Annotated in this window: 441 protein-coding genes, 8 tRNA genes and 1 riboswitch (1 of these 450 cut by a window edge); of the genes, 221 read left to right on the top strand and 228 right to left on the bottom strand. The window is 38.8% G+C overall.

Going from position 1 to position 461,373, the window contains the following annotated elements; genetic code table 11:
• On the top strand, positions 1-506 hold the 3' portion of the coding sequence (locus ACO05G_RS14955) for a hypothetical protein (RefSeq protein ID WP_421763475.1). It extends 799 nt beyond the left edge of the window; only the last 506 of its 1,305 coding nucleotides appear in the window; its start codon lies off the left edge, out of view; it ends in the stop codon at positions 504-506.
• A 55-nt stretch (positions 507-561) separates the two neighbouring features.
• On the opposite strand, the gene ACO05G_RS14950 is transcribed toward ACO05G_RS14955, so the two are convergent.
• The 8 genes from ACO05G_RS14950 to ACO05G_RS14915 all read right to left on the bottom strand — a co-directional run bounded on the left by ACO05G_RS14950 (position 562) and on the right by ACO05G_RS14915 (position 9,022).
• Entirely contained in the window at positions 562-1,197 is a 636-nt protein-coding gene (locus tag ACO05G_RS14950; RefSeq protein WP_421763474.1) for a hypothetical protein, read from the bottom strand.
• Between the two features lie 60 nt (positions 1,198-1,257).
• On the bottom strand, positions 1,258-2,940 hold the full coding sequence (locus tag ACO05G_RS14945; RefSeq protein WP_421763473.1) for a formate--tetrahydrofolate ligase: 1,683 nt from the start codon (positions 2,938-2,940) through the stop codon (positions 1,258-1,260).
• Positions 2,941-3,032: 92 nt separating this feature from the next.
• Positions 3,033-3,593, bottom strand: a complete 561-nt coding sequence (locus ACO05G_RS14940; RefSeq protein WP_421763472.1) for a DinB family protein — start codon at positions 3,591-3,593, stop codon at positions 3,033-3,035.
• A gap of 69 nt (positions 3,594-3,662) precedes the next feature.
• Positions 3,663-4,247: a Crp/Fnr family transcriptional regulator gene (locus tag ACO05G_RS14935; protein WP_421763471.1), complete on the bottom strand. Its 585-nt coding sequence runs from the start codon at positions 4,245-4,247 to the stop codon at positions 3,663-3,665.
• The gene (locus ACO05G_RS14930) at positions 4,248-5,444 is read right to left on the bottom strand and encodes a S41 family peptidase (protein WP_421763470.1); all 1,197 of its coding nucleotides are present in this window, start codon (positions 5,442-5,444) and stop codon (positions 4,248-4,250) included.
• Between the two features lie 198 nt (positions 5,445-5,642).
• Positions 5,643-7,214: a YHYH protein gene (locus ACO05G_RS14925; protein ID WP_421763469.1), complete on the bottom strand. Its 1,572-nt coding sequence runs from the start codon at positions 7,212-7,214 to the stop codon at positions 5,643-5,645.
• Between the two features lie 9 nt (positions 7,215-7,223).
• Entirely contained in the window at positions 7,224-7,694 is a 471-nt protein-coding gene (locus ACO05G_RS14920; RefSeq protein ID WP_421763468.1) for a DUF6702 family protein, read from the bottom strand.
• A 2-nt stretch (positions 7,695-7,696) separates the two neighbouring features.
• On the bottom strand, positions 7,697-9,022 hold the full coding sequence (locus tag ACO05G_RS14915) for a YHYH protein (protein WP_421763467.1): 1,326 nt from the start codon (positions 9,020-9,022) through the stop codon (positions 7,697-7,699).
• Between the two features lie 509 nt (positions 9,023-9,531).
• Here ACO05G_RS14915 and ACO05G_RS14910 point away from each other — a divergent pair.
• The 5 genes from ACO05G_RS14910 to ACO05G_RS14890 all read left to right on the top strand — a co-directional run bounded on the left by ACO05G_RS14910 (position 9,532) and on the right by ACO05G_RS14890 (position 14,096).
• A complete protein-coding gene (locus ACO05G_RS14910; RefSeq protein WP_421763466.1) occupies positions 9,532-10,056 on the top strand; it encodes an RNA polymerase sigma factor in 525 nt (174 codons plus the stop codon).
• Between the two features lie 49 nt (positions 10,057-10,105).
• Positions 10,106-11,047, top strand: a complete 942-nt coding sequence (locus tag ACO05G_RS14905; RefSeq protein WP_421763465.1) for a FecR family protein — start codon at positions 10,106-10,108, stop codon at positions 11,045-11,047.
• 9 nt (positions 11,048-11,056) lie between these two features.
• Entirely contained in the window at positions 11,057-13,603 is a 2,547-nt protein-coding gene (locus ACO05G_RS14900) for a TonB-dependent receptor plug domain-containing protein (RefSeq protein WP_421763464.1), read from the top strand.
• Between the two features lie 9 nt (positions 13,604-13,612).
• Positions 13,613-13,996 carry an acyl-CoA thioesterase gene (locus tag ACO05G_RS14895; RefSeq protein ID WP_421763463.1) on the top strand — a complete coding sequence of 128 codons (384 nt, stop codon included), beginning with the start codon at positions 13,613-13,615 and terminating at the stop codon, positions 13,994-13,996.
• A gap of 26 nt (positions 13,997-14,022) precedes the next feature.
• A tRNA-Ala gene (locus ACO05G_RS14890) sits at positions 14,023-14,096 on the top strand.
• Between the two features lie 4 nt (positions 14,097-14,100).
• On the opposite strand, the gene ACO05G_RS14885 is transcribed toward ACO05G_RS14890, so the two are convergent.
• From ACO05G_RS14885 to ACO05G_RS14875, 3 genes are read right to left on the bottom strand one after another with little or no spacing between them, the layout of a single operon-like run.
• On the bottom strand, positions 14,101-14,586 hold the full coding sequence (locus tag ACO05G_RS14885; RefSeq protein WP_421763462.1) for a C40 family peptidase: 486 nt from the start codon (positions 14,584-14,586) through the stop codon (positions 14,101-14,103).
• Positions 14,583-15,023: a DNA starvation/stationary phase protection protein gene (locus ACO05G_RS14880; RefSeq protein ID WP_348281847.1), complete on the bottom strand. Its 441-nt coding sequence runs from the start codon at positions 15,021-15,023 to the stop codon at positions 14,583-14,585. The genes ACO05G_RS14885 and ACO05G_RS14880 overlap by 4 nt, the downstream gene beginning before the upstream one ends.
• A gap of 50 nt (positions 15,024-15,073) precedes the next feature.
• A complete protein-coding gene (locus tag ACO05G_RS14875) occupies positions 15,074-15,844 on the bottom strand; it encodes a class I SAM-dependent methyltransferase (protein ID WP_421763461.1) in 771 nt (256 codons plus the stop codon).
• 73 nt (positions 15,845-15,917) lie between these two features.
• Between ACO05G_RS14875 and ACO05G_RS14870 the strand changes: the two genes are divergently transcribed.
• A complete protein-coding gene (locus ACO05G_RS14870) occupies positions 15,918-17,060 on the top strand; it encodes a GWxTD domain-containing protein (protein WP_421763460.1) in 1,143 nt (380 codons plus the stop codon).
• A complete protein-coding gene (gene rlmB / locus ACO05G_RS14865; RefSeq protein WP_421763459.1) occupies positions 17,060-17,800 on the top strand; it encodes a 23S rRNA (guanosine(2251)-2'-O)-methyltransferase RlmB in 741 nt (246 codons plus the stop codon). Before ACO05G_RS14870 ends, rlmB begins: the two co-directional genes overlap by 1 nt.
• Here the strand turns inward: rlmB and ACO05G_RS14860 are convergent.
• Positions 17,797-18,873 carry a mannose-1-phosphate guanylyltransferase gene (locus ACO05G_RS14860; protein WP_421763458.1) on the bottom strand — a complete coding sequence of 359 codons (1,077 nt, stop codon included), beginning with the start codon at positions 18,871-18,873 and terminating at the stop codon, positions 17,797-17,799. The two genes, rlmB and ACO05G_RS14860, sit on opposite strands and share 4 nt — an antisense overlap.
• Positions 18,874-19,016: 143 nt before the next feature.
• Between ACO05G_RS14860 and recQ the strand changes: the two genes are divergently transcribed.
• From recQ to ACO05G_RS14840, 4 genes are all read left to right on the top strand, one after another.
• Positions 19,017-21,206 carry a DNA helicase RecQ gene (recQ, locus tag ACO05G_RS14855; protein WP_421763457.1) on the top strand — a complete coding sequence of 730 codons (2,190 nt, stop codon included), beginning with the start codon at positions 19,017-19,019 and terminating at the stop codon, positions 21,204-21,206.
• 72 nt (positions 21,207-21,278) lie between these two features.
• A complete protein-coding gene (gene purD / locus ACO05G_RS14850; protein WP_421763456.1) occupies positions 21,279-22,562 on the top strand; it encodes a phosphoribosylamine--glycine ligase in 1,284 nt (427 codons plus the stop codon).
• A gap of 56 nt (positions 22,563-22,618) precedes the next feature.
• On the top strand, positions 22,619-23,755 hold the full coding sequence (locus ACO05G_RS14845; RefSeq protein ID WP_421763455.1) for a PSP1 domain-containing protein: 1,137 nt from the start codon (positions 22,619-22,621) through the stop codon (positions 23,753-23,755).
• 1 nt (position 23,756) lies between these two features.
• Positions 23,757-24,230 carry a gliding motility lipoprotein GldH gene (locus ACO05G_RS14840; RefSeq protein WP_421763454.1) on the top strand — a complete coding sequence of 158 codons (474 nt, stop codon included), beginning with the start codon at positions 23,757-23,759 and terminating at the stop codon, positions 24,228-24,230.
• Here ACO05G_RS14840 and ACO05G_RS14835 read toward each other — a convergent pair.
• The gene (locus ACO05G_RS14835) at positions 24,227-28,222 is read right to left on the bottom strand and encodes an AAA domain-containing protein (RefSeq protein ID WP_421763453.1); all 3,996 of its coding nucleotides are present in this window, start codon (positions 28,220-28,222) and stop codon (positions 24,227-24,229) included. The genes ACO05G_RS14840 and ACO05G_RS14835 overlap by 4 nt on opposite strands.
• Positions 28,223-28,224: 2 nt before the next feature.
• On the bottom strand, positions 28,225-28,941 hold the full coding sequence (locus tag ACO05G_RS14830) for a ComEA family DNA-binding protein (RefSeq protein WP_421763452.1): 717 nt from the start codon (positions 28,939-28,941) through the stop codon (positions 28,225-28,227).
• 91 nt (positions 28,942-29,032) lie between these two features.
• Here ACO05G_RS14830 and hemA point away from each other — a divergent pair, with 91 nt between their 5' ends.
• The 4 genes from hemA to ACO05G_RS14810 are packed head-to-tail and all read left to right on the top strand — an operon-like array spanning position 29,033 to position 34,819.
• Positions 29,033-30,283: a glutamyl-tRNA reductase gene (gene hemA / locus ACO05G_RS14825; protein WP_421763451.1), complete on the top strand. Its 1,251-nt coding sequence runs from the start codon at positions 29,033-29,035 to the stop codon at positions 30,281-30,283.
• A gap of 25 nt (positions 30,284-30,308) precedes the next feature.
• Positions 30,309-32,447, top strand: a complete 2,139-nt coding sequence (locus ACO05G_RS14820; protein ID WP_421763450.1) for a WG repeat-containing protein — start codon at positions 30,309-30,311, stop codon at positions 32,445-32,447.
• 28 nt (positions 32,448-32,475) lie between these two features.
• Positions 32,476-34,467, top strand: a complete 1,992-nt coding sequence (locus ACO05G_RS14815; protein WP_421763449.1) for a PAS domain S-box protein — start codon at positions 32,476-32,478, stop codon at positions 34,465-34,467.
• Between the two features lie 10 nt (positions 34,468-34,477).
• Positions 34,478-34,819 (top strand): response regulator, encoded by a 342-nt coding sequence (locus ACO05G_RS14810; RefSeq protein ID WP_421763448.1) that lies wholly within the window; start codon positions 34,478-34,480, stop codon positions 34,817-34,819.
• Here the strand turns inward: ACO05G_RS14810 and ACO05G_RS14805 are convergent.
• Positions 34,816-35,418 carry a ribonuclease HII gene (locus tag ACO05G_RS14805; protein ID WP_348281862.1) on the bottom strand — a complete coding sequence of 201 codons (603 nt, stop codon included), beginning with the start codon at positions 35,416-35,418 and terminating at the stop codon, positions 34,816-34,818. The genes ACO05G_RS14810 and ACO05G_RS14805 overlap by 4 nt on opposite strands.
• A gap of 174 nt (positions 35,419-35,592) precedes the next feature.
• On the opposite strand from ACO05G_RS14805, the gene msrA reads away from it, so the two are divergent.
• On the top strand, positions 35,593-36,243 hold the full coding sequence (gene msrA, locus ACO05G_RS14800; RefSeq protein ID WP_421763447.1) for a peptide-methionine (S)-S-oxide reductase MsrA: 651 nt from the start codon (positions 35,593-35,595) through the stop codon (positions 36,241-36,243).
• Positions 36,244-36,248: 5 nt separating this feature from the next.
• Here msrA and ACO05G_RS14795 read toward each other — a convergent pair whose 3' ends face one another.
• On the bottom strand, positions 36,249-36,794 hold the full coding sequence (locus tag ACO05G_RS14795) for an AAA family ATPase (protein WP_421763446.1): 546 nt from the start codon (positions 36,792-36,794) through the stop codon (positions 36,249-36,251).
• Positions 36,795-36,877: 83 nt separating this feature from the next.
• A complete protein-coding gene (pnuC, locus tag ACO05G_RS14790; protein WP_421763445.1) occupies positions 36,878-37,486 on the bottom strand; it encodes a nicotinamide riboside transporter PnuC in 609 nt (202 codons plus the stop codon).
• A gap of 192 nt (positions 37,487-37,678) precedes the next feature.
• Between pnuC and guaB the strand changes: the two genes are divergently transcribed.
• On the top strand, positions 37,679-39,148 hold the full coding sequence (gene guaB, locus ACO05G_RS14785; RefSeq protein WP_421763444.1) for an IMP dehydrogenase: 1,470 nt from the start codon (positions 37,679-37,681) through the stop codon (positions 39,146-39,148).
• Positions 39,149-39,154: 6 nt separating this feature from the next.
• Positions 39,155-39,829 carry a hypothetical protein gene (locus ACO05G_RS14780; RefSeq protein ID WP_421763443.1) on the top strand — a complete coding sequence of 225 codons (675 nt, stop codon included), beginning with the start codon at positions 39,155-39,157 and terminating at the stop codon, positions 39,827-39,829.
• Positions 39,830-40,000: 171 nt separating this feature from the next.
• Here the strand turns inward: ACO05G_RS14780 and ACO05G_RS14775 are convergent, their stop codons facing one another.
• The 6 genes from ACO05G_RS14775 to ACO05G_RS14750 all read right to left on the bottom strand — a co-directional run bounded on the left by ACO05G_RS14775 (position 40,001) and on the right by ACO05G_RS14750 (position 44,334).
• Positions 40,001-40,222: a hypothetical protein gene (locus tag ACO05G_RS14775; protein ID WP_421763442.1), complete on the bottom strand. Its 222-nt coding sequence runs from the start codon at positions 40,220-40,222 to the stop codon at positions 40,001-40,003.
• 128 nt (positions 40,223-40,350) lie between these two features.
• Positions 40,351-41,007, bottom strand: a complete 657-nt coding sequence (locus ACO05G_RS14770; RefSeq protein WP_421763441.1) for a phosphatidylserine decarboxylase family protein — start codon at positions 41,005-41,007, stop codon at positions 40,351-40,353.
• A gap of 104 nt (positions 41,008-41,111) precedes the next feature.
• Positions 41,112-42,386 (bottom strand): Glu/Leu/Phe/Val family dehydrogenase, encoded by a 1,275-nt coding sequence (locus tag ACO05G_RS14765; RefSeq protein WP_421763440.1) that lies wholly within the window; start codon positions 42,384-42,386, stop codon positions 41,112-41,114.
• 65 nt (positions 42,387-42,451) lie between these two features.
• Positions 42,452-43,270 carry a phosphatidate cytidylyltransferase gene (locus ACO05G_RS14760; protein ID WP_348281869.1) on the bottom strand — a complete coding sequence of 273 codons (819 nt, stop codon included), beginning with the start codon at positions 43,268-43,270 and terminating at the stop codon, positions 42,452-42,454.
• Complete coding sequence (locus ACO05G_RS14755) at positions 43,263-43,469, bottom strand: hypothetical protein (RefSeq protein ID WP_348281870.1); 207 nt, start codon at positions 43,467-43,469, stop codon at positions 43,263-43,265. The genes ACO05G_RS14760 and ACO05G_RS14755 overlap by 8 nt, the downstream gene beginning before the upstream one ends.
• The gene (locus tag ACO05G_RS14750) at positions 43,462-44,334 is read right to left on the bottom strand and encodes a type II CAAX endopeptidase family protein (protein WP_348281871.1); all 873 of its coding nucleotides are present in this window, start codon (positions 44,332-44,334) and stop codon (positions 43,462-43,464) included. The genes ACO05G_RS14755 and ACO05G_RS14750 overlap by 8 nt, the downstream gene beginning before the upstream one ends.
• Positions 44,335-44,369: 35 nt before the next feature.
• Between ACO05G_RS14750 and dusB the strand changes: the two genes are divergently transcribed.
• The 3 genes from dusB to ACO05G_RS14735 are packed head-to-tail and all read left to right on the top strand — an operon-like array spanning position 44,370 to position 46,753.
• Positions 44,370-45,362, top strand: coding sequence for a tRNA dihydrouridine synthase DusB (gene dusB, locus ACO05G_RS14745; protein WP_348281872.1), 993 nt, complete (start codon positions 44,370-44,372; stop codon positions 45,360-45,362).
• Positions 45,359-45,814, top strand: a complete 456-nt coding sequence (locus tag ACO05G_RS14740; RefSeq protein ID WP_421763439.1) for a PH domain-containing protein — start codon at positions 45,359-45,361, stop codon at positions 45,812-45,814. Before dusB ends, ACO05G_RS14740 begins: the two co-directional genes overlap by 4 nt.
• Before the next feature lie 33 nt (positions 45,815-45,847).
• The gene (locus ACO05G_RS14735) at positions 45,848-46,753 is read left to right on the top strand and encodes a DMT family transporter (RefSeq protein WP_421763438.1); all 906 of its coding nucleotides are present in this window, start codon (positions 45,848-45,850) and stop codon (positions 46,751-46,753) included.
• Here ACO05G_RS14735 and ACO05G_RS14730 read toward each other — a convergent pair.
• The 5 genes from ACO05G_RS14730 to ACO05G_RS14710 all read right to left on the bottom strand — a co-directional run bounded on the left by ACO05G_RS14730 (position 46,726) and on the right by ACO05G_RS14710 (position 52,409).
• A complete protein-coding gene (locus ACO05G_RS14730) occupies positions 46,726-48,144 on the bottom strand; it encodes an SLC13 family permease (RefSeq protein WP_421763437.1) in 1,419 nt (472 codons plus the stop codon). The genes ACO05G_RS14735 and ACO05G_RS14730 overlap by 28 nt on opposite strands.
• A 15-nt stretch (positions 48,145-48,159) precedes the next feature.
• Entirely contained in the window at positions 48,160-49,089 is a 930-nt protein-coding gene (locus tag ACO05G_RS14725) for a hypothetical protein (RefSeq protein ID WP_421763436.1), read from the bottom strand.
• A 60-nt stretch (positions 49,090-49,149) separates the two neighbouring features.
• Positions 49,150-49,395, bottom strand: a complete 246-nt coding sequence (locus tag ACO05G_RS14720) for a hypothetical protein (protein ID WP_421763435.1) — start codon at positions 49,393-49,395, stop codon at positions 49,150-49,152.
• A gap of 223 nt (positions 49,396-49,618) precedes the next feature.
• The gene (locus ACO05G_RS14715; protein ID WP_421763434.1) at positions 49,619-50,776 is read right to left on the bottom strand and encodes a homogentisate 1,2-dioxygenase; all 1,158 of its coding nucleotides are present in this window, start codon (positions 50,774-50,776) and stop codon (positions 49,619-49,621) included.
• 1 nt (position 50,777) lies between these two features.
• Complete coding sequence (locus ACO05G_RS14710; RefSeq protein WP_421763433.1) at positions 50,778-52,409, bottom strand: S41 family peptidase; 1,632 nt, start codon at positions 52,407-52,409, stop codon at positions 50,778-50,780.
• A gap of 76 nt (positions 52,410-52,485) precedes the next feature.
• Between ACO05G_RS14710 and ACO05G_RS14705 the strand changes: the two genes are divergently transcribed.
• From ACO05G_RS14705 to ACO05G_RS14685, 5 genes are all read left to right on the top strand, one after another.
• A complete protein-coding gene (locus ACO05G_RS14705; RefSeq protein WP_421763432.1) occupies positions 52,486-53,220 on the top strand; it encodes an iron-sulfur cluster repair di-iron protein in 735 nt (244 codons plus the stop codon).
• Positions 53,220-53,633 (top strand): Holliday junction resolvase RuvX, encoded by a 414-nt coding sequence (ruvX, locus tag ACO05G_RS14700; RefSeq protein WP_421763431.1) that lies wholly within the window; start codon positions 53,220-53,222, stop codon positions 53,631-53,633. Before ACO05G_RS14705 ends, ruvX begins: the two co-directional genes overlap by 1 nt.
• Complete coding sequence (gene def, locus ACO05G_RS14695; RefSeq protein ID WP_421763430.1) at positions 53,630-54,178, top strand: peptide deformylase; 549 nt, start codon at positions 53,630-53,632, stop codon at positions 54,176-54,178. The genes ruvX and def overlap by 4 nt, the downstream gene beginning before the upstream one ends.
• Positions 54,179-54,245: 67 nt before the next feature.
• Entirely contained in the window at positions 54,246-55,034 is a 789-nt protein-coding gene (locus ACO05G_RS14690) for an amidohydrolase (RefSeq protein ID WP_421763429.1), read from the top strand.
• Positions 55,035-55,100: 66 nt separating this feature from the next.
• Positions 55,101-55,622, top strand: coding sequence for a hypothetical protein (locus ACO05G_RS14685; protein ID WP_421763428.1), 522 nt, complete (start codon positions 55,101-55,103; stop codon positions 55,620-55,622).
• On the opposite strand, the gene ACO05G_RS14680 is transcribed toward ACO05G_RS14685, so the two are convergent.
• From ACO05G_RS14680 to ACO05G_RS14640, 9 genes are all read right to left on the bottom strand, one after another.
• Positions 55,619-58,003 carry a leucine-rich repeat domain-containing protein gene (locus tag ACO05G_RS14680; RefSeq protein ID WP_421763427.1) on the bottom strand — a complete coding sequence of 795 codons (2,385 nt, stop codon included), beginning with the start codon at positions 58,001-58,003 and terminating at the stop codon, positions 55,619-55,621. The two genes, ACO05G_RS14685 and ACO05G_RS14680, sit on opposite strands and share 4 nt — an antisense overlap.
• Before the next feature lie 4 nt (positions 58,004-58,007).
• Positions 58,008-58,844, bottom strand: a complete 837-nt coding sequence (locus tag ACO05G_RS14675; RefSeq protein ID WP_421763426.1) for a hypothetical protein — start codon at positions 58,842-58,844, stop codon at positions 58,008-58,010.
• On the bottom strand, positions 58,841-59,413 hold the full coding sequence (locus tag ACO05G_RS14670; protein WP_421763425.1) for a hypothetical protein: 573 nt from the start codon (positions 59,411-59,413) through the stop codon (positions 58,841-58,843). The genes ACO05G_RS14675 and ACO05G_RS14670 overlap by 4 nt, the downstream gene beginning before the upstream one ends.
• Before the next feature lie 8 nt (positions 59,414-59,421).
• The gene (locus ACO05G_RS14665; protein WP_421763424.1) at positions 59,422-59,907 is read right to left on the bottom strand and encodes a nucleoid-structuring protein H-NS; all 486 of its coding nucleotides are present in this window, start codon (positions 59,905-59,907) and stop codon (positions 59,422-59,424) included.
• 467 nt (positions 59,908-60,374) lie between these two features.
• Positions 60,375-60,459: transfer RNA gene (locus tag ACO05G_RS14660), tRNA-Ser, on the bottom strand.
• Positions 60,460-60,553: 94 nt separating this feature from the next.
• Positions 60,554-60,964, bottom strand: a complete 411-nt coding sequence (locus ACO05G_RS14655; protein WP_348281889.1) for a thioesterase family protein — start codon at positions 60,962-60,964, stop codon at positions 60,554-60,556.
• Positions 60,964-61,998: an endolytic transglycosylase MltG gene (gene mltG / locus ACO05G_RS14650; protein WP_421763423.1), complete on the bottom strand. Its 1,035-nt coding sequence runs from the start codon at positions 61,996-61,998 to the stop codon at positions 60,964-60,966. The genes ACO05G_RS14655 and mltG overlap by 1 nt, the downstream gene beginning before the upstream one ends.
• A 21-nt stretch (positions 61,999-62,019) precedes the next feature.
• Entirely contained in the window at positions 62,020-62,535 is a 516-nt protein-coding gene (locus ACO05G_RS14645; RefSeq protein ID WP_421763422.1) for a 4'-phosphopantetheinyl transferase family protein, read from the bottom strand.
• Between the two features lie 47 nt (positions 62,536-62,582).
• Positions 62,583-63,029, bottom strand: coding sequence for a hypothetical protein (locus ACO05G_RS14640; protein WP_421763421.1), 447 nt, complete (start codon positions 63,027-63,029; stop codon positions 62,583-62,585).
• Positions 63,030-63,177: 148 nt separating this feature from the next.
• Here ACO05G_RS14640 and ACO05G_RS14635 point away from each other — a divergent pair, with 148 nt between their 5' ends.
• Positions 63,178-63,933 (top strand): class I SAM-dependent methyltransferase, encoded by a 756-nt coding sequence (locus ACO05G_RS14635; protein ID WP_421763420.1) that lies wholly within the window; start codon positions 63,178-63,180, stop codon positions 63,931-63,933.
• Here ACO05G_RS14635 and ACO05G_RS14630 read toward each other — a convergent pair.
• Positions 63,930-65,540 carry a cyclic peptide export ABC transporter gene (locus ACO05G_RS14630; RefSeq protein WP_421763419.1) on the bottom strand — a complete coding sequence of 537 codons (1,611 nt, stop codon included), beginning with the start codon at positions 65,538-65,540 and terminating at the stop codon, positions 63,930-63,932. The two genes, ACO05G_RS14635 and ACO05G_RS14630, sit on opposite strands and share 4 nt — an antisense overlap.
• 61 nt (positions 65,541-65,601) lie before the next feature.
• Between ACO05G_RS14630 and ACO05G_RS14625 the strand changes: the two genes are divergently transcribed.
• Together ACO05G_RS14625 and ACO05G_RS14620 are read left to right on the top strand one after the other, a co-directional pair.
• Positions 65,602-66,552: a glycosyltransferase family 2 protein gene (locus ACO05G_RS14625; RefSeq protein WP_421763418.1), complete on the top strand. Its 951-nt coding sequence runs from the start codon at positions 65,602-65,604 to the stop codon at positions 66,550-66,552.
• Positions 66,553-67,344 carry a glycosyltransferase family 92 protein gene (locus ACO05G_RS14620; RefSeq protein WP_421763417.1) on the top strand — a complete coding sequence of 264 codons (792 nt, stop codon included), beginning with the start codon at positions 66,553-66,555 and terminating at the stop codon, positions 67,342-67,344. It abuts the gene before it with no gap.
• A 9-nt stretch (positions 67,345-67,353) separates the two neighbouring features.
• Here ACO05G_RS14620 and ACO05G_RS14615 read toward each other — a convergent pair whose 3' ends face one another.
• Positions 67,354-67,944, bottom strand: coding sequence for a hypothetical protein (locus tag ACO05G_RS14615; RefSeq protein WP_421763416.1), 591 nt, complete (start codon positions 67,942-67,944; stop codon positions 67,354-67,356).
• A gap of 113 nt (positions 67,945-68,057) precedes the next feature.
• Here ACO05G_RS14615 and ACO05G_RS14610 point away from each other — a divergent pair, with 113 nt between their 5' ends.
• Entirely contained in the window at positions 68,058-69,488 is a 1,431-nt protein-coding gene (locus ACO05G_RS14610; RefSeq protein ID WP_421763415.1) for an FAD-dependent oxidoreductase, read from the top strand.
• Positions 69,489-69,528: 40 nt separating this feature from the next.
• Complete coding sequence (locus ACO05G_RS14605) at positions 69,529-71,112, top strand: capsule assembly Wzi family protein (protein WP_421763414.1); 1,584 nt, start codon at positions 69,529-69,531, stop codon at positions 71,110-71,112.
• A gap of 32 nt (positions 71,113-71,144) precedes the next feature.
• Here ACO05G_RS14605 and ACO05G_RS14600 read toward each other — a convergent pair whose 3' ends face one another.
• From ACO05G_RS14600 to ACO05G_RS14575, 6 genes are all read right to left on the bottom strand, one after another.
• Complete coding sequence (locus ACO05G_RS14600; RefSeq protein WP_421763413.1) at positions 71,145-72,542, bottom strand: ArnT family glycosyltransferase; 1,398 nt, start codon at positions 72,540-72,542, stop codon at positions 71,145-71,147.
• Positions 72,524-73,492, bottom strand: a complete 969-nt coding sequence (locus ACO05G_RS14595; protein ID WP_421763412.1) for a hypothetical protein — start codon at positions 73,490-73,492, stop codon at positions 72,524-72,526. Before ACO05G_RS14595 ends, ACO05G_RS14600 begins: the two co-directional genes overlap by 19 nt.
• A 147-nt stretch (positions 73,493-73,639) precedes the next feature.
• A complete protein-coding gene (locus tag ACO05G_RS14590) occupies positions 73,640-74,479 on the bottom strand; it encodes a DUF1647 domain-containing protein (protein WP_421763411.1) in 840 nt (279 codons plus the stop codon).
• Entirely contained in the window at positions 74,476-76,095 is a 1,620-nt protein-coding gene (locus ACO05G_RS14585; RefSeq protein WP_421763410.1) for a cyclic peptide export ABC transporter, read from the bottom strand. Before ACO05G_RS14585 ends, ACO05G_RS14590 begins: the two co-directional genes overlap by 4 nt.
• A 20-nt stretch (positions 76,096-76,115) precedes the next feature.
• Positions 76,116-76,883, bottom strand: a complete 768-nt coding sequence (locus tag ACO05G_RS14580) for an aspartyl/asparaginyl beta-hydroxylase domain-containing protein (RefSeq protein WP_421763409.1) — start codon at positions 76,881-76,883, stop codon at positions 76,116-76,118.
• Between the two features lie 178 nt (positions 76,884-77,061).
• Positions 77,062-77,976 (bottom strand): Stealth CR1 domain-containing protein, encoded by a 915-nt coding sequence (locus ACO05G_RS14575; protein WP_421763408.1) that lies wholly within the window; start codon positions 77,974-77,976, stop codon positions 77,062-77,064.
• Positions 77,977-78,016: 40 nt separating this feature from the next.
• Here ACO05G_RS14575 and ACO05G_RS14570 point away from each other — a divergent pair, with 40 nt between their 5' ends.
• Together ACO05G_RS14570 and ACO05G_RS14565 are read left to right on the top strand one after the other, a co-directional pair.
• The gene (locus ACO05G_RS14570; RefSeq protein ID WP_421763407.1) at positions 78,017-78,613 is read left to right on the top strand and encodes a LicD family protein; all 597 of its coding nucleotides are present in this window, start codon (positions 78,017-78,019) and stop codon (positions 78,611-78,613) included.
• Positions 78,614-78,698: 85 nt separating this feature from the next.
• Entirely contained in the window at positions 78,699-79,496 is a 798-nt protein-coding gene (locus tag ACO05G_RS14565) for a phytanoyl-CoA dioxygenase family protein (protein ID WP_421763406.1), read from the top strand.
• Here ACO05G_RS14565 and ACO05G_RS14560 read toward each other — a convergent pair.
• Positions 79,488-80,207, bottom strand: a complete 720-nt coding sequence (locus ACO05G_RS14560; protein WP_421763405.1) for a sugar phosphate nucleotidyltransferase — start codon at positions 80,205-80,207, stop codon at positions 79,488-79,490. The genes ACO05G_RS14565 and ACO05G_RS14560 overlap by 9 nt on opposite strands.
• A gap of 73 nt (positions 80,208-80,280) precedes the next feature.
• On the opposite strand from ACO05G_RS14560, the gene aepX reads away from it, so the two are divergent.
• The 3 genes from aepX to ACO05G_RS14545 are packed head-to-tail and all read left to right on the top strand — an operon-like array spanning position 80,281 to position 83,806.
• On the top strand, positions 80,281-81,573 hold the full coding sequence (aepX, locus tag ACO05G_RS14555) for a phosphoenolpyruvate mutase (RefSeq protein ID WP_421763404.1): 1,293 nt from the start codon (positions 80,281-80,283) through the stop codon (positions 81,571-81,573).
• A gap of 1 nt (position 81,574) precedes the next feature.
• Positions 81,575-82,693: a phosphonopyruvate decarboxylase gene (gene aepY, locus ACO05G_RS14550; RefSeq protein ID WP_421763403.1), complete on the top strand. Its 1,119-nt coding sequence runs from the start codon at positions 81,575-81,577 to the stop codon at positions 82,691-82,693.
• A 21-nt stretch (positions 82,694-82,714) separates the two neighbouring features.
• On the top strand, positions 82,715-83,806 hold the full coding sequence (locus tag ACO05G_RS14545; protein WP_421763402.1) for a 2-aminoethylphosphonate aminotransferase: 1,092 nt from the start codon (positions 82,715-82,717) through the stop codon (positions 83,804-83,806).
• On the opposite strand, the gene ACO05G_RS14540 is transcribed toward ACO05G_RS14545, so the two are convergent.
• Positions 83,794-84,894, bottom strand: a complete 1,101-nt coding sequence (locus tag ACO05G_RS14540) for a glycosyltransferase family 4 protein (RefSeq protein WP_421763401.1) — start codon at positions 84,892-84,894, stop codon at positions 83,794-83,796. The genes ACO05G_RS14545 and ACO05G_RS14540 overlap by 13 nt on opposite strands.
• On the opposite strand from ACO05G_RS14540, the gene ACO05G_RS14535 reads away from it, so the two are divergent.
• Genes ACO05G_RS14535 through ACO05G_RS14520 form a run of 4 tightly spaced genes read left to right on the top strand, consistent with a single transcriptional unit; the run spans position 84,858 to position 88,681 of the window.
• Positions 84,858-85,685: a DUF3108 domain-containing protein gene (locus ACO05G_RS14535; protein WP_348281913.1), complete on the top strand. Its 828-nt coding sequence runs from the start codon at positions 84,858-84,860 to the stop codon at positions 85,683-85,685. The genes ACO05G_RS14540 and ACO05G_RS14535 overlap by 37 nt on opposite strands.
• 31 nt (positions 85,686-85,716) lie before the next feature.
• The gene (locus ACO05G_RS14530) at positions 85,717-86,808 is read left to right on the top strand and encodes a phospholipase D-like domain-containing protein (protein WP_421763400.1); all 1,092 of its coding nucleotides are present in this window, start codon (positions 85,717-85,719) and stop codon (positions 86,806-86,808) included.
• A gap of 18 nt (positions 86,809-86,826) precedes the next feature.
• Positions 86,827-87,759: a fatty acid desaturase gene (locus tag ACO05G_RS14525; protein WP_348281915.1), complete on the top strand. Its 933-nt coding sequence runs from the start codon at positions 86,827-86,829 to the stop codon at positions 87,757-87,759.
• A 4-nt stretch (positions 87,760-87,763) separates the two neighbouring features.
• Complete coding sequence (locus tag ACO05G_RS14520) at positions 87,764-88,681, top strand: CDP-alcohol phosphatidyltransferase family protein (protein WP_421763399.1); 918 nt, start codon at positions 87,764-87,766, stop codon at positions 88,679-88,681.
• A 3-nt stretch (positions 88,682-88,684) separates the two neighbouring features.
• Here the strand turns inward: ACO05G_RS14520 and ACO05G_RS14515 are convergent, their stop codons facing one another.
• The 7 genes from ACO05G_RS14515 to ACO05G_RS14485 are packed head-to-tail and all read right to left on the bottom strand — an operon-like array spanning position 88,685 to position 94,737.
• Positions 88,685-88,933 carry an acyl carrier protein gene (locus ACO05G_RS14515; protein WP_348281917.1) on the bottom strand — a complete coding sequence of 83 codons (249 nt, stop codon included), beginning with the start codon at positions 88,931-88,933 and terminating at the stop codon, positions 88,685-88,687.
• On the bottom strand, positions 88,933-90,213 hold the full coding sequence (locus tag ACO05G_RS14510) for a beta-ketoacyl-[acyl-carrier-protein] synthase family protein (protein WP_421763398.1): 1,281 nt from the start codon (positions 90,211-90,213) through the stop codon (positions 88,933-88,935). The genes ACO05G_RS14515 and ACO05G_RS14510 overlap by 1 nt, the downstream gene beginning before the upstream one ends.
• A 2-nt stretch (positions 90,214-90,215) precedes the next feature.
• A complete protein-coding gene (locus ACO05G_RS14505) occupies positions 90,216-90,659 on the bottom strand; it encodes a 3-hydroxyacyl-ACP dehydratase FabZ family protein (protein WP_421763397.1) in 444 nt (147 codons plus the stop codon).
• A complete protein-coding gene (locus ACO05G_RS14500) occupies positions 90,656-91,435 on the bottom strand; it encodes an SDR family oxidoreductase (protein ID WP_348488872.1) in 780 nt (259 codons plus the stop codon). Before ACO05G_RS14500 ends, ACO05G_RS14505 begins: the two co-directional genes overlap by 4 nt.
• 23 nt (positions 91,436-91,458) lie before the next feature.
• On the bottom strand, positions 91,459-92,577 hold the full coding sequence (locus ACO05G_RS14495; protein ID WP_421763396.1) for a hypothetical protein: 1,119 nt from the start codon (positions 92,575-92,577) through the stop codon (positions 91,459-91,461).
• On the bottom strand, positions 92,577-93,530 hold the full coding sequence (locus ACO05G_RS14490) for an NAD-dependent epimerase/dehydratase family protein (protein ID WP_421763395.1): 954 nt from the start codon (positions 93,528-93,530) through the stop codon (positions 92,577-92,579). Before ACO05G_RS14490 ends, ACO05G_RS14495 begins: the two co-directional genes overlap by 1 nt.
• Before the next feature lies 1 nt (position 93,531).
• Positions 93,532-94,737, bottom strand: coding sequence for an aminotransferase class I/II-fold pyridoxal phosphate-dependent enzyme (locus ACO05G_RS14485; protein WP_348281923.1), 1,206 nt, complete (start codon positions 94,735-94,737; stop codon positions 93,532-93,534).
• Positions 94,738-94,839: 102 nt separating this feature from the next.
• Between ACO05G_RS14485 and ACO05G_RS14480 the strand changes: the two genes are divergently transcribed.
• A complete protein-coding gene (locus ACO05G_RS14480) occupies positions 94,840-95,574 on the top strand; it encodes an NTP transferase domain-containing protein (protein ID WP_421763394.1) in 735 nt (244 codons plus the stop codon).
• Here ACO05G_RS14480 and ACO05G_RS14475 read toward each other — a convergent pair whose 3' ends face one another.
• Positions 95,575-96,888 carry an inositol-3-phosphate synthase gene (locus tag ACO05G_RS14475; protein ID WP_421763393.1) on the bottom strand — a complete coding sequence of 438 codons (1,314 nt, stop codon included), beginning with the start codon at positions 96,886-96,888 and terminating at the stop codon, positions 95,575-95,577. It abuts the gene before it with no gap.
• A gap of 201 nt (positions 96,889-97,089) precedes the next feature.
• Here ACO05G_RS14475 and ACO05G_RS14470 point away from each other — a divergent pair, with 201 nt between their 5' ends.
• From ACO05G_RS14470 to ACO05G_RS14440, 7 genes are all read left to right on the top strand, one after another.
• Entirely contained in the window at positions 97,090-97,713 is a 624-nt protein-coding gene (locus ACO05G_RS14470) for an L-threonylcarbamoyladenylate synthase (RefSeq protein WP_348281926.1), read from the top strand.
• A complete protein-coding gene (locus tag ACO05G_RS14465; protein WP_348281927.1) occupies positions 97,713-98,333 on the top strand; it encodes a WbqC family protein in 621 nt (206 codons plus the stop codon). The genes ACO05G_RS14470 and ACO05G_RS14465 overlap by 1 nt, the downstream gene beginning before the upstream one ends.
• 150 nt (positions 98,334-98,483) lie before the next feature.
• Entirely contained in the window at positions 98,484-101,045 is a 2,562-nt protein-coding gene (locus ACO05G_RS14460; RefSeq protein WP_348281928.1) for an ATP-dependent Clp protease ATP-binding subunit, read from the top strand.
• Positions 101,046-101,148: 103 nt separating this feature from the next.
• On the top strand, positions 101,149-101,721 hold the full coding sequence (locus ACO05G_RS14455) for a hypothetical protein (RefSeq protein WP_348281929.1): 573 nt from the start codon (positions 101,149-101,151) through the stop codon (positions 101,719-101,721).
• On the top strand, positions 101,718-102,002 hold the full coding sequence (locus ACO05G_RS14450; protein WP_348281930.1) for a transcriptional regulator: 285 nt from the start codon (positions 101,718-101,720) through the stop codon (positions 102,000-102,002). Before ACO05G_RS14455 ends, ACO05G_RS14450 begins: the two co-directional genes overlap by 4 nt.
• Positions 102,003-102,052: 50 nt before the next feature.
• A complete protein-coding gene (locus tag ACO05G_RS14445; protein ID WP_421763392.1) occupies positions 102,053-102,754 on the top strand; it encodes a hypothetical protein in 702 nt (233 codons plus the stop codon).
• Positions 102,751-104,841 carry a carboxypeptidase-like regulatory domain-containing protein gene (locus ACO05G_RS14440; RefSeq protein ID WP_421763391.1) on the top strand — a complete coding sequence of 697 codons (2,091 nt, stop codon included), beginning with the start codon at positions 102,751-102,753 and terminating at the stop codon, positions 104,839-104,841. The genes ACO05G_RS14445 and ACO05G_RS14440 overlap by 4 nt, the downstream gene beginning before the upstream one ends.
• Here the strand turns inward: ACO05G_RS14440 and ACO05G_RS14435 are convergent.
• The 6 genes from ACO05G_RS14435 to fabG all read right to left on the bottom strand — a co-directional run bounded on the left by ACO05G_RS14435 (position 104,838) and on the right by fabG (position 113,449).
• Complete coding sequence (locus ACO05G_RS14435; protein ID WP_421763390.1) at positions 104,838-106,868, bottom strand: hypothetical protein; 2,031 nt, start codon at positions 106,866-106,868, stop codon at positions 104,838-104,840. The two genes, ACO05G_RS14440 and ACO05G_RS14435, sit on opposite strands and share 4 nt — an antisense overlap.
• 106 nt (positions 106,869-106,974) lie before the next feature.
• Entirely contained in the window at positions 106,975-108,141 is a 1,167-nt protein-coding gene (locus ACO05G_RS14430; RefSeq protein WP_421763389.1) for a hypothetical protein, read from the bottom strand.
• Between the two features lie 86 nt (positions 108,142-108,227).
• On the bottom strand, positions 108,228-109,016 hold the full coding sequence (locus ACO05G_RS14425) for an outer membrane beta-barrel protein (RefSeq protein ID WP_421763388.1): 789 nt from the start codon (positions 109,014-109,016) through the stop codon (positions 108,228-108,230).
• A gap of 43 nt (positions 109,017-109,059) precedes the next feature.
• Positions 109,060-110,763: a DUF1501 domain-containing protein gene (locus ACO05G_RS14420; RefSeq protein ID WP_421763387.1), complete on the bottom strand. Its 1,704-nt coding sequence runs from the start codon at positions 110,761-110,763 to the stop codon at positions 109,060-109,062.
• A 9-nt stretch (positions 110,764-110,772) separates the two neighbouring features.
• Entirely contained in the window at positions 110,773-112,551 is a 1,779-nt protein-coding gene (locus ACO05G_RS14415) for a DUF1800 family protein (protein WP_421763386.1), read from the bottom strand.
• Positions 112,552-112,702: 151 nt separating this feature from the next.
• On the bottom strand, positions 112,703-113,449 hold the full coding sequence (gene fabG, locus ACO05G_RS14410; protein WP_421763385.1) for a 3-oxoacyl-[acyl-carrier-protein] reductase: 747 nt from the start codon (positions 113,447-113,449) through the stop codon (positions 112,703-112,705).
• A 95-nt stretch (positions 113,450-113,544) separates the two neighbouring features.
• On the opposite strand from fabG, the gene ACO05G_RS14405 reads away from it, so the two are divergent.
• The 6 genes from ACO05G_RS14405 to ACO05G_RS14380 all read left to right on the top strand — a co-directional run bounded on the left by ACO05G_RS14405 (position 113,545) and on the right by ACO05G_RS14380 (position 127,938).
• The gene (locus ACO05G_RS14405) at positions 113,545-114,165 is read left to right on the top strand and encodes a hypothetical protein (protein ID WP_421763384.1); all 621 of its coding nucleotides are present in this window, start codon (positions 113,545-113,547) and stop codon (positions 114,163-114,165) included.
• A gap of 66 nt (positions 114,166-114,231) precedes the next feature.
• Positions 114,232-115,626 (top strand): dihydrolipoyl dehydrogenase, encoded by a 1,395-nt coding sequence (lpdA, locus tag ACO05G_RS14400; RefSeq protein ID WP_348281940.1) that lies wholly within the window; start codon positions 114,232-114,234, stop codon positions 115,624-115,626.
• 23 nt (positions 115,627-115,649) lie between these two features.
• Positions 115,650-116,156: a hypothetical protein gene (locus ACO05G_RS14395; RefSeq protein WP_421763383.1), complete on the top strand. Its 507-nt coding sequence runs from the start codon at positions 115,650-115,652 to the stop codon at positions 116,154-116,156.
• Positions 116,157-116,741: 585 nt separating this feature from the next.
• Positions 116,742-124,871 carry an Ig-like domain-containing protein gene (locus tag ACO05G_RS14390; RefSeq protein WP_421763382.1) on the top strand — a complete coding sequence of 2,710 codons (8,130 nt, stop codon included), beginning with the start codon at positions 116,742-116,744 and terminating at the stop codon, positions 124,869-124,871.
• Between the two features lie 9 nt (positions 124,872-124,880).
• Positions 124,881-125,795: a type IX secretion system membrane protein PorP/SprF gene (locus ACO05G_RS14385; RefSeq protein WP_421763381.1), complete on the top strand. Its 915-nt coding sequence runs from the start codon at positions 124,881-124,883 to the stop codon at positions 125,793-125,795.
• 10 nt (positions 125,796-125,805) lie between these two features.
• Positions 125,806-127,938, top strand: a complete 2,133-nt coding sequence (locus ACO05G_RS14380; protein ID WP_421763380.1) for an OmpA family protein — start codon at positions 125,806-125,808, stop codon at positions 127,936-127,938.
• Positions 127,939-128,001: 63 nt separating this feature from the next.
• On the opposite strand, the gene ACO05G_RS14375 is transcribed toward ACO05G_RS14380, so the two are convergent.
• The 4 genes from ACO05G_RS14375 to ACO05G_RS14360 are packed head-to-tail and all read right to left on the bottom strand — an operon-like array spanning position 128,002 to position 131,699.
• Entirely contained in the window at positions 128,002-128,976 is a 975-nt protein-coding gene (locus ACO05G_RS14375) for a homoserine dehydrogenase (protein ID WP_421763379.1), read from the bottom strand.
• The gene (locus ACO05G_RS14370) at positions 128,973-129,947 is read right to left on the bottom strand and encodes a homoserine O-acetyltransferase family protein (protein ID WP_421763378.1); all 975 of its coding nucleotides are present in this window, start codon (positions 129,945-129,947) and stop codon (positions 128,973-128,975) included. Before ACO05G_RS14370 ends, ACO05G_RS14375 begins: the two co-directional genes overlap by 4 nt.
• A complete protein-coding gene (locus tag ACO05G_RS14365) occupies positions 129,922-131,250 on the bottom strand; it encodes an O-acetylhomoserine aminocarboxypropyltransferase/cysteine synthase family protein (RefSeq protein ID WP_421763377.1) in 1,329 nt (442 codons plus the stop codon). Before ACO05G_RS14365 ends, ACO05G_RS14370 begins: the two co-directional genes overlap by 26 nt.
• A gap of 11 nt (positions 131,251-131,261) precedes the next feature.
• Complete coding sequence (locus tag ACO05G_RS14360; RefSeq protein WP_421763376.1) at positions 131,262-131,699, bottom strand: OsmC family protein; 438 nt, start codon at positions 131,697-131,699, stop codon at positions 131,262-131,264.
• Positions 131,700-131,958: 259 nt separating this feature from the next.
• A riboswitch (SAM riboswitch) is annotated at positions 131,959-132,064 on the bottom strand.
• Between the two features lie 191 nt (positions 132,065-132,255).
• On the opposite strand from ACO05G_RS14360, the gene ACO05G_RS14355 reads away from it, so the two are divergent.
• Positions 132,256-134,442: a bifunctional alpha,alpha-trehalose-phosphate synthase (UDP-forming)/trehalose-phosphatase gene (locus ACO05G_RS14355; RefSeq protein ID WP_421763375.1), complete on the top strand. Its 2,187-nt coding sequence runs from the start codon at positions 132,256-132,258 to the stop codon at positions 134,440-134,442.
• Here ACO05G_RS14355 and ACO05G_RS14350 read toward each other — a convergent pair.
• Positions 134,426-136,213, bottom strand: a complete 1,788-nt coding sequence (locus tag ACO05G_RS14350) for a glycoside hydrolase family 15 protein (protein ID WP_421763374.1) — start codon at positions 136,211-136,213, stop codon at positions 134,426-134,428. The two genes, ACO05G_RS14355 and ACO05G_RS14350, sit on opposite strands and share 17 nt — an antisense overlap.
• Before the next feature lie 250 nt (positions 136,214-136,463).
• Here ACO05G_RS14350 and ACO05G_RS14345 point away from each other — a divergent pair, with 250 nt between their 5' ends.
• The 10 genes from ACO05G_RS14345 (at position 136,464) to ACO05G_RS14300 (ending at position 145,876) form a co-directional block, all read left to right on the top strand.
• Positions 136,464-137,096: a GNAT family N-acetyltransferase gene (locus ACO05G_RS14345; RefSeq protein ID WP_421763373.1), complete on the top strand. Its 633-nt coding sequence runs from the start codon at positions 136,464-136,466 to the stop codon at positions 137,094-137,096.
• Positions 137,093-138,274 (top strand): argininosuccinate synthase, encoded by a 1,182-nt coding sequence (gene argG / locus ACO05G_RS14340; protein ID WP_421763372.1) that lies wholly within the window; start codon positions 137,093-137,095, stop codon positions 138,272-138,274. The genes ACO05G_RS14345 and argG overlap by 4 nt, the downstream gene beginning before the upstream one ends.
• The gene (gene argC / locus ACO05G_RS14335) at positions 138,267-139,229 is read left to right on the top strand and encodes an N-acetyl-gamma-glutamyl-phosphate reductase (RefSeq protein ID WP_421763371.1); all 963 of its coding nucleotides are present in this window, start codon (positions 138,267-138,269) and stop codon (positions 139,227-139,229) included. The genes argG and argC overlap by 8 nt, the downstream gene beginning before the upstream one ends.
• Positions 139,230-139,231: 2 nt before the next feature.
• Positions 139,232-140,041 carry a pyrroline-5-carboxylate reductase gene (gene proC, locus ACO05G_RS14330; RefSeq protein WP_421763370.1) on the top strand — a complete coding sequence of 270 codons (810 nt, stop codon included), beginning with the start codon at positions 139,232-139,234 and terminating at the stop codon, positions 140,039-140,041.
• 1 nt (position 140,042) lies between these two features.
• On the top strand, positions 140,043-141,167 hold the full coding sequence (locus tag ACO05G_RS14325; protein WP_421763369.1) for an aspartate aminotransferase family protein: 1,125 nt from the start codon (positions 140,043-140,045) through the stop codon (positions 141,165-141,167).
• Positions 141,164-142,108, top strand: a complete 945-nt coding sequence (locus ACO05G_RS14320) for an acetylornithine carbamoyltransferase (RefSeq protein WP_421763368.1) — start codon at positions 141,164-141,166, stop codon at positions 142,106-142,108. Before ACO05G_RS14325 ends, ACO05G_RS14320 begins: the two co-directional genes overlap by 4 nt.
• Positions 142,108-142,896: an acetylglutamate kinase gene (argB, locus tag ACO05G_RS14315; protein WP_421763367.1), complete on the top strand. Its 789-nt coding sequence runs from the start codon at positions 142,108-142,110 to the stop codon at positions 142,894-142,896. The genes ACO05G_RS14320 and argB overlap by 1 nt, the downstream gene beginning before the upstream one ends.
• Positions 142,874-143,965 (top strand): M20 family metallo-hydrolase, encoded by a 1,092-nt coding sequence (locus tag ACO05G_RS14310; RefSeq protein ID WP_421763366.1) that lies wholly within the window; start codon positions 142,874-142,876, stop codon positions 143,963-143,965. The genes argB and ACO05G_RS14310 overlap by 23 nt, the downstream gene beginning before the upstream one ends.
• A 19-nt stretch (positions 143,966-143,984) precedes the next feature.
• On the top strand, positions 143,985-145,283 hold the full coding sequence (gene argH, locus ACO05G_RS14305; RefSeq protein WP_421763365.1) for an argininosuccinate lyase: 1,299 nt from the start codon (positions 143,985-143,987) through the stop codon (positions 145,281-145,283).
• 131 nt (positions 145,284-145,414) lie between these two features.
• Complete coding sequence (locus ACO05G_RS14300; RefSeq protein WP_421763364.1) at positions 145,415-145,876, top strand: MaoC family dehydratase; 462 nt, start codon at positions 145,415-145,417, stop codon at positions 145,874-145,876.
• A 61-nt stretch (positions 145,877-145,937) separates the two neighbouring features.
• Here the strand turns inward: ACO05G_RS14300 and sucD are convergent, their stop codons facing one another.
• Positions 145,938-146,810, bottom strand: a complete 873-nt coding sequence (gene sucD, locus ACO05G_RS14295) for a succinate--CoA ligase subunit alpha (RefSeq protein WP_421763363.1) — start codon at positions 146,808-146,810, stop codon at positions 145,938-145,940.
• Between the two features lie 357 nt (positions 146,811-147,167).
• On the opposite strand from sucD, the gene ACO05G_RS14290 reads away from it, so the two are divergent.
• The 3 genes from ACO05G_RS14290 to ACO05G_RS14280 are packed head-to-tail and all read left to right on the top strand — an operon-like array spanning position 147,168 to position 149,940.
• Complete coding sequence (locus ACO05G_RS14290) at positions 147,168-148,487, top strand: HTTM domain-containing protein (protein ID WP_421763362.1); 1,320 nt, start codon at positions 147,168-147,170, stop codon at positions 148,485-148,487.
• A complete protein-coding gene (locus tag ACO05G_RS14285; protein ID WP_421763361.1) occupies positions 148,480-149,499 on the top strand; it encodes a threonine aldolase family protein in 1,020 nt (339 codons plus the stop codon). The genes ACO05G_RS14290 and ACO05G_RS14285 overlap by 8 nt, the downstream gene beginning before the upstream one ends.
• Positions 149,500-149,526: 27 nt before the next feature.
• The gene (locus tag ACO05G_RS14280; RefSeq protein WP_421763360.1) at positions 149,527-149,940 is read left to right on the top strand and encodes a hypothetical protein; all 414 of its coding nucleotides are present in this window, start codon (positions 149,527-149,529) and stop codon (positions 149,938-149,940) included.
• Here ACO05G_RS14280 and ACO05G_RS14275 read toward each other — a convergent pair.
• A complete protein-coding gene (locus ACO05G_RS14275; RefSeq protein WP_421763359.1) occupies positions 149,928-150,821 on the bottom strand; it encodes a DMT family transporter in 894 nt (297 codons plus the stop codon). The two genes, ACO05G_RS14280 and ACO05G_RS14275, sit on opposite strands and share 13 nt — an antisense overlap.
• Positions 150,822-150,877: 56 nt before the next feature.
• Here ACO05G_RS14275 and ACO05G_RS14270 point away from each other — a divergent pair, with 56 nt between their 5' ends.
• Together ACO05G_RS14270 and ACO05G_RS14265 are read left to right on the top strand one after the other, a co-directional pair.
• Positions 150,878-151,177, top strand: coding sequence for a hypothetical protein (locus ACO05G_RS14270; RefSeq protein WP_421763358.1), 300 nt, complete (start codon positions 150,878-150,880; stop codon positions 151,175-151,177).
• Positions 151,178-152,446, top strand: a complete 1,269-nt coding sequence (locus ACO05G_RS14265; RefSeq protein WP_421763357.1) for a replication-associated recombination protein A — start codon at positions 151,178-151,180, stop codon at positions 152,444-152,446.
• Here ACO05G_RS14265 and ACO05G_RS14260 read toward each other — a convergent pair.
• The gene (locus tag ACO05G_RS14260) at positions 152,443-153,210 is read right to left on the bottom strand and encodes a hypothetical protein (RefSeq protein ID WP_348281970.1); all 768 of its coding nucleotides are present in this window, start codon (positions 153,208-153,210) and stop codon (positions 152,443-152,445) included. The genes ACO05G_RS14265 and ACO05G_RS14260 overlap by 4 nt on opposite strands.
• Before the next feature lie 66 nt (positions 153,211-153,276).
• Here ACO05G_RS14260 and hutI point away from each other — a divergent pair, with 66 nt between their 5' ends.
• Together hutI and ACO05G_RS14250 are read left to right on the top strand one after the other, a co-directional pair.
• The gene (hutI, locus tag ACO05G_RS14255; protein WP_421763356.1) at positions 153,277-154,494 is read left to right on the top strand and encodes an imidazolonepropionase; all 1,218 of its coding nucleotides are present in this window, start codon (positions 153,277-153,279) and stop codon (positions 154,492-154,494) included.
• A 1-nt stretch (position 154,495) separates the two neighbouring features.
• Positions 154,496-155,431: a formimidoylglutamase gene (locus ACO05G_RS14250; RefSeq protein ID WP_421763355.1), complete on the top strand. Its 936-nt coding sequence runs from the start codon at positions 154,496-154,498 to the stop codon at positions 155,429-155,431.
• Here the strand turns inward: ACO05G_RS14250 and ACO05G_RS14245 are convergent.
• Together ACO05G_RS14245 and ACO05G_RS14240 are read right to left on the bottom strand one after the other, a co-directional pair.
• Positions 155,421-156,011 carry a hypothetical protein gene (locus ACO05G_RS14245; protein WP_421763354.1) on the bottom strand — a complete coding sequence of 197 codons (591 nt, stop codon included), beginning with the start codon at positions 156,009-156,011 and terminating at the stop codon, positions 155,421-155,423. The genes ACO05G_RS14250 and ACO05G_RS14245 overlap by 11 nt on opposite strands.
• Before the next feature lie 69 nt (positions 156,012-156,080).
• Complete coding sequence (locus tag ACO05G_RS14240; protein WP_421763353.1) at positions 156,081-157,112, bottom strand: helix-turn-helix transcriptional regulator; 1,032 nt, start codon at positions 157,110-157,112, stop codon at positions 156,081-156,083.
• Positions 157,113-157,198: 86 nt separating this feature from the next.
• On the opposite strand from ACO05G_RS14240, the gene ACO05G_RS14235 reads away from it, so the two are divergent.
• Positions 157,199-158,500, top strand: coding sequence for an NTP/NDP exchange transporter (locus tag ACO05G_RS14235; protein WP_421763352.1), 1,302 nt, complete (start codon positions 157,199-157,201; stop codon positions 158,498-158,500).
• Positions 158,463-159,383 carry an aldo/keto reductase gene (locus tag ACO05G_RS14230; RefSeq protein ID WP_421763351.1) on the top strand — a complete coding sequence of 307 codons (921 nt, stop codon included), beginning with the start codon at positions 158,463-158,465 and terminating at the stop codon, positions 159,381-159,383. Before ACO05G_RS14235 ends, ACO05G_RS14230 begins: the two co-directional genes overlap by 38 nt.
• On the opposite strand, the gene ACO05G_RS14225 is transcribed toward ACO05G_RS14230, so the two are convergent.
• Together ACO05G_RS14225 and ACO05G_RS14220 are read right to left on the bottom strand one after the other, a co-directional pair.
• Complete coding sequence (locus ACO05G_RS14225; RefSeq protein ID WP_421763350.1) at positions 159,376-159,756, bottom strand: RidA family protein; 381 nt, start codon at positions 159,754-159,756, stop codon at positions 159,376-159,378. The genes ACO05G_RS14230 and ACO05G_RS14225 overlap by 8 nt on opposite strands.
• A gap of 66 nt (positions 159,757-159,822) precedes the next feature.
• The gene (locus ACO05G_RS14220; protein WP_421763349.1) at positions 159,823-160,650 is read right to left on the bottom strand and encodes a mechanosensitive ion channel family protein; all 828 of its coding nucleotides are present in this window, start codon (positions 160,648-160,650) and stop codon (positions 159,823-159,825) included.
• Between the two features lie 172 nt (positions 160,651-160,822).
• Here ACO05G_RS14220 and ACO05G_RS14215 point away from each other — a divergent pair, with 172 nt between their 5' ends.
• The gene (locus ACO05G_RS14215) at positions 160,823-162,496 is read left to right on the top strand and encodes an alanine/glycine:cation symporter family protein (RefSeq protein ID WP_421763348.1); all 1,674 of its coding nucleotides are present in this window, start codon (positions 160,823-160,825) and stop codon (positions 162,494-162,496) included.
• A complete protein-coding gene (locus ACO05G_RS14210; RefSeq protein WP_421763347.1) occupies positions 162,477-163,673 on the top strand; it encodes an alpha/beta hydrolase-fold protein in 1,197 nt (398 codons plus the stop codon). Before ACO05G_RS14215 ends, ACO05G_RS14210 begins: the two co-directional genes overlap by 20 nt.
• Here the strand turns inward: ACO05G_RS14210 and ACO05G_RS14205 are convergent.
• The 3 genes from ACO05G_RS14205 to ACO05G_RS14195 all read right to left on the bottom strand — a co-directional run bounded on the left by ACO05G_RS14205 (position 163,670) and on the right by ACO05G_RS14195 (position 164,881).
• Positions 163,670-164,023, bottom strand: coding sequence for an MmcQ/YjbR family DNA-binding protein (locus tag ACO05G_RS14205; RefSeq protein ID WP_421763346.1), 354 nt, complete (start codon positions 164,021-164,023; stop codon positions 163,670-163,672). The genes ACO05G_RS14210 and ACO05G_RS14205 overlap by 4 nt on opposite strands.
• Positions 164,013-164,462, bottom strand: coding sequence for an SRPBCC family protein (locus ACO05G_RS14200; protein ID WP_421763345.1), 450 nt, complete (start codon positions 164,460-164,462; stop codon positions 164,013-164,015). Before ACO05G_RS14200 ends, ACO05G_RS14205 begins: the two co-directional genes overlap by 11 nt.
• A 77-nt stretch (positions 164,463-164,539) precedes the next feature.
• Complete coding sequence (locus ACO05G_RS14195; protein ID WP_421763344.1) at positions 164,540-164,881, bottom strand: TfoX/Sxy family protein; 342 nt, start codon at positions 164,879-164,881, stop codon at positions 164,540-164,542.
• A gap of 72 nt (positions 164,882-164,953) precedes the next feature.
• Between ACO05G_RS14195 and ACO05G_RS14190 the strand changes: the two genes are divergently transcribed.
• A complete protein-coding gene (locus tag ACO05G_RS14190) occupies positions 164,954-165,997 on the top strand; it encodes a bifunctional transcriptional activator/DNA repair enzyme AdaA (RefSeq protein ID WP_421763343.1) in 1,044 nt (347 codons plus the stop codon).
• Positions 165,998-166,088: 91 nt separating this feature from the next.
• Here the strand turns inward: ACO05G_RS14190 and lysA are convergent, their stop codons facing one another.
• A complete protein-coding gene (gene lysA / locus ACO05G_RS14185; RefSeq protein WP_421763342.1) occupies positions 166,089-167,297 on the bottom strand; it encodes a diaminopimelate decarboxylase in 1,209 nt (402 codons plus the stop codon).
• 240 nt (positions 167,298-167,537) lie between these two features.
• On the opposite strand from lysA, the gene ACO05G_RS14180 reads away from it, so the two are divergent.
• The 4 genes from ACO05G_RS14180 to ACO05G_RS14165 are packed head-to-tail and all read left to right on the top strand — an operon-like array spanning position 167,538 to position 170,136.
• Positions 167,538-168,230 carry a hypothetical protein gene (locus ACO05G_RS14180; protein WP_421763341.1) on the top strand — a complete coding sequence of 231 codons (693 nt, stop codon included), beginning with the start codon at positions 167,538-167,540 and terminating at the stop codon, positions 168,228-168,230.
• Positions 168,227-168,580, top strand: a complete 354-nt coding sequence (locus ACO05G_RS14175; RefSeq protein ID WP_421763340.1) for a hypothetical protein — start codon at positions 168,227-168,229, stop codon at positions 168,578-168,580. Before ACO05G_RS14180 ends, ACO05G_RS14175 begins: the two co-directional genes overlap by 4 nt.
• On the top strand, positions 168,549-169,424 hold the full coding sequence (locus tag ACO05G_RS14170) for a hypothetical protein (protein WP_421763339.1): 876 nt from the start codon (positions 168,549-168,551) through the stop codon (positions 169,422-169,424). Before ACO05G_RS14175 ends, ACO05G_RS14170 begins: the two co-directional genes overlap by 32 nt.
• On the top strand, positions 169,396-170,136 hold the full coding sequence (locus ACO05G_RS14165) for a hypothetical protein (RefSeq protein ID WP_421763338.1): 741 nt from the start codon (positions 169,396-169,398) through the stop codon (positions 170,134-170,136). The genes ACO05G_RS14170 and ACO05G_RS14165 overlap by 29 nt, the downstream gene beginning before the upstream one ends.
• Positions 170,137-170,183: 47 nt before the next feature.
• On the opposite strand, the gene ACO05G_RS14160 is transcribed toward ACO05G_RS14165, so the two are convergent.
• The 11 genes from ACO05G_RS14160 to rpsT form a co-directional block, all read right to left on the bottom strand.
• Positions 170,184-170,579: an NINE protein gene (locus ACO05G_RS14160; protein ID WP_421763337.1), complete on the bottom strand. Its 396-nt coding sequence runs from the start codon at positions 170,577-170,579 to the stop codon at positions 170,184-170,186.
• 119 nt (positions 170,580-170,698) lie between these two features.
• Positions 170,699-171,226 (bottom strand): hypothetical protein, encoded by a 528-nt coding sequence (locus ACO05G_RS14155; protein WP_421763336.1) that lies wholly within the window; start codon positions 171,224-171,226, stop codon positions 170,699-170,701.
• A 43-nt stretch (positions 171,227-171,269) separates the two neighbouring features.
• Positions 171,270-171,773, bottom strand: coding sequence for a hypothetical protein (locus ACO05G_RS14150; RefSeq protein WP_421763335.1), 504 nt, complete (start codon positions 171,771-171,773; stop codon positions 171,270-171,272).
• A 17-nt stretch (positions 171,774-171,790) separates the two neighbouring features.
• Positions 171,791-173,356 carry a ribonuclease Y gene (gene rny / locus ACO05G_RS14145; RefSeq protein ID WP_421763334.1) on the bottom strand — a complete coding sequence of 522 codons (1,566 nt, stop codon included), beginning with the start codon at positions 173,354-173,356 and terminating at the stop codon, positions 171,791-171,793.
• A gap of 62 nt (positions 173,357-173,418) precedes the next feature.
• Positions 173,419-173,703, bottom strand: a complete 285-nt coding sequence (locus ACO05G_RS14140) for a cell division protein ZapA (protein ID WP_421763333.1) — start codon at positions 173,701-173,703, stop codon at positions 173,419-173,421.
• Between the two features lie 14 nt (positions 173,704-173,717).
• Positions 173,718-174,050 (bottom strand): hypothetical protein, encoded by a 333-nt coding sequence (locus tag ACO05G_RS14135; RefSeq protein ID WP_348281994.1) that lies wholly within the window; start codon positions 174,048-174,050, stop codon positions 173,718-173,720.
• Positions 174,016-176,427: a phenylalanine--tRNA ligase subunit beta gene (gene pheT, locus ACO05G_RS14130; protein ID WP_421763332.1), complete on the bottom strand. Its 2,412-nt coding sequence runs from the start codon at positions 176,425-176,427 to the stop codon at positions 174,016-174,018. The genes ACO05G_RS14135 and pheT overlap by 35 nt, the downstream gene beginning before the upstream one ends.
• Positions 176,428-176,541: 114 nt before the next feature.
• Entirely contained in the window at positions 176,542-177,069 is a 528-nt protein-coding gene (locus tag ACO05G_RS14125) for a hypothetical protein (RefSeq protein ID WP_421763331.1), read from the bottom strand.
• A gap of 155 nt (positions 177,070-177,224) precedes the next feature.
• Complete coding sequence (locus ACO05G_RS14120) at positions 177,225-177,821, bottom strand: DUF1684 domain-containing protein (RefSeq protein WP_421763330.1); 597 nt, start codon at positions 177,819-177,821, stop codon at positions 177,225-177,227.
• Between the two features lie 25 nt (positions 177,822-177,846).
• Positions 177,847-178,539 carry a RadC family protein gene (radC, locus tag ACO05G_RS14115; protein ID WP_421763329.1) on the bottom strand — a complete coding sequence of 231 codons (693 nt, stop codon included), beginning with the start codon at positions 178,537-178,539 and terminating at the stop codon, positions 177,847-177,849.
• Positions 178,540-178,612: 73 nt separating this feature from the next.
• Entirely contained in the window at positions 178,613-178,864 is a 252-nt protein-coding gene (gene rpsT / locus ACO05G_RS14110) for a 30S ribosomal protein S20 (protein ID WP_421763328.1), read from the bottom strand.
• 158 nt (positions 178,865-179,022) lie between these two features.
• Between rpsT and acs the strand changes: the two genes are divergently transcribed.
• Positions 179,023-180,918: an acetate--CoA ligase gene (gene acs / locus ACO05G_RS14105; protein ID WP_421763327.1), complete on the top strand. Its 1,896-nt coding sequence runs from the start codon at positions 179,023-179,025 to the stop codon at positions 180,916-180,918.
• On the opposite strand, the gene ACO05G_RS14100 is transcribed toward acs, so the two are convergent.
• From ACO05G_RS14100 to ACO05G_RS14090, 3 genes are all read right to left on the bottom strand, one after another.
• Entirely contained in the window at positions 180,915-181,610 is a 696-nt protein-coding gene (locus ACO05G_RS14100) for a hypothetical protein (protein ID WP_421763326.1), read from the bottom strand. The two genes, acs and ACO05G_RS14100, sit on opposite strands and share 4 nt — an antisense overlap.
• Before the next feature lie 133 nt (positions 181,611-181,743).
• Entirely contained in the window at positions 181,744-184,137 is a 2,394-nt protein-coding gene (locus ACO05G_RS14095; RefSeq protein WP_421763325.1) for a ribonucleoside-diphosphate reductase subunit alpha, read from the bottom strand.
• A gap of 35 nt (positions 184,138-184,172) precedes the next feature.
• Positions 184,173-185,168, bottom strand: a complete 996-nt coding sequence (locus ACO05G_RS14090; protein WP_348282003.1) for a ribonucleoside-diphosphate reductase small subunit — start codon at positions 185,166-185,168, stop codon at positions 184,173-184,175.
• A gap of 414 nt (positions 185,169-185,582) precedes the next feature.
• Here ACO05G_RS14090 and rplU point away from each other — a divergent pair, with 414 nt between their 5' ends.
• On the top strand, positions 185,583-185,894 hold the full coding sequence (gene rplU, locus ACO05G_RS14085; protein WP_348282004.1) for a 50S ribosomal protein L21: 312 nt from the start codon (positions 185,583-185,585) through the stop codon (positions 185,892-185,894).
• Between the two features lie 6 nt (positions 185,895-185,900).
• Entirely contained in the window at positions 185,901-186,158 is a 258-nt protein-coding gene (rpmA, locus tag ACO05G_RS14080) for a 50S ribosomal protein L27 (protein ID WP_348282005.1), read from the top strand.
• Between the two features lie 140 nt (positions 186,159-186,298).
• Here the strand turns inward: rpmA and ACO05G_RS14075 are convergent, their stop codons facing one another.
• The 6 genes from ACO05G_RS14075 to ACO05G_RS14050 all read right to left on the bottom strand — a co-directional run bounded on the left by ACO05G_RS14075 (position 186,299) and on the right by ACO05G_RS14050 (position 191,224).
• The gene (locus ACO05G_RS14075; protein WP_421763324.1) at positions 186,299-186,787 is read right to left on the bottom strand and encodes an NUMOD4 domain-containing protein; all 489 of its coding nucleotides are present in this window, start codon (positions 186,785-186,787) and stop codon (positions 186,299-186,301) included.
• Between the two features lie 100 nt (positions 186,788-186,887).
• Positions 186,888-187,337, bottom strand: a complete 450-nt coding sequence (locus ACO05G_RS14070; RefSeq protein ID WP_421763323.1) for a beta-carotene hydroxylase — start codon at positions 187,335-187,337, stop codon at positions 186,888-186,890.
• Positions 187,338-187,385: 48 nt separating this feature from the next.
• A complete protein-coding gene (locus tag ACO05G_RS14065; RefSeq protein WP_421763322.1) occupies positions 187,386-188,228 on the bottom strand; it encodes a phytoene/squalene synthase family protein in 843 nt (280 codons plus the stop codon).
• Entirely contained in the window at positions 188,228-189,724 is a 1,497-nt protein-coding gene (locus ACO05G_RS14060; protein ID WP_421763321.1) for a phytoene desaturase family protein, read from the bottom strand. Before ACO05G_RS14060 ends, ACO05G_RS14065 begins: the two co-directional genes overlap by 1 nt.
• Positions 189,714-190,220, bottom strand: a complete 507-nt coding sequence (locus tag ACO05G_RS14055) for an RNA polymerase sigma factor (RefSeq protein ID WP_348282010.1) — start codon at positions 190,218-190,220, stop codon at positions 189,714-189,716. The genes ACO05G_RS14060 and ACO05G_RS14055 overlap by 11 nt, the downstream gene beginning before the upstream one ends.
• Positions 190,221-190,336: 116 nt before the next feature.
• Positions 190,337-191,224, bottom strand: a complete 888-nt coding sequence (locus ACO05G_RS14050; protein ID WP_421763320.1) for a MerR family transcriptional regulator — start codon at positions 191,222-191,224, stop codon at positions 190,337-190,339.
• A gap of 96 nt (positions 191,225-191,320) precedes the next feature.
• Here ACO05G_RS14050 and ACO05G_RS14045 point away from each other — a divergent pair, with 96 nt between their 5' ends.
• On the top strand, positions 191,321-191,626 hold the full coding sequence (locus ACO05G_RS14045; protein WP_348282012.1) for a DUF4286 family protein: 306 nt from the start codon (positions 191,321-191,323) through the stop codon (positions 191,624-191,626).
• Here the strand turns inward: ACO05G_RS14045 and ACO05G_RS14040 are convergent.
• Positions 191,623-192,069: a GNAT family N-acetyltransferase gene (locus ACO05G_RS14040; RefSeq protein ID WP_421763319.1), complete on the bottom strand. Its 447-nt coding sequence runs from the start codon at positions 192,067-192,069 to the stop codon at positions 191,623-191,625. The two genes, ACO05G_RS14045 and ACO05G_RS14040, sit on opposite strands and share 4 nt — an antisense overlap.
• A gap of 129 nt (positions 192,070-192,198) precedes the next feature.
• Positions 192,199-193,482 (bottom strand): serine--tRNA ligase, encoded by a 1,284-nt coding sequence (gene serS, locus ACO05G_RS14035; RefSeq protein ID WP_421763318.1) that lies wholly within the window; start codon positions 193,480-193,482, stop codon positions 192,199-192,201.
• A gap of 242 nt (positions 193,483-193,724) precedes the next feature.
• Between serS and rho the strand changes: the two genes are divergently transcribed.
• Positions 193,725-195,332 (top strand): transcription termination factor Rho, encoded by a 1,608-nt coding sequence (rho, locus tag ACO05G_RS14030; protein ID WP_348282015.1) that lies wholly within the window; start codon positions 193,725-193,727, stop codon positions 195,330-195,332.
• A gap of 109 nt (positions 195,333-195,441) precedes the next feature.
• Positions 195,442-196,506 carry a hypothetical protein gene (locus tag ACO05G_RS14025; RefSeq protein ID WP_421763317.1) on the top strand — a complete coding sequence of 355 codons (1,065 nt, stop codon included), beginning with the start codon at positions 195,442-195,444 and terminating at the stop codon, positions 196,504-196,506.
• Positions 196,507-196,558: 52 nt separating this feature from the next.
• Here the strand turns inward: ACO05G_RS14025 and ACO05G_RS14020 are convergent, their stop codons facing one another.
• From ACO05G_RS14020 to ACO05G_RS13990, 7 genes are all read right to left on the bottom strand, one after another.
• On the bottom strand, positions 196,559-197,764 hold the full coding sequence (locus ACO05G_RS14020) for an NAD(P)-dependent oxidoreductase (RefSeq protein ID WP_421763316.1): 1,206 nt from the start codon (positions 197,762-197,764) through the stop codon (positions 196,559-196,561).
• Between the two features lie 58 nt (positions 197,765-197,822).
• Complete coding sequence (locus ACO05G_RS14015; RefSeq protein WP_348282018.1) at positions 197,823-198,008, bottom strand: hypothetical protein; 186 nt, start codon at positions 198,006-198,008, stop codon at positions 197,823-197,825.
• A gap of 3 nt (positions 198,009-198,011) precedes the next feature.
• Complete coding sequence (gene gltX / locus ACO05G_RS14010) at positions 198,012-199,550, bottom strand: glutamate--tRNA ligase (RefSeq protein ID WP_421763315.1); 1,539 nt, start codon at positions 199,548-199,550, stop codon at positions 198,012-198,014.
• 63 nt (positions 199,551-199,613) lie between these two features.
• Positions 199,614-199,994, bottom strand: coding sequence for a RidA family protein (locus ACO05G_RS14005; protein WP_421763314.1), 381 nt, complete (start codon positions 199,992-199,994; stop codon positions 199,614-199,616).
• A gap of 8 nt (positions 199,995-200,002) precedes the next feature.
• Entirely contained in the window at positions 200,003-201,841 is a 1,839-nt protein-coding gene (gene glmS / locus ACO05G_RS14000) for a glutamine--fructose-6-phosphate transaminase (isomerizing) (RefSeq protein WP_421763313.1), read from the bottom strand.
• A 12-nt stretch (positions 201,842-201,853) separates the two neighbouring features.
• A complete protein-coding gene (locus tag ACO05G_RS13995) occupies positions 201,854-203,254 on the bottom strand; it encodes a DUF4270 family protein (RefSeq protein WP_421763312.1) in 1,401 nt (466 codons plus the stop codon).
• On the bottom strand, positions 203,238-204,047 hold the full coding sequence (locus tag ACO05G_RS13990) for a glycogen/starch synthase (RefSeq protein ID WP_348282023.1): 810 nt from the start codon (positions 204,045-204,047) through the stop codon (positions 203,238-203,240). Before ACO05G_RS13990 ends, ACO05G_RS13995 begins: the two co-directional genes overlap by 17 nt.
• Before the next feature lie 113 nt (positions 204,048-204,160).
• Between ACO05G_RS13990 and panC the strand changes: the two genes are divergently transcribed.
• The 4 genes from panC to ACO05G_RS13970 all read left to right on the top strand — a co-directional run bounded on the left by panC (position 204,161) and on the right by ACO05G_RS13970 (position 207,150).
• Complete coding sequence (gene panC / locus ACO05G_RS13985) at positions 204,161-205,012, top strand: pantoate--beta-alanine ligase (protein ID WP_421763311.1); 852 nt, start codon at positions 204,161-204,163, stop codon at positions 205,010-205,012.
• A gap of 7 nt (positions 205,013-205,019) precedes the next feature.
• On the top strand, positions 205,020-205,370 hold the full coding sequence (panD, locus tag ACO05G_RS13980) for an aspartate 1-decarboxylase (protein WP_421763310.1): 351 nt from the start codon (positions 205,020-205,022) through the stop codon (positions 205,368-205,370).
• A gap of 6 nt (positions 205,371-205,376) precedes the next feature.
• On the top strand, positions 205,377-206,369 hold the full coding sequence (locus tag ACO05G_RS13975; RefSeq protein ID WP_421763309.1) for a lysylphosphatidylglycerol synthase transmembrane domain-containing protein: 993 nt from the start codon (positions 205,377-205,379) through the stop codon (positions 206,367-206,369).
• Positions 206,370-206,457: 88 nt separating this feature from the next.
• Positions 206,458-207,150, top strand: a complete 693-nt coding sequence (locus tag ACO05G_RS13970) for a zinc metallopeptidase (protein ID WP_421763308.1) — start codon at positions 206,458-206,460, stop codon at positions 207,148-207,150.
• A gap of 67 nt (positions 207,151-207,217) precedes the next feature.
• Here the strand turns inward: ACO05G_RS13970 and ACO05G_RS13965 are convergent, their stop codons facing one another.
• Positions 207,218-208,189 carry a hypothetical protein gene (locus ACO05G_RS13965; RefSeq protein ID WP_421763307.1) on the bottom strand — a complete coding sequence of 324 codons (972 nt, stop codon included), beginning with the start codon at positions 208,187-208,189 and terminating at the stop codon, positions 207,218-207,220.
• A gap of 164 nt (positions 208,190-208,353) precedes the next feature.
• Here ACO05G_RS13965 and ACO05G_RS13960 point away from each other — a divergent pair, with 164 nt between their 5' ends.
• Together ACO05G_RS13960 and ACO05G_RS13955 are read left to right on the top strand one after the other, a co-directional pair.
• Entirely contained in the window at positions 208,354-209,493 is a 1,140-nt protein-coding gene (locus ACO05G_RS13960; RefSeq protein WP_421763306.1) for an acyl-CoA dehydrogenase, read from the top strand.
• A gap of 114 nt (positions 209,494-209,607) precedes the next feature.
• Entirely contained in the window at positions 209,608-210,522 is a 915-nt protein-coding gene (locus tag ACO05G_RS13955; protein ID WP_421763305.1) for a helix-turn-helix domain-containing protein, read from the top strand.
• Here ACO05G_RS13955 and ACO05G_RS13950 read toward each other — a convergent pair.
• The 4 genes from ACO05G_RS13950 to ACO05G_RS13935 are packed head-to-tail and all read right to left on the bottom strand — an operon-like array spanning position 210,519 to position 214,120.
• Positions 210,519-210,878 carry a hypothetical protein gene (locus ACO05G_RS13950; protein WP_421763304.1) on the bottom strand — a complete coding sequence of 120 codons (360 nt, stop codon included), beginning with the start codon at positions 210,876-210,878 and terminating at the stop codon, positions 210,519-210,521. The genes ACO05G_RS13955 and ACO05G_RS13950 overlap by 4 nt on opposite strands.
• A complete protein-coding gene (locus tag ACO05G_RS13945) occupies positions 210,856-211,215 on the bottom strand; it encodes a hypothetical protein (RefSeq protein ID WP_421763303.1) in 360 nt (119 codons plus the stop codon). Before ACO05G_RS13945 ends, ACO05G_RS13950 begins: the two co-directional genes overlap by 23 nt.
• Before the next feature lie 23 nt (positions 211,216-211,238).
• The gene (locus ACO05G_RS13940) at positions 211,239-212,408 is read right to left on the bottom strand and encodes a Na/Pi symporter (protein ID WP_421763302.1); all 1,170 of its coding nucleotides are present in this window, start codon (positions 212,406-212,408) and stop codon (positions 211,239-211,241) included.
• Positions 212,405-214,120, bottom strand: coding sequence for a Na/Pi cotransporter family protein (locus ACO05G_RS13935; protein WP_421763301.1), 1,716 nt, complete (start codon positions 214,118-214,120; stop codon positions 212,405-212,407). The genes ACO05G_RS13940 and ACO05G_RS13935 overlap by 4 nt, the downstream gene beginning before the upstream one ends.
• A gap of 199 nt (positions 214,121-214,319) precedes the next feature.
• Here ACO05G_RS13935 and ACO05G_RS13930 point away from each other — a divergent pair, with 199 nt between their 5' ends.
• Positions 214,320-215,483 carry a porin gene (locus tag ACO05G_RS13930; protein WP_421763300.1) on the top strand — a complete coding sequence of 388 codons (1,164 nt, stop codon included), beginning with the start codon at positions 214,320-214,322 and terminating at the stop codon, positions 215,481-215,483.
• Here the strand turns inward: ACO05G_RS13930 and ACO05G_RS13925 are convergent, their stop codons facing one another.
• The 8 genes from ACO05G_RS13925 to ACO05G_RS13890 form a co-directional block, all read right to left on the bottom strand.
• Complete coding sequence (locus ACO05G_RS13925) at positions 215,484-216,674, bottom strand: M20 metallopeptidase family protein (protein WP_421763299.1); 1,191 nt, start codon at positions 216,672-216,674, stop codon at positions 215,484-215,486.
• Positions 216,667-217,161 carry an SPOR domain-containing protein gene (locus ACO05G_RS13920; RefSeq protein ID WP_421763298.1) on the bottom strand — a complete coding sequence of 165 codons (495 nt, stop codon included), beginning with the start codon at positions 217,159-217,161 and terminating at the stop codon, positions 216,667-216,669. The genes ACO05G_RS13925 and ACO05G_RS13920 overlap by 8 nt, the downstream gene beginning before the upstream one ends.
• Complete coding sequence (gene secA / locus ACO05G_RS13915; protein WP_421763297.1) at positions 217,143-220,496, bottom strand: preprotein translocase subunit SecA; 3,354 nt, start codon at positions 220,494-220,496, stop codon at positions 217,143-217,145. The genes ACO05G_RS13920 and secA overlap by 19 nt, the downstream gene beginning before the upstream one ends.
• Before the next feature lie 113 nt (positions 220,497-220,609).
• Positions 220,610-221,380, bottom strand: coding sequence for a diaminopimelate epimerase (gene dapF, locus ACO05G_RS13910; protein WP_421763296.1), 771 nt, complete (start codon positions 221,378-221,380; stop codon positions 220,610-220,612).
• A gap of 65 nt (positions 221,381-221,445) precedes the next feature.
• Entirely contained in the window at positions 221,446-221,811 is a 366-nt protein-coding gene (gene rplS, locus ACO05G_RS13905) for a 50S ribosomal protein L19 (RefSeq protein WP_348282040.1), read from the bottom strand.
• Between the two features lie 93 nt (positions 221,812-221,904).
• Complete coding sequence (trmD, locus tag ACO05G_RS13900; protein ID WP_421763295.1) at positions 221,905-222,579, bottom strand: tRNA (guanosine(37)-N1)-methyltransferase TrmD; 675 nt, start codon at positions 222,577-222,579, stop codon at positions 221,905-221,907.
• A gap of 9 nt (positions 222,580-222,588) precedes the next feature.
• Positions 222,589-223,110: a ribosome maturation factor RimM gene (rimM, locus tag ACO05G_RS13895; RefSeq protein ID WP_421763294.1), complete on the bottom strand. Its 522-nt coding sequence runs from the start codon at positions 223,108-223,110 to the stop codon at positions 222,589-222,591.
• 6 nt (positions 223,111-223,116) lie between these two features.
• Positions 223,117-223,863 carry a 30S ribosomal protein S16 gene (locus ACO05G_RS13890; RefSeq protein ID WP_421763293.1) on the bottom strand — a complete coding sequence of 249 codons (747 nt, stop codon included), beginning with the start codon at positions 223,861-223,863 and terminating at the stop codon, positions 223,117-223,119.
• A 295-nt stretch (positions 223,864-224,158) separates the two neighbouring features.
• Between ACO05G_RS13890 and ACO05G_RS13885 the strand changes: the two genes are divergently transcribed.
• The 3 genes from ACO05G_RS13885 to lpdA (ACO05G_RS13875) are packed head-to-tail and all read left to right on the top strand — an operon-like array spanning position 224,159 to position 229,923.
• Positions 224,159-226,879 carry a 2-oxoglutarate dehydrogenase E1 component gene (locus ACO05G_RS13885; RefSeq protein WP_421763292.1) on the top strand — a complete coding sequence of 907 codons (2,721 nt, stop codon included), beginning with the start codon at positions 224,159-224,161 and terminating at the stop codon, positions 226,877-226,879.
• A 44-nt stretch (positions 226,880-226,923) separates the two neighbouring features.
• On the top strand, positions 226,924-228,489 hold the full coding sequence (gene odhB / locus ACO05G_RS13880) for a 2-oxoglutarate dehydrogenase complex dihydrolipoyllysine-residue succinyltransferase (RefSeq protein WP_421763291.1): 1,566 nt from the start codon (positions 226,924-226,926) through the stop codon (positions 228,487-228,489).
• 39 nt (positions 228,490-228,528) lie between these two features.
• A complete protein-coding gene (gene lpdA, locus ACO05G_RS13875; RefSeq protein WP_421763290.1) occupies positions 228,529-229,923 on the top strand; it encodes a dihydrolipoyl dehydrogenase in 1,395 nt (464 codons plus the stop codon).
• A gap of 3 nt (positions 229,924-229,926) precedes the next feature.
• Here lpdA (ACO05G_RS13875) and ACO05G_RS13870 read toward each other — a convergent pair whose 3' ends face one another.
• The 9 genes from ACO05G_RS13870 to ACO05G_RS13830 all read right to left on the bottom strand — a co-directional run bounded on the left by ACO05G_RS13870 (position 229,927) and on the right by ACO05G_RS13830 (position 238,905).
• A complete protein-coding gene (locus ACO05G_RS13870) occupies positions 229,927-231,675 on the bottom strand; it encodes a tetratricopeptide repeat-containing sensor histidine kinase (RefSeq protein WP_421763289.1) in 1,749 nt (582 codons plus the stop codon).
• 123 nt (positions 231,676-231,798) lie between these two features.
• Positions 231,799-232,161: a DUF1801 domain-containing protein gene (locus ACO05G_RS13865; protein WP_421763288.1), complete on the bottom strand. Its 363-nt coding sequence runs from the start codon at positions 232,159-232,161 to the stop codon at positions 231,799-231,801.
• The gene (locus tag ACO05G_RS13860) at positions 232,148-232,789 is read right to left on the bottom strand and encodes a GyrI-like domain-containing protein (protein ID WP_421763287.1); all 642 of its coding nucleotides are present in this window, start codon (positions 232,787-232,789) and stop codon (positions 232,148-232,150) included. Before ACO05G_RS13860 ends, ACO05G_RS13865 begins: the two co-directional genes overlap by 14 nt.
• 73 nt (positions 232,790-232,862) lie before the next feature.
• On the bottom strand, positions 232,863-233,351 hold the full coding sequence (locus ACO05G_RS13855; protein WP_421763286.1) for a nuclear transport factor 2 family protein: 489 nt from the start codon (positions 233,349-233,351) through the stop codon (positions 232,863-232,865).
• Between the two features lie 4 nt (positions 233,352-233,355).
• Positions 233,356-234,324, bottom strand: coding sequence for a helix-turn-helix transcriptional regulator (locus tag ACO05G_RS13850; RefSeq protein WP_421763285.1), 969 nt, complete (start codon positions 234,322-234,324; stop codon positions 233,356-233,358).
• A 16-nt stretch (positions 234,325-234,340) separates the two neighbouring features.
• On the bottom strand, positions 234,341-236,971 hold the full coding sequence (locus tag ACO05G_RS13845; RefSeq protein ID WP_421763284.1) for an ABC transporter permease: 2,631 nt from the start codon (positions 236,969-236,971) through the stop codon (positions 234,341-234,343).
• Positions 236,968-237,306, bottom strand: coding sequence for a PadR family transcriptional regulator (locus ACO05G_RS13840; protein WP_421763283.1), 339 nt, complete (start codon positions 237,304-237,306; stop codon positions 236,968-236,970). Before ACO05G_RS13840 ends, ACO05G_RS13845 begins: the two co-directional genes overlap by 4 nt.
• A gap of 108 nt (positions 237,307-237,414) precedes the next feature.
• Positions 237,415-237,987, bottom strand: a complete 573-nt coding sequence (locus ACO05G_RS13835; protein ID WP_421763282.1) for a hypothetical protein — start codon at positions 237,985-237,987, stop codon at positions 237,415-237,417.
• Positions 237,988-238,020: 33 nt separating this feature from the next.
• A complete protein-coding gene (locus tag ACO05G_RS13830; RefSeq protein ID WP_421763281.1) occupies positions 238,021-238,905 on the bottom strand; it encodes a hypothetical protein in 885 nt (294 codons plus the stop codon).
• A gap of 224 nt (positions 238,906-239,129) precedes the next feature.
• Between ACO05G_RS13830 and ACO05G_RS13825 the strand changes: the two genes are divergently transcribed.
• Positions 239,130-240,506: an amidohydrolase family protein gene (locus ACO05G_RS13825; RefSeq protein ID WP_421763280.1), complete on the top strand. Its 1,377-nt coding sequence runs from the start codon at positions 239,130-239,132 to the stop codon at positions 240,504-240,506.
• A 15-nt stretch (positions 240,507-240,521) separates the two neighbouring features.
• Here ACO05G_RS13825 and ACO05G_RS13820 read toward each other — a convergent pair whose 3' ends face one another.
• Positions 240,522-240,875, bottom strand: coding sequence for an arsenate reductase family protein (locus ACO05G_RS13820; RefSeq protein WP_421763279.1), 354 nt, complete (start codon positions 240,873-240,875; stop codon positions 240,522-240,524).
• A gap of 75 nt (positions 240,876-240,950) precedes the next feature.
• Positions 240,951-241,772 carry a DUF3667 domain-containing protein gene (locus ACO05G_RS13815; protein WP_421763278.1) on the bottom strand — a complete coding sequence of 274 codons (822 nt, stop codon included), beginning with the start codon at positions 241,770-241,772 and terminating at the stop codon, positions 240,951-240,953.
• Positions 241,773-241,924: 152 nt separating this feature from the next.
• On the opposite strand from ACO05G_RS13815, the gene ACO05G_RS13810 reads away from it, so the two are divergent.
• Both ACO05G_RS13810 and ACO05G_RS13805 read left to right on the top strand, forming a co-directional pair.
• Positions 241,925-243,124 (top strand): hypothetical protein, encoded by a 1,200-nt coding sequence (locus tag ACO05G_RS13810; RefSeq protein ID WP_421763277.1) that lies wholly within the window; start codon positions 241,925-241,927, stop codon positions 243,122-243,124.
• A gap of 5 nt (positions 243,125-243,129) precedes the next feature.
• On the top strand, positions 243,130-244,254 hold the full coding sequence (locus ACO05G_RS13805) for a pyridoxal phosphate-dependent aminotransferase (protein ID WP_421763276.1): 1,125 nt from the start codon (positions 243,130-243,132) through the stop codon (positions 244,252-244,254).
• A gap of 4 nt (positions 244,255-244,258) precedes the next feature.
• Here ACO05G_RS13805 and ACO05G_RS13800 read toward each other — a convergent pair whose 3' ends face one another.
• Together ACO05G_RS13800 and ACO05G_RS13795 are read right to left on the bottom strand one after the other, a co-directional pair.
• Entirely contained in the window at positions 244,259-248,041 is a 3,783-nt protein-coding gene (locus ACO05G_RS13800; protein ID WP_421763275.1) for a PKD domain-containing protein, read from the bottom strand.
• A gap of 8 nt (positions 248,042-248,049) precedes the next feature.
• Positions 248,050-249,228, bottom strand: coding sequence for a hypothetical protein (locus ACO05G_RS13795; protein ID WP_421763274.1), 1,179 nt, complete (start codon positions 249,226-249,228; stop codon positions 248,050-248,052).
• Between the two features lie 130 nt (positions 249,229-249,358).
• On the opposite strand from ACO05G_RS13795, the gene ACO05G_RS13790 reads away from it, so the two are divergent.
• Positions 249,359-250,504 (top strand): glycoside hydrolase family 113, encoded by a 1,146-nt coding sequence (locus ACO05G_RS13790; protein ID WP_421763273.1) that lies wholly within the window; start codon positions 249,359-249,361, stop codon positions 250,502-250,504.
• A 441-nt stretch (positions 250,505-250,945) separates the two neighbouring features.
• On the opposite strand, the gene ACO05G_RS13785 is transcribed toward ACO05G_RS13790, so the two are convergent.
• Both ACO05G_RS13785 and ACO05G_RS13780 read right to left on the bottom strand, forming a co-directional pair.
• A complete protein-coding gene (locus ACO05G_RS13785; RefSeq protein WP_421763272.1) occupies positions 250,946-251,335 on the bottom strand; it encodes a hypothetical protein in 390 nt (129 codons plus the stop codon).
• 4 nt (positions 251,336-251,339) lie between these two features.
• Entirely contained in the window at positions 251,340-253,409 is a 2,070-nt protein-coding gene (locus ACO05G_RS13780; protein WP_421763271.1) for an alpha-ketoacid dehydrogenase subunit alpha/beta, read from the bottom strand.
• A gap of 320 nt (positions 253,410-253,729) precedes the next feature.
• On the opposite strand from ACO05G_RS13780, the gene ACO05G_RS13775 reads away from it, so the two are divergent.
• The 3 genes from ACO05G_RS13775 to ACO05G_RS13765 are packed head-to-tail and all read left to right on the top strand — an operon-like array spanning position 253,730 to position 255,337.
• Positions 253,730-254,866 (top strand): Fic family protein, encoded by a 1,137-nt coding sequence (locus ACO05G_RS13775; protein ID WP_421763270.1) that lies wholly within the window; start codon positions 253,730-253,732, stop codon positions 254,864-254,866.
• Between the two features lie 5 nt (positions 254,867-254,871).
• Positions 254,872-255,120, top strand: a complete 249-nt coding sequence (locus ACO05G_RS13770) for a hypothetical protein (RefSeq protein WP_421763269.1) — start codon at positions 254,872-254,874, stop codon at positions 255,118-255,120.
• Positions 255,095-255,337 carry a hypothetical protein gene (locus tag ACO05G_RS13765; RefSeq protein ID WP_421763268.1) on the top strand — a complete coding sequence of 81 codons (243 nt, stop codon included), beginning with the start codon at positions 255,095-255,097 and terminating at the stop codon, positions 255,335-255,337. The genes ACO05G_RS13770 and ACO05G_RS13765 overlap by 26 nt, the downstream gene beginning before the upstream one ends.
• A 22-nt stretch (positions 255,338-255,359) precedes the next feature.
• Here the strand turns inward: ACO05G_RS13765 and ACO05G_RS13760 are convergent, their stop codons facing one another.
• Entirely contained in the window at positions 255,360-256,154 is a 795-nt protein-coding gene (locus tag ACO05G_RS13760) for a hypothetical protein (protein ID WP_421763267.1), read from the bottom strand.
• 38 nt (positions 256,155-256,192) lie between these two features.
• On the opposite strand from ACO05G_RS13760, the gene ACO05G_RS13755 reads away from it, so the two are divergent.
• Complete coding sequence (locus tag ACO05G_RS13755; protein ID WP_421763266.1) at positions 256,193-256,663, top strand: hypothetical protein; 471 nt, start codon at positions 256,193-256,195, stop codon at positions 256,661-256,663.
• Positions 256,664-256,682: 19 nt separating this feature from the next.
• On the opposite strand, the gene ACO05G_RS13750 is transcribed toward ACO05G_RS13755, so the two are convergent.
• The gene (locus ACO05G_RS13750; protein ID WP_348282070.1) at positions 256,683-257,444 is read right to left on the bottom strand and encodes an enoyl-CoA hydratase/isomerase family protein; all 762 of its coding nucleotides are present in this window, start codon (positions 257,442-257,444) and stop codon (positions 256,683-256,685) included.
• A 101-nt stretch (positions 257,445-257,545) separates the two neighbouring features.
• On the opposite strand from ACO05G_RS13750, the gene ACO05G_RS13745 reads away from it, so the two are divergent.
• Positions 257,546-258,457, top strand: a complete 912-nt coding sequence (locus ACO05G_RS13745; protein ID WP_348282071.1) for a universal stress protein — start codon at positions 257,546-257,548, stop codon at positions 258,455-258,457.
• Positions 258,458-258,468: 11 nt separating this feature from the next.
• On the opposite strand, the gene paaZ is transcribed toward ACO05G_RS13745, so the two are convergent.
• Positions 258,469-260,520: a phenylacetic acid degradation bifunctional protein PaaZ gene (gene paaZ / locus ACO05G_RS13740; protein ID WP_421763265.1), complete on the bottom strand. Its 2,052-nt coding sequence runs from the start codon at positions 260,518-260,520 to the stop codon at positions 258,469-258,471.
• Between the two features lie 198 nt (positions 260,521-260,718).
• On the opposite strand from paaZ, the gene ACO05G_RS13735 reads away from it, so the two are divergent.
• Positions 260,719-262,650: a tetratricopeptide repeat protein gene (locus ACO05G_RS13735; protein WP_421763264.1), complete on the top strand. Its 1,932-nt coding sequence runs from the start codon at positions 260,719-260,721 to the stop codon at positions 262,648-262,650.
• Positions 262,651-262,659: 9 nt separating this feature from the next.
• Here ACO05G_RS13735 and ACO05G_RS13730 read toward each other — a convergent pair whose 3' ends face one another.
• The 3 genes from ACO05G_RS13730 to pcaF are packed head-to-tail and all read right to left on the bottom strand — an operon-like array spanning position 262,660 to position 265,109.
• Positions 262,660-263,277 carry a deoxynucleoside kinase gene (locus ACO05G_RS13730; protein ID WP_348282103.1) on the bottom strand — a complete coding sequence of 206 codons (618 nt, stop codon included), beginning with the start codon at positions 263,275-263,277 and terminating at the stop codon, positions 262,660-262,662.
• A 30-nt stretch (positions 263,278-263,307) separates the two neighbouring features.
• Positions 263,308-263,901, bottom strand: a complete 594-nt coding sequence (locus ACO05G_RS13725; protein ID WP_348282074.1) for a transferase hexapeptide repeat family protein — start codon at positions 263,899-263,901, stop codon at positions 263,308-263,310.
• A 2-nt stretch (positions 263,902-263,903) separates the two neighbouring features.
• The gene (gene pcaF, locus ACO05G_RS13720) at positions 263,904-265,109 is read right to left on the bottom strand and encodes a 3-oxoadipyl-CoA thiolase (protein WP_421763263.1); all 1,206 of its coding nucleotides are present in this window, start codon (positions 265,107-265,109) and stop codon (positions 263,904-263,906) included.
• A 160-nt stretch (positions 265,110-265,269) separates the two neighbouring features.
• Here pcaF and carB point away from each other — a divergent pair, with 160 nt between their 5' ends.
• The 6 genes from carB to ACO05G_RS13690 all read left to right on the top strand — a co-directional run bounded on the left by carB (position 265,270) and on the right by ACO05G_RS13690 (position 272,576).
• Positions 265,270-268,086 (top strand): carbamoyl-phosphate synthase large subunit, encoded by a 2,817-nt coding sequence (gene carB / locus ACO05G_RS13715; RefSeq protein WP_421763262.1) that lies wholly within the window; start codon positions 265,270-265,272, stop codon positions 268,084-268,086.
• A gap of 11 nt (positions 268,087-268,097) precedes the next feature.
• On the top strand, positions 268,098-268,340 hold the full coding sequence (locus tag ACO05G_RS13710; protein WP_348282077.1) for a DUF4834 domain-containing protein: 243 nt from the start codon (positions 268,098-268,100) through the stop codon (positions 268,338-268,340).
• Positions 268,341-268,436: 96 nt separating this feature from the next.
• A complete protein-coding gene (accD, locus tag ACO05G_RS13705; RefSeq protein WP_421763261.1) occupies positions 268,437-269,276 on the top strand; it encodes an acetyl-CoA carboxylase, carboxyltransferase subunit beta in 840 nt (279 codons plus the stop codon).
• 125 nt (positions 269,277-269,401) lie between these two features.
• Entirely contained in the window at positions 269,402-270,697 is a 1,296-nt protein-coding gene (gene nqrF / locus ACO05G_RS13700; RefSeq protein WP_421763260.1) for an NADH:ubiquinone reductase (Na(+)-transporting) subunit F, read from the top strand.
• A gap of 168 nt (positions 270,698-270,865) precedes the next feature.
• Entirely contained in the window at positions 270,866-271,201 is a 336-nt protein-coding gene (locus ACO05G_RS13695) for a hypothetical protein (RefSeq protein WP_348282080.1), read from the top strand.
• Between the two features lie 238 nt (positions 271,202-271,439).
• Positions 271,440-272,576 carry a formimidoylglutamase gene (locus tag ACO05G_RS13690; protein WP_348282081.1) on the top strand — a complete coding sequence of 379 codons (1,137 nt, stop codon included), beginning with the start codon at positions 271,440-271,442 and terminating at the stop codon, positions 272,574-272,576.
• Here ACO05G_RS13690 and ACO05G_RS13685 read toward each other — a convergent pair.
• The 4 genes from ACO05G_RS13685 to ACO05G_RS13670 all read right to left on the bottom strand — a co-directional run bounded on the left by ACO05G_RS13685 (position 272,573) and on the right by ACO05G_RS13670 (position 276,722).
• Positions 272,573-272,761 carry a PspC domain-containing protein gene (locus ACO05G_RS13685; protein WP_348282082.1) on the bottom strand — a complete coding sequence of 63 codons (189 nt, stop codon included), beginning with the start codon at positions 272,759-272,761 and terminating at the stop codon, positions 272,573-272,575. The genes ACO05G_RS13690 and ACO05G_RS13685 overlap by 4 nt on opposite strands.
• A 367-nt stretch (positions 272,762-273,128) precedes the next feature.
• Positions 273,129-274,142, bottom strand: coding sequence for an ABC transporter ATP-binding protein (locus tag ACO05G_RS13680; RefSeq protein WP_421763259.1), 1,014 nt, complete (start codon positions 274,140-274,142; stop codon positions 273,129-273,131).
• Entirely contained in the window at positions 274,139-275,584 is a 1,446-nt protein-coding gene (locus tag ACO05G_RS13675; RefSeq protein WP_421763258.1) for an ABC transporter permease, read from the bottom strand. The genes ACO05G_RS13680 and ACO05G_RS13675 overlap by 4 nt, the downstream gene beginning before the upstream one ends.
• Before the next feature lie 109 nt (positions 275,585-275,693).
• A complete protein-coding gene (locus ACO05G_RS13670; protein WP_421763257.1) occupies positions 275,694-276,722 on the bottom strand; it encodes an extracellular solute-binding protein in 1,029 nt (342 codons plus the stop codon).
• 264 nt (positions 276,723-276,986) lie between these two features.
• Here ACO05G_RS13670 and ACO05G_RS13665 point away from each other — a divergent pair, with 264 nt between their 5' ends.
• Positions 276,987-280,244 carry a PAS domain S-box protein gene (locus ACO05G_RS13665; RefSeq protein ID WP_421763256.1) on the top strand — a complete coding sequence of 1,086 codons (3,258 nt, stop codon included), beginning with the start codon at positions 276,987-276,989 and terminating at the stop codon, positions 280,242-280,244.
• On the opposite strand, the gene ACO05G_RS13660 is transcribed toward ACO05G_RS13665, so the two are convergent.
• A complete protein-coding gene (locus ACO05G_RS13660; protein ID WP_348488851.1) occupies positions 280,228-280,710 on the bottom strand; it encodes a helix-turn-helix transcriptional regulator in 483 nt (160 codons plus the stop codon). The two genes, ACO05G_RS13665 and ACO05G_RS13660, sit on opposite strands and share 17 nt — an antisense overlap.
• 191 nt (positions 280,711-280,901) lie before the next feature.
• Between ACO05G_RS13660 and ACO05G_RS13655 the strand changes: the two genes are divergently transcribed.
• The 3 genes from ACO05G_RS13655 (at position 280,902) to ACO05G_RS13645 (ending at position 283,398) form a co-directional block, all read left to right on the top strand.
• Positions 280,902-282,260, top strand: coding sequence for a response regulator (locus ACO05G_RS13655; RefSeq protein WP_421763255.1), 1,359 nt, complete (start codon positions 280,902-280,904; stop codon positions 282,258-282,260).
• Positions 282,247-282,900, top strand: coding sequence for a response regulator (locus ACO05G_RS13650; RefSeq protein WP_421763254.1), 654 nt, complete (start codon positions 282,247-282,249; stop codon positions 282,898-282,900). Before ACO05G_RS13655 ends, ACO05G_RS13650 begins: the two co-directional genes overlap by 14 nt.
• Before the next feature lie 135 nt (positions 282,901-283,035).
• A complete protein-coding gene (locus tag ACO05G_RS13645) occupies positions 283,036-283,398 on the top strand; it encodes a hypothetical protein (protein WP_421763253.1) in 363 nt (120 codons plus the stop codon).
• Positions 283,399-283,592: 194 nt separating this feature from the next.
• Here the strand turns inward: ACO05G_RS13645 and ACO05G_RS13640 are convergent, their stop codons facing one another.
• From ACO05G_RS13640 to ACO05G_RS13625, 4 genes are read right to left on the bottom strand one after another with little or no spacing between them, the layout of a single operon-like run.
• Positions 283,593-283,811, bottom strand: a complete 219-nt coding sequence (locus tag ACO05G_RS13640) for a hypothetical protein (RefSeq protein ID WP_421763252.1) — start codon at positions 283,809-283,811, stop codon at positions 283,593-283,595.
• Entirely contained in the window at positions 283,798-283,956 is a 159-nt protein-coding gene (locus ACO05G_RS13635; protein ID WP_421763251.1) for a hypothetical protein, read from the bottom strand. The genes ACO05G_RS13640 and ACO05G_RS13635 overlap by 14 nt, the downstream gene beginning before the upstream one ends.
• Positions 283,957-283,961: 5 nt before the next feature.
• Positions 283,962-284,570 (bottom strand): class I SAM-dependent methyltransferase, encoded by a 609-nt coding sequence (locus tag ACO05G_RS13630; protein WP_421763250.1) that lies wholly within the window; start codon positions 284,568-284,570, stop codon positions 283,962-283,964.
• 12 nt (positions 284,571-284,582) lie between these two features.
• Positions 284,583-284,897, bottom strand: a complete 315-nt coding sequence (locus ACO05G_RS13625; RefSeq protein WP_421763249.1) for a rhodanese-like domain-containing protein — start codon at positions 284,895-284,897, stop codon at positions 284,583-284,585.
• A 162-nt stretch (positions 284,898-285,059) separates the two neighbouring features.
• Here ACO05G_RS13625 and ACO05G_RS13620 point away from each other — a divergent pair, with 162 nt between their 5' ends.
• Entirely contained in the window at positions 285,060-285,746 is a 687-nt protein-coding gene (locus ACO05G_RS13620) for an aspartate/glutamate racemase family protein (RefSeq protein ID WP_421763248.1), read from the top strand.
• Positions 285,747-285,958: 212 nt separating this feature from the next.
• Here the strand turns inward: ACO05G_RS13620 and ACO05G_RS13615 are convergent, their stop codons facing one another.
• Positions 285,959-286,627: a peroxiredoxin gene (locus tag ACO05G_RS13615; protein ID WP_421763247.1), complete on the bottom strand. Its 669-nt coding sequence runs from the start codon at positions 286,625-286,627 to the stop codon at positions 285,959-285,961.
• Between the two features lie 293 nt (positions 286,628-286,920).
• On the opposite strand from ACO05G_RS13615, the gene ACO05G_RS13610 reads away from it, so the two are divergent.
• Positions 286,921-287,094 (top strand): cytochrome d ubiquinol oxidase subunit II, encoded by a 174-nt coding sequence (locus tag ACO05G_RS13610; RefSeq protein ID WP_421763246.1) that lies wholly within the window; start codon positions 286,921-286,923, stop codon positions 287,092-287,094.
• On the opposite strand, the gene ACO05G_RS13605 is transcribed toward ACO05G_RS13610, so the two are convergent.
• From ACO05G_RS13605 to ACO05G_RS13575, 7 genes are all read right to left on the bottom strand, one after another.
• Positions 287,095-287,724, bottom strand: a complete 630-nt coding sequence (locus ACO05G_RS13605) for a Crp/Fnr family transcriptional regulator (protein ID WP_420317840.1) — start codon at positions 287,722-287,724, stop codon at positions 287,095-287,097. It lies immediately after the preceding gene.
• A gap of 203 nt (positions 287,725-287,927) precedes the next feature.
• Positions 287,928-288,125 (bottom strand): YgaP family membrane protein, encoded by a 198-nt coding sequence (locus ACO05G_RS13600; protein WP_421763245.1) that lies wholly within the window; start codon positions 288,123-288,125, stop codon positions 287,928-287,930.
• A 13-nt stretch (positions 288,126-288,138) separates the two neighbouring features.
• Positions 288,139-288,444, bottom strand: coding sequence for a hypothetical protein (locus ACO05G_RS13595; RefSeq protein ID WP_421763244.1), 306 nt, complete (start codon positions 288,442-288,444; stop codon positions 288,139-288,141).
• 7 nt (positions 288,445-288,451) lie between these two features.
• Positions 288,452-291,673, bottom strand: a complete 3,222-nt coding sequence (locus tag ACO05G_RS13590) for an efflux RND transporter permease subunit (RefSeq protein WP_421763243.1) — start codon at positions 291,671-291,673, stop codon at positions 288,452-288,454.
• Positions 291,674-291,685: 12 nt separating this feature from the next.
• A complete protein-coding gene (locus ACO05G_RS13585) occupies positions 291,686-292,762 on the bottom strand; it encodes an efflux RND transporter periplasmic adaptor subunit (protein WP_421763242.1) in 1,077 nt (358 codons plus the stop codon).
• Positions 292,763-292,781: 19 nt separating this feature from the next.
• Complete coding sequence (locus ACO05G_RS13580; protein ID WP_421763241.1) at positions 292,782-294,092, bottom strand: TolC family protein; 1,311 nt, start codon at positions 294,090-294,092, stop codon at positions 292,782-292,784.
• An 806-nt stretch (positions 294,093-294,898) separates the two neighbouring features.
• A tRNA-Arg gene (locus ACO05G_RS13575) sits at positions 294,899-294,972 on the bottom strand.
• 161 nt (positions 294,973-295,133) lie between these two features.
• Here ACO05G_RS13575 and ACO05G_RS13570 point away from each other — a divergent pair.
• Positions 295,134-295,835 (top strand): outer membrane beta-barrel protein, encoded by a 702-nt coding sequence (locus ACO05G_RS13570; protein WP_421763240.1) that lies wholly within the window; start codon positions 295,134-295,136, stop codon positions 295,833-295,835.
• Here the strand turns inward: ACO05G_RS13570 and ACO05G_RS13565 are convergent.
• Entirely contained in the window at positions 295,832-296,398 is a 567-nt protein-coding gene (locus ACO05G_RS13565) for a hypothetical protein (protein ID WP_421763239.1), read from the bottom strand. The genes ACO05G_RS13570 and ACO05G_RS13565 overlap by 4 nt on opposite strands.
• A gap of 44 nt (positions 296,399-296,442) precedes the next feature.
• The gene (rpoN, locus tag ACO05G_RS13560) at positions 296,443-297,879 is read right to left on the bottom strand and encodes an RNA polymerase factor sigma-54 (RefSeq protein WP_348281611.1); all 1,437 of its coding nucleotides are present in this window, start codon (positions 297,877-297,879) and stop codon (positions 296,443-296,445) included.
• A gap of 63 nt (positions 297,880-297,942) precedes the next feature.
• Between rpoN and asnS the strand changes: the two genes are divergently transcribed.
• Complete coding sequence (gene asnS / locus ACO05G_RS13555) at positions 297,943-299,397, top strand: asparagine--tRNA ligase (RefSeq protein WP_421763238.1); 1,455 nt, start codon at positions 297,943-297,945, stop codon at positions 299,395-299,397.
• Here asnS and ACO05G_RS13550 read toward each other — a convergent pair.
• The gene (locus ACO05G_RS13550; protein ID WP_421763237.1) at positions 299,394-300,695 is read right to left on the bottom strand and encodes a TPR end-of-group domain-containing protein; all 1,302 of its coding nucleotides are present in this window, start codon (positions 300,693-300,695) and stop codon (positions 299,394-299,396) included. The genes asnS and ACO05G_RS13550 overlap by 4 nt on opposite strands.
• A 72-nt stretch (positions 300,696-300,767) precedes the next feature.
• Here ACO05G_RS13550 and ACO05G_RS13545 point away from each other — a divergent pair, with 72 nt between their 5' ends.
• A complete protein-coding gene (locus ACO05G_RS13545; protein WP_421763236.1) occupies positions 300,768-301,586 on the top strand; it encodes a sterol desaturase family protein in 819 nt (272 codons plus the stop codon).
• Here ACO05G_RS13545 and ACO05G_RS13540 read toward each other — a convergent pair whose 3' ends face one another.
• From ACO05G_RS13540 to hflX, 10 genes are all read right to left on the bottom strand, one after another.
• Entirely contained in the window at positions 301,587-304,223 is a 2,637-nt protein-coding gene (locus tag ACO05G_RS13540; protein WP_421763235.1) for an ABC transporter permease, read from the bottom strand.
• Positions 304,213-304,542 (bottom strand): PadR family transcriptional regulator, encoded by a 330-nt coding sequence (locus tag ACO05G_RS13535; RefSeq protein WP_348281615.1) that lies wholly within the window; start codon positions 304,540-304,542, stop codon positions 304,213-304,215. Before ACO05G_RS13535 ends, ACO05G_RS13540 begins: the two co-directional genes overlap by 11 nt.
• 117 nt (positions 304,543-304,659) lie before the next feature.
• Positions 304,660-305,259 carry a porin family protein gene (locus tag ACO05G_RS13530; RefSeq protein ID WP_421763234.1) on the bottom strand — a complete coding sequence of 200 codons (600 nt, stop codon included), beginning with the start codon at positions 305,257-305,259 and terminating at the stop codon, positions 304,660-304,662.
• A gap of 87 nt (positions 305,260-305,346) precedes the next feature.
• Positions 305,347-306,252 (bottom strand): hypothetical protein, encoded by a 906-nt coding sequence (locus ACO05G_RS13525; protein WP_421763233.1) that lies wholly within the window; start codon positions 306,250-306,252, stop codon positions 305,347-305,349.
• Positions 306,253-306,263: 11 nt separating this feature from the next.
• Positions 306,264-306,767 (bottom strand): hypothetical protein, encoded by a 504-nt coding sequence (locus ACO05G_RS13520; RefSeq protein WP_348281618.1) that lies wholly within the window; start codon positions 306,765-306,767, stop codon positions 306,264-306,266.
• Between the two features lie 122 nt (positions 306,768-306,889).
• A complete protein-coding gene (locus tag ACO05G_RS13515; RefSeq protein WP_421763232.1) occupies positions 306,890-308,248 on the bottom strand; it encodes a sigma-54-dependent transcriptional regulator in 1,359 nt (452 codons plus the stop codon).
• Positions 308,249-308,252: 4 nt separating this feature from the next.
• Positions 308,253-310,664 carry a hybrid sensor histidine kinase/response regulator gene (locus ACO05G_RS13510; RefSeq protein ID WP_421763231.1) on the bottom strand — a complete coding sequence of 804 codons (2,412 nt, stop codon included), beginning with the start codon at positions 310,662-310,664 and terminating at the stop codon, positions 308,253-308,255.
• A 58-nt stretch (positions 310,665-310,722) separates the two neighbouring features.
• Positions 310,723-311,634, bottom strand: a complete 912-nt coding sequence (locus ACO05G_RS13505; protein WP_421763230.1) for a DUF4382 domain-containing protein — start codon at positions 311,632-311,634, stop codon at positions 310,723-310,725.
• A 303-nt stretch (positions 311,635-311,937) separates the two neighbouring features.
• Positions 311,938-312,009 (bottom strand) — tRNA-Arg (locus ACO05G_RS13500).
• Positions 312,010-312,036: 27 nt separating this feature from the next.
• A complete protein-coding gene (gene hflX / locus ACO05G_RS13495; RefSeq protein WP_421763229.1) occupies positions 312,037-313,161 on the bottom strand; it encodes a GTPase HflX in 1,125 nt (374 codons plus the stop codon).
• 67 nt (positions 313,162-313,228) lie between these two features.
• Between hflX and ACO05G_RS13490 the strand changes: the two genes are divergently transcribed.
• The 6 genes from ACO05G_RS13490 to ACO05G_RS13465 all read left to right on the top strand — a co-directional run bounded on the left by ACO05G_RS13490 (position 313,229) and on the right by ACO05G_RS13465 (position 320,548).
• Positions 313,229-314,338: a glycosyltransferase family 4 protein gene (locus ACO05G_RS13490; protein ID WP_421763228.1), complete on the top strand. Its 1,110-nt coding sequence runs from the start codon at positions 313,229-313,231 to the stop codon at positions 314,336-314,338.
• Between the two features lie 39 nt (positions 314,339-314,377).
• Positions 314,378-315,130, top strand: coding sequence for a polysaccharide biosynthesis/export family protein (locus ACO05G_RS13485; RefSeq protein ID WP_421763227.1), 753 nt, complete (start codon positions 314,378-314,380; stop codon positions 315,128-315,130).
• Positions 315,130-317,505 carry a GumC family protein gene (locus ACO05G_RS13480; RefSeq protein ID WP_421763226.1) on the top strand — a complete coding sequence of 792 codons (2,376 nt, stop codon included), beginning with the start codon at positions 315,130-315,132 and terminating at the stop codon, positions 317,503-317,505. The genes ACO05G_RS13485 and ACO05G_RS13480 overlap by 1 nt, the downstream gene beginning before the upstream one ends.
• A 12-nt stretch (positions 317,506-317,517) precedes the next feature.
• Positions 317,518-318,225: a tyrosine-protein phosphatase gene (locus ACO05G_RS13475; RefSeq protein WP_421763225.1), complete on the top strand. Its 708-nt coding sequence runs from the start codon at positions 317,518-317,520 to the stop codon at positions 318,223-318,225.
• 96 nt (positions 318,226-318,321) lie between these two features.
• The gene (locus ACO05G_RS13470; protein ID WP_348281627.1) at positions 318,322-319,725 is read left to right on the top strand and encodes a tetratricopeptide repeat protein; all 1,404 of its coding nucleotides are present in this window, start codon (positions 318,322-318,324) and stop codon (positions 319,723-319,725) included.
• Between the two features lie 67 nt (positions 319,726-319,792).
• Positions 319,793-320,548, top strand: coding sequence for a phosphosulfolactate synthase (locus ACO05G_RS13465; protein WP_348281628.1), 756 nt, complete (start codon positions 319,793-319,795; stop codon positions 320,546-320,548).
• On the opposite strand, the gene ACO05G_RS13460 is transcribed toward ACO05G_RS13465, so the two are convergent.
• Positions 320,549-321,163, bottom strand: coding sequence for a DUF3575 domain-containing protein (locus ACO05G_RS13460; protein ID WP_421763224.1), 615 nt, complete (start codon positions 321,161-321,163; stop codon positions 320,549-320,551). It abuts the gene before it with no gap.
• Between the two features lie 119 nt (positions 321,164-321,282).
• Between ACO05G_RS13460 and ACO05G_RS13455 the strand changes: the two genes are divergently transcribed.
• From ACO05G_RS13455 to ACO05G_RS13440, 4 genes are all read left to right on the top strand, one after another.
• Entirely contained in the window at positions 321,283-322,173 is an 891-nt protein-coding gene (locus ACO05G_RS13455) for a DUF368 domain-containing protein (RefSeq protein WP_421763223.1), read from the top strand.
• Positions 322,174-322,204: 31 nt separating this feature from the next.
• The gene (locus ACO05G_RS13450) at positions 322,205-322,942 is read left to right on the top strand and encodes a shikimate dehydrogenase family protein (protein ID WP_421763222.1); all 738 of its coding nucleotides are present in this window, start codon (positions 322,205-322,207) and stop codon (positions 322,940-322,942) included.
• Between the two features lie 2 nt (positions 322,943-322,944).
• A complete protein-coding gene (gene uvrB / locus ACO05G_RS13445; RefSeq protein WP_421763221.1) occupies positions 322,945-324,966 on the top strand; it encodes an excinuclease ABC subunit UvrB in 2,022 nt (673 codons plus the stop codon).
• Between the two features lie 101 nt (positions 324,967-325,067).
• On the top strand, positions 325,068-326,033 hold the full coding sequence (locus tag ACO05G_RS13440) for a ketoacyl-ACP synthase III (RefSeq protein ID WP_421763220.1): 966 nt from the start codon (positions 325,068-325,070) through the stop codon (positions 326,031-326,033).
• An 85-nt stretch (positions 326,034-326,118) separates the two neighbouring features.
• On the opposite strand, the gene ACO05G_RS13435 is transcribed toward ACO05G_RS13440, so the two are convergent.
• From ACO05G_RS13435 to ACO05G_RS13370, 14 genes are all read right to left on the bottom strand, one after another.
• Entirely contained in the window at positions 326,119-328,281 is a 2,163-nt protein-coding gene (locus ACO05G_RS13435) for a ComEC/Rec2 family competence protein (protein WP_421763219.1), read from the bottom strand.
• A gap of 85 nt (positions 328,282-328,366) precedes the next feature.
• Entirely contained in the window at positions 328,367-329,461 is a 1,095-nt protein-coding gene (hisC, locus tag ACO05G_RS13430) for a histidinol-phosphate transaminase (RefSeq protein WP_421763218.1), read from the bottom strand.
• Positions 329,462-329,498: 37 nt separating this feature from the next.
• Positions 329,499-329,915, bottom strand: a complete 417-nt coding sequence (gene paaI / locus ACO05G_RS13425) for a hydroxyphenylacetyl-CoA thioesterase PaaI (RefSeq protein WP_421763217.1) — start codon at positions 329,913-329,915, stop codon at positions 329,499-329,501.
• Positions 329,916-330,047: 132 nt separating this feature from the next.
• Positions 330,048-331,205 carry a 3-hydroxyacyl-CoA dehydrogenase NAD-binding domain-containing protein gene (locus tag ACO05G_RS13420; RefSeq protein WP_421763216.1) on the bottom strand — a complete coding sequence of 386 codons (1,158 nt, stop codon included), beginning with the start codon at positions 331,203-331,205 and terminating at the stop codon, positions 330,048-330,050.
• On the bottom strand, positions 331,205-331,984 hold the full coding sequence (locus ACO05G_RS13415) for an enoyl-CoA hydratase-related protein (RefSeq protein WP_421763215.1): 780 nt from the start codon (positions 331,982-331,984) through the stop codon (positions 331,205-331,207). Before ACO05G_RS13415 ends, ACO05G_RS13420 begins: the two co-directional genes overlap by 1 nt.
• Positions 331,985-332,038: 54 nt before the next feature.
• Complete coding sequence (gene paaD, locus ACO05G_RS13410; RefSeq protein ID WP_421763214.1) at positions 332,039-332,500, bottom strand: 1,2-phenylacetyl-CoA epoxidase subunit PaaD; 462 nt, start codon at positions 332,498-332,500, stop codon at positions 332,039-332,041.
• A complete protein-coding gene (locus tag ACO05G_RS13405; RefSeq protein ID WP_421763213.1) occupies positions 332,500-333,282 on the bottom strand; it encodes a GNAT family N-acetyltransferase in 783 nt (260 codons plus the stop codon). The genes paaD and ACO05G_RS13405 overlap by 1 nt, the downstream gene beginning before the upstream one ends.
• Entirely contained in the window at positions 333,261-333,419 is a 159-nt protein-coding gene (locus tag ACO05G_RS13400) for a hypothetical protein (RefSeq protein WP_421763212.1), read from the bottom strand. Before ACO05G_RS13400 ends, ACO05G_RS13405 begins: the two co-directional genes overlap by 22 nt.
• A gap of 2 nt (positions 333,420-333,421) precedes the next feature.
• Positions 333,422-333,643: a VOC family protein gene (locus tag ACO05G_RS13395; protein WP_421763211.1), complete on the bottom strand. Its 222-nt coding sequence runs from the start codon at positions 333,641-333,643 to the stop codon at positions 333,422-333,424.
• A gap of 1 nt (position 333,644) precedes the next feature.
• Positions 333,645-334,400, bottom strand: coding sequence for a 1,2-phenylacetyl-CoA epoxidase subunit PaaC (gene paaC, locus ACO05G_RS13390; RefSeq protein ID WP_421763210.1), 756 nt, complete (start codon positions 334,398-334,400; stop codon positions 333,645-333,647).
• Between the two features lie 3 nt (positions 334,401-334,403).
• A complete protein-coding gene (paaB, locus tag ACO05G_RS13385; protein ID WP_421763209.1) occupies positions 334,404-334,685 on the bottom strand; it encodes a 1,2-phenylacetyl-CoA epoxidase subunit PaaB in 282 nt (93 codons plus the stop codon).
• 26 nt (positions 334,686-334,711) lie between these two features.
• On the bottom strand, positions 334,712-335,653 hold the full coding sequence (paaA, locus tag ACO05G_RS13380; protein ID WP_421763208.1) for a 1,2-phenylacetyl-CoA epoxidase subunit PaaA: 942 nt from the start codon (positions 335,651-335,653) through the stop codon (positions 334,712-334,714).
• A 58-nt stretch (positions 335,654-335,711) separates the two neighbouring features.
• Complete coding sequence (gene paaE / locus ACO05G_RS13375) at positions 335,712-336,776, bottom strand: 1,2-phenylacetyl-CoA epoxidase subunit PaaE (RefSeq protein WP_421763207.1); 1,065 nt, start codon at positions 336,774-336,776, stop codon at positions 335,712-335,714.
• A gap of 50 nt (positions 336,777-336,826) precedes the next feature.
• Complete coding sequence (locus ACO05G_RS13370; protein ID WP_421763206.1) at positions 336,827-337,297, bottom strand: hypothetical protein; 471 nt, start codon at positions 337,295-337,297, stop codon at positions 336,827-336,829.
• 50 nt (positions 337,298-337,347) lie between these two features.
• Here ACO05G_RS13370 and ACO05G_RS13365 point away from each other — a divergent pair, with 50 nt between their 5' ends.
• Genes ACO05G_RS13365 through ACO05G_RS13340 form a run of 6 tightly spaced genes read left to right on the top strand, consistent with a single transcriptional unit; the run spans position 337,348 to position 342,183 of the window.
• Positions 337,348-337,977, top strand: coding sequence for an LON peptidase substrate-binding domain-containing protein (locus ACO05G_RS13365; RefSeq protein ID WP_421763205.1), 630 nt, complete (start codon positions 337,348-337,350; stop codon positions 337,975-337,977).
• Between the two features lie 44 nt (positions 337,978-338,021).
• Positions 338,022-338,480, top strand: a complete 459-nt coding sequence (locus ACO05G_RS13360; RefSeq protein WP_421763204.1) for an NADH-quinone oxidoreductase subunit A — start codon at positions 338,022-338,024, stop codon at positions 338,478-338,480.
• The gene (locus ACO05G_RS13355) at positions 338,477-339,019 is read left to right on the top strand and encodes an NADH-quinone oxidoreductase subunit B (RefSeq protein WP_421763203.1); all 543 of its coding nucleotides are present in this window, start codon (positions 338,477-338,479) and stop codon (positions 339,017-339,019) included. The genes ACO05G_RS13360 and ACO05G_RS13355 overlap by 4 nt, the downstream gene beginning before the upstream one ends.
• The gene (locus tag ACO05G_RS13350; protein ID WP_421763202.1) at positions 339,009-339,491 is read left to right on the top strand and encodes an NADH-quinone oxidoreductase subunit C; all 483 of its coding nucleotides are present in this window, start codon (positions 339,009-339,011) and stop codon (positions 339,489-339,491) included. The genes ACO05G_RS13355 and ACO05G_RS13350 overlap by 11 nt, the downstream gene beginning before the upstream one ends.
• 2 nt (positions 339,492-339,493) lie before the next feature.
• On the top strand, positions 339,494-340,687 hold the full coding sequence (locus ACO05G_RS13345) for an NADH-quinone oxidoreductase subunit D (RefSeq protein WP_421763201.1): 1,194 nt from the start codon (positions 339,494-339,496) through the stop codon (positions 340,685-340,687).
• A gap of 5 nt (positions 340,688-340,692) precedes the next feature.
• The gene (locus ACO05G_RS13340) at positions 340,693-342,183 is read left to right on the top strand and encodes an NAD(P)H-hydrate dehydratase (protein ID WP_421763200.1); all 1,491 of its coding nucleotides are present in this window, start codon (positions 340,693-340,695) and stop codon (positions 342,181-342,183) included.
• Here the strand turns inward: ACO05G_RS13340 and ACO05G_RS13335 are convergent.
• Both ACO05G_RS13335 and ACO05G_RS13330 read right to left on the bottom strand, forming a co-directional pair.
• Complete coding sequence (locus tag ACO05G_RS13335; RefSeq protein ID WP_421763199.1) at positions 342,180-344,078, bottom strand: DUF3857 domain-containing protein; 1,899 nt, start codon at positions 344,076-344,078, stop codon at positions 342,180-342,182. The two genes, ACO05G_RS13340 and ACO05G_RS13335, sit on opposite strands and share 4 nt — an antisense overlap.
• On the bottom strand, positions 344,075-345,991 hold the full coding sequence (locus tag ACO05G_RS13330) for a DUF3857 domain-containing protein (RefSeq protein ID WP_421763198.1): 1,917 nt from the start codon (positions 345,989-345,991) through the stop codon (positions 344,075-344,077). The genes ACO05G_RS13335 and ACO05G_RS13330 overlap by 4 nt, the downstream gene beginning before the upstream one ends.
• A 257-nt stretch (positions 345,992-346,248) precedes the next feature.
• On the opposite strand from ACO05G_RS13330, the gene ACO05G_RS13325 reads away from it, so the two are divergent.
• Positions 346,249-346,581 (top strand): T9SS type A sorting domain-containing protein, encoded by a 333-nt coding sequence (locus ACO05G_RS13325; RefSeq protein ID WP_348281655.1) that lies wholly within the window; start codon positions 346,249-346,251, stop codon positions 346,579-346,581.
• 71 nt (positions 346,582-346,652) lie between these two features.
• Here ACO05G_RS13325 and ACO05G_RS13320 read toward each other — a convergent pair whose 3' ends face one another.
• Positions 346,653-349,613: a DUF2723 domain-containing protein gene (locus ACO05G_RS13320; RefSeq protein ID WP_421763197.1), complete on the bottom strand. Its 2,961-nt coding sequence runs from the start codon at positions 349,611-349,613 to the stop codon at positions 346,653-346,655.
• A gap of 168 nt (positions 349,614-349,781) precedes the next feature.
• The gene (locus ACO05G_RS13315) at positions 349,782-350,429 is read right to left on the bottom strand and encodes a hypothetical protein (RefSeq protein WP_421763196.1); all 648 of its coding nucleotides are present in this window, start codon (positions 350,427-350,429) and stop codon (positions 349,782-349,784) included.
• Between the two features lie 15 nt (positions 350,430-350,444).
• On the opposite strand from ACO05G_RS13315, the gene ACO05G_RS13310 reads away from it, so the two are divergent.
• Positions 350,445-351,632: a tetratricopeptide repeat protein gene (locus ACO05G_RS13310; RefSeq protein ID WP_421763195.1), complete on the top strand. Its 1,188-nt coding sequence runs from the start codon at positions 350,445-350,447 to the stop codon at positions 351,630-351,632.
• 141 nt (positions 351,633-351,773) lie between these two features.
• On the opposite strand, the gene ACO05G_RS13305 is transcribed toward ACO05G_RS13310, so the two are convergent.
• Both ACO05G_RS13305 and asnB read right to left on the bottom strand, forming a co-directional pair.
• Positions 351,774-352,835 carry a glycosyltransferase family 4 protein gene (locus ACO05G_RS13305; RefSeq protein ID WP_421763194.1) on the bottom strand — a complete coding sequence of 354 codons (1,062 nt, stop codon included), beginning with the start codon at positions 352,833-352,835 and terminating at the stop codon, positions 351,774-351,776.
• Positions 352,832-354,691, bottom strand: a complete 1,860-nt coding sequence (gene asnB / locus ACO05G_RS13300) for an asparagine synthase (glutamine-hydrolyzing) (RefSeq protein WP_421763193.1) — start codon at positions 354,689-354,691, stop codon at positions 352,832-352,834. Before asnB ends, ACO05G_RS13305 begins: the two co-directional genes overlap by 4 nt.
• Positions 354,692-354,885: 194 nt before the next feature.
• Here asnB and ACO05G_RS13295 point away from each other — a divergent pair, with 194 nt between their 5' ends.
• Together ACO05G_RS13295 and ACO05G_RS13290 are read left to right on the top strand one after the other, a co-directional pair.
• Positions 354,886-355,770: a class I SAM-dependent methyltransferase gene (locus ACO05G_RS13295; protein WP_421763192.1), complete on the top strand. Its 885-nt coding sequence runs from the start codon at positions 354,886-354,888 to the stop codon at positions 355,768-355,770.
• A complete protein-coding gene (locus ACO05G_RS13290) occupies positions 355,760-357,079 on the top strand; it encodes a hypothetical protein (protein WP_421763191.1) in 1,320 nt (439 codons plus the stop codon). The genes ACO05G_RS13295 and ACO05G_RS13290 overlap by 11 nt, the downstream gene beginning before the upstream one ends.
• 2 nt (positions 357,080-357,081) lie before the next feature.
• On the opposite strand, the gene ACO05G_RS13285 is transcribed toward ACO05G_RS13290, so the two are convergent.
• A complete protein-coding gene (locus ACO05G_RS13285) occupies positions 357,082-357,870 on the bottom strand; it encodes a class I SAM-dependent methyltransferase (RefSeq protein WP_421763190.1) in 789 nt (262 codons plus the stop codon).
• A gap of 1 nt (position 357,871) precedes the next feature.
• A complete protein-coding gene (locus tag ACO05G_RS13280) occupies positions 357,872-358,831 on the bottom strand; it encodes a glycosyltransferase (RefSeq protein WP_421763189.1) in 960 nt (319 codons plus the stop codon).
• 76 nt (positions 358,832-358,907) lie between these two features.
• On the opposite strand from ACO05G_RS13280, the gene ACO05G_RS13275 reads away from it, so the two are divergent.
• The 15 genes from ACO05G_RS13275 to ACO05G_RS13205 all read left to right on the top strand — a co-directional run bounded on the left by ACO05G_RS13275 (position 358,908) and on the right by ACO05G_RS13205 (position 379,320).
• On the top strand, positions 358,908-360,002 hold the full coding sequence (locus ACO05G_RS13275) for a glycosyltransferase (protein ID WP_421763188.1): 1,095 nt from the start codon (positions 358,908-358,910) through the stop codon (positions 360,000-360,002).
• The gene (locus ACO05G_RS13270) at positions 359,986-361,062 is read left to right on the top strand and encodes a hypothetical protein (protein ID WP_421763187.1); all 1,077 of its coding nucleotides are present in this window, start codon (positions 359,986-359,988) and stop codon (positions 361,060-361,062) included. The genes ACO05G_RS13275 and ACO05G_RS13270 overlap by 17 nt, the downstream gene beginning before the upstream one ends.
• Positions 361,063-361,080: 18 nt before the next feature.
• Positions 361,081-362,307 carry a hypothetical protein gene (locus ACO05G_RS13265; protein ID WP_421763186.1) on the top strand — a complete coding sequence of 409 codons (1,227 nt, stop codon included), beginning with the start codon at positions 361,081-361,083 and terminating at the stop codon, positions 362,305-362,307.
• The gene (locus tag ACO05G_RS13260; RefSeq protein ID WP_421763185.1) at positions 362,304-363,278 is read left to right on the top strand and encodes a polysaccharide biosynthesis protein; all 975 of its coding nucleotides are present in this window, start codon (positions 362,304-362,306) and stop codon (positions 363,276-363,278) included. Before ACO05G_RS13265 ends, ACO05G_RS13260 begins: the two co-directional genes overlap by 4 nt.
• 3 nt (positions 363,279-363,281) lie before the next feature.
• Positions 363,282-364,094, top strand: a complete 813-nt coding sequence (locus ACO05G_RS13255) for a glycosyltransferase family 2 protein (protein WP_421763184.1) — start codon at positions 363,282-363,284, stop codon at positions 364,092-364,094.
• A gap of 152 nt (positions 364,095-364,246) precedes the next feature.
• A complete protein-coding gene (locus tag ACO05G_RS13250) occupies positions 364,247-365,665 on the top strand; it encodes a lipopolysaccharide biosynthesis protein (protein ID WP_421763183.1) in 1,419 nt (472 codons plus the stop codon).
• Entirely contained in the window at positions 365,662-366,732 is a 1,071-nt protein-coding gene (locus tag ACO05G_RS13245; RefSeq protein ID WP_421763182.1) for a DegT/DnrJ/EryC1/StrS family aminotransferase, read from the top strand. Before ACO05G_RS13250 ends, ACO05G_RS13245 begins: the two co-directional genes overlap by 4 nt.
• Positions 366,729-367,466, top strand: coding sequence for a WbqC family protein (locus ACO05G_RS13240; RefSeq protein WP_421763181.1), 738 nt, complete (start codon positions 366,729-366,731; stop codon positions 367,464-367,466). Before ACO05G_RS13245 ends, ACO05G_RS13240 begins: the two co-directional genes overlap by 4 nt.
• 5 nt (positions 367,467-367,471) lie before the next feature.
• Positions 367,472-368,713, top strand: a complete 1,242-nt coding sequence (locus tag ACO05G_RS13235) for a polysaccharide pyruvyl transferase family protein (protein WP_421763180.1) — start codon at positions 367,472-367,474, stop codon at positions 368,711-368,713.
• Positions 368,679-369,677, top strand: a complete 999-nt coding sequence (locus ACO05G_RS13230; RefSeq protein ID WP_421765727.1) for a hypothetical protein — start codon at positions 368,679-368,681, stop codon at positions 369,675-369,677. The genes ACO05G_RS13235 and ACO05G_RS13230 overlap by 35 nt, the downstream gene beginning before the upstream one ends.
• A 49-nt stretch (positions 369,678-369,726) precedes the next feature.
• Positions 369,727-370,626 (top strand): sulfotransferase, encoded by a 900-nt coding sequence (locus ACO05G_RS13225; protein WP_421763179.1) that lies wholly within the window; start codon positions 369,727-369,729, stop codon positions 370,624-370,626.
• Positions 370,626-371,633 carry a glycosyltransferase family 2 protein gene (locus ACO05G_RS13220; protein WP_421763178.1) on the top strand — a complete coding sequence of 336 codons (1,008 nt, stop codon included), beginning with the start codon at positions 370,626-370,628 and terminating at the stop codon, positions 371,631-371,633. Before ACO05G_RS13225 ends, ACO05G_RS13220 begins: the two co-directional genes overlap by 1 nt.
• 316 nt (positions 371,634-371,949) lie before the next feature.
• The gene (locus ACO05G_RS13215; RefSeq protein WP_421763177.1) at positions 371,950-378,147 is read left to right on the top strand and encodes a PKD domain-containing protein; all 6,198 of its coding nucleotides are present in this window, start codon (positions 371,950-371,952) and stop codon (positions 378,145-378,147) included.
• 200 nt (positions 378,148-378,347) lie between these two features.
• Positions 378,348-378,839: an Lrp/AsnC family transcriptional regulator gene (locus ACO05G_RS13210; protein ID WP_348283916.1), complete on the top strand. Its 492-nt coding sequence runs from the start codon at positions 378,348-378,350 to the stop codon at positions 378,837-378,839.
• On the top strand, positions 378,832-379,320 hold the full coding sequence (locus ACO05G_RS13205; protein WP_421763176.1) for a phosphoribosyltransferase family protein: 489 nt from the start codon (positions 378,832-378,834) through the stop codon (positions 379,318-379,320). The genes ACO05G_RS13210 and ACO05G_RS13205 overlap by 8 nt, the downstream gene beginning before the upstream one ends.
• Here ACO05G_RS13205 and ACO05G_RS13200 read toward each other — a convergent pair.
• The 9 genes from ACO05G_RS13200 to ACO05G_RS13160 all read right to left on the bottom strand — a co-directional run bounded on the left by ACO05G_RS13200 (position 379,317) and on the right by ACO05G_RS13160 (position 390,972).
• Positions 379,317-380,360, bottom strand: coding sequence for a hypothetical protein (locus ACO05G_RS13200; RefSeq protein ID WP_421763175.1), 1,044 nt, complete (start codon positions 380,358-380,360; stop codon positions 379,317-379,319). The two genes, ACO05G_RS13205 and ACO05G_RS13200, sit on opposite strands and share 4 nt — an antisense overlap.
• 6 nt (positions 380,361-380,366) lie before the next feature.
• Complete coding sequence (locus ACO05G_RS13195) at positions 380,367-381,326, bottom strand: bestrophin family protein (RefSeq protein ID WP_421763174.1); 960 nt, start codon at positions 381,324-381,326, stop codon at positions 380,367-380,369.
• Positions 381,327-382,403, bottom strand: a complete 1,077-nt coding sequence (locus ACO05G_RS13190; protein ID WP_421763173.1) for a glycosyltransferase family protein — start codon at positions 382,401-382,403, stop codon at positions 381,327-381,329.
• A gap of 100 nt (positions 382,404-382,503) precedes the next feature.
• A complete protein-coding gene (locus ACO05G_RS13185) occupies positions 382,504-383,868 on the bottom strand; it encodes a sensor histidine kinase (RefSeq protein ID WP_421763172.1) in 1,365 nt (454 codons plus the stop codon).
• Positions 383,858-385,237: a sigma-54-dependent transcriptional regulator gene (locus tag ACO05G_RS13180; RefSeq protein WP_421763171.1), complete on the bottom strand. Its 1,380-nt coding sequence runs from the start codon at positions 385,235-385,237 to the stop codon at positions 383,858-383,860. The genes ACO05G_RS13185 and ACO05G_RS13180 overlap by 11 nt, the downstream gene beginning before the upstream one ends.
• 119 nt (positions 385,238-385,356) lie before the next feature.
• Positions 385,357-386,808, bottom strand: coding sequence for a TolC family protein (locus ACO05G_RS13175; protein ID WP_421763170.1), 1,452 nt, complete (start codon positions 386,806-386,808; stop codon positions 385,357-385,359).
• Complete coding sequence (locus ACO05G_RS13170) at positions 386,805-388,136, bottom strand: HlyD family secretion protein (protein ID WP_421763169.1); 1,332 nt, start codon at positions 388,134-388,136, stop codon at positions 386,805-386,807. Before ACO05G_RS13170 ends, ACO05G_RS13175 begins: the two co-directional genes overlap by 4 nt.
• A complete protein-coding gene (locus ACO05G_RS13165) occupies positions 388,136-390,298 on the bottom strand; it encodes an ABC transporter ATP-binding protein (RefSeq protein WP_348283904.1) in 2,163 nt (720 codons plus the stop codon). The genes ACO05G_RS13170 and ACO05G_RS13165 overlap by 1 nt, the downstream gene beginning before the upstream one ends.
• Positions 390,295-390,972 carry a TetR/AcrR family transcriptional regulator gene (locus ACO05G_RS13160; RefSeq protein ID WP_421763168.1) on the bottom strand — a complete coding sequence of 226 codons (678 nt, stop codon included), beginning with the start codon at positions 390,970-390,972 and terminating at the stop codon, positions 390,295-390,297. The genes ACO05G_RS13165 and ACO05G_RS13160 overlap by 4 nt, the downstream gene beginning before the upstream one ends.
• A gap of 390 nt (positions 390,973-391,362) precedes the next feature.
• Here ACO05G_RS13160 and ACO05G_RS13155 point away from each other — a divergent pair, with 390 nt between their 5' ends.
• The 3 genes from ACO05G_RS13155 to ACO05G_RS13145 all read left to right on the top strand — a co-directional run bounded on the left by ACO05G_RS13155 (position 391,363) and on the right by ACO05G_RS13145 (position 394,783).
• Positions 391,363-392,610: an efflux RND transporter periplasmic adaptor subunit gene (locus ACO05G_RS13155; protein ID WP_421763167.1), complete on the top strand. Its 1,248-nt coding sequence runs from the start codon at positions 391,363-391,365 to the stop codon at positions 392,608-392,610.
• 57 nt (positions 392,611-392,667) lie between these two features.
• Positions 392,668-393,378, top strand: a complete 711-nt coding sequence (locus ACO05G_RS13150; RefSeq protein ID WP_089356769.1) for an ABC transporter ATP-binding protein — start codon at positions 392,668-392,670, stop codon at positions 393,376-393,378.
• 97 nt (positions 393,379-393,475) lie between these two features.
• Positions 393,476-394,783, top strand: a complete 1,308-nt coding sequence (locus ACO05G_RS13145) for a TolC family protein (protein ID WP_421763166.1) — start codon at positions 393,476-393,478, stop codon at positions 394,781-394,783.
• On the opposite strand, the gene ACO05G_RS13140 is transcribed toward ACO05G_RS13145, so the two are convergent.
• The 4 genes from ACO05G_RS13140 to rsfS are packed head-to-tail and all read right to left on the bottom strand — an operon-like array spanning position 394,780 to position 398,828.
• On the bottom strand, positions 394,780-395,577 hold the full coding sequence (locus ACO05G_RS13140; protein WP_421763165.1) for a hypothetical protein: 798 nt from the start codon (positions 395,575-395,577) through the stop codon (positions 394,780-394,782). The two genes, ACO05G_RS13145 and ACO05G_RS13140, sit on opposite strands and share 4 nt — an antisense overlap.
• Complete coding sequence (locus tag ACO05G_RS13135) at positions 395,540-396,328, bottom strand: UDP-2,3-diacylglucosamine diphosphatase (RefSeq protein ID WP_421763164.1); 789 nt, start codon at positions 396,326-396,328, stop codon at positions 395,540-395,542. Before ACO05G_RS13135 ends, ACO05G_RS13140 begins: the two co-directional genes overlap by 38 nt.
• The gene (ftsH, locus tag ACO05G_RS13130; RefSeq protein ID WP_421763163.1) at positions 396,329-398,398 is read right to left on the bottom strand and encodes an ATP-dependent zinc metalloprotease FtsH; all 2,070 of its coding nucleotides are present in this window, start codon (positions 398,396-398,398) and stop codon (positions 396,329-396,331) included.
• A 52-nt stretch (positions 398,399-398,450) separates the two neighbouring features.
• Positions 398,451-398,828 (bottom strand): ribosome silencing factor, encoded by a 378-nt coding sequence (gene rsfS / locus ACO05G_RS13125; protein ID WP_421763162.1) that lies wholly within the window; start codon positions 398,826-398,828, stop codon positions 398,451-398,453.
• Between the two features lie 86 nt (positions 398,829-398,914).
• Here rsfS and ACO05G_RS13120 point away from each other — a divergent pair, with 86 nt between their 5' ends.
• The 5 genes from ACO05G_RS13120 to nadD all read left to right on the top strand — a co-directional run bounded on the left by ACO05G_RS13120 (position 398,915) and on the right by nadD (position 403,403).
• On the top strand, positions 398,915-399,631 hold the full coding sequence (locus ACO05G_RS13120) for a biotin--[acetyl-CoA-carboxylase] ligase (protein ID WP_421765719.1): 717 nt from the start codon (positions 398,915-398,917) through the stop codon (positions 399,629-399,631).
• 91 nt (positions 399,632-399,722) lie between these two features.
• Complete coding sequence (ahcY, locus tag ACO05G_RS13115) at positions 399,723-401,030, top strand: adenosylhomocysteinase (RefSeq protein WP_421763161.1); 1,308 nt, start codon at positions 399,723-399,725, stop codon at positions 401,028-401,030.
• A 275-nt stretch (positions 401,031-401,305) separates the two neighbouring features.
• A complete protein-coding gene (locus ACO05G_RS13110; protein WP_348283896.1) occupies positions 401,306-401,896 on the top strand; it encodes a sigma-70 family RNA polymerase sigma factor in 591 nt (196 codons plus the stop codon).
• 368 nt (positions 401,897-402,264) lie between these two features.
• Complete coding sequence (gene gmk, locus ACO05G_RS13105; RefSeq protein ID WP_421763160.1) at positions 402,265-402,831, top strand: guanylate kinase; 567 nt, start codon at positions 402,265-402,267, stop codon at positions 402,829-402,831.
• A complete protein-coding gene (nadD, locus tag ACO05G_RS13100; protein ID WP_348283894.1) occupies positions 402,831-403,403 on the top strand; it encodes a nicotinate (nicotinamide) nucleotide adenylyltransferase in 573 nt (190 codons plus the stop codon). Before gmk ends, nadD begins: the two co-directional genes overlap by 1 nt.
• Position 403,404: 1 nt before the next feature.
• Here the strand turns inward: nadD and frr are convergent, their stop codons facing one another.
• The 3 genes from frr to ACO05G_RS13085 are packed head-to-tail and all read right to left on the bottom strand — an operon-like array spanning position 403,405 to position 405,234.
• Positions 403,405-403,959 carry a ribosome recycling factor gene (gene frr / locus ACO05G_RS13095; protein WP_348283893.1) on the bottom strand — a complete coding sequence of 185 codons (555 nt, stop codon included), beginning with the start codon at positions 403,957-403,959 and terminating at the stop codon, positions 403,405-403,407.
• Positions 403,960-403,974: 15 nt separating this feature from the next.
• Positions 403,975-404,682 (bottom strand): UMP kinase, encoded by a 708-nt coding sequence (gene pyrH, locus ACO05G_RS13090; protein WP_421763159.1) that lies wholly within the window; start codon positions 404,680-404,682, stop codon positions 403,975-403,977.
• 57 nt (positions 404,683-404,739) lie between these two features.
• Positions 404,740-405,234 carry an acetyl-CoA carboxylase biotin carboxyl carrier protein subunit gene (locus tag ACO05G_RS13085; RefSeq protein ID WP_421763158.1) on the bottom strand — a complete coding sequence of 165 codons (495 nt, stop codon included), beginning with the start codon at positions 405,232-405,234 and terminating at the stop codon, positions 404,740-404,742.
• 254 nt (positions 405,235-405,488) lie between these two features.
• Here ACO05G_RS13085 and ACO05G_RS13080 point away from each other — a divergent pair.
• The 48 genes from ACO05G_RS13080 to eno all read left to right on the top strand — a co-directional run bounded on the left by ACO05G_RS13080 (position 405,489) and on the right by eno (position 438,474).
• A tRNA-Tyr gene (locus ACO05G_RS13080) sits at positions 405,489-405,574 on the top strand.
• Positions 405,575-405,580: 6 nt separating this feature from the next.
• Positions 405,581-405,653 (top strand) — tRNA-Gly (locus ACO05G_RS13075).
• A gap of 90 nt (positions 405,654-405,743) precedes the next feature.
• Positions 405,744-405,815, top strand: a tRNA-Thr gene (locus ACO05G_RS13070).
• 68 nt (positions 405,816-405,883) lie between these two features.
• Positions 405,884-407,071 carry an elongation factor Tu gene (gene tuf / locus ACO05G_RS13065; RefSeq protein WP_348283890.1) on the top strand — a complete coding sequence of 396 codons (1,188 nt, stop codon included), beginning with the start codon at positions 405,884-405,886 and terminating at the stop codon, positions 407,069-407,071.
• A 95-nt stretch (positions 407,072-407,166) separates the two neighbouring features.
• Positions 407,167-407,239: transfer RNA gene (locus tag ACO05G_RS13060), tRNA-Trp, on the top strand.
• A gap of 21 nt (positions 407,240-407,260) precedes the next feature.
• Positions 407,261-407,452 (top strand): preprotein translocase subunit SecE, encoded by a 192-nt coding sequence (gene secE / locus ACO05G_RS13055; RefSeq protein WP_348283889.1) that lies wholly within the window; start codon positions 407,261-407,263, stop codon positions 407,450-407,452.
• 15 nt (positions 407,453-407,467) lie between these two features.
• Complete coding sequence (gene nusG, locus ACO05G_RS13050) at positions 407,468-408,031, top strand: transcription termination/antitermination protein NusG (protein WP_348283888.1); 564 nt, start codon at positions 407,468-407,470, stop codon at positions 408,029-408,031.
• 11 nt (positions 408,032-408,042) lie between these two features.
• Positions 408,043-408,486 carry a 50S ribosomal protein L11 gene (gene rplK / locus ACO05G_RS13045; RefSeq protein ID WP_421763157.1) on the top strand — a complete coding sequence of 148 codons (444 nt, stop codon included), beginning with the start codon at positions 408,043-408,045 and terminating at the stop codon, positions 408,484-408,486.
• Between the two features lie 9 nt (positions 408,487-408,495).
• Positions 408,496-409,194, top strand: a complete 699-nt coding sequence (gene rplA / locus ACO05G_RS13040; protein ID WP_348283886.1) for a 50S ribosomal protein L1 — start codon at positions 408,496-408,498, stop codon at positions 409,192-409,194.
• A 5-nt stretch (positions 409,195-409,199) separates the two neighbouring features.
• Entirely contained in the window at positions 409,200-409,730 is a 531-nt protein-coding gene (gene rplJ, locus ACO05G_RS13035) for a 50S ribosomal protein L10 (RefSeq protein ID WP_421763156.1), read from the top strand.
• 32 nt (positions 409,731-409,762) lie between these two features.
• A complete protein-coding gene (gene rplL, locus ACO05G_RS13030) occupies positions 409,763-410,143 on the top strand; it encodes a 50S ribosomal protein L7/L12 (RefSeq protein ID WP_348283884.1) in 381 nt (126 codons plus the stop codon).
• A 125-nt stretch (positions 410,144-410,268) separates the two neighbouring features.
• Entirely contained in the window at positions 410,269-414,138 is a 3,870-nt protein-coding gene (gene rpoB / locus ACO05G_RS13025; RefSeq protein ID WP_421763155.1) for a DNA-directed RNA polymerase subunit beta, read from the top strand.
• A gap of 55 nt (positions 414,139-414,193) precedes the next feature.
• Complete coding sequence (gene rpoC / locus ACO05G_RS13020) at positions 414,194-418,504, top strand: DNA-directed RNA polymerase subunit beta' (RefSeq protein WP_421763154.1); 4,311 nt, start codon at positions 414,194-414,196, stop codon at positions 418,502-418,504.
• Between the two features lie 5 nt (positions 418,505-418,509).
• On the top strand, positions 418,510-418,842 hold the full coding sequence (locus ACO05G_RS13015) for a DUF3467 domain-containing protein (RefSeq protein WP_348283881.1): 333 nt from the start codon (positions 418,510-418,512) through the stop codon (positions 418,840-418,842).
• A gap of 118 nt (positions 418,843-418,960) precedes the next feature.
• On the top strand, positions 418,961-419,335 hold the full coding sequence (gene rpsL / locus ACO05G_RS13010) for a 30S ribosomal protein S12 (RefSeq protein ID WP_089356794.1): 375 nt from the start codon (positions 418,961-418,963) through the stop codon (positions 419,333-419,335).
• 12 nt (positions 419,336-419,347) lie between these two features.
• On the top strand, positions 419,348-419,815 hold the full coding sequence (gene rpsG / locus ACO05G_RS13005; protein WP_348283880.1) for a 30S ribosomal protein S7: 468 nt from the start codon (positions 419,348-419,350) through the stop codon (positions 419,813-419,815).
• Positions 419,816-419,823: 8 nt separating this feature from the next.
• Positions 419,824-421,932: an elongation factor G gene (gene fusA / locus ACO05G_RS13000; protein WP_421763153.1), complete on the top strand. Its 2,109-nt coding sequence runs from the start codon at positions 419,824-419,826 to the stop codon at positions 421,930-421,932.
• A gap of 19 nt (positions 421,933-421,951) precedes the next feature.
• Entirely contained in the window at positions 421,952-422,257 is a 306-nt protein-coding gene (gene rpsJ / locus ACO05G_RS12995; RefSeq protein ID WP_089356797.1) for a 30S ribosomal protein S10, read from the top strand.
• Positions 422,258-422,431: 174 nt separating this feature from the next.
• Positions 422,432-423,064 (top strand): 50S ribosomal protein L3, encoded by a 633-nt coding sequence (gene rplC / locus ACO05G_RS12990; protein ID WP_348283878.1) that lies wholly within the window; start codon positions 422,432-422,434, stop codon positions 423,062-423,064.
• A gap of 2 nt (positions 423,065-423,066) precedes the next feature.
• Complete coding sequence (gene rplD, locus ACO05G_RS12985; RefSeq protein ID WP_421763152.1) at positions 423,067-423,693, top strand: 50S ribosomal protein L4; 627 nt, start codon at positions 423,067-423,069, stop codon at positions 423,691-423,693.
• Position 423,694: 1 nt separating this feature from the next.
• Positions 423,695-423,982: a 50S ribosomal protein L23 gene (gene rplW / locus ACO05G_RS12980; RefSeq protein ID WP_348283876.1), complete on the top strand. Its 288-nt coding sequence runs from the start codon at positions 423,695-423,697 to the stop codon at positions 423,980-423,982.
• 9 nt (positions 423,983-423,991) lie between these two features.
• Positions 423,992-424,813 carry a 50S ribosomal protein L2 gene (gene rplB / locus ACO05G_RS12975; RefSeq protein WP_348283875.1) on the top strand — a complete coding sequence of 274 codons (822 nt, stop codon included), beginning with the start codon at positions 423,992-423,994 and terminating at the stop codon, positions 424,811-424,813.
• Positions 424,813-425,091, top strand: coding sequence for a 30S ribosomal protein S19 (gene rpsS / locus ACO05G_RS12970; RefSeq protein ID WP_348283874.1), 279 nt, complete (start codon positions 424,813-424,815; stop codon positions 425,089-425,091). Before rplB ends, rpsS begins: the two co-directional genes overlap by 1 nt.
• Before the next feature lie 8 nt (positions 425,092-425,099).
• Positions 425,100-425,570 (top strand): 50S ribosomal protein L22, encoded by a 471-nt coding sequence (rplV, locus tag ACO05G_RS12965; protein WP_348283873.1) that lies wholly within the window; start codon positions 425,100-425,102, stop codon positions 425,568-425,570.
• Positions 425,570-426,298 (top strand): 30S ribosomal protein S3, encoded by a 729-nt coding sequence (rpsC, locus tag ACO05G_RS12960; protein WP_348283872.1) that lies wholly within the window; start codon positions 425,570-425,572, stop codon positions 426,296-426,298. Before rplV ends, rpsC begins: the two co-directional genes overlap by 1 nt.
• 13 nt (positions 426,299-426,311) lie before the next feature.
• Complete coding sequence (gene rplP, locus ACO05G_RS12955) at positions 426,312-426,734, top strand: 50S ribosomal protein L16 (protein ID WP_348280430.1); 423 nt, start codon at positions 426,312-426,314, stop codon at positions 426,732-426,734.
• On the top strand, positions 426,734-426,946 hold the full coding sequence (gene rpmC, locus ACO05G_RS12950) for a 50S ribosomal protein L29 (RefSeq protein ID WP_348283871.1): 213 nt from the start codon (positions 426,734-426,736) through the stop codon (positions 426,944-426,946). Before rplP ends, rpmC begins: the two co-directional genes overlap by 1 nt.
• Positions 426,947-426,955: 9 nt before the next feature.
• Positions 426,956-427,210, top strand: a complete 255-nt coding sequence (gene rpsQ, locus ACO05G_RS12945) for a 30S ribosomal protein S17 (RefSeq protein WP_348280432.1) — start codon at positions 426,956-426,958, stop codon at positions 427,208-427,210.
• Positions 427,210-427,578 (top strand): 50S ribosomal protein L14, encoded by a 369-nt coding sequence (rplN, locus tag ACO05G_RS12940; protein WP_348280433.1) that lies wholly within the window; start codon positions 427,210-427,212, stop codon positions 427,576-427,578. The genes rpsQ and rplN overlap by 1 nt, the downstream gene beginning before the upstream one ends.
• Entirely contained in the window at positions 427,578-427,916 is a 339-nt protein-coding gene (gene rplX, locus ACO05G_RS12935) for a 50S ribosomal protein L24 (protein ID WP_421763151.1), read from the top strand. The genes rplN and rplX overlap by 1 nt, the downstream gene beginning before the upstream one ends.
• Positions 427,909-428,463 (top strand): 50S ribosomal protein L5, encoded by a 555-nt coding sequence (gene rplE / locus ACO05G_RS12930; protein WP_348283868.1) that lies wholly within the window; start codon positions 427,909-427,911, stop codon positions 428,461-428,463. The genes rplX and rplE overlap by 8 nt, the downstream gene beginning before the upstream one ends.
• A gap of 6 nt (positions 428,464-428,469) precedes the next feature.
• A complete protein-coding gene (rpsN, locus tag ACO05G_RS12925) occupies positions 428,470-428,739 on the top strand; it encodes a 30S ribosomal protein S14 (RefSeq protein WP_348283867.1) in 270 nt (89 codons plus the stop codon).
• An 81-nt stretch (positions 428,740-428,820) separates the two neighbouring features.
• Positions 428,821-429,219 (top strand): 30S ribosomal protein S8, encoded by a 399-nt coding sequence (gene rpsH, locus ACO05G_RS12920; protein ID WP_348283866.1) that lies wholly within the window; start codon positions 428,821-428,823, stop codon positions 429,217-429,219.
• 10 nt (positions 429,220-429,229) lie between these two features.
• Positions 429,230-429,781 carry a 50S ribosomal protein L6 gene (gene rplF, locus ACO05G_RS12915; RefSeq protein ID WP_348283865.1) on the top strand — a complete coding sequence of 184 codons (552 nt, stop codon included), beginning with the start codon at positions 429,230-429,232 and terminating at the stop codon, positions 429,779-429,781.
• Positions 429,782-429,787: 6 nt separating this feature from the next.
• Positions 429,788-430,135 (top strand): 50S ribosomal protein L18, encoded by a 348-nt coding sequence (gene rplR / locus ACO05G_RS12910; protein WP_348283864.1) that lies wholly within the window; start codon positions 429,788-429,790, stop codon positions 430,133-430,135.
• 12 nt (positions 430,136-430,147) lie between these two features.
• Entirely contained in the window at positions 430,148-430,666 is a 519-nt protein-coding gene (gene rpsE / locus ACO05G_RS12905) for a 30S ribosomal protein S5 (protein WP_348283863.1), read from the top strand.
• Between the two features lie 4 nt (positions 430,667-430,670).
• Positions 430,671-430,850 (top strand): 50S ribosomal protein L30, encoded by a 180-nt coding sequence (gene rpmD, locus ACO05G_RS12900; protein ID WP_348283921.1) that lies wholly within the window; start codon positions 430,671-430,673, stop codon positions 430,848-430,850.
• A gap of 2 nt (positions 430,851-430,852) precedes the next feature.
• Positions 430,853-431,302, top strand: a complete 450-nt coding sequence (gene rplO / locus ACO05G_RS12895) for a 50S ribosomal protein L15 (protein ID WP_421763150.1) — start codon at positions 430,853-430,855, stop codon at positions 431,300-431,302.
• Complete coding sequence (secY, locus tag ACO05G_RS12890; RefSeq protein ID WP_348283861.1) at positions 431,302-432,609, top strand: preprotein translocase subunit SecY; 1,308 nt, start codon at positions 431,302-431,304, stop codon at positions 432,607-432,609. Before rplO ends, secY begins: the two co-directional genes overlap by 1 nt.
• A complete protein-coding gene (gene infA, locus ACO05G_RS12885; protein WP_089356818.1) occupies positions 432,609-432,827 on the top strand; it encodes a translation initiation factor IF-1 in 219 nt (72 codons plus the stop codon). The genes secY and infA overlap by 1 nt, the downstream gene beginning before the upstream one ends.
• Before the next feature lie 30 nt (positions 432,828-432,857).
• The gene (gene ykgO / locus ACO05G_RS12880; RefSeq protein WP_348280443.1) at positions 432,858-432,974 is read left to right on the top strand and encodes a type B 50S ribosomal protein L36; all 117 of its coding nucleotides are present in this window, start codon (positions 432,858-432,860) and stop codon (positions 432,972-432,974) included.
• A gap of 2 nt (positions 432,975-432,976) precedes the next feature.
• On the top strand, positions 432,977-433,354 hold the full coding sequence (rpsM, locus tag ACO05G_RS12875; protein ID WP_348283860.1) for a 30S ribosomal protein S13: 378 nt from the start codon (positions 432,977-432,979) through the stop codon (positions 433,352-433,354).
• A 7-nt stretch (positions 433,355-433,361) separates the two neighbouring features.
• On the top strand, positions 433,362-433,754 hold the full coding sequence (gene rpsK, locus ACO05G_RS12870) for a 30S ribosomal protein S11 (RefSeq protein ID WP_348283859.1): 393 nt from the start codon (positions 433,362-433,364) through the stop codon (positions 433,752-433,754).
• A gap of 23 nt (positions 433,755-433,777) precedes the next feature.
• Positions 433,778-434,380 (top strand): 30S ribosomal protein S4, encoded by a 603-nt coding sequence (gene rpsD / locus ACO05G_RS12865; RefSeq protein ID WP_348283858.1) that lies wholly within the window; start codon positions 433,778-433,780, stop codon positions 434,378-434,380.
• A 20-nt stretch (positions 434,381-434,400) separates the two neighbouring features.
• A complete protein-coding gene (locus tag ACO05G_RS12860) occupies positions 434,401-435,390 on the top strand; it encodes a DNA-directed RNA polymerase subunit alpha (RefSeq protein WP_348283857.1) in 990 nt (329 codons plus the stop codon).
• On the top strand, positions 435,390-436,001 hold the full coding sequence (gene rplQ / locus ACO05G_RS12855; protein WP_421763149.1) for a 50S ribosomal protein L17: 612 nt from the start codon (positions 435,390-435,392) through the stop codon (positions 435,999-436,001). Before ACO05G_RS12860 ends, rplQ begins: the two co-directional genes overlap by 1 nt.
• Positions 436,002-436,090: 89 nt before the next feature.
• Positions 436,091-437,194 (top strand): glutamine-hydrolyzing carbamoyl-phosphate synthase small subunit, encoded by a 1,104-nt coding sequence (gene carA / locus ACO05G_RS12850; RefSeq protein WP_421763148.1) that lies wholly within the window; start codon positions 436,091-436,093, stop codon positions 437,192-437,194.
• The gene (gene eno, locus ACO05G_RS12845) at positions 437,194-438,474 is read left to right on the top strand and encodes a phosphopyruvate hydratase (protein ID WP_421763147.1); all 1,281 of its coding nucleotides are present in this window, start codon (positions 437,194-437,196) and stop codon (positions 438,472-438,474) included. Before carA ends, eno begins: the two co-directional genes overlap by 1 nt.
• A gap of 60 nt (positions 438,475-438,534) precedes the next feature.
• Here the strand turns inward: eno and ACO05G_RS12840 are convergent, their stop codons facing one another.
• The 4 genes from ACO05G_RS12840 to ACO05G_RS12825 form a co-directional block, all read right to left on the bottom strand.
• Positions 438,535-439,851, bottom strand: a complete 1,317-nt coding sequence (locus tag ACO05G_RS12840) for an NAD(P)/FAD-dependent oxidoreductase (protein ID WP_421763146.1) — start codon at positions 439,849-439,851, stop codon at positions 438,535-438,537.
• Between the two features lie 103 nt (positions 439,852-439,954).
• Positions 439,955-440,551, bottom strand: a complete 597-nt coding sequence (locus ACO05G_RS12835; protein WP_421763145.1) for a hypothetical protein — start codon at positions 440,549-440,551, stop codon at positions 439,955-439,957.
• The gene (locus tag ACO05G_RS12830; RefSeq protein ID WP_421763144.1) at positions 440,544-441,038 is read right to left on the bottom strand and encodes an RNA polymerase sigma factor; all 495 of its coding nucleotides are present in this window, start codon (positions 441,036-441,038) and stop codon (positions 440,544-440,546) included. The genes ACO05G_RS12835 and ACO05G_RS12830 overlap by 8 nt, the downstream gene beginning before the upstream one ends.
• Complete coding sequence (locus ACO05G_RS12825; RefSeq protein ID WP_421763143.1) at positions 441,035-441,868, bottom strand: alpha/beta fold hydrolase; 834 nt, start codon at positions 441,866-441,868, stop codon at positions 441,035-441,037. The genes ACO05G_RS12830 and ACO05G_RS12825 overlap by 4 nt, the downstream gene beginning before the upstream one ends.
• Before the next feature lie 118 nt (positions 441,869-441,986).
• Here ACO05G_RS12825 and ACO05G_RS12820 point away from each other — a divergent pair, with 118 nt between their 5' ends.
• Positions 441,987-442,361: a BlaI/MecI/CopY family transcriptional regulator gene (locus ACO05G_RS12820; protein WP_421763142.1), complete on the top strand. Its 375-nt coding sequence runs from the start codon at positions 441,987-441,989 to the stop codon at positions 442,359-442,361.
• Positions 442,358-444,544 carry a peptidoglycan DD-metalloendopeptidase family protein gene (locus tag ACO05G_RS12815; protein ID WP_421763141.1) on the top strand — a complete coding sequence of 729 codons (2,187 nt, stop codon included), beginning with the start codon at positions 442,358-442,360 and terminating at the stop codon, positions 444,542-444,544. The genes ACO05G_RS12820 and ACO05G_RS12815 overlap by 4 nt, the downstream gene beginning before the upstream one ends.
• Here ACO05G_RS12815 and ACO05G_RS12810 read toward each other — a convergent pair whose 3' ends face one another.
• The 5 genes from ACO05G_RS12810 to ACO05G_RS12790 all read right to left on the bottom strand — a co-directional run bounded on the left by ACO05G_RS12810 (position 444,545) and on the right by ACO05G_RS12790 (position 448,828).
• On the bottom strand, positions 444,545-445,216 hold the full coding sequence (locus tag ACO05G_RS12810) for a LytR/AlgR family response regulator transcription factor (RefSeq protein ID WP_421763140.1): 672 nt from the start codon (positions 445,214-445,216) through the stop codon (positions 444,545-444,547).
• Positions 445,213-446,241 (bottom strand): sensor histidine kinase, encoded by a 1,029-nt coding sequence (locus ACO05G_RS12805; RefSeq protein ID WP_421763139.1) that lies wholly within the window; start codon positions 446,239-446,241, stop codon positions 445,213-445,215. The genes ACO05G_RS12810 and ACO05G_RS12805 overlap by 4 nt, the downstream gene beginning before the upstream one ends.
• The gene (locus tag ACO05G_RS12800; protein WP_421763138.1) at positions 446,241-447,077 is read right to left on the bottom strand and encodes a hypothetical protein; all 837 of its coding nucleotides are present in this window, start codon (positions 447,075-447,077) and stop codon (positions 446,241-446,243) included. The genes ACO05G_RS12805 and ACO05G_RS12800 overlap by 1 nt, the downstream gene beginning before the upstream one ends.
• A gap of 147 nt (positions 447,078-447,224) precedes the next feature.
• Positions 447,225-448,325 (bottom strand): MFS transporter, encoded by a 1,101-nt coding sequence (locus tag ACO05G_RS12795; protein WP_421763137.1) that lies wholly within the window; start codon positions 448,323-448,325, stop codon positions 447,225-447,227.
• 86 nt (positions 448,326-448,411) lie between these two features.
• Positions 448,412-448,828, bottom strand: a complete 417-nt coding sequence (locus ACO05G_RS12790; RefSeq protein WP_421763136.1) for a DUF3995 domain-containing protein — start codon at positions 448,826-448,828, stop codon at positions 448,412-448,414.
• A gap of 136 nt (positions 448,829-448,964) precedes the next feature.
• Here ACO05G_RS12790 and ACO05G_RS12785 point away from each other — a divergent pair, with 136 nt between their 5' ends.
• Complete coding sequence (locus ACO05G_RS12785; RefSeq protein ID WP_421763135.1) at positions 448,965-450,242, top strand: acetyl-CoA hydrolase/transferase family protein; 1,278 nt, start codon at positions 448,965-448,967, stop codon at positions 450,240-450,242.
• A 12-nt stretch (positions 450,243-450,254) separates the two neighbouring features.
• Here ACO05G_RS12785 and ACO05G_RS12780 read toward each other — a convergent pair whose 3' ends face one another.
• Positions 450,255-451,988, bottom strand: coding sequence for an ATP-binding protein (locus tag ACO05G_RS12780; protein ID WP_421763134.1), 1,734 nt, complete (start codon positions 451,986-451,988; stop codon positions 450,255-450,257).
• 239 nt (positions 451,989-452,227) lie between these two features.
• On the opposite strand from ACO05G_RS12780, the gene ACO05G_RS12775 reads away from it, so the two are divergent.
• Positions 452,228-452,752: an outer membrane beta-barrel protein gene (locus ACO05G_RS12775; protein ID WP_421763133.1), complete on the top strand. Its 525-nt coding sequence runs from the start codon at positions 452,228-452,230 to the stop codon at positions 452,750-452,752.
• A gap of 91 nt (positions 452,753-452,843) precedes the next feature.
• Positions 452,844-453,605: a TerC family protein gene (locus ACO05G_RS12770; RefSeq protein WP_421763132.1), complete on the top strand. Its 762-nt coding sequence runs from the start codon at positions 452,844-452,846 to the stop codon at positions 453,603-453,605.
• Positions 453,606-453,607: 2 nt separating this feature from the next.
• Here ACO05G_RS12770 and ACO05G_RS12765 read toward each other — a convergent pair whose 3' ends face one another.
• Positions 453,608-454,078, bottom strand: coding sequence for a YHS domain-containing (seleno)protein (locus ACO05G_RS12765; RefSeq protein ID WP_421763131.1), 471 nt, complete (start codon positions 454,076-454,078; stop codon positions 453,608-453,610).
• A 134-nt stretch (positions 454,079-454,212) separates the two neighbouring features.
• On the opposite strand from ACO05G_RS12765, the gene ACO05G_RS12760 reads away from it, so the two are divergent.
• Positions 454,213-454,770 (top strand): BLUF domain-containing protein, encoded by a 558-nt coding sequence (locus ACO05G_RS12760; RefSeq protein WP_421763130.1) that lies wholly within the window; start codon positions 454,213-454,215, stop codon positions 454,768-454,770.
• A gap of 17 nt (positions 454,771-454,787) precedes the next feature.
• On the opposite strand, the gene ACO05G_RS12755 is transcribed toward ACO05G_RS12760, so the two are convergent.
• Together ACO05G_RS12755 and ACO05G_RS12750 are read right to left on the bottom strand one after the other, a co-directional pair.
• Positions 454,788-455,765, bottom strand: a complete 978-nt coding sequence (locus ACO05G_RS12755; RefSeq protein ID WP_421763129.1) for an acyl-ACP desaturase — start codon at positions 455,763-455,765, stop codon at positions 454,788-454,790.
• A gap of 82 nt (positions 455,766-455,847) precedes the next feature.
• Positions 455,848-456,867: a nucleoid-associated protein gene (locus ACO05G_RS12750; RefSeq protein WP_421763128.1), complete on the bottom strand. Its 1,020-nt coding sequence runs from the start codon at positions 456,865-456,867 to the stop codon at positions 455,848-455,850.
• A 181-nt stretch (positions 456,868-457,048) separates the two neighbouring features.
• Here ACO05G_RS12750 and ACO05G_RS12745 point away from each other — a divergent pair, with 181 nt between their 5' ends.
• Positions 457,049-458,122: a hypothetical protein gene (locus ACO05G_RS12745; RefSeq protein ID WP_421763127.1), complete on the top strand. Its 1,074-nt coding sequence runs from the start codon at positions 457,049-457,051 to the stop codon at positions 458,120-458,122.
• A 51-nt stretch (positions 458,123-458,173) separates the two neighbouring features.
• Here ACO05G_RS12745 and ACO05G_RS12740 read toward each other — a convergent pair whose 3' ends face one another.
• The 6 genes from ACO05G_RS12740 to ACO05G_RS12715 all read right to left on the bottom strand — a co-directional run bounded on the left by ACO05G_RS12740 (position 458,174) and on the right by ACO05G_RS12715 (position 461,332).
• Positions 458,174-458,845, bottom strand: a complete 672-nt coding sequence (locus ACO05G_RS12740) for a DUF2461 domain-containing protein (protein ID WP_421763126.1) — start codon at positions 458,843-458,845, stop codon at positions 458,174-458,176.
• Between the two features lie 50 nt (positions 458,846-458,895).
• Complete coding sequence (locus ACO05G_RS12735) at positions 458,896-459,336, bottom strand: SRPBCC family protein (protein ID WP_421763125.1); 441 nt, start codon at positions 459,334-459,336, stop codon at positions 458,896-458,898.
• A gap of 64 nt (positions 459,337-459,400) precedes the next feature.
• Complete coding sequence (locus tag ACO05G_RS12730) at positions 459,401-459,787, bottom strand: VOC family protein (RefSeq protein ID WP_421763124.1); 387 nt, start codon at positions 459,785-459,787, stop codon at positions 459,401-459,403.
• A 37-nt stretch (positions 459,788-459,824) separates the two neighbouring features.
• On the bottom strand, positions 459,825-460,337 hold the full coding sequence (locus tag ACO05G_RS12725; RefSeq protein WP_421763123.1) for a uridine kinase family protein: 513 nt from the start codon (positions 460,335-460,337) through the stop codon (positions 459,825-459,827).
• 34 nt (positions 460,338-460,371) lie between these two features.
• The gene (locus ACO05G_RS12720) at positions 460,372-460,902 is read right to left on the bottom strand and encodes a DUF5655 domain-containing protein (protein ID WP_421763122.1); all 531 of its coding nucleotides are present in this window, start codon (positions 460,900-460,902) and stop codon (positions 460,372-460,374) included.
• Between the two features lie 19 nt (positions 460,903-460,921).
• Positions 460,922-461,332: a DUF1761 domain-containing protein gene (locus ACO05G_RS12715; protein WP_421763121.1), complete on the bottom strand. Its 411-nt coding sequence runs from the start codon at positions 461,330-461,332 to the stop codon at positions 460,922-460,924.
• Positions 461,333-461,373 lie beyond the last annotated feature (41 nt).

Raw genomic sequence — 461,373 nt, 5'->3', positions numbered from 1 at the left:
GAGATTACCTATACGGTGGTGACAGAGCAGGTGCTAGATATTATAGTGTTTTACACACAATTTCTGATGGAAGTATCGGAAGAGGGCCTAGTGACTTTGAGCCAAGATGGAATCCAGGATTCTCCTCTCATACTGCAATCATGGTCAATCCTTTTGTCAAGTTTAATGGCTTGGAATTCTTTGGAGTATATGAAACAACCAGTAATGGCGGAGACACAGGCGGAGGATACGATCAGATTGCTGCTGATGTAATCTATAGATTTGGAGAAAGCGAAAGAGTATTCGTTGGAGCCAGATATAATGCCGTGAGTGGAGAAGCAGCTGATGGTGCTGCAACTCGGGAAATCGATAGAACACACCTTGGCTTTGGTTACTTCATGACAAAAAATGTAATGATGAAAACAGAGTATGTCACTAGCAAATATTCTGGTGATGGATTTACTGGAACGAAACTTCAGGGAGCTGAATTTAGTGGGGTTGTGATCGAAGCAGTGATTCAATTCTAGTTTAGCTCAGAATTAGTAGAGGAAAGCTGCTCAGCAATGAGCGGCTTTTTCATGTTCACAAAGAAGAAACCTCCATAGAAATTTCAAATTCTATTTCGATATCATCAGTAACCTTGACGACTCCAAAAAATTTAGTCGGAGGCGCAATCTCAAAGTCAGACATGAACAATTCCTTTTTACCTTTTAGGGTTAGATGGGCAGATGAATGATTATATACTTTACCTCCTGAGATTTCTATTGTTTTCTCTACACCAGCCATAAAGATTTCAACTTCAGCATCTACATTTAGCTCTTCAAATGACTGATTTCCAGCATGCAGTGTTATCGAATTTAATTGTAACAAAAGATATGGGTCAGTGTCAGCTTTGAGAAGTTCCTGAAAATCTGAGTCCATAGCTCGAATTCCACATTCGAAATCTTCAATTTTATAGACTAACCTCAGCCCTTCAAAGTCAAGTTTTTGGTTTGACCAAATATCCTTGACTACTATTGAATCATTTAGTGCAGGCTGATCAAGTCCACATTGAAATCGATTAACATTAGTTGTCCCGTTAATCAGTATAGCGCTCGAAGTAATTTTAACTTTGTGATAGGAAGCTGGCTCCTTGACATTGGTATATGAGCCATTTTGCCCAAAAGATTTTGGTGCAAAGACTAATGTCAAAAGCAGACAGAATATCCTACAGTTCATACTTTAATTTAATAGAACTAGATAAAACACTTTGTATTCTGGCCCATAGAAATTCGGCCCTCAAAATAGACCTGAAATATTTCCTTCACCATCTATGTCAATATTTTCGGCCGCAGGCACTGCCGGCAGACCAGGCATTCGAAGCATCTTGCCAGTTATTGGTATAATAAATCCTGCTCCTGCTGCAATCTCCACCTCTCTCACATTAATGGTAAAATTGGTTGGCCTCCCATAAGATGAAGCATCATCAGAGAACGAATTTTGCGTCTTAGCCATGCAAATCGGAAAGTTTTCAAATCCTAAATCTTTAGCTCTTTTCAAAATGCTGTCCGCACTTGGGCTATAAGTGATTTTATTGGCCCCATAAATCTGTTCAGAAATAGCTTCAATTTTTTCTTTAAGAGACATATTTAATTCATATGTAGGTTTGAAAGTAGAAGTACAGCTTTCTGCTGCATCAACCACCTTAGAGGCCAGGTCTTTCATTCCTTCGCCACCATTTGCCCATCCGTCTGAGTAATCTACTGGAACATTCAACTCTTCACATCTATCCAGTATGGTTTTCAGTTCATCTGATGTGTCGGAGACAAACTTGTTGATGGCGACCACCACCGGAACACCAAAGGATTGAATGTTTTCAATATGTTTTTCCAAGTTCACCAACCCATCTTTTACAGCTTTTACATTAGGTGATTTAAGCTCAGTTTTAGCTACTCCACCGTGGTATTTAAGGGCTCTTACTGTAGCCACAAGAACTACTGCGCTTGGAGAAAGTCCTCCGGCTCTACACTTGATATTGAAAAACTTTTCTGCTCCCAGGTCAGCACCAAATCCTGCCTCTGTGACAGTATATTCAGCAAGTGATAATCCTATCTTAGTTCCAATTATCGAATTAGTGCCCTGAGCAATATTGGCAAAAGGGCCACCGTGGATGATTGCCGGATTACCTTCAAGTGTTTGGACCAAATTGGGCTTTATCGCGTCTTTCAAAAGTGCTGCCATTGCACCATGCGCTTTTAAGTCTTTAGCAAATACAGCGTCTCCTGAGAATGTGTCTCCAACATAGATATTTCCCATTCGTTCTTTTAAATCAGAAAAATCTTTGGCTAAACATAGGATAGCCATAATCTCTGATGCGGCTGTTATGTTAAAACCCGACTCTTGTAGAAAGCCACCTTGCTTGCCACCAAGCCCGGTCACGATATGCCTTAGTGAACGATCATTCATATCCATGGCCCATCGCCATTTGACAGTTCGAGGATCAATACCCAGGTTTCTGGAGCGACTATAAATATTGTTATTGATCAATGCAGACAATAAATTATTGGCTTTCTCGATTGCAGCGAAATCACCATTAAAATGGAGGTTGATGTCCTCCATTGGAATTAATTGAGAATAACCACCTCCGGTTGCTCCCCCCTTAATACCAAATACCGGCCCTAAAGAAGGCTCTCTCAATACTGCTATCGCCTTTTTCCCTATTTTATTAAGGCCATCCACAAGTCCAACACTGACTGTTGTTTTCCCCTCTCCTGCGGGGGTCGGGGTAATAGCCGAAACCAAAACCATTTTATTTTTAGCTACTTTCTTTTCATCGATATATGAAAGAGGAATTTTGGCTTTATACTTCCCGTATTGCTCAATTTCGCCATTTGTGAGTCCAAGCTTTTTACCTATTTCGTTGATAGGCTGAGGGGTGATTGATTGAGCAATTTTGAGATCTGGGTTTTCGTTGCTTTTCATATCGCGGTTAAATTTGATCGGCAAAATAGTCCTATAGAGTAATAGTGAATATGATGATTGTCATTTATTCATCTGTCAATAGTTGGTTTTCTTCACTTTGCCTTGTCAATAGCCAGTTGAATTTGAACCATGTGTCTTTGTTCGTGGGCAAGGATAAATTCAAAGCATTCTGGAATATAGAATTTCACTTTTTCCCCTAATGCAGTTGGTATTTTCACGTTTTTAAGATCTTTGGTTCTTGCTCGCCTGATCAAATTGTTGAATGTCTCTTTCTTCTGGAGATACACATCAATGATCGAATGTACTTGCTCAGGCACAACAGCAGGTCTAAAAAAATCAAATGTTTTCATTTTGAATCTTCTTTTCTTGCCCTTTGGCTTATTTGCATAAATAGATAACCTCCCTAGAATGGTACGTTGCATATCAGTTGTTTCATTGTCATTGAGCTCCTCAGCCCGATCGATTGCCTGATTAAAGTTATCAAGGTATACATCATAAACTTTATTTAGATGTTCTATTACCTCTAATGCAGACCATTTTTTCTCACTTTCTTTTTTGGTTAACAGTTGATCTTCAAGGCTTGCGATTTCAGTTTTGATGTAATTTTTGATCTGGTTAGAATCTTTCAGCATTTTCTCGTAGTTGACTTCCATTGTCCTTTTGTTGTTTTTTGATATTCAAAACTCCTTCATTTCTAGATTAAAAAAATTGATCTATATCAATTAATCACGAAGGGCTCTAAGGCGACTGAAAGTCTCAGGCTTCATACTTAAGTAGCTGGCAAGGTACTTTTGAGGGATTTGAAGTAGTTCAGGTGGACACCTTTTTATGAAAGCATCAAACCGCTCCTTTGCCGAAAGCGTCATCATTTCAACCTCTCTCGATATTCTTCCAAGGAGAATTTCTTCCATGAAATGAGCTCTCCACCTATAGAATTCAGGAAACCTCTCGAATAGCTCATCAAATTTCGATTTTGTAATACCGATCATTTCCGAAGGCGTAAGTGCTTCAAGAAAAAAGTGAGAGGGCTTGCCAGAAATAAATGAATCAAACGCGCCTGAAACGGAATTTTGAAAAGAGAATCCAAGAATTACTTTCTCCCCTTTTTCATTTAATAAATAAAGCGCTTGAACGCCAGAGAGAACGAAGTAGAAATATTTGGCGCGATTGCCACTTTCTACAATCATCTCTCGAGCGAGACATTTTTTTAAGTGATAGTTATCAAAAAGATATTCATAAGCTGCCTCGGAAATGGAAGTGTATTTTCCGAAATTCAGATCGATAAGCTCTTTAATTCGTGAGTCCATTTACTTCAACAGCTTTAATGCGGTACTCAGGTGTAAATCCCTTCGAAGACGATCGCTTATATCTAATGCTACCACCTCTTTATAGTTGGCTTGAGATTGATCGACATAAAAATCAGGAAGTATCCCATTTGACTCCCATGAAACACCTTTGGGACTATACATAGCATTGGTTATAAACTTGAGCCGATAATCATTTTTTAGAGTAAATGTGGTCTCGATTACCCCTTTTCCATACGTCTTCTTTCCTATCAACACAGCTCGATCATGATCTTGAAGCGCACTACTTATAATTTCGGCTGCAGAGGCAGTATTTTCATTAATCAATACAGCTATTTTAAGGTCATAGAATTGATCCCTGTCTGCCACATAATTAGTAACACCATTGGATCGATTCTGAGTGCGAAGTACAATGTCATTCTTCCGCATAAACAACTTAGCGATGTTCACACCTTCATTCAAGACCCCTCCCGTATTGTTTCTAAGGTCCAAAATGATTTTGGTAATTCCCTCTGATCTGAAATCTTCAATTTCTTTTTGTAGCTCTTCTGCCATTCCCAATGTGATTTTCTTAAGCTCGATGAATGCAATGTCATTATTTGGGATTTTAGTGACAATCAGGTTCTCAACCCGGAGAGAGTCGCGAGAGAGGTTCACATCAAAGATTTCAATGTCTCGTACCACCTTCAGTGCGGATGTTTGATTCACTTCACCATCTAATAGCTGATTCACTTCATTTATGGACTTCCCTTTTAAGGAAACATCATCTATTCTTAATATCCGATCATTGACAGCCAACTTATTTTTTGCCTCAGACCCATCTAAAACCGAAGTAACTGTGAGGCTACCATCAGTTGCGTTGAACGTGCTATTAAAGCCCAGAGTGACTTTAATACCTTTAAGTGAGTTGAGAATTTTTTCATATTCTTCATCGGTCCAAAGAGTGGCCAATTCAGGTGATTGAGGGGGAGAAATGTGTCTTAGAATTCCTTCAATGGCTGCCCAGTCTAAATCGCTTTGAGTAACCCCATCGTAGTAATAGTTTTCAAGTATGAGCTGTTGAACTTCTTCTAAAGTAGCCTCAGATTGTGCAGATTTATTGATATTGACTTCAAACAAAGGCTTTTGCTGACCAAATACAGCAAATGAAATAAGGGTAATGAATAGTAGAAGAATCTGCAGACGAATCACATTTTTCATTTTAAAGTGCTGTAGGAAATTGACAATTTAGGAAATCGAACCAAAATAAGGTTTGGTGGTGGTTATAATATTGCTTTTAAGATCCTCGTAGATTGTGATTACCTTTAAGACTTTCTAACAGAAAAAAAGCGGCCCCACCACGAGCCGCTCCATAAGCATCCGGGAATGGATGCTCCGCCTTAGTATTTTGCTAAATATCTATTTACCAATTTTCCAGTCATCTGCAGGGGTACCAAAGAAACAATTTGGAGTGACTGGGAAGTCGGACGTGATGACATAGTAGTAAGTGCCTTCTGGAAATTCGGGTGTAACTCCGGTTCTACCATTACACTCATCCAGGTCGCCAAGCCCAGAGATATACTCAAAATCCTGAATGTAGGTGCCATCGTGGTTGCCATTGGGATAATCTGTGCCTGCTGTGCCATTGCCGATTCTAGCGCCACTTTTTAATTGATAGCTACTCTTTAGTTCAATTATCCCACTTGTTGGATCATCTGAAACAGCATATCCGTATTTGTAATAAATGGGGAATCCATCTGCTGCAAAGCCATAGATCGGTGAATGACTTGATCCGTCTTCCTCTCCGGCGAGTCCAACTATGTCTCCATGATAATGATAAAGTCCTTGTGAAGTTACGTGTGCTCCATATGCATCCAGATGTGTTTCATCCTGATCTGTGACTTTGGCTTGCCATTCCCAGTTTTCTTCACCGGTATTGGGGTTTTCCCATGGTTTAAGTCCCATCGGGTGAAATTCCACACCATTGGTAGCTATACCAAACTGCCAGAAATTATCATTAGATGGAGTAGGTGGTCCTGTTTCATCATACACATATATGGCCTGACCGGTATAAGTTGGTGACAAATCCAGCTCACGGGTAACTTCAATAGGAGTAGGGTCTGCGTTAGGAAAATTTCCCACTTCATGATTGGCTAATTGATTAGATGAAATCGTTCTCAAATCAGAAGCAATATCAAAGCAAACTTGACTTTCGGTTGTGCTGGTTGTGACGCAGTTATTTGTTGAGTTACTTGCACTACTTTGAGAATTATCATAAACAGAACCGGTCTTAGGTATGACTTTGAAATAATATTGAGTGTTTGACGACAACAGTGAAACTTCAACAGGACTGCTTGGTGGACCATTATAAATCACCTGTTCCCCATAGCCAATGTATGTGGTGCTAGCCAGCTGACTTGTCTGATCACTAAATTCGGAGAACGAATCCTCTGTATTAATAACTACCAAATAGCTATCTGCTTCAGTATTTGTCCAGCCATTAACAGCTACCGTATTACCTGTAGCCGATCCAAAGTCAATTACAATATCAGGATTGACATGAGTGTCATTATCAATTAATGTGATTGAGGCAGAAGTTTTTGATCCTTCGGTTAATACCTCGGGTAAATTTCCAAGATACACATCAAATGTCTCATCACCTTCGACTTCCGAATCGTCAGAAATATTGACATCAAGTGATACCTCTGATTCATTTGCTCCGATGATGATTAAACTTTCATTGACAGAATAATCCTCATTTATTGTTGCTGTGCCTGAAAAAGAAAGTGGTATGGGAAGGTCAAATCCAGAAGTATTGGGCTGACTGAGAGCAATAGATATCGAGATCGTTCCGGCATCTTCTCCAACAGATGAAGGAGTAGAAGCAATGCTCACAGAGGCGGAAAAACTGTCGATGATATCTTCATCCAAATCTTCACTGCACCCTAAAAGCATTAGCGAGCAAAATGCTATAATTAAATATCTGGTCATGTTTTTTTATTAATAGATAGCTTCTGTAGATGTGCGATTTCTATGCATCCTGAATGATCGGTTTCGATCATTTAGACGAAGTTTTACGATGTTGTCATGATCTTCAAAAAGATCAATCATACAGGTGTTGGAGATGGTAACTTTTTGAACATTATCAACTTCAAGATTTAAGGAGCCTTTCAAGTGGATATTTAAATCTCCAAATTCAATTTCATGAATGCTATATGAAGTACATGCTCCATTCACTTTTATCGACACCCTACTTTCCAGGTATTCAAAGGCTAAATCTTGGATTTCATGTTCTTGAATTTTAGTAGGGAACTCTTCAGACAGTGCGCTGTAAAAATCTTCTTTGTCTACAGTGACAGTCATTTCCAAACCTGATTTCCCTTCGTATATTTCGAACATGGCCATTTTGATATCATGGCCAAATCCGAAATAGAAAGAACTTAATAATAGAATACTGATTAACTTTCTCATGATTACATGCCAAGTTTAAAGGTGTTGTCAGGCGTGCCAACAAGACATCTTGGGATCACTGGAAATTCCTCTGTAATCACATAGAAGTATTCATAGGTTTCGTTTTCAATCGTAACCGACCTGTCAATCCCGTTACACTCATCCAAATCTCCGTTTGCAGCTGACCACTCATAATCATTCGTATACTTCCCATTGTACTCACCGCAAGGCTCAGTCACACCATTACCTGGGCGTTCTCCCGGTTTAAGCGCATAACCTGATGCAAGCTGTTCTATCTCATTTCCATTTGCTGTTGGCGCATACTTATAATAGACAGGGAAACCATCTGCTGCCCACCCAATTTGTATCGCTTCTGATGGAGTGGCACTACCATCTCCCAATCCAGCAAGCAATGTGTTCGCATATTCAATCATATTACCGTGGTAGTGATAAGTTCCATCTGGCTGCACATGAGCAAAAGCACAGTCAAGTCCTACCGATTCCGCATTGTTAGTTGGTTCAAAAACCCAGTCCCAGTTATACTCACCAGTGTTGGTGTTTTCAAAAATGAATGGCTCAGCGGGAGCAGGATCTAGTGGAACTCCATTTTTAGCGATTCCAAATCGATAGTTAGGTCGATTTTGATCGTTCGTAATCGAGGTTGTAGTTGCAGACTTTGCAGGGTCGCCGGCAATAAAATAGGTTTTTGTAGAAGTACTCAGTGTTACCCCTTGTCCGGAAAGCTGGTTTGCGTAATCATGATTTGGCACTCCATTGGTTACAATCTCACGCAGACCATTCTGATTAACCGTATTGTCATCGTATGTATTCTCAATATTGGGTGAAAGGTCACAAGCAACATTTTGGTTGGAGATTGAATTGTCATTGGCACATGAGCCAGATGAGTTATCATCATTGTCTGTAATTGTTATCGTCAAACTTGACGAAGAACCCAAGCTCACATTGGAAGCTAGCCCTGTAGATGAAAGTGTGATAATTATCGTTTCATCATCTTCTTTTTCACTGTCATCTATAATGATAATTGGGACACTTACTTCCGATTCTCCATCAATTAATGATGCTGTGCCGTTTAGTGCCTCATAATCCATATTTGAACTTGCTGAGCCTGATACGACATAACTAATTGTTAAATCATTACCTGAATCGTTAGCAGGGTTGAGTGTTACTTTGAAACCTGTATTATCACTTTCAGCGGCCTCAGAATTTCCATCGATACTTACGGTATAGGAGGTTTCATCAACAACAGGATCCTCATCCTCTCCACATGATGGAAGAATAAAAATTAGTACGATGAAGGAGGTGATTTTTGTAAAATGGAATTGTTTCATGTTAGTAGGTTTTGAAATATGACGGGAATGAAGTTTAATACCCTACCTTTTTTGTTGGAACTTGATTTTTTCCGGCAGGTTAGAATTCTTTTTTATGTAAATGATTAGACTCAAAAGACTCACGATCCCAAAGACTATTAACAAGATCATATCAACGGACAGCTTGCTGCTGGGGTATTTCAGCTGTAAGCGCTTGCTCGTTGTGAAAAGAGAGGGAAGAAAACAAATCTTTATTATTTGGGTGAAGCTTCGTGAAAGTCTCTCTATTTTGGATAATCTTGAATAAGCTCATGATGTTTATGCTTGTATTTCGTGTTGAATAAAAAAGGAATGTGAGAGAAAAACCCTACTTCACTTTCATTTCGTATTGCTACAATGATCGGATGCATGCACAAAAGATTTTGAATAATGAGGTTATCATTCGGTTAGCACGCACATCATTTAGTTATGGGTACTCTCATCAATGCGTTACTTTTGCTGCAGGATTAAGCAACAAAATTAAGGATTAAGTGAAGCCAAAACTTTGTGAGGAACAAGTCTTCCATCAGGAGTACACCAGCCATGAATTGAAGATCAGGAATTTCCTTTTTTATAAGCTTGGTGATTTAGAAAAAGCGAGGGACTTTACCCAAGAAGCCTTTATAAGATTATGGAACAACTGTGCCAAAGTAGCCCTTGACAAGGTGAAAGGATTTTTGTTCACCACGGCAAATCGACTATTTCTTGATCATTACGATCATCAAAAAGTAGTGCTAAAATTTGAATACCGTATGGATCGATCAGAAGGTCAAATGGAGCAAAATCCGGAGTTTCTATATGAAGAAGGCGAATTTAAAGAGCGACTAGAAACAGCAGTATCCTCCTTACCGGAGAAACAGCGAGTTGTTTTCCTGATGAGTAGAATTGATAAGTATAAAAACAGAGAAATTGCTGAGCTAATGGATATTTCCATTAAGACTGTGGAGAAGCATTTAAGCACTGCGGTTAAAGCCTTGAAGGATAATTTGGATGAGCTCTCAAATCTAAAAGTTTGATGGAGGGTTTATTGTTACTTGCTCTTTATAAGGTCAAGACATTCTAACTATGGAAGAAAACTTATCAAAATGGCTGAACGGTGAGATCACAGATGATGAGCTTATTGCGCTAATCGGACGGAAGGAGGCATTAAAATATATCCGGATCGTAAGTGAAGTGGATCAATGGGTACCGGACCAGTCTCAGCATTTATTTGATCCAAAAGGAATCACAGCCCTACCAAAGGCAAAAGTGCGATCTATGAGGCCATGGTTTAGCTATGCGGCAGCTGCTATAATTTTATTGTCCATTGTTTCTTATTTCTGGGTGATCATGGGTGACAGCACCGTAACTTTTTCCTCTCAAATTGGGGAAGTCAGATCCATTGAATTACCAGATGGATCCAATGTTACACTAGCACCTAATTCGGAAATATCCTGGGATGAAGAAGAATGGGAAAAAGTTGTTGCAATGAAAGAGAAGAGGCTTAAATCAGAAAGTGCTAGCAGAAAGCTAAAATTGAGAGGAAAAGCACTTTTTGAAGTTGAAAAGGGAATGCCATTCACTGTGGAGTCTTCTGTTGGAACGGTAGAGGTTCTGGGTACCACATTCGAGGTGGATGATTTCGAGGAGGGGCTCAATGTGGTTTGTTTTGAGGGTAGGGTGCGTGCAAAGCCTAAAAAAGCATCTAAATCAGTGATTATTTCAGGAGGTGAAGGATATCTTTTCTTTAAAGGCCGGTGGGAAAATAAAAGAACAATAACCAATACCAAACCGGGATGGCTGCAAAATCAGACAAAATTTGAAAATGCGCCACTTAGCCAGGTAATCAAAAACCTGGAAAAAATTTACGGAATTACGATAGATAAGGGGAACGTTGAAATAACAAGAAGATTCACCGGTACCATCCCAAATAACCAACTGGATGTTGCTCTGAAACTTGTTTTTAGTCCTTTTAAGATCGACTACACAGTGTATGGAAAAAAAATGACTTTATCTAAAGGGAATTAAACTATTTACATGCGCTTCTTAGTTTTTACATTGTTTATTTTGACAATCTTGTCATTATGTGCTCAGGCGGACTCAAAAACTTTTTTTGAAGTAATTGAGGCATATGAAAAAAATGATGAAATCACTTTTTCATTTGACGCTGAACTACTTGGTTTGATTGATGATAATGCTTTTTTTACGGTAAGGGACTTTACGCGCTTCAGCCGAGAAATTGAGAGTCGACTTCCCTTAAAAGTTGAAAGAATAGATGATAAGTACTATACAATAAGCGCGACGGAAACGACCTTTAAAATGGCTGTTTCCGATTCTTTGGATGGATCTATCATTGATGAATCCTTTGGTGTCCAGGTGATAGTAAATGATGCAGCCATCCCCACAAGCTATAATAATGGTTTTTGGGAGTTCGATTATAAACCGGATCACATGGATAAGATTCTAATATTTAGCCAGGGATATAAATCAACTCCAATAGGAGTCAAAGATCTTTTCAATCAAAAAACCATGACAGTCGGTCTCGGTTTGACCACTCGACGGTTAGGTACTGTCGTGGTTGAAGATTATTTAACGAAAGGCATCAACATGCTTCCCTATAAGCAACAGATACAAATAGATGTCGATGATCTTCCATTGCTTCCTGGCGAAACGGATGGGGATATTTTCGCCTCAATCACAGCGCTTCCAGGCATTACCAATCCGGATGGAAGAGCAGGAAATATTTTTATTCGTGGAAGCGAGACAGATCAGACACTGATTCTTTTTGATAACATCCCGGTCTACCATCGTGGGCACTATTATGGTACTATTTCGCCATACAATCCAAAAATTGTAGATGATGTGGAGGTATATCGGAGTGGTTTTCACCCGAGATTAGGTGACCGTGTGGGTGGCGCTATCGTAATAAATTCTGATGACGCTATAGAAAGGTCCAAATACGGGTTGGGAGCAAACACCTTGTTTGCTATGGGCTATGGAAAACTCAAACTTTCAGAAAAGCTAACAGGTTCTCTCAGTATTCGAAACTCATATCCAAGAACTTTTAAGTCGCCTAAACTGGAAGAAATATCTGAATCTGTCTTTGCGGGCACTTCCCTCGTTACCCAACAAGGTTTATTGACTAATAGGGTGGAGGTAGGCTTTAGCGATTACAATGGTAAGTTGTCATATCAGGTAGATAAACGAAACCTTCTTGGATTGTCAGTTCTTCATACTTTTTCAGACATCAATTTTTTACCAGTCACTCCTCCTAATCTAAAACCTAGATCGAATGATAACAGGTATGTAAATACCGGAGCTAACCTTTTCTGGGAGTCAAATTTGGGGCAAGGGTGGGAGTCAAATTTTAGTACTACTTATTCTAACTACGATTTTGAATTTCAGGTAAACACTTTAGCACAAGATGTGGAGCCTTTTCTTTCTAACAACAGCATTGATGATTTCAATGTAATCCACGAGTTTTCAAAAGAAAGTAGTTATTCCAGTTTTCAGTTTGGGTTGGACTATAAGTGGCAAAACGTATCCACCAATTACCAAAATCAGCTAAGAGATTCTTCGATTTATAAAATACAAAAAACAGTCATATCTAATACAATTGCGCCGTTTGCAAACTTTGAATATTATGGATGGAGCAAATGGGTTTTTCAGGTCGGTTTTAGGGGCACTTACTATAGTGCTTTGAATGATTTCAGTATTTCTCCAAGGGTTCTGTTCAACTATCATTTAACCGATCGAATCGTTTTGAAGGGTTCTCACGGATGGTACAATCAATTTTTGAGTCAAGTGAAAAACCTGGAGTACTCCAGTGGCGGATTCGATAACGAACTATGGACGCTTGCGGATGACGAATCCGGATTTATCATTCGGGGGTCACAGTCCATGTTTGGAGGAGTAATTGATGTTAACAAATGGATTGTTGATGTAGAGGCATTTTATAAGAATGCAAATGATGTCACTATTTATGAAGATAGAAGACTGAATCCGGATAAGGATTATTACACCATGGAACAGGAAACTTATGGTGTTGACTTATTGCTAAAAAAGCAAGTAACAGAAGATCTGTGCCTATGGACCGGATATTCCTACCATGATTCTAAGATCGCAATAGATACGACAGATCAGGTCAGCTATAAGTCAAAGTTTGTTCAGCCACATGTTTGGTATACAGGTGGAGCTTTTAAGAAAAATCGTTGGAAAATTTCTGCCGGATGGAGATATGCTTCAGGTCTATATGCATATTCCCTTGATATTGCATATGCAGAGTCTATATTCAAAGCAGGGCCTCCACCTGGATCCGGCCCACCCCCTTCTGGTCCTCCGCCGCGTAATCCGTTCGAAGACGTACCGGAAAGATATCCAAGTGTTCACTCATTGGATATTTCAGCTTCCTACAAAATACCTCGAACAGATCAGCGAAAATGGAGTGCATCTTTCGGCCTGTCAATTATCAATTCTTTAAACGAATCTAACCTGACAGATCGAGTGTACAGGAGCAGAGATGGATTTGTGGACAGAGAAGCCATTGGGTTTGCACCAAACCTGATGATCATCCTAGAGTGGTAGATTTGGCATATGAAGCTTTTCGAGAAAAAGATAACGGTAACCAACGATCACCTCGACTTCAATGACCATGTGAATAATCTGGTGTACATGCAGTGGGCCTTAGATATTTCACGTGAACATTGGCTTTCAGAGATTACGGCAGAGATCAATGAAAAATATTTCTGGATGGTGCGATCACACCATGTCGTGTATCACAATCAAGCTTTTTTAAACGATGAAATAAGGATAAAAACTTTTGTCGATGGTTACAGAGGCCCTTTTTCGGATCGAGTCGTAAAAATCTATAAACAGGACGTCCTATTAGTTGAAGTTAAATCCAATTGGTGCTTAATTGATCGAGCGACTCAAAAGTTGAAACGGATACCAGAAGAAATTCAAAGTCTTTTTAAATAAACAATCCGACTATATTTGCCGACTCTGGGGCTATAGCTCAGTTGGCTAGAGCGCTACACTGGCAGTGTAGAGGTCGCCGGTTCGAGACCGGCTAGCTCCACTTTTTATTTTATCACCCTCCTAAAATTCTTCACATTCTTTTTGTAATAGTCACTTAATAGATTGGATTCCACTACTCCGCTAGACGAAGAGGCATGCACAAATAGTATCTTATCATTACCCACATAGGTAATCATGCCACTATGAAACCACTTACTGCCTTTTTTCTTAAACTTGAAATAGACAAGATCTCCTTCGCGTATGCCATTCCAACCCTTTTTATTACCAGTCTTAGATTGTTCTTTGGCAGTTCGTGGGAGATTCACTCCAATTGTTTTGTAAGAATTGTAAATCAACCCTGAGCAATCAATGCCTGATCGTGACATGCCTCCCCATTTATATGGAACGCCAATATAAGATCGGCCTGTTTTTATGACAGACTCAATTTTCCGTCTTTTTTTCTTGTTTTGGGCTGGGGAGGAAATAAAAATACCTGCTACCAAAAAAAAAGCCAGCAGGTATTTTAGATATGTTGTATAATTTTTGATCACTTACCTAACCACGAATTAAACATCCACTGAGTTTTTTCTTGTGCATTAACAAGCCCAATCATCATGTCTTCCGTTTCATTGTCACCAGTTTCAACGGCCAACTCTTTCACTTTATTTTCTTGCGCTACAAGTGTGGTCAGATTACTTACTATAGTTTTCACCAATACCTCATCGTTAGACTCATCCTGTATTGATTTGATGTTTGATTTTTTCAGATAAGTTTCCAATGTATGATCTGGTCGTCCACCTATTGTTAAGATGCGTTCAGCGATATCATCAATATTTGTGAGTGCTTCAGTATACAACTCTTCAAATTTTGCATGTAATTCGAAAAACCTTGGACCTTTAATATTCCAATGTGCACCTCTTGTATTCTGATAATAGATATGAAAGTCTGAAAGAAGCTGATTAAGTTCTGATATTAATTTTTCCGACATAAAATTCTGCTTTTTTAATTTTTACTAAAAATTCAAATCGATAGTATAGATTATTTAGTAATAAAACAGAATAGATCAAGGTTTTGTTCATCCTGATCACTCAAACTAAAATCATCTACAGTGATTGATTTCACTAACTCATCATCGGTTGATTTTAGTTTATTTCGATTCATTCTGTTAAGAATATCATAAGGTATTCTTAACATGCCCGCAGGAAGCTTATGTTGAAGATCAAAGAAATCATATCGCATAATTCGCTGGACTGAAGCTCGGTTTCTCTCATGGTAGCTCAAAACTTTTTCATTTCCGGCGACACCCTTCATTTCTACTTTATTAAAGTGCTTTTTACACAATTTCGTTAGTTCATCTGCCGTGTATTCACGCTCATGCCATGGATTTCTGGAAAGGGTCATTTTTCTGTTTGGAGTGGAAATCATGGCCGTCCCTCCAGGCTTTAACACCCGATAAATCTCTCTGATAAATCCCTCATCATCCTTTACATGTTCAATAACCTGGAACGTAACAATGCAATCAAATGAGTTGTCCTCAAATGGGAAGGGTGGAAACACGCCACTCATGAATTGATAATCAGGGTATTTTTTTTCCAGATTATCAATAACCGTTTTGATTTTGTCAATGCCAATGTATGAGTCAGCGTGTGGAGCGAGTAATTCTACGCCTCGACCTTCGCCACATCCTAGCTCAAGCAAATCGCCTTTTATGAAAGGTTTAGCCTGGTAATAAGCAGCAAGTAATCGTTGATGAATTACGTTATCTGATGGAATTTTATCAGAAGCAATTTCTGTAGTGTACACACTCATATGATGGTATAACGTATGATTTTTGTTTAAAGAGCACAAAGAAAATCAATTATATAGCTAATTTGGATTCCTCATGAGAAAGCTTTCAATATTATTAGGGATATTCCTCATCATCTGTGTGATTTCAGCACAAGCAATAAACTTCAGTCGGGTTAACGTTGCTTGGCAGTATGATGTAAATTTTGATGTCAGAATGATACACAGAGTAGCAAAATCTGAGGAGGGTAATATTGTTTTTTTAAAGGTTTTGTCAGATTCACTTTCAGGTTGGGAATTTGAATTTTTAGTTCAGGATGGATATGAATCTGAGACCCATAGGATCATTCAATTATCCAATGTAGATACGTTAATCAACGTTGAAGGTCAGGTACTAATAAAAGCATCACTACCTAATATCGAAGAAAACCTTTTGGTTATCAAATTTTTCAAACCGGAAAAATTCTTGTATTACGATATCAGTTTAAAAATTGGATCATTATCTTATCCAAGTGTCTATCCTGTGAATGAAAATGGCATCCCGATCCTTGAAAACTACATCAACCGATCTGGACATACCTGGGTTGGAAACGAATCTTTTTTAGCAATGCAGTATGAGGATGCATTTCTACCAGCTGATCCCCCAATGGCTGACATGAAACCCTTAGCACCTCAGGTAAACTTAGATTCTTCTTTTGTTTTTGATAGGGAAGCGAATTTTAAGGAAAATTGCTTTTACACCGTCAGGAAAGATTCACTTGCCTCAGTTGGTGTAACTCTTTTAAATACTCCGCCATATTTTCCTGGATATCGAAAATTGGTAGAGTTAATTGAATCCATGTTCTACTTAATGAGTGAGCAAGAAAAAAAATCGATTCTGAAGTCTAAGAACCCAAAACAATCCTTCGATTCTTTTTGGATGAATACTTACGCCACAAAATCTCGTGCCAGAAATGCGATTCGGAAATACTATAATTTGGTTGAGAGATCCAATAAATTATTTACCGACTTTAAGCCGGGATGGAAGTCAGATAGAGGAATGATGTACATCGTTTTTGGAACGCCTGATGAAGTTTATCGAACAGGAAATTCTGAAGAATGGTACTATGATGAGGGATCGGCTTTTGAGTTTACAATTATCTCGACTTTTTTTGCGCCAAAAACTTATACTCTTCGCAGAAATAAGGATCTGGAGGAAAAGTGGTTTACCCAAATAGCGGCGATGCGTCGAGGAATCTAATGAATAAAAAATCCGACATTATCTACGGCATACGTACCGTTATTGAGGCCGTTAAATCAGGGCAGCATATGGAGCGAGTCTTTATACAGAAGAGCTTGAAAGGCGATTTGTACAAAGAGCTGATGATTGAGCTTCATCAAACATCGACACCAATCTCAAAAGTGCCGGTTGAGCGAATTAATAAGTTCACTAAAAAAAATCATCAGGGAGTAGTTGCACTCATTTCTCCGGTTCAATATCATACGCTGGAACATTTGGTGCCAAAGCTTTATGAAGAAGGAAAAAATCCACTTATTCTCATTTTAGATGAAATAACTGATATTCGAAATTTTGGTGCAATTGCAAGAACGGCAGAATGTCTAGGGGTTCATGGGATTGTGATCCCCTCCAGGGGTGGAGCCCAGATCAATGAGGATGCAGTAAAAACATCTGCAGGTGCTTTTAATTACTTGCCGGTATGCAGAGAGAAGAACCTACTCGATGCAGCAAGATTTCTACAGGAATCAGGAATAAACATTGTTTCCTGTTCGGAGAAAACGAAAACTACGCTGGATAAAGTAAACTTCACCGGGCCAACTGCCATTATTATGGGTTCGGAGGAAAGCGGCATTTCCGAAGAATTGATTCAGATCTCCAATGAGGTCGCTAAAGTGCCATTAACAGGAGCTATTGAGTCTCTGAATGTAGGAGTTGCAGCTGGTATGGCGCTATATGAAGTTCAGCGTCAACGAAACGATTAAACAAATTTTTCTCCTTTTTCAGTTTTTACGTCTGTTATAAAGTCCCTGAAAATCGAAGAATCTTCTTTTTTGCACACCAACAGAACGTCATCAAAATCAGCTATGAGTAGACCTTCACAACCTTGTACAACTGTAAGTTTATTTTTAGTGCCTTTGATGTAATTGTCTTTAGCATCATAGACCATCACTGACCCCTCAACAACATTTTCATTCACATCCTTATCCTTTATTTCGTGGAGGGCGTTCCAGGATCCAAGGTCTGACCATCCGAAATCTCCAGGTACTACGAATACGTTTTCGGATTTCTCCATGATCGCATAATCAATAGAAATATTTTTGCACTGACTGTATGTTTTCTTAATAAAAGATCGCTCATTGTCGGTAAAATACTCATTAAGCCCTGCGGCAAAAAGACTGGCGATTTCCTCTTCATGTTTTTCAAAAGCATTAATGATAGAATGGATTGACCAAACGAAAATTCCTGAGTTCCATAGAAAGTCTCCACTTTCTAAAAACTTAACAGCTAAATCAGCCTCGGGCTTTTCAGTGAAGGTTTTTACTTTTTTCACTTCTACACCAGGCTCGCTTATATACTGAATGTAGCCATATCCAGTTTCAGGGCGGTTAGGCCGTATTCCAATCGTGATTAATTTCTCATCATCCGAAGCACCCTTGATGGAGGTGGATATCACTTCATTAAATTCTTTTTCTTTAAAAATGACATGATCCGAAGGACTTACTACCAGAACGGCGTTTGGATCCTTTTTCATGATTTTATAAGCTGCATATGCAATGCAAGGAGCAGTATTTCTCTTTTCTGTTTCCAGTAAAATTTGATGACTTTCTATCTCAGGCAGTTGCTCTTTGATGAGCCCCTCATACTTATCATTAGACACCACCCAAATTTTATCTTCGGTCGTGATTCCTTTGAATCGATCAAAAGTCATTTGTAATAGAGATCTACCTGACCCTAATACATCTAAAAACTGTTTTGGTTTCTTATCTCGGCTGTATGGCCAAAAGCGTGTTCCACTTCCGCCTGCCATAATCACAACATAAATATTTGAACTCATAAGATTTTGTGAGAAATTCGCGTTAGAAATAACCGTTGCAAATATAGCTTATCCCTTTGCGTTAAAATAACGCACTCACCTGAAAGGTCAATTTGTTTGCAATCAAGGTTTTGATTAACTTTTTACTTTATCAATCAGGAGAAATGGAGACAACTACTGAAGTGAGTCTTAAGGAAAGCCTCAAGCGTGTATTTGGATACGACAAGTTTAGAGGTAAGCAAGAGGATATCATTCATAATATTCTTGATAGGAAAAATACGTTCGTTATAATGCCAACAGGGGCAGGTAAGTCTCTTTGTTATCAGTTACCTGCAATCGTTCAAGAAGGCACTGCCATTGTCATTTCTCCTTTGATAGCTTTGATGAAGAATCAGGTAGATCAAATGAATGCAGTTGGTATTCATGCGCGGTTCTTAAATTCTACACTGACGAAATCGGAGAGTAATAGAGTTAAAAAAGATACCATATCAGGAATTGTAAAACTCCTCTATGTAGCACCTGAATCATTGACCAAAGAGGAAAATGTCGAATTTCTCAAACAGGCAACAATTTCCTTCGTTGCGATTGATGAGGCGCATTGTATTTCGGAATGGGGGCACGACTTTAGGCCGGAATATAGAAGGATCAAGGATATCATCGCTCGGCTTGGAGATATTCCAATGATTGCTCTTACTGCTACAGCTACTCCTAAAGTTCAGCTGGATATTCAGAAAAACTTATCAATGGATGGTGCTCACCTCTTCAAATCATCATTCAATAGGACTAACCTTTATTATGAGGTAAGGCCAAAGCAAAACGCGAAAAAACAACTAATAAAATTCATCAAAGGCCATAAGGGAGAAAGTGGGATTATTTATTGTTTAAGTAGAAAGAAGGTCGAGGAAATTGCAGAATTCCTTCGAGTCAACGATATTAATGCAGCTCCCTACCATGCTGGTATGGAATCGAAAGAGCGCATGAAAAATCAAGATGGGTTCTTAAATGAAGACATTGACGTCATCGTGGCAACTATCGCTTTTGGAATGGGGATTGATAAGCCTGATGTAAGATTTGTTGTCCACTATGACGCGCCGAAATCTATCGAAGGATATTATCAGGAGACAGGTAGGGCCGGTAGAGACGGTATCAATAGTAATTGTCTCATGTTCTATTCTTACAATGACATTCTAAAACTGGAAAAATTTAATAAGGATAAGGCGGTCACAGAAAGAGAGAACGCCAGATTCCTACTTGAGGAAATGGCGTCCTATGCGGATTCTGCCATTTGTAGAAGGAAGCAATTGCTGCACTACTTTGGGGAAGAATTTGGAAAAGATAATTGTGGCCAATGTGACAACTGCGTCTACCCTAAAGAGCAATTTGAAGGGAAAGAGATAATTGAGCTGGTAATACAGGCTGTAAAGCAGACGAATGAGCGATTCGATATTAACCATCTAGCATCGCTGGTGGTGGGAAAACTAACCCAACATGTGAAAAGCTACGATCATGATAAGCTCGATGTATTTGGAAAGGGGAAAACGATTAATGATGATGAAAACTTCTGGCGGTCAGTAATTCGTCAAACATTACTTCATGAATTTCTTAAAAAGGACATAGAGAATCCAGCGGTATTCAGGGTTTCAAAAAAGGGGAAAGAGTTCTTGTCGAACCCTTATTCCCATAAGCTTTCCAAAGATCATGAGTACGAATCAGATGCGGAAAGCGAGGACGAAATGGACAAAGTTCCTGTCAACGTTAGTGCATATGATAAAACACTTTTCGGAATGCTTAAAAAGCTACGAAAAGATATCGCTCATCATGAAGATATTCCACCATATGTGATTTTCAGCGATCCATCTATGGAAGAAATGTGTACTGTCTATCCAACAACTATGGATGATCTGAAGCAGATTATAGGTGTTGGTGAGAGCAAAGCAAAAAAATTCGGTGAGCCATTTTTGCAGATGATCGAAGAATATATAGAGGAGAACGATATCGTGACGGCTTCAGATGTGTTGATCAAAACCTCAGGAACCAAATCAAAAAATAAGATTTATATCATTCAGCATATCGATCAGAAGATGGACTTTGAGGAGATAGCAGAGGCACGTGGTATGAAATATGAAGATGTAATCGCTGAAGTTGAAAATATTTGTTACTCTGGCACCAAGCTAAACATAGACTATTACATCGATCAATTGCTCGACGATGATAGGCAGGACGATATATATGATTATTTCTTGAATGCTGAAACAGATGAATTGGCGGTTGCAATGGATGAGCTAGGAGAATTCTATTCGGAAGATGAGGTAAGGTTGATGCGAGTGAAGTTTATGTCAGAGTATGCACATTAGCTAGTTTCTTTATTTTTTTGAAATAAGAAGGATTACAGTGAACTTAGCTCTCAGTTTCCAAAATCACACTCAATGAACATCCTTATTCTTGGTTCCGGCGGTCGCGAACATGCATTAGCCTGGAAGATCAAACAAAGCCCAAAATGTGGAAAAATTTTTATTGCACCAGGCAATGGTGGAACACTAAAGATGGGCACCAATCTGGATATAGATCTTAAGAATTTTGAGAAAGTTGGCGAAGCGATTAAAGAAAACAACATTGAGATGTTGATTATTGGTCCGGAAGACCCGCTAGTTAATGGCATTGTTGATCACTTGAGGGCGAATAAAGATTTCAAAAAATTGAAAATTATTGGTCCGAAAGCAAAAGGGGCAATGTTAGAAGGGAGTAAGGAGTACGCAAAAGAGTTCATGAAAAAACATGGTATTCCTACAGCTGACGCCAGAACAGTGACTAAGGAGAACCTTGAGGAAACGATTAAATACATGGAGCGACTCGATCCTCCTTATGTTTTGAAGGCAGATGGTTTGGCAGGAGGCAAAGGAGTAATTATTACCGAAGAGCTTGAAGAAGCGAGAAAATCACTTCGTGATCTGATTGAAGATAAAAAGTTTGGAGCGGCTAGTGAAAAAGTGCTTTTAGAGCAGTTTCTAAGAGGAATAGAGGTTTCTTTCTTTGTAATAACAGATGGCAAGGATTATCGAATTTTACCTGAGGCAAAAGACTATAAACGAATTGGAGAAAGAGATACTGGTTTAAATACAGGAGGAATGGGAGCGGTCTCACCGGTGGTATTTGTTGATCGTGCATTTAAAGAAAAGGTAAACAAGCAGATAATTAAGCCTACAGTAAAGGGGCTTAAGAAAGACAAAATTGATTATTGTGGTTTCATCTTTTTTGGATTAATAAATGTCGGTGGTGACCCATATGTTATTGAATACAATGTAAGGATGGGAGACCCAGAGACAGAGGTGGTTCTTCCTCGGATAAAAACAGATTTGTTAGAGCTGCTCATTGCAGCTGCGGATAAAAATTTGATAGATACTGAGATTGAATATGAACGATTTACGGCATCTACGGTAATGTACGTTAGCAGAGGGTATCCTGAATTTTATGAAAAAGGTCACGAAATATCAGTTGGAGATATCCGAACTGTATTGCCCTTCCATGCAGGCACTAAAATGGTCGATGGAAAGTTGATAACCAATGGTGGTCGTGTAATTGCCCTCACTGGTTTGGGAAAAAATTTAGGTGAAGCACTGAGTAAGTCATATGCAGGAGGGAAAGAAGTAAACTGGGAAGGGAAAAGGTTCCGTGAAGATATCGGGTTTGACCTTAAAGAGTTAGGGCAATAACATTCCTGCTTTTCAATACTTAGTTTCCTATGGATATCTATTAGATTACGAGAATTATGGGGTGTGCAAGTTGTGGTACAGGAGAATCAGCCGGTTGTCAAAACAACGGTCATTGCAGCACAGGAGGGTGCAATAAATTAAATGTGTTCGACTGGTTATCGAACATGGACGTACCGGCTATGCATCGTTTTAACATAGTAGAAGTGCGGTTTAAAAACGGCAGAAAAGAATTCTTTCGCAACCACAATAAACTAGATATCGTAACGGGGGATCCAATAGTTGTGGACGTTCCCAACGGTCATCATATTGGATATATATCAATGCAAGGTGAGTTGGTTAGACTCCAAATGTCCAAAAAAGGAGTGAAGGAAGAAGAAGTAAGAGACATCTATCGTAAAGCTACCTCCAGAGATATGGATAGGTGGCAGGAAGCCCGAAACAGGGAAGAGACAGTGATGTATCGCACAAAAGAAATCATCCAGGATACTAAACTTGAAATGAAACTAACAGATGTGGAATTTCAAGCCGATGGTACTAAAGCTACGTTTTTCTATTCAGCAGAAGGAAGAGTCGATTTCCGGGAATTAATCAAAATTCTCGCAAGCGAATTCAAAATTCGGATTGAGATGCGACAGATTAGTGTTAGGCAGGAAGCAGGGCGAATTGGAGGTTTAGGAGTATGTGGTAGAGAGCTGTGTTGCTCCACATGGTTAACCGATTTCAAAAATGTCTCTACCTCGGCAGCTCGCTATCAAAATTTATCACTTAACCCAAGTAAACTATCAGGTCAGTGTGGTAGGCTGAAGTGCTGCCTCAATTATGAGCTTGACACCTATATGGACGCTTTGCAAGATATCCCGGAAGTAGAGACACCTCTGAAAACTGAGAGAGGTAACGCTAAACTCCAAAAGACGGACATCTTCAGGAAGATCATGTGGTTTGGATACGACGATGATAATAATTGGTATTCTGTTGATGTGAATAGGGTCAAAGAAATTCAATCGCTAAATAAGAAAGGAAAAAAGCCATTTTCACTATTGGAAAATGAGACTGAAGCGGATAAAACGGAATCCTCAATCAACTCTGACTTGGAAGCGATGGATCGAAAGTTTAGTGGTCAGGTAGGAAAAAAGAAAAAGAAGCAAAAAAAGTTTAGAGGAAAAAAATCGAAGCAAAAACCTGAAAAATCCTGATATGCGATATTTGATCATCTTATGTCTGGCGGTAGCTCTAGCTGCGTGTGACTCAAACAGAGTCTATGAAGATTTCAATGACATGGAGGAGGCTTTCTGGCATCTGGACTCCATTCAGACCTTTAGTTTTGAAATTAAAGACACCACCAAGAAATACAATATAAAAGCAACTTTCAGGAACGCTTCATCTTATCCATTTTACAACCTGTATTTTCAATATACACTGACAGATTCATTGGATAATGTTTTAATGCAGCAATTAAAACAAGTGGATTTATTTGAGCCTAAAACAGGCGAACCAAAAGGAAGTGGTTTAGGTGATTTATTTGACCACTCATTCATGCTCGAAGAAGGCTACCAATTTGAAAGTCCGGGTAAATATTCACTTTCTCTTGAGCAATACATGCGTAGAGATACACTTCCCTTTATTCTTTCTGTGGGAGCGAGGGTCGAATTTTTTGAACCAACTGACTAGTTAGCATACAAAAACTTTCGCATCTTTTCTTTTGCCGAATCTACGTCTAGCCAAAACTCACGACTATGGAATCTGACGTGGGGCCAATTCTTCATCATTAGATGGAAATGCTGATAAGCATAAATCTGTTTCGTTGACAATGCCTGATGATACCGCTCGTCATCTGTGAGTATTAGGCCAGTATACGTATCGCCTTTTTTCGCTGATAAATCTGCAAATGGCAGCTCTTTAGCTAATTTGAATTCTTCAAATTCATGAAAGGAGTTTTCTTGAATTCGGTTCCTTAAAAACCAATCCACATTGTAATCTTGATAATTTGGAATATGTGGCTTCCACTTGTTGGCACTCACGTTCCATGCATATTCCAGGTATTTTTTTAGCAGTTTGGGGCCTTCATTTTTCGTATCCTCTGTCTTAAGTTGCTGATGTAAAATACTGCTGACCACTATGACCTTTTCTTTAGCTCGAGTCACGGCAACATTCAATCTATTTTCACCCCCTGAAGCATTTAGACTACCAAATTGAAGTTTAAGTTTTCCTTTTTTGTCTGGCGCATATCCAACACTAAAGATGATTATATCACGCTCATCACCCTGAACATTCTCAATGTTTTTCACAAAAAGAGATTCCGGAATATTTATTTTTCCTTTTATTGCCTCTTCTTCGAGGAGATCTAAAATGAATCCTTGCTGCTTGTAATTGAAGGTAACGATTCCAATCTCAAGCTCTGGCTTTTGCTTGATTAATTCGAGTGCTCGGTTTACTACCTCTTTCGCTTCAATTTCATTCATTCCATCATCCCATACCCCCTTAATCTCAACGAACTCAATCGCAGGCTCTTGTTTATTGACATATTGATAGTCCGGTAATAACCGAAGTTTTCCATTATAAAAGTGCTCATTAGAAAAATCAATGAGTTCGAGCGATTTACTTCTATAATGACCAGACAGGCTCACCTCAGGCAAATAGTGTTTAGTCAGATCAAGCAAGGAATCAATAGCTAATTCTGGCGTATCATCATCTTCTTCATCCCATCGTACTCGATACAAGTCACTTGGCTGAAGCTGCATGCTATCTCCGGTGACCACAATTTGCCTCCCTCGATACATTGCAGGAATTCCCCTTTCAGCAAAACACTGAGACGCTTCATCAAAAATGACCAAGTCAAAATTTTCTTGCATTGGAAAAATTGCAGAGGCACTTTCTGGAGAGCACATCCAGCAGGGCAATAGTGTGAAGAGCTCATCTGAGAATTCTGAAATAACTTTCCGAATAGGCCAGATTCTTCTTTTTTTAGTCACCTGATGTTGCAAGTCCCGATAGGTTACTCTGTTTTTAAGCCGGTTATACTCAATATCTTCGTACGTCTTTTCCCGTGCTTTCAAAAGAAGAATTTCTTTACTTGCTTCTCGTTTTGCTTCAATTTGGTCTCGAAGTTCTTCCGCCAAAGCATCAAGCTGTCCGGATGTAACAATCCGCAAATCAGGATACTTAGACTCGATATGATCTATCCATGCTAAGGCAAGGCTGTTTTTAAAAAGCTTGATACCATCTTCAATAGAAGCGCTATTAGAAGACGTAATTTCGTCCAGGACTTTAATTTCTTCCCGTGTAAGGTCTGATTTCAGTTTATGGTAGACACAGATTGCATCGAAATCTTTCTTTAATAACTTCTCCAGTTTATGTGGATCTTCTTTCTTCAGTATGATTGCTCGAATCTGATGGATATTAATATACCTGCTCCAAAGTGAAAGTTGAAGAGGTACCTTATGAATCAATGATACCAGGTGATCAAGTCGTTTATGGTAAGCCTTATGCTCTAGTTTTCCTACGGGGAGATACTCATTAAGCGATCTGACGGTCTGTGCTACTGCAAACATATTGAGCCCCATTTTCTGCCAATAGAACCAATCCTGAAGGTCGATCTTTCGGAAGCTGGAAGGAAAATTATGAAGCCAGGAATTTTTCTGAATCTCAGAAAGTGAATGCTCAAAGTTCAGCCGATTATCAATCCGTTCAACTAAAACACTAAAGCCTCTTTTGTTGCTTTTGAGGTCGTTGGCTACCATTACTCGTTTCAGAAAAGTTTTTTCTTTTGATAGAAGCTTCCATTTCAGCCAACTAAATGGATTTTTCCTGGCTCGCATGGCAGATTGAAGCACCTCCTGAAACCTACCTAAATCCGATGAAGGGAGTGTACTTTCCAGGCCTACTCCACGAAAGCAAACCATCATTGTTCGTTCCGTTTGTGAAAGCCAATTAAGATCTTCAGTAGGTTTGTCAGCATGTAGCTGCTGGTATACTTTAAATATAACAGCTTCCTTTAGTCCTTCTACCAGTTCAATTAGGGCGGGAAGTTTTTGAGAAAGGTATTCTCCGGTTTCAAAATCTATTGGTTGAGAACAAAATTCTTTTGAGGTATCAATCAACATTTCGTTGAATGCAGGCACCTCGCCGAGAACATTTTTTAATAGGATTAGATCTCCGGTTTGATAGGATGCAAACGATGGTCCTTTCGCCCAAAAATGTGTCCGCTTTTCAAATTTGTCAAAGTAACTTAAATAGGACTTAAATTTTCTCTCTACATCATCTAATACAGAAAAATGAAAAGCCCTATACTCAAGGTTCATACTAAAGCTGGATTCATCAGGACTACTAGTCAGATAAAGCTCTTTAGCTGATTTCCCACACTCTGATTCATCAAAAAGAGCGTCTCGAAATTCCTGTAACTCTTCGACAATTTGATCAATCCTTCTGCTTGCCTGTAAAAATCCTCTTTCCAACTGAATAGCGTCCAGGCTATTGTTTTTTTGCTGGTATACTTCAACTGATTCTATTTGCTGGTCTATTTGCTCATAGATTGGCTTACGGTCATTTTTAAAGTCATGAACAAGCGCAACAAAGTCATGTCCTTCTTTTTCTTTTAGACGATTATAAACCACATCAAGTGCAGCTTTTTTCTGACAGACTAGAAGTACATTCTTACCACGGGCAATAAAATCGCATATCAAATTACTTATAAGCTGTGATTTACCAGTCCCGGGCGGCCCCTGAACAACGAGCGAATTGCCTTTTTTTATTTCCTTGAGCGCATGCTCCTGATAGGCATCTAAAGGAAAAGGCGTAAACGTATTTTCCTCATTTACCCGATCAAAAAGTGCCAGTTGATTTTCGTTTTCCTTTTGAACTTTTTTCACGAAAAACTCTTCAAGATCTGTTTCCTTTTGATCTTCCAATAGCTTCACATAGTCAGGAACCAGGTAAGAACCAGACTGTGGAAATATGCCAAGAACTGCCTGAGGAAACATTTTAAGTGCTCCGGTTTTTTCACCTGACTCAAGTTGAGATTTTTTTAAGTCAGAAAAGCTTTTTAGCTCATCTGTGAAATTTTCCTGATTGAAATTGAGCTCTACCCCGCTGTTCTTTAAAAGCTCATAAAGTTGTGTTCTAAAAACAGTTGCATCTCGATCATAATCATCAATGACTGTCTCAACCAACTCTTCGTCCAATGGAACCTGATTGTAATAAGAATATGCGAGAAGAAATGTTTTGTTGAATGTGATGTTTACATCATCCCTACGGGATAAATACCATTCATTCTTTTCTCTTTCTATTGAAACTGGAAAAAAGAGGAGCGGACACCTTACCAATGTGTCGTCAGCGAATTTCCCTTTTACAAATGGCCATCCTATATATAAATCTTTAGCTCCGCGCTCATCAAATATAAATTTCTCAATTCGTTTGATTTTTCGCAGGCGGTTACTCAATTCGTTGGCTGCCTTGCCTCTACTATCAACCTCCGTACACAGCGCAATTTTTTTTTGCTGAACAATGAGCTTTCTGATTATCTCGAAGCTTGCCTCATTTTTTTCGAAATCAAAATCATGGATATCCACAAACTGGTCTTTAAGAAGACGGGAAAGGAGTAGTGAGCGATTGTTACCAGAGAGGTTACTTAATCTTCTTAAGTATGACTTGAGAATTTTTTGCATGCCTATTCCAAATATGGCTTTAATCTCATGAAAGTAGCATGGTCCATAGCCTTTATTTTAAGTAACTCATTCACATTATGGAAATCTCCATGCTCTTTTCTATAATTGATTATTACTCTGGCCAAATCATAAGAGACGTAAGGGTGTCTCGCAAGATGTTGAATTGAATCGGTATTTAGGTTAATGCTATTGACCGGCGATTGAATTTGGAAAGATTTGAGAAGATTGGATATTGTTTCCGGTTTTAATCCATAAACTTCGTTTAATTGAGTTGAGTCAGAAAATCCACCAAGTAGATCTCTGTACTTAATTATTCGGTCAGAAAAAGCAGGCCCAATTCCGTAAATCTCCTGCAATTCTTCTGCTGTTGCAGTATTGATATCACGGGGTATGATCGAGTGCTCTTTACTTTCTGTTTTTTTGGAAAAGTTCTTTGGCTTATTTCCAACAACCGAGCGAATTGGTAGGTTTTTGCTGACTTGCTCAGGCTCGTTCTTTTCCTCGGTTTTTTTTAGCTCATAAGAAGCTTTTACTTGATTTATCCATTCAATAGCAGAACTATCTGCAAGTATTTGAGGTTGACTTTTCAAATAATGGATTCTTGTTTGCGTCACAAAAATTAGAAGAGTGATGATTAAAATCAGTACAAGCGTGCCTCTGGACTCAGTTTTTGTAAAGCCCAATGCCCTTGAAATAACATTTGTTAAATATTTAATCATTATTTATAATGATTCTAAATAAGAATTGACTGATTTTTATCACCACCAATATACCAAACCCACTGTTATTTTTGCATGCCAAATGATTGAGATGGAAGGATTTAAGGCTTTAGGATTATCATATAAAAACGCACCGATTGACATCCGGGAAAAGGTGGCTTTCAATGAATCTGATTCAACGGACTTCATTTTAAAGTTACAAGAGCTTTTTGAAGTGGAAGAGGCATTGCTTGTATCGACGTGTAATAGAACTGAACTTTACTATTCTGCTCCAAATGACCTTTCGAAAGAAATCCTTGGACTCATCTCTTCCTTCAAACACATTTCGAGTCAGGAACTTAAGGGTTACTTTCAATTTTATTCCTCCAAGGAGGCGTCAAAACATTTGTTTAATGTAACGCTTGGATTAGAATCTCAAGTTTTAGGAGACATTCAAATAAGCAACCAAGTCAAAAGAGCTTATCAGCAGAGTGCAGATTTGAATATGGCTGGCCCTCATCTCCATAGGCTAATGCACACAATTTTCTATGCGAATAAAAGAGTTGTTCAGGAAACAAGTTTGCAAGACGGAACAGCCTCAGTAGCCTCAGTAGCCGTTGACCTGGTTAGAGGATTTATTGGCAATATTGAAAACCCCAGAATTGCACTTATTGGTCTAGGAGAGATCGGACAAAATGTGCTGGAAAATTTAGATAGCAAAGAAGCAACAATTACACTGGTTAACAGAACTAAATCAATTGCTGAAAAGCTTTCTGAAGGAAAAAATATTTTGGTTAAAGACCTGTCAAATCTGGAAAGCATCATTACTGAAAATGATGTTGTAATCTCAGCAGTTGCTACGAGTGCTCCGCTAATAACAGCGGACCATTTGAGTGAAGAAATACTTCATAAGCTCTTCATAGACTTGTCTGTACCAAGAAGCATCGCCCAGGAAGTAGAGAGAGTTCCCGGCGTTTCGGTTTATAATGTGGATCAGCTTGCTGAAAGAACATTAAAAGCCAGAGCCATACGTACGAAAGCTATTCCAGCCGTTGAGAATATCATTGAAGAGGAGCTTAGCAACTTTATGTCATGGAAAAATGAAATGGGAGTTTCTCCAACCATACAGAAGTTAAAAATTGCTTTAGATCAAATTCGAAAAGAGGAATTATCCCGTCATAAAAAGCTATCAGATAAGGAAATTGAGTTACTCGATGTTGTTACTAAAAGTATGATTCAGAAGGTAATCAAATTACCAGTTTTGCAATTGAAGGCAGCATGTAAGCGAGGGGAATCAGAAACATTAGTTGAGGTCTTAAATGACCTTTTTAATCTTGAATCTACTAAGATAGAAAAGAGATAACCCGCCTTATATTTGTTAGCGGGAGATGCGAATTCTTATTTCAATATTATTTTTATCTTTTTTCTACTTTTCAAAAGCAGATGATTTTACTGTTTTTGAAAAGGATGGATACTTTGGTATCAAAGACCAGACAGGTACTGTTACTGTTCCTGCAGTATATGAAAAATTAGGATGGTCAGATGGATCCGAAGAAGTTCGAAATGGTGTCATAGGATTTAAGCAAAACAATCTTTGGGGATTAATTAATGTTAGAAATAAGGAGTTAACCGGTCAGATATTCTATACAATAAAACCTTCGACTACAGGGTATTTCGAAGCTTCTATTAAAGGTAAATTCAGTAATCACCTTTTTCATGGGGTCCTGGATGAAAAAGGAAGGACGATAATCAGTTTTAACTATTTTACGATAGAGCCACTTGGAGCAAACTGGCTGGTAAGTACGTTTAATGGAAAGCGGCAAAGCTTTGGTATCGTTTCTTTTCAAAACGAAATACTTCTTCCAGCCAAGTATCAAGCGGTTGAGCAAAATTCAGATTTTATTATAGGAAAGAATCATGAATACCAACTGGATATTTACTCGCATTTAGGGGTTCCGATAGAATACGGACTTGATTCGCTAATTGAAAATCGGGGTTGGATAGCTTATAGAGGTGGATATGCTGGTTTCTTGACCCACTTTGGTCAAAAGATTTATGATTTTGAATTCAAATCTTTTTCTATTTCAGATAATGGACCAACTCCAATTGAATTTCCAGAATGGAAAATTTATAAGAAGGATTCTTTATTTCTAGAATGGAAGTGTGACTCCATCAAAATTGGCAGTGGAGGACTAATGACTGCATTTTTAAATGGAGCCCATCATCTAATTGTTAAAAATGAAATATTACTTCAGAATCATCAACAGATCTTAAGGGAAATTGGAGACAACCACATGGTGGTTCAGAGTAGCAAGACGCGAAAATGGTCTGTTTTGGACTTTGATGGGAATAAAATTACAAGTAGTTATGATTCTATTTTATCAGTAAAAAATCTCTATTTAGTGCTAAAAGAGAATCAATGGGATATACTCAATTCCCTTGGTAGAAAAATTAATCGAACTCCTTACGAAAAGCTGGGAACAGGAAAAGATGGAGAACTTATCGGTAACAAGAACGGCTACTGGGGAATTTTGAACTCAGCGGGTTGTGAAGCCACTTCTTTCAAATACGACGACATCAAACTGGGTAATGGAGTATACTATGTTTCCTATTTAAATAGATGGGGCGCTATGAACAGTTCAGGTGATTGGATTGTAAGGCCGGAGTTTGCAGAAATCTGTTCATACGGAGATCTAATTGTGGGAAGGAGAGGGAGAGGTTATTCTTATTATAATGATGGGAACCTAAGGTACAGAACAACCGATCAAGTGGTAAGTAAGCTAGGAAACTTGTTTTTAGTAAAAAATGATTCTTCAAGATATGGATTATTTCATGGCTCGGGATACCCACAGGTCCTCACCATCTACGATCAAATTGATCTTGCAGGAGAATACTTTGTGTTATATAAAAATGGAACTATTGAGATGAGAGATGAGGAGGGTAGGTTGGTTGTTGAACTAAATAAAGAATATCAGGCGATAGGTGATTTTGGGGAAGATTATTATTTAGCTAAAAAACAAAATAGGTGGGGATTTGTAGATAAAAAGGGACGTCTTAGAATTAGCAATAGATATGACAGTGCACAGATCTTTCGTGAAAATAGGGCACCTGTCATGCTCAGGTCAAAATGGGGATTTATTAATAAAAACGAAGATTTGAAAATTCAACCTTATTATGAAGAGGTTAGCTTGTTTGAGAATGGTGTAGCTATTGTCATGTTGGATGGGAAATACGGTTTGATTGATAAAGAAGGTAGAGAAGTTTTAGAACTAAAGTGGAAATCTATTCGTCGATTAGCCACAGGTAATTATATTGTGCAAAATATGAATGGTCAGGTGGGTTTAGTAAATGAAATGGGCGGTTTTATTTTACGACCAGCTTTTGATGACCTGAAAGATATTGGAAATCGTATTTTGGTTTTCAAAAATAGTGAGTGGGGAATGCTGGATTATTCTGGCAAACCAATTTTTAAGATTAACCATGAAGAAATTAAGGTGTTTGAAGATCTCACCATGATCAAAAACTAATGCTTTAATTCTTTAACAAAATTGTTAAGTGCAACCAGCATTGCAGTCAAGTATGGATTTTAACCAATTATTGGAATCCGTCAATCAGAACATCAGTGAAGCTGTATTTCGGAGTGACAAGGATGGATTGATTTATGTCAATAAAGCCTTTGTAAAAATGTTTGGCTATGCCTCTGATGAAGAGGTTAAAAAGCTATCCATTATCACCATGTATAAAGATCCTCGCGATCGAGCCAGGCTTATCAATAAATTAAATGCCGATCATGCTTATGAAAACGAAGAGATAGTTTTCCTAAGAAAGAATAATTCAGAGTTTGTTGGATTGGTCAGTACCATTATGCACCAAGATGATGATGGTAAAACTTATTGGGATGGGGCAATACGCGATGTAACCCGTGAGCGTGAATTCTTAAACCGAATACGGTCTCGTGAACAATTGCTCGAAAGCATAAACAGAAATATAAACGAAGCTATTTATCGAAGCGAGAGTAAGAAAGGCATCATCTATGTGAATGATGAATTTGTGAAAATGTTTGGATATGAATCAGCTAGGGAAATCATGGACATGGATCCCATGGATTTGTATAAAAATCCCGGTCAAAGAGCTGATATTGGGGAGGAAGTACTTAGTAAAGGCGCTATTGAAAACAAAGAAATAGAGTTCCGAAGGAAAGATGGAACAACCTTTTGGGGATACCTGAACTCAATCAAGGTTAATGGAGTGGATGGGCAGATATATTTTGATGGTGCAGTACGAAACATCACCAAAGAAAAGGAAGCTGAGCAAGCGCTGATGAAGTATGCAGAGATGCAACGAATCCTTATCAATCTCTCAACCAAATATATTGACCTCCCACTCGAAGAAGTTGAGCAGGCCATTAATGATTCTTTGAGAGAACTGGGCTCCTTTGTTGGAGCAGATAGATCATATGTTTTTGATTTTAATCGGGAGTCTGGTTTTTGCAGTAATACATACGAGTGGTGTAACAACGGAATAACTCCTGAAATCCAGAATAATCAGAATCTGCCGCTGGACATCATGCCGGAACTGGTCAATGCACACCTTATGGGAGATCCGCTCATTGTACAAGATGTTAACAGGGTCACTAAAAAAGATTTTAAGGACCTATTGTTCGCACAAGGTATCAAGAGCCTTATGACCATGCCAATGATTCATAATAAGGAATGCGTGGGTTTCGTCGGATTTGATTGGGTCAACAAATTTCACAATGCCAGTGAAAAGGAAGTGATTCTTTTAGAGTTGTTCTCTGAAATGTTGGTAAACATCAGAATTCGATCTCAAAACGAACGGGAACTACGAAAACTATTTAGTAAGACTATCGAGCAAAATCAACGTCTCAAGGATTTTTCCTACATAACTTCTCACAATTTTAGATCCTCAGTTGCCAACCTTGTGGGGTTATTGTCGATCATTGAGGATGATCCGAGCAATAAGGAATATTTCGAAATGTTAAAGGCAACAGCCCTGAAACTGAACCTTGCCATAGATGCAATAAATGATCTATTAAATTTTGAAAAGGATATTTCAATGCTTGAAAAAGAGGAGATAGATCTACACGGTGTGATAAATGATGTAATTCTTCTTAATAGAAAATCTGCAACAGAAAAAGACATTGAATTTGAAGTAGATATAGCTGAAGGACTCACACTCAGGATTTTACCGGCGTATCTTCAAAGCATTTTGCATAACCTTATTACAAATGCTATGAAGTATGGGGTCACTCAGGATCAACGAAAAATCAAAATTTCTGCAAAAAAAGAATCAAAAGGAGTACTTTTAACAGTTGCCGATCAGGGGAATGGAATTGATTTAGAACGGTTCGGTGGCAAAATGTTTCAATTGGGATCTCGGTTCCATACCGAGGAGGAGAGTGGCCATGGGATGGGACTTTACATGACAAAACAGCAAGTAGAAGCCATTGGAGGTAAAATTGAAGTAGAAAGCGAATTAAACAGGGGTACAAAGTTTAAGGTATATTTTGACAAACAGTCCAAATAAAATATTGCTTGTGGATGATGATCCTATTTTCCTTACGTTAGCTGAACTAGCAATCAAGAAGGAAATAGATAAAGTGCAAATATTTAAAGCGATGAACGGGGAAGAGGCGATAGAGTTCTTAAAAAATGATACAGTTGATATCATTTTCCTGGATCTCAATATGCCTGTAATGAATGGCTGGGAATTTTTGGATACCCTACCTCAGCTTGAAAATAAAGGGGGCAATATCTATGTGCTTACCTCTTCTATTGATCCTTCGGATCAAAGGAAAGCAGATGAAAATCCACTGGTCACATCGATGCTCGAAAAACCTTTAGATAGAGAGAAAATAGCAACCACTCTAGCCTCCTAATCAGGAAATAACTCTAGCTGACTAGGCAACAACTGAAAACTCATTCTATGGTGAGGAGTACTCCCCATTTCTCTTAAGCCTTCCCGATGGGCGTTGGTAGGATAGCCAACATTTGTGTCCCATCCATACCCTGGGAAATCCAAAGCCAACTGTCGCATCAAATCATCTCGATATGTTTTTGCAAGAATAGACGCAGCAGCAATGGAGAGAAATTTCGCATCCCCCTTTACAATACACTCAAATGGTATATCACAGGAGGTTTTGAACCGATTGCCATCTATAAGAAGCAACTCTGGAGCCACTTTCAATTTTTCGACTGCTCTATCCATCGCCAAATAGCTGGCATTGAGAATATTGATGTCATCAATCTCTCTGGGTGAAGCAACACCTACTGCCCAGGAAATTGCATCTTTTACAATATCTTTTTTGACTTCAAGCCGCTGCTTCTCTGTGAGTTGTTTTGAATCATTAAGTACTTTGTGTCGATACTTTTTGGGCAAAATAACTGCGGCCGCTACGACTGGTCCTGCTAGACAGCCGCGTCCTGCTTCGTCACATCCCGCTTCTATTTTTTCTTTTTGAAAGTATGATTTGAGCATCGTGACAAAACTATTAAAATGAGCAAAAGGAAATAATATTATTGACCTGGCTTGTGAAAATTAATTATAGTTGGAACATAGAGTTAAAACAACCTAATTGTAAGCAAGTTTACATAGTGAAGGATAAGTAAACCTTTTGTGGTGCAGTTATCGTAAATGCTTAAAAAATTGAAAATGAAAACCTTAACATTAATAGCTAGCATATTCCTTTTCAGCTGCCAAACACAAGGAAACGAGAGTAATAAAATAGATACATCTGAAAAAAGTGAAGTTTCCACAACTGTCAATTATCAAAATCTGGATACCGCAACTTTTGCCGGTGGGTGTTTTTGGTGTGTAGAAGCGTCATTTGATCAAATTAAAGGAGTTGTTGAGGCAGTTTCCGGTTATGCTGGTGGAAAAAAATCTACAGCGGACTACCGCTTGGTTAGTTCGGGAAGGACTGGACATGCAGAGGCGGTACAAGTATATTATGATCCTTCAGTAATTGATTACGAAACACTTCTTGAAATCTTTTTTACTGCTCATGATCCAACCCAGCTAGACCGTCAGGGACCAGATGTAGGTCCTCAGTATCGTTCGGAAGTCTTCTATCATAATGATTCCCAAAAGAAGCTGACGGACGCCAAAATGAAAGAATTAGCACCTCAATTTACCAATCCAATAGTTACAAAACTGAGCAAGTTGGATGCTTTTTATAAGGCAGAAGAGTACCATCAGGATTATGAAGAAAAGCATCCAAACAATGGCTACATAGTCAATGTATCCAGACCAAAAATTGAAAAAGTGGCTAAGAAGTTTAAGGATCGATTGAAGAAAAACTAAAGGTGTTATGCCTTATTCGACCCGACATCTTCCCTATTTTCAAAGTTAGATTCTATGGCGTCTACAGCACATTTTTTTCGCTCTCCTTCAATGCCTGAAATAATGGCATATGGCAACTTTTTTGCTTCGAGGTAATTTTTATAAACTTCAAAGAAATGTTTCCTAAGTTTGGGATGTTCACGCTGAGAGTCGGGCATCCAGGGGATGTCAATATTACTGAGCAGGTAGAAATCATAGGTTCTTTTATGCAACTGCTCTTCAATCCACTTATCCGTATTACCATATTTATGATCACTCCATATTTTTACGACAATTAGATTCGTATCACAAATAAGGTATTTATTAGCATATTCAGCTTTTTCATCTTCCCATGATAATTGACCTTCGGCAATCGATTTCAAATCATGTTGCTGATAACCACCATCAAGTCGGTCCAGGTAGAAACGGGCGTATTCAGGCACCCATTCGGTATTATAGTGCATTGCCAGATGCTGGCAGAGCTCACTTTTACCAGTGGATTCAGGTCCGATAATTGCTATTCTTTTGACCATTATGCTACCTTAAGTGTCATTTTGAATGAAATGAGAAATAGTTAAATATGGAAGCTCCTCCCTGGTAGAATGACACAAAATGATTAGCTCTCATTCATGATCAATTTACGCCTCCAGGACATCCACCCCATGAAAGCGAGTGCTGTGAATACTAAAAATTGCAAACTGGTGAACGGAAGACCTTTATAGATATATAAGGGAATTGAAATTAAATCACATGCAATCCAAAACAACCAATGTTCTATTTTCTTTAAAGCCATAAGGTACATGCCCGTGATTGCCAGACCGGTAGTTATGGAGTCAATTAGTGGTACCGTGCTATCAGTGAATTTGATTAGCATGATATAGATGAAAATAGTGGCAAATATGAAGGTACTTACATTTACAATGTGACCACCTTTAGAACTTCTGGTAATCGGAATCTGACTAGCAGCTATATCTTTTGTATTCTTCCAATTCCACCAACCATAGACACTCATCAGAAAATAATAGACATTAATACCTGTTTCAGCATACAACCCATATTCATAGGTTAGATAAACAAAGATTACAACACTTACGATCCCAAAAGGATAAACCAAAATACTTTCCTGCTTACTAAACCAAACGCTCAGAATACCACATATCACTGCAATAAATTCCAACCAGGTAGTTTCAAGAAGCTGTTCGTAAAATGAACTCCAGATTTCCATATTATGTAATTCAAATTAGGCTAGTTACTACATATCAACACCAAATTGATATGCCTCAATGGCCAGGTTGAGTCTCACAGCAGACAGGGGACTCGTCCATTTGGTAAAAATATGTCTTGTGATAGTACTTATTCTAAAGAACCGACATAATTTTGCACGGCAAATAATCATAACAGTTCAGTATTATTTGCCATGACGACAAACGACAAATTCCTCTTCGAAGCACTTACGTACGATGATGTGCTTTTGCTCCCAGGTTATTCTGAAGTACTTCCGCGTGACGCTGACACTTCAGCGCAAATCACTCGAAATATCCGATTAAACATTCCTCTGGTTTCTGCTGCAATGGATACGGTAACAGAGGCACAGCTCGCCATTGCCATGGCACTGGAAGGTGGAATTGGCATCATTCATAAAAACATGACGATTGATCAACAAGCCATTCAGGTAAGAAAGGTAAAGCGATCTCAAAGCGGAATGATCCTGGATCCGATCACCTTGCACATAGACTCAACGGTGGCGGATGCTGAGGCGATTATGAAAGAAAATAAAATTGGAGGAATTCCTGTTATCGATAAAGAAAATAAACTCATAGGCATTGTAACCAACCGTGACCTTCGTTTCGAGAAGAAAATGAAAAAGCCGGTGAGAGATATAATGACAAAAGAGAATCTCATTACTGCTACAGCTGAGGTAGGTTTGAACGAAGCGGAAGCCATTCTGCAGGAACACAAAATCGAAAAATTGCCTATTGTTGACAAGGATGGTAAACTCACTGGATTAATTACCTATAAGGATATTCTAAAAAACAAGGATCGACCGAATGCTTGTAAGGATGAGTATGGCAGATTGAGAGTAGGTGCGGCTGTTGGTGTTACTTCGGATATCGAGGATCGAATTGCATCTTTGGTTAAGGCCGGAGTAGATCTTGTTTCAATCGATACAGCTCATGGTCACTCCAAAGGAGTAATTGACATGGCTAAACGAATCAAAAAAGCATTCCCGGATGTTGAAACGATCGTTGGTAATGTTGCTACTGCTGAGGCTGCTAAAGCGTTGGTGGAAGCCGGAGCAGATGCTGTTAAGGTAGGGGTAGGGCCAGGAAGTATTTGCACCACGCGTGTGATTGCAGGGGTTGGAGTGCCGCAGCTCTCCGCAGTTTATGAATCATCTCAGGCCATTAAAGGTTCCGGAGTACCTGTGGTAGCGGATGGAGGCATTCGCTTCTCTGGGGACGTTGTTAAGGCGTTAGCAGGAGGTGGCAACACAGTAATGATTGGATCATTGCTGGCAGGAACTGAAGAAGCTCCTGGGGAAGTCATCTTGTACGAAGGGAGAAAGTTCAAGTCTTATCGGGGAATGGGATCGGTTGAGGCGATGGAAGAAGGTTCTAAAGATCGTTACTTCCAGGATGCAGAAGATGACATCAAAAAGCTGGTACCAGAAGGAATTGTAGGTCGAGTTCCATTTAAGGGTTCCGTTCAAGAGGTACTTTACCAAATGGTAGGTGGTCTAAAAGCTGGCATGGGGTACTGTGGAGCAGGAACCATCGAAGATTTACATAATGCAAGGTTTGTGAAAATATCTGCTGCGGGCTATGCAGAAAGTCATCCACACGATATCCATATTACCAGAGAAGCACCAAATTATAGTAGGAAGTGATTTCAAATGTCAAAGCTAATTGATGAATTCGGCAAACAACTCATTGATCCAGGTTCTACCTTGATCGAGATGGGAATCGATAGTTTTATAGATAATGAAATAATAAAGGAAATCCCGTTTGTAAACATCTTGGTTGGATTTTCTAAAGCTGGTATCTCTATAAGAGATTGGTATAATGCCAAAAAACTTCTTGTCTTTATTAAAGAGTTTAACTCTGGTGAGATTGACGATAAAAAACTCGAAAAATTTAAAGAAAAATTTGAGAGTAATACATCATTTAGGACCAAGGTTGTAGAGCAGGTCATGATTTTTAACGATCGCTTTATTACTGAAGAAAAATCAAGAATTTCTGCAAATCTCTTCAAGGCTTATATCGAGGAAAGTATAAGTTGGGAGGATTTTATAAACTTAAATGTTAGTCTGGATGCTTTACATCCAGGGTCATTCAATTATTTACATCAATGGTCAAAGATAGACTTTGAAATCCCAAAGAGCGATCTAAAGTCATCTGTTGGATTCAATGATGATCCGCAATCTGAGGCGGTATTAATATCCGCAGGATTAGCGAGTGTAGGGTCGCCTTTCGCTCAGTTCGTTAGGATTTTAGATTCAGGCAAACAGCTTTTTGAGTACGGAATAAAACCAAGTAGAGTCACTGATACCCCGGCCTCTAAATCATGAGCGTTAAAAAATTGATTTATGAAATACTGTCTGCAAAATCACTGTTTGATCCGCCGGTTGGCGGAGAGTTTGATTTTGCTTAAGTAAGCAAATCAATTTTTAGTGAAAGGATTTACAGCCTTGATTTTTTGATTCTTTTTTATCAAGAAAAAAGAAAATAAAGATAAGGTGCTAGTAGCCAAGTTTTCTTAACTCTTCATCAACTCCGTGTAAAAACAGTTTTATCTCGATAAGATATCGCCGTTGACGTGCGGCTTCTTTATTGGAAAGTGGAGAGGAAAACCTTAATCCAATAAACAGATAGATCATTTTGTCAAGTAAGTCTAGCTTATACGCTTCTGAGTCATACTCGAATATTTTTTTTGCATAGTCCGAAATGGAGGGATTTTTCATCTCAGCACCAATTTTTTTAATTTTTATTATTTGGTCAATTAGCTTAGAAAAATCCTGATTACGTGAGTGCCCAATGTTGTCACACTGGTTGATTGCATCCTGGACATACCATCGATAGTCAGTGAGAGTCATTTCAAAACCGCCACCTCAGTCTCCCCACCCTTTGTCAAATCACCAATCTTCACATTGATGTCTGCATCTAGTGGTAAGAAGAGATCAACTCGGCTTCCAAAGCGAATGAAACCAACCGACGTACCCTGTTCGACAGCATCTCCTACTTTGGGGTAGAAGGCAATTCTACGAGCTACTGCTCCGGCTATTTGCCGCATCAGGATATTTACCCCGGTTTCAGTTTTGAATCCTACAGAGGTACGCTCATTATCAGTGCTTGACTTTGGATGCCAGGCAACTAAAAATTTGCCAGGATGGTATTGAAAAAAGTCTACCTTCCCTTTAACCGGACTTCTGTTTACGTGCACATTTAGGGGAGACATGAAAATAGAAACCTGAATACGATCCTCTTTGTGATACTCACCTTCATATACACGTTCGATTACAACGACCTTTCCTTCAGCGGGAGCATATACCACACCATCTTTTGGCGGGGTGGTCACTTTAGGGTTACGAAAGAATCGAACCACCAAAATCATTAAGATGATAGCAGCAATGGCTAAAATTACCTGGATGATGAAGATAGGAATCAGCCAATAAAGCAAGGCATACAGTCCACCTGTAAGCACTGCCATTAGTGGGATCATTTTTAAGCCTTCCTTATGTAGTCTCATGTCGAATTAAATTTATAATGTCATGCTGAACAAAGTGAAGCATCTATGAGATTCTTCGCATGCGCTCAGAATGGCACTTGAATAAATGGCTGCCGTCCCACGGCCTAGAAGCCACCACGATATTTATAGGTCTTGGCCACCTTGTCTATGGCTACAATATAGGCTGCAATACGCATACTTACATTGTATTCTTGTGCAGTGGTATATACCTTGTCAAAGGCAGTCTTCATGATTCTGTCTGACCTTCTGCTTACACGTTCACGTGTCCAGCCATATCCCAGTCTGTTCTGCACCCACTCAAAATACGAAACTGTAACACCTCCGGCATTTGCCAAAATATCCGGTACAGCCAGGATTCCCTTTTCATTCAATATTGCATCAGCTCTTGCTGAGGTAGGTCCGTTAGCACCCTCTACGATCATTTTGGCTTTGATCTTATCAGCGTTTGCCTGTGTGATAACGTCTTCAATAGCTGCAGGTACAAGTACGTCAACTTCTAAAAGTAGCAGTTCCTCAGGATCTATTTTTTCAACTTCCGAAAACCCTTCAAGGCTACCATTGTTGCCATTTCTGTATTCCATGGCTTTTTTGATATTGATTCCTTCAGCATTGTAATATGCTCCTGAGAGATCACTGATGGCCACAATATTTACGCCTCTTTCCTCAAGTAATTGAGCGGCCCACGAACCGACATTGCCGAATCCCTGAATCGCACACGTGGCTTTGAAAGGGTTAATTTTTTGTTTTTCCATGGCTGCTAGTGCGGAGATCATCACTCCTCTACCAGTAGCTTCTTCTCTTCCCAGAGATCCGCCAAGCACAATGGGCTTTCCAGTCACAACGGAGTTTACGGTCATGCCCTGGTTACGAGAGTATTGGTCCATCATCCAGGCCATTTCTCTGGGTCCTGTACCCATATCCGGTGCAGGGATATCTCTATCCTTACCAAATACATCATGCATGGCTTGCGTAAAGGCACGTGTAAGCCTTTCTACCTCACCAGCAGACATCTGTCTCGGATTACATTTGATCCCGCCTTTAGCACCACCATAAGGAATATCTACTACAGCACATTTCCATGTCATCCAGGCAGCAAGGGCTTTTACCTCATCAATATTCACATCCATATCGTAGCGAACACCACCTTTAGATGGACCTAAAATGGTAGAGTGGATCACCCGATACCCTTCAAATACTTTTATGGATCCATTGTCCATTGTTACAGGTAATGAAACAATTACCTGCTTGGCAGGAGTCTTCAAAACATCATATACTTCCTGATCTAAACCGAGGTGTTCAGCAGCGATTTGAAAGCGAGACATCATGGACTCGAAGGGATTATCTCTGTCCTTTATTGGCGCAGGTTCTATATATGCCATAGAAATAAATAAAAATGGGGTTGTTGTTTATTTGAGCGCAAAACTAACGGGATTTCTGCTTCTCTTTAGAATAATTTCAAGAAAACTACAACGAAAGGAACTGCTATTAGCAGGCTGTCAAAACGATCAAGGAAACCACCATGACCTGGGATGATAGTTCCGGAATCTTTTATTTGAATAGATCGCTTAAAATGTGACTCAACCAGATCTCCATAGGTTCCTGCAATTACAACAATTAGGGACACGCTGATCCACTCAATCTGATTTAAACCTTCGAAATAGAATCCGATGACAATTGCTGTCAAAATAGAAAAAGCGGCTCCTCCAATGCTACCCTCCCATGATTTTTTTGGAGAAATTCGTTCAAACAACTTCGTGCGCCCAAAAAGAATTCCTGTGAAGTAAGCTCCAATATCATTGGCCCATGTAAGAAATAGTAGACCTAAGATTATTTCGAAAGAATACTCGCCATTGTAGAAAACTAAAATGTTGATGAGGGCAAAAGGAACTGCTACATAGAGAATACCCAAATAGAAGAGTGCGATATTGATGAATGGGTGGACATCACTTTTTTTATAAAGTTTGATTAGGAATACAAATGAAGCCAGCGGAAACAGGGCCATGTAATACCTGGATGGCAAAATATCCGTCTCGATAAGAAAAGTGAAAATGAAGAGTAAAGCGCCAATCGCTACTCCTAAGAATCGAATTGGTAGGTAACTCTGCAGCCGCATGAGTCGATAAAACTCCCACATTGTAAGGCATGAAATGGATAGGAATACGGCAAAGAATCCCCATTCGCTCCAGAGGAGTGATAGTATAATGATCATTCCACCTATTACTGCAGAAAAAAACCTTGGTGCTAAATCGGGGTACTTACTCAAACTTTATTTCCTCCTTTATAATTCTAATGGCCCTGATCACTTGATCTGCCGATACAAATATTTCGAAATTCCCGAATCCATGCTGGGAAACCTGCTTATTGATTTTGACCGGAGATATGCCTTTATCCTCTAATACGGCTTTTACAATATCAACCCGGTGTTCCTGGTCATCCGTATATACCGGTTGCCAATCACGCATTTTGAAATCTTTTATAAAAAGTTCTGATAAGGATAGCTGAAATGATGACAAAAATTAAAACAGCCTGCCAAGGGGCTGCCTGCTCCATTTCTTCAGGAGATACTTCAACAATGCCCTTTTGAGCAAAATATAGTGCGGTTAAGGCTAAACCATTATTGACCAAATGCCCAATCATGGCAACAGTCAGGTTACCACTCCAATGGTATAAATAGCCAAAAAGCACTCCGAGAAACATGCGTGGCATTACTCCGAAAAACTGCATATGAATTGCAGCGAAAATGAATCCCGTGACCCAAATTGCTACGTGATGATTGGAAAATGCTTTCACAAACATGTTTTGGATTAACCCTCTAAAAAGAAGCTCTTCCCCAATAGCAGGGATAATAGCAACCACCAACAGAGCTAAAATGAAATGAGTTGTTGTTGTGAAATTTGTGATATGCTCTGTTAGTACTTTGAGTTGCTCTTCTGATTGTTTGGCCCATTGGGCAAAGTCAGAAGTTCCAAAGTCCAGATTCATATTCCATTCTCCAATAGCACTATTGACCACCATAAAACTGATAGAGATTAAGATCGTAAGACCGGCATTGCCAAGCGAAACTTTAGGAAAAAATTCTGCAAACGGAATTTTAAGTGCGATACCAATAAATAGTGCTGAAACGCCTATAAACATGAAAGTAGCAACCACACCTTGAGCCGCTAGTAGAAATATCGGATCCATGCCTAAGATCATACTGGTATCTACATCTTCTCCTCCGCTACCCAGCATCATAACAATGGATATGTATGCAGTAAGCCCCAAACCAAAGGCCCAAGCACGCGCTTTCCGTTTATCTTCAGGGTTGTTTCTTAGAATCTCTTGCATATGGCTAACTTTGCCGACAAATATAACCGTTCAGGATGGTTAAAATCAGTGACATAGAAATAGGAGAGTTTCCATTGCTTTTAGCACCAATGGAAGATGTAAGTGATCCACCATTTCGTGCTGTATGCAAGCAGAATGGTGCAGACTTGATGTATACGGAGTTCATTTCGTCCGAAGGACTCATCAGGCATGCAGAAAAGAGTGTTCAGAAGTTGGATATCTACGATTATGAGCGCCCTATAGGCATACAAATTTTCGGAGATAAAATTGAATCTATGCGGGAGGCTGCTTCCATTGCAGAAGAGGCTAATCCCGAAATTATTGACATCAATTACGGGTGTCCGGTTAAAAAGGTAGCCTGTAAAGGAGCTGGTGCCGGTATTTTACTTGACCTGCCAAAGATGCAGGAGATGACAGCTGAGATAGTCAAACGAGTAAATAAACCTGTTACCGTTAAAACTCGACTTGGATGGGATGATTCTACGATCAAAATTAAGGAAGTTGCACATCGACTTCAGGATGTTGGGATAAAGGCATTGAGTATCCATGGGCGGACAAGAAAACAAATGTATAAAGGGGAGGCTAACTGGGAACCTATAGCAGAGGTGAAAAATGATCCTGGCATTCATATTCCGATTTTTGGAAATGGAGATATTGATTCACCAGAAAAAGCACTGGAATACAAAAACAAATACGGAGTAGACGGTATAATGATAGGCCGTGCAGCAATTGGATATCCCTGGATCTTTAATGAAATAAAGCATTTCATGAAAACGGGGGAGCACCTGGCGGCACCATCTTTGGAAGAACGTGTACGAGTGGCCATTCAGCATCTGGATTTTTCTATTGAGTGGAAAGGCGAGCGGCAAGGCCTCTTCGAGATGAGAAGGCACTACACAAATTATTTTAGAGGCATCCCAAATTTTAAGCCGGTAAGAACCACGCTGGTGGAATCTGAATCTTTCCAGGAAGTAAAAGAAACGTTATTGCAAGTGCCGGAATTATTCGAGGAAGTGGTGATGTTATGAATGTTTTTTCATCCAGAAAAAGCATTCTTCTTGGCTCTTTTCTATGGGGAGTCATTCTATTGGTGTTTATTATAACTGGTGGATTCATCAATCTGGCAATGACCTTAACTTGGATATTCACCTTTTCTTTCGTTGCTGTTATTTGGTTCGGTATAAGGTATCAGATAGGAGAGGAATTGCTAGACATTAAAGTTGGTCCAATAAGAGTAATTAGAATTAAGATAAAGGAGATTAGCTATTTGGAAAGGAGTTTCAACCCCATCAGTTCACCAGCTGCCTCTCTTAAGAGGTTAAACATTAAGTTTAAAGGTGGGGAGATACTAATCTCACCAAAGCATGAGGATCAATTTCTACAGAAATTGAAAAGTATCAACCCGGAAATTAATATTGATGTCTCATCAAAATTGGAAAATGATTCTCTGTTAACCCGATTTGTCTATTCAATCTTATAACATTTCTTTTTCAAAGAGCGTTAAATTGCGGCGATGCAAAAATCACCTCTTTTAGCTTGGGTACTCTTACTCATTTTGGCTTTTATCTGGGGCAGTTCATTTATCCTCATCAAGAAAGGATTAATAGGGTTGGCTCCCCAAGAAGTTGGTTCACTGAGGATCGTTGCAGCATCACTTTTTTTGTTGCCTTCGGCGCTAAAACGCTTTAAGACAGTAGACAAAAGTAAGCTCCATTACTATACGTCCATAGGTCTCCTTGGGAGTTTGGTGCCGGCTTTTCTGTTTGCCATCGCACAAACACAACTAGCGAGTGCAATAACAGGTGTGCTCAACGGCCTGGTCCCAATTTTCACTATTCTGATTGCGGTATTCGTTTTGAAACAGAAGCAAACAAAGGCAGTCTATGCAGGAGTTGCCATTGGGTTCGTTGGGACAGCCATTCTTATCACTGCTGGAAAAGGAAGTTCTTTTAGCGGAATTAATGCATATGCCCTCCTGGTGGTTTTAGCGACTATATGTTATGCGTCCAACTTAAACCTAATAAAGCAAAAACTAAATAAGGTCCATGCTGTGACAGTAACAAGTGTCTCATTGTTGTTGGTAGGGCCGCTGGCCGGTATTTATCTATTTGGATTCACAGATTTTTGGTCAAAACTGATGAATGTTGAGGGAACAGGGATCGCTACTTTTTATATCTCTCTGTTAGGCGTTTTAGGGACCGCCATTGCCTTGATCATTTTCAATAAAGTACTACAGATGAAGGATGCATTGTTTGCTTCATCTGTGACGTATATTATCCCTGTTTTTGCGGTAATGTGGGGGGTGATAGATGGTGAGAAATTGTATCTATGGCACTATTTAGGAATGATCGCCGTGGGGATTGGTGTATACATCGCTAACACCAACAAGAATCACAAGAATGCTGGCAAGAAGAAATAGACCAGTATACTGATCAGAATACTAGATGTTATATTCAACCACACTCCTGATTTTACCATGTCACTCATTCGAAGCTCGCCCGAACTAAATACAATGGCATTTGGCCCGGTAGCTATTGGAAGCATAAATGCACAGGATGCAGCCATAGTCGCAGGAATCATCAGTAAGAAGGGATGAACACCAATTGCCTCAGCTAAAGAAGCAAGCACGGGTAACATGATCGATGCAGTCGCTACATTGGATGTTACTTCTGTCAGGAAGTTCACAACCAGAGCAACAATTAAAATGATAGCGAAAAGGGGAAGCTCAGCAACACCAGTTAGTTGAAGGCCTAACCATTCAGCCAATCCGGAACTTTGGAAAGCAGCTGCAATGGATAATCCACCACCAAATAGAATGATAACACCCCAGGGAAGCTTTTCAGCTTCATTCCAGGTCAATAGCGGTTTTCCACTTTCTCTTGAAGGAATAATAAACATTAAAAGTGCAGCACCAATAGCGATTACCGTATCATTAATCCCAGGGATAAATTGGTTCAATATAAACGATCGTGTAATCCAGAGAACGGCTGTGGTTATGAATACAAGAGCCACCACTCTCTCTTCATAGCTCATCTTTCCCAGCGCCTTTTTTTCTTTTAAGATCATCTCTCTGCCAATAGGCATCTCCACTTTGTGAAGTGGAAAAACCAATCTTGTCAAAACCAACCAGCAAAAGGCAAGCATCACCAAAGAGAATGGTAATGCGAAAGCCATCCAGGTAGCAAAACTGAACTCTTCGTTATAAAGCTTATTTGCTATCGAGACAAAAATGGGGTTAGTGGGTGTTCCCACCAATGTAGCTACTCCACCAATTGATGCAGAGAATGCAATGCCTAGGAGCAATGCTTTGAAAAACATTTTACCTGATTCACCAGTCAATTCTCTCATTTCAGCTATCAATGCCGTTGCAATGGTAACCATCATGAGTGTGGTAGCTGTATTTGAAATCCACATAGACAGTAGTCCTGTGGCTAGCATAAAGCCTAAAACAATGAGGCGAGAGTTAGTGCCAATGGCTGAAATAATCTCAATCGCGATTCTTCGGTGTAGGTTCCACCGCTGCATAGCAATTGCAATGATGAATCCACCGACAAACAAATACAGCATTTTATCGCCATAGGCGGCTGTTGTTTGAGCGATAGGAGCACCTTCCGTGAGCGGGAGTAATACGATAGGCAGTAATGCAGTTGCGGAAATAGGGAGCGCTTCTGATAACCACCAGGTAGCAATCCATAGCGTAGAAGCTAAAACTGCATTTGCTTCGGAGGTGAGCCCCTCGAAAGGGCTACCAAAAAAAACGATGCAAAATAAAATGGGCCCGATAACGAGCCCAATTTTTTTTCTTATCATAAACGAAAGCTTAGACTAAGCCTCTAATTTCTGAAAATCAAATTCATTTAAGAAATTTTTAGCCTGATCCAGGTTTTGAAAATCAAATTCCTTCACTTCCCCATTGACACCATGAATTTCAATTTTCACAACAGAGATTCGTGAATCATGCGCAAGCGGATCATCAATTAGATGACTTCCGTCACCACCTTCTTTGATCTTATGAGCTAAAACGACATTCTTACGTTTAATTCTATTACAATAAGAACATTTAAATTCTTTAAGTAATTCTCCGTCTTCTGTATCAGTTGCTTCTTTAATTATTTCTTCTTTTTGAAGTCTTAGTGTCTGGAAACCACAACGGTCACATTCAAGAGCACTTAAATGTCCTTTATACTTTTCGATTTTGGTGTAGCCGGTAGCTTCATCTATCCAAACATCATAGTCAACAGAAAAGACGTTTTCTTCAGCCTGCATCCCTTCATCTAGGTATGCATCCTCTTCTGCTTCGCTTAGAAGTTTCATCTTGTTGCCATTCTCCGGATTGATCCTTGGAGTATATCTCAGCTTTTTTAATTTCTTTTCTAATACACCTGGGTAATAGAACTTAATAATTAGTTGAGCTATATAGCCATAGAGTACTCCAATACACATTGAAACAAATAATCTGATGAAAAACCAGAGGCCGTCCAACTTCATTGTTTCGTATTCAAGTGTATTGCAGAATAGGAAAAGAGCTATTGCTACGAAAATATGCCCACTTAAGAGCTTTTTAGATTCTTTTTCGCTTGCAAGGTCAAACTTCTCTTTAAAAGTTTTTTTGGTCGAGAAACTAATCTTATAAAAGACGTAGTTCAAAACACCAATTCCAAGCGTTAAGAAGACTAGGAGTGATACGATCTGTTGCCATTTGGCAAGAAAATCGAGGTAGAAATCATTATTCATACGGGTGACTTGTTTTGACAAAAATAAAACGATTTAAAAAACCGTCATACTTTCTTAAAAACAGTACGAAAATAACGTCCCCTAATTGTGTAGAGAATTAACTTTTTTATCAGTGCTATCAATCATGATCACGTGTAGTAAAGAAACACTATGATCGTAGGGGTTGATTGAGTCAATTTTAGACTCTGGTTTCACAGGAAGTAAAGACGCCCATCTAGAAAGCTCTTTTTGAGCCAGTGATGAAACTCTTTCCTCTGCTTCCATCAAGAAAGCAAAAGTGCCGAGTAGCAACAGCAGCGTTATGAGTTTATTGAGCTTGGGTTTCATTAGTATTAGTCCTTTTTTCTAAATGAGCGTCAGTCACTTCTTGTTTGAAAACCTAACCTTGATTAAAAGATGTGTGTATACAGCAAAAAGTTGCACATCACACCTTAAATTTTACGAACCGAGATGTTAATTGCCGTTAATTAATGTTATAAGGCGGATTTAACTACCCGATCTGTATAGGAAGTACTGTCAATTGTTAAGAAGGTTACAGCAGCTTTTCGCTTTATTTCCAGCTCATGGGATAAGTTTCATCCAGATACTGCATGCCAACTTCTGTCACATATATTGGACCGAAAGTATCCAGCATTACGGCGAGCTCTTCAGTTTCCTTAGCACCAATACTGTCCTCAACTGTGCCTGGATGTGGCCCATGAGGTAATCCTCCAGGGTGAAGCGTGAAAGATCCACGATCAATTCCTTTGCGACTCATAAAGTTTCCCTCTACATAGTAAAGCACTTCATCTGAGTCAATATTGCTGTGATTATAAGGTGCTGGAATGGCTTGTGGGTGATAATCAAACAATCGTGGCACAAAAGAACAGATTACATATCCGTGTGCCTGGAATGTTTGATGAACCGGCGGTGGTTGATGAATTCTGCCGGTAATTGGCTCAAAATCATGAATTGATAGCGCGTACGGATACAAGTATCCATCCCATCCAACAAGATCAAAAGGGGAATGCGCGTAATGATAATCGTGAAGCATGTCTTCATGCTTGATTTTCACTAAGTAATTTCCTTCCTCTTTTTCAGTAACCAGTTCAGATGGTGGACGAATATCCCGTTCGCAATAAGGAGAATGCTCCAAAAGCTGTCCTAATTCATTTCGGTACCTCTTCACAGTCTCAACCGGATTAGTAGATTCAATGATGAGAAGTTTTAATGGCCCCTCATCCCATTCAAGTCGGTAGATCGTAGTTCTGGGGATCACAACATAATCCCCTTGTTTAATTCGAAGCTTACCAAACTGAGAGTACAGGTAGCCATTTCCATCATGAATAAAAATTACTTCATCGGCTTGCCCATTCTTGTAGTAGTAATCCATTTTCCTGCTGGTTGGGTGGCAGATAGCCATTGAGACATCTTTATTTTTCAGCAAAATTTTCCGAGCTTCCAAATAGTCGTCTCCAGTTGTTTCAACTTTGGAGGTATTTAAATGTGTTTGTTTTAGTGAATACTCTTTTGCAATCTCCGTCTTCCAGGGAGTGGATTTGCCAACCTTTTCTACTCGGGTTGGAGGATTGATGTGATAAAGGTTGGAATAGATGCCGGAAAACCCTCGTGATGATACAAGCTCTTCTGCATAAAGACTGCCATCGGGTTGTCTAAACTGAATATGCCTTTTGGGTGGAAATTCACCCAGTTTGTGATAGTATGTCATGTTAACGCTTTGCTATTTTATCCGCCTCATCCATCAATTTGATTGCTTTAAGGAAAATTTCATCCTGCTGGTTAAAAATTGGATAGAATCCGTCATTATCCCAAATACCTCTGGCAATATAGGCCTTAGTTAGTTGTTTTAACAACTTCTTTGAGCGTTTGAATTCTTTCTCGTTAAATTTTAATTGGTTGCCCTCCGCAACTTCAACAAGCTCCTCAAGCATTTGATCCGTTACTTCAAATTTAGATTCATAGTTATCAAATCCCATTTCAACAAGTTCTACTCGATTCTCCTGAGCATATTTTACCGTGTATTCCTGAACGGAATTGGTACTAAACAACCTGTTCAAGTATCGGCTGCTGTATGCCGTGTCGAGTGGAACAAAGAAATCTGGGGTAATCCCACCTCCTCCGTAGACAATACGTCCCTTATCTGTTTTAAAGGCGAGTGAGTCATTAAACTTGATGCTATCTGATGAATACAGCTCACCATTTTCGTACCGTTCATACGCTTCCATGTAATACTCATCAAGGTTGCCGCCTTCATAGGTTTTCTGAATACTGCGACCACTTGGTGTATAGTATCTTGAAATGGTTAGCCTTAGCTCAGATCCATCAGTGAGATCTATTGGCATTTGAACAAGGCCTTTACCAAAAGACCTCCTTCCTACAATCAATCCTCTGTCGTGATCCTGAACCGCTCCAGCAACAATTTCGGAAGCAGAAGCTGATCCTTCGTCGACCATAATAACCAACGAACCTTCCTCGAAATCTCCTTTTTCACCTGAATAGTGCTGTTCTGAGTATCTTTTTTCTTTACCATCGGTATAAACAATCATTTGCTTGCCGGAAAGTACTTCATCTGCGATTTGAACTGCACGATTCAGGTATCCTCCAGGATTGCCCGTAAGATCAATCACGAGTTTTTTCATGCCCTGATCTTTAAGTCGCAATAAGGCATCTTTAAATTCCAAATAGGTAGAATTGGCGAATCTCGCCACTTTGATGTAGCCAATTTCGTCATTGACCATATACGAGACATCTACAGAGTATTGAGGGATGACATCTCGTTCTATTTTGAAATCGATCAATTCATTCTCACCATCTCTTTTTATGCTAACAGTAACTTCCGATCCTCCAGGCCCTCTCAAAAGTTCCACTACTTTTTGATTGGTCATTCCAATCCCGGCAACAATATCTCCATTTACTTTTACTATTTGATCCCCTGCTCGAATTCCTAACTTTTCTGAGGGTCCTCCGCTCAAAGGACTTACTACGTGAATGGTATCCTTGAAAATGTTAAACTCAATTCCAATACCTTCATAATTTCCTTGAAGCCTGGATTGGATTAACTCGAGATCTTTTGCGGGAATATAGGAAGTATGAGGATCCAAATCTTCCAACATGTTCGTGATGGCGCTTTCTACTAGTTCATCACTATCTACCTCATCTACATAATCATTTTCAATGTGGGTTAGGACCTGGCGAAATTTGGTCAGGCTCTGCATGAAATTAGAAGATGGCGAACTGGAAGCTCCTACCATATTTGCCCCAATGAAAACACCCACACAAAGTGTTATGGCAATATATAGAGGCAGGGTGATGGCTCGATTGGAATTCTTATGTGTACTCATAGTAATCTAAAAGGTCAAAAATAAAGCTTATTTCAAGGAAAGAACGCATTGTGTATCAAAGTGTTGACTTGAGTCGATGAACGGGTTATTTTTGCGTATGGTCTTCGAGAAAACCTTAAATGAAGTAGTAGATGAAAATTACGTGTACGCACGTGCACTTCATTATTTGGGTATTGACTTTTTCGAAAACCCTCACAGAAAACTAAAAGATATCTGCAGAGAAAGAAGTCTTGACCGTCAAAAGGTTATAAAAAGCTTCTATTTATTTGATTCCAATCAGCGTATAAGTTTTCCTGAACTCGAAAGCTATCCCATTGAATTGTTAATGGAGTACTTAAAACATGCTCATCATGTTTTCATCAAAGAGAAGCTTCCATTTATCGTTCATCTCGCTAGAAAATGGAACAGAGAAGAAGGTTTAAAAAATTTACTTCCGGAGTTTGTTGAGGATTTCATCAGGCATATTTACGAAGAGGAGGATTCCACTTTTAGGTATATCGATCTGCTTTGCAAGCAAAGCGATGGTTCAGCTACTGCTTGCTTCAAGCTAATGTCTGAGTTTAAAGAATACTCACTGATCTCCGAATTTGAAGAACATCAGGACGAAGATGAATTTGGAGCTATCAGAGCTTTGATGGATAATGTTCAACCAGTCACACTACACGATCGGGTACTTTTAAGCGAAATCAGAGCGTTTGATCGTGAAATGATCTATCACGCAGAGATAGAAAACAATATTTTCTTTCCAAAGGCACTAGCTCTGGAAGAACAATCTCAAAAGAGAATCAAAACCCTCTCAACCCTCAACTAATGCCGAGAACGTTGGCGATAGACTATGGAGCTAAGCGGACAGGCTTAGCGGTGACAGATCCAATGGAAATCATTGCTTCACCGCTAGATGTGATTCCAAGTCATACTCTGGAAAATTTTCTTAAAGATTATTTCAAAAATGAAGAAGTCAAGAGAGTGGTAATAGGCATGCCAATAAATACAGATGGGTCAGCAACCAATGCAACTCCATTGGTTCAGGCTTTTATTAACAGATTCAAAAAAGTATTCCCTTCAATGGAATTAATTTTGCATGATGAGCGCTATACCTCTAAAATGGCTCTGGATGCCATGATCACTGGCGGGATGAAGAAGAAGGACAGGAGGAATAAGGGCAATGTTGACAAAGTAAGTGCGACAATTATTTTACAATCATATTTAGAAAGTATTCAATGATTTTTCCGATCGTATTATATGGAGATCCGGTTTTAAAGAAAAAAGCCAAGGAAATAGAAGAAGGTGATGAATCTGTAAAGGAATTTGTGGATAGCATGTATGAAACCATGTATGCTGCTCAAGGAGTGGGGCTTGCCGCTCCCCAGGTAGGCCAGTCTTTGAGAGTTTTCGTAGTGGATACTACTCCAATGGAAGAGGAGGAGGAAGATGGTTTAAAACGTGCTTTCATCAACCCTGTGATGATCGAAGAGGAAGGAGAGGAGTGGGCTTTTGAGGAAGGTTGCTTAAGTATACCGGGTGTTCGGGCGGATGTAAATCGTAAGCCAGAGATCAAAATCGAATATTTTGATGAGAACTGGGAACTGCACGAGGAAACTTTTGATGGAATGAAAGCAAGAGTTATTCAACACGAATATGACCACATAGAAGGAAAACTGTTTACAGATTACTTGACGCCATTTAAAAAGCGACTAATCAAAGGAAAGCTTGCCAATATCAGCAAGGGGAAAACGGATGCGGAGTACCGTGTTAAGGTGCCGAGGTAAATTTGAGCACATCTCGAAAGTTCTTTTTTGATGTCATTTCGAGAAACCTAAATAGCTAATTATTAAGATGCAAGATCTAACAATATCATTGATTCAAGCGGAACTTCACTGGGAAGAGATTGATGCCAACCTGGCCATGTTTGAGGAAATGATCTGGTCAATTGATCAAACTGATCTGATTGTGCTTCCTGAAATGTTTAGTACCGGGTTCTCCATGAATGCAAAAAATCATGCAGAGCCACCGGGCGGAAAGACATTTAAGTGGATGCGACAAATGGCTAATCAGCGCGAAGTGGCAATTACCGGGAGCTACATTGTTAAGGAAAATGGTAATTTCTTTAATCGGTTGTATTTTGTTTACCCTGATGGATCGTCCAAACAATATGATAAAAAGCACCTTTTTAATCTTGCTGAGGAAGGGGAGCATTACACACCGGGTGCTGAAAGACTGATACTGGATTATAAAGGGTGGCGAATTCATCCAATGATCTGTTATGACCTTAGGTTTCCGGTTTGGACTCGGTCCAGAAAGTCCGAACAGCGGATTTATGAATATGATCTATTGCTTTTTGTTGCAAACTGGCCGGATACACGTGTTAATGCCTGGGACACCCTTCTAAAGGCAAGAGCTATTGAAAACCTTTCCTATTGTGCAGGTGTAAATAGGATAGGCACAGATGCAGCTTCAAAAAATTACAATGGACACTCAGCAGTTTATTCTCCTTTAGGTAACGAATTAGCATTCTCGGAAAATGAAGAAACTAGTTTGACTGTGACTTTGGATGCTTCGGAGTTAGAAAGCTATCGAAAGAATTTTCCTTTCCAGGAAGATGCGGATGATTTTAAGTTAATTTAAAAGTCAAATTGGCGACCTCCATATGTTTTAACAGAACACTTTGAAGACTTGACGGTTATAATAGATGTGAAAACTATAATAACCTTCTCTTTATTAATTACCGCATCTATTGTAGGTGCGCAAACATTACCTGAAGTTCGATCTGAATTTCATTCTGTAGTATTAAACCCGGATGACTCAAGGGATTTTCATGATTACTTGAGTGATGTGAAAACCCCTACTACAACCATCCGAGCGTATCAGGCTGTTTCCGAAGCGCTTTTGGCTCAGGTGGTATGGAATCCATTCAATAAACTATCTCAGGTCATTAAATACGATAAATTGATGGAAGAAATTGTAAACGAAGATCCTGATAACATTGAAATCAGATTTTTGCGATTAGCCATTGAATATAACTTACCTTCTTTCCTAGGGATGAGTACCCATGTTGAAGAGGATACCCAGATGATTATTCAAAACATGTCTAGCATAGGTGAAATGCAGATAGAGAAATCCTACAGTTCATACATTTTTCATTTCCTTTCGGAGACTAACCTGGTTTCTCAGGATGAGATAAGTATGATGCAGCAACGATTTACCGTTAATTAATAAAAATCAATCTGGCAGTTGGGGAAAACTGTTTTGAAGTCATCAACAGTATGTTGTCTAAGTCGTGTATTATAGCAAACTAATTTTTTCAGGTTTTGCATTCCATATAATCTTTCCAGTTTCCAGACACGTGTATTGCTAATATCTAAACTTTCCAGTTCGTATAGTTCGGAAATTCCCTTCAGATTCTTAACGCCGGTTCCTGCACAGTTTAAGTGTTGAATTGATTTCATACCATCAAGTTCTTTGATGTCGTCAATGGCAGTATTTCTAATATTCAAAGTTTTCAACTTCCTTAGTTGAGAGATTCCCTCCAAAGATTCGAGCGGTCCGTTGATGCAGGTAATCTCTTCTAGATTTTGATGTTGCAACAGTTCGGATAAAGAAGTAATTCTAAGATTATCCAAGTACACACGCTTTAAATTAATAAAGGCGGTTAAGGGAGTAAGGGATGTCAAAGGCTTATTCGAAATGGTCACTTCCTGTTGTTCTATTAATCGATGCAGATTTAAGCTTGAAGGATCTTTAATATCAAATATTTCTTTCCATTCGGTACTTAGATCATTCCACCAACTTAGAATCTGAGCTGATTGAAAAATAATTACGAGGTTTTCCCGTAACAGTGGGATTACATCCGATTCATCAATTTTAGTATCATCTACATCAACGATGCGAAGCTTCTTAAGCGCATGAATATGGCTGATATCTTTTAGTAAGGTCCCGGATAAATATAATTCCTCAAGGTTGAGGTTATTTTCTAATCCTTCTGTGCTTTCGACTGGTAAACCGTTCGCAACCAGAATCGATAATTCATTCATTTCTTTGGTGAAATCGAATGAGGTGAACAGGTTATTGCTCACATTCAAGTACCTGATCCGTTTAAATTTTTGCAGTGGTTCCAGCTCGTAAAAATTTTGGTCACTCAAATCCAAAGAGTCCCTATTGATGAACTTTATTAAGTCTTCTCTTTGGGGTGAACTATCTCCTATCTGCTTGGAAAAAACGTTTTTCCAGTTTGCTGACAGCCCATCCCACCATTGCCTTACTTTTTCACTATTGGTAATAACCAAAGTTGAAGGTCTATCAGTCATAAATTTGGCAACCATCTGCTCAGGGATGTTGGTATAATCTGCATAGACCTTTCTCAACTCAGGAGCATCCGCTAAAGGAGATAGGCTGCTTACCTCCGTTCTGTTCACTGAAATTGTCTTGATTGATGGGTGCATGGACAACCCTTCTAAGTCTGTAATTTTAGTTTCAGAAGCTTTGAGTTCTCTTAGTTTTTTTAAGTCACTCAAGCTTGAAAGTGAACTAACTTTGGTTTGATCAATAATTAAAACTTCGAGGTTTCTATTATTCGATAATAAAGTAAGATCAGAAAAAGCAGTATTTGAAAGGTCAATATCCTTGATGCTTGAGAGCCCATTTAAAGGTTCAAATGATGTTGTGGATGTATTTGAAAGGTTTAAACTTTCCAGCACCTTCAGCTTGCTAATTGATTGAATGTCGATGACAGCCGTTTGAGACAGGTCAAGGAACTTTAGGTTTTCGAAATAACGTAACGCATCAATATTTTTTAGAGAAGAATTCCGTGCAATTAAGGTTTGAAGATTCATGGAATATCTCAAGGGTTCAAGGTCTTGAACCTGGGTATTTGAGATATTCAAGAATTTCAATTCTTTTAGCGCAGCAAGCGGCTCAATATCTCTGATAAATGAATTGCCTTCCAGACTAAGGCTATCAATTTCGGCAAGTTGTTTTAAGACGTCTACCGTTATGCTGTCAATTTCCACATATTCATCAAATATACTTTTCCACCCATAGGAGAGATTCATCCACCAATTTTGTAATTCTTTTTCACGACTAACTTTTGTGCTATAAATGCTTGCGATTTTCAGGTCCTCAGATTGGTCGTTGTAGTTCACCTCCATGAATCGCTTATCCACTCTTTTGAAATCGTTATTCTCTAAATTCTTTCCTTCTATAGTGCTTTCAAAAGAGACCAGAAAAAACCCTGAACTATCGTCGTTGGTTACTTTTTCGATTTCAACATTGTTGAAATCAAATTGGATGTCGGTGAAGAAAAAATCCACATCACGCAAGTAGGCAGTTACATCTTTATTGGTAATTACTTCCCGATCATCAATGAGGTCATCTTCGATCTGAACCGAATTTGATTCAAATACTTTTTTGTAACTCTGTGTGATGATGACTTCTTTATCCCGTGTTGAAGTTTTTGCAGCGCCAATGGAATTAAGCATATACTCATAGAAGTTGAGTAAGCTTCTGACCTGCTCGAAGCGGGCAGAGTCCTGTTCGCTTTGTGCACTCAAACTGAATGTTGTCAGAACAAGGAGAAAAATCGAGGTATACTTCTTCAATTTTTTAGTTTCTATTATAGATGTAGTCTTTCAATTGTCTTTCCAGCGAAGCGTTTTGGATTCTTACCAAATTGGAAATCAACCAACCGGTATTGTATCCTGGACGATTATAATCATTCAATGAAAAATACCAGCCATCAATTGAGAAGAAATGAAATTTTACATTTTTCACGGTCTTGAACTGTAAGTTGCCCTGGTTAAGCTCATATAGAAAGATGGTAAGAAAATCAGGTTTATACGCTTTGGCTGTGAACTGCTCTGTATGCTTATTTCCCTGCAATGCCTTTCTAAGCGTCATAAAGTCAAGCTCGTGACTCAGAGGATGCATGAATTGTTTAGTTTCGGATGTGTCTTTATCAAAGAAATTTTGAAATTGATCAAAGGCAACATCTTCAATGATCCATTCATACCCCTGGCCTTGTTGTTGAAGACGCATATAGAGTAGGCCGGATATCTTTTTTCCTTTAAAAAGAAAATCTGCATTCACCTCAGCCAACCAATCATCTTCGTGGAAATTAAGAAATTTGGGATCCCTCTTATCCATCACATCTTTCAGAAAATCCCGTACCAAATCAGAAGATAGCTGGCTGGTTTCGGTATCAAAGAGGGCGGGCAGATAGCCTTTTCGAACGCTGATATCTCGATACTTTTTGTCTGAAGGATAGTAGCGATTTCCATCATCGTCTTCCTCTCCGTTAAACCTTCTAAAAAATTGATTTATCTGTTTATTGGATGCATAAAGCTGATTTTCTGTTTCCTTCATTTCATCTGTAAGCCCTGATTGGCCTACAGATGAATGAATGATGATGACAATGGAAACGATTCCAAATAGTATTCTCATGCAGAAGTTTCTGTTACTCTAATATCGCCTAAAAGCACATCCCAAAATTCGATAATTCTACCGGCAATTTGTGTTTCTTTTTTCTTCACATAAATCGTGATGTCCTTTTTGGTCGTGTCTTTGTAGTTCAAACCATCATCTGAAGTTCCTTCAAATCGCTGATAAATGGTAATTACCCCAACATAGGTTCCGTCTGGTTGTTGTTCCAGGTCACTTACGTAATGGATGTCATACCACTTGATGGTCACTTTGTCATAGTTTAGTGCCATCAACCTTTCGAAGTACACACGAACTTTGTAGTAATTGATCTCTTCTTGAGATAGAGATGATACACCCATTTCACTATCTGGCGCAAAAAGCTCCTCGGCTCGATCCATTACGCGTTGAGCTTCTGAAAATTGGGTGTCCTTATTCCCTATTATGCTGATGTATTTGCTAAGGTCTTTCACTTTCTCCAGTGCAAGGGAGTCAATTGCTTGCTTTCTACCAGGATCTACATTGTTTTGAGCAGAGCTGTCTAAAACAAATAGCAGCGTTAGAGATAATAAGATATATTTTATGTTCTTCATGTCTGAAATTATTTTCTTAATACTAATTCTTTGATTTTACCATTGCTATCGTAAACGACCTCCTCAACCCTGGCTTTGTTGTTTTTTGTATCCTTTAGATAGTTAAGGTATTTAGTAATCGTGGTAGGTTCATCATAACTTGGATTACCTCCCGCTTTGTAGATAACAATTAAAACAGGTGCTTCTGAATTGCTAAACATGGTTAGTGCTTCCTGAATGCTTGCGTTTGCCGATGCTATTGTTGAAGCAGTAGATATAGCTGCAAAATAATTATTAAGCTTAGCTTCCTTCGTTGGCTCTTTTACCACTACACGCTCCTCAGGTTCGTCTGTTGGAGCAGGAGTTTCTACTTCTATTTCATTTTCCATTTCAGCTTTTTCTTCCTGAGGGTCGCTCAGGTCAGCTAATTTTTTTTGATTCTTACAGGATGAAAATCCGATAACCATAGCTATCAAAATCAACATCATGTGATTTGTTGAATACGTCTTTTTCATTTTATAAATGATTTGTTAATTACCTATTTGAATAATGTTCTATTGAACTACCCCTTTAACTCAAATAGTGTTCCAATTGATATAGTACCCCTAAAAAAGAATTTTGGATAGGAATAATTTCTCATTATGAGAAAGTAGAGGTTAGATTGGGATAGGCACGGCAATATTTTGTTTGCAGAGGCGGAGGGATTATTACATGATCCCTTTTTGGGGTTTGACGCAAGCAATTACCCTAACTTCGTTCGTAGTTTTTTATTTTCTGATACTCCTTTGTGCAAGCACAGTTGTAACAAAAAACCCAGCACATTCGTGCTGGGTAATTACTTGCAGAGGCGGAGGGATTACTCGTACCCACAGCCATGCCGCACTGCCCCTCGTGAATCTTCGATTTCGAACAAGGCTCGAACCCCAATCAATCTAAATCAAAAAAGGCCAGCACTTACGTACTGACCTTTTGTTGATTTATGCAGAGGCGGAGGGATTCGAACCCCCGGTACCTCGCGGTACAATGGTTTTCAAGACCACCGCATTCGACCACTCTGCCACGCCTCTGTGTCTCGGCCTACCGTCAGGCAGGTTTAAAAATCTTTCGCTATTTGCGAAATTGGAACGCAAAAGTAGCTGTTTTCATGAAACACGCAAACTCTCAGCTATTGAAAAATGGAGAAATTGATTTCTCCATTCGTTCCGGCATTTTTACCGGTCTACCAGTCTCCATATTCATGAAAGCTAAAATGGTTTCTCCGGTGTTTATTAGCTTGTCTTCTTCGTTTCTTATTTCGTATAAAAACTTCATACGAGCTCTGGGCATGTCCGGGATGATGAGCTTCACTTTCAACAAATCATCATATTTAGCGGGTGCATGATAGTTGATGCTCATGGATAATACAGGCATCCCAACCCCTGCATCCTCCATTTCTTTGTAAGGGAATCCAAGAGCTCTAAAGCCTTCCACACGAGCGATTTCATAATACCTTGGGTAATTCCCATAGTAGGCAAAGCCCATTTTATCTGTTTCAGCATACCGTACTCTTAGTTCTACCTCGTGCGTGTACATTACCTGTATATTCTTTCTTTGTTAAGTGCCCGCTGAAATTTACGCGCGTTTACATTGTGTTCGCTGAGTGTCCGAGCGAAGACATGGTAGCCTGAAAAGTCAGCTTTGGCACAGAAATATAGGTAATTGTGGTCTTTATAATCTAAAACGGCATTCAATGCTGGGATGCCAGGCATATTAATAGGACCGGGAGGTAGTCCACGGTTCTTGTAGGTATTGTAGGGCGAGTCAAAGAGTTTGTCTTTATTCAAAATTCTACGGATTTTGAAATCCCCGATTGCAAAAACTAATGTCGGGTCTGCTTGTAGAGGGATACCTCTTTGAAGGCGGTTGATGTATACGCCGGCAATCAAAGGTGCCTCATCCATTTTGTTTGTTTCACCTTGAACAATTGATGCCAAGGTTGAGACCTCATCTTGTGTCATCCCAAGATTCTCAGCCTTTTGCTTTCTTTCCTCTGTCCAGAAGCGGTCGTATTCAGCTTTCATGCGATCCAATAAACCTTTTGGAGAGGTGGTCCAGTACACTTCATAGGTATTTGGGATAAACATGCTTATAAAGGTCTCCTTCGTAAAACCGTAGTGCCGTGCTGTAGTATCTGCAAGTAAAATTGGGGCTAAGTCAACGGAATCAATTTCAAGGCTTTGTGTTAGAATCTTTGGTAACTGCGTAAGTAATCTCGCATTGGAGAAAGTCAGCGATATTGGAGTTTGTGCACCAGATCGAAGAAGATTGATTAACTCAACGTTGGTCATGTCTCCTTTAATTAGGTACATCCCATTTTTAACGTTGGTATCCAGGTCTTTTAGTTTTGCTAAAAAACTAAAAGACACCAGGTCATTGACTATTCTTTCATCTGCAAGCTTATTCTGAAGCTGCTTGAAGGTGGTCCCTTTTGGTATTGCGAAGTATCTATCTTCCTGTTCGATTAATACGTTTGGCGTATAAAGAATCTGATAAGTATAAAAGGCAAATGAAGATAGCATCATGGTGAAAACCACGAGAAAAATAGCGAGAAAGTATCTTTTACGCATAGTTTTAGATAAACGAGTGAATTATAACAATTTTTTCGGGTAGGCCACAGCACCAAAACGACCGTGATGGGAAATAGATATTATTTCATTCAAAGGCTCTATGGTAGGAAGATTTAAATCATCAGAGCCAATGTGATAATCTTGCCCATGATCTCTAAAGAATTCAATGATCATAAAGCGAATTCCTTCGCTCCAATTGTTATTATTTTTTTCAAACGTGTGAAAATCAAATTCATCCATGTTACCACAAATCGCAATCATGTATTGATCTGTCAAGATGACCTTACCACTAAGTTCATTCGAACTAAAGGTTATGCCATTTTCATCTTCCTTAATGGCGATTGGAATTTTAGTGGGAGCAAAATTTAAAGGCTCTCGTCTGCATTTAAAGACGGCTTCTTTAGCAGACCAAAGAATCCAAAATAGGTACTTATGCTCGATTAACACATCCTCTTTACTCTTAATGAGATCCAAGCTTCTAGCATTACGTTCCTTAAACGAAGAATCTTCTAAATCAACTATGTCAATGCCTATCATTTGGTAAAGCTAAGTTTTTAACAACTCTTGTAAGTTGTGTATGGTCATTACCACTCATCTAGTTTATATACGTTTTCATATACCTTACCTATGGCACCATCTTCTCCAAACTCGTGAACAAAATCCACTATTTCTCCATCAATAATCAAGTCATAGCGAACTTCCCATTTAGGGTCGTTTTGCGGATTGTAGGGTTCCACTCCATTGTATAGTTCTACTCGAACTTTTTCATCACCTCTTTTTACGAATTCGGTAAGATCTATTTGATAATCAACTTCAGGACTGCTATGGATTGTACCGCTTGTAAATATTAAAGAGTCCTCAACAAATACACTGACACTATTATCTACCTCAGTAATAGCAATAAAATAACCTTCAGATGATATTTTCTCCTCTTTTTCTGACACAACTTCTTTAGATTCTTCTTTTTTCTCTTTGCTAGGTGTGGAACAGCCTACTCCAATCACTAAAAGAAGTATTAATATTTTCTTCATGAATTCCTGTTTTTTTAATTAAAAGGCAAAAGTAATTAAATGAGTTTCATTCTTTTCTCACCCTTATTAATTAGCTGGTTTCCATTCGGTTACTATTTTTTGGTGAATAGTAGTTTATTTTTACCGACCTAACCTAAATGACAGGATATTGAGACTACCATTTTTAAGATTTAGAGCCTTCTTGCCATCCAAAAAAACAAAGACAAGTGATGTAATTCATTTCAGAGGGAAACGAAAGACAAAGGAGGAGAGGGCTAAGTCTCCGAAACGAACGGAAGTAATTAACTACCTGATTTCGTATTTAGAACGAGATGTGACTTATCTTGAAATAGGAGTGAGAAATCCTGAGGAGAACTTTAATGATATTAAAGCTTCTACAAAATACAGTGTTGACCCGGGCTTAGAGGCAAAAGAAAATCTTGCTGATTTTAAGGTTACAAGTGATGATTTTTACGCTAAGCTAGACGGTGGAGAAGTACTTTCTAACGATGTTAAGTTTGATGTGATTTTTGTTGATGGTCTTCATTTAGCTGACCAGGTTCATAGAGACATAGAAAATTCAATGAGGTATTTGGCAGATGATGGATTTATTGTGCTGCATGATTGTAACCCTCCAACAGAATGGCATGCCAGAGAATCCTATTATTATGCAGATACACCTGCTGGCGGATTCTGGAATGGAACAACCTGGAAAGCATTTTTGAAATGGCGCTTTAACAAGTCTGTCTATTCGTGTTGTATTGATTCGGATTGGGGTGTTGGCATTCTTTCGAAAAAGCACCAAATAGGTCAGAGTATTCCTGAAACAAACATATTTTTTGAATACGATCAAATGGATAAGAATAGAAAAGAGCTTATGAATCTTGTAAGCTTTGACGAACTCAAGAAAATGTTGAACGCTTAACGCTCCTCAACTAAATTTCCATTTCTTAATTTAATTATTCGATCTGCACAGTCGAAAAATAGCTCATCATGTGTAATAGCAATTACCGTTTTTCCTCTCTTTTTTAAATCAGGGATGATCTCGTTATAGAATATCTTTTTGAAGGAAGGATCCTGATTTGCTGCCCACTCATCAAACAGATAAATATTAGCATCTTCCATGATAGCACTTATAAGCCTCAACCGGTGAGTTTGACCTTGAGATAGTCGAGTTGTCGAGAAAGCTCCATCTACCATGCTTACTTTTCGGTCTATTCGAAATGCCTTGATGAGATCATTTGCATAATCTGCAGGTAATGAATCTGACTTTGCCAAAAGTTTATCAAAGAGGTATGAGTCGTCAAAGATGGCCTTAAATTCATCACGGTATCCGTTCAAATTTTCAGTATCAATCTTTTCGGTATTATACGATATGTGTCCCTCTTGAGGAGTATACAGCCCAAGTAGCAGCTTAGAGAGCGTAGTTTTCCCACTACCGTTTCCACCAACGATGAAAATGACTTCATTTGGCTGGATTTTTAGGTTTATTGGTCCCAATAAGAATTGGTCGTCTTCGGTATCATTGTAGTAGGTATAGGTTGCGCCCTTTAACTCGATTACTCCAGGCTTGCTTGTATCGGTTTCGAGTTTATGGATGTCTCTGCTAGTTGTAACAAGCTTGAGACCCATTTGCTCAATATTATTTAGGGCAACTTCAATTGCCTTAATGTTCCCTAGGAAACCAGTCGCTGATGAAAGCGGGGAAACGGTGAAGAGCGAGATTAAAAGAAACTCACCTAAAAGGTCAAACTCAACAATTTGAGTCGTATAGATTACAAAAATCAAAATAACAATTCCGAAGAGTAGCATGACATCCGTCATTCTTGATAGCAGGGAATTGACGACACTCTCTTTTACTTTTAGGTCTTTTTCCTGTGCACTTTTCTTTGTCAGCTGTTCATCGAGAAAAGTATGCTTTAGTTTTTGATTCAGACTGAGCTCCTTGATGCCTTTCACGACAGCTTCAAGTTCTACGAATACTTCATCCCATTTCATTCGTGCCTGATGCGTGTATTTTTTTAAAAGTGGAAGGGTGAATGAAACGATTATAAATGTGAGTCCGAAAACGACGATCGTGAAACCAAAAAGTATTGGAGATAGCCATATCATGTAGATGAAAAGGCCAATGACAGTTGTAAGACCTGTGACTATGCCTGGAAATCTATTAATTGCTACAGAGATAGTCGAAATGTCATGAGTAAGCATGGGCAGAAGTCGCTCCTTATTTTTCTCTACTTCACTATACTTTGCATTTAGAATTTTGGTGGAAAGTTGTACTCTCAGGTTGTGGATGATTGTCTGCGTGAGCTTAGCAAGCATGAAAGAGCTAAGTACTGCGAAAAGTGGATAGGCGATTAAAAGAATCCCTACTTTAACACTAAAAAATAAAAGGTCCTCTATGCCAGTATTTATTGTTTCATGTATAGTCTTAATCAATAACGTGGAACAAACTCCTGTTATAACGCTCCCCAGAGATGCTATTACAAAATTCTTCTTAGAGGTTCGAAGTAAATAGTAGAGAAGTTTCAAATACTTTCCTTTTGGTTTAAATCGCAAAAAAACGACAACTTGCAGCGGCAAACAAGTAACAATGGATAATAGTGATTTAGTTGCATCAGAGAAGCAGGCAAATTGCTGTACGATAATAGTAACTTACAATGGTGGAAAGTGGATTAGCAATTGCCTTGATACCCTTTTCTTATCTTCGAGTCCTACGGATGTTATCATTATTGATAATGGGTCCACTGATCATACCGTCGAACTGATAGAAAATTATCCAAAAAAACTTCAGTTGATCAAAACAGGCAAAAATCTGGGTTTTGGTGGGGCGAATAATATTGGGATAAAACTTGCACTGAGTCAAGGCTACTCCTATTTCTTTTTGTTAAATCAAGATACCTGGGTAGAACCTGATTCAATTGAGCATTTAATCGATGGGCTTAAAGCAAATCAAGATTATGGCATTTTATCTCCAATTCATATGAACGGTAAGGGAGATGCTTTTGATAAAAATTTCAGAAAGTTTGTTCGAAGGTACAAAACAGTAAAGACCCCTTTTGATGAAGACCACATTGAACAACATTCCTCTCCAATCGAAGCAGGATTTGTCAATGCAGCCGCATGGATGCTACCACGAAAATGCATTGAGGAGGTTGGCGTTTTTCATCCGCTCTTTTACCATTATGCTGAGGACAACAATTATTGCCACCGAACACTAAGTCATGGATTTAAAATAGGCGTGATAAAGGAATCAGTAATCTATCATGACAGAGAATACAGGAATGACTCCTATTCTCCGAAGAAAGATTTTGAAAGAGAAACGGTAAAGAGTTTGGCTGATCCTACAAAGGACAGAACTCCAGTTCATGACTTTTGGATCGCCACCATGAAAATACTTGAGATATCCACTAAAATCAGATTTTACAAAATTCCTGGTTTTATGAAATGGGCATTTAATGAGTTTTTCGTACTTAAAAAGTGTGTAGAAGAGTTTGATGAGAGCGCATTATATAACTTTGAAGTTGATACCAATTATACATAGATGGCTAAGAAACACTTCCTGACCTTCGCTACAAATTTTAAAAATGAAAATGCCTACCTGGAAACCTGGCTAGACTACCATATTAAGGTTGGTGTTGATCATTTTTATCTATTCGATCAAGATGATACAGAGGAGACTAGAGCACTTCTGAAACCTTATGAAGAGAAGGGTTATGTCACCCGACATCCCTGGACTCACTTAGATGGTACTAAGTATGATGGAGCCACAAAGTGGTGGCAAAGAAATAAGAATCATATGGGCTTCTCGCACGCAGCAAAAACTTATAGAAAGGAGTTTCAGTGGCTGATGAAGATCGATGTGGATGAATTTCTTTTTCCTCTAAGTGGAGAGGATAATTTGCAGGATTGGTTGAAGACGGTTGACGCAAAAAAAATTAAAGGTATTAAGATACCAAGGATCAACTTTGGGAATAATGGATATGAGACAAAACCAGAAAAAACTGTCTTAGAAGCCTACACAAAAAGAGAAGTGAACTACTCAGACCATAAAGATCTTGGAAATGGTGATTTTCTATCAAGGAACCGATTTGCTTACAGTGCTCACTGGTGGTTGTATAAATGGTATAAAAAAGGTGAGATGCTCACTGATGTTGATCAAATAGGTTGGCGCATCAATCATTATTACACCAAATCATTAGAAGAATATCTTTCACGACAAAATGTGTCTGGTGGCAGGCCTGTAGGTAGAGAAGGTTTTGATGAGAAGAATAGCGTGTGTAACGAGGTGGAAGATACGAGTATGTTGGATCTGCTAAAGAGGATTGATTGGTAGAACAGTTTATCAGGAAGAACCACTCTCAATTTCCGTGTAAAGAAAATCAAAAAACCTTTTTGTCAAATCTTCGCTAAAAAAAGGTAAATAAGCTGTGTTATAATTTACATCTAGCTTTCTGGACTCTTGAATCATGGATTCCATAATTCCATATTTTGCAAGGAAAACAGCTTCAGAATCACCATGTAAAAATATCTTATCTATAGATCCAAAAATGCTTGATAAGCAATCTGTTTTTCTATTTACATATTGCCATACAATGAATTGTCCTATATGTTCTGCATCAAACATAGGTTCAATTAACTCTTCTTCAAGCGTTACAGTTTGATATGATTTCATCATATAATTCAAATAATCTGCCTTTATCTCTTTGCATGAATTGACTACTAGTTTAATGGATTTGGTTTGATTTATTATCTCATTGTATTCTACTTCTTCTAGGTTAACCTCCTTTTCATCATAATAGATCTTGTAATTGGGTCCGGCTTTCTCGATTAAATCTTTTGAAATAGAAGAAGGATTAGAAGTGATTTTTTTTTCTTGCTTAGTTGGTCCGCATGACAGAAAAATGAATACTAAAAAATGAATATAATATCGCATAAAAATTACCAATTGATTAAACTCTGTTTTTAAAAAGCTTAATTTCTTATTTAATACAAATACCTTGAGGTTGTTATATAGTTTCGCAAAACTAATGACAATTGAGCCTACTAATGAATAATGAGAAGACCAAAGTGTTAATAATTGGTGCAGGCCCTGCTGGTTTAAGTTGCGCTTATGAGCTTTCAAAGAAAGGTTTTGAGGTAGAGGTACTCGAAGCTAGCGAGTACGTAGGCGGAATGTCAAGAAGTTTTGAGATTTGGGGTCAAAAGGTTGACCTTGGTCCTCATCGTTTTTTTTCCAAAGACAGAGCAATCAACAAGTTCTTTGTGGAAGTTTTAGATGGTGAGTATACAAGCGTAAAAAGACTGACCAGGATTTATTATAAAAATAGGTTCTTCCAATACCCGTTAAAGTTTACCAATGTGCTTTTCAACCTCAATCCATTTACCATAATTAGGATTTTGTGGGACTATTCAATACAACGAATTAACCCAATTAAAAATCCAACGACTTTTGAGTCATGGGTTACTAATAGATTTGGAAAGAAATTGTATGAAATATTCTTTAAAAGCTATTCTGAGAAACTTTGGGGAATTCCCTGCTCTAGAATAGATGCAGACTGGGCTGCTCAAAGAATAAAGACACTTTCATTAATAGGTGCAGTGCTATCAGCTATCAAAGGAAACGCAGGGAACAAGCACAAGACTTTGGTTGACGAATTTTCCTACCCTAAGAATGGAACTGGTGAGCTTTATGAGAAGTGCGCTAGTAAAATCAGGTCTAATGGAGGAAAGATCAAACTATCCACTCCGGTTAAAAAAGTGATTCTTAACGAAGATAACGTCGCAAAGGGAGTTGAGTTGATGGATGGTAGTAGCGTGAATGCCGATCATGTTGTTTCTACAATGCCCCTGACCTCCATGATAAAAGGCCTGGATAATACTCCAGAGCAGGTTAAAGTTGCTGCAGATCAACTCTATTTCAGAAACACGATTTTAGTTTATTTAGAGATAGACGGAGTTGAACTTTTTGAGGATAATTGGATTTACGTGCATTCGCCGGATGTAAAGCATGGAAGAATCACAAATTTCAGGAATTGGTGCCCCACCCTTTATGGGAATCAAAACACCTCCATTATATGTCTTGAGTTTTGGGCATTTGATCAAGATGAAATTTGGAAAATGGAAAATGATAAGCTTTCAGAAATAGCCAAAGAAGAACTTGGGAAACTGAATCTTATACCAAAACACATGGAAATTCTTAACTCGAAAGTCATAAGAATTCCTCGGTGTTATCCCGTTTACGAAACCGGTTATCAGGAACCGTTAAAGATCCTGGAAAATTTTGTTGATGGCATTGATCGACTTGTACCAATAGGAAGGTATGGATCTTTTAAATACAATAATCAAGATCATTCTATTTTAATGGGACTTCTGGTTGCTCAAAATATAGCTGGAGAGAAAAACACCAATCTTTGGGAGGTAAATACAGATCTTGAATATCAAGAGGAAGGTGAAATTAAAGACGTATTAATTCAATGACTTTCGGATTTTGACAAAACTTTGAGGATATTTTTGCCCAATGAAGTTTATATATTTTACACTTATTCTTTTTCTAATTTCTTTAAGCTCTTCAGCCCAGGTTTTCTATCCGGGCGATTATACAGAGGACTATTACCGTGTTTTATTGATTAAGAATCCAACACTTGAGACCAGACCAATTATGATTCGTCCATCCATAATGACTTCATATGGAACGGATAGTGTGCTCCAGTGGAATATGTGGAAAGATGACTTCTCTCTTGACTTTAATGGTGATGCTAAGCGTAGCTTTTCGATTTTAGAGCCTCGCATCTCTTTTGTCTATAATCATAAATATCCCAGAGGTTATAACAATGGAGCCGTATGGAACGGTAAAGGGATGAATACCTCTATCACTGGAGGATTTACAGGGAATTTGGGAATACTTCACTTTAGTTTTTCTCCAGTACTATGGTACGCTCAAAATGGTTCTTTTCGTATTCCACCAGGACCATATAATAAAAGCGAATTTTCATATCCCGTTGAAAATAGAATTGATTGGGTAATGCGATTTGGTGACGATGCGGTTCACCAATTTGACTGGGGTCAATCTGAATTGAGATTGGTTTATAAGAATTTTACTGTCGGATTTTCTACCGCTAATTTCTCATGGGGGCCATCTAGGTATAATCCGATTATTATGAGCAAGAATGCTGCGGGATTTCCGCATATAGACCTTGGTACATCAAAGCCGATAAATACCAAAATCGGTAAGATGGAGTTCAAGTGGTACTGGGGAGCAATGTATGAATCTGATTATTTTGATGAAAATCCTGTTAATGACCGAAAGTATATTACAGGACTTTCATTTGGTTATCAGCCGAAATATCTTGAAGGGCTGACTTTTGGACTCAATAGAATCATGTATACGCGGTGGGCAGATGGAGATCTCGATACTGAAGACTTTTTCAGTGCTTTTTTAAAGAATACAGGGGATCCAACTGCTTTTACGCAAAATGATGAATATGATCAACTCTTTTCTGTCGTTCTTGAGTACTATTTGGCTCAGGTAGGTCTGAATTTCTATATTGAATATGCCAGAAATGACTTCTTTGGTAGCTTTTTAGATATGATAGAACATCCTGATCGAACAAGGGCAAGAACGATTGGGATCACGAAAACATTTGATTTAGAAAATGGTGGGTTAGTTGAGTTTAATTATGAAAATACGACGCTTAGCAATAATCAAATACAAGTTATTTTCCCTGGAATTGCAGCGACGTATTATGTACATTCTGTTGTGGAGAATGGGTATACAAATAATGGACAAATAGTTGGTGCAGGAATTGGCCCTGGTTCCAATTCAGACATTCTGTGGTTAAATATGTATCGTCCGAAAGGTAAGTATGGTTTAACTGTGCAAAGAATTCGATATAATGATGACTATGTAACAGAAACTTTTAGAGGTGTTGAAGACGAACCGACAGATTATGAGTTTCTCATTGGAGCAGACTACATCAAAATGCTTAAGGATTTCAGCTTGAATGCTCAAGTACTGGCGATATACAGAAATAATTTTCTATTTGAGGAAAATGAAAAAAACAATTTCAGGGCGAAATTGGCATTGACTTACAGGATAAAATAGCAAGTACTTATTCTTAAAATAAGAACATTGAACTAATTATTTTTCCGAATATATAAGTCCGGATAATCTTCCGATTGGAAATAGTTCTCTTTTATTTCCGGACGATTCATATCTTCAATAAAAAGCCCTGATATTATTTTGGGACTGTGTTTGTTAATTGCTTCGTAGATATTATAATCATAGTTTCGAAGCTTTTTGTAAGTAACAAGTCCGCCTTTTTGGGGATCTGTACTGTACCAAAAGAAGTCAATATCTTTTCTATACAGATTAAAGTAAATGTCCCCATCATAAACATGATCCATTGGTTCTGTTTGATCCAATACCCAATCTATTTTTTGTAATTCTGGTTTGTTGGGATAGACAATAATTGATCTTATAAAGTAGATCATTGGGACCAGAACTGTTAACGCTACAATTATTTTTGTTTGTTTTTCATTCAGGACTCTCAGCATCGCAGCAGCTGAAATTCCACACATAAACGGCACAAAGGGCATGAAATATTGTCGGTAGGGGGCTTGTACTAGAAATATAAAGGCCAATAGCAGGAGCGACAAGAGGATTAAGGTTTTTTGGTGTCGAAAAAAAACTACTAATCCGACGAAGTAGAATAACCATATGAACTGATTAATGTAGAATGAATCAATGAGTGTGTTGAAAGGAGAAAAAGAGCCTACAAAATTCATGTTTAGGGTCCAGTTCCAGAAGAGATAAGTTCCAATTTGATCCGTGAAAGAAAGGTATAGATAGTAGGGGCAAATACACAGGATAAAAACAGACCAATAGATGGTCAATTTTTTTATTGACAATTCTTTAATATACAAATGATAAATCTGGGTCAATCCCAGCCCTGCTATTATGAAAAAGGTTTTTTGTAAAAAAAGGAACGATATAGCCATAAAGAGCGCACTTAAATAAAGTGGATTTCTTGAGTCACCCTTGAAGTTTCGGAGGTAAGTAAAAATGGCAAAGAGCCCAAAGAACACTTGTGGAACATCGGGCCTTATTTCAATCGCCTTTTGACTGAACATCGATGTAGAGACTAAAAGTAGGATGGCTAGCCAAGCTATTTTATTACTATCAAAAATGTCTCTAATAAGCAGGTATGAAATTCTTAAAATCCCGAGAAAAAAGGAGAAAATAAATAATCTTAAGATTAGTAGCGTTAATGTTTTTTCGCCGATAAGTTTTATGAACGGGATGATTAGGTAATAGAAAAATGGATGATGATGCTGAAAAAAATCAATATAGATTACTTCACCGGTTAAAATTTTCCAAGCGGTATGAACAGCTTCAAATTCATCATGATCGAAATCCCTGAAAAGTGACATGGAGAAAACACTAATGATTACAAGCGCTGATGCTATTTTAATAAAAAGTAGGGTGTTAAAAGTGCCTGTTTCTCTTGGGGAGTTTACTCCATTAGGTTCCATTTGTCCTTAAAATATTTTATTGCAATTGAATTATGCCGGTCTTCATCTTTTTCCTTGCCTTTGTTATTTATTGTTGACAAACTTGACTCTTTTGATAGCTTTCGGATCCATGGAGTGCTAAAACAGAATCTTTTAAGTGGAATAATATATTTATCGACTAGTGCATGAGCACTGATCCAAACATCATCAACAAAACGTAATTGCGAAGGTGTTTCCGGAAAATTCTTCAAGGATTCCAAATCAAAAAAAGCAGGTTTGATTAAATATCCACCATACCCTTGAATAATATCAGTTTTCTTGATTTTTTTCAACCTTGTGCCTTTCTCTGGCGATGGGGGTATATTAAAAAGATTCATCTTCAGCGTGGTGTCTCTATCAACCAAATCGGCAGGAACCCTCCATCCACTTCCAGCCAAAATGTAATCGGGATATTTTTCTGACGCTTGTTCAAATTCTTCAATGTAGTTAGCCGGATAAATGTGGTCATCATCTACTACAAGTATCAGTTGATTATCTGAGCATGCTTCTAACGTTGGTATAAATTTAGTCGCTGGCCCATAATCAATTTCTACACGGTTAACTTCAACTCCTTTAAGATCAATTAGCCAATTGGGCTGTGAATATTCTTTCTTTGTTCGAAAGGATTGATGAGGGATATTTAAGATTATTTTCTTAGGTAATCTTTTTTGGTAGAGCAGACTTTTAAGAGTCAATTCCAGAAAATCTATACGTTCAGGTATAGTTGTTAAAGAAACAATGATGTCTGATTTTTCCTTGGCTTGCTCCCACTTGGTATCCAACTCCTTTAGAGATAGCCTTTTAAGCCTTTGGTGGTCTAGCAGATCCTTATAATAGCTTTTACCAGATAAATAATCATGTAAAATCACCAATAGACTCCAGTCAATAAATAGTGCTGTAAGGATAATTATCAGATAATTTCTGATGGACATATAGTCGTGCATTAGCACCCAAATACCCCAGTCTAAGAGCAACAGTATTATAAGAATTATTAAACGGACCTTCATAATGTTGCGAAGTTGCTAAGACTTGACTTAAGGATGAAATAATGGTTTGACTAATGTCTGTTCAGAGTTTATTTAATTGCCTTTTATCCTATTCACCATAACATCTAAGAACCTTAGCAAACTAAAATAGTGAAACGCTAAACCTCCGGGACTAAGCGGCATGCCTTTCGGAAACTTATTTCGTACGCTCAGAAATTTGGTTGGATGTCCAGAACTAATGTCTACTTCATCAGTAGTTAATTTGAAATGTCCTTTATTGGCATAATCTAGTAGTAGGATGGTCAGCAAGGATTGGTCATCTCTATGATTAGATCTATTAGCACCCTTTGGTCTAATACATTCCCTTATTAATGCTAAATCTTTCCATTTGGTTATTAACTCATTAACAATCTTTGATTTATTGGAAAAACCGAACGTATTGCCTGCCTTGTTCCTTTTTGAGTAAAATTCTTTAGGAACGTTCAAATAATCCAAGGTCTGTTGCACTGTCCATTCTTCAAGCGTCCCCGACCCGGAGATTGGAGCATACGTGAGTTGAGTTTCAATTTCTCTCCAGATGGGTTTTAGGTTTTTTAAAATGCAGTTAGCACTGTCCATCCAGAGAAAATTTCCTTTTGTTTCCTGACTGCATAAATGAATAATGATTGGCTTCCAGGAATACGTATTAAAAGAGGGGTTTACAAAATCCGGATAATTTTCATAATTAAAAATCCGGTAATCAACATGCTCAAAAATTTGATTGGACTTTGTTTTAATCGTTCGGGCTTGATCTTCGCTCAAGCCCAAATCATAAAATATCACTTGACTATTTTCATATTCTTTAGCTCGCCTGTAGCTATACATGAGTAAGCAAAAACTCTTATAAAATTTACTATTGGCTGCTGTAACAATATAGTTTTTAACAGCTGTCAACTTTTCATTTCGGTTACTTTTCCATCTCTAAGTTTTACTACCCGATCGGCTAGATGAAAGTACTGATCATCGTGAGAAATGACAATTTGAGTTTTGCCTAAAACTTTCAAGTAAGGAATGATCTCTTGGTAAAATATTTCTTTAAAAACAGGATCTTGATTAGCTGCCCATTCGTCAAATAAATAAATGTCCTTATTTTCAAGAATAGCGTTGATGAGTGAAAGCCTCTTTTTCTGACCTTCAGAAAGGCGTTTAGTTGAGAAGCCGTGATCAACTATTTTCACCTTTTTTTCTAGCTGAAATACTTGTAGAAGCCTGTTGCCATGTTCCTCCACATAGGCTTCTTCCACATCAAGAAACTTTTGAAACAGGTAAGAATCAGTAAAAACAGCAGCGAAATGAGATCGATAAGAAAAAATATTCTTCGCAGTAATTTTTTGTCCAAAGTATTCAACATGCCCTGCCAATGGTTTGTAGAGACCAAGGATCAATTTGGCAAGCGTTGTTTTCCCACTTCCATTGCCTCCAACTAAGAATAGTGTTTCTCCTTCTTTAACAGACAAATCGATTGGACCCATTGCGAAGTGCTGATCTTTATCACTATGATAATAGCTGTGCTCAAGGTGATTAATTTTGATAATTGATTTGTTTTCGGCTTTTGTTAAGGTGTCCAGACCATCTTCTTCTAATTTATTATTGCTTAACTCTAAACCGATCGCGTTTACCTGATCAATTGCGACTTCAATTCTCTTAAAATTCCCAAAAAAACCTGTGATGGTGGCAATGGGAGCAAGTGTGAATAGCACCAAGGTTAGGTACTCCCCAAAGACATCAAGTGAAACAAATTTGTATTTAAAAACAATGATAATGAGACATCCTATAGCTAGAAAAGTAATAAGATCTGTAGATCTACTTATGGTTGAATTGACAATGTTTTCCTTCAGATAGGCCTTATTTTGTCTATCACTGGTTGGCACAATGAATTCATTCAAGTATTTCTTTTTTGAGGATTTATTGAGTGCAAGTTCCTTTATCCCGAAAACCAAACCATGAAACTGCTCATAAAGTGAATTAAGATAATTTCTGGATTGATCAGCGTATTTTCTAACATATGGCAAAGCAAACTTTGAAAGAATCATGACAAAAACGAGAATGATGAGAGTTGCAATAGTAAGAGTAGGTGAATACCAGATCATATAAATGAGGATTCCAATTACTTTGGCTAAGCCGGTCGTTACACTCGGAAGGCGATCTATAGAATTAGCTATTGTCTTCACATCTTCAGTTAGTATAGGAAGTAATTTTTGCTGATGGTGTTCGATGGATTCGAATTTTGCTTTCAATATGCTCGTAGAAAGTTTAATCCTAAGCTCTTGGATAATTTTCTGAGTGAGGAAAGTGATGGAGTAAGATGATATTAAGGAGAATACTCCATACAAAATCAGAAATAAGAAGAAATTGGTTATAAAGTTGTTTGCATCATATCCATTATCCTGGATAGCCTCATGGATCACCTTAATGACGAATGTAGAAAAAACCCCTGTAAGGATGCTGGTAAGGGTGGCGAAGAAAAACAACCTTTTAGACGAGCTAAGCAGGAGCTTAAGGATACCCATAAATAGTTTTTAATTTAGGATTAAGTGTATTTCGGCTTAAAGTCGAAATCAACTTCAGCTCTTTTTGAAGCTTTTTTAACATCAGGAATAAAATAGGCTAATTTTAAGATCAATCTATTCAAAATTTCCAATGGCCATGGAAATTTTCTTGCAATATCTATCCATAAAATTACCCTTACTTCATCAGATCCATTCTCTGCATCATGAATATAGTTATCATTGAACATGATTCCTTCACCATTTCTCCAGTGGTATTTTTCACCTTTAATGATTGAATCATCATCATTATTTTTGTTGTCGATCGGATCATCATTTATTCGAATCCAACACTTATTGTTCTCGTTGTTATTTGGGATGATTACACCAAGGTGATACCTTAAAAACCCGTAGTAATACCCTTGATGCGGCCTAATGTATTGATTGGGATCGAGAATTGAGAAAAAAGCCTGCTTTACTCGAGGGATCTGTTTAAGTAGCGCAGCTGTCTTAGGACACATTTCGCAGTTCTTTTCAACGTATCGTCCGGACTTAAACACAAACGATTTCCATTTAATATCATGTATTCCTCCCACTGTCATCTCACCATACAGGCCTTCCATATTTGTGATTTTTTCCTTGTAGGCTAAAAGTTTTTCACATTCTTCACGAATATCACTATGGTTATCTTCTAAGATTGAAAGCTTTGGGTAAGACTTTTTGTAGTCATGGATAAATGATGGTGTTCTTTCAATCCAACCTTTACCTTCTGAGAATCGAAAAATATCGTTGATTCGCTCAAGTATGTTCATAACTGCAAAAATTGATTAAAATTTGGAATTGTTGTATTTCATTTGATTTAATTGTTTAGGAATTCCATCTGATAAGCTTCATCAATAATTATTATTTCATGGTCAATGATAAATTGACAAATAATGCAAAATGGAAATTGCTTGGATAACATATCGTTAAACCCTAGAGGTAAGTTAATTATCTCTCAAATTCGGACTTTCCAGGATAATATTCAGCTAAAAATTCTTGTACAATTTTCACCACTTTCAGATTAGGATTATCACCCTGATCATCATTTAAACAATAAAACTTTGGTTGTTTCTTTTTCAGCCATTTAAAAGCCCTTTCTTGCTTTTTCAGATTGTTAGTGATTTTGTGAAAAGAGTGAATTTTCAGTAGTTCCGGAAGTGTGATGGCTTTCACATGTCCTGCCTGATGCTTCAGTGAATACCAGCGATATAGTTTATATGCCATAACGTCTGTTCCTTCCCGAAACTTGTGTGACTTGATCTCTTCAATTAATTCCGGACGGGCTTCATGCATTTTTTGCCACCAGTTTTTCCGAATTAGCAAAGGGGAGTGTTCAATTAAACCAAGACCTACAATATCATTTTTCTTATTATAAATACGCCAGCCAAGATTTTCGCCAAAAAGTGTCCCGTGGATCAATACCTTCCCATCTTTTGTGTAGAAATCTTCAGGATATATTTCACTACCGAACAGGAAGTCATCGTTTAGGTAAATAAAATCATCCGATAGTCCTGGAATTTTGTGAATGTAGCTTTCAATGACATTATAGTTGAAAGTAGGAATATCTTCCTGGTTAAAAACTTCATCGTGATGAATGATGGATATTTTTGGATGATCTACATCAAGCCACTCAGGTTTCTGAGGTCTGATGGTGAAGATGTAAATATGATTAATCCAAGGCGCAAATCTTTCAACAGATCGTAGGCTGTATTTCATTAATTGAAATAGATCCCTGTAACGCTCAGGATTAAGGTCTATCGGCTTTTCAGAGTATTCATTTACCAATTTCTGATACTCCAGGTCATTTCCATCCACCCAAGTGTAGACCAAGTCAATTGGCTTATTTATCTTCAGTTTGTTCAATGATTCTACTTAGTTTGATTGAATTACCTTCTTTTGCATCATGAATCGCCTCATTCAATATCTCCAAAGAATTGCAAATGTAATTTTATTCGCTTTGCCTGGTCAATATCAAAAGCGAAAGCTTCAAATTTTGCAAGAAATGTATCAATTGTCTGTCCAAGCATTAAGGAAGACAAACGAACCATTCTGGTTAGACTTTGGAACATTACTTGGCCAATATCGATCCAATAGTATAATTCCTCATGATATCGACGTTGATGTGGCCATGATGGAAAAGTCCTACACAAAAGTGTGTGAGTTGAAAAAAGAGATGCCCAAAGGACTAAGATTTTATGATACTTCTCATAAACACTTTGGACCAAAAGTATTCTTTTCTTATAAAGGATTCGATTTCGATATTTTCTTTTACGAGGATGAAGGTGAAACAATCCGTTCGTTCGTAGAAGCAAAATGGCCTAACGAGAGACAGCACTTACCAAAGAACTTAGTCTTTCCTTTGGAGGAAATATTTTTTCTCAATGAAAAGGTTTATGTGCCAAAAAATTCTCAAGCCTATCTTGAACTCATGTACGGATACCTTGGCACTGGGGGTTGGAGGGATCAAGAATCAGGCCTTTGGTATCCACCAAAAAAATAAGTGAACTAATTGATCGTTGCTTAAACAATAGCTCACTGATAACTTCTACCTTTCCTGTTTGGATGAATAATGCCTAGTTGAAAAAATGAACTATACCCTCACAGATAACGACAAGAAATTATGGAAGGCAAATTCCTATCTAGTCAAAAGAGGACTTTTCAAAGATCAAATTGAAAAGGTGTCCGAATGGGTAGATGAGACCGCTAAGTGGCCACAGAATATGTCCAAATACCTTCACTTCTATGAGATGGATCATCCTTCTAATTTATCCAGAATTGAGAACTTTGTGCCTTATCATGCGAGGCTAGGACAACTCTTTTTATCTCAAGAAATAACTGATTTTATTGGTGGGCTGATGGGCGAGCTACCCGTCTTGTACAAGGATCGAATCAATTTTAAACCTCCGGGAGGTGGAGCACATTCTGCTCATCAGGATGGAGTCGCTTATGAGAGCGGCGCGATGGAAGCATTTGAGGAGGGCTCAATACCGTATATTTCGATTCTGGTAAGCGTGGATAAAGCCACAAGAGCGAATGGGTGTTTTGAAGTGGTGAACAATTGGAATATCGACAAACTTGAAATACTTCCCATGGAAACGCCTGATCCAGAGCATCCTAATTTCTCAAAGATTTCTCAGAAAGTGGAGGATTCGCTAGAGTGGATTCCAATAGAAACAGAACCAGGTGATGTAATCCTTTTTACAGAGCGATTACCTCATAGGTCTGCTAAGAATGATTCATCTTACGGAAGAAGAATACTTTATGGGGTGTACAATCCACTTTCACAAGGTGATAAAAGGGAATTATACTATTCTAATAAGCGAAAAAATTTAAATGACCCGCGCTATATGGTGGGTAATCCGCATGCGCCTAGCCTAATCTAATCTAGGAAGAATACGTTCTTTAGCTCGCTCCAGGTGGTCTTGGTTATCAATCTCGCACCACGCTAAATCGTCCAACTTCAATACACTAACCTTGTGTTCGTCAGCTAGTTGAGCAATCGCAATTTCATAATCTTTAGTTATGCCATCTTCAGCTTCCTTATGATGTTTTTTTAATTTTTCCAGCAGGTCAGTGGAAATTTTCCATATACCAATTAGCTCAGCATCTACAGAATTTAATTCTACTTTTTTCTTCGAAAGATTTTCTAATCTTCCATCTTTTAACTCAACATAAACTTCATCATTTGATTGGGTGAATCCACTGCATAGGATTACATCTTTAGCGTCCGAATGAAGCAACTCCTTAATCGCATCAGAATGATAAAGTAAATCGGACTCTAGAAGTAAAAAATCTCCTTTGATCAACTCAGAGCCATAAATCAATGTGTGGAAACTGCCAGTAGTGGCATAATCTGGACTTAAGAATGTTGTTAGCCCGTTTTCCTTGGCAAACTTTTCATAATGCTCGTGCAGATGACCAGTTCCTATAATAATATTTTTAATGCCATTCTCTTTAAGCACACGAACCGATCGCTCTATGAGTCGTTCATCACCAACAGGCATGAATCCCTTGGGGATATCAAAAGTGTAAGGTTGCAGTCGTGTGCCTCTTCCAGCAGCTAATATTACAGCAGTTTCAATCGTTTGCGTCATCTCTTGAAAATAAAGAGGAGAATCCCTCGGTTTCCAATTACTTTTGCGCGAAGATAGAATATTCTAAATCGCAATGAAGAAAGTATACGTAGGAATGGGCACAGATCTCATTCACCATGGTCATGTTAATATTATCGAAGTTGCCCGTGAATTGGGCGAAGTAACCGTTGGGTTATTGTCAGATAAGGCCGTTAGTAAATATAGCAGGACACCCTTTTTGTCTTATGACGAAAGGAAAAAAATTCTGGAGAATTTGAAAGGAGTGAATGAGGTGATTCCACAGAAAGAGTTGGATTATGAAGAGAACCTTCGTGCCCTGAAACCTGATTACGTTGTTCACGGGAGTGATTGGAAAAGTGGACCTCAAAAACATATTAGAGACAAAGTAGTAAAGTTGCTCAAAGAATGGGGTGGTGAGTTAGTGGAACCTGAATATACTTCAGGTATCTCATCTACCGGTCTTAGAGCTGCAATGAAAGAAGTTGGAACCACCCCTGATATTCGAAGAAGAATGCTCAGAAGATTATTAGAGTCCAAAGATATTGTTAGAGTAATGGAGGCCCACAATGGCATTTCAGCTCTTATCGTGGAACAAACTTCGGTCGCTTCAGAAAATGAAGTCAGAGAATTTGATGCAATGTGGGTAAGCTCACTGACGGATTCGACAGCTAAAGGAAAGCCAGACACTGAGTATGTAGATCGAACATCCAGATTTAATACTATCAATGATATACTGGACGTAACCACTAAGCCAATTATTCTTGATGGAGATACAGGTGGAGTTACCGAGCACTTTGCTATGCTTGTTAGAAACCTTGAGCGATTAGGTGTTTCTGCTGTAATTATTGAAGACAAAGTTGGCTTGAAAAGAAACTCCCTTTTTGGGACAGAAGTAAAGCAAGAGCTTGATACAATCGAAGGTTTCTGTGAGAAAATAAACACAGGTAAGAAATCTCAAGTAACTGAAGATTTCATGATCATTGCTAGACTTGAAAGCCTGATAGCTGAGCATGGCATGGAAGATGCATTAGCACGAGCTAAAGCTTATATAGAAGCTGGAGCTGATGCAATTATGATTCATAGTCGCCATAAAGATGGTTCTGAGATCATGGAATTCATGAAGCATTATCAAGAGTTTGAATACAAAGTACCTGTTGTTTCTGTTCCATCCTCTTACAATCAGTTTACAGAAGAAGAATTACATGCAGCCGGATTCAGTATTGTCATTTATGCCAATCATCTTTTAAGAGCAGCCTTTCCAGCGATGAAGAAAACGGCAGAATCAATTTTGGCAAACAAGCGGTCAAAAGAAGCTGACGAGTTCTGTATGTCTATCAAAGAAATATTGACCATTCTTCCAAACTAAAATGTTAGATCCTCAGAAGTTTTTAAAATCTATTCGAAACCAAGGCATTGATTTTTCAGCTGGAGTTCCTGATTCACTGTTAAAGGACTTTTGCTCTGTTATGACAGATGAAGGATCTGATATCATTGCTGCTAATGAAGGTGGAGCAATCGCCTTGGCTATGGGGCATCATTTAGCTACCGGAAAGATTCCATTGGTATATATGCAAAATTCTGGTTTTGGAAATTGCGTTAACCCACTCACTTCCCTTGCAGATAGTGATGTGTATTCTATTCCAATGCTTTTGATGATTGGCTGGAGAGGAGAACCAGGTGTAAAAGATGAACCACAGCATGTAAAGCAGGGTAGAATTTCCGAGGAATTACTTCAAGCAATGGAGATTCCGTATGCCATCCTTTCTGAGGATGAGGAAGAAGCTAATAAGCAACTAGAAAGTGCCGTTAATGTCATGAACGAAAAGAATGCTCCTTATGCATTTTTAGTAAGAAAAGGAACATTTGAAAAATACAAGCTTCAGACGAAGGTGGAGAACCCTTACACGATTAATCGAGAGGAGGTAATTGAATGGATGCTTACGGAGATGGAAGCGGAGGCAGTGATTGTTTCTACTACTGGTAAATCCTCTAGAGAAGTCTTTGAGATACGAGCTAGAAATGAGATGGGCCATGGAAAGGACTTCCTTACAGTTGGAGGTATGGGTCATGCTTCCCAAATCGCTTTGGGAATTGCGCTTAGCAAAAAAGATCGACCGGTTTATTGTTTGGACGGTGATGGAGCTATGATTATGCACATGGGTGCAGGGGCAATTGCGGGTAACCTGTCATCAAATAATTTCAAACATATTCTGATTAATAATGGATGCCACGAATCTGTTGGTGGGCAAGCAACTGTTGGGTTCTCAATTGATTTTCAGAAAATAGCAGATGCTTCTGGCTATAAGCAAACGTGGCTTGTAGAAAAAATGGAAGATCTAAATAAAGCCTGGAATCAGTTTTTAAAAGCTGAAGGGCCAGTTATGTTGGAAGTACGAACGACAGAGTCTTCAAGAGCTGATTTGGGCAGACCGACTACTACACCTGTCCAGAACAAAGAAGCTTTTATGAAGAATTTAGGAGTGTAATTGCCATTAATCTTTAGATATATGCTGCATAAGAAAGAATTGACCCGTAAAATATTACTAAACCCGGGTCCGGCGACAACATCGCAAAGGGTAAAAGAAGCTCAACTGGTATCGGATATCTGTCCACGTGAGGGTGAATTCGGCCAAGTGATGCATGATATCTGCGATGGAATTTTAAAGGTAGGAAACGCTCAGGATTCTCATCGTGTCGCACTTTTTGGGGCAAGTGGGACAGGTGCTATGGAAGCATGCATGGTTTCAGCCGTCGGTAAAAATGATCATGTGTTAATCATCACCAATGGGGCTTATGGAATCCGAATCAAGGCAATATGTGACGGTTATGGCTTGAAAAACACTTCCATGTTTGAATTTGGAGATTACCCCGAGCCAGCGAAGATCATGGAAGAACTCGAGTCTGGCAATTATACACACTTGGCAATGGTTCATCACGAGACATCAACTGGTATGATGGATCCATTAGAGGAGGTGGCTGAAATATGTAAAAAGACAGGTGTTAAGTACATCGTTGATGCCATGAGTTCATTTGGTGCTTATCCAATGGACTTAGCTAAACTTGAAATTGATTACTTATTCTCAAGTTCAAATAAATGTATTCATGGAATGGCCGGGTTGTCATTTGTGATTTTTCATAAAAATTGCACAGATGATTTAAAGGCTAATGGGACAGGTTTCTACTTTGATGTATACAAACAGTGGGACAATCTGCAGAAAAAAGATCAGTTAAGGTTTACACCTCCGGTTCAGACGAGCTATGCTTTCCTGGAAGCTATTAGGGAACATGCGGAAGAGGGACTGGAAAATCGTTGGAAGCGCTATCAGGCTAACTGGCAGAAATTGTATGATGGTTTTACAGCGTTAGGGTTTACACCTTTTTTACCATTAGAACAGGAATCAAAGATTTTGCTGGCCTTGAATCTTGATAAACCCGGATTAGACTTCAATCACTTCCATGATTATTTGTTTGAACAAGGTATTACCATCTATCCTGGTGTAATTCCTGAAAGCAAAACATTCCGAGTCGCTGTAATCGGTGATCTTTATGAGGAGGATATGGATTATGTGATTGAGAAGGTGAAGGCTTACTTCAAGTAAACTTCATTCACCTCTTTCGATACCTCTGCCCAATCATATTTTTTCACTTCTTCCAGGCCGTGCTTAGCTAAAGTTTCACGTTTTGAAGTAGGGATTAATTTTTCAATACACGAAACTAGTTGGTCTAATTTTCCAGGCTCTACAAACCCATCTTCCATTTCTGCTGTGATTACATTTTTATATCCTGAGTTTGCATATCCTGCAATCGGTGTTCCTACAGCCATTGATTCTAGCAACACTATTCCAAAACTTTCTCCATAAAGTGCAGGTGCCAGATAGATATCAGACTCTTTTAGTAATCTATATTTATCCGCCTCACTAACGAATCCTAATAGTTCCACGTCAACAAGAGAGTGAGCATTAATATATTGCTCTACTTCAGCCCGACCATCGCCATCTCCGGCGATGATAAGTTTCATCTGTGGGTAGCGTTCTTTCAATTGATGAAAAGCCTGAAGTGCATGCATCACCCCTTTTCTCGGTTCCAGCCTACCCATGAAAAACATCTGAAATAGGTCATCATTTCTGCTGTTTTTTGTGGGAGCGATCTGCGCTATTTCACCCAAATCGATACCATTTGGGATAATGTGAATTTTTCGTTTGGAAAAACGTGATATAAACTGCGACTGGCTTTTGGAGACACTTATAATCTGATCCAAAAACGTAAAAATACCTTTAGCAACTGCTGGCATAATCCAATCACCCACAAACTGACTTTTAGGCGTATCGTGAAATGTTGCTACTTGTTTGGCACTAGAATGCTTTAAGACTTGTAAAGGAACGAAAGGGTTCCATATGGTATGATAGTGGATAACATCGAATGCTTCTTTCTTTAAAAAATTTTTCAAAGCTTTTTTCTCTTCTCCCAGGGCAACATTCAGGTCAATCTTCGTACCACCAATATTTACGGAACGATTTCGTCCAAAAAAGTGAACGTTTTCTTCTTCCACTAAATTGGCGTTAATATTGGGCGCAATGATTTTGATTTGATGCCCTATTATTGCAAGATGTTTTGATAAACTCACTATGTGAGACTTAACACCACCAGGACGTGAAAAATCATACGGACAAACAAGAGCAATTTTCATTTAAGTCAATCTTTCAAGGTTGGATTAGGATTTGTGTACTAGTCATATTGTTTTGTGGAGTTTATCCATCTGAAGCTCAAAATAAATCATATCCATTCAAACCTGGCGAGAAACTTACTTTTAACATGAAGTTTGGGTGGTTCAATATTGGTGAGGCAGTAGTATGGCTTGATCCCGAATTCCATTATCCCAGCAGTACCAAAAAACCTCATTATAAAATTCAATTCACTGTTACAACGGCTAGTTGGTTTAAGGTATTTTCAAAACTGAGCGTTTGCATGGAATCTTTAATTGAAAGAGACAAACTTCAACCGCTCAGGTCGGATCGTGATATGGAAGGAAAAGGCTCTATAGATATACGACACGATTACTTCTCATATGCGGACTCAGTCTCCATTAAGGCCTATATTGAAGACTTGGACGAATGGAGATATCATAAATTCGATGCGGGGAATGTTCCAATTCGGGATGCACTCAGCACCTATATGTGGCTAAGAAGCAGGGATAAATCTCAATTTGCAAATACGGTAGAGGTTAGGACCTTTTTCTCAAATGATCTATATGAATTTCGAATGCTTCCGGGCAAAAGTACGATACATAAATATTCTGGGAGGAAAGTTAGGGCACTTGAGTTTGGGCTGGATTTTCCCGAGGGAGAATATTTTGAGTCAGGGAAAAGCGGCAGAGTAATCATGAGTGATGATAGCAATAGATATCCTTTAAGGCTTGAAATAGACATGACAGTGGGATCATTTATTTTCGACTTAGAGAAAGTAGAGTATATGGATTAGCATACTTTACTTTTGCATCAAAAGATTATCATTGGCCAAATCACAAATCTTACTAGGTTCTAAGACATTCATGGATCGTCTTGAAGAGGTGGCATTAGGTGCCTCAGATTCATTCTTAGCGCAAGCTATGACTTTCGAAGGAGATGATGCAGGAAAATGGTTGATCGATATCATGAAAGCTAGCCCGGCAAAGGATAAGCGTCTGCTTATTGATAGCTATTCAAAAGTGGTGATCAATGACCATTTCGTAAAATCATTCAAGTACTTCAAGGATCGAGCTTTTCGGAATGAAGTGAAAGAAACTGCAAAACTTATTGAGACAGCAAGAGCATCAGGGATCGGAGTGAAATTTACGAATCCAGTCGGATTCCTGGGTCAGAAATATCCCCTACGTAATCATAAAAAAATGGTGATTGCGGACGGTCAAACCAGCTTTCTGGGGGGCATCAATTTTAGTGATCATAATTTTGAGTGGCACGACATGATGGTTCAGGTCTCAAGCGAAAAATTAGGAGCCAGTTTGGTTGAAGACTTTGATTTAACCTGGCAAGGGATAAATCAATCCCGAATGATTGAAACTGATCAGGGGGAATTGTTTCTTTTCAATGGATCTAATAGTGAAAAGCTTTATAATGATTTTTTCAATCATCTGACTTTTGCTAAGAAAACAATCAGCGTAATTTCTCCATATATTTCTGAGCCTTTATTAGGGGTATTAAGATCTTTAGCTGACAAGGGTATACAGATAACAGTTATTTCTCCGCAGGAGAATAATAAGTCGATTTTTAAAAACATCATTTTATCAGAGCAAGAGAAAGGATACTTCCAATTGAAAGAATATCCTGGAATGTCTCACATGAAAGCCATTCTGATAGATGAGCAGAAATTGATTTTTGGAAGCAGTAACTACGATTTAGTAAGCTACTATTTCGAGCAAGAAGTTGTTTTTGTTTCCGAAAATCATGTTTTGGTGGAAGAATTTAAAGGAAAAGTCCTTTCTGATGTAAAAGAGTTTGAGATAGAATCAATATCGAATTTTGATAAAAAGAAGGCGGATTTTTTGATGCGATTATTGAATAAGGTTGGTGGGTTGATGTCGAAAACTATTTTACGCCCTCATTAGTTAAATTTGCATATAGATATGGAGCAACAAGATTTTACCTGGAGCGAAGAGAAGGAGCCTCACTTTCAAAGGCGAAAAGTGATTATGGAAGCGCACCCTGAAGTGAAAAAATTATTCGGAAATGATCCTTCCTTAATTATTAAGACACTCATCGTGGCTGCACTGCAACTCAGTATACCAATTTTTTTCTTACCAGAAAATCCATGGTTGTTTGCATTGCTAGTTATTCTAGTTGGCACCACGCTAACACATATTTTAGTGTTGGCTATTCACGAAATCACTCATGATTTAGCGTTTAAAAATAAAGTGTTAAATAATTGGTTGGCCATCATTGTAAACTTTCCTATTGTAGTCCCATTTGCAATGGCTTTTAAAGCTTATCACGCAAAGCATCATTGGCATCAAGGTAAAGAAGGAGTTGATACAGATTTGGCGGTTAAATGGGAGGCGAGAGTCTTCAGGGGACCTATTGGTAAATTTATTTGGTTAATCATTCAAATTCCGGTTTATGCTATTAGACCACTTTTTGTACATCCGTTAGTTCCCGATAAGTGGCAAATTATAAATGCACTGGTACAAACTTCTGCAATGGTTGGATTATATTTCTTAGCGGGCTGGCCAGGACTCTTGTATTTAGCCATATCAACCACTCTGGCTACCGGACTTCATCCGATATCAGGTCATTTCGTGGCTGAGCACTTTATCTATAAAGAAGGTCAAGAAACTTACTCGTATTACGGGTGGTGGAACAAACTTATTTGGAATGTAGGCTATCATAACGAGCATCATGATTTCCCAACCATTCCAGGTTCAAAGCTTCCGGAACTTAAGAAAATTGCAGGAGAATATTATGATAACCTTTACGCTCATAAAAGCTACTCAAAAGTGATTTGGCAATTCTTATTCGACAATAAAATTTCTTTGTTCTCTCGCGTTAAGCGAAATAAATAATTTAATGCTAGGCTATTTAAAAAGGAGGCACCAAAACCACCTGAACGAGGTATTATCTACCATTAAGCTGATTGATATTGAAGAGCGGTATGACATCCATTTCAGCCGCTTCTACGGTTTGTACTTTGCAAAAGCAGCCAAATGGGCTAAAATGACCCCAACACAAGTTTCGATTATAAGCCTAATTATAGGAGTAATCGGAGGGGCCTTATTTTATTATCAGGATACATTATGGATAGCAGCACTAGCTGGTTTTCTTATTACTTGGGCTGGAGTATTGGATAGTTCAGATGGTCAGTTGGCAAGAATGACTGGTCAATCTTCTGAAATTGGTAGACAAATAGATGGCTTGATAGATAACCTTGTCTTTATCTCATGCTATATCGGAGGGACTTTATTCTTGATTCCGCATTATGGGTTCGGGGTATTGCTTTTAATGATTGCTGCAGGAGTGGCTCATAGCTATAAAGCAGGATTATATGAGTTTTATAAATCGGAATACTTATACCTGGTTGGGAAATCTCCTGCTGGATATATACCGTTGACGAAGGAAGAAATTAGGCCAACAGGCGATAAACTCTTCCATAAGATCATTCATTATATCAACCTTGACTACACTGGTAAGCAAATAAAATCAACCACACGGACTCCTGAGGAAAGGAAAAAGATGCGTGAGTTATCTAGACAAAACCCTGAGGAATTTGACCCCATTTATTCAAAGTTGAATATGAGGTTATTGTTTTGGTGGGCATGGCTGGGAGGTAGTAACACTCACCGCAACGCAATGATCATTTCTGCTCTTCTCGGAAGATTTGAGGTATATCTAGTCGCAAGCTTAATATGGACCATTGGCTATATTCCTCTGAATATGATTCAGAGGAAATACGATCAAAAACTTATTAAAGAATTAACCGACAACTAACGGTTAAGCAGTCTTCTTCAAGACTACATCTATTGAATCCTGAACAGTATTCATTTCTCCGATAACATCGTCATCAATCATAATGTCGAATTTATCTTCTATATCTAACACAATATCAACAATATGTGCAGAATTGATCATCAAATCATTGATAAGGTGCTTATCTTCTGAAACTTCATTTTCCATAATGTTTTCAGGTAGATAAGGCTTTATAATATTGATCAGGTCGGTTTTTACTGTTTCTCTAGTCATTATTCTTTGTATTTCCGTAAAACGAGCGCGCAATTTAAGTCACCAAATCCAAAATTAGCTTTGATAACAGTGTTTACTTCTTTGCTTTGGCAACTCGTGGGAATACAACCCCCAAAAATTTCTGATAAAATTTCTGGATGAATATCTTCGACATTTAAGTTAGCATGTACAAAGTCGTTTTTGATCTGTAAAATACTCGCTACAAGCTCTACTGATCCTGCACCTGCAACAGCATGCCCAATCATTGATTTAGGTGTGTTAATGAGGGGGAAATCCTTTCCAGACCTTCCGAGCGCAGCAACCCAATTTTTAATCTCAATCGGATCACCCTTCGTGGATGTTAAATGTCCATTTATAAGATCAATTTCATCTGGATGAATGCCTGCATTTGATACTGCTTCTTGGATGCACTTAACAACAGCTACAGAATTTGGGGCAGTCATCGTTCCACTTCCTCGAAGGCCACCAGAGTTAACCTGACCGCCAAGTATCTCAGCGTAAATCTTGGCTCCTCGCTTTTTGGCGCTTTCCAATGTCTCTAGAATAAGAACACCTGAACCACCTGAAGGAACAAATCCGCTTGAAGTGGCACTCATAGGTCGTGAACCAGTGGAAGGACTATCATTGGAGTCAGAACACAATACACGCATTGGATCAAAGCAACCCCAAATATATTTCCCGTCTCCCTCCGTACTTCCACAAATCATCCTTTCTGCTCTTCCGGTCTGAAGATATTCATACCCCAGTAAAACGGCTTCAGATCCTGTAATGCAGGCTGCAGAATTTGATTGAACTCTGTTTCCTATTCCTAAAATATTGTTGAGATACGCTGCGGCACCACTATTCATTCCCTCAGAAACAGTACGTGATCCCAGTTTTCTATTTTCACCACGATCTATTGGGTATGCGGGAAACTCTCTGTTTTTCCAATTATCAAAACTCAAATCCCCTGCCCCTAGAATCATGCCAGTAGAGAAGTCTACGTCCTCATTGGGTTCAAAACCTGCATCCTTCCAAGCTTCAACTCCAGCTAGACAAGCATAAATAATCGCTCTGTTTGTCAGTTTTTCCGCTAAAAATCTGGGAAGAAAATCTTTCAGGTCAATACTATCTATGTCAGGAACACCCCCAATTTGACATCTGAAATTCAATCTTTCAAACTCATCCCATTTTTTGATTCCTGATTTCCCATTTTTTAGAGCCTGGTGAAAATTTTCAACACCAATTGCATTTGAAGCAACAACGCCAAGCCCTGTAATTACAACTCTTTGTTTTTTCAAAATTATCTTTCTGATTTGACCACCATCCCTGCTAACTCACCTTTCGCCACAACAGTTCCATCTTCTTTTTTGCAGGAAACAGTGCATTTTAACTTCCCAAAGCGAAAATAGACTTTTTTTGATTCAACAATAAGCTTGTCTTCGGGGAGTACTTTGGCAAGAAAGTCCACATTGGCACTTGTGAAGGCAGGAAGTACTTTGGAATCTTCGTCCAATTCCATCAAATACATCGCTAAAGTGACAAGTCCTATTTGACACATAATTTCAGTCAAAATAACACCAGGAACGACTGGATTTCCTGGAAAGTGGCCTTCCAGGAAGAATTCATCTTTGCGAATCGTGTAGCTTCCTATAGCACTTTCTTCGGTAATTGATAGAATTTCATCTACAAATAGAAATGGGCGTTCATAAGGGAGGAGGCGTAGTATGTTTTCGTAAGAACTCATATTAAATGTTCTCCACCATCAACGTGAATAGTTGCTCCATTTATCCAGCTAGCTTCCGGCTGTGATAGAAGAAAAATGGTGTTGGCCACATCTTCAGGAGTGGTTAAGCGTTTGTAAGGATTTCTTTGCTTAGATACTTCAATCAATTTATCAGAACCAGGAATCAGACGTAATGATGGCGTGTCAGTAACACCTGCTTGTATGATATTTACAGTGATCCCTCTTGGAGCCAACTCAATAGCCAAATATTTAGAAAGTGTTTCTAAGGTAGATTTAGCCAATGCAACTGCCCCATATCCTTCCCAAAACTTATCATTGCCTTCTGAGGTCAGGGTCAAAATCTTGCTTCCTTTAGTAATCAGTTTATTTGCTAATAATCCATCAATCCAAAGCTTAAGATTTGTGCCCATTGCTTCAATTGTCAAAGCTAAATCCTGAGTTGTTAGCTTAGCCCCATCTGACACAAATGGTTTTAAGTTTCCCCTTGAGACAGCATGGAGAACCATATCGAATGAAGAAATATCAGATGATTTTAAGGATTGCAGGCACTCTTCAATTTTCTCAGAGTTTGTTGCATCAATGTTGTGGTTTGAAATAGAAACATTAAAATTTTTGCTAAGATCTGCACTTATCGCGTCAAGTTCTATAACACCTTGTTTACGATCTCTATGGATGATTGTGATGCTGCAGCCATGAGAGGCTAGTTTTTTTGCAGCTGCCAAACCTATGCCGCTTGAACCCCCAATTATTAGCGCATGCCTACCTTTCATTTCCATGTTGTGAAACTACTAAACTCAGTCTAAAAATGTTTGATGAAACAGCTTCGCTTTATTTTTCCAACTTCAATATCGAATTCACTCCAGGTATTAAGGACATTTTTGTTACTCTCTAGCATTGGACCTGACGCCATGTATTTTATTCCTTTCTTCTCGTAAATTTTTTGTAGATAATCATATATAAGCGCATGTATACCAAGCTTTTGATATTCTGGTTTCACACCGATGAGGAATAAATCTGCTAAATCATTGAAATAGAATGATTTCAGGACGTGGATGAACCCAAAGGGGTAAAGAGATCCTTTTGCTTTCTGAAATGCTTTTGATAATGATGGAAGTGTCAAAGCAAATCCTACCACCTCATCAGATTCGTTTACTATAATGCAGACAAATTCTTTTCTGATAAAGCCAAAATATTGCTCTACATAGTAATCAATTTGTTTTTTGGTTAGTGGAATATAGCCATATAAGTCAGAGTATGCTTCATTTAGTACCTCGAAAACTCCAGGTGCATATGTTAAGATTTCTTTGGCGTTTTTGAATTCCTTAACTTTCACTTTGAAGCGTTCTTGGATGATTCGAACCGCTCGATTCACTTTCTCTGGATTATTGGTTGGTGCCTTCCCACGAAGTTCCACCCAGCTAGCTGCCACATCTAAACCCCAGGCTTTGAAATGATTGATATAGTAAGGGTGATTGTAGATGGTGGCCTGAGTAGCCATCTCATCAAATCCTTCAACAAGTGCGCCTTCAAAATCTAAATCGGTAAACCCCATTGGTCCATGAATTGCTTTTGCACCTTTTGATTCAGCCCATTTTTTAGCGGTCTCTAGCAGTAGGTCAGAAACTTCCAGATCATCAATGAAATCGATCCATCCAAATCGAGCAAGAGATTTCTTCTCTAATTCTGGTTCTAGAATGAGAGCTGCAATTCTTCCAACTATTTCACCTTCTTTTTCAACGATCCAATATTTTGCATCAGCATGATCGAAGGCAGGGTTCTTCTCTTTAAGAAGTGTACTCATTTCGAAATCGATGAGTGGAGTTACATAAAATGGATTGCCTTTGTAAAGACTAAAAGGAAATTTGATAAAACGCTTTAATTCCTTTTTGCCATTGACTTCCTTTAGAGTGAGTGACATTAGATGAGGTTGTTTTCTGTATAGTATCTTAAAGCATCTTCAAACCCATCTCTCAAAGAGATTTCAGCCTTAACAGAAGAATGCTTGAGGTCAGTCGTGTGTAGATCCCAATTTTGAGAAATTTCGTCAAATTTTTCGAGTGTAATTCCAGGACGCTTATTGATTAGCTTATGCCAAATATCGGATGAACCCATAGAAAATTTAGCCAGCCATTTAGGTAAAGGGAATTTCCTTACCTTATTTTTAAATAGTGCTTGAAATATCTCAATAAAATCCTGGTGAAGATACGTATGTCCATCATTATAGTGAAGTATGCCAGGAGTCCTATGCATGTCCTTGACGATCATTCTTGCCAAATCTCCAGCATGAATCATACTCATCTTTTGCTTGCTATCTGTGACAGGATAGACGCCCATTTTTGCACCCTTAAAGAGTGGGAGGAAAGCTTCATCTCCAGCACCGTAAATTGCTGTAGGTCTAACCAAAAGATAATTTGGCATTTTTTCCTGAATTACTTTTTCAGCTTGCAATTTACTTCTTCCGTAGTGAGATACAGGCTGATTGATGGTCGCCGGACCCTGTGCAGCATAGGACGATGTGTAAACGAAGCGTCCTGTCGATTTTAGCAGTTTTGAGGTTAGAACTGCTTCAGTTATAGCTGTAGTGATTCCAACATTTACCTGGTAATATTCAGCATTTTTCAGACTCACGGTCATGCCGGCATTATGAATGAAGAAATCAAGATCTCCTATTCGCTCTCTTAGCGTCGAGAATTGCTCATCAAGGTCTTGCCGATAATCAACGGTATGTGATTGAAAATTACCGTCTAAGGGAAGTAAAGAGGTATTTGCATTGGCTCTAACAAAGGCATGAACCTCCATCTCTTGACGGAGACATTCTTTCACCAAATAAGATCCTAAAAAACCATTAGCTCCGGTGATTGCTACTTTCAATTTAAGCCACTTCTGTTTGACGCTTTACATCTAATTCGTTAGCCACTTTAACTATTTTGTCGATAGCAATATCGATTTGCTCAATGGTATGAGTTGCCATTAGAGAAAAACGGATCAGTGTATCGGTAGGAGCAACCGCAGGAGCAACAACCGGATTCACAAAAACTCCTTCCTCGAATAGCCGCATAGTCATTTTATAGGCTTTTTCATTATCCCTTATATATATTGGAATAATAGGTGTCTCGGCATACCCAGTGTCGAAACCAAGCTCTTTAAGCCGTTTAAGTGAATAATTGGTGTTTTCCCACAACTTAAGTCTTCTTGAGTCGTCAGATTTCATAATATCTAAAGCGGCAATGGTAGCTGCAGTAGATGAAGGTGTCATGCTGGCGCTAAAGATTAATGAACGAGCGACATGTCTTATATATTGAATGGTCTCTCTATCTCCTGCTATAAATCCACCAAGTGAGGCAAGAGATTTGCTAAAGGTTCCACCAATTAATTCGACATCATCATTAATGCCAAAATGATCTGGTGTACCTCTGCCATGATCTCCTAGTACTCCTATCGCATGAGCACAGTCGCTCATTACGGAAGCATTGTATTTTTTTGCCAGTTCCACTATCTCCGGGAGCTTAGCAATATTGCCCTCCATGCTAAAAATACCATCAACAGCAATGATGCGATGATTAGCGTCCTGGAGTTGCGATAATTTTTTCTCTAAGGCCTGCATGTCATTGTGTCGAAAAACGACGGTGGATGCGTCACTTAGTTTTGCACCTTCATACAGAGATGCATGATTAAGTCTGTCAAGAAGAAGTGCATCCCCTTGTTTAGCAATCGTTGGGAGAACCCCAAGGTTAACCTGAAATCCTGTACTAAACACAAGAGCTTCTTCTTTATTGAGGAACAAAGCGAGATTATTCTCAAGCTCTTCGTGCATGTCTGTCGTCCCATTCAGAAATCTTGAACCGGAACAGCTAGAGCCATATTTTCTTACAGCAGCTTCAGCAGCTTCAATAACTTTTGGGTGTGTTGTTAATCCCAAATAGCTATTTGACCCAAACATCAAAACATCTTTGCCGTTCACCCTCACCTCTGTCTCCTGCTTCGATTCAAAGGTTCGAAAAAAAGCATAATATCCATTCCTTTTTGCGTCCTCCGCAATCTTGAAGCTTGAATACCTTTCTCTCAAAAAATTCCCCATTCCGCAAATTTAGTTATATCACTTGGAAACATTTTCGTAACATTGAGATTTGAATCGAATCCTATGTCATTTTTTATCATAATTATTTAAAAAGCACACAATTTGAATCTCGTAATATTAGCAGCCGGTAAAAATACCCGATTAGATACAGGCATTCCAAAAAGTCTGGTCACTTTAAATGGTGAAACTTTAATGGCACGTCATATTCGAATCTTCAAAAAATGTGGGGTAAAAAAGTTCTGTATTATTAGTGGATATGGAGCTGAAAAACTTCAGGCAGCTCTTCCCCAACTAATGGAAACCCACGATGCTGATATAACTATTCTTCACAATGAGAGGTTTGATTTGGAAAATGGATTTTCAGTTTTTAGAGCAAAAGAGTGGGTGGAAGAAAATGGGTTAGGAGACTTTTTCCTGACAATGGGTGATCATGTTTTTGATCCAAACTTTGTCAAAGAGTTTATTAAAAAGTCTTCTATTTTGGACAAAACCCTTCAATTAGCGGTGGATATGCCCGGAGAATCCAATAAGCATATTGATATTGACGATGTTACAAAAGTTCAGGTAGATGGTGATGGGTTTATTGATGCGATTGGCAAAATGATTCCAAAATTTAATAGATATGATACTGGCCTCTTTAGATTGAAATCGAAAGTTTTTGAGGTGTTTCAACAGTCTTTTGACCAGAAGGAATATACGATATCAGAATCTGTGTCTAAGCTGATGGCTGACAAAGAGGCAAAATCAGTATTAATCGAAGGGTACACCTGGAATGATGTAGACAATCCAGATGACCTTCAGAGTACTATTCAATTAATGGATAAAAAACTCCTATAATCAATCGTAGTAATCCAATCCTAAATTGGTAATTAAATCTTCTCCAGCTAGGTAACGAAGTGTGTTTTTAAGTTTCATCAACTGGACAAAAATGTCATGTTGTGGTTTCAATCCTTTTAATGCTTGAGGAGACTTAAGGTAGAATGAAAGCCATTCTTGAATGCCTTTCATTTCCGAACGTTTAGCTAAATCCAAAAATAAAGCCAAGTCAAGAACAAGTGGGGCAGCTAGAATGGAATCCTTACAAAGGAAATCTACCTTGATCTGCATTTTATAACCTAACCAACCTTTAATGTCAATATTATCCCAGCCTTCTTTATCGTCACCTCTTGGTGGGTAATAATTGATTCTTACTTTATGATAAAGGTTACCATAAAGCTTAGGGTGCAATTCCGGCTCAAGCAATTGTTCAAGTACCCCGAGCTTTGAAACTTCCTTCGTCTTGAAGTTATCCGGATCATCCAAAACCTCGCCATCCCGATTACCCAGAATGTTGGTGGAAAACCATCCATCAATACCCAGAGATCTTGCCTTCAAGCCTGGAGCAAGAATGGTTTTCATTAAGGTCTGACCCGTTTTGAAATCTTTTCCTGCAATGGGAGCACCTGTTTGTTTTGCAAGTTCAACGAGACAGTCAACATCACTAGAAAGATTAGGAGCACCATTAGCATACGGTACACCCATTTTAATTGCAGCATAAGCATAGATCATGCTCGGCGGGATATTTGGGTCATCGTTTCTGAGACCTTCTTCAAATTTCTCAATTGTAGAGTGAACATCACTTTCTTCGATGTAAATCTCAGTAGATCCACACCATACCATTACCACTCGCTCACAATCATTTTCTTTCTTGAAGTTTTCAATGTCTTCCATCAACATTTTCGCTAACTCCATTTTGTTAGCTCCTTGCTTCACATGACTCCCTTCAAGTCTCTTCACATAGTTTTTATCAAAAACTGCTTTCATAGGCTTGATTTGCTCAAGCTCATCTTTTAGATTATTAAGCAAATCCTTGTCCAAAACCTTGGCATGCATTGCAGCCTCGTAGGCATTATCTTCAAATAGGTCCCATCCACCAAGTGCAACATCTTCAAGTGCTGCTAAAGGAACGAAATCTTTAATTAACGGATTTCTCTTTTCGGTTCTTTTTCCTAATCGAATGGTTCCCATTTGGGTAAGTGATCCGATCGGCTCAGAAAGCCCTTTTCGAATACTAAGCACACCCGCCATAAAGGTAGTAGCCACAGCCCCCATTCCCGGAGTAAGAATTCCTAGTTTGCCATTAGGCTTTTGGATAGTTGTATTTTCTGACATTGCAGTTTGTTCTTATTAAATCTTTCTTTTAAAACTTAATGTCATAATATTTGAAGGTAATCCCCAAAGAAGACATAAAAATTTTCCGCAAAATAAATTAATCCACATTGGATAAGCTCAACATTTTAACAATTTGATTTTGAAATCGCTGTTTTTTCGCTCTTTTAGTATATTGTTATTTGTGAAAGAATCAAATATTCTATGGCTGCCGAGTTTATAAAGTTGTATCCTGAAAATCCTGAACGAAGGAAAATTGTCGAAATCGTAAAGATTTTGAGAGATGGGGGAGTTATCATCTATCCGACGGATACTGTTTATGGGTTAGGATGTGATATTTTCAATCAAAGGGCTATCGAAAGAATTAGATTAATAAAAGGAATAAAAGGGAAGCATCTTAACTTATCATTTATATGTCATGATCTAAGCCATATCTCAGAGTATACCAAGCATTTGGATACGCCGACCTTTAAATTGATGAAGAAGGCTTTACCAGGTCCATATACGTTTATTTTGGAATCCTCTTCAAAAGTTCCGAAGATTCTAAATGTGAAAAAAAAGACGGTCGGAATTCGAATTCCGGATAATAACATCCCTCGTGACATTGTAAATGAACTTGGAAATCCGATCATAACAACCTCTATACATGATGATGAAATTCATGATCATGCCACAGATCCTGAAATTATTTATGATGAATTTAAGAATTTGGTGGATGTGGTTATTGATGGAGGTTATGGAGAAGTTCATCCAAGTACTGTCATAGATTGCACACAAGGTGAGCCAGTTATTCTGAGGGAAGGAATTGGTGACGTGAATATTATTTAATGAGCGTGATTTTAATAGAACCTCACTATTTGGGGAGTCTCGAATATTTTTCTTTATTGGTGCAATATGAAAAAATATGTTTTGAAATTAATGACTCTTTTCCAAAACAAACGTTTAGAAACCGCGCCTACTTCTTAACATCCAATAAGGTCCAGCCATTAATAATTCCTGTTAAGTATAATAACGGAGATTTAACAAGGGAAGTGAAGGTTGATTATTCACAGCGATGGATGAAAGACCATTGGGGCGCGTTTTACTCATCATACGGCAAAGCCCCTTTTTTTGAATATTTTGGTGATGATCTAAAAAATATTTGGGATAAGGAAATTCCAGACCTTTTAGATTTGAATATTGAGTTAATGAAATTGATTTTTAAAATTTTACAGATTGATTTTAATCACTCTTTTACAACTGACTTTGTTCCAAATATCAAAAATGGAGATATGGATTTTAGAGGAATCGTAAATCCTAAAAAATCATTTTCCAATCGAAAAATATACAATCCACATCCTTACAGGCAGCTTTTTGGTGATACCTTTGTTCCAAATCTTAGTATCGTGGATTTGATCATGAATGAAGGTCCGAATGCGGCACATATTTTGAGCAAGTCCAAGTCATAAAAATGGATAAGTGACTGTAGTTCGTTCATAATGTAATTATTTCGACGAGTGAATGAACAAATCTGAAACTACTCACGTTTTTTGATCTACATTAAGGGGTATTTCTTCATATATCCTATATTTTTACTATTAAAGCGAAAGTCAAAACGCATGTCAAAAGAGGCGAAATTTTCAAATAGAGTTAAAGAAGTCATCTCACTAAGTAGAGAAGAGGCTTTACGATTGGGTCATGACTACATAGGAACTGAGCATCTGTTACTTGGAATGATTAGAGAAGGCGAAGGTGTTGCAGTTAGTGTGATGAAAAAACTTGGTCTGTCCATGAAGGAATTGCGTTCAGCGATTGAACAAGCCACCAAGGGCACGGCAACCAGTAACGTTAAAAACCTTGCGAATATTCCACTTACCAGGCAATCTGAGAAAGTGCTCAAAATCACGTATCTAGAAGCAAAAATCTTCAAAAGTGCCTTAATTGGCACGGAGCATTTGCTCTTGTCGATATTGAGAGATGAAGATAACCTGGCCACTCAAATACTAGAGAAGTTCGAGGTGAATTACGACTTGGTAAAGGAGATGTTAGAGTATCAGACTGAAAATCCAATTGCTTCGGCTGATACTGATGATCCGAATGATGAAGGTGATGATTTGTATGGAAGCAGCCCAAGAGGCTCTGGAAGAGCTTCATCGGGCAAAGAGAAAGGAGCGGAGAAATCTAGAACACCTGTCCTAGATAATTTTGGAAGAGACCTGACTAAGCTTGCAGAGGATGACAAACTTGATCCGATCATAGGAAGAGAGAAAGAAATTGAGCGAGTAGCTCAAGTGCTTAGTAGAAGAAAAAAGAATAATCCAATCCTTATTGGGGAGCCGGGAGTGGGTAAAACTGCTATCGCAGAAGGCTTGGCATTGAGAATTGTTCAAAAGAAAGTCTCACGAATACTTTTTGGAAAAAGAGTGGTAACACTTGATTTGGCATCTCTTGTAGCTGGAACAAAATACCGGGGACAGTTTGAAGAGCGAATGAAGGCAGTAATGAATGAGATTGAAAAATCTCCTGAGGTTATTCTCTTCATAGATGAACTTCATACAATTGTAGGTGCTGGAGGAGCATCAGGTTCTTTAGATGCCTCTAACATGTTCAAACCAGCTCTAGCGAGAGGTGAGATTCAATGCATCGGAGCTACTACGCTTGACGAATACAGACAGTATATTGAAAAAGATGGTGCACTAGCCAGAAGATTTCAAATGGTAATGGTAGATGCTACCTCACCGGAAGAAACCCTTCAAATATTAGATAATATAAAGGACAAGTATGAGAGCCATCATCATGTTAACTACACGCCAGAGGCGGTAAAGGCATGTGTTACACTCTCTGATAGGTACATTTCAGATCGCTTCCTTCCGGATAAGGCCATCGATGTATTAGATGAAGCGGGTGCCAGAGTTCATATCAACAATATCAACGTTCCTAAAATCATCACGGAGCTGGAAGATCAAATTGAGGATGTGAAGAAGGAAAAGAATAAAGTTGTAAAAAGCCAAAAATATGAGGAGGCGGCCCAACTTAGAGACAGAGAGAAGAAACTGATAGCTCAGCTGGAAGATGAAAAAACAAGATGGGAGGAAGAGACGAAAACTAAGAGGTATGAGGTAGGTGAAGATAATGTGGCCGATGTAATTGCTATGATGACGGGGATTCCTACTAAACGAATTGCAGAAAATGAGAGTGCCAAGCTTTTGACAATGGGTAAAGAGCTTGAAGGCGATGTGATTGGACAAAAGGAAGCCATCAAAAAATTATCGAAAGCAATTCAGCGAACCAGGGTAGGATTGAAAGATCCAAAGAAACCGATCGGTTCATTTGTTTTCTTAGGACCTACTGGAGTAGGTAAAACAGAAATGGCCAAAGTGCTTTCTACATTTCTATTTGATAAGGAAGATTCTCTTATTCGAATAGATATGAGTGAATACATGGAGAAGTTTTCTGTCTCTCGATTAGTTGGGGCGCCTCCAGGATACGTAGGTTACGAAGAAGGTGGGCAGCTTACCGAAAAAGTAAGAAGAAAGCCTTACAGTGTGGTATTGCTTGATGAAATAGAAAAAGCACACCCAGATGTATTTAACATTCTTCTTCAGGTGCTTGACGATGGAGTACTTACCGATGGGTTAGGTCGTAAAGTTGATTTTAGAAATACCTTAATTATTATGACATCCAACATTGGTGTTCGCGACCTAAAAGATTTTGGTGCTGGAATCGGCTTTGCAACCCAGAGTAGGAAGAATAGTATGGATGATATCATGAAATCCACAATTCAAAATGCACTCAAGAAAACGTTTAGCCCTGAATTTTTGAATAGACTTGATGATGTTATTATTTTCAACTCACTTGAAAAGGAAGATATTTTCAAAATCATAGATATCACTTTGGGCAAGCTATTCTCAAGAATTACAGATCTTGGTTATGCAATCGAATTGACTAAAAAGGCAAAGGAATTCCTTGCTGATAAGGGGTATGACCCACAATATGGAGCAAGACCATTAGCAAGAGCAATCCAAAAGCACCTGGAAGATCCTGTTGCAGAAGAAATCTTGAAAGGAGATATTCAAGAAGGAGATACGCTCTTAGCTGATTGGGATGGAAAGAAAGAGGATTTGACAATCAAGCTAAAGAAAAAGAAAGCTTCCAAGACTCAGGATAAAAAAGAAAAATAAAATAAAGGGATTACGATGAGTAATCCCTTTTTAAAATTTTTTTGGTTTATAATATAAACTATTTTATATTTGTATCGTATTTATAGTAAAATCTATAAAAATTATGAGTAACAAAGAATTATCAAAAGACGAGAGTTTAGCGCTAATCACCGACATGATTGGGCAGGCTAAACGTAATGTAGCCAAGGGAGGGAGTTTTTATTTTCTGCTTTGGGGGTGGGTAGTGATGATGGCTAATATCGGGCACTATCTTATTGCTAAGTACGACTGGTTAGATTACCCATACATTGTTTGGGTTCTTACTATACCAGCGGCAATTATATCTATGGTACATGGTGCCAAACGAAGTAAAGATGCTAAAGTAAAAAGCCATCTGGACCGATTGTATAGTCAAATATGGCTGGCTGTTTTCATTGGTGTATTGATCATTCTCTTTTTTATGGCGAATGTAAACTACAATGTAAACGCAATCATCTTGGTTTTTGCAGGGATAGGAACCTTCATTTCTGGTCAGGCCTTACGCTTTAGTCCATTAATAATGGGCGGATTGGCATTATGGGTAGCAAGTGTTATCGCATTTAATTTACCTGCATTGGATCAATACTTGGTTGGTGCAGTGGGTATATTAGCAGGCTATTTGATTCCAGGATATCTACTTAGAAAAGCAGAAAAATGAGTTTTGCACAATTAGATCCGTTACTACATTCTCAGTTAAGACTAGCTATTATGTCTCTTCTGATTGGAGTGGATTCAGCAGAGTTTGTTTTTATTAAAGAAAAAACTGGAGCTACTGCTGGAAACCTAAGTGTGCAGCTAGATAAACTTTCCAGCGCCGGCTACATCAGTGTTACTAAGTCATTTAAAGGAAAGAAACCTTTGACCACTTGTAGTATTACCAAGGTTGGAATTAAGGCTTTTGAGAATTATGTAAATAATTTAAAACAGTATATAGAGTAATTTTTTTTAATCATGTAGTTTGTAATATAAACTACTTTAAATAAATAAAAATGAAAAAATCAATATCAATTTTAACACTTATGATAGCTATGCTTTCATGGGGACAATCAGTAAAAGAAACTCAGTACGCTGCTTATCTAAAAGCAAGTAAAACCCTTTGGGAGAAGAGTATTGAGGAAGCAAAAAAGAAACATGGGAAAAAGAGTTTTGAAACCGCTATGGCCATGTATGGATTACTTAATAATACCATGGCTACACAGGATGAAGAAACCTTCGATGATTTTAAGGATCAGACCATTGATCTTCTGAAAGATTTGATCGAAGAAAATCCAAAATGGGGAGAACCAAGAGCCGTTCTTTCTTCAACCTACGGTCTAGTCATGGCTTACAGTCCTATGAAAGGAATGTTTCTTGGAATGAAAAGTAGTTCGCTAATGGAGGAAGCTGTTAGACTACAGCCAGAATCTGCTTTAGTACAAAAACTACACGGTGGTTCAAAACTTTACACTCCGGAAATGTTTGGTGGAGACCCTAAGATTGCATTAGAAGCTTTCTCAAGAGCGATTGAGATATATGAAAAGCAAGGGGCTAAGGAAAACTGGCTTTACCTGGATACAATGATGGGACTTTCCATGGCATACAGAAAGACGGATCAAAATGAAAAGGCAAAGCAAACGCTTGAAAAGGCGGTAACTATTGAACCTCAATACTATTGGGCAAAGTCTGTTCTTGATAAGATCAATAAATCATGAAGAGAACGGTTTGGATATATGTTTTCTTACTTGCTTCCCAGCTTCTTTTTTCACAATCAATAAGTGGAAAAATCGTAGATGCTGAGAGTAGTGAGCCCCTCATTGGTGCCCATGTTTACTTGATGAACAACTGGCGTAAAGGCGCAATTACCGATATCGAAGGAGCTTTTACAATTGAATTGACAGGTAATGATTCAAATGATTCTTTGATCGTTTCTTATGTTGGATTCCGGGAGGTAGTTGTCCCGGTTTCTGATGATTTGATAGTAGCATTGGAGGCAATCCAGGTTGAAGGTGAAACGGTTGTTGTAACAGCAAAACCGCTGATAGCTGAGGAGTTTAAATATATGGAGATCAAAAAGATTGACATTTACACGAACCCGGCAGCTAAGGCAGATCCTTTGTTGGCGGTTAATTCGCTTCCTTCTTCAACTACAACAGATGAATCTGCTAATATTAGTTTGAGAGGAAGCAGTCCAATTGAGACTGGGATATTCTTTAATAATGTTCCAATTTATGATGGAGTAAGGTATTCTCAATTAAATGGTATTGGCACGTTTAGTATTTTCAGCACAGCCATTATTAAGAGTGTTACAGTATTTCCAGGCAATCCTCCTTTGGAGTTTGGGAATGCTACCTCTGGTATTATTTCTATGCAGTCGGATGATCGTATTCTTGGAGACAATACAAATTCTCTAGTGATAAGCCTTGCCAATATTGGATTTTCAAGAGAACAGAGAATTAATGAAAACCAAAGCCTGAAAATTTTCTCGAATTGGCAGCCTAGTGGCCCAATAAAGTTAGTAAATGAGGAGGCGCTTGAAGAAATCAAATCATTTACCTCCAATGACTTTGGGGTTTACTGGTACGGATCTACAGAGAAGATCAATTGGAAGTTATTGAGTTATTCAGTAACTGAAGGATATCTATTCAACTTTAAACATCCTTCATTTGAAGGGATATTTGATCAGAGTAAGCGGAGAAGTTTTTTGATTTCATCCGTTGAAATTCCATGGGGAAAAGGAACAGTAAGTATTAATAACGGCCTTAGCTACAGCGTTGGTAATTATGCATACTCAAATGTCGCATTTAGGGTAAAAAAGAAGGATATTTTCGGTGGATTAAATTACCTAATATCAAACCAAAAATATAGCCTGAAGTCTGGCTTGAGTTATGACTATAGAAACTCTGTAGTCAACGGAAATTTTCATGAAGTTTTTTATGCGCTAGGTCCTGACCACCCTACCATTTCTTTTAAGGAGTCAGCCGATGTGAAAGTATTTGATCTTTATGGATATTTTAAATATTTCTTATCGAATAAAGTCACTCTAGGAACGGGCCTTAGAAAAAACATTCCTCTTGATGATAGTCGGAGTTGCTTGAGCAGTCAGGCGAATATGTCGTTTACAGAAAATACATGGACGATTACGGTTGGAACAGGGGTTTATCATAAGAGGGGTTTGTATGAGAATACGGGTGAACCATTCGAAGCAAAGAATGAACAAAAATCAATTGACATAAAAAGAGAAAAAGGGGGGTTGGAAATTTCACTCAGTTTGTTTGATAAAAGAGGTGAAATAAATTCAGTCAAGTACACAGCAAAGGGAGCGGAATTGTTCACTAACTATCGCTTTAATTCTAAACTCAGAGCATCTGCATCTATCACATTGCTGGATGCAGAAAATGATTCAGAGAATAATTTTGCATATGATCTTTCTTATTTTTTTAGAGGTAATCTATCGTACTCACCAGGTAGAATGTGGACGATAGAATCTACGCTGGTAGCAAGAGAGGGTACTACATATTCAGAAATTACTTCAACTCGATTTGATACGGAACTCAATGTTTATGAACCATTATATGTTTCTGAAACGAATCGTCTGTCAGCCTATTCAAACATCGGCCTTTCCATCAGTAAAATCTTTGCTGTCTCTGACGAGATGAATATTATTGCTTTTGCGAGTCTTAACAATGTGTTTGATAGTGAAAACCTTCGAGGCTATTCGTATAATTTTGATTACTCAGAGAGAGGCAATAACCTCTATTCAAGGAGGACAGGTTATATGGGAGTGCTAATAAATTTTTAATACCCTCCCCAAAATTTTCTAAGAAACCATTCGGAAGAGAAAAGTAAGAAAATGATTAGATACCACCACCACGCTTGGTAAAGTGGTATTAAGTTTTCTTCACTCTTAATTTTTGACTTTAGGTCTTTCGTTTTAAGATAATTTATTAACTCCCCCCGTTCATTCAAATGAAAATATTTACCTCCGGACTTTTTAGATATGTTTCTTAACAATTGATGATCTGCAGTAAGATCCAGGTATTCAGGATTTATATTTTGCACCGAAAACTCTCCACGATCAGTGTAGGTTTTGTCTCCAATATTTACGCTAGCAGAAAAACGATAGATACCAGGAGGTAGGGAGGGAGATCGAAAAACTGAATTGAATTCTGAGTCTGTAAAGGTGAAATTTTGGCTTTCTCCTCCTTCGGGTGTTATCGTAATGGCTATTTTGTTGTTATAAATTCGTTCATATATGTCATTGTAAACCTCAACATCAAATAAAGGGGGTTCTGTGTCGGTGATATTTCGCTTTCTAACGGAAAAGCGGAATTGCTTTTTATCATTCTTAACTGATAAAAATTGAATGGTTTTAGTGATTAGGTTATCAAATTGATTTGAATTTTTATTGATAGCCGACTCCTGTAACTTCCATTGCCAAATATTTTGTCCCAGCAAAACGGCAGTTTTTGATGCTCCATCATCATATACGGTCATTAATGGCTTCTGAGTAATTATATTTCCCAATTTTTGGTACATCAGTATTTCAGTAGGGCCGCTAATGCTATAATCTCCAAAGGGCACTTGGACTGGTGGATACTCCTCAAATGCTGAAACGTCCTCTATTTTGAACTTACTAAAATTCTGATTGAACGACCCTGCCACCTTATCAGGTTGTGAACCCCTTCTTTCTATATTTAAAAATGGAAGGTTTTTGTTTATGGAAGTTATCGAACTCTCATTAGAGATGATGTACCAGATTCCAGGATTTTCCTTTGGTATAAAATTGATCCCTGAGGTAAAAGCTCCATGAAAAATCACTACATCATATACTTCATTGGGTTTTTGATCATTGATTTCCGGAATGTAAACCTCAGTCTGATAATTACCAGTTTCTTCCAGTGTCGAACGAATGGCTTTAATATCTGGATGAGGGGCATTGGCAACAATTAGGACCTTTTTTCTGCCATCTATTACTTCCATGAAAACATTTGCCTTATTATTCTCAAAGGTGGATTCATCAGTGATTTGTGTAATTGATGCCACCAACCTTCTCAGCCCTTCGTTTTCCGATTTCACGGTAAATTCAACTTCCTGCAAGGAATTCTTCAACTGAATTTTTTGCTTGTCAAGAACTTTACCGTTTTCTCGTAGTTGCATCAGCACCTCCCTGTTATCATAACCTTTTTGCTTTACTTCAAGCCGTATAGGAGTTTCATTGCCTTTATAGGTGATTCGGTTATACAAAGTTCTTGATATACTAATATCTCTGGGAGATAGTGTATCACCAAGTCCCAGTGAAACCACTGGTTTTAGATAGTTCTTGTAAAGCGGCGAACTTCCCCTATTATAAATCCCATCTGTGGCTAAAAGAATGGTGCTAAGATGTTGGCCTTCCAGCTGATCCTCAACCTTTTTAACCAGTTTTGAAAGATTGGAAGTTGGTGAAGAAAAATTGATTGAATCGTTAAAAGTTATTATCGGAACATCGAGTTCTAATTCCTCAAGGCTTTCTTTTATTTGATTGATCGAATATTTGATTGAATCTTCGGAGGTGCCACGAGCTACAATCGATTCAGAGTTATCAAGTGCTATCGCAACAATTGGTTTTTCAACAGTATTCGTTATTTGACGAATTGCTGGACTCAGGAGTAAAATACTTACTGAAAGAATCGCAAGGAATCGAATAGTTGCCAAAATCCAATTTTGTGTTTTATTCCAAGGTGTATTCTTTTTGGAATAAAGCATGTAGGACAACAGGACCGCCGCTATAACAATGAGCAAAATCCACCATCCCGAATATTCTAGCTGAAGAAAACTTCTATTCATTAAAAACCTTGTTCAATAAGTTGTAGCAAATGAGCTGAACCTGAAATCTAATTCAAATGAACAATACGAAGCTAAATTTTATTAGATACTATTTTTTGCTAAATGGCTAATCGATGAAACCAGCAATTTCGTTTTCAGAGATTTTGTTCAATGCTATTCTCTCAAACCTACCAGCCACAAATGTTGTTCCCAGAACAAGCAATGAATTATCACTCCCAACCTTAATTGATGAGAATGTGAAGGGGTTTAGGTAGCCAATTCGGCTCATGCCGATGATCTCTCCTGCATCGCTATAAAAATTTAATAGAATTTGTCTGCCTTTCGTTTCTGATGCAAAAATTGAGTAGGTGGATGAGTTTGTGTAGCGGATAATTTCTACTGGCGTATACGGCTTGACTTCCGCCATATTTCCTGGATAAAGATCTGCACTTGAAGATATTCCAGTGGTAGATAGTGTAGTTGATGATAATTGGTAATTTTCATCAAACTGAAATCCAGAAACAGCAAATTCACTACCACTTAAGGGTAGTGCAGCTCTAATTCCAGCATTTGATGATTGCCCTTGAACTACTCCTGAAGGTGAGTCAGAGAAATCGGTAAAGACCAGTGAAAAGCTATAGTTATAAAATCCATTAAAGTAGTAAGATCCTGACGCCACCTCTCCACAGAAAAATGGTAGTGGTCGTTCACTTGCATTGAGGTAGTGATTAATGATTTCTTCCTCTACATCTCCTCCGGGACCAATGGAATAGCGGTTTCCACCAACATAGGATCCATCAAGAGCAATCTCCGAAATTTCAGTTTCCTGTGAAAGGGGATCATAGCTCTGTAGCAATAAGTTCCCATTGCTTAATCTAGCAGATGAAAGTGGGTAGTTTATTCCTCCTAACGTAGATTCAACCTCAATTTCCAATTGTGGATTCACACCAATAAGAATCGCCTCTAATGAGGTAGGATTCATAACGAAGAAATAGCTATTACTGTCGCTTTCGTTTAAGTGCACTTTTCCTATCGGGACCACATAATCATCTAAAATACTCTCATATTCATAGTTACCTTCTTCATCAATTTTTATTAAGCTGACTCCCATAAAATCTGAATTAGAAAGTTCTGTTCCCGTTAAAATGATAAACCCGTCAACAGTTTCCACAACATCAATTGGACGATAGCTAACGTCAAGATTAGAGTCATCATAGATTTTAAAAAAAGATTCACTCAGGGCCGGCTCCTCATCTGAGCACGAGATATTTGAAAAAACTAAAACTAATAGCATCAACCATTTAAATTGATGAATTAAAATAAATGTGGAAGAGTCATTTTTTGCAGACATGATTTTCAAAAATATAGAGTTAACCGTGCTTAGTAAGCCTTAAATTGTTGATCGATAAATCTAAATGGGAAAACGAAACCTAGCGAAACACTTATATCTCTCAGGAAAACCTCATCGTTAATTTCTCCAAAGGAAGCTAATTCATTTTGCTGCACATTTGGTTGTGTTGCAGAGGTAAGTGATCGCTTATAGTTGACCTCAAAAACCGTTCGTATGTTCCAATAATCCAGATTGACACCAACACCACCTGATATTCCTGAAAATGATTTGAATGCATCTTTTACTCCGAGTGTTGTAGTGCCACCTGATGATTGTAAAGGATTGCCTGATGAGTAATCTACCTGCGTGATTTTTACATCTTTTTGAGCAGACGCTATCAAAGAATGAAACCCACCGACCATAACAAATGGCCTTATTTTCCCTGATTGTATAATGTCATATTTTATCATCAGCGGTAGTTCTATCACATCTAATCGTTGCTCTACATCGTATCGTGTCTCAAACCTGTTGCCTGAAGATTCTCCCCTCCACTCAAGCAGGTTGTTGTATTTGTATCTGCTGCGCTTATACACTGGTTGAAATGATGCAGAAAATCCTCGATGATAGAAATTCATTTCAAGGCCCATCTGGGCTCCAGGTAATGCAAAGTCATCATAATTTTTTTGTAAACTATCGGCAGAGTAATTAACAGGTGAGAAACCTGTATTACGTGTATTAGGAAATGCCTGTGTATAATTAACTCCCATTTTCAGACCCAACCAAAACTGAGTATCTAAAAAAGATTCTAGGGGATTTTTAGTTGGCTTTTTTTGAGCCATTAGGAATCCTGATAGCAGCATAAGGAAAATAAATCCCCTGAGCCTACTTACGGATGATGAGCCTTTTTGTATCATCGAGCATTTCAGATTTAGCTTTTATAAAATAGAAACCAGGACTTAGTGTGTCTAAGGTAAATGAAAATGTATGTTCACCAGGAGCAACTCGTCGCTGCGTTTGTGCCACAATATTTCCACGAACATTGATCAGCTGGACACTTACATCTTGATAATTATTAACAAAGATCTTCGCCTGAGTGTAGTTGGAAGCTGGATTTGGGTAGACAGATTCCATGCGATAGTTCTTTTTCAGGTACTCATTCTCGCCTAGAATTACCTCTTTAATCAAATCCATGGGTTCATAATTGCCTCCATCGGGATTGGGTCCTTCAATAAAGTCTCTGAAGAAAATGTCATTGGCAATGACAGATCTTTCCACACCCATCCACTCGTGCAAGATATTAGCGTATATCTGACGATAGTCAAACTGCATACCAACATTACTCTGAGAAACGTCGGGAACCGTGCCATAGATTCCTGGTTTTACGCCTAGCCCAAACATCATCACTGGCCCACCCGTACCATGATCACTACCATAACTTCCATTGGAACCAACCCTTCTTCCAAACTCCGACATGGACATAGTAAGGACACGATCTTCCAATCCTCTTGATCTTAGGTCTTTCTGAAAAGCACTCATGGCAGAGGAAATGTGATAAAGCAGTGCGGAATGAACTCCCATGGTAGGGTCATAATCCTCTACCTGAGAAGCATGCGTGTCAAAACCTCCCATTTTTACTAGAAATACTTTCGTTTTCACCCCACCGGCTAATAGCCTGGCTACTAATTTTAGCTGGTTAGTTAATGGATTACTTTTGGCACCTTGTGGTGCATTAAAAGGGTATGTTTCTGGATAAGTAACAGAGGTGTCCGACGCAGATTCATATATTTCTGCCAATCGCTTGATGTATGTTTCAGATTTATCTTCCAGGCCAAGAATCCAGTTCATCTCTTGACCGTATGGAGAATTATTTAGAAATGCGGGTGGATTACCTCTAGGGTCAATTCCATCATCAGTGAATCCTTCTAACTGGTCTATTAGATTAGCAAGATTAGTTGGATTACTTCCTAAAGATATTGATGTGGGTATGTTGCCTTCCTGGTGAAAGAGTAGTGAGACATCATTACCCATCTCCAGTGCCAAGGGGTCTGGCATCTCTTCAGTTGGGAAGTCGGACGGGTAAGTGAGAGGTTCATATTCTTTGCCAAGATACCGGCCGATCCACCCCGAACTGAAATAATCATCAGCATCACCACCCATAAACCAAATATCGCGACCTCTGAAGTGTGAGCCATTATTTTTTTCATAGGATACCCCCTGAAAAACGGCAGCCTTACCACTATCATAAAGTCTTTTAAAGTCATGCATGTCGGGGTGAAGCCCGACTTGCTCCTCGCTTGCCACTGTGCTATCCAGTGGAATTAATGTCCTGTTTCCTACTTTATATGGAATAGCAATATTCGCTCTTCGGCTATAATACTCATCATAGTTAGAAATGGGGATAATCGTATTTAAACCATCATTTCCCCCATGTAACTGAAGGATTATGAGCACCCGATCATTGGTGCTTTGAGCCGCCAGGTTCTGAATTTCCTGATGAGCTCCCAATAATTTAAGTGGTACGCCCTGGAACGCAATTGGGGCACCTGCAGCAAAACCTATTTTCTTTAAAAAATTCCTTCTTTTCATAGCTGGCCGTTACATAAGTTGATATTCAGGAGATTGGAGCATTGCATTCAGAAGCTCCTTAATCTGATTGGCGCGTGTATTAGGATCCAGATTATCATCCCATCTGGTTGTCCAGGCTCCTTCAGGATCTGCATCTATTGCAAATGCAAACATGGCAGTCTTGAAGTAATTAAGCCTTTCAGTCGTCAGCTCACCACCTGTAGTATCGAAAGATAAATTATCTGAAGTAGGCAAAAAGTATTCTGCAACTGCTATGATAAAGTCATCAGCTATTCGCACGGTTGCTGCATCAAAATTTCTTTCTACAAAGTCAAATACATTGACTTGTCCCATCTCCATATTGGTTCCATCTGATAATGCAAGTCGGATGAAGTTATATCTATTGGTTAGGTAATTGGTTGTTATCCAGCTTCGGTTAAAAATTGGGAATTGATGATAAGCTGCATAGCCAGCTACTTCGAAGGGCTCGTAGTAATCCATTCCTTGTCGATTAATTTCGCCAAGCATATCACTCGCAAAATCATAATAATCCTCAAGCTCAGTTGCATAATCAGGAAGCGGTACCTCGAAGTTTCGCATATAGCCTAAGACCATATCAACAGGAGATTTAATAATGCTTCCAAAGTTGTTATCATCAGACCCTGCCTCAGCTTCATAAAAATGCTGACTTGTAAGAAGTGCTTCTAAAACCGGCTGTAGTTTGAATTCATTTGCTGTGAAGATATCAGCCATATCCTGGATAATGTCATCCTGAAGTGCCTGGTCAACTTGATGGTAAACAAAAAACCGATAAACTTCTCTACAAATACTTCTGGCCGTTTCACCCTGATCATAAATTAAGTCAACAAATTGACTAATTTCATCTAGTACGCTTTCTTCCGTAGGATTACCTGCCAGCATCAGATCTGCGTCAGGTGTAACAACTCCATTTGCTAGTCTGGTGCTGAAAGTTTTGTTACCTTCCTCATGACGAGAGGCAATATTTCCACCTCTAACTACTCCTCGAGGTAAGCCTGTTTCTTCATCAATATTTGAAAAACTGGTATCTACCGTAAATCCTGAAAGAACTTCAGCCCCAGCTTGAACATCTTCCTCAGTATAATAAAAGTAGTCTCCTTGGAATTCGGGTTCCGGAACACTCCCCTCTAAGCCTCTTCCAATAGAATAGAGTTCTAAGAGCTCTCTAGCATAGTTTTCATTCGGACTACCTTTTACATTAAAGCGGCCGTCGAGAAAAACAAGCATTGCATTATCGACACTTAATTTTTTTGTTAGCTGCTTGAAGTTTCTTGGTACAATGGTGTCTGTCGCCTCTGGGTCTTCCGGGTCTTCTGGTGGTATGATGATGTCTTCCTGATCGAAAGCAAATAGCCTAAAAAGTGCTTGTTGATAAAAAAGTGATCTCGAGTTACCAACCACCGATCTTTTGGTGGTAAAATGGGTGTGGAAGAAAAACACGAGTCTTTCTCTAAAAATATAAGATAACTTTATCGAGTCACCAATCCCATTCCCAAGCATCTGGCTTAGGTGCCAGGCGAGAAAATACCTTTCTAATTCAAAGCCTTCACTTTGAGCATTACCTGTAGTAATCCATTCGTTTCCAGTCAGTGGATCTACGGGTAAAACTGGGTCTGGTAGAGTTGTGTTGAAAAGCTGCGCCACAGCTTGAGTCGGGGTTAGCGAGGCTAAAGAATCAATTTCTGCAATTGACCCACCAAAGCAAGTCCGACGAAGTAAGTGAGCAGCTCTTTTTCTTCCTAATGTGCTGGTAAGTACAGATAAAGGCATTCGAGCTATTTTAATAATAGAACACTAAAATTATAGTAATATTATAAAATAAGTGATAAAAAATCTCAAAATAGTTTAATTGATTGTTTAAACAATAAAAAAGCCCGCTAGTAACAGCAGGCTAAATTTTCTTATGAATTTAAGGATAATGTTAAGTCAACATTCCACCGTCTACCTGGATGGTCTGCCCCGTAATGTAAGCGGACATATCCGATCCCAGAAAAATACACGCATTCGCTACATCTTCCGGAGCACCACCTCTTTTAAGTGGAATCGCATCTCTCCAGCTTTGAACCGTTTTTTCTTCAAGGGCATCCGTCATTTCAGTCTCTATAAATCCTGGAGCAATGGCATTGCTTCGTATCCCTCGAGATCCCAGTTCTAATGCTACAGATTTGGTAAATCCAATGATTCCCGCTTTTGATGCTGCATAGTTTGCCTGACCAGCGTTACCTTTCACACCTACTACCGATGACATATTAATGATAGATCCACTTCTCTGTTTCATCATGGTTCGACATGCTGCCTTGACTGTATTGAAGCACGACTTTAGGTTAATGTTTTGAATGGCATCCCAATCTTCTTCACTCATTCTCATAAGCAAATTGTCCTTAGTAATACCTGCGTTGTTAATGAGAATATCAAGAGATCCAAAATCTTCAACTACGCTCTTAATAAGTTCTTGTGCCGCTTCATAATTCGAAGCGTCCGAACGATAACCTTTCACCTTCACTCCTCTGGAAGAAAGCTCTTTTTCCAGTGCTTCCCCCTTTTCAACACTTGATAAGTAAGTGAAGGCTATATTAGCACCATGTGCCGCATATTGCTCTGCTATTGCTTTTCCTATTCCTTTTGATGCACCGGTAATAAGTGCCGTTTTTCCTTCTAGTAGTTTCATTGGTAAGAATTATATTGTAAAGCGAATTTACTGATTGAATGAATAACTGGTATGATTTTGGCTTTTTATGTAAATCGAACCAAACTAAAACCATTATGAAAAAAGTAATATTTACGCTTTTATTATCTGCTTTTACATTTATTACCAGTGCTCAAGATTTATTCACGATTAATAATTGGTCCGATTCAACTGTGTTCAGATGGGCACATCCAACTATCAGAGGCTATAGTCACCTGAGCGATTCTCTTGCTCAATCGATCCCCGGCAAAGCGGAATTTTACCATTATAATGGAACATACTATGCAATTAATTCATGGGCAGACTATTACAATTGGTTTACAAAGGCCTACTGGTTCAGATTCAAAAGGCCTGTCTTAGAATATGAAACTTTTTACTTGTTAGGTGATGATTTCATGATGGTTGATTGGTTGTACAGCCAATATGAAAGACTGAAAAGGAAGGGATTACTCCAAAAAGAGGACCCATTTAGTAATAGTTTAGAACGGTTTGCTGCTTTGGTTGATAAATCCGAATTGAAAAGCATTTCAAGAGAACGAAAAGCTAGGAAGAATCAACCAACAATGGTAAGTCAGTCGGATCAAACATTTGGATCATTCACATCTTCTGCAAGTTCAAGTGCCGCAGGAGGGGGCCCGGCTTCAAGTGGAAATTCTTCAGGAGGTACTACAAACTCAGGCAGATCAATTGGTAATTAACTAAAGTAAGCACCTGAAAAACTCAGGTGCTTATTATCTTTGCGCCTCAAATTTAAATCGAATAACATGGCGTCAAAATATGATCTAATTGTAATTGGAAGTGGACCAGGTGGATATGTAGCAGCTATACGTGCTTCTCAGCTAGGGATGAAAGTAGGAGTTGTTGAAAAAGCAGAGTTAGGTGGAGTTTGTCTAAACTGGGGTTGTATACCAACAAAGGCACTTTTAAAAAGCGCACAAGTATTTGAATACATCAATCACGCAGAAGATTACGGGATCAAGGTTAAAGATGCTAAGGCAGACTTTACCGGAATGGTGAAGAGAAGTAGGGAAGTGGCCGGCGGAATGAGCAAGGGGATTCAATTCCTATTTAAGAAAAACAAGATTGATCACATTGCCGGATATGGAACGCTCAAGAAAGGAAAAAAAGTAGAGGTAAAAGATGATGGTGGAAAAGTCACTACCTACGATGCAAATCATGTAATCTTAGCTACTGGAGGACGTGCTCGGGAACTTCCAAATCTACCGATTGATGGAAAGAAAATCATAGGATATCGTGAGGCCATGGTACTTGATAAGCAACCTAAGAAAATGGTAGTTGTGGGATCCGGCGCGATTGGTGTTGAGTTTGCCTATTTCTATAAGTCAATAGGAACAGAAGTTACCATTGTTGAATTCATGGATCGTATCGTTCCGGTGGAGGATGAAGAAGTTAGTAAACAGCTGGAGCGTACCTATAAAAAAGCTGGCATGAAAATAATGACCAGCTCAGAAGTAACAAAAGTTGATACGAAAGGATCTGGCTGTAAAGTGACAGTGAAGACGAAGAAAGGTGAGGATCAGTTGGACTGTGACGTAGTTCTTTCAGCAGTAGGCGTTGCAACGAACATTGAAAAATTAGGCCTTGAAGATGTAGGCGTAAAAACAGAGAAAGGGAAGGTTGTTGTCGACGACTATTACAAGACAAATGTGGATGGTGTGTATGCAATTGGAGATATTGTTAAAGGACAAGCTCTGGCCCATGTAGCATCAGCTGAAGGAATCATTTGCGTAGAAAAAATTAAAGGACTTCATGTAGAACCACTTGATTATAATAACATACCAGGGTGTACCTATTGCTCTCCTGAAATCGCTTCTGTTGGTTACACGGAAAAGGCAGCAAAAGAGGCTGGATATGAAGTTAAAGTAGGAAAATTTCCATTTTCTGCCTCTGGAAAAGCAAAAGCAGCTGGTGCTTCCGACGGGTTTGTTAAAGTCATATTTGACGCTAAGTATGGGGAGTGGCTAGGTGCCCACATGATTGGGGCAAATGTTACAGAGATGATTGCAGAGGCAGTAGCTGCACGAAAACTAGAGACTACTGGTCATGAAATCATCAAAACCGTACATCCTCACCCAACCATGAGTGAAGCCGTGATGGAAGCAGCGGCTGCAGCATATGACGAAGTAATTCACCTCTAATAACTAACCTGAGTATTCATTAAATGAAGAGATTACGCACATTTTTTTTCACACTAGTAGTGTGCTCATTTACATCAAACGGTCAAGATTCAAACGCTAGTTTGGGCTTGGGTTTAGGACTTGATTATGGAGGAATAGGTGCTCAGGTAGCTATTAAAGCAGATAATGATCTTGCATTATTTGGAGGGATAGGAACAGCCTTGGCAGGTCCTGGATTCAATGTTGGAGTACGATACTTTTTTGAGTCAAAAGGATCTGAGCAATTTTTTGTGCATGGCATGTATGGGTATAATGCAGTAATTGTCATCCAAGGAATGTCTTCTGCTAATAAAGTGTATTATGGTCCCTCAATTGGGGGAGGAATAAATCTTCCAAACAAGAACAATACGTTTTGGGAACTTGCAGTAAATATTCCATTTCGCTCTTCTGATTTTCGAAATGATTGGGATGATTTTAACGATGATCCAAACATTGAAATCGGCCGACTTCTACCTTTCACAATATCGATTGGATACAATTTTAGACTCTAGTTTAGACAGATGATGCGTAAAAGGACTTAAAACAGCATTTTTATGCATATTGATCATATAAAACTTAATACGTGAATCACGCACTTGGCATTACGTGAATCACGTATTTTTTTTATTACGTAAATCGCGCTTATATAAAAAGCCTTACATAGATAAGTTTGAAGTCCTTTGAGATTTATTGATTAGATGATCTATTCATTTTATCGGTAGAAACTATTGTTCATTTAAATTTTTAAAAACGTGTGATCTAAACAATTTAAAATTAAATCGTCATGAAACGTGTATCAAGAACCCTCAGTAGAGTGCTGGCTTTGAGATTTTGTTCCGTATCACTATTGATCTAAAATCAGAGCTTAACTCGCCCAAATCTATCTTTATCGATAGGCATTTTCCTCACACCAGGATGAGCTTTATTATCATCCAATTCGGGTACCCCGTTTAAAACGGGACCACAGCTTATTTACTTGATATAGTAGTAAGCACTATTTCATACGCTACTCAGGTTTAACCAGCTATTTTTTAACAAATAACTCAAGGGGTATTATGGAATTTTTAGTTATATTAAATTTAACGTAATGGAAACTTATGATAAATATATTTTTTTCTCCGCCTAAACGTGTATTTATTCTTTTCATATTAAGTCTGCTTATCACGGAACACGTGTATGCCGATAACACGCGATCAGATGTGCCAGTGATCACCTCTGAATTTTGTGGACAAAATCTGTATACCAGTATCCTTGGTACTTCTTCAGAGCCCGAAGGGTCGATAATACATGTTTATTTTCGTAACTCTCAGTCTGAACTGGCGACTAAGCTTGGTTCTACCACTGTTCAAAGTGATGGCTCCTGGAGACTTAATGGATTGAGCCTTACATCAGGTTTGGTCTCTGCAACTGCAACAGCCTCTGGAGAGGTAGAGAGTTTTCCATCTACAGAAATAGAAATTGCACTTCCTCCAACAATTTCTCAAGGTGTGTTATCACATCCGACAATTTGTGGAGCATTGGATGGATCAGTGCAGTTACTGGGGTTACTTCCCTTCACCGATTATACTATTCAATATACAGATGATACCGGATTTAAATCATTAAGCCTTACATCAGATGTAGCAGGTGCTGTTACCATTACAGGTTTAGGTGATGGTGAATTACAGGAAATTCAAGCCCTTTTCAAAGGGTGTGCTTCCAATATAATTTGTTCAGTTGAACTTAATGAACCGACCATACCAAATTTTACTTTAGGGATACCAGTTCAACCTGTTACATGCGGAGGTACAGGATCTATATTAATATCTGGGGCACCATTGTCGGCTTTAGATTATGACGTATCATATTATGACGGTACCAATACCGTTAATGCAACCATTACATCTGATGCGATAACTGGAATCATTACAATTTCCGGACTAACAGCTGGAACGTACTCCAATTTTCAGGTGAGCCGAAATGGATGCAGCTCAGAATTAATCATTGATCGAGTGACATTGTATGATGGTTTGCTTCCAAACACAGTTACCTTAGGAACAATAACAAATCCATCTTCTTGTACAGTAGCTGATGGTGCAATCCAACTTTTAGGTCTGATCCAACTTACTTCTTATAATGTTATGTATGAAGATAAAGATGGATTAACGACAACAACTTCTATTTCCACTGGTGCTGGAGAAACATCCATTACCCTAAGTGGTTTGGCTCAGGGTGTCTACAGAAACCTTAGAGTAGAAAGTCTTGGGTGTATCTCTACTCCTCTCTCAGACGTGAACCTAGTAGGATTAGCGTCAACAATCAATGTTGGAAGCGTTATCGATCCTATTAATTGTTTATCATCGAATGGTTCGATTGAAATTTCAGGACTTATTTCAGGACAATCTTATGATGTGGATTATCAGTTTAATGGGGCTGATCAATCAGCATCCTCTACAGCTAACAGCTCGGGAATAATTGAATTAACAGGGCTGGCAAGTGGATCATATACTAATTTTTTCGTGTCTCAGGGAAATTGTCAATCCAATATTTTAAATGATATCGTTTCTCTTGATAAGATTTCGGTTCCAGAGATCTCACTTGGGGCAACACAGCTGCCAACCTTATGTGGTGCATCAGATGGTGAGATAACGCTTTTAGGTTTATTACCAGGAACTTCCTATGATGTTTCTTATAGAAATCTGTCCGGAGTTCAAACAGAAACAATTGTATCAGATGCTGTTACCGGGAATCTTTTCATAGAAAACCTAAGTTCTGATGAATACAGTGACATAAACGTTACTATCAATGGGTGTACTTCCAATACCATAGTTTGTGAAATCGATCTAAATGTAATTCCCTCATTGACACTAGGAGCAGTAACTCCAACTACAAGCTGTAGTAACAATGATGGATCTATTACCCTTTTGGGATTACAAGCTTCTACTGTATATGACATTAGCTACTTGGATAGCAATGGAAACCAGCAGCTTTCTAATGTATCCAGCTCAGCTGGAGGAGTTATCACTCTGACAAATTTAGCTGCGGATACATATTCAGATTTAGGTGTCAGTCTGGGAGGTTGTGATTCTGAAAAGCTTGATGACATCAGCATTGGAAGTGTCTTAAATATTTCAGCTGATTCTTCCACACCCCCAACTGCTTGTGGTAATTCCGATGGTTCAATTGTTCTTTCGGGTCTTTCAGGTTCATCAAATTATGATGTCACTTACGCTGTTGATGGCACAAGCACTTCTGTCAATTTAAATAGTGTTAGTGGTTTTCTTACCATACCTAATTTATCAGCTGGATCATACACTAATATTTTAGTAAATAATGGTGTTTGTAATTCCAATACAATATTTGATCTAATTGAATTGTCTCCAGTCGGAGTGCCGGAAATATCTTTGGGGCTAGCGGTCAATCCAACGGCATGTGCAACTGCTGACGGGTCTATTTCAATTGCTGGGCTTACGGCAAGTACACTTTATGAAGTTAGCTATACTAACAGCCTTGGAGTTCAAACTACAAATCTTACCTCGGACGCTTTAGGAGTAATTTCCATTACGGGACTGTTAGCTGATGATTACCAAGATTTTTCGGTGACCCTTGCTGGATGTCAGTCCAACATCCTGGAAGATATTGTCAGCCTTGAAGACATTGGAGCACCATCAATTTCCTTGGGAACTATCACTTCACCGACGGTTTGCAGTGCATCTGATGGAGCCATCGAATTGGAAGGGCTTTTAATAAGTACACCTTATGATGTATCCTTTACTTTGGATGGCGTAGGTCAGACCACTTCATTGACATCCAATGTTGACGGGGAAATCACCATCCCAAATCTAACTGTTGGGGTTTATGAGGGAATTAAGGTTACCACTGGAGGGTGCTTGTCGTCATCAGTTGGACCGGTCGAATTAGCATGTTTTGAGGATGCAGTTTACACCATTTTAGATCAATCAATAGAAAATTTAAGTGACACTGATAGTCTTGCTTATCCTACGGATGCTGATGGTCCGATCGTGTGTGCACAAATCAAAAGCGGCTCACTTCCCCTAGGAGTTTCAATAGACGCAGAAACAGGTGTGATTTATGTTTCTAGTCAAGGAGATTTAATAATTGGCTCAACGACCATCAATGTCTTGACAGTAGATTCAAAAGGAGATACCACTCAGCAGGACGTGACTATAGAGATTTTAAATGACGTCCCTAATGCGCAAGATGATTTATATACCTTAGATGAGGGAGCAAATATTTCTGTCAATGATGCTGATGGATCAGGTGGAGATCCGTCTGTTTATGGAGCAATTGTAAATGACTCTGACATTGCAAACTCGGGATTGACCGTCACCAAGCTATCTGATCCATCTCATCATGATGGTGCTTTTACACTTAACCCTGATGGTACATTCGTTTACTCACACAATGGAACGGAAACATCCTCTGATTCATTTACCTACCGCCTTTCTGATGGACTGGGTGAAAGTGATGATGCAACCGTGACCATCACTATTTCTCCTGTGAATGACTTGCCTACAGTTACTGACATCAATAAGAATGCAGATGAAGATGTGGACATAATTTTTAGCAAATCTGATTTTGTAAATGCGTATTCAGATCCTGAAGATAGCCTTCTTGCTAAAGTTCAAATCCTCTCACTGCCACCAGCAACTGACGGTTTGTTAAAGCTAAACGGCTCGCTTGTTTCGGAAAATGATGAAATAGATACGGCGCAGTTAAAGAATCTAATTTTTGAACCAGTTGGTGATTTCGATTCCAACACCTCTTTTGGATGGAATGGCTCAGATGGAGAAGCATATGCTGCTACTAGTGCCAATGTTAATATCACTTTTAATCCAATAAATGATGCTCCTGAAGCGGTCGCTGATAACTATACTTTCGATGAAGGAAGTACGAATAATATTGATAATTCAATTGGCGTTTTGGCAAATGATAGTGATCCGGATGGAGATGCAATTACAGCTATACTGGTTACAAATGTTTCTAACGGATCTTTAACTCTTAACGCTGATGGTAGCTTTGATTACACCCATGATGGATCAGAGTCTTCATCCGACACTTTTACTTATAAAGTAAATGATGGCGCTGTTGATGGCGATACTGTCCAAGTGACCCTTACAATTAATGAGGTTAATGACGCACCGAATGCTGTAGCAGATAGCTATTCATTTGATAAAGGTTCTGATAATTCAATTTCAGCAATTAATGGAGTTCTCGCTAATGACAGTGACCCTGAGGACGATGTACTTACGGCAATATTAATTGAAGGAGTTTCCAATGGATCTTTAACATTAAATACTGATGGAAGCTTTAATTATACACATGATGATTCGGAAACCACAGCTGACAGCTTCAGTTATAAAGCAACAGACGGTACAGATGACAGTGATACCGTAATTGTCACTCTTACAATTGTTGAAACGAACCTTGATTTGGTTACCGTTCCTGATACCTATACATTGGACGAGGGAGGCAATATTGACATTAATGCATCGAATGGGGTACTTAACAATGATGAAGATAACATTGGGAATGGTATCTCAGCGGAGTTGGTGTCAGATGTTTCTTTTGGCAGCCTGACCCTAAATGCAGATGGAAGTTTTACCTACGTTCATGATGGTTCCGAAACAACCTCTGATAGTTTCGATTATCGAACGACGAATGGATCAGAATCAGGAAATACAGTAACTGTAACACTTAATATCAATCCTATTAATGATTCACCTGTTGCCAATCCAGATGTCTATTCTTTCGAAGAAGGTAGTAGCAATTCCGTTTCAATAGCTCTTGGCGTTCTATCCAATGATTCAGATCCTGAGGGTGACAACCTTGATGCGATATTAGTTTCAGATGTTTCGAATGGAATGCTTACGCTTCGCTTGGATGGTAGTTTTGATTATGTACATGATGGATCTGAGACTACTGAGGATACTTTTACTTATATGGTCAATGATGGGACTGTTGATGGCAATACTACAACTGTATCTATTACCATAACTGCTGGGAATGATATTCCATTGGCGGTTGCTGACAGTTACACTTTTGAAGAAGGAAGTAGTAATATGGTAGATGAGTCAGCTGGGGTGCTAGCCAATGATAGTGATCCAGATGGCGATGAGATAAATGCAATTCTTGTGTCTGGAGTAACAAATGGTACCCTTACCTTATATGCAAATGGAAGCTTTGATTACGTTCATGATGGTTCCGAAACCTCAGAAGATAGTTTTTCTTATAAAGTCAATGATGGTACGGAAGATGGAAATGAGGTCACGGTAAGCATTACAATAACCCCTGTAAATGACATCCCTGTTGCATTACCAGATAGCTACTCATTTGATAGAGGTTCGTCCAATAATGTATCAGCTTCTTCCGGGGTATTGTCCAATGATAGTGATGTGGATGAAGATAACTTATCTGCAATCCTAGTCTCTGATGTTACAAATGGATCATTGGTACTAAATTCAAATGGCAGTTTTGACTATACACACGATAATTCTGCAACCACAAGCGATAGCTTTACCTATAAGGTAAATGATGGCACAGTAGATGGTAACACTGTTACGGTCTCATTGACAATTATTGAAGTTAATTCAGACTTAATTGCTGTTTCCGACTCGTACACATTTGATGAAGGGTCATCAAATAGCATCAATGCGGTTGATGGTGTTCTTTCGAATGATATTGACAATGTTGGAAGTGGAATTACGGCCGTTTTAGTTCTGGATGTCTCTGTTGGCTCCTTGGTATTAAATGCAGATGGAAGTTTTAACTACACGCATGATGGTTCTGAGACATCAGCTGATAGCTTTCAATATCGATTAACCAATGGGGCGGATAATGGGAATACCACAACGGTTACCATAAATATTAACCCTTTAAATGACCCTCCGGTCGCTTTAGAAGATGAGTACTCATTCAATGAAGGCAGTAGTAATTCGATTGATGTTACAAATGGTGTATTAAACAATGATTCTGATCCCGAAGGAGATGCTCTTAGCGCTATTCTAGTGAGCGATGTTTCTAACGGAACTTTGGCATTAAATGCGGATGGAAGCTTCGATTATGATCACGATGGTTCAGAAACTCTCAGTGATAGCTTTACTTATAAAGTAAATGACGGTTCAGTTGACGGAAATACGGTCGAAGCGCAAATCACTATTAATCCAATCAATGATCCGCCGGTTGCTCAAGACGATTCAGCAATTGTGGATGAGGGAGGAGTCGTTCAAATTGGCGTTACTTCAAATGATAGTGACCCAGATGGAACCTTGGATCTTTTATCCATATCGATAGTTCAGCAACCAGTCAATGGTTCCATTACAAATAATAGCGATGGAACGATCAGATATATACATGACGATAGTGAAACCACCAGCGATAGTTTCATTTATACAATAGATGATAATGAAGGAGCTACTTCGAATGTAGCCACAGTGACTATTACTATTAATCCAATAAATGATTCAAACAACAATGCTCCAATTGCTATGGATGACAATATAACTCTTAATCAGGGAGCTACGATCTTGATTGATGTTGCATCCAATGATATAGATACTGACGGTGCTCCATACCCGCATACAGTGATGGTTTCTTCCAATCCTTCAAACGGCACTATTATTAATAATGGAGATGGGACCATTAGCTATACGCACAATAATAGTACGACCAATAGTGATTTTTTCACTTATACCATAGAAGACAATGAAGGTGCCACTTCTAATGTTGCTACAGTCAGTCTAACGATCAATATTGGAACAATGAACAGTGCTCCGATTGCCGTAGATGATGAAGCAACCCTTAATAAAGGAGCAACCCTTAATATAAATGTCTCAAATAATGATTCAGACTCAGATGGAAATTTGGATCTAACATCAGTGGTGATACTTTCCAATCCATCAAACGGCACTATTATTAATAATGGAGATGGGACCATTAGCTATACGCACAATAATAGTGCGACCACTAGTGATAGTTTCACTTATACCATAGAAGACAATGAAGGTGCCACTTCTAATGTAGCTACAGTCAGTCTAACGATTAAACTTGACTCATCTAATAGTGCTCCAATCGCTGTAGATGATGAAGTGATATTGAATAAAGGAGCGAGCATCATTACAAATATTGCAGAAAATGATAGTGACCCAGATGGGAATTTAAACCTGGGATCAATTGTGTTGGTGACCAATCCTAATAATGGTACATTGATTAACAATGGAGATGGTACAATTAATTATACACATAATAATAGTGAAACATCTACCGATACATTCTCTTATACGATTGAGGATAGTGAGGGAGCAACTTCCAACATAGCATCTGTCAGTTTTACAATAAATGGAGTTACTGCTAATAGTGCCCCTGTAGCAACGGATGATGCGGCAACAGTAGATGAGGGAGCAACAGTAAGTATTGATGTAGCATCCAATGATTCAGACGCAGACGGTACGTTGGATTTGAGTTCCATTGTGATTGTGAGCAATCCGTCAAACGGTAGTTTAATCGACAATGGAGACGGCACGATCACGTATGATCACGATGATAGTGATACGACGACTGATAGTTTCACTTATACTATAGATGATAACAATGGTCTTAGCTCTAATGAAGCAACGGTAACAATTACCATCAACCCTGTAGAAGACACTCCCAATGAGGCACCAGTTGCAAATAATGATACAGCCACGGTAGGTAAAGGGGCAATGGTCTCAATCGATGTGGTTACTAATGATACTGATTCAGATGGTTCTTTAGATCTCGGATCAATTTCAATTAATTCGAATCCTTCGAATGGTGCTCTATTTGATAATGGTGATGGAACAATCACGTATACACACGACGATAGCGAAACATTAAGCGATAGCTTCACCTACACGATTAATGATGATAAAGGAGCAACTTCCAACATAGCTTCAGTGATAATTGATGTTCGTCCAATGATAGACGTACCCGATGTGTTTACACCCAACGATGATGGAGTCAACGATACGTGGGTCATTCCGGATATTGAAAATTATCCGGATAATGTAGTGAAAGTATTCAATAGATGGGGGAATGAAGTCATTACCATAAAACAGTATAATAATACTTCAAATGTGTGGGATAGCAGATCAGATGGGAGGTTACAGGTAGGAAGTGGACGGGTACCTGATGGTACATACTTCTATCTGATTCAGTTGGAGCCACAACGAAGACCAATCTCGGGTTTTGTGATTGTTAACCGCTAAAGTTTAGAAATGGGAAAAACACGTATATATATTCTTTTGCTTCTGGGAGTTATTGCAAATGCAGGAATTGCTCAGCAACAGGCAATGTTCACACAGTATATGTTTAATGCTGTGGCTATAAACCCCGGGGTAGTGGGTACTCATAAAAGCATGAGTATTACTGCTTTATTGAGAGAACAGTGGGTAGGTATCGAAGGGGCCCCTAGCACACAAACCTTATCTGTTCATAGCCCACTATTAAATGATAAAATTGGACTTGGCTTATTGTTTGTGCGAGATGAAATTGGAATTACAAGACAAAACTCAATTTTTGGAGCGTATGCATACCGGGTAGATTTTGGCTTTGCCACATTATCTATGGGATTACAGGCTGGGTTTTCGGATTACAGATCCAATCAAAGTGAATTAAATCCTAACAATCCAGATATGACATTGGACGAAGATTTTAATAGCGGATTGAAGCCAAATTTTGGAACTGGAGCCTACTTGTATTCAGATCGATTTTATGTTGGTGCATCAGCTCCAATGCTGATAAATCACAATTTTTTTGATGAAAATAGTGAACAGAAAAATGATCAACGAAAGCATTACTTCCTGATGGCCGGTTATGTGTTTCCATTGAATAACTCTTTGATGCTAAAGCCCAATATTTTATTTAAAGCAGTGCAAGGTGCACCTATGGAACTGGACTTAAATGCCAATTTGCTAATTGAGCAAATTATTTGGGTAGGTGTCAGCTATCGTTCATTTGATAGTGTAGATGCATTATTGGAATTGCAGGTCAATGAACAATTGAGGGTTGGGTATGCGCATGACTTCACTACTTCAGATTTACGCAAAGTCAATCGGGGCACTCATGAGTTAATGGTCAATTATGTATTTGCTTTTAAAAACAAGAAAACCATAACGCCAAGATATTTTTAAAAGAGACGCAATGAAGACATCATTAAAACAAATAATTTTTGGAATATGGATATTGACTTCTTTCCAGGTGAATGGTCAGCTTGCCCGTTTACTAGCCAACAATACATTAAATGGAGATAAAGAATTTCAAAGCTTTGCTTTTGCCGATGCTTTAGGATATTACAAAAGAGCTTATAAAAACGATACGGCATCTCATGAGCTTGAATGGAAAATCGCTGAATGCTACAGGATGCTTAATAATTCCAGGAGAGCGGAAGAATGGTATGGCAAGATTGTACACCTGGAAGATGTGATACCCACTTCAAAGTTTTATTATGCAGAAGCATTGAAGTCAAATGGAAAGTATGAGGAGGCAAAGAAATGGTTTGAGGCTTATGAACAGGAAGTCGATGACCATCGAATACGAAAAAAGATTGATGCCATTGAGAATCAGCATGTCTTAATATCTGATGCTTCTTTTTATGACGTATCAAGCGTATCATTTAATGTGGATGAAGCAGATTTTTCACCTACATTCTATAAGGATGGGATTGTGTTTGTTTCGGCTAGGAAAAAATCACCATTTCAAAGTGAGTATGCATGGGATAATACGGCGTTTTTAGATATTTTTTACGCAGAGTCTAAATCTGAAAACGAATTTGGGGAAGTAGAAAGCTTTGATTCTCAAATCAATTCAAAATTGCACGATGGGCCTATTGCTTTCTACGCCAATGGATCAAAAGCGGTTTTCACGAGAAATAATATTATCAAAGGCAAGCAAAATAGAAGCTCAGAAGATACCAATCATTTACAATTATTCTTCGCTGAAAAAGGGGAGAACGGTTGGCAAAATATCACACCTTTTGACTTCAATGACGATGAGTTTTCTATAGGTCATGCTACGATGCGTGCTGATGGAAAGGTCATGATTTTTGCTTCAGATAAGCCTGGTGGTGCTGGTAATGCAGATTTATATATTACACGATATGTTGGTGGCGATTGGACGTTCCCAGAGAACCTGGGGGATGTGATCAATACGAAAGGAGACGAACTTTTCCCCTTTTATAAAGACAGTGTGTTGTATTTCGCTTCATCAGGACATGGTGGTCTGGGAGGGCTGGATATTTTTGGAGTAGACCTGAGGAATCCGGATGAGATATTAAACCTTGGAGCTCCTATTAATTCATCTCAAGATGATTTTGGCTTTATAATTAGAAATAGAGAAGGTTACTTTTCATCAAATCGTGAGGGTAACGATAATATTTACCATTTCGTAGATAATCGTGCAAGGGTTCAGATAATAGAAGGAATGGTTCAAAATGATTCTGATGGAGCACCAATTCCTTTCTCAAGCATCAAAATCAACGATTCGATTAAATTCTTTACCAATAAAGATGGAGAATTTTCTGTAGAGCTTCCTCTTGACGAGGACTATATCTTCAAAGCTAAAAAAGAGGATTTTGAGCTAGTTCAATCTGAATCCAGATACATAGACGCAGATTTTTCAGAAGTGATTGTTTTGAAACTCAAACCGAAGGGGCTGTTTGCAAGAATCATAGCAATCGACAAGGAGACCAGAGATGTATTACCCGAGCCTCTGATTAAGTTGAAAAACCTGACGACAGGTGAGGATATTGAGCCAATTTTAATTGAAAAAGAAGCAACTATATTTCCATTGGACGGGTCTTGCGAATATGAATTGATGGGTGCCAAGAAAGAATATTTTACTCGCCATATTAATGAGGAGACTGAACATCAAAAGGGGGAAATAGATTGGAAAATTCCGCTTGAGAAGATTGTTCTGAATAAAGAAATTGCACTGGAGAATATCTATTATGATTTAAATAAAGCTACTCTTAGACCAGACGCTTTGGTAGAGCTTGATAAGCTCGTAAAAATTTTACTTGAAAATCCTACAATTAAGATTGAGCTAAGCTCTCATACAGACTCCAGAGGGAGTGACCCCTACAATCAGGATCTTTCACAACGAAGGGCAGAATCTGCTGTCAACTACATTATTGAACAGGGAATAGATTCGGAAAGAATTATAGCCAAAGGATACGGGGAGACTAAGCTTGTAAACCGATGTGCAAATGATATCCCTTGCAGCAATGATGAACATCAATCAAATAGAAGAACTGAATTTAAAGTGACCTCATATTAAGATACTATTTTGGTGGTGATTGGGGTGATTCGGGTAACCAGTCGCCCCTTTTTTTGGTTTAAACTAAACGAGACTTGGGCGCAGAGTAGTTCTATACCGATAATTTCCTAGCACCCTCTTTAAGTCCTCGATTACAGCAGAACCGGTTGGGAGTGCTCCGGCACCCTTTCCAACGAATACATGCTTTCCACTTATTAGCGCTTCGACACTGATAGCGTTATTTTCAAAATCAACAGAGTAAAGTTCATCATCTGGGCCAACGAACTCTGGTTTAACAGAGCATTCAACCACTCTATTTCTTCTCTGAAGTGTGGCTACAAGCTTTATCTTGCGACCTTTAGATTTTGCCTTTCTAATATCCGCTTCCGATACGGTTTCAATACTTTCGATTTCAAAGCTTTTGTTTGAATGGATCTCTCCAAAAGCATGATAAGCTAGAATTGAAAGCTTATGAGATGCATCAATCCCACTTATGTCTAATTTGGGATTTCTCTCTGCAAATCCTTTATGTTGAGCATCAAGCAAGGCTTTTTCATAGGTCCACTGGTTTTGCTGCATTTGGGTGAGTATATAATTAGAAGAACCATTGAGAATTCCTCTGATTTTCACCACCTCCTGATCGTGTAAAAAACCATCCATAGAATGTACAATAGGAATCCCACCGCCAACAGCAGCCTCATAAAGAAATGAAGGTTCATATACCTGATGCCAAAGATCTACCTCTTCAAGAGACTCACCGATCATCTTTTTGTTTGCACTTATAACATGCTTACCATTTTCAAGTGCTTTTTCCACATAAACCTTAGCTGCTGCTGCATCATCTATGAGCTCGATAACTATATCAATAGCAGGGTCTTCCAGTATCTCATGAGGATTATTTGTAAAATACAATTCATGACCTATTCTGGGCAAGTCTATTCTTTTTACACATACTTTATCAATGACTACAGGTATGTGTGGATGTTTTTTTAGATTTTCATAGAACCCCTTACCGACGGTTCCAAAACCGAAAAGACCAATTTTTTTTGCTGCTTTCATGATAGTTCTTTTTTTAGAATTTGATTGATTTGATCGACTTCCAGCAAAAACCCATCATGCCCATAAAGGCTTTCGATGGCATGAAAAACACCATGCTGTGTGTATTCAGCAATCAGTTTTTGTTCCTGGACGGGAAACAGTATATCTGATGAGATCCCGATGGAAATGACTTTTGATTTAATTCTTTTGAGCGCTTTTTCAATACCACCAAAATGTCTCCCCACATCATGGCTATCCATTGCTTTACTTAGGTAATAGTAACTGTAGAATGAAAATCTATTTCTTAGTTTCTCACCTTGATGGTTTTGATAGCTTGAGGCCGAATAACTATCCACTCTATGATCCATATCCGTTTGAGTTTTTTCGTAGGTTTGATAATTGCGATATGAAAGCATTGCAATGGCCCGTGCTGCAGAAAGTCCCTTGTCTACATTTCCAATCCGGAGAGCCATCCGCTGAGCTTCATTGAAAGCAATACCCCAGGCGGAGTGTTTTGCATTTGTTGCTAGTGGTACAATGACTTCAAAAAGCTCCGGCTCCTGGACAGCCCATTCTAAAAGTTGCTGCCCACCAAGTGATCCTCCAATACCCAGTTTGATTTTTGAAATTCCAAGTTGATCACGAAGTACTTGATGTGCAGAAACCAGATCTTTTACAGAAAGTACAGGAAATTCAAACCCTTCTGGTTCAGTGCTACCATAGCATGAACCAATCACATTGGCACAAATGATGAAGTCCTTTTGCAGATCAATAGGGTTTTCAGGTGCAATGATTCCTGGCCACCATTCAGCTGGATCACTATTGGCAGTCAATGCATGAAAAATCCATACTACATTAGACTTGTTACTATTGAGTGTGCCAACTGTATGATATTGGATCCTCAGATCCTGAAGAGTGTCGCCACTCTCCAGGTCCAAGGGTTCCACAACCTTAATTTGAAAAGAATTAGACTGATACTGGATTTCCTTCATAAACTTTAGTGAATGCCTGTTCAAAATCTGATTTGATATCATCGATATGTTCGATTCCTACCGAAACACGTAATAAATTGGGCGAAACACCGGCATGAAGTTGCTCCTCTTCAGACAACTGCTGATGAGTGGTTGCAGATGGCTGAATAATCAGGGTTTTGGCATCCCCCACATTTGCCAAATGACTAACAAGGTTGAGATTATCAACAAATTGAATCGTCTGTTCTTTTTCCCCTTTCAACTCAAATGAGAGTACTCCACCAAAACCATTTTTCAGGTATTTATTTGCCAGCTCATGATAAGGGCTAGATGTCAGCCCCGGGTAGTTTACTTTTTCCACAAGTTGATGTGATTCAAGCCATTTTGCCAGGATAAGTGCATTATCAACTGTTCGTTGGACTCTAAGCGAAAGGGTTTCTAATCCTTGAAGGAGCAAGAATGAGTTGAATGGACTAAGAGCCGGACCAAAATCTCGTAAACCCTCTACCCTGGCACGAATAGCAAAGGCAATATTTGGCAAACCAAGCGGATTACCTTCACCAAAAACCTCCCAGAATTTCAACCCGTGATACCCTTCTGATGGCTCAGTGAATTGTGGGTATTTCCCATTTCCCCAATTATAGTTTCCGCTATCGATGATTACTCCACCTACTGAAGTACCATGACCACCTATCCATTTGGTTGCAGAGGCAGTAACCACCGCAGCTCCATGCTCGATCGGGCGAAAGAGGTAGCCTGCTGCGCCAAAAGTATTGTCAACTACTAGTGGAATATCATAATCCCTGGCTACTTCCGCTATTTCATCAAAATCAGGAATATTAAAGCCTGGATTGCCAATGGTCTCCAAATAGATTGCTTTGGTATTCTGATCAATAAGTTTTTCAAAGTCAGAAGCTTTGTCAGTTTTAGCAAATCGAGCTTCGATACCCAATCTCTTGAAGGCCACCTTAAATTGATTGTATGTCCCTCCATAGAGAAGCGAAGTAGAAATAAAATTGTCTCCTGCCTCCAAAATGTTGTTCAAAGCAAGAAACTGAGCCGCTTGTCCAGAGCCAACTGCAACCGCAGCAACTCCACCTTCCAGAGCAGCTATTCTCTTTTCAAAAACATCTGTAGTTGGATTCATGATTCTGGTATAGATGTTTCCAAAATCTTTCAATGCGAAGAGGTTCGCTCCGTGCGCTGAATCTTTGAAAGTGTATGAGGTAGTTTGATAGATAGGAACTGCTCTAGAGCGAGTTGTTTCGTCGACTTCCTGTCCTGCATGAAGCTGTAGTGTTTCGTATTTTAATTCTTGTGACATGATTTTAATATTTAGTTGATTGAAAATGAGATTGGCGTTTGATTGGTCAGATTATCATTGACCGGGCATCTGTGAGAGATTTCATCGATCCATCGTTTCTTTAATTCCGGATCTATCTCTGTGGTGGTCTCCAGACGTACATCAATCTGCTTATATCCGGCCCTTTCCTGAAGAGACTTTCCAAATAGTCGGTCAGGATTGAGAAATCCATCGATGTTTATTTGAAGGTTTTCCAGAAAAAAGTCCAGCTCTTCTGCAATGATGTGTGCCACGACATTGATACACCCTGCATATCCCGCTAGAATATACTCGACCGGGTTGGGCGCCTCATTGGTACCTCCAAGGGATTCTGGCTCATCAACCGTGAGGTTAAAACCTCTCGTTTGGATGTGTGTTTTAGCCGGTGATTCACTCAGGGAGCTTACCGAAAATTTTATTTCTTTTGACATGTGTGTTGTTGTTATGAATTAGAGATAATTGATAAGGCGGATTAATCGTAAATAACTGAAAGTTGTCATTGAACGAATGGATTTTTCCGGCTGAAGACGCACTTCGAACCTAAGATGATCACAAACCCAGATGGATCAAATGGATACTAGCAACAGCTGCTAGCGCAACAACAACACCTATGTGAGAAGATCGATGAGGACGCAAAGAATCCCTGTTCAGCTACCGAGCTGAAAAATTGGGAGAGCATGTTTTTTTGAATGTTCATAGCAATCAATTTATCGTTCAGGAATTAGCACCTTTTCCGGACCTTCCGGAGGTTGCTAGCGCGTCATAGAGCCTGTCTCTCGGCGCTTCTTTATAAATCGATACCTTATCGATTTGATGATGCAAACGTAGAGGAGGATTTTTATTTTTTCCAAATTTTTATCAAAATAAAATTCAAGTTATTTATTAACTTATTGAAAATGAACCTATTATTTTTCAGTTACAAATCAGATTTACATGGATGCACCCCACTTTTTCCATGTAATTTGAGCTAATCTAAATTTCAAATCAATGCCTAAAACCATAATAGTATCAAATCGATTACCGATTAAAATTAAACGTGATGACAGAGGAGATCTTACATATTTACCTAGTGAGGGAGGGCTTGCTACAGGCCTTGGTTCTATCTATAAAGAGGGAGATAATATCTGGATTGGTTGGCCCGGACTACCCATTAATAAATCCAAGGAAAAAGATGAAATCACCCAGCGTTTGAAGGATGAAAATATGAGTCCGGTGTTTCTGACTGCAGCTGAAATTCATGATTTTTATGAAGGCTTTAGCAATGAAACACTCTGGCCCAATTTCCACTATTTCAATCAATACACCGTCTATGACGAAGATATGTGGAAGGCATACAAGAAGGTAAATCGAAAATTTGCCAAAGAGATAGCATTGCATCTGGAGGAGGGAGATACATTATGGATTCATGATTATCAATTATTGCTACTTCCGGCAATGATTAGGGAGATTAAAAGAAATTTAAGCATTGGATTCTTCCTGCACATTCCATTTCCTTCTTACGAGTCCTTCAGATTATTGCCTTGGAGAAGGGAGTTACTCAACGGGATGATGGGGTCAGATTTTATAGGATTCCATACCTATGATGATATGCGTCATTTTCTTTCTAGTGTGAACAGACTAGCAGGAATTGGCAATACGAATGGACAGATCACAGTGGGTAACAGACCTGTACTTGCAGATGCCCTTCCAATGGGTATTGATTATGATAAGTATGCAGATGCTTCTGCACAACCTGATACGCTTGACAGAGAGGTAAGATACAGAACCTCATTGGGTGATGTAAAAGTCGTTTTGTCAATAGATCGCTTAGATTATTCAAAAGGAATACCGCAGAGACTAATTGCATTCGAACGGTTTCTAGAGGAGAATGAAGAATTTCATGGGTCTGTTTCTCTTCTCATGGTGGTGGTTCCTTCTCGAGATAATGTTCCAAAGTATGCTCAACTAAAAGAGGAAATTGAACTATTGGTTGGAAGAATCAATGGAAGGTTTGGCCGAATAAGCTGGGCTCCTATTCATTATTTCTACAGAAGTTTCCCTCTGAATGCCTTGAGTGCATTTTATCGAATGGCTCATGTTGCTTTAGTGACACCTATGAGAGACGGAATGAATCTGGTATGCAAAGAATACATTGCCAGTAAACTGGATAAAAAAGGAGTATTGATTTTGAGTGAAATGGCCGGCTCTTCCAAAGAACTTTCTGATGCAATTCTTATCAATCCAAACAACATTGAACAGATGGTCTATGTTCTGAAAGAAGCATTAACAATGCCTGAAGAGGAGCAGATAAGAAGAATGGATATCATGCAAAAATCTTTGAAGAGGTATAATATTCATGCTTGGGTAAATCTTTTTATGGAGCGATTGAATTTTATCAAGAATGAGCAAGCTAACCTTCAAACGAAACCACTTGATGATCAAGTAAAGACACTTATCAAGGAGAGGTATTTATCAGCGAATCAGCGGATTATTTTTCTTGATTATGATGGTACCCTTGTTGGATTTCATCCTAATCCGGAAGATTCTAAACCTGACCAGGAATTGATTTCATTACTTAAAAAATTAACTGCTAACACTAAAAATAAAGTAGTTGTAATAAGTGGTCGTGATCGTCATACTCTCGGTAAATGGTTAGATGGTTTGAGTTTGGACTTGATTAGCGAGCATGGAGTTTGGTACAAAAAGTATAAAAAGGAATGGAAGCAATTTGCTGAGCTGGATACATCCTGGCAAGATGAATTTTTAAAAGTATTGGAAATGTATGTAGATCGAACCCCAGGATCATTTGTGGAGAAGAAAGATTATTCTTTGGTTTGGCACTACAGGAAAGTGGAGACAGGATTAGGCGACTTAAGAACACGAGAACTCACTAGCCATTTGAAATACATTTCTTCTGAAAAGGATATTCAGATCATGGAGGGGCATAAAATCGTAGAAGTGAAAGATTCCCAGGTAAATAAAGGAAACGCTGCGACTAACTGGTTAAAAGGCCAGCAATATGATTTCTGCATGGCTTGTGGAGACGATAGGACCGACGAAGATACTTTCAAAGCAATGCCTGCAGAGGCCTTCACCATAAAAGTGGGAACATCATCATCTTCGGCAAATTACCGGGTGAAAGACAACCACGACATTCGTGAAATTTTGAAACTGCTGGTTAGTCTAGGAAGTTAGGTTTGTCCAGTTTTCGCGCGATGCGACTGGCAGCATTCAATAAGCCAACATGACTATATGCTTGTGGAAAATTACCCCACATACTGCCATCAGTGGCTTTTACATCCTCGCTGAGTAGTCCCAGGTGATTACTATAGCTGCAGAGATTTTCAAAATATTTGATCGCATCTTCCATTCTTCCTGTGCAAGCCAATGCTTCCACATACCAAAAAGCACATATCAGAAATGTTGTCTCTGGTTCACCGAAATCATCTGTATGTTTATACCTATAGAAAAGACCGTCATCTGCATGCAGCTCTTTCTCCAATGCCTTTAAATGATCTTTCGCTTTATCTGATTCCGGAGATAAATAATTCATCATGATTAATTGCAGTGTACTTGCATCCATGCGATCAACTCCAACCGCTTGTGAGTATCCTTTTTTGTTTCCCACGTAGCATTTTTCAATCATGGCTGCCGACTTCTTTTTCAACTTGGTTGCTAGTTCGCCTATCTTTTCATCTTTAAGTGCTCTGGCTATCTGAATAGCTGCACTACTTCCAGCCCAGTGAAATAAATAGGTGTAGCAATGATGTTGAGCAAGGTTTCTGAATTCCCAAAGACCTGCATCCTTTTCATCAAAGGTCTTTTCAATCATTTTCAAGGTTTTATAGATCAGCTCACTGGAGTTAAATCGTTCATCAAAAACGAAGCGTTTGTCGTTGTATAGAGGAAGAAGAGAAATCAAAACCTGACCATATACATCATTCTGAATGTGTGTGTAAGCATCATTTCCAACTCTGACAGGGGCATTATCTTTATATCCTTTTAAGTCTAAAGTCTTCTCTGTCAATATCTTTTCACCGGTTATACTATACAGAGGCTGGTACCTTTCTGCCTCTTCCAGAGTGGTGTTCAGGATGTAGTGAAAGTATTGTTCCAGTTCTTCAAAATGACCAATGTTATTGAAAGCATTGAGTGTATAGAAAGTGTCCCTCATCCAGCAAAAGCGGTAATCCCAGTTTCGTGTGCTTCCCGGGCTTTCTGGCAGACTAGTCGTGGTTGCTGCTACAATCGCTCCGGTATCCTCATATTGATGAATTTTAAGAGCAAGCGCGGAGCGAATCGCATGCTTCTGATGGAAATTAGAAATATTCGCCGTTTTAATCCAGTTTCGCCAGTATTGGACAGTTTTAGTTAGGAAGGTCTCACAAGTGTCCATCAATGAAGCTTCCAATGGTGGACCCCAGGTTAGAACCAGGTATTTGGTTTCGTTTAAGACAAAAGCTTCTTCATTTAGAATGTGACTCAATGAAATATTGGTTGTCAGTCTGACATGTGATTCTAAGCCTAAAAACCGGATATGATTACTTCCAATACTGGGCTCTGGAGTTGTATTTCCATAGTCTCCTTTTGGCTGACACTTCACCAAAATGTGAGGAGCACCACTAACTCGTTCAATTTTTCGAATGAGCATTAGCGGCTTAAAGTATCGATCCATTTGGTGAAACCTGGGAGTAAAATCAGTTACTCGATACGTACCGGAATCAGAGTGAATTTCCGTACAAAGAACATTGGTATTATCTATATAGTATTGATCTGTACTCCATTTAGAGCTATTGGGAAGTATAGAAAATTCTCCTCCCTTATCATTATCAAGCATTCCGCCGAATATGAAGCTACTGTCAAATCTTGGCCAGCACATCCATGAAATGTTGGTATCCAACCCCACATGTGCGGTAAAAGCACAATTTCCTATCACACCATAATCGTAAGAATGTCTTTTCTTCATGGGCTGAAATTTAAGGGGTGAATGTACAACAGGAAACAGTTTTTTTAAATTTTGTTTGTTTAATTCAAAACAATTGTCCAAACTTTGCTCATCTGAAAACAGAAATTGAAACATTTAGAAACTATAGCACCTAGATTCTTTAGGGCCAACCCGGCCAGGCTCAGGCCTACATCATAGTTTCGTGTCACCTTCGTGGTGATCTCCTTCGCATTATTTTTTTTCTTTTTTTTCAGTATTAATCACACAAACAATGTCCAAGATTATTGTTCAGGTTGCAACATCTGATGATCAATCGTATGCAGATGAAATCTGCGAGTTAATTGAGTTAAGTGCTCAACAGCGCGGAACTGGAATAGCCAGAAGATCTCCAGCATATATCCGTCAAAAAATTGTCGAGGGGAAAGCCATCATTTCTCTGTCAGGTAAAAATTTGGTTGGATTTTGCTACATCGAAGCATGGAGCGATAAACAATATGTGGCCAATTCAGGTCTCATTGTTAAGCACGAGTTCCGATCTACTGGGATGGCCAAGAAAATCAAGACGAAGGCCTTTGAGCATTCTTTGAAGCTTTTTCCGGACGCTAAACTTTTTGGTCTTACTACTTCACTTCCGGTAATGAAAATTAATTCCGAACTCGGTTATATTCCTGTAACCTACGGAGAGCTCACGAAGGATGAAAAGTTTTGGGATGGCTGTAAAAGTTGTGTGAACTATGAAATTCTAAGTAGTAAAAACAAATCTAATTGTATATGTACTGCGATGCTTCATGACCGGGAAAAAGATGAGAAAAAGCGATGGAATTTCATGAAAAAATCGAAGCTATATGAACGATTTATGAATTTGAAAAAGAAGCGTTTGGCTAAAAAACAAATTATATCATGAAGGTAGTATTAGCATTTAGTGGAGGTTTGGACACCTCATATTGCGCCATTCATTTATCCAAAGACCTGGGTTATGAGGTGCACGCAGTTACCGTGAATACTGGAGGGTTTTCCCTTGAAGAAAAGAAAGAACTCGAGACCAAGGCACTAAAATTAGGAGTTGCTTCCTATCAGTTTCTTGACGAAACGGAAGCTTTCTATCAAAAAGGAGTCAAGTATCTTTTGTTCGGCAATGTGCTTAAAAACAATACTTATCCACTTTCGGTAAGCGCGGAGCGCGTTTTCCAGGCGGTAGCCATCGCCAAATGGGCCAAAAAAATTGGTGCTGAGGCCATTGCTCACGGCAGTACCGGAGCAGGCAATGATCAAATACGTTTTGATCTGGTATTCCAGATTTTATGTCCCAAAATAAAGATTATTACCCCCATACGTGATCAACAACTTTCAAGAGAACAAGAAATCAATTTCTTGAAAGAAAATGGTGTAGAAGGGAATTGGGAGAAAGCTAAATATTCCATTAATCAAGGCTTATGGGGAACATCTGTTGGAGGGAAGGAAACACTTACATCTGATCAATATTTACCTGAAGAAGCTTTTCCTGGGCAACTGCAAAAAGAAGGGTCGGAAACAATTAGTGTGGGCTTTAAAATTGGAGAATCTGTTAGCATAAATGGTGAAAAAAATAATCCTATTGAGATTATTCAACAGCTAAATGAACTTGGATCCCAGTATGCAATCGGCCGAGATATTCACGTAGGGGATACCATTATCGGGATCAAAGGACGCGTAGGTTTTGAAGCTCCGGCAGCATTGATGCTCATCAAAGCTCATCACACATTAGAAAAGCACATTTTAACCAAAACACAACTGAAACTAAAGGATCAACTCGCCGGATGGTACGGTGACATGATGCATGAAGGACAATACTTAGACCCAGCTATGCGTGATATTGAATCCTTCTTTGAGTCTACTCAACAGCATGTCATTGGAGAAGTTAAAATTCATTTGGCTCCTTATCGATTTTATGTTGAGGGAATTTCATCTCCTTATGATCTGATGAAGTCTTCTTTTGGTCAATATGGTGAAATGAACAATGCTTGGACTGGTGATGATGCTAAAGGGTTTGTGAAAATCCTGTCGAACCAGGGCAAAATCTTTAATTCGGTCCATCATGATTAAGGCAGGAATTATAGGAGCAGCAGGATACACAGCAGGTGAATTGATCCGGATACTGATTCATCATCCTGAAGTAGAAATCACGTTGGCTCAAAGCGGAAGTCAATCAGGAAAATTGTTGAGTGAGGTGCATCAAGACCTGATTGGAGAAACAGGTTTGTCTTTTTCGGAGGAAATCAATAAAAACTTGGATGTAGTTTTCTTATGCAAAGGTCATGGAGAATCTGTCCGTATCATTAAGGAGAATCCGTTCTTGTTAAACAAAAAGGTCATTGACCTTAGTCAGGATTTTCGTCTAAAGGGGACACATGATTTTACCTATGGATTGCCAGAGCTCAATCGGGATCGTCTGAGGGTAGCTAAGCACATTGCAAACCCTGGATGCTTTGCTACCAGTATCCAATTGGGATTACTGCCAGCTATTCAGGCTGGTTTAGTCGATAGTGAAATAAGCATTTCTGGAATCACCGGATCCACGGGGGCTGGCCAATCTCTTTCATCCACATCTCATTTTAGTTGGAGAAGCAATAACGCCAGCGTTTACAAGCCACTAAGGCATCAACATTTGAATGAAATAGGAGAGACCATCGCCTCAATAGCGACCTCATTTGATCAGAAATTGCTGTTTGTTCCTTATCGGGGAGCATTTACCAGAGGGATTATAACTACTTCTCATTTTCATACTTCTTGCACTGAGCAGGAGCTAATTGAAGTATATCAGAAATCTTATGGTGATCATCCATTTACGCACGTGGTGCCGAAGAATCCGGACTTAAAACAAGTAATCGGGTCGAATAAATGTTTAGTCTACCCACAGGTAATCGATGGAAGAGTAATCATTGTCTCGGTTATTGATAACCTATTAAAAGGAGCTTCAGGCCAAGCTGTTCAAAATATGAACCTTCAGTTTGGTTTGGAAGAAACTACTGGTCTTAAACTTAAATCAATCGCCTTTTAAAAATGCAGAATAAAAATATTGCCATAATTGGAGCAGGGAACCTTGGAAGATCCATTGCGAAAGGAATCGTTCAAAAAAATGTTTCCCAAGCAAGTGACATTACTCTGACTAAAAGAGATACAGCCTCTTTGGATGATTTATTACCGCAAGGCTATAAAGTTACAAGTAGTAACACTGAAGCTACGGCTATAGCAGATGTAATAATTCTGTGTGTTCAACCCAATCAGCTTACTGAAGTTCTAGATGAATTGGATGATGTTCTCAATGAAAATCAATTATTGATTTCTGTCATCACGGGCATTTCGATTGCTCAAATAGCAGGTCAGATCAGCAAGGCGGTACCAATTGTACGAGCAATGCCAAACACAGCCATTGCAATTGGCGAATCGATGACTTGCATTTCTTCATCGAACAAAGAAGGATCAGCAGTTTGCAAGGAGATATTCGATGTATTGGGGAAAACGCTGATCATTGAAGAAGACTTGATGCAAGCGTCTACGGTTCTAGGGGCAAGTGGGATTGCATTCTTCATGCGATATATTAGAGCCGCAACTCAGGGCGGAATACAGATGGGGTTTGATACCGCTGATGCCCAGTTGATTGCGATGCAGACTGCTAAGGGAGCAGCATCATTGGTTTTAGAAAATCACTCACATCCCGAAGTTGAAATTGACAAAGTGACGACTCCTCAAGGGTGCACGATTGAAGGGTTGAATGAAATGGAACATCAAGGTTTTAGTTCTGCCCTTATTCGAGGGATCATGACCTCCTACAATAGAATTACAAAAATGAAATCTAAGAAAGACACCTAAAATGGAATTATTCGAAGTATATCCACGCCTGAAAATAGAGCCCGTCCAAGGTGATGACTGCTATGTGTTGGATGAAAATGGTAACCGCTATCTAGATCTCTATGGAGGGCATGCGGTGATTTCCATAGGTCATAATCATCCTCATTATATCAATAGCATACAGTCTCAACTGAATCAAATAGCTTTTTATTCTAATTCAGTAGAAATGTCTATTCAGGATAAGTTGGCATATAAACTAGGTAAGCTTTCCGGATATGAAGATTACGCATTTTTCCTCTGCAATTCAGGTGCTGAGGCCATTGAGAATGCGCTAAAAATTGCTGCTTTTCACACGGAGAAGAAGAAAATTATCGTATTCGAAAATGGTTTCCATGGCAGAACATCACTGGCTATTGAGGCAACTGATAATGAAAAGATCCAAGCACCGGTTAATCACACGGGCAATTTTATCCGATTGCCACTCAATGATGAGGAAATGCTGGAATCGACTATGGATGATTCTATAGCTGCGGTTCTTGTTGAAGGAATCCAGGGAATAAGTGGAGTCCATATTCCTTCAGATGCTTTCATGAAAAAAATAGAAAAGCTTTGTAGTAAGTACGGGGCTGCCTTCATTGTCGATGAAATTCAATCTGGGTATGGCCGCACTGGAAAGTTTTTTGCACACCAATATGCTGATGTAAATCCCGATATCATCACCGTAGCAAAGGGAATGGGTAATGGGTTTCCAATAGGCGGTGTTTTAGTAAATCCGAATATTTCACCCTGGATGGGGATGTTGGGCACTACTTTCGGAGGAAGCCATTTAGCGTGTGCAGCTGGATTAGCTGTACTTGATGTATTGGAACAAGAGGAATTAATAAAGAATGCTTTCGAAGCTGGAGAATATCTTATGGATCAACTTAAAGGAATTGATTCAATTCAAGAAGTAAGAGGTAGAGGTTTGATGATAGGTATAGATCTACCAGTTCCTGGGAAGGAAATTCGAGAGCAATTATTATTTGACCATCACATTTTCATTGGATCTTCCAGCAAGCCTAACACCATTCGAATCTTACCTCCATTAACGATTACTCAAGAAGATCTTGATTATTTTATTCAATCATTTAAATCCGTATTAGGATGAAGCATTTCATATCCACAAAAGATGTTGCTGATTTAACAGGTCTCATCAAAACCTCTAAAGAGATTAAGCAAAATCCTCATGCGGATTCTGAGCTGGGGAGAAATAAAACTCTTGGGTTGGTTTTCTTTAATTCCAGTTTGCGCACCAGGATGAGTACGACACGTGCAGCCTATAATCTAGGCATGAATGTAATTGCACTGAATGTAAGCTCGGATTCATGGCAGCTTGAGTTTTCAGATGGTATCCGAATGGATGGAGGTACAGCAGAACATATTAGAGAGGCTGTTCCGGTGCTTTGTTCCTATTGTGAAATCATAGGTGTTCGTAGTTTTCCAGCTCTTGTGAATCGTGAAGAAGACTACAGTGAAAAGGTCATCAATTCTTTCATTGAATTCGGGACGTGTCCTGTAGTTAATTTAGAATCGGCCACTCTTCACCCACTACAGTCATTCACAGATATGATGACCATCGAGGAATTCAAATCAGTTGATCGGCCAAAGGTGGTCATGACCTGGGCTCCTCATATTAAAGCCTTACCTCAAGCTGTTTCAAATTCATTCTTGCAGTGGGCCAAACAAATGGATTTTGAGTTGACGATCACACATCCCGAAGGGCTGGAGTTGGCTTCTGAATTTACTGAAGGAATTCAGGTAGAATACAATCAGGAAAAAGCATTTGAAAACGCTGATTTTGTATATGTCAAAAATTGGTCTTCCTATCAAGACTATGGAAAGGTGGTCGATCAACCTGATTGGGAAATAACACTAGAAAAACTTCGAAACACCAATGAAGCTAAAGTAATGCATTGCTTGCCGGTAAGAAGAAACGTGGTGATTGCTGATAATGTGTTGGATAGCGATCATTCCATCGTAATTCCACAAGCACAAAATCGATTGTATACTGCGCAGACGGTATTAAAAGAAATTTTGACAAGACTATAATGAAAGAAAAACTGACCATAATCAAAGTGGGAGGGGCTGTCTTGGATAACCCTGCTAAATGCTCAGGTTTTTTGGATGCATTTGCTCAAATCCGAGGGAAAAAATTGCTTGTACATGGTGGTGGAAAAATGGCAAGTCAGTTGGCTGATTCGTTGGGTATTGAAGTCAAGATGGTGGAAGGAAGAAGAATTACAGATGATGAAATGATTGAGGTTGTCATCATGTCTTATGCCGGAATCAATAAAAAACTGGTAGCACAACTATTGGGGAGAAATGTAGATTGTGTTGGTTTGACTGGTGCAGACGGAAACAGTATGCCTGCTAAAAAAAGGCCTGTTAAGGAAGGGGTAGATTTTGGCTGGGTTGGGGATGTTGAAAAAGTTAACAGTTCGTTTTTCAGGAATCTACTTGCTAAAAGCATCGTTCCAGTGATGGCTCCCCTTACTCATGATGGAGAAGGCCATTTATTAAACACCAATGCAGATACAATAGCCAGTGAGCTTGCTGGCGCATTGTCATCCGATTTTGAAGTGTCGCTCAATTTTATTTTTGATCACAAAGGAGTTATGGAGGATCTAAATGATGAGCACTCTTTGATCAAGTCTATTAATCAATCGGATTATTTAAGACTTAAGAAAGAAGGTGTAATTACAGATGGCATGATTCCTAAATTGGACAATGCTTTTTCAACCATCGAACAAGGAGCTAGTCTGGTTAGGCTGCTAAACGTTTCTGCGTTTTCACAATTAAATAATCCTGAATTTAATGAGTACACTACCATCCATTGAGACTTATTCTCGAGAGGCTATTGCCTTGTTGTCAAAATTGATTGAGACTCCTAGTTTGAGTACTGAAGAAGAAAAAACAGCTTCTTTGATCGGAGATTTTTTAGGAGAAAAAGAAATCCTTTTCAGTCAGAAAGGAAACAACATATGGGCATGCAATAAGTATTTTGATTCCTCAAAACCCACGATTCTACTCAATTCACATCATGATACTGTCAAGCCAAACTCAGGTTATACAAAGGATCCATTTAGTGCTATTGTTGAAGACGGAAAACTGTATGGTTTAGGGAGCAATGATGCTGGAGGGAGCTTAGTATCGCTAATAATGACATTTATTCATTTCTATGAGCATGATAAAGTGCCTTACAACTTGATTTTAGCAGCTACTGCCGAGGAAGAAAATTCAGGTATAAATGGAGTTGGATCCATTTTAGAAGATATAAAACCTATTGATTTCGGAATAGTGGGTGAACCAACAGAAATGAAAATGGGGGCAGCAGAAAAAGGACTTATGGTACTTGATTGCTATGCAAAAGGCACTTCAGGTCATGCAGCCAGAGATACAGGAGAAAATGCCATTTATAAAGCACTGGAAGATATTCAATGGATCAATGATTATTCATTTGAGAAGGAATCTGAATATCTGGGACCAATTAAAATGACCACAACCATGATCAATGCCGGATACCAGCATAATGTTATTCCAGATGTTTGTCATTTTGTTGTGGATGTTCGAACAACAGATGCCTATTCCAATCAGGAAGTACATCAGTTGTTAAGTGAAAACCTCAACAGTGAGGTGAATGCGAGATCCTTTCGGTTGAACTCTTCTCATTTGCCAGATCATATGCTTATATCGAAAGTCGCTGACGAGCTAGGTATCGAAAAATTTGGATCACCTACTTGTTCGGATCAGGCGGTTATGAATTTTCCGACTTTTAAAATGGGGCCTGGAAAATCTGAACGTTCACATACGGCAGACGAGTTTATTTGCCTCAATGAAATAAAAGGAGGTATAGAAGGGTATATATACTTGCTTAATGCACTTTTTGAAAAATCGAGTGAAGCGTAAATCATTAAAAAAAACTAACATGAAACTCTGGGATAAAAATGAACCAATTGACCAGCTCTTTGAGCGATTTACAATTGGTAAAGACAAAGAACTCGATCTTGAGTTGGCTTACTTTGACGTACTCGGTACAATTGGGCATGTAAAGATGCTTGGAAAGATTTCTCTCTTGAAAGAGGAGGAAGTTGAGATACTCTTACAAGAGCTGGAAGAAATAAAAGAATCGGCAATCAAGGGTGATTTTATGCTCGAAGAGGGGGTGGAGGATTGCCACTCTCAAATCGAATTGTTGCTCACAAATAAGCTAGGAGATGTCGGTAAAAAGGTACATGCCGGAAGGTCTAGAAATGATCAGGTGTTGACCGCACTTAAGCTTTTTACAAAGCATAACCTGGAGAAGTTGGTGAAAAAAGTAAAGACACTTTTTGAATTACTACAAGACAAAAGTGAGTCAAACAAAGATTACTTAATGCCAGGCTACACGCATATGCAAGTAGCTATGCCATCTTCATTTGGATTATGGTTTGGAGCCTATGCAGAAAGTCTGATAGATGACCTTCTACTTTTTAAAATGGCCTATCAGATTGCAGATAAAAACCCTTTGGGTTCAGGTGCTGGATATGGATCTTCATTCCCCTTAGATCGAGAATATTCAACAGATGTACTTGATTTTGCAGCACTTAATCACAATGTGGTTTATGCGCAAATGACAAGAGGAAAGAATGAAAGATCGGCTTCTTTCGCTATAAGTTCTTTGGCTTCTACACTGGCCAAATACGCGTTGGATATTTGCCTATTTGCAGGTGATGATTATGGTTTCTTAAGATTGGATACCCGATATACAACAGGTTCCAGTATCATGCCACATAAACATAATCCTGATGGGTTCGAATTGGTCCGTGCCAAGTGTAACAAACTGCAGAATTTACCTCAGGAATTGAACATGATTTTAGCTAATCTGCCTTCTGGTTATCATCGTGATTTACAGGTATTAAAAGAAAGCTTTATGCCCGCTTTTAAGCAATTGATGGATTGCTTAGATGTAACCATTGCCATGACTGGGGAGCTTGCAGTTAATAAAGAAGTGATAGATCAGAAAAAGTATGATCTTTTGTTCACTGTGGAAGAAGTCAATCGACGGGTAATCCACGGAGTGCCTTTTCGAGATGCTTACAATGAGGTAGCAAAGTTGATTACATCCGGAAAATATCAACCTGACAGAAATTTAAGGCACACACATTTAGGAAGTATAGGTAATCTGGCTAACGACCAAATTAAAGCAGCTTTTGAAATGGAATATTCATGGTTTCAGTTGGCTTGAATACGTCATGTCTATTAGGCCGTCATTCGTATAATTCTGGTAGTACCCTTTAATCTGGGTGTTGTATTTTCACAATGAATATATCCCGAATTATTCGGGTTAAGCTAAATTCACATTTTCAAAACAAGACTATGGCTAAACTAATCATCAATAATCACGAAGAATTTGAAGCACACCTGGGCAAGGTGATGGGAGAGTCCGAATGGCACCAGATCACACAGGAACAGATCAATAAATTTGCAGATGCGACGCTCGATCATCAATGGATCCATATAGATGAAGAGCGAGCAAAGAGTGGACCTTTCGGAACTACGATTGCTCATGGATATCTCACCCTTTCTTTAATGCCTTATTTGTGGGAGCAGATCGCTCAGTTCAACAATGTGAAGATGTTGGTCAATTATGGAATGGATCGGTTGAAATTTGGGCAAGCGGTAAAAGTTGATAGTGAGATTAAACTTACAGCTACCCTGAAATCCTTGGTTAATCTTAGAGGGATATCTAAAGCAGAGGTAGATGCCTTACTGGAGATAAAAGGAGAGAAGAAGCCAGCGTTTACCGCCACAATGATCTTCTTGTATCACTTTGAATGAATTGAAAATAAACGGCATAAAAAAGCCCCTTTCAAGGGCTTTTTTATTTGGTATTCTACTTTCAGCTCAGAGCTTTTTTCATAACCGCTCCGATATCAGCAGGAGAGTCTACGACATGTAGCCCGCATTCTCCCATAATTCTCATTTTTGCTTCAGCAGTATCATCTTTTCCACCAATGATAGCCCCAGCATGCCCCATTCTTCTTCCCGGAGGAGCTGTCTGGCCAGCGATGAAACCAACTACAGGTTTTTTATTCCCGTTTTCCTGAATCCACTTTGCAGCATCTGCTTCATATGATCCTCCAATCTCTCCAATCATTACAATACCATCTGTCTCCGGATCTTCCATCAACATTTGTACTGCTTCTTTAGTCGAAGTTCCAATGATTGGATCTCCACCGATACCGATGGCAGTGGATATTCCCATTCCTGCTTTTACTACCTGGTCAGCGGCTTCATAGGTAAGCGTTCCTGATTTGGATACGATTCCTACTTTTCCTTTTTTGAAAACAAAGCCAGGCATGATACCAACTTTCGCTTCTTCCGGTGTGATAACTCCAGGACAGTTTGGACCTACAAGTACCGCACCTCTTGACTTGGCATAAGGTTTTGCAGACATCATATCCTTTACAGGAATTCCTTCGGTAATTGTCACAATTACTTTGATACCGGCATCTGCAGCCTCCATAATCGCATCTGCAGCAAAAGCAGGAGGTACAAAAATGATGGTCACGTCAGCACCGGTCTGATCTACCGCTTCTTTAACCGTGTTAAATACCGGCTTATCAAGATGCGTTTGTCCACCCTTGCCTGGTGTAACCCCACCAACGACATTGGAGCCATATTCGATCATCTGACCGGCGTGAAAAGTACCTTCTGAGCCTGTGAAGCCCTGAACTATGATTTTAGAATCTTTATTTACAAGAACACTCATTTCTATTAGATTTTCCGCAAAAATATACGATTAAAACTGACTGCCAATTACTTAAGCGATATCCATTTACAAAAACATGAAATATTGGGGGTTTTACTTTCTGAAAGAAAAATTTTATTCTGATTTCAGAGTCAGATTGGCACACTTTTCGCTTTTTGAAAAATGATTTCTTTATTGAGGTTTGTAAACTTTCGATGAACTCAGTTATCGAATAGTTAAAGATCGTTAAACAGCTAAACCTCAATGAAATGGAATCGTTACAAGTAAGTAAGTAATTAATCCTCTTCATATTTACTTAGGTTTAGAATTAAGGAGCTTTCGAGCTCCTTTTTCTATTTTCACAGCATAATAGTAATTATGCTTTCCAGAATTCGAACATTTTTTGGTACTGAGATAGATAATAGCCCGCTGGTTTTGTTTCGAATGATCTTTGGTTTTCTGGCTGCTGCAGAAAGTTTTGGAGCAATTTTCACAGGCTGGGTTCACAAAGCATTTATTGTCCCCCAATTCACCTTTACAGTAATTGGTTTTGAATGGCTGCAACCACTTGAGGGAGATGGAATGATCTACTATTTCATCATCATGGGGACCTCTGCTATTTTCATCATGTTAGGCCTGTTTTATCGCGCCTCTGCTTTTACTTTTTTTAGTATGTGGACCTTGGTCTACATGATGCAAAAAACACATTATAATAATCACTATTACTTATTGGTTCTTTTGAGTGCCGCAATGTTGCTGCTCCCCGCCCATAAGAGTAAATCACTGGATGCCAAGTTAGGATTTACTGTTGGAAAGGAAACATGTGCGAGGATCTGTCATTGGTTTTTCATTATTCAGATCATAATCGTATACACTTATGCCAGTTTTCATAAAATCCATTTGGACTGGCTAGAGGCCAGACCTTTGAGTATCTGGTTTAATTACAAGTCGAGTTATTGGTTAATTGGTCCGCTGCTGCAGGAAAAGTGGTTTCAATATGCCATTGCATGGGGAGGGATTGTATACGATGGTACCATCGTTTTCCTTCTACTTCACCCAAAAACAAGAAAACTTGGTTTTGCGTTATCAATTTTCTTTAACCTCTTCAATTCATTTGTCTTTCAAATTGGTATTTTTCCTTATTTGATGATTGGACTCACCGTCTTCTTTTTCCCACCTGAAACCATACGAAAGACCTTTTTCAGAGGAAAAGCCAAAGTGTATCCGATTAGAAAAAAGCTTAGCCTGGCATGGACGTTTGTTCTAATCGGCTATTTCATTTTTCAGGTATTACTACCTGTCAGGCATCATTTAATCAAAGGAGATGTATCTTTTACCGAGGAAGGGCACAGGCTGTCGTGGCGAATGATGTTGCGCGCAAAATCAGGAACGATCAATATGTATTTAGTAGATAAACAATCCGGGGAAAGAGAGCAGGTTGTACTTCGCGATTATGTTTCACCACACCAAAGGGCTGCATTAGCCGGCCAGCCGGATATGATATGGCAACTGGCCCAGCGAATTAAAAACGAAAAAGCAAAAGAGGGCAAGGAAGTATCCGTTTATACAGATGCTAAAATTTCACTTAATGGGCATAAAAGAAAGACTTTGATTGATAAAGAAGTAGACCTTGCAAATGTTCCATGGGAGTCTTTCAGGCATTCCAATTGGATTTTAACTTACGATTCTTATGATTGATTTACGAAGCGATACGATTACCAAACCTACGCCTGAAATGCTGCAGGCTATGATGTCAGCCGAGGTGGGAGATGATGTGTTCGGGGATGATCCAACTGTAAATGCTCTTCAGGACAAAGTGGCAAGCTTGTTTGGAATGGAGGCGGCACTTTATTGCCCTTCAGGAACTATGACTAATCAGATTGCCATGCGTATTCATACCCGTCCGCAGGATGAAGTGATTTGTCATAAATACTCGCATGTTTATTTATATGAGGGTGGGGGCATGATGTACAACTCAATGCTTTCTCCTAAACTTTTGGAAGGTGACAGGGGAATGATTTCAGGCGAGCAAGTAGCGGAAAGCATTAATCCGGATGACATTCATTTTCCAAAATCAAGTTTGGTTGTCCTTGAAAATACGATGAATAAAGGTGGAGGTGCTGTATATAAACTAGAAGATATACAGGAAATACGAAAAGTCTGTGATGAGAAACACTTGAAATTGCATCTGGACGGTGCACGTTTTTTCAATGCCATTGTCAAAACCGGAGAGAATCCAGTTGATTATGGACAGTTGTTCGATACCATTTCCATTTGTTTTTCTAAAGGATTAGGCGCTCCTGTTGGATCAGTTTTGCTTGGCACTAACGATCAAATAAAGGAAGCAAAAAGAGTCAGGAAGGTGTTTGGCGGAGGAATGCGACAAACGGGATATTTAGCTGCTGCGTGTATTTATGCACTGGATAATAACGTAAAAAGATTGGCAGATGATCATAATAGAGCAATTGAAATTGGGAAATGCCTGGAAGAATTGTCTTTCATGGATGAGGTGATGCCTGTTGATACCAATATTGTAATTGGCAAATTGATAAATGGAAAATCAGAGAAATGGCTACTTGAAGAACTGGAAAAGTCCGGAATTCTTGCTGTAGGCTTTGGAAAGGGACTTGTTCGCTTTGTCACTCATCTTGATTTTAATGACAAAGATCTGGATCAATTTACCACTTCTATCCGTATGATTAAAGACTAAACTTCGTTATTAAATGAAAGTATACGAATGAAGATTGTGATAACCATATTCATGTTAGTTTTTTTGTTGGCATCCTGTAAGTCAGATGATCATAATGTTTCCTCTTATCAGGATGTTATAATAAATGAGGCGCTTTATAATGAAATTAGCACTACAAACTATTCAATTACAGAAGCTGAAATTTCTGGCGATTCACTGAAAGTAACTATTCAATCTTCGGGTTGTGATGGAAGCGAATGGGAAGTAAAACTGGTGGACTCAGGGGCTATCGCAGAATCTTATCCGGTTCAGCGATTTGCTAAAATCTCATTGAAAAATGCAGAGCTTTGTGATGCAATCGTCACAAGAAATTATTCCTTCAATCTAACTCCACTACAGGTGGAAGATCAACTGTACCTGAATTTAGAAGGATGGGAATCCCAACTCCATTACGATTTTTGATTCGCTGTTTTTTTCGTAACCAGATAAACCCCAACAAAAACAAATGTTGCGGCTAATAAGTGCTTCAGTAAGAATACCTCCCCAAAGAAAAGGATGGCGGTAACAGTGGCAAAAACAGGTTGCAGATAAATAAACGCTCCGACTACCGATGAATCAACTCTCACCAAAGTCCAGGCATTAAGGAAGTACACCACAACTGTTACAATGAGGATTGCATACCCCATGCTCCACCAAACTTTAGTAGGTAAACTAGCAAAGTCTACACTGGTGGCTTGAGATAAGCCAACTGGAATCACGAAAATGATTGCGATGGTGAAAACCCAGGTTACGACTGTCATTGGGCTGTATTTTTTCATTAGGGGTTTCACCAGCACCAAATAACAGGCATAACTCGCAGCATTTATTAAAACCAGAATATCTCCTTTCCAGTCACCGCTGGTGAATAAAGTGTCTGGTTGGTACAGAATGATCAGTGCGCCTATAAGTCCAACAACGATCCCAATAATTTTTGTTCTGGTGATTCTTTCTCCAATAAGAATGGAAGCCCAGATAAGAACTAAAACTGGCGTTAAGGTCATGATAATTGATCCATTAACAGCTGAGGTCAAGCTTATCCCTTTGTAAAAAAGGAGTTGATTGACGGCAACACCGGTCAATGCGCAGGTGGTGAGCCTCCATCCATCTTCTTTCCAGTTTATCTTCTCCCGACTGAAGAAATGAATGATCCAAAAAACTGCGGAAGCTATGATCACCCGGAAAACGATGAAGCCGTAAGGTCCGACATATTCCGGGACTACAATTTTTAGCACGCTGTAATTGATGCCATAGAAAAGACTGACGATGGTAAGCGCAAAATATGTTTTGAATCCCGACCAATTCATGCCGCAAATGTATGCTGAGAGAGAGGTGAGTTTTGGTTAATTTTAAAAATAAAATTATGAGGTATTTATTAGGTATCTGCATACTGGTAAGTCTGAGTTCATGCACAGATAAAGACCTGAAGAAAGAGAACCAGGAATTACTAACAATAACTAAGAACCTTACAGAAACAGTAGAAGAATTAAAATTGCAGGTCGAAAAGCAACAAGAATTGGCAATGAACGCGGCTGCAGAGGCGAGAATGGCTGAAGCAGAAGCCATGCTTCACATGGAAAAAGCGAGAGCAAATATAGATGAAGCACAAAAACAATATCAACTGGCAGAAGAATTACAGAAAAAATTAAAAGACTGCCAATAAATGTTTCAAGACACCTCTCCACTCGCCGAGCGAATGCGTCCTTCAAAACTCTCTGATCTCGTTGGTCAGGAGCATCTGGTTGGAGAAAATGGCGTTCTAAAAAGAGCAATTAGTTCAGGTCAGGTTCCATCAATGATCTTGTGGGGGCCACCCGGGACGGGCAAGACTACCATTGCCAATATTATCGCCAATGAGGTAAAGAGACCCTTCCATACTTTGAGCGCAATAAGTGCCGGAGTAAAAGAGGTACGAGAAGTGATTCAGATTGCCAGCAGAGGTAACAAGTCCATTCTTTTTATAGACGAGATCCACCGATTTAACAAAGCTCAACAGGATGCTTTACTTGGAGCAGTAGAGAAAGGAACCATTACATTAATTGGTGCGACAACTGAAAATCCAAGTTTTGAGGTTAATTCGGCATTGATTTCTCGGTCTCAGGTGTACACATTGAATGCGCTGACTAAGGAAAATTTGCTCGTCCTTGTTGAGAAAGCACTTCAGCAAGATGAAGAGTTAAAGAAGGATGAAGTAGTCCTGAAAGAAACGGAAGCACTTTTTAATTTATCCGGAGGTGATGGCAGAAAGCTCTTGAACCTTCTGGAGTTGGTAATCAAGAGTGATGAGGGGGAGCAAAAAATAATAACTGATGAAAAAGTGATTGCAGCGGCACAGCGTAAAACGGTGCTTTATGATAAGAAGGGTGAGATGCACTACGATGTGATATCTGCCTTTATCAAATCCATACGAGGAAGTGATCCAAATGCAGCTGTGTATTACCTGGCCAGGATGATCGAAGGTGGGGAGGATGTTAAGTTTATTGCCCGAAGATTGGTCATACTTGCCTCTGAAGATATTGGAAACGCCAATCCAACAGCTTTGGTAATGGCAACCAATGCATTCCAGGCAGTGAACCTGATAGGGTATCCTGAATCAAGAATCATTTTATCACAATGTGTGACCTACTTGGCTTCATCTCCAAAAAGTAATGCCAGCTATATGGCAATCAATCAAGCCCAATCACTCGTTCAAAAAACCGGTGATTTACCTGTGCCAATGGCCGTTCGAAATTCCCCAACGAAATTGATGAAAGACCAAGGGTATGGGAAAGGCTACAAGTATGCGCACGATCATCCACTGAATTTCGCAGAAATGGAATTCTTACCAGACGAAATCAAAGGAACAAAGCTCTATGATCCTGGAAAGAACGCCAGAGAAGAAGAGCTTAGAAAATTTCTCCGAACCCGATGGAAGGAAAAGTACGGATACTAAATTTTAAAAGCTACCCCAAACTTTAAGACAAGCAGGTCGGTCGTAGATTCTCTTGGTTGATTTTCGTAAGACAGATTATCTCCGGATACAGTATTTCTATCATAGGTACCAGGATCCCCATTGAATTCGACTGTCCATGCAGACGTATCATCTCCATCGTAATAACGAGCTCGTTGACCTTTGAAAAAATCTGCTCGTAAGTCAATAAACACACTTGGCCCGACTTTGATAAGAAAACCACCACCGTATCCATAACTAAATATCCAGTCATCTAATACGGTTTTTCTTGAGATAACATTGTCATCGTCATCATCTGACCATCTGCCGTCAACTGACCGATCAATTATTTTAGTATTAGTAGATATATATCTAAAACCAATCAAGCCCTCGACGTAGGGTTGAATTAATTCGAAAGGAGCTACTGCCCGCATAAAAAGATGAGTTCCGAAAATACTGTTTGTGTTGGTCACTCTCAGCGGAATTATTAATTGATCAATTAATTGACCATTGGCTACAATATCTGCTGTCAAATCATGGTCTTGTGAATTAAGACCATAAACCATGTAATTGATATCTGCACCCAGATAAATAGGAGTCCCTTTTTGGAAAGGGAAGGCAAAAGATAAATCACCACCAAATCCGGTAGCGTCTGTATTTTCTCTGAAGTCGTTTTGGGGTAAACCAAAAGTAAGCGATAAGCTACCCATTTGAGCAAAACATAAATTCGTGAGAAGCAAAGCTGATAATACAAGAATATTTTTCATGATGAGTGTGGTTCGTGATACTTTAGCAAAAATCGTAACTTTTGCAATTAATTCAATTATCGTACCATGTCGAAACTGATTGGTCCATTTAAAGAGATCATTACCTTAGCAAAAACACCAGATAAAGGGTCTTTAGATGATTCTAAGCTTGATATTATCAAAAATGCGGGTGTTTTAGTTGAGGAGGAAAAAATTCTAAAAGTAGGTAATTTTGAAGCCTTGAGAGGGAGTGCGGATACTGTTGAAGAAGTAATCGGTGAGCACGTTTTACTTCCTGGATTAGTTGATTGTCATACACATCTGGTGTGGGGAGGTACTCGAGCAAGAGACTACACGCTTCGCATGTCAGGTGAATCCTATGAAAAAATTTTGGAGCAGGGTGGAGGCATTTTTGATTCAGTGGAGAAAACACGAGCCGCTTCAAGTGAAGAACTAAAAGCAGGTCTTATAAAAAGAGCTAGTAGACACCTAAATGATGGAGTAACTACCATTGAGGTAAAAAGTGGGTATGGACTTGATGTTGAGAATGAATTGAAAGTACTGGAGGTAGTAAAGAATGCTAAGGCTGATATCGCTGCGGATTTGATACCTACCTGTCTGGCTGCTCACGTTTGTCCTAAAGAGTTTGCTGACAAAAAGGAATTTCTTACCTATCTGGAAAGGGAATTACTTCCACAGCTTATGGTAAAAGGCCTTACAAGTCGTATCGATATTTTTGTTGAGCCTTCTGCTTTCCCTGTTGAAATGGCAAAAGACTACCTGGCCGCTGCGAAAAAACTAGGCTTTGACCTAACCGTACATGCGGATCAATTCCATACTGGTGGAAGTCAAATTGCTGTTGAATTAGGAGCAAGAAGTGCGGATCATTTGGAAGCGAGTACGGAAAAAGAAGTAGCGCTTTTAGCCAAATCTGATACTGTTGCTGTAGCTCTGCCTGGCGCAAGTATAGGATTGGGGATGCAGTTTACCCCAGCATGGAAACTATTAGATGCAGGAGCGTCATTAGCAATATCCACAGATTGGAATCCGGGTTCCGGTCCAATGGGTGACCTGTTGGTACAGGCTTCTATTCTGGGTATATATGAAAAGTTAAGCTCGGCTGAAATTTTCTCAGGGATAACTTTCAGAGCAGCAAAGGCACTTGGGTTGAACGATCGGGGTAAAATAGCAGCAGGAATGAAAGCAGACATGATTGCATTTCCTGTGAATGATTACAGAGAAATCTTATACAATCAAGGGAAGATCAAACCAGACATGGTTTGGAAAAACGGTAAACATATTTGATATGTACAGACCAGGAAATCAATCTATTTGGAAGGGTAGGCAAGACCCGGGATCGGTCAGAGATGTTTGGCATCAGGTGGTGCAAACAGCCGATTTGAATGCACAAATTCCTGATGGTTTTTGTTTTCTGGGGTTTTGCTCTGATGTGGGAGTCAAACGAAATCTAGGCAGGGTTGGTGCTGTTGATGGTCCCGATGCGATACGTAAAGCCATGGTTAATCTAGCTGTTCACTTTGATGAGAACATAAAGTTGACAGATGTTGGAGATTTAGTGGTAAGTGGAGAACAGTTGGAGAATGCACAAAGGGAATTGGCTAGATATATTGAAGCAATACTTAAACATGGATCTTTTCCTATCCTTATGGGGGGAGGTCATGAGATCAGTTATGCTCATGGCAAAGGGGTATTAGATACATTTCCTAATGAAAAGGTTGGTATAATCAATTTTGATCCTCACTTTGACCTGAGAGCATATCCTCAAGGAGCACATTCAGGCAGCTGGGCACATCAGCTTTTTGATGAGTTTGAAAACTTCCACTACCTACCGATAGGCATCAATGAAGCAGTAAATATTTCATCAATGTTCGAACTGATGCGAAATAAAAATCAATCTTTTATTTCGATCGATGAATTACTAGGGGAATCGGAGGAGGATCTTTTAGCACGAATCAGTTATTTCATTGACCAAATGGATAAAGTTTGTATTACGCTTGATTTGGACGTATTTTCTGCTGGAGTCGCTCCTGGTGTGAGTGCAGTAAACCCATACGGTGCATTACCCCATCACATAAAGCCTCTTATGAACAAAATCTTGCAATCAGAGAAAGTTGTAAGTTTTGACGTAGCAGAGATGAGCCCTAAACACGATGATGGTCGCGCTGCTAAGCTGGCAGCCAGCTTTGTTTATGATGTGGTAAATCGAAAAACTAATCCATAACCTTCCTGCCGGTTCCTTTTACTGTTAGGTTATATTCTGTGATAGGCATATCAGAGAAGTTGGCAATATTCGTTCTTTCAAAGTAGGTATAGTCTTCATTGAACATATATGTATCCACATATCTTTCCAGCATGTTGTTTTGAACATTGAGGTTCCCGCGGATAATGAACATTCTGGATATGGAATCGTAAGTCATTGTTTCTATTCCTGTTGCAGGCCAATTACTGTATAAGCCAATCCGTTCAAATGAACTTTCAAATTTTCCATAACGAATCGACTCTTGAAATTCCCTGGTACGTCCCATCAGGTGTTTGCGTTTTTCGTCTGTTTCTACAATTTCCAGGTAGCCCCTAGAAGTCAAAAACATCGGAATACCTTTGTAGCTGAGTTCATATTCATTTTCCTGATACCCTTTTTCTACAAAAATCGGATATGCATTAGGTTTATGAGTATCGTAAATTTCAAGTGTTACTTCCCATTTTCCGATAAAAAAATCTAAATCCTGGACTGTTGGAGTTGGTTTTTGTGATACAACTAGCAACGGTGCACAAAATAATATTAAGATCAATAGCTTTTTCATGAGTGTTTTTTGATCGTAAGACTATTACCCGGAAACGGTATTTGCTTATGAATTAATTAACCGGTCAGACTATTTAACTAAAGAGTCAGTGGATGTCTTTCTAAATTCAGAAGGGGAGGTGCTGGCTAGTTTCCTGAAAGCAGCATTAAAAGATGAAAGTGAATTAAACCCGCATTCATACGCTATCACTGCAATTTTATGATTGTTGAATTTAGGATCAAGTAGGAGTTCTTTTGCCCGATCAATTCTGTACTGATTGGTAAAATCTGAGAAACTTTGATTCATGTTTTCACTAAAGAATCTTGAAAGCAAGTGCTTTGGAATAGAGGTAAGCTGTGAGAGAGTAGTTAAGCTAAAATCACTATCCAGGTATGGTTTCTGATCTATCATCACACTTTCTATTCGTTCTCTATGATGAGCAATTTGATCTGGGGTCAGGTTAATGTTTTTATACTTTTTCTTATCCCCCAGCGGGGTGAATATTTCCTGATTCGAAAAAAGGATGAAGCTTATGATGTAGATAACAATTGAATAAACAACCGGCCCTGTGATGTAGGGATTTAGTCCAAATATGTAATTGGTAAAGTATGAAATACAGAATACTGAAACGCCTAGAAACAGGTTTCGGTACCAAGGGAAATAAATTTTTCGCTCACTGTAAATAACCCAAAGAAAGTAAGCACTAAAGAGAAGAGTAACAATCGTATAATATAGTAACGCCTGATATCCACCCACGTACCAAAAGTTTGAAAGGGTCAGGAAGGGAGCGGTTATTAGTAGCAGAATTCCTGGTAACAAAACCAGCAATCGGCTGAAGGTACTTTTAAGACGAGCTGACTTGTGAGCGAAATATATCACAAGAAGCGAGCCTATGAATCCATGTGCCGCAAAACCGATATTCAGGAATACATCGTCATTTATATCGAAAAAATACCACCCAATTGACTTGACCAATCGAAGGGTAATTGCCAAAAGGAGCGAACCAAGCAGGATTCTTTCACTTTGCTGAATATTCTTTGAAGAAAAGGTGTAAATGGACAGAAACAGACTTTGAATGACTCCTGCACTGCAAAATATCAGCAATAGTGAATTGTAATCCATTTACGATAAAAGCGCTAATTAATTAATAAACCTAACAGATTAATTAATACGGAAGGCATCATAGAATGGATAACGTAACTAAGTCCATGAATCAGAAACAAATGGGCTTAGTGAAAAAAGCATTTAAGATTTCCCATGAAGAACTGAAGCCGATATTGGCCTCTTTCCTTTACTTCTTTTTTTTGATGAGTAGCTATTTCATTCTCAGACCGGTGAGGGATGAAATGGGGATACAGGCAGGAATTGAAAACTTGCAATGGCTGTTTACTGGCACATTCATTACCATGCTTTTGATAGTTCCAATTTTTGGCTATCTGATGAAACGATTCCAAAGACAAAAGCTAATTCCGGCGATTTACATTTTCTTTTGTCTCAATATTCTGATCTTTTATGGCTTCTTCTCATTTTTTACTTCGCCCTTCATCTCTGTTATCTTCTTTGTCTGGTTGAGCGTTTTCAACCTCTTTGTCATATCCATTTTCTGGAGCTTCAATGCTGACATCTTTAGTTCCGATCAGGCTAAGCGACTATATGGTCCTATTGCAGCTGGAGGTAGTTCGGGTGCTATTTTTGGTCCTGTTATCACTTCGTCTCTGGCTGGACAAATAGGGGTGATCAACTTACTTTTAATTTCAGTCCTGCTCTTAGGCTTAGCCACTTACTTCCTTAGGCGATTGATAAAGCATTCGAATGTTTGGAGAGAAAAAAAACTTGTAGCACCAATCGAAGGAAGTATTTGGGAGGGTCTCAAACTGATGATCCGGTCTTCATATCTAAAGCAAATAAGTCTGTTTGTGCTGTTGTATACTTGTATCTCTACCTTTCTTTATTTTGAGCAGGCACACATCATATCAGAAGCATTTACAGTTTCGGAGGATCGTACATCTTATTTTGGATTTCGGGATTTGCTGGTCAATACCAGCACACTCTTTCTTCAGTTTTTCATCACCGAGCGCATTTTACGAAAAGCAGGAATCATTTTCTGTCTGATTTTAGTTCCTGTGGTGGCCTCATTTGGGTTTCTCTCTTTAGGGATTAGTCAGTCGGTTGTCGTGTTATTGATTGTGCAGGTTTTATACCGTTCGCTCAACTTTTCTATACAGCGACCATCACGCGAAGTACTGTTCACCAAAGTGAGTGTACAGGAAAAATACAACGCCAAGAATTTTATAGATACTACTTTATACAGAGGTGGAGATGCACTCAGCGGCTGGCTTTTTGCCGGTCTTTCAGCACTGGCATCATTGCAGGCAATATCATTTCTGGCCATACCTCTGGCAGTAGTCTGGGCACTTTCCGGATTAAGAAGTGGCAAGCTTTTTAATTCAATGACATTTAACTTAGATAAAAATGAATTACAAGATGTTATCACGAAGAAGAGCGCTTAAGCAACTAGCTGCAGGATGTATCGCCATAGGAATGCCTAAGGTGTTGTTCTCACAAAACGATCAAATCATGAAAAGGGCGATTCCTTCAACGGGAGAAATAATTGGTGTGGTAGGTCTTGGTACCTGGCAAACATTCGATGTTGGTAATTCCTCACCAGAGCGAGAGCCGCTGAAAGCTGTACTGAAAGCTTTGGTGGACGGAGGTGGAAATGTTGTTGACTCATCTCCAATGTATGGTTCCTCTGAAAAAGTTGTTGGTGATCTGTCCACAGAACTGGGACTAAAAAAAGATCTTTTCTACGCCACAAAAGTGTGGACATCAGGAAAGCAATCCGGCATTGATCAAATGAATGCTTCGATGCTAAAAATGAAAGCTAATCCGATGGATCTTATGCAAATTCACAACCTTCAGGATTGGAAAACACATATTAAAACACTTTACGATTGGAAGGAGCGCGGACTCATTCGATATATTGGAATTACACACTATGTTAATAGCGCTCATGATGATTTAGAGCGAATCATTAAATCCGAAAACATTGATTTTGTACAAGTCAACTATTCCATTAATGATCGAAATGCAGAAAAATCACTACTGCCTACCGCAAAAGATAATGGCGTTGCGGTATTAACCAATCGTCCGTATTCCGGTGGTTCCTTGTTTAGAAAAACAAGTGGACAGCAGTTGCCTGAATGGGCCGCTGAGTTTGAATGCAAAAGCTGGGGGCAGTTTTTTCTGAAATACCTACTGGCCAATGATGCGGTTACATGTGTAATACCGGGTACATCCAAGGAAAAACATATGATTGACAATATGGGGGCAGGATATGGCAGATTACCAGATGAGAATCATAAAAAAAAGATGATTGAATTGATCAGCTAGAAATTATTGCGGTAGCCTCAATCTCAATAAGCATATCAGGCTCAATCAAAGCGCTTACTTGGACCATACTAGTTGCAGGTTTTATTTTGGTAAATACTTCACCATGCGCTTTTCCAATTGCAACCCATTGAGATATATCAGTGACAAACATCCTTGTTCTGACAACATCTTCAATTTTGCCTCCAGCTTTTTCAATAGCTTCTTTAATTATCTCGAGGCATACTTTGGTCTGCTCATAAGCATTTTCCCCTACAGTTTTACCATCGCGTACCGGAGCTGTACCTGAGACTTCTATGGTGTTGCCAACACGTACTGCTCTGCAGTAACCAATCTGATCTTCCCATGGTGCTCCGGATGATATATTTTGTCTCATTCCTATAAAAGTAAAAAAGTCCGATTCGAAAACCGGACTTTGAACTTTTTTATTTCGTGATTTTCATCACTCCTTGTGCACATGAACATCCATTTGTGGAAATGGAATATTCAGTCCAACTTCATTGAATTTATTATACACTTTCTCGTTCATATCAAATTTGACTGGCCAATAATCGGAAGCTTCGACCCATAGCCTTACCGTGAAATTCACTGAACTATCTGCTAATTCTGCTACAGCAATAAAGGGTTCCGGATCCTTTAAAATACGATCATCGGCATTAATTAATTCCATTAATGTCTCTCGAGTTTTTTCGGTACTATCACCATATCCTACACCAACTGTTAGGTCCACTCGTCTTCTTGGTTCTGCAGAGTAGTTTGTTAATGAAGAATTAGCAAGCCCTCCGTTTGGTATTATAATGGTTTTATTATCTGGTGTTTTGAGGATCGTATTAAATATATGTATCGCATTAACTGTTCCGGAATGATTTGGGGTATCTATCCAATCTCCCACTTTAAATGGCTTAATCAAGAGTATGATTACTCCTCCTGCAAAATTTTGTAATGTTCCCTGAAGTGCTAAACCTACTGCCAAACCGGCCGCTCCAAGAACCGCGACGAAACTTGTAGCCTCTATGCCTACCATTCCAATAACAGAAATGAAGAGCATAATTTTTAAAACAGCCCCTAACAAAGATTTTAAGAACGGGCTCAATGACGGATCCACGTTTCTTTTGTTCATGGTCTTTCCAAAGGTTCGAACCAGAATACCGATAATCCATAATCCGATGATCAGCGTTAGTATGGCTGTTACAATTTTTGGACCCCATGTCCATAAAAGATCAATAAGTTGTTCCGAATGTTCAGTCGCGTCAGTTACTAATTCTTCCATCGATTTGTGTTTAGGTTAAGAAAAAGATCAATTTAAAATAAAAAATAGACCTCCTACATAATTGTGATTATGTTTTTGACAACTCGTTTGTTAATCAATTGTTCAATAGCCTGATTGATTCATTAAAAATCCTATTTTTGTCCGATTGCTAAAAAGCTAACGAATAGATTCAATGCGTGAACTCAATGATTTTCTTTCCTTAATTGATAGCTTCATAGGAAGCTCGGCTTGGTTTCCCTATGCTCTTTTAGGTACGGGGTTATTCTTTACTATCTATCTAAAATTCCCTCAAATAAGATACTTCCGATTCGCTTTTAAAGTGGTTAAAGGAAAATTTGATAAAGAAGATGATGAGGGTGATACCAATCATTTTCAAGCATTGACAACAGCCCTTTCCGGGACTGTTGGGACTGGTAACATTGCCGGAGTTGCTCTTGCGGTCCATATTGGAGGACCAGCTGCCGTGTTCTGGATGCTCATGACAGCAGCGGTAGGAATGTGTACCAAATTTGTTGAGGTAACACTTTCACATAAATACAGAGAAAAAACAGCAGATGGTACAATGGCTGGAGGCCCGATGTACTACATGAAGAATAAGCTAAACATGGGATGGCTGGCAGCAATTTTTGCCGGAGCTACTGTTCTCTCCTCGTTTGGAACTGGTTCACTGCCTCAAATCAACAGTATTGCAGATTCATTAAATGCCACTTTCGGTTTTGATGAGATGCTTGTAGGTGGTATTCTGGCCGTGCTATTGGGACTTGTAATAATTGGAGGGATTAAACGAATTGCTGCGGTTACATCCAGATTGGTTCCAGCCATGGCATTGATTTATTTCGTTGGAGCTTTTGCGGTAATCTTTTATAACATCGGAAATATTGTTCCTTCATTCGTTTCCATTTTCGCAGACCTATTCACGGGATCTGCTGCTACAGGAGGTTTTCTAGGGGCTTCTATAGCCTTTGCCTTCAATAAAGGCGTAGGCCGTGGGTTATTTTCAAATGAAGCTGGTCAGGGTAGCGCACCTATTGCTCATGCTGCAGCAAAGGGTCATGAGCCAGTATCAGAAGGTTTTGTGGCAATTCTAGAGCCATTCATTGATACAATTGTAATTTGTACGGTAACGGCTCTCGTTCTTTTATCATCAGGTGTGTGGAACGAGAAATTAAATAACGAGTTTGATTACACAGACATGTCGATTGTTCAAGGGCTATACACGGACGCAACAGATGAAGGCAAACAAGAATTATACGGACACATTAGTGAAACAAATTCACTGCCGCTGTTTAATGGATCTCTCAATGTTGTAGAAGGTAAAATTCAAGATGAGGTTTCAATCATTAATGCAAGATCGTTGGCTGAAGAAGTACTGATCTCTAAAGAAGGAAATCTTATAAACGGAGCGGTAAATATCATTGATGGTAAACCGGAGGACTTGCTTTTGGTCTTTGAAGGAAAATCGCTTGTACATAGTGCGCCACTTACTGCAGAGGCATTTACACGGAGCTTTTTTGGCGAATCGGGAAAATACATTGTTTCAATTGGTCTATTGCTATTTGCCTTTAGTACGGCAATTAGCTGGTCATATTATGGAGATAGAGCCATGACGTATTTGTTCGGACCTAAATCTGTCAAGTACTATCGCCTGGTGTATGTTGTTGCGTTTTTCGTTGCATCTTTTGCAGACACCACCATAATTTGGACCTTGTCTGGCATTACCATCGCTGTGATGACCCTACCTAACCTTTTCGGTATCTTGATGCTAAGAAAAGATATGAAGCAAACAATTGCTGAATATTGGGATGGATTCAAAAAAGAATATCCGGATGAGAAAACACCTGAGTAGTTTATGTTTAGGATTGGTACTATTCTCATCCCAATCCTGCAAGCAAGACACATCTGTAGCGGATCAAGAAAAAATCGTTATTGAAAGCTTTTCTGAGCTCATTGAGGCTGTTAATCTTTCGGATTCATCGGATCAACACACCCTAGTGGAAGAGTTTCTGGATTCATTAGAAACTCCTTTTATTGAAAATGATACAGAGACCTATTTCATATACTATGGCGATGTTAATAGTGTGCAGGTGGCAGGGGATTTTACCGGTTGGAATCCCACTGGGAGAAATTTTACCCAGCTGAGGGATACAGATTTGTGGTACAGAAAAGAGACCTTTGAATCAAATGCCAGACTTGATTATAAACTTGTAATTAATGGGTCTAACTGGATTCTGGATCCTAATAATCCAAATCGTATTGGGGGAGGGTTTGGAGCTAATTCAGAACTGGCCATGCCAGAGTATGTCCAGCCCGAGGAGATTATAGTGAGAGAGGGTACACCGAAAGGCACCACAACCAAGATTAATCTTGCAAGCTCCAATACAAGCAAAACCTATGATGTCCATGTTTACCTTCCACCATCTTATGACCCTACTGTGCAGTATAATGTAGCCTATTTCCAAGATGGAAATGACTATCTAAATCTTGCGTATTCTACTGTTGTAATGGATAATCTGATTGCGGATGAAAGAATTATTCCTCTCATTGGAGTATTTGTTGTGCCAAATGACAGGAACGTTGAATATGCCTTCGATGATCGGTTTGATTATACAGCATTTTTTGTAAGAGAGTTAGTACCCTACATCGATTCCAATTACAGCACAATTACTGCTCCTGAGGGCCGGGCCGTCATTGGAGATTCTTACGGAGGAAATATCTCTGCAATCATTGCCTTCCAAAATCCGGACGTGTTTGGAAACTGTGGCATTCATTCAGGTGCTTTTCAACCAAACAACTTTCATACAAATTCCATTGTCATGGATGGGGTGAAAAAAGATATCAAAGTGGCATCTGTCTGGGGTTCTTATGAAGGTAGTTCTCTACCACCTAATATGCGAAAAGTGAAAGATTACTTAATTGACACTGGGTATGAGGTTGTGTGGAAAGAACTTCCCGAAGGCCATAGTTGGGGATTATGGAGAGCGACTACTGACGATATGTTGGAGTTTTTCTTTCCAGCCGATTAAACTGGATCGTCGATTGATTTTAAAGTCTTCTTAGGTAGTTTCATCTTGATGAGTTCGTAGGACTGATCTAATATACCGTACCATTCTTTTTCAGGAATCATGCTTATATCCTCGACTGCAATCCACTTGTATCTTGCTAAATATGGAGCGGCTTTCATACCTGGCCGGTCTTGCATTTCTTCGAAATCATCATCGCTTACTTTGAACGAGGCGTTAATTGGCGTTTGGTCAAAGCCAAAAATTGCAAACATTTTCTCGCCCACCATGAAGGTAAGGTGATCTCCCCATTTTAATCCTTCCGTCACTCCAGGTTGCTGAAGGCAGTATGTCCTTATAGTTTCAATTTCCATATTGAGGCTTACCTTCCGCAAAAGATTTAAAGTCCTCCATGAAGATCATCGTTTGTTTTTTGAACGGTCCCTTGCCAGTAAAAAAGGACATGATCTTCATGAAACCTTTAAATTTAAATTCAGCCTCCGATCTCCATTTTGTCTTGCCATGAGCTTCGGAAAAATAATTTTTCTGGATGTTGGTCACTCCTTTTACAATGTAATTAGCGTGAAATTCTTCGGGTAGATTTCGATAGGTAATGGTTTCAATCATCTCAACCTCTCTTTTTCCCATTTTATACCTAATCAAGGATTCAGCACCTGGCTTACCAGGTTCACCGGAAACATGTTCAAAGTTGATGAACCCTTTTTGCCAGAACTTCATATTATCAGGGTTGTCAAAGAGTTTAATCACCTCATCTCTAGGCTTATCAATGACAATTTCACACGTGTACTTCATAGTAGTTTCTTTAGGTCAATGAAAGATTGTCTTATAAAAGTTAAGAAGTATTTATGAAAAATCATCATAAAGAATGATCACTTCTTTTTCGAAGACCTGGCTTCTTTATTGAATTCAAGGCACTGATCTATCCAAATATTCAACTCCTCATCATCGTCCCAACCATCAGAGTTGAGGTAAACATATCCCTTCATAGGCCTTTTGGTAAAGTCCATTTCCCTTGCTGCAGGACGAGTGAGAAACTCTTCATACACATGTGGTCCTATTCGGGCCATTAAGTCCTCTTTGATGACGCCAACGCACATTTTGTCATCTACCATGATACACAGTCCACCCATCATATTCTTCTCTTCGAACGTGATTTTCCGCTCTTTTAATGCTTGGCGCAACTTGTCTGCTAGATATTCATTGAATGCCATCCCTATAAATTTAAAAAATACTTGTTCAAATTTCGGTTGTACCTTGACTTTAAGTCGTCCTACTTTTGATTCATGATAAGCTCTATTCCATCAATTGACGAAATGTACCAGGCCTTATTGGACAAAAACTCTCAGTATGAGGGGGTTTTTATTGTTGGAGTCAAAACCACTGGTATATTTTGTAGACCCACCTGTACTGCTAGAAAGCCAAAACCTGAAAATGTTGAATTCTTTCTGAATACAAAGGATGCATTGGCAAATGGCTATAGAGCGTGTCGTATATGTAGACCTATGAAGGAGTATCAATCCGCTCCAGATTGGTTGATCCCATTGTTAAAAAAAATAGAAAGTGAGCCACATAAGAAGTGGAAGGATTATGAACTTGATCAGATGGGATTTAGTCCGAGCAGGGTGAGAAGATACTTTAAGAAAACGCACGGCATTACTTTTCAGGCGTATCTACGAATGAGCAGGATTAATGGTGCATTTTCAAAAATCAAAGAAGGTCAGACAGTTACACAATCAGCTTTCGAGCAAGGCTATGATTCATTAAGTGGTTTTTCAGAAACGTTTAAAAATATGACAGGTTTTTCACCCGGTAGTCAGGGACAAATTATTACGATAAACAGAATTCCAACGCCTTTGGGACCTATGATGATTGGTGTGACGGATGAGGGATTATGTCTGCTGGAGTTTACGGATAGAAAAATGTTGGAAACACAACTTTCCACTTTGAAAAAAAGGACAAAGTCTGAAATGGTGACAGGTAAACACCCAATGATTGATAAAGTGTCAACACAGCTAAACGAATATTTTGATGGAAAAAGAAAGAAATTTGATATTCCGTTAATTGCACCAGGGACAGACTTTCAGCAAAAGGTTTGGGATGCGTTAAATCAAATTCCTTTTGGAGTTACCAGATCCTACAAGCAGCAAGCTGACGTGGTTGGGGATGTTAAAGCAGTAAGAGCGGTAGCTCGAGCAAATGGAGAGAATCGTATCTCTATCATCATTCCATGCCACCGTATTATTGGTTCAGATGGCAGTATTGTTGGATATGGAGGAGGAATCCATAGAAAACAATGGCTGTTAAAGCATGAGTTTGAGAATCAGTAAATGTCCACTGCTTAATAAAAATGTCGTGCTGACGAAGGAAGTATCTCGAATGAAATGAGATCATTCACTGCGTTCACGATGACACTCTAAATTAAAATTCAATCTCAGCCTCGACCTGTGTGCTCAACAAATCTTCTATTGTTTCTCTCCGCCTTATCAGATGAGCTTTTCCATCCAAAATCATCACCTCTGCCGGTCTGGGTCTGGAATTATAGTTGGACGCCATGGTAGAGCAGTAGGCACCTGCATTTTTAAACAAAATCAAGTCGTTTTTACGTACTTCCGGGACGATCCGATCAGAGGCAAAAGAATCCGTTTCACATACATAACCAACCACATTATATACTTTCTTTTCCCCTTTGGGATTAGTCAAATTTTCAATGTGATGATATGCATTGTAGAACATCGGGCGGATAAAATGATTAAACCCGGTATCCAACCCAATAAATGTGCATGAGGTGGTTTGCTTGATCAAATTTGCTTTGGCAATGAAATAACCAGCATTACTTACCATGTACTTTCCAGGCTCAAATTCAAGCGTATATTCTTTCCCCTGCCTCTCGCAAAATTCATTGAAAGATTTGCTAAATTTTTTACCAAAGCTTGAAATATTTGTGTGAAGATCATCTGGTTTGTAGGCTACTTTAAATCCACTTCCAAAATCTATATGAGTTACCGTATCGAATTTTTCTACTACACTGAATACCAATTCAGCGGCCTTAATGAAAATGTCTGCGTCCAAAATGTCAGAACCTGTGTGGACATGGACACCCATTACATTGATGTTTAGTTTTTTAACTATCCGTTCAATATTGGGAACCTGATGTATGGATATTCCAAACTTTGAGTCAATATGACCCACAGAAATATTTTGATTACCACCTGCCATCAGGTGAGGGTTTATTCTGATGTAAATGGGTATATCTGGATGATTTATTCCGAGATATTCAAGTGTATAGAGGTTATCAACGTTGATTTTTACTCCCAATGAAATTGCTTGTTCGTACTCTTCAGTAGATATATTATTGGGAGTGAACAAAATATCTTCAGACGTAAAGCCTGCATGAAGCCCAAGATGAACTTCTTCGATTGAGACACAATCAAGCCCAGCTCCAAGCGACTTAAAGAGTTTTAACACACTTTGATTGTTCAATGCTTTGCAAGCATAATGTACTTTTAGCTTGTTCACTTTAAATGCATTGGTAAACTGTTTATAGTTTTCCATCATTTGATTTCCATCGTAGACATAAAGGGGCGAGCCGAAATTTTCGACTGCTTTGATCAAACTCGCATTTTTCATTTTTAGAACATTAAATTGGTTAAAACAAAAAAACCGAAGCGCTAACTCCGGTTTTTGAAAATATCTTTATTAAAGTTTTTGCAATAGCCGGACCTACAGAAATCTCTTTGATTTCTTATTAGATTTTCTCTTTTTATCAGTCCTGCTCAAAAACATTTGGCTAAAATAAGCAATTTCTGGATTTGCCCGATTGACGCTAATCCAAGCTTGAATTTATTAATTACTGATTAAACTTGCTTTATGATAAAAACGACAATATCGATACTGATTTTATCTTTCACGTTTTCGTCTCAGGGACCTTTTAAACTGGCCAAGTTTGAAATGGAGAAAAGGACAAATAAGGATGGAAAAACGATAAAGATGAATGCGGATATTTACTTTTCGTCCGATGGTAGTATGGTATCACATTTTGTAAGTCCTGCGGAAGTCTATATTATCAATAATGAAGAGGGAGAGTTAAAGATCTTCAATCCATTAAATAATCAGGTTTTCGAGTCCACTAATTATCAGTCCGGATCGCAGAGCACTACTTTTTATTATTTTCTGAAAAATCAATATGCTGATATGGGTTTAAAGAGAGTGGGATTCGAATTGAGCGATATCAAAGTAGATGGTGACTTATTGATTAATTACTGGACTCCACCTGAAGAAGTGGGTGCTTTTAGTGATATAGAATTAGTCCGAAAAGCACGCAAGCCTATTTTTATGGGTTATCGGGATCGAAAAGGTAAGTACCTAAAGAAGGTATATTATTACAATTATGAAAACATTGGTTATGGTATTGAATTCCCCATGTCTATAACGGAAATAGACTACACGGAGCAGGATTCCATTGTTTCCAAGACAACTTTTCAGGGTTTTAGGTTTGATGATCAATCAGATTTCGAAATGCTGAACTTTGAGATACCTAAAGATGCCAAACTCATAAAATGAGGTATTTGCTGATAATCTTTCTGATGACTTTCTGCTATGGATTGAGTGCACAACTATTGAATGATTTAGCATTGGTAGAAAGATCTATATCCAAGAGAGATATAGTCGATTCCAGGCCATCGCATATCAAAGTCAATCAATTTTTTGATACGTGCATTTACGATGAGAAATGTGGGATTTTCATGAAAAAAGGATTTGCCCAATTTGGGTTTATAAAAGGGTTTTTTCTAAGTATTGACAGAAGGTTGAGGTGTACCTCCTTGACGCGGAGTAGAGCTTTACCAATACGTTTCAATAAAGAGGGGTTTATAAAAGATCATGCAGAAGACTATTCGGTTAAAGAAGATTAGCTTCATTTTTGTTTTTTTAACAACCTACATGGCTCCAGGCCAGGATAGTTTTCAAAAAAATTATGACTTCCTTCAGCATCTCGATAAAATTGAAGCTTATAAGGAAGGCATTTTCTTTATTGAAAAGAGTATAAACAAATACGACGGGACTAAAAGAGATACCCTTAACTATCTAAGTGGACATTTCAATTACTCTATAAAAAATATAAATGAATCAATTCAATCTTTCAAAATGGTTGAGCAGCAGTCGAACTCACTTTTTATTAGGTCACAATTTTTCATAGGCTTCCAGTATGCATATCTGAGAAAATACGATAGTGCAAAAGTGCTTAGTACTTTGAATGTAAATAACGATTCATTTTTGAATGAATTGAAATCGGTTGAATTGGCTTCAATATCCTTGCTAGAACGTGATTTTGAGTCTTTTGACACATATAGCCAAAATTTTTCCGGGAGTTATTATCAATTGACTAATACGGAAGAAAGGTTGAAATTGAATAAAGAGGGGCTATTGAAAGTTAAGAAAAAGTCCCCGGCTCTGGCTGGTGTATTGTCAGGAGTGCTGCCAGGTGCCGGAAAGTTTTATGTTGGAAAAGCTGGTGAAGGGTACCTCACACTATTGTTGTCAACAATAATGGGGTTGCAATTGAGGGAGGCTTACAAAAAAGATGGGATCAATAGTACCCGATTCAAAATTTACAGTGGACTCTTTGGAGCCATCTATGTGGCAAATATTTGGGGATCTGTGCTATCGGTGAAGATTTATAAAAAAGAAGTTAATGAGACATATGATGAAGCTATTTTGCTCAATATGCATGTTCCTCTGCGTACCATTTTTGATTGATGCTCAGGATAGATTTCCGGAGTTAATCGAGGTAGAGCAGCGCATTTTTAATGCGGAGGATATTCATTTAGTTGATAGCCTCCTTTTTGTAAAAGCAGGTATTTATAAAGGTACTGAGCAATTTGATTTAGCTCTTAAAACGCTGGATCGAATAAGTTTTGCCAATGGGTCGAGACTGGAAGTAGATATTATTAACGAGCGGATTCTAATCAACTACCTAATAGGGAATCATATTAACACTCAAAACCTTTTACTAGAAGCGGAATTCATTGAAGGGTATGAAAGGTCAAATACAGTACGCATCGTTGAGATTCTCAACTATGTATCCTTGGAGCAATTTGAAGAAGCAGAGAATAAATTTCAAATACTAATTCAGGACTCTTCCAGAGTTGAAGAAGTCTTTGATGTTAAAAACTTGAAAAATCCCAACCTTGCCTTCACACTTTCATTCATTGTGCCGGGATCCGGTCAAATGTACGCTGGCAAAGTCTTTAAGGGTCTAATTAGCTTAGGTGTCCAAACCGCTCTTTTTTACACAGGTGTAAATGGCCTTTATCGAGGATATCCTTTTACAGAGTCAATTCCCGCCATTGCGCTTTTTCAGGGTTTTTATTTTGGAGGAGCTGAATATGCTAAGAACATGGCTGTTGAAAAGAACAGGGAAATTGTTGATGAGTTGAGTCTGGATATTTTGAGAGAGATAAAAAAATAGCCCTCATTTAAAAATGAAGGCTATTTTTTAATATTATGTTTTCATGTTTACCACATGATGAAGGCATTACTTCCAACGTACTTACTAATGTCATCACTATTGATGATCATTGCGATCAAATCTCCAAGAGGAATGATTCCGAAGATTCCTCCAAAAGTGAAGAAGTAACCCAAGATGAGAACCCATGTTCCTCCAAGGTAAACTCTGTGAATCGCCAATCCTCCTAAGAAAAAGTCAATGATACAAGCAACCCAAACATTAGGATCAGCCGCTTGAACAGACATTAAATTGGCCATTTCAGATCCATTCTCAAATGGATTTATTTGCTCAGAACTTTCAAGCAAAACTTCGACTTTTGTGTCATCAACATAGTATGCTGAGTTTGCAAATGAGCTGGAAATAAAGCCTATTGTCAGGCAAAGTGTAAAAAGTAGCTTTTTCATATAATTATTTTTTATGAAAATAGTTAAAATGATTAATTCCTGAAAGGAATTATCTGTTATTGGTCAATTAATTTCAGAATAATTATAAATCTTATGAAGAACGGATTTACTAACCAAGCTTATTGGATATCTACAACTTCAAAGTTTCCGGTAGCATTTCCGGTTAGCTCGGTATCGCCCTCGAAATCTATCGCGAAGGTTAATGTGAAAACATCACCAGATTTTTGAATATTAACAGTCCCATCAACTGCCAGGACACCTCCAGAGCTAGCGTTATTTACGTCCGCTACAACTACAAAAGAACTTTTATCAGATACTTCGCCATCAAGTGTGGCCACATTATAATTACCAGACTCAAATGACTCACTCTGTGAATAAATAATGACATTGATTAGATAATCTCCCTGGAAATTGGCTTGCTCAGTTTCGGCATTAAAACTAATAGGCGCATCTGACAGGAAAAATGTTGCAGCATATTCTCCTCCTTCTGAGATTTCTCCATAAAGCCCGTCTGTGATCACTATTTCATTTCCGTCAAAAACTAAATTTCCGGATACACCTATGTCTACTTGAACTTCATCGTCCTTACCACAAGAGGTAATTAATAGGAGTGCGAAAACTGAAAGGGTAAAAAGTAACTTTTTCATGTCATTCTGATTTGAATATTATTTTGGTTCTGAGCTGGATGATTTATCGACTTTCATAAGTGCCATTCACAGTACCAGACAACTCTATTCCTTGTCCGAAAGGCACATCAAATGTAATGGAATAGGTATTTCCTGATCCGGAGATATTTACCGTACCTCCCGTAAAGGCTTGCTTACTTCCACTGGAAGTAGTTACCTGTATATCTGCGTATTGAGCTGGAACATTCGTGCTTGTCTGATAATTACCGCTTGACAAAGTTGTGGTTCCGGCAGAAGTAGCTACGATTGAGATAATGATCTCGCTATCACCTGTGGAAACTCCGGTAGCAGTAGGTTCAATTACCCCATCTGCAAGAAAGAATTCACCCTCAGCATTCCCATCCTCTATCGTAAGGGAGAAAATTCCGTTGGCTATGGAATAGGAGGTTCCATCATAAGAGACCGTTCCGATTAAGCCTACAGAGACCATATCATCATCTTCATCACCCCCACATGAGGATAGTATGAAAAGTGAAATAACTGCCAAAAATAGAAGTGTCTTTTTCATATTGTTATACGTTTTTATTACTTGGCAAAAGCAACGGCGCGAGTCTCTCTGATCACAGTTACCTTTATTTGACCTGGATATTGCATGTCTTTTTCAATTTTCTGAGAAATGTTAAACGATAAATCTCCTGCTTGCTTATCATCCACATTTTCAGCATCCACTAACACCCTAAGCTCACGACCAGCTTGTATTGCATAGCATTTGTTCACCCCGTCAAAATTAAGCGCTATCCCCTCAAGGTCTTTCAACCTTTTTAGGTACTGCTCCATAATTTCCCTTCTTGCTCCAGGCCTTGATCCGGAGATAGCATCACATGCTTGGACTATAGGGGACACCATTGAGGTCATTTCTATTTCATCATGGTGTGCGCCGATTGCGTTGCACACTTCTGCATTCTCCTTGTATTTCTGAGCTAATTCCATTCCAATGATGGCGTGCGGTTTTTCCGGTTCATCCGGCCAAACTTTACCAATATCATGAAGTAGACCGGCACGCTTAGCAAGTTTAGGATTGAGTCCAAGCTCTGAGGCTAAAGTGGCGCAGAGATTAGCAACTTCACGTGAGTGTTGCAGCAGGTTTTGCCCGTATGAGGATCTGAATCTCATGCGGCCGACCATTTTAATTAATTCAGGATGAAGGCCGTGAATTCCGAGATCTATCACCGTTCGTTCTCCTATTTCAACAATTTCATCTCCAATATTTTTTGAGGTCTTATTGACGATTTCCTCAATACGAGCAGGGTGGATTCTACCATCCTGTACCAGCCTATGAAGTGAGAGTCGGGCAATTTCTCTTCTCACGGGATCAAATCCCGAGATGATAATTGCTTCAGGAGTATCATCTACAATGATCTCAACACCTGTGGCTGCCTCAAGTGCGCGGATATTACGACCTTCTCGTCCGATGATCTTTCCTTTAATATCATCACTCTCGATGTTGAAAACGGAGACGGTATTTTCAATGGCATGCTCAGTAGCGGTACGTTGAATAGCTTCTACCACCACTTTCTTGGCCTCTTTGGTTGCTGTCATCTTAGCTTCTTCCACAATTTCCTTAATGTGGGCGGATGCGCTGGTACGAGCTTCATCTTTCAATGCCTCCATAAGCTGTACTTTGGCTTCTTCGGCAGGAAGGTTGGCAGCTTTTTCCAGGATTGCTACCTGCTGTTTTTGCATCTTCTCAAACTCATCTTTTCGTTGACGAGCAATTTCCATCTGGTTATTGAGTGTTTCCTTCAAGATGTTCAGCTCATCTTCTTTACGCTTCGATTGCTCAAATTGCTTATTTAGGTTGGCTTCTTTCTGTTTTAGCTTTTGCTCATTCGTAATGATGATGTTTTTTTTACGAGCAGCCTCTTCCTCAAATTCACTTCGCATCTTGAGCAGGTTCTCCTTTGCTTCGTGAATTTTGTCCTTTTTGATGCTTTCAGCAGTAACCTCTGCTTCCTTGAGGATTAGTTTGCTTTGCTCTTCTGCTTCTTTGACTTTTTTGCTGGCATTCTTGCCTTGCATTGACCTGCCTACTAGCAGACCAATAACTACCCCAATAACGGCAGTTATTATAATCATAATTGTGGTGTCCATCTGTATGTATTTGAATGTATCAAATAACAGGACAGTCAGTTTTGGGCTATATCAAGGTTAGATCAGATCGAGTCGGCTATCAGTTGGTTTAATTTTGAGATTTCTCCAAGCGCAAAATCATCAGATGCGTCCGATGACTCCTCTCGTTTTAGTTTCTCTACCAAACAATCAAAAGCTACCATGGCTACCAGGTCTTGTGTATCATCGATACCAAACTGGTTTTGGTAATTCTTTATTTTCTCATTTAATAATTTTCCTGCCCTTCTAATTCGTTCTTCGTCCTCTGCCTTTACTCTCATGGGATACTCTCTGTTCCCAATTCTGATTTTTATGGATAGTTCCGCCATTCGGTTTTAGTTATTTATTCTGCCAAATGGGCAATGCATTTGTCTATCTCCTTGATGTAGCCATCTATCGTCTCTTTCAGTTTTACCGAATCTCCTTCTCCGACTACCATGCTATTCGCTAATTTATTAATATCCATCCTGTTCTGAAAGGTATTCAGGTTAGCCTCATGGCTTTTCATCTTTTCTTTCAGACTGCCGTTTTCATCTTTTGCATGAGTCAATTCATCTTTGAGTCTTTTGTTCTCACTTAGGACCAGCTGAATTTTTCGCTCCAAATTCTGAAACTCACGATATAATTTCTCGCTCGGCATCTTATTTTCGTATGACTGCCCCGAGCTCTTTTTCATACAAGCTCATTAGACTATTCATACTTTTATCAATTTGTTTATCTGTTAAAGTTTTGAATTTATCTTGAAGAAAAAAACTAATTGCGTAAGCTTTTTTTCCTTTTTCTATTTTATCCCCCTCATAGACACTAAAAAGGTTCATTCGATTCAATAATTTCTTTTCCTGTTTGAATGCAAGCGCTTGGATATCAGCGTAAGATACATTCTTATCAAGAACAAGTGAGAGGTCCCTTTTTACTTCTGGGAATTTCGGGATTGGCTCGTAAGCTATGTCTGACTTATATAGTTTGATCACTGTGTTCCAATCCAATTGTGCGTGAAACACATCCTGCTTTATCCCATAAATGGAAAGTAGCTCTTTTTTTAGCTTCCCCAAAAGCCCCAACATCTTACCTTCTTTTTTGATTACCACACCATATTCATATAGTGTGCCCTTTTCAGAAGGGGTAATCTCTGTTTTACGAATCCCGGCGTACTTTAGCATTCCCATTACAGTCGTACTTAGGTCATGGAATGAATTCTTGCGGGGTTCATCCAACCAATTAGCCTCAGCAGTATTTCCTGTCAAATAGAAAGAAAGCCATTCGTTTTCCACAAATTTCTTTTCTTCTTTCTTATACGACCTTCCAAATTCAAAGAATTTCAGATTCGGATTTCTTCTGTTAATGTTATAGGCTGCAGATTCCAGAGCTGTATATACCGGTGAGGTTTTCATTATCGTTAGCTCCTCACTTGACGGATTGAGCATGGCCACTGGTTCACCCCCTAGTGGAAACTTCTCATGGTATTTAGGGCTGGTTAACGAGTTTGTCAGAATCTCAGAAAAACCTCTGCCTGCAAGGAAGCGAGATAGGTCTTCTTGAACGCGGTAAGGTTCGTGCTCATTGAACTCCGCTAAATAATCTGAGGAAAAATCTTCATCAAGTTCGATTTCATTGAATCCATAGATTCTTAAAACTTCTTCAACTAAATCGGCAGGGCGTGTTACATCACTTCTGTAAGCAGGGACGATCGCCTTGAACCCAGACTCGGTGATATTTTCTGTTTTAATATCCAGCCAGTTTAAAATTTCTAAGATTAGTTTACTATCCAGGGTTTTTCCAATGAGCCAGTGAAAATTCTGGAAGGTTATATCAATCTCTTTTTCTTTGATGGGGTCAGGGTAGACATCAATGATTTCAGATGCAGCATATCCACCAGCTAACTCGAGAATAAGTGAAGTTGCCAACTTGATAGCGGGAATGGTCATTTCCGGGTCAGCTCCACGTTCATACCTGAATGATGCGTCTGTAGAAAGAGAATGTCTTTGAGCAGTGGCCCGTACCCAGTCCGCAGAGAAGTAGGCACTTTCAAGGAAAATATTTTTAGTTGTTTCTGTAACACCAGATTTCACACCTCCAAAAACTCCAGCGATGCACATTCCCTCATTCTTAGCATTACAGATCATGAGATCACGATCGTTCAGCTCACGCTCTTTCTCATCAAGTGTAGTGAACTTGGTTTTTGATGGTAGCGTTTTTACCAAAACTTTACCTCCGGCTATTTTGTCAGCATCAAATGCATGCATAGGCTGACCAATTGCATGGCAGACATAATTGGTGATATCGACGATGTTATTGATGGGCTCCAGACCGATAGATCGAAGCTTCCATTGCAGCCAATCAGGAGAAGGTTTGACTTCTACACCACGAATGGTAATCCCTGAATACCTGGGGCATGCTTCACTATTTTCAACTGCTACTTCAATTGGACCATCTTCTTTAATAGTGAAGTCTTTTGTCTCAGGTAAGGTCAACTTTTTTCTGAAATACGCTTTCAAATCACGTGCAGTCCCCATATGCGAGGTAGCATCTCCGCGATTTGGGGTTAATCCTATTTCAAAAATGAAGTCCTCACCCGTTTCAAAAAGTTCAATGGCAGGGGTTCCGTTCGGTTTATCTGTCTCGAGAACCATGATGCCATCATGGCTGGCCCCAAGGCCTAACTCATCTTCTGCACAGATCATCCCTTCAGAAACTTCGCCTCTTATTTTTGCTTTTTTAATTTTGAAAGGCTCTCCATTGGTTGGATAGATCATGGAATTAACGGTGGCTACCAGAACCTTTTGTCCAGTGGCTACATTTGGTGCTCCACAAACAATGTCAGAGGGTTCACCGACTCCAATATCAACTTTAGTGGCCTTGAGTTTATCCGCGTTGGGATGTTGCTCGCAAGAAAGAACTTCGCCAACCACAATGCCGGAAAGGCCACCAGGAATTTTTTCCACTTTTTCCAGGCCCTCTACTTCCAGGCCTGTTTGCGTCAGGATGTCACCAAGCACCTCCGGTGTTTCCTGAAAGTCAATGAATTCCTTGAGCCAATTATACGATATCTTCATTCTTACTCGAGTCTCTGAATTAAGGGAGCAAAAATAAGAGGATTAAATTGCTTGAAATAAAAAAAGGATTCTGTTCTAACAGAATCCTTTTAAATTTTCTTCAAGTAGTTTGATTCAACTACATGCTTTCCCGTAAACAGTTGTTGAAGTCATCCCAACACTCACGCTTGTAGCTGCACAATCTTCTAAACCAGACAATGACTCACTTAAATAGGTATGAAGTATATCACCAATGCACATGGCTTTATCTCCAGAATTACTACAACTACCAATTTTAGTATATCCTGTCGGACTTTCTACTGTATTAGAATCTGATCTATTATGACTATCAATGACTTCTCCTTTATCTGAAACTATGAAGTAACCATCCAAAAGTACTTTTTCGCCTTTCTTACTAAGTAAGAATGTTGCTGTTTCGATATCTGGATTTTCTGCTCGCATAAGATCAACTTCTTTGTATAAAAGTATTAATGAGGATTTAAGCGAATTTTTGTCAGTAAGGTTTGCGAATACTAGGCCATCCTTAAATAATTCAAGGTCTAGTTGCATGTCGCTGAGATCTACTTGCTGATTGATTGGATTATGCTTTTCTTGACAGGATAGTAAAGGGAATAAAATAAGTGCCAATGCAAATTTTTTCATGTATTGAAATTAAATTATTGATGAGCTCAAGTAAATCTTAATTGGTCAGAATGAATAAAAACGTTGTAAGTATAAATTAGCGGGGGAGTATTAACAAAGCTTTTCTATAATTACTTTCTAAAAAACGTATTTACTTATCAAGTGATAATGGATAGTCAGCTATCATAATTCTTTTCGCCAGCCTTAATCTCTACTTCTAAAAGGTTCTCTCTGGGTGGAAACGGGCAGGTAAAATCATCAAAATAGGCGCAGTAAGGGTTATAGGCTTTATTAAAATCGAGTGTTACTAAATCAGATTTCCCAATAACCACATCGAGGTATCGACCACCGCCGTAGGTTTCGACACCACTGGTGGCATCACCAAAAGCGAGTAAATACTGATTTCCAAAACCCAAAGCTTTTAGGATAAGAAGCTTGCATGGCTGATCTGTAATTTTAAACTGTACGTTGGCAAACTTTAAATAGGCGGTAGTGGTACCATCACTATTGCCAAGTGTCAGTGTCTCTCTGCTTGTAAATCGTTCTAACTTACCATTAACCTTGAAGTTCGGATTTGGATCAAAGTATTCCACCTCCTGATATTCTTCTCCTTTTTGAACAAAAGGACTGGCTTTAGAGGTTTTGAAGAAATCGTGTCTGTCTTCCCAAAATTGATTGATCTCCTGAGAGTAGCTTTCATCGTCTCCTCCGGAACGCATCATGAAGAATATAACTAGTGCAATCGGAATAAGAATAAGCCAGACCTTTTTCATGTGGCAAATTTAGATTTGAATGGCATTATAACAATCCCTGATCAGCAAAACTGAAATAGTCTGCGTCTGTCAGGATAAGGTGGTCAAGTACCGAAATATCTAAAGATTTACCGGCATCTTTTAGTTTTTTGGTCAGGGTGATGTCTTCCTGGCTCGGTTTCAAGTTTCCGCTCGGATGATTGTGAGCAAGTATCAGTCCGCTTGCTGCTTCCTCCAATGCACGCTTATAGATTATTTTGGCGTCAACTACAGTTCCGGACATACCGCCTCGACTCAACATCTCTTTTTTTATAACTTCATTATTTCTCTTGAGAAAGATTATCCAAAATTCCTCATGATTCAAGTCCATCATGTTTTCATTCAGTAACTGGAATGCATCCTTTGAAGAGGTGATTTTAGTTCGTTGTTCAGGTTCTGTTTCCCTTCTCCTTCTTCCTATTTCTAGTGCAGCAGCTATAGTAATAGCCTTGGCTTCACCAATGCCTTTAAATTTTTGTAAATCCTGAATGGATAACCTCGCAAGATTAGCCAGGTTGTTTCCGCAACTTTTAAGAATATGCTGAGACAATTCAACAGCAGTTTGATCTTTATTTCCGGATCCGATGAGGATAGCAATCAACTCAGCGTCTGAGAGTGCTGCTTTGCCCTTTAAGAGGAGCTTTTCCCTTGGGCGATCTTCTTCTGCCCATCGCTTTATCGTCAAACGGTTGTCTTCCATTGATTGACGTAAAATAAAAAAACCCTGTGCAATTGCTTACACAGGGTAAAAAAAATGTCTTAAAAAATTAAACCTAAAGGCCTGCTACGTGCTTAGTCAATTGTGACTTAAGGTGGCCCGCTTTGTTTTTGTGGATGATGTTTTGCTTGGACAATTTATCCACCATGGAAACAACCTGAGTTAAAAGCTCTTCACCGGCTTTTTTGTCAGTTGTCTCTTTTAGTCTTTTAATGAACGTACGAGCTGTTTTATGCTGATATCTGTTTCTCAGTCTTTTAGCTTCGTTGCTTCTAATTCTCTTAAGTGCTGATTTATGGTTTGCCATAACGCTTATCTGTATTCCAAAATTTTAGGACGGCAAAGATAGAAGTTTTCTTTTGAAATGAAAAAGCTTTTTAGGAATAGAAAATTGACTTTTTAATTGATTCCAGAAAGGCGTGCATTCCTGTGGCACAAAGATAGGCTTTTGTTAGATTTAAAATCATGAAAGATTTTACCCGGCAGCACCGAATTTCTTCACTTAGCGAGTACACCAAAGCATATGATTCTTCCGTCAAAGATCCGGAAAGCTTTTGGTCGGATATAGCCAGCTCTTTTAAGTGGAAGAAGAAATGGAACCAAACACTGAAGTGGGATTTTGAGGCGCCAGATGTAAAGTGGTTTCTGGGAGGTAAACTGAATATAACCGAAAACCTGTTGGATCGCCACTTGGAAGAAAGGGGAGAGGAAGTAGCTATTTTATGGGAGCCCAATGATCCTGACGAAAAAGGGCTGTCCATTTCTTACAGAGAACTGCATAGAAAAGTATGTCAGTTTGCAAATGCAATGATTTCGAAGGGTGTTGCGAAGGGAGATCGTGTCATCATTTATATGCCTATGGTTCCTGAGGCTGCTGTTGCTATGCTGGCTTGTGCCAGAATTGGTGCTGTTCATTCAGTCGTGTTTGCCGGTTTCTCAGCAAGTGCGCTGGCAGATAGAATCAATGACTGTGAGGCAAAAATGGTTTTAACTTCAGATGGAAATTTCCGTGGAGCCAAAACAATTGACGTCAAAGGAGTTGTTGACGAAGCGGTTGCCAAGTGCGGATGTATAGAAAAGGTAATTGTCTATCAGCGAACGAAATCTGATGTGCATATGGAAAGCGGAAGAGACCTCTGGTGGCACGATGCAATTCAGGATGTATCAGAAGAGCATCAGGCGGAAGAAATGGACGCTGAAGACCTACTATTCATTCTCTACACATCCGGGTCCACAGGCAAGCCCAAAGGAGTTGTGCATACATGTGGCGGGTATATGGTATATACCTATTACTCATTTCTAAATGTATTTCAATATAAGCCAGGCGATATCTATTGGTGTACGGCTGATGTTGGATGGATAACCGGCCATTCGTACATAGTATATGGACCTTTATTGGCAGGAGCCACTACGGTTATGTTTGAAGGAGTGCCTACATACCCTGATGCAGGTAGATTTTGGGAAGTATGTGATAAGTATCAGGTAAACCAGTTTTATACCGCACCAACCGCAATAAGGGCTTTAGAGGCTCATGGTCTAGAACTAGTCGAAAAGCATAAACTGGATTCATTGCGCGTTATTGGTTCTGTAGGTGAACCAATCAATGAAGAAGCATGGCATTGGTATCATGAACATATTGGTAAGCGAAAGTGTCCACTGGTGGATACCTGGTGGCAAACCGAAACAGGAGGAATTATGATTTCTGCACTGGCAGGGATTACCCCTAATAAACCTGCGCATGCCTCTTTACCCTTACCAGGAATTCAGCCAGTCATCGTGGATTCTGAAGGAAATGAACTTACTGGGAATAATGTAGAAGGGAATCTTTGTGTGAAGTTTCCCTGGCCTTCTATTTTGAGAACCACCTATGGAGATCATGAGAGGTGTAAACACACCTATTTTTCAGCATATAAGAATATGTACTTCACTGGCGATGGAGCTAAGCGAGATCATGATGGATATTTAAGAATCTTGGGAAGAGTAGATGATGTTATAAATGTATCGGGTCATAGAATGGGGACTGCCGAGGTGGAAAACGCGATTGATGAACATCCCAAAGTGATTGAGTCTGCTGTTGTTGGATATCCTCATGATATAAAGGGACAAGGGATTTACGCTTTTGTTATTGCTGAAACAGATGGGATAGAGGATGAGATAAAGGAAACCGTAAACAAGATGATCGGACCAATAGCAAAGCCAGACAAGATTCAAATAGTACCTGGATTACCGAAGACTCGATCTGGAAAAATTATGCGTAGAATCCTTAGGAAAATTGCCAGTAAAGAGACCGATAATCTAGGTGACACTTCTACATTATTAAATCCAGAAGTAGTTGAGGAGATCATTAAAGGGGCTTCTTAATTCTCAGTGAAAGAAGTAAGGAGTGTGTAGCCTATAAGATTTCCTTTTTGGTTAAAACTCTCATTTTTAACCATTCCAACTCCTTTTGCAAACCAAGAGGCAGAAGAACTTTCCGTGGTTTTATTCATCCCCATCATTTTCATTGTGACTATGGACTTCTGTGTGATCTTGTAAGTCTCAAAAGAACCTGCCGAGGTAGTTAAGGTTTCAGCTTTCTCAACTTTCCGGTCTATAATTTTCATGTCCATTTTGATATTCATGGCAGCTGCTCCTCCCATATTAATCGTGATCGTACCCGACCCATCTTGCAAGTTTTGACCTGCTTCCAAATTATCCGGGATGGTGATGAAGTCGCCTTCTACTGTTACTTCTGCATCTCCATATTGGCTTAGCATGCCATCAGGAATGAAATTACTAAAGTCCATTTTAATGATGTCACCCTCACAAATGATGGTATACTCTCCGTCAGCAATTTCTTTGTCTTTTTTATCAAAAAATAAATTTTTGACTGTAGCAGTTGATTCATCTACTGTTAATATGGTGCTGATGGTCTTTCCCTGGGGTTTCCCTTTCTTATCATAAGAAGTCTGTTCAAAAGAGACGCCTTGTTTGAATGGGAAGAAGGAATCGTCACATTGACCAAAAAGTGTTAATGATGTGATAGATAGTAATAGGATAAAGAGCTTTTTCATGCGTGTGATTTTTAAGTGGAAAGCAATTTACATAATTATTTGTAGTTTAAATAGGACATTTCAATGCATGGATATTAAAAAACCCTGACGATATTTCGCCAGGGCTTCTCTATTTAGAATTACACTTTTTTCTTTAAGAGCCGCACATCTCGCATCCTTCCGGATCATCCAGCGAGCATTGCATTGCTGCTTGCTGATCAATCTGTGCCTGGGTTGCTGCTGCCGGCTGAGCGGCTGTGGCTTCCTTTGGTTGCTCTTCTTTTTCTTTTGATACCGTAAACTTGATGGCATCTGTTGCTGCTTTTGTTCTCAGGTAGTACATACCCGTCTTCAAGCCCTTCTTCCAGGCGTAGAAATGCATAGATGTCATCTTGCCGAAGTTTGCATCCTGCAAGTGGATATTTAAACTCTGGCTTTGACAGATATATGCTCCACGATCTGCAGACATATCGATAATTGCTTTCTGAGAAATCTCCCATACGGTTTTGTATCGCTCCTTGATTTCATCCGGAATCTCAGTAATATTTTGAATGGATCCATTCTCAGCTTTGATTCTATTCATCATTCGCTCATCCCAAAGACCAAGGTCGATCAGTTCTTTCATTAAATGTTTGTTAGCCACAATGAATTCACCAGAAAGCACTCTTCTCAAATATAAGTTTGAAGTATAAGGCTCAAAGCACTCGTTATTTCCAAGTATTTGCGAAGTAGAGGCAGTTGGCATTGGAGCAAGTAACAATGAGTTTCTCACCCCATTCTTTTTGACTTTTTGCTTCAAGTCTGTCCAATCCCATCTTCCTGAATCAGGTGTTACTCCCCACATATCAAATTGAAACACTCCCTTTGAAACTGGAGAACCTTTGAATGTTTCGTATGCACCCTCTTCGATTGCCATTTCCATCGATGTTTCCATCGCAGCGAAGTAGATCGTTTCAAAGATCTCTTTATTCAGCTTCTGAGCTTGCTCGGATTCAAATGCCATTTTTAGAAGCAGGAACGTGTCAGCTAGTCCCTGTACACCAATACCGATTGGTCTGTGCTTCATGTTTGAATTTCTTGCCTCAGGTACCGGGTAGTAGTTTACATCAATCACCTTGTTTAGGTTTCGTGTTACCACTTTCGTGATTTCATAAAGCTTTTGATGATCGAACTTACCATCTATGACAAATCTTGAAAGTGCAATAGATGCCAGGTTACAAACAGCTACTTCATCCTTGGAGGTAAACTCCATGATTTCAGTACATAGATTACTGGATCGGATGGTACCTAAATTCTTTTGATTAGACTTCTTATTTGCAGCATCCTTATATAACATATAAGGTGTGCCGGTCTCTATTTGAGCCTCCAGGATCTCAAACCACAGGTCTTGTGCTTTGATGGTCTTTCTACCTTTTCCTTCGCGCTCGTATTTTTCATAAAGTGCTTCAAACTCATCACCATATGCTTCGTAAAGGCCCGGGCACTCATCCGGTGACATAATTGTCCAGTCACCGTTTTCTTCCACTCGTTTCATAAACAAATCCGGAATCCAAAGGGCATAAAACAAGTCTCTGGCTCTCATCTCCTCTTTACCATGATTCTTTCTTAGATCAAGGAAATCGAAAATGTCGGCATGCCATGGCTCCAGGTAAATCGCAAAGCTTCCTTTTCTTTTACCTCCGCCTTGATCTACATATCTGGCGGTCATGTCAAAGTTTCGAAGCATGGGAACAATTCCATTGGAGGTACCATTCGTACCTTTAATATAAGCTCCTGTCGCTCTTACGTTGTGAATGCTCAGACCTATACCGCCAGCAGACTGTGAGATTTTTGCGCATTGCTTTAGAGTATCGTAAATACCATCAATACTATCATCCTGCATCGTGAGAAGGAAACAAGATGAAAGCTGAGGTTTTGGCGTGCCTGCATTGAAAAGGGTAGGAGTGGCATGGGTAAACCACTTTTCGGACATCAGGTTGTACGTCTGAATAGCAGAATCAATGTCCTCTCCATGTATGCCTACAGAAACTCTCATAAGCATGTGCTGTGGACGTTCCACAATTTTGCCATCAAGTTTCATGAGGTATGAACGCTCTAATGTTTTATAGCCAAAATAGTCGTAATTGTAATCCCTGTTGTAATCAATTGCGTCATCAAGTCGCTTGGCATTTTTTCTAATGATGCCATAGACCTCTTTGGAAAGCAGGGCGGCATTCGCTTCTGTTTTCGGATTGATGTACTCATACATTCTCTTCATGGTGTTTGAGAACGATGTTTCAGTAACCTTGTGAAGGTTGGAGATGGAAATTCTGGCAGCTAGTTTGGCAAAATCAGGGTGACGGGTAGTCATGGTTGCTGCAGTTTCTGCGGCAAGATTGTCCAACTCGATTGTAGACACACCATCATACAATCCATCAATCACCTTTTTGGCAATTTCTACAGGTTTTACATAGTCTGCATTTAAACTATAACACAACTTCTCAATCCGAGCTGTGATTTTGTCAAACTTTACGGATTCTCTTCTTCCGTCTCTTTTTACTACTAACATAGGGCTATCGTGATAAGGTGATTACAAATAATTCGTTAAAAGTCTTCATCAAGTGAGAATTTGGATTTTCCGCTATTATCTCCATCCATTACTCCTGCTTTTTGATACTCACCCACTCGCTTTTCAAAAAAGTTAGTTTTTCCTTGAAGTGAGATCATTTCCATGAAATCAAAAGGATTGGTTGAGTTGTATATTTTACCGCATCCTAGCTCATCTAGTAATCGATCGGCAACAAACTCGATGTATTGACACATTAGGTCAGAGTTCATTCCTATAAGTTTTACCGGAAGAGCGTCAGTTACAAATTCTTTCTCTATGTCTACCGCATCTTTAATAATGTTCTGTACTGTTTCTTCAGAGAGTTTATTGGTTACATGATTATTGTATAATAGACATGCAAAGTCACAGTGGAGTCCTTCATCTCTTGAGATCAACTCATTTGAAAACGAGAGTCCAGGCATCAATCCTCTTTTCTTTAACCAGAAGATGCTGCAAAAGCTACCTGAGAAGAAAATTCCTTCAACAGCAGCAAATGCCACGAGTCTTTCAGCAAAAGAACCTTCATCGATCCATCTAAGCGCCCAGTTTGCTTTTTTCTTCACACAATCCATTGTTTCGATTGCGTTAAAGAGATAGTCTTTCTCCTTCGGATCTTTTACATAGGTATCTATTAATAAGGAGTACGTTTCAGAGTGAATGTTTTCTACTGCAATTTGAAAGCCGTAGAAAAACTTTGCTTCTGTATACTGAACCTCAGCAACAAAATTTTCAGCTAAGTTTTCGTTTACTATACCATCACTTGCAGCGAAAAATGCCAATACATGTTTAATGAAGTGTTTTTCTTCATCGTTCATGGTATCGTTCCAATCTTTTAAGTCCTGGCTCAGATCAATCTCTTCAGCCGTCCAAAAGCTGGCTTCAGCTTTTTTGTAAAACTCCCATATATCATTATGCTGAATAGGAAAGAGGACAAATCGATCTTTGTTCTCTTTTAAGATAGTTTCTTCTGCATGTGCTGTTGTGTCGCTCATAATCTCTGTCTCAAATAGGTTTAGTCTATTAGTAAACAATAAAACACCCCTAAGCTCACGAATTGAGTGCGCTTATTTTAAAACTTTTTCTAGTCTTGGGATACAGCCCTAAGAGTGGTTTATTTTTCTCGTGGCGTGTCTACAAATTTGTTTAAAATGCGGCGAAATTCCAAGCAGTTATTACGGGTGCGGAAGGTGTGATTTGGATATTATCAAAAGATGATAACGAGTTGTTTTTTAGTCAATTAACATCCAATTTTGTAACTGTAACTTTGAGGAAAACACGCTATAATGGGGGTGAAAAAAAGTGAAAAAAAAATAAAAAATATTTTATCCCTTTTTTATCCATACATTGTATTTGGATATTGATATCGAAATGGTATCTTTGCAATCCTTTTTTCAAAAGAAGATAAAATGTACGCGATAGTAGACATAGCTGGGAAGCAGTATAAAGCAGAGAAAGACAAATTCCTTTACGCTCCATTGATGGAGGGTAAAGAGGGTGCAAAAGTAGACTTTGATAAAGTATTACTTGTAGATAACGATGGCAAAGTGAAAGTAGGGGCACCTACCGTCAAAGGAGCCAAAGTATCTGCCAAGATTCTTGAGCATGTGAAAGACGACAAAGTGATCGTGTTCAAAAAGAAAAGAAGAAAAGGCTATAAAGTGAAGAACGGTCACCGTCAGCAATTTTCTAAAATTTTGATCGAAGACATTAAAGGATAAAATCTCATGGCACACAAGAAAGGTGTAGGTAGTTCGAAAAACGGAAGAGAGTCGGAAAGTAAACGACTTGGAGTAAAAATCTTCGGTGGACAGAAAGCGATTGCTGGAAATATCATAGTTCGTCAGAGAGGTACAAAGCATCACCCAGGTGATAATGTTGGACTTGGTAAAGACCACACATTATTTGCTCTTACTGATGGAGTCGTGAAATTCCACAAAGGAAGAAAAGACAGATCCTACGTTAGTGTAGATCCATCTGCATAAGAATTTTTTAAATCTTACTTAAGAAATTTAACACCACTTGATTGGTGGCAAGATAATTGCGTTTAAATATTTAGGTTAGGTTAGTTAGAGTATTAAAAAAGGGGTTCCAATTTTGGAACCCCTTACTCTTTTCCGGCTTCTTACGCGGTTGCCTTTTTCTTTGGTCTTCCCGGAAGAACGGTATCGGGCTTAAATCCATTCTTATATCTTTTCTTCCTGGTTTTCCACACTTTGTAGTTGTTCTTATTTCCAACTTCAAACTGCCACTTCATGTGCTCAGATTTTGTTTTCCATTCCAGATTTTCAAAGTAATTGTTTCGCGGATTATTGTCTTTGTGAATAATCATAGTCACTGCCGGATCATTCTTCTTCACAAATACTTTAGCGGTTTCCTTATGAGGATATACCGTTCTGCGTTTTCCATCATCATCGATTAGATCAAGGAAATAACATTTACAGATTTTATTCCAACGCTGACGCATGAGTTTGCCACGGAGTTTCATGTGAGTTTTACTCCCTTTGTGCCATACTTTTCTGCTCTTACTTCGAATCTTACCTCGATTAGAAATTTCATAATTTGCGAACCCCTCTATGGGTCCCCATTCTTCTTCTTTTTTTTGATCTGCCATTTAGCTCGCTTTTTTTTGGTTTGATAAAACAAGCTGAGTACTTAATGATAATCAAATGTAACGATTTGTTTGATTATTATCAAATGATAATACAGATGAGTTATTTCTGATACTTTTTTGGAGCATATAAAAATCCAAAAGCCTCAGCTCCCTCTTTGCTATGTTTCTCATGATGCACATAGTGTGCATGCATAATCCGTTTCATGTACTTGCTAGTCGCTTTAAAAGGAATTTTCACTCTACGATGTACAATGATGTCATGAAATATAAAATAGAAAATACCATAACCCATTATTCCTATTCCTATGTACAATAACCACCAAAATTGCTCGTAATTATCGTAACCAAAATAAATTGTGAGGATTGATGGAATACTGAATACCACGGCGAAGAGATCATTCATTTCAAGTGAATGATTATGAACTTTATGATGAGACCTGTGCCAGCTCCACAGAAATCCATGCATAATGTATTTATGTGTAAACCATGCAATTCCTTCCATGAAAAAGAAGGTGCCAACTACGATTAGAATATTAATTAGAACAGACATTTAACGTATTGATTTTCACTTTTATAACACTAACAAAGGTAGTCTTGTTCACGCTACTATGAAATTGAGTTTGTGTAGGAAATAGCACTTAATCAACAAAAGAAATTTCTTCCCATTTGGTACTCGTATTCTTTCTGTTTTTATTTTTTCAGGAGATAATTTTGTGATTTTTTTAAATAAAACTGAATAATAAATATATGCCAGATAGACTCCTGCACGAGCTCCACTAGGAAGTAATTTTATACCAATAAGTGCCTGCTTAAATTCCTCTTTTATATCGGATTCAATTTGATTTTTTTCTTCTCTGCTGAAATTTTTGAAATTAACTCCGGGAAAGTAAACACGTCCCCTTTCGTCATAATCACTTTTAATATCACGCAAAAAATTTACTTTTTGGAATGCTGAACCAAGGTGTTTAGCAGGCTTAAGTAGTTCTTGGTATTTCTTCTCATCACCATCCAGAAAGACCTTCAGACACATTAGCCCGATTACCTCAGCACTTCCATAAATGTATTTTTCGTAATCAGGATCCTCATAATCTTTCTTACTCAAATCCATTTCCATGCTTATCAAAAAAGCTTCAATTAAATCTAAATCAATCTGATATTGATTGACCACTTCCTGAAATGAATGTAATACCGGATTTAGGCTAATTTTTTCCTCTATGGACTTGTAAGTATCACTTTTGAATCTGGCTAACAGCTCTTCTTTATTGTGATCATGAAAAGTGTCAACAATTTCGTCAGCGTATCTGACAAAACCATAAATGGCGTAGATTGACTCGTGATACTTTTTATTCAATGTTCTTATTCCCAACGAAAAAGAAGTACTGTAAGTCTTCGTGATCAACTTACTGCAATCAAAAGCAGTTTGTGTGTATAAATCCTTCATCAATTTTTAAAAATAGGAAAATCTTTACCGATTTCCTTAGCTACAACTTCTCCTGAAATCAATGATGGAGGAACGCCAGGGCCTGGCACTGTTAATTGACCTGTGTAGTAAAGATTTTTTAGCTTCTTATTTTTTAACGATGGTTTTAAAATGGCTGTTTGGAGAAGCGTATTGGCAAGCCCGTAAGCATTGCCTTTAAACGAATGATAATCTTCAATAAATTCTTTATGAGCGTAGCTTCTTTTTGATATTATATGATCTCTGATATTTACGCCAGTAAATTCCTCTAATTTATCCATGATGAGATTGAAGTATTTTCCCCGGATTTCAGGGGTGTCTTCAATATCGGGTGCTACCGGAATTAACACAACCAGGTTTTCCTTTCCTTTAGGAGCTACCGAGTCATCGGTCTTGGATGTAGCAGAAACGTATAATAGCGGCTTGCTGGGCCATTGAGGAGTATCATATATTTCACTAGCATGTTGTCTAAAGTCTTCGTCGAAAAATAAAGTATGATGCTCAAGATTTGGAAGCTGTTTGTCAACTCCTAAATAAAACAGAAGAGAAGAGGGAGCGAGTACCCTGGAGTCCCAATATTTCTTATCGTAATTCTGAAAAGACTTGGGAAGAATGTGTTGATCAATATGATGGTAGTCAGCACCAGCTACTACCATATCACATTCATAAGAACTTTTTAAGGTTTTAACTGTCGATATCCTTTTGCCTTGAAAGGAAAACTCTGTCACTTCCTCGCCGAGTTTTATATCAACTCCCAATTCCTTAGCAAGTTCCACCATTCCTTTAACAACAGCACTCATTCCTCCTTTTGGATACCATGTTCCTAGTGAAAGGTCTGCATAATTCATCAGGCTATATAAGGCGGGAGTGTTTTCAGCAGTAGCTCCCAGAAAAAGGATGGGGAATTCCATCAATTGAATGAGGCGTTCGTCTTTGAAGTGTTTTCTAACATGCTTAGCAATGGAGGTAAATACATCCATCTTCAAAAGACCAAGTAATAATTGTGGGTCAACAAACTCCAAAAGTGACCTACTTGGCTTGTAGACCAATTTCTTTACCCCAACATCGTATTTGAATTTTGCCTGTTTTAAAAATGAACGGAGTTTTTTACTGCTTCCAGCTTCAATGCTTTCAAACAATGTTTCCAGCTCAACCATGCTAGCAGGGATATCAATGGTGTCATCTTTGAATTTAATTCGGTAAGATGGATTTAATCTATCTAATTGATAATAGTCCTCTACTTTCCTATCGAAAGTGTTAAAGAATTTATCAAAAACATCCGGCATCCAATACCAGGAAGGCCCCATGTCCCAGGTGAATCCCTGGTCGGTGTAACTACGTGCTCGCCCACCTGGCAGTTCATTTTTTTCAAGTAGCGTAACCTGATACCCCAACTTTGCTAAATGGCAGGAACAAGAAAGGCCGGAAAATCCGGCCCCTATCACTACTACTCTACTATGGAAATTCTTAGTTTGCATATACTTTAAGTCCCTTTTTAAGCTCTTTCCGTGCAATATGTATTCTATTTTTTACGGTACCTATCGGAATGTTGAGCTTAGCTGCAATTTCATGGTATTTGAAACCTCTAAAATACATGGTAAAAGGAACTTTATACATGTCTTTTAAAGCACCGATCGCAGCTTGAATGTCATTCATCACAAAATTCCCTTGTGCTCCATTCTCAATTACTGAGGATGTTGAATTGATAAAATGATTGTTTTCAGTCGTATCGATGAATGTATTTCTTCTCACCATTCGCTGGTAGTTGGTGATGAATGTATTTCTCATAATCGTGTACATCCAAGCTTTAAGGTTAGTGCCGTCCTGAAACTTATCACGATTGTTGTAAGCTTTAAAGACAGTTTCCTGAAGCAGGTCATTAGCCTCTTCTCCATCCTTCGTCAATTTTAATGCGTATGGCTTAAGTGAACTGGTCAGATTCTCAATTTTATAACCGAATTCTAGAGCTGTCATTTTGTTTAACGTTTGGTTGTAAATGTTAAACGAAGATATAAACATTTTGTTTAATAAAAAAGAAAAAATGTTAAACAAAATAAATTTAATTACTAATAATTCATGTCAAATGCTTTTTAAGCCTTTATGGAAGGATTTCCGGAAAACTTCAGTAAGTCCTCAAACTGGTTCAATATTGAGATATTGGCAGGAGTTTTGATGTCTTGACCTACAACACGACTACCAGTAATGAGAACTTGACAGTCTTTAAACTTACTGCTAAGCCGGTTTACATAAGTTTGGACCTCACCTGTTTCAGGTGCAGTTGTCATAGCAGTCAACATGTAATCAGGCATTAACTTATGATAAACTTCTTCTAATGCATTGAGTGGTACGGTTTGTCCAAAGAAAATGGTTCGACATCCTCGTGCCCTCAATATGTAGTTTGCAAATAGTAAACCTAATTCATGCAACTCACCCTCTGGGAGAAACAGAAGGTAAAGTGGTCCATCTTCACTTACATTTTCTCTATCTGTAGCACTAATTACTTTTTGCCTGACTAAATGAGAAATAAAATGTTCTTGTGCCGGATTAATTGCATTTGTAAGCCATAAAATTCCAATCTTCCGCATAAATGGGTAGATGATTTTCATCATTGACTCTTCAAATCCAAGTTGTTCAATATTTAAATTGAGAATTTTGCTAAACGAATTTTCGTCTAAATCAATCATTGCCAATGTTAGTGCACTGATTTGATCTTCATAGGTAAGCTTTTCAAATCCAATCTTTTTCACTTCTGCCTGAAGCAAATCAGTAGGCATTGCTACGATCTTACTAATCTTAATACCATGGTTTTTTAGGAGCGCGATATTCAAGATGAGCTTGAGGTCTTCATCACTATAATATCGAATATTTGTTGCAGTCCTCTGGGGTGAAAAAAGATCATACCTTTGTTCCCAAATACGGATGGTATGCGCTTTTATCCCAGAGAGGTGCTCTAAGTCTTTAATTGAATATACACTCATACCCATGATAACCTACATTAATCCTTAATTGTTTGAATCTTAAGTACAAAAATATCGTTTTCTGATTTCGTCGTAACAACTAACTAAAAACCGTATATGATACTGTATAACGTGACTGTGAATATTGATAAAGAGGTGGAAACGGATTGGATTACATGGATGAAAGAAACCCATATCCCTGAAGTCATGGATACTGGTTTTTTTTCTGAATACCGAATGATGAAGATGCTATCACAAGAGCAAGATGAGACAGGCACCACTTACGCCATTCAGTACATGACTGAGACGCTTGGACACTTGGAGGATTATTTAAATTCTGTAGCTCCCAAAATTCAGAAAAAATCGATTATTCGCTACGGTACAAAAATGGCAGCTTTCCGAACAGTTTTAGAGGAGGTCTAAAAATCAATGTTGCAATTGATCCAGTTGTCCTCAAATTGAGTGTTGTATTTCTCATAAAAGTTTATCGCTGGCTCATTCCAGTCCAGTACTTGCCACATCATACCTGAACAGTTGGTTGCTCTTGCAATATCCAATGTAGCTTCAAATAATAATTTTCCAGCTCCAACCCCTCTTTTTGACTCGGTAACTACCAGATCCTCAAGATAGAGACGTTTTCCTTTCCAGGTAGAGTAGCGGTAATAGTAAATGGATGTGCCTATAATTATGTTATCCTCAATCACCACAAGGAATCCAAAAACTGGCTGATCCCCAAATCCATCTTCTTCCATCCGTGATACCGTATTTGCGACTTGATCCAGCGCCTTTTCATAATCCGCTAGCTCTTTAATCAACTCGAGTACTGGTGGGAGGTCTTCTTTTTGACCTTTTCTGATTGTAATCATTTCTCGAAGATATTAAAGCCCTTCCTCTTAAGAAATTATCAAAACCACATAGCTTGATTCTTTCATAGCTTATTATTTAGTTATGAATTTACGAATGAATTCTCCGAATAAAGCGAGGCTCTTAGCTTTTTAACTCTTTCTGATTTCCTTAAAGCCTAAATATGGATGTAACACATCAGGCATGTTAATGTGATCTCCTGCTTGATAATTCTCCAGTATAGCAGCCATAATTCTGGGTAGAGCTAAGGCGCTTCCGTTTAAGGTGTGTGCAAGCTCCTTTTTGCCATCACTCTTTTTGATTCTTAATTTTAATCGGTTTGCCTGAAAAGTCTCAAAATTGGATACAGAGCTAACTTCCAGCCATTTTTCCTGAGCAGCAGAATAAACCTCAAAGTCATACGTCAATACGGATGTAAACCCAAGATCTCCAGCGCATAATCTTAAAATGCGATAGGGTAGACCAAGCGATTGTATGAGCTCCTCCACATGAGCTACCATTTGATCTAATACCTCATAAGATTTTGAAGGTTCAACCACCTGAACGATTTCAACCTTATCAAACTGGTGAAGCCTGTTTAGCCCTCTGACGTGCGCCCCCCAAGATCCCGCCTCTCTTCTAAAACATGGAGTATGGCCAGCATGTTTGATAGGAAGCTGATCTTCTTTTAATATTACATCCCTATACATATTAGTTATAGGTACTTCGGCGGTAGGGATCAGGTAAAGGTCATTTGCTTCCACATGGTACATCTGGCCTTCTTTGTCAGGCAGTTGTCCGGTCCCAATTCCGGATGATTCATTAATTAGGACTGGTGGCTGCACTTCTTCATATCCGGCCTCTGCTGCTTTGTCCAGAAAATAGTTGATCATCCCCCTAACTAATCGGGCTCCTTGTTTCTTATAAAAGGGGAATCCAGCTCCACTAACTTTATTGCCCAAATCAAAATCCACGATATCGAATTCCTCGATGAGTTGCCAGTGCGGTTTTTTATGAGCTCCAAGGTTAGGTTTGTTATCATCACTGAGTTTAATTACCTCATTATCTTCTTCAGATTTACCGGGAGGCACTGTTTCATGAGGGATGTTTGGAATGTTGTAAAGCAACTTATTGAGAGAAAGCTCGATGGAGTTAAGCTCTTCTCCAAGGCTTTTGCTTTTTCTCTTCAATTCGGAGGTTTGGGTTTTTGCCTTTTCGGCTTGTTCTTTTTTTCCTTGTTGGAAGAGGAGTCCAATTTCTTTAGCAAGCTTATTTGATGTATGAAGAACTTCATCCAACTCTCCTTGCATTTTTTTTCTTTGTTCGTCTAATGTCAAAGCATCTTTTAAAAGTATCTCAGCTCCTTCAATACCTCTTTTTTGAAGTCCTTTTACACATCTGTCAAACTCTTTTTCTATCGTAGCAACTTGCAACATGGATGTCAATTATTTATCAGGTCGCAAAGAAAAATCATTTTCATGTCAAATTGTACTTGATCCAATAAAAGGTAAATTTTTTATACTTCCTTGCGATATTGTGGGGGATGGTCTATTATTGCGATGCAATCCAAGAAAAACTCATCCGGGTTTTTCAGCTAATCAAAAGCAAATAGCGATTACCACGAATTCTTCGGAATTATTTTACTAACAAATTTTGAAACCCACTTTTACACACAGTTATGTACACACTAGATGATCTTAGTGTAATGCTGCTATCCGAATTGAAAGAGATAGCAGAGAAACTAGGAATTAAGAACCATAAAAAACTTGCTAAGCAGGACCTTATCTACGCAATCCTGGATCAACAGGCAAGCATGCCGGAAGGCGAGATAAAAAAAATTAAAAGCGAAACTTTAGGAGGGGCATTAGCCGAAGAGCCTAAAGAGAAGGAAGAAAAAAAGCCTCGTCCTAAAAAGGAAGCTCCAAAAAAGGAAAAGTCTGATAACGAGAAAAAAGGAGAGAAAAAAGACGAAAAATCAGAAAAGAAAGATCAGAAGGATCAGAAAGAGCGTCCTGATAACAAACGTCGTGATGAGAATAAACACGATGAAAAGGAAAAGAAAGAAGATAATAAGGAAAAACAGGAGCGAGATAATCAACGAGCTGAGCGTGAAGCTGAGCGACAAGAGAAGCGCAGAAAGAAAGAAGCTTATAACGAAGAAATTAAAGAGTTTGATGGTGTAATTGAGAACGAAGGCGTTCTTGAAATCATGCAGGATGGATACGGATTCCTTCGCTCAAGTGATTATCATTATTTGGCAAGTCCTGACGATATCTATGTATCCCCATCACAGATTAAACTTTTTGGGCTTAAGACGGGTGATACGGTTAAAGGACAGATTCGGCCGCCAAAAGATGGCGAAAAGTACTTTGCTCTCTTAAAGGTGGAAACTGTTAATGGTAAAACCACGGAAGAAGTACGGGATCGAGTGGCTTTTGAGTACTTGACTCCACTTTTTCCTCAAGAAAAACTAAGTCTAAGCACTAAGGCGGATAATTATTCTACACGTATTCTTGATCTTTTCTCGCCAATAGGGAAAGGCCAAAGGGGAATGATTGTTGCACAGCCTAAGACCGGTAAAACGGTTCTGTTGAAAAATGTGGCTAATGCTATTGCAGAAAATCACCCGGAATGTTATCTAATGGTTTTGCTTATTGATGAGCGACCAGAAGAGGTAACGGATATGGCACGATCTGTAAAAGGTGAAGTAATTGCTTCAACTTTTGACGAGCAGGCTGATAAGCATGTGAAAGTATCTAACATGGTACTTGAAAAAGCTAAACGAATGGTGGAATGCGGTCATGATGTAGTAATCCTTTTGGATTCCATTACAAGACTTGCTCGTGCTCATAATACTGTGGTGCCTTCCTCTGGTAAAATTCTTTCAGGAGGTGTGGATGCTAATGCGCTTCACAAACCAAAACGATTTTTTGGAGCGGCCAGAAACGTCGAAAATGGAGGATCATTGACAATCATAGCAACAGCCTTGATTGAAACCGGATCCAAAATGGATGAGGTGATCTTTGAAGAATTTAAGGGAACAGGTAACATGGAGCTGCAATTGGATAGAAAGCTTTCGAATAAGCGAGTATATCCTGCTATTGATGTTCCGGCTTCTGGTACTCGAAGAGAAGATCTATTAATGGATCCAGAAGAACTTAAGCGAGTATGGATACTTCGTAAATTTATGTCTGACATGAATAGTAACGAAGCAATGGAATTCCTGTTAAGCAAAATGAAAGGAACGACCAACAACGAAGAATTTTTAGTCAGTATGAATGGCTAATTCATCGAACAATAAATAAATATGAAGCCAGACTTAGGGGTCTGGCTTTTTTTTTATGCCTCAACTAATAATTACATAAAATCTTAAAAAAAGTAAAATTTCTATCACTATGAAAAAACTACTTGGAGCATTATTATTGGGACTTTTTGTTTTCACAGGATGCGAAAATGATGATGAAGAAAAGAAGACGGATTTGACAGCTGAGGAAGCTTCAGCATTGGTACATGGTTCTGCTGATAAAATGGGAGACGATGTAGTGTCATTGGTTGAATCTGAGGGAACTCAAGCATTGGTTGATTTTGTAAAACTGCTTGAAGGATCTGAAGTTATTGGAGGGCGAGTAAGCCAAAAAGAATGGACGAAGGAGCGATTGAATATGATTATTCAATTTTTTGTAAATGGTCCTGCAGCACGTACAGATAATACAGAACCATCTACTTTCGATGAGATAAAAGGTCTTTACGAATGGAATCCTGAAACAATGGAATTTGATAAAGAAGCATCTGAGTTTTTCATCGTAAAGTTTCCTACTGAAGGTTCGGAAGTGAATAATGCGGAGCTTAAGATTTCAAATCTTGAATTTGTAACCATCACTGAAACGGATGGTGATATCGTTGATGAGTATGAAGTGCCTGCAATCATTGTTGGCTACTTAAAAGTAGACGATGTTACCTACATAGAGTTGGATTTTGAAGTTAACTGGTCCAGTACCGGATTTCCTGAAAAGGCTGACGTAACCCTACTTGTAAAACCGTTTACATTCGTTCTTAGCTTTGATGATACATTTGCAAAATCTGCGTCATTACTGACCTCTATTTCATTAGAGGAGTCATTGGTGGTTGGAATAGACTTAACGGTTGAATTTGAGACCGATGCTAAGGAAGAGCCAGTATATTTCGAGGGTTCTGTAAGCTACAGAGATTTGAAAATCGCTGGAAATGTAGATATAACAGATATTGCTGATGATGCAAATCCTAATGATTTCATTGATTTAGCGCTATTTGCAGATGATACTAAAGTGGGCGATATAGTTTTCGTTCTCGAGGAAATTGAGCCAGGTTTTGAAGACTATGTTGCTTATGTAGAATATGCTGATGGAACAAGAGAAAACCTGGAGGAAATCCTTGAACCAGTACTACTAGAAATTGAGGAGATTTTTGAAGAGCTTGATTAAGCTTGATTACAAAGACATAAAAAAACCATCCTGATTGTTCAGGATGGTTTTTTTATTTTCCTTCTACGTAATCCTGGAGGTAACTATATCTTTCCGTAAGATTACCTTGATCAGTGATTGTGGCTCTTTGAATAACACCTTTTTCATCATCTCCAAGTAGATGAGGGATGACATTTTTCACTAATTCATCTCCAAAACTTTCGGAAGCGTCTCTGGGTAGTTCGCATGGTAAGTTATCAACAGCCATCACCGTTATATTACCTTCATCTGTGAGTGCCTGCTCAACTTCATTATCACTGGGGTTATAATCATAGATGGGATCATCAATGGTACTGGGCTTTTTGGTTGATGGGATAGAGCCTTCGATATCGCAAGTGATATCTGCTATGACTTTGATATCAAAATCGTCTTTGATGATATCTTCCCGGTGAAATAATACAGGAGCCGCAGGATCCCAATAAGCACATGCAATTAATATATCGGTAACTCTACTGTATTTCAAAAAATCACCCTCATAGAGCTCCGGATTCTTATAGAATTCATTTCTGTGAAATTCTGCACCATCTTTCCTCTTGTTATAATCTCTTGAATTAAGTTGAGTGAATACTGGGGCATTAAACCTTTCATGGATGAATTCATAAGGAGTTACCTGAGATATCCCCGCTCCAAGCAAAACTTCCATTGCGCCCTTAGTAACACGACCACCACCTGTTAAAGCAATTTTGATATTGGGGAGTTTTATTTTACTGAATTCGGTCTTTAGATCCTCATAATCAAAGCACTCATGGGCACGTCTCAGATTGAATAAGTTGTACCTCTTTCCATAAGTCCATATGCCATTATATGCTCCCACAATGCCAGCCCATCGTCCAAAAGCGATTATTCGATTGCCGTTTTCGTTAGTTAACGTTTCCCAATCAATAAGTTTAATTTTCTTGTCCAGAATTGATTGCAAAAGATCTCGATTATAATCTTGTTTTTTGATGGTGTGCGAGAAAAAGAAGTGAGTTTTTCCTGAAATGAGCTTATCAATGGGCACTTCTTTTACTCCAAGAATAATATCACAATCATCAACAGACTCTACAATGGTTAACCCTTCATTACGATAGTCATCATCTGAGAAGCAGCGGATGTCGCTTGTTTGAACAACAACTTCAACGTTAAAATTTTCTTTTACCTGTTTGGCTTGTAGAGGTGTTAGCGGTACACGTCTATCTATTGGGACTTTGCCCTCTTTGATGATGCCTATTTTTTTCATACGAATTGATTAAAATCGAAGCGAAATTAGTCAATAGGCGAGGAGGGGAGCAAATGAATTATTTTTCTTTCTTTAGATCATCCAGATCGTCGCGATCCTTCAGCTTTTTATCTTCAACATTCTTGTTAAGGAATTTATTTAATTTGTCAATGGGCATGTTTGAGGAGATCTCGCCGAAGGAGTCGACATTGAGTTCCAAGCCATCCAAATCTTTGTGAACTTTCGCTTTTTCTTTTTTTGACATGGGTTAAACGCTTTGGTTATTTAACGCAGTTATTGATGAATTGATTCGCTCAGAAGCATTTTCTGCACCAATGATTTCGATTATCGTCATCAAATCTGGCCCGGAACCTTCTCCTGTTAAGGCTAACCTGAGTGTTTGCATAAACTGCCCGGGTTTATATCCATTTGATTCAAGTGTTTCCCAAAAGAGCGATTTCACGCTTTCTGCTGAAACATTTTTTTCGCTTTTTAATTTGTTTGAAAAAAGTGTTAGCGCTTTAGCGGCTTCTTCACTCCATTTTTTTCTGAAAACTTTCTCATCGTAAGTTTCAGGAGCTTTAAATATGACCATTCCATTCTCTACAAATTCATAAGGAAAAGTCACTCTTTCCTTTAATAGATCAATTACCTGAAGCGCCTTTTCTTGGGAGCAGGAAATACCATGCTGCTCTTCAAATCCGGTAACTACTTCTTTAACAAAAGCTTTTGAGTCAGTCAATTTGATGTACTGCTGATTGAACCACTTGGCTTTTTCAAAATCAAATTTGGTTCCTGCTTTATTGATTCGCTTTTCTGAAAATTCATTAACGAGCTCTGCTAAAGAAAATATTTCTTGTTCGGTACCCGGATTCCAACCTAAAAAGGAAAGGAAGTTTACCAATGCTTCGGGTAAAAACCCTGTCTCTTTGAATCCCTGCGATATTTCTTCAGATTCTGGATCTTTCCAATCTAGTGGAAAGATGGGAAAACCTGCTTTATCAGCTGCTCGCTTACTAAGTTTCCCATTTCCATCTGGCTTTAATATTAGCGGTAGATGAGCAAATTGAGGCATTTCATCTTCCCAACCTAAAAATCGGTAAAGAAGGACATGCAAAGGAGCAGATGGAAGCCATTCTTCACCTCTGATTACATGTGTGATCTTCATGAGATGATCGTCCACGATGTTGGCGAGATGGTAGGTAGGCATGCCATCAGATTTCATCAGTACTTTATCATCAAGCACTTCAGTATGCACCATCACCCAACCACGAACCATGTCGTTGAGTCGTACTTCTTCTTTCTTAGGGATTTTAATCCTAATTACATACGGATCGCCATTATCAATCCTCCGCTTGACCTCTTCTGCAGTGAGGGTAAGCGAATTTTTCATAGTAGTCCTTGTTATGGTATCGTACTGCGGATTTACCACCCGTCCTTCCTTCAAGCGATCTCGCATGGCGTCTAGCTCCTCAGGGGTGTCAAACGCATAATAAGCATTCCCCTCTGCAATTAGTTTTTCAGCGTATTGTCGATATAAGCCTTTTCTTTCCGATTGTCGATAGGGCCCAAAATCACCCCCTTGATCAGGACCTTCATCGGGAGAAATGCCACACCATTCTAGGGTGTTTTTTATGTACGACTCAGCACCTTCTACAAATCGAGCTTGATCAGTATCTTCAATTCGAAGAATGAATTTACCATTGAATTTTTTGGCAAAGAGATAATTAAACAGAGCTGTCCTAACTCCTCCAATATGAAGCCCACCGGTTGGGCTTGGTGCAAATCTTACTCTAACGTTCTCCATCTATATTTTTAATTGGAGCGCAAAAATAAGAATCAGAACATGGAATGCTAAGTAATGCCTCTTTTATTGGAATGTGGCTATGCAGGATATTTCCACATTGACGCCTTTTGGTAGACCGCTTACCTCTACAGTCTCTCTTGCCGGAGGATTATCGTTAAAGTATTTGCCGTATATTTCATTGATACGGGCAAAATCATTCATGCTGGAAACAAAAATGGAACATTTCAGTATGCGTTCAAAAGATAAGCCAGCCTCTTCCAAGATAAATTGAAGGTTCTTCATTACCTGGTCAGTTTCTTCCTCAATTGTCCCTTCAATCAGCTTACCTGTAGATTGATCTATAGGAATTTGTCCTGACACATAAAGGGTATTTCCTGCTTTTACAGCTTGTGAATATGGTCCTATTGGAGCAGGGGCCTTTGATGAATTAATTATTTCTTTCATGCTACAAATTACTCGACTGTAACAGACTTAGCCAAATTTCTTGGTTGGTCAACATTTGCGCCTCTCATTACTGCAATGTGGTAGCTTAGCAGTTGGAGTGGGATAACAGAGACTAAAGGCATCAGCGATTCATGAGTTGACGGTACTTCGATCGTAAAGTCAGCCATCCCCGGGATGAGTGAGTCCCCTTCAGTTACAACCGCAATTACAACCCCTTTCCTGGCTTTAACCTCTTGAATATTTGATACTATTTTGTCATAGCTGCTATCTCTAGTTGCAATAACTACGACAGGCATGTTTTCATCAATGAGTGCAATCGGTCCATGCTTCATTTCTGCAGCAGGGTATCCTTCTGCATGGATATATGAGATCTCTTTTAGCTTCAGTGCTCCTTCTAAAGCTACAGGAAAGTTGTATCCTCTTCCCAGATAAAGAAAATTTGAGGCATTCTTGAACATATCAGAGATTTCCTCAATTTTATCATTTGACTGTAATGCTTTTTCAACTTTACTTGGAATAAGACTCAACTCTCTAAGCAACTGCTGAAATCTATTTTCCGCAATTGTCCCTTTGTTTTTAGCCGCTTTTAACGCGATCATGTAGAGAACGGTAAGTTGAGCCGTAAATGCTTTTGTAGAAGCGACCCCAATTTCAGGTCCGGCATGAAGATATGCCCCCTCATGGGAAACTCTTGAAATCGAGGACCCAACAGTGTTAACAACACCCAGGACAATGGCTCCTTTGCTTTTAGCAAGTTCAATTGCTGCTAATGTATCTGCAGTTTCACCTGACTGGGAGATGGCAATTACTATATCTCCTTCATTAATAACGGGGTTTCTGTATCTAAACTCTGAGGCATATTCTACTTCCACCGGAATTCTACATAAGTCCTCGAAGATGTATTCAGCTACTAATCCAGCATGCCAAGAAGTTCCGCATGCTATTATGACAATCCTTTCTGCATTTTGAAGAGCCTTAGCATAATTTCTGATTCCACCAAGGGTTAATTCACCTTTTTCAGCGTTAAGCCGACCTCTCATACAATCTGCAATGGAAATCGGCTGTTCAAAAATTTCCTTGTGCATGAAGTGATCATGGCCTCCTTTTTCTATAGCTTCTAATTCAAGCTCAAGGGTTTGAATGTAGGGTGTTTGTGGAATGTCGCGCGAGTCCTTTATGTGATACTCCCCGTTTTCCATTACCACAATTTCTTCGTCTTTTAAATAAATCACCTCATTGGTATGCTCAATAATAGGGGTAGCATCGGAGGCAAGATAGAATTCATCTTTTCCAAGACCCAGAACCAATGGACTACCTTTTCTTGCGGCCACAAGCTTATTCGGTGTATCCATAGATATAATGGCTATGGCATAAGCTCCAATTACTTTGGTCAACGCAATTCTTAATGCGTCCTCAAGTGAAAGATTCTCACTTTTTTTAATATCCTCAATGAAGTTTACAAATACCTCTGTATCAGTATCACTTTCAAATGTATAACCTCTCTGAATTAAGTCTTTTTTAAGCGAACCATAATTCTCTATAATTCCATTATGGATAATTGCAAGATTTCCACTATTTGATACATGTGGATGAGCGTTTACATCATTAGGTTCGCCATGAGTAGCCCACCTAGTATGCCCTATTCCAATGGTGCTTTTAAAAGATTGATTTTCGGTTATTTGTTCCAATTCTCTAACCTTACCCTCTTTCTTATGAACGTCTATTTCACCATTTTCAATTAAGGCGATACCTGTACTATCATAACCTCTATACTCTAGACGTTTAAGTCCACTTAATAAAATGGGGTAAGCTTTTTTCTTTCCAACATAACCAACTATTCCACACATAGAACTAATTTTTTATTGATCTACCTCAGTGTAATAGAGTTTAAGCTTAATTCCATCATTAATAAGCAGAGTTCGTTGAAGCGTAACGTCTGTATTACTAACTAAAACCAAATCCTCTACATTTTTAGTAATGCTTGTCAATGGATTTCTAAACTTTAAACTATCGGTGCTCTCAAGACTTACAAACTCTCTGTATAGTTGTTGATAAAATAATGAGGAGGTTAAAAGTATGGATGTTTTGCTTTCACTCAAATTGCCAGTAGCAGGAATCACTTCGAGACCAAGGTACCCATTGTCAGACATCACAATATTTCCGAAAGGATTACTCACTCTTGCAGGACCAAAAATCCCCATATCAGACTTTCTGATGTAATTCATAAAGCCTGTAAGTGTATCCCGATCATTTTCACTTTCAAATTCAAATGAGATCGTGGCATTATTAATCAGAATATTGTCATTTTCATTGTAAAAGCTTGCAAGTTCGGTCAAATCAAATGCAGTGCTGATGCCTGAAATAGGATCTATCAAAGTTTGTCCCGTTGAAATATCAAAGTCTTGTTTTTCCATTATTCCATCATACTCCGAACCTGACCTATCTCTATTTAAATAGGTGTAATTTTTAGTTGTCAACCTGAAGTAAGTTAAGTAGGTAGTGTCCTTAGCATCAGGCCCTCTTGGGGAGGAGTATAGCACTAATCTGGAAGTATCACTTGCAAGACTGAAAGATGCGATGCTTTCAGAAGCTCCACCAGGAATTAACCCTAGTGGTTTAAATTCAGCAGTACCAATTGTTTGTGTTGTGTCACCTGCTATATCACTTAGTTCATTAAAGAAATCTGCGGCATAAGTGTCATCCAGTCTAACTCGATACAATGTGTCTGTAACAGTATTTATTGATTGAGAAAAGCTCCCTACTTGATCAGAGACTGATTGTTGGAGGTTTGAAAGATATATAGCGTTACTTACCAAAGTATTAGTAAGTTCATGAATTCCAAACTCTTGAAAAGAATTACCTCGTTGGGGAATTATTTCATTAGCCTCAAAAATTATAACAAGAGAGTCGACCTTTAACGTGTCAGCAGGATTACCATTTGTCGTCGTTGCTTTCGTACGTGGTAACGGACCACTTTCATAAGAAAATTGAAAGTATCCTTCGGCATCAACTGTACCTGTCAAAGGGTCTGTATAGCTCCCTACCAGAACTCTGTTTTCTCCATCAGTCCTAAGGCTATCAAGATAAATATTTGTGGCAGGTAGCGTGAATTCTATAAACTTAACATTTGCGCCTGATCCCAGGTCGTACTTTATACCAAGATCATTTTGGGTATCGCAACCGAAAAAAACCGGGATGAAAAGCATCAGTCCCGGTTTTAAAATCTTCCTAAGTGAGCGCTTCCTAGCCAATAAGTTCATTGTATAAGTTGTAGTAAGACTCCTCAAAATTCTCATCCTTCTCAATCGTATCTGTTTTCTTATCTCCTAAATCTGCAATTAACTTTTTAAAACTATCTGTGTTTTCTTCATTTGCATTAATTACTGCATCCGCATATTGCATGCCAAGCTTTACAAATCCATCATAATCAGCCGTTTTAAGAGGATCAAGCATTTGATCGTCAATATCGATCATTTTTACTTTTTCTAACAAGTCATCACCAAATTTATGGGTGAAACGATTGTTATAAATTGTGAAAACGGTCTTTGAGTCCTTGTAAATAGGATCGTTTTTATACGTCGTTTTGGTGTAGAGTGGAATAAGACTAGTCATCCAATCATTACAATGAATAATATCAGGAGACCATCCCAACTTCTTTACTGTTTCCAAAACTCCCTTGCAAAAGAAGATCGCACGCTCATCATTGTCTTCGAAGAAATTATCTTCTTTGTCAAAAAAGACGGATTTTCTGTAGAAGTAGTCTTCATTATCGATAAAGTAAACCTGCAATTTGGCATTAGGTATCGATGCTACCTTTATTACCAATGGTTTCTCTTCATCACCAACCGCGATATTTATACCTGAAAGTCTGACGACTTCATGTAGTCTATTCTTTCTTTCGTTGATGAGTCCAAATCGTGGAACTAAAATCCTAATTTCCATTCCCCGTTCCTGCATAGCTTGGGGCAACCTTCTCACAAACTCCGCTACTTCAGTGGTTTTGAGAAACGGGTTTATTTCACTAGCCACATAGAGGATTCTAATGTTTTCCATAAGTGCTTTTGATTAATTTCTTGATGGGACCTTAAAAATGAGCACAAATTTACCATTTTTTTGATTTATTATCAACGCTTTCAATAAGTTAGCCAATTAAATTGAGCGATAATATGCGCATTATTAGCGCCCTGGGCGAGTTAACAGAACTAATTTCAACATTTAAAAAAAATAACCAGACCATAGGATTTGTGCCTACAATGGGCGCATTGCATGATGGCCACCTCTCTTTAATTCTTCAATCCATTAAAGAGAATGACTCAACTGTCGTCAGTATTTTTGTAAATCCGCTTCAGTTTGATAACGCCTCGGACTTGGAAAAGTACCCTAGAGTCATCGACGAAGACATTAAAATGCTTGGTGAAAATCGCGTAGATGCGGTATTCGTGCCTGAAGAGCAAACGTTTTATCCACAGAAACCAATTATATCAATAGATTTCGGAATTCTTTCAGAGAGATTGGAAGGCAAGTTTAGGAAAGGTCATTTTGAGGGAGTTGGTGTCGTCGTAAGTAAATTTTTGCATTTGGTTGACCCAGACAAAGTTTATTTCGGGTTGAAAGATTTACAGCAATACCTTTTGATTAAGCGGATGTGTAATGATTTACACTTTCAATGCAAAGTCATAGGGGTGGACACAGTGCGGGAGGAATCCGGATTGGCTCTTTCTTCTCGAAACAGACGGATTTCATCAGACGGATTGAAGGTTGCTGCCGTTATAAATAGGGGCTTGAATGTCATCAAAAAGGGTATTGAAGAGCGGAAAGATTTACAAAGATTGCTTCATGATGTAAACAAGATGTATGAGTCTGAGAAAGGATTCGAGTTAGAGTATTTGGAAGCTGTGAGTCCAGCAGATCTATCTACAGTAGATAATTATTCTACTCTTTCCGAACTTGCCATATGCGTTGCGGGTTATGTAGAGGGCGTGAGATTAATTGATAATCTATATTTGCGGCTCAAATAGCAGGGGAATGTTCATAGAGGTATTAAAATCGAAGATTCACAGAGTTAAAATTACTGAAGCAGAGCTTCATTATGTAGGATCAATCACAATTGATGAGGATTTGATGGATGCTGCGAATCTGATTGAAAATGAAAAAGTGCAAATCGTTAACATTAATAATGGTGAGCGACTAGAAACGTATGTGATTAAAGGCGTTAGGGGTTCAGGACAGATATGTTTGAACGGTCCAGCGGCCCGGAAGGCTCAGGTTGGAGATATAATTATTATCATCTCGTACTGCTCACTCGAGCAATCAGAAACAAAGAATCATAGTCCTATTGTGATTTTCCCTAATGAAAAGAACAAGCTCGGTTCTTAAAAGCTAATGTCCAAAAACTTATTTGCTTTCCTAAAAATTCTGATAAGTGTAGGTCTTGCAGGTCTTCTGCTGTATTTGGTTTTCAGAAATGTGGATTGGATGGAATTCTGGGATCGGGCCAAATCTGTTGATTATAGCTGGGTGATCGCATCCATCATTTTGTCAATTGTCGCATATGTAGCTCGCGCTTATCGTTGGAATATCCTGCTAGAACCTTTAGGATATGATTTGAAAACTTCTAGAACAACTTTGGCTGTATTGATCGGTTATTTAGCCAACCTGGCTTTACCTCGGCTAGGGGAAATAACCAGATGTGGGGTTTTGAAACGAAACGACAATGTTTCTATGCCTTCAGCTTTCGGGAGTGTGGTGACTGAAAGAATAGTTGACGTGTTCACATTGTTCCTTTTTATTATCATTAGTCTTTTTCTAGAATCTCAACGTCTTTATGAATTTTTACATGATGCGTACAAAGATTTAAACATTCCGTATCCTATTTTGGCCGGTTTGGTACTCACGATGATAATAGGTTTGGTCACCTTAATTATTGTTGTACGGAAAAGGGATGGGCTGAAAGGAAAGTTTGCCGTGTTACTTAAAGGCTTTATCGATGGGCTATTGTCCCTTAAGGATATAAAAAGGCCTATCGGGTTCATTGTTTCTACTCTTGTTCTTTGGCTTGTTTACTATCTCATGTCTTACATAATCATATTTTCTCTTCCAGAAACATCTCATCTGGGACCAGGGGTTGGATTTATGCTTCTCATAACTGGTGGAATTGCCCTGTCAATTCCCGTCCAGAGTGGTTTTGGCACGTATCATGGGATGATAGCTGGTATGCTCTTGCTATATGCAGTAGACGAAAATACGGGGATATTTTTGGCTACATTACTCCACACTTCACAAATAGTCTCAGTAGCATTATTTGGCAGCATTGCACTGATAATCTCGCTGATAATTAGAAGAAAAAAGTCCAAAGAAGACAAATTGGCAGAGTAAAAAACTGGCCTGAAAATGGTGGCAACTTCAATGAATACTTTGACGTATTCGATGGTATTGGTTTCAGTGTTTAAAAAAGAATAAAATTATGTTAATAGTAATAATAGTCGTGTTTATGATTGCCAGTTGGGCAGTTAGCACTCGATTGAAGAATAAATTCAAAAAATACTCTCAGGTTCAATTAGGGTCAGGACTATCCGGAAGAGAAATCGCGGAATTGATGCTCAGGGACAATGGCATCCATGATGTAACTGTTACTTCTGTGCAAGGCAAGCTGACTGATCATTATAACCCTGCAAACAAAACGGTTAATCTTAGCCCCGACGTTTACAATGGAAGATCAGCCGCAGCGGCAGCTGTTGCCGCTCACGAGTGTGGTCATGCCGTACAGCATGCAAAGGCTTATCAGTGGTTGGAGTTTCGCTCAGCAATGGTTCCTGTTCAAAATGTAAGTGCGAAGGTCATCAATGCTGTTTTTATGATGATGTTTTTTGGTGCCTTCTTTTTGCCTCAGGTGATACCTTTCGAATTAGCGATTCTGGTAATTATTGGCTGTTATAGTGTCTTTACACTTTTTGCGTTTGTCACCCTCCCGGTAGAATATGATGCCAGTAACCGAGCGTTGGCATGGATAAAAGATAGAAATATTGTGGATGATCGGGAGCATGCGATGGCGAAAGACGCGCTAAACGCAGCGGCTTCTACTTATTTGGTAGCTGCTCTGGGTGCGCTGGCTACACTACTCTATTATGTAATGATCTTCCTGGGTAGCAGGGACTAAAAATTAACAATAATAAAAAAAGGGAAGCATATTATGCTTCCCTTTTTTTGTGATTTTAAAGTATTTATTAATTGGTTGTTGTTATTTCCTCTTGCACAAGAATTTCTAAGCTAATTTCACCAGTAGGACCGTCTCCAGCAGCAATTGAATTTACTAAAATTAACCCTCGTTTAGAACCTCCAGATTTCGATGCATCAGTTGCAAAGGCTAGAACTTCACCCTCAACCAATCCACTTTCTATACCTGGATCAGTATCAGCAGCTTCAGCAGCCTCATAAACGTCATCAATGTCAGCAAATGTAGTTACTTCGTTAAAAGCAGCAGCATTTAAAGAAGTTCGTCGGAAAGTGGTTGAATTTCTAGTGCCCCATGCTGATTGACCATAATCGAACGGATAGCTTGCAGGATCAGATAGAGTAGCCGCTGTTCCTCCTGTTCCAGATCCGTAAAAGTATCCAAAATCAATGTCTGCCGATAACGGATCAGAAGTATCATTGACTTGATCCATTGAGTATCTATCCCCAGTATTTGTACTAAAAAAAGTCAATGAAGATTTAACACCTGAATCATCTTGTGGAGCAGCCAAAAGAACTGCTGTGTAAGGTCTAGCATCCGGAGATGGAGCAGCAATAATGTCATAGGTAAATGTCACCACCGCTGAAGTTTGACCTAAATCATCAACCGCTTCGATTTCGAAAGTAGCTGTATTGCCAATCTGATCAACAGTAGGAGCAGTTATATTAAGTGCTAGGCTACCTGAGGTATCGCCTGAATCAGCTCCCAGGTCAGCTCTGCTGTAAGAAGTACCGTTTACGTCAAGTCCATTTACACCACCTGGTGCAGAGACTGAGATGTTCAAAACAACAGCGGAACCAACTGCTACCTCTTCTCCACTTGCTAATGCTTCACCATCAACAGTAGCTGAAACAGTTACAGAAGGAAGAACGGCCGAAATAGCATCATCCTTTCCACAACTTGTGATGACAAACGCAGCTAAAACACAAACTATTGGTAATAATTTCAATTTAATTTTCTTCATAAATGTGATTTTTGATATAAAGTGATAAAGTTAACGACTCTAAAGACACCCTAAGTATCCGTTTCGTTCAATACCAACAAAAACTAGTTAGAATTAGTTTTTTATTAGTGGCTGCAGTCAATTGAATATATTTGCGGCCGATTCTTAAAAACATAAATCAAGATATGAATTTCAATTTTACTGAGGAGCAATTAGCGGTAAGAGATGCAGCAAGAGATTTTGCACAAAAGGAACTTTTACCTGGTGTTATTGAACGTGATGAGAAGCAACAATTTCCTGCTGAGCAAATAAAGCAATTGGGTGAGCTTGGTTTTATGGGGATGATGGTAGATCCAAAATACGGGGGGAGTGGAATGGATACCGTTTCATACGTTTTGGCGATGGAAGAAATCTCTAAAATAGATGCATCTACTTCAGTTTGTATGTCGGTAAATAACTCTTTGGTGTGCTGGGGACTGGAAAAATATGGAACAGAAGAGCAGAAAGAGAAATACCTTAAACCATTGGCTAGTGGTCAAAAAATTGGTGCCTTTTGTCTTTCCGAACCGGAAGCCGGATCTGATGCAACATCGCAAAGAACAACGGCCGAAGATAAAGGAGATCATTACTTACTCAATGGGACAAAGAATTGGATTACCAATGGAAACTCTGCCTCTTTTTACATTGTAATGGCCCAAACCGATGCGGAGAAAAAGCATAAAGGGATAAACGCGATCATTGTTGAGAAGGGAATGGAAGGCTTCACCGTAGGGAGAAAGGAAGATAAGCTGGGGATCAGAGGTAGCGATACTCATTCACTCATGTTTCAAGATGTGAAGGTTCCTAAAGAAAACAGAATAGGAGAGGACGGATTTGGATTTACGTTCGCTATGAGTGTGCTGAATGGTGGAAGAATAGGTATAGCTGCACAAGCTTTAGGAATTGCTTCAGGAGCTCTTGAATTGGCATTGAAATACTCGCAAGAAAGAAAAGCTTTTGGCGTGGAAATTTCAAAGCACCAAGCCATTCAATTTAAGCTAGCCGATATGGCAACTCAAGTCGAAGCTGCAAGACTTCTTTGCCTGAAAGCTGCACAAAAAAAAGATGCAGGTGAGGACTTTTCACAAGAAGGAGCAATGGCCAAGCTATTTGCCTCTGAAGTAGCTATGACACAGACTGTGGAGGCTGTACAAATACATGGAGGTTATGGATATGTGAAGGAATTTCATGTAGAGAGGTTGATGAGGGATGCTAAAATCACTCAGATTTACGAAGGGACTTCTGAAATACAACGGATTGTTATTTCTCGTGGTTTATTGAAATAGTTCAATACTTTCCGACTGAGCAATTCTCCATCTATTAGGTTTTGAGGGTGAATATTATTAGATTCGTCCTATTATTTTACTATTTATTAATAGATTAACCAGCTTTATTTATAAATGGAGGATTACAACAAAATCATTGAATCACTTGAGATTCGATATATCAAGGCTAAAAATATTAATATTTTAAAGCCGGTTACTATCGATAATAACTATGAAGTAGAGAATTACCTCATACTTGTCACAGGTGGTGAAATCAAATTTGGTAAGGAGAAAGAAAGAGCCTCGGCAGGAGATGTAATCTTCGTGCCCGGAGGTAGACCTATCTCCATGAGCTACGGTACTGGCACTCCAACCATTCTATCAAAAGATGACTTCCTGACAAATAAAGACCAATTTCTGAAGTCTTATGGAGAGCATTCCATGGGTGACGAGCATTACAGCTATGTAGCTTTTGATGCTAAAGCTTTTGATTCAGTAAACTTCTTCTCTTCCCTGGATATTCCCTGCTTCAAGATTGAAGAAAATTACAAGCTGGCTGGTCTAATCAAGCAAATTAATGATGAGGTTAAGGACAGTATGCCGGGTCGTGATCGTATTGTTAAAGTGTTGACCGAGAATATGACCATAGAGCTTATTAGGTATATTCTCAATAACAGCCTGTTTGTTGAAAAATTGGCAACAAATAGCACATACTTTAAAGATCCGCGGCTCATCGACATCTTCACTTTCATCAAGGAAAACCTATCCGACGACTTATCCAACAAGGTTTTAGCCAATGTGGCTAATGTTTCTGAAGATTATGTGGGGCAGTACTTTAAGATGTTAACTGGCATCAATCCGCAGGATTACATCGAGTATCAACGAATGGAAGCAGCAGTTAACTTGCTTCGCACCAGTAAGAAAAGTATCCGTGATATAGGCAAAGAGGTTGGTTATAAAGACACTGCCTATTTCTGTCGACGATTTAAAATGATGTTTGGCATACCTGCCGGTAAGATGAGGCGGAGAGAGTCGTTGATGAACGTTTAATTCTCTTTTTCTTTAGCAACAACATTCTCGTCCTCATCCTCCTTTTCATCAATTACTCCTTCGATAATCCGCTCGATGTAAGGAATGGCTAAAGCTGTCAATCTTGATGTGATGCCTTGACCTTGCGTCTTTCTCTTCTTCTTAGGTTTTTCATTCTCTTCATCATCATCGTTAAAAATGACATTAAAGATCCAGTAACCCAGAATAGTAACTACTCCTGTTATTAGCGCGATCTTACCGATTCTCATTGCTTTCTCCTTCATTTCATCAGAGTCAGCATCAAGTTGAAGCTTAATTTTTTTCTCACGTTCTTCCAAGGATTTTACCTTATCCTTAATTGTCTCTTTCTTGCTCATATTTTGCTTCCTCTAATTTAATAATCAATGCTTCAATCCATTTTTGCAACTTCCTGCTTTTGACAAGGAGAATAACTACAATTATAATGAGGAGGTAAGCTCCTGAAATGATAAGATATCCCAGATAGGTACTTTCAAGTCCCAGATTTATCATCTCTGAAAATGCAATACTCAAAAAGAACAGGAAGAAAAGGCCGAATACCGCCACCATGGAAAGTGCAAAAATACCTGAAAGCATCCGAGCTATTCTGGCAATAATACGAAGCTTTATTTGCTCCGTTTTCACCTCAATAAACTCTACGATATTGTCAATCACCTTTCTAGCAGAAGATGCCATATTTAGCTTGTTTGTTCACAAAACTAACCTTCTGATTTTATTTCTACGGGATCTTTTGATTTTTCGGAATTATTCGAGAAATAAATCAGTGTGAAGGGCAGTAAAAAGAATGCAAATAGGATATACGCAAAACCGACCAATCGAACCTTCATGGTAATTCTCCCTAACCTCTTTGCTATTAACACGGGTATTTGAGATACGTATGGAATTAAGAAGAATATGATGACCCCAATAAGGTTAAATAGTAAGTGGACGATTGCTAAACTAATTGCAGCTTCGGACTGAAAAATAGCAGCCAATAAGGCTGTAATGGTAGTTCCAATATTAGCGCCAAGAATAAATTGGAATGCCTTTTTCACCTTAACCTTTCCTGTTGCGACTAGCGGTACAATTAAGGAAGTAGTCAGTGAACTTGACTGAGCAAGGGAAGTGATGATTAACCCCCAGCCAAAAGCCCGGTATTTGTTTTTAAAAACGACATTCTCGAATCTATCCTTCGTTTTTCCTATAAGTATCTTATACAGCCATTTTGAGATAAACTTGATGCAAGCAAAAAGGAGTAAAATCCCGATCAATAATGTGAGGATTGGGCCAATAGTCGACACTAGCCATGTAGTAGAGGTTTCAAAAAGGGATAGTCCGAAAGAACTACTTTCAATTCCAGTTTCTTTTGCTATATAAATAGAAGAAGAAATGTACGCGCTAAGTTTTTCCAGAAAATGATATTTCACTTCTAAAGGAAAAAGTAACAGGACCGTTAGAATGTTGAAGAAATCATGTGATGTGCCGGCAGCAACAGCCCGCTTGAATTCCTTTTTCTTGGAAATATAACTCATTGAAATGATCGTACTTGTAATCGTGGTTCCAATGTTGGCGCCCAAAATAATCGGAATGGCATTTTGAAGACTCAATGCTCCGGATGCCACTGTAGCCACGGCGATGGAAGTAGTCGTAGAACTACTTTGTAACAACGCAGTGGATAGCAAACCAATGAATAAACCGATGAATGGATTGGCAGTCACTGCAGAAATGCTCTCAATCATTCCCCCAGTCATCTCACCAATTGATATTCCCATCAATTCTATAGACAGCAGGAATATAAGTATGGAGCAGACAATGACGACTGTCCTTGACAATATGGTTTGATAATTAGTTTTTTCCATGTCAGATGACAGGAGAAGGTCGTTTATCATCCCTCTAATTCTTCTTTTAGCTCACGCTCTTTTTCTCCCGTCATCGCTTCCGAAACGTTGATGGCATGATCACCAACCTTTTCGCATAGATGGAAGAGATCTTTGTACCATCCGTCTCTCTGCGGATCATACTTATCCTTCTTGATATCCTTGGTCAGATCTTTCCGCAAGGAATTTCGCAATGAATCAATCTTTTCTTCCACGATCATTGCTGGCTCAAGTGAGTTTACTTTTTCGGTTGAATCTAAATTCTTATACATGATTAGCAGAGCTTCATCTATAAGCTCCATCATCTCCTGAAGGTTTTTCACCTGCTTACTTTTGAATTTTTTCTCACTTTTCAAAATACGCTCAACATCTCTCGACATTTGGAAAAAGATATCTCCAATTCGCTCCAGGTCATTGACCGAACTAAGCAGGCTAGTTACCTTAATTGCACTTGTATTACTTAAGGTACCCTCAGAAGAAACTTTCATTAGGTATTCGCCTATTTCCTGCTCCATTCTGTCAGTGATGATTTCGTAATCCCTGATCTTCTTGAGGAGCTTTTTCTGCTTCTTAGGTTTGTCTTCCACAATCAGATTTTGGAATTGCTTAGACATCTTCTGTGTCATTTCACCCATTCTTACCGTCTCCTTTCGAGCTTCTTCAATGGATAGCTCGGAGGTATTCATCATACCAGTGCTGATGTATTCCAAAGAGAATTCATCTTCACCTGTAGACTTGATGGCACGAGTAACAGTTTTGGCAATGAAATTGACAAACCAGACAAGTAATAAGGTGTTTAGAATATTAAAAGTCGAGTGGAATATAGATAGTGCGATTGGAATACTTGTTGCCGTAGCAAATGGAGAATCTGATCCGCTTGAGACTAAATACCAATCCACTAAGCTTAGTGCTGGTCTGATTAGAATAAGGATCCATAGCACACCAAATAGATTGAATATCAAATGCGATAACGCGGCTCTCTTTGCATGAACATTTCCAACTAAGGCCGCAAGATTTGCGGTAATTGTGGTGCCAATATTCTCACCAAGTACCATTGCAGCTGCCAATTCAAACGGAATCCATCCATTATTTGCCATTACAAGTGTAAGTGCCATTGCTGCACTGGAAGACTGAACGATCACAGTGAGAGCCGTACCAATCAAAACAAATAAGAGAATGGATAGATAACCTAAATCTGTATATCTACTAAGAAATTCAAGAATTTCAGGGTTTGCTTTAAGATCAGGAACTGAGTCTTTTAGCAAGGCGAGTCCCATGAAAAGAAGTGCAAAACCCACAAGTACCTCGCCCCAGAACTTTAATCGCTCACGATTAAAAAACATCAATGGGAAACCAATGGCAATTATCGGCAAGGCATAACTAGCTATTTTAACTTTGAATCCAACAATTGAAATTAACCATGCAGTGATTGTGGTACCAATATTGGCACCCATGATGACACCAATTGATTCCGTTAATGACAGAAGTCCTGCATTTACAAAGCTGACCACAAGCACAGTGGTCGCAGAAGAAGACTGAACCAAGCTAGTGATGGTAAAGCCGGTAAAGACTCCTTTAAAACGATTAGAAGTCATTGAGCTGAGAATGTTTCTCATTTTTGCTCCGGCTACTTTTTGGATGCCCTCACTCATGACTTTCATACCGTAGATGAAGAAGCCGAGTGCACCTAGTAGGTTAAGTAATTCTAACAATCCGTATTGCATAGTCTTTCAAGATTTGCCGCAAAGATAAAATTCTAATGTGTCGTGAGTATTACGGCAATATTTAATAAACACACATTAATAACTAATTGATAATCAATTTCTTAAAAGATAAATATGACCTCTCGATAGTTGGCCTGATGAATCCTGTTTAATATTTAGTTAATGTTTAGGTAACATTGCAGCTTATAAAATTGCTGGAATGAAAAAAATCTACTCTACTCTACTTTTTTCCGCCTTTATACTACTTCATGTTCACGCCCAGGATCCTGTATCAACCTCATGGGGTAAAAGATTAAACCTTATTGCTAAAGATTCAACTTTTGCACTAAAGTTTGGATTCAGATTTCAAACGCTTTATGATGGACGGTACAATTTGGATACCGACACATACGAAGATGCTTTACTCGTAAGGAGATCCAGGCTAAAGTTTGATGGTTGGGCAATTGACCCAAGCATAGTCTATAAGGTAGAACTTGCAGTTTCAAACAGAGATCATCGAAGTGGTCATGCAAGTGAATTTGGCAATACAGCCAATATTGTGCTTGATGCAGTTGCCAAATGGAATTTCGCCAAAGGCTGGTATGTGTGGTATGGTCAAACAAAATTGCCAGGTAACAGAGAGCGGGTGATATCATCACAAAATTTGCAATTTGTTGATCGAAGTTTGGTCAACTCAAGATTTAACTTAGATCGTGATGTGGGAATTCAGTTAAGACATAAAAATGCTACCAATCAGTTTAGACAGATGCTAGCAATTTCTCTTGGTGAAGGAAGGAATGTGATTTCCAGAAATCAAAAAAACGGATACGAGATAACAGGAAGACTGGAATTTTTACCGCTGGGAACTTTTGTTGGTAAAGGAGACTATATCGGTTCTGATATTCAAAGAGAAGAAACGCCAAAATTGTCTATTGGAATTACAGGTGATATAAATACGAATGCCATTCGTTCCCGAGGGAACCTTGGAGGTTTCAATGTAGATGCAGAGGGTGAATACATCGCTAGCGACATCAAGTCATTTATTGCTGACATGATGTTTAAATACAAAGGAATGTCAGCTATGTCAGAGTTTGTTTCACGGTCTGTAGATAGAAATAATGATAGTTTTGGAACGGGTACTGGCTTTGTATTTCAGGCGGGTTATCTGATGCCATCAAACTGGGAGATTGCTGGCCGATTCACCACGATCGATGCGGATGCAAATCAATCGGTTTTTGCAGATCAAAAAGAGTATACATTAGGCGTGTCCAGGTATATTTCAGGTCATGATCTAAAATTTCAAACAGATATTAGTTATCAGACTTTTCCCGGCCAAACTACTGAGTATTTGATATTCAGATTCCAGACAGAGTTTGCACTTTGATCAGGAGTTGAGTTCATTGATCGCCAGGTATGCCATAAGACCCATGCCAGTTTTCAATGCATTTTCGTCAATGTTGAAGGTAGGGGTATGAACCCCTGATGTGATGCCCTCGGTTTCGTTTCTTGTTCCAAGCCGATAAAAGCATCCCGGAACTTCATGGGTATAGAATGCAAAGTCTTCAGCTGCCATCCAAAGGTCTAACTCTACGACGTTTTCTTCTCCCATATAGGTCTTTGCTGCTTCTATGTTTTTTTGTGTGTAATCTTCGTCATTCACTAAAAAAGGATAACCTGAAGCGATGTGAACGTCACACGATCCGCCCATAGAAGTTGCGATAGCGCTTGAAATGTCTTTTATTTTTTGAAGGGCTTGCTTTCGCCAGTCTTCATTAAATGTCCGGAATGTACCGTCAATTTTGACTTCATTCGGTATGACGTTATTCACATTCCCCCCTGCAATTTTTCCAAACGATAGGACGGATGGAATTTTTGGATTAGCCATTCTACTTACAATCTGCTGAAGCGAGACAATGATTTGACTGGCAATTGCTATCGGATCCACAAAACTTTCAGGCATGGCTGCATGCCCGCCTTTACCTTTTATGGTGAGATAGACCTCATCGGCACTGGCCATGTATTTCCCTTTTCTAAAACCAACTTTGCCTTCAGTGATGAGTGGCATTACATGCTGCCCTAGAATCTTTTCTGGTTCAGGATTTTTTAAGATTCCTTCTTTAATAAGGATGGATGCTCCACCAGGTGACTTTTCTTCTCCTGGCTGGAAAATAAACTTTACTGTTCCATTGAATTGATCTGTAAGTTGATTCAAGATCTTCGCTACACCCAGAAGGTTGGAAGTGTGTACATCATGCCCACATGCATGCATGACGCCCTCATTTTTTGATTGATATGGAACATCATTTGCTTCCTTAATGGGAAGTGCATCAATATCTGCCCGTAGGGCAATCGTCTTACCTTTGTCTTTTCCTTCCAGACAAAAAGTAACGCCAGTTTCTGCTATCCTTTGAATATCATTAATTCCAAACTCTTTGAGTTTTGATTCAATAAAATTTGCGGTATTAAATTCCTGAAAAGAAAGCTCAGGATTAGCATGTATGTGTCTTCTAACCTCTAGAATTTCTTCAAAATGTGTCTCTGAAAGTGACTTTATTTTTTGAATCAGGTCACTCATATTTTTGTAAGAATCTTTCAGGTATTAAAAGTGCCTTTGGAAATTCCTCCTTCACTTGTTCGTATACCCTGTTGGCCTTTAACCGATTGGTGAATCTGCCTGCCTTTACGCGAAAGTTGGGCTGGTGGTAGCTTATTTTTGGTTCCAATTCTGGGAAAAACTCATACATTTTTGAGCGAGCTTCATTCGCCTCGTCTCTGCTATTCCCAGAATAAACTTGTATGATGTGCCCATCGACGTACTTCCCTGCTTTGTTTTCCAGATATGCAATCTTAGCAATACTGTCCAGCTCCATGCTAATGTGACCTGTGAGGGGGGTGTAAGGCTCGGAAACCAGCTCCTGACTCACATTCACACTATCTTTTTTATCCACACTCAGTGCTTTCCTGTGAATACTAAGATCTTCAGAGTATTTACTGGTCGAGGTTGGGGTAGTGGCTTTACAAGCTGCCAGGAAAAGAAGTATGACTAGTCGATAAGTACGCATTTATTGTTTTTTATATCGTCTTCTACTGTCTTGTATTTAACGTCTTTCTTCACAGACCCATCCGCATATTGAACGTTGACACGCTGATTTCTGCTTGCAATCTTTTGAGACTGCACGGGTTGCGTCTGCTGCTGCACCGGTGGTCTGTTGCCACCCTGTGGTCCTGCAAGAGCAGATCTGCTTTCTTCTTTTTGCTCCTGATAATTACGAGCGGTCCGTTGTTTTTGAGCAGCCTGAACATCATCAGCTTGCTCAACCGGAATTTCTGCTTTCATCAGGAATGAGATCGTCTCCTCATTGACCTTGCCGATGAATCGCTTGAACATCTCAAAGCCTTCGAATTTGTAGATCAAAAGTGGATCTTTTTGCTCGTATTGAGCATTTCGCACACTCTGGCGTAGATCATCCATTTCTCTCAGGTGTTCTTTCCATAGTAAATCTATGGTTGCCAAAGCGATCATTTTTTCCATTTCAAGGATGACCTCTTCACCCTCAGTCTCAACGGCTCTTTTGAGATTTACCGAGGTGCCGATTTGTTTTTTACCATCTGTGAAGGGAACAAGCACGTTTTCCAGCGTAGCTCCTCGGGTAAGGTTTAGCTGCTTAAGAATTGGAAGCGCCTTATCTCTTATAAGTTGGTTCTTTTGCTGATAACTATTTAGTGCTTCATTATATAGCTTTTCTGCCAAGACATTCTCATCAGTTTTTTCAAGTTCTTCTTGAGAAATAGTGAAGTCAAATCCTAAGATGGAAATGGCATTAAGCTTAAGGCTGTCCAGATCGTTTGTTGCTTTTGCATTGAATATGATGTCCTCACATGTTTCTAGCAACATATTTAAAATGTCCAGCTCGAGTCTTTCTCCATAAAGGGCATTTTTTCTTCTTTTATAGATAACCTCACGCTGACTGTTCATTACGTCATCGTACTCGAGAAGATTTTTACGAATAGCGAAGTTGTTCTCTTCTACCTTTCGTTGAGCACGCTCTATTGATTTGGTAATCATTGAGTGCTGGATCACTTCACCTTCCTGAAGACCTAAGCGGTCCATTATTTTGGCAACCCTGTCAGACATGAATAATCGCATCAGGTTGTCTTCCAAAGACACATAGAATTGAGAAGAACCAGGATCTCCCTGTCTACCCGAACGACCTCTTAGTTGTCTGTCTACTCGTCTTGATTCATGTCTTTCTGTACCGATGATTGCAAGTCCGCCTGCTTGTTTAACCTCATCAGTCAGTTTTATATCTGTTCCACGACCCGCCATATTAGTTGCAATGGTGACTGCTCCTGGTTTCCCAGCTTCAGCTACTACGTCCGCTTCCTTGGCATGCTGCTTGGCATTCAAAACCTGGTGTTTGATGTTTCGCATCTGGAGCATTCTACTTAGAAGCTCAGATATCTCTACTGAAGTTGTTCCCACAAGGACAGGCCTTCCAGCCTGAGTCAGCTCAACAACTTCTTCTGCTACAGCGTTGAATTTTTCACGGATGGTTTTATAAACCTTATCGTTTTCATCCTTTCTTGAAATTGGACGATTGGTAGGAATGACCACTACATCCAGCTCGTAGATGTCCCAAAATTCACCAGCCTCAGTTTCGGCAGTACCTGTCATGCCGGCAAGTTTATGGTACATTCTAAAGTAGTTCTGTAAGGTGATGGTCGCATACGTCTGTGTTGCGTCTTCCACCTTTACATTTTCCTTAGCTTCAATCGCCTGATGCAATCCGTCAGAGTATCTACGACCTTCCATGATACGACCTGTCTGCTCATCAACGATTTTAACTTTACCATCCATGACCACATACTCGGTATCTTTTTCATACATACAGTATGCTTTCAGGAGCTGATTTACCGAGTGAATCCTTTGTCCTTTTACATTGTAGTCTCGAATGATTGACTCCTTCTTTTGAAGTTTATCTGTTTCTTCAAGTGCTTCATCTTTTTCAAGCTTAGCAATCTCATCTCCAATATCAGGAAGGATAAAGAAGTTGGTGTCTTCACCTTCTCCAGTGATCAAGTCAAGTCCTTTTTCTGTCAGATCAATACTGTTGATCTTTTCATCAATCGTAAAGTACAGAGGTTCGTCAGCCTCTGGCATTCTTTTTTGATTATCGGCGAGATAAATGTTCTCTGTTTTTTGAAGGATTTGCTTGATACCAGTTTCACTCATGAATTTGATGAGCGGCTTGCTTTTGGGTAGACCTCTAAAGGCTCTGAACAGCGGTAGTCCGGCTTCTCCTTCCTTACCTTCCTTAATTAATTTTTTTGCTTCATTTAGGTAGTCACTTACTATTTTTCGTTGGGCATCTACCAATCGTTGAATTCTAGGCTTCAAATCATAGAATTCGTGCTCATCGCCCTTAGGAATAGGGCCGGAAATAATAAGTGGAGTTCTTGCATCATCAACAAGTACTGAATCTACCTCATCGACCATTGCATAGTGATGTTTTTTCTGTACTAACTCTTCAGGACTCCTGGACATGTTATCCCTGAGGTAATCAAAGCCAAACTCATTGTTTGTGCCGTATGTGATGTCAGCTAAATAGGCATTTCTTCGTTCAGGGGAATTAGGCTGATGATTATCTATGCAATCCACCCTCAATCCGTGAAACTCGAAAATAGGAGCGTTCCACTCGGCATCTCTTCTAGCGAGATAGTCGTTTACAGTTACAATATGAACGCCTCTTTCAGCAAGGGCATTTAAGTATGCCGGCAATGTGGCAACCAGGGTTTTACCTTCACCTGTTTGCATTTCCGCAATCTTACCCTGATGCAACACCACCCCTCCAATCAACTGAACATCGTAGTGAACCATGTTCCACACTACCTCATTTCCAGCGGCATTCCACTTGTTTTTCCAGGTAGCTGTTTCTCCGCTTATCTCTACATTGTCTTTTTTGGCTGCAATTTCTTTATCATGGAGTGTTGCAGTAACCACGATCTTTTCATTTTCAGCAAATCTTCTGGCTGTTTCTTTTACTACAGCAAAGCCGAGTGGAAGAATGTCCATTAATACTTTTTCCAACTCCTCATCCCGATCACTCTCCAGCTTATCTATCTGAGCAAATATTTCTTCCTTTTGGTGAACATCCAGCGATCTGTCCTCGTCTACTTGCTTGTGCAACGCAGCGATTTGATCATCAATATCCTTTAAATGGGATTTAATGGTTGACTTTAGCTCAGTAGTCTTCCCTCTCAATTGGTCATCAGTAATGTTTTTGAGTTTTTCAAACTCCGTATTGATGAGACCTACAAATGGGGTAAGTTCTTTAAGGTCCTTCTCTGTCTTTGTGCCAAAGATTTTGGCGAATCCCTTCGTTATCGAGTCTAGCATTGAAAAATTATCTTTTATCTACACAGATTTCAAATGAAATCACGTTCTAAATTCTTTTTAAAATTAGCCTACCTAATAGGCCTTAAAGTTATAATGGTTTAATGTAAGAGAGATCAGATTGTTACACTTCCTTCAAACACTTTTTCAGCGGGTCCTGCCAACCAAATATCTGTATATCCATCAGCGACTTTTTTAAAGTGAACTTCCAGATTTCCACCTTCTGTTTCAATCTGAACAGGGCTTTTATACCCTAGTTCCCCTGCCATCAGGCCAACAGCTGTGGCACCTGTACCGCAACTAAGTGTTTCATCCTCAACTCCTCTTTCATAAGTCCTAATTTTGACTTTCGACTGCAAAAGCTGTGCGAAGTTAACATTCGTGCCATTTTGACTTGAATAAGTTGTCAAATTGCGAATTCTCCTGCCTTCAGATACGATATCTGTGTCGTTTAGATTTTCTACAATGACAATATGATGTGGCGAACCGGTATTTATGTACCACTCTTTATCATTAATCTGATTCAATTGACTGACATCAAATAATTGAAAATGGACAAGCTTGCCATCCTGTCTTATCTGGTGAATTCCATCTGTCGTTTCAAAAGTTGCCGAATCTGAAACTAGTTTTAGTGTTTGGGCAAAGGAAAACCCACACCTGGACCCGTTTCCACAGAGACTCTGCGAGCCATCGGAATTGAAGTAGATCATTCGGTAGTCAAGGTTTGGGTGATCTTGAATTAAAATCAACCCATCGGCTCCTATGCCGAACTTTCGATCACAAAGTTTTTGTATGAGATCTATTTTTTGGGGAAAAGATTGATCTCTGTCATCAATTAAGATGAAATCATTACCTGTTCCTTGATATTTTGAGAAGTGGAGCTCCATGAGAAGCTAATTTAACGGGAAGAAGGACAAAAAAAATCCCGACTTTAAAGTCGGGATTGAAATTTTTATTTTTTTACAAGTTTTTCTTTGATCCTTGCGGCTTTTCCTTTTCTACCTCTTAAGTAGTAAAGTTTTGCCCGTCTTACACTTCCTCTTCTCAACACCTCAATTTTTTCAATGTTAGGAGTAAGGATTGGGAAGATTCTTTCAACAGCGATATCTCCAGAAACTTTTCTCACAGTAAATGTCTCACCGTTTGTGTTTCTATTGTTGATTGACATAACAGTTCCCTGGAACTGCTGCACACGCTCTTTGTTACCTTCTTTAATTTTATAGTGAACATTAATGGTGTCACCAGGTCCAAATGAAGGATGATTCGACTTTATGTCTTTATATTCTTCCTGTACTACTTTCAATAATTCTGTGCTCATTTCTGTACTCTTCGCTGAGTGTTTTGAAAAAGGAGTGCAAATATAGAAATAAGAATTGGAAAAAAAGATATTGAATTAAATAATTCCCATGATTTAGCTTAAAAGATCCGGTCTTCTTTCTTCTGTTCTTTTAAGGGCCTGTTCATTGCGCCAGGCTTCAATTTTTGCTTCATGTCCTGAAGTGAGTACTTCCGGGATTTTCCACCCTTTATATTCTGCAGGGCGCGTATATACGGGTGGTGCTAATAGATTGTCCTGAAAAGAATCTGATAGTGCAGATGTCTCATCGTTTAGCACTCCGGGCACTAGTCTTATAAGTGAATCTGCAAGAACCATAGCAGCCAGTTCTCCTCCTGAAAGAACATAGTCGCCAATACTGATTTCTTTTGTAATTAAATGATCCCTTACCCTTTGATCAACGCCTTTATAATGACCACACAGAAAAATGAAGTTCTGCTTTAGTGATAGTTGATTGGCAATGCCCTGATTATAAGTTACGCCATCTGGAGTGAGGTATATGACCTCATCGTACGCCCTTTTTCCTTTAAGTTCCGATATGCATTTATCTATAGGTTCGATCATCAAGACCATTCCGGCACCACCGCCAAATGCATAATCATCGACGTTTTGATGTTTATTGGTCGCATAATCCCTCAGGTTATGAATCTGAAGCTCAACCAACCCCTTATCCATTGATCGCTTCACAATACTTTGCGTAAGTGGCCCTTCGAAAAGGTTTGGCAGACAAGTGATTATATCTATCCGCATTGGATTAAGTTAATCGTTATATATATCCAGAAGACCGTCTGGTAAATCTACGTTCACTTTTTTTGAGGGGATATCAACATGCGTTAATATCTCATCCTTTAGGGGAATTAGAATTTCCTTTTCTTTGGCTTCTACTACTAATAGTTGATTCCCATTTAAATCAATGACTTCCTTTATATGCCCCAGCTCGGCATCCCCTTCGAACACCATACAGCCGATTAGATCATGAAAGTAGTATTGACCCGGTTCTAGTTCAGGAAGGCTATTTAATGGAAGATATAATTTCGATTTTACAATGGCTTTTGCATCATCAAGGGAATCAATATCCTCAAATTTAATCAGCGCCTTATCTCTATTGATCTGGAGTGTATCAATAAAAAAAGGAACCAATTTTCCTTGTTGTTCAAGAAAAACTGATTCCAAATTTTGATATTCATTAGGGAAGTCGACTTCTAACGAAATACTGACTTCACCATTAAGACCGTGGGTCTTGATTACTTCCCCTAGTTGGTAGCAATCATCCTGCTTCATAGCAGATTAACCCTCTTTTTTGTCTTCTTCTTCTTCTTCTTCAGCAGGAGCTTCTTCCTTAGCTTCAGCTTTTGGCTCTTCTTTGGCCTCCTCAGCAGGAGTCGCTACTTTAACCTCAGCTTTTGGCTCTTCTTTCTTCTCTTCTACAGGAGCTTCTTCCTTTGCTTCTTCAGCAGGAGCTTCAGTTTTAGCTTCTGCAGCCTGAGTTTCTTCAATCTCTGCTACATCTTCCTCAACATCATCATTTCCCTCTGCACCACCTTCTTTGATTTCTTCAACCAAAGCAGCTTCAGCCTCCTGAGCTTTTTTCTTTAGCTCTTCAGCTCTTGCATCACTTACTTTCTTCTCCGCCTCAAGTGCTGCTTTCTTCTTATCGGCTTTAACTTTTGCAAGCGTATCCACTTTACCCTGAATTTTAGACTCCTTGTCTTTGATCCAAGCTTCTAGCTTATTATCAGCTTCTTCCTGAGTAATTGCTCCTTTGTTTACACCTACTTGAAGGTGTTTTCTCATCATGATACCTCTGTAGGAAAGCATTGCACGAACAGTATCTGTAGGCTGTGCCCCTTTCATTACCCAATCAAACGCCTTATTATCATCCAATTTAATGGAAGCAGGGTCTGTATTTGGATTATACGTACCAATCTTCTCGATAAAGCGACCATCTCGTGGTGCTCTAGCGTCTGCCACTACTACATCGTACATGGCTTGTTTTTTGCGTCCTCGACGCGCTAGTCTAATTTTTACTGACATAATTCTTTTTGTTTATGGAACTCGTCCATCAAAAGTTTTAAAAATGGAGCGCAAATGTAGTTTATTTTTCTCGTTGTGAGAAGGCAATGAGTAAAGAATCTTAAAATGAATGATTTCTTTGATTCAATGTAAAATTAACACCTGTGGATTAGTTCCTATACAAATAGGCACTTACGTCCTATTCATGGTGATAATAGAGATAAATTCAGGTTTTAAAATGATTGTGTATTTGTAAAAACGATTTTGCGATTTTTATTGAAACTTTCTAGGATATATCTTTGTTTCTCAACACAATATGAATATGGATAAATATTCCTACATCGCCAACGCTCATGGTAATTATCTCGATGAGCTGTTCAAAGCCTACAAAGAGAATCCGGATAGTATTGATGAATCCTGGAAGAAGTTTTTTGAAGGCTTTGAATTTGCACAAGAAAATTATGGGGAAGCCGGAGAATCTACGGTTGTAGCAACTCCCAAGGAGACAGCAGTCAGAAACCTTATATATAATTACCGTGCATGGGCTCACTTAGTGGCTAAAACAAATCCAGTAAGGGAGAGGAGGCCTCATACTGCCAAACTAGAGCTATCCGACTTTGGATTGTCTGAAAAAGATCTCGAAACAGAATTTGAAGTAGGAGAGGAAATAGGCTTGGGAAAAGCGTCCTTGAAAAAAATCCTGGATAAGCTTAAAAAGGTTTATGCAGGGCATATAGGATTTGAGTATAACCATATTAGAGATTCAAACGTCAGTGAATGGCTGAAAAATAAAATTGAAACAGAAGGAGCGGACATCAATCCTTCCAAGGAAGAAAAACACAGAATTCTTTCCAAGCTCAATGAGGCCAGTGGTTTTGAGAACTTTCTGCACACCAAGTTCTTAGGTCAAAAGAGGTTTTCCCTTGAAGGTGGAGAGAACATGATCCCAGCTCTTGATAAAATCATTAACAAAGGAGCTGAACTTGATGCTGCAGAGGTCGTTATAGGCATGGCCCATAGGGGAAGACTAAATGTCCTGGCCAATATAATGGGCAAAACCTATGAAGAAATTTTCAGTGAATTTGAAGGGAATCAGGAAGTTGACCTGACCATGGGGGATGGGGATGTGAAATACCATTTAGGGTATGCATCGCACCTTGAGACCACAGCAGGTAAGAAGACCTACGTGAAGTTAGCGCCAAACCCGTCCCACTTGGAGGCAGTGGATCCGGTGGTTCTGGGATACTGCAGAGCTCAAATTGATGACGAATATAGTGGGGATATGGGTAAATCCATTCCTATCCTAATACATGGAGATGCTGCTGTTGCCGGCCAAGGCATAGTATATGAGTGCATTCAAATGTCTTTGTTAGATGGTTATAAGACAGGAGGGACCATTCATTTTGTAATCAATAATCAGGTTGGTTTTACCACCGACTTTGCGGATGCCAGATCAAGTATATACTGCACTGATTTGGCTAAAATCGTTGATGCACCTATCCTCCATGTGAATGGAGATGATGCAGAAGCGGTTCAATTTTGTGCTAACCTGGCTGTGGAGTACAGACAAAAATTCAACAAGGATATTTTTATAGATATGCTATGCTATAGAAGGCATGGTCATAATGAGAGTGATGAGCCAAAATTCACTCAACCTAAACTTTATAATGCGATTGGGAAACATCCGAATCCTCGTGAAGTATACGTAAAGCAGTTAACCGAGAAAGGTGACTTGAGTAGTGATGAAGTGAAGAAGCTTGAGAAAGAATTCAAGGATAAGCTTCAGGATAGACTCAATGAAATTAAAGAACATCCTCTCCCATATAAGCCTCAAAAAATTGAAGAGGAGTGGGATCATTTAAGACGATCAAAAGAAGTCGACTTTGAGAAATCTCCTGATACCAGTGTCTCAGAAGAAGTCGTTGAAAAAATAGGAAAGGCAGTATCTGAGGTTCCTAAAGGATTTAAACCGCTTCGACAGATTGAAAAACTTTTGAAGGATAGGAAAGCCAACTTCTTTGAAAAGAAAGAGTTGGGATGGGCAGATGCCGAGCTTCTTGCGTATGGGTCACTGCTTACCGAAGGTACCATTGTCAGGATGTCGGGTCAAGATGTAAAAAGGGGTACCTTCTCTCACCGTCATGCTTATTTCTTTGATTCAAACACGAATGAGCCATATTGTGGATTAAATAATATCCAAAAAGAGCAGCAACCTTTGAGGATTTACAACTCACTGCTTTCAGAATATGGAGTATTAGGTTTTGAATATGGCTATGCAATGGCCACACCGAATGCATTGGTAATATGGGAGGCGCAATTCGGCGATTTTGCCAATGGCGCACAGATTATGATCGATCAATTCATCATAAGTGCCGAGAGTAAGTGGCAAAGAATGAATGGATTGGTAATGTTATTACCTCATGGGTATGAAGGACAAGGGCCTGAGCATTCAAGTGCCAGGATGGAGCGTTTCTTACAAATGTGTGCAAATGAAAATATTATCATTGCCAACTTAACCACCTCTGCTAATATTTTCCATTTAATGAGGAGACAAGTAGCATGGGAGTTTAGAAAACCTGCGGTGGTTTTTTCACCAAAATCACTCTTAAGACATCAAGGCACAATATCTCCGTTGAAAGAATTTACTTCAGGTAAATTCAAAGAGATAATCGCCGATGATTACGTAACCAATAAAAATGTAAAAAAGGTACTTTTCTGTTCCGGAAAGGTATACTTTGATCTGCTGGACGAGCAAAAGAAAAAGAAGTCAAAAGACGTAGCTATTGTTCGGGTGGAGCAGCTCTACCCTTGGCCTCAAAAACAGATAGATGCTATTCTTAAGAAATACAACAATCCAAAACTGGTTTGGGTACAGGAAGAGCCGAAGAATATGGGAGCTTGGAGCTATATCAATATGAGGGTTGATATGAACCTTGAAGTGGTTGCCAGGAAGATTAGTGCCTCACCTGCTACCGGATTCTCCAAAGTTCACAAAGAGGAGCAAGCTAATTTGGTAAAACAGGCCTTTAGTATTTAGAGGTCAATCTGAATAAGAATTAAAAAAATTAAAACAAGAATAAAATGAGTCTTGAAATGAAAGTTCCTACGGTTGGTGAGTCTATCACGGAAGTGACCGTAGCATCATGGACAAAAAGTGATGGCGATATTGTGGAGATGGACGAGGTGATCTGTGAGCTTGAGTCTGATAAAGCAACATTTGAAGTTACTGCTGAAGCGGCCGGAAAGCTTAGTATCAAAGCACAAGAAGGCGATACCTTAGAAATAGGAGCTGTTTTGTGTGAAATTGATGAAAGTGCGGGAGGTGGTGAAGCATCATCTTCACCGGACAACAAATCCGAATCTAAAAAAGAGTCATCCGCTGATTCATCTTCTGGTGAGGCCAAAGCCACGGGTGAAGTTTTGGAAATGAAAGTTCCTGCGGTAGGAGAGTCCATTACGGAAGTAACGATTTCCAACTGGGCGAAAGGTGATGGTGATTTTGTTGAGTTAGATGAAGTTATAGCTGAAATTGAATCAGATAAAGCAACATTTGACCTGACTGCTGAAGCTCAGGGGAAACTACAAATAGTAGCTCAGGAAGGAGATACACTGGAAATAGGAGCTTTGATTTGCAAAATTGAAGTAATGGAAGGGGGTATGCCTTCTTCAGATTCTGATTCGGGAGGTTCAGAAAGTACAGAAACATCTTCAAGCTCTGATTCAGATAAAGAGACTTATGCCACCGGGCATGCATCCCCAGCGGCTGCTAAAATTCTTGATGAAAAAGGAATTTCTCCAGAGGATTTTAAAGGGACAGGAAAAGATGGGCGCATCACGAAGGAAGATGCGATGAGTGCGCAGAAGTCAGCACCTAAAGAGGCAACCAAATCAGATGATAAACCTTCCAAACCTCAATTCGAAGCGCCTACTTTTGGAGGAGGTGTAAGTAGAGAGCAGCGTCGAGAGAAAATGTCTTCACTTAGAAAGACGGTCTCCAGAAGGCTGGTATCCGTGAAGAATGAAACGGCCATGTTGACCACATTTAATGAGGTGAATATGAAGCCAATCATGGATTTGAGGAAGAAATACAAAGAAGAGTTTAAAGAGAAGCACGAAGTAGGACTAGGTTTTATGTCTTTCTTCACCAAGGCTGTTTGTGTGGCTCTACAGGAATGGCCTGCAGTTAATGGACAAATAGATGGAAATGAGTTGATATTTAGTGACTACTGTGATATCTCAATTGCTGTTTCTGCGCCGAAAGGATTGGTTGTTCCAGTAATTCGAAATGCAGAGTCAATGAACTTTGTTCAGATTGAGAAGGAAGTGATCAGACTAGCAACAAAAGCAAGAGACAATAAATTAAGCATCGAAGAGATGGAGGGTGGAACCTTCACCATTACCAATGGTGGAGTGTTCGGATCTATGATGTCGACACCAATCATTAATGCGCCTCAATCTGCGATATTGGGAATGCACAACATTGTGGAACGTGCGGTAGTTGAAAATGGTGAGGTAGTAGTGCGACCAATGATGTATGTAGCTCTTTCTTACGATCATAGGATTATCGATGGACGTGAGTCAGTGAGTTTCCTTGTGAGAGTGAAGCAGCTTCTTGAGGATCCTACACGATTAATGCTAGGCGTCTAATTCTAAATTTTAAAATTTTCCAATCAAAAATCAATACGAATGGATTATCAAGTAGTAGTTATAGGTTCTGGCCCTGGTGGGTATGTAGCGGCTATCCGATGTGCACAACTCGGAATGAAGACGGCTATCATTGAAAAATATGATACGCTTGGCGGCACCTGTTTAAATGTCGGATGTATACCCTCAAAGGCATTGCTGGATTCTTCTGAGCATTTTCATGCTGCAGAACATACATTTAAAGAGCATGGAATTGACATCAATAAGCCGAAGGTGAATCTAAAGCAGATGATTGACCGAAAGGCAGATGTGGTAAAGCAGAATGTTGAAGGTATTGATTACCTGATGAATAAAAACAAAATCGATGTTTTTCATGGGATGGGAAGCTTTCTTGATAAGAATACTATTCAAATTGACGGAGATAAAAAGCAGAAAATCACAGCAGAAAAAGTAATTATAGCTACAGGTTCTAAGCCTGCTAACCTTCCTTTTATTGAATTGGACAAAGACCGGGTAATTACAAGCACAGAGGCACTGGAGCTTAAAGAGGTACCCAAACACATGATTGTGATTGGAGGAGGTGTAATAGGCGTGGAGCTTGGTTCTGTTTATGCACGCTTAGGAGCAAAAGTTTCTGTGGTGGAATATCTGGATAGTCTAATTCCGACTATGGATTCAACAATGGGGAAAGAGCTTCAGAAGTCATTGAAAGGGCTAGGATTTGAATTTTATCTCGGGCATAAAGTAACTGCTGTAGATAAAAAGGGAAAGAATGTTACCGTAACGGCTGAAACTAAAAAAGGAGAAACTGTAGAAATCAAAGGAGACTATTGCCTGGTCTCCATTGGAAGAAGGCCATATACTGACAAGCTTGGATTGGATAAGGCAGGTGTAAAGATGGATGATAAGGGCAGAGTTGAGGTAGATGATCACCTTCGAACCAATATCGATACTATCTATGCCATCGGTGACGTGGTAAAAGGTGCTATGCTGGCGCATAAAGCTGAAGAAGAAGGAGTTTTTGTTGCCGAAAGCATTGCCGGTCAGAAGCCGCATATTAATTACAACTTAATTCCGGGTGTCGTTTATACCTGGCCTGAGGTTGCTTCTGTAGGATATACCGAAGAGCAATTAAAAGAGCAAGGAAAAAAATATAAGACAGGTAAATTTCCATATAAAGCGTTAGGAAGAGCAAGGGCAAGTATGGATACAGAAGGGCTAGTGAAAATACTCGCAGACAAAGAAACTGATGAAGTTTTAGGCGTGCATATCATTGGTGCGAGAGCTGCAGATATGATCGCTGCAGGTGTGACAGCTATGGAATACCGTGCATCAGCTGAGGATATCGCACGGATGTCGCACGCACATCCTACCTATATGGAGGCCTTCAAAGAAGCTGCCCTGGCAGCCACCGAGAATAGACCTATTCATATGTAAAAATTATTTTGGGAGGGAGACGCAGAAAGTTGTTCCTTCCCCCAATCTACTTTTAACCGCTACTTCACCATTGAGTCTTTCGACTGCCCGCTTTAAAATATGAAGTCCCAATCCTGTGCCATCAATGGTTCGATTCACACGGAAAAACATACTGAAGATTTTATCGACTGTTTCCTGATCCATCCCGATACCGTTATCAATTGCTTCTATGCAAATTCCGTTAACATCCTGTTTAACTGAAATTGAAATGGTGGGTTTATTGTCCTCAAGACGTGCATACTTAATTCCATTTTCAATTAAATTTTGAATAATGGTATTAACCAATGCCCACTCAGCTTCATATTTGATGGACGAATCAACATCTATCTTAAACTCAACCGAATCAAAATTGGCAAGGAACTTATACGAAGCAATACAGTCATAAATAACTTTCTCAAAGTCAATTTCTTGCTTGCTGTCTTCATTAAACGACATTTTAGTCAGCTTGATTAAGCCGTCTAGAATGTTGTTTAAGCGGTTAGCTTGTTTTTCATAATCATCAATAAAGCGTAAGGCAGTTTCATCTTGCACCTCAAGTTTGGCAACATAATTAAGACTCATTAACGAGGTAATTGGCCCTTTCAAATCATGTGAAATTCTATAGAAAAATGAATCCAGTTCTATTTTCTTTTTCTCGATGATATCTGCCTTTTCCTTTTGTATTCGGGCGTCCTGCTCGAGGCGATTCATCCTATTAATCACATCATAGCTCTCAATCACCTTTGCCGTTCGATCATTTATTACGCTTTCCTTTTCATCAATGTATTGCTGCAAATATTTAAGTGCTAGCACGTGATTGCCTCTTTGCTTTGCTATCTCATGCAAGAGCAGATTCGCTCTAAATTTGATGAGAATAATCTTTCGCTTATTACTATACTCAAGGGCTTCAACTAAAATATTTTCCGCTTTGTCAAGAAGGTCCATTTTGATGTACAATGCTCCTCTTTTATGGAGGCACATTGCCAATCCTAGTTTCTCACCCATTTCTTCATGGATGCGTTCCGCTTCTAAAAAATCAGCTTCTGCTTTATCAAATTCCTCTGTTTCGGTATATACTTTCCCTCTACCATAAAGGGCAAAAGCAAGACCTCTTATATCTTTTGTTTTTTCTTTATAAGCAATTGACTTTTCTATCAAATCCATCGCTTCTTTAATCTGACCTTGATTTAGGTAGATTCCTGAAAGCGGATTAAATGCATTTGATTGAAGATTTAAGTCATCAGCTTTTTTACCGGATTCTATTGAGGATTCATAAATTTTAATCGCACTATCTACATCTCCAAAAAACTCATAAATAGTGCCCATGGACTTTTCTACACGAGCTTGATTATGATAATCTTCGTGTTTTTTATAGGTCTTTAGGCAGTCAACCAAATAGGTAAGCCCAAGATTATAATCATCGGTTTTGTATAAAGCGCCGGCGATGGTATACTTCGCATCAGCTATCCCTTTTTCATCATCTACTTCTTCTAAATTTTCAATGGCTTCATTGGCCATGTTTATGGATAGATCAAAATCGCCGATGATCATGTGGTATAAAGAAAGATGAGAAAGCGAGCGTCCAATGCACAATTTATCATCCAGCTCCTTGCTTATAAGCAAAGCTTCCTCGGTCAGCTTAATACTCGAAGTGAGGTCGCTGACCCTTTTTTTGTAAGCTTCATCCAATAGTGAATGAACTTTTGTGCTGGCGATGGATGGTGCGATTTCCAAAAGGGATAATTCTTGTAACCTAGAAAGTTAAAAGAGCTAGAAGTTATTTCAACTAATTTTCTCCATTGATAAGTTGAAAACCATTGGAATTAGGTGAATACACTTAAGTATTAGATAAGCAAATTACTTAAGTTTTGTTTTTGCTAGATCATCCAAGATGATGGCTTCCTGTATTATTTCGTCTATCAATCTTTCAGGAATATTCGAAATATTAAATAAATCAATGCCTGAAACCATTTTTCGATTTTTGCTTTTTAATAATCCTTGGTCATTTGATAGTTTATTCCCATTTAAAAAAGCCAACTCGATTCCATCATTTTTAATTGGGTTGAGGTAGCAAACCCACGTTTTTCGAAAATACATCGGAATATTAAACCGAATTTTAGGGATCAGGTCATGTTCATTGGTCATTCGATTGTGTAAAAAGGAAACGATGGCCTTCTGTTGACCATCGAGTCCTAAAATAAAGTTTTCAACTGTTTTCACGATTTCTTACAGCGTATCTTAATATCGTTTTAAGTTTTTCTTCAGGTGTTTTCCGAGGATCACTAAGGTAAATCTCATGATGATACCCTGCTACCTCAAAACCATTTTCATCAATAAATTCCATAATTTTCTTGATTGTTTGTTCCTCCTCGTAAAAGCTACCAATGTGCAAGCCCTGTACAGATAGCCCTTCATTGATCAATTCGAATTTTACCTCATCATCAGCTAACAGATCTGAATTCTTAGCTTTCACTTTTTGAACCGCTCGATAATAATGGTCCCCTTCTACAAAATCCGGCATTCGTATGACGATTTTCCAATTCCACTGATCTGCGGGTGTTTGGGCAAATTTTCGTTGAGCCTCTATTCCACCATCAATCCACCAAAACCCTTCCATTTTAGGCATTACAAAATCCATATCCTCTGACTTGCAGATGAATTTAAGATTGAAAGCCACTGCATAAAGTTTGTCAATGGCTTGTAAAAATTCATCTGATTGTGGGTCACATCGACCTGATAGCGATAGATAATAGTAGCTATCAAGATCACGAAGTTCAGGCTGCTTCTTAGCGGAGTAATAGTTTGGATCTATTTTTTTGAGATCCAGCTTGTCAATTGTTGCTTCCATAATTTTGTGAGTTTAGATTATGAAAGCAAAGGAAATCACGTGAGTGACAACCCTATGTCACTCAAAATTTGGCTTAATTAAAATGGGTAAAATTTCGTGATGAAATGCTCTCAGGGGTTATTTCAACATCATTTATTTTATCGGTATCCCAGTCTTGAATGATCTTCCATTGGCCATCGATCTTTTTTAGCGCAACATGAAATCTTCCAACATAAAACTTTGGCTCTAATCCAGATGTATCTGTAATCCTATAGTAGCCCACTTCATATGCATTATCGCCATTAGAAGTTCGTGTTTCAAAGGTAAACTCGATGATACGATCCTTTTTTACTCCATTCATTCGCATACTATTTCTACTTTTATACTCTTCACCAATCAAAAGTCTTCCGGGATTAATTCGCCATACATCTTTTGAATGAATTTTATTAAATGCCTCTCCATCGTTGGCTTCCCATGCCTGAGTAAATGGCTTCCAGACCATATTGTTTATCTCTTTCTCTGTATTTTGTGAGAATGCAAAACAAAAGGACGTTGCGAGTATGAGTGTAAAAATGAATTTCATCTGTTCATGTTTTTGATAAGAATGGAGCACTGTGATGTTCCAGGAGTTCTTTTGCTAATGTAGCTGCAATACCCTGCAGCTCAGAAGGTGAAATGATCTCAACCTCTTTACCGAACATCATGAGCCATCTTGCGAAATAATCATAGTAAGGTGGAACGAATTTCATTTCAAAACGACCATCAGTTAACTTTTTTTCTTCTACAAACCCCTGGTAATACTTTTGTTCACCCATAAATCTGGACACCATCGCAGAGCAGATGATTGTAGTTTCTTTAGCGTCAGTACCAACTAATGCTTCATTCAGGAAATCGAGGTAGTTGGGGTGCTTAGAGGGATCAAACTCCACTTTCTGAATTTGAACTTTTTGGATACGATCGGTGCGAAAATCTCTTAGATCTTGCCTGAGTTGGCAAAATGCGATAAGGTGCCATCTATTCGAATAGAAGACCATACCGAGCGGCTCGACCTCTCTTTGTGTAGTGGAGTCATTGTAATGCGAATAGTAACTCATCGAAATGATTCTATTAGTGGCAATGGCCATTTGAATTTCAGCAATATGAGAATCAGGATTTTGCGTTGGTCTTAGATTGGGTCGAATGGCAATTCTATCCTCCAGATTATCCAGATACTCTTTATCCGAATACTTTAAAACAGCCTTGATTTTATACATGGCTTTTTCAAAAGCCCCAATTGTTTGACTGTCAGCACTACGTTCAATGAATTTGGCTCCCAATAGAATAGCACTGGCTTCTTCTTTGTTGAATACTACCGGGGGAAGATGATACCCATCAACAATGAAGTAACCTTCACCCGCATCACCACCTATTGGAACACCTGCATCAATAAGGGATCGGATATCTCTGAAAACTGTCCTTCTACCCACTTCAAATCTTTCCTCTAATTCAGAAAGAGGAACACGAGGTTTTCCTTGCAAATGAATAAGGAGTGCATTCAGCCTGTCTATTCGATTCATTAAGGAAAGTTACAAATCATTCACATTTTAATGAGTTTACAGGATTGGAATTAGCAGCCTTGATTACATGATAACTAATCGTCGCTAGGGCAATTATTAGGGCAATGAAAGCACCAAGAAGGAATATTAAAGGATTGATATCAATCCGATAGGCAAAGTTTTCTAACCAACCGGAAAGAAATAGGAAAGTAAGCGGTGTTGCGATAATGAATGAAATCAAAATCATCAAAGCAAAATTCCTGGATAATATGGTCATTAGTTCTGTGGTTGAGGCGCCCATTACTTTTCTAATTCCTACTTCCTTTATGCGTCTTTGAATGGAAATCGAAGCGAGCCCAAATAATCCCATACAGCCAATGAAAATAGATAGAATGGCAATGATGGTAATGACTGATCCCATTTGTTCGTCCGATTTATATAGTTGTTGAATATGGTCATCCAGAAATTCGTATCTGATTGGATAGTCAGTCACAAACTGATCATAGACTTTCTCAACATCGATCAAAGATTGAGCAACATTTGATCCGTTTATTTTGATAGACATTTCGCTAAATCCCCAGTCGGTATGCACCACCATAGACAAGGTATTTACTTTGAAATGGAGCGAATTGAAATTAAAATTTTCTGTGACACCTATTATTGATCCCAATGAATCATCAGGATACCAACCATGAGCGGCACGCTGACCTACAGCTTCCTCAAATCCCAATTCATCTGCAAATGCTTTATTTATGATATAGGCATTACCGTCATCAGCCTCATAATGTCTGGAAAACGAACGTCCCGATAAAAGTTTGATACCATAAACATCCAGGTAATCATAATCAACATAAACATTGGAAGGAGTCACATTAACTATTCCGGTATCCTTGCGGACTTTAAATCCCCATTGATGAAAATTATTTCCAAGTCTTTGTCCTGAGGCCGTTACACCAAGGACGTTGGATTCTTTCAAAAGAGCCTGTTTAATCTCTTCATATTTTTCACTGGCTTCTTCATTCATGTCCACCAATAATATATGATCAGTCGAATATCCAATATCCTTATTTTTCATAAACATAAGTTGCTGCAACACGACCAGTGTACATACGATCATACCCAAAGCGAGACTGAATTGTATTACGATTAACGAGCTTCTTAGATAGGATTTTTTCTCATACGACTTGAAGCCTTTCAAAACAATGACTGGTCTGAAGGACGATAAATATATGGATGGGTAAAGTCCTGCCAAAAGACCTAAGCCGAGGGTCGCTAGTAAAATGATTCCAAATATTTCAAGATTTGTAAAGAGGATCTGTGTCTCTAGCTGCCTGTCAATAAGGTTATTTAAAAGCGGGAGGGATAGAAATACAATTACTATGGCAAAAAGCAACGCAAAAACGGCAAGCAAAATGGATTCGATTATGAACTGCTTGAAAAGTTGACTTTTTATTGCGCCGATAGCCTTTCGTACGCCCACCTCTTTCGCGCGATTGCTAGCTCGGGCAGTAGTTAAATTCATGAAATTTAGTGAAGCGATAACTAGGATAAATATGCCTACCAATACAAAAACGTCAATGTATTTACCATTGAACTTTCGATAATTATTGTAATCATGCTCCACATCTGTGGAGGTTAAATGTACATCTGATAGTGGTTGTAGGTATAGTTTATAAAGGTCATTGATGTCGTCTCTATCGATATGACTGGAAAGATATTCAGGATATCTTTTCTCCATTTCAGCCAAATCTGCGTTTTCGTTTAATACGAAATAGGTATTAAGATAATTGGACCCGAATTGATTGTCAAAATCCGGTGTATTTTGAGTTGATATCCTAATTGAAAGCAACACATTGAATTGTAAATGTGAATTTTCAGGTACATCTCTCATAACACCTCTAATGATACACCGATCACCATTGATGATAAAGGTTTCACCAACCACATCAATTCTACCATAAAGTTTTTTGGCAGTTTCTTCAGTGACTATTGCATCAAAAGGGTCATCAAGGAGATTATCCTTATCGCCTGAGATTACTGGGAAATCAAAAATTGTTAGAAAAGAGCTATCAGCAGCAGCTACATTTTCAATGATCATTTTATTATCACCCGCCTCAATTAATTGACCTCCAAAGCTTCTGTATCTAGCGAAGGTTTCTATTTCCGGAAATTCAGCTGTCATCGTGGGTCCCATACCAGGCATGCTTAGAGCCACATTCTGTGTATTGGTTCCGGGAAAGCTTTGCACCTCACATAGTCGGTAAATTTTATCTTTTTTCTTATGAAACGCATCGAAGGAAAGTTCGTCATTGATAAATAGATAGATCACCATGCAGGCGGCCATTCCAATAGATAGACTTAGGATGTTTATAGCTGAGAACCCTTTGTATTTCATTAGGTTTCTCCAGGCTGATATTAGGTAATTTCTTAGCATGGCGTAGTTATTTAAGTTTTTGTGTGCTTCAAAATTTTTAATGATTCCTGGCCTCAGCATCCTGAGTACATCCAGAAAAAACAGTGAGCGTGCTTTTCGCTCACTTTTTATTGCCCTTCTTTCAAATAGTTCAATTAGATCTCCTTCTAAATCTTCTTTTAAGTCCGGATCGCAAAACCAGCGAAAGAACCTTAGCGGAAGGTGAGGAGGCTTAATTGAATTAATCTTTTTCATGTGAATTTTAGATCAAAAGCAACAGACGGGATGGATTCCCATAACCCTTTTCTAATCTCCATTACTTGTTGCAGAACTTTTTTACCATGTGGAGTGACTTGAAAATACCGCTTCCTTTTTCCACCTCTCACTGCGGTTACTTCACCAAATTCAGACTTAAGAAACCCTTTTGATTCTAATCGTTTCAAGGCGATCCTTACTGCCCCAAGATTCACGGTCTTGTTAAGGCGATTTTCCATTTCATCTTTTATGGCTACTCCATATGCTTCTTTATGAAGTACTGCCACTGTTAGCATCACAACTTCTTCGAATTCACCAATGGTATCTTTTCCCATGACTCAATATTTTAGTTATAATTGTCACTTAAATATATAAGTTATAATTGTAACTATTATAGAAGGATACTTTTCTTCCTTCAAAAAGTTTCATTTTTTGATGAAAAATTATTTTTTGGAATGGAGCTTTACCTCAATAGTGAGTAGAGAAATCAGGTTTCCTGACTCATCTTTTTTTAGATCAGATAGAAAGTGCTGATCGCTTCCCTCTATAAAATTGCGCCCCATCCATCCGGTGTATTGCCTAAAGTGAATGTCATAAGCTTCAGGTTTAGCACCAAACACTGTGGTGTGGATGTGCCTGTTGTCTGCTGAACTTCCGTAATCACCAGGTAGAGTTGTTTTAAGTAAAATCCTGCCAAGTGAATCCGTAATTGCGGCACCACTCAGCCTTGCGGTAGTTTCATCCCCGGGGACAGATGGTCGATATTCGCCATCTAAATCTGCGTGATAAAAGTGTACTTTTTGATTAGTTAATGGCTCTTTAGAGCTCCTTTCCACAAATTGTAGAGCTAAAATTAATGGTTCGCCAGGTTCATTTTCGTCTGATAATTGAACATGATGTAAAGTCTCCATTGGCTCATATTCCTGAACGGTTTCTGATTCTTCAGTGGTCAATTCTGGAATTTCACGATCTATTCCGCAGGCTATTAGGAATAGAAGAGGAAGGTACTTTATCATGAATCCTATTACGAGATTCCGAAAGAGTGGTTCTTAGTTTTTAGTTAGAAGTAGTGGTTCTGCGTCAAGGGAGCGTTTTAAAAAATCGTAACCTTCCCAAAAACTTTCTGTAAATTCATCATCCGCTTTTTCAAACAGTGACACATTTTCGCGAATGTAAGAATCATTTTCAGGAATTCGACTCAATACCTCTAGTTGATCCATGATTAGTACGGCATCATACTGAAAGTTATTTTCGATGCTGACCCCTCGAAACATGACATTCGCTAGTTCATAAGCTCCATTTTTGAATTTGAACTCTTCTGTCCATGATACTTTACTCCAATATTTCGAATGATGAACAATGGGTCTATAATCGATTTTTAGAATAGCGAAGCTTGATTTATCAACATAGATTTTGCCAGTTGCCTTTCCATGAGTCTTCGATGGTTGAAATGCAATGATGGATACGGTATTCTCTCCGATTGTAGAATCACCTTGATGGCTAAATGTATAGTTATCCCTGTTTTTTTCACTCAAGAACGAATTAGGTCTCCAAACTGAAGATCTGGCCATATCACTCGCGTTCCCAAACAATAAGTTTTCCTCATTAATATCCTTGAATGCTTTCTTTCTTGTTTTAATAGGCGAGATAGAAGCATTTTCAATTTGATTAAGATTGGAAGGAATGTAGATGTCAACGATACCATCAGCTAAATAATAAATTGACTGAGAATCAGACATGGATTCTTTGTAGTATCCAATTTTATGTGTCCGACTCATTTCGTAATTAATATGAAAACGGTCAAAAACGGTTTCCATGACGGATTGTCCCTCCAGTGCCCTAGCCTCTGCAGAATTATTTTGCTTGCCATCTGTCAACTCCTGAGGCGCAAACATCGAAAGCAGTGTGTTCAGTATTAGTGTGTTTAGTAACATAACCATTGGTGGATTTGGTACGATACAAACTTAGGTTGGCATTTGCCCGGTTTTACCTATTAATTTCACCCATTTACGTATAAGTATTGTGACTAAGGCATACTAGATGCTTACACTTAAAGCGTTACTTTAACTAAAACTAGCTTCCTGAAAGTATTTGGCCACTCGTCATAAATTGATTCTAACTCATCGATTGAATGGCTATCTTAATCTGAAAATTGACCATGAGACAATTCATTCAAACCTTATCTTTTTTTGTATTCATCTCTTGCCAGTCGCAAAATTCTACTTTACGTCAAGATTCAGAAGAAATCATTCTAAGGAATGTAAAAATCATAAATGTACATGATGGAAGTATATCTGAATCGATGGATGTACTTGTAAAAGAGGGAAAGATTTCAACAATAAGCAATGGAATTAGGACTGAAAATGCGCGAGTTGTGGATGGAAAGGGTAGATACCTTATGCCGGGATTAGCAGAAATGCATGCACACATCCCCTCACCACAATGGGGAAGGGATAATACGCAGGAAACGTTATTTCTATATCTGTCAAATGGAGTCACCACCATCCGGGGAATGTTGGGTCATCCTGTGCATTTGGAGTTAAGGGAAAAGGCAAAAAACAATGAAATATTGAGTCCTCGGATTTTTACTTCCAGTCCTTCGGTAAATGGTAACTCAGTAAAATCTAAAGAGGAAGCTGTCGCTAAAGTAACGCAATACAAAAATGATGGCTATGATTTTCTTAAGATTCATCCCGGCTTAACCAAAGAAGTATTTAATCAAGTCGTAAAAACTGCAGATGAAGTAGGAATCGGTTTTAGTGGACATGTACCAGTGGATGTGGGAGTCGCTCATGCCATTAAGAGTGGTTATTCTTCAATTGATCATGTCGATGGATTTTTGGAAGGCCTAGTTCCTGAGAGTGCGAATGTAACTCCCAATCAAAACGGATTTTTTGGTTATAACTTTTCACATTTAGCCGATAATTCACGAATAGATAGATTGGTATTCTTGACCAAGCAGCACAAAGTTTGGGTTGTTCCAACGCAAAGTCTTTTTGTGCGGTGGTTTTCTCCTGTTGATCCGGAGGTGATGGCTGAGACTAATCCGGAACTTAAATACATGCCAAAATCTACGATTGATCAATGGATAAGCAGTAAAAAAAGTCTGATTGAAAGTCCTGAATATAATGTAGAGAAATATGTATTATTTACTGATTTGCGCTATCAGCTAATAAAATCCCTTCATAAAAGCGGACTTGGATTACTCTTAGGATCTGATGCGCCGCAAGTTTTCAACGTGCCGGGTTTTTCCATTCATCATGAGCTTAATGCAATAATTGATGTTGGCCTTACTCCACTAGAATCGATCCAGACAGGAACTATTAACCCTGCTAAATTTTTTAATATGGAAGGTCAGTTTGGCGAAATCATTGAAGGTGCGAGTGCGGATTTGATACTCCTTGAGACAAACCCTTTGGAGGATATTTCAAATTTGAGAAACCCAGCAGGAGTGATGGTCAGAGGAATCTGGCTTGATCGAAAGACAATAGATAGACGACTCGAAGAGATAGCAGAACGAGCTAAGAAGATTTAGCTCATTCCTGATTTTTTATTGGAGTTGACTCTTGAGTTCTTCAACCGTTTTTTTACTATTACCAACAAAAATCTGATCATCGACCAAAAAAACCGGTCGCTTCAAAAAGGTGTATTCTTCCTGGATAAGCTTTCGATAATCCTCTTCTGAAAGATTTTTGTCACCAAGGCCCATTGATCTATATTTCATTGCTTTCCTGGAAAAGAGTGACTCATACGAACCACTTCTCTTTTTCATCTCATCAATTTGATCATAAGTCATCTGCTCTGTCTTGATGTCCTGTTTTTCAAAATCGTCTATTAACGAGCCTAGCTCATCCATTATACGCTTGCAGGTTGTGCAAGTAGATAAATAATATACTTTATTCATTAGTAGTCTTCTCTTTTTGGAATGTACAAAAATCAAAATAAGAGAATAATTAGTACTTCGGCTAGTTAAGAAGATTTAAACAACCCAAAAAGTGATAAAGAAGAGTAAAGCTCTATAAATGGAGAGCGCTATTACTACAATGACGACTCCAAGTATTGCATTTATGATACGTCGTATTTTTCTAATTCCGTAAAACTTTCTTTCCGCTTGAATAAAGAAGTAAAGAAGCAAAACAAGTGAACCTGTCGTGAGGGTATCATCAGATAAGATATTTAATCCGATTAGACTGAATGATTGTAGAAAAAGCGCCATAAACATGATGCAGAAAAGCAAGATGAATGTCATTAACTCTAATCCTAGTGTTAGATGATCTGCAAAAAGAGTTCGTTTGCTTCCAATATGAACAGGCCAGAAAAAAAGCGCCAGAATAACTGCCATAATTATTAAAAATAATTTTGAGAGTTCTGCTGTCTTTTGGTCATAAACTTTTCTGTAATCAGCATACTCAATTCCTCTCTTAGCCACTTCTTTATCTACCATTTCTACTGCCAGGTCGCTATGCCAGAAAGCAACTCTTTGAATGTCGAGATTGGTTGTAAATGTGTTGAACGTAGGTATAAGAAAATATAATAGGTTAGCTAGGAAAAATAGCGATACCGGTCTCATGAAAGCTTTTCTTCTTCCATCAGCAAAATTTTCAGAGAATTGTCCAGGCGCTTTAATCACCAGCTTAATTGTGCGCCAGAATTTATTATCCATAAAGGTGATGGCGTTGACAAAATCAGACAAAAAATGTGTCAGCTTTCGATCTTCCTGATTAATAACTTTTTCTCCGCACTGATTACAGTATTCACCGACGAATTGCGTGTTACATGATTTACAGATTAGCTTATCCAATGTGATTAAATTGATGATTCCAAAACTACTAATCTTTTGATTCAGTAAATTACTTGACAACCTTCTAAAAAATAATAATGAAAAACATCTGTCTTTGGTGGTTACCCCTTCTTATATTTTTCTCGTGTTCTGAAACTGAGGAATCACCGTCAATGGATTCAATAGCCGAAGATTATGTACGTCTGATGCTTGAAATCGGACAGCACGATTCAGATTTTGTAGATGCCTATTATGGACCTGAAGAATGGAGACCAGAAGCCAAGTCTGATTCATTTCCTTCTCAGGACTTTCTTCAACGAATAAGTGGTTTAATCAGTAAAATTCAATCGGTGGAAGGTGATGTTGGAAGAAAAAAAATGCTTGTAAAGCAGCTAATTGCTGCACGCACGAAAGTTGAAATCATAAGTGGTAAAGTCTATTCTTTTAACGAAGAAGCTAAGCTCCTATATGATGCTGAGCCTCCCGCTTATTCGGAATCTTATTTTGATAGTTTACTGATTGATTTAGAAAACGTCCTACCAGGCGAGGGGTCACTTGCGAATAGGTACAATGCTTTTGTTAATCAGTTCATCATTCCAAAAGATAAACTGGATACGGTATTTCAGGTGGCAATTACCGAGGCAAGGAAGCGCACAAACACTTATTATGCTCTTCCTGAAAACGAAAATTTCGTTCTTGAATATGTGACTGATAAAAGCTGGTCAGGCTATAATTATTACCAAGGTAACAGTCAAAGTTTAATACAGATCAACACGGACTTGCCAATTAAAATAAGCCGTGCAATTGATCTGGCCTGTCACGAGGGATATCCGGGTCATCATGTTTTTAATGCGCTATTGGAACAAAACTTGGTTAATGGAAAAGGGTGGAAGGAGTATTCGGTCTATCCATTATTCTCTCCTCAGTCATTAATTGCAGAAGGAAGTGCTAATTACGGTATCGAGGTGGCATTTCCGGGTGCGGAACGCATTAAATACGAAAAGGAAGTATTATTTCCATTGGCAGGGTTGGATGCATCTAAGGCTGACCAATATTATGAGGTTCAGGCATTAATTGGCAAATTGAGCTATGCTGGAAATGAGGCTGCACGGATGTATTTAAATGGCGAAATAAGTCGGGAAGAGGCGGCCGAATGGATGGAAAGATATCAACTAAATGAACCTCAGCGAGCGATGCAGCGAACCCGGTTTTTTGATCAGTATAGAAGTTATGTGATCAATTATAATTTAGGTAAGGACCTGGTTGCTAATTACATCGAATCTAAAGGAGGAACCGCTGATAACCCGGAAAGGAGATGGGAGGTTTTTAAGGAATTACTAAGCAATCCAAATACTGCAAGTAGCATAAAATAGAACGTATGAGTATCAATAGACGCCAATGGCTGCAACAAAGCCTTCTTGCTTCAGCCTCTGTGCTGTTGGCAGGGGCTCCCATCGCACAAGGTTGCGCAAGTGAGCGACCGAAAGAATTAGCTGGAAAGGATGACCTAATTCTATTAAATTGGAATGAAAATCCCTACGGACCATCGGACGCTGCAATAGAATCAGTGAATCAAGCGATGAAATACGCCAATCGCTACCCTGATGAGGTTGTTGCGGAGCTAAAACAAAAATTAGCTAAAACAAATGGATTGAAGCCAAGTAACTTTTTGCTGACAGCAGGATCCACGGAGGTACTCAGTTTGTTGGGGCAGCATGTTGGTTTGCAAAAAGGTGAGATTGTTAGTCCGTTCCCGACATTCCCTACGGCTCTTCAATTTGGTCAAAGGGCAGGGGCTACTATCAAAAAAGTAAATTTGGATGCAAATGATCGCATTGATTTGGATCAAACGCTGAATGCAATAACAGACAAAACGACCCTGGTTTTCATTTGCAATCCCAACAACCCCACTGGTACAGAATTACCAACTGAAGATCTGAAAGCATTTTGCAGGCAGGTGCCTAGTAATGTGCTAATCTGTGTAGATGAAGCTTACGTGGAGTATTCCAATGCTGGACTAAGCGGAAGTATGATTGGATTGGTAAATGAACTGCTGAATTTGATCATTTGCAGAACTTTTTCCAAAGCTTACGGACTTGCGGGCCTTCGGATGGGTTATGCCGTTTCAAATGTTCGCAACATTCAGGCACTGAGTGGCAGGCATTTAGGTTTTGAAATGGCAACAGGCTGGCCTCCATTGGTTGCGGCCAGTGCATCTATGGACAATCAGAAGTTTATCAAAACCTGTGTCAGCAAAAATGAAGAAGGCAAACAAATCGTATACAAAGCTTACGATACCTGGGGAGTTAAATACAATCAGTCTTCAACCAATTTCATCTATGCACGAGATGACCGGTTTGAAAAAGATGTGGTTTCAAAAATGCGCAAGCGCGGTATTCTAATAACCAAATGGCAGACCATGACCAATCACATTCGTGTGAGTATTAGTAAGCCCGAACACATGCGAAAGTTTGTGGAAACGGTGGAAGAATTTTTGATTTGACTATTTAGCGAATGATCAATTTTTCCTGAGCGGTGAATGATTCTGAACGCACGATAACCAAATAGGTACCGCTTTGTAATCGTGGCAATTCGAAAAGGCTCTGAGAGGTATTATTTAAGGATCGATTGTAGAAGAACTTGCCAGTTAGATCGATGATTTCTACTTGATATGTGTCAGCATCGGCCATTCCAAAATCTAATTTGACATGTCCATCACTCGGATTTGGATATAGGCTAATTCCAAATGAATTCAGAAGATCAAATCCGGTAATTGTGAAAATAACATCTTTACATACGATGACTTCAGGACATTGATTACTTGCAGTCAGGCAAATAGTATATGTTTTGCCTTCATAATCTTCAAAAGAAAAATCCGGACTTATTGCGGAGGAGGTTCCTTCACCTGCAAAATCCCATAAAAAATCTACTCCCGATCCCTCTGAGAGATTGATAAAGCTAACATTTGCGCTTTCGAACAAATCTGTCTCATACGTGAAATCAAAATCAACAATAGGGGAAGAATCTATTGTAATCTCTTTGGATTCTTCTAAAACTTCTGCATCAGGAGTGGTTATCACAATGCTTACCTGATAGGTACCACTCGTAGAATAGGTGAACAAAGCATCCTCAGTTGTGGCATCTGTGACATCATCTCCATCAAAATCCCATTCGTAAGTTGATGCATCTGGAATGTTCGAGGAGGTGTTTTGAAAATTAGCCTCGATTCCTACGCATGAGGCATCAGTGGTAAAGTCCACTGAAGGGCCGCTTCCGTTTTCAAGCACTACAACAGTTTTAGAGAATGTAGTTTCACAACCTTCTTCATCTGAAATAGTTAGTGTGGTTGTGTATTCTCCGGCCGCAGGAAATGTAAAAGTAGTACCTTCTTTGGTTGTGGCATCTTCTACACCATCTGATTCAAAATCCCAGAACCAGGATGCTGTAGAATCCACGTTGAATAGTTCGACCTCAAAAATAGTCGGCGATTCTACAACAACTGGTTCAGCACTAAATACTACAAATGGTTCAGGCTTAATATCTACTTCAACTCCAGTGCTGTCAGCGCAAGCTCCGTTTTGAACAATCAGCGCAAACGTATGAAGGCCGGAGCTATTGAAAACGTGAGTAATATCTCCTGCATCCGTGCTAATCTCATTACCATCCACATACCATTTATAGGAGGCATCTGAAGCAAGTCCGCTGCTTTGATCGATCAGGCTTATTTCCTCTCCAACACAGGCCAAGAGGACATCAAAATCAGCAGTTGGAGCCGCATCTATATCAATATCTTTTGTTTCAGTTAAGACTTCTGTAGCAGGAGTGGTAATGGTAAGGCTGACTTGATAGGTGCCTTCTGTTGAATATGTATAAAGGGCATCTTCGGAAGTAGCATCGACCGTTCCGTCTCCATCAAAATCCCACTCATAAGTAGATCCACCAGGGATATTGGTTGATAGATTTTGAAAGGTAGCCTCTACGCCAAGACAAGAAGCATCTGTAGTGAAATCTACTTCAGGATCATTTCCATCCGATAGAACTTTTATCAATTTTGAAAATGTGGTTTCACATCCTTCTCCATTGGAGATGGTAAGCGTGGTAGTGTATTCACCGATTGCTGGGAACGTAAATGTTGTGCTCTCTTTAGTAGTTGCATCAATCACTCCATCTGTTTCAAAATCCCACGACCATGATGCATCTGATTCTACGTTTAATAATTCTACCTCGTAAACTGTTGTTGATCCGACGATTACCGGTTCTGCACTAAAAGCTACAAATGGTTGAGGCTTGATATCCACTTCGAGACCGACACTGTCTGCGCAAGCCCCATTTAGTACTACCAAGGAGATAGTATGTAGGCCCGAGGTATTAAAAATATGACTAACATCACCGATGGTTGTACTTATTTCTTCACCATCTGCATACCATACATAGGAAGAATCAGTTGTAAGACCACTACTTTGATCGACAAGGTTAATCGTCTCTCCAACGCATGCAAGAATTGCATCAAAATCAGCAGTAGGAGTAGAGTTGATTATTATCTCTTTGGATTCAGTAAATACTTCAGTGTCAGGAGTAGTAACTGTAAGGCTGACCTCAAATGTATCGATGGTAGCAAATGTATAGGTAGCATCTTCTGTGGTAGCGTCTGTTACTCCATCCTCGTCAAAATCCCACTCAAAAGTAGATCCAATTGGGATATTGATTGACGTGTTTTGAAATGAGGCGACAATGCCAACACATGACGCATCTGTACTAAAATCTGCGGTTGGATCACTACCGTCAGAAAGAACTTTGATTACTTTGGAGAATGTCGTCTCACACCCTACTCCATCTGAAATGGTTAGTGTGGTGGTGTATTCACCAATAGCTGGAAAAGTAAATGTTGTACTCTCTTTAGTCGTTGCGTCTATAACTCCATCAGTTTCAAAGTCCCAAGACCATGTGGCATTCGTATCTACGTTGAATTGTTCTACTTCAAAGATGGTTTCTGATCCTGCGATCACCGGTTCGGCGCTGAAGGTAACAAATGGTTTAGGTTTGATGGTTATTTCCTGCACCGTGCTATCAGTGCAAACTGCACCATTTTGGATGGCCAAAGAAAATGTGTGTAATCCGGGGCTATCAAAAACATGACTGATATCACCTTCAATCGTGCTTATTTCTACTCCGTCAGCATACCATTTGTAAGAAGCATCGCCTAGAATTCCTGTACTTTGATCTGTCAGGCTAATTGTTTCTCCAACACAAGCTGATAGAATATCAAAATTGGCAATTGGACAATCTCCATCAAGCATGAATTCACGTGTTTCTCCAAATCCCCATCTGCCATTCTCGTCTTGTGCTCGAATAGTAATTGTGTACGTACCAATTGGGTAGCTGTCCACCAATTCAAGCTGAATACTGGTGATATCAATGAGTGTTCCAGATGTGATATCTATAGGTATGCCATTGCCTGTTCCAGGATCTTCATCAATGAAATATTCCATTGCTACAATTGACAAAATCTCATTTGAAGAATTATTTATATCCTGAATAAAAAAAACTCTGGTCTCCGCCATTCCCCATTGCTCATCTGTATTTTTGGCTCGAATAGAAATTGTATGGAACCCATCCTCAATAGCAGCTATGGTCAAGGCTTCTGTAACATCAATAGTCAAGCTCTGAGTTACGGATATTTCAGTACCATTTCCTTGTCCAGGATCCTCATCAATAAAAAATTCAACAGCTGATATTTCAGCAGGATCATCAGGAGTTAGTGCATCCAGATCCTGGATATAAAAAGACCTGACTTCAGCAAAACCCCACTGAAAATCCATATTTCTGGCACGAACACCGATGGTATGAAAACCATCAGAAAAGGCCGCTATATCCACAATATCATTTACATCTACAGTAGATCCACTCCCAGAAAGTGTTATTCCATTACCAACTCCAGGATCTTCATCAATAAAATATTCCAAAGTGTTTATATCGGCAGGTGGTGGATCACTGACACTTGAATTGGGCTGAATGTAAAACAACCGCCTCTCATGTAGACTCCAATCACCATTTTCATCCTGTATTCTGATTCCGAGAACATGCACACCATTGGTCAAGCCCATAGATGAAGTAGCTATGGTGAAGCTTAGGTCAATAGATTGGCCTTGTGTGATTGATACCGGAAAAGGCGTACCCATACCAAGACCTGGATCTTCATCAATGAAGTATTCAGCAGCCACAATGTCTGCTTGTGCAAATCCCCAGCTAAAGGAAAGCAGGAATAGTATCGAGTAAACTACTCTTCTCATGACTCCTCCTAGTTGGACTTGGCCTGCACACTTACATCCAGATCGTCATCGGGATTGATTACCGTGGAAACATTGAAAGATTCAATGGTAGGAAGGCTTGAAGTCTTCAAGGAAAAGTTTGGAGTCATAGGATAAGGTCCCCCGGTGATGCCTATATCTGAGCCGTCACTTCCTGCATCTACGGCAGCTGAAAGTGGATCGAGACTAAAGTCGTATGATGAGGACCAGGTATTTAAGACTGGTATTGTCCCATTAAAATCAGGAGAAATGCCTTCAAGGTTATTGGCATTTCCTGAATTACTCACTCCACCACCAGAAGGGGGTAATTCGTTATTTCCCGTTTCAAATGATAGGTTGTTATCGAAAACATTACGCTGAAAATTAGTAGATGTGCTTCCGCCACCGGAAGCGAGACTGGGTGTTCTACCATAAAAAATATTATTTGAGATCAGTGCGTCAAGCATTATCGTAGAAAATGCATTGTTCGATCCATTTTGACCAATGAAATTATTGTTTTGAATGATTAGCACGTCACCCTCTGAGTATTTTCTAATCCCCGATAGAATAATATTATTTTGTATAAAAGCATTGTTGGGATTTGAAGATTCAAATGTGGTTAGGCCTTGCAATAAATTATTTCGAATAATCACCCCGTCCACTTCTCGCTGAAAAGTGATCCCACTTGTAATTTGATTATCGAAAATGACCATGTTTGTCACTGGAATTGTATTTGAGCTGGATGTTTGCCAGGTAATAGAAGTGATTAAATTATTATGAATGGTTACAGTATCAAGCGTGAAAACAGGACCGCCATTTGTATTTCTAGTAAGATAAATATTGCTTAAATGAATCCCTGTAATTGTACTATTAGAAGCATTTTCAGTATTATCAGAATTTGATCTTAGGGTAATATTCGTAATCCTCGAAGAGTGAGGTAAATCTTTAGTAAGATTGAATCCAATGCCTATTAAGTGTAATTCTTTTTCCACAACAATACTTCCGTAAGTGGTGGGACTGGGCTGGATATAAATAGAATCTCCTGCTGAAGCTGCATCAGCAGCTGCTTGCAGTGTGGCGTATACATTATCCCCTGTTGGAGCATTGGAATTATTATCAACAATACGGACAGTTTGGGCAACAACAGATAGAGTAAGCCCAAGAAGGATTGGAGTGAGTAGCGTTTTCATGATGGGTGATTTATGATGAAACCTTATTCAATTTAAATAATTTTAATCTCAAAATCCACATGAGCTTGTCTTGACCCCATTGTCTATCATTAAAAATTCATTGTTTTTTTAGTTTGAAAAGAACTTAATAATGCGAGTAAAAAAAACCCTAACTGGATTACTAGTCATAGTTATTCTCCACTTGTTATTACTTAATTGTTCGCACATTCAGGCTGGGAATACCCTTAATGAAAAGATAAAAGGAATGAATTATTCTGGTCCAGGTGGTGGACCATTTGGTCTGGAACCTTTTACTTCTATGAAGGCCATAGGATCCAATTTCGTGGCTTTTATTCCCGAGGCAGTTGTTTACCAGAACACACTTAAAATGAGGCATGCATATTCAGGGGATAAAGCATGGTATGGTGAAACCACCGAAGGTGTACTTGAGGGGATATATCAAGCCAGAAAAATTGGTCTAAAAGTGATGATCAAACCCCATTTATACCCAGGAATAGACTTGACTGGTTTTGAGCGTCCTACATTTGATCGCGTTGATACAGCGGCAAGAAGAGCGTATTATTCAAAAAGATATGAATACATTCAAACACTTGATTTTAAAACAAGGGAAAGGTCAAGTTGGAGAGGAGACTTGATCCCCAAGGATGAAGCTGGCTGGGAGATTTTATCAGAAGAGTATAGGAAATTTATTCTTTCCTATGCGGTGCTTGCTGATACTATGAACATTGAGCTATTCTGCATAGGTACCGAACTAAAAGCCATGGCACTTGAAAAGCCAGATTATTGGAGAAATTTAATCACGGAAGTTAGAGGCATTTATTCTGGACCGATTACCTATGCAGCAAATTGGGATAGTTATGATCAAATCACTTTTTGGGACGACCTGGATTATATAGGTATTGATGCTTATTTCCCATTAGGAGATCATCGAATTCCTACGGTTGAACAATCCGTAGATGATTGGCAGAAATACAAAAAACAAATTGGACGGATACAAATGTCTGTGGACAAAGCCGTAATTTTTACTGAGTGGGGGTATGAAAGTGAAGAGTATGCCGGCAAAACTCCCTGGGAATCGAACGGTTTATTCAATGAGGAGATTCAGGCAAACTTATATGAAGCCACTTTTCAAAGTTTCTGGAATGAACCCTGGTTTCAAGGAGTGTTTATCTGGCGATGGTCTCCAAAGGATGAATTTTCAACAGGCACCTATAATTTTTCCCCGAAAGAAAGAGCAGCAGAAAAAGTGCTTGAGAAATGGTTCAAGAAGGACTAGAACTTACTCTTTAGCCAAAGTTCGTGTCTTCACGAACCTTCTTTCTTCATTAAATTTATTTAGTGAATTACTTTCAACAACCAAGAACCTCTTATACTGAAATAGGAAAAATTTATTTCTGGACTTCCATTTTTAAGACATATTGGTGATGAGTTTTGAGAACTGGTTTTGTGGTTCGTGAAGACACGAACCATGGCGATTGGAATCTATCATTTATTGTATAGATTTCTCGCTTCGTTCGAAATGATACTTAAATTGTTAGAGATATTTAGGAGGAGATTCCTGATCTCCGCTGCGCTTCTTCAGGAATGACGTTCTATTTTCTAGGTGTTGACTGTATGAAAAAGCACAGAAGACCATGAAACAAGTTCAAGGTGACTTTCTATTTGTTATTTAGTAGTTCCTTATTTCCGAGCGTCATCCCAGACTTGATCCGGGATCTTAATTTCTTAAGCCCATTTTTTGAATTTCATTTTCAATGATTTCAATCCATTTTCTTTTTTGCTTATTAGGAACTTCTTCAAGCTTGAGCCAAGCATTAGAAATGCCACCTTTTAATTGAAACTTAGTAAGTATGTAATTTTCGCTTTCTGCTTTACCGATGTATCTAATTTCCACAGGAGCGAATTGCTTGACCATATGTGAGAAGCTTCCTTCAAATTGTAAGTTATTATTGATGTCCAACCTAAGCTCTTGAAATCTTTTTAGGAGATGTAAAGAATCATAATTATCAATGACGTGCTCATAAAGCCCATTTTTTGAATTCTTTACGAGTTGAGAAAATGATGCAAATACAAAAGCACATGATAATATGAATACTAAAAATCTCATAAACTCAAAACGCCAAAATCTCCTTCATCTTCTCACTGATACGTTCCGCATTCGGCACGACAGATTCCATCAAAGGCACATTGTGAGGAAGTGGGATATCCGGCATAGCAATACGCTCTACAGGCGCATCCAGGTAGCTGAATCCTTCGGAAGCCAGCACTGCAGCGATCTCCGCACCAAACCCTGCGGTCATGGCATCTTCGTGTACGATGAGACACCTATTTGTTTTCTTTATGGAATTCAAAACAGCCTCTTTATCCCAGGGCATAATGGTCCGTAGATCTATTATATCGGCCGAGATACCAGTTTCATCAACTGCTCCATCGCATGCTTCACACATGGCACCCCATGTTACTAATGTTATGTCTGTACCTTCTTTGAGCAGGTTAGCTTTTCCAAATGGAACTACGAATTCATCTCCCGGATAGGGCCGTCTGGCGTATCGGTTATCATTTAGGTTTCTGTGCTCAAAGAACATGGTAGGATTATCTGAGCGCATAGCGGATCTGATGAGTCCCACAGCGTCTTGTGCATTGCTTGGAAAGGCTACTTGCCAACCAATAGCATGAGCAAACATTACTTCGTTAGTAACCGAGTGCCAAGGGTCGCCTACCTTGGCAAATCCTCCTGGCATCCGTACAACGATGGGTGCAGCAAACCGATTTGCCGTTCTCCAGCGAGTAGTACCACAGTTGTTGAGCGGCTCCATGGCTGGATCCGCATATTTTCTGAATTGTATTTCTGCTACCGGCATTAGTCCAGCATAGGCCATTCCAACCGCACGACCAATGATTCCTTCTTCAGAGAGCGAGGTGTCAAATACCCTATCAGAACCATATTTGGTTTGTAATCCCATGGTTACCGCATGTACCCCACCTTTCATCCCCACATCTTCCCCGAAGACCAATACTTTTGGATTCGTCTTTAATTCATAATCGAGCGCAAGATTGATTGCCTCACCAATATTAATTCTACGTTTATCAGGATTGGGTTTTTCACTGCTGGTAGGAAATTTCGGATTGGACGGGCGGATGCCACCAATGTCCTGCACTTCGTCCGGCTCGGAGAATACATATTTTTTAATTTTCGAAGCATCAGGTTGTGGCCGGTTCAGTGCAGCCTTGACTGCTTCATCTACCGTTTTTTGAGCTTCACTCTGAAGTGCCTCCCATTCTTTCTTGGAAAACATTTTCTGAACAGCTTTCAAGGGATCATTAGCCTGTTCTTTTTTCAACAGTTTTTCATCCTTGTATGCCTGATTATCCTGATAGGAGTGACCATTGAGTCTCGGTACTGTTAAACGAACCAGTGCTGGACCTTTCCTGGATCTCACGTGATCTGTTCCGGCTTTCAATAATTCAAAAGCTTCTTCCGGGTTGGTACCACTACCATCCCAGATATTCAGGTTTTTGAATGAAGCCAGGTTTTCCGCAATGTTTTTCCCAGGTGTTTGATATTCGCTGGTCACAGAAATGCCGTATCCATTATCCTCGATATAAAAGAGCACCGGAAGTTTTTGTGTAGTTGCAATGGTCAAGGCAGACCAAAACCCATTGGTAGCAACAGAAGCATCACCACCCAGGATGGCTGCAATGGAATCTCTATATTCTTTATTTTTTAGTGTCTTGGCGTGGTACTCGATACTCTGCGCCCAACCTACCGCAGGTGTGTATTGTGCACCCACATCGCCGGCCATTGGTAGCACCACACATCCTCTGTCAGATTTTGGCATGTTGCACACCACTCCAATGTCTCGTCCGTCACTATACCCACCTGATCGTGTCAAAGGAGCCGAAAGTGCATCTTCCACTGACAGCCCAAGTCCAATCATAAGTGGACGCGAACGATAATAGGCACTCGCTGAATCTTTTGGTTTATCGAGGAGGTGAGCCAGAATTAATTGACCCAATTCGTGTCCTCTGGCGGAAAATTGATACAATACTTTTTTCTCAGGTACTAGCTTGTTTTCCTCCAGATCGTCCATCGCTCGGGATATGAGCATTTTCAACGCGATCTCTTTCCAGTCTATCGCCGTTTCTTTCTTCTTCTTGGGTGCTGTTGCTGTTTTTGACATAGTTTATCGTTGGGGCCGCTAAGTTACAAAGGCAAAGGTTTGTGGTGAAACCGTTTATCAGATCAAATGAAGCATTTTAATGTTTGCTTAGACAGTAAGCATTAAAAAAAAATTAAATTAATGTCTACTTTATTGCAGACCTTAAAACAATGCTTTACTTTCGAGTAAACATTAAAATATTAAATAATTGATGTTTATTGGAGTGTATACCTTAAAAAGGGATGTCATCCTTGAGGAACGAAGGTCTCTTACAATTTGATAAAGATTCTTCTCCGCCTACTGGCGGATCAGAATGACATTCTAAAAAACAATGTGAATAAATGAAACAACCCCTTTTTAATATAAACCCTGACCGGAACAAACCATGGAATGATCTGCCGAACCTACCTATCCATCAGGATCTGTATCGGACGGTGGACATCTTGGAGCAGTTAGGAAATACCAAATCTGCGCTGGGTCGGTTACATGGCAGGTCTGTTGCCATTCCAAATCAAGGTATTTTGATTAACTCAATCAGTCTGCAGGAGGCAAAAGCGTCGAGCGAGATTGAAAATATATTCACAACGGATGATGAACTATACCAGGCGTATAGTGAAGAAGGAGAGGAAGCGAACATTAAAGGCGCTCCCAAAGAGGTGCTTCGGTACCGTGAGGCACTTTGGGCCGGACACCAGCACCTGAAACAGCATGAAGTATTTGATCTGGACTACTTCATTAAGGTTTACCGAATTGTCAAGCAAACCAATGATGGTCTACGTCCACCAAGTGCGCATATTTACATTAAGCAGGGAGGGACGGGACCAAATGCTGGTACTGCGATTTATACCCCGCCCAGAGGGAAAGCGATATTAGAGCAGAAGATTCAGAACCTCGCTGAATTCGTGAATGACGATGAAAAATATCCCGTTGATCCGCTAATCAAAATGGCGATTGCACATTATCAATTTGAAGTAATCCACCCTTTCCGTGATGGAAACGGAAGGGCTGGCAGGATTTTCAACATCAACATTCTGACACAAAAAGGATTGCTGGACCTGCCCATTCTATTCCTTAGTCGATACATTATCGATCATAAGAATGATTACTACTCACTTCTTGCCAGTGTGACACAACGTGCCATGTGGGAGCGATGGATCTTATTCATGCTAAAGGCAGTAGAGGTTACTGCTAACCTGACGTTTGATAAGATAAATGACATCCTCGCCGCGAAAGAGGGGATTATGGAGTCCATCGAATCAGATACTAAAATCAGGAAACCAGAGCTTCTTGTACAGATGATTTTCACCCAGCCATTGACAAAAGTGAGTCATTTGACTGACGCTAAAATTTATGCAGAGAACACAGCAAGGAATTACCTAAATGAATTGGTCGATTTGGGGATTTTGGAAAAAAGGATGATTTCGGGGCATCATTATTATCTTAACCTCGAACTTTATAGAATTCTTTCAGACGATTGATTTTAATGAAAAGGACGTTTTTGACTATCGCAGGGATTTTTACTCTATCCAGTTTATCAGCACAGGTCAACGAAAAAATGCTAGCGGATACAATCAGTTTTATTTCCAACGAAATCAAGGCACTGGAATGCTTGAACTATGAACAAGATACCTATCGCTTAAACTTCGAGGATTGCAACCTGGAATACGAACGAAAATTTAAGGGCGAAGAAGACAGATGGCTTATTTATGATTTTTTGGTTGGTGGATATTGATGAAGAAAAAATGAGTATGGACTTTGCGGAGGGCGGTTGGAGAATCGTACTTATTTCACCCAATAAGAAGATAGAATATGACTCATCAGAGGGTTCTGGGTGGGTATCTGAAATACATATTTATGGTAAAGATCAAGCGTCACTAATTCCAATCGGTAAGGCACTTTATTTTGCAATTAAGAGTTGTAAAAGTCTTGACCGATTTAAGAATCGGTAACAAATGGTGAGATTTTTTATGTTTAATCAGAAACCGTATCAGGCTCTCCATTTTGCTCGCGATAGATCTGCCGAACTTCCTCTTCAGTGAATCGAGGGAAGAATTTCTTAGCTATCATGACGGCATGGTCTTCATTTTTCGCCATGTCCAGATTATTGATTATCAGCTCCTTTTCAATGGCTCTGGCTTTCGTTTCTCCTATTCTATTATTGATAAGTGGCAGGGCATTTTCCGATGCAGTTGCAATACGATATGCGATGCTCCCGCGATCCTCGATTAAGGTCACAAACCGATCAAAATTGTCATAATTATTTGTCCAGGCAAGTTTATATGCAGAAGTCTCTTTGTCGAGGTTTGAAGGTAAAGTGTGGTAACGGCGAGAGGTTTCGGTGATAAGTCGTTCTACATGCTCAACCTTTTTGATTTCCACAAACAATGATTGTAATGTATTGTACAACTCAAAATCGACAATTTCGGAGTTTTGCAGACTTAATGAATATTGAATGGTTTGGTAATCGTATTGAGGTTCAATAAACCGAAAGTCAGAAAAATTTGCATAATCCCCTTTGCTTAGCGTGCTACTCAATTGTTGGGCATATGATGTCATTCCCAATGAAATTTCAGACATCTGAAAACGGAAAGCCTCCAACTCATATTTCAAAGCGGTAACTACACGATTCTTCTCTTTCTCATTTTTTTCTTGCTCGGCATAGTTCTGGATGAGAAAGGCACAATACACCCCAATGATAACGATAAGTAAGTCGATGAGTACCCATGTAAATTTATTCTTTGAAGAGAACAGCTTTCGTAGAAACATGCCTAAAACTACAAATTATCAAACTAATTTTAAGATCAATGAAAGTGTTTGGCCTCCTTTTCCTGACTCTAATTATTAATGCTGCATTTGGGCAAAATTTGGAAAAGCAATTGGCTGATACAATTGACTTTGCTACCATGCAAATTCAATCCCTGGAAAATGAATCGTACAACTACAATTCATTTCGCCTCAACTATGATGATTGTAATTTGGAAATTCATCAGGCTCCAAAGAGCGATAGCACAAAGTGGGATGTACTCGCTTTTTGGTTGGTGGATCTGGACGAAACAAGAATGAGATTGCTTGAACAGTCAGATGGTGAATGGAGTCTGATTGTGGATACCATCTCTGAAAAATGGAAAATCAAATATGATTCGGAAACAGACTCAGGCAGGCGGAACTCCATCATTCTTTTTTCAAATGATAGGAAAGAATTAATTGAACTGGGTCAAGCACTGTATTTTGCAATTAAAAGTTGCAAAGCGATGGGGAGGAAAAGCGATTATTGATAGTATACAAGAAAAGGCCTTAAGAGGCCTTTTCTTTGAATTTCTTAATAAAGTTTCTGGTGAAATCAGAGAGAACCAGTTTACCACTCATTTCGGCTCTTTCAGCAAGTAACTTGTCCCAATCATCCGTTCCTTTCCAAAAAACTTTTTTCAATTCCGCCATTGCTTCCGGATTGTATGCAGCTAATTTTTCTGCCAGTTGGTTAACAGCTTTATCTAATGCATTTATGTCATCATAGAGCTTACCAAAAAGCCCTTTTTGATGTGCCCATTTTGGATCATAAAATTCATCAGGATTCATGCCCATTTGTGACATAGCAGAAAGACCCATTTTCCGCTCAATCGCAGGGCCTACTACAAAAGGGCCAATTCCTAATGCAAGCTCGCTTAATTTGATTGCTGAGTGTTTAGAAGCAAAGCAGTAATCGACAGCTGCTGCAAGACCAATTCCACCACCAACTGCTTTTCCCTGCAATCGACCGATGATAAATTTCGGACACTTACGCATCGCATTGATTACATTGGCAAAGCCCATGAAAAACTTCTTTCCATTTTCAGGACTGTCCACTGCCATCAATTCATCAAAACTGGCCCCTGCACAGAAGGTACGGTTGCCACCGCTCTTCAAAATGATGACTTTGATTTCAGGATTATTGCCAGCTTCAGAAATGGTATCTGCAAGCTTTGTCAGAATATCTCCTGGTAGAGAATTACTTTGCTCTGTAAAAAATTCAACGGTACCGATTCCGTTTCGTATGTCTAGGTTTACGTAGTTACTCATGTCCGCAAAAATAAGTGCATTATGATACATCTAGCCATGATTTGTTTATCCTCTTTACCCACTACTTAAGAAATCAATTTTATCTGGACTATATTAGTAATATGACAAAAGTTAGCTTCAAAAAGGCACTCGTAGCTCTTGATGCTACCCTAATGGATGGCTTTGTGCTAGAGTACGTATCACAGTTTTATAAGTCTTTCGGTATTGAGGAGATTATCTTCCTTCATGCAATAAAAGAAATAGATACCCGAATTGAGATTGATGGATATGCAGATGCGGAGACGAATGCGCTGGATGAAATTAAAGAAAAGCTTACATACAAGATAGGTCAGTATGATTTTAAAGATAGTAGGACTGAAATAGTGGTGAAGCATGGATCACCTGCTGGTATCATTTTAAGGGATGCTGTTGAATTTTCTTTTGATTTAATTGTAATGGGGCGGAAACGTTCTTTAGAAGGATCTGGCATTGTTTCTAGTCATATTGCTCGAAAAAGTCCTACTTCGATCTTATTTGTAACTCAAAATATGAATCCGTCTTTAAGGAATATCCTGGTGCCTGTAGACTTTTCAGAACATTCCTCGCTTGCCACTCATGCTGGTGTGACTATTGAAGAGCACTCTAAAGCCAAGTTATCTTTAATCAATATATATGACGTTCCGCTTGGCTATTATAAAATGGGAAAGACCTATGAGGAATTTGCAGAAATAATGGAAGGTCATGCGAAGAATGATTTCGACTTGTTTCTTAAGTCAAATGACATAAATACCAAATACCCATGCCACTTCACGGTCAGAGGATCTAACTCTAAGATCGATATTGTTTTTGAATATGCACTTGAGTCCAGAAGTGATTTAATTATCATCGGCTCACAAGGTAGAACGAATGCCTCGGCTGTTTTACTTGGGTCATTTGCAGAGAAAATGGTATTTAGAGATACTGATATCCCTGTTTTGATTGTAAAAAAAGAAGGAGAGAATATGTCGCTCCTTCAAGCGTTGCTTTCGTTATGATATTGTGAGGATTAACTCTGATCTCTTTTTTTAATCATTGTTAAAATCGTAGCAATTGCCACTGTTTCTCCTGTTTCGTCATATACGTCAACGAGAAACTTCACTATCCCTTTTGCAATATCGTCTTTCTTCTCCTGGTCTACTTTTTCTTTTACAGTACACCGCACACCGATTGTCATCCCTGGATAGACCGGCTTAGTGAATCGACATTCTTCTAATCCATAATTAAGAAGAACAGGTCCTTTTTTCGCTTGAACAAATAACCCCGCAGCAGCTGATAAGATGAAATAGCCATGTGCTACTCGACCTTCGAATGTGGTTCCTTCCAGAGAAGTAACATCTGTGTGTGCATAGAAATGGTCCCAGCTAACATTCGCAAATGTGACAATGTCTCCTTCTGTAATTGTGCGCTTAGCTGTAATGACCGTATCACCAATCTCGAGATCTTCAAAATGCTTGGAGAAAGGATGCTTTTCTGTGTCCTTGTATTCACCTCCATATTGATACTGCTGAGTGATTTCCGTAAGGGTTGTTGGCGATCCCTGGATAGCTGTGCGTTGCAAGTAGTGCATCACTCCTCGTTTGCCACCCATTTCCTCTCCACCTCCGGCACGTCCGGGTCCTCCGTGTACCAGTTGAGGCATGGGTGAGCCATGACCCGTGCTTTCTTTAGCGCAGGCTTCATTCAGAACCAAAATTCGGCCATGATGAGTAGCTGCACCTACCACATATTCCCTGGCGATTTTATCATCTGCGGTTGTGATGGATGAACAAAGGGAACCTTTTCCTTTCTTCGAAATGGCAATAGCCTCATCCATGTTTTTATATGGAAGAATCGTACTGATCGGTCCGAAAGCTTCAATGTTGTGGACTTCTTCAGTATTCAATGGGTTCTGATTCACAAAAAGCATCGGTGAAATGAAGGCTCCTTTGTTCCAGTCGGCACCCATAGCCTCTCCTTTATTATCCAGTGAGCCGTAAACCAGATCGGAAGTTTTGGCAAGTTCAGCCACTCGTTTTGTTACCTCATCCAATTGCTCTCTTCCTGCTAGTGCGCCCATTCGCACACCTTCCACACTCGGGTCTCCGATGGTTGTTTTTTCGAATGCTTTTCCGAGAGCAATCTGCACATCTTCTACCAGCTTTTCAGGTACAATGATCCTCCTTACTGCAGTACATTTCTGTCCACATTTCACCGTGATCTCTTTTCGAACTTCCTTGATGAATAAGTCGAATTCAGGGGTGCCCGGAACCGCATCTTCTCCAAGTACAGCACAGTTCAGTGAGTCAGCTTCCAGGTTGAAAGGAACTGAGTTTTCCACGATTTGTGGTAGTGTTTTTAGTTTTTTGCCTGTCTCAAAAGATCCGGTAAATGTCACTATATCATTCATATCCACATGATCCAGGATTCCATTTCCATATCCGGCAACCAGCTGAAGTGCCCCCTCGGGTAAAATGCCCGAATCAATAATGTTTTTCACCATTACTTCAGTCAGGTAGCAGGTTTGTTCGGCGGGTTTGATGATGCATGGCATCCCGGCCAGCCAGTTGACGGCAGCCTTTTCAAGCATTCCCCAGATCGGGAAGTTGAATGCATTGATATGCACCGCAACACCTTCTTTTGGTACCATGATGTGATGGCCTACAAACGTTCCTTCTTTCGAAAGAGGCACTGTCTGTCCATCCACGTGATAGGGAAGATCTGGGAATTGTCTTCTTAAGCTGGCATTGGAGAACACATTGCCAATTCCACCTTCAATATCAATCCAGCTGTCCAGGCGAGTAGCCCCTGTCGCTTTACTCACTTCATAAAACTTTTCTTTCTCATCCATCAGGTGGAAGGCCAATGCCTTTAGCATCAATCCACGCTCCTGAAAGGTCATTTTTCGTAATGCTGGATTTCCAACATTTCGTGCATGATCGTAAGCATCCTCGAAATCAATGCCCTCAATGGTATGTGATGCCACGGGATCACCGGTGATCGCATGATGAAGGACCTCTCCATCGCCAGCTCCTTCCATCCATTGCCCTGCGATATAGTGTTTTATTTTAGGTATTGCCATGATCTGTTTTTCTCTTTTACGCCTAAGGCAAATCTATCAACTAACAGTTATTCGCCTGAGACTTTTCTTCAATATTCAAAATATACACACTACTTGTTCTGAATTTCGCCTTGCGGCTCTTCACATAAGCAAATGTTAAAATGGCTTCATTGCTCATTTCTCAGTATATTTCCAATACCAATCACCACTTCACCTGGTATGAAACTTTTCAAAGAACTCAATCGCCGGAATGTCATTAAGGCGGCCATCACCTATCTGGTAGTAGCATGGCTAATCTTACAGGTGATTTCGATTGTGTTCCCCATGTTTAATATTGGCACAGGTGTAATGCGCTATTTTTTCATTGCCCTGGCTATTGGATTCCCTGTATGGGTCATTTTCGCTTACCTCTATGAGTGGACACCTACTGGTTTTAAGAAAACCAAAGAGGTGTCGCCGGAAGTTTCGGTTTATAAACAAACGGGAAAGCGATTAAATGGAATGATCATCGGAGGGTTGGTGGTAGTGGTATTGTTACTCATCTCAGATCGTATTTTCAATTTCACCGGTATTTCAGATATTCCAGACCCGGATAAGTCAATAGCGGTTTTACCATTTGAAAATATGAGTGGGGATGAAGATGCCTACTTTGCATCAGGGGTCACGGAAGATATCCTGACTCATATTTCCAAAATTGGCGATTTACGGGTGCTTTCAAGATTTACGCTAAAGGATTATGACACAAAAGGAAAATCTGTAGAAGAGATTGGAAAGGAGTTGGGTGTTGGCTATTTACTTACGGGAAGCATCCGGAAAGCAGGAGAGGACCTTCGTATCTCCTGCCAGCTGGTTCAGGTTAATCCTGAGGAGCAGACCTGGGCGGAGAACTTTGATAAGCGTATGGAGGATGTTTTCGCTATTCAAAACGAAGTAGCCACTGAGGTTGCCAAATATCTAAAGGCACAGTTAACGAAAGAGGAGGAAAAGCAATTGAGCAGGAGACCAACAGAAAGTCTTGAGGCATACAATCTTTATTTGAGAGGGCTTAGCCGATATCAACAAGAAAAACCTGAGCAAAATGAATTAGCCATTAAACTATTCAAAGAAGCTTTGGAAATTGATCCTAATTTTACAATTGCTCATGTACATCTGTTAAGTGCTTACTCAAAATCGATCACTCAGTTCGGTTTGAGATCCTATTCGCTTTATGATTCCATGCTGGAGGTGTCAAAACAGTTGGTAAAAGCTGATCCTGAATCGTCGGAAGCATTAGGTGTTTTATCTTTTCACTATTTGGTTAAAGGGGACTTCAATAAGGCCATTGATCTAAGTGAAAAAGCCATTCGACTAAACCCCAATGATTCCAAATCCATTAATATTTTAGGATTGTTACTCCGAAATAAGGGAGAAATTAATCAGGCCATTCCATTGTTTAAAAAAGGGAAAGAGCTAAATCCATTGCGCTTACAAGCCTTCAATTATAATCTTGGGACATGTTATGAACTATTAGGTATGTATGACATAGCGAATACCTATTTTAATTCGGTAATAGAACTATCACCAAACGACCTCATTAATATTGACAGGCTGGCACATATTTCACTAGTGACAGGTCAGTATGATCAAACGGAAAAGTATATAGATCAATTGTTAAAAGAGGGAAGTCTTAAGGCGCTGGATATGGCATGTGAGTTTTCTTTAAATGCCAAATTACCCAAAAGTAAAGTGAAGATGAACCTTAATAAATTGGTTGATCATCAGAAATATAGTTACCTGGACAATTATCGTGGCACAATGGCACTGGCTTATGTCCTTAAAAAAGAGAATCAGTTAGATTCTTTGAATCGAGTTTTAAATCATTTTCATGCAGCATATTCAACTAAATGGGGACTAGATCATGAAGATGGTGATGTACTGATACCGTATGCACAAATAGCAGCATTAAGAGAAGATAAAGACGAAGCTTTGCGATGGGTAAAGAAAATGGTGAATACCGGAAGTTTATGGACCTATGAATTGATGCAAAGTGATGTGATTTTAGAAGAAGTAAGAAAAGATCCACGCTATGATCAAATAATGGAGCCAATAACGAAGAAAAGAGATCGTTTGCGCATTAGCGTGAGTGCACAGGACGGCCAGGTAAAATTGTAAGAAAGATACTCAGCTAAACAGTCCGTGCAGTTCAGTATCTATTTTGAATACGATATCAGAAAAATCTTCCGTATTTTTCACAAAATCTATATCAGTAACATCAATGATGAGCAATTTTCCAACATCATATCCTTCAATCCAGTTTTCATAGTGTTCATTTAATCCCTTTAGGTATTCGATACGAATCAGATTTTCATAATCTCTGCCTCTTGTCTCAATATTCTTAACAAGCTTACTGATGTCAGACTTTAGATAAATCAATAGATCAGGTGGCTTAACGAATTCGATCATGGAGTCAAATAAGGCACGATAATTCTGATAGTCTCTTTCCTTGAAAAACCCTTGTTTGTAGAGACTTTCCGCAAAGATGTACGCATCCTCATAGATCGTTCGATCCTGAATAATGGTGTTTTCTCCTCTTCTAAGTTTATTGATCTGTTCAAATCTGCTATTCAGGAAATACACTTGAAGGTGAAAAGACCACTTATGCATATCACTGTAAAAATCCTGGAGATAAGGGTTGTCTTCAACCGACTCAAATTCCGCTTGCCACCCGTAATGCTTTGCTAGCATCTGTGTAAGTGTTGTTTTTCCTGCCCCGATATTGCCGGATACGGCGATGTGCATGTTCTTATCTGTCATTATTAAGCTAGGTCTCTATTTTTTTGATTCGTTCCAGGTTTTGTAGGCAGCAGAGGCTACAGGTCGATTAGGTTCAGTCTCAGTGAGCGGCTGGCATTCTCTCAAAGTTTCGTAGCATTCTTTTGGCAACTGTTGATAAAGCTTGGTGCCTTCTGTTTTCCAGGCGATCATTTCATCACTTACTTCTTTAATTTTCTTTGCGGGATTACCTACTATAAGACTCCTTGATTCAAATTTTGAATTAGCCTTTATAAATGCTAAAGCACCGATAATAGATTCATCCCCTATTTCTGAATTATCCATGATCACGGCATTCATCCCGACCAATACATTCCGACCTATGTTAGCTCCATGTACAATTGCTCCATGCCCAATATGTGCACTCTCCTTCAGCGTTATCGTGATTCCTGGAAACATATGAATGGTGCAGTTTTCCTGCACGTTGCATCCATCATCGATTACAATTCGTCCCCAGTCACCACGTATTGCGGCTCCAGGTCCTACATAAACATCTTTTCCAATTATCACATCTCCAGTTACGGCAGCAAGAGGGTGAACAAATGCGGATTTGTGGATAACAGGTTTTAGGTGGTTAAATTCATAGATCATAACTAAACTCTTTCTAAAATAATCGCATACCCTTGTCCTACTCCAATGCACATCGTACAGAGCGCATATTTTTTTTCTGTCTTTTGAAGTTGTATTGCAGCTGAATGTGTAATTCTTGCTCCAGTCATCCCAAGTGGATGACCAATAGCGATTGCACCACCGTTTGGATTTAGTCTAGGGTCATCATCTGCGAGACCTAATGATCTAGTACAGGCAAGTGCCTGTGCCGCGAATGCTTCATTTAATTCAATAATATCTATTTGATCTAATGTAAGTCCTGCCTTCTTTAAGGCTTTTTTACTCGCTTCCACTGGTCCTATTCCCATTATTCTTGGTTCTACGCCCACAACTGCTGAAGAAACTATTCTGGCTAATGGCTTAAGATCGTGATTTTTAACGGCATCTTCAGAGGCTACTAGAACAGCAGATGCACCATCGTTTAGACCGGAAGAGTTTCCGGCGGTTACTGAGCCATCTTTTTTAAATGCAGCTCTTAGTTTTCCAAGAATCTCCATTGAAGAAGATGGTTTTATAAATTCATCTTCTTTGAATATGATTGGATCGGCTTTACGTTGAGGAATTTCCACAGCCACAATTTCTTCTGCCAATCGACCATTTTTTTGAGCCTCGCTGGCTTTCATTTGAGAGCGATATGCAAATGCATCCTGATCTTCACGTGAGATACCATGGATTTCTACAAGGTTTTCGGCGGTATTGCCCATACCATCGGTTCCATAGAGTTCTTCCATTTTCGGATTTATAAAACGCCAACCAAAACTTGAGTCATACATCTTTGCATCAGTACCAAATGGTTTAGCTGATTTTGAGATTACCCAAGGCCCTCTGGTCATATTTTCAACTCCACCGGAAATAAACAAGTCTCCATCACCCGTCTTAATTGCGCGGTTGGCATGTACAATGGCAGACATACCGGAGGCGCACAATCTATTAACAGTTTCCCCTGGGACAGAGAATGGAATACCTGCAAGTAGTAACGACATCCGTGCCACATTCCGATTATCCTCGCCAGCCTGATTTGCACAGCCCATGATCACCTCATCTACCAAAGAAGGATCCAAAGAAGGATTTCGAGCGATTAATTCTTTAATCACGAGTGCCCCTAAATCGTCCGTCCTTACAGCAGAGAGCGTTCCCCCAAAATTCCCAACCGGTGTTCTTATTCCATCAATAATGTATGCTTCTTTCATGGCTACTTGATTATGTTGTCCGCAAATATTCAGCCTTCTTGCTTACCTACCAATTAACCACATTACTAATTAAGAAATTCCTTTGTGGCCCATGGTTCATACCTTAATTTTGTCGGAATTTGTTTTAACCTGATTAACTCACAGGAAATACATTTACCCAATGCCTAAAAATCCAAACATCAAGTCAGTCTTAATTATCGGAAGTGGACCTATCATCATTGGTCAAGCTTGCGAGTTCGATTATTCAGGATCACAAGCATCAAGATCACTTCGCGAGGAAGGAATTGAAGTGACACTGATAAATTCGAACCCAGCCACCATTATGACAGATCCGGTTACTGCTGATAATGTTTATCTAAAGCCGTTAAACAAGCAATCGATTCGGGAAATTCTGGAGGAACACCCACAAATTGATGCGGTACTCCCTACTATGGGTGGACAAACAGCACTGAATTTGGCTATTGATTGTGATAAAGCTGGAATTTGGGAAAAATATAATGTGTCGATGATAGGCGTAAATATTGACGCGATTGAGACAACAGAAGACCGGGAGAAATTCCGGCACAAAATGATTGAATTGGGAGTGGGAGTTTGTAAGGGTGAGACAGCAACCTCCTTTTTGAAAGGGAAAGAAATAGCACAGGAAATAGGCTTCCCATTAGTAATCCGGCCATCCTATACCTTAGGTGGGTACGGAGGTGGTTTTGTGAATACTCCTGAGGAATTTGATAATGCCCTAAATGCAGGATTACAGGCCTCTCCAATTCATGAAGTTTTGGTTGAGCAAAGTATTTTAGGCTGGAAAGAATATGAACTGGAATTGCTTAGAGACAATCTTGGCAATATCATAATCATTTGTTCGATCGAGAATTTCGATCCTATGGGTGTTCACACAGGAGACTCCATAACCGTTGCTCCCGCCATGACCTTATCTGATACTGTTTATCAGAAAATGAGAGATCTGGCCAAATTGATGATGAATGGTATCGGTCATTTCGCCGGAGGATGTAATGTTCAATTTTCGGTAAACCCTGATACGGAAGATCTCATTGGAATTGAAATCAACCCTCGAGTTTCTCGTTCTTCGGCACTTGCTTCAAAAGCTACTGGCTACCCAATTGCTAAGATTGCAGCTAAGCTGGCTATCGGTTACAATCTAGACGAGCTGAATAACCAGATTACGAAAACAACTTCAGCGTTTTTTGAACCTGCGATTGATTACACCATAGTTAAGGTGCCAAGATGGAACTTTGATAAGTTCAAGGGTTCTGACCGAAAACTTGGACTCCAGATGAAATCTGTTGGAGAGGCTATGGGTATCGGCCGAAATTTCCAGGAAGCACTTCAAAAAGCTTGTCAGTCGCTTGAAATAAAACGAAATGGATTAGGCGCTGATGGTCGCGAACTAAAAGATCAGGATGCTATCCTTAAGAGCCTGGAGCATCCAAGTTGGAACAGGTTATTCCATATTTATGATGCATTTAAACTTGGTATTCCATTTAAAACCATTCATAAGCTCTCCAAGATTGATCCATGGTTCTTGAATCAAATAGAAGAACTAATTACCCTTGAAAAGGAGATCGAGAAGTACAGCGTAGATGATATCCCTAAAGAGTTGCTAATGGAAGCAAAACAAAAAGGATATGCTGATAGGCAGGTGGCACATTTGCTAGGTTGCTTAGAAAGCGAAGTTTACAAGAAGCGTAATGATCTTGGAATTAAGCGAGTCTATAAACTGGTTGATACATGTGCTGCTGAATTTGAAGCTCAAACGCCGTACTATTATTCAACTTTTGAAGAAGAGAACGAATCAAAAGTTTCAGACAAAAAGAAAATAATCGTGCTCGGATCAGGTCCAAATCGAATTGGGCAAGGGATTGAGTTTGATTACTCATGTGTGCATGGGGTCTTAGCTGCAAAGGAGTGTGGATACGAAACCATCATGATTAATTGTAATCCGGAGACAGTTTCTACTGATTTTGATGTGGCTGATAAATTATATTTCGAACCAGTTTTTTGGGAGCACATCTATGACATCATCCTTCATGAAAAACCAGAAGGGGTGATCGTGCAGCTTGGAGGTCAAACAGCTTTAAAACTTGCAGAAAAACTGGAGCGATACGGTATTAAAATTATTGGCACGAGTTTCGAAGCACTTGACCTTGCTGAAGCACGAGGAAGATTCTCCGATTTACTAAAGGAGCAAAATATTCCCTATCCACTTTATGGAACGATAGAAAATGCGGAAGAGGCGGTAGAACTTTCCAAAAAATTAGGATTTCCTCTTCTTGTTCGCCCTAGCTATGTGCTAGGTGGACAAAGCATGAAAATTGTGATCAATGAAACTGAACTAGAACAACACGTTGTTGAAATTCTAAAGGATAAACCGGATGGTGAAATTCTATTAGATCACTTTTTAGAAGGGGCGATTGAGGCGGAAGCAGATGCAATTTGCGATGGAGAAAATGTTTATATCATAGGGATCATGCAGCATATTGAGCCCGCGGGTATTCACTCCGGAGATTCGTATGCTGTTCTACCTCCATACAATTTGGGTGATTTTGTGATTCGACAAATTGAGGACTATACAAAAAAGATAGCTGTGGCCCTGGAAACTGTTGGGTTAATCAATATTCAATTTGCAATAAAGGATGATAAGGTATTTATCATTGAAGCAAATCCACGGGCATCTAGAACTGTACCGTTTATATGCAAGGCATATAGAGAACCTTATGTGAACTATGCGACTAAAGTCATGCTTGGCGAGAAAAAGGTGACGGATTTTGACTTCAAACCCTACAAAAAAGGGTATGCAATTAAGGAACCAGTATTTTCATTCCACAAATTCCCGAATGTAAATAAGGAGTTAGGTCCTGAAATGAAGTCCACAGGAGAAGCCATCTATTTTATAGATGATTTAATGGATGATTATTTCATGGAAATTTACGCTGAACGAAACTTGTATCTTAGTCGATAGGTTTAATAGACATGCTGAAGATAATAATCATATTAATTCTAATAGGATACGTTTTTTACAGAGTTACGTCCTTCATATTTTCAGGAATGTTTCGAGGGTTTACACGTGACCAACAGTTTGGTAATCAGCGATATTCCGGTAGTTCAAAAAGAGCACCAAATAGTAATGTCAACATTGACAACTTCCCTAACAGATCCAAAAAAGGTGATAAGTTTGGCGGAGGTGAATATGTTGACTATGAAGAAATAAAATAGCATATTCAATTTTCTAGCGATACTAAATAGGGATTACTCGAACTTAGCTTTCGAGATTATCATTTAGCTTTGCTAATTAACTGAGAAATAATTCGAATGGCGTGGTTTAAGCGACAAGACAAAGGAATACTTACCAAGACGGAAGATAAGAAAGAAGTCCCTGATGGGCTCTGGTATAAAACTCCGAGTGGAAGTATTATCCACATGCGGGAGTTAAAAAATAACTCTTACGTATGCCCGGATGACGATTATCATGTGCGAATCGGTTCAAAAGAATACTTCGAGATATTATTTGATAACAATAAATTCACTGAGCTGGATGCGGATCTAACTTCAGGGGATCCGTTGAAATTTGAAGACACCAAGAAATACCCAGACCGAATTAACGCGACCCAGAAAAAAACGGGATTGAAAGATGCGGTCAGAAGTGCTACAGGGAAAATGAATGGGATCGACTTGGTTGTTGCCTGCATGGATTTTTCATTTATAGGGGGCTCAATGGGATCTGTTGTAGGTGAGAAAATCGCTCGTGCAATAGATTACTCATTAAAAAAGAAGATTCCTTTTTTAATGATTTCAAAGTCCGGTGGGGCGAGGATGATGGAAGCAGGTTTTTCGCTAATGCAGATGGCGAAAACTTCCGCGAAACTCGCTTTATTAAGTGAGGCTAAAATACCCTACATATCATTGCTGACAGACCCAACTACGGGTGGAGTTACTGCTTCTTATGCCATGTTGGGAGACTTTAACATTGCTGAACCTGAAGCATTAATAGGCTTTGCCGGACCAAGAGTGATTCGGGAGACTATTGGTAAAGATTTACCAAAAGGATTTCAAAGTTCAGAGTTTGTTTTAGATCATGGGTTTCTTGATTTTATTGTTGATAGACGTCAACTTAAAACAAGGTTAACCATGCTATTAAAGATGTTGGATTAAATCCAACATTTTCACTCAACAAGGTGTTTGAGGATAAGATCAAAAAAGGTTTGGTTTATCGGTTAATATGGAGTGTTAGATCAACTATATTTGCCGTGATTTTTAAATAAAAAGGTTTTAGACATATGTCTTCAATTGTTATTACTTCAATCATCGCCTTTACAGTTTTAATTCTATTATTAGTTTTAATCCTGTTACTGGCACAATCAAAATTGGTTCAATCTGGTCCGGTGAAGATCACTGTTAATGGTGATTCTGAGAATCCTATGGTCACTCAGGCTGGCTCGACCTTACTTTCTACTCTTTCTCAAAAGAGTGTATTTCTGCCATCAGCATGTGGCGGAGGAGGTACGTGCGCCATGTGTAAGTGCAAGGTTATCGAAGGTGGAGGTGATGTACTTCCAACCGAAGTTGGTCACCTAAGTAGAAGCGAGCAAAAAGAAAATGTACGCCTTGCATGTCAGGTGAAAGTTAAAAATGACATGGAAATTGAAATTCCGGAAGAGATTTTTGGAATTAAGAAGTGGGAAGCAACTGTTGTAAGAAACTGGAACGTATCTTCTTTTATTAAAGAATTTGTTGTTGAAATTCCGGAGGAAATGGATTATGAGGCTGGAGGCTATATCCAAATTGAAGTCCCAAAATGTGAGGTAGATTTCAAAGATATTGATATTACCGCCCATCCGGAAGAGCATGAAGATCCAAACAGATTTCAGGAGGAGTGGGACAAGTTTGGCCTGTGGGATCTTAAGATGAAAAATGATGAGACGATAGAAAGAGCCTACTCAATGGCTTCTTACCCTGCTGAAGGAAAAGAAATAATGCTGAATGTTCGTATAGCCACACCACCTTGGGATAGAGCTAAGAACAGCTGGATGAATGTCAATCCTGGCATTGCTTCATCGTATATTTTTGGACTTAAGCCTGGGGATAAGGTAACTATATCAGGACCATACGGAGAGTTTTTCATTAATCCATCTGATGCAGAAATGCTTTATGTAGGTGGCGGTGCAGGTATGGCTCCAATGAGATCACATCTATATCATCTTTTCAAAACGCTGAAAACAGGAAGAAAAGTAACTTACTGGTATGGTGGAAGATCAAAAAGAGAACTTTTCTATTTGGAGCATTTTTATGAATTGGAAAAAAACTTTCCAAACTTCAAATTCCATATTGTACTCTCAGAACCATTGGAAGAAGACAATTGGAAAGAAAAAAAATCAATTGACGATAAGGGTGATGGCTTTTTAGGATTTGTTCACCAAGCAGTAATTGATCACTACCTGAGCAAGCATGATCAGCCAGAAGAAATCGAACTTTACTTCTGTGGACCACCATTGATGAACCAAGCGGTTCAAAAAATGGGAGAGGATTTTGGAATACCAGATGAAAACATAAGATTTGACGATTTCGGAGGATAAGTTTTATCGAAATAATAGAGAAGCCTTGCAGAAAATGTAAGGCTTTTTTTATGCACAAAATCCATATAGGATTTTCACCTATATGAATTTCCGTATTTGGCTCCTTTCTCTCAAGCCTTTGATTTATAATTTTTGTAGGATATAAAGTCAAGCAAAAAATATCACTAAATGCCTAATTCAATCTTCATTCTTGTATTTGTCTTCTTTGGAAACTTCAATTTTGATACTAAGACATCTGAAAGTTTAGACGTACCAAGTATTGAATTTTCAAGTTCGGCTATTGGTTTTGAAAGCGGTCAACCTGTCTTTTCCAGAGAGACCTCAATAGTTATTGATACAAAGGACAAGAAAAATGTGAGGGTGATTATTAATGAGGAAGTGGACACAAGAATATCAACGAATACGATTGACCTTGCTTCTTTAGTAAACCTATCGGAAGGTACATATACGATTTTGATTCAGGGAGAAAGGTATGAAGAGGCTTTTGGATTTACCATAAAGTAAATCCTTTTGAAATGTGCTATGTAAGCCTTGCAGAAATGCAAGGCTTTTTTATTGGAATACGAATAATCCGTAAATTCCGTAACCCGTAATTTACTCTTAACCTAATCAGATCTGCAAGTATCATTTTCTGAGAAGAGTTGAATTAGAAATGGTACTGAAACTTACGGATTTGGCTCTAGATAGTCTTTTTGATTAAGGAATAGATTTGTCATAATATCTCTATGGCTATCTTAGCATTATGGATCTCAAGCTCTTTTTTAATCCAACAGAAGTAGATGTTGATCAGTCACCAACATCCTTCCAATCATCCATTTATGTAAATCGCGATAAGATGCCTGATCATGAGGGTATGGATATTGCGTTGATTGGGTTAACGGAATATCGAGGAGGAGATAATTCATCGGAATTAGCGTCAGCAGAAGCGGTCAGGAAACAACTTTACGCCCTAAAAAAAGGATATGGAGATTACGGCATCATTGATCTGGGTAATTTCAGAAACGGGCCTAAAATAGAAGACACCTACTTGAGGCTAAAGGAGGTATGCGCCTACCTAATGGAGAAGAATATCATACCGGTTCTTTTTGGAGGAAGTCATGACCTTGACCTTGGCCAGTATTACGCGTATGAGACAGCAGAGAAATTGATTTCAGTCTTGAATATCGATAATGCTATGGATTTCGATGGCGAACACATTGCTTCAAATCACATAGGGAAGATATTTAAACACAGTCCAAATTATTTATTTGGTTATTGTCACCTTGGTTATCAAAGTTATCTAACCGATCAGAAATCAATTGAGTTGTTGGATAAGCTTTCGTTTGAGTCAATCAGATTGGGAGTGGTAAAAGAAAACATTAAAGATATTGAGCCAATCGTGCGGGATGCAGACATGCTTTCGTTTGACTTAAGTGCACTTCAGGCTTTATATGCACCGGGAGCCTCCAATGCTAAAGTATATGGACTAACAGGTGAGGAAGCCTGCCAATTATGCTGGTATGCAGGTCAAAATGAAAAGATGAGCTCTGTTGGTATCTATAATTATGATGCAGCCAAGGACTCAAAAGATAATAAGACCGCCTTTGTGATGAGTACAATGATATGGTATTTCATAGAAGGGTACTATCACCGTAAGGGTGATAAAAATTTCAAATCCAATGATTACCTGATGTACGAAGTTCACCTCGGAGGAGAGCCGGAAACAATCAGGTTTTATAAGAGTAAACTTTCAGAAAGATGGTGGATGGAGGTTCCTAACCCGGATTCTGAAGGGTTATTTAATCGAAATAGAATGATTGCTTGCAACCAAAGTGATTATGACCTGGCATTAAAGGGTGAAATTCCGGATAGGTGGATGAATTTCTTTAATAAAGTTTAGAACCTGGGGGGCATCACCACCCAGAGAATAATGTAAACCAGAATACCGGGGAAGGCTGCACTAACAATTGACAGGATGATATATGCGATCCTAACAAGGGTAGGGTCCCAGCCTAAATATTCTGCTATTCCGGCACACACGCCACCCAACATTCTATCATTAGATCTAAAAAGTCTTTTCGTCATTTCCATTTTCCTTTACTTTTTTAAAGATGAGATTTTTTTGTGAAAAGTCGTAAAACTGATCATCCCAATTTTATCAATTAAGGTTTTGGATGGGGATTTGTCTACTTCAGTGGATTTGGTCGGAGTACTCAATAAGTCTGCGGTGTAGAGCGACTTTGCATTGAGCGTAAGTAAACACGCTAGCAGAATACCCAATAAAATAAGTAGGGTTTTGTTGAGGCGTATGTTGGTTCGGTTGGCTGCCATGTCTTCTTAAAGCACAAAAGGCATGCCAAAACAAATTAACTACCTGATTTTCAGTTTTTTAACACTAATTCGAAATGCTGTAATTGTGCAAAAACGAACAGGTAAATAATTTGACCGAACACTATTCAAAAACTTGAATCTGATCTTCAGGTACCTTTAGATAGATAGGTTCACCCACTTCGATCGGACATCTTTCCGTTTCCAGACTGATAAACTCATTGTTAGACGGGTGACCTATTCGAAGTACATCATGAGGGCCTTTAAACTCCTTCTTTAAAACTACTCCACTAAGATTAAAGGTAGCAGATGATGTGATCTCAATATTCTCCGGTCTGATAAAAAGCTTCATATCACCCATTTTTTTTGATACTACATTTAAAGTTCCAAATGGAGTCTCAACCAAACTACCTTTTTTATTTTTCGAACCATTTATAATGACACTGGCGCCAAAAAAATCAGATACGTATGGTGATACTGGGTTATTGTAAACCTCAGATGGCTGTCCTATTTGTTTTACCTCTCCTTCTCTCATCACGACAAGTTTGTCTGCAATAAGGAATGCATCAGAAGCTTGATGACTGACAAGTATAGTTGTTATCTCAAGTGACCTTAAAAGATCAAATATTTCCTCACGTATACGCGTCTTTAAAAGTTCATCCAAACTACTGAAAGGCTCATCAAGTATCAAAAGCTGAGGGTTGATGGCAAGGGCTCTGGCCAAAGCGACTCGTTGTTGTTGACCACCGGAGAGTTCATGAGGATATCTGTTTGGAAGACCTTCAAGCCCCGTCATTTCCAGCAGTTGATTTAGCTTGTTTTCTGTTTTATACTTTCTTCCAATGGCATAAAAGATATTCTCTTTTACAGTAAGGTGTGGAAAAAGCGAGAGGTTTTGAAAAACGAACCCGAACTGTCTTTTTTCAGGTTTCCAATGGGTGATATCTTGATCGTTTAAAAAAACATGGCCACTTTCAGGAGTTTCCAGGCCGGAGATAACCCTTAAAAGCGTACTTTTTCCGCATCCACTTTCTCCAGTTAATGAAAGAATTTCACCTTTATTGATAGAAAGCGAGACATCCTTAAGAACAAGATTGTCTTCGAAACTCTTTCTAATATTTTCAACCCTCAAGTTCATTTTCTATGCAATATTCTGTTTAAATAATATACGGGTATTGCGCTTGCAAAAATAATTAGAAGGCTCGATGAAGCAGACCTAGGTGCCATTTCATCTTTAGCATACTGGAATGCATTTGTGGCAAGTGTTTCGTAATTGAAAGGCCTCAATATCAAGGTTAGTGGAAGCTCTTTAGCTACGTCAACGAATACCATAATCATAGCGCCAAGCAAAACAGGTTTAAGAATGGGAACATGTATTTTCACCAAATTTCTAAAAGTGCCACTTCCCATTGAAACTGCAGCGTCATCAAGTTGCTTGGATATTTTCTCAAAGCCAGATTCAATAGAACCATATCCTACCGCAAAAAAACGCACAGTATAACCAAATATCAGAGCAATTACACCTGAATAAATGAGGGTAGGATCTATCATCAGGATCAACGCGATAATCCCAACCGCAATTACGGCACCCGGCATTGCATAACCAAGCAGCGGAAGCTTAGATATAGTTCTCTTTATCCCTTTTTTGTTCACCAATCTAAACGTATAAACTAAAATGATCGACAGTGTTACAATCAATAGGCTGGTAATAGCACCTAAAGTAGCTGTATGTTTAGCTAATAAATAGAGTTGACTCCAAATCTCAGGGGTATAAGATAAAAAGAACCACCAAATCTGTTGAAGTACCGGAATAATGAAACCGATAAGAACTGGAATAAAGCAGGCGATGAAGACCATCCATTTTCTTTTAGGATCGAGTCTGGAGAATGAAACTTCCGATTTATCAACTGACGTTTTTTTGTTTTGATTAGCCTTGAATTCGATGATTAGAAGTGCAACAACAAATATCAGTACAACCAAAGATAAAAATGTGGCAGTTGGCAGATCACCCAGGGCCAACCACGACCTAAATATGCCTACCGTAAAGGTGGGTATCCCAAAGTATGAAACCACTCCGTAATCATTGAGCACCTCCATAATGACCAGGATTAAACCGGCAAATATGGCAGGCCAGGCAAGGGGAAAGACTACTTTCCTAAACGTCTTATTCATGGATTGACCAAGTGATCGGGACACTTCTATGAGCGATGCTGATTGAAGTAAAAAAGCGGATCTGGAGGTTACATAAACATATGGATATAACACAAAGCTCATCGTGAAAATTGCCCCAAAATGATTCATTAAATCCAAATAAATATCTGTACCCATCGATCGTAGTAAGATTCTTATCGGGCCTGCATAATCAGTCAATCCAACATAAGAGATGGCATTAATAAATGTGGGTATAGCAAGAGGAAGGATCAATATCCACTCGAATTGTCTTCGAAAAGGAAAATTGTAAATAGTGACAAACCAGGCTGTTGAGACACCCAAAATTAAGGTTAGAAAGGAGGTACCAAGGACGAGTATTGAGGTATTATATAAGTAGGTAGGAAGTAGTGTGCTAGTTAAATGCTTCAAATTCGTAAAATCAATTGAAGCAGTACGACTCGCTACAAGTATCAAGGGCAGCACTAGTGCTACTAAAACAATATTTGTAACGAGTCGCCAGTAAAAGTGTTTAGCTTTCTTAATTCCAGCCAGCCTCATCAAATATTCTTATTGCCTCTTCAAGTAGCTCAGGTTTTTGAGCATAGTCAAGGTTATCGATTTTGAATTCACCCCATGCAGCAATTGTAGAATCTGGAGATACTTCTTTGTGAACAGGATATTCAAATGAGGTCGCTGCGTAAAATTCCTGGATTTCCTTACTCGTTAGAAATTCAATAAACTTTATAGCGTTAGCTTTATTCGGAGCATACTTGGTAACTCCTATTCCGCTGATATTGATATGTCCACCTCTATCTTCCTGATTGGGGAAATAGATACCAACTCGTTCGCCAACTTTTACCTCTTCTGGGTTTTCTGAATTCAGAAGCAAACCGACATAGTAAGTGTTTACTACTGCAATATCCCCAACTCCAGAGGCAATGGCTTTTATCTGATCTCTGTCACCTCCTTTTGGCTCTCTGGCCATATTTGCAACAATACCACTAGCCCATTCCTGGGCTGCAGAAGGTCCATTTTCATGGATAATGGATGAAAGTAGAGACTGGTTATATGAGCTACTTGAAGATCTTATCAGGATCCGTTTTTTCCATTTATCAGAAGCTAGATCTTCATAAGTAGAGAGTTCAGAGATATCAACATCTTCCCTATCAAATGCAACTACCCGAGCTCGGTAAGTAATGGCATACCAATGATTTTCTACATCCACAAACTCTGGTTTATTATTGGTATTCGCATCTACGGGCTGTAAAAGACCTTTTGATTTCGCTCTATTTAATTTAGCAGCATCAACGGTTATTAAGACATCAGCAGGTGAGTTTTGACCCTCCATCTCTAGTCGATTTATTAATTCGTCCGCTCCGGCCTTGACCAAATTGATCTCGATACCAGTCTCTTTTGTGAATCGCTCGAACGCCTGTTTATCCGCATCATAATGTCGATGAGAATAAACGTTCAACACTTTTTCTTCTGAAGAATCAGCTTCTGAATTTTCTTTTGGAGCCGTACAGGCAATGGCTAGCGTGATTAGTAAAAACTTGATATATTTCATGCGTATTGAATTTTGGGCAAATGTAATTATTTAGAATCAATCTAAATAAAGAAATAAGGCACAAAAAAAAGGTACCCCGCCTGGAGGCACCTAATCACCTAATCACACTGCTGAACGCATTGTATTTTATACATTACAAATAGAACAATTCGATGAGTCAGGTGATCTTCGTGTATATATGGATATTGTTTTAGTTAAAATGCTTATCCATAGAATCAATTGAATAAATTTAAATTCTGAGCAAGACTATTTACTAGCTAACTATTGGAAAAACAAGCAGGCATAATTCATAAACATGTTTTAGATAATATGCCATTTGGAGTCATTCAGGTTGACCTTCAAGGCGTGGTTATCTATGTCAATAAGTCTGCACGCTCACTGTTGAAGGTAGGGAAGGAAAAGCCCGTGCTTGGTGTTCATTATTCAAAATTTGTATGGTTTGAATTTGATGAATTTGGCAAGCCCATAGCTGATGAGGATCACATTCTTACATCAGTCTTCAAGGATCAAAGTATTATTATCTCAGCTACGCAAGGGGTCAAAATAAATGGAAAAACAAGGTGGTTCTCAGTTAATGCTGCTCCTGCATATGATGAGAATGAAAAATTCATTGGAGGGATTTCAAATTTTGTTGATATAACGGAAAAGATTGAAAATAAAAGAAAGAAACAGGAAGAGTCGGATCGCTTTAAGATCTTGGTTGAGAATATCAATGCCGTGGTGTGGGAAAGTAGCTTTGGAACAAAATCTTTCACTTATATAAGCCCAAAAATTGAAACACTTTTTGGATTCTCTACGGATGAGTGGTTAAAAGAGGGATTTTGGCAATCTAGAATTGATGAACGTGATAAGCAGCATGTAATCTCATATGAAAGTCAGAAGGCTCGCGATGTAGAAAATTATCAGTTAGAATATCGAATCGTTAGCAAAGGGGGAGAACTGGTTTGGATTCGTGACATGGTTGAGGTTGTCCGTGATGGAGAGGAGCCTGTTATGCTCAGAGGCCTGATGGTTGATATCACAGAGAAAAAAAATGCAAGATCTCTTCTAAAAGAAAGTGAACAACGCTATCGGCAGCTAATATCCGAAGCTCCTTATGCGATAACTATTTACGATCGTCAAGGTGTCCTCATTGCTGCAAATTCCAAGTGTGAGGAATACTGGATGGTAGATTTGAAATCTTACATAGGGGTATTCAATATTTTTGAGAATGACCTATTCACCAAGGATTCTCAGTTAGAAGAAATAAAAAAAGCATTTGTAGGGGAAAGTGGCGAATTAACAACTTCAATCAATTTAACTCACGCAGACCTTACAAAAACATTCAAATTAAAGTATTATCCTTTATTTGATTCAAACGGAGAGCTTGAAAACGTGATCTATATCACGGAGGATATTACGGAATATATCCAGGCAGAGGAAAACACTAAGCAGGAAGAGTCGCTCAAACAAGGAATTTTAGATGCTTTGGATGAGGCCATATTAGTAATAGATCACAAAGGGGAAGTCATTAATGTTAATAAGAGGTTAAAGCTTTACGTAAGGGAAAAACCTTATTCAACACTCGCTACTGGTCAGTCAATTTTTGATTTTATATCTCTTCTAGATGAAGAGGATTATTTGAAAAAAGGCCTGGAATCTATTCTGAATCAAGAGGTAAAAGTGTTAGATCATGAAATAAAAATGGCAGATGGCAAGTGGTACAACATTCGAGCAACACCTTTAAACGAGCCTTTTGGAGCAGTAATTACCTGGCAGAATATTAATACCAGAAAAGAGATTGAGATGGCTTTGGAAAAGTCATTAAGGAAGTATCGGAATATCTATAACAAAGCTCCGGTAATGATGCACTCGATCAACGAAAAGCTGGAAATTATTTCAGTCAGTGATTTTTGGCTGGAGAAGATGGGTTTTGAACGAAATGAGGTAATAGGTAAGTCTCCGTTTGCTTTTCTATCAGAAGAATCTGCTAAGCAAGTCCCTCCAAACCTAGAAAAGTTATTTACCGATGGCTTTGTCCGAAACATAGAATATACGTTTCGAAAAAAGGATGGCGGGCAAATGGATGTTTTGCTAAGTGCAGTAGCCGAGTATGATGAAGAAGGAAACTTTGAGCGTTCCATTACGGGTATGCTGGATGTTACTGACTTGAAAAAAGCAGAACGAAAATTACAGGAAAGTCAATCAAAGCTTTTGGAGTCTCAACGAATATCAAAAATTGCAAATTATGAGTTTGATATCGCAACTGGAATCTTTAACCCATCTGAGGAAATGGTCTCTATGATGGGATTTTCTGAAACAAACAGACATGTTTCGGTAATTGAAGACCTTATACATCCTGAGGATTTAACTGAATTCCAACAAAAATTGGAGAAGAGCATCTTAGAGGCAAGGGACTTTTTTCATATCTACCGAATCAATCATTTAAAGTCGAAAACACTCAAGTGGATTTCAGGAAGAGGTAGGATGATAAAAGATGATGCAGGGAAAGTTGTGAAAATGATAGGCACGGTTCAAGACATCTCAGAACAGAAACATGCCGAACAAAGGATTAGAAAACTTTCAGATAGAGTGTTGCTGGCAACCGAGATAGCCAATCTGGGTGTTTGGGAGTACGATAGAGATAAAAATGAGATTTTCTGGGAAGATCAAATGTATTCAATTTTTGAGCAAAAAAATCAGCCGCTCTCATTGCTTGAGCTGAGAAAATACTTTTCGGATGAGCATCAAGGTGTAATTGACTCCAGCCTACAACTCATAAAAAAGGGAATTAACTTCTTAGAATCTGAAGTGCAGATTCACTTAGAAAGCGGAGATAAATACCTCAGAGCTTTCACACGAGTTTTACGTGATCAAAAAAATAGGGTGAAGGGTATGGTAGGTGTAGTTTATGACATCTCTGTAGATAAGGGCCTTCAAAAAAAGCTGGAGACTTCTCTGGAGGAGAAAAATATATTGATCAAAGAAGTTCATCATCGTGTAAAGAACAATATGCAATTAATCTCCTCGATCCTGGCTTTAAAGTCTTACGAATTGGATAGTGAAAAATCCAAACAAGTTTTTGAAGAGATCAATGACAGAATAAAGGCAATGGCAGTCATCCATGATAAGCTATATACCTTCTACAATGTCTCTGAAATTGATATTCGCGAGTATTTAATGCATATAGCTAATGAACTTCATATAATACTTTCGTCATCAAGGTTTACCGTTGAGGTAAAGGCGGAACAGGTAATTTTCGATGTAGAGAAAGCATTACTGATAGGTTTGATTGTAAGTGAAATGGTTGGTAATGCGGTAAAACACGGGTTTAGAAATATTACAGATGGTGTAGTTACAATTTTCTTTGAAAAAGAAGGAGAAGGACATACATTAAAGGTCTTAAATAATGGTGATGAAATGGATAGTGATGTATTATCCAAAGAAACCGGCTTGGGAATTTCGTTAATTAAAACCTTTGCAAAACAACTTGGTGGCGAGTTAAGTATTGAATCGAAAAAAGGATTTAAAGTATGTTTCTAAAAGAGGGAGAGTAATCTAAAAGAATTTGAATTAACCCACTAGTTGTTTTACAACCCACTTTTCGCATGATATTACCTTTATGTGCATTTACAGTCCTCACACTCAGGTTTAGATTTTCCGCAATCTCCTCATTTGTCTGATCCTTCATCATTAGTACCAAAATTTCACTCTCTCTTTCAGTAACTGAATTTACTCGCTCAGCTGAGTCATTGGTTTTATTTGAAAAGATCATCGAAATCATCGCTTCGTTGTAAAAAATGTCTTTTTCCAATGCAATTTGAATCGTTTTCATGATCTCTTCCGCCTCCATAGAAAGAGTGATTACTCCATTGATGTCAAACCTTGATGTATATTGGATTAGGACGGGTCGCAGTTTAAAAGCAAAAAGCACAATCGGAACGTCTACGTCATATGCATTGAGTTCATTAGGGGTGATCGTCTCCGAATCAATAATTATCAAATCCATGTTCTCTTTAAATTCCGGTTCGAGAACACAATTATTGGGATACAATTGATCGATTATCAAAAAAAGATAATTGGGAAAGGATGGATTCTTTGATACGATAAAAACGTGTTTCATTTAGGAACCTATTCTTGACGCTTGCAATTGTAATATCTCACAATTTCTTATAAATTCGGTTTATCAGCTAACAAGCTATGGGAAAAATTTTAGTTGCAGAAGATTCTTTAATTGTAAATCAGCATATAAAACATGCGTTGGAATCTGGTGGACACGAAGTTTTTTCAGTTTATTCGGGTAAAGAGGCAGTAACTGCCGCCGCAGAGCAAACTCCGAACCTAATTCTGATGGATATCATGATGGAGACCAATTCCGATGGAATTGATGCTGCATTTGAAATCAAACAAAGCCTGGATATCCCCATTATCTTTTTAACGGCACTAACAGATGAGCCAACGATAGAAAAAGCAAAGTTTAGTTTGCCTTTCGGTTATGTAGTTAAGCCTTTTAATGAAGCTGAGTTACTATCTAATATAGACGTTGCACTATATAAAGCACAGGCGGAAAAGAAGATAAAAGAGAATAGCGAGCTTTTCCAGGCGATAATTAACTCGATTGACAAGGCCATTTTCTTATTAGATGAAAAAGGAGTGGTTAGATATACTAATTCAGTGGTAGAGAAAATCACCTCGCGTCCATTTGATCAGCTAATGAATAAGCCAATAGAAGAATTATTGGACTTTAGGGATCATAAAACAGGTGGTGCCGTCGAGGTAGTTGGTAAAGAAGATGTTTCGGAACTCGAATTGATTTTAAGTGATACAGATACCATCTATGGTGATTTTTATTCACATAATGTATCTCTTGATGAGGAGTATACACTGTTTTTCTTTAAGGACATTACCGAACGGGTCAGAATCCATGAGGTAAATGAAGAAATGAAAAACCGTCGACTTCTGTCATTTATTGAGGGACAGGAGAAGGAGCGAGAGCGGATTGCAAGAGATCTTCACGATGGAGTGGGGCAAATAGCTAACATGATAAAACTCTCTGTCAAAAGAGGAGATACCGGCAAGGGCCTTATTGAGATGGTTGATCAGTTTTTAGATGAGATGAGAAAGGTCACAGATGGTCTTTTGCCTACCCTGTTAAGCGATTTTCCAATCGATGTATGTGTTAGAAAAGTAATAGAGCAAGCCAACAATTCGTCGGAAATTTCCTTTGAATTTCTATCGGAAGACTTACCTGAACTAGACATGAAGGTCAAGGTCAACATTTACAGGATAGCACAGGAAAATATTTCAAACATCATAAAGCACTCTAACGCAAAAAATGCCTCTATTCAATTACATGGATTTAGTAATCACCTTCAGATGACAATCGAGGATGATGGAGGAGGATTTGAAATCGGAGATTATACAACAAATACATCTCATCATGGAATTCAAAACATTTTATTCAGATCTCAGGTGTTGAAAGCAGAAATTAATATTGATTCGCAAAAAGGAAAGGGTACTTTTATTAGCTTAAAGATTCCATACAATGAAAAAGACTAAATTATTTCTCGTTGAAGATCATGAACTCGTTCGTAAGGGAGTCCGAAGCATCATTGATCTGGACCCTTCAATTGATATAATAGGGGAATACGATCGAGCTGCGAATGCAATTGATGCTTTGAATGAGGGACAGCTTCCAGACATCATTCTAATGGATATTTCAATGCCAGAGATGACAGGTCTAGAAGCTGCCAAATTGATTGGTGAAAACCACCCCAATCTCAAAATCATTATTCTGAGTATGTATAAGGATGAGGAGTATGTAATGGAAGGGCTCAACTTTAATATCGCCGGATATGTAGTAAAAGACAGTGTGGCAGATGAAATCTTAATAGCCATTGAAAAAGTAGTTGAAGGGGGAAAATTCTTCAGTCGTGAGGTTATTGACACAGCCCTGAATTCCTACAAAGAGATCAAAAAAGAGAAGAAAAAAGCTGATAGTGTACAACTGACAAAGCGTGAAATCGAAGTGTTAAATGATATTTCAGATGGCTTAAAAAGTCAGGAAATTGCAGACAAGCTATTCATTAGCGAACGCACTGTAGAGGCTCATCGTGGCAATATAATGAAGAAACTACACGCCAAGAATATGGCTGAGTTAATAAAAAAGGCTATGAATCTTGGATTGATAAACTCCTGATAGTTAGTGATTTTGCTTATCTAAAGTCCCGTATTTACCATTCTAGTTTCAGGGTACTTATGTCAGTAGGTTTGAAATAAATACACCAACTAAAAATAAACCGCCTAATTCGAACGATAACTTGAATGGCAAAAAATGATTGTTTATAGTACTCACCAAAAAATAGATGCAATACGGAAAATATTGCCTGAAGGATTCGTGTTTGTTTTAGATACAACAGACCGATCGTTTATCTACAAGTCCAAAAATGATTACAAGAGTGAGGAGCTAGTTTTCTCAATTGACAAGTTTTTCGGCATAGACAATCTCACGAAAAATAAAGATTTTTATACACACGAGATCGAAAACTCGATTGTAAAGCTTTTAAAAATGGCAAAGAACACCTTTTTAGGTGTCTGTGTTGACAAAGAGACCTACAATGAAAATCAGGTCATCAAAACAGATCAATATTTTAATAGAATAATTGATAAAACGCCTACTCCGCTCGTTACTTCCTAGTGTTTGAACTGAATTAGCTATTGATTCGCTTCAAAACCGGAGGGATTTCCCATATGGCATCCATGCCTCAATACTCTTTGTGAATCTTCGATTTCGAATCCAACTGATCCCTTCCACGCAAATCTTATATGATTTCAACTTGCCGCAACACATCCACCACGCTTAAGATTTTCAATTTGTATGATCTCAGTATTTCATTTTTTCACAATGATTTTAACAATCATAATAATTAAAAATACCCACGGGAAGCCATGAAATATCAGGTCAAAATAGTCCATTGCTCCCATTCCATTGGCACCACCTGCAATCCATTTGAGCTTTCCCCAAATATGCGGCTCAGGAAAAAATGGCACCAATCCAAGTGTTAGACTTAATCCGATTGCATAACCAAGTTTTGATTTATTTTTTTTCAAGTTCACTGATTCTTTTTTCTAATTCGATCAATTTATGAATGATGATGATATGGGTTTTCTTGGCATCAATACCCACTACACTTTCATCACTGGCTATCATCTTTTCAATAGCCTCATATTCGGCTTTTGGTATTTCGTGATTCATAGTTCTTATTTTTTCGCAATCATTCTTATTATCCTGGAAACTCCATTATGGTATTCTCCTTCTGATAAATCTACCTCCAATTCCTCCAACTTTAGTATTGAAAGATTCTTGAAGTCTGTTCTTAGAATCTCCTCATTGAGGAGCATGTCAATGTCTTTTGGTCCTCCGGTATTCAGTTCGATTTGTTCCTTTCGGAATGCCTCATATAAAACAATTCCGCCCGGCTTTAATGACTTAATTACTTTTATATGCAATGCTTTGCGTGTTTTTGGGTCACAATGCGCATAGGTCATCACTGCTAAGTCATACGCTTCATGTTTTGGCTCCCAGGCTTCATGATCATTCATTGCATAATTGATCGAAACACCTCTTTTAATTGCAAGCGATTCAGCTTTAGACTTTCCTTTTTTCGAACTGTCATAAGCGTCAACCTGCCAACCAAGAGAAGCAGCGTAAACGGCATTTCTTCCTTCTCCTTCTGCAGGGAGAATGACCTTACCTGGCTTCAAATCACCAATCACTTCTTTTAAAAATTGATTGGGTTGCTCACCATAAACGTACTCTTTTTGAGCATATCGCTTATCCCAGAAATCTTGTTGATAAAGATTAGCCATTTGTTGCTAAAATTAAGAAATGCTAACAGCTTCATTCCAGGCTCCAATACCACCTTGAAGATTATAAAGGGTTTCAAATCCCATATTAGCCATTAGGGCACAAGCCTGACCGCTTCTGTTTCCACTTCTGCAGTATATCAAGTAGGTTTTTGTTTTGTCAAGTTTAGCAACCTCTTCTCTAAAATTGGGATCAAAAAAATTGATCATGGTGTATCCTGGTACGGAACCCTCAGCCAACTCGCCAGGTGTTCGCACGTCCAATACTACATGATTCTCTTTAGTTCTTAATTCTGCAAATGCCTCCGCATTAATATTTTTATACTTCATTTATCTATTCATTTATAATTTATATCTGCTTCAAAATTAATTTTCATACACATCCAAAGGCGTAACTTTTGTTACACAACCACTTTCCCAATTCGAATAATTTTAACTTTAATGAGCACAAGTTTTTACTAAACCTAATACATAACTCTAGAAAAACATGCTATGAAAACACTGGGAATGATTGGAGGAACATCATGGCACTCTACCATAGAGTATTACCGGCTTATTAATGAAAGAGTAGGGGACAAAATAGGAAACCAGTCTAACCCACCTCTCATCATTCATAGCATCAATATTGAAGTGATGCGTGAGCAGAATAGGGAGAAGATCAATGCAAAATACCTGGATGTTGCAAGGAAACTACAGGTGGCAGGTGTGGATGCAATAATAATTTGTGCCAATACTCCTCATATGGCTTACCCTTATGTTCAGCCAAAAATTGATATTCCAATACTACACATTGCTGATGCCACTGGCAATGATGCGCGGAAGCAAGGCCTAAGAAAATTGGGCCTTTTAGGGAATAAGCCAACCATGACCGGAGACTTTATCCCAAAAGTGCTAAAAGACCATTTTTCTATTGAAACAATAATTCCAGATCCTGAATACCTTGATCAGGCACATCATTATGTATCCAAGGAGCTAACACAAGGAGTTTTTTCAGAGGAGGCTAAAAACTTCTTTTTGGAACAAATGAATTTGTTAAGAGAAAAAGAGGCAGAGGGAATTATCTTGGGGTGCACCGAGTTGCCAATACTATTTAAGAAAGTAAGCTATGATATTCCCATGCTGCCAACTACAGAATTGCACGTGAACATGGCTGTGGATTTTATTTTGGAGGAGAATTAGGTGCCAGTATCGGAACGCCTATCTATGGCCGTATTTGCAAAGAAATCCTTTGTTTTTTTAATTATTCTGAGTTCTGATAAACTTTTGCTTATTTATAATCTGTTTATAGTGTTTAATTATTGATAGCTGGAACTCTCTAATTTGAAGTGGATGCCTATAATCTCAAAAGGGCTGCCTTTCAGCAGCCCCTTAATCACACCAAATCAACCTACTCAATTTGCCAATTCCTTTTTAGCTAAGTACCAATCCACCTTCTCCAGTGAATCATCATTCAACCTTTCCTCCAGCTCATCCAGCGTCTTTGGTGGTGGCACAATTACCTTGTCGCCTTTTTTCCAGTCTAAAGGCATTGCCACTTTATGTTTGTCTGATGTTTGTAAGGCTTCCAGAGCACGCAGAATCTCATCCATATTTCTGCCCACATTTAGTGGGTAATACATGATTAGGCGAACTTTCTTTTCAGGATCAATAAAAAACACGGCTCTTACTGCGGCTGTTTCACTTTCATTCGGCTGGAGCATGCCGTATAGTTTTGATACCTTCATATCCAAATCTGCAATGATGGGGAAATCAAAATATACACCTGTATTTTTTCGAACATTATCGACCCAACCCAAGTGTGCATGAATACTATCAATGCTTAGCCCAAGTAGTTCTGTATTGAGAGCCTCAAATTCTGATTTGCGAGTGGCAAACCCGCTCATCTCCGTAGTACATACCGGAGTAAAATCCGCAGGATGCGAAAACATAACCACCCATTTATCTTTTCCGAACTCTGAGAATCTGATTTCTCCCTTTGTAGTTTTTGCATTGAAATCAGGAGCTTGATCTCCTATTCTGGGAATTTGAAATACCTCTGTTTTTTCTTCTATTTGTTCCATTATTTTAAGCTTTATTGTTACTGTAATTAACGAAGTAGAAGCTTCAGATGGCGTAACATTTGTTACACTTGACTTTTCGATCGATGATTGGACAATTAGAAACTTAGATTGAGTTTTATGAGAAATTATATCAATATCAAATTGTTACTGATACGTTTAAATCAATGAATAGCTTAAGAGTAAATTTCTAAATAATCCTAGGCCTTGGATTGGCCGGCATTCTTGTTTTCATCATTGACCGTTGCAGTTCTGATGATAATTGTGGCATATGAGCTTGACCCGAAATAATACTGTTGACGCAGGATCCATCGTACACACTCACTGTACACAATGCCAGCTCTTCAGAAAAGTCTTTGGAAACGATGTTGATAATAGCCTCGATTGGAGTGCCGCTGGTAGTTGGCTATACTACATTTGTTTTCTGGACTTTTAAAGGGAAAGTGAAGATGGATGAGACGAGTTATTAACTACAAAATTTCTATTTTATTCCGGTATTGCTCTATTCTGCCATCTTTTTCCAGCTGCTTTAAGAGCCTTGAAACGACCACACGAGAGGTATTTAACTCATTGGCAATCTGCTCGTGCGTTTTATGTATTTCGAAAGAACCTGTGGCTTGTTTGGTGTCTAGCAAATACTTGTAAACCCTTTCGTCCATTTTATGGAAAGCAATACTGTCAATCGTCTTCAGCAGCTCTTCGAATCTCAATTGATAGGATCCAAAAACAAATCTTCTAAAGGAAGGATACTTCGTTACCCATGAATCCAGGTACGTCATTGGAATCATCCAAATAGTAGAATCTTCTTCAGCAATTACCTTGTAGGCTGCTTTTTCACCTTCTATGCAGCAGGTAATTGACATGGCGCATGTTTCTCCACCCTCCAGGTAATACAGGAATATTTCTTCACCGTTTGAATCTTGCCGCATTACTTTAAGCAAGCCTGACAAAACAATAGGGATTTCGTTTGCGGTGCTGTCCGGACCTATTAGCACATGGCCTGCTTTTGCTTTCTTAAGCCTCCCTATTGTGACTATTTCGTCAATGAGTTTAGGCTCTAGCCCTGCTTTGCTGAGAACGACATCTATATTTTCGGACATTTTTGTGATTTACTCAAATTCTAACCTTGAATTTAGTGGAAGGGTTCCAATATTCACATTCAATCCTTAAGTGGATTGCCTCCGACTAAGGTTGTGTATGAGTAAGGCAATTGGAACAATCTTATTGTTCAAGTAAATCACCAGTGAGACATGCTCACTTTGTCCAGTCTAATAGTTATCTATTTAATGGAAATCATTGATAGCTATCTTTTTGCGTAATCCTCTACGCCTAATTTGGCTAGGATGTCACTCATTAAGCACCACTTGGTAAATGATGACTGGAGTAAGTTCGCTCCAACAAATGCAGTAAACCACAACCAGTTGATGTTTATATAAATCGAGAGCAGGAGACTGATAAGAATAAAAGTTCCTGCTACTGCGTGTACAATTCGTGTTCTCATTTTTTCTATTCTTTTAAATACTCTTTTTTATATCTACCGCTACAGCATGCACATGAGACATGGAGTCTTGATCTTTATTGAATTCTGCAATGGCATTTAATACTTTATCTACCCCTGACTTTTCTACAAATGCGTAGAATAAAGCAGAACGATGCTCACCGGAATTGGAAGCAAACCAGTTGTCATCATTTGGCTGATCTGACAAGTCTTTGTATCCGGTTACATCAATGTGGGAAAATGCTTTTACCTCACTTTTCTTGAGCAATCTTTTAATGTCTTTTTCATAAGACTGCACGGCTGTTATGATTAATAATTCCATTATTTTTTTATTTAGTTTTCTCAGCTATCGCCTTCTCTTCCCATTTTTTTCTTTCGGTCATGTAGTAAATCAATGGCACTACAATCAAGGTGAGCATCGTTGAAACAATCGCTCCGGCTACTAGCGAGATAGCAAGCCCTTGAAATATTGGATCGAAAAGGATAATAGAAGCACCAATTACTACTGCTCCTGTTGTCAACAAAATAGGTGTGGTCCTTACTGCTCCTGCCTCAATGATGGCTGTTTTCAGATCTACACCATCATTCAATCGAATCTCAATGAAGTCAATAAGTAGAACGGAGTTCCTCACCATCACGCCTGCCAGGGCAATCATGCCGATGAATGAAGTAGCTGTGAAGAAAGCACCTAAGATCCAATGACCAAGCACAATGCCAATCAGCGACAATGGAATAGCCAGCATCATTACGATTGGGGTTTTGAAATTTTGGAACCATCCCACGATCAACATGTAAATCACGATGATCACTACGACGAAAGCACCACCCAGGTCCCAGAATACTTCCAGTGTAATCTGCCATTCGCCATCCCATTTTACGGTAAAATCAGACTCATCTTCTGGCTGGCTCATGTACAATTCATTTACTTTATAGCCTTTAGGCAAGTCCATCGCCTCTAGCTTTTCAGTCATGCCAAGGATAGCGTAGGCAGGACTCTCCAGCTCTCCGGCCATATCTGCGAGTACGTACACTACTCGCTTCTGGTCTTTTCGATAGATGGTCGCATTCAGCGTATCTTTTTTCACGTTTACGATATCTCTTACGGGCACCATATTCCCCTTCATTCCTTTGATTTTGAAGTTTTGAATCTGTTCAATACCGGCTTGCTCCTGATCTTCCAACTCCATAACAATACCCACTGGATTATCTGCGTGCTCGTCATACAAGTTGCTGACAGGCTGACCACCAAGAAGATAGGTCAGATTACCAACCACCTGCTTTGGCACAATGCCATACATCATGGCTTTCTCTCGATCTATATCGAGCGTGTATTCGGTTTGTCCAGCCTCTACATACCAGTCGATATCTACAACGTCTTGTGTGTTTTCGAGAATCTTCTTAACCTGCTCAGCTACTATTATCTGCTCACGATAGTCTGGACCGTAAACTTCCGCCACCAAGGTGGATAGCACAGGAGGACCAGGAGGCACCTCTACGATTTTCACATTGGCATCATATTTCTTTGCGATGCGCTGCACCTCAGGGCGAACCCTAGAGGCGATCTCATGACTGGCATGAGAGCGATGCTCTTTATGCAAAAGGTTCACCTGGATATCAGCCATGTTGCTACCTCCACGCAAGTCATAGTGTCGTACTAAGCCATTGAACGTAATCGGTGCGGAAGTCCCAGTATAGGTTTGAAAGTTTACCACTTCCGGTTCGCCTGCCAGATACTGCGCGATCTCTGCTGTTACAGCAGCGGTTCGCTCTAGCGTTGTTCCTTCGGGCATATCTATGATCACCTGAAACTCATTCTTATTGTCAAATGGAAGCATTTTTACGACCACTGACTTGGTGAAAAACATGGCCATTGACCCAAAAAGCAGGACGATGGTAATTCCCAACATCACCCATCGTTTAACTCTGCTATCCAGGAACGGCATTTCAATTTTGCTGTACATCCGATGAATCCATCCAGGTCCATGCTCTTCATGACTTGTGCCATCTTTTCCTTTCTTGTCTTTTTCTCTCAGAAAGTGGTAGCCCAGATATGGAGTCACCGTCAACGCCACAAATAGCGACAGCATCATTGCGATGGAAGCGCCAATTGGCATTGGGCTCATATAGGGGCCCATCATGCCCGACACAAATGCCATTGGAAGAATGGCCGCAATCACTGTAAAGGTTGCTAAAATGGTAGGGTTACCAACTTCATTAATGGCATATATCGCTGCTTGTGCGAATGGAAGCCGCTTAGACTTAAAGTGGCGGTGCATATTTTCTGCTATAATGATACTATCGTCTACCACTATACCCACCACAAATACCAGCGCAAACAACGTGATACGGTTCAGTGTGTACCCCAGCATGTAATAACTGAAAAGTGTGAGCGCAAAAGTCAATGGAACGGACAGGAACACCACCAGGCCTCCTCGCCAGCCCATCGCCAACATGACCAGTACAGTTACGGCCACAATAGCTACTCCGAGGTGCAGCAACAGTTCTCCAACTTTATGGGAGGCAGTTTCTCCGTAGTTTCGAGTCACCTCAACCTTTATATCATGTGGGATAAGCGTCTCACGAAGCAAATCGATCTTGTCCAGAATCTTATCGGACACTTTCATGGCATCAGCTCCCTTGACCTTAGCTACCGAAATTGTAACTGCGGGATAACTTGAGGGGTTTTCATTGTAAGCTTCGTTTTCTTTCCCATATCCAAAAGCCACATAATCTTTGGGTTTAGAAGGTCCATCGATGATAGTCGCCACCTGACTTAGGTAAACGGGCAACTGATTATTCACTCCAACCACAATACCTCCAACGTCTTCCGCAGAACTTAGAAATTGTCCCGTAGTAAGCAGATATTCTGAATCTGACACAACAAATTTTCCTGATTGAGAACTACTGTTACTGGCTTTGATTATTTGCATAATGCTTAGTACATCTACACTATTCTCAGCCATCTTATCCTTATCCAGTAATATCCTTAGTTGACGCGGACGGCCTCCGATTTCACGGGTAATAGAAACATCTTTAACTTTCTCTATTTCTGAAGTGATCTCTTCTGCCAGTAAACGCAGCTGGTAGTCATCGTAGTTTTTGCTCCAAAGTGTGAGGCCCAACATGGGCACATCATCTATGGATCGGGTCTTTACAATTGGCTCGTAAACAGTCTCCGGAAACATATTTTGGTGTTTCATCAGCTCATCATAGAGCTTCACATATGACCGCTCAGTGTCTTCTCCTACATAAAACTGCACGACCAGAACGGCCATGCCATTCATAGCCATACTGTGAATATGCTCTACGCCTTTTATGTTGGAGATAATCTTCTCAAGTGGCTCTACCACCCGGCTCTCTATCTCTCTCGGAGAAGCTCCCGGATATCCCACCATCACGTCAGCCATCGGTACAATGATCTGAGGCTCTTCCTCTCTTGGGATTAAAAAGGAGCTGTATACTCCGATAATCATCAAAGCGACCATTAACAGGATGGTAAGCTTTGAATGGATAAAAAAGTTGGCGACTTTGCCTGATATTCCTTCTTGCATGTCCGTCTCCCGTTAGTTGTTGATTGAAATTTTTGCCCCATTGTAGAGCTTACCTTCAGCCTGTATGATGTACTGCTCTCCTTCTTTAACCCCAGATAGTATCTCTATCAGTCCATTTTTCGATTGCCCGACGCGTAACCAGCGTAGGATTGTGGTGTTTTCGTTACCCAGCATGTAGATACCAATCAACTGTCCGTTTCTTACCAGAGCGTTTTCTGAGACAACCGGTAAAACATTTGCCGATTTCGTTTCCGTGGTTATTGTAGCATTGATAAACATTCCTGGCAGTACACTTTCGGTAGCTTGCAGGTGAATTTTTACAAGGAATTGACCTCCGGTATTTTTGGCTGAAAGGCTCACTTCTTTCACCACTCCCTCCAGTGACAAGTTTTTAGACTTCACGAGTACCGAAGCATTTGCCCCGGGTTTCACTTTTGAGATTTGAGATTCAGGAACCATCACAACTGCTTCATAGGCAGATGTTCCTTCCACAGTAGCCAAAGGCATTCCCGGATTAGCAATATCCCCTTCTTTGACGAACGTATTGGTCACTACACCTGAAAATGGTGCGCGAAGGTTGGCATATGCAAACTGTGCTTCAACTTCATTCTCCATCTGCTGTGCAGCCTCTAACCCGGCCCTGGCCATTTCGTAGCGGGTGGTCATGTTCTCTAGTTCCTTCTCGGAAGCGCTTTCTTTTTTGTATAGAACCTGAAAGCGTTCGTAATCTTTCTTCGCATTTTCCAGCCCAGTCTCCGCCTGAATAATGGAGGCTTGTACCTGTGCTTTTTTTGCTCTAAGATCAGCGCTGGAAATAACCACGAGCAAGTCACCTTTATTGACTTTGTCTCCGGGTTTCACCATCACGCTGGAAACATACCCCATCATTCGGGTGCTGATGTTGGCACTGCTTACGGCTTCTACCCGTCCACTTACCTGGATCGTCTGTGCTTCGCCCAATGTTTTAACTGTCTCTACTTTAACTGCAATAGGTTTCATTTCTGCTACCTGATGCTCTTCACTTGATCCACATCCTGCCAGCAAGCCTGCGAGTACTGGAATCATAGTTATGTATGTAATCTTTGCCATTTTGTATTTTCTTTTTCTGTTATTCTCTGGTTAAAAACTGAAGGTATTCTTTGGTATAATTGTATTCAAAGATGGCCTGCTGTAGCTGTAGCTCCTTCTGATATTTCTGACTCTCTGCTGATAGCAGATCCACCGTTTTTTCAAGTCCTTCTTCAAATCGATCTTTCCTGATTTTGAAAGATTCGGATGCCTGTTCAAAGGCTACCTGTGATAGCTCTACTTTATGCTCGACATCTGTAAGTAATCTGTTAGCACGACTTAGTTCCGCCTGTTGTTTTAATTGATACTCCTCCTGTTCTAGCGTGACTTTTTCCATTTCCAGACGTGTTTTGGTGGTCTTAGCTACGTTAGCATATCCGGAAAAAATATTCCATGAAAGCTTAGCTCCCAGGATGTACCCGTTCGCATCGAACCCAAACGGTTGGTTATCATAGATTTGAAAACTTCCGAATGCATTGATCCGCGGTACAAACTTCATCTTTGATGACTTGAGCATGTTTTGGTATCCATGTACCGACTTGTCCATGGCCAATAAATCTTTTCGATTTTGCGGTAGAATTACAGGATAAGACGCACTTGTATATTCAAGAGGTGGTTGCCCTTCCGGCTTTAGCACATATGAGCCCGGTTCTTGCCCCATTAACGTTAAGATTTGATCAGAGGCATTCTGTACATTGGATCGGGCATATCGTAGTTGACTTTTTACCTCATTGGCTCTAACCTTTACATCTAATACATCTGCTTTCTGAACAAGGCCCTGATCATAATAATCAGTTGTCATTCTGACCGCTTCATTTACCGTTAGCTCCGCTCGTTCCAATACTTCAACAGCTTTATAGGCCAACTGCAACTGCATGTATTGCTTAGTGGCTTCAAATTGCAGGTATTCCTTGGTTCGTTCCGCTTTGAGCTGATAGGCTTCCTTTTGAATCTTAGCAGCCGTGCGACCATATACTCCATCAAGATTGAGGAGGGGCTGGAGTACCATGATCTCGGTGGCATAGTTTTCTACATTATCAGGATCATTGAGCAAAGCAGGGTTGAAGTCTTGTTGCGTCAGGATTTCCTGATTCAGCTTAGATCCAAATGCCATCAATGGATTATTAGTGGTCATCGCTGTGTAAGAGGCTGTCACTGTTGGCAGGAATAGCGCGTTTGATTGCTGGTAATCTGCCTGAGCCATTGCAGCTTGCTTCTCGGCTATTCTTGCCTGTTGATTGTTTATACTTACCTTCTCTAAAAACTCCGTTTTTGAAAGTGAAAGTGTGTCTTGAGCATACAGGGTGCTAACCTCTGCAACCATTAATAGTATTAGCAATATCTGTTTCATTTTCAAATTCTCATTCATTCGTTTTACTCTCCTTGGAGCTGCTTGTATTGTCAATACTTTAGCTCTTAGAATTACTTTTTCGGATATGTTCCAAATGTTTTATATGGCAAGTTTACGGTGGTGGGAAAAGGGTTAATGAAACAAATGTTACACAAGAGGTAGTACTGTAACATTTGTTACAAAGCCACTACGGCATAAATCCTCATATAAAAAGTGCAAAAAAGTAGATCGCTATGAGAATAATATTCCTAATGATGCTTGTCAATTGGATGTGATCGGAGCAAGCCTACAATTGGATGAGGTGATTAACTTGCAATAATTGAGGGCGATAAAATATTTGTGGCTTCACAAATGGAATTAGGTATTCCTTAAACCGACATTGGCTCGATCAGAATGCAAAATGTATGAGGCTATAGCATCGGGCTTTTGGTTCTTGTGAACTCGGAGGATTATTTCATGATCCCAATTCATTCAGAATTTCGAGAAAAAAGTTCAAATCATTTCACGATTTCTTTTTTTAATTTAATTCCTCTCTTAAACAATGTTTCGTTCGACTTAAATTAAAAAAAGCCCAAGTCTTTCGACTTGAGCTTTCTTCTCTTCGTGAACTCGGAGGGATTACTCATACGCACATCCATGCCGCACAGCCTCTCGTGAATCTTTGATTTATCTAATACACACGACCCTACCGCACGACCCTTCGTGAATTCCACTGCTTTCCATTTTCCATTTCGAACCCCACGGGGTTCTCATTCCAAATCCCTATAAAGTAAAAAACCAGCGCAAGGCTGGTCTTTTAATTTATGTGAACTCGGAGGGATTCGAACCCCCAATCTCCTGGGCCGTAACCAGGTGCATTATCCAGTTGTGCTACGAGTCCTTTGGGAGCGCAAAACTAACAATTATGCATTAAAATTTTCGTTAGTCGTCCATGATTCTATCTTTGCCGAAATTTTCACAAACGTAGTTTTTAATCATTTAACATTCATTAAGAACATAAACGTTGAAAATGATACTTCTTTGCAAGAAATAATGAAACAAATGAAATACATATTCGCAGTAGTTTTTGCTTTTTTTATCATGTCTGCAAGTGCTCAAGATGGAGTAAACCGACCTGATATTCCCGGCGACCTGATGGTTGATATCGGATTCAATGTTTGGTCTTCCATGCCTGGCGCACTCGATGCAAAAACCTGGTCTTCTAAATCTGTTGGTATTTACTACACTAACAGAAAGATTTTATCAAGTAAACTGTCATTCAATTATGGAGTTGGACTAGGCCTTGAAAAAATGAGCTTAGGAGATTCTACTTTGGCTAGCCAGTATAATTTTACCAATGGATCTAATGATTCTTTAGCCGCTGTTGCAATTATTCCCAACTCAGAAAATTTTGAGAAAAATAAATTGGCTTCTACTTATTTAGATATCCCATTTGAACTACGATTTCATCCTTTAGGAACAGAAGAAGGGGAAGGATTATTTATTGGAGCTGGAGGTATCGTTGGCTTACGATTAAACGCTCATACAAAGTGGAAATATGATAATAACGGGGAGACTGTGAGAGAAAAAATTTCAGGAAAGTACAACCTGAACTCGTTTCGTTACGGGTATCAAATAAGAGCAGGATTTAAAGGCGTGCACGTTTTTTATAAGCGATACCTTTCTAATGTATTTAAAGATTCGTTCCAGGATGGATCTAATCCAGTAATGACAACTGTTGGAATAAACGTAACCGGCTTCTAGAAAAAAACGATAATGGTCAAGTAGCTGTAAGCAAACCCCAACAGTGCGCCTGACCAAACCTCTTTTGGTTGATGATAGCCGAGATAAAGTCTGCTGGTACTTGTTAAACCAGCGGCAATTATTACCGCGTAAAAATACCAACCGATATCTACTCCCATAGTCACAATGAGGGCACAGATAAATCCCAAACCGCTCCAAACGGCCGATGCATGAATGCTTATTTTAAACCACGCCGTAATAACCAGAAGTAGTGCAATTAGTGTGGAGACACTAATCATAACGGTCATAAAAACCGGCCCCATTTGCAATTTATCAGCAAATAAGTAGGATGATGCAGCGTAATAAAAAGCAATGAAAATAAACGGCCGAATTCGCTCCTTCCTTTTAGTTAATTCTAAATTGGAGATATAAGAAAAAGACCGCAGTAAAAAAATACTAAGTGCTGGCATTAAGCAAGTAGTAATAAAAACCACCAGTACAAATTGCGGAATTGCTTCGGGTATAACTCGTGGAAATAATTCGGGTGACTTATGAAAAAGAATTGTACTTAAATAAGTAGCCATTAGCAGCGGATGGAAAACCACTGATATAATCTTCATTAATACTTTCAAAGTTCTTTTCTGAGGCGTGCCACAGGTATGTTTAATTGTTCCCTATATTTTGCTACTGTTCGCCTAGCTATATTATATCCGCATTCTTTTAGCGCCTTTTCTAGCTTTTCATCAGATAGCGGCTTTGACTTGTCTTCCTTATCAATGAAAGACTTTAGTTTACTTTTTACCTCCCGACTACTCACGTCCTCACCTGAATCTGTAGAAATCCCTTCCGAGAAAAAATATTTTAAAAGGAATACACCAAACTCAGTTTGAACCGATTTACTGCTGGCAACCCTGGAAACAGTTGAAATATCCATCCCAATTTTATCGGCAATGTCTTTCAAAATCATTGGCCTCAGCTTGCTTTCATCACCTTCTAAGAAATACTCATATTGAAAATCAATAATTGCTTGCATGGTGTTTAGCAAAGTTTGCTGGCGCTGGCGAATCGCATCAATAAACCACTTAGCTGAATCCAGCTTTTGTTTAATGAATGAGACAGTTTCTTTGAGTTTTTTGTCTTTTTTGTCGCTCTTATCATAGGCTTGAAGCATCTCCGAATAGGATCTACTTACCTTCAACTGAGGAGCATTTCTCGAGTTCAGGGACAGTTCAAGCTTGTCATCATTGTTTACCAATATGAAATCAGGAATCACATATTGAGTTTTTACAATTTCATCTCCGGTTCCTCCTGGTTTAGGGTTGAGTTTAGTAATAAGGTAAATCGCCTCTCGTAGCAGGTCTTCATCTTCGAGCCCAAGCTTTTTAGAAATTTTCTCATAATGCTTCTTAGAGAATTCATTAAAGCACGTGTCGATAATTCTTCGAGCAGCCTGAACAACCTCACTATCATCATCTTTTCGTTCTAGTTGAATGGAAAGGCACTCCTGAAGGTTTCTAGCCCCTATTCCTGCGGGATCGAAATTTTGAATTCGGTACAATAATGATTCTAACTCTTCCTCATCTGTTTCTACGCCTTGTGAAAAAGCCAGATCGTTTACAATGGCTTCTAATTCTCTTCTGATATATCCGTCAGAGTCTATACTGCCTATAAGCTGCTTTCCTAAAATAGTCTGACGCTCGTCTAGTTTTAGATAGCCCAATTGAGATATAAGGTGTTCATGCAGGGATTTACCGACTGAGATTGGCGATTCTTTATCTTCTTCATCAGGGCTCCTGCCGTCACCCTGCATTTTATAGCCTGCATAGTCATCTTGGAGATAGTCCTCGATCCCTTCGGTTGGACTTTCAAATTCTTCGTCAAAATCCTCACTTTGTTCATCCTGCTCTTTTTCCTCCTTGCCCTCTTCCAGCGCAGGGTTTATCTCCAGTTCCTCTTCTACACGAGCTTCCAGCTCTGCAGTGGGAACTTGCAATAGTTTGATGAACTGTATCTGCTGGGGAGACAGTTTTTGTTGAAGTGATTGTGTTAGTGAGAGTTTTTGCATTATTTAAGTCCTAATATGTCAAAAATATCACATTCGTTACTTTTGCCGCGCAAATATTTAACGATGGTGGACAAAAATAGAAGAACAAAAATCAGGCAAATTCTTAACGAAGGAAAATCTGGGGAAGAATTATGTGTAAAAGGTTGGGTACGAACAAAGCGTGAAAGCAAAAATATTGCCTTTGTAGCGCTGAATGACGGTTCTACCATCAACAACTTACAATTGGTGCTCGATGTGCCAAATGTTGAAGAAGAGTTGCTAAGAAAAATCACAACCGGATCCAGTATTTCTGTTTTTGGAAAATTAGCAGAATCTCAGGGGGCAGGTCAGTCCGTTGAGCTTTTAGTTGAAAAAGTCGAGGTTTTAGGAGAAGCTCACCCAGATGAGTATCCATTACAGCCCAAAAGGCATTCATTAGAGTTCCTAAGAGATATCGCTCACCTAAGGCCAAGGACAAATACATTCGGAGCAATACTGCGTGTACGTCATGAGATGGCTTATGCACTTCATACATTCTTTCATGAAAAAGGCTTTTTGAATTTGCACACTCCAATTTTAACAGCATCAGATGCTGAGGGAGCCGGCGAGACATTCAGGGTTACAACACTTGATCTCAATAATGTACCCAAAAGGGAGGATGGTGAAGTAGACTACAAAAAAGATTTTTTTGAAAAGGAAACCAACTTGACGGTATCCGGTCAACTTGAAGGCGAGTTGGCGGCTTTAGCAGTTTCTGAGATTTATACTTTCGGTCCTACATTCCGAGCAGAAAACAGTAACACGACGAGACATTTAGCAGAATTCTGGATGGTAGAACCTGAAATGGCCTTTTATGACCTGGATGATACCATGGACCTTGCTGAGGAAATGCTTCGATATGTAGTTAAGCATGCGCTTGATCACTGTCAGGATGATCTTGCTTTCTTAAATAAACGAGCCGAAGATGAGGAGAAAACGAAACCTCAGAATCAGCGAAGTGAAATGTCATTGTTAGAGCGGCTGAAATTTGTCGCTGAAAATGATTTTGAACGCGTTTCTTATACAGATGCAATTGAGATTTTAAAGAGATCTAAACCAAATCAAAAAAAGAAATTTCAGTTTCTAATAGAGGAATGGGGCGCAGACCTACAGTCTGAGCATGAACGGTTTCTTGTTGAAAAGCACTTTAAGAAGCCGGTTATTCTGTATAATTATCCAAAAGGAATCAAAGCATTCTATATGCGCCAGAATGATGATAATAAGACTGTAGCTGCTATGGATGTTCTCTTTCCGGGGATAGGTGAAATAGTGGGAGGGTCGCAGCGGGAAGAGCGGCAGGCCAATCTGGAGGCGCGAATGGATGAAATGAATATTCCTAAAGATGAGCTTTCATGGTACCTGGATACACGGAGGTTTGGTACCGTTCCTCATAGTGGGTATGGACTTGGTTTTGAACGCATGATCCAATTTGTGACAGGCATGGGTAACATCAGAGATGTAATCCCATTTCCACGTACTCCAGGAAATTGCGAATTTTAATCAAATGAGTTTTCAATTAATTGCTTGAATCGAGGGTCATCATGAAGGCCCTCAAAATCAGGCTCTAGAAAAACAGATGTTTTTTTGATTTTTCCTGATGCTAAAGCAATTTTTAAATGGTTAAGTGCCTGGTCAGTATCTTTTTCCACCGCATATATTCGCGCCTTAAGCCAATGCCCGTAAATCTCAAAACCTGTTACTGTTTCCCATATGGTGATACCGACCAATGCTTTTTTTGTAAATCCCTGTGATTTCATTTGAAGAGCAGTTTCATAACATGCAGCACTTATAAAGTTAAGCAGCCGGTCAATCATCATTTTTTCCGGGATGTTGTCTGATTTGTCCCGCTGGTTCTTAAGTTTCTCAGCTCTTCTACTTACCCATCTGATGCTGGGGTTATTCAAACTGCTAAGATCGAATGCATAGTTAATGGAATCAGAAATGATCTTTTTAAGCAACAACTCTTTTCTGATAAGTTTTTGCTCCTCCTTCAATGTTTTCTTTGAAGTTTTAGCATTGGTAGAAACAAAATTCTCTCCTTTGATGAGATTGTTCAAGTCGATAACGTCAGATAGCGGAATGGAGTCTCCTTGACTAATGATTTTATCTTTTATGGCCTCTTGAAATTGAAGTGAATCTCCTTGCATCCAAAGTAAGGCTGCTCTAAAATCTTTTGGATCTGCCCATTTATGTCCGAAGTTACTAATGAGCAAAAGGTTATCCATTTGCATCGCATTCATTTGAGACCTGAATGTTTTATGTTCCACATAGTTCATGTCTCTGGCACCTACCAGGCCGGCATATTTAAATTCTTTTTTTTCCAATACCATATAAGCAGGAACAGCTGGTTGTGCAGCACCTACACCAATGACGCCACTTGCTGCATTAGATATAACCGCAATGGATAAGGCCAGCCTTGATCCGCCGGAAAAACCACTCAGAATGATTTTGTAATAATCAATTGAAAGCTTTTGCTCAGTATCTAGGAAAAGTGCGTCAGCGGCTTTAAAGCTATTGTCATAGCTTCCATTTCGCGAGTTGTACGTGCAGGCCAATATATAACCCAATTCTTCCGCAACTTCCGAATAGAGCCTGACAGGTAATGAACCTCTGGCAGCAGGTTCAAAAAAATAGACGATTGGCCATTTTTTTTCTGTCGTGTAATTTGACGGTAGGTAGAGTGCATATGACTGAGATTTGTCATTGTTACAAACAACAGTATCAACTACCTCACCTGGTAATTGAGCAAGAATGCCAATACTCATTAGACTTGAGATGACTAACATGATTGATTTCATGCACTTAAAACAATAGGTTTGATTATAACCCCGAATTTTTAAACGAAAAGTCCTTAGTGTATTTTTACTAGTATGGAGGATTTTATTGGGCTATTTGAAGATTTACCAGCGATCCAAAAATTACTTTGGGTTGTTGCATGTTTGCTTTTTGTTTGGATTTTGGAAGGTGCGATTCCACTTGTTCGACATGAATATTCAAAATGGAAGCACGATGGTACCAATTTGGTATTTCTTCTGTTCTCTTTGATCATCAACGTACTTGTAGGAATAGCAACGATTGGAGTTTTTTTCTGGATAAGCGAATCTAACATTGGACTTCTTCAAATGGTCGAATTACCATTTTTCGTAGAGCTTTTAATAGCCGTCATGGCTCTTGATTTCATAGCCCAGTATGTGGTTCATTACATGCTCCATCGTGTCAAGTGGATGTGGAAATTTCACATGGTCCATCACAGTGACACCAAGGTAGATGCGACCACCGGAACCAGACATCATCCTGGGGATTACTTACTTCGTGAATGTTTTGCGATTGGAACTGTCATTCTCTTTGGTATTCCGGTTTCTTTCTATGTTTTTTATCGAATCTGCACGATCTTCTTCACCTACTTTTCTCACGCCAACATTATTTTACCTAAATGGCTGGATAAACCTCTGAGCTACATTTTCATCACTCCGAATGTCCATAAGTTTCATCATCATTTTGAACGACCCTGGACCGATACCAATTTTGGCAACATCTTCTCAATTTGGGATCGTGTCTTTGGAACCTTTGTTTATGACGACCCAAGAAAGATTAAATATGGACTTGATGTGACTGATGAATCCAAAGATGAAAACATTGGTTACCAATTGGGACTTCCGCTGAATAAGTCGATCAAAACGGACTACTAATCATTCGTATTTTAGTGTTTCTACCGGGTTTATATAAGAGGCTCTCATGGCATGATATGCTACGGTCGAGACAGAAATTATGAAAGTAATTGCTCCTGCTAGTATAAATGGCCAAACCTGAATATTTATTCTGAAAGCAAACCCATTTAACCATTCATTGAGAAAATAGTAGGACAAAGGGATAGCGATCAAAAAAGCCACTATAATCAACATCATGAATTCCCTTGAAAGAAGCATCATAATCTGAGAAGTACTTATGCCTAATACTTTCCGCACACCGATTTCTTTTGTACGCTGCTCTACACTGAACGTCGCTAAACCGAAAAGACCGAGACAAGCAACCAGAATAGCCAGAAGCGAAAACACCAGAGTAATACTGCTGAGTTTCTGTTCGGACTTATAGGAATCATTTAATCGATCGTCTAGAAAGAAAAAGTCGAACGGACGATCAGGTAAAACAGAGATCCAGGCTTTCTCTAGGTCTTGAAGCGCGGTTTGTAGTTGATTGCCATCTATTTTTACGGCAACATATTTTATAAATAAATTGAAAGCTCCGGGGCGAGAGTTTAATGTGATTACAAGTGGAGCTATTGGATGATGTTTTGAAGCAAAATTGTAGTCTTCAACAACCCCAACAATTTTACCTTTAAATTCATCCCTAAACTTAAAACGCTTCCCCACAGCCTCTTCGGCACTCCAACCCATACTTTTCGCCAATGTCTCATTAATTACTAATGCAAGAGAATCATCGGTTTGAATGGTTTGATCATAGGCTCTTCCTGCAGCTAGTGGAATGTTCATGGTAGATATGAAATCATGCCTGACATTAAATCGAGGAAAAGGTTTTGATTGCTCCATTCCCTCAAATTGATAGTTTCCGACCTGAAATTTGGCGCCTACAATTTCTTCCACAGCTGTCATGGATTTAATATGTCGACTTTGTAATGCGGAAGTTTTGAAATTCTCATAATGACTTCCCATCGGGGATTGTATAACAGGCACCATGACTATATTCTCATCATTGAATCCGGCATCTTTATTTTGAAGAAAATCAAGCTGATTTAATACAATAAAGGTTCCGATTATGAGTATGATAGAGATTGAAAATTGAGAAGTAACAAGAATTCTTCGGAAAGTCAATCCACTGGTTTTCAAATGGTGGTTTTTCAAAACGGAAACTGTCTTGAATGAAGACAATACAAACGCTGGATAAAATCCGGATAGAAAACCAATTATTAATCCAGCTACTACTAATCCTAAAAAGAATACCGGCTCTAACAGAATGGTTAGATCTACTGATTTTTCGGTAAGCTGATTGAAAGCAGGCAAAACCATCGCTACAATGAGTACTGCTACAATCAATGAAACATAAGTGAGGAGGACTGATTCAATTATAAATTGATTGATTAACTGAGATTTGGCGCTACCTAGTGATTTTCGTACCCCAACTTCTTTAGCGCGCTTATTGGCTCTTGCTGTGCTTAGATTGATGAAATTGATGGAAGCTATGAGTAAAACAAATACTGCTACCATTCCAAATATGTAAACATTTTTGATGTCGCTATTAGCTGCAATTTCATAGTCAAGCTTACTGTGCAAATGGATTTTTTCTATCGGCTGAAGTTGCAGGGTGATATCATCTTTTATAAAATCGGGAAAATACTTTTGTACAAACGCTGGAAATTGTGATTCAAAATCTCCTTTTATCGTATTTTCTTCCAGCACTATATAGGTCCAACAAGGATTCCAATACCAGGTTGTTGGATATCCTCCACCAAAATTTTGTTTCAAAGTGGAAAAAGAGACAACAAAATCAATTTGAAAATGGGCATTTTTCGGAGTATCCTCCATTACGCCGGTTATCAGCAGGTTTTGATTTCCCTGAAACTCCAAAGTCTTACCCATGGGGTCTTCTCCATTGAAATATTTTTGTTCCATAGAATTCGTAATGACGATTGAATTAGGCTCGTCCAATGCAGTATTTCTATCCCCACTAATGAGCTTAAAATCGAATACATCAAAAAAAGTAGAATCAGCAAAGAAGATATTGGACTCATTAAATCCTTTTTCTGCAGCCTTATTCGCTAAGGCTAATGAGGGGGATTGAAAATTAAAGAAACGAACGACGTGCTCTACCTGCCTTTCAAAATCATTTTTTAATGCCGGACCTGAGGGAAATGGGAGAGAGGCTGAGTGTTCACCGATCCCCTCACTCTCAAATTTTTCAAGAACACGGTAGGTCCTTGTGGATTTACTATGAAATTTATCATAGCTAAGTTCGTCACTGATATACATAAGAATAAGAATGGCACATGCAATTCCAATGGCCAGACCGCTAACATTCAAGGCGGAATAAACCTTTTGTTTTGTGAAATTTCGGTACGTGATCTTTAGGTAGTTTTTCAACATGGCAATTTGATTTGAGTTTTGTCTTCTTTGGCGAAAAGCGAAGGGTCTACATAATCCAAGAATATCGAATAAGAAAAATACATCTGCTTTCCATTTTTTTGACTCACGAATGCGTTCTTCGTACAATTCATATACATCACCTCTGAGTATTTCAAGTTGTTCTTCGTGGCAAAACCAGCCAAGAAACCTATCTGGCCATTTTGGTGGCCTTGAATTATTACCCTGCATAACTAGTTTTAGGTAACGTGTGGTAAAGAGATGACCTGAGTTCAAAAGACTGATCTAAGACTTTGCGTCCATAAGGCGTTATTTCGTAAAATCGTTTTCTCCTACCGCCTCTTTCGGTAGTAGCTCCTCCTTCATGAGAGGATATAAACCCCTTTTTTTCTAATCGATTTAGCGCTGAATGCAATGCCCCAATACTGGGATTTCTTTTTGTTTTTTCTTTCAACTCATTTTTAATGCTAATGCTATAGGCATTTTGATCTAGTGAGCCCACAATGAGCAAAACAAGCTCTTCAAATTCACCTAACTGAGTATGCTTCATGAATGGATAATACGAAGCAATAAGCAATTAGTTTCCTAATGGTATAACAAATGTATCTAAACAAAAAAGCCCACTCACAAAATAAGCAGGCTTTTCTATCGTGGAATAAAACAAGTCTTAGAAATCAAATGCCACATATAATTGCAAAACTGAATTCTTCGCATTGTTAGCTGCTTCACCAGCGAAAGATCCTGACTTGCCTATTTCACGTAATCCATAATTATATCTTAATCCTATCTGGCTGGCATCAAAATCAAATGCGGCACCACCTGATAGTCCATAGTCAAGTGTATTAAAATCATCTCTGTCCAATTGAGCTACTCCATTCACATTTCCGTTTGAGTCAACGTCTTTAATGTTTACGCCAACCAAGAACCCTATATATGGTCCAAGATGTAAATTAAAATCTCCTATGTGACCAACGAAAAGAACAGGAACCTCCAGATAGTTTAGATTGTATCGGTATTTACCGCTTCCCAGGGCACCATCATAAATAATTTCAGCTCCTTTGTTTGAATAGGTAAGCTCAGTTTGAAATGCTCCATTAGCTGACTGATGCCAGAGTCCAAGATTGAGTCCCAACTTCATGTTTTCATCACTCACATCGTCAACATAAAGATTGGCAAAGTTTGCTCCACCTTTCAGACCACTTCTTTGAGCCATTGAAAGTCCAGACATTAATAGTAATACACTTAATAATATTGCTTTAGTTTTCATAATCTTGATTGTTTTTATTCCTTCAATTCTTAAAAAGAAGGGCCCACAGGACGTGAGCCCTTGAGTCACCACAACCCATAACCGATCCTAGCTTTTTACAGCTACAACCAGATATCTTGAAATCTCCCAGAATTTTTCCGGGTTCTTGATATCTATATACTTAATCACTTCTCCATCTTTCACGATTTCATATGAATCTGATGGATGCTCCGTGATAAGATCCACTTTTTCTGCGTCGACAATAAGTCTATTGGTAGTTCTTATGTCTATCTCGCTAAATTTTTCCCTGGCAGCATCTGGATCTAGTTCATTTGTTTTTCCAAACCATAGGAATCCACCTTCTTTATTGACAAGACCATCTTCCAGGAGTGACTTTTCAGTCCCAATAGCAAAAAAGGCTTTACTCATTTGATCTTGCTGCATGGTGATTTTAGTCATTTGAGTATCAATGGTCTCTTCTTGAATATCTACTTGATATTCCAAGGACTTAATGTCTGTTGACAATTCAGCAATTTCAACTTCTTTTTCTTGTAACTCTTCTCTTAATAAAGCAATTGATTTTTTTCGATCATCCAATTCTCTGGCAAGCTGGTTAACACGATTCTTAAATGAATTAAGATTAATATTTGCATTGTCAAGCTTTGCTACCAAACGAGATACAGTCTCATTAGTCTCTACAATTAGGCTATCAATCATTGTCATATCTTTGACCATTTGCTTCTTATCAGCTGGGGTAAAATCGTTTGATCCACTCACATCTGTAAGTAGGTTTTCTCTTTGCTTAATTTTCTCTATCCTGCTTTCAACCGTGTACATGATATCAATAATCTCATTGTAAGCGGAATCACGTTCCTGAAGTTCTTCTTCCAATTGTTTGGACTGAACGGTCAATTCCTTCTTCTCCTCTTGTATGGAGATGAACACTACAGCAAGTGCTACAGTGAAGACAAGGCCTATCACCACCGCGAGTATATTTTTAGTTTGTTTTTTCATGATCGTATTTTTTAAAATGTTACTTTAATTCCTAGTCCCGGATCCAACGCTATGAAAGCATCGCCATCTGTATCTACTTCAAAAAATGGCTTAAAGTCCAGGCTCATAGCGATAGGCACTTCTTGAATTTTATATTCGATACCAAAAATCCCATCTATTCCAAGTCCGAATTCGGATGTTTCTCTACGGTAAAGACCATCATTGCGAACTACATCAGATTGCGTAGCTATGTGACCACCTATACCGTAATACCAATTCAGGCCTGGTTCATTAAATGCAGGCGCATATCGTTCGACCAATAGAGTTGCCGAAAAAGCATTTGGATAAAATCCAATTATACCTTCAATCGCTTTATTGGAATGTGTGAAGTGTTTGATAGTTAATCCTGAAGTCCCAAGCCCACGAACACCAATGGCAGTTTTATAAGATGTACCTGTTTTAAGCTGTTGTGCGGTTAAGGGAGCGACAAAGAATAAACTTATTAGAATAGTCGCTAAAAATTTATATGGTTTCATAGTCGTTTGATTTTCTTTACGACTATAAGTTCAATTCTTATGCCCTCATCATAAAATATTGATAATCAGACATTTAAATAATCTAATACTTAAGCGATTTTCTCAAAATGAGAAAATGCATCTTACTGAGAGGATTCCTTTTCTTCTTTAAGTAACCTGTAGATAGTTGACTGCCCGATATCAAGTTTATCGGCTACCAGCTTGATGTCGTCATCATATCTTTTAAGGTAAAGGTGAATGATGCGCATCTGATAGTCACGCATACTCATTTCTTCTGTCAAGACATCAGCTATTACATCTTTTTGAGCGAAAGTGATATCATCAGGCACTATCTCATGACTATCAGCCATAACCATTGCTAACTCTACTATGGATTTTAGCTCTCTTATGTTTCCGGGAAAAGAATAGTTCATCAATTTCCTTAGAGCATCTTGAGAAAAGGATTTGGCATCTTGTTGATTTTCTTTCGCAAATTCTTCTGCAAAGTGTTTTGCCAAAATGATAACATCTTTGTCTCTTTCCCTTAATGGTGGAAGTTCTATTGGAAGTCCGAAAAGTCGATAATATAAATCTTCCCTGAAATTCCCATTTTTAACTTCTTGCTGCAGATTTCTATGAGTGGCTACAATTACTCTGCAATCAATTTTAATAGGAGACGATCCCCCAACTCGAGAAATCTCTTTTTCCTGAAGTGCTCTTAATAACTTAGCTTGAAGAGATACATCCATTTCACCAATCTCATCCAGGAATAATGTGCCTCCATCGGCTTGTTCAAATTTTCCAATGTGTTTTCCGGTGGCTCCTGTAAAAGATCCCTTTTCATGGCCAAACAATTCACTTTCTACTAAATCCTTTGGGATAGCACTCATATTTACAGGCACAAATGGTTTTGTTTTCTGCTTTCCATTATAATGAATGGATTTTGCAACCACTTCTTTACCTGTTCCGGTTTCTCCGGTGATCATTACAGTTATATTGGTATTGATGGCTTTTTCAATCAGTCGAAAAATTCGCTTAATGCCCGCACTTTGACCAATTATATTGTTTTGAAATTCATATTTCTTTTCAACTTCTTTTTGAAGTGTTTCTACGCGAGCTTCTAATTTTTTATTCTTCCCAAGCTTATTCAGAACATGTATTAGACGATCTCTTATGTCATCGGTTTTAGTGAGGTAGTCATAGGCACCTTTTTTTAAAAGATTAATGGCCGTTTCTATGTCTTGTTGTTCTGAGATGATAATTACCTCGATAGCAGGATTAATTGCTTTGATTTTATCAAATAATTCAGCTCCTGTATAATCAGGAAGTCTGAAGTCAAGGGTGACAAGCTGTGGTTTTTCTTTTAACTCCTGAAGCATGGACTCACCGTCGGCGAAAGCTTTTACATTATGGTCAGGGTTTAAGCTTAGGGTGTGAACAAGTAGTTTCCTATACCATTCGTCATCTTCAACAACAAAAATTTTAAATGACTTCTCGTTCATATATCTAGTTTTTTTGTAAATCTAATTGAAGTGAATTAACAAGTTTAAGGGTAGAAGATTTGATGGTTTCGTACTCGTCTAACGAGATAGAGTTACCCTCTCTTGCAGATATTTCATTCTTTTTAAGTCGAGCGACCAGATCATTTGCTTTTAGATGCCTGGCAGGTGCAATGATTTTGTGCAGTACTTCACCGATATTTCGCCAGTCCTCATTTTGATAGTGCTGTTCAAGTTCTTTTAGATTTTCAGTAGTGCTCGATATAAATGTTTCAATCATATCTCTTACGAAATCTTCATCTCCCATTTTTGAAAGTGCCGATAAATCATACATGTTTTCTTTATTATAATCCTGTTTTTTATAAACTTGTTTACTTCCAGTTGTTGTGTGATATTCTTTAATGATTTCGAGTAACTCTTGCGTATCAAATGGCTTCCTTAGGACATGATCAATGCCTGAATTTTTTGCCATTTTCATATCCTGATCAGAAACGGTGGCTGTCAACCCAATTATTGGGGTATCAACATTTAATTTTCCAATGTTTCTGATTTTTTCTGCCACTTCAGGGCCATTTAAGTGCGGCATTCTAAAATCCATAAGAACTACATCGTATTGTGTTTTACTCATTAGTTCAAATGCTTCTTCACCATTTTCTGCGAAATCGTAGGAGATTTCATGCTCCATGAAAATTGCTTCTAATAGTTTTCTATTGAATGATTCATCATCAGCAATCAAGATATGCATGTTCTTGAGCTTGATTTCTTGCGCTAAATCTTTAGATGGTAGCATTGTTGCATCAGCAGTGCCATATGGAATGTTTACAGTAAACTTCGTTCCCTCTCCCTCTACACTTTCAAGTTTTATTTTACCCCTGTGAATAGTTACTAATTTCTTGGTGATTGAAAGTCCAAGGCCAGTTCCCTCTCTCTTATCATCTCTATTTACCTGCTCAAACTCATCAAAAATAGTTTTTTGCCTATTTAGCGGGATGCCAATGCCGGTATCAATTATTTCAAAAATCACATTAACGATTCCATTTTTCGTTTTCTTCCCAACAGTAGCCTTAATTGTAACCTCTCCTCTATCAGTAAATTTGATGCTGTTTGAAATGAGATTGAGTAGTATTTGCCTTAATCTATAAGGATCCCCAATTACTACCTTCGGTAACTCATTTGTATTGCATTTAATCTTTAAGCTTTTTTCTTCAGCTTTATCAGCTAAAAGTTTAGCTGTATCTTTTACTAATTCTACCAATTTAAAAGGCTTCTGTTCCAACTTTATCTTACCGCTCTGAAGTTTGGAGAAGTCAAGTACATCATTAAGGATATGCGTGAGATGGTCGGTTGATTGCCCAATGATCCGCACGTAATCATGTTGTTCTTTGTTTAGGTCTCCTTTCAAAAGAATTTTAGCAAATCCATTAATGGCATTCATCGGAGTTCTAATTTCATGGCTCATGTTTGCAAGAAACTGCTCTTTTTCCTTAGCCAGTTTTAAAGCGTTTTTTCTTCCGGATTGAAGAATTTCCTGATGCTTTTTTGTCCGAATAATATAAATGATGAGTACAGTCAGTGTTATTAATAAGAGTACCGGAACAACCACACTGAACATTGTCACATATTTACTCGTGTACTTGGCGATACCGCTTGCATCAGCGGATTGCTCCCTGATTTTTCGTAGTTCCCATTTCTCCATTGTACTGATAAGCGAGGAAATCTCCTTCTGAATGTCTTGATGGTCCTGTTGCAGCGTCAATTCTTTCAACTTCTGCGTATAGGCTTTTTGTTGTGACCTTCTGGCAATAGAGTCCAATTGACTGTTAACTAATTCTTTATATTCTGCAGATCCGTAAATATCTAAGGTGTCGGAGACAACTTGCGGTTCTTTCTTTCCGAAAAGCCGTTGTAAAAAGCCTCTCTTTTTACGCATTACAGTGTCTTCTAAAACCTGTTTGGTTTGAATTTCATTTAGCTGGTCTTTAAGATTTGCAAAGGCGGCTTCCATCGATTCATAATCGAGATTGGCTACCTGTGTCAGAATGGTGCCTTTTGTGAGGATAAGGTTTCTTAAAGAGTCGACAGAATTTAGAATTTCTTGGTCAACATTTTTATTCTTGAGTGTATCCAGAATTTGAATAGCAGATTCAATGCTGTTTCGAAATTTTGACATGTGAGATTGCTGGCTGGTATACACATACCTCTCCATCGAATGATCAATCTCTTGCAATTCTAATTTTATGTCATTGAAAAGTAGCAGGTTGACATGTGGCTTGGCTTCATCTTCAAGGGTACCAATGATGTCGTTTAAATTGGAGTACGCAAAAAAGCCCAGAAGCGATGCACCAATGGTCAATACCAATAGCGATGTTCCTAAAATATAAGGGAATCTACTTCTCTTCAAAGATGTTTTTTTCTTCAAAGGTGGTAAGGTTTGTGGTAACTAAAAAAGGGGGCAAAGCCCCCTTCATAATTTTTGATTATTTCAACATGATGTTTGCAGTCACTGTAGCGTCTGCACTCACACTTACGGTGTTTAACAGCGATCCGTCAATTATCAAGTCAGTTTCAACTCTGCCTTCAAATTCAAGATCTTCATCATTGTCGGTATTTGAATAAGAAGCTACAATGATTTCATAATCACCCTCTTCCATAAAGGCAAGAGTGTACGATCCGTCTTCAGCAACCACTGCTGAATTGACTGACCCTTCATATCTGGTACTACCTTCAGCTGGTTCAGCTTCTTCTGACGCTGAAAATGTTCCTTTATTATATGCATAGACCACTAATCTTTCAGAGTTGTTTGACTGTCCTTCAACAGAACCTTTAATTACTCCTGTAGTTTCAGCTACCACAAGTCTCGCAGTAGGTCTTAACTTAAATGTATTGTTACCTGTAAAGACAAGTGCTTTTCTTAAATCTACATCAGCAACAATATTAGTAGTCGTATTAGCAGCTACATCGAAGGTTCCATTAACCTTATATCCTGATGTTGTTCCACTCGGAATTTCCAGACTTTCTTTTGTTCCATCTTTCATTTCAATATAAGAGTCTGTAGCTCCTGAAATAATGAATCTGATATCTGAATAGGTCCCGGCTTCAAGGTCTCCTTCACCTATAAAATAGGTTTCACCATTTTGATATGCCATAAGGTTAAATTCTTTTGGGGTATCAAAAGATGCCATTGTTTTAGTCTCTCCATTCGCTGTAGCTCTCACTTCACTCACAGACAGCATAACCTTATTTACGTTTTCAGCATCAACGGCAGCATCGGTTATTGCCACACTAGATTTACCATTGGATGATACTTCAGCACTTCCGTCTCCACACGCAAACAGTCCTGTTAAAAGGGCTATGCTTAATAATTTAGATGTTATACTTAACTTTTTCATTTTCGAATAGATTTTTGTTCAACATTAATTTCATACAGCTTAGTGCTAAGCCTATGCCAATAGGTCATATGGAGATGAAAACCCTGATTCTGTGGATGAATGATCGAAAAGTATCGATAGGAAACTAGCGCCTATTCTCAATGTGGGAAAGTGATTATAAAAATGAGAGGAAATCGGGTGTGATGAAATGAAAGTTTTAAAGACTGTCGTCTAAAACAAGTTCAAGAATTTGCCTCTAGCGGATAAGAATCACCACAAAGAACCTGCCCACATCTACAGTTTAGAAATTCCACCTATTCTTAGTAGCCCTGACAGGAATCGAACCTGTATCAAAAGTTTAGGAAACTTCTATTCTATCCATTGAACTACAGGGCCAAGCTGGAAGTGGCAAATTTAAAAAACTTAATAAACCTCTTGTTGCATATAGTTAGGGTATATACGCATGTGTACTTTTTTTACCTCGGTAAAGAGAAGTTCTTTTATTTCTGGAACACCCCGGCCGGTTTTTGCACTTATTTGGGCTGACAAACCTTTCCCGTTTTTTGAAACCGGTTCTTCATTCTTATCGATTTTATTGAAAACTTTAATTGTTGTGATATCATTCGCGCCAATTTCCGAAAGTGTTTCATCAACGACCTTTATGTGGTCCTCATGAGATGGGTTAGAGGCATCAATAACATGTAGTAAAATATCAGCCTCCATTACTTCAGCTAAAGTAGATTTAAACGATTCAATCAGTGAATGAGGTAATTTTCTAATAAATCCTACTGTATCTGAAAGAAGGAAAGGAATATTATTAAGTACTACTTTTCGTACGGTAGAGTCTACAGTAGCAAAGAGTTCATCTTTTGCATAAACCTTTTCTTTGCTTAGAATTTTCATAAGTGTTGACTTTCCGGCATTCGTATAACCAACCAAGGCTACTCTAACAATTCCACTTCGGGATTTTCTTTGAGTATTTGATTGCTTTTCAATTTTTTCCAGCTTTTTCTTTAGGACATTAATCTGGTCACGAATAATTCTTCTGTCTGTTTCTATCTCTTTTTCTCCGGCACCCCCTCGCGTTCCTGTGCCTCCTCTTTGCCTCTCCAGGTGAGTCCACATTCGAGTAAGTCGTGGGAGTAAATATTGATACCTTGCCAGCTCAACTTGGGTTTTTGCTTGAGCGGTTTTTGCTCTTTTTAGAAAAATATCAAGGATAAGTAAGCTACGATCGTAAATTTTAACTTTAAGCTCTTTCTCAAGGTTTCTTATTTGCGAAGGAGAAAGATCGTCATCAAATACAACTACATCAATTTTATCAACAACGCACATGGTTTTGATTTCTTCCAATTTTCCTTTCCCTACAAACGTTCTTGGGTCTGGATGCTCTAGTTTTTGAGTGAATTTGGAAAGAATTTCAATCTGAAGCGTTTTGGAGAGAAACTCGAGTTCATCCATCATCTCTTCCATTCTCTCATCCGATTCAGATTTAGAGCCAACAGCTACCAATACACCTCTTTCGTTCTTTTTTGCAGTTTCTATCATATTCTTCGCAAAGTTTGCTAATTAAGCATAGCTTACAAAAGTTTACTATTCAAAAAGGTTTTACACAGTGAAGATCGCTTTTGTTGCCAATACTTGCTGGAATATCTACAATTTTCGTAAAGGTCTCGTTCATCATTTTCTTTCAAAAGGAGATGAGGTGATCGTTCTTGCCCCAAAAGATGAATATACCGATCGAATTAAATCTTGGGGTGTGAAATGGTTAGACACACCATTAGAAGGGACAAGTGTAAACCCTTTTAGAGAGTTTAAATATCTACTCAGGATTTATTCAATTTTTAAAAGCGAGCGACCAGCGTTGGCTTTGACCTATACGATCAAGCCTAACATTTATTCATCATTAGTATCGAAATGGACTCCAACAAAGGTTATTTGTAATGTGAGTGGATTGGGAACAATTTTCTTGACGACCGGATTAATCGGGAAACTGGCGCTGATCCTATACAGGCAAGCTTTTAAGTTTTCGTCGTATGTTTTTTTTCAAAATAGTGATGATCGAGAGTTATTCACATCAAAGATTAAAGTTGAAAGTTATAAAATTGGACTAATACCCGGGTCAGGAATAAACTTAGAACAATTCAAGCCTCTCGCTTTTACACAAAACACAAAAACTAAGTTTTTGATGATTTCGCGATTAATTATAGAAAAAGGAGTACGGGAATACGCAGAGGCAGCTAAGGCATTTAAAGATGACAAAAATGTTGCCTTCACATTGGTGGGAAAATTTGACACTAATCACTCCAGGTCCATTGATGAAAAAGAATTAAAGCAATGGATTACCAATGGATGGATTCAATATCAGCCTCATTCAGATAATATTTCTAACATTATAGAATCACATGATGTAATTGTGTTGCCATCATATAGGGAGGGTACGCCGCGAACTTTGCTTGAGGGTGCTGCTCATGCACGGCCACTCTTAGCTTCAGATGTGCCTGGGTGTAGAGAGGTTGTTAAGAATGGTTATAACGGGTTTTTATTCGAGCCGTTAAACTCATCAAGTTTGATTAATAAAATGAAGCTCTTTCTTTCTTTGAGTATAGATGAAAAAAAACATCTTGCGAATAACTCACGAGAGTTAGTTGAGAAGAATTTTGATGAAAAATTGGTAGTTGATGCTTATGAAGAAGCAATACATCGAATCATAAAGGTCTCCTAGAATATTTCTCCTATTTTTACGGCTTATAAACACTTATCTGTGAACCGTTTAGTATTAATTGTTTTAATCGCCGTTTTAAGTAGTTGTAAAGCTTATAAGCAGGATATCATGTTCCGTTTAGATAATGATTTCACCATGGAGGATTTATCCAGAGTGACGAATGATGTTGAAAGTAACTACGAGCTTGCACCTAATGATGCTTTACTCCTAGATGTTTTTACTAATGAAGGTGAAAGACTGATTGATCCAAATATGGAAATGATTGGTGGTTCAGGCCAGCAACAAGGTCAATTTAAGGATCGCTTTCAATACATTATTCAGGCTGATGGAATTGTGACTTTCCCAATGATAGGTGATTTAAATCTTGAAGGATATACCTTATTTGAAGCAGAAAGAATCATTGCCGAAAAATTTGACAGTGTATATAAAGGTTCTTTTGTAAAACTCAGAATAACGAATCGAAGGGCATTCGTTTTGGGAGCACCAGGAGGTCAGGTAGTACCCATACCTAATGAAAATACGAGCATCATTGAGGTTTTAGCTTCTGCTCAAGGTCTTGATATGGGAGCGAAAGCTCAGAATATTAAGTTAATCCGTGGAGAAGATGTTTTTCGAATTAACCTTTCCACCATAAGTGGAATGAAGCAAACGAATATGTTGGTTGCGCCTGGAGATATCATTTATGTTGAGCCCTGGAGAAGGCCATGGCTTGAGACGTTGAGAGATGTTTCTCCGGCCTTAAGTCTTGTTTCGAGTGTCTTAACTTTAATTGTTGTAGTTCAGAATCTCTAATGGAAAACAACCATCTTCCCCTAAATTCGATCGATAACGAGGCAGATTTTCTGGAATCTTTTGATCTTGAAAGATTTTGGTATGTTCTTAAGCGTAGTAAATTCTGGATGATTGCATTCATTATTCTTACTACATCTCTTGGGTATGTTTATGTTAGGTACACAAAACCTGTATATAGCTCACAATCAGTAATAAAACTTGATTTTCAAAGTGAGGCAAACGTACTTGGGCTGGTAGATTTAGTAAACACCCAAGATAGAAATGAAATTTCCGGAGAGATTGAATTAATCAAATCACAGCTTTTTTTGTCTCGAGTTGCCGAAGCTGCCAAAATGGATGTTTCGTATCATGTATATGGGAGATACCTTACGGATGAGCGCTATCGGAATTCTCCATTTATTGTTTCATACAAGATTAAGAATACTGATTTTTATAATCGCCCTTTTGATATTGAATTCGGTGCAGAGGACTCATTCAAAATCACTTATGGGATCAACGGGCAATCTAAGACCTCTAATCATGCTTTTGGTGAAGAAATAAAAACGGATGATTTTAATTTACTAATTGAGCAAACCGAAAACTTCTCCTCTACTGATGATAATAAGTACTTCTTCATAATTAGTAGTGGTGATGCGCTGGTTAAAAGACTACAGAGTAACCTTCAGGTTCAACCTGAAAATTTTAATGCAAAAACAATAAGAGTTTCTTATTCGGATCATAATAAGTATAAAGCCAGAGATTTGGTCGACTTAATTGATTCATTGTATCTGAATTATACCCGTGAAGTGAAGAATGCTGCAATTGAGCAAAAAATAAGCTTTCTCGACAAACAGATTGATGCTACTGAACAGAAGTTGTCAGAATATGAAGACTACTTTGAGGAATTCACTATCGAAAATAGAACGACAGATCTTGGTAAAGATCTGAATCGGACGATTGAGCAACTTTCAGTTCTCGATTCTCAACGATATGGGTTGAGAAAGAAGATGAGTGATCTAAACCTTATCCAAAAGCAGGTAAAAAATAAAGATGCAATTGCTGTTAATCCATTATTACTCGAACAACTCCCATCCTCTCTAGCAAAGTCTATAATTGATTACTCTGACCTTCAACAGGAGAGAGAGTTAAAACTGGCATCCTATAACGAGACCTCTTACGTTATTGAACAATTAGATGTAAAACTCGAAAAAACTGAAAGTCTGCTTTCTGAATTGCTCATTTCTTATGATAACTCATTAGAGGATCAGCTAAAACAAGTAGATAGAAGGAGAAATATCTTAGAAGGGAATCTTTCTCAAATGCCAGCTATGGGGACCGAATATGGAAAAAACAGGAGGGTCTACGATATTCAGGAAGAGTTCATGCTTCAATTGCAAACGTCAAAAATGGAATTAGAGATCACAAGAGCGGGAACCGTAACAAAAAATGTCATTCTGTCTCCTGCATCCTTGCCAAATGCCCCAATAAAGCCTCAAAAAGTACTAATAATTGGCGCAGGCTTCATGGTAGGAGTGGTTTTAAGTATCGTATTTCTTTTAATACGGTATCTGGCCCATAATAAAGTAGCCGGTGTGAGGGAATTAGAACGATTGGTAAATGTGCCCATATTGGGCGCGATTCCTCATTACAATAAAGAGACTTTGAACCAAACCTCATTGGTAGTGAAAAAGGATTCGAAAAGCTCACTTAGCGAGGCGCTGAGAACCATTAGAACTAACATGGACTTCATACATCAGGGAGAGGGGACCAAATCTATAAGTGTAACGTCGACAATTTCAGGTGAGGGAAAGACGTTTGTAGCTTCAAATTTAGGGGCCATAATGGCTATGACCGGCCAGAAAGTCTGTGTAGTTGATATTGACATGCGAAAACCAAAAGTGCACTTGGCATTTGGCGGTGAAAGTAGTAGACATGGCGTTAGTACTATTTTATCTGGCAAGAGTAAAATAAAAGAGAGTATCCAAGAAACCCCTATTGAAGGCCTGAGTTTCATTTCAGCTGGCCCAACCCCTCCGAATCCTTCCGAGCTTTTACTCCAGTCAGAATTTGAGGAAATGCTAAAGGGTCTGGATAAAATGTTTGATGTTGTAATCCTGGATACACCACCTGTGGGACTTGTAACAGACGGCAGACTAGTAATGAAATACTGCGATATTCAATTGTATATAGTCCGAGCTGATTACTCTAAGCGTAGTTTTATTAAGGTTCTCAACGATTTAAAATCGACAGGACAATTTTCTAGAATGACTACTATTCTAAACTCGATAGATTCTACGCCAGGCTATGGCTATGGCTATGGCTATGGTTACGGCTACTATACCGAAGATGAATCAAAAAGAAAGAAAGTAGCTTCAAGTCTAAAAAACCTCTTCTAAATGAGGCTTTTTGTGAAAAAGAAGGTAATCCCAATAGAGGTAGATCTTCATTCTCATCTCATACCTAATATTGATGATGGATCCCAGTCCATGGAACAAAGCTTAGAGATGATTAGGGCTTTGAGCTTGCTTGGAGTAAAGAAGTTGATCACCACACCCCACATACACCCCAGATACCCAAATACTCCTGAAATAATAATGAATGGTTTGAAAAAGCTCCAGGGAGAATTACAGAAAAAAGAGATAGAAATTGAGCTTGAAGCGGCCGCCGAGTATTACGTAGATGAATCCTTTAGCAAGAAGGTGCAAGATGGAGGTCAAATTCTATCTTTTGGAAATAAGTATGTGCTAGTTGAGGCACCTTTCCAGAACAAACCGATTGATTTCGAATCCGTAATGTTTGATTTGAAATCAAAAGGTTATCATCCTGTGCTTGCTCATCCTGAGAGATATCAATTTTTAGAGGGAAGTTTAGATTGGTTGCAACAGCTCAGGGCAAGTGGGGTTTTGTTCCAGGTTACATTAGGATCAATTAGTGGATATTATGGAACTATTCCAGCTAAATTAAGTTCACAATTACTGAAGTCTGGTATGGTTGATTTTTTGGGATCGGACCTTCATCGACTTACACATATTGAATACTTTAAAAAGGGCCTACAATCTAAAGAAGTACAGAAGGTTATCGAAAGTGGGAGTATTAAAAATGCTGAACTTTTATGAGGGTGTGGAAAACTTTTTAGCCCTTAATCTAAGGTTTTTGAGTACAATTTCATCTAAATTCCTTTTATCATTTACCACCGAATTTAATGTCTAGCCATGCCAGAAGAACATAAACGCAAGGAAGAGAGAGAGTTGATAAGAAAGTTTGAAGCATTTCTTAAAAACAGGGAAAATCATTTTTTTGACGAGGAGTCAATGATTCAGATCATTAGTCATTATAGTGTTAACGATAAACTGAATCAAGCGCTAAAAGCTGCAAATATCGCTTTAGGACAATATCCCTATTCAATTGATTTAACTATTGAGAAATCTGATGTCTTGGTGAAGATGGAAAAGTCTGATGAAGCGGTTGACTTATTAGATGAGACATTAAATATTCAGCCCAATGATCCGGAGTTACTTCTCCAGAAAGGAGCTATTCATTGCCTGCTCTCGGAGTTTGAAAATGCTATTGAAGCCTATGAAAGTGCACTACTCAATGTTGAGGAAAAGGATGATGTCTATTTCAGTATCGGAATGGCATATCAGGGCTTAGGGAAATACAAAGAAGCCTCGGAGCAATATAAATTGGCTATTGAAATAAATATGCATAATGAAAATGCATTGTATGAGCTTGCCTATTGTCTGGACGTTTCCGGGGAGTTAGAGAGTAGCTTATCCTATTATCAAAAATTCATTGATCAAGATCCTTACTCTGAATACGCATGGTACAACTTAGGAATAGTTTATAATAAGCTAGGAAAGTTTGAAGATGCAGTTGATTCCTATGAATATGCCACTGCCATTGATGATGAATTTAGTAGTGCATGGTTTAATATGGGTAATGCTTTGATGAATTTAGGTAAGTATGATCGCGCGCTAGCTGCCTACTTAAAAACATATGATCAGGAGGGTGCATCACCAGAAACCTATTGTCATATTGGAGCTGCTTATGAGAAGCTTCAACAGCTCGAATTGGGGATTAAGTATTACCAAAAGGCCACCAAACTTGATCAAATGTATCATGAGGCGTGGTATGGAGTTGGTGTATGTTTGGCACTTCAGGATAAGTGGTATGAAGCTATTCATTTCTTAAACAAGGCGTTAAAGTTAGATTCTGAAAATGTTCATTACTGGAAAGCAGTTGCAGATGCTGAGTACAAAACTGGTAATCTGGTATCCTCGATTGAGGCTTATAGGGAAGCCAGTGAAATGGACGCTGAAGATCCTAAGATTTGGTTAGACTGGTCAATGGTTTATTATGAACAAGGAGATTATAAGGAAGCAATCACTGTCCTCGAGCAAGGTTTGGACGAATGTCCGGATAATGCGGAAATGTATTATAGAGGTGTAGTTTATCTTATTGGATCGGGTAGCTATAAGAATGCAATTAATCGATTGGAAACTGCCTTAATGTTGGATTTTGAAGCCCATGAGCTCCTTTTTGATTTTTTCCCCAACTTGCCCACACAGAAAGCATTGTATCGAATAATCGATCAATTTAGAAAGGACAATAAATAATCTTGACGATGTAAGGAATATTTGTGATTTTTGGGGCTTGTTTTAAATCGAGCACCAATCTTTTTACATGAATTACAACCTTAATAACATCCCTGAAAGAACGAATAAACCACGAACAGAAGGCTTTACCATGGTAATGGATAAGGGGCTAAGTCTAAGAGAGGTGGAAGATTTAGTTGAAACAAGTGGCGAGTACATAGATATCGTCAAGTTTGGATGGGCAACCTCTTTCGTATACCCCCAACTCAAGGAAAAAATTGCATTGTTTAAATCTGCCGGAATACCTACTTATTTCGGAGGTACGCTGTTTGAGGCGTTTATCGTAAGAGATCAGTTTTCTGACTATCAGAAAATTCTAGATGAATTCGGACTTGAGTATGCAGAAGTATCTGATGGATCTATTGAAATGGATCACGATAAAAAATGTGACTATATCGCTACACTGGCTAAGCAAGTCACTGTGTTGAGTGAGGTAGGATCAAAAGATGCTGCGAAAATTATTCCTCCATATAAATGGATCCAGCAAATGGAGACTGAGCTTGAAGCAGGGGCCTGGAAAGTGATCGGGGAAGCTCGAGAAAGCGGTAACGTAGGATTATTCAGGGACTCTGGTGAAGTAAGACAAGGGTTAGTTGAAGAGATTCTTACCCAAATCCCGGAAGAGAAAATATTGTGGGAAGCACCGCAAAAGGCCCAGCAAGTTTGGTTTATCAAGCTGTGTGGAACAAATGTTAACCTCGGAAATATTGCTCCCAATGAAGTAATTCCATTGGAAACAATAAGACTGGGATTAAGGGGAGATACCTTTAGTCACTTTCTGTAATTACTTCAATAGTACTCCAATGGTGAATCCCGCGGAAATTGCCACAGGAAAATCAGTACCACCATTACTATATCCATAGTTATATCGGCCTTCTTTGGAAGAGACATAACCATACCCAAGTCCGATATGATAGTCAAGGGTCATTACGTTTGCCAATATGTATTGCCTTCCATAGGTGATTAAGAATGCAATAGATGTGAAATCTTCTCTGTATGTCTCTGTAGAGGAACCCGAGTTAAACCTGTATATATCTTCACTGTATTGTGCAAAAGCGATCTCCGGCCTTATATACTTTCCGCCAAGGAGGTGGGAGCCTTTCAAGTCGTCGGTGACAAAATCAGGGTTTAGTTTAAATTTCGGTCCCCCTTTTATGAAAAATCCAGAAGGATTTACTTCATCCGGATCCAGACCTAAACCGATAAAACCCACCTTTGCTTCCCAAGAGATCCAATCTTTGATATAGCTTTCATATCCAAAAGTAGAATTCCCAGTTAGTGGTGAAAAAAATTCAAATTTTATGGCTCTCTTTTTATTATTTGAATAGTCAGTGTCAATCTTTTGTGCAAAAAGAATGGATGAAAAAAAGACAGCTAGAATTGTGGTGATAATTTTCATAGTAGAATTAGTGTTTGATATCTATTAGTACAGATTAATCGAGAATACCCCTAATTGAACTATTTGATTTTGTCAAGATTTGATCTGTGATCCACCATTTTACATGCTAAGTTCGCAGAATGAAAAACCTAATACTTTTTCTAAAGGGAGTAGCAATGGGAGCTGCAAATGTGATTCCAGGGGTTTCAGGAGGTACCGTTGCTTTCATCACTGGGATTTATGAGCGGTTAATAAATGCATTAAAAAATATTGATCTTGAAGCAGTCAAACTTTTGTTTTCCGGTAGCTTCAGAGATTTTGCTCTTAAGATTGATTTATCATTTTTGGTTATTCTATTTCTTGGAGTTTTTGTAAGTATTCTAAGCCTCGCTAAGGTACTAGAGATCGCCTTTGAGCAATACGAGATACTGACACTCTCTTTTTTCTTTGGATTGATCATAGCTTCTGTAATTGCAGTTTCGAGACAAATTCAGTCTGTATCCATAACAGTTGTAATCTCTTTTATTGTCGGTGCTGCAATTGCGATTGGCATTGCTTTTCTACCGCCGGCTCAGCCCAATGATTCTTTTATTTACTTGACCTTATGCGGTGTTGTAGCCGTTTGTAGTATGATTCTTCCCGGATTGTCTGGTTCTTATATTCTTTTATTGATGGGTAATTATGTCCTTGTCTTAAAAGCCATCAGTAGCCTGGATGTAAATGTGCTCATTCCTGTTGCATTAGGTTGTTTTGTGGGTTTGATTTTACTCTCCCGGCTTTTGGCCTATTTATTTAGAAAGTTTAAAGACGCAACTATAGCAGTCTTAAGTGGTTTTGTCGCCGGCTCGTTACTAATTATTTGGCCATGGAAAGCTACCATAATGGAAGAATTTGCAGGTAAGGAAAAAGCAGTCGGTTATATCTGGAAAATGCCACAAATAGATTTTCAGTTTGCCTATTCGATATTTTTAATCGTGATTGGTTTTTTGTTGGTATACTGGATGGAGCGGAAATCAATAAAACCTGAGTAGTTCAACTATTCCGTGCTTAACTTTAATTCTAATGAAGACGTTTGGACTTATCGGATATCCAGTGGGGCACAGTTATTCTAAAGAGTACTTCACCAAAAAATTCAGGAAACTTGACTTAAAAGATCATTCCTACGAACTTTTTGAAATGGAGTTTTTAAATGAATTCCCGGCCTTATGGTTAAAGCATCGTGATCTACATGGGGTTAACGTTACGGTTCCTCATAAAGAGAAAGTGACCAAATATCTTGACAGTCTGGATACAAGTGCCATAAAAGTTGGAGCTGCAAATGTGATTTATAAGAAAGTCGGAAAGCTTATCGGGTTTAATACGGATTATATGGCTTTTCGGGAATCTTTGAAGAACTGGATAAAAAATTATAAAGGAGAAGCACTCATACTCGGATCCGGTGGAGCATCAAAAGCTGTTCAGGCTGGCTTGGCTGACTTGAACATTCCGTATAACCAGGTAAGCAGAAGTGTTAAGGGAGGCGACTACACGTATGATCAAATAAAAGCCAACCCTTTAATTATGGAGCGGTTTAAGCTAATTATTAATACTACGCCATTAGGCATGTTTCCAAACAACGAGACCTATCCTGATTTACCGTACAATAAAATTAGTAAGGGCAGCTACTTTTATGATTTAATCTACAATCCTATACAAACTGAATTTTTGAAGTTTGGGGAAAAATATGCAGCTAAAACAAAAAACGGAATGGAAATGTTGGAGCTTCAGGCAGAACAATCCTGGGAAATCTGGAATAGTTAATAATGGACTTCAAATTAATTTCTGAATACAGCCCTACTGGTGATCAACCACAAGCAATTCGACAAATTGTTGAGGGAATAAATGAAGCTGAGCCAGCCCAGACATTACTAGGAGTGACGGGCTCAGGAAAAACGTTCACAATGGCCAACGTGGTGGAACAAGTTCAAAAACCCACGCTTGTTTTAAGTCATAATAAAACATTGGCTGCTCAACTTTATGGCGAATTCAAAAGATTCTTTCCTGAAAATGCGGTTGAGTATTTTATTTCTTATTACGATTATTATCAACCTGAAGCATACATTCCTACCAGTAATGTTTACATAGAAAAAGATCTTTCAATTAATGAAGAGATTGAAAAGTTAAGGCTAAGTGCATCTTCAGCCTTACTTTCTGGTCGTAGAGATGTCATTGTGGTTGCCTCTGTTTCTTGTATTTATGGTATTGGAAACCCGGAAGAATTTGGAAAGAATGTCGTTAGGGTTCAGGAAGGAGATTCAATTCCTCGCAATAAATTCCTATTTGATCTGGTAGATATTTTATACAGCAGAACGGAGGCTGAGTTTAAGCGTGGAACATTTAGGGTTAAAGGAGACACGGTTGATGTTTTTGTTGCCTATGCTGACTTTGCTTATCGATTTATTTTTTGGGGCGATGAAATAGAATCAATCCAACGTATAGATCCGATAACAGGAGAGAAGCAGTCAGATGAACGCATCGTAAGTATTTTCCCAGCAAATCTTTTTGTAACTGGCAAAGACCAGCTTCAGGTGGCCATCAAAGAAATACAGGAGGACATGGTGGAGCAAGTGCAGTTTTTCGAAGATGAACGAAGATTTCTAGAAGCAAAACGACTAAAAGAGCGAACGGAATTTGATCTGGAGATGATCCGGGAAATTGGATACTGCAGTGGTGTAGAGAATTATTCTCGATATTTTGATCGGAGAAAACCAGGAAGTCGTCCTTTCTGTCTTCTGGATTATTTCCCAGATGATTTCTTGATGATCATTGATGAGAGCCATGTGACTGTTCCTCAGGTAAGAGGTATGTGGGGAGGTGATCGAGCCAGGAAAGTAAACCTGGTTGATTATGGCTTTCGCTTACCATCCGCCATGGATAACAGGCCCTTGACATTTAATGAGTTTGAGGATATGCTCAACCAAGTGGTTTTTGTTAGTGCAACACCGGCAGATTATGAACTGCGAAAATCAGAGGGCGTAATCATTGAGCAGCTAATCAGGCCAACGGGTTTATTAGACCCAATTATAGATGTCAGGCCGAGCCAAAATCAAATTGATGATTTGATGGAGGAAATTCAGAAACGTATTGAACTGGAAGACCGGGTTCTTGTCACTACGCTAACTAAACGCATGGCGGAAGAACTGACAAAATATTTACTCAATGCAGGTGTTAAAACAAGATATATCCATTCTGAAGTAGATACTTTGGATAGGGTGGAGATTCTTCGAGAATTGCGCTTGGGAATTTTTGATGTTTTAGTTGGTGTCAATCTGTTACGAGAAGGGCTTGATTTGCCCGAGGTTTCTCTTGTAGCAATATTAGACGCTGACAAAGAAGGGTATTTGAGAAATGAGCGGTCACTGGTTCAAACGATCGGCAGGGCTGCAAGAAACGATAGAGGAAAGGTAATCATGTATGCAGATAAGGTAACTGGCTCTATGAAGTTGGCAATAGATGAAACAAATAGGAGACGTAGTATTCAAACGGAGTACAATAAAAAGCACGGGATAACTCCAATTTCATTGAAGAAGAATAAAGAAGAGATTTTACGTCAAACTGGGGTAGCGGATAAAAAGAAAGGAGCGAAGAAATATTACATGGAAGAAGAGCATTCACTCGCTGCAGATCCGGTTGTCGCATATATGTCCAAAGATCAGTTAACGAAGCTGGCTTCTGAGACAAAAAGCAAAATGGAAAAGGCTGCCAGAGACCTGGATTTTATGGAAGCTGCAAGATTGAGAGATGAACTGCAAGAAGTAGAGAAATTGCTAAAAGAAAATAAGTAGCTTCTTTGGAATTATCTATTTCCTGATTGAACTTGCTTCTGAAACAGATAACATTCCCAAAAGATTAATCTATTTCTAACAAATCCCCCTAATTTTTTTGTATGTCACAAATCACAGCCTTTGGTACTTATGTGCCTGAAAAAATCATTGATAATCATTACTTCGAGGGTCTCATCGATACCAATGATGAATGGATCATTTCCAGAACTGGGATAAAAACCAGGAGATACTCAAAAGACGGAGAGTATACCAGCGATTTGGCCTATAAAGCTGTCCAAAATTTAATGGAGTCGAGCGGGAAGGATATCTCAGATGTGGATTTCATCGTTGTATGCACGACTTCTCCCGATCAGCCTATGCCCAATGCTGCTTCCAGGGTTCAATATAAGTTAGGGATTCAAAATACAGGATGTAATGATATTTACGCAGCATGTGCAGGTTTTGTATATGGATTACAAATGGCACATGGTTTTATTAATTCGGGGGTATATAAAAAGGTATTAGTTATCGGATCGGAGACGTTATCAAAAATTACAGATATGTCAGACCGGACATCATGTATCTTGTTTGGTGATGGTGCCGGTGCTGCTCTCGTAGAGCCTGGGGAAGAGCAATTTTTGGCTTTTAATTCGGGTACCAATGGGGATTTGGGACATGATCTATACCTGAGCCACAAAAAAAACAGCATTAATGGAGTAGGCATAAATCCGAACAGTAAAATTGTTCAGAATGGCAGGTCTGTATTTAAGTGGGCAGTTGGAAATATTCCCATTAAGATTCGTGAACTAGTAGATAAGGCTGGGTTGACCATGGATGATATCGACTACATCGTTCCTCACAGTGCAAATCTTCGAATTATTGAGGCAATAGCTAAGTCATTAGATTATCCGATGGATAAAGTTCCGGAAAGCGTTACCGAATTTGGCAACACATCGTCTGCCTCAATCCCAATCGCTATTGAAAAGTCGAGGAAGAATGGTGGGATTAAAAAAGGGGATATCGTTTTGATGATAGGCTTTGGTGGAGGGCTAACATTTGCTGGCACTATCGTTAGATGGAATCTATAATCTTTTTTAACAATATCCTTGTGGGTGATGTTAATATGTATATACATTTGTGATACTACTAGGCGGTAGTAAGTTTTTCCCGATGCTAGTCGGGATTGGTGGTGAACAGAGCGGACAATATTGTCCGCTCTTTTTTTATGCCCTCATCTAATGTAATTCTTAATGATCCTTCCTCTTTAATAGAATGTAATCTAAGGTCTAGTTCCTTCGCCTGCTCCTTCATTTTTTGAGAATAAAACCGACTATTCTTAGTGCTTAAAATGATTTGATCGAATACAAAATTTTGCTTTAACCATTTTAAACTTTTGACAGCCTGATTCTCAATTATGATAAAATCGGAAACAATTTTTTTCTTAAAATCTAAGTGATAAGTAGTGGTATCAAATAGCACGAACCTTTTTCCTCCAATAGAGCCAAGGGTTAGATCATCTTTCCGTGTAAAATTTGAATCTACAATTGTTTCAGAAATAGGTCGAAGAAGAGAGGCTAATCTGTGAGGGTTAATTTGAAATGAGAGTAACTCCAGTTCTTCTTTTTCATAGTTATCTATATAAAGTTGAGAAGCATGACCCTTGATATAGTCAATGGCTGTTGTATTAGCTAGTTCATAGAACACCAATTCTTTTCTCTCATGTTGTATTTGATGCGTGATGAGCGTCCAGACAATAAATCCGAATCCAAGCAGCGATGAGAAAACCAAAGTTTTGAATGATTTATAGTGAAATCCTACAATCATTGTGATGACAATGGCATAGGTAAAGACTAAGCCAAGCTGATCAAGGTGTATCCATTCTATGAGACTATTCGGAAATCGGTGAACATAACTAATTATTTCATTCAAAAACCATATTAATTGATTTAATCCCTGACCTAAAATCTTGCTCAATGAAGAAAAAAAGGGTTCGATTATAATCATCGATATTCCTGATAAAAGCATTAAGAAGGAGGATGGAATCACGATCAAATTCGAAATCAAAAAATAGGTAGGAAATTGATGAAAATAAAAGGCTGAGAGCGGGAATGTGGCAAGTTGCGCAGCGATTGAGACACACGTTATTGACCAGGCCTTATCCAAAATCCACCAATTAAAATGGAACAGTCGATAAAGTTTTGATTGAATGTAGACAATACCAACAACAGCTGCGAATGACAACTGAAATCCGACTGAATAAATCAAATAAGGATCAATCAATAAGAGCATAAATCCTGAAAAACTAAGCGTATTATAGATATTACCTTCGCGAGTTGCAATTTGACCAATTGCAATAAATGAGAACATAGTTGCTGCCCGGAGAACCGATGGACTCAAACCTGTTAAAGATGCGTATAACCAAATGATTAAGATTGATATGCATGCAAATGCATATTTTCCGATTTTTCCAGTTTTACGTAAACGGCCAAAAACGCCTTGAAGGATCAGAAAGATGATGCCGACATGCAAGCCAGAAACAGCTAAAACGTGCATTGCGCCTGCAGCAGAATAGGCTTTCTTAATATCGTTATCCAGATGATCTTTTATGCCTAACAAAAGTGCTTTTGCGATACCTTTTTCCCTGGAATTCAGAATGTATTTATCTATAGTCTCGGAAGCGTTCTCTCTAAGCGAAAAAGCATACGCTAAGAAAGAGTTTGAAGGGTTAGATGAAATAATTTTAACATCATTGGGCCGTACAAAGGAATGTGATAGGATATTTTGACGCTTAAGGTATTTTTGATAATCAAATTCATTTGGATTGTCGGGACCCGGGATAGGGTATAGGCTACCGTATACGGCAAGTTTGTCTCCATAATAAGCTCTCTGAATTGATGAATCCTTTCTAATATATAAATGGATTTCCCCAGAGGTCTTCACGATCGAATCACTACCTAGAATAGCACTTTCTAATAGCAGGTCATATCTAAAATGGTTGGTTCGCTCAGTAGCGGGTCTTGTCACAACTCCTGTAAAGCCAATGATTTTCTTGTTGATATTCTTATAATGATTAGCGGGATGACTATGATATTTTGTTTTGCATATAATCCCACCAATGGTGAATATTATTAGGAGTGCAAAAATTCCGTTTACATGTCTGAGTTTATAAAATCCACGGGTTGAAGATCTTAGCAGAGATATTGAGAAAAGCACTATTCCAACGGCTAACGCAACAAAACCATGCTCCCAGAGCTTTGGGTTGGAATCAAAAGCCAGTATCCCAAGAATTAAAAAAATTGAGAATCTTACAAAAGGATATGAATTCCAAAAATACATTGCGAACAACCAGACAGCTTGTATGCAATTGAATGAATAATAGCATCAAATGCTATACCCAATTTTTGGTAATTTCTCTCTGAATCTACTTGAGGATTTCCTCAAATGCGTTTATACACAGTTGGTTTTCTTCGGGCTTTCCTACGGAGATTCTGATGCAATGGCTGATTGGATCGTATAATGGACGCACCAATACTCCTCGCTGCATCAATGCGTCAAAGATTTTCATCACTTCTTCTTTGTCTTTCCAGACAGTCATGATAAAATTGGCATAAGAGGTCACGTACTTAATGCCTAGTCGATCAAACTCTTTGTAGAAGTACTTTAATTGGCTGGTGTTATTATCAATCGTTTTTTTAAGGAATGCAGTATCCTGTAATGCCCCCATGCCAGCAGCTTGTGCCATTGCAGTTGGTTCAAAAGTGAGCTTTACTTTGTTCAACGCATCAATGATTTTCTCATGCCCGATTCCAAACCCTAGACGAACCCCTGCAATACCATAGGCTTTGCTAAATGTCCTTAAGGTGAGGATATTTGGATAGTCCATCTTAAGTGAATTTGGAAAATTCGGGTTCAGAGCTTCTGAATATTCGAAATACGCTTCATCTATGATCACCAGTATATGATCGGGAACATGCTGCATGAAACTATCAAGTTCTGACTGAGTGATCATCGTTCCGGTAGGATTATTCACATTAGCCAGGTAAATCACTTTTGTGTTCCTATTGATCCTGTTCTTAATCGCTTCCAGGTCAAATTCATAATTAGAAGTCATTGGCATAGCCACACAACGTACGTTATTGATGCGTGCCCAATTATATATAATCACAAAGCCACCTTCGGAGGTCAAAAACTCATCTTCGCCAGAGCATACTGCGCGAATGGTTTGCATCAGGACAGATTCCGATCCATTACCTACAAATATTTGCTCCGATTTTTTACCATATTTTTTTGCAAGAGCTGCTTTTAAATCGCGACTAACAGGATCTGGATAGTAATTGATCGATTCATATGCATCAATGACTGCCTGCTTAGATTTTGGAGAATAGCCAAGTGTATTCTCATTGTTCCACAAAATGGCAACTTCATCCCATCCGTATTCTTCCTTTAGTTGGGGGATGGTCTTCCCGGGTTGGTAGCTCCTGATTGCCGCAATATATTCAGGTATCTGTATGTTCATTATAAAGTTTCTAGTTGTAAGTCACAGTTTTAAGTTCTCAACCCACGTCCCATTCATCTTGTTTTCGGAAGACGACTCCTTTAAACAACCCAACCAATTCATCCCCTCGATGCACCCGAACGATGTATTGTCCTAAACTTTTCGAAATACTTTCTTTTTCAGCGGTGGCAATAAGCTGATCTCCTTCAAATATAGGTTTGATGTGATTGATAGATGTTTCGATGGAAACAGCCTTCTGACCATGAGAATTAGAAGCGAAAGCAAAAGCAGAGTCAGCCAGCGAGAAAGAAATTCCACCGTGCGCCACAGAATGACCATTCAGCATTTCTTTGCGAACAGTCATTTTAATTTTCGCAAAACCTTCCTTTACGTCCAATATTTCAATACCTAGCCATTGGCTAAAGGTGTCCTTTGCCATCATTTCGGCTACTATTTTTTCAGGTTTGGTTTGCATCTGATTTTAATGAGATTCTTCGCTGTGCTCAGAATGACATGATAAATATAATTCGAGACTGTCATGCTGACGAAGGAAGCGTCCAATATATTCTAATCGTCATCCCTCAGGTTTCAAAATAACGGTAATATGTTAGTAAAATGTATTTCCTTTCGCCATCATTCTCCTCAACAAGGGGCTACACCTGTATCGATCCTCGCGGTACTCGTCGTATAGTGTATCTAACTTTTCCACACACCATTTAATTCCTCTTTCATCGGCCCATTTAAGAAGACCCTTTGGATAGTTTACTCCCTTGGTCATTGCAGTATCTATATCTTCTCTGCTGGCTATATTCAGGAAGAGGGCATCAGCTGCTTCATTTATTAGCATCACCAGTACTCTTTCCAAAATTTTCTCGCCGAGCTTCTCATCTTTGGTAGGCTCAGGTTTAGTTGCTCCTTCCGCATAATTGTAATAGCCACGCCCAGACTTACGTCCAAGGAATCCTGCCTCAGACATGCGCTTTTGAGTAAACGAAGGTCGGTAACGTGGATCGTAGAAGAAGGAATGAAACACCGTTTCTGTCACCGTGTAGTTGATGTCATTTCCAATAAAGTCCATAAGTTCGAAAGGACCCATTCGAAATCCTCCTAATTCTTTCATGGCCCAATCGATTGTAGCAAAATCTGCAATGCCTTCTTCATACATGCGTAGCGATTCGCCATAAAATGGCCGTGCTACTCGATTTACAATGAAACCAGGAGTGTCTTTCGCCAATACGGTAAGCTTTTTCCAGCTGTCCACCCAGTCTTTTGCTTGATTGGTAGTCTCATCTGCAGTTTGTACTGCAGGTATGATTTCTACCAGTGGCATGAGCGGTGCAGGATTGAAAAAGTGAATACCTACAAAACGAGCAGGGTTTTCCAATGAAGCTCCAATGGATGCCAGGGAAAGTGAACTGGTATTAGATGCAATGATCGTGTCTTCTCGTACAATTTTCTCAACTGCAGAAAAGACTTTCTTTTTGATATCCAGATTTTCTACGATCGCCTCGATCACCAAATCGGAGTTTTCGAAGTATTGTTGATTGTCGGTGAAATCTATTCGTCCAAGAATTTTATCGGCTGTTTCCTGCTCAATCTTTTCTTTCTCAACCAATCGATTCATCACCTTTATCAAGCTAGCTGAGGATTTTTCAAGAATCTCATTGTTGGTATCATTAATCACCACATCCCATCCTGCAGTAGCTGCTACTTGAGCAATTCCGGTTCCCATGGTACCAGCTCCTATTACACTTAACTTTGGCATTACTTTCCTTTAAATTCAGGTTTTCTTTTTTCAATAAAGGCATTTACACCTTCTTTATAATCGTGGGTTTCTGTTGCTTTAAATTGCCATTCTTTTTCAAGTTCCAACTGCTGGTCAAGGGTTGACACAAAAGATTGATTCAATAAATGCTTGGTGTAAGCAAGTCCTTTTGTAGGCATATTCGCTAGCTTTTGAGCTACTTTCTCTGCTTCTTCTAAAAACGAATTATCACTGACCACTTTGTAGATCATGCCCATTTGTTCGGCCTCAGTGGCAGATACTTTATCTCCCAACATCATTAATGCAGACGCCTTCCCAAACCCGATGATACGAGGAAGTGTGAATGTTCCTCCACTATCCGGAACAAGTCCAATTTTACTAAAGGCCTGGATAAATGAAGCTGATTCGGTAGCAATCACCACATCACAAGCCAGCGCAATGTTTGCACCGGCTCCTGCGGCCACTCCGTTCACAGCTGCAATAATAGGTTTTTCAATACTCCTCAATTGCTTTATGATCGGATTGTAATGTTCATCTACTATTTGCTCAATCTCCAATCCATTATCAGCTATCGCTTCTTGCAAATCCTGGCCTGCACAAAAGGCCTTCCCATTTCCTGTTAACATTATTGCCCGAACACTCGGGTCATTAGCATAATCGTCAAGTGCTTTTTGAACAGCCAGAGCGAGTTCTTTATTAAAGCTATTGAATACATCCGGGCGATTGAATGTCAGGATGCCCAGACTGTCTTTTTTAGTGATTTGTAAGGTATCAGACATGGGTTGGATGTTTGAGTGCGAAGTTAAAAGATTCCTTAGATTCGTCTCAAGAAATTAGTGACACTTAAAGTAATCAAATGGCTCTAAGCAGTCGTTGCATTTGAAAAGTGATTTGCAAGCTGTGGAACCAAATTCACTTAGCAATTGGGTGTTTTTTGAGCCACATTGTGGGCAGGCAATATCTTCCGGATTTGTAGGATTAGGAGGAGCTATGCCATATTCTTTAAGTTTTTGTTTACCCTCTTCGGTCATCCATTCAGTAGTCCATGCTGGAGATAAAACAGTAGTAATTTTTAAACGCTCAATACCTTCTTTTTTGAGCGCATTGTTGATTTCCTTTTCTATTTCCAACATGGCAGGGCAACCAGAGTAGGTAGGAGTGATTATCACTTCAACGAAATCATCAGAAATAAGTACATCTCTAACAATCCCTAAATCCAATACCGAGATAACTGGGATTTCAGGATCAGTAACATTTTGAAGCAAATGGAGAATATTATCTTTATCAATTACCATTAGACAAATTCGTGATACGTGGTATAATCCTTAAACCCAAACTTCTTGTAAATGTTGAGGCCATCTTCTGTGCCCTGAAGTATTGCGTTTTTATAACCTAGTTCCTTTGCCCTATTTAATGCAAAAGTTAATAAGGTAGTTCCAATCCCTTTTCCTCGATAGGCTTCTAAAGTAGCAAACCCATAAAACCCCACAGTTTCGGAATTAGTAGGAAATAATTCTACACAAGAAACAGGCTGGTCTTCGTAATAGTATATGTATAGTTTGATGTTATTATTAGGATCAAGGTAGTGGTTTGCGGTTCGGCTGTAGTAGGTAATTACATTCTGATCTGTAGGAGACCAATTTTCCGCAATGACACGAGAATAGACTTTTAACGATTCCCTATCATTAACCTGTCTGATGTTTAGATGATTTACATTTTCTACGTATTGATCGTGTTCAAACTGCATAGCCATTCCAACTTCGCTAGCCTGTTTTTCTATGTTTAGTTGCGTGAACAATATCTGAGTGTTTGAAGTCAGATTTTCCTTGGTTATCCAAATGCAATAATCCAGATTTCTGGATTGAAAGTGATCAAGTGCTTGGTTGAGCTCTTCTTTTGTAAGGTCTGGACGATGAATGTAGATAATATTGAAGGTGTCACATGAGAGTCCACTGTCTACATACATGATATGCGGCAGACTGTGCAAACTCATTTCATTTGATAGGTCTGGAATCTTTGAAGCATGTAAATGAAAGTTATCAGAAATTAGATCTATCACTTGTCTTTCTTTCTCCAAGGTGGATTTTTTCGGTTTCCGTCTGCTTTGAATAGGATTAAGTGATTCCCGTCAGGATCAAAAACGTGCGCTTCTCTCCAAAGCCATTCTTTGTCATTAGGCATTTCAGCAAACTCAATTCCATTGTTCACTAGCATATCTACTCTTCATCTAGATCGTCGCATTCGAAATAAATAATTGGGACATTACCGGTAGAAATGTCATTGGTAAAGTGAATGGAAAAGGTTGAATCACCCTCAGGACATTCAAATCTTGCATATTTATCGTGGGTATGAACAATAAGTTTAAATCCTAACTTCTCATAGAATGAGATTGCTTTGACCTCATCACGAGAAGGTACGGTTACTTGATTGAGATTCATCTTACCATTCTAACCCCGGATATGCGCGCTGCAAAAATTGAAGGTCAGCAAGTATATATCCTAAGTGTTCCGAATGACGCCCATCTTTTCCGCCTTCATGCGTATAGGTACTTTCAGGTACTTCTAGAGTTGCTTCAGTCATGATTTCTTTAATCTTAGCATCCCGTCTTTCTTTCAAAGCGGATAGGTCTACTCCGTAACCTTCTTCAAGTGCTTTTACTTCGGTTTCATTTGGTTTAGTGAGCTCACCAGCATAGGACCATAATTCTTCAACTGCAGCATTCATTCGGTCATGGCTCTCTTCCGTACCATCTCCCAGTCTAATGACCCAATCACTGCTCCATTTGATGTGATAAAGTGCTTCTTTATGGGATTTTGCCGAAATGGCTGCCAGTCGTTCATCAGAACTATTCATCAGCGCTTCATAGAAATAACAGCTATACGTGTCATACAGAAACTGTCGAAAGATTGTCTGAGCAAAGTCGCCGTTTGGTTGCTCTGCAAGTAAAACATTGCGATAGCCCCAGGCATCTCTTAAATAAGCAATATCATCCTCTGTCTTTCCTTCACCTTGAATCTCTGCTGCATATTGGTACCACATGCGTGCCTGACCGATGAGATCGAGACTGATATTTGTCATGGCAATGTCTTGTTCAAGGATGGGTCCATGCCCACACCATTCACCCAATCGCTGCCCCAATATCAGGCAATTGTCTGCATGTTGGAGAACGTAGTTATATAGATTCTCGTCTTTCATCAATTACATGTGTTTTACTTCATCCGGCAAATCATAGAATGTCGGATGACGATATACCTTATCCTTTGCTGGCTCGTAAAGTGGATCTGAATCATCCGGGTCAGAAGCCGTAATGAATTCTGATTTTACTACCCAAATACTCACACCTTCATTTCTTCGGGTATAAACATCTCTAGCATTTTGAATTGCCATTTCCTCATCAGTGGCATGTAAACTACCCACATGCTTGTGATTTAGTCCAGCTTTACTTCTAATGAAGATTTCCCATAGTGGCCAATTTTTCATCGGTTTAGATTTAGTAGTTGTAGTAATTATGCGGCTGCTTGTCGTTTTGCTTTCTTTTCTGCATGAGCAGCAGCTGCATCCCGTACCCAGGCTCCTTGGTCGTACGCATTTTTTCTTGCGTCGATTCGTTGCTTATTGCAAGGTCCATTTCCTTTAATCACATTGAAAAATTCTTCCCAATTGATCTTTCCAAAATCATGATGGCCTCTCTCTTCATTCCACTTCAGATCTTTGTCTGGAATGGTGATGCCCAAAAGATCTGCTTGAGGTTTAGTCGCATCAACAAACTTCTGACGTAATTCATCATTTGTAAATCGCTTGATTCCCCATCTCATTGATTGCTCGGTGTGTGTAGAAGCTTCATCAGTAGGTCCAAACATCATTAAAGAAGGCCACCACCATCTGTTAAGTGCATCTTGTGCCATTTTCTTCTGCTCTTCAGAACCCCTGCAGAGCGTAAGCATGATTTCAAATCCTTGTCTTTGGTGAAAAGATTCTTCCTTGCAGACGCGAACCATGGCTCGCGCATAAGGGCCATAAGACGCCCTGCACAAGGGGACTTGGTTCATGATAGCTGCACCATCAACTAACCACCCGATTGCACCCATATCTGCCCAGGTGAGGGTAGGATAATTAAAAATGGAGGAATATTTTGCTTTACCGGAATGTAAGTCCTGAAGCAATTGATCTCTTTCGACTCCCAGTGTTTCACATGCACTATACAGATAAAGTCCATGACCCGCTTCGTCTTGTACTTTGGCTAAAGCAGCGGCTTTTCTGCGTAGCGTAGGCGCTCTGGAAATCCAATTTGCTTCGGGCAGCATCCCTACAATTTCAGAGTGGGCATGTTGCGAAATCTGACGAATGAGTGTCTTTCGATAGTTGTCAGGCATCCAATCTTTCGGCTCTATTCGAACATCCTGATCTATCTTCTCATTGAATCGATCTTCTAAACTCTTTATATCCATCTTCTAATCCTTTGTTTCAAAGTTACTTAACACGTATGAATTACCCTTTGTTAGGTAATTAAACATCAAAATTCAGCTTTACCTTGTCGGTCTTTGGAAAAGACTGGCAGCTGAGTACTAAACCTCTTTCCAGCTCGTCTGGTTCTAGGGCGTAATTCACATCCATCTCAACCTCTCCTTCCTCCAGTTTGCAAACACAAGTGCTACACACTCCCCCTTTACAAGCGTATGGTAGATCAGCTCCATTATCGAATGCTACATCTAAAATCGACTTGTCAGAATCGTAAGGAAATGTCATGCTATTCCCATCAAGCACAATGGTTATTTCGGCATGTGCTGTATCATGTTTTACTTCTTTGGTTTTGCCTCCAAGTTTACCAACGGGGGAGGTAAATAGTTCAAGGTGGATTCGATCGTCTGAAACGCCTAACTTTTTAAGTTCACTTTGGACAGACAGCATCATATCTTCAGGGCCGCATGTGAAGTAGTGATCTACGGCATCCGTATCAAAAAATAACCGGGCATATGCCTGAATTTTCTCACCATTAATTCGACCGTTGAAAAGATCTGACTCCTGTCTTTCTTTACTCAAAATATGATAGAGACTAAAACGTCCCATGTATCTATTTTTAAGTGCTTCTAACTCTTCTTGAAAAATAATTGTGCTTGTTCTGCTGTTCCCATAGAAAAGTGTGAACTCACTTTCGGGCTCAGTTCTCAGAGTGGTTTCAATGATAGATATAATAGGGGTTATTCCACTACCACTTGCAAACGCTACATAAGTTTTGGCGTTGGATGGGTCTAATGGCGCGTAGAAGGAACCATGTGGAGGCATCACTTCTATTTCATCACCAACTTGAAGCTCGTCATTAGCATACGTGGAAAATTTTCCACCTTCTAGTTTTTTTATTGCCACCGTCAATTGCTCATCTATTGGACATGAACAAATGGAATAGGACCTTCGAGTGTCTTCTCCATCAATATCCTTTTTCAGGGTGAGGTGTTGTCCCTGTGTGAACGCAAATGCTTCGTGTAGATCAACTGGAACTTCAAAGGTTACAGCAACAGATTCATCTGTTGGTCTTTTCAGTTCTTTTACTTTGAGCGTGTGAAATTTTGCCATATTGAATTTTTGGGTCAGGCAAAACTAACCATCGAAACGAATTAATGTATTTATTTTAAATCAAGCTTTTCTTTGATTTTCATCACTTTCTCCTCTACTCGTTCTATCAATGGGTGACTTATTAAAAAATACTTGTCACCATTGCTTAGTTTAAGGAATGCTTGATATTCATGATTCACCACTATATTTTGGTTGTTCGCGAGTGAATACATTGTTTGCCTGGTCTTGACTTTATTTATAAAAATTTTTTCAATAGTGTCGTAATTAGCTGGTTTTCCAAGCTTTTTCCCCATGGTCCATACACCGTCAAAAATGGTCTTATGGTCTTCGTCAATTATGATAACATTTGTAGCGAACCATATCGCTGGCAGCAGCGATGCAATTGCGATTACAATAAAGATAGATATTGGTTCAGGAAGCGCATCCAATAATACAATCGTTAAGGAGACCACTGAAATAACAGATAAAAATCTGAATGGCAGATTAATAGCTTTTCCTTTATTTATTCGAACAATCCTCATGACTTGTCTAAAGTACCAAACTATTTTTGCACTTAGGAGTTTTCATGCCTATGAAAGAAATTGCCCTTTTTCCGTTGAATATCGTAGCGTTCCCAGGAGAGGCGGTAAACCTTCATATTTTCGAGCCACGCTACAAAGCATTGATTAATGATTGCCTGAATCAAAAAGCAACTTTTGGAATACCATCATACGTCCTAAATAAAATTGATTTAGGTACTGAAGTAGAGATTGTTGAGGTCTCAAAAATGTATGAAGACGGCAGAATGGATATCAAAACGAAAGCATTGAAAGTATTTCAGGTGTTCGATTTTTGGAACCCCTGGGGAGAAAGAGAATATGCCGGAGGCAAGATTGATCATTTTGATACGGACGAAGGCGAAACAGATTTAAGCATGCTTTATCAATTTAAGGAAATGGCTTCACGTTTGTTTGGTTGGCTTGGTGAGACGGATGTACCCGATGTTTCGACGATCACCTCTGTTTTTGATATTGGACATAAAATAGGATTCAAACCTGAAGAGGAATATAAACTTCTCCATTTCTCAGGGGAGAATGAACGCATAGAATATGCAATTAAGCATTTGGAGCATTTACTTCCTGCCCTCGAGCGAGCCAATAATGCGCAAGAGAAAATCAAGCAAAATGGACATTTCAAGCATCTTGACCCACTTAAATTTTAAGTCAATCCACCTTTTTGGTCCAAATTATTAGGTAATTTCCCATCATGATCGAAATCAGTGGTTTTGGTACTGTTTTGCTTTTTTTGGTAGGTGGTATTGGGTTTTTAATGGTGACCTTACTGGCTGGTAAAATTCTTAGACCCAATAACCCAACAGCAGAAAAACAGACAACTTACGAGTCTGGTGAAGAGCCATCCGGAACTGCCTGGGGCCAATTCAATGTTCGATTTTATATCGTAGCATTAATTTTTTTACTCTTTGAAGCTGAGCTGGTTTTTTTGTTTCCCTGGGCGACTGTTTTTGGAGATCAGGAATTGGTGAAAGAGACCAACGGATTATGGGCGAAATTCTCCATGATAGAGACATTTATTTTTATTGGCATTTTATTGATAGGGTTGGTTTATGTGTGGGCTAAAGGAATGTTAGAATGGGTGAGACCCAAAACAAAATCATTGACTTATGAGTCAAAAATCCCCAATTCTGCATACGAAAGATTTAAATGAGTGAGGTAGTAGAAAATATTAGTGCAGGTGAGCTAAAAACCGGAGAATCCGGTATAATCGTTTCTAAACTTGATGACCTATTAAACTGGGCTCGTTTAAGTAGCCTTTGGCCAGTTGGCTTTGGTTTGGCATGTTGCGCGATTGAATTCATGTCAACAGCGTCTTCGGCGTATGATTTAGATAGGTTTGGTGTTATACCCAGAAATTCACCGCGTCAGGCAGACGTAATGATCGTATCAGGAACTGTTACATTCAAAATGGCTGATCGGGTGAAGCGTTTATACGAACAGATGGCTGAACCGAAATATGTTATTTCGATGGGGTCATGTGCCAATTGTGGAGGGCCTTATTGGGAGCATGGCTACCATGTCTTGAAGGGAGTTGATAGGGTTATCCCAGTAGATGTATATGTTCCCGGCTGTCCACCAAGACCCGAGGCGCTTATAGGCGGCTTTTTGAAACTGCAGGAGAAAATAAGAACTGAATCCATTTTGAGACCAAAAGGATTAGAAAAATTGATGAAGAAGGATGCAGTTTGATAAAATCAAATCAATAATTGATGACCTGATGCCCGGTGCAGTGGTTGATGTGGATGAGGTAGCCTTCCCTAAGGCACTATGGATTCACCCAAATTCAATATTGAACCTTTGTAAAGCCCTTCATTCGAATCAAAACCTCTACTTCGATTCTCTATCCTGCTTGACTGGATTAGATAACGGGGAAGAGGAAAAGACCATTGAAATCATCTATAATCTTTACAGCATTCCCTACAATCTACATTTAATGCTTAAGGTGAAAATTGACAGGGAAAGGCCGGAGATAGATTCTGTTACAGAAGTATGGAAAACCGCAGATTGGCATGAAAGAGAAGTCTTTGATTTACTAGGAGTAAAGTTTAACAACCACCCTGATTTAAGAAGAATTCTGTTGCCAGATGATTGGGAAGGACACCCACTTCGAAAAGACTATGTGGAGCAAGAAAAATATCATGAGGTTAAAGTAAAATACTAATCATGATAGAGTCTTTCCTTACAAAATCAGAACCGCTTAAATATAACGAATCAGACCTCAAAACTGAGGAGATGATCATTAACCTCGGTCCCCAGCACCCATCAACGCATGGAGTTTTACGATTGGAAGTGGTAACTGACGGGGAGATTGTGGTAGACGTGGTTCCACATATGGGGTATCTGCACCGATGCTTTGAAAAACATGCAGAATCGCTACCATTCAATCAGACCATACCCTATACGGACCGTATGGATTATGTGGCAGCCATGAATAATGAATGGTCATATGTGATGGGAGTGGAGCGCATGCTGGGAATAGATAAAGAAATTCCCAAGCGAGTTGAATATATAAGAGTCCTTGTTGCCGAGCTAAACAGAATTGCCTCTCATTTTATAGCAATTGGGACCTTTGGAATGGACATAGGGGCCATTACCCCGTTCCTCTGGATGATGAGAGATCGTGAACACATCCTTCGTATGTTAGAGTGGGCGAGTGGAGCTAGAATGCTGTACAACTATATATGGGTTGGAGGTTTATTCTATGATTTACCTATTGGGTTTGAGGAGCGAGCAAAGGAATTTGTTGACTACTTAAAGCCTAAACTGAAGGATAGCGAGAATCTATTGATCAATAACAAAATCTTCATTGACCGCACCGCCAATGTAGGGGTATTGCCAAGAGATTTGGCAATAAACTACGGGATTACAGGCCCAATGCTCCGTGGGTCGGGCTTACGATTTGATCTCAGAAAAGTGGATGGATATAGTGTGTATCCTGAGCTGGATTTTGAAGTGCCTGTTGGAACGGGTAAGATGGGGGCTGTTGGTGATTGTTGGGATCGAAACTGGGTGAGATATGAAGAATGTTGGCAATCGATAAAGCTGATAGAGCAGTGTGTAGAAAAGCTGCTCGGAGAGCATAAACGAACCAAAGAATTTGACCCTCGTGCACTCGTTCCTAAAAAAATCAGACCGAAAGCACAGGATTTTTATGTTAGAGCTGAGAATCCAAAAGGCGAATTGGGTTTTTTCTTCAGAACCGATGGCAGAGCAGACACTCCATTGAGATGCAAGGCAAGAGGGCCAAGTTTTAGCAATCTTTCGGTATTGGCTGAAATTAGTAAAGGATGCATGTTAGCGGATTTATTTGCAATTCTGGGATCAATGGATTTAAATATGGGTGAAGTAGATCGCTAGTCGATATGAAAGTCCTTAGCTCAGAACAAATAAGAAAAGCAGACCAATTCACTATTAAGAATGAACCAATATCATCAATTGATTTGATGGAACGGGCTAGTCAGGCTTTTGTGACTAAATTTTTAGGTCTTCATCCAGAAAAAAAATCTGTTTATGTTTTTAGTGGAACTGGAAATAATGGTGGAGATGGACTGGCAATTGCCCGAATGCTTCTTGAAAGAGGATGGAAGGTAAAGGTTTATATTGTTGGAGACTCAGAAAAAGGAAGCCCCGATTTTAAAACCAATCTCCATTTACTTTCTTCATTTGAGCTCATTCAAGACCAACATAACTTCCCAGCTATAGCGCCTGATTCAATCATCCTGGATGGTCTGTTTGGCTCAGGACTTTCACGTCCATTAACCGGTGTTTATGGCGATTTAGTTAAGTTCTTAAATGAGCAAAATGCTGAACGAATTGCGATCGACATCTCATCCGGGCTTTATGCCGATCAACCAATTCCAGACGAGCCGGTAGCTTTTGAGTCACACTATACCATCTCCTTTCAATCACCAAAATTGGCTTTTTTTCTTCCTGAGTCTGAAAAGTATGTAGGACAGTGGAGGGTTGTAGATATTGGTCTTGATAAATCTTTTATTGAAGCACAATCATCCAATTATAACTTATCAGAGGCTAAAGAAATTCGTGATCTCATGCCTGCCCGGTCGACCTTTACTCACAAAAATAAAGTCGGAAGGTTGTTTGCAGTTGCTGGCAGTATTGGTAAAATGGGTGCTGCTGTACTATGTGTACGAGCTGCTTTCAAAGCTGGGGCAGGCCTGATCAATATGCATGTACCTGCATGTGGGATTGATGTTGCTCAGATAAGTATTCCAGAGGCCATGGTTTCTGTGGATAAAGGTCAGGATTTCATAGAGTCGATTCCAGAAACCAATGACACTGTGGCTGTAGGGCCGGGTTTGGGAACAAATAAATACACAGTAGAGGCATTACGACTTTTTCTGAGATCACATAAAAAGCCTGTCGTGTTAGATGCTGATGCACTTAATATTCTGTCAGAGAACAAGGATTTGCTTAAGGAGGTCCCTGAAGAATCTATATTCACACCTCACCCAGGTGAGTTTAAGAGGCTGGTAGGAGAGTGGGAGAATGATTTTGAAAAGCTGGATAAACTCAGAGAATATTGTTTTGCTCACAAGCTAAATATTGTTTTGAAGGGTGCTTTTTCTGCTATTTGCAATAGCGCGGGAGAGGTGTACTTCAATCCAACTGGAAATCCCGGTTTAGCAACTGCAGGGAGTGGTGATGTATTGACTGGCATAGTCGGAGCGTTCCTGGCCCAAGGATTGGTTCCATTTGATGCACTTAGGCTAGCTGTCTTTATTCATGGATTAGCTGGTGATGAAGCTATTCGAAACTTGCAAGCCCCATGGATTCAAGCATCAGACATCATTGATCATATACCCAATGCCGTTCGCTCATTATTGAACGATTAAGTTTTCTTTTTGAAGGAAATTCTTTTTTTATCTGCTCTGACTATTTTCTTATGGAAATCAACAAAATCCTGATAGGTACTAGGATCAAATTGTCCTTTATTTTGCTCAAATGATCTAAAGTATAGAATACGACCATCTTCTAATCGAGATATTTCAGCACGATAATTTCCAAATTGACTACTTATTTCTACTGGTTCAAAAAAGGCTTCAACCACATGACTTTCAGGCAGAGTATAGAAAATAGAATCGGTCTCCGCCGTTTCATAATTTATATTGATCTTCCGTTCTCTATTGCTGTCTTTGTTGGGAATGAACCGATTTTTATTCATGAGATTTGGTTGGAGAAAGTATCTGGTTCCGGACTTGCTAGTCAAGTTTCTAGCCACCAAGACCGCATCGAGATTCGCTGTAGGTATTTGATTTTTATTATTCTGAAATTCAAATTCCTTAAGGATAAATGAAGAAATTTTAATATTACGTTCGAGCCACTTTTTTTGCTTCTCTTCACCCGAATTCAAGACGCCTACCAGGTTATCATATTTTAGCCCGGAGTATTGAATATTACTACTTATTCGAGCATTACCATCCTCGAACAACTCAACCTCAGATTTTATGATCTGGAAATTATCCTCTAAGCTATAAGCAGGGGTTCTAACAATTTTACCGCCATCTTCCGTCACAACAAAAACATCTCTATCGCTGGTGAAGTCTCCCAGAAAACCAAAAGGCATAATCTGGCTGGTGCATTCTAACCATACGGTATCGCCCTGATTTGGAACACAGAGGATAATGTGGTTGAAAGTGTCATTTGGAAAATCTGGATCAACACTTGGAGGATTATTTCCAGCTGAAACCCATGTGTAATGAGATTTAATGCCAACTGACTTAAGTAATGATTGCGTGTAAAAGCTTAGGGCTTTACAATCCCCATATCCTTCTTCATCTACAAACTTTGCTGGAAAGGGCTGAAATCCACCTATTCCCAATTGAAGACTTACATACCTGGTGTTTTCTTGAACATATTCATAAACCGCCTTAATCTTCTCATAATCTGACATGCCAGAAGTCATGTTTTTTAACTTCTGAACGGTTTCTGTAGGAAGCTCTTCCCTTCCGGCATTTAGACTATTCTGCCACTGAGCCACCCCACTCCAGGTGGACATATCACCTTGGTACCCCTCGAATTGAAAAGTTGAAGGTGAGAGAATCACTTTTGGAGCAACATCACTCAATGGCGAGCTATAAGGCTCGAAAGAAATGGCTGATATATTTTTTTCTGTCCAATTGATAACAACAGACCCATCTTCTTTGGTGATTAGCGGGTCATTTGCGTTTGAGGTTTTGTGACGAGGGGCTAAAGATTCAGGGCTTTTGACACTGTAAGTAGAAAACTCTACGCTTTCGTCGTATGCGTCAATAAAATGCCAATCCGGTATACTATAGAGAAATTTGTAAGATATCTCATATTCATATTCGATAGTGTACGGAAATTCATCTTGCCTTAAATCGTACCAAAGAACTCTGCTGTCATCAAAAAATGTTCCTCCTGAAACTGCGCTTTCATCTCTAAAATCAGACTTTTTGATTTTTTCCACCCGCTCCCCATTAGAGTCATATTTTAATGCCTGGAGACTGTTAATGTTTCTTAAGTTGTCATAAAACACGCTTAACAATGCATTGTGATTTCCATCTTTATTAAAGATGGTTATTACTCTTTTGGTTGAGTACTTTGCCTTATTAATAGAAAGTATTTCAAATGAGCCTGAATGATATCTGGTGACTGCATCTACTCCATCTTTAAGTTGCGGCGATATGGTTTCAATCGAATAATTCTGTGAATACCCATCGAGGAATACAGATACAAAAAATACAGAGAACAGGCTTAAATATTTCATTTTCTTCTTAGTACAATTTGCTCACCTTGTTTTTCAATTTTTTGAGCGTAAAACTCTCGCAGATACGGATATTGCTCTGCCGGAAATTCAATCTCATTTATTTGTGTGCGACAGAGTAACGTGATCATGTTGCCATTTTGGGCGACATTGAAAATTAACTTCCCACCATTATTAGGAAGTGCTATCGTAAGTGGTTTAGGAAGTTCCACAACTTCATATTCATCTCCTAAGTTTATTTGGTAGTAATGAGTCTCACTGGTAGGATAGCCATAATTAATTGGAAAGTTCCTGCTTTCAGCTTTAAATGGATTTTCTTCCAGCTGATTATAAATGATCGGATTCAAATACAAAACATCGCCCAAATCATCTATTTTCCCCTCGATTTCAACCTCAAGTTTTTCATCAATCACCTGATCATCTTCAAGGTTACTCACTTCATGAGTGTCAATGATCCACGTTTCCATGTTCTCATCAAACTCTTTTTTATATTCATCCACATCATCTTTTTCATCCAGGAAATCCCACGCATAATAACCGGCTCTTTTTTTAGCAAACTCACCGACTAACAGACCATCGGTAAGTTCAAATGAGCCTCCGTAAGTAATTGAGTTGTTTTTGTTCGCTTCTAAAGGAACCCATTGAGGATCCATGCTTATGAGTAGACCCTCACCATTTAAGCAATAATCTGGAAGTACTTTAAATGGAATGTTTTCTTCCGTTGCATCCATCAAAATTCGCTCGCCATCTACCATAGCTTGTACGAGTGTATGATTAAACTGGCGATCAATGGCAATGTGCTTCCATACTCTTCCGTTTTTCCTGGTGCTTATCCGAACCAGATTAGTTTCGATACCTGCCTCATTGAGCATGGCAGCAAGCACTTTGTTGATTTGATTAGCAGTTCCTTTCTTTTCCTGGAATACTTTCTTTTGAGTAGAGAGATCTACATCATAGTCTTCCTCAAAGTTGTCTCTAACATAATAATAGATACTCTCAACCAATTGCATCTGGTCAGTACTTGTACTTTTTAGCACCTCTACCACATCGCGGGTATATTTTGAATCAGTCACACTCCCGTGCCAATAGTCGTTTTCATAGTACTGCTTTCCAATAGCCATAAAACTCTCCGGAATAAATATTTTTGGTGGCCTGTCAGGTAGGTCGTAGCGTTTGAGTTCAAAATCAATTTTACTGACATAATCTTCTCTGGTTGTGAGGTAGGGCTCATTTTTGAATGCGGGTACATTCTGAGCTACATAATTATGAATTTGATGATTGGCAGTTACACCTGAGGCAATAGGAAGGATGTCGTATTTAACATCTGCGGTTTTTAAGGGAAAATACCCTTGATACATTCTTTCATACTTAAAGTATGTGGGGATGATCACCTCATATTGACTTTTTATAACAGGGATGGATGTTTGAAAATGCCAGGTGTTGAGTCTGACAATGGATCCATAATTTACTTTGTAACTGTACTCAATTATCGTTCCTTCCTTAATATTCGGGAAAGTAAAATTGAAGCTTTTAGTATTATCATTTACGCTTTCGATGATTGCATCTTTGCGTCTCAATTTACTTTCCACTACTTGACCATCAACCATGTTGTAGGCTACTGCTTCAAAGCCCGTTACCCGATCATTTTTAGAATAGCGAATTTTGATGTCTCCACGATCATATTCTTCAGGAGTCAAAATCTTCAGTATAACATGGTGAGTAAACTCTATTTCGTAATTGTGGTCAAGGCGGGACTTGCCGTATTCACTAATGTAAAAAGCACCAGCGGAAGAATCATATGGACAATGAGTCATCGTAAAATAGCTCTTGTCGAAATTATTAAATCTTATTTTCTTCTGGGACTTAACAAAAAGAGGAACTGCCAGAATGGCTACTAGCAAAAGCATTTTTCTCATAAAAAGGATAGGTTACTTCAAAACACAATGATAAAAATCATTTACCATGATTTGACAATCGCGTTAGACATAAATTTGAATTTAGACAAAGTATTGAATTTATTCGATGGATTATAAAAACCTACCTCAATAGGTTTAAATCAATTAAATCATCAAATAATCCAATGAAAAATGCCTTGAGTAACGTTAATTAGCGATGTTTATTTTTACTGTTTATAAACTATATAAAAAAAAATGCGTAATTTGTATGAAGTACAATGCGCAATAAACTGATCATATTATCGTTCGCTCTTATTTTTAGCGGAGCTGCTCTGGCCCAAGATGGATCAGATAACTCGCAAGAGGCGCAAATCAGCATCTATCCAAATCCTGCCGTGGAGTTTATCATGGTTCAGTTTGATGAAGAATTTTCCAATGCTGAATTTGAATTAAATTCCATGATTGGCAACAAACTTCAGATAAAACCTGAGGAGATGGGTAGAGGAAAGTATAAGATTCCAGTCAAAGATTTAGCAACAGGATACTACTTCTTAATCGTGAAAGACGAAGGAAAACGGTTCAAAAAAGCTTATAAGTTTTTAAAACGATAAATTTTACTACAAACGACATAAAAAAAGGCTTCAACTTAGTTGAAGCCTTTTTCATTATTAGATACTGAAGTTTAGTTCCTACTTTGAAGTTGAGTATAGTAGGTATTGAATATCTCTTCATACTGTGCAGCCTTCTCTCTATCTCCATTTGCCCGATAGGCTCTGGCGATCTCATTTAATGAAAGAATTTGCTTTTGCAATTCGTTCGTGTCAGCACCATCTGTTGCAAAATAGTAATCCAGCCATTGTGTAGCATAGGAAGATGTTCTTTCAGAAACATAATCTGCCAGCTCCACTTCACCTACTTTTAACAGCATATCAACTTGTTGAACATTGAAGAAGTCAAAAGGAACAGATTCGTCCGGCATCACCTCCAGGCATTTCTTAAGTACCTCAGCAGCTCTTGCATAATCACCCTCACTAATTAGATTTTCCGCCAATGTATTAAACGTTGATCTGGAGTTTAATACAAAGCCGGTATAGTCCGGATTATAATAAACACCAGGATCGTCAAGGTTTGTCCAGGTGAATTTATTCATGACATTGTCATACATCACCTCCGTATTTACCGGATAACCGGATCTGGCATCAGGATTTCTTATCGGAAGTACTCGATAAGCCATTCCCTCCTGAACCACATGGTCACGCATATCGATATTCATTTGTGCGATAGACGTATTATTCAAATAGATCGGTCGTTCCCAGTTTGAATTGATAAGGAGGTCAAGGAATGCTAAATCCTTTTTCTCTAGGGCTCTCCCTTTAATTCTTAGGATCATTTGATCAACAATCAGGTCTTGCATATCTTCAGGGACAATCTGCTTAGCTTTTTCTGTATCGATATCCAAGAAAAGCGTTCGTGCTGGCACTGAGTTATATGCACTGATTGAGGTGGGGATTTGTAAGCCCGGATTCTCATCTTCAATAAACTTTAGGAGAAGCTTTGCATTGATCGCATTACCTTTCAACTCTTCTCTCTCATATACTGGTAAATAGTCATTTAGCCCACCTTGCTGATAATGCTTAATAGGTAAGCCATATGGAATCGGCTCTGATTCATAAGCCTGACGGGCAGACTGCTGGATGTACCAATCTGTATTGTAATAACTGAGTACCAAAACCCTGGCATCAGTTCTGAAACCTTCTACTTCTTGTGCATACCAAAGTGGAAAAGTGTCATTATCTCCCCCGGTATAGATAATCCCATTTGGGGCAACTGAAGTTAAGTAGTTTTTAGCCGCATCAACCGAAAAATAACGATCTGACCTGTCATGATCATCCCAATTTTCACTGGCCATGAGGGCAGGTATGGTTAGTCCAATAACAGAAGCAAGAACCGCTGCTATTTTCTTTTCCTTTGAAATGTTTTTCAAAATATCATAGAGAGCTAAAACTCCAAATCCTATCCATATCGTGAAAATGTAAAAGGATCCGGCATAGATATAATCTCTTTCTCTTGGTTCAATGGGAGGCGTATTCAAATAAAGGACAATGGCAATTCCGGTCATGAAGAAAAGAAGGGCCGTTGCTGAAAAGAGCTTAACGTCTTTCTTATACTGCACAAACATTCCAAATAGACCAAGTAAGAGTGGTAATCCGTAATAGATATTACGTCCTTTATTACTTGCCAGCACATCCGGTAAATCATCAAAAGCTCCGGTGATTCCGACCCAGCCGGCACCCTGAATGTCGTGTTCCCTACCAGAGAAATTCCACATAAAGTACCTGAAATATTGATGACCTAATTGATGTACAATTAGGTAGTAAAAGTTATCACCCCAGCTAGGTTTTTCACCATCTTTCAAGCCGGTAACTTGTCTGTACTTACGAATGTGATTCGGATCTGAACTGTACATCCGTGGAAGGATGGTCGTGTGCTTAGGATCGTACTCCTGAGTCACTTTGTAGTCTTTGATCACATACTTGTCATCCCCTCGCATGTAAACAGGAGCTCCCTTTTTATTCTCGATAAGGTCCGCCGTGTAGTAAGGGCCTTTAAATAAAGGACGGCTTCCGTATTGCTCACGCTTTAAATAGGAAACGAATGAGATGATTTCTTCCGGATTATTCTCATCAATCGGAGGATTGTAATTACTACGGATTACTGCAATAGCATAGGAAGAGTATCCTATGAGAATAAATGCAAGTGCCAATAGCGATGTATTTAACACATACTTATTGTTTTTGATGGAATAGTAGATGCCATAAACCAATCCGCCGATTACCAGAATACCAAAGAAGATAACACCTGACCCAAATGGAAGACCCAGACTGTTTACGAAGAAAATTTCGATTTTCCCTGCAATGGAAGGAAGTCCAGGGATAACTCCTTCAAGGATGATTAACACTATCCCAGCGGATATCGCCATCGTGTAGATGATGCCTTTTCGAGTGACTTTCTCATAATATTTGAAATACACAATGAGTCCAAGGACAGGAATAGCGACCAGATTCAGCAAGTGAACACCAATAGAGAGTCCCATCATGTAGGCAATGAGTATCAACCATCTCGCCCGGTCTTGTTCGTGAGACATATTCTCCCATTTGAGAATAGCCCAAAAAACGAAGGAGGTGAAAAATGCCGACATACCATACACTTCAGCCTCCACAGCAGAGAACCAAAAGGAGTCTGAGAATGTACAAGCTAATGCCCCGACAAGCCCCGTTCCCATGATCACGATTGTGTCAGCAGCAGTCTCTTCTCCTTTTTTGATCTTTAATACTCTTTTCGCCAGATGTGTGATTGACCAAAAAATGAATAACACGAAGAATGCACTACTCATTACGCTGAGCATGTTGACCCAAAATGCTACCTGTGTCACGTCTCCTCCAGCCAGCATGGAAAACATGCGACCAGTCAGAAGGAAAAATGGAGCGCCCGGAGGATGGGGAACTTCAAGCTTATACGAACAGGCAATAAACTCTCCTGCATCCCAAAAACTTGCCGTAGGCTCTACAGTAAGACAATAAGTAACTAAAGCAATTAAAAAAGCTACCCAGCCTGTGATGATGTTAATCTTTTGGTATCCCATAGTTGAATTTATGTGAAGGGCGAAATTAGCAATTAACCCGAAGATATCGGGGAATTATCATGTTGGATTTACAAGAACTAAATGTTGCGCAAGGTATTGAAAAATGTCTATCAATAGCTGTGATATACGATCATATCAGCACTGAGATTGGATTTTAACATTTTTTAATCAATAGACTGCCGCATAGAACAACAGCCAGACAAAAAAGAACAAAACATAGGTGCTCAAGATGATATAGCAGGATATTCTTAATTTTTTGCCGCTTAAGAAATAGATACCCAATACCAGTACGGGCCAATAAAGTAGTTCGAATATGTTAATTGATTTTAATGGATAGTGCCACTTTGGACCGATTTGTGTGTAATCAACCAAATTAATCAACGAAAATGGATAGAACGCCATGTAATCGTTATAGTCCGGGTCTGTATAGAAAAGTGTAAACCAAAGCACCTTGACTATTTCTGGAAGAAAAAAGACAATTTCTGCCAGCATGACCATCTTCCATAATTGATTAAAATGAAGCCGATAACCAAACATGAACGAGCCAATCCATATAGTGAGTGTAGTCCAGGTCCATTTCCAGGCCAGGAAAATTGGAACACTTAAATATTGGACGGCATACAAAATATCGAAAACCCAAATGTCTCCGCGTTCATTCAGAATTTCAAATGCAGCAATTGAATCAATGATGAAAACTCTCTTAACAAAAAGCAGTGCGATGTATGTGAGGCAAATAATAAGGAACATACCAGTGCCGTTAAACTCGAACCATTCTTCAATAAATCGCTTTCGGTATTTGGTTAATCTTTCGGTCATTTAGATTTGCGTCAGATGAAATTACACGTCAAAAATATCACCCTGCTTGTGCTATTCCTATTCTCGGTGAAGCTGAATGCTCAGCGGCCGGAAGGGCTGGCGGATGGTGATAGTGCACGCTATAGCTTGCTGATTAATCCTTTTATTCAAATTGAAGCTACTGAGGCTATAAACTCGATGTATAATTTCGAATTTAAGAAAGCACACAGTCATTTTAATTATTTACAAAAACAGTATCCGTGGCATCCATTGCCTTATTTGTTAAAAGGTTTAAACTATTGGTGGCGTATCGTTCCAAACTATAAAAATGAAAAGTGGGATGAGGAGTTTATTGCCTACATGGATACGACTAAGATGCTTGCCGAAAATGTGCGTGATAATTACAACGAGATAGAAGGCGCATTTTTTCTGGCTGCAGCGTATGCATTTGAAGGGAGGCTTTATTCCGAAAGGTTTGAATACCGAAAGGCAGCACTTGCCGGTAGCCGATCACTCAAATATTTAAAAGAGTGTCAAGGCTATGAGACCTACAGTCCCGAGCTTTTGTTTGGAGACGCACTTTTCAATTATTACGCTGAATGGATTAGGGAAGAGTACCCACTCTTGCGCCCGATAATGATTTTTTTCCCGGAAGGGGATAAAGAGAAAGGAATCGAGCAACTGAAGGAAGTAGCGCGAAACGCTTTCTATTCACGGACAGAGGCTCAATATTACCTGATGCGTATTTTAGCTTCCGAAGAAAATGATATTACGGGAGCGATTCAGGTGGGAGGATACCTACACAAACAGTTTCCAAATAATGCCTATTTCCACCGTTACTATACCCGACTTTTGTATCAATCCGGGAGATATGGAACCGCTGAAAAAGAATCACTCGAAATATTAAAAAATATAGAATCAGGACAAACTGGATACGAAGAGAATAGTGGAAGATATGCGTGTTTCTTTCTTGGGCATATAAATGAGATCAGGCAGAAATATGATGTGGCTAAGTCATACTACGAGAAAGGAATGAAATACGCTGAAAAAGCAGATGCAACTAAGATGGGTTATTACTTTTATAGTTTGCTCCACCTGGGTGCAATTGCCGAAAAAGAAGCGGATAAGGATTTGGCTAAAGATTATTATAGGAGAGTTAAGAAGGCAGCAAAGAGAAGTCATTCTGCTCATAAGACAGCCAGAGAAAGATTAAAAGGTTTGTGACCTCAATCACTAACTTTTTGTCATCTCGACGTAAGGAGAGATATCTGTTAGAGTATTTCACTTATCGGCTTATAAAGACTTCTCAATATGGCCCTTTAGCCAAAGATGACATTGATTTGATGGTTATCATTTAGTTATTACTCAAAACTGAAACGCTCTCAGCCATTTTTCTTTATTTGCTTCCACACTATATGCTTCTTCTACCGTTTTTTTGCCTGCCTTACCGACCTTTTCTCTTAGCACTTGGTCTTCTATTAGGATTGAAAGTTTTTCTACCCACTCATCGGTTGAGGAAGCTAAATATCCATTGTTTCCATCCGAGATGATATCTGCATTCACACCTACAGGAGACATAATGGTAGGTATTCCCAATGCCATGTATTGGAGGCCTTTCATTGCACATTTACCACGGGTCCATTCATTGTCCGGAAGAGGCATTAATCCAATAGCCAATTCAGAAAGATCCTGAGCCTCGGTTTCACTTTGCCATTTTATTCCTTTAATACCTAGCGCATCATGTGTGTATTGGGGATCGCCAATGACCTTGAAGTAGATCTTATCTTGGTATTTTTCCTTAAGCATTTCTAACGCTGGAATAACGGTTTCAAAATGCTTAATCGTTGAGAAACTGCCAGTCCAACCAATGCATATTTTATCATTAGTGATTTTATCAAATTGATAATCATCGAAATTTATGGTGCTCGGAATAATAGCAACGTCTTCATTAAATTTCGATGCGTAGTTAGCGAGGTATTCATTTCCAACAATTACCCGGTCAGCGATTTTACAAATACTTGCTGTTTTCTTCGGGTTCTTAAGTTTGTTAAAGATTCCCTGATTAGGATTTTGATCCATTAGCCAGATAGCATCGTCAAAATCATAGATGATTTTTATCTTTTTTCTTCTTAGCCAATTTTCGAAAAACGTCCCAAAGAAGAATGCGTCCCGGTAGATGTAGACCACATCGAAAGTATGAGCTCTTCGGATGCTATTAAATCTTCTGAATAGTGCTTTTAATCCAATCCAAATTTTTGGGATCACCTTATTTCCATAGAAAATACCATCCTCCTTCTCCGTAGCGAGTAATGGACTAATCGTACATTCAATCCCATTTTCCTGAAGGTAATTTAGATACTGCTCGTGGCGATATCTTTGACCGGGGGATCGGTCTTTTCGGTGAAGAACAAGGAATAAGGCTCTCATTCGAGGTGATTTTTATACCATTTCTGGAATACATATAATGACCAAATGGTCGTATGAACATCTTCGGGGTTTTGAGAAAATAACTTTTTCTTCAGCTTCATTACTTGAGTTGTGTTGAAGATTTGTTGTTCTTCCAGGTATTCTTCATCAAAAAGAACCTCATTTAGGGACGCGTTCAATTCATTCCTCATCCAACTAAGCATGGGGACCTCAAATCCTTTTTTCGATCGATGATGGAGTTCTTTGGGAAGTATATGTTCAAAAGCATCCTGAAGAACGGTCTTCCTTTTATTCTTGTCAATTTTGTAATGAGGTGGTAATGAACGCGCAAAATTGACCATTTCTTTATCCAAAAAAGGAACCCGAACTTCCAGGCTATTAGCCATTGACATTAAATCCACTTTGGTAAGCATATCCCCTGGCAAAACCATTTGAAGGTCGATATCAAGAAAGTCATTCAATTCAAATTTCTCATCAGGTGATTCGAATTTCAGTTTGAACGATTCAATCGTATTTTTCTCCGGAGGATTTAGCAAATAATGATCTGCTTTCAAGTTAAATGAGGCCAGGTGCCAATACTTCTCAAAAGGCTTCATTTTCATTATTTCAGCAAATTTTGCGACGCGCCGGATTAAGTTTCCAGCCTTTGATGATCTGGAAGTGGGTAGGTGTTTTAACATAGGTGCACTTAACCTAATGAGGTGATTGGCGACTGTTTTTTCTGAAGATCTTTGAAATGCGAGGTGCTTATAGTAGCCTCCAAATAATTCATCAGCTCCATCTCCCGAGAGTGCGACCTTGATATGTTTACTAACATGATTGGATAGTATGTAGGTGGGTATCGCAGAAGAATCCGCAAATGGTTCGTCGATATATGCTAAAACTGAGTCAAGGCAGTTGAGGAGGTCATCATTGGTTAATGAAAATGTCGTGTGATTTGTGTTAAATGTTTTGGCAACCAGCTCAGCATAGTTCGTTTCGTCAAAGAAGGAATGATCCTTATATCCAATTGAAAAAGTGTGTAGGTTGGAATCAAATTTGGAAGCCATGGAGACAACTGCTGATGAATCGGTACCCCCACTGAGGAAAGACCCCAATGGGACATCTGAGATCATTCGTCGTTCCACGGATTGCTCCAGTAATTTGACGGTCTGACTTTTTGCGTCATCATAGTTACCATTGAATAAAACCGGAGCTTCTAAATGCCAGTATTGTTGCACATCAACACCTGTGTTTGAAATCCTCATGAAATGACCGGGCAGTAATTTTTTTACTCCCGAGATCATGCTTAGGTCGTCAGGTAAATAAGTCAAGCGCAAATACCAGTAGAGCGCATGTGGATCGATTTCTTTTGGAATGGGGTAGTTGAACAACGCCTTCATCTCAGATCCAAACACAAAAAAATCATCATGATGATAATAATTAAGAGGCTTGATGCCCATTCTATCGCGTGCTATCAGAATCGTTTCTTCTTCAGAATCATAAAAGGCGAAGGCGAAGAACCCATTTAAATTTTTAAGACAAGCTTCCCCGTCTTGAATGAGAAGATATAAGAGTACCTCAGTATCTGAAGTTGTTACTAATTCAACAGCTAGTGTCTCAGCCAGCTCCCGATAGTTATAAATTTCGCCATTAAAGACCAACGTGTAGCGGCCAGACTTGTCTGTCATGGGTTGATTAGCCTTACTACTCGTATCAAGAATTGACAGCCTGGTATGCCCCAGCCCTACAGATTTTTGGGAAAAGGTAGCATTGTTGTCCGGACCTCTTTTAACTAAGCTCTTAGTGGCATTTTTTAGTGATTGCGCCAAATCATTACGATTTGAGAAGTTTTTATAGCCGGTTATGCCACACATAGATTATTTAATCGAAATATAGATGCTATGTTAATGCGTATTTATTTATTTGCTGAAAGAGATGAGAAAAATCTCTGATATAAAAAACTACATGATTATCAACACATAGTTTTTCAGATATAATCTTGATGTGAATACTTATTTATTTATAATAAATATCTTAAATGGTGATTTCAATTAATCCAATCTGAAACATGAAAGCTCACAAAAAGTGTCTTGTATGCGATTCACCAAAACTCAAAACGTTAAGTGAGCAATATGAGAAAAAGGGACTGGTTAAATGCGGTAGATGCGGATTCGTTTTTATGAAACAAATTCCTTCTATTGAAGAGCTCTCAAAATTCTACAGTAGCTATTCCTATGCTTCTAAAGGTTATTTGCCACCGTTAACGCGAATTAGCTACAATAAACTATTGGATCAATTTGAAAAACATCGAAAACATAATACCATTTTGGATGTGGGAGCAGGTAGAGGATGGTTTTTGGATGAGGCTAAAAATAGAGGTTGGAAAGTTTACGCAACGGAGTTCAGTGAAACTGCTGTGGAATCAATGCGGATGAATGGTATTCAGGTTGAGGAAGGAGCGTTAAATGAAACCATGTTTCGCGACGTGACTTTCGATGTAGTAACCTCCTTTGAAGTCATTGAACACATTAATAATCCACAAGAAGAGCTACAAATAATAGGTAAACTACTTAGAAAAGGGGGCTTATTTTATTGCACTACGCCCAATTACAATTCTATTATGCGATATTATTTAGGAGCATCTTATAACATCATAAACTATCCAGAGCATCTTTCTTACTATACTCCGACAACAATCAATCATTTGTTTAAGAAGAATGGTTTTAAAAGAAAGAAGTTAATAACTACAGGAATAAGCATTTCCAGAATCAATGCATCACAAGGAAATTCCAAAGAACGATCTACTGATCGAGGATCAAAAGATGAAAAATTAAGACAAGTATTGAGTGGTAATCAATTTATGAGAAGGGTTAAAACCTTTGCAAACTTTCTTCTTAGTATATCAAGTTTAGGAATGACTATTAAAGCATACTATATCAATAATGGACATTAAAGATTTGATATTGACGCCATTTTATCTCATTTTTTTCACTTTGATGGGGTATATGATAAGGCCTTATGTTACTAATAAGACAACTCGAAAGTTCTTTATTCCAGCATTGTGGGTCCGTTTTATTGGAGCGATTGCATTAGGACTTATTTATCAATTCTATTATGGGGGAGGGGATACTTTCGGATACTTTGAGCATGGGAGTAGATGGATATGGGAAGCCTTTAACGAAGATGTGGTCCTAGGTGTGAAACTTTTGCTGGACAGTGGAGGGAATAGATCATTTGATGAAACCTATTCCTTTTCATCAAAGATCTGGTACTACCGCGATACACACTCATATGTGGTAGTTCGTATTGTGGCATTTTTTGACCTTTTTACTTTTCACACTTATTCAGCCTCTGCTTTATTTTTTGCCGTTTTCAGTTTTAGTGGGCTATGGGCGATGTATTCTGCCTTAAATGACAGGTATTCAGGAGTAAAATACTTACATGTGGCGATACTTTTTATTCCCTCTGTGGTTTTCTGGGGATCCGGCATTCTAAAAGATACTATTACTTTAGGGGCTCTTGGCTGGATTACATGGTCATTGCTTAATCTAATTTTCTTAAAAAAAAGGTGGCTATTGTCTCTGATAGTTATGGTGCTTATGGCAATCTTAATTTTACGAATCAAGTCATACATTTTGCTTTGTTACGCACCGGTGATTTTTGTTTTGATCTATCTCAAATATGTTAAGCAAGTCAGAAACATGGTGTTGAAGGTACTATTAACACCAGTTCTATTCGCGGTTATTGGAGGTATGGGTTTTTTAGCTGTAAACTTTGCTTCAACAGATGAGTACAACATTGATAATATTGCAAAAAAAGCAGCGGTTACTGCTTATGATATCAGATACGGCTGGGGGGCAAGGTCTGGAGGGGATGGTGGATATGACATAGGCTTACCCGATGGGACATGGCAAAGCATGGTAAAATTAATGCCGGCCGCTATTAATGTTAGTCTTTTTCGACCTTATATATGGGAAGTGAGAAATCCACTAATGCTTTTAAGCGCAATAGAGAGTACGATTATTCTTTTTTTAGCCATTCGTGTTTTCAGAAAAAGAAAATGGAAACAAAAGTTAAAGGATCCATTTTTAGTTTTTTGTTTAGGATTTACCTTATTATTCGCGTTTGCGGTAGGAGTTAGTACGTTTAATTTTGGAACCTTGATGAGGTATAAGATACCTATGATGCCTTTTTTGTCATTGCTTTTATTGGATTACTACAAAACGAATGTTCAAAAAATATCATCTAATTATATAGTCTGATCTTACTTATTGAGCATGTCAATAAATTGATCGAAGCTAACTAAGTTGAGCATAGATTGACGATCGTTCATTAAATTATTGAATTCATAGAATTCTTCCGGTTTATCAAGCGCATCTCCTATTTGATGATACTTGCTGATTACACCAACCCCCCAATCACTATCTACGCAGCAGGAAAAAACAGCTTTCTCTTTACGCCACTTTAAGAAAGCTTTCCAGGTAGTACCATTCCAATACTTTTCTGCAGGTGTTTTTCGGAATGAATAATCATATCTTGCATGCCACTCAGTCGGAGGATTACAGTCATGTAAAACAATAAAACCATCTTGACTGAGATGATCGAAGGAATTTTTAATGTCACGATCAACTTGGTCTGCTAAATGCAATCCATCAATAAATATGACATCAAATTTAAATGAAGGTTGAAGGATTGTTTTATTATTTAATTTTTCGAAAAATTCATCACTTGTCAATTTGTAGTCAACGGGATTGAGATCATACTCTACACCAGGATCGACAGACACTTTTCGTGTTGCCTTTATTTTATCAAAGTTTTCAGAGGGGTATCTTACTCCAATTTCGAGGTAATTCGTATCCCTAGAAAATTGGCTTAGGATATAATTAATGATTTCTGTTCTGGAAGGTTCTTTTGAAAGCTCCTTGTCGATTAACTTATTGGTACGCTGATATTCAGAATCTTCAAAAAAAGACTTTCCCGCTTGATAATAAAACTTCGCTCGAAGCAAATCTTTTATGATTGGAAATGCCCTTATTTTACTTTTTAAGTTCATATTACTGTTTATTAAAATAAGCTTCTGCAGTTCTATTTATAGACGCGCAATATTGGTGACCTATCAAAAGAGTGTACAACCTCACAATAAACATCGCCTTATATTTTTTAATCATTCTTTTGGAGAGAGTAGTGTTTTTTTTCCTAATTGATCCTATGTAAACTCTAATAATTAAAAGAATTGAATCTATTGATAAAACTAACGAAGCTACTTTTGAAAGAAATAGGCCGTATTTTCTGTAGTTTATCTTGTAGGTGGCACATTCTTTTAACTTGATGGCTAATATCGTTTTAAACTCATCGAATTTGAAGCTTACGCTTTTATGATGCTTTAACCGGAAATCGGGATAAACCAATACTTCTTTAGATTTTGATAATATTTTTCTAGCAAGGTAGTACTCCTCTCCAAAAAGAAATGAAACTTCTTGAAACAAAATACCATCGTCTAATAAATCACTGCGTGTAACTAAACCGGTCCCCCAAATAACATCAGTTTTAATCGACTTAATTTTGCTTGGATTCGCAGTTTGTCTAAATAAACCTTTATAAAAACGAATAGGGAGCAATGGGTGACCGGTGGCTGGCATTTCAATTTCTCCTTCGCTGTTCTCAACGCTTCCACCAACCAATCCTACTGAATCTTTCAATTCAAGATAGGAGATCACACGTTCAATTGAATCTGTTTTAAGTTCAGCATCAGGGTTGAATGACAGGATGTACCGTCCCTCGCTACTTTGGAATGCTTTATTCATGCCATTGGCGAATCCATAATTGTAGTTCTGAAAAATAAGTTTTAAATCAGAATATTTGTCTTTCAAAATTTGAGGAGTTCCATCGCTTGAATTATTATCAACAATGATTACTTCGTAAGTATATTTTGTAATACTGGATTGAATAGAATTAATTGCACTTTCAATAAAATTGGAGCTATTAAAAGTGACAATCAAAATGCTTAAGTCCATTGGCTCTTTAAAGAATTGAATCGCAATGATAATTTCTTTTTAATAATTAAGTTTTAGTAATGATTCTTATAAGCAGGTGAAAATTCTCCATATCACATCATGGTTCCCTCATAAGGAAAACCCGAAAGAAGCTTTATTTATTGAAAGGCATATTGCTGCTTTGGGATCTATTAAATCAATAGATCAAACGGTTCTCCATTTAAGTATGAACCCTGGCGCATTCAGATTTCGAAAGGAGAAAAGTTTTCTAGCACGTCATATTCAAATTAATATTCCAGTTAAAAAATGGATAGTAATAGAATTGCTTTCATTCGTCACATTATGTTGGTCATTATTACGGGTAAAAGCAAACACTTTCGATATCATTAATTTTCATGTTGCTTATCCAAATCTTACTTTTTGGCATTGGGTGAAGCGTTGGGTTAAACCAAAAACGGTTATCACCGAACATTGGAGTGCATACCATTTCAATTTTGGACTCTCAAAACCACCTCCTAGAATTAAACGAATATTCAGACAGAATATACCAGTTATTTCAGTTTCAAAAGCTTTAATGCATGATATTGAAACGTTCAGTGAAGCAAAATTCCCACAATATTTGGTTCCAAATATTGTGGATACATCAGTATTTAAGCCTAATAAAAAAGTCAATCGTAAACCGAATCGCTTATTTATGGTTGCCCAATGGAAGAAACCTAAGAATCCATTTCTTATCCTCCAAGCCTTCCATTCTTTTTCACAAAACCATCATAAGGCGGAATTAATTATAGGCGGTTACGGTCCCTTACTAGATGAAATGAAAAGGCTGGTTAGCGAATTAAAACTCACAGGGGCTGTAAATTTTCTTGGCAAAATGAATTCGGAAGAGATAGCTTTTGAAATGCAACAAGCGGCGGGTTTTATCCACAGTTCCGAGTACGAAACATTCAGTATTGTATGTGCAGAAGCTTTAAGCTGTGGATGTCCGGTGATTGCTAGTAAAGTCGGAGGAATTCCGGAATTTGTAAATGAAACAAATGGAGTGCTTGTGGAAGATCAGTCTGAACACGCATTCAGTGAAGCAATGAGAAAACTAGTATCTTCTAACTGGTCAGTAGAAACAAACGATGCTTTTTCACCCAAGAAAGTAGCCAAAACTTATTATGATGTTTTAAATGCGATTAGTAGGTAAAAATATATTACTGATCTCACCTGAGTCCTGGGATCATATTTCTGTATCTAAGCATCATTATGCAACGCATTTGGCTAAACGTGGTAATCGGGTAGTATTTCTAAACCCTCCTGGTAATTCTTGGAATATAATTAATACAAATAATGATAACATCAGGGTAGTAAACTATCCAGGGTTTTGGAAAGGTCAAAGATTTCTTCCTTTCTGGCTTAGAAAGAAAAATCAATCGAATATTTATGAAAAAATTGAAGCTATTGCAGGACTTCATTTTGATGTGGTATGGTCCTTCGATAATTCTGTTTTTTATCAAATGGATGTTTTTCCTTCCAGGGTGTTGACCATCTCACATATTGTGGATCTCAATATGGATTATGAAATGGAAATAGCCGCAAAAACAGCTCAAGTTTGCTTCTGCACAACTACATTTATCCAGCAAAGGCTTGAGACTTATAATAGCCGCGTATTTTTAATCAATCACGGATACAATGTTAGCATGCAGTCTGTTGATTTTATCCCCCAAAGAAAATCAGAGGGCACTGTTGCTGTAGGATATGCTGGTAATCTCGATATTCAGTATTTAGATTGGGAATTGATTAAAAGCGTATCCTCCGAATACCAAGAAGTAGATTTTTATTTTGCTGGGTCATTAAAATCTGAGGGAATTCAATCATATTTCAATGGCATGCCAAATATGCATTATGTGGGAGTTCTTAAATCGGATCAGGTTCAGTCATTTTACAGCGAAATGGATATACTCATTATCGCTTACAAAGCAGATATTTTTAAAGAACAGCTCGCTAATCCACATAAAGTCCTTGAATATCTTTATTCTGGTAAACCAATCGTTTCGACCTTTACCCAAGAATATCAAAATAAAGAGCTTCTCTTTATGAGTAACAGAAATGTGGAGTGGCCTTCCAAATTCCAGTACGTATTAAGAAACTTAGATAAGTGTTCATCGAAAGAAATGGTCGATCAACGAAAAAATTACGCACTTGATCATACTTACGACAAACAAATCGATCGAATTGAAAAGATATTAGCAAGTTTGCCATCTTGAATCTATGATTCGTAACAAATGAAGCGTAAGAAGGTCACCATTTTTCTTTATAATCGGTTATTCGATCCTTTGATACAATCCAATTTCTGGCTGTATATCAAAGACTACTTAAATGATACTGAAAGGTCAGTTGACTTCTATTTAATTACGTATGAGAATCCGTTATTTCCGTTAACAGATGAACAGCAAACCCTTGTTAATGAATGGGTGGCAGAAGGGTTAAAATGGAAAAGACTAAAATGGAATCCAGGAACTGGTATAGTAGCAAAAGCACTGGATATCATTCAAGGGTTTTTTGCCTTAACCACTTTGCGATTTCAGGGATATAAGTATGCATTGTCGCTAGGCTCTGTTGCCGGAACATTTTTATACCTCTATTCGCTTCTGCTCAGAAATAAATTTTTCCTTTATCAATTTGAACCTCATTCTGAATATGCGATTGATAACGGAATGTGGGCAAAAGAGAGTCTTCAGTATAAATTTAGTCATTATCTCGAACGGAAGGCAGCTGCACGAGCTAGTGTTATAGCATCAGGGACTCGGTTTATGGAGGAACGCGTTCGGGATGTTTGGAAGTTTGATACACCATTTTTTAAGATCCCGACGGTTGCTAATGACCAAAAATTTATCTTCTCTGCATTAGATAGAAAAAAGGTAAGACAGGAACTGGGAATAACTAATGATACCCACCTTCTCTTCTATCCTGGAAAATTTGGTGATTTATATTATCGAGAAGAGGCAGCTTTCATGTTCAAATGGTTGAAGGAGGAGATTCCGAACCTGCACTTTTTGATTGTTACACCGCACGAAGATGAAGAAGTCATTGCGCTATTTGATAATGCTAATGTGTCAAATGAGCAATATACCATTGCTCATTCTGATTATAAGGATATACATAGGTATTTTTCATCTGCCGATTTTGCGGTAATTTCAGTGCCTCCCGGGCCGTCAAAAAAGTTTATTTCAAATATTAAAGTAGGTGAATACCTATGTGCCGGCCTTCCTTTTCTAATCACAGAGGGAATATCTGAAGATTATCTTTATGCTTTAGAAAAGAATGTGGGTGTGGTGGTAAAGGATTTCGAAGAACCTTATATCAAAAAAGCAGCAAAAGAAATTCAGTTTTTTCTGGATAAGGATAAAAACGAATTACGAAAACATTGTAGAGAGGTAGGTCTGGAATATCGTGGGTTTAAAAAGTTGAATCTCATATTTAGGGACGCAATACAAGAGCTAGTAAAATGAAATTAGACGGAAAAAATATACTAATTACCGGCGGAACCGGATCCTTTGGAAAGGCTTATGCAAGCTATATTTTAGAACACTTTGATATCAATAGACTGATTATTTTTTCTCGTGATGAACAAAAGCATTACGAACAAAAAAGAGCATTTGCCCACTGGAGTGATCGTGTGCATTTTGTGATTGGAGACATAAGGGACCGTGAAAAGATCATGGGAGTGTGCCGCGGAATTGACATTGTCATCCATAGTGCTGCTATGAAGCACATGCCCATGGCAGAAGAGAATCCTATGGAAGCAGTAAAGACGAATATTCTGGGGAGTCAAAATTTAATTGATGCATGTATCGCTAATGAGGTGAAAAAGGTGGTAGCACTTTCTACTGACAAAGCAGCTTTACCCATCAATGTCTATGGAGGTACTAAGCTAATTTTAGAGCGATTATTTATGTCTGCTAACTCACTTTCCGAAGCAAAGACGATCTTCTCAGTGGTTAGATATGCAAACGTTTTTGGTTCGAAAGGATCAGTTATCCCTTTATTTATGAAGTTGAAGGATACTGGTGAGCTTCCCATTACCCATCCAGAGATGACTCGGTTTAGCATCACTATGGAAGAAGGAATTGATCTCATTCAATTTGCCTTAAATAAAAGTTTGGGCGGTGAGGTTATTGTACCAATAGCCCCTTCTTACAAGGTTGGTGATGTAGCAGAGGCGGTATGTGCTTCTTGCAAAAAACAGGTTATAGGCCCAAGAGTTGCTGAGAAAATGCACGAGATTCTGATCTCCGAATTTGAGGCAAAGCAAACCATTAAATCTGATGGTTTCTTCATAATAATGCCTGAGATAGGAATAAAGAGAGAGGAGTATGTGAAACACTACCAGGCAGAAGCATTTGAGCTTGAGGAATACAGCTCAGGTAAAAATTCTGATTTCCTCACGATCGAAGAAATAAAAAAGCAACTTCCACGATAGCTAATGAGCGAACCGCTAGTATCGGTGATCATGCCTGCCTATAACGCAGAAATGTATATAGCTGAAGCGATTCAGTCTGTATTAGATCAACACTACCCCAATTTTGAATTGCTTATTATCAATGATGGAAGTGTGGATAATACTAAAAAAGTCATAGACTCTTTTGATGATGCACGAATCAAATATTGTGAGCAGAAAAATAAAGGTGTGAGTACTGCCAGAAATGTTGGCTTGGATAACATGAAGGGTGATTTTTTTTGTTTTTTAGATGCTGATGATATGCTTACCAAATCATCATTAGAATCTCGAATCAGGTTGTTTGAGTTGGATAGTACTATTGACTTTGTGGATGGTATTGTTTTGTCATATGATAAAACAATGACAAAGACCATAAGTAAATGGAAACCTTCTTTTAAAGGCAATCCACTAAGCGAGTTGCTAAATCTAAATGATTCATGTTTTTTTGGAATTACTTGGATGATTAGGAGGTTGGAGGGGGTTATTTACAAGTTTGATGTAAGTGTGTCTTTTGCAGAAGACTTGTGGTTTTACATCAATATATCTGAAAAGGGTAATTATGCATATAGTGAGAGCACCTGCTACCTTAGGAGAGTTACATCTCAAAATTCGGTCAATAATATTCCTAATTTGGTACTTGGCTACAAAGAACTTTACAAGAGAATAAAAAAAAGCGGATTTCTGACAAGCGAACGTTTAAAAAAACTAAGATTTAAAGTAAAAAGTGTGATCATTAAGTCAGCATTAGGTAAAGGGAAGTATTTAATCGCACTACGAGAAATTATTAATGGTATGTAAAACTCCAAATTCTCATTTTAATACTAAAGAATAATCAATCATTATCCTCAGTGCTAGGATTAAGAGTGATTTTATGTTTTATAGTTCTTCTTTGAATTGATTTTTTTAAAGTTAGATAGAGCACTGATTATAAATCTTTCAATCATAAGCAATTGATTCTTAAAAATTTGGTTTGGGACTTTTCAGCAAAATTGATTAATCAATCAATATTTTTTCTTGTTTCAATAGTCCTAACTCGAATATTGGAACCCGAGGATTATGGGGTTTTTGGACTGTTACTTGTAATAATATCGCTTATCAAGGTTTTTGCTGAATCTGGCATGGGGGCCGGTCTAATTCAAACTAAAAGCGCTTCAACAGTCGCTCTTAGCACTGTCTTTTGGTTAAATGTATTCTTAAGCTTGTTTATTTATCTCATTGTTTACATGAGTGCTGATTTGTTTCAAGCATTTTATAACTATGAAGATCTAAAACTACTAATTAGAGTTGCTTCATTGGATATCTTATTATCCTCCCTCGGGTTTATTCAGAGGATTAAATTAGTCAAGGAACTTAATTTTCGGGTTCTATCAGTTATAAATGTGGTAAGTACTTTAATTTCTGCAATTGTTGCCATTTATCTAGTTCTGAATGATTTTAATATATGGTCACTTATTTTTCAGCAGTTAACTTTCACTTTTGTCCAGAGCTCAATGCTCCTGTTAAATTCTAAATGGTATCCAAGGTTTGAATTGAGCCTTAATAGTGTAAGTGGTATATTGAATTTCGGAATCAAGAAATTGGCGACAGATCTACTTTCTGTTGTCTTTACAAGATTGGATATTTTAATTTTCGCAAAATCTTTCAGTGCTTCAGCTGTAGGTTTTTATTCAAAAGCTCAATCTTTCGCAGGACAATTAGAGAGCTTGAGCTCAACGAGTATTCTGAGTGTTTTTTTTCCCGTCATTAGTAAATATCAAGGTAATAAGCCAAGACTGATAGATCTTTATCTTAATAGTTATCGTTCGATTTTATTGATTACACTTTCATTATCGGGAGTTCTTTATATATCTGCAGAATTTTTAATAGTTCAACTTTTTACTGCTAAGTGGAGCGCGTCAATAATTTTATTCAAATTAATTGTCATTAATAGCTACCTTAAGCCAACTGGGGCGCTTATGGTCAATTTAATGTTAGGAATGGGGTATGCTGGTTTGAACCTTAAACTGGAAATTATTAAAAAGATTTTACGCACTTTACCTCTTGCCGTAGCTGTGTTCGGGGGTATGAAAATGTTTCTCTTGGCAATGATTTTTCATGGAATAATAGCACAAACAATAAACATGTATATGGTAAATAAAATAATTCAGGTGAAAATACTTCAGCAATGGCATTCATTTATTGTGACCGCTATTCCAGCCATTGTTAGTGGGTTTGCCTGTTACTTTACCATTGGTAGAATTGATTCAATAATGGAATTTGTATTGTGTACAATTCAATACTTCATAGCCTTCATTCTGATAAGTTACATGACCAATAAAAATGCCTTGATATTTACCTTTTCTAAAATGAAGTCCATATTTAAAAAATGATACAAGTCACAAAACCTTTTTTACCACCGGAGGAAGAATATATTAGTTTTTTAAATGAAATATGGAAAAATAACTGGCTGACAAATGACGGCCCGCTACTTCGTAAGTTAGAAAATGAAATAGGCAGGAAACTTAATTCCCATTATTTACAGATCGTAAATAATGGGACAATGAGCCTTCAGCTTATTTTTCAAGCACTAGAATTAGAAGGTGAAGTTATTACCTCTCCGTTCAGCTATGTGGCAACAGTGAGTAGTTTAGTTTGGGAGGGTCTTGATCCAGTATTTTGTGATATCGATCCAGATTCTTGGAACATTGATGTGAAAAGAATCGAATCACTTATTACAAATAAGACTTCAGCAATTTTAGCAACACATGTATTTGGAAATCCCTGTGAATTAATTGAATTAGAAAGAGTTGCTAGGAAAAATAATCTAAAGTTAATCTATGACTCGTCTCATGCATTTGGAGTTAAAAGTAAAGGCCATAATATAGGATCCTTTGGAGACGCTAGTGCAACAAGCCTTCATGCAACTAAGCTCTTTCATATGGTTGAGGGAGGCATTATCGAAACTTCAGATAAAGATCTTTCAAACAAGATTAACTATATGCGAAATTTTGGACATAAAAATCCTCTAGAGTTTTATGGGCTAGGAATAAACGCTAAAAATTCTGAGTTCCATTCTGCGATGGGTCTTGCTTGTCTTCCTTATTTGGAAGAAATAATTGCCAAAAGGAAGAAACTTTATATGATCTATTTAGAAAAACTTGATGCTGTTACTTTTCAAAAAATTTCGGAAAATACTCAATATAATTACTCTTATGTTCCTGTGATTTTTGAATCAGAGAATGTTCTAAATAGTGCTTTAAGTGAATTAAATAAACATGAAATCTACCCACGAAGGTATTTCTATCCGGTATTGAATCAACTGCCATATGTAAAGTACTCGGAATGCGTTCACGCCGAAGACATTGCATCACGAATATTATGTCTGCCTACATATTTTGACTTAAATGAAACTGAGGTTGAAGAAATATGTGAAATTATTAATCAGGCAATAGAATGATAACAGGAATAATGCAGCCATATTTTGCTCCGTATTTAGGGTACTATTCATTAATGTATCATTCTGATAAGTGGATTTTCTTTGATACCGCCCAATACTTAAGAAAGAGTTGGATGAACAGGAACAGGATTTTGGTTGAACATGATAAGTGGGCGTATATAAGAGTTCCAATTCATAAACAAAGCCAGAAAACCTCGATTAGAGAGATAAAAGTAAATAACGATGTTAACTGGATAGATGAATTTGCTAACAAGTTGCATTTTTACAGAAAATACTCAGAATATTATTCTGAAATTTACGAGTTTTTAATGGAAACATTAAAATCTTCAACAAAAAATGAATACTTAGCCGAATTAAATATTGAAATTTCAATTGATATTCTTGATTATTTAGGAATATCCTTGGATTTTGAAGTTTTTTCCAAAATGAAATGCTTTCATGATATTGAATCAAAGGTTACTGGCCCTGGAGATTGGGCGCTTGAAATAACTAAGTTTTTGGGAGGAAATTCTTATGTGAATCCTCCTGGTGGCAAAGGCATTTTTGAAGTTAAAAATTTTATTAATAATGGTATTGATTTAAATATTTTAGAAAATAACCTTTCGTCATATTATCAATCAAATAGAAATTTTATACCAGGCCTTTCAATTATTGATTCGCTTTTTTTTAATGGAAAGAAAGGTACTTTTGATCTAATTAAAGATTATTCTCTTAAGAATCTTACAAGCATTTAAAGTTTATGAAAACAATGATCATTGGTCTGGGTCCAGACTATAATTATCCAGGAGATTTTCATCAATGGAAGTTGGATAATACACGGTATGCAAGTAATCATGGAGCTTCATTAATCTCAAGAGCTTTAATAAAACAGCTGGCTGCTGATTATGTTGATGATTTTTCAGATATAGATAACCTTAATCGCACATATGATGCTTGCGTAATAGCATTTGCAACTCATGTCACAAGTTGGAGAGATGTGTCAGAATATACTTCAGTGATTGAGAAACTAAAGATGCCGGTTCATGCTTTTTCTTTAGGAATTCAAGATTACTCTGGCTCATCAACAAGCGTAAATAATTTACATCCTTCAATGGTTAGATTGTTAGAAATTGTAAGTGATCGAAGTAAGTACATTGGGGTTAGAGGGAATTATACCGCAAGTATTTTATATAAACATGGCTTTTCCAATGCCGTACCAATTGGCTGCCCGACTCTTTATTGGCCAAATGATCCAAAATTCAAGATTACTAAACCTTCAACATTTAATAATCCTGCAGTTGTTTATCATAGAACTTTAGCAAGACCTGAGTTGCTTCATTTGATATCTAATATCCCTTTAATAGGTCAAGACTTTCTAGATGAGGTAGTTTTTACTGATAATCTGAAAGAAGACAAGAAATTATTAAATGCTGAACTTGCAGATATGAAAGCGCAGGGCGCTCATGATGAATTCATTAATCTAATTAAGAGTTATGGCTATTTTCCTGAAAATTTTGGAACCTGGTTTAAAAAAATTGGCGAGCACGATTTTATTCTTGGCTCTAGGCTTCATGGCTGCATTTCAGCATTGATTCGAGGTATACCGGCTGTTATGATTGCTAGGGACTTAAGAGTGCGAGAAATTTCAGAATTTTTCAAAATCCCTTTTGTACAATCTTCAAGGTTGCATAAGTATAAATCTCTTCAGGAATTATACGATGAATTGGACTTTGAGGGCTTCAATAAGTGTTATGAAATGAGGTTTAACAATTATGTTCATTTGCTAGAGGAGAACGGAATTAATCATCAAATAACATATTCCAACAAGAGTATGGATTTCGTATTTAATCAAAATGATTTGCTCACTGGAATCAAAATACTAAACCAGGATTTTAAGGAATTGCAACGCTATGAAAGTGCCTTGAAAACGGCAGAAATCATGCATAAGATTCTCAATAAATTACCTTTTGCAAAAAGTATTGGAAATCGATTGCTTAAATGATATGATTTCAGAAATTGGAGGATATTTTGAGCTGGAGTTGAAGAAAAGGGAAGCCCTTTATGGTAATCTTACCAAGCTAAATAGCGGTAGGCATGCATTTGAATATATTCTACAATCACTTGGTGTCAAAAAGATTTTATTACCAGCTTATAGTTGCCCCGTTCTCTTACAACCACTTAATAGATTGAAAATTCCGTTCGATTTCTATTCTATTGATAGAAACTTTAAACCTCTACTTAACAGGAAACCTGAGCCAAATGAATACCTTCTTTATTCTAATTTCTTTGGCATATGTGGGAGAGTGTGTAGTGATTTAAGTACAACTTATAAAGGTCATCTTATCCTGGATTTTGCTCAGGCATTTTATAATGAGCCATTAATCGATACCCCTGTCTTTTATTCACCTCGAAAGTTCTTTGGTCTTCCAGATGGTGGTCTCACTAATGTAATAGATTCTAAAATAGAATTAGATAATAGCTATTCGCATAATAGAATATCACATCTTATCTCGAGAATTGATTGTGGCGCTGAAAGCGGTTATCAAAATTTTAAATCAAACGAGGAGTCGATTGATAATTCGATAATGTTAAAAATGTCGAAATTGACTGAAAGACTCTATAGTCAAATTGATTTCAATAGTGGATTAGAGATAAGGAATCAAAATTTTTCGTTTTTATCAAAACATCTAAATGATATAAACGAAATTTCATTTGCCGGTAAATTTAATGCGCCTTTATGTTATCCGCTCTTAATACCTAATGGTGAAAAGTTCAGAAAAGAATTAATAAAAAGGAAGATATTTATCCCAACTTATTGGCCTGGAATTGATGAAAGATTTAATAAAGAACAGTTTGAAAAAAAATTACTTAATGACTTGCTTTGCCTGCCAATAGATCAAAGATATGGAAGAATGGAGATGGAATTTATTATAGAAAATTTGTTTTCGGTTGGAAAATTCAAATAGAAGACATTCGCACAAAAGAGATCCAAGGTTGGAAGAACTTCTATCCTTCTTGGAAAGAAAAATTGGACATATAGACAATGAACTTGTACAGGGTGATTTACCTAGCAAGCCAATTTTTTTTATTATGGGAGTGGCAAGATCGGGAACAACTCTTTTATCCCAGTTTCTAGCTGAGAACACAAATTTGTGTTATCCTAATAACATTCTTTCAAGATTTTACTTTTCGCCGATGTTAGGGAGTATGATTAGCCAAATTTTAATTGATTTTGATCATTTGGGAGAATTTCAAACAGAAAAAGATCAGAAATACTCCTCTAGATTGGGTAAAACCAGTGGGTTAAATGCACCACACGAATTCTGGTATTATTGGAGAAAATTTTTCAAGATTTCAGAGGATCAAAAATTGCTCTCCAGTGATGTTCAAGGGTTCACTCATGGATTAAAAAAAATTCAGTTGGCTCATGATGCTCCACTTTTCATGAAAGGAATGATTATGAATTGGAATATTCCTTTCTTGTATAAGAACATCGATAATTGCTTCTTTATTTTTATTAAGCGAGATATTTGTTTCAATACTCAATCAATACTTGAGTCAAGACAGGAATTCTATGGAGACTATGGGGAATGGTATTCTTTTAAAAACCCTGAATTTAAAAAGCTTGAGAAACTTAGTGCAGTTGAGCAGGTGTATAATCAAGTTTTTCTAACAAATAAGTCAATAAGCGAGGGATTGAATAAAATCCCCAATAATAATTATTTTGAAATAAGCTACGAGTCATTTTGTCAAAGCCCCCAAAAAATTATTGACTTTGTAACTAACATATGTGGGAGTGACTTGGCTAAATCTGATACAGATTCTGTAGAATTTGAAAACAAAAATTTTTGGAAAATTTCCCAAAAAATAAAAAATCAAATAGTCAGTTACCATAATTCTTTCACAGAATATTGATGAATAAGCCACTTTTATCCGTTTGTATTCAAACTTACAACCATGAGAGATATGTTAGCCAATGCCTGGAAAGTGTACTAAATCAAAAAACAGATTTTGATTTTGAAATAATCATAGGTGAGGATGAATCGACTGATGGAACTAGGACGATTTGTAAGGTATTCGAGGAAAAATATCCTAAAAAAATAAATCTATTCTTAAGGTCGCGCAAAGATGTTATTTACGTAAACGGAAGGCCTACGGGAAGATTTAACATGATTGCAAACCTTCAGGCTGCACGAGGAAAATATATTGCTCTTGTGGAAGGAGATGATTTCTGGACAGATCAAAATAAACTACAAAAACAGATTGACTTGCTTGAAAGTCGACCGGAACTTAGTTTTTGTTTTCATAATGTTCATACACTTGACCAGTCAACTCAAAAAATAAGACGTAATACTTCACTCGCTTATTCAATTAAGAAAACTACTTACGATCAACCTGATATAATTGCAGGAACATATGTTTACAACACGCTTTCCTTGGTTTTTCGAAATAACATTTTAATTCCTGAATGGTTTAAGTCTCTTCCTTATGGAGACAAACCATTGGTTAAACTACTTGGATTACAGGGCAGTGCCTATTTTTTCGAAGAAGCAATGGGAGTTTACAGGGATCATTCTCATGGAACTACAAAATCTAAAGAGTGGAAAGAACTATCGAAGAATCATGTTGAAAGCACACTTTTATTGTATTCTAATCTACTTCAAGAGGATACTAAGTATGTTGATCTAATAAGATTAAAAATTCATGAAATGCTTTTTCTAAAGCATATGAAGTCAAAACCGCTCATGTTTCGATTAAAATTTGCAATCAGAGGAAGAAGATTAATTAAATCTTACGCTAAAATTAGATACGCTAGTAATATTCATAGAGCGTGTTATTTTGGTGTGTTGGTAAGTTTTATATTGTTCGACAGAAGTATTGGGATCTTTAATCGATTTATATCTAAGCTAGGATTTCTTTAATACTTGTTTGGAATGATACTTATTAATCCGACTTTTTGATAAGGATAACAATGTATTCTCCATAATTTAGAGAGGGCTAGATTGTAGAAATTCCGGCAATTAATAAACCTTTATTGGAAGGTGATACAAAATAAAATACGTTTTATCGAATATAAAGCAGATTTATGGCCTTTCATTTATACTAACTGTACATTTGAAAATCAATTTGACTTTTTGCACTAAAAATTTCAATCGTATCGCTTCAACCTATCTAAAAAGAACCTATTTCAAACCTGATAGAACTAGATAGATTATCAAAACACGTAGGTCAATAGAAGTGAGAACTCTAATTATCATATTGTTTTTTTTTATTAATGGAACATTGTTTGCCCAATGTCCATCAACTGAATATACTATCGCCTCAGATTTATGCTTAAATCAAAGATTACTTATTTCTAACTCGACCATTAGTGGGGTGAATTATAATTGGGATTTTTGTGGGGAAGATTTATCAAATATTCCTACCGCATCATCTTTAGGTGCTAATGGTGCCTACAACTTAAGCTTTGACTTGGAGATCATGAACGATAATAATAGGTGGTATGGATTTATTAATAGTAGAAGTTCAGATGCCATATTACGTAATATATTTAATGACGATTTAAGGAGTAATCCTACTACCGAAAGCTTACCTAATACTAATTCAATAGTTGATCCCAATGGGTTTACTCTTTACCAAGTTGATGGTGAGTGGTATGGGTTAATGGTGAATATAGTCGACAGCCGATTAGTTCGTTATTCATTTGGGGACAGCCTATCAAACGAACCTACGGAGGAGCTTTTAGAAGGAATAGGGTTATATGAAGGCAATAATGATATTACCTCAGTAGTTGATGAAGACAGTATATATACTTTCGTGGCAGGTGATAATGCTGCCTCCCTTGTTCGTCTACGTTACGCTGGAACCAGCCCCTCGGTAATTAAATCGGATACGATACCTATTGCAGGTTATTCCGAGATTAATGATATTCAATTAATTAGAGAGTGCGATAGCTGGTATGGACTGATCACCTCATTTACCGATAGTAAAGTTTCAAAGCTAAGTTTTGGTACATCGTTGAGTTCCATACCATCACTCACTGATATTTCTGGTAGTTTCCCAAGTGCAACAAAGGCTGAGTTGGTAGTTGATGGGGCTGATTATTATGGTTTCGTTCAGTTAAGAGGAGGCGATCTTGTACGTTTAGATTTTGGTTCAAGTATGGTTAATATACCAGATGTAATCAACCTGGGTGACCTTGGAGTCCTATCATCGAATAGCTTTGCTTTTTCGATGGGGAAAGACAGCAGCGCCTGGACGGCCTTTGGGATTGGATTTACAAATAATAATTTATATCAGATCACTTTTCCAGATGATTGCAGCGCTTCTGTTGCAGAGAGTAGTGAATTTGAGCCTAATGGAGTGAGCTACAGTACCTCGGGAAGAAAATATATTACCCTTAAAGCGATAGATGCAGAAGGACATGTTGATTATTATCTTGATAGTGTAGATGTATCGATGGACATAGCTCCGGATATTGATTTTAACTTAAGTTCTTCACGTTGTATTACAAGCTCAATTACTTTCACGCCCACTATCACCGGTCTCACATCCTACTCATGGGATTTTGATGACGATGGGATAGAGGATAGCAATGAAGAAAACCCGCAAGTATTATTTGACACTTTGGGAGGACCAGGGACGTATCTTGTAAGAGTAGATGTAAACGATGGCACGTGTGACAATTTTTATGAAGAAGAAATTACCATCTACCCTGAACCGCCCACACCTACGTTAAACATAACCACGTCTGGAACATTTTGCACGAATAATGAATTTACGCTTACCAATACAACAGATGAAACAGGGTATGATGATGTATTGACGTATCAATGGGTGATCGATGGAGATACGGCAAATCAAAAAGACACAGTTTATACTTTTCTTTCTTCAGGGGTAAAAACTATCACACTTCAAAGTTTTGTCCCCGGGTGTAGTTCTACTTTGACAAGTCAGGATATTACAATCAATGAAGGGCCTGATGTGAGTTTTAATTATACTAACAATTGTTTTGGAGAACCTATTCAGTTTACTAGTGAAGTTATCGGAGCAGATATTACAGGTTATGCTTGGGATTTTGGTGATGGGGAAGGGACTAGCAGCCAATCAGATACTGTTTACCAATATTTATCCGCAGGGACATACACAGTCCAATTAACAGTAATGAACGGAACAGGCTGTGAGACGACTTATTCGGAAGAAATAGAAGTAAATGATGGACAATTAGCTGATTTTACAATAGGTGAAGCCATAGAGAATTTACCGACTGAATTTTCAGGTCTTGACTTAACTCTATCGAATGATTCAATTGTAAGTTGGAACTGGGACTTTGATGGACTTGGGACTAGTTCCTCAAAGGATGCATCTTTTACTTTCGATGAAGGGAGCTTTACCGTGACCCTAAGCATATTAACAGCTCAAGGTTGTGGTTTTCAGGTAGACAAACCTCTAAATGTCCTAGCCTCTTCTTGCCCTACGGGGGCGTTTACTTCCGTTGCTGATTTATGTATAGAGGGTTTATTGGAATTAACAAATTTGTCTGTTAATTCAAATTCTTACGAATGGGATTTTTGCCAAGGCGAGATTGAATTTGTGCCCTCAGCTCTTTCACTGCAAGAAAATACGGATTATAATGATGCTTTTGATATTGAAATAGTAGGAGATCATAATCTATGGTATGGATTTGTATCAAGCAGAAATGGAATTGGTAGTGTTTTGCGTTTGAATTATGGGGATAGTTTGAGTTCAAATCCTTCTGTTTCATCCTTAGAAAATAGTGTTGGAATTTCTGGACCTAACGGTATATCTTTTTACCAAGTTGATGGTGAGTGGTATGGGTTAATGGTGAATATAGTCGACAGCCGATTAGTTCGTTATTCATTTGGGGACAGCCTATCAAACGAACCTACGGAGGAGCTTTTAGAAGGAATAGGGTTATATGAAGGCAATAATGATATTACCTCAGTAGTTGATGAAGACAGTATATATACTTTCGTGGCAGGTGATAATGCTGCCTCCCTTGTTCGTCTACGTTACGCTGGAACCAGCCCCTCGGTAATTAAATCGGATACGATACCTATTGCAGGTTATTCCGAGATTAATGATATTCAATTAATTAGAGAGTGCGATAGCTGGTATGGACTGATCACCTCATTTACCGATAGTAAAGTTTCAAAGCTAAGTTTTGGTACATCGTTGAGTTCCATACCATCACTCACTGATATTTCTGGTAGTTTCCCAAGTGCAACAAAGGCTGAGTTGGTAGTTGATGGGGCTGATTATTATGGTTTCGTTCAGTTAAGAGGAGGCGATCTTGTACGTTTAGATTTTGGTTCAAGTATGGTTAATATACCAGATGTAATCAACCTGGGTGACCTTGGAGTCCTATCATCGAATAGCTTTGCTTTTTCGATGGGGAAAGACAGCAGCGCCTGGACGGCCTTTGGGATTGGATTTACAAATAATAATTTATATCAGATCACTTTTCCAGATGATTGCAGCGCTTCTGTTGCAGAGAGTAGTGAATTTGAGCCTAATGGAGTGAGCTACAGTACCTCGGGAAGAAAATATATTACCCTTAAAGCGATAGATGCAGAAGGACATGTTGATTATTATCTTGATAGTGTAGATGTATCGATGGACATAGCTCCGGATATTGATTTTAACTTAAGTTCTTCACGTTGTATTACAAGCTCAATTACTTTCACGCCCACTATCACCGGTCTCACATCCTACTCATGGGATTTTGATGACGATGGGATAGAGGATAGCAATGAAGAAAACCCGCAAGTATTATTTGACACTTTGGGAGGACCAGGGACGTATCTTGTAAGAGTAGATGTAAACGATGGCACGTGTGACAATTTTTATGAAGAAGAAATTACCATCTACCCTGAACCGCCCACACCTACGTTTGATTCCTCCTTTCCTGCATTATGTGAAAATGTTACATTCAACTTTACCAATACCATTGATAGTAGTGGCTACAACGGAATAATGGAATATCGTTGGTTCTTAAATGAATCTGAAATTTCTACAGATCGAGATTTGGAACTTTCCTTTGACACACCCGGAGAGAAGATCATAGGCTTGCAGGCGCATATTCCCGGTTGTGAATCTATAATCGTTCAAGATACATTTAACATTACTCCGGCTCCTATTGCAGATTTTCAGGCAGATACGATATGCCTTTCAGAAACACTTTTTCTGACAAATAATAGCTCGAATGCTTCTACCTATAGTTGGGATTTTGGTGATGGAGAAACTTCGACTCTGATCGAGCCCACCAAGGTATATGCCGATACAGGTACCTTTCAAATCACACTTGTTGCAATTGATGCGTCAGGAGATTGCAACGATACGCAAATCCAAACGGTACGAGTCAATAGAAACCCACCAACACCTACTTTTGATATAGAATCAATACCGTTTTGTATTGGGTCTGAGATTTCATTAAGCAACACCACTTCAGATGGCTCCTTTAATTCAGAGGTAACATATGTGTGGACCGTTACAGACCTGGGTGAGTTTACTAGCAAAGACGTTATTTTGACTTTTGCTGAATCAGGTCAGAAAAACATCCAGCTGAAAAGTATTTACCGATCCTGCGAATCAACAATTACTTCTCAGGTCATTGAGGTAAATGATCTACCAACCCCCAACTTCTCAGCAACTTCTGTCTGCCAGGATGAGTCTATGCAATTTACCAATCAAAGCACCAACGCAGTATCCTATTTTTGGGACTTTGGTGATGGATTTACCTCTACAAGTGAGAATCCAAGTCATGTTTATACTACAGCAGGAAACTATGATGTGAGTTTAACAGCAACCAGTGCAAATGGATGCGATAGCGAAATCACAATTGAAGTATCTGTTTCTGATATCCCACAAGTAAACTTCGATTTCGAGGTGCCTTGTAACACTGAGTCCGGTGTTTCTTTTACAGATTTAAGTACAGTTAATAATGCGGACATTGTAGGCTGGCAATGGTTTGTTGAAGGTGTTGAAGTTTCCACAGAGCAAAATCCGACATTGAACTTTGCTGAAACGGGTGTGATAAATGTATCATTGGCAGTTATCAGTTCTAACGGATGTGAGTCCACCTATAATGAGGATATAGAAATACAGCCATCACCTTCACCGGATTTCTCATCTACAATAGGATGTGTTGGAGAGGAAACCAGTTTCGATGATATGACGGTCTCTTCATCTACTATCATTTCCTGGTTGTGGTTCGTAGATGGTGTAAGTTATACGACTGAAAATGTGAGTCATGTATTTGATGATTTTGGAAGCTACGAGGTATCCTTAGAAGTCACCAGTCAAAACTTTTGTGCCGAATCTATTACCAAAACGATCGAAATCTTACAGCCTCCAACCGTAGACTTTAGCATGGACGGTGATTGTGACAATGTATTAATTGAAGTTTTAGATCTATCAACTGAGTTTAATGACCCGATCATCTCAAGGACCTGGAGACTGAATGATGAAGAAGTAGGAAATGGAAGCCTCCTGTACTTAAATCAGTTAGCAAGTGAGAGCTATACGCTGACATTGGAAGTACTAACCGAATCCGGATGTATTAGTAGTGTGTCACAGCCTTTAGAAATAAATGACTCACCTACATCATCATTTACTTCATCAAGAACTTATGGCCTACCAAACGATCAATTGACATTTACCAATACATCCGATGGAGCAACTGCATTCGAATGGTTGCTAAACGGAGAACCTGCAGGGAATGACCCGAATGCTGAGACTTACCTTTTCTCGGATGCAGGAACACATGTTATAGGGCTTGTAGCACTAAATAGCCTTGGTTGTGTAGACACAACAAATCAGGAAATATTGATTGAAGTTCCTGAAATCGACTTGTCGATTGGATCATTCGATTTGGTGCAGGAAAATAATACTGGCAAGATCTTTTTAGAGATTCAAAACCTCAGCAACCTTCCGGTGGAGTCATTCGAAGCACAAATTGTCCTTGAAAATCAATTTACGGTCACAGAGCAGATTAATACCTTCATTGACATAGGAGAAACAACTTTGGTTAGCCTGAACGTGGGTATTCCACTTGTCACTTCAGAGCCTGCCTATTTTTGTGTCAGCCTTTCCTCTCCCTATGTAGATTATGAAGACTTAAATCCCATCGATAACGAAAAGTGTTTGACAATCCAGCCAAAGGTCCGTGTAGAAGACCCGTTTCCAAATCCTGTTTCAGATGAATTTAGATTGAAGGTGATCGTTCCTAATGAAGGTGCTGTTAAGCTTACTTTGCTTAACTCAGCTGGGAAAATACAAACTGAACGGATTTACTCTGCCTCCACTGGGTTAAATAATTTCATTTTTGACATGAGCCTGCTAGATCCGGGCATTTATTACATCACCGTAGATGTTAATGGAGAATTAACTCAACGAAAAGTCATTAAACTTTAAAAACGAACATTCGTTAGGGTCTTTAATCAATTAATTGTTAAAGGTTAGTAGTTTATTTAAATGGCTGTCAGAAGATTTATTAATCTTATTAAATTTGCAGCGAATAAAATTCTGTTATGAAATAAACATGGTTTAGAAAATTTCAATCCATGTGAATGCTTGCCGATGTTGATAAACGGCTTGCTAAAACTTGAAATTCTATGAAAATACAATCATCGCGCATTAAGCTGGATAAAATTGACAGAAAAATTCTTGATATTTTACAATCAAATGCCAAAATCACCAACGCCCAACTTTCGAAAGACATTGGATTATCGCCTGCACCTACGTTAGAGCGAGTAAAAAAATTAGAGACCTCTGGTATCATCAAAAGTTATCATGCTAAACTGGATACTGATAAGGTAGGATTGGGAGTGCACACCTTTGTGCAGGTGTCATTAAAGGGGCACAACAAGAAAAATATTGATGCATTTATCAATGAGATTAATTCCATTCCAGAGGTGATAGAATGTCATCATATTACCGGATCTGGAGATTTTATCCTAAAGATCATCTCCAGTGATATCCAATCTTATCAAAAATTAATGCTTGAAAAAGTATCTGAAATTGAGGTAGTGGATGGCTTGCAATCCATGATAATACTCTCTACTTTCAAGGACAGCAAAGTAATGCCTGTACCTGAAAATGAGTAAGAATCAGATATTATCCCAACCAAAGGTTGATCAAATTATCCGTAGAATCGCCTATCAGATTTACGAGAATAATATGAGCGAAGAATTGGTTTTGGTTGGGGTCGATTCAGGAGGCAGGAAATTAGCAGAACAAATCAACAAGACACTGAAAGAAATTTCAGGGAAAAAATCGATCTGTCATACAATTTCATTAGATAAGGAAAACCCGCTTAATAAAGACATTCTCATTGATGGAGACGTCTCTGATTTAAAAAATAAGTCAGTTGTTCTGTGCGATGATGTTTTAAATAGTGGTAGGACACTTGCTTATAGCCTCACCAAACTTTTAACATTGGAAGTTAAAAAAGTGGAAACGGCTGTCCTGGTACTGAGAACTCATGGAAGATTCCCGATTTATGCGAATTACAAGGGATATGAACTTTCGACCACTATCAAAGAACATGTCGAAGTTAAACCTGGAGATGGTGTTTTCCTTAATTAATAATCTTTATACAAATTTGGTTTCCTCGAAAGCATCTCCAAACTCATTTCCACTAAATCCCCCATGCATTCACATTTCAAAAATTCTTTGTCTTCATAAAAAGTGGCTAATTCCTTCCTGAGTCTTACGATATTCTCTTGTTTTGAAAGCTTATCTTTTTTCATTGCAGAAAGCAAGTCTGCAATTCTTTTGTGTTCGACTTTTAGTCGTGCGGCAATGTTCGATCGCTCTTCACGCTGATACTGCCTCACAGTCTCAGGTGTCATGTGTTTTAGACCGATTTTTATAATTGGGTTGTTTTGTGTGTAGTACTGTGGCAGGTAGATGGCCCTTCTTCCTTCATACGATTGCTGATCAAAATCAATGGCTCTGAGACGATATTCAACATCTTCAAAATCTGGTGTGATATCAATAACAAAATTACTGCTGTGCATGTCTCCAAGTAACCGGACAAAACAGCGCTCATTAAACTTCACAAATTCCTTAGCAAGTCTTATTTCATTGAGGTTTGAACTTCCAAGATATTTTTTTATAAAGAGCTCAGCAGGAATACCTACGATGTGCTCTTCAATTAGTGTTTCTCTATTTACTACGTAGCTAATTTTATTAGGGGATAGCAAATGCTCCAATTCCAATCCGTAAATACGAGAGGCATCTGCATTTTTGATGTAGAAATAGTCAAAATTGTCATTTATCTGATTCACCACTCTCACCCTGAAAGGCTGAGTGTTTCCATAAGCACATAAATCTACACGGTCAATGATCAGGTGATCCATGACCGAGAGATCTCCATCGGACTTCATGATGGCATAAACTTTCTTCAGGGATGCATTAATGTGATCCATGTCTCCTTGCGGAAAGAACACGGTTTCCCAAAGCGTATCATTGCCTACCTTGTCATAAAGTGGAATAGAATTGTCGTAGCGTAGCAAGTCTGAATAGTAAATGGGTAGATCAATCTCCCGATCATATTTTTTTATGTAGGCCCTTAAAGGCTTGCTAATTGGAAAAATTTCTTTCTTCTTGCTGATAATCGCCATTGTGTGCTAATCTAAAAATTGAACACCAAACCTTCCTATTTTCGGTTTGATTGGAGCAGGGACCGTATCGCTTTTGATCATCTCTAAAAGATCTATTTCAATGTTTCGTGTAATTGTGGATATCGGTGTGTCTGCCGCTCTTCCTTCAAATGGATCTTCGGTGACGGCACCGGATTTTTCCAGAATTGTGAACACAAAAGAGATAGCAATAGACATAGGTATGGCTCCCCAACTCATCTCAGACGCTAAAGAGAATGGTAGGCAAAGGACAAAAAGCCACAGAAATACACCTGTGAAGTAATTATAATAGTAAGGAAATATGGTACCCTTGATTCGCTCTGCCATGCCTTGAAGGCTATAGAATTCTTTTATTACGTTGGCTAGCTCCATGTGACGGAAATCTTCAATAATGCTTTCCTCATAGGCGTTTTGCAAACGCTCACTTTGCTTATGTAGAAGTTGTGTAGGTTTATTATGATATTTCTTTAATTGTTTCACTTCTTTTTCAGAGAGGTACTTTTCTAAGTCTTCCCAGTGATTTTGTTTTCGAAGATGCATGATAAGTGCATACAGCCAACCTACATGCCTGTTGATTAACTCTTTTCTCCACGCAGTAATTTCTTTTTCACTCACCGAATCATTCGAGAAATGAGTGGAGGAAAAGGTACAAATCATCACTCCGAACGTTCTGCTTGCATTCACTATTCCACCCCAAATCTTGCGGGCCTCCCACCAGCGATCGTAAGCACTATTATTTCGGAATCCTAAAAATATGGCTAAAGCACCACCCAGGATCGTGACAGGTACTAGTGGTAAGGTGATTGGATTAAAGGTGTAGATCTCTCCAAATTCGTGTTGGACTACTGCTACTACTGAAATAATCGTAAATAGGATGATGTTTTTTCTATTGTAAAAAGTGATCCCAAGAACCTGCTTGAAAGGATTATCTGAATACTTGATTATCATTTACGTGAGCTTTTCTGTAAATTCTTTTGAGGCCTTTTCACACCAATCTCTAAATGCTTTGCCTACTTCTTTATGTTTAGGAAGATAGTCTAACAATATTTCTAAGTCAAAATTTTTGCTACTAACGCCAGCTCCTGCTTTTGTCGCGTCGAGTGCATTGCATGCCTGCTCATAATGGCCCGCTACTGGTACCATAAGTATGGGCTTTCCTAAGTACATGGCTTCACAGATAGATTCAAAACCAGCAGTTGTTAAATAACCACTGCAAGAAGCCATAAGCTGAATGAATTTTTCATCATGCAATTGATGAAAGGTAAGAGTGTCATCAATTTTCAATTCTTCGGGCTCATCTCTTTTATCCCAAAAACAATGAAGGGGTATTTCAAGGTTCTTTTCATGAAACTGCATCACTTCTTCTGAGTAGCCATGATTTACCATATAGACCAGAAAATGATCATCTGCTTTAGTTTTTTCCTGGGTTTTTACTTTTTCTCTGAGAAGTGGGGGTACCACATATAACCGCTTTTTTGGCTCGTCTTCCATTTTGTTGAATGAGAGAGCAAGAATTTTATCTGCACCATAGGCAGCTAATCTGTTTCCATTTAGGAGGGAAAATTTGTCATAGATTCGACCTTTTGGAAATTCAAATCCCGAATGGTTTAGCAAAAATTGATGTGCCAATGCGAAATGTTTGACATTGGGTCTTTTCAACAGAAAATATAATCCACCCAGAAAGTCGTAAAAATTTATGACAGCATCCGGCTTGTCCTTTTTTACGATCTTATCAATCTGATTTATGCTGGTAAGAAAAACCCGAAATTTCCGGAAGTTAGTAATGAGAGTAGCAGAAATATTTACTGATTTGTTTTTACCATCAGTTACAAAATTCGGACTCTCCAGCTGAGTAATGGGAATAGATATTTGATTCAGAAAAAATTCAGGTATTTGCCTTCTCTTACTTTTACCTACGATGACATGGGAGATTGAATGCCCTTGCTCTTTGAGGATATGAAATAATGAGATGGCTTGAGTAAGATGCCCTCGACCCTCACCTTGAACAATGAATATATACTTCAATTTGGTAATATGCTAGGGTTTGGGTTTAAGTGAATTCAACAATCAACTTTAGATTTTGGAGCCTCATTGTGTGGTGATGGCTCTGGCAAATTCAACTGAACTAAGATGCAAACTTAAGTAGAAACTCAGTGCCTTCGCCTATTTGGGACTTGGCAGTTATGTTGCCTCCATGCTTACGCATTATTTGTTTTGACAAGCTCAATCCGATACCAGAACCGTTCTTTTTCGTGGTAAAAAATGGGATAAAAATTTTCTTCAGAGCCTCTTCTTCTATCCCCGTACCATTGTCCGCTACTGATATGAATGCACCACCTCCATCAAGTGGCATTGCGGTAATGGTTAGTGATTTATTCTCTTTATCATCCGCAGCTAAAGCTTGTATCGCATTTTTCACCACATTGATGATTACCTGCTCTATTTGTTCGCGATCAATATTTACAGTTAAGCCGGGTTTTACCGAGCAGTTTACAGTTATTTTAGATTGCTCTATATCTGGCTTAAGTAGTACCAAGACATGTTTAATCATTTCTTCCACATCATTGGTTTCAAGATTAGGAAGCTTGATGCGCGTCATGTTTCTGAAATCTGATACAAATTTGATCAGGCTCTCACTTCGGTTGTGAATGGTTTTTACAGAGAGATAAAAATCTTCAATGGTATCATCTTTGATTTGGTTGATGTTCATTCCGTTTTTAAGAAACTCAGCCAGTTCGGTCTCTACCGTGGCGGCCAGAGAGGAGATAGGAGTCACTGAATTCATTATCTCATGGGTAAGGACCCTGATCAAATTTTGCCATGCCTCCATCTCTTTTTCTTCAAGCTCAGACTGAATGTTTTGAATTGAAATTAGCTTGAACGCTTTACCTCTTAGTGAGAGTTCGATGGCATAAACCGCCAACTGTATTTCATCTTCATTTTTTGTGATTTTGATTAAGTCACGACCCCCGGTTCTCAACTCTTTGATAGACTCAAGTAGCCCGGGTTGATCTCTTCCGATTTGATTGATGTTTTTAATCAGTTTAAGCCCGAGTAGCTTCTTGGCAGCATTGTTCAGGATTTGAACCTCACCATCTGAATCAAATGTGATGATACCAATACCTATATGTTGAACGATAGTCCGCAGATATTGATGTTGGGCTTCTTTATCTGCCCTGATTTCTCTAAACTTTTTTAAGATCTCATTAAACTCATGGTAGAGAGAATCTCTACTAGAACCAGATTTTCGTTCTGGATACGTGTTGGTGAAGTCATCATAATGGATGCTTTCAAGAAAATGGACGATTTCCCGATTTGATTTCTCAAGAAAATTGTAGAGATACCAGATCTGGAACAGGCCAAGGCAAAAAACCAGGAATTTTGTAAAAAAATACGTTTCTGAATAATACAGATGCGTAAATAAAAACATAGTAAGTAGGAGCAATGTCAACCTACCAATCAACTGAAACCGAAATGATTTATAAACCATGCTTTTCTAATCTTCTATATAAAGATGCGCGAGTCAATCCAAGCTCTTTCGCTGCTTTGGAAATATTTCCTTCATACTTATTTACAACTTTTTGAATGGTGGTCTTTTCCATATCATCCAAATTATAAGAGTCTGGTTCCAGTGAAAGGTTGCTTTCCGGTTTTTGGGCGAGGAAGAAAAAATCCTCAGGCATCAATTGATTGTTATCACTCATAATGATAGCTCGCTCTATTGCATGTTGTAATTCTCTGATATTACCTGGCCAGGGATATTTTTGTAGTTTGCCTACGGTCGATGTTGCTACACCGTCGATATTTTTCCTGTATTTCCCGGCATACATTTTCACAAAATGATTTGCCAGTTCTTCCATATCCTCCATTCTTTCTCGTAGTGGAGGAAGGTGAATTTCAACTGTATTAATTCGGTAAAGCAAATCCTGTCGAAAAGTATTTTCATTTACCATTTCATACACAGGCATATTAGTAGCACTGATCAAACGAATGTCAACCGGAACCTCTTGATTACTTCCAATCCTGGTCACCTTTCGATTTTGAATTGCTGTTAAAAGTTTGGATTGCAACGGTTGACTCAAATTACCTATTTCATCCAGAAAGAGTGTTCCTCCGGAAGCAACTTCAAACCTACCTGCTCTGTCTTCTTTGGCGTCTGTAAATGAACCTTTCTTGTGCCCAAAAAGCTCACTCTCAAACAATGATTCTGTAATGGCTCCCATATCCACACCTATAAAAGGCATATCCTTCCTTAAGGATTTTTGGTGAATTGCCCTGGCTATTAACTCTTTACCAGTTCCATTTTCTCCCAAAATCAAAACGTTTGCATCCGTTGCGGCTACTTTGTCAATAAGCTTGAAAACCTTTTTGATCGCATCACTCTCACCGATAATATCTTTAAATGCTTTACTGCTGTCTGCCTGCAAGGTTTTGCTGGTCTGCTTAAGCTTAGATACCTCTTTTCTGCTTTTAGTCAGTTTCGAGGCACTTGAAAGCGTAGCAAGCAATTTTTCATTTTGCCATGGTTTCAGCACAAAGTCCGTAGCACCAGCTTTTAATGCTGTTACTGCCATTTCCACATCTCCAAAAGCGGTTATTAATATGACAACAGCTTCAGGGTCTTTTTCCAGGATTTGTTCCAACCAATAAAAACCTTCCTTTCCACTGGTAGTATCCTGACTGTAGTTCATGTCAAGAAGGATGACATCATAGCTGTCATTGTTCAATAGAAAAGGAATCTTTCGAGGATCTTTCTCTATAACCACCTCTTTTATGTGCTTTTTAAGGAGCATTTTTGCCGCTAAAAGCACATCCTCATCATCATCTATAATTAGTATTTTATTGATTTCTTCTTCCACCGTTTTTGTGTTTATGATTCTAAGTTTTGCTACAACTGTGCCAAGTATGAAAAAGCACTTCAGGCAGCTTCAAGCATTAAATCTAAATGATTTATTGTACGAAAATGAACAGATGGTAATTAATTTGTTACAATTCCGAACAGGTTGGAAAGACCCAGGATTGGGAATCCAACAATATGGTAAAATTCAGCTTTACTTTTCTCCCACTTTGTGAATGCCTCATAAAAATCGGTTTGAGACTCTATATATTTATCCTGCTGGATATTTAATTTGAAAAGATCAGTTTCTCCATTTTGAAGGTTGATGATTTCTGCATCTAGCAATCGTCGATAATTGCGGGAAACACCTTGATACTGGACTAGCAAATCCTGAAAAGCAATACTTTGGGCATAGGCACCCAATACATCATTCTTAAGTTCTACCTGACTTTGAGCTAGTTGATATTCATTGCTTTGAAGTTTTAGTCTTGATTGTTGAAGTTTACCACGCTCTTTTCTTAAAAGAATAGGAAATGAAAAATCAATGCCCATTTTATAATTATCACCAAATTCTACAGATCTGGAATTCAATTCTGGATCAATAGGAGCATCTATTAGGGAATATGAAAGGTCTATCTGAGGTTTTAGACTTTCACGTGCCCACCTCATATCTGCATCCAGTTGTTCTCGCTTACCTTCAAGCTTACTTATTTCCGGATTGCTTGTCATGGCAAACTCGATTGCAGCTTTAATACTATTATCCTCCGGTGCAGAGAAGAGCGAGGCTGAATCAGGAAGAACATTGTTTTGAAGTTCTAAGGGAATGAGATTTTCCGACCATAAGTGTTTGACCAAGTTCAGCTTGGCAAGCTCATATTCCAGTGTTGCCTTTCTATAATCAACAGTTCTCTTTTGAAAATTAATCTTGGCTTGTAGGGTATCCACCACGGCGGCTTCACCATATTCATAGTCTATAAGTGTTCGATCGAACAGGTTTTGGGCTAAATCAATTGCCTGGATCATTAATGCTTGCTTTTTGCTAGCGAAATACCAATTCCAATAATCTTTAATAATTGTGAAAAGTATTTTATTGGTCTCTTTTATTTGTTCTGCTGCGGCTATCTGAGAAAATGCTTCTGCCTGTCTAATTGCGTTTCTTCTCTCATCAAAAAACAAGCCTTTACCCAATGGAACGGATAAGCCAACCGCTATTTGCTCATTATCCGTCGTGGGAGAAATAAAGTTTTGTGGATTTAAATACTCTCCACTGTTTTTTTGGAATTCAATTTTCGGATCTACCCCCAGCCAGGTAGGAATTTTAAACGTTGTGTTCAAAAGATTGTAGTATTCCGTTTCCTTAAAGTCTTTCAAATCATAGTCAAATTCCACTTTTGGATCGAGTTGTCCTCGTGATTCTCTTAAAACCGCTTCAGCTGAAAGGGTTAATAAATCTGCTTGCTTAACAATCGGATGATAAGATATGGTCATCTTGATTACCTCAGCAAGTGTCAAATAGGTCGTATCTGATCGCAGACTATCTTGTCCCAACAGTACACTAGGAATGATAAAAAAGATGAATAGAAACCTTCTCATTTTCCAATCTCATTTTCAGGATTTTCATCTTCATAGATCGTAGGAGGGAAGCCGTTCATTTGACGCCAGATTTCATACCATATAGGTACGTTATTAAGCATTACCCATCCCTTGATTCCAGAGCCAAGTCGCAATTGCTCTGGCCAGTCTTCGTCATCAGGATCTGGCTTCACGATGATCCTGAACATGCCGTTTTTGCTTTGAACTCGATCGATGATTGCGACAACACCACCAAATGTTCCAACAGATACATTTGGCCATCCGGAAAATTGCAATGCCGGCCACCCGTCGAATTGGACACGTACTTTTTTGCCAGTCTGAATAAGTGGAATGTCCATCGCCTTGACATACATCTCCACCGCTTTGTCATTGGATTCCGGTAGGATAGTAGCGACGGCATCTCCTTCTTTAATGGTTTCTCCAATACCTACCTTTATCACTTTAACCACATATCCACTTTGAGGGGCAATAATTTGATACTGCTCTTTACGAATTCGAACATTTGAAAGCTCATTTTCCATTTTGGAAATTTCACCCATCGTTTCATTTAAACCCGAAATCGTTTCATTCAGATTCGACTGAGCTTTACTTATTTTATCTGTATAGTCGGCTTCAATGGAGGTGAGCTCCAACTCAGCATTTGCCAAATCAGCTTTTCTTTGAAGCCATTCATTTTCGGCTTTTAAAACCTTTGCCGCACTCATTTGAAATTTCGATTCGATCTCTTGAAATTTAGTTAGCGTAATGTTTCCTGCTTCGAACCGATTTTTATTACGACTAAATACGCTTGAGGCATTTTCATAATTAACCTTCTCAGCTACAAACTCCAGACTGTCAGCTTCAAGTTTTAGCGAGGCTTGAGTAAGTTTATTTTCTGCCTGACTAGTCTTGGCAGTTAAGGCCTTTCTCAGAGCCTTAATCTGATTTTTAAGTGCGATTATTTTGTCAGATTTTGCATCCCTTGAATTCTGCTTTGCTTCAAGTTGTTCTTCCATCCTAAAAATCAAATTAGGATCAAAAAATTTGTCCTTTATTTCCGTGATAGTTAATAGCGTATCTCCGTTGTTTACATAATCACCTTCTATTATGTTCCAGCTGGATATTCTTCCAGCTATTGCGGATTGAACCATTTGGGGCCTGTTTTTTGGATTTAATGCGGTGAGCTTACCTTTTCCTCTAATATTCTGTTGCCATGGGAGAAAAAGAAAAATGATGAATATGAGCGTAATCACTATTAACACTTTAGCGACCGTGCGTCCTACCCCCGGAGTTTTTAGGGTCCTCAGAGAATAAAGATGTGTTTCCGATAGTTTGTCTAAGTGGTCCATCAGTATATCTCTTTTATGATTTCTTCTCTCTTAATTAGCTCATCAAATGGCTCTAATGCCATTGCTTCACCTTCTTCCAGGAAAAGCACCCTGTCACATGCTGCCATAACTAAAGGATCATTAGACACAACAATGAGTGTCCATTTTTTATCTTCTCGCGTCAACATTTCAATAAGCTTCAGACGTTCACCTTTAGTGAAATTGTTAAAAAAGTCATTGAGAATTAACATTGCCGGCTTTTTGGCAAGACATCTGGCCAATACAAGTTTGTTTACAAAGGAAGAAGAGAACCCCTTACCGGCACTTAGCACTTGAGTATTCAATCCATTTTCCAGTGCATTTATTTCTTTTGACAATCCTACCTCTTTAATTGAATCAAGTGCATAATCAATGTTAGAGGTTGGCTTGCCAACGAGAATGTTTTCTAATACGGTCCCCTCAAAAAGATCCTCCTGAGATACATTTTTTCCAATTTTATCTCTTAAATATGTAGAGTCTAAATCACGTAGTGAAAGATCACTGTAAGTCAGAATACCCTCATAGTTTTGATGAATGCCCGCAATGATATTGGTAAGTGTTGTTTTACCGGCTCCACTTCCTCCACTGATACAAAGTGAAGATCCTTTTACTATATCTATGTTAATATGTTTTAAGGAAGGTTTTTTGGAACCAGGGTAAGTATAAGATACGTCTTCCAACTTGACACTCAATCCGTCAACCATTTGAGACTGAGGAATGTCAATTCCACCTGTTTTTTCAAGAGGTAAGTCTGTGACATGTGAAATTTTGTCAACTGCTGTAAGCATATCATAAACTACATCCATGTACATGATGATTTTCTCTACTGAACCTAAAACCAAAATGATAATAACTTCAGCAGCCACAAATTGTCCCAGTGTAATTTCACGCTGTACGACCAAAATGGTACCCAATATGAGTAATCCTCCAGTTACGATAGCTTTGAATAGGAGTATGAATGAGTATTGAGAAATAAGTACTTTAAAGTGAGCACTTCTATTTTTTAGGTAATTATTAACGTAGTAGTCAGTTTTTTTCAGTGGAAGAATCGTATTTCCAGCCAGCTTAAAGGAGTATAAGGTGCGAGCCATCTCTTCCAGCCAATAGACTACTTTGTATTTGTACTTAGATTCCTGAATTGAGCTCTTAAGTCCTTTTGGACCGGTTAGGTAAAATATCAAAAAAAGCAATCCTAACAGTCCCACACCAAAGACAATAAAGAATGGGTGGTAAAAAGAAAGTAAGATGAGTCCGAAAACAATTTGGATAACCCCAGTTGATAAATCGATCAGAAGCTTTGGCAATCCTTTTTGAAGTGTCAAAACATCAAAAAAGCGGTTCATCAACTCAGGCATGTGAAGGTCCAAAACAGATTCCATCTTGATTCGAGGGACTCTAAATGCAAATTCAAAAGCAGCTTTTGTAAAAACTCTTCTTTGTAGATACTCCACAATTGTAATTTGAAGAACCTGCAAAACTCCAGTACCGAGAACCCCAACAATTATAAGAGTAATTAGTAGATAGACGGAGCTAAAGACAACTCCTCCTGAAATCAACTCAACGGCTGCTTGAATACCCAGCGGTAAGGTTAAACTTACAAGTCCAATTAATGCTGCGTAGACGTACACGTAAAAAATATCCTTTCGATCAGACGACAAGAGGTTGAACAATCTTTTAACCGGAGTTAAGAGTGAATCATCTTTTTGTTCATTGAAGCTCTGGTAGGCAAAAGATGTAAGTGTGAAGATTTCCCCCTCCTCGTTTGTAGAAAAATTAATTTGATTAAAATCAGGAATATTAAGCTCCTTGAGTTGACCTCCTGGCGTTATAAACTCAAGAATAACGTCTTTCTTCTTTTTTTTGATAAATGCCGGGTGAAAACCATCCTGCTGTATAAAAACAATTGTTGGTGATGCGCTATCAGTAATAAACTGAAGAAGTGTATCATGCTTCATGTATTTCTCAAAAAGCACAATGCCACTTTCATTGCCAGCCTCGATTAAATCTCGCTGAAATTCGGGAAGCTCATCATCTTCATAAAACCTTGAAATAATATCCACTCTCTCAAGTTTGGAAATATTTAAATCAATCTTGAGCTTGGTTGCACATTCCTGAAGACACCTTATTATTTGTTGGTTATTCATTTTTTTAGTGAATTGAAGATAATGGTCGACAAGAACTGATTATTACCTTTATATGGATCCTCATCTTTTTTAAGATCAGAAAGTTTTGGAAGGTGCTCTGCAAAAAATATTTGTTGATTTGCAGCTTCAAGACATGTACTTGACAAGGAGTGCGGAAATTCAAAATTTGGATTAATCTCCAACATAAAGGAAGCAATCATTACACATAGGGATTTGTATCCGATAAACACACCTTCCTTGTTGATCTCATCCACATTTTTTGTTAGATATGTTTTATCTGATTCAGTTATCACAATGCGTTGCAATACGCTTTCACTTATCCCGGGAAAATTAGGATCATCAGACAGCTTACTCGATATCAGTTCAATTGCAATTTTTAACTTTTTATCAGGATCCGAAATATTATGTGTTTCAAACGAAATCCTGTACTCCAAATAATTCCAATACCATGAAATTAAATAAATAAGTAATCGATGTTTATTTTCAAAATATCGGTAAATAGAAGCCTCTGTTGAATTGATTTTTCCTGATAACTTCTTGAATGTGAAAGCTTCAAAACCTATCTCATTGATCAAATGAATACTGTCAGACACAATTTTTTGTCCCAAATCACTTGATTGGGGATCTCTCAAATAAAGAGATGAATTGAGTTGTAATTGGAGTTTTGCTATCATGATAAATGATTCGACTATCAAATATAATAGTAAGACTATCACAACAAATAATTTTCTTATTGGTTTTCATTTTTTTTTCAATTGATTTTTGCTAACATTGAAGTCATTAGTCCTTTTTATTTTGAGTTTTTGACCTTTGGGTTCAGGTGTTAGTCCTCCTGGACCTTTTTTTATGTCTTTTTGACCCTTTTCAAGGATCTAAAAACTCAAATTATCATCCCCTTACTTTTTTAATGATCGAAATCGTACACTTTTCTGTACCATATTGTACATGCTAGAATCTTGAAATCACTCAATTATTTCCATAAGTATCTGTAAAATAGATAGTTGAGATTAATGGCACCCTTCTTGGCATATGGGACCATCGAAACCTAAACGACCAAATTGTCAATGGACAGAAAGATTAAAAAGAAAAAATGGACCGTTAAAAAGATCAGCATCTACTGTGGAAGTGGTCTTCTTGTCGTCTTTATTGTTTACAATTTTTTCCTCTCAGGAGGCGGTACACGGCTTAATGTTGAAAGAAACAAGATCAATATCGCTACAGTGCATGAAGGTGATTTTCAAGAATTTATTCCAGTAGATGGAAATGTGCTTCCTATCAAAACTATTCGATTGGATGCGATTGAAGGAGGAGTTGTTTCCAAGAAATATTACGACGGTGGAATTTTGATAGATAAGGGAGATACAATTTTAGCCTTGGCCAATAATGATTTAGTTCAAAGTTTTGTACGGGAAGAAACTCAGGCTTCTATTTTGGTAAACAATCTTGAAAATACGAAACTCAGTCTTCAAAGAAATCAATTTGATCTTCGAAGAAATTTAATTGAGCTTGATTATCAAATAGATGCTGCTAAGGATGCTTATGAAAGAGGGAAAAAGCTATTTGATGAGAAAATCATTTCGGAACAAGAGTTTTTAAACCTTAAAAGAGAATACAATCGATTAGTAGATAACCGTAAAATTCAAATCGAATCGAACAGGTTTGATTCGTTAAATGCAGTTATTCAAATAAGACAGACTGAGGAGACTTTGGTGAGAACCAGGAATAACCTCGACATGATCAAAAGAAATCTTGATAACCTTTATATAAAAGCTCCAATTGATGGAAGATTGTCAACTGTTGATGTCGAAGTTGGGGAATCTATAGGCACTGGTCAAAACATTGGACAGATAGATGATCTTAACGGATTCAAAGTTCGAGCGCAGATTGATGAGCATTACATATCCAGAATATATGCAGGACTGAATGGCACATTCACTTTTGCCGGAAATGATTTTGGCTTAGCGATTACAAAAGTGTATCCGGAAGTGAATAATGGACTTTTTGAAGTAGACATGGCTTTTGATACAATTCCAAATGGAATACGAAGAGGTCAGACACTTCAAATCAGATTGCAGTTGAGCGAAAATATTACAGCCGTTCAAATTCCAAGAGGAAGTTTTTATCAAACTACCGGCGGAAACTGGATTTTTGTGGTGAATGAAGATGAGACGGAAGCAGTAAGAAGAGATATCAGGTTAGGAAGACAAAATCAACGATACTACGAAGTAGTGGAAGGATTGCAACCTGGAGAAAAAGTTGTTGTCTCTTCATATAGGGGATATGAAGACAAAGACATTCTTGTAATTAAGTAACCTAATTAGAAATTAAAAGTATTTAAATAGACCTAAAGACTAAAACTCAATAAAATCATGGAAAACGCTAAAGCACTTATTCAAACAAAAGATTTAAAGAAATTCTACTACACTGACGAAATTGAGACAACTGCACTTGCAGGAGTTAATTTGACCATCAAAGAAGGTGAATTTGTCGCCATTATGGGACCGTCTGGTTGTGGTAAGTCAACATTACTCAATATAATTGGACTATTGGACAATCCATCTGAAGGCGAGTTTCATTTTACAGACCTTGAGATTTCAAACTACAAAGAGCGTCAAAGAGCAGACCTGCGTAAAGCCAACATCGGTTTTGTTTTCCAGAGCTTTAATTTGATTGATGAACTAACTGTTTTTGAAAACATTGAACTACCATTAATTTATTTGAAGTATTCTGCGGCAGAAAGAAAGAAAAGAGTGGAAGAGGTGATGGAGCATATGAAAATTATGCATAGAAGAAATCACTTTCCTCAGCAACTTTCAGGAGGTCAGCAACAGCGTGTGGCCATTTCAAGAGCTGTGGTTGCAAAACCTAAATTGATTCTTGCGGATGAGCCAACAGGAAACCTGGATTCGGCAAACGGACAAGAAGTAATGAACCTACTTACTGAGCTGAATGAAGCTGGGACTACAGTAATCATGGTGACTCACTCTCCGGTAGATGCGGAATATTCGCATCGTGTGGTACACTTATTTGATGGTCAGATTGTATCTGAAAACATCAATGCAAAAGAAGCTTTAGTGTAATTCTCTTCATACTTACACATATACAGACCCCATCTATCCGGTTTGGATAGATGGGTGAACTGTACCTCGAAAACCTGAAAAGAAACGACTTTTTATTATGCGAAAATTTATTTTCGGACTCATATTTTTAATTGGCGGATTTGCTGTGGCGCAAGATTCAGTTCGTGTGCTTACGCTGCAAGAGTGCTTAAATATGGCTAGCAGCAGAAACTTAACAATCAAGCAAAATCAAAATAATTTGATTGGTGCACAATCAAATAAGCGCCAAGCTTATTATAACTTTCTTCCGAACTTAAATGCATCGGGGGGGTACACGTACTTTGATGGGAATAATATTGACTTTTCCGGTCAGGTAGTGTCCAATACAAGTAGATCATCACGACCTTCTATTTCTTCTAACTTGGTGTTATTTAATGCTTTTGCTAATCACCACCTTCTCAATAGAAGAAAGCACGAATACGAATCATCAAGATATCAATTAGAGGACAGTAAAATAGCCATTAAAGCAACGGTAATTAGAAACTACCTAAGTGTGTTGGTTGATACCGAAAACGTTCGTATTTCTGATCAGCGTCTGGAGTTTCTGGAAGAGCAACTCGATAGAGAAAAAAAGCGTGTTTCCGTTGGCGTTGGTAATCTTGAAACTGTATATAATTTCCAATCGCAAGTAGCCAATGAAAAACTTAACTATGTCAATTTAAAAAATCAATATCAATCAGATTTGTTGGCCCTGTTACAATCTATTCAATTAGAAAATTATTCGGGAGTTCGTATTGCTCCCCTGGATCTTGAAAGCTTAGAAATTTTAATCGAATACGATCCATATGATCAAGTATTGGAGGAAATAATGCAGTACTCGTTTCTGCTGAAAAGTGCAGAAGAAAGTGAGTCAGCAGCTAACGCTCAGCTCAAACAAACGAAAGCCAATCGCTATCCTACTCTAACTGCAGGTGCAGCACATTCAAGAAATTACACTTCTATTCTTGATGTTGAGTACCTTGAACAATTTGAAAATACACCAAGTAACAGTGTTGGGGTTACTTTAAATATTCCGATCTTCAATAGATATCAGATCCAAAACGGCATTAACAATTCCAAAGTCACAATGCTAAACGCACAGCTCCAAAATGAGCAAACAATACTTAATGTAACCAATGCTGCGCAGAGAGACTATCTTGACCTAGTTTCTGCACAAACATCTTATAAAACTGCACAGGAGAATTATGAAGCTTTGAATCAAACTTTTGAGTTTATCAAGAAACGATTCGAAACAGGCAATACAGATTTTTATTCCTATCTAGAAAGCTTAAATAATAAGAATAGGGCAGAGGCGCAATTAATAAATGCAAGGTATACCATCGTGCTGAGAAAACGCATCCTCGACCTCTACAGGGGTAACAACTAGTCAATATAATTATATAGAGAGAATGTTTTGCCTTCGAAAAATAGAAACCTTTCTTGAAGCTTCAATGAGCCTTCAGATAATTCAGGTTTAGAAAATTCCTTTTCTACTTCGCCTTTGAAATTTAGCATGATGGCTTTCTTTTTGGAGAAAACAAGAACTTTATTGCCGATCAACTGAAAGTCCAGGATACCAGTCCAATCAAAAGAGTAGATTTTTCCTCCAAATTGATCAAGCATGTGAAGCCCATTGGTATGACTAATGAAAAGTAGATTTTGATAAGCCTGCATTTTATTGACTGAGTCACCTAAGTGAATCTGAACCTCCAATACAGTATTCTTTCTTAATGCACTTATTTTCTTTAATCGTTGTGGATTGTTCTCAACTACCCAGATATCTCCATCAGGTGCTGGGCATGCCATCATTCCTAGTTGGATACCAAAATCTGCTAAATGATAGTTTTTTGGAACAGCAGAAAATCGATCTAGTATTGTTATTTGCTGGATGTCGAAATAGAAAAGAAACGGTCTTAAATTATTCTGAACATCAATCAGCGTAATTGATGAGGTGTTCGATAGCGAGAAATTTTCCAATAGATTTCCGTTTCCATCATACTTTGTAAAGCCACCATCAGCAAAACCTAAATAAAAGTCTCCTTTGTAATCTGAGGCATAGGCAGTTACTGATTTCTTTAATGCTATGGTTTTTACATGCTGCCAGTCTTGAGCTTCAACAATATAGGCTTGCAGAAGTAAGATGCTAGCCTTTAAAAGTCTTAAGAGTAGCCTGATTCCCATCAAATTCTAAATAGTTGCAGTGTGTAATCCACTCTCCTAAGTTAACGTATGTTGACGTATCACTTACAGCCAATTCCAACGGTAAGTGACGATGACCAAACACGTAATAGTCGTGATGAATTTCTTTTTCTACTCCTTTACAATATGAAAACAACCTTTCCTTGTCCTCACCTTCAAATTGTTCCTCAGAAGGTGAAGCTCTGCTTTTGCTACTCCAGTATTTAGCAATAGAAATACCCAGATCAGGATGAATCCACTTAAACATCCATATACATGCTGAGTTAGTGAAGATTTTCTTTATGACTTTAAAGCGAGTATCACCGTGCCCCAACCCATCCCCGTGCCCAAGAAAGAATTTCTTGCCATTGACCTGAAGCTCTGCAGTATTTCTTATAACGGGTATTTGAAGTTGGTTAGGGAAATAATCTCCAAGCCATAAGTCATGATTGCCAACAAATAAAAAGATTTGTACACCTCGATCCTTTAATTCAGCAAGTTTCCCCAGGAATCGAATAAAGCCCTTAGGTATTGTGGTCTTATACTCAAACCAGAAATCGAACGTATCACCCAATAAAAAAATGGCTGAAGCATCGCTTGATATATGCTCCAGCCATTTAATAATTTTCTTTTCGCGATGGAAACTTTCTTCTGCGTTAGGCGCGCCTAAATGAAAGTCGCTAGCAAAATAAATTTTCTTGCCTGAAGGTAGCTCCTCTATAGAGCTTATTAGCTCAGGATTTACCTTCTTCACTTATTTTTCAGTCTCAGCAGTAGACTCTTCTTTCTCTACAGCTTCTTTCACTTCATTCTTCACCTTATCTAACCCCTTTTTCTTTTCCTCTTTCTTAATCTCTTTTTCAGACTCTTCTTCGTCAGACGTTCCATTAGTGAAAGCATCATAAGTGGTTTGAGTTTTAAAAGGTCGCTTACCTATTAACCCTTCAAGGTCAGATTGGAAGATGATTTCTCTTTTCAGCAACTCTTTTGCAAGTATCTCTAGCTCTTTCTTCTTGGAAAGAAGTAATTTTTTCGTACGTTGATAGGCAACATCAATGAGTGCTTTCACCTCTTTATCTATAAGCTCTGCAGTTGCATCTGAATACGGTTTTGTGAAATTGTAATCAGATTGCTTAGAATCATAGAATGAAACATTACCAATTTTATCATTCATGCCGTAAACAGAAACGATGCTGTAAGCAAGCTTTGTGATACGTTCAAGATCACTCAGTGCACCAGTAGATATTTTTCCAAAGATGATATCCTCAGCTACCCTACCTCCAAGTGCCATGCACATCTCATCCATTAATTGCTCCGTCTGATAAAGAAATTGCTCTTTTGGTAAATATTGTGCATAACCTAATGCAGCAACTCCACGAGGTACAATACTGACTTTTACCAAAGGATCAGCATGCTCCAAAAACCAGCCAGCTACTGCATGACCAGCCTCATGATAGGCAACAATCTTTTTCTCTTCAGGAGAAATAATTTTGTTTTTCTTCTCAAGACCTCCAATCACACGATCAATTGCATCATGAAAATCGGTCATATCCACCTTTTTCTTATCCTTACGTGCTGCGATTAATGCAGCTTCATTGCAGACATTTGCTATTTCAGCACCAGCAAAACCAGGGGTCTGTGCAGCAAGCTTCTTTGTATCCACGTCTTTTGACAATTGAATAGGTTTGATATGCACCTTAAATATTGCTTCTCTTCCTACAATGTCGGGTTTATCAATACTTATTTGTCTATCGAAACGCCCAGGTCTTAAGAGAGCAGAATCTAAAACATCAGGTCTATTTGTAGCAGCAAGAATGATGACGCCTGCATCAGTAGAAAATCCATCCATTTCCACCAGGAGTGAGTTTAATGTGTTCTCACGCTCGTCATTTGATCCGGGCATTTGACCTCTTCCTCTAGATCTGCCTATAGCATCTATTTCATCAATAAATACAATACATGGTGCTTTTTCCTTTGCCTGCTTGAAAAGGTCTCTCACCCTTGCAGCACCTACTCCAACAAACATTTCTACGAAATCTGATCCGGATAGCGTAAAAAATGGAACACCTGCCTCACCTGCAACAGCTTTAGCTAGTAGCGTTTTACCAGTTCCTGGAGGGCCTACCAGCAATGCTCCCTTTGGAATTTTACCGCCGAGTTTGGTGAACTTTTCCGGGTTCTTTAGAAATTCAACGATCTCACGAATTTCCTCTTTTGCTTCTTCCAGACCTGCGGCATCAGAAAAAGTTATTTTTACCTTATTCTGTGCATCAAATAGCGAAGCTCTTGATTTACCAATGTTAAAGATTTGACCTCCAGGGCCACCGCCCCCGGTCATTCTTCTCATCAGGAACCAAAATCCAAAAATCAGCAATACAAGAAATCCCCAGTTAAAGAATATATTCGTGTAATCACTTCTTTCCTCTATTTTGTAATCAAATTGCTGATCATCAGGTAATTCAGCCATTAGATCTTCAAAATCTCTCACAAATTTTTCGATACTTACGATTTCAACCTTGTAGTGAGGTCCACCGCCAGCATCTAGAATACTTTTGTTTTGATCTAGTTCAATCTTATACTTCGTGTTACTTAGTGCCTCTGGCTTGAGTGTTACCTCTATAAAATCTTGATTTTTAACCAGTATTACTTTCTGTACATCATTGGACCGAACCATTTTCTCAAACGATCTGAAGGTGGTAGTTACAGCACCACTGTCATTCGAAAATATAGTCAATCCAATCACTAATGCTAATAGTCCACCGATCAACCAGCCTTGAAATCCAGGGCGAGGTTTTGGAGCATCTTTTCTTTTTTTATCGGGCATTTTTTCTGTTTCTCCTGTAAAATTTTTGTTTAGCTAACGGGGCGTCAGTTTATTAGTTTTCTTCGACACGAGTAATCTTCGCATCTCCCCACAATTCCTCTAATCCGTAAAAAGTTCTCTTTTCTTTATTAAATACGTGTGCTACCACATCTACATAATCCAATAATATCCACTCTTTGTTTTGTTGACCCTCTCTTTTCCAAGGATTCTGTTTAGAATTTTTATGTATTTGCTCTTCTATAGAATCTGAAATTGCATCTATTTGTGTGTCTGAATTGCCACTACAAATCACGAAATAGTCAGCGATTGCATGCTTCACCTCTCTTAAATCCATAACCACAACGTCCATGGCTTTTTTTTCTTTCATCCCTTCTACAACCCACTCACTAAGAATTTCTGAGTTGACATCTTTACTTACCTGCTGATTCACTAATAGATTACAATTAATTTTGCCGCAAATTTACATTAATTCTATTGCATAAATTCTTTGCCAAACCCTTATTCTTAGGTAAAAAAGTGGTTTTCCTGCCACAATGTCATTCAACTAACGACGAGTTGATGTTATTGACAAAAAATTCTGCAGTTCCTGAAGGAATGGTTGTATTTACAGATAATCAGATCAAAGGCAAAGGTCAAAGAGGGAATGATTGGATTTCTGACCCTGGTAGAAATGTTTTAATGTCCGTATTGTTGCTCCCTAAATTTATTGCCCCTGCTTCACAATTTAACTTAAACCTAATCTCGGGGCTGGCTATTGTTGAGACACTAAGAAGAGAAACATCTAAAAAAATACTTCTTAAATGGCCCAATGATGTTTACCTAAATGAAAAAAAAATTGCCGGAATCCTTATAGAAAGCATTGTTAGAGGCAGTAAAATAGAAGCGAGCATCGTCGGAGTAGGATTAAATGTAAATCAACATGAATTCTCAGTATCAAATGCAACATCTCTTTTTATAGAGGAAGGAGCGGAATTTGATAAGTTGGAAATAATGGAATCGTTCCTATGTAACATGGAGAGGTGGTACTTAAAGCTAAAAAACGGTGTAAATGAGGAGATTTTAGCCACTTACCATAATCTTTTAATGTGGCGAGGAGAGAAAAGGATTTTTAGATCTTCAAAAGGAGAGTTTGAAGGGGAAATTATTGGAATTAATAATCAAGGGCAACTAGAAATCAGTTCGGTTAATGGTCTTATGACTTTCAATATCAAGGAAGTCGAATTCATCAGATAAGAATCATCTTTGACTAAAGGAACCTAAATGAATTTCGATGGTTATATCTTTGCAGTCTGAAAAAGAAAGTAATTCGAGAAATATTTAATCAATGAGTGTAACTACGGAAAAATTTAAGGTAAAAGACATTGCCCTTGCAGATTGGGGGCGGAAAGAAATTGAATTGGCTGAAGCTGAAATGCCTGGCCTAATGGCATTGCGGGATGAGTACGGAGCAAGTAAGCCATTAGCTGGAGCACGAATAGCTGGTTGTCTTCATATGACAATTCAAACGGCTGTATTAATCGAAACGCTAGTTGATTTGGGTGCGGAAGTTACATGGTCCTCATGTAATATCTTTTCAACCCAGGATCATGCAGCAGCAGCAATTGCCAACGCAGGAATTCCTGTATATGCATGGAAAGGAATGAACGATGAAGAGTTCGATTGGTGTATAGAACAGACACTTTTTGCATTCGAAGGAGGAAAACCACTAAATATGATTCTTGACGATGGTGGTGATCTGACCAACATGGTTTTGGATAAGTATCCAGAACTAGTAAACGACATCAGAGGACTTTCTGAAGAAACAACTACTGGAGTTCACAGACTGTACGAGCGCATGAAAAATGGCACACTTCCAATGCCTGCAATCAACGTAAACGACTCTGTAACCAAATCAAAATTTGATAATAAGTATGGATGTAAAGAGTCGCTTGTGGATGCCATTAGAAGAGCAACTGATATCATGCTTGCGGGTAAGGTTGCGGTTGTAGCAGGGTACGGTGACGTTGGAAAGGGGTCTGCAGCTTCTTTAAGAGGAGCAGGTGTTCGTGTGATTGTTACAGAAATAGATCCAATTTGTGCGCTTCAGGCTGCTATGGATGGATTTGAAGTGAAGAAAATGTCAGATGCGGTTTCCAGAGCTGATATCATTGTTACTGCAACAGGTAATAAAGACATAATAAGAGGCGAGCACTTTGAAAAGATGAGAGATAAGGCGATCGTATGTAACATTGGTCACTTTGATAATGAAATTGATATGGCTTGGCTGAAGAAAAATCATGGGTCTTCTCATATCGAAATCAAGCCTCAGGTAGACTTGTACAATGTGAACGGCAATGACATTATCGTCCTGGCTGAAGGTAGATTGGTAAACTTAGGATGCGCCACTGGTCACCCATCATTTGTAATGTCAAACTCATTCACCAACCAAACATTAGCACAAATTGAGCTTTGGAAAAACCATGAAAATTATGAAAATGCAGTTTACATGCTTCCAAAGCATCTGGATGAAAAAGTAGCAGCGCTACATCTATCCAAGATTGGTGTTGAGCTGGATTCATTATCCAAAGATCAGGCAGAGTACATTGGAGTGGAGGTTGAAGGACCATTTAAGCCAGAATATTATAGATATTAAGTATACGGAATTGCTAAAATGAGAGGATTCTTCTTGATTGGAGAATCCTTTTTTTTATATAATGGGGTCATGACTCATTGGCAGGCTTTTAGAAAGTGGCAGGTTTTTAGCATTGAAATGGTTAGCTGGATTATGTTACTTATAGTGTCATACAGTGAACAATAGGTAATGAATGAAGTTCTAATACTAGGTAATTCAATGCAATTGAACTTATTTAGAACTATTCTAAATCAAGCGCGTATATTGATGTACATACACGTAAAATGTGAAGACAAATGACTAATCAAGTAGAGACACCAGTAAAAAGAACATATTCTGAAACTAAAAAAGTACAGGTTTTCGATGGTGAGTTTATGCCGCACGTAGATTCTATGTACAATTTTGCTTATCGACTTACTTTCGATGAAGACGATGCGAAGGATTTAGTTCAGGATACTTACATGAAAGCATTTCGATTCATTAATTCGTTTCAGGAAGGGACTAATGCAAAAGCGTGGCTTTACAGAATTCTCAAGAATAGTTTCATTAACGATTACAGAAAGAAAAGTAAACAACCTGCTAAGGTTGATTATCAGGAAGTTGAACAATTTTATAACTCAGAAGATACTCCGGCGAACGCGACTGTAGATTTAAGATTGGAGACTACCAAAGACATGATTGGTGATGAAATCAGTAATGCACTAAATTCTTTGGCGGTGGATTTTAGAACCGTAGTGATCTTGTGCGACCTGGAAGGATTTACATATGAAGAAATGGCGAAAATATTGGATATCCCGATAGGAACAGTCCGTTCCAGACTCCATAGAGCAAGAAATTTACTGAGAGAAAAATTGGGGACTTATGCTCTGTCAATGGGCTATAATTAGAAAGGAACTTTTTAGTCTTTCTTTCCATTGCATACTTAATAATACCAAAACAACTTTCTTGAAATGTCCGATTGTCCCGATTGTGGTTGCAGTGATTTTGATAAGTGCCTGAGGATTTTAAACCTGATGCTGGATAATGAAGCAACTGCCAACCAAGAAGAGTTTTTCTATACTCACATTGAAAAGTGTATGGTTTGTTTTGCTCACTACAATGTAGAAAAACAAATCCGTCAGTTGCTTAGGACAAAACTTAACAACAAAGCCGTTCCTCACGCATTAGCTAACGATATACGAAGTAAAATTGTACGTTAAGACAAGTATCTTGATTAGGTATTGTCACCTGAATTTTTCAGGCTTAACTTCGCTGGATGAAAGGAAAAGCTATCATATTTTCTGCCCCATCAGGTGCAGGTAAAACGACTATCGTTCATAGTCTGCTAGATAGAATTCCAAGTTTACGTTTTTCAATTTCTGCCACTACACGAGCCCAACGCCCCACTGAAATCAATGGGCGAGACTATTATTTTCATACAGTCGATGAATTTACTGCAAAGCAAAAATCAGGAGAGCTTATGGAGTGGGAAGAGGTTTACGCAGATACTTTTTATGGAACACTTAGAAGTGAAGTTGAAAGAATTTGGTCAGAGGGCAATCATGTCATCTTCGATGTAGATGTTAAAGGGGGAAAAAAACTCAAAGAAATCTTTAAAGACAAAGCCATCTCGATTTTTGTTAAAGTGAAAGACGAAAGCGTTTTGAGAGAACGACTTCAAATGAGAAATACGGAGAGCGAAGAGATACTCAATATGAGGGTCAGTAAAGCATCAGAAGAAATGAAAGAAGAAAAATGTTTCGATAAAGTGGTGCTTAATGAAAATTTAGATGATGCGATAGATACGGCTGAATTGATTGTAAAATCATTTATAAGGAGTTAATGGAAGTAGGATTATTTTTCGGTTCATTTAATCCCATCCACACCGGGCACATGATTATAGCTAACCTCGTGAAAGAGACGACCAGCGTAGATGAAGTTTGGTTTATTGTTAGTCCACAAAACCCGTTCAAAAAAAACAAGAGTCTCTTACACGAATTTGATAGGCTAGATATGGTCAATGCTGCAATAGGTGATGACTATCAATTTCGGTCTAATGATGTGGAATTCAATATGCCACGCCCCAGTTATACAATTGATACGCTCACAGTTCTTCAGGAAAAGTACCCAGAAAAAAAATTTCATTTGATAATTGGAGAGGACAACCTCGCTTCATTTCCGAAATGGAAGAATCATGATCAAATTCTTGAACATTTTGGATTGATTGTCTATCCGAGACCAAATTCAACAAAGTCGGAACTGGAGAAACTTGAAAATATTACAATAATTGACGCTCCCGAAGTAGACATTTCTGCTACATTAATTAGAAAACTCGTCAAAGAAGGAAAATCAATTAAATACTTGGTTCCGGAAGCGGTGGAAAAATTAATAAAAGCAAAAAAACACTTTCAGTAGCTTACACAGTCATGATATCCTTCTCCTTTATCTCAACAAGTCTGTCGATTTTGTCTACGTAAGTGTCTGTTAGTTTTTGCACATCATCTTCTGCGCCTTTCACTAGATCTTCTGAAACACCATCAAGCTTTTTCAAGGAATCATTAGTGTCTTTCCTGGCATTCCTTATACTAATCTTTCCTTTCTCAGCTTCGGCTTTTACTTGTTTCATAAGCTGAATCCTTCTTTCTTCAGTAAGAGGAGGAATGTTTATACGAATTTGTTCACCATCATTTTGTGGATTAAATCCAAGATTACTATTGATGATAGCTCTTTCAATTTCCTGAAGCATTGCTTTTTCCCATGGCTTTACGCTCAGTGTTCGTGCATCAGGTGTAGTTACTCCTGCCACCTGGTTTAAAGGAGTCATTGATCCATAGTATTCAACCTCAACTCCATCAAGCATACTTGGCATGGCTTTACCAGCTCGGATTTTGGCAAATTCATCTTTAGTGTGCTGAACGGCACTTTCCATCATTTCTTTTGCCGTGTCAAGATATATCTCTATTTCTTCCATGTTAAAAAATTCAAATTATGAATGAATAAGTGTACCAACCTCTTCTCCAGCTACAATTTTTTGCAGGTTACCCGGCTTGTTCATATCAAAAACAATTATAGGTAAATTATTTTCCTGGCAAAGTGTAAAGGCAGTCATGTCCATAATGTTCAGGTTTTTCTCATAGGCTTCCTGAAAGGATATTTTAGAAAACCTCTTGGCATCCGAATCTTTTTCAGGATCAGCTGAATAGACACCATCTACCCTTGTTCCCTTTAACACAACATCAGCCTCTATTTCTATTGCTCTCAAGCTGGCAGTAGAATCCGTAGTGAAATATGGATTACCTATACCCGCTCCAAAAATCACAACTCTACCTTTTTCCAAATGTCTTATAGCTCTTCTTCTTATGAAAGGCTCGCAAACCTGTTCCATTTTCAAACCTGCCATTAAGCGAGTGTACATGCCATGCTTTTCAAACATACTTTGAAGGGCCATGGCATTGATAACAGTTGCCAACATTCCCATGTAGTCACCTTGCACTCTATCTATACCGGATGATTCTGCTTCAACACCTCTGAAAATATTACCACCACCGATCACAACAGCAACCTCAATTCCATCATCCACTACTTGCTTTATTTCCTTTGCATACTGGGTCAACCGATTCGAATCTATTCCGTGGTTTTGATCTCCCATTAAAGCCTCTCCGCTAAGCTTAAGTAGTATTCGTTTGTAGGTCATTCTCTTTGTTAAATCTATATGATTAAATCGTGCAAATATATAAGGATTAAGCTCAGGTTATTCGAACGTAATGAGCACTTGATTTTTTTCTACATTCCCTTTTTCTCTAATATGAACTTTACTCACCTTACCTTCTCCGGGAGCCTTAATGACATTTTCCATTTTCATAGCTTCTAATACAAGTAATTTGTCTCCTTGCTGAACTTCATCTCCCTCGGAAACAAGAATATTAAGAATAGATCCTGGCATTGGTGCTTTAATATCCTTAACTATAGTGCTTGCCGCCATATTCATTCCAAGTTTGTCTAAAATTTGATCGATATGGTCGGTTACTGAAACCTCAACCAACTGATCATTGATCTTTAATTTCATTTCCTTCCCTTCAGATTCAACAACATCCACTCGGTAAATCTTATTGGCTTTGAAAACTTTGAAAGAAGAATTACTAATTCTTACAATTTCCCCATCAAAGAGCTGATCATTCAGGTAAATTTCATCCTTCTTCTTTTCTAAATTAATTTTCGCGGAATTACCAACCTGTATTTGTAACATATAAATGAGGTTAAATTAAAGTTGAGCAAAGCTATTGATTGAAATGAGCATTCAAAACTTCATAAGGAATTTTACACGTTAAGAGCTTAAAAAGCTTAATAATATCAGCTGTTTCAATAAAAAATCTGTTAATACTGATGAATTAGTTTTTTATATGAAAATGAAAGTTTGATTAGTTCAAAAAACGATATACTTTTGCAATCCTTTTTCTGGAAAGCGTCTGGAAAAAGTTGTTCTTAAAAGTGTTTTAAATAGGGGAGATACTCAAGCGGCCAACGAGGACAGACTGTAAATCTGTTGGTGTATTCCTTCGCAGGTTCGAATCCTGCTCTCCCCACCATTTTAAGCGGGTGTAGCTCAGTTGGTAGAGCGACAGCCTTCCAAGCTGTAGGTCGCGGGTTCGAGCCTCGTCACCCGCTCAAATCTTTGTCTTTATATCTGAAAAGTGTAAGGATAAAGTCTTTGAGCTCTTTCGTTCAAAAATCTGAACTCCAAGAGTTCTGGTTAAAGCCGATGTAGCTCAGGGGTAGAGCGTTTCCTTGGTAAGGAAGAGGTCAGGGGTTCAAATCCCCTCATTGGCTCTTTTAAGAGGAAAGAATTAGAAAATAGAGTAATAACAATAAATTAAACAAAACGAGGATTATCAAGCATGGCTAAAGAAACCTTTGATCGTTCGAAACCACACGTAAATATTGGTACAATCGGACACGTTGACCATGGTAAAACAACTTTAACTGCTGCAATTTCGGCTGTACTGGCTGGAAAAGGTTTAGCAGATATTAAAGATTTCTCTTCTATCGATAACGCACCGGAAGAGAAGGAAAGAGGTATTACCATTAATACTTCACACATTGAGTATCAGACGGAAAAACGTCACTATGCTCACGTGGACTGCCCTGGTCACGCGGATTATGTAAAAAACATGGTAACAGGAGCAGCTCAGATGGATGGAGCTATTATCGTTGTAGCAGCAACTGATGGCCCAATGCCTCAAACAAGAGAGCACATCCTTCTTTCAAGGCAGGTAGGTGTACCAGCACTAGTTGTCTTCATGAACAAAGTTGATTTGGTTGATGATCCAGAACTTCTTGAATTAGTTGAAATGGAGATCAGGGAACTACTTTCTGATTATGACTTCCCAGGTGATGATATCCCTGTAATTCAAGGATCTGCGCTTGGCGGTCTTAATGGAGATGCTAAGTGGGTAGAAAAAATTGAAGAGCTGATGGATGCTGTGGATGAGTACATCCCACTTCCAGAAAGAGCGGTAGATAAAGATTTCTTGATGCCAGTAGAGGACGTATTCTCAATTACTGGTAGAGGAACAGTTGCTACAGGTAGAATTGAAAGAGGGGTAATTAACTCTGGAGATCCTGTTGATATCATTGGTATGGGAGCTGAAGGCCTTAAGTCCACAATCACTGGAGTTGAGATGTTCCGTAAAATTCTAGATAGAGGTGAGGCAGGTGATAATGTTGGTCTTCTTTTGAGAGGTATTGAAAAAGATCAGATCAAAAGAGGTATGATTATCTGTAAGCCAGGATCAGTAACACCTCATGCGAAATTCAATGCAGAGGTTTACGTTCTGTCAAAAGAAGAAGGTGGACGTCATACTCCATTCTTTAACAAATACAGACCTCAGTTTTACCTTAGAACTACAGATGTAACAGGTGAGATTATGCTTCCTGAGAATGTAGAGATGGTAATGCCGGGTGATAACATTACAATTGAAGTGAACTTAATTAACCCAGTTGCGCTAGAGAAAGGATTGCGATTTGCGATCAGAGAAGGTGGACGAACTGTAGGTTCAGGTCAGGTAACTGAAATTCTTGATTAATAAATAATTATCCCGACGCACACAGTGTAGTCGGGATTTGTTTATACAAACTGATTACTCTAAATTTGCAGTCCTTTTGGGACTGCTTGTTTTTTACGGGTGTAGCTCAATTGGTAGAGTAGCGGTCTCCAAAACCGTTGGTTGGGGGTTCGAGTCCCTCCTCCCGTGCTTTTAATTTGAAGGAAAATTATGTCTAAAGTTATTACTTTTTTCAAAGAGTCATACGACGAGCTGTCACATAAAGTGTCATGGCCGAAGTATAGCGATTTGCAAAACAGTGCCATTTTGGTGCTAGTTGCTTCATTGATCTTTGCACTTATGATTGGTGCAATAGACTATGCCTTCGAGAATTTAATGGAATTTATTTACCAAGAACTATAATACGTACGGGTCAGGATGGAGCATAAGTGGTACGTAGTACGAGCCGTAAGCGGTAAGGAAAGAAAAGTTAAAGAAGCGATCGAAAATGAAGTCGTTCGTCAGGAATTAGCTGATTACATCCCTCAGGTACTTATTCCTTCGGAAAAAGTATACGAGATGCGAAACGGTAAAAAAAGAGTAAGAGAAAGAAATTTTTTTCCAGGATATGTATTGATCCAAGCTGACTTCTCCAATGGCGAGGTACAACACCTGGTAACGAATAAAGAGCTAATTCCAAATGTGATCGGCTTTCTAGGATCAACAGGAAGTAGCACTACAAAAGATCCAATTCCTTTAAGACAAGCTGAGGTGAATAGAATCCTTGGTAAGGTTGATGAGGTTGAGGAATACGAAGAGAAGCTCGATACCCCATTCATTGTGGGTGAGAGTGTGAAAGTGATGGACGGTCCCTTTAGTGGCTTCACGGGTACAGTAGAGGAGGTTTTTGAGGATCGTAAGAAGCTTAATGTTACGGTTAAGATTTTTGGCAGAAATACACCTGTCGAATTGAATTATATACAGGTAGAAAAAGAAGATTAATAAGGTAAGAAATGGCTAAAGAAATATCAGGCTATTTGAAATTACAGATTCGTGGAGGGGCGGCAAATCCGTCACCACCAGTTGGACCGGCGCTTGGAGCTAAAGGTCTGAATATTATGGACTTCTGTAAGCAATTTAATGCAAGAACTCAGGATAAGCCAGGACAGCTTCTTCCGGTTGTTGTTACGATTTATACAGATAAGTCTTTCGACTTTGTAATTAAAACGCCTCCGGCAGCTTCACTAATAATGGAAGCCGCTAAGTTGAAAAAAGGATCTTCCGAGTCAAACCGTGTGAAAGTTGGGTCAGTATCTTGGGATCAGGTGAAAGTTATTGCTGAAACTAAGATGCCGGATTTAAACTCATTCAGTATTGAGTCTGCCATGAAAGTGGTTGCCGGTACTGCAAGAAGCATGGGTGTGAAAATTTCAGGTAAAGCCCCTTGGGCAAATTAATATTTGGAAATGGGAAAGCTTACAAAAAATCAAAAGAAAGCTCACGAACTTTTAGAGATCGGAAAAGAGTATTCTTTGGAAGAGGCTTCCAAGCTTGTGAAGGAAATTACTTTCACAAAGTTTGATGCTTCTATCGATGTTGACATCCGATTGGGTGTTGACCCAAAGAAAGCTGATCAAATGGTTCGGGGAGTAGTATCTCTTCCTCATGGCGTAGGAAAAGATGTGAGAGTATTGGTGCTATGCACACCTGATAAAGAGCAAGAAGCAAAAGATGCTGGTGCTGATCATGTTGGTTTAGATGATTATGTGAAGAAGATTGAAGGAGGATGGACGGATATTGACGTAATTATCACCATGCCAACAGTGATGGCGCAGGTTGGTAAACTCGGACGGGTTCTTGGACCTAGAGGTTTGATGCCTAATCCAAAGTCAGGAACAGTGACAATGGATATTGGACAGGCAGTGAAAGAAGTGAAAGCTGGTAAAATCGACTTTAAGGTTGATAAGTTTGGAATCATCCACACAAGTGTGGGTAAAGTATCATTCGATGCTGACAAGATCAGAGAGAATGTTGTAGAAATGATCCAGACCGTTTCAAAATTGAAGCCTGCCTCATCAAAAGGCACGTACTTCAGGTCGATTACACTATCATCAACAATGAGTAGTGGAATAGCAATTGATAAAAGTAGCATAGCGAACATTTAAGAGTTATGACGCGACAAGACAAAGCACAATTAATAAGTGACCTTACTGAAAAGTTTAAGGAAACAGATCATTTCTATATAGCTGATACTTCTGGACTCACAGTAGCTGAGATCAACAAGTTCAGAGAAATGTGCTTCAACAAAGGAGTAGAGTATAAGCTTGTTAAAAACACGCTTATCAAAAAGGCACTTGAGAATGTAGAAGGAGATTACTCGTCATTAGATGAAGTATTGAAGGGTACGTCTGGTGTAATGTTCGTAAATGAAATTGCGAACGCTCCTGCGAAGATTATCAAAGAATTCAAGAAAGAGGATTCTAACGATAGACCGAAATTCAAGGCTGCTTCCATAGACTCGGATTTATTCATTGGTGAAGATCAACTAGGAGCGCTTGCTAGCTTGAAATCTAAGCAAGAGCTTATTGGTGATATCGTCACGTTATTGCAATCGCCTGCTAAGAATGTACTTACTCTGCTTCAGAGTGGAGAACATAAGCTTGCTGGCATTGTTAAAACACTTTCAGAAAGAGAGAATTAAAAATTTTTAAAACAGAATTAACACTTAATAAAATGGCGGATTTAAAAGAATTTGCAGAGCAATTAGTAAACCTTTCAGTAAAAGAGGTAAACGAATTAGCTAACATCCTTAAAGATGAGTACGGAATTGAGCCAGCTGCAGCAGCAGGACCAGTAATGGTTGCTGGTGGTGGTGGAGCTGAAGGTGGCGCTGAAGAAGAAAAATCTTCTTTTGACGTGATCCTTAAGTCTCCAGGTGGTGCAAAACTTGCTATCGTTAAGTTGGTAAAAGAACTTACTGGATTAGGCCTGAAAGAAGCAAAAGAGCTTGTTGACGGTGCTCCTAAAGCAGTGAAGGAAGGTATCGCTAAGGACGAAGCTGAAGCATTGAAAAAGCAGCTTGAGGAAGCTGGTGCTGAAGTAGAATTAAAGTAATTAGCACATAGTACAAAGGCATAGGGCCTGGCCCCTGACAAGCAAGTCAGGGTCAGGTCTTTTCCTGTTTGTATATAATGCTAAGCGTTCTTTTTCAAATTTATTAAACTAAAACTCCGTAAGCTTTGGCTAACAACAATAACACGAGAATCAATTTCTCTTCAATCAAATCAGTTATTGATTATCCGGATTTCCTGGATGTACAATTAAAGTCATTCGTTGACTTTTTCCAACTAGACACACCTGCTGAGCATAAGGAAGGTGAAGGCCTTTATAAGGTGTTTATGGAAAACTTTCCAATCACGGATTCTAGAGAGAATTTCGTCTTGGAATTTGTGGACTACACCGTAGATCCTCCAAAATACAGCATTCAAGAATGTATTGAGCGAGGGTTAACATATTCAGTTCCATTGAAGGCAAAACTTCGTCTACTGTGTAATGACGAAGAAAATGAAGATTTTGAAACGATTGAGCAGGAAGTGTTTTTGGGAAATATCCCATACATGACTGAGAAAGGCTCATTCGTAATTAATGGAGCTGAGCGAGTGATTGTATCACAGCTGCATAGATCTCCAGGTGTATTCTTTGCACAAAGCAAGCACACAAACGGGACCCTTCTTTACAGTGCAAGAATTATCCCTTTTAAAGGTTCTTGGATTGAATTTGCAACGGATGTAAACAATGTAATGTATGCTTACATCGATCGTAAAAAGAAGTTTCCAATTACCACACTTCTTAGGTCTATCGGATACGGTTCAGATAAGGAAATTCTAGACCTTTTTGGACTATCAGAAGAGATTGAAGCGACTGAAAAAGATCTTAAGAAAGTTATCGACCGAAGACTTGCTGCAAGGGTATTAAGAACCTGGACAGAGGATTTCGTGGATGAAGATACTGGAGAGGTAGTTTCTATTGATAGAAACGAGGTAGTGCTGGAACGTGATAGCATGATCACTGAAGATGATATTCAAACAATCATTGACTCTGGTTCTAAATCAATCATTATCCATAGAAAGGATGTGAATATTGCTGAATATTCCATCGTTTATAATACGCTCCAAAAGGATAATTCAAACTCGGAGAAAGAGGCAGTTGAGCAGATTTATCGTCAGTTGAGAAATACGGAGGCTCCTGATGAACAAACTGCACGTGATATAATCACCAGCTTATTCTTCTCTGACAAAAGATACGACCTAGGAGAAGTAGGAAGATACCGAATTAACAAAAAATTGGGTATTGATACTGACTGGGACAGAAGGGTACTATCTACAGAGGATATTATCTTAATTGTTAAGTACCTAATTGGACTTATCAACAGTAAAGCAGTGGTCGATGATATTGATCACTTAAGTAATAGAAGGGTAAGAACAGTAGGAGAACAGCTGTATTCTCAATTTGGTGTTGGTTTAGCTAGAATGGCTAGAACAATCCGAGAAAGAATGAATGTTCGAGATAATGAAGACTTTAAGCCAGTTGACCTAATCAACGCAAGGACTTTATCCTCAGTAATTAACTCATTCTTTGGTACGAATCAATTATCTCAGTTTATGGATCAAACGAATCCACTTGCGGAGGTAACGCATAAAAGAAGAATGTCAGCATTAGGGCCCGGAGGACTCTCCCGAGAGAGAGCAGGTTTCGAGGTTCGAGATGTTCACTATACCCACTACGGTAGACTATGTACAATTGAAACACCTGAGGGACCAAATATTGGTTTGATCTCTTCACTTTGCGTTCACGCAAAAGTGAATCAAATGGGATTCATTGAAACACCATATAGAGAGGTAGGAAAAGGAACAGTAGATATGTCAGGTAATGTAAAATACCTGACAGCAGAAGAGGAAGATACCCATAACATTGCTCAGGCAAATGCGCCATTGTCAGAGAAAGGTAAATTCTTAAACGACAAAATTAAAGCACGATTTGAAGGTGACTTCCCACTTTGCAGTGAAGATGAAGTTAGCTACATGGACGTTGCTCCAAACCAGATTGTATCTGTTGCAGCATCCATGATTCCATTCCTTGAACATGATGATGCAAATAGGGCCTTAATGGGATCAAACATGCAGCGTCAAGCAGTTCCATTAATGAGACCACAGGCACCTATAGTGGGAACCGGTCTTGAGGAGCGTGTTGCACTGGATTCAAGAGCTTTGATTAGAGCAGAAGGAGATGGGGTAATTGAATACGTCGATGCTACTAAAATTACGGTAAGATACAGCCTTGATGATGATCAGCAAGTCATTTCATTTAATGATTCTGTTGTAACATATGACTTGGTTAAGTTCAGAAGAACCAATCAGGATACATGTATCAATCTAAAACCGATCGTTGAAAAGGGAGAAAAGGTTAAGAAAGGACAAGCCCTTTGCGATGGATTTGCTACTGAAAAAGGGGAGCTTGCGCTCGGGATCAATATGCAGGTTGCCTTCATGCCTTGGCAGGGATACAACTTCGAGGATGCGATTGTAATTTCTGAGCGAGTCGTTCGGGAAGATATCTTTACATCTATTCATATCGATGAGTTCGAGCTTGAAGTTCGAGATACCAAGCGTGGTGAGGAAGAACTTACAAGTGAGATTCCAAACGTTTCCGAAGAGGCTGTTAAAAATCTTGATGAAAATGGAATCATCCGAACAGGCGCTGAAATTAAAGAGGGTGATATCCTTATAGGTAAGATCACTCCTAAAGGAGAATCTGATCCAACACCGGAAGAAAAACTGCTTAGAGCGATCTTCGGAGATAAAGCGGGTGATGTAAAAGATGCTTCATTGAAAGCGTCCCCCTCTCTGAAAGGTGTAGTAATTGACACCAAACTTTTCTCCAGACCGAAGAAAGATAAGGACGTAAGAGCACGAGCAAAGAAAGAAGTTGAGCTACTTAAGAATAGGTATAGCCAACAATTGACTGAAGCTCGTACTACGATGATTGATAAAATCACTAAACTTCTTGAAGGGAAAACCTGTCAAGGTATAAAGCACAAGTTTGGTGAAGAAGTAATGAGCAAGGGAGTGAAGTTTAGCAGAAAGAATATTGAAGCTAACCTTTTCCCTCCTAAGAATAAGTATAGAGATGAGAGTAATTACAACGTGCCCGAAGAGGCTAATCTTATCTCGGACTTAATAATTGAAAACTGGGTAACTGATGAAAAAACAAATCAGCTGGTATTCAAGCTTATCAAGAATTACATGGGATACAGAAATGATATTTCAGGTCATTTCAAGAGAGAGAGATTTACGCTAGAGGTTGGAGATGAACTTCCAGCTGGTATCGTTCAACTTGCCAAGGTTTATGTTGCTAAGAAACGTAAACTACAAGTGGGTGATAAGATGGCAGGTCGTCACGGGAACAAAGGTGTGGTTGCGAAAATTGTTCGTGAGGAAGACATGCCTTTCATGGAAGATGGAACTCCGGTAGATATCGTATTGAATCCACTAGGTGTACCATCAAGGATGAACATTGGACAGATCTATGAGACCGTTTTAGGATGGGCTGGATTGAAGCTTGGAAGAAAGTACGCTACTCCAATTTTCGATGGTGCTTCTGAAGAGGAAGTTCAAAACGAATTGAAGGAAGCGGGGCTACCGAACTTTGGTAGAACGTACCTATATGATGGGCTTTCTGGAGAACGATTTGATCAGCCGGTAACAGTTGGTGTTATCTACATGCTGAAGCTAGGTCACTTAGTAGATGATAAGATGCACGCAAGAAGTATCGGACCATACTCTCTTATTACACAGCAACCGCTGGGTGGTAAGGCACAGTTTGGAGGTCAGCGTTTCGGAGAGATGGAGGTTTGGGCATTGGAGGCATTTGGTGCTGCCAACGTTCTTCAAGAGATTCTTACAATCAAATCCGATGATGTAATTGGTAGAGCTAAAGCTTATGAAGCGATCGTTAAAGGCGAGAACATGAATAAGCCGAACATTCCTGAATCATTCAATGTATTAATACATGAATTGAGAGGATTGGCTCTTGAAATTACTTTGGACTAATTAATTATTGACAATCATTCTCCCGAGAAATCGGGAGGCTTTATTGATATACAACATGGCGTTCAGAAAAAACAAAAAAATTCACAATGACTTCTCAAAAGTTACTATCAGTCTTGCGTCTCCAGAATCGATTCTGGAAAGCTCGCATGGTGAGGTAACTCAGCCTGAAACCATCAACTACAGGACGTACAAGCCTGAGATGGGCGGCCTTTTCTGTGAGCGAATTTTCGGTCCAGTAAAAGATTGGGAGTGTCACTGTGGTAAATACAAAAGAATCCGATATAAAGGCATCATCTGTGATCGATGCGGTGTTGAAGTAACGGAGAAGAAAGTTCGAAGAGAGCGAATGGGCCACATAGAATTGGTTGTCCCGGTTGCTCATATCTGGTACTTCAAATCGCTACCAAATAAGATTGGTTATTTGTTAGGAGTACCAACAAAGAAGTTGGATCAAATTATCTATTACGAAAGATATATTGTCATCCAACCAGGAGCTAAGGAGGAAGACGGAATTTCAAGGCTGGACTTCCTTACCGAAGAAGAATACCTGGATATTCTGGATAAGCTTCCAAGAGAAAACCAAATGCTTGATGATGATGATCCGAATAAATTCATCGCTAAGATGGGTGCGGATGCATTAGAAATGCTTTTGGCAAGAACAAAGTTGGATGAGCTTTCATTTGAACTAAGACATCAGGCAGCTACAGACACTTCTCAGCAGAGAAAAGCGGAGGCGTTAAAGAGATTGAGAGTTGTTGAGGCCTTCAGAGATGCCAAAACAAGAATCGAAAACAAGCCTGAGTGGATGATCGTGAAAATGGTCCCAGTAATTCCACCAGAATTACGTCCTTTAGTTCCACTAGATGGAGGTCGATTTGCGACTTCTGATTTGAATGACCTCTACAGAAGAGTTATTATCAGAAATAATCGTCTGAAGAGACTTATTGACATCAAAGCTCCGGAAGTAATTCTTAGAAATGAGAAAAGAATGCTTCAGGAAGCGGTGGATTCACTTTTCGATAATTCAAGAAAAGTAAACGCTGTTCGATCTGATGGAAATAGAGCATTGAAGTCTTTAAGTGATATGCTTAAAGGTAAGCAAGGTCGTTTCCGTCAAAACCTATTGGGTAAAAGGGTAGACTATTCCGGTCGATCTGTAATCGTCGTAGGACCTGAGTTGAAAATGCATGAGTGCGGGTTGCCTAAAAACATGGCAGCAGAGCTATTCAAGCCATTTATTATCAGAAAATTGATCGAAAGGGGAATCGTTAAAACGGTAAAATCCGCGAAGAAAATTGTAGACAGAAAAGATCCTGTCGTTTGGGATATTCTTGAAAATGTATTGAAAGGACACCCGGTATTACTGAACAGGGCTCCTACACTACACAGATTAGGTATTCAGGCATTCCAGCCAAAATTGATTGAAGGAAAAGCAATTCAGCTTCACCCATTGGCATGTACGGCGTTCAACGCCGATTTTGATGGTGACCAAATGGCTGTTCACGTTCCACTAGGACATGAGGCAATTCTGGAAGCTTCTTTACTGATGCTTTCTTCTCACAATATACTGAACCCTGCAAATGGGGCACCAATCGCGGTACCTTCTCAGGACATGGTATTAGGTCTTTATTACATAACTAAAGGACGAAGAAGCACAGATAAAGAAAAGGTAGCCGGAGAAGGAAAGATATTCTACTCTCATGAAGAGGTTATTATCGCACTCAATGAGAAACAGATTTCTCAGCATGCTTACATTAAAGTGAGAACCAATGTAAGAAATGAGATAGGTGAACTTGAAAGTAAAATCATTGAAACTGTTGCAGGTAGAGTACTATTTAACGAATCTGTACCAGAGGAAGTAGGGTATGTAGATGAGCTACTAACCAAGAAGAAACTTCAAAAAATTATCTCTAATGTCTTCAAGATTGTTGGAATGGCAAGAACAGCTCACTTCCTGGATGATATTAAGTCACTTGGTTTCCAAATGGCTTACAAAGGAGGCCTTTCAATGGGACTTGATAACATCAACGTTCCTGCTGAAAAAGAGAAACTAGTAGCGCAAGCAAAAGAAGAGGTTGACGCTGTATGGCAAAACTATCTGATGGGTCTAATCACAGATAATGAGCGTTACAATCAGGTGATCGATATCTGGACAAGAACGAACACCATGTTGACCAATTCATTGATGAAGCAAATGGAAGAAGATGATCAAGGCTTCAACTCCATTTACATGATGATGCACTCAGGTGCAAGGGGATCAAGAGAGCAGATTCGTCAGCTTGGTGGAATGAGAGGTTTGATGGCTAAGCCACAAAAGAATTTACAAGGTTCTGTGGGTGAAATCATTGAAAACCCGATTCTTTCCAACTTTAAAGAAGGGCTTGATGTAATTGAGTACTTTATTTCAACTCACGGTGCTAGAAAAGGTCTTGCAGATACTGCATTGAAAACAGCTGATGCTGGTTACCTGACACGTCGACTTGTAGATGTAGCGCAGGATGTAGTTATTAATGAAGATGATTGTGGAACATTAAGAGGACTTTCTGTTTCGGCATTGAAGGATAACGAAGAAGTTGTTGAGGCGCTTTCTGAGCGAATCTTGGGTAGAGTCTCTGTACATGATATATATGATCCGATCACAGAAGAATTGGTGATCGAGTCTGGAAAAGAATTTACTGAGGAAATTGCCGATTATATTGATAATTCAAGCATTGAAGAAGTAGAAATACGATCCGTATTGACTTGTGAAACTCGTCAGGGAGTTTGTGCGAAGTGTTACGGAAGAAACTTGTCTTCTGGCAGAATGTCGCACGTTGGTGAGGCTGTTGGAGTTATTGCGGCACAATCAATTGGTGAGCCAGGTACACAGCTTACATTGAGAACATTCCACGTAGGGGGTACTGCCTCAAATATTGCTGTTGATGCCAACATTAAAGCGAAGTTTGAGGGTGTGATTGAGTTTGATGAGCTCAGAACGGTGAAATCAACTGATGATGAAGGTAAGAAGATAGAAGTAGTGATGGGTCGTTCGGGCGAGATCAAGATCCTGGATGCGAAGAAGGAGAAGGTGTTGATATCTAATCACGTCCCTTATGGTGCAATCTTGAAGGTGAAAGATGGTGGCAAAGTTGCTAAAGGCGATGAGCTATGCTACTGGGATCCTTATAATGCAGTTATCATGTCAGAATTTGATGGAACTGCATCATTCGACTCGATCATCGAAGGTGTTACTTTCAAGGAAGAGTCTGATGAGCAAACCGGTCACAGAGAGAAAGTTATTATCGACACAAAAGATAAAACTAAAAACCCGGCGATTGAGGTTGTTGGCAAAGATGGAACAACTCAAAAGGCATATAACATCCCTGTGGGTGCTCACATGGCCGTTGAGGAAGGAGACAAAATTAAGCCGGGACAAGTGCTCGCTAAGATTCCAAGAAAAACAGGTAAGTCAAGAGATATTACCGGGGGTCTTCCCAGAGTAACAGAGTTATTCGAGGCAAGAAATCCTTCGAACCCTGCTGTAGTTAGTGAAATTGATGGTGTTGTAGAATACGGTGGGATCAAGAGAGGTAATAGAGAAATTTATATTGAATCCAAGGATGGCGTGAAAAAGCGTTACATGGTACCGCTTTCTAAGCACATCCTCGTTCAAGATAATGATTACGTTAGAGCTGGAGACGCACTATCTGATGGAGCAATTACACCAGCGGATATCCTAAAGATCAAAGGTCCAACAGCAGTTCAGGAATATTTGGTGAATGAAATTCAGGAGGTATACCGATTGCAAGGGGTGAAGATCAATGATAAGCACATCGAGGCGATCGTTCGTCAAATGATGCAGAAAGTGGTAATTGAGAATCCGGGTGATACCAGCTTCTTGACTAATCAACTTGCAGATCGTTTTGCTTTCATGGAAGAAAACGATACCATCCTTGATAAGAAGGTAGTTGTTGAACCTGGTGATTCTACGAATTACAAAGCAGGACAGATTATTGATGCGAGAAGCCTTAGAGACGAAGTTTCTAGTCTGAAGCGAAGAGACCTTAAGCCTATGATTACAAGAGATGCAGAACCTGCAACCGGTAAACCAACGCTTCAGGGAATTACGCAAGCTTCATTAGGTACAGAAAGCTTCATTTCTGCAGCATCATTCCAGGAAACAACTAAAGTATTGAGTGAAGCCTCTATCAAAGGAAAAGCAGATACTTTAATTGGATTGAAGGAAAATGTGATCGTTGGTCACTTGATTCCTGCAGGAACTGGAATTAGAAAGCATCAGAAATATATCGTTAATTCTCAGGAGGAATATGATAAATTAGTTTCTTCCAAAGAGGAATTTGAATCCAAAGAGGTTGAAGAAGCCTAAGGTTTATGAGTGACGATCAGAAAAAAGACGATAAAAATCCAAATAATCAGATCAACATAGAGCTCTCGGAGGAAACTGCCGAGGGTATCTATGCCAATCTGGCTATGATTGCTCATTCAAGCAGTGAATTTGTTATTGACTTTATCCGTCTGATGCCAGGCGTTCCAAAAGCCAAGGTGAAATCACGAATTGTGGTAACACCAGAACATGCAAAAAGGCTTTTGCATGCACTTCAGGATAATATTAAGAAGTATGAAGCCTCATTCGGAGAGGTTAAACAAGCTGATGAAATGCCAAAATTCCCTATGAATTTTGGAGGGACAATGGGTGAGGCTTGAGATGAATCTTAATATTTCTATAAATAATCCCGTTAATTAATCTTTTAACTTTTTGATATAATCTCAATATATCTATCTTTGCGTTCCCAAATTTTGGGACGATTAGAAATTATAGCGTATGCCAACTATACAACAATTAGTAAGGAAGGGTAGAAAAAAGCTGACTTCAAAGTCTAAATCCCCAGCATTGGATTCATGTCCACAAAGAAGAGGAGTATGTACGCGTGTATATACTACCACTCCTAAGAAGCCTAACTCAGCAATGAGAAAGGTGGCAAGGGTAAGACTTACCAACGGTAAAGAAGTAAATGCTTATATCCCTGGAGAAGGACACAACCTTCAAGAGCACTCTATTGTGCTTATCAGAGGTGGTAGAGTAAAAGATTTACCTGGTGTTAGGTATCACATCATTCGAGGTGCGTTGGATACAGCTGGTGTAAACGGACGTCTACAAAGAAGATCTAAATACGGCGCTAAGCGACCTAAAAAATAATTTGCAGGAGAAATGAGAAAAGCAAAACCTAAAAAGAGATACATCCTTCCTGATCCTATTTATCAGGATACCTTAGTTACCAAGTTTGTGAACAATCTAATGTTCGACGGTAAAAAAAGTATTTCTTACAAAATCTTCTACAGTGCGATCACTCAAGTAGAGGAAAAGACAAAAGAAAATGGTCTTGAAATCTGGAAAACAGCATTGAGCAATATTATGCCATCTGTTGAGGTGAAGGCGAGAAGAGTTGGAGGAGCTAATTTCCAGGTTCCGATTGAAGTTAGACCAGATCGAAAAATTGCTCTTGGCATCAAATGGATGATTAAGTATGCAAGATTACGGGGCGAGAAAACAATGGAAGATCGTCTTGCAAATGAAATCATCGCTGCATCAAAAGGTGAAGGAGCCGCTGTGAAGAAAAAAGACGACATGCACAGAATGGCTGAAGCTAACAAAGCATTCTCACACTTCAGATTCTAAGAACTAAAATGGCAAGAGACTTAAGACTTACAAGGAATATCGGTATCGCAGCACACATTGATGCCGGAAAAACAACAACCACTGAGCGTATTCTTTATTATGCGGGTATCAATCACAAAATCGGTGAGGTACACGATGGGGGCGCTACAATGGACTGGATGGAGCAGGAGCAGGAAAGAGGTATCACGATTACTTCAGCTGCCACTACTGTATTCTGGAAGTATAAGGATGAGGATTATCATATCAATATAATCGATACACCAGGACACGTTGATTTTACCGTAGAGGTAAATAGATCATTGCGTGTGCTTGATGGATTGGTTTTTCTTTTTAGTGCTGTGGATGGTGTAGAGCCTCAATCAGAAACTAACTGGAGACTTGCGGATAATTATAAAGTTGCAAGAATTGGGTTCGTCAATAAAATGGACCGTTCAGGAGCTGACTTCCTAAAAGTTTGTAAGCAAGTAAAAGAAATGTTAGGTACTAAAGCAGTACCACTTCAGTTGCCTATAGGAGCTGAAGACAACTTCAAAGGAGTTGTAGACTTAGTAGAAAACAAAGCCTATATCTGGAACGAGGAGGATATGGGTATGACATTCGAAGAAATTGAAATTCCTGCTGATATGCAGGAAGAAGTAACCGAATATAGAGAGCATCTTGTTGAGTCAGTAGCAGAATACGACGAAAACTTGATGGAAAAATACTTCGAAGATCCTGAAAGCATCACTAGAGACGAAATAGTAGCTGCTCTTAGAGCCGCAACCATTGATTTGGCTTTTGTGCCAATGCTTTGTGGTTCCGCTTTTAAGAATAAAGGTGTTCAGACGCTATTGAATTACGTGATGGAATTACTTCCTTCACCATTGGATAGAGATAGCATTACTGGTACAAATCCAGATACTGAAGAACCAACTACAAGGAAGCCTTCAAGCGATGAGCCATTTGCAGCACTTGCTTTCAAGATTGCAACAGATCCATTCGTTGGGCGTCTTTGCTTCGTGAGATCGTATTCAGGAACGCTGGAATCCGGATCTTATATTTACAATACACGAACAAGCAAGAAAGAACGTATTTCACGAATCTTTCAGATGCACGCCAACAAGCAAAACCAAATTGATAAACTTCATTGTGGAGATATTGGAGCTGTTGTTGGATTCAAAGACATTAAAACGGGAGATACGCTCTGCAACGAGAAAGCAAAAATCGTTCTTGAGTCAATGGTATTCCCTGATCCTGTTATTGGTTACGCTATTGAGCCTAAGACTCAGGCAGATGTCGATAAATTAGGTATTGCAATAGGTAAACTAATTGAAGAAGATCCAACCTTACAGGTAGAAACCAACCATGAAACCGGTCAAACTATCCTGAAAGGAATGGGAGAGCTTCACTTAGATATTATCATCGATCGACTTAAAAGAGAGTTTAAGGTTGAAATCAACCAGGGAGCTCCACAAGTAGCATACAAAGAAGCAATTACTACTTCTATTGAGCACAAGGAAGTTTATAAGAAACAGTCTGGTGGTCGAGGTAAGTTCGCTGATATTGTATTTGAAATAGGTCCAAAAGATGAAGATTACGAGAAAGATGGACTTCAGTTCGTAAATGAAATTGTTGGAGGGGTAATTCCAAAAGAATTTATTCCTGCGATTCAGAAGGGCTTTGAACAAGCAATGGTGAATGGACCTTTAGCTGGGTATCCGGTGGATACAATGAAGGTAAGATTATACCACGGTTCATTCCACGATGTGGATTCAGATTCACTATCGTTCGAATTAGCTGCTCGTTCAGGGTTTAAATCTGCTGCTTCAAAATGTGGTCCAGTAATTCTGGAGCCGATTATGGCTGTGGAAGTTGTTACTCCGGATGAGTACACAGGTACAATTACCGGGGATTTGAATAAGCGAAGAGGGATGATGAAGGGAATGGATACAAGAGGTACTTCCGCAGTAATCAAAGCAGATGTTCCTTTATCCGAACTATTCGGATATGTAACTGACCTTAGAACGAACAGTTCAGGACGAGCTACAGCTTCACTGACGTTCTCACACTACGATCAGGTGCCTAAGAATATCGCTGAAGGAATCATTGCAGATGTGAAAGGCACAGCCAACGTATAAAAGAATTGATTAAAAGATCATGAATCAGAAAATTAGAATAAAGCTTAAATCTTACGATCACAACTTGGTTGACAAGTCTTCTGAGAAAATTGTTCGAGCGGTAAAGACTACCGGAGCGGTTGTTAGCGGTCCAATTCCTCTACCAACTGTGAAAGAAAAATTCACTGTTTTGAAATCTCCACATGTGAACAAAAAAGCCAGAGAGCAATTTCAGCTTTGCACATACAAGAGACTGGTAGATATCTATAGCAACAGCGCCAAAACAGTAGATGCACTAATGAAGCTTGAGCTTCCTAGTGGAGTAGACGTTGAGATTAAAGTATAATTGGGTTTTTAACCCCAAAATGGAGAACCAATTGGTCCGTATCGATTGGTTCTTTTTTTGTCTAAAAAATAACCGAACAATTTTTTTGTTCGGCAAGTGGATTTGCTATCTTTGCAGTCCTTTTCACGAAAAGTTTGCCTGAGAGGGTAATTAAAAGATATAAACGAGTAGAAAATGCCTGGTTTAATAGGAAGGAAAGTAGGAATGACTAACGTCTTTGACGAGAACGGTAAAAGCATCGCTTGTACCCTTGTTGAGGCTGGTCCTTGCGTCGTGACTCAAGTTAAGAACGAAGAGACAGACGGATATAAAGCTGTGCAGTTGGCATACGGTGACAGGAAGGAAAAAAATACACCTAAAGCATTGCAGGGTCATTTTGCTAAAGCAAAAACTACTCCGAAGCTTAAGGTTGTTGAGTTTAGAGATTTTAGATCTGAATTTGATGATAAAGTGAAGTTGGGAAATGAAATCAAAATTGAAGATGTATTCAATGAGATGGATTTTGTTGATGCTGTAGGAACATCAAAAGGTAAAGGATTTCAAGGAGTTGTAAAGAGACACGGTTTTGGTGGAGTAGGTCAGGCAACTCACGGTCAACATAATAGACTAAGAGCTCCAGGGTCAATAGGTGCGGCATCTTTCCCTTCAAGAGTTTTTAAAGGCTTGAAGATGGCAGGAAGAACCGGTGGAGAAAGAGTTAAGGTTTTAAACCTTAGAGTTTTGAAAGTATATCCTGAGAAAAATTTGGTACTGATTTCAGGTGCTATTCCAGGAGCTAAAAATTCATTCGTAATACTTGAGAAGTAATCATGAAGGTAGCTGTATTAAATATTAAAGGGGAAGAAACAGGAAGAGAAATCAACCTGGATAAGAATGTGTTTGGCATAGAGCCAAATGAGCATGCTGTCTACCTTGATGTAAAGAACTATTTAGCAAACCAAAGACAAGGGACTGCTAAGACCAAAGATAAAGGTGAGATCACAGCATCAACTCGTAAGATCAAGAAACAAAAAGGTACTGGTACTGCAAGGGCTGGTAGTGTTAAGTCTGGTATTATGAGAGGTGGAGGTACCTTCTTTGGACCTCAGCCAAGAGATTATGGTTTTAAGCTTAATAAGAAGGTAAAGAAATTGGCTAGAAAGTCAGTTCTTTCTTCAAGAGCTAAAGAAAAAGCCATTCAAATTTTGGAGGATTTCAATTTCGAAGCTCCAAAAACAAAAGAATTCATCAGCATTCTTAATAACCTTTCTGTATCAGGTAAGAAAGCTTTACTTCTCGTAAGCAACGAGAGTAAGAATATTTTCTTGTCTTCCAGAAACCTTAAGAAAGCACATGTTTCAACTGTTGACGAAGTGAATACTTATGATTTGATTAACGCTGAATGCGTGATCATTTGTGAGGGAACACTTGAGCACCTAAAAGAAAGATTGAACTAAGATGGGAGTTTTAATAAAACCATTAGTAACTGAAAAAGTATCTGCTCTTAATGAGCATGGAAAATACGGTTTTGTAGTTGCTAAAAATGCAAATAAGGTTCAGATTAAGACTGAAGTTGAAAAGACTTACGGTGTTACTGTAGAATCTGTAAATACCATGATTCAACCTGGTAATTCGAAAAGAAGATATACCAAGTCACGAGTCATTGAAGGAAGAACTCCAGCATATAAAAAAGCAATTGTGCAAGTGGCTGAGGGTGAAATAATTGATTTTTATAGCGGAATATAATAGATAGCGATGGCTGTAAAAAAACTTAAACCGACTACCCCAGGACAGAGATTCAGAATGGCTCCTGTCTTTGATGATATTACAAAGTCCACTCCAGAGCGGTCTTTGGTAACTGTTTCAAAAAGAAATGGAGGTAGAAATAATCAGGGTCGAATGACTGTTCGTAATGTTGGAGGTGGTCACAAGCGTAAGCTTAGACTCATCGACTTCAAAAGAGACAAGCACGGAATCCCTGCAACAGTAAAAGCAATCGAGTATGATCCAAATAGATCTGCTAGAATAGCTTTAGTGTATTATGCTGACGGTGAAAAAAGATACATTCTGGCACCTGCTGGCCTTGAGGTTGGAACTGTTGTGAATTCAGGTACGGGAATAGCTCCTGAAGTAGGAAATGCTTTATTTCTTTCAGAAATACCATTAGGTACCATTATTCATAACATTGAGCTGAAGCCTGGTAAAGGTGGAGTGATGGCACGAAGTGCTGGAACTTACGTGCAGTTGGTCGCTCGCGAAGGAAAGTATTCAACTGTGAAACTTCCTTCAGGTGAAATGAGAATGGTATTGAATACGTGCCTTGCAACTGTAGGAACCGTTTCTAACTCTGATCACATGAGTGTAAGACTAGGAAAGGCCGGTAGAAACAGATGGTTAGGGAAGAGACCTAGAGTAAGAGGTGTAGCGATGAACCCGGTTGATCACCCAATGGGTGGTGGTGAAGGTAGATCCTCTGGGGGTCACCCAAGATCCAGAAATGGTCAGTACACGAAGGGTATGAAAACTCGTCGACCAAATAAATATTCCGATAAGCAGATAGTTAAACGAAGGAAATAATGTCAAGATCATTAAAGAAGGGACCTTATATAGACTTTCGTCTTGAGAAGAAAGTTGACACGATGAATGAGTCGGGTAAGAAGTCTGTGATCAAAACCTGGTCAAGAAGATCAATGATATCTCCGGATTTCGTAGGTCACACTTTTGCAGTGCACAATGGAAATAAATTCATCCCGGTTTTCGTAACAGAGAACATGGTTGGTCATAAGCTTGGTGAATTTGCCCCTACTAGAAATTTTAGAGGGCATATAGCTAAGAAGGATAAAGGTAAAAGATAAGAGCACCAATGGAAGCTGAAAAGAAACTTAAGAAATCGGTACGAATCAGACTTCAGAAAGAAGCTGATAAGAAATTTCGTGAAGAGAACAAGGGTAAGTTGGGTGCGGTTAAATCTTCACTTAGAAATGTTCCAACTTCTCCTCGTAAGATGAGATTAGTAGCTGATATGATAAGAGGAGAACGAGCAAACATTGCTCTTAATATTCTTCGATTTGATGCACATCACGCATCTAATACATTGGAGAAACTACTTCTTACTGCTATTGCTGATTGGCAAATGCAAAACGAGGACATAAGCATTGAAGACGCTGACTTATACGTGAAGGAAATCTTCGTTGATAGTGCAAGGATGCTTAAAAGATTGAGACCAGCACCGCAAGGAAGGGCTCACAGAATTAGAAAGAGATCTAATCATGTGACTATCGTGATCGATAATCACAACCAGGATACTAACGAAACTAAAGAAAGCAACAAGTAATGGGACAAAAAGTAAACCCAGTTGGATTTAGATTAGGCGTTATCAAAGGGTGGGATTCCGCTTGGTTTGATAGTAAGTCCTATGCTGATAAACTAGTTGAAGACAACAAGATCAGAAAATACATCACTGCCAGAATGCCAAAAGGTGGCATCTCAAAAGTAGTGATCGAAAGAACGTTGAAAAGAATTACACTTACTGTGCACACTGCACGTCCTGGTGTTGTAATTGGTAAGGGAGGATCTGAGGTAGATAAGATTAAGGAAGAGTTGAAAAACTTGACCGGTAAAGATCTTCAGATCAATATTTTTGAAATTAAAAGACCTGAGCTAGATGCTAAGTTGGTAGGCGAATCAATCGCACAACAACTTCAAGCTAGGATCTCATTCCGTAGAGCTATGAAGCAATCAATTGCTTCTTCTATGAGAGTTGGTGCTCAGGGTATCAAAATCAAGTGCTCAGGTAGATTGGGTGGAGCAGAGATGGCTAGAAGCGAGCAGTATAAAGAGGGAAGAATTCCTTTGCATACTTTGAGAGCTGATATCGATTATGCGATTACCGAAGCTCACACAATCTACGGTAAGATTGGAATCAAAGTATGGATTTTCAAGGGTGAGGTTTTTGGTAAGAGAGATTTATCTCCGAATGTAGGTCAATCAGGTGCTGGCAACAGCAATGCACCAGGTGGAGCTTCAAACAGAAGGAGAAGAGAAAACAGAAGAAGAAAGTAAAGTTTTGTAAAGCATGTTACAGCCAAAACGAACGAAATTTAGAAAAATGCAAAAAGGCCGAGTGAAGGGTCTTGCTCAACGTGGGCATAGACTGGCATTCGGAACTTTTGGAATCAAGGCGATGGAACCGGGATGGATCACGAGCCGTCAGATAGAAGCTGCAAGGATTGCAATGACTAGAGCGATGAAAAGAGAGGGTCAGGTATGGATCCGAATCTTTCCTGACAAGCCTGTGACCAAGAAGCCAGCTGAAGTAAGGATGGGTAAGGGTAAAGGAGCACCAGAATACTGGGTAGCTACTGTGAAGCCTGGAACTGTTCTATTTGAAGCAGCTGGAGTAGATATCGAATTGGCTAAAGAAGCTTTACGATTGGCGGCACAGAAGCTTCCAATTTCTACAAAATTTACATTAGCAAAAGATTATAAGCCAGAGTAATGAAGAATTCTGAATTAAGAGGATTGAGTCTGGACGAGCTGAAAAATAAGCTTGCAGTAGAAAAGGAGAGTTACGCAAAACTGAAGTTTGCGCATAGCATTACTCCTATTGAGAATCCAATGAAAATTCGTGAGAATAGAAAATTGGTCGCAAGAATTCAGACAGAAATTAAAGTCAAAGAATTAAACCAAGTTGCTGAAGCAAGCAAATAATTTTCAGTGATGGAAAGAAATCTAAGAAAAGAAAGAATCGGACAAGTGGTGAGCAATAAAATGCAGAAAAGCATCACTGTGGCTGTAGAAAGAAAAGTAAAACATCCGATCTACGGAAAGTTCGTGAGAAAGACTACAAAGCTCACAGCTCATGACGAGAAAGATGACTGCAATATCGGAGATACCGTGAAAGTGGCAGAGACTCGTCCAATGAGTAAGAACAAGAGATGGAGGTTAGTAGAAATTATTGAAAGAGCAAAATAATGGTACAACAGGAGTCAAGATTATCGGTTGCGGACAACAGTGGCGCTAAAGAAGTGCTAGTAATCCGTGTGCTTGGAGGCACCAAGAAGCGATATGCTTCTGTGGGTGACAAGATTATTGTTACTGTAAAGCACGCACTTTCATCAAGTAGTTTGAAAAAAGGAACTGTCTCTAGAGCAGTGGTAGTAAGAACCAAAAAAGAGGTTCGAAGAAAAGATGGTAGCTACATCCGATTTGAGGATAACGCAGCTGTTCTACTTACTGCAAATGATGAGCCTAGAGGAACAAGGATTTTTGGTCCTGTTGCAAGAGAGCTTAGAGAAAAGCAGTTCATGAAAATTGTATCATTAGCACCTGAAGTACTTTAATGATGAGCAAAATAAAATTTCACGTTATCAAAGGTGACACAGTAAAGATCATTGCTGGTAACGATAAAGGTAAGACCGGTAAAGTGCTTGAAGTTAATCGAGCAAAGTACCGAGCGATAGTAGAAGGAGCCAACTTGGTTACAAAACATGTTAAGCCCTCAGCTACAAATCCAGAAGGTGGTATTCAGGAAACTGAAGCTTCCATTCATCTAAGCAATTTGATGGTTGTTGATCCTACTAGTGGAGAGCCAACAAGAATTGGAAGAAAGGTGAATGCTGGAGAAAAATTGCAAAGATTTTCAAAGAAGTCAGGAGAATACATCACGAACAATGGCTAATCCAAGATTAAAAGAGAAGTACAGTAAGGAGATAATTCCTCACTTGAAAGATAAGTTTCAGTACAAATCTGTGATGCAGGTTCCGAAACTTACCAAGATCGCAATAAATAAAGGGATCGGTGAAGCTGTATCTGACAAGAAATTGGTAGATACAGGTGTGGAAGAACTGACACAAATCACAGGTCAGCAAGCAGTGCCAACAATTGCTAAGAAATCCGTCTCAAACTTTAAGTTGAGAGAAGGAATGCCAATTGGTGCTAAAGTGACACTTAGAGGAGACAAGATGTATGAATTTCTTGATCGATTGATGACAATCGCTCTTCCTCGAGTAAGAGACTTTAAAGGAATTAAGGAAAAGGGATTTGACGGTAGAGGTAATTATACGCTTGGAGTTCAGGAGCAAATTATTTTCCCGGAAATCAGTATCGATAAAGTAAACAAAATCACAGGTATGGATATCACGTTTGTGACAACAGCACAAACTGATGAAGAAAGTCTTGAGTTATTGAGATCTTTCGGAATGCCGTTTACTTCAAAGAAGAACTAAGAAATTATGGCTAGAGAAGCAGTAAAAGCGAGAGAAAGAAAGAGAGAAAAGCTTGTAGCAAGATATGCAGAGAAAAGAGCAGCTTTAAAAGCAGCTGGAGATTACGAAGCATTGGACAAGCTACCAAGAAACTCTTCAAAAGTAAGATTGCATAACAGATGCAAGCTTACAGGTAGACCTAAGGGCTACATGAGGAGATTTGGAATCTCTAGGGTGACATTCAGAGAGATGGCATCCCAAGGAAAAATACCAGGAGTAACAAAAGCTAGCTGGTAGTTTAAAACTTCCTTTCGTTTTAAGAATATTAATTATTATTTTTGCACCCCCTTTTTCGAGGGGGATAAGTGTGTTTAAGAAATGGTAACAGACCCGATAGCAGATTATTTAACAAGGATTCGAAACGCCATAGGCGCGAATCACCGTGTAGTAGAGGTGCCTGCTTCTAATTTAAAGAAGGAGATCACTAAAGTATTGCACAGCAAGGGCTTCATCAGAAACTACAAGTTTGAGGATGATGAAAAGCAGGGAATTATTAAAATAGCCTTGAAATACAATCCGCAGACAAAGCAGTCAGCGATTACAAGTCTGGAGAGAATTAGTACTCCGGGTCTTAGAAAGTATGCTGGAGCGGAGGCGCTACCAAGAGTATTAAATGGTCTTGGTATCGCAATTCTTTCGACCTCTAAGGGAGTGATTTCTGACAAAGAAGCGCGAAGAGAGAATGTCGGTGGTGAAGTTTTATGTTACGTGTATTAATTGATTTGAGATGTCAAGGATAGGAAAAGCACCAATAAATGTACCTGAAGGAGTTTCAATCACAGTTGATAAACATACTGTGAGTGTGAAAGGCCCTAAAGGAGAGTTGACTCAACAGATTGATCCGGATATTACCTGCAAGGTAGAGGACGGTGTTCTTACTGTTGAAAGACCTACAGAACAAAAAAGACATAAGTCCCTTCATGGACTTTACCGTTCATTGGTAAATAACATGGTTGAGGGGGTGAGCAACGGTTTCAAGAAAGAAATGGAACTTGTAGGAGTAGGTTATAAAGCAGCTGTTCAAAACAATGTTTTGGAGCTAAACCTTGGTTACTCTCACAGCATATACTTTGCTGTACCGGAAGAAATTAAGGTTTCTGCTGAGACAGAAAAAGGAAAAAATCCAAAGGTGACTGTTGAAGGAATTGACAAACAATTGGTTGGTCAGATTTCTGCAAAAATTAAGTCACTGAGAAAAGTTGAACCATACAAAGGAAAAGGTATTCGCTTTATTGGTGAGCAAATTAGAAGAAAAGCTGGTAAAACTGCTGCTAAATAATAAGATATGGCAATTACTAAAACAGCAAGAAGAAAAAGACTTAGACTCGGTATCCGAAGTAAGATATCTGGTACTGCTGATAGACCAAGAGTTTCTGTCTTCAAGAGTAATAAAGGTATTTATGCTCAGCTAATCGATGATGTAAATGGAAAGACCCTGGCATCAGCTTCTACAAAGGAAATAGGAAAGCAAAACCTGAACGTGGAAGTAGCTAAAGAAGTTGGAAAGAAGCTAGCTGAAAATGCGAAAAGTGCAGGTATCGAAACAGTTGTTTTTGATCGAGGGGGATACCCATATCATGGTAGAGTAAAGTCATTAGCAGAAGGTGCTCGTGAAGGAGGTTTAAAATTCTAAGGAACGGAAATTATGTCACAAAGCAATATAAGATCTATAAAAGCAAGTGAAATCGACCTTCAGGAGCGCGTAGTAGCTATTAAAAGAGTAGCGAAAGTAGTGAAAGGTGGTCGTCGATTTAGCTTCTCTGCAATCGTTGTGGTTGGAGATGGAAACGGCGTTGTAGGATACGGTCTTGGTAAAGCAAATGAAGTAACAGATGCGATTACTAAAGGTATTGATGATGCAAAGAAAAATTTGGTAAGAGTGCCTGTGTTTAAAGGTACTGTACCTCATGAAGCGCTAGGTAAATTTGGTGGAGGTCTTGTACTTCTTAAGCCAGCTGCTGCCGGTACCGGTGTAATAGCTGGTGGTGCGATGCGTGCGGTACTCGAGAGTGCTGGCGTGCATGATGTACTTGCAAAATCAAAAGGATCATCTAATCCACATAACGTGGTGAAGGCTACTTTTGACGCTTTGAATAAAATGAGAGATCCATTCGCTGTTGCTCAGCAAAGAGGAGTCTCTTTAGATAAAGTTTTCAATGGCTAAGACAATGGGAAAAGTATTAATCACACAGAAGAGAAGTACAATCAAGCGTCCTGAAAACCAGAAAAGAACAATGGTTGCTTTGGGTCTTGGTAAAATCAATAAGTCCGTTGAAAAAGAATTGACCCCTTCAATTAGTGGGATGATCAAAACGGTTAATCACTTAGTAGAAGTTAAAGAGCTTTAATCATGAGACTTGAATCATTAAAGCCTGCAGAAGGCTCAACAAAGAATAGAAAGCGAATCGGTAGAGGACAAGGCTCTGGTCGAGGCGGTACATCTACAAAAGGTCATAAAGGAGCTCAGTCTCGTGCTGGATACTCAAGAAAGACTGGATTTGAAGGAGGGCAAATGCCGCTTCAAAGAAGAGTACCGAAATTCGGATTTAAGAATAACAATAAAGTTGTTTCTAAGCCAATTAATCTTGACGATCTTCAGAAGCTAAGTGAAGCAAAGAAGTTGAAAGAGGTTACTCCGGAGATTTTAAAAGCAAATGGTTTGGCTCAGAAAAATGATATCATCAAGGTATTGGGTAGAGGCGAATTAAAAGCAGGACTAAAAGTAACAGCACATAAATTCTCAAAAACAGCACAAGAGGCTATTGAGAAAGCTGGTGGGTCAATTACAGTAGTTGAATAATGAAGAAATTCATAGATACCATACGAAACATTTTTTCCATTGAGGAGCTAAGAACCCGAATCCTAAATACAATAGGATTCTTGGTTATTTTTAGAATTGGTTCTTTCGTGGTACTTCCTGGAGTAGATCCAAGCAATCTGGGTGGAGATGCGCAAGGCATTTTCGGCTTGCTGGATACATTCCTGGGTGGAGCATTTAGTAATGCATCCGTGTTTGCACTTGGTATCATGCCATATATCTCTGCTTCAATTGTTTTGCAGTTGATGACGGTGGCGGTTCCGTATTTCCAGAAATTGCAAAAAGAAGGAGATAGTGGACGAAAGAAAATTAACCAATTGACTAGGGTACTTACCATTGCTATATGTATGGCGCAAGGCTTTAGTTATGTTTCAGCTGCTATTCCTGCTGAGGCAATCATTAGCAATACATTCTTTTTCAAATTCACTTCAGTTATCATCCTGACTTCAGGTACTATTTTCTGTATGTGGCTTGGAGAGAAGATTACCGATAAAGGAATTGGAAATGGTATTTCCATGCTAATTATGATTGGTATCATTTCAAGATTTCCTGGAAGTATTGCTGCTGAAGCGATTACCAGGGGAATGAGTGAAATGTTGCTTTTCATTTTAGAGCTAGTAGCACTATTCTTCGTGGTTTTAGTAACTGTAGCACTTGTACAAGCGGTACGAAGAGTTCCGGTACAGTATGCCAAGCAAGTGGTAGGTAATAAAGTATATGGTGGTCAGAGACAGTATATTCCATTGAAGGTTAATGCTTCTGGTGTTATGCCGATCATTTTTGCTCAATCCATCATGTTCCTTCCTGCTATGCTTGCAGGTCTTTGGAGAGAAGAGAGTGATTTTGCCAACTACATTGGAACAACGTTTTCTGATTTTACTTCATGGCAGTATAACCTGACGTTTGCGATTATGATTATCATATTCACATTCTTTTACACTGCTATTACAATCAATCCAAATCAGATTGCAGACGATATGAAAAGAAACGGTGGTTTTGTTCCGGGTGTAAAACCAGGAAAGCAAACAGCTGATTTCTTGGATAATATTCTTTCAAGAATCACATTACCAGGAGCTATATTCTTAGCTATCATAGCTATTCTTCCGGCTTTCGCAATGATTGCCGGGGTGAATCAGGGATTTGCTCAATTCTATGGAGGTACCTCTCTATTGATTATGGTAGGGGTTATTCTTGATACCCTTCAGCAGATTGAGAGCTACCTGCTCATGAGGCACTATGAAGGAATGATGAAATCAGGTAGAGTTAAAGGACGAACTCAAGCAGCATAATGGCAAAACAAGCATCCATAGAGCAAGACGGAACTATCGTGGAAGCATTGTCTAATGCAATGTTTAGAGTAGAACTTGAAAACGGTCATGAGGTTATAGCGCATATCTCGGGTAAAATGAGAATGCACTACATCAAGATTTTACCTGGAGATAAGGTGAAATTGGAAATGTCTCCATATGACCTAACAAAAGGAAGAATAGTTTATCGCTATAAATAAAACAGTCAGAGACTGATAAATAAGTAAGAAATGAAAGTAAGAGCATCCGTAAAAAAACGAAGCGCTGATTGCAAAGTGATCAGAAGAAAAGGGAAGCTTTATGTGATCAATAAAAAGAATCCAAAGTTTAAACAAAGACAAGGATAATTATGGCAAGAGTTGCAGGAGTAGATATTCCCGATAACAAAAGAGGCGAAATCGCCTTAACGTACATTTTTGGAATCGGCAAAGCGTCAGCACAGAAGATTTTAACTGATGCTGGGGTGGATCTTAATAAAAAAGTACAAGACTGGACCGATGAGGAAGGTGGAAACGTACGAACAATCATACGTGAAAACTTCAAAGTGGAAGGTGTTCTCAAGGGAGAGGTTCAGATGAGTATTAAGCGACTTTTGGACATTGGTTGCTACAGAGGCCTTCGTCACAGAAAAGGGCTTCCGGTTAGGGGTCAGCATACGAAAAACAATGCGAGAACCCGAAAAGGTAAGAGAAAAACGGTTGCTAATAAGAAGAAAGCTGTTAAGTAATAGATAGATGGCACAAAAGAGAAAAGATAAAGCTAAAAAGAGAGTTGTTGCTGTTAGTGCTGTGGGTCAGGCTCACATCAGGGCATCATTCAACAACATTATCATATCCATGACCAATGAAACCGGTCAGGTTATCAGCTGGGCTTCAGCAGGTAAGATGGGTTTCCGTGGATCTAAAAAGAACACTCCGTATGCGGCTCAGGTCGCAGCACAGGAATGTGCTCAAAAAGCTTACGACCTAGGCCTTCGCAAAGTAGAAGTATTTGTAAAAGGTCCGGGTTCTGGAAGAGAGTCTGCTATTAGAACTATCCAAAATACAGGTATCGAGGTTACAATGATCAAAGATGTGACTCCACTACCTCACAATGGATGTAGACCACCGAAAAGAAGAAGAGTTTAAGATATTATAAATAGTTATAGATAATGGCAAGATATACTGGGCCTAAGACTAAAATTTCAAGAAGATTCGGAGAGCCAATCTTTGGAGCAAGCAAAGCGCTTCAGAAGAAGGCTTATCCTCCCGGACAGCATGGACGTGGAAGAAGAAAAAAGCAGTCTGAATATGCTATCCAGCTAGCTGAAAAGCAAAAGGCAAAATACACGTATGGTGTGCTTGAGCGTCAGTTTGCTAACGTTTTTGACAAGGCTTCAAGAAAAAGCGGAATAACAGGTGAAATCTTACTTCAATTATTAGAGTCAAGGTTAGATAACACTGTATTCCGATTAGGTATTGCGCCTACAAGAAGAGCAGCAAGACAATTGGTTTCTCACAAACACATTACAGTGAATGGAGAGCTTGTCAATGTGCCTTCTTACACTTTAAGAAATAATGACGTGATTGGCGTAAGAGAGAAATCAAAATCTCTTGAAGCCATTACTGATAGCCTGGCATCTAATGCCAGAAGCTATTCTTGGTTGGAATGGGATTCTGCTAGCATGTCTGGCAAGTTTTTAAATGCTCCTTCTAGAGAGGAAATCCCTGAAAACATCAAGGAACAGTTAATCGTCGAATTGTACTCTAAGTAAACACTCAAAAAATAAGATATATGTCTATCCTAGCATTTCAAATGCCGGAAAAAGTGGTAATGGAAAAAGCAGATGATTTCCATGGCCTCTTTACTTTCAAACCCCTTGAAAAAGGATACGGTGTTACTGTCGGTAATGCTCTAAGGAGAATTCTTCTCTCTTCTTTGGAGGGTTATGCGATCACAGGTGTAAAAATCCCTAGTGTATTGCACGAATTCTCTACCATCGAAGGAGTTGTAGAAGATGTGAGTGAGATGATTTTGAACCTTAAAATGGTTCGATTCAAGAAAATTGAAGATGTAGCTGATGGTTCAATCACCGTGACAGTTTCTAACATGAAGAAACTAACTGCTGGTGATTTAGCTAAAGCAACTACCTCATTCGAAATCCTTAACCCGGAACACGTAATCTGTAATCTGGATGAGTCAGCTAAGTTCGAAATGGAACTGACTATCGAGAAAGGACGCGGGTACGTAGGAGCAGATGATAACAAGCCTGCAGATCAAAACTTCGGCTTTATCGCTATCGATTCAATCTTTACACCCATTAAGAATGTAAAGTATAGCGTAGAGAACACAAGGGTTGAGCAAAAAACGGATTACGAGCAATTAACGCTTGATATCGAGACTGATGGCTCTATTCACCCTGAAAATGCATTGAAAGGTGCAGCAAACATTTTGATTCAACACTTCATGTTGTTCTCAGATCAGAATATGATTCTGGAAACGCAGGAAGCTGGTGAGCCAGAGCAGGTAGATGAAGAATTACTACACATGAGAAAGATGCTTAAGACTAATCTTAATGATCTTGATCTTTCAGTGAGAGCTTACAACTGCTTGAAAGCTGCTGATGTTAGAACACTGGGAGACCTTGTTTCTCTTGAGATTTCTGACATGATGAAATTTAGAAACTTCGGTAAGAAGTCACTTGCTGAATTAGAGCAATTGGTTTCTGATAAAGGTCTTACTTTCGGTATGGATCTTGGCAAATACAAATTGGAGGAAGAATAATGAGACACGGAAAGAAATTTAACCACCTTGGTAGAAAGACTGCACATAGAAGTGCAATGCTTTCGAATATGGCTTCTTCTCTTATCATTCATAAGAGGATTAACACAACTGTGGCTAAGGCGAAAGCACTTAGAAAATACATTGAGCCTATTCTTACCAAGTCAAAAACGGATGATACTCATTCAAGAAGAGTGGTTTTTTCCTATCTACAGGATAAGGAAACTGTAACTGAGCTTTTCAACAATGTTGCTGGTAAAATAGCGAACAGGCCAGGTGGGTATACTCGAATTATTAAGACCGGCGCAAGACTTGGTGATAATTCGGAAATGTGTATGATGGAACTTGTTGATTTCAACGAGTTGCTATTGAGCGAAGCTGATGCTGGAAAAGCCAAGACCAGAAGATCTCGACGAGGTGGAAAGGCGAAAGCTAAAACTGAAGAGCCTAAAGCAGAAGCTGTAGAGGTGAAAGAGGAGGCAGTGGTAGAAGCCGAGGAAGTGAAGAAAGAGCCAAAAGCCGAGGAAGTAGAAGCGAAGGCGGAAGAAGCTGAGGAGCCAAAAGCAGAAGCTCAGGAAGAAGAAAAAGAAGATAAAAAAGAGAAAGAAGATTAAGTGTCTTTTCACTTAAAAAATAAAAGCCATTCACCATTTAGTGAATGGCTTTTTTATTGCCCAATCCATAACTATTTTTGCTCCCCAGTATGAAATACCCTACCCGTAAAAAAGCAACACTTTTACTTCAGGACGGCACCACTTTTACTGGACACTCCATTGGCAAAGAAGGTACTTCAGGCGGAGAAATCTGCTTCAATACCGGAATGACCGGATACCAGGAAATCTATACGGATCCGTCTTATTTTGGTCAGATCATCGTAAATACCACCTCACATATTGGTAATTATGGTGCGTTAAACTCAGAAGTGGAGAGTGATAAACCAACCATAAAAGGATTGGTAGTAAACGATTTCTCTAAAATCTATAGCAGAACTAAAGCCACAGAAAGCTTACAGGAATTCCTGGAGCGTAATAATACGGTTGGCATTGGTGGTGTAGACACACGAAAGATCGTACGTCACATCCGCACAAAAGGAGCGATGAACGCCATTATCTCCTCTGAACTTGAGGGAGAGGCTTTGCAGGCAGAGCTTGATAAGATTCCGAGTATGGAATCGTTGGAGTTGTCTACCAAGGTTACAACCAAGAAAGCCTATGAGCTGGGGGAATCAAATAAAGGTTTCCGAGTGGCCATACTTGACTTAGGAATTAAGAGGTCAATACTTAAGAACTTAACCGATCGTGATTGTCATTGTAAGGTATTCCCTGCGGAAACCACTTTTGAAGAAATGGAAAAGTGGAACCCTGATGGATACTTCATATCAAATGGACCCGGTGACCCTGCAGTAATGGATTATGCATCTACTACTGTAGCAGAAGTAATTGAAAAGAATAAGCCTGTTTTTGGAATATGCATGGGAAGCCAGATACTAGCTAAAGCAGTGGGTATTCCAACCTACAAAATGCATCACGGGCACAGAGGACTGAATCATCCGGTAAAAAATTTAAGAACGGGGTTAAGTGAAATCACTTCGCAGAATCACGGTTTTGCAGTTGAAATGGAGGCGTTAAGTAAATCTGATTTTGCAGAACTGACGCATATTGACCTTAACCATGATACCGTTGAGGGTCTGCGACTTAAAAATAAGCCGGCATTTGCTGTACAGTATCATCCGGAATCATCCCCGGGACCCAATGATTCTACCTATTTATTCGACGATTTTATCCAACTAATAAAAGAAAATAAGTAATGAGTGTTATCGAGAGTGTTTTTGCTCGACAAATCATGGACTCCCGAGGGAATCCAACTGTTGAAGTAGAGGTAATTACTGAAGATGGTTACATCGGAAGAGCTGCAGTACCGTCTGGAGCCTCAACTGGCGAACATGAGGCCGTGGAATTGAGAGATGGAGATAAGTCTCGATACATGGGCAAAGGAGTGCAGAAGGCGGTAGATAATGTGAATGAAATCATCGCCCCGGAGATTGAAGGGCTATTGGTGGTAGAGCAGGCATACATCGATCAGTTAATGATTGAACTGGATGGGACGCCAAACAAATCAAAGCTTGGTGCTAATGCTATTTTAGGTGTGTCACTTGCGGTAGCTCATGCAGGAGCAGACGCATGTCAGCTTCCACTGTACAGATATATTGGAGGAGTTAACGTAAAAACGCTTCCGGTACCAATGATGAATATCATCAATGGAGGATCTCACTCTGATGCTCCGATAGCATTCCAGGAATTTATGATCCGACCTGTCGGAGCACCAACTTTTACGGAAGCATTAAGAATGGGAGCGGAAATATTCCATAACCTGAAAGCGATTATCCATGATAAAGGATTGAGTACTGCGGTAGGAGATGAAGGTGGTTTCGCACCAAATTTTGAAGGAGGAACTGAAGAAGCACTAGAAAGTGTGTTGGCTGCTATTAAAAAGGCAGGATACAAACCTGGTTCTGACGTTACTATCGCTTTGGATTGTGCTTCATCAGAGTTCTTTTCTGATGGTGTGTATGATTACAGCAAATTTGAAGGGCCAAATGGTGCTAAAAGAACAAGCGCTGAACAAGCCGAATACCTGGCGGAATTAGTAAGTAAATATCCGATCGATAGTATTGAGGATGGCTGTGATGAAAATGACTGGGAAGGATGGAAAATGGTGACTGCAAAGATTGGAGACAAATGTCAGTTGGTAGGGGATGACCTGTTGGTTACCAACGTGAAGTTCCTCGAGAAAGCAATTAAAGAAAATGCTGCAAACTCCATCTTGATTAAAGTAAATCAGATTGGGACTCTTACGGAGACACTTGATGCTATTGAGATGGCACATAAAGCAGGATGGACTGCTGTGGTTTCACATAGATCAGGTGAGACCGAGGATGCGACGATTGCAGACATTGCAGTAGCAACAAATGCGGGTCAGATCAAGACGGGATCAATGTCACGCTCTGATCGTATGGCGAAGTATAATCAGTTGCTTAGAATAGAAGAAGAGCTTGGTGATGTATCCATCTATCCAAGTAATAAATAATAGAAGACGAATCAATTAAAGCCTCCATCCGGAGGCTTTTTTGTTTCAAAATGAATTTGGTCACCTGTCAAGGTCTTCCAGATCACTTTTCAGACGCTCGTTACCCAGTGCTTTTTCAGTCAATTTATACATGCGATCGTCACGTCTTTCTTTTCTCAATAAAAGATTAGCCGCAATCAGGCCGTATGTCATGGTTCCCTTGGCCCCAACACCCGACATGCCGCCGACTAAAACCGCATTTTGGTCAAATTCACCAGTTGCTAAAGGCACGTTTGCTACATACGGCACTTCTGATTGGGTGAGTGAATAGACACACGAGTACCCTTTATGTAGTTCAAGGTCAGTTATTTCCACCTCCAGCTCACTCATCTTAAGGTATTCGATGAGCTCTTTTTTGCTCCATTCCACCTCTTCTTCAGAAACTGGGACTTTCCATACCTCATTGAGGTTTTCGATTGGCGTTCGTTTAAAATGGCCACCAACCTTTAGAATTGGAATGCCATCCGAATCTAATTGTTCGATCATGGAATAAAATAGTTCATCATTCAGTTTGATGATCGGAAATCCATCGCGAAGCTTATTCTTTTGCTCTTCACTCCAGCGTTTATAAATAGCAGGTTTGATCTTGAGAAAAGTAAGAAACAATCGACTGGGTGTGATTAACTGATTGATGACAGGACAGATCTCATTCAACAACTGTCCACTATATGGACCTGCTGCCACTACAATCTTTGGAGCTTCTATGACCTTTTCCGTTTGGTTTTTAGTGTCAAGAATTGTTAGGTGATATCCCTCGTCAATTCGTTTCAGCTGTTTTACTTTTTGATTGTATTGAACTTCATTGCCAGAGTAGGTAATGGCTCTATGTAGCTTTTGAATTAATGCACGAGGATTCATCGTTCCTGAGTATTTTCGATACTCACGGATGGTTTGTAACAAATCAGGAAGGTGTAATCCAAATTTTGTTCGGGCGGTCTCTGAATCCGGTGCAAATGCAAGACTATCGCCTGACGGATGAGCTAGTGTATCGGGCTTGTCAAGGTTCAATACCGCAATCTCCTCTGATGTCTGAGGGTAGAAGATGTAGGTAACCGGACTCGTTCGGTAAATATCTTCCATGGAATGGGTCTCGAGCTCATGCTCATTCAGAAAATCAATTAGCTGTTGCGTTTCCTTTATTCCTTGGATCTGCAGGTACGCAAAGATGTCATCTTGGGGTCCCAGACTTCTTGAAATACGGGACTCACCATGGCTGGACCCTGAGGTATAGATGGTGTCTTGCTGCTCAAGCAAAATCACTGATTCCCCTTGCTGAGCTAGCTGCCATGCCGTGGCACTGCCCATCAGTCCGCCTCCAATGACAATAGTAGGATTCATTTCTTGTCTTGTCTGACAGGAAGTAAAAGTGTAAATCGCATATAAACAAATAATCCATTGCGTCATAACGTAAGATGTGGAATTCAAGGGAGGCATTTCTGGTTTATGAAGAAACAAGTTCATCCTTTAGCTGTACGATTTCAGCCAAATCCTGCATCTCTTTTTTGATCCCCTTCCTAATTACAGTAATTAATATGATGGCACCAATCACGTACCCTACATCCATAATGATCATCCAAAATAAATCAATGTATACGCTGAACTCCGGAGTGAGCATGTAGAATCCAAGGGTATAGAGACTAACGATAGAGACAGTAACCGGTCCGTGAATTTTTCTCCTGAACTGATAGAACTGCAATGAGCTGTTCACACTACTAATTGCATGTTCGGTCAAATCAATTTGTCTTGACCTGAATGAACTTATCAATTCAATGACTATTCGGAGTGCCAGCCCACCAATCATAAGCGCTACTCCAATTTTGCTAATCAGGTTCTGAAAAGATGTGACGTAGAAAAAGAATGCGGAAATCATAATGAGCGTCAAAGTCAGGATTAGCATGTTTCCATAGTGTGCGTAAAGCACGCTTTTTTTGTTCTGCTTTGCTCTTTTGATAACCTCATCGATCTTAATATCACTTTTTTGGGCAGTGGATTTGGCATCCACCCACTGGTTTTTCAATTTGTCAAATTCGTCAGTCATAATTCATTAAATTTTTAAGTCTCTTTTTTATTCGGTGGATTTTTACACGAAGGTTAGATTCTGAAATACCCATCACCTCTGCGATCTCCTCATATTCAAGTTCATCCAAAACCATCATGATGATCAAACGGTCCACCTTTCCCAGCTGATTGATTGCGTGATACAATTCGCTGCTTCTTTCTTCATCAGTCGTATTATTACTATCCGCTACATCACTTTCAAGCGAGCCGATTGACACATGGGTGTCTCGTTTTTTCTTGCGATGGTATTGAAGGCAGGTATTTATGGTAATCCGATAAATCCATGTTTTGTACGATGACCTGCCCTCAAATTTCCCCATCGCATTCCAGGTGTTGATAAAGACCTCTTGTGTCAGGTCGCTGGCTACATCCTGGTCTCCGCTCACAAACCCCAGACACATTTGAGCGACCATGGGTTGATACTGATCAAAGATTGATTGAAAGCTTAGTTGAATGGTTGTGCTCATTTAGCAAGAAAACTATTCACTTTTTCATAAAACCACTCCTCTTTATCGAACATGATGAAGTGTCTGCTGTTTTCGGCAATCAGAATCTCTTTGTTAGGTACCCGATCGAACTGCTTTTCCATTGTTGTTTTAACCGTTTGGGCATCTGGAAAGGATGCTGCAATCACCAAGGTATTTGCAGTTATGGTTGCAATGGATTCCTGAATATCCAGTTTTAGAAGATCTGTATAACCATACACATACGTTTTTCTATCCGCATCCAGGATCCACTGGGTCAGCGTCTCCACTTTATCTTCTCTAAAAGTCATGTATTTGGCCATCATGCTGGCATTTTGCTTGAAAGCTTCATCAGTCATGGCTAGCATCTGGTCGTTGTATGGACTTTCATATTGCAACTGATCGGCAGACACTCCGGGCATCATAACCTCACGCATGCACGGCAACCCATCCACAACAATCAATCGCTGGACTCGGTCCGGTAGTGCAGCGGCTATATCGGCACCAAGTGTACCGCCCATGCTATGACCAATAATATTTAGGTTTTTGAGATCTTCTTTAATGATATAGTCGATTAATTCATCTTTAATCGTTTTATACCATGGCATCTCAATCGCTTCAATGCCATTAAAACCGGCATATGAGATGACATGATTTTCGAATGTACCGTCTAAATTTTTTATGGTCTCCTCCCATACTGAGCCCGGATTCGTAAATCCAGGGAGGAATAGAATGGGATCTCCATTACCTGATTTTTCAACTTTAATTGCTGGTCCCGCGATGGTGGCCATGGATGCGGAAATAATTGTAAGTGTTAATAATATTTTTTTCATATTCTTTTTTTGACCCTTAGATGCAGGCCCATTTGAATTGTTACACCCATGAAAAAAAATATTTCCTATAACTATAAAAATAGTTGTATAATTATAATTATAGTTATAGTATTGTGTCATGAAGGAATTGACCAAAGCAGAGGAGCAGCTAATGCATTACCTCTGGTTACTAGAAAAAGCATACCTTAAAGACATTGTGGAGCAATATCCGGATCCTGCTCCTGCATATACGACCATATCTACGGTGGTAAATGTGCTCGTTAAAAAAGGGTTCATTGGTTTTAATACACACGGAAAGGCACGAGAGTACTATCCCATCATATCGAAAGAGAAGTATACTCAGCAGTCTATGAATGGCTTGATGAGTAGTTTTTTTGATAATTCTACAAAGAAATTTGCTTCCTTTTTCACCTCACAGAAAGACCTTTCTGTAGAGGAGTTAAGGGAAATACGGAAACTCATTGATGAACAAATAGCCCAACGAAAATCATGAATGAAGTGGTTGTTTATCTGCTGAAAGTCATTGCCATCCATGGCTTATTGTACCTGTTCTACCGACTGGTATTAAGAAATACAGGTCAGCATACATTTAATCGTGGGTATTTGATTCTGGCCCTGTTTGCTGCTTTTTTTATTCCTTTCATAGAAATATCCGTTCCTGAAACAGTCCATCCAATAGATGATGAGGGTTCAGTTATCACGTGGTTGTCTGAACCAACAGCCGGAATCGAAGAATTTGAGTTAATTCCTGTCCAAAAAGATGCTGCAAATTCGTATTGGTTTTTGATACCCTGGTTTTATTTGGGTATCGCCATGATCTTATTAGTGCGGTCTATTTTCTATTTGGCTGTTCTCTCGCGATTAAAAAGGCATTCTGAGTATGTCAAGAAGCCTTGGTTTAAACTTTTTAAAATATCACAGGATCGTCCGTTTAGTTTTTTCTCTAATGTGTTTATGCCGAAATCACTTTTTGGCACAGATGCATTTGAGCAGATATTGGCGCACGAGTGTGAACATGTTAGGCGATATCATTCGATAGATCGCCTGTTAATGGATTTTGTTGTTTCGCTGTTTTGGTTCAATCCCTTCATTTACTTGTATCGAAATGCGCTCATTGAAATCCATGAATTCCAGGCTGATGAGGTGGTACTCAATCGATTTAAAGATCCGGTTGGATACCAGGAAATTTTATTTTCTCAACTTCAGTCAGCCCAATATTCAGGTTTGGTGAGTCATTTCAATTTTTCAATGATTAAAAAAAGGATTGTAATGATGAACAAAAAACAAAAAATGTCAGGGTGGCTCTATTTGCTTGCTCTGCCCGTACTCTTTTCTATAATTTTTGCTTTCTCCGGAAAAGAACACAGTACTTCAATTGAGGAAGTAGGAACAGAAATAGCTGATATGCTAGGGCCAGTAAATACACTTAGCATACCAAATTTAGACTTTTCTGTAAATAAAAAAACAGATCAGGATTCGAGTGAACCCTCTATAATGCCGGTCAGAAGCAAAGATCAGGTGAGGTTGTCTTCGGGTTTTGGAATGAGAATGCATCCGATATATAAAGTTCGGAAGATGCACCTAGGAACAGATTTCGCTTGTAGAGAGGGTTCCGAAATAATCGCTACCGCTGACGGTGTAGTAGAAAAGGTAGAAGCGAGGACAGATGGATATGGAAAGCTGGTTGTAATCAATCACGGAAATGGGTTCAAAACCAGATATGCACAGCTTTCTTCATTTAAGATAAAGCAGGGCGATCAGGTGAAGAAGGGTGATTTGATTGCACTATCTGGGAATAGTGGTTCTTCTACAGCGCCGCACCTCCATTATGAAATACAAAAAGGAGATAAGCGAGTAGATCCAATGGATTACATAACGGACTTTAAACCTAAACCGGTAATCAGAGAAATCAAGGTAGATGATGGTAAAGCAGAGAAAAAGGAGAAATTTGAGGGTCAGCAAATGATGACTGCTGAGTTAAACATCATTGAACGAAAACTAAAAATGAGGCTTGAGGGAATAGAGATAGAACGAAATCGAAAGCTTGAATTAAAGGAGATGGAATTACAGCAGGCAATGGCGAATCCTGGTTTATCTGAAAAGCAAAAAAGTCAAGTAAAGAAGGGATCCATTGCCGAGGCTCAAAGGATTGAAGATGAGCTCTTGATGAAAGCAACAGAAGCAAGGGAGATGGCAGTAAAGGAAACCGAGCAGGTTAGACTCAAGTATCTGGCAAAAGAGGCGGCACAAATGGCTCAAACTGAAATAATTAGAGCGAACGAGGCGCTAAGACGCACCACAGAAGAGGAAAAGAGAGCTTATCAACTACAACAGGAGGCAGAAGAAAAAAGACAGATCGAAGAGAAGATTCGCATGGAGAAACTCCGATTCCAGGATGGGAAGCAAGATGAAAATGGCACTCGCATAACATTAGATGGAGGAAACGCAGGTCAGAATCCGTTATTCGTGCTTGATGGGGAAGTTGTAAAGAATATTGAAAATTTATCTCCTGACGACATAAAAAGCATCAACGTACTGAAAGGAGAGAGTGCCAGGAAGCAATATGGAGAAAAAGGAAAGGATGGGGTAATCGAAATCTTTACCAAGGATAAGAAAAAAGATAAGTCTAAGAATAAAGAGAAAAATAAGTCAAAATCGAAGAATAAATCGCTTTAATTACTTTCTTAAGATTTTATTTACTTGATCCCGATAGGATTGTCCTATCGGGATTTTTGTTTCTCCAAGTTTTATTTGATTTCCTTCGACATATTCCAGCCTGTCAATGGATATAATAAAGGACTTATGAACCCTTAGAAATGAAGCGGGGAGTAAGTCTTCAAGCTTCCTCAATGTTTCGCTGATAATGAGCGTCTTATCTATCAGATGGGCCTTTACATAATCGCCAATAGACTCAAAATATTGGATTTGATCATGGCTTACTTTGTGCATTTTTTTATCTGCCTTTAGCATGATGAATTCTCCATGCGGAGTATCAGGAGATTCCAATTGCACCTTATTTACAGCTTTGACAAATCTCTCAAATGAAAATGGCTTCAGGAGATAATCCACAGCTTCAAGCTCAAAACCCTCAACCGCATGGTCCGCATAGGCGGTCGTGAAAATCACCTTTGGTTTTTTGGATAGAGATTTAAAGAAATTGATGCCGGAAAGTTTCGGCATATTAATGTCCAGAAATAACAAATCAATTGGCTTTTTATTGATCCATTCCAGCGCCTCTAGTGCATCAGAGCAGCTACACACCAATTGGAGAGAGGGAAGGTCTGCAACGTACGATTCCAGCACTTCCCGTGCGAGTGGCTCATCATCAATAATTAAGCACTTAATCATTTCCAGTCAATTTTAATTTTTACTTCGAATTGCTCAGAGGTCTCGTTTATTTCTAAATGTGCATTTTCTCCATAGATTAGATGCAGGCGTTGCTTTACATTTTCGAGTCCAATACCTCCATACTTATCCGACTCGGAGTGACCAACTTTTCCCTTGTTGTTGATAATATAGAAATCTAATTTTTCAGAGGTGTTGGTTAAGCTTATTTTAACGTAATTCTCCTCCTTGCTCCCCTTAAAGCCATGCTTAAAACTGTTTTCGATAAGTGGGAAAAACAACAGTGGAGCAATTATTCTGTTTTCCAGATCTCCTTCGGTTTCGAAGGTGATGTTTTCACTTTCGCTGATTCTAAGTTTTTGTAGGTCGAGGTAATCATTGATGGAATCTACCTCTTTGGAAAGAGGCACGTCTTCGGACACTTCATAAATCATGTACCTCATCAGATTAGAAAGCCGAAGAATGGCGTCAGGTGTTTTGTCGCTTTTCTTACGCGCCAGGGAATACATGCTATTCAAGCTATTGAATAGAAAATGTGGATTGATCTGCATTTTAAGTGAATTCAACTCCAGCGATAGCTTTTCTCTTTCTATTTGCTGAAGACGATACCAGGATTTGGACAGTTTCAGTAAGGTCGTCAACACCCAATATATGCCAAAGATGGTGATGAGGACGGACATGTCTGTGAACGAAACAATGTAAAAAGCGGTAGAAAGCGCCTGAGGGAGGGCAGGAATAATGATTTCAAATAGCAACTCATGTATGAAATAAGCCAATCCTAAATTGAATATACCAAGTAGCAGGAATGGAAAGTATTGCTCTTTTTGTAGGAATTTGGGCACCAAATACCTGATATTGATATACACCAATATCATCAACGGGATGTGGAAGAAACCAGCGTATATGAAGTCGATTATCTTGATTATCCCGGAAATGGAGAAGTAGCTTCCGATGGTATATAGTGACAGCACCCAGAATATGAGGTGCTGTAACCATTTCTTTGATAGAATCTCTTTGATCTTTCTCATCACAGAGCAGCTCTTTTGTAAGATTCAGTATGATCAAATACGGATTCATCGTCTGCATACTTGTCAAAAAACTTTTGCAATTCCTTTGGTTGAGCAGTAATCAAAATTGTGCCCTCCACATTTTCGTGGCGCAATCGAATTAGGTTGCTTTCAAATAAATCATTCAGCTTATCCAGGTCAAAATGAATCATCGTGAATTCATCCTTTGAAATCTTGACTTTATAAAAAGTATGCACTGGGAAATAGTTGTCAAAAAAGTTTTCCGAATCATATTCAGTAATAGGATAAAGGTCCATAAAGATATCACCACCGATATCTACTAAGTGAGCAGAATAAGATGTTTCAGTGCCCTTTTTTGTGTCAATAACGGTCATGCGATAGCTTTTTTCTTCGTAAACACTAATGCTGCCTTTATATTCAATGTCTTGCTTTTTCACAGTTGCAGATGCTTTTTCAATTAATTTTTCTGCAAACTGAGTTTCGTTGGAATCTTTGTCTTCTTCCTCCTTTGACATTCTTTGAAGCATTTCCTCCCTGATAATATGCTCATCATAAATGGTATCTCCATTTATTACCATGGAAATTGGTTCATCTGAGCTCATTGTAAACCCTTCTTTGATTTCTATTGAATATTTGTATTCTTCATCTGCAGCATCTTTTTCTTCTTCATTTTTTGATTCAAACACCATATATGAATCATCACCAAGATCCCATTTCCCGAGTAATTCCTTTTTAAATATCAGCGTATCCTCTGTATAAATGGGGAAAAGGGAATAGACACATGAGTTTAGCATTATGGCTATTATGCTTAAAATAATGATTGATCTCTTTTTCATAGTTGTATTGATTTTGATAATGACTCAAAAGTGATCCACTAACAAAGTAGACAAAAATATTATCTGTGAACACACAAAATTTCGGGGTGAACCATAAAAAAAGCCCTCTTTAGAAAAAGAGAGCTTTTAAAAAAGTTTTAGTCTTCTCTATCGATACAGGTATTCGAAGAGACCAGTAATCACCTCAGAGGCTCCTATGTATATCCCTACTCCATAGGTAACGTGTCTTACCGAGAGGTTTTGGATCGCATACGGAAGTCCACCAATATTCATAATGGTAAATGCGGCACCAATGGTAAGGGCAGAGGCTAAACTGAGATATACATTTCCGGAAAGGATAAGCGTAACAACTCCTATGAGCAAAACGACAAAGCTGCTCATGATCACTTTCCTTAGGTCGAGTTCTGCAATTTTTTTACTGATTAGGAATCCCCCAATCGCACAGATACCCAATATGCTAAATGAAATAATACTTCCACTTACTGCAAATGAGGCAAATCTTTCAGCGAAATATTCTGGTAGGAATTCAATAAGAAAAGCTTTTCCTACCCCTAATAATAAACCAATGGTCAAGATTGCCAGGTAGGAAACCACTGATTGACTTTTTACCCGATCATTTTTCATTAAGTCTGTCTTTCGTTGAAGCACCTCATCACGTGAAACCCGATGAAATATATAGCCAGAACCGCCTATTAAAATACCGCCAACCACGAATGTTAATGTATCTCCAAAAAATGTGACCAATGATACGACAACCGGCTCTAGTGCATAAAGTAGTTCTGTTACAAGAAAAAGCACACCTACAACTATAGGAAGCTGCTTGGCAGGTGCAAATGCCTCAATCATTGAATTAGCCGGGCTGATAAATAAATTCATACAGATAAGCCAGATCACGATCATGAAAGGAATAATCCCACTTACATCCATGATATGTGATGTACCAACTAAGGTTGCCACCACCATGAAAATCATGGCTGTTGCACCAATTCCCACCGAAAAGATGATCATGTACTTTCCATCTTTTTTCATAATACGATCGGCTAACCAACCTGCAAGAGGTGGTATAGTGACCAGTATGATTGCTTTCGCTATAATCAGAAAATCAACTAGGTGGGTTATTCCCAGGTTTTCCATCAGAACGGGTTGATATTCATGATATGCAATCCAACTGATGACAACTGCTGCATTTAAAGCCGCCAGGCTATATACTTCTCTCCATTTGAGAGTTTTTGTGTTATTATTTGTCATAAAGTTTGCTCTTGGTTATATAGATGTATGTACATACGAAGAATTGAGCTCGATTGGTTTTTCATGTAATTCCACAATTGTTGAATTTAGAATAATTCGATGATGAAACCTATTATGGATATCGCTAAACAAAGGGGAGAATAAATCTGAGAATCTTTCTTAGCAAACTGTGTTGTCGTTATTTTTTTAAAGAATCCAACATACTTAAAGTCGCCGATAGCTCGAAAGAGAAAAATGGATGGTATTAGCCAGCTAGCAATATTTATGGCCCACTCAGGTAACTGGAAATCGATTATTTCCACTTTAATCAGATAAAAAATCCCAAAGAACAACAAACCTAACCCGACTATAAGGCTATCTTTTTTGCCAGGTTTAATCACCCAATCTCCAGCTTCAGTTTTTGGAATAGCTTCGTCATGCCACTTGCGACTTCCAAGAGCCCAGCTAAAGTGTATCAGAGATAGCACTAGAAATGTGCTTACGAGAATTATGGTTGCGATCATGGCACAAAAATTTGGTTTAAAAATAGTCGTTCTCTCTTACTGATCTTTAATCCTGATGGATGTTGTCCCTTAAGCTGACGTTTGCTTTGATTGAAAAGCGGAAATACTTCAATTTTTGCATCCTAAACGAAATCGAATGAGTCAGTACCAATCTAAATCCCCAAAAGAAGCTGTATCAATAATTAAATCTGGAGAATCGATTTATATCCATACGGCGGGAGCTGCTCCTCAAGCGTTGATCAATGCATTGACAGATCGGGGGGATGAGCTGAAGGATGTTACGATATATGGCCTGCATACCGAGGGTGCGGCTCCATACGCCGATGAGAAATACACTAATTCCTTTAATGTAAAGGTACTTTTCGTTGGGCCAAATATGCGGCCGGCAATCAACGAAGGAAGAGCTGAATTTATTCCGAGTTTTTTAAGTGAGGTTCCGCTAATGTTTAGAAGTGGAGTCTTGCCTCTTGATGTTGCCCTAATCCAGGTATCTCCTCCAGATAAACATGGTTTTTGTTCACTTGGCATATCGGTTGATGCTACAAAAGCTGCGGTTGATGTAGCCAAAAAGGTAATCGCACAAATCAATCCCAAGATGCCAAGAACACACGGTGATGGGTTGCTGCATATTAGCAAGTTTGACACGTTTATTGAGTACGAAGCTGATTTGCCAGAAATACCTCCGCATGAAATTTCCGATGTAGAAAAACAGATTGGAAGGCACGTTTCTGGAGTTATTGAGGATGGTGCCACATTGCAGATGGGGATCGGAGCTATTCCTGATGCGGTTTTAAGCTGCCTAAACGGTCATAAGGATCTGGGTGTGCATACGGAGATGTTTTCTGATGGTATACTTCCATTGGTTGAAAGTGGCGTTATCAATAACAAATTTAAGCCGAGACATCCTGGTATTATAGTTTCCGGATTTTTATTGGGGTCAAGGAAGTTGTATGATTTTGTGGACGATAACCCAGGGGTGAGGATGTTGGATATACAATATGTGAATGATACTTCAGTCATCAGAAAACTACCCAAAATGACGAGTATTAATAGCGCCATTGAAATCGATATTACCGGACAGGTTTGTGCAGATTCAATTGGCACGAAAATATACAGCGGAGTGGGAGGTCAAATGGATTTTATAAGGGGGGCATCACTATCGCAAGGAGGGAGGCCAATTATAGCCTTAAGTTCTACCACGTTAAAGAATGTTTCCAAAATCGTTCCTACCCTAAAGACGGGTGCTGGTGTGGTTACAACAAGGGCTCACGTGCATTATGTTGCAACGGAATTTGGAATTGTAAACTTATATGGGAAAAGTTTAAGGGAACGGGCAAAATTGCTAATTGATATTGCTCACCCGGATCATAAAGAAGAATTAGAAAAAGCTGCTTTTGAGCGATTCAGAACGTGAATTCATATGAACCTATTTGTTTAGATACTTCATTAAAACTTGCTTAATGGTTTCCGACTTAATGGGTTTTAATAAATAGTCACTCATACCAACTGCCAGACATTCTTCTTTACTCTTTTTCAAAGCATTGGCGGTTAGTGCAATAATGACAGGTTTATGTAACTCCCCTTTGTAGTGTTCAGATATTCTTTTTGATGCTTCAAATCCACTTATATCAGGCATCTGGAGGTCCATAAAGATGATATCATAAAATTTACTAGTTGCTTTTTCAACCCCTTCTGTACCATTTATAGCCAGGTCTACATTTGAGATATTCAAGGTCTTTAAGATTTTATTAGCAACTAAACGATTTATTTCAATATCCTCGACGATAAGCACTTTTAATTCATCCATCCCCGGCACCTCTATTTTGTCAAAAGATGCCAAATCATCTTCATGTGCAATTCCGAGTGGTAGGGTAAAATAAAAATTAGATCCTTTCTTAGGTTCTGATTCAAATTGGACGTGACCGCCCATAAGGCTTACGAGTCTTTGTACTATGGTCAACCCGAGTCCTGAACCTTCATATCCATCCCTATCCGAAGCTTTGTAAAAAGTTTCGAACAGGTAAGGCTGTTTTTCTTCTGCTATACCAGCTCCTGTATCCTGTACACTGAACCTCACTGAAATCACATCTCCTGTTTGGCCCACCACCTCGACTCGCAAAGTGATACTCCCTTTCCAGGTAAACTTTACTGCATTATTAAGCAGATTTATGAGTACCTGACGGATTCTAGAAATATCACCTTTTAGGTATTGAGGTAATTTTGGATCTACATCAAGTTTAATTTCCAAATTCGGATTGTTGCCGGCTCTTTTTTCGAAGATTTTCCAAATGGCGTTTAATTCATCTGTAGACGAAAAGGAGTTCTTGGTAAGTTGAAGCTTCCCAGCTTCGATGATTGTTAGATCCAAAACATTACTGATAAGGCCATGTAGGATGTTACTGCTATATCCCAGACTCTCTATCAACTCTCTTTGCTCTTTATCCAGATTTGTGTTAGACAACAATTCGGTCATTCCTACTATGCCATTTAACGGAGTTCGCATTTCATGCGAGATGGTTGCTAAAAATGTGGATTTGGCTCGATCAGTAGATTCGGCATTCCTTTTCTCTGATTCAAGTTCTTTATTTCTTTTTCTCAATTCGCGTCTATCATCAATAAATGTCCGCTTAAAAATGTAGAGACAGATTCCCATGATGACCAAAGAGGATAATGTAGCAATTGTAAGATCCTGCATGAGTAATTCAGCGTTCTCATAGGTAGCAGCCAACTCAGGGTTGTTAATTTCATAGATCGTTAGCCCTAATACCAAACCGAATGTCACTATTATAAAGGCTAAATAATCCCGCAATGGAAGAACCAGTAGACCGGACAGATATACAAGAGCGAGAAAAGTGGGAATTGCCGCTTTTATCCCGCCTGAGGGAAACCACGAAATACCAATTAAAAACAAAATGAGGTAATAATAGGTGATTGAGATAGCCCTAAACGTATTACTTCTTTTAAGAATGAAGTAGAGAGTGGAATAAATAAATACACCTCCTGTATAGATGGATTGAATAAAAAGATCGTAACCAATAATGAATCCATAGATTGACCAAAACAGAAACACGAGGACGGTTAATGCCAATGTTGTTTCAAATAGTCGTTTTTCAATCTGGATCGATCGGTCAGTGGCAGGTAAAATATGTTTAATCCGCAAATTCAAAGCTATTTCTCACTCGGAGTGAAGTTAAATTAATTAACGGTAAATATCCGATCAGTTCCTTTTTCATTAAACCAGAATGATAAAACCTACCTTTTTCTCAAATTGAGAATTGAATTTTCACAATGGAATTATGAAGACCTTGAAAGTTTGTCCTAGATGTCTCTATGGATGATTTTATTATTTGGAATACTCTTGGTACCAATTGCAGTCAAGAATAAAACATTAACAATCATATGAAAAAGACAATTTTACTTTTTGGAATTTTAACAGCAATTTTTATTTCATCCGCATCGGCTCAGAAAATGAATGCTGGTGTTAGCTTGGGACCAGTTTTCCCAACAGGCGATGCTTCAGATTTCTTAGAAACCGGTTTCAGATTTGACGGGTCAGTAGACTATTACTTTAACGATAAGTTCGACATGGGTGTCGAGGTAGGATATATGACTATGAGCTTTGAAGGAATTGATGAAAGCCAAAACATGGTGCCTTTACAAATTACAGCTGGTTATCATAATGATTTAGGGTCCTCGGTAGATTTATATGGTGAATTGGGAGGAGGAGTATTTTTCATCTCAAATTCAATAAACAACGAATCAGATAGTTATGGTGGGATATCCCCACGACTAGGTGCTGCTTTTGAATTACAAGAAGATTTACTTTTTCTTGACACCAACATAAACTATACATCTATATTCACCGAAGGTGACAACTTAAACCTCATGGGGTTAAATATTGGACTTCTGTATACAATCAGGTAAGCAACCATTTCAAATTGATAAACTTAAAGCCGGAGTAATCCGGCTTTTTTTATGATCTTTCGACAAAATTTGAATAGAACTTTATCACTCCATGGCAGAGAATATTTTCACCCTTTTGATGCTTATCTTATTACAAGCTGTTTTAGGCTTTGATAACTTACTTTACATATCGCTTGAATCTAAAAGAGCACCGGAAGATCAGAGGAAGATGGTCCGAACCTTGGGGATTGGTATTGCCATTGGCTTAAGGATCATTTTATTATATGTATTGGTCAATGTGATTAAATATTTTCAGGATCCATTCCTGGAACTTGATGGCGAGTTTCTATCGGGAGCAATTAGTGTTCATAGCCTGATTGTCCTTTTTGGTGGGATTTTCATTTTGTATACAGCTGTCAAGGAAATTTTCCATCTGGTTTATTTAGAGGAACACGAGGGGGTGAACAAAAGGAGTCAAAGTACAGCCAAAACCATATTTATGATTGTATTAATGAACTTAATTTTCTCATTTGATTCGATCCTAAGTGCCATGGCATTGAGCGATGTGTTTTGGGTTATGGCCACCGCCATTATCATAAGCGGAGGTTTGATGATCTGGTTGTCTGATGGGGTTTCCAAATTTTTGGCTAAGAACAGGCTTTACGAAGTGCTTGGGTTATTTATACTTTTCCTGGTTGGTGTAATGCTTCTTTCGGAAGGTGGACATTTGGCTCACCTAAAGATTTTTGGTAATCACATCACACCGATGAGTAAAACAACTTTTTACTTTATCATCTTCATTCTTGTTGTAATTGATATCGTGCAAGGAAGATATCAGAAAAGGTTGCTGAGCAGGAAGAGGAGAGTAGAGTAACTTTATTTATCCCAGTTAATATCTGCATCCCGAACAACCTGATCGATGTTATTCATCGCATCTTCCATCACCTCTTTGTTAGAAAACAGATAGACCTTCCCATCTTTAGTTCGATAGGCAAAGTTAGGATTACCAGGAGCAGCAAAGCCCTTACCAACAGCAAATGCGCAATGGCCTCCAGAAGCAGGAATATATTGCTCAGGATTAGCAAGAAACGTACTTTGATTCTCTTCAGTGGTAAATCGCCATGTCAGATCTTTCCAATCAGTTTGGATATCCTCATTACCTAAGATTGCCTCGCCATTTGCATATAATTGCACGGGATCATAGCCACCCAGTGCCATACCATCTTCTGAATAAATTTCATCGTGCATATTTAAAGACAGCAGTGAAATTCCGGAGGCTTTACCTGCTATTAATCCAATGGCAAATAGCCCGAGGATTATAATTGCTATTATCTTAATGATTTTCATGATCGCGTAATTATAAACACTCAATTTAACCACATCTATGAAAAATATTCTCTCTCTTGTCTTAAATGTGGGAGCTAAAAAGAAGGATAACAATTTGATACTTGAGCAGTTTGGATTAACAGAAACTTAAGCCAATGGATAAGGAACTATTGAAAAGCGAACTTATAGAAGCTATCAATGTAGCAGATGAAAAGCTACTTCGAATTCTGAATGCGGTGGTAAATGAATATCTAAAGAACAAGGATACGCCGCAACAAGAAGCTGAGGATCTTTATCGGCTGGTTTATACAAGCGCGAGGTTAAAAAATTGCTCGGATAAGGACGTTAAACAAATCCTGCAGGTATCAAGAAGGAATAATTCCAAGATTAACGTCACTGGTATCCTTATCCATACGAAAGATCGATTTCTTCAAGTACTGGAAGGAGATAAAGATGTGGTAATGGGTCTCTACAATAAAATTGAAAAAGATGACCGCCATGGGGGATCCGTTATGCGATTTTGTGAATCTGTAGATCAACGGTATTTCAGCGATTGGGACATGGTTGGAAAACGCATCGATAACAAGATAGCGTTCAATACCTTAATCGATGAAGAGAAAAAGGTGCTATATAGGTCAATGATGGATGGAGATCTCAGCTCTTATAAAGATGAAGGCATGAGAGTTTTGAAGACTTTTCTGTTGGTTTCCTGATTAATCATGCATTTCTCCTATGAGGCAATCCATTTAAACTGAAATTGTTTTTCGGGTATCTGGACTCGCTCTGACAGTCGTTGGAGTCTATTAGGAAGAGCCATCAAGTAATCTCGCGCTTCTTCTGCTTTTGAGTTCAGATCTTTGACATTGTCAATATTCCATTCCTTTAAGAGTGAGTTGAGAATATCAATGTAATCCTGTGTGGTATAAACCATGGTGCGCTGTGCGGCATCAGAAAAATGCTTGAAAAGTTCGCTGATCTTACCTCCAGATTCCCTTAAAAAATGAGCCGGCATCACAATCTTTTTTCGCATCATATCCTCAAAAGCAATCATAGCCTCACTTGGATCAATCTCAAGAATACTTTTGACAAAATTCTTATACGCATTAGCATGACGAGACTCATCAGATGCAATAAGCCCACACATTTTTGCCAATAATGCGTTTCCAGCTTTTTTGGCCAAACTTGCCACTCTTCTGTGTGATATGTTTGTTGCCAGCTCCTGAAAGCTGGTATATATGAAGCTGCGGTAAGGATCCTTCGCTGTTTGAATGTCAAATCCATCATTCAATAAATGGTGAGTCGACACCTCCATCTCTCTCATATTTACCCTACCGGATAAGTAGAGATATTTGCTTAATAAGTCTCCGTGACGATTTTCCTCTGCAGTCCATCCCCTGACCCATCTCGTCCATCCCTTCTGACTATCTTGATCTACACCTTCAACATCCATTAACCAGGATTCATAAGTTGGTAAGGCTTCTTCTGTAATGGTATCTCCAATAAGAACGGCGAAGAGGTCATAGTCCATTTCAGCTGAATGACCCTGAATGTCACGAATTTCTTCAGTAAAATCCGGCGCGCTAGAATCAGGAAGAATATCTGAGGGTTGCCATATCTCCTCAATTGGCTTCAGATATTTGTCCAATAGCTCATCCATCGATTTCTCGAGGGTTTTCATCACTTCCCTGCGTACATTATTCAAGTTCATATGGCTAAGGTATTCCAATAGTTTGGAGACATTAGCTTAATGGAAGTTTATTAATCAGGCAATGCGGATAACCGCAAAGTATTTACGCCTCATTTTCATAATAGATCTTGTAATACTTTCTTCCATCTGAATCCGTGCCCCGCTCAATAAGTTCACGATCTCCATGGATGTAGACGTGGAAATTCTTATCTAGTTTCAATACGCTCTTGAAGATACGGGCTTGCTTTTTTACCGATTGCACAGCGATCTTGAAGTTATCATCCAGGTCCAAATCCATCTCATCCTGATACTCCCGATCAAAATTTCGAAAAGACTTGATCGCTTCCTCTTCTTGCCCAAACACTGAGAGTTCAAATTCTCCTTTGTCAAACTCCTCAGCTTCTTTAAAATATTTAATTGATTTATTCAGTAGGTCAATTTGATCCGTTTTTGAAACCTCAAATTCCTCCGGCATCTGATCCGTAATGTAGGATTTAGTCAGTTCAAGGAAATGATTGGTATTGTTCACGTGATCTTTTTTAAAATCAAGGTTTATAAAATCATTCTTCCAGTACACAGCCTCACTATTATTGTTGTCGTAAGCCAGAATAGTGAATGGGTCTTGATCAAAGAGAATCAGACATGCTTTATCCAGTTTTTTCTCACCGATACCTTCTTTGAAAAGGAGCGTTGGCTCTTTGGTCCAATCAGGAGTTTCAATAAAAGGATCCTTTTTTTCTATTTTAAAAACGCCAAATCCATCGATTGTCTCATTATTGATAAAGATGTCCGTAAAGCGAATGATAAATAGCTCCCCTTCTTTGATGTTTGGGTGTCTGGAGCTTGTGCGCAGGTGGGAGATGATCCCTTCGTAGGTCCCTCCAATTTCTTGGTTTTTGTTGATCTCTTGCGAAAGCTTATAAAGCACATTGAGTTCAAGGTCAACTGAATGTGCAAACTGATACGTATTCGTAACAGCAGCAAAAGGCTTGAGGAAGATATTCTTTAGCATTTCCTCCTCACTCGGCGAAAATTCATTTTGAATGAGGTGATGATCTGTGGCTTCTTCTTCGATTTTTTGAAAAAAAAGCTCTTTTATGCTGGCTCCTTTATAGTCAATCATGGATATGCTATTTGAGCCACGAAATTAATCCAGTCGTGGATACCAATCATTTTTTAGATCAATGAATTGCTAGCATAGATAAGAAGGTCTTTTTTGAATGAATGACTATCTAATTTTAAAAAAAGAAAAAATGTGGTAGGGTAAATCTGCTACTCCCTGTATTAGGATAAAATTGATAATTATGAAATCATTAAAATTAATTGCCTTATTAATTAGCTTCTCATTCTTGATCGCATGCTCGAATGAGGATGAAATTCCAAGTAGAATAGACATCCCAGCGCAGTTTTCTGTGGATATCCCTCAGCCAATTAGCGACAATGGTGGAGGCCTCAACGGCAGAGTGGCCGGAGATGGAGATGGAATTATTGAAGGAAACGAGATTTATGAAAGCTTAAGAGGTTTCATCAAAATTGGTGAAGGCTCTGCTGAGATTGTCCAATTTACCCTTCAAGTTGCTGTAGCACTGGAAACCCAGAATGTAAGAACATTTACCTTCGAAAGTGACGATGATGGTCGTGAAAAAAGAATTGATCTTTCAGAATCAGTGACTCGTGGAGGAGTAGCCTATGATTATGAAATGACCATGATTGATGTGGCTGACAATGAGATGGCATTACAGATTTTATGGAATGCGGATCCTGTTGAGGGTATTGCTATTCTGAAGCCGTATAATATTGATAGAAGAGAAAGTGGTGATGCGATAGATGCATATGTACGAATTGATTACAGTGAGGATGATGCAAACTATGACGCAACAATGACTGTCTCCATTTCAGGACTAGAAACAGTAGAAAATGGAGACATTGATAACATGAAGATGTTCGTAGGTAAGAAAGGTGATATTGTTGATGTCATGGGTAACTCCAACCATCCAAATATTGAGATTATAGATCCAAATTACACTGGTGGCCGTAACTACGCATTTGTGGCCAGAGGTGACGAGTCTACTGATCTTGGAGTAGCTAAACTGGCATTACCTCCATCCTCTACAACTACGGACGATGTTTTGGTTGACTTCTCTGTTTTTGCAGTGCTAGAGGCTGAAATCAATGCAGTTGCAGATTTAGATCAAAGTATCATAGATGCTATTCTAGAAGAAGCTCAATCTCCTGCATACTTTAATAACAATGGATTTATCACATCTGGCGTAGACAATAAGCCAACAAGTTTCGACGCTGATTTTGTAGACTTATCAGGTATGAATCCATTTGTACCAAATAATGTAAAGAACTTAACGATAGATTTTATTCAGTAAGGTTTAGGTTGATAAGTTAAAATCCCGGCTGAGAAGTCGGGATTTTCTATTTTATACCAACGAAATCCCATTCAAGTCTGTGGTCAACATGTCCGTCATGCAATCTAAGAATGGTCGCATGCTTCTAAATGAATCTGAAACGGTCTTATGGAAATTCTTATCCATCACCTCTGCGATTGAAAAGTCTTTTCGTACCATAAACTGCTTATATCTGAGTAAGTCAATTTCCGGATGGTCTTTCTCAAATCCACGCGGTGCAGTTTTTAGTTGTGTGCCCAAAAGCTCTCCAAAATTCTCTTTAAATGCCTTGGATTCCAATACCTCCCGAAGTGGATCGGAATATTGTGCCAATTGATTTCTGATATGCAGTAAGTCTTGTGGATTAGGACCAAAGAAGCCTCCCATTACAAAAGAACCATTGAGGCCAATGTGGTAGTAATAACTACCTCTTCTTTCAGCTCCAGCACGGTATAGACCTCCTCCCCAATGTGTTTTATAAGGAGTTTTGTCTTTTTTGAAACGGATATCTCTGTAAATCCTATTCAGGCTTTTCTTGCCAGATGGGGTTTCTATCACATCATGTCTATTCATTTCTCCGAGCAGCCGATCGGCAAAGTCAATCATCTCCTCATGCGAAGCATGATATTTCGGTTTATTTGAGTGAAACCATTCACGATTGTTGTTTTTACTGAGTTCTTTAAGAAAGTCAAAAGTCTGCTGCATAAAGTTTTGATTGGAGTAGACTAACTATAAGAGCCGGCATCTAGTTCGACTCACTGTTTTTCTACAAAAGACTTAAAGTTTTCCATCCATCGCCTGGCTGGTTTTTTATACATACCAGGAAAAAGAATGGATATTAATCGAGGCATTACCCAATCTATACGTGTATATACAACCTCCGTGGCATACCGAGTTTGTCCATCCCGCAACTTTGTGAATGTACATTTCATCGTATTATCCATGTGCTTGTGATGGTAGAATGCTTCAAACGAATGCGGTAAATCATTTTTGGTGATGGTTTCTGTTAGCACCATTTCATGATTCCCATTTTTGTAATACATTTTTGAGACGGCACCTTCTTTTCCGGCTTCCCCTTCTAAAAGTTCTTTCTTTTCAAAACCTTCCTGATACTCCTTTAGGTAGGCCGGATCAGCAAAGAAGTCAGCTACCTTTTCTTGTGATTGATTGATGTCTATGGATCCACTGAATTTCATACTATTGAAGCTTGATTCTATTAGAAGTTATCAAATTCATAACAATTAATATTTGTATCTCCCTTTACTTAGGCCCGATCAAATCCCAAAGGTTGCCATATAAGTCAGCAAATACGCAAACTTTACCATAAGCTTCTTCCGAAGGTTCTCTGATTATTTTGACCTCATTTTCCAATAGCATCGCATAGTATGCCTCAAAATTGTCCGTGTGCATGAATAGAAATACGCGACCTCCGGTTTGGTAGCCTATTGCCTTTTCTTGTTCTTCATTGGCAGCTTTCCCCAAAAGTAAAGAAGTAGTTGAGCCTGGAGGAGCCACACGAACCCAGCGTTTTGTCTCACTTAAACGAGTATCTTCAAGCAATTTGAAGCTGAGTTTCTCCCTGTAAAATTTAATGGCCTCATCATAGTCTCGAACTACGAGTGTGAGCTGAAAGATTTCGTTCTTCATGATGACTAAAAGTAGTTTAGATTTTGAGCTTGCTTCATTACTGCCTAGAAATAATTTCTTTTATCAAACTTGAAAGCAATGATTCTGAAAGTTCTTCTTCACCCGAAAGCTGCATGTCGGCTTCTTGAAATTGCCCCCATTTTAAATAGGAATCCCACACATGTTCGAGATACCAATCTGGCTCATCACCCCATCGTTGTTCTTTTTTCCTTCTTAGTAGGAAGGTCTCCTTTGATAGCTGGATTTGTATGGTGAGGTCATACCCTGATCGTAAGGCATCATTTGCAAAAGCCAAAATTCCTTCAACAACAATGATGTCGTAATTTCTTCGAGAGTTTTGAACTTCACTTAAGATCTGGTTGAAATCCACAGACTCAGGACGTTCCCAGTCGGTCTTGCCATTGATTTTAGGGATATCACTGGCAGAAAAAACAAAATCGTCCATGTCCAGCAGAAGTACCTGTCTGTCCGAAAGACGATCTTTAATCTTTTGGGCTAAGCTTGATTTACCAGACCTACTTACCCCACCAATTCCTATTATGAAGCTCATGGCCTCCTAAGATAACAATCGGAGCGCTTTCTTTTTAAACAGCACCTTCATAAGCCTCCTTCAACCATCCAATCAATTCGCTATCTACTTCTTCTGCAGTTATTAGTTGGACCCTGTGCGTACACATGGATCCAAACGGGCCAGAGTCGCCTAGTCTTTCAGTAGTCGGTTTACCTTTAAGTTTCAGGCCTAGATCAATACGCGTCTTCGTTGCAGGCTTAATTAAGGCAAACTGCTTCTTTCGGATCACACTGACACTGTCTTTCTTTGGAGTTCGGGTAATATCAGTACCGAATGCTGAAATCTCCTTGATCAGCTTTTCATAGACAGGACGAAGGACCTCTTTTCCTTTGTACTGATTCTCCAGCAGGTCGCCAGCATCATGTGACGCGGCATCTGCTTTTCGTACTTTCATGGCGATGAAGTTGGCATATCCATACGTAAACCCATGTTCTGACTTCAAGAAATCAATGATCGCTTTGTGCTTTTCAATTTTTGATTCTTCTACTACCTTGATCCAATGCTCAAGTGGTTTCCCTGTTTTTTCTAATAAACCTTTTTCCATTTTCTTATCCGTTTTCTTTTTACCAGCTTCCCAGAATGAGTCCCATTACAGTCAGTGATAGCACGCAATATCCCGCATTGATGAAATAGACTTTCATGCTTTGCATCTCAAATAAATATATGATGCCGAGAAAGGTAGCAACCCAGCCAATACCTGCAAAAAATCCCGCCATTGCGCCAAAAAATACGTCTGCTTCAGGGCCTATAAACATCTCTAAAATCAACGAGGCGATGAAAGCCAGTATGAGAGAGTACCCAAATGTTCTTGGTATACTTCGTTTTTTTAAGTCCTCTTCGGTATATCCAAAAGCATTCATCCAGGCCTTACCGAAAAGCGGCCCGTACCAGATACCTCCAATTAAAAAGGTAGAGATCGCGGCTATCGCTACGGATAGCCAATTAATGTTTTGTAGTGCTGTTGTTAAATCCATGTCATTTAGTTTTTTGACAAGGTTAGCAACAGGCTTTTACG

This window comes from Ekhidna sp. (genome assembly GCF_965227465.1).
In the GTDB taxonomy this organism is placed as follows: domain Bacteria; phylum Bacteroidota; class Bacteroidia; order Cytophagales; family Cyclobacteriaceae; genus Ekhidna.
This window is presented reverse-complemented; position numbering and strand designations above follow the sequence as displayed.

Bases quoted from the DNA above. Each gene is read 5' to 3' on its own strand.
- ACO05G_RS14445 (WP_421763392.1), top strand. From the start codon at position 102,053: ATGAAAAAATCAATATCAATTTTAACACTTATGATAGCTATGCTTTCA.
- ACO05G_RS14345 (WP_421763373.1), top strand. From the start codon at position 136,464: ATGTCCAAGATTATTGTTCAGGTTGCAACATCTGATGATCAATCGTAT.
- ACO05G_RS13440 (WP_421763220.1), top strand. From the start codon at position 325,068: ATGTCACAAATCACAGCCTTTGGTACTTATGTGCCTGAAAAAATCATT.
- ACO05G_RS13280 (WP_421763189.1), bottom strand. From the start codon at position 358,831: ATGGACTTAAGCATTTTGATTGTCACTTTTAATAGCTCCAATTTTATT.
- ACO05G_RS13340 (WP_421763200.1), top strand. From the start codon at position 340,693: ATGAAAGTCCTTAGCTCAGAACAAATAAGAAAAGCAGACCAATTCACT.
- ACO05G_RS13810 (WP_421763277.1), top strand. From the start codon at position 241,925: ATGGATTCAATAGCCGAAGATTATGTACGTCTGATGCTTGAAATCGGA.
- ACO05G_RS14075 (WP_421763324.1), bottom strand. From the start codon at position 186,787: ATGGCAGATCAAAAAAAAGAAGAAGAATGGGGACCCATAGAGGGGTTC.
- ACO05G_RS13540 (WP_421763235.1), bottom strand. From the start codon at position 304,223: ATGCAGGGTAATAATTCAAGGCCACCAAAATGGCCAGATAGGTTTCTT.
- ACO05G_RS14565 (WP_421763406.1), top strand. From the start codon at position 78,699: ATGAACTATACCCTCACAGATAACGACAAGAAATTATGGAAGGCAAAT.
- ACO05G_RS14150 (WP_421763335.1), bottom strand. From the start codon at position 171,773: ATGAAAAAGACACTTCTATTTTTGGCAGTTATTTCACTTTTCATACTA.
- ACO05G_RS13855 (WP_421763286.1), bottom strand. From the start codon at position 233,351: ATGAAATTCATTTTTACACTCATACTCGCAACGTCCTTTTGTTTTGCA.
- paaI (WP_421763217.1), bottom strand. From the start codon at position 329,915: ATGCAAACCAAACCTGAAAAAATAGTAGCCGAAATGATGGCAAAGGAC.
- ACO05G_RS14140 (WP_421763333.1), bottom strand. From the start codon at position 173,703: ATGGCGGAACTATCCATAAAAATCAGAATTGGGAACAGAGAGTATCCC.
- rpsS (WP_348283874.1), top strand. From the start codon at position 424,813: ATGTCAAGATCATTAAAGAAGGGACCTTATATAGACTTTCGTCTTGAG.
- ACO05G_RS13935 (WP_421763301.1), bottom strand. From the start codon at position 214,120: ATGCAATACGGATTGTTAGAATTACTTAACCTACTAGGTGCACTCGGC.
- lpdA (WP_421763290.1), top strand. From the start codon at position 228,529: ATGGATTATCAAGTAGTAGTTATAGGTTCTGGCCCTGGTGGGTATGTA.
- ACO05G_RS14235 (WP_421763352.1), top strand. From the start codon at position 157,199: ATGAATCAGAAACAAATGGGCTTAGTGAAAAAAGCATTTAAGATTTCC.
- ACO05G_RS14465 (WP_348281927.1), top strand. From the start codon at position 97,713: ATGAGCGTGATTTTAATAGAACCTCACTATTTGGGGAGTCTCGAATAT.
- ACO05G_RS13185 (WP_421763172.1), bottom strand. From the start codon at position 383,868: ATGGTTTATAAATCATTTCGGTTTCAGTTGATTGGTAGGTTGACATTG.
- ACO05G_RS14415 (WP_421763386.1), bottom strand. From the start codon at position 112,551: ATGCCTTTATCTGTACTTACCAGCACATTAGGAAGAAAAAGAGCTGCT.
- ACO05G_RS14430 (WP_421763389.1), bottom strand. From the start codon at position 108,141: ATGCTATTAGTTTTAGTTTTTTCAAATATCTCGTGCTCAGATGAGGAG.
- hisC (WP_421763218.1), bottom strand. From the start codon at position 329,461: ATGAACATACAGATACCTGAATATATTGCGGCAATCAGGAGCTACCAA.
- ACO05G_RS14735 (WP_421763438.1), top strand. From the start codon at position 45,848: ATGCAAAAATCACCTCTTTTAGCTTGGGTACTCTTACTCATTTTGGCT.
- ACO05G_RS14355 (WP_421763375.1), top strand. From the start codon at position 132,256: ATGCCTAAAACCATAATAGTATCAAATCGATTACCGATTAAAATTAAA.
- ACO05G_RS13270 (WP_421763187.1), top strand. From the start codon at position 359,986: ATGCGATTAGTAGGTAAAAATATATTACTGATCTCACCTGAGTCCTGG.
- accD (WP_421763261.1), top strand. From the start codon at position 268,437: ATGGCGTGGTTTAAGCGACAAGACAAAGGAATACTTACCAAGACGGAA.
- ACO05G_RS13590 (WP_421763243.1), bottom strand. From the start codon at position 291,673: ATGCAAGAAGGAATATCAGGCAAAGTCGCCAACTTTTTTATCCATTCA.
- ACO05G_RS13470 (WP_348281627.1), top strand. From the start codon at position 318,322: ATGCCAGAAGAACATAAACGCAAGGAAGAGAGAGAGTTGATAAGAAAG.
- ACO05G_RS14765 (WP_421763440.1), bottom strand. From the start codon at position 42,386: ATGGCATATATAGAACCTGCGCCAATAAAGGACAGAGATAATCCCTTC.
- ACO05G_RS14230 (WP_421763351.1), top strand. From the start codon at position 158,463: ATGAATTACAAGATGTTATCACGAAGAAGAGCGCTTAAGCAACTAGCT.
- ACO05G_RS14475 (WP_421763393.1), bottom strand. From the start codon at position 96,888: ATGTCAGAAAATACAACTATCCAAAAGCCTAATGGCAAACTAGGAATT.
- ACO05G_RS13605 (WP_420317840.1), bottom strand. From the start codon at position 287,724: ATGTCCGAAAATATAGATGTCGTTCTCAGCAAAGCAGGGCTAGAGCCT.
- rny (WP_421763334.1), bottom strand. From the start codon at position 173,356: ATGGACACCACAATTATGATTATAATAACTGCCGTTATTGGGGTAGTT.
- ACO05G_RS14120 (WP_421763330.1), bottom strand. From the start codon at position 177,821: ATGAAAAAGGTCTGGCTTATTCTTATTCCGATTGCACTAGTTATATTC.
- ACO05G_RS13520 (WP_348281618.1), bottom strand. From the start codon at position 306,767: ATGAAACCATATAAATTTTTAGCGACTATTCTAATAAGTTTATTCTTT.
- ACO05G_RS14540 (WP_421763401.1), bottom strand. From the start codon at position 84,894: ATGAAAATTGCTCTTGTTTGTCCGTATGATTTTTCACGTCCTGGTGGT.
- ACO05G_RS14390 (WP_421763382.1), top strand. From the start codon at position 116,742: ATGATAAATATATTTTTTTCTCCGCCTAAACGTGTATTTATTCTTTTC.
- ACO05G_RS14845 (WP_421763455.1), top strand. From the start codon at position 22,619: ATGGGGTGTGCAAGTTGTGGTACAGGAGAATCAGCCGGTTGTCAAAAC.
- rplS (WP_348282040.1), bottom strand. From the start codon at position 221,811: ATGAGCACAGAATTATTGAAAGTAGTACAGGAAGAATATAAAGACATA.
- rpsG (WP_348283880.1), top strand. From the start codon at position 419,348: ATGAGAAAAGCAAAACCTAAAAAGAGATACATCCTTCCTGATCCTATT.
- ACO05G_RS14925 (WP_421763469.1), bottom strand. From the start codon at position 7,214: ATGACCAGATATTTAATTATAGCATTTTGCTCGCTAATGCTTTTAGGG.
- rpsM (WP_348283860.1), top strand. From the start codon at position 432,977: ATGGCAAGAGTTGCAGGAGTAGATATTCCCGATAACAAAAGAGGCGAA.
- ACO05G_RS14715 (WP_421763434.1), bottom strand. From the start codon at position 50,776: ATGACATACTATCACAAACTGGGTGAATTTCCACCCAAAAGGCATATT.
- ACO05G_RS13220 (WP_421763178.1), top strand. From the start codon at position 370,626: ATGAATAAGCCACTTTTATCCGTTTGTATTCAAACTTACAACCATGAG.
- pheT (WP_421763332.1), bottom strand. From the start codon at position 176,427: ATGAAGATATCGTATAATTGGCTCAAGGAATTCATTGACTTTCAGGAA.
- rplJ (WP_421763156.1), top strand. From the start codon at position 409,200: ATGACGCGACAAGACAAAGCACAATTAATAAGTGACCTTACTGAAAAG.
- ACO05G_RS13465 (WP_348281628.1), top strand. From the start codon at position 319,793: ATGAATTACAACCTTAATAACATCCCTGAAAGAACGAATAAACCACGA.
- ACO05G_RS14515 (WP_348281917.1), bottom strand. From the start codon at position 88,933: ATGACTAGAGAAACAGTAAAAACCGACCTGATCAATATTATAAAGCCT.
- ACO05G_RS13515 (WP_421763232.1), bottom strand. From the start codon at position 308,248: ATGAACGAGAAGTCATTTAAAATTTTTGTTGTTGAAGATGACGAATGG.
- dapF (WP_421763296.1), bottom strand. From the start codon at position 221,380: ATGGAGCTCCACTTCTCAAAATATCAAGGAACAGGTAATGATTTCATC.
- pyrH (WP_421763159.1), bottom strand. From the start codon at position 404,682: ATGACCTACAAACGAATACTACTTAAGCTTAGCGGAGAGGCTTTAATG.
- ACO05G_RS14915 (WP_421763467.1), bottom strand. From the start codon at position 9,022: ATGAAACAATTCCATTTTACAAAAATCACCTCCTTCATCGTACTAATT.
- ACO05G_RS14730 (WP_421763437.1), bottom strand. From the start codon at position 48,144: ATGATAAGAAAAAAAATTGGGCTCGTTATCGGGCCCATTTTATTTTGC.
- rpmD (WP_348283921.1), top strand. From the start codon at position 430,671: ATGGGAAAAGTATTAATCACACAGAAGAGAAGTACAATCAAGCGTCCT.
- hutI (WP_421763356.1), top strand. From the start codon at position 153,277: ATGTCGAAACTGATTGGTCCATTTAAAGAGATCATTACCTTAGCAAAA.
- ACO05G_RS13670 (WP_421763257.1), bottom strand. From the start codon at position 276,722: ATGAAATATATCAAGTTTTTACTAATCACGCTAGCCATTGCCTGTACG.
- ACO05G_RS13775 (WP_421763270.1), top strand. From the start codon at position 253,730: ATGAAACAACCCCTTTTTAATATAAACCCTGACCGGAACAAACCATGG.
- ykgO (WP_348280443.1), top strand. From the start codon at position 432,858: ATGAAAGTAAGAGCATCCGTAAAAAAACGAAGCGCTGATTGCAAAGTG.
- paaE (WP_421763207.1), bottom strand. From the start codon at position 336,776: ATGGCAAAATTTCACACGCTCAAAGTAAAAGAACTGAAAAGACCAACA.
- ACO05G_RS13345 (WP_421763201.1), top strand. From the start codon at position 339,494: ATGATAGAGTCTTTCCTTACAAAATCAGAACCGCTTAAATATAACGAA.
- rplO (WP_421763150.1), top strand. From the start codon at position 430,853: ATGAGACTTGAATCATTAAAGCCTGCAGAAGGCTCAACAAAGAATAGA.
- ACO05G_RS14795 (WP_421763446.1), bottom strand. From the start codon at position 36,794: ATGGTCAAAAGAATAGCAATTATCGGACCTGAATCCACTGGTAAAAGT.
- ACO05G_RS13725 (WP_348282074.1), bottom strand. From the start codon at position 263,901: ATGATCTATGAATTTAACCACCTAAAACCTGTTATCCACAAATCCGCA.
- carA (WP_421763148.1), top strand. From the start codon at position 436,091: ATGAAATACCCTACCCGTAAAAAAGCAACACTTTTACTTCAGGACGGC.
- aepY (WP_421763403.1), top strand. From the start codon at position 81,575: ATGTTAGATCCTCAGAAGTTTTTAAAATCTATTCGAAACCAAGGCATT.
- ACO05G_RS14905 (WP_421763465.1), top strand. From the start codon at position 10,106: ATGGAAGAAAACTTATCAAAATGGCTGAACGGTGAGATCACAGATGAT.
- ACO05G_RS13805 (WP_421763276.1), top strand. From the start codon at position 243,130: ATGAGTATCAATAGACGCCAATGGCTGCAACAAAGCCTTCTTGCTTCA.
- guaB (WP_421763444.1), top strand. From the start codon at position 37,679: ATGACGACAAACGACAAATTCCTCTTCGAAGCACTTACGTACGATGAT.
- ACO05G_RS13585 (WP_421763242.1), bottom strand. From the start codon at position 292,762: ATGGCAAAGATTACATACATAACTATGATTCCAGTACTCGCAGGCTTG.
- gltX (WP_421763315.1), bottom strand. From the start codon at position 199,550: ATGGAGAACGTTAGAGTAAGATTTGCACCAAGCCCAACCGGTGGGCTT.
- ACO05G_RS13885 (WP_421763292.1), top strand. From the start codon at position 224,159: ATGAATATGGATAAATATTCCTACATCGCCAACGCTCATGGTAATTAT.
- ACO05G_RS13235 (WP_421763180.1), top strand. From the start codon at position 367,472: ATGAAAACAATGATCATTGGTCTGGGTCCAGACTATAATTATCCAGGA.
- ACO05G_RS13355 (WP_421763203.1), top strand. From the start codon at position 338,477: ATGAGTGAGGTAGTAGAAAATATTAGTGCAGGTGAGCTAAAAACCGGA.
- ACO05G_RS13785 (WP_421763272.1), bottom strand. From the start codon at position 251,335: ATGAGATTTTTAGTATTCATATTATCATGTGCTTTTGTATTTGCATCA.
- aepX (WP_421763404.1), top strand. From the start codon at position 80,281: ATGAAGAAAGTATACGTAGGAATGGGCACAGATCTCATTCACCATGGT.
- ACO05G_RS12770 (WP_421763132.1), top strand. From the start codon at position 452,844: ATGGCAGAGAATATTTTCACCCTTTTGATGCTTATCTTATTACAAGCT.
- rpsJ (WP_089356797.1), top strand. From the start codon at position 421,952: ATGAATCAGAAAATTAGAATAAAGCTTAAATCTTACGATCACAACTTG.
- ACO05G_RS14250 (WP_421763355.1), top strand. From the start codon at position 154,496: ATGTACAGACCAGGAAATCAATCTATTTGGAAGGGTAGGCAAGACCCG.
- ACO05G_RS13710 (WP_348282077.1), top strand. From the start codon at position 268,098: ATGCTGAAGATAATAATCATATTAATTCTAATAGGATACGTTTTTTAC.
- nadD (WP_348283894.1), top strand. From the start codon at position 402,831: ATGGAAGTAGGATTATTTTTCGGTTCATTTAATCCCATCCACACCGGG.
- msrA (WP_421763447.1), top strand. From the start codon at position 35,593: ATGAAAACCTTAACATTAATAGCTAGCATATTCCTTTTCAGCTGCCAA.
- proC (WP_421763370.1), top strand. From the start codon at position 139,232: ATGCAGAATAAAAATATTGCCATAATTGGAGCAGGGAACCTTGGAAGA.
- ACO05G_RS13620 (WP_421763248.1), top strand. From the start codon at position 285,060: ATGAAAACACTGGGAATGATTGGAGGAACATCATGGCACTCTACCATA.
- paaD (WP_421763214.1), bottom strand. From the start codon at position 332,500: ATGGTAATTGATAAAGATAATATTCTCCATTTGCTTCAAAATGTTACT.
- lysA (WP_421763342.1), bottom strand. From the start codon at position 167,297: ATGAAAAATGCGAGTTTGATCAAAGCAGTCGAAAATTTCGGCTCGCCC.
- rplQ (WP_421763149.1), top strand. From the start codon at position 435,390: ATGAGACACGGAAAGAAATTTAACCACCTTGGTAGAAAGACTGCACAT.
- ahcY (WP_421763161.1), top strand. From the start codon at position 399,723: ATGAGTGTAACTACGGAAAAATTTAAGGTAAAAGACATTGCCCTTGCA.
- argB (WP_421763367.1), top strand. From the start codon at position 142,108: ATGAAAGAAAAACTGACCATAATCAAAGTGGGAGGGGCTGTCTTGGAT.
- rpsQ (WP_348280432.1), top strand. From the start codon at position 426,956: ATGGAAAGAAATCTAAGAAAAGAAAGAATCGGACAAGTGGTGAGCAAT.
- ACO05G_RS13845 (WP_421763284.1), bottom strand. From the start codon at position 236,971: ATGAAAAAGATTAATTCAATTAAGCCTCCTCACCTTCCGCTAAGGTTC.
- ACO05G_RS12715 (WP_421763121.1), bottom strand. From the start codon at position 461,332: ATGGATTTAACAACAGCACTACAAAACATTAATTGGCTATCCGTAGCG.
- def (WP_421763430.1), top strand. From the start codon at position 53,630: ATGATTTTTCCGATCGTATTATATGGAGATCCGGTTTTAAAGAAAAAA.
- ACO05G_RS13085 (WP_421763158.1), bottom strand. From the start codon at position 405,234: ATGTTACAAATACAGGTTGGTAATTCCGCGAAAATTAATTTAGAAAAG.
- glmS (WP_421763313.1), bottom strand. From the start codon at position 201,841: ATGTGTGGAATAGTTGGTTATGTTGGAAAGAAAAAAGCTTACCCCATT.
- rpoC (WP_421763154.1), top strand. From the start codon at position 414,194: ATGGCGTTCAGAAAAAACAAAAAAATTCACAATGACTTCTCAAAAGTT.
- ACO05G_RS13830 (WP_421763281.1), bottom strand. From the start codon at position 238,905: ATGTTACTAAACACACTAATACTGAACACACTGCTTTCGATGTTTGCG.
- ACO05G_RS14620 (WP_421763417.1), top strand. From the start codon at position 66,553: ATGGCTAAGAAACACTTCCTGACCTTCGCTACAAATTTTAAAAATGAA.
- ACO05G_RS12775 (WP_421763133.1), top strand. From the start codon at position 452,228: ATGAAAAAGACAATTTTACTTTTTGGAATTTTAACAGCAATTTTTATT.
- ACO05G_RS13200 (WP_421763175.1), bottom strand. From the start codon at position 380,360: ATGGCGATTATCAGCAAGAAGAAAGAAATTTTTCCAATTAGCAAGCCT.
- ACO05G_RS14830 (WP_421763452.1), bottom strand. From the start codon at position 28,941: ATGATTAAATATTTAACAAATGTTATTTCAAGGGCATTGGGCTTTACA.
- ACO05G_RS13150 (WP_089356769.1), top strand. From the start codon at position 392,668: ATGGAAAACGCTAAAGCACTTATTCAAACAAAAGATTTAAAGAAATTC.
- ACO05G_RS13660 (WP_348488851.1), bottom strand. From the start codon at position 280,710: ATGGATTTGATAATTATTGATTCGGAGACGATCACCCCTAATGAACTC.
- ACO05G_RS14385 (WP_421763381.1), top strand. From the start codon at position 124,881: ATGGGAAAAACACGTATATATATTCTTTTGCTTCTGGGAGTTATTGCA.
- carB (WP_421763262.1), top strand. From the start codon at position 265,270: ATGCCTAAAAATCCAAACATCAAGTCAGTCTTAATTATCGGAAGTGGA.
- rplC (WP_348283878.1), top strand. From the start codon at position 422,432: ATGCCTGGTTTAATAGGAAGGAAAGTAGGAATGACTAACGTCTTTGAC.
- ACO05G_RS12750 (WP_421763128.1), bottom strand. From the start codon at position 456,867: ATGATTGACTATAAAGGAGCCAGCATAAAAGAGCTTTTTTTTCAAAAA.
- ACO05G_RS13015 (WP_348283881.1), top strand. From the start codon at position 418,510: ATGAGTGACGATCAGAAAAAAGACGATAAAAATCCAAATAATCAGATC.
- asnS (WP_421763238.1), top strand. From the start codon at position 297,943: ATGGTGGACAAAAATAGAAGAACAAAAATCAGGCAAATTCTTAACGAA.
- ACO05G_RS12725 (WP_421763123.1), bottom strand. From the start codon at position 460,337: ATGAGCTTCATAATAGGAATTGGTGGGGTAAGTAGGTCTGGTAAATCA.
- rplK (WP_421763157.1), top strand. From the start codon at position 408,043: ATGGCTAAAGAAATATCAGGCTATTTGAAATTACAGATTCGTGGAGGG.
- ACO05G_RS13835 (WP_421763282.1), bottom strand. From the start codon at position 237,987: ATGATAAAGTACCTTCCTCTTCTATTCCTAATAGCCTGCGGAATAGAT.
- ACO05G_RS12760 (WP_421763130.1), top strand. From the start codon at position 454,213: ATGGATAAGGAACTATTGAAAAGCGAACTTATAGAAGCTATCAATGTA.
- ACO05G_RS13990 (WP_348282023.1), bottom strand. From the start codon at position 204,047: ATGGAAAACATTAGAATCCTCTATGTGGCTAGTGAAATAAACCCGTTT.
- ACO05G_RS14505 (WP_421763397.1), bottom strand. From the start codon at position 90,659: ATGAGTTCTTACGAAAACATACTACGCCTCCTCCCTTATGAACGCCCA.
- ACO05G_RS14900 (WP_421763464.1), top strand. From the start codon at position 11,057: ATGCGCTTCTTAGTTTTTACATTGTTTATTTTGACAATCTTGTCATTA.
- ACO05G_RS12840 (WP_421763146.1), bottom strand. From the start codon at position 439,851: ATGAATCCTACTATTGTCATTGGAGGCGGACTGATGGGCAGTGCCACG.
- ACO05G_RS14055 (WP_348282010.1), bottom strand. From the start codon at position 190,220: ATGACAGCTCTAGAATTCGGTTATAAAATTGAGAATCTGACCAGTTCA.
- rplP (WP_348280430.1), top strand. From the start codon at position 426,312: ATGTTACAGCCAAAACGAACGAAATTTAGAAAAATGCAAAAAGGCCGA.
- ACO05G_RS14170 (WP_421763339.1), top strand. From the start codon at position 168,549: ATGCAGAAGACTATTCGGTTAAAGAAGATTAGCTTCATTTTTGTTTTT.
- ACO05G_RS13420 (WP_421763216.1), bottom strand. From the start codon at position 331,205: ATGCCAAAGTTAAGTGTAATAGGAGCTGGTACCATGGGAACCGGAATT.
- ACO05G_RS12745 (WP_421763127.1), top strand. From the start codon at position 457,049: ATGAAATCATTAAAATTAATTGCCTTATTAATTAGCTTCTCATTCTTG.
- ACO05G_RS13170 (WP_421763169.1), bottom strand. From the start codon at position 388,136: ATGGACCACTTAGACAAACTATCGGAAACACATCTTTATTCTCTGAGG.
- ACO05G_RS14920 (WP_421763468.1), bottom strand. From the start codon at position 7,694: ATGAGAAAGTTAATCAGTATTCTATTATTAAGTTCTTTCTATTTCGGA.
- ACO05G_RS13565 (WP_421763239.1), bottom strand. From the start codon at position 296,398: ATGGCTACTTATTTAAGTACAATTCTTTTTCATAAGTCACCCGAATTA.
- ACO05G_RS13945 (WP_421763303.1), bottom strand. From the start codon at position 211,215: ATGGCATCTTCTGCTAGAAAGGTGATTGACAATATCGTAGAGTTTATT.
- ACO05G_RS14435 (WP_421763390.1), bottom strand. From the start codon at position 106,868: ATGAATAGAAGTTTTCTTCAGCTAGAATATTCGGGATGGTGGATTTTG.
- ACO05G_RS14350 (WP_421763374.1), bottom strand. From the start codon at position 136,213: ATGAAGAAAAGACATTCTTACGATTATGGTGTGATAGGAAATTGTGCT.
- ACO05G_RS14840 (WP_421763454.1), top strand. From the start codon at position 23,757: ATGCGATATTTGATCATCTTATGTCTGGCGGTAGCTCTAGCTGCGTGT.
- ACO05G_RS14135 (WP_348281994.1), bottom strand. From the start codon at position 174,050: ATGAAAAAGAGCTCGGGGCAGTCATACGAAAATAAGATGCCGAGCGAG.
- ACO05G_RS14595 (WP_421763412.1), bottom strand. From the start codon at position 73,492: ATGTCCATCAGAAATTATCTGATAATTATCCTTACAGCACTATTTATT.
- ACO05G_RS14670 (WP_421763425.1), bottom strand. From the start codon at position 59,413: ATGAAGAACATAAAATATATCTTATTATCTCTAACGCTGCTATTTGTT.
- ACO05G_RS14940 (WP_421763472.1), bottom strand. From the start codon at position 3,593: ATGGAAGTCAACTACGAGAAAATGCTGAAAGATTCTAACCAGATCAAA.
- ruvX (WP_421763431.1), top strand. From the start codon at position 53,220: ATGCCGAGAACGTTGGCGATAGACTATGGAGCTAAGCGGACAGGCTTA.
- ACO05G_RS13285 (WP_421763190.1), bottom strand. From the start codon at position 357,870: ATGAACTTAAAAAGTAAAATAAGGGCATTTCCAATCATAAAAGATTTG.
- ACO05G_RS14290 (WP_421763362.1), top strand. From the start codon at position 147,168: ATGCTTTCCAGAATTCGAACATTTTTTGGTACTGAGATAGATAATAGC.
- ACO05G_RS14485 (WP_348281923.1), bottom strand. From the start codon at position 94,737: ATGGGGAATTTTTTGAGAGAAAGGTATTCAAGCTTCAAGATTGCGGAG.
- ACO05G_RS13780 (WP_421763271.1), bottom strand. From the start codon at position 253,409: ATGTCAAAAACAGCAACAGCACCCAAGAAGAAGAAAGAAACGGCGATA.
- ACO05G_RS12815 (WP_421763141.1), top strand. From the start codon at position 442,358: ATGAATGAAGTGGTTGTTTATCTGCTGAAAGTCATTGCCATCCATGGC.
- ACO05G_RS13505 (WP_421763230.1), bottom strand. From the start codon at position 311,634: ATGAAAAAGTTAAGTATAACATCTAAATTATTAAGCATAGCCCTTTTA.
- ACO05G_RS13415 (WP_421763215.1), bottom strand. From the start codon at position 331,984: ATGTCTGATACCTTACAAATCACTAAAAAAGACAGTCTGGGCATCCTG.
- nqrF (WP_421763260.1), top strand. From the start codon at position 269,402: ATGTCTTCAATTGTTATTACTTCAATCATCGCCTTTACAGTTTTAATT.
- panC (WP_421763311.1), top strand. From the start codon at position 204,161: ATGCGCATTATTAGCGCCCTGGGCGAGTTAACAGAACTAATTTCAACA.
- ACO05G_RS14570 (WP_421763407.1), top strand. From the start codon at position 78,017: ATGAATCGCCTCATTCAATATCTCCAAAGAATTGCAAATGTAATTTTA.
- ACO05G_RS13765 (WP_421763268.1), top strand. From the start codon at position 255,095: ATGATTTTTTGGTTGGTGGATATTGATGAAGAAAAAATGAGTATGGAC.
- ACO05G_RS14155 (WP_421763336.1), bottom strand. From the start codon at position 171,226: ATGAAAAAGTTACTTTTTACCCTTTCAGTTTTCGCACTCCTATTAATT.
- ACO05G_RS14740 (WP_421763439.1), top strand. From the start codon at position 45,359: ATGAATGTTTTTTCATCCAGAAAAAGCATTCTTCTTGGCTCTTTTCTA.
- ACO05G_RS14520 (WP_421763399.1), top strand. From the start codon at position 87,764: ATGCTAGGCTATTTAAAAAGGAGGCACCAAAACCACCTGAACGAGGTA.
- ACO05G_RS13140 (WP_421763165.1), bottom strand. From the start codon at position 395,577: ATGGGAATCAGGCTACTCTTAAGACTTTTAAAGGCTAGCATCTTACTT.
- ACO05G_RS14395 (WP_421763383.1), top strand. From the start codon at position 115,650: ATGAAGAGATTACGCACATTTTTTTTCACACTAGTAGTGTGCTCATTT.
- argH (WP_421763365.1), top strand. From the start codon at position 143,985: ATGAAACTCTGGGATAAAAATGAACCAATTGACCAGCTCTTTGAGCGA.
- ACO05G_RS14060 (WP_421763321.1), bottom strand. From the start codon at position 189,724: ATGCAAACTAAGAATTTCCATAGTAGAGTAGTAGTGATAGGGGCCGGA.
- ACO05G_RS14275 (WP_421763359.1), bottom strand. From the start codon at position 150,821: ATGAATTGGTCGGGATTCAAAACATATTTTGCGCTTACCATCGTCAGT.
- secA (WP_421763297.1), bottom strand. From the start codon at position 220,496: ATGCTAGACTCGATAACGAAGGGATTCGCCAAAATCTTTGGCACAAAG.
- rplR (WP_348283864.1), top strand. From the start codon at position 429,788: ATGGCAATTACTAAAACAGCAAGAAGAAAAAGACTTAGACTCGGTATC.
- ACO05G_RS14325 (WP_421763369.1), top strand. From the start codon at position 140,043: ATGGAATTATTCGAAGTATATCCACGCCTGAAAATAGAGCCCGTCCAA.
- ACO05G_RS13480 (WP_421763226.1), top strand. From the start codon at position 315,130: ATGGAAAACAACCATCTTCCCCTAAATTCGATCGATAACGAGGCAGAT.
- ACO05G_RS12800 (WP_421763138.1), bottom strand. From the start codon at position 447,077: ATGAAAAAGAGATCAATCATTATTTTAAGCATAATAGCCATAATGCTA.
- ACO05G_RS14365 (WP_421763377.1), bottom strand. From the start codon at position 131,250: ATGTCACAAGAATTAAAATACGAAACACTACAGCTTCATGCAGGACAG.
- ACO05G_RS14615 (WP_421763416.1), bottom strand. From the start codon at position 67,944: ATGCGATATTATATTCATTTTTTAGTATTCATTTTTCTGTCATGCGGA.
- ACO05G_RS13950 (WP_421763304.1), bottom strand. From the start codon at position 210,878: ATGAGCAAGAAAGAGACAATTAAGGATAAGGTAAAATCCTTGGAAGAA.
- rplD (WP_421763152.1), top strand. From the start codon at position 423,067: ATGAAGGTAGCTGTATTAAATATTAAAGGGGAAGAAACAGGAAGAGAA.
- rpsT (WP_421763328.1), bottom strand. From the start codon at position 178,864: ATGGCAAACCATAAATCAGCACTTAAGAGAATTAGAAGCAACGAAGCT.
- ACO05G_RS14710 (WP_421763433.1), bottom strand. From the start codon at position 52,409: ATGAGTACACATAAGAATTCCAATCGAGCCATCACCCTGCCTCTATAT.
- rplW (WP_348283876.1), top strand. From the start codon at position 423,695: ATGGGAGTTTTAATAAAACCATTAGTAACTGAAAAAGTATCTGCTCTT.
- ACO05G_RS14370 (WP_421763378.1), bottom strand. From the start codon at position 129,947: ATGAAGGAAATCCAGTATCAGTCTAATTCTTTTCAAATTAAGGTTGTG.
- ACO05G_RS14645 (WP_421763422.1), bottom strand. From the start codon at position 62,535: ATGATAGGCATTGACATAGTTGATTTAGAAGATTCTTCGTTTAAGGAA.
- ACO05G_RS13995 (WP_421763312.1), bottom strand. From the start codon at position 203,254: ATGAACTTATTGGCTAGGAAGCGCTCACTTAGGAAGATTTTAAAACCG.
- ACO05G_RS12860 (WP_348283857.1), top strand. From the start codon at position 434,401: ATGTCTATCCTAGCATTTCAAATGCCGGAAAAAGTGGTAATGGAAAAA.
- ACO05G_RS13260 (WP_421763185.1), top strand. From the start codon at position 362,304: ATGAAATTAGACGGAAAAAATATACTAATTACCGGCGGAACCGGATCC.
- ACO05G_RS13635 (WP_421763251.1), bottom strand. From the start codon at position 283,956: ATGAATCACGAAATACCAAAAGCCGAATATGAGGCTATTGAAAAGATG.
- rpmC (WP_348283871.1), top strand. From the start codon at position 426,734: ATGAAGAATTCTGAATTAAGAGGATTGAGTCTGGACGAGCTGAAAAAT.
- rplA (WP_348283886.1), top strand. From the start codon at position 408,496: ATGGGAAAGCTTACAAAAAATCAAAAGAAAGCTCACGAACTTTTAGAG.
- ACO05G_RS14225 (WP_421763350.1), bottom strand. From the start codon at position 159,756: ATGAGACAAAATATATCATCCGGAGCACCATGGGAAGATCAGATTGGT.
- pcaF (WP_421763263.1), bottom strand. From the start codon at position 265,109: ATGAAAGAAGCATACATTATTGATGGAATAAGAACACCGGTTGGGAAT.
- ACO05G_RS14190 (WP_421763343.1), top strand. From the start codon at position 164,954: ATGATAAGCTCTATTCCATCAATTGACGAAATGTACCAGGCCTTATTG.
- ACO05G_RS14775 (WP_421763442.1), bottom strand. From the start codon at position 40,222: ATGAAAAATCCCTCCATTTCGGACTATGCAAAAAAAATATTCGAGTAT.
- ACO05G_RS14175 (WP_421763340.1), top strand. From the start codon at position 168,227: ATGAGGTATTTGCTGATAATCTTTCTGATGACTTTCTGCTATGGATTG.
- ACO05G_RS13685 (WP_348282082.1), bottom strand. From the start codon at position 272,761: ATGACGAAAAGACTTTTTAGATCTAATGATAGAATGTTGGGTGGCGTG.
- ACO05G_RS14090 (WP_348282003.1), bottom strand. From the start codon at position 185,168: ATGAGCGACACAACAGCACATGCAGAAGAAACTATCTTAAAAGAGAAC.
- ACO05G_RS13365 (WP_421763205.1), top strand. From the start codon at position 337,348: ATGAAAGAAATTGCCCTTTTTCCGTTGAATATCGTAGCGTTCCCAGGA.
- ACO05G_RS12720 (WP_421763122.1), bottom strand. From the start codon at position 460,902: ATGGAAAAAGGTTTATTAGAAAAAACAGGGAAACCACTTGAGCATTGG.
- ACO05G_RS13370 (WP_421763206.1), bottom strand. From the start codon at position 337,297: ATGAGGATTGTTCGAATAAATAAAGGAAAAGCTATTAATCTGCCATTC.
- nusG (WP_348283888.1), top strand. From the start codon at position 407,468: ATGGAGCATAAGTGGTACGTAGTACGAGCCGTAAGCGGTAAGGAAAGA.
- trmD (WP_421763295.1), bottom strand. From the start codon at position 222,579: ATGCGGATAGATATAATCACTTGTCTGCCAAACCTTTTCGAAGGGCCA.
- rpsN (WP_348283867.1), top strand. From the start codon at position 428,470: ATGGCTAGAGAAGCAGTAAAAGCGAGAGAAAGAAAGAGAGAAAAGCTT.
- paaZ (WP_421763265.1), bottom strand. From the start codon at position 260,520: ATGGCAATACCTAAAATAAAACACTATATCGCAGGGCAATGGATGGAA.
- ACO05G_RS13650 (WP_421763254.1), top strand. From the start codon at position 282,247: ATGAAAAAGACTAAATTATTTCTCGTTGAAGATCATGAACTCGTTCGT.
- rpsC (WP_348283872.1), top strand. From the start codon at position 425,570: ATGGGACAAAAAGTAAACCCAGTTGGATTTAGATTAGGCGTTATCAAA.
- ACO05G_RS14600 (WP_421763413.1), bottom strand. From the start codon at position 72,542: ATGGAACCTAATGGAGTAAACTCCCCAAGAGAAACAGGCACTTTTAAC.
- ACO05G_RS13600 (WP_421763245.1), bottom strand. From the start codon at position 288,125: ATGAGAACACGAATTGTACACGCAGTAGCAGGAACTTTTATTCTTATC.
- ACO05G_RS13790 (WP_421763273.1), top strand. From the start codon at position 249,359: ATGCGAGTAAAAAAAACCCTAACTGGATTACTAGTCATAGTTATTCTC.
- ACO05G_RS12785 (WP_421763135.1), top strand. From the start codon at position 448,965: ATGAGTCAGTACCAATCTAAATCCCCAAAAGAAGCTGTATCAATAATT.
- ACO05G_RS13315 (WP_421763196.1), bottom strand. From the start codon at position 350,429: ATGACCGAAAGATTAACCAAATACCGAAAGCGATTTATTGAAGAATGG.
- ACO05G_RS13455 (WP_421763223.1), top strand. From the start codon at position 321,283: ATGAAAAACCTAATACTTTTTCTAAAGGGAGTAGCAATGGGAGCTGCA.
- ACO05G_RS14440 (WP_421763391.1), top strand. From the start codon at position 102,751: ATGAAGAGAACGGTTTGGATATATGTTTTCTTACTTGCTTCCCAGCTT.
- ACO05G_RS14240 (WP_421763353.1), bottom strand. From the start codon at position 157,112: ATGGATTACAATTCACTATTGCTGATATTTTGCAGTGCAGGAGTCATT.
- rlmB (WP_421763459.1), top strand. From the start codon at position 17,060: ATGAATAAAAAATCCGACATTATCTACGGCATACGTACCGTTATTGAG.
- ACO05G_RS13920 (WP_421763298.1), bottom strand. From the start codon at position 217,161: ATGCGTACTTATCGACTAGTCATACTTCTTTTCCTGGCAGCTTGTAAA.
- ACO05G_RS14360 (WP_421763376.1), bottom strand. From the start codon at position 131,699: ATGTCAAAAGAAATAAAATTTTCGGTAAGCTCCCTGAGTGAATCACCG.
- recQ (WP_421763457.1), top strand. From the start codon at position 19,017: ATGGAGACAACTACTGAAGTGAGTCTTAAGGAAAGCCTCAAGCGTGTA.
- ACO05G_RS14455 (WP_348281929.1), top strand. From the start codon at position 101,149: ATGAGTAACAAAGAATTATCAAAAGACGAGAGTTTAGCGCTAATCACC.
- rpsK (WP_348283859.1), top strand. From the start codon at position 433,362: ATGGCACAAAAGAGAAAAGATAAAGCTAAAAAGAGAGTTGTTGCTGTT.
- ACO05G_RS13330 (WP_421763198.1), bottom strand. From the start codon at position 345,991: ATGAGAAAAATGCTTTTGCTAGTAGCCATTCTGGCAGTTCCTCTTTTT.
- ACO05G_RS12765 (WP_421763131.1), bottom strand. From the start codon at position 454,078: ATGAAAATCATTAAGATAATAGCAATTATAATCCTCGGGCTATTTGCC.
- ACO05G_RS13820 (WP_421763279.1), bottom strand. From the start codon at position 240,875: ATGAATAAAGTATATTATTTATCTACTTGCACAACCTGCAAGCGTATA.
- ACO05G_RS13550 (WP_421763237.1), bottom strand. From the start codon at position 300,695: ATGAAATCAATCATGTTAGTCATCTCAAGTCTAATGAGTATTGGCATT.
- ACO05G_RS14500 (WP_348488872.1), bottom strand. From the start codon at position 91,435: ATGGAAATGAAAGGTAGGCATGCGCTAATAATTGGGGGTTCAAGCGGC.
- mltG (WP_421763423.1), bottom strand. From the start codon at position 61,998: ATGCGTAAAAGATACTTTCTCGCTATTTTTCTCGTGGTTTTCACCATG.
- ACO05G_RS14205 (WP_421763346.1), bottom strand. From the start codon at position 164,023: ATGGAAATTGAAACTATAAGGACATACTGCCTTCAGCAACCTGGAGTG.
- panD (WP_421763310.1), top strand. From the start codon at position 205,020: ATGTTCATAGAGGTATTAAAATCGAAGATTCACAGAGTTAAAATTACT.
- ACO05G_RS13965 (WP_421763307.1), bottom strand. From the start codon at position 208,189: ATGAAGAAAATTAAATTGAAATTATTACCAATAGTTTGTGTTTTAGCT.
- ACO05G_RS14320 (WP_421763368.1), top strand. From the start codon at position 141,164: ATGAAGCATTTCATATCCACAAAAGATGTTGCTGATTTAACAGGTCTC.
- ACO05G_RS13450 (WP_421763222.1), top strand. From the start codon at position 322,205: ATGAAGACGTTTGGACTTATCGGATATCCAGTGGGGCACAGTTATTCT.
- ACO05G_RS14195 (WP_421763344.1), bottom strand. From the start codon at position 164,881: ATGGCATTCAATGAATATCTAGCAGACAAGTTGCGCCAAGCATTAAAA.
- ACO05G_RS14125 (WP_421763331.1), bottom strand. From the start codon at position 177,069: ATGAAAAAATTTGCATTGGCACTTATTTTATTCCCTTTACTATCCTGT.
- ACO05G_RS13240 (WP_421763181.1), top strand. From the start codon at position 366,729: ATGATAACAGGAATAATGCAGCCATATTTTGCTCCGTATTTAGGGTAC.
- asnB (WP_421763193.1), bottom strand. From the start codon at position 354,691: ATGTGTGGCATAACCGGCTATAAAAACTTCTCAAATCGTAATGATTTG.
- tuf (WP_348283890.1), top strand. From the start codon at position 405,884: ATGGCTAAAGAAACCTTTGATCGTTCGAAACCACACGTAAATATTGGT.
- ACO05G_RS14210 (WP_421763347.1), top strand. From the start codon at position 162,477: ATGAGAAAACACCTGAGTAGTTTATGTTTAGGATTGGTACTATTCTCA.
- ACO05G_RS13655 (WP_421763255.1), top strand. From the start codon at position 280,902: ATGGGAAAAATTTTAGTTGCAGAAGATTCTTTAATTGTAAATCAGCAT.
- gmk (WP_421763160.1), top strand. From the start codon at position 402,265: ATGAAAGGAAAAGCTATCATATTTTCTGCCCCATCAGGTGCAGGTAAA.
- ACO05G_RS14560 (WP_421763405.1), bottom strand. From the start codon at position 80,207: ATGACGCAAACGATTGAAACTGCTGTAATATTAGCTGCTGGAAGAGGC.
- ACO05G_RS14050 (WP_421763320.1), bottom strand. From the start codon at position 191,224: ATGAGTGTATATTCAATTAAAGACTTAGAGCACCTCTCTGGGATAAAA.
- ACO05G_RS14380 (WP_421763380.1), top strand. From the start codon at position 125,806: ATGAAGACATCATTAAAACAAATAATTTTTGGAATATGGATATTGACT.
- ACO05G_RS14640 (WP_421763421.1), bottom strand. From the start codon at position 63,029: ATGAAGAAAATATTAATACTTCTTTTAGTGATTGGAGTAGGCTGTTCC.
- ACO05G_RS13525 (WP_421763233.1), bottom strand. From the start codon at position 306,252: ATGAAAAAACAAACTAAAAATATACTCGCGGTGGTGATAGGCCTTGTC.
- ACO05G_RS13580 (WP_421763241.1), bottom strand. From the start codon at position 294,092: ATGAAACAGATATTGCTAATACTATTAATGGTTGCAGAGGTTAGCACC.
- ACO05G_RS13735 (WP_421763264.1), top strand. From the start codon at position 260,719: ATGAAACTTTTCAAAGAACTCAATCGCCGGAATGTCATTAAGGCGGCC.
- ACO05G_RS14065 (WP_421763322.1), bottom strand. From the start codon at position 188,228: ATGAAGGATTTATACACACAAACTGCTTTTGATTGCAGTAAGTTGATC.
- ACO05G_RS12740 (WP_421763126.1), bottom strand. From the start codon at position 458,845: ATGCAGCAGACTTTTGACTTTCTTAAAGAACTCAGTAAAAACAACAAT.
- ACO05G_RS13645 (WP_421763253.1), top strand. From the start codon at position 283,036: ATGATTGTTTATAGTACTCACCAAAAAATAGATGCAATACGGAAAATA.
- ACO05G_RS14945 (WP_421763473.1), bottom strand. From the start codon at position 2,940: ATGAAAAGCAACGAAAACCCAGATCTCAAAATTGCTCAATCAATCACC.
- rplF (WP_348283865.1), top strand. From the start codon at position 429,230: ATGTCAAGGATAGGAAAAGCACCAATAAATGTACCTGAAGGAGTTTCA.
- purD (WP_421763456.1), top strand. From the start codon at position 21,279: ATGAACATCCTTATTCTTGGTTCCGGCGGTCGCGAACATGCATTAGCC.
- ACO05G_RS14025 (WP_421763317.1), top strand. From the start codon at position 195,442: ATGAAAAAACTACTTGGAGCATTATTATTGGGACTTTTTGTTTTCACA.
- ACO05G_RS14045 (WP_348282012.1), top strand. From the start codon at position 191,321: ATGATACTGTATAACGTGACTGTGAATATTGATAAAGAGGTGGAAACG.
- argG (WP_421763372.1), top strand. From the start codon at position 137,093: ATGAAGGTAGTATTAGCATTTAGTGGAGGTTTGGACACCTCATATTGC.
- ACO05G_RS13310 (WP_421763195.1), top strand. From the start codon at position 350,445: ATGAAATTACACGTCAAAAATATCACCCTGCTTGTGCTATTCCTATTC.
- ACO05G_RS13295 (WP_421763192.1), top strand. From the start codon at position 354,886: ATGAAAGCTCACAAAAAGTGTCTTGTATGCGATTCACCAAAACTCAAA.
- ACO05G_RS13335 (WP_421763199.1), bottom strand. From the start codon at position 344,078: ATGAAATATTTAAGCCTGTTCTCTGTATTTTTTGTATCTGTATTCCTC.
- ACO05G_RS14690 (WP_421763429.1), top strand. From the start codon at position 54,246: ATGCAAGATCTAACAATATCATTGATTCAAGCGGAACTTCACTGGGAA.
- ACO05G_RS14180 (WP_421763341.1), top strand. From the start codon at position 167,538: ATGATAAAAACGACAATATCGATACTGATTTTATCTTTCACGTTTTCG.
- ACO05G_RS14040 (WP_421763319.1), bottom strand. From the start codon at position 192,069: ATGATTACAATCAGAAAAGGTCAAAAAGAAGACCTCCCACCAGTACTC.
- ACO05G_RS14580 (WP_421763409.1), bottom strand. From the start codon at position 76,883: ATGAACATACTTGAGCGAATCAACGATATTTTTCGATTCTCAGAAGGT.
- rpsH (WP_348283866.1), top strand. From the start codon at position 428,821: ATGGTAACAGACCCGATAGCAGATTATTTAACAAGGATTCGAAACGCC.
- ACO05G_RS13255 (WP_421763184.1), top strand. From the start codon at position 363,282: ATGAGCGAACCGCTAGTATCGGTGATCATGCCTGCCTATAACGCAGAA.
- ACO05G_RS12820 (WP_421763142.1), top strand. From the start codon at position 441,987: ATGAAGGAATTGACCAAAGCAGAGGAGCAGCTAATGCATTACCTCTGG.
- ACO05G_RS12805 (WP_421763139.1), bottom strand. From the start codon at position 446,241: ATGAGAAAGATCAAAGAGATTCTATCAAAGAAATGGTTACAGCACCTC.
- rplN (WP_348280433.1), top strand. From the start codon at position 427,210: ATGGTACAACAGGAGTCAAGATTATCGGTTGCGGACAACAGTGGCGCT.
- acs (WP_421763327.1), top strand. From the start codon at position 179,023: ATGAAAGATTTTACCCGGCAGCACCGAATTTCTTCACTTAGCGAGTAC.
- ACO05G_RS14675 (WP_421763426.1), bottom strand. From the start codon at position 58,844: ATGAGAATACTATTTGGAATCGTTTCCATTGTCATCATCATTCATTCA.
- ACO05G_RS13245 (WP_421763182.1), top strand. From the start codon at position 365,662: ATGATACAAGTCACAAAACCTTTTTTACCACCGGAGGAAGAATATATT.
- ACO05G_RS13850 (WP_421763285.1), bottom strand. From the start codon at position 234,324: ATGAATCGAATAGACAGGCTGAATGCACTCCTTATTCATTTGCAAGGA.
- ACO05G_RS13770 (WP_421763269.1), top strand. From the start codon at position 254,872: ATGAAAAGGACGTTTTTGACTATCGCAGGGATTTTTACTCTATCCAGT.
- ACO05G_RS13195 (WP_421763174.1), bottom strand. From the start codon at position 381,326: ATGATAATCAAGTATTCAGATAATCCTTTCAAGCAGGTTCTTGGGATC.
- ACO05G_RS14525 (WP_348281915.1), top strand. From the start codon at position 86,827: ATGGAGCAACAAGATTTTACCTGGAGCGAAGAGAAGGAGCCTCACTTT.
- ACO05G_RS14930 (WP_421763470.1), bottom strand. From the start codon at position 5,444: ATGAAAAATGTGATTCGTCTGCAGATTCTTCTACTATTCATTACCCTT.
- eno (WP_421763147.1), top strand. From the start codon at position 437,194: ATGAGTGTTATCGAGAGTGTTTTTGCTCGACAAATCATGGACTCCCGA.
- ACO05G_RS14470 (WP_348281926.1), top strand. From the start codon at position 97,090: ATGGCTGCCGAGTTTATAAAGTTGTATCCTGAAAATCCTGAACGAAGG.
- odhB (WP_421763291.1), top strand. From the start codon at position 226,924: ATGAGTCTTGAAATGAAAGTTCCTACGGTTGGTGAGTCTATCACGGAA.
- ACO05G_RS14585 (WP_421763410.1), bottom strand. From the start codon at position 76,095: ATGGGTATCCTTAAGCTCCTGCTTAGCTCGTCTAAAAGGTTGTTTTTC.
- ACO05G_RS13400 (WP_421763212.1), bottom strand. From the start codon at position 333,419: ATGCTAGTGAACAATGGAATTGAGTTTGCTGAAATGCCTAATGACAAA.
- ACO05G_RS14835 (WP_421763453.1), bottom strand. From the start codon at position 28,222: ATGCAAAAAATTCTCAAGTCATACTTAAGAAGATTAAGTAACCTCTCT.
- ACO05G_RS13290 (WP_421763191.1), top strand. From the start codon at position 355,760: ATGGACATTAAAGATTTGATATTGACGCCATTTTATCTCATTTTTTTC.
- ACO05G_RS13970 (WP_421763308.1), top strand. From the start codon at position 206,458: ATGTTAATAGTAATAATAGTCGTGTTTATGATTGCCAGTTGGGCAGTT.
- ACO05G_RS12730 (WP_421763124.1), bottom strand. From the start codon at position 459,787: ATGAAGAACGAAATCTTTCAGCTCACACTCGTAGTTCGAGACTATGAT.
- ACO05G_RS14665 (WP_421763424.1), bottom strand. From the start codon at position 59,907: ATGAAAAAGACGTATTCAACAAATCACATGATGTTGATTTTGATAGCT.
- infA (WP_089356818.1), top strand. From the start codon at position 432,609: ATGGCAAAACAAGCATCCATAGAGCAAGACGGAACTATCGTGGAAGCA.
- rplL (WP_348283884.1), top strand. From the start codon at position 409,763: ATGGCGGATTTAAAAGAATTTGCAGAGCAATTAGTAAACCTTTCAGTA.
- ACO05G_RS13325 (WP_348281655.1), top strand. From the start codon at position 346,249: ATGCGCAATAAACTGATCATATTATCGTTCGCTCTTATTTTTAGCGGA.
- ACO05G_RS14405 (WP_421763384.1), top strand. From the start codon at position 113,545: ATGAAAAAAGTAATATTTACGCTTTTATTATCTGCTTTTACATTTATT.
- ACO05G_RS13890 (WP_421763293.1), bottom strand. From the start codon at position 223,863: ATGTCAGTAAAAATTAGACTAGCGCGTCGAGGACGCAAAAAACAAGCC.
- ACO05G_RS13825 (WP_421763280.1), top strand. From the start codon at position 239,130: ATGAGACAATTCATTCAAACCTTATCTTTTTTTGTATTCATCTCTTGC.
- ACO05G_RS14895 (WP_421763463.1), top strand. From the start codon at position 13,613: ATGAAGCTTTTCGAGAAAAAGATAACGGTAACCAACGATCACCTCGAC.
- ACO05G_RS13305 (WP_421763194.1), bottom strand. From the start codon at position 352,835: ATGAGAGCCTTATTCCTTGTTCTTCACCGAAAAGACCGATCCCCCGGT.
- ACO05G_RS14020 (WP_421763316.1), bottom strand. From the start codon at position 197,764: ATGAAAAAAATAGGCATCATCAAAGAGGGCAAAGTCCCAATAGATAGA.
- ACO05G_RS12830 (WP_421763144.1), bottom strand. From the start codon at position 441,038: ATGAGCACAACCATTCAACTAAGCTTTCAATCAATCTTTGATCAGTAT.
- ACO05G_RS12810 (WP_421763140.1), bottom strand. From the start codon at position 445,216: ATGATTAAGTGCTTAATTATTGATGATGAGCCACTCGCACGGGAAGTG.
- ACO05G_RS14770 (WP_421763441.1), bottom strand. From the start codon at position 41,007: ATGAGACTACATAAGGAAGGCTTAAAAATGATCCCACTAATGGCAGTG.
- ftsH (WP_421763163.1), bottom strand. From the start codon at position 398,398: ATGCCCGATAAAAAAAGAAAAGATGCTCCAAAACCTCGCCCTGGATTT.
- ACO05G_RS14655 (WP_348281889.1), bottom strand. From the start codon at position 60,964: ATGTACACGCACGAGGTAGAACTAAGAGTACGGTATGCTGAAACAGAT.
- ACO05G_RS13695 (WP_348282080.1), top strand. From the start codon at position 270,866: ATGCCTAATTCAATCTTCATTCTTGTATTTGTCTTCTTTGGAAACTTC.
- paaC (WP_421763210.1), bottom strand. From the start codon at position 334,400: ATGAAAGACGAGAATCTATATAACTACGTTCTCCAACATGCAGACAAT.
- ACO05G_RS13615 (WP_421763247.1), bottom strand. From the start codon at position 286,627: ATGGAACAAATAGAAGAAAAAACAGAGGTATTTCAAATTCCCAGAATA.
- ACO05G_RS12735 (WP_421763125.1), bottom strand. From the start codon at position 459,336: ATGAAATTCAGTGGATCCATAGACATCAATCAATCACAAGAAAAGGTA.
- ACO05G_RS13930 (WP_421763300.1), top strand. From the start codon at position 214,320: ATGAAAAAAATCTACTCTACTCTACTTTTTTCCGCCTTTATACTACTT.
- ACO05G_RS14605 (WP_421763414.1), top strand. From the start codon at position 69,529: ATGAAGTTTATATATTTTACACTTATTCTTTTTCTAATTTCTTTAAGC.
- ACO05G_RS14805 (WP_348281862.1), bottom strand. From the start codon at position 35,418: ATGCTCAAATCATACTTTCAAAAAGAAAAAATAGAAGCGGGATGTGAC.
- rplU (WP_348282004.1), top strand. From the start codon at position 185,583: ATGTACGCGATAGTAGACATAGCTGGGAAGCAGTATAAAGCAGAGAAA.
- ACO05G_RS13160 (WP_421763168.1), bottom strand. From the start codon at position 390,972: ATGATAGCAAAACTCCAATTACAACTCAATTCATCTCTTTATTTGAGA.
- ACO05G_RS14750 (WP_348281871.1), bottom strand. From the start codon at position 44,334: ATGCAAGAGATTCTAAGAAACAACCCTGAAGATAAACGGAAAGCGCGT.
- ACO05G_RS13630 (WP_421763250.1), bottom strand. From the start codon at position 284,570: ATGGCTAATCTTTATCAACAAGATTTCTGGGATAAGCGATATGCTCAA.
- lpdA (WP_348281940.1), top strand. From the start codon at position 114,232: ATGGCGTCAAAATATGATCTAATTGTAATTGGAAGTGGACCAGGTGGA.
- ACO05G_RS13210 (WP_348283916.1), top strand. From the start codon at position 378,348: ATGAAAATACAATCATCGCGCATTAAGCTGGATAAAATTGACAGAAAA.
- ACO05G_RS14375 (WP_421763379.1), bottom strand. From the start codon at position 128,976: ATGAAAGCAGCAAAAAAAATTGGTCTTTTCGGTTTTGGAACCGTCGGT.
- ACO05G_RS13840 (WP_421763283.1), bottom strand. From the start codon at position 237,306: ATGGGAAAAGATACCATTGGTGAATTCGAAGAAGTTGTGATGCTAACA.
- ACO05G_RS13165 (WP_348283904.1), bottom strand. From the start codon at position 390,298: ATGAATAACCAACAAATAATAAGGTGTCTTCAGGAATGTGCAACCAAG.
- ACO05G_RS14300 (WP_421763364.1), top strand. From the start codon at position 145,415: ATGGCTAAACTAATCATCAATAATCACGAAGAATTTGAAGCACACCTG.
- ACO05G_RS14310 (WP_421763366.1), top strand. From the start codon at position 142,874: ATGAGTACACTACCATCCATTGAGACTTATTCTCGAGAGGCTATTGCC.
- ACO05G_RS14200 (WP_421763345.1), bottom strand. From the start codon at position 164,462: ATGAAGTACACGTGTGAAATTGTCATTGATAAGCCTAGAGATGAGGTG.
- rplV (WP_348283873.1), top strand. From the start codon at position 425,100: ATGGAAGCTGAAAAGAAACTTAAGAAATCGGTACGAATCAGACTTCAG.
- secE (WP_348283889.1), top strand. From the start codon at position 407,261: ATGTCTAAAGTTATTACTTTTTTCAAAGAGTCATACGACGAGCTGTCA.
- ACO05G_RS13360 (WP_421763204.1), top strand. From the start codon at position 338,022: ATGATCGAAATCAGTGGTTTTGGTACTGTTTTGCTTTTTTTGGTAGGT.
- ACO05G_RS14720 (WP_421763435.1), bottom strand. From the start codon at position 49,395: ATGAAACCCAAGCTCAATAAACTCATAACGCTGCTGTTGCTACTCGGC.
- ACO05G_RS13320 (WP_421763197.1), bottom strand. From the start codon at position 349,613: ATGGGATACCAAAAGATTAACATCATCACAGGCTGGGTAGCTTTTTTA.
- ACO05G_RS14165 (WP_421763338.1), top strand. From the start codon at position 169,396: ATGTTCCTCTGCGTACCATTTTTGATTGATGCTCAGGATAGATTTCCG.
- ACO05G_RS14460 (WP_348281928.1), top strand. From the start codon at position 98,484: ATGTCAAAAGAGGCGAAATTTTCAAATAGAGTTAAAGAAGTCATCTCA.
- fabG (WP_421763385.1), bottom strand. From the start codon at position 113,449: ATGAAACTACTAGAAGGAAAAACGGCACTTATTACCGGTGCATCAAAA.
- ACO05G_RS14220 (WP_421763349.1), bottom strand. From the start codon at position 160,650: ATGGAAGAATTAGTAACTGACGCGACTGAACATTCGGAACAACTTATT.
- ACO05G_RS13860 (WP_421763287.1), bottom strand. From the start codon at position 232,789: ATGGAAGCAACAATTGACAAGCTGGATCTCAAAAAAATAGATCCAAAC.
- paaA (WP_421763208.1), bottom strand. From the start codon at position 335,653: ATGGATATAAAGAGTTTAGAAGATCGATTCAATGAGAAGATAGATCAG.
- ACO05G_RS13955 (WP_421763305.1), top strand. From the start codon at position 209,608: ATGGAGGATTACAACAAAATCATTGAATCACTTGAGATTCGATATATC.
- ACO05G_RS14875 (WP_421763461.1), bottom strand. From the start codon at position 15,844: ATGAGTGTGTACACTACAGAAATTGCTTCTGATAAAATTCCATCAGAT.
- ACO05G_RS13155 (WP_421763167.1), top strand. From the start codon at position 391,363: ATGGACAGAAAGATTAAAAAGAAAAAATGGACCGTTAAAAAGATCAGC.
- paaB (WP_421763209.1), bottom strand. From the start codon at position 334,685: ATGAAAAATTGGCCACTATGGGAAATCTTCATTAGAAGTAAAGCTGGA.
- serS (WP_421763318.1), bottom strand. From the start codon at position 193,482: ATGTTGCAAGTTGCTACGATAGAAAAAGAGTTTGACAGATGTGTAAAA.
- ACO05G_RS14160 (WP_421763337.1), bottom strand. From the start codon at position 170,579: ATGAAAAAGCTACTTTTTACACTTTGCCTGACAATAGGCTTTATTTCC.
- ACO05G_RS14780 (WP_421763443.1), top strand. From the start codon at position 39,155: ATGTCAAAGCTAATTGATGAATTCGGCAAACAACTCATTGATCCAGGT.
- rpmA (WP_348282005.1), top strand. From the start codon at position 185,901: ATGGCACACAAGAAAGGTGTAGGTAGTTCGAAAAACGGAAGAGAGTCG.
- rho (WP_348282015.1), top strand. From the start codon at position 193,725: ATGTACACACTAGATGATCTTAGTGTAATGCTGCTATCCGAATTGAAA.
- ACO05G_RS14705 (WP_421763432.1), top strand. From the start codon at position 52,486: ATGAACGGGTTATTTTTGCGTATGGTCTTCGAGAAAACCTTAAATGAA.
- ACO05G_RS13755 (WP_421763266.1), top strand. From the start codon at position 256,193: ATGAAAGTGTTTGGCCTCCTTTTCCTGACTCTAATTATTAATGCTGCA.
- ACO05G_RS13435 (WP_421763219.1), bottom strand. From the start codon at position 328,281: ATGTATTTTTGGAATTCATATCCTTTTGTAAGATTCTCAATTTTTTTA.
- ACO05G_RS14260 (WP_348281970.1), bottom strand. From the start codon at position 153,210: ATGAAAAATATTCTTGTATTATCAGCTTTGCTTCTCACGAATTTATGT.
- frr (WP_348283893.1), bottom strand. From the start codon at position 403,959: ATGGAAGAAATAGAGATATATCTTGACACGGCAAAAGAAATGATGGAA.
- ACO05G_RS14860 (WP_421763458.1), bottom strand. From the start codon at position 18,873: ATGAGTTCAAATATTTATGTTGTGATTATGGCAGGCGGAAGTGGAACA.
- ACO05G_RS14265 (WP_421763357.1), top strand. From the start codon at position 151,178: ATGTTTCAAGACACCTCTCCACTCGCCGAGCGAATGCGTCCTTCAAAA.
- ACO05G_RS13690 (WP_348282081.1), top strand. From the start codon at position 271,440: ATGGATCTCAAGCTCTTTTTTAATCCAACAGAAGTAGATGTTGATCAG.
- ACO05G_RS13265 (WP_421763186.1), top strand. From the start codon at position 361,081: ATGAAGCGTAAGAAGGTCACCATTTTTCTTTATAATCGGTTATTCGAT.
- pnuC (WP_421763445.1), bottom strand. From the start codon at position 37,486: ATGGAAATCTGGAGTTCATTTTACGAACAGCTTCTTGAAACTACCTGG.
- ACO05G_RS13925 (WP_421763299.1), bottom strand. From the start codon at position 216,674: ATGAGTGACCTGATTCAAAAAATAAAGTCACTTTCAGAGACACATTTT.
- ACO05G_RS13395 (WP_421763211.1), bottom strand. From the start codon at position 333,643: ATGAATCTCAATCAAGTAACCGTACCTTCTCGTGATGAGGTCAAAGCA.
- ACO05G_RS14280 (WP_421763360.1), top strand. From the start codon at position 149,527: ATGAAGATTGTGATAACCATATTCATGTTAGTTTTTTTGTTGGCATCC.
- ACO05G_RS13530 (WP_421763234.1), bottom strand. From the start codon at position 305,259: ATGAAAACTAAAGCAATATTATTAAGTGTATTACTATTAATGTCTGGA.
- ACO05G_RS13535 (WP_348281615.1), bottom strand. From the start codon at position 304,542: ATGAAGCATACTCAGTTAGGTGAATTTGAAGAGCTTGTTTTGCTCATT.
- ACO05G_RS12790 (WP_421763136.1), bottom strand. From the start codon at position 448,828: ATGATCGCAACCATAATTCTCGTAAGCACATTTCTAGTGCTATCTCTG.
- argC (WP_421763371.1), top strand. From the start codon at position 138,267: ATGATTAAGGCAGGAATTATAGGAGCAGCAGGATACACAGCAGGTGAA.
- ACO05G_RS13110 (WP_348283896.1), top strand. From the start codon at position 401,306: ATGACTAATCAAGTAGAGACACCAGTAAAAAGAACATATTCTGAAACT.
- ACO05G_RS12755 (WP_421763129.1), bottom strand. From the start codon at position 455,765: ATGAACTTGAATAATGTACGCAGGGAAGTGATGAAAACCCTCGAGAAA.
- radC (WP_421763329.1), bottom strand. From the start codon at position 178,539: ATGGAAGACAACCGTTTGACGATAAAGCGATGGGCAGAAGAAGATCGC.
- ACO05G_RS13760 (WP_421763267.1), bottom strand. From the start codon at position 256,154: ATGTTTCTACGAAAGCTGTTCTCTTCAAAGAATAAATTTACATGGGTA.
- ACO05G_RS14245 (WP_421763354.1), bottom strand. From the start codon at position 156,011: ATGAAAAAGCTATTGATCTTAATATTATTTTGTGCACCGTTGCTAGTT.
- ACO05G_RS14820 (WP_421763450.1), top strand. From the start codon at position 30,309: ATGCGAATTCTTATTTCAATATTATTTTTATCTTTTTTCTACTTTTCA.
- rplX (WP_421763151.1), top strand. From the start codon at position 427,578: ATGATGAGCAAAATAAAATTTCACGTTATCAAAGGTGACACAGTAAAG.
- ACO05G_RS14880 (WP_348281847.1), bottom strand. From the start codon at position 15,023: ATGTCGGAAAAATTAATATCAGAACTTAATCAGCTTCTTTCAGACTTT.
- ACO05G_RS14420 (WP_421763387.1), bottom strand. From the start codon at position 110,763: ATGAAAAGAAGGAATTTTTTAAAGAAAATAGGTTTTGCTGCAGGTGCC.
- dusB (WP_348281872.1), top strand. From the start codon at position 44,370: ATGGTTAAAATCAGTGACATAGAAATAGGAGAGTTTCCATTGCTTTTA.
- ACO05G_RS14610 (WP_421763415.1), top strand. From the start codon at position 68,058: ATGAATAATGAGAAGACCAAAGTGTTAATAATTGGTGCAGGCCCTGCT.
- ACO05G_RS14070 (WP_421763323.1), bottom strand. From the start codon at position 187,337: ATGTCTGTTCTAATTAATATTCTAATCGTAGTTGGCACCTTCTTTTTC.
- ACO05G_RS13460 (WP_421763224.1), bottom strand. From the start codon at position 321,163: ATGAAAATTATCACCACAATTCTAGCTGTCTTTTTTTCATCCATTCTT.
- secY (WP_348283861.1), top strand. From the start codon at position 431,302: ATGAAGAAATTCATAGATACCATACGAAACATTTTTTCCATTGAGGAG.
- ACO05G_RS13205 (WP_421763176.1), top strand. From the start codon at position 378,832: ATGAGTAAGAATCAGATATTATCCCAACCAAAGGTTGATCAAATTATC.
- rpsL (WP_089356794.1), top strand. From the start codon at position 418,961: ATGCCAACTATACAACAATTAGTAAGGAAGGGTAGAAAAAAGCTGACT.
- ACO05G_RS13800 (WP_421763275.1), bottom strand. From the start codon at position 248,041: ATGAGAAGAGTAGTTTACTCGATACTATTCCTGCTTTCCTTTAGCTGG.
- ACO05G_RS14495 (WP_421763396.1), bottom strand. From the start codon at position 92,577: ATGTCACTCACTCTAAAGGAAGTCAATGGCAAAAAGGAATTAAAGCGT.
- ACO05G_RS12835 (WP_421763145.1), bottom strand. From the start codon at position 440,551: ATGACTGACGAATTTGACAAATTGAAAAACCAGTGGGTGGATGCCAAA.
- ACO05G_RS13570 (WP_421763240.1), top strand. From the start codon at position 295,134: ATGAAATACATATTCGCAGTAGTTTTTGCTTTTTTTATCATGTCTGCA.
- hemA (WP_421763451.1), top strand. From the start codon at position 29,033: ATGGAAGGATTTAAGGCTTTAGGATTATCATATAAAAACGCACCGATT.
- uvrB (WP_421763221.1), top strand. From the start codon at position 322,945: ATGGACTTCAAATTAATTTCTGAATACAGCCCTACTGGTGATCAACCA.
- sucD (WP_421763363.1), bottom strand. From the start codon at position 146,810: ATGAGTGTTCTTGTAAATAAAGATTCTAAAATCATAGTTCAGGGCTTC.
- ACO05G_RS13625 (WP_421763249.1), bottom strand. From the start codon at position 284,897: ATGAAGTATAAAAATATTAATGCGGAGGCATTTGCAGAATTAAGAACT.
- ACO05G_RS13730 (WP_348282103.1), bottom strand. From the start codon at position 263,277: ATGCACATCGCCGTATCCGGCAATATCGGGGCAGGAAAAACAACACTT.
- ACO05G_RS14005 (WP_421763314.1), bottom strand. From the start codon at position 199,994: ATGAAAGAAATAATTAATTCATCAAAGGCCCCTGCTCCAATAGGACCA.
- hflX (WP_421763229.1), bottom strand. From the start codon at position 313,161: ATGATAGAAACTGCAAAAAAGAACGAAAGAGGTGTATTGGTAGCTGTT.
- ACO05G_RS14425 (WP_421763388.1), bottom strand. From the start codon at position 109,016: ATGGCTCAAAAAAAGCCAACTAAAAATCCCCTAGAATCTTTTTTAGAT.
- ACO05G_RS13545 (WP_421763236.1), top strand. From the start codon at position 300,768: ATGGAGGATTTTATTGGGCTATTTGAAGATTTACCAGCGATCCAAAAA.
- ACO05G_RS14270 (WP_421763358.1), top strand. From the start codon at position 150,878: ATGAGGTATTTATTAGGTATCTGCATACTGGTAAGTCTGAGTTCATGC.
- rplE (WP_348283868.1), top strand. From the start codon at position 427,909: ATGGCTAATCCAAGATTAAAAGAGAAGTACAGTAAGGAGATAATTCCT.
- ACO05G_RS13940 (WP_421763302.1), bottom strand. From the start codon at position 212,408: ATGATAAACGACCTTCTCCTGTCATCTGACATGGAAAAAACTAATTAT.
- ACO05G_RS13750 (WP_348282070.1), bottom strand. From the start codon at position 257,444: ATGAGTAACTACGTAAACCTAGACATACGAAACGGAATCGGTACCGTT.
- ACO05G_RS14215 (WP_421763348.1), top strand. From the start codon at position 160,823: ATGCGTGAACTCAATGATTTTCTTTCCTTAATTGATAGCTTCATAGGA.
- ACO05G_RS13680 (WP_421763259.1), bottom strand. From the start codon at position 274,142: ATGAACTTGAGGGTTGAAAATATTAGAAAGAGTTTCGAAGACAATCTT.
- ACO05G_RS14755 (WP_348281870.1), bottom strand. From the start codon at position 43,469: ATGCGTGATTGGCAACCGGTATATACGGATGACCAGGAACACCGGGTT.
- ACO05G_RS13960 (WP_421763306.1), top strand. From the start codon at position 208,354: ATGAATTTCAATTTTACTGAGGAGCAATTAGCGGTAAGAGATGCAGCA.
- ACO05G_RS14545 (WP_421763402.1), top strand. From the start codon at position 82,715: ATGCTGCATAAGAAAGAATTGACCCGTAAAATATTACTAAACCCGGGT.
- ACO05G_RS14625 (WP_421763418.1), top strand. From the start codon at position 65,602: ATGGATAATAGTGATTTAGTTGCATCAGAGAAGCAGGCAAATTGCTGT.
- ACO05G_RS14100 (WP_421763326.1), bottom strand. From the start codon at position 181,610: ATGAAAAAGCTCTTTATCCTATTACTATCTATCACATCATTAACACTT.
- ACO05G_RS13795 (WP_421763274.1), bottom strand. From the start codon at position 249,228: ATGAAAACGCTACTCACTCCAATCCTTCTTGGGCTTACTCTATCTGTT.
- ACO05G_RS14870 (WP_421763460.1), top strand. From the start codon at position 15,918: ATGAGAAAGCTTTCAATATTATTAGGGATATTCCTCATCATCTGTGTG.
- ACO05G_RS13175 (WP_421763170.1), bottom strand. From the start codon at position 386,808: ATGAGAAGGTTTCTATTCATCTTTTTTATCATTCCTAGTGTACTGTTG.
- ACO05G_RS14285 (WP_421763361.1), top strand. From the start codon at position 148,480: ATGATTGATTTACGAAGCGATACGATTACCAAACCTACGCCTGAAATG.
- rplB (WP_348283875.1), top strand. From the start codon at position 423,992: ATGGCTGTAAAAAAACTTAAACCGACTACCCCAGGACAGAGATTCAGA.
- ACO05G_RS13595 (WP_421763244.1), bottom strand. From the start codon at position 288,444: ATGGAATTATTAATCATAACAGCCGTGCAGTCTTATGAAAAAGACATT.
- ACO05G_RS12825 (WP_421763143.1), bottom strand. From the start codon at position 441,868: ATGAAAAAAATATTATTAACACTTACAATTATTTCCGCATCCATGGCC.
- ACO05G_RS13350 (WP_421763202.1), top strand. From the start codon at position 339,009: ATGCAGTTTGATAAAATCAAATCAATAATTGATGACCTGATGCCCGGT.
- ACO05G_RS14095 (WP_421763325.1), bottom strand. From the start codon at position 184,137: ATGTTAGTAGTAAAAAGAGACGGAAGAAGAGAATCCGTAAAGTTTGAC.
- rpsE (WP_348283863.1), top strand. From the start codon at position 430,148: ATGTCACAAAGCAATATAAGATCTATAAAAGCAAGTGAAATCGACCTT.
- ACO05G_RS13975 (WP_421763309.1), top strand. From the start codon at position 205,377: ATGTCCAAAAACTTATTTGCTTTCCTAAAAATTCTGATAAGTGTAGGT.
- ACO05G_RS13745 (WP_348282071.1), top strand. From the start codon at position 257,546: ATGACAAAAGTTAGCTTCAAAAAGGCACTCGTAGCTCTTGATGCTACC.
- rpsD (WP_348283858.1), top strand. From the start codon at position 433,778: ATGGCAAGATATACTGGGCCTAAGACTAAAATTTCAAGAAGATTCGGA.
- ACO05G_RS13145 (WP_421763166.1), top strand. From the start codon at position 393,476: ATGCGAAAATTTATTTTCGGACTCATATTTTTAATTGGCGGATTTGCT.
- rimM (WP_421763294.1), bottom strand. From the start codon at position 223,110: ATGAAGCAGGATGATTGCTACCAACTAGGGGAAGTAATCAAGACCCAC.
- ACO05G_RS14950 (WP_421763474.1), bottom strand. From the start codon at position 1,197: ATGAACTGTAGGATATTCTGTCTGCTTTTGACATTAGTCTTTGCACCA.
- ACO05G_RS14935 (WP_421763471.1), bottom strand. From the start codon at position 4,247: ATGGACTCACGAATTAAAGAGCTTATCGATCTGAATTTCGGAAAATAC.
- ACO05G_RS14015 (WP_348282018.1), bottom strand. From the start codon at position 198,008: ATGTCAAAAAAAGAAAAAGCGAAAGTTCACAAAGATTTGGATGGCTTG.
- ACO05G_RS14450 (WP_348281930.1), top strand. From the start codon at position 101,718: ATGAGTTTTGCACAATTAGATCCGTTACTACATTCTCAGTTAAGACTA.
- fusA (WP_421763153.1), top strand. From the start codon at position 419,824: ATGGCAAGAGACTTAAGACTTACAAGGAATATCGGTATCGCAGCACAC.
- rpoN (WP_348281611.1), bottom strand. From the start codon at position 297,879: ATGCAAAAACTCTCACTAACACAATCACTTCAACAAAAACTGTCTCCC.
- ACO05G_RS12795 (WP_421763137.1), bottom strand. From the start codon at position 448,325: ATGACAAATAATAACACAAAAACTCTCAAATGGAGAGAAGTATATAGC.